This is a genomic window from Arthrobacter tecti (assembly GCF_054511355.1).
Genome location: NZ_JBTNCT010000003.1, coordinates 1 through 345,801, shown reverse-complemented (window position 1 = coordinate 345,801; position 345,801 = coordinate 1). Strand labels below are relative to the sequence as shown.

Genomic DNA, 345,801 nt, shown 5'->3' with positions numbered 1-345,801 from the left:
CGGCAGGGCCCCTACTTGAGCGCCAGCGAAAGTTGGGGGGCCGGTAGGCGCTATCGGCAGGGCCCCTACTTGAGCGCCAGCGAAAGTTGGGGGGCCGGTAGGCGCTATCGGCAGGGCCCCTACTTGAGCGCCAGCGAAAGTTGGGGGGCCGGTAGGCGCTATCGGTGGAGGAACGTGGGAACTTTTGTGCAGCTCAGGCGAGCCGATGGCGCCGGAAGCCACCGTAGCTGCACGAATCTAGCCCTACTGGTTGCCGGTCGCCGGCACGAGGCCCTCTAGGACCCGGATGACCCGGTCCTCGAAGCCCTTCCCCTGCGTATCCGTGAGGTTGGCGAGCATCCGCACAACGAACCGCATCAGGACGGGAATAGGCATACCGGTCCGCAAGGCCAGCCGCAGAATTGCCGGCTTGCCGATCAGGGCAGCGAAGACGCGGCCGAGCGTGAAGTGACTTCCCCAGGAATCCCGGATGAAACCCGCGTAACCGGAAAGCACGTTGTCCCGGGCGAGGCCGGGCGCAACGCCCATTGCGCGTTCGATGAACTCGGCGGCGTACCTGGCCGATTCCATCGCGTAGGAAATGCCCTCACCGTTGAACGGCGACACCATCCCGCCGGCATCCCCCAGCAGCAGCAATCCGGGCTGATAGTGCGGCGTCCGGTTGAACCCCATGGGCAGCGCAGCGCCGCGGATCTCGCCCACCTGGTTGTCCTCGGAAAACCCCCATTCGGCCGGCATCCCGGCGGTCCAGTCCCGCAGCACCTGCTTGTAATCGAGCTTGCCGAACGATGCAGAGGAATTCAGGATCCCCAGCCCCACGTTCGATGTGCCATCTCCCACGCCGAACACCCAGCCGTACCCGGGGAGCGGCTTCCCGGTGGCATCCGGCAGCTCAAGCCAGCCTTCCATCCACGGATCCTCGTGACGCGGGCTGTTGAAGTACGTCCGCACGGCCACACCCAGCGGCCGATCATCACGCTTGGCCATGCCGAGGCTCACGGCCGTCCGCGTGGAGTTGCCGTCCGCCGCCAGGACGACGTCGGCCGTGAAGGCCTTCTTCTCGCCGGTACGCCGCCCGTCAGCACCAAGCACATTGACGACGGCGCCGGTCACCCGCCCGGACTTGTCCCGCACCGCTTCGGTGACGGAATGCCCCTCGAGAATCTGTGCGCCGGCCGAGCGCGCGTGCGCGGCCAGCTGCTCATCGAAGCCAAGCCGGGTTCGGACCAGTCCATAAGAGGGGAAGTCGGAAAGCGCGGGCCACGGCAGCTCGACAGTGCGTCCGCCAGCAAGGAGTCGCAGCCCTTTATTGCGCCGCCACCCCAGTTCCTCGCCGTGGGGCAGGCCGAGCAGTTGGATCTCCCGCACCGCCCGTGGCGTGAAGCCATCGCCGCACACCTTCTCACGCGGGAAGAAAGTCTTCTCGACAACAGTGGTTTCGATACCGGCCGCAGCCAGGTAGTACGCAGCGGTGGATCCAGCGGGTCCTGCGCCAATGATGAGGACTGACACTTAGTTGGCAGCCCTACTGCTGCGCCGCCGTCCGCGCGTCTGGGAGGCGGCCGCCGTCGTCGTAATGGTGCCCTCAGGCTTGGTGGCACGGTGTACGGCGACGATGCCGCCGTTGAGGTTGCGGTACGCAACCGAATCCCAGCCGCTCCCGCTGATCCAGGCAGCGAGTTGGTCCTGGTTGGGCCAGGCGCGGATGGATTCAGCGAGGTAGACGTAAGCGTCCGGGTTGGAACTCACCTTCGTGGCGATGGCGGGGAGCGCACGCATGAGGTACTCGGTATACATAGTGCGCCAGAGTGCAACGGTGGGCTGCGAGAACTCGGCGATGACCAGCCTTCCCCCCGGCTTGGTCACGCGCAGCATCTCCTCGAGGGCCCTGGTGGGCTTATCCACGTTGCGCAGGCCGAAGGAGATGGTGCATACGTCGAAGGAATTGTCTGCGAAAGGGAGGTTGGTGGCGTCGCCCGCGATGAAATCGATATCCGGACGGCGGCGCTTGCCTACGCGCAGCATTCCGAGTGAGAAATCACACGCTACGACGTTCACTCCGGCGTCTGCGAACGGCTCGCTGGAGGTTCCCGTTCCGGCCGCGAGGTCCAGCACCCGGTCACCGGGCTTGGCATCGACGGCCTCGACCACGATGCGCCGCCAACGGTGCGTTTGCCCTAGCGAGAGCACGTCATTCACGACGTCGTACTTGGGCGCCACGTCGTCAAACATGGCCGCAACTTCGTCGGGACGCTTATCCAGCGATGCTCGATTCACTTAGTTAGTGTCTCAAACATTGCACTGCACCCCCAATCACGGCAGAAGCGGGCCCGATCCGGACCTGAGCTCGGACGGGAGTACGCTAATGCATCATGAGCAATCCGTCCCCTGCCGCAGTGGCGACGCCGCTGCCCAAGGCGCCGGCGCTCCGCAGCATCACCTTTGAGCGGGGCGATCTCGAGCTCAGCACCGGCCTGCTGGACTACGTGATCCGCAATGACGTGCACACCTGGATCCGTCGTGGGGGTGGCCTGGTTGGCTTCGGTGAGGTTGCCCGGTTCACCACCTCCGGGCCCGGCCGGTTCGCCGAAGGGCAGCAATGGTGGCGCGAGGTGATCGCTGCCGCCGACGTCGTCGATCCGCTTGACCGGCCCGGTAGCGGACTATTGGCTTTCGGTTCGTTCGCCTTCTCCAAAACCTCACGCCACCCCTCGCGCCTGATCGTGCCGCAGATCATCGTGGGCAGCCGGGATGGCAAAAGCTGGCTGACCTACATCACCGACGACGACGGCGCGGAGTTGAGTCCCGCTGCAGCGGAGACGGCTCTGGCCTCCTTCCTGGACGACGTCGAACCCGAGCGGAAGCCCTCTCCGGAAGACCGGCTGGCACCAGGCATCCTCACTGAGGAACAGTGGATGACGGCGGTAAGCCGCGGTGTTGCCCACATCCGTGACGGGGAGCTGAGCAAACTGGTGCTCGCCCGTGATGTAGTGGCTGAACTGGGATCGCCCATCTCAACGGCCCAGGTACTCCGCGAACTCGCCGTGCGGTATTCGGACTGCTGGACCTACTCGGTGGACGGCCTGATCGGTTCAACACCGGAGATGCTCATCAAGGTGGAGGATCAGACGGCGCGCGCACGCGTCCTCGCCGGAACCCTGGACCGTTCCTCGGCCCCGGCGGGTGAAGCCGGGTACGCCGACCGGGTGCTCGCCGGGTCCGAGAAGCAGCAGCACGAGCATGAAATCGCGATCGATTCCCTCACCCGCCAGCTTGAGCCCTTCACCCGCACCATGACCTCACACAGCGAACCTTTCGTGCTGGAACTGCCGAACGTGTGGCACCTCGCCTCTGACGTCACCGCCGAATTGGCGCCCGACGGCGAGGGCCGGGTGCCGTCGTCGTTGGCTCTGGTCGAGGCGCTGCACCCGACTGCGGCCGTGTGCGGCACGCCAACCACGGTGGCCGGCGAGCTGATCCGGGAACTCGAGCACCTGGAGCGCGGACCATATGCGGGGCCGGTGGGCTGGATGGACGCCGTAGGGAACGGCGAGTGGGGGATTGCGTTGCGCGGGGCGGTCGTCGAAACACCGACCCGGGTAAGGATGTATGCGGGCTGCGGGATCGTCGAAGCTTCCCAGCCGACTGCCGAACTGGCCGAGACCTGGAGTAAGTTCCGGCCGATGATCGAGGCGCTGGGCCTTCCCCTCCCATTACGGTATTGAATCTTTTGCAAGGACCGCTTGGTTACCAATAGGCAATACCTGTAGCCTGTGATGCACATCTCCATACAGCTAGAATCGTCCATGACGTTTCTTTACATCCCGTTCAAAGCTGAGGTATTTGCATGTTCTCCAAGATCTCCAAGTCGCTTGCCGTTGTGGCAGCCGGCGCGCTGGCTCTGACCGCGTGCGGCGGCGGAAACGAATCTGAAGGCGGAGCGGAAAACCCGCTCGGCCTGGTCACTCCCGGAAGCCTCACGGTCTGCTCCGATATCCCCTACCCTCCCTTCGAATTCGAGGAGAACGGCGAGTACACCGGCTTCGACATCGATCTGGTGCGGGCAATCGCCGAAGGCATGGAGCTGGAACTCGCAATCGAGGATGTCGCGTTCGAACCTCTGCAGAGCGGGGCTTCATTCGCCGCCAACCAGTGCGACATCGGCGCAAGCGCGATCACCATCAATGAGGAGCGGGAAGAGAACCTCACGTTCTCGGAGCCCTACTACGAGTCATTGCAGTCGCTCCTGGTTCCTGCCGATTCGGACATCGCGAGCATCGAAGACCTCGCCGGCAAGTCCGTGGGCACCCAGCAGGGAACCACCGGCTACACCTACACCGAAGAGAACGCGCCGGAAGGCACCGAGATTGTGCAGTTCCCCGGAGACGCGGAAATGTATGCCGCGATCCAGGCAGGCAGCATCGACGCCATCCTGCAGGATCTCCCCGTGAACATCGGGCACACCGAAGACGGCGCCTTCACCATCGCCGAGGAATACCCCACCGAAGAGCAGTATGGGTTCGCGATGTCCCTTGAGGGCTCAGAGGAACTGGTTTCCGCCATCAACGAGCAGCTCACCGCGCTTCGTGAAGACGGCACCTACGACGAAATCTACAACACCTACTTCGAGGAGCAGTAAGCCTCACACGCAAAGCGGCAGTTCCCATTGCGGAACTGCCGCTGTCGTGTCCACCTCCTGAAAGTTAGGTAGAAACACGTGAAACCCTCAACCCGTAAACGGCTCTTTCAGGGCGTTCTGTATGCGGTCTTCATCATCGTTGTCGCCGTCGTGGTCCTTACCACCGACTGGGCGCTGATCCAGAACAACTTCTTCAACCTCGAGGTTGCTGCAGAGACGTTCCCGGAGATCGTTACCATTGCAGCGAAGAACACCGTGCTGTATACGGCGATCGCATTCGTCGGCGGGATGATCCTCGGCCTCATCTTCGCCTTGATGAAGCTCTCGCCGGTGCTGCCGTACCGCTGGTTCGCGACGGCGTACATCGAACTGTTCCGCGGGCTGCCTGCCCTGCTGGTGATCTTCGGATTCGCTTACGGACTGCCGATCGCAACCGGGTGGCAGCCCCCCGGAGGCAGCACCGGTGCCGGTTTGATCGCCCTGATGATCGTGTCCTCCGCATACATCGCCGAGACCCTCCGGGCCGGCATCGAAGCCGTACCCAAGGGTCAGGTCGAAGCCGCCCGGTCCCTGGGAATGCGTCCCTCCTGGACCATGGTTTCAGTAGTGCTGCCGCAGGCCTTCCGCATTGTCACTCCCCCGCTGACCAATGAGCTCGTCATCCTGATCAAGGACACGTCACTGCTGTTCATCGTCGGCATGGCGCTGGGCGAACGCGAGCTCACCACCTTTGCCCGCGACGCCCTGACCACCCAGGCCAACTCCACCCCACTGGTCCTGGCCGCGCTGCTGTACCTTGTCATCACGCTGCCGCTCACCCAGCTGGTCGCCAAACTGGAACGCCACAACAAGAGAGGCCGATAGATCATGGCCGAAACGAAAAAAACCGGCGTCCCCGCTATCGAGGTGCGCAACCTGCACAAGAGCTTCGGCGACAACGAAGTCCTCAAGGGAATCGACTTTCACGTGGACGAAGGCGAGGTGGTCTGCGTTATCGGGCCGTCCGGATCCGGCAAGTCCACCCTCCTGCGCTGCGTCAACCGACTGGAGGAACCCACCTCGGGAACCATTGTGGTGGAAGGGGTGGACATCACCGACAAGGAAACGGACCTGGACCAGGTCCGCACCCGCATCGGCATGGTGTTCCAGCAGTTCAACCTTTTTCCGCACCTGAATGTCACCCGCAACCTGACGCTCGCGCAGATGCGGGCCAAGAAGCGCAAGAAAGTGGAGGCCATCGAGGTTGCAAAGCGCAATCTAGCGAAAGTGGGGCTTTCAGAGAAGGCGGAAGCCTTCCCTCCCCAGCTTTCCGGCGGCCAGCAGCAGCGCGTCGCCATTGCGCGTGCGCTCTCGATGGACCCGGACATGATGCTCTTCGACGAGCCCACCAGCGCGCTCGACCCCGAACTGGTCGGTGATGTCCTGGACGTCATGAAGCAGCTCGCACGTGACGGAATGACCATGATGGTTGTAACCCACGAGATGGGTTTCGCACGCGAGGTAGGCGACCGCGTTGTCTTCATGGACGGCGGCGTGGTTGTGGAGCAGGGCAAGCCCGAGGACGTCCTCGGCAACCCCCAGCACCCGCGAACCCAGGAGTTCCTCTCGAAGGTGCTCTGACCAGTGGGTGCGCACATGGTGCCCCTGAGGGGGAATTATGTGCGCACTCAGCGGGCCGTCCGCGTTGCCTCGCGCACCGCGTCCTTCACCCGGGCGTGAAGATCACGAAGACCCGCGCGGTTCGAGTGGACCTCGATGATGGACCGGCCCACGATCGGCTCTGCCAGGGCGTCGTCAAGGTCCTCTGCTGTGGAAACCAACCGGTGCGGAACTCCATAGCCGCCCGCGATACCGGCGATATCCGCCGCATGGGGCGTGCCGAAGAGCCGTTCCACAGCTGAGCCGTAGCGCTCGATCGTCGCCGGATCACCGTGTTCGAGCAGCCCGAAAATGCCACCGCCCGCATCGTTGAGGACCACAACCTGCAGGTCCGGCTCCTCCTCGCCGGTTCCGAGCAGGAGGCCGCCGGCGTCGTGCAGGAAAGTCAGGTCCCCAACCAGCAGGCGGGTTGGAATGCCCGCCGCCAGGGCAATCCCGCTTGCCGTGGAAATTGTCCCGTCAATTCCCGCAAGCCCGCGGTTGGCGTACACCTCGAGGGGGTGCCAGCCGGCGGAAGCCACCAGGTCGACGTCGCGGATCGGGTTGGAGGACCCGAGCACCAGGTTGCCGCTGGTGCCCTCCCAGACCACGTCCGCAACGTGCAGTCCGTTCAGTGCCGGTTCCGCTGCGAGCAGCAGCCGGATGGCGGCTTCCGCGCGGGCGCCTGCCACCTGCCATTCCTTAAGCCAGCCATCCGCGCCGCGGCCAGCGAACGTGAGCAACTCATCGAGCGCGGGGATGATGCGCTCCGGTCGCCGTCCCGTTTCGAACCACGACGGCGGTTCAGGGACATAGAGCGCGCGTTCGACGTCGGTGCGGGCCAACAGGGCAGCAACGGGCCGGGACAGCGTGGGCCGGCCGAAAACCACTACCTTCCCTATCCGGGGACCGAATTCTTCGAGCAACAACCGGTACGGTGCGACAGCCGAGGATCCGAAACGGGCGTTGGAGGAGGGCTCTGCGAGCAACGGCAGGCTAAGGTGCTGCGCGAAAACGGCCGCTATTTCACCCGCGCCATGCCCGGCCAGCACCACTGTTCGGGCGCCGTCCGGCAGGGAGGCAGGTGACGCCGTCGTCGTTGGTTCATCGCGTTCGATGCGTTCCACGGGGGGCGGCCCGGATGGCTCCAACTGGGCGCGATCGCCCGGCACGAGGGGGTCCCGGAAGGCGAGGTTCACCTGGACGGGTCCGGGCGGCTGCGTGACGCCCCGGGCTTCGGCGAGCGCACGGGCGAGGTGGGGTGCGGGGTCGGCGCCGGCGGGGACGTCGACGGCGGCGCGTACGTGGACGCCGAACAGTCCCGCCTGGCGGGTGGTCTGGTTGGCGCCGGTGCCGCGAAGCTCGTCGGGGCGGTCCGCCGAAAGCACCACCAGCGGTATCCCGGCATGGTTGGCCTCCATCACGGCGGGCATCAGTTCGCCCACGGCGGTTCCGGAGGTGGTCAGCACCGCGGCCGGGCAGCCGGATCCCGAGGCGAGGCCCAGCGCGGTGAACCCGGCGACGCGCTCGTCGATCCGGACGTGCAGTTTCAGCATGCCCGCCGCCTCAGCCTCCGCAAGCGCGTAAGCCAGCGGGGCGCTGCGGGAACCGGGTGCAACCACGACATCGGTGATGCCGTTGGCGGCAAGGGCGGCAGTAACGCGGCGGGCTGAATCGATGGAGTCCACTCCCCCATCCTCACACTGCCCGCAAGGGGTCATGGAACATTCGTGTGGATCCGGTGGGTCCGCGTCCGCCGAACCCACCGGATCCGCACGTTAGTTACTTGTTGTTCCGGCCGCCGCGGTTCTCATCGTTGCGCGGCTTACCCTTGCCACGGCCGCGCCCGGGCTTGTCGTCGCCCTGCTGCTTCCGCTCGTCGGGGAAGACCTGAATGACGGAGGGGCGGGGCAGCGCGCCCTCGCCGCGCTTGGGTGCGCTCCACTCCGGCACGTAGTCCGGAAAGAGGGAGGTGTGCGCTCCCCAGGACCCCTCTTCGCCCGGATGCTGGACGGCGACGAAGACGTTCTGTTCGTCGTCGTGGATGATGGGGCCGCAGGTCTCGCCGTCGCGCGGCACAGCGAGGAACTGGTCCACCCGACCGCGCTCCCGGCCTTCCAGCGTTACACGGAACAGCCCGTCGCAGTAGCCGATGGTGCCGGGCTGCCCATCGGTGGAAATCCACAGGTTGCCTGCGCTGTCGAACGCGAGGTTATCGGGGCAGGAGATGGGTGAAACCTCGTCCGCGGGGTACCCACCGAAGTAAGTGCTCGCATTAGTGGACGGGTCACCGCAGACGAGCAACAGGTTCCACGTGAACCTCGTGGAGGTCTGGTCCCCGCCGTTCTCCGTGATTTCGACGACGTGGCCGTCGCGGTTGCGGGTACGCGGGTTGGCCTCGTCCACAGGAGCGTTCGAACCGACACCGCGGTTGGTGTTGTTGGTGCAGGCAACGTAGACCCTGCCGGTGTGCAGGTTCGGTTCGACGTCCTCTGCGCGGTCCATCTTGGTGGGGCCGACCTTGTCAGCGGCGAGGCGGGTGAAGACCGCGACCTCCGCCGTCGTCATGCCCGGGACGGCGGATCGGTTGTTGATGATGAGCGGCAGCCACTCGCCGACGCCGTCGAACGCTCCGTCAGTTGGAAGGTTCCCGGTGCCGTCGATCTCCGGAACCGAGTTGCCCTGGAAGCGCGCCACGTAAAGAGAGCCCTCGGAGAGAAGGTTCATGTTCGCCCGGCGGTCAGCGGGAGTGTTCCCCTTCCGGACCTTGTTCCTCGAGACGAATTTGTACAGGTAATCGAAGCGCTCGTCATCGCCCGAGTACGCGACCACCCTGCCGTCGTCGGCGACTATCACGTTGGCGCCCTCATGCTTGAAGCGGCCCAGCATGGAGTGCTTTTTCGGGGTGGAGGTGGGGTCAAACGGGTCAACCTCCACGATGTAGCCGAAGCGGTTGGCCTCGTTCGCGTAGCCTGCGTTCCGGGTGTCGAAGCGGGGATCGTCGATCTCCCAGCGGCGCCCGGTGGGGCTGGAGGTCAGGCCGTACCGGCGGTCGGCGTCAGAGGTGCCGGGGGTGACGAAGTAGCCGTTGAAGTTTTCCTCGCCGGAGAGGATGGTGCCCCACGGCGTGGTTCCGCCGGCGCAGTTTCCGAGGGTGCCGAGGATGGAGCGGCCCGACGGGTCGTCGATGGTCTTCACGAACTCCGAGCCTGCTGCGGGTCCGGTCAGTTCATACGGTGTTTCCATGAGGAAGCGGCGGTTCAGGCGGCCTCCGACGATGTACTTCCACGGCGCGTTCTTGTTCTTGCGCTCAAGCTCCACCACTGACAGTCCGTGTGCAGCCCGCGCTGTTGCCCGGACCTCCACCGCCGGCATATCCGGCGGGAACATGATGTTCTCGTTGGTGTACTCGTGGTTGGCGAACAGGACCGCCCGGCGGCCTTTGCTTCCGGGGATTTCGATGATGTCCGTGTAGTCGCAGTTGTAGCCGAACTGCAGCTCCTGGGCGTCCGCGGTCTGGTTGTTGGCGTCGAAGGCGGGCGAATTGCGGAAGAGCGGGTCACCCCAGCGGATCACCGGGCGCCAGGAGTACCCGTCAGGAACCGTGAAGTCGTCAACAAGGGCGTCAACGGGGTCAATTGGCGTAAAGGCGAGCTTGCTCTTACCGCCACCGCGCTTCGCAGAGACAGCCGGCGCGATCCGCGCTCCCCCGGGCACCGCAGCGGCAGAGTTCGCACCGACGAGCATGGTCAGGGCGCCAACCGCCCCTGCACCCATGACACTACGGCGGGACAGTTCGTTCGAGACAATGTCCCGGAAGTAGTTGTTGCTGCTCGTGTTGCACACGGCGGCAGCGCACGCGTTGTCGCACTTGAGCGCGCAGGTGACGGCGCTGCGCTTTCCGTTGGTATGGCCGAGCATGGGCAGGAGACGGCGTTTGGTGTCGCTCATTTTGAGAGAACCTTCCGGATTTGTTCGGTGTGGGGCCGGTCTCACCTTGGCAAGCGAAATGAACCGATCCGGGGTCCTTGGGTGAACGGGTGATCAACTGGAGGCGAACACCCGGCGTTACAGACCGACGACGTCAGGCCTCCGCGGGATAATGGCGGGAGGTTGACCTTGCCCCTGGGGCGAGCCCGACGCTGGAAGTTTAACGGGCACATAAGGAGCTATGCGCGTCGGAAACCATCACGCCGCATCTGGCGCAGGACACCTCGGCGCTCTGTCGTCGATTCGACCTGCCCATTCCCCGACACCAAAGCTGAGCTGACCGTCCCGATTGAGCTCGCCATCCCCAACTGCAACACCTACTGCCGCACTCGTACGGGAATACTTTCCCTATACTCCTTTAGCTTTCGTATTACGATAGTGATTGTGGAACGGAAAGTAGACGGTAAAGATGTTTCTGAGGATCAGGTCGATGCTTGGGTGGCAGAAGCCGAACGTGGTTACGACTCCAAATTGCTGCACGCTCGGCTGGGGCGGCCTACTCGTGCCGACACACCAGCCAATGTCGTGCCAGTCCGTCTGACCGAAGCAGAACTTGACGCCGTCATGGCACGCGCCGAACGCGAACACCTTAGTCGGTCCGAGGCTATACGCCGCGCACTGGCCGAGTGGTCCGCCGCGTGATCATCCGTCATTCTGCACGCAAACATAGCATTTCTGATGAAGACATTGTGGCCGCAGCCGGGTCACCAATCCTTTCTGGCTCGCTCGACGACGAGAACCCCTCCCGCGTTTTGATCCTTGGATTCGACACTCACGGGCGCGTCCTCGAGCTCGTCGTCCTCATCCACGACGACGGTGCCGAAGAAGCAATTCACGCGATGAAAGCACGCCGGAGGTACCTCGATCTAATCCTTTGATCTGATGGACGATTGTGACGCCTCTGATTCGAGGACCAGCAAAGGCACAGTGCCGGTTTGTGAGACGAAGGCGCCGCTCTTTGCCTTCCCCCGTGGGTTGCGTTCGATCCCTAACCTGCGAAAGGCTCGGTCTATGAACGACGGTAAGTATCATGTGAACGGCATGCGGTTCGGAGTCGCTGAAGCGGCACACCACGGAGACGAACGCGCGACGCTGCTGAGCGTGCTGCAGCGTCAACGGGACCTTGTCGCGTGGAAGGTCAAGGACGCCTCGGACCAGATTCTGGACTCCGTCGCAACGCCGAGCGGGATGAGCCTGCACGGGCTGGTGCGCCATCTCACCAACGTGGAGCGGTCGTGGCTGCGGGACGTTTTCGCCGGTCAGCGCCATTTACGTTACAACTGGACCGAGGACGATCCGGAAGCCGAATGGCGGGTGCCGACAGGCACAACGATGACGGACCTGCTCGCGGAATACGCAGAGGAATCCCGCTGCTGCGACGCCGTTGTCACCGCTACCCCCTCGCTCGACGCCACATCCGCCAAGCGCGACATGTCGCTGCGCTGGATCCTGCTCCACCTGATCGAGGAAACCGCACGACACCTCGGGCATATCGACGTGCTGCGCGAGCAAGCCGACGGAAGCACCGGCGAGGAACCGACAACGTAAGTGTCGGCCCGCAAAACCATCCTGTGGCAGATAGTGCAATCACGCCTTGGCTGAAGAGTCTGCAATCAATTGCGGAAGCCAGCTTGCGTAGCTCGGATGGGCGAGCCGGAGGCCGGCAATCTGGTCGGGACTGAACCAACTCAGCGCATCATGTTCATCTGGCGCTGCGTTCGTAGGCTCCCCGGTCCACCGAGTCACGAGGAACGCGTGAGCGAGGAGGTTCGGATCGTCGATTCTAATCTCGATGGGCCGCAGCTCCGATACATCGACGGCAACCTCCTCACGGCACTCTCGGAGAACAGTGTCTTGAGGACTTTCGCCGCGCTCCAAGTGCCCACCAACCAGGTCCCAGCAGTCCGGGTACCAGCGCCGTGCCGGGTGTCGGTAAGCCAATAGCAAGCTCCCATCCCTAACCAACGCCGCAATCGCCATTTCATCCATAAGGTCTACCTCCGACCGGGCAGGCTATCACGCAGTGAGTGGGAGTGCCCGGTCGCCAGCCGAGGAGCGCCTCTACGGCGGATTGAACGATAGTTAGCGGTGTCGTGGTGACAGGGATCATTTGCCCAGCGAGGGCTACGATCAGAACGCGATGATCGGCCACGCATGGCTATGAGATCCGCAGTCGTAAGTAGCAATCCCGCCCCGCTTACGGGCTGGGCATCGGGCCGCAGAAAGGAATAGCGTGTCAACTTCTATAGACTTGGAATACCCCTTCGTTGGCCGCTGGCTTACTCAGAACAGTCCCGCCAATCGCGTGCCCAGCCACGGCACGACTTTGTTCGCCACGTCGCACGCAATCGACTTCGTGCCAGTCGACGATGCCGGACACACAGCGCCGATCACGCTTGGGACCCTCATACGCCCAGAGCCACCCGACAAGTTTCCGGGCTTCGGGCGCACGCTGCTGGCACCAATTGCAGGGATCGTCGTAGCCGCACACGACGCCGAGTCCGATCATGCGGCCTTTCGGGGCCTGCCCTCGATCAGTTACGCGCTGACCCAGCAACGTCGAGCCAAAGCAGGCTGGGTCGCGCTTTCCGGAAACCATGTGCTGATCGAGGGCAGTGACGGGGTGGTTGCCATTTGCCATCTACAACAAGGCAGCATCGAAGTTCGGGCAGGCCAGCGCGTACGCGTCGGAGATGTGCTCGGACGCTGTGGAAACTCCGGGAACAGCACCGAACCGCATGTCCACGTCCAAGCTATCGACAACCGTCACGTCGAGCGCGCCAATGCCGTGCGGTTAACGTTTAGAGGCGCACTCCCGCGCAACGGGGCGATCATCGACACATCCGAGTAGTGGTGTCCAATACGGTGGTGCCGTCGTCAACCTCGGCGGTCTTGCTCCGCTCGCACGCCGTCAGCTTGGTGGATCGATTTCCGTTCGACGCCGGACGACGAGCGCATCCTGCGCGAGACCGGGCAGCCCGGCGAGAGCACCTCGGAGACGCTGCGCCGCACGCTACGGCTGCTGGATCACGAACGCGTCCGGCCCTTCCATCCATCGTCCCCAGACCGAAGTCGGAGTACAGGACGCTAGCCCACCCAGGCCTTCATAGATGGTGCCCGTTGAGGGATCGGCTACCGGGTCGACTCATCGTTTGGCAGGATGCGCCGCATCACGGCTCGCGGCCACGCATCGAGGCCGACGGCGGCTTCATGTTCCCAGATGCGTCGCTGGCCGGGTGCCCACTCGTTCTCCGCAACCACCTGGAAACCGAGCCGGGCGTAGTACGGCCCGTTCCACGGCACGTCGATGAAGGTAGTTAGCGTCATCGCCGTCAGACCTTGCTGTCGAGCCCACGCTTCTGCGGCGTTCAACAACTGGCGCCCGAGTCCTTGGCGGGCATAGTTTGGGTGCACTGACACTTGCTCAATGTGTGCTGCCTCGTCGACGACATCCACAACCAGGTAAGCGATGGGCTCGTCGACGTCATTGGTTGCCACCCACGCCCGTCCGGCGCTCTGGTAGGCGCGCAGAACATTCACAGACGGTGGTTCGTCATCGGCTACCGATGCCATGTCCAGGTCACGGAACGCGGCACCCGCCGTGCGTTCGATCTCGAACAGGTGGGCAAGGTCGTCGGGACGAGCTACGCGGATCACGACGTCCAGTACAACACATTGGCCGAAGCCGATCCCTGCACCGAAGGCGTTCGGTCTTGTGAGATGTCACCCGATCGATTGCGCGACAATGTCTTCATGACTATCCCCCTGCGCAGGTTGACTTTCGGCGACGTGACGATCAGTTGTCGGGACACCGGCGGAAACCGACCACCGGTCGTGATCCTGCACGGGCTGGCCGGCAGCGGCCGGGAATTCATCACGACCGCGAAAGCGCTTCCGGAGTATCGAGTGATCCTGGTGGATCTCCGCGCGCATGGCGACAGCACCCGTTGACGATGGAAGCGGTCGACGAGGAAGCTCGGTGGGATGAGTGGGAGAGCGTCAAGGCTCCCACACTGGTCGCGTTCGCAGAGAGCGGCATGTTCGACGAGGACAGCAAGCGCAGCTTCGTGGCTCGCGGTCAGCACGCTCAGAGAGCCGACATCCCCCGTGCAGGCCACGACGCCCACCTCGACGCGCCTGCCGAGTGGATTAGCACCCTGAGGGCTTTCCTGCAGTAAGTCCTTCAGAGGCCGTTACCGCACCAAGTACCGGCAACTCTCCCCTTGCGGCCGCTGCGGCTCGTGCGACGATCAGCGGAGGGTCCACAATCACCCCCTGCCCTATCAGCTCGCGAGCTTCGCAAGCGGTAGCCTGGCCAGCCTTACCTGTTCTGTGGGATCAGACGTATCCCTGCGTCCGGGTTGCAGAGCGTGAGTGGAAATGAACAAGTGGGTCGGCCAGGACGCTCGGCCAGGGTTCATAAAAAATGTATGTAGATGGCGGAGATCGTCGGAGACCACGCCGAGCTCTTCCTCGAGCTCGCGCCGTGCGGCGTCGATGGGCAGTTCGCCGACATGCCCGCCGCCGCCCGGCAGATCGTAGATCCAACGGTTCAGCGGGTACCGATACTGACGCGCCAAGAGCAAGTCCTCGCCGTCAACCACCAGCGTTCCAACCGAGAAGGGGATGCTCTCGTCTACTTCGAAGTGTGAACGGGAACCATCCGGGAGCAGCACCTCGTGGTCGACCAATGTCACGCGGCTTCTGTGAGTGACGGTCCGCCCGATCGTGCTCCACCCTATTTCGTTTCGATCAGTCATAGTGCCACCCTATGGCCCGGGTGCTGAGCGGCAGCCGCTCCGTGTAGTCAGGATGACAAAGTTCTGCGTCGAGGGAAGATTCCCTAGGCTTAGTGTGAGGTATGCGCCTGACCCGACACCGCCACCAACCGCCCGCACAGCAATGGGCACTAGTCGCCCTGATCGCACTCCTGTCCGCAGGACTCTGGTTCGGCTGGTTCGCCTGGGACACCGAGTATCAATACGACGCCGCTACTGGCAGGATGACGGGTCCATACGAGCTATGGCAGGGCATCGGAGCTTTCTTCTGCAGCATCGTAGTGGTCGGGCTCGCTCACCGCCTCCTGCACTTCGTCGTCGCTCTGCTGGTACTTCCGGCTTTCTTCACCTTCGCGTGGATCAGCACGGCCGCCGCAATGGATGACACTGGACTCTGGGTGGTGGGAGCCGTGCTCGTCGCTTTCGGTGCCATGCTCAGGACGGCATCGTCGGGTGCTGCCCGCTCCAGTGGGCTCGGTGCCTGAAACAGACTGCTATGTCTCCTCAGGTACTTGTTTCTTTTTTCCTGCTGCGGCGAGCGTCCATGTGACATCAATGATGAAGATGATGACCCAGATTTTTCCTGCGCTGTAGATCAAGCTCGGAACACCTTCAAGGTCGGGGCGACCTCCGGAGACAACGTGCTCACTGAAGTCCCTGGTGCTGAACGAGTCAATAATCCAGGACCATCCGGTGAGAGCAAGCACAACCTGGGCGCCAGCAAAGATGATCAGGTGCCAGACGAGGCCTGTGAGTTTGGAGCGGTTCATCCTAACTGTTGTCACGGTTCTGGCCTCCACGTTCTCCTTACCGGGGACTCGGTCTGATGTGCGGAAGTTTCCGCGCTCGGTAGGGTCCGGATCCGATGTCTGCATCGACTCGCCGTTGCGAGGGAAGTTTTCGGCGCCAGAACGCTGAATTGCCCACGGGGTGATGATTGCACCGGTGGCAATGGCAAATCCGAAGAGAAAGCATGCGACCTGCCAGTTGGTTGTCTCGTAGCTGACGCCGGCCAATACGGCTCCGGCACCGGCACCGGCTAACCTGGCAGATTCATAGAGCCCAAATCCCTTGCCAGCGCGCTCCCCTGATACCTCGGCTATAACCGATTGTTCGATAGGAATAATTGCGGCCCACGCGCCAGCACTGAGAATCCACAACGCAGCAATGAGAGCAGGTGAGGGAACGAAACCAAGGGAGACGGCGAACGCAGCACTGGAAACTGCGGCAATCGAAGCAACTCTGCGCCTTCCGATACGGAAGGTAAGCCGGTGTGCTGGCCCGGGCATCAGACTCATCACGATCGCGCCGGGCAGGAACACCAGAGCAATGGAGACAACATTCAGGTTGAAGGCGCTTTGGAGGTGAAGCAACAACAGCAGCCCGATGGCGGCTTCAGCCAGCGAGGTCACTGCCGTCGCTATCAGCATCGGCCCCACCCGTCTCGTGGATAACGCCTGTGCCGTCCTGTCCGGCGGAGTGTGACGCCGGGGGGCGAAGATCAGCGTTAGTGCAGCGATCAGGCAGGCGATGGAAGCTGCCAGGAACACACCGCGGAAATCGAGCGAACCAATTAACGTCAGGCCGGCGACGAAGGCCACCCAGGAGCCAGTTTCCTGCCATGCCATCAGTCGTGAAAAAGAGGCGGAATCCGAGGCGACCGTTTCACTGACTATGGCTCGCAAAGACACCCAGAAAAGTGCCCCTCCGAGACCGCCAATAACAGCAGAGCCAAAGGCCATGTAAGGGCCAGTCGCGAAAGCGTACCCGGCACAGGATATGCCAAACAGCGCTGCGCCAGCTGCCGCGATGCTCCGACGCTCACGCACATCCGCCAGCAATCCTGCGGGAAACCGTGCAGCGAAGGACATCAGCAGTTCGGTGGCGATCAGCAGTCCGATCATCGCTGAGTCCAGGCTGAGCGCAGCGCCCGCCCACAAAGGAATAAGAAAATCCAGAAGGTCAACAGGACCACCTACCAGCGCGGCAGACCACCTCGCCGAGGAGGGGCGCGCCTTGTGGGGTTCGGTACCAAGCGCCGATTTCATAGCTCCAGAATACACACGTATTCTGGAGCTATGAGGCAGATTCAAGACAAGCAGGAAGTCTTTGCTGCATCGGCACTTGACCTGATTGTGCGTGGTGGCATCCAAGCCGTCAGCGTCCGTACAGTCGCCGCGGATGCCGGTTGGTCAGTTGGCGCACTGCAGAAGACGTTTCCGAACAAGGAAGCTCTCTTGCGCGCCGCAGTGAAACTTCTGGTTTCCAAAGTTGAGACGCGAATGGACGCCATAGCGTTTACTGGAGAAGCCGTAGATTACCTCGTACGCCTCGTCCAGGAAACCCTTCCCGTAAACCGGCTACGCAGGGAAGAAGCTCTCGCGTGGAATGCGTTCACGACCGAAGCTACCCACACTCCGTGGCTCGCCGAAATGCTAGTAGCCCAGGATCAGCGCATCACCGGGCAACTCATTGAAGCATTGGGCGCTTCCGGTGCCTCACACCCCGAAATGGCCGCGGCAGGAATCATCGCCGTCTCCGATGGATTCGCGACCAGGCTCCTGTACGACCCGGATCGGGCAGACGAACTCTGCGCAGCGCTAGAACCGATCATCAACCATCTGCTCGCCTTATGAACCGTTTTCAGCCCACCTGCCTTGGTGCACACTGAAGCGCAGTAGTGTGAAGCATTATGCCTACAACCTTCACGCGCATTGATCCCGTTGGGCACGATCACAACGCGCTAATCGATTTCATGACACGTAATGAGTTCATGTTTCATGTCAACGCGCATCCAACGCAGGAGTTCGTCGAAACATCCATTAGTGAGGGCGCGTACAGGGATGAGGACAACGACTCCTTCTGGATCGATCACACCGAACACGGACGCATTGGCTTCTTTCGGTTAGAGGATCTCAGTGACGACACCCCACTGTTCGACCTCCGCCTTGACGGACCGTTCCGTAACCGTGGTCTGGGAGCAAAAATCTTACGTGCGGCAACCGATCATGTGTTCACGACTATGCCGAAAGTCCACCGATTCGAGGGGCAGACCCGCGAGGACAACGTCGCGATGCGTAAGACCTTTCTCCGTTGTGGCTGGGTCAAGGAGGCTCATTACCGTGAATCCTGGCCTGCCGACGGCGGTGTAATGGTCGCTTCGGTTGCCTACGGAATTCTTCGACGTGATTGGGAAACAGGACAGACAACAACCTTTGTGTGGGAGGACTTCACGATATAAGCGGACAATGTCCGCAGCGGGACATACTTGGGCTGTGGATCATTTCATGGCTGGATTCAACAATGCTCGTGACATCGGAGGCCTGCCGCTTCACGCTGGCGGGACGACCGTCCACGGGGCGGTCGTACGGTCCGAGACGCCCACCGATTATCGTCTGCAGATATATGTGGGCTCCATGCCGAAATTCAGTCGCGTGCTCGATCTCCGTCCGATCGAGGAAGCCGGTGCATTAGCCCACCCATTTGCCGATGACGCAGCCTATAGGTTGAGGCCTCTGATAGACCCCGACGCGGAAGCTCAACGAGATCCCGCATCCGAATCCACTCTCGGCGCCATCTATCGAGGGAGCCTGAGACGGAACGGGGCGATGATCGCGGCGATCACGCTTTTCGAGCACATCGATAACTATTACGGGGGCGTTGGACCGTACTTTTGCACAATCGGTCTGGATGGCGCCCGCATGAGTCGGTTGCGTGCTCGGCTGCTCACGCCCGCGCTGTAGCTTTTCATCATGGACAAAGTTGAAGCAGTAATTTTCGACTGGAGTGGGACGCTCGTCCACGATCCGCCTCTTCGCGATCGGGTGGCCAGCACTTTCGCGACACTCGGGCGTCCGGACATCGGTGAAGTTGATGAGGTGTGCGCAGCCCTCCTGCGCTGTGAGTCTGACCCTGATATCGTCGCTGCTCAGGCCAGCGCTGACACAAGCCGCGCGTCGTACAATGCAGCGGAGTCACTGCGTTTTGAGCGGGCTGGTCTGGACGGGGAATTAGCCACGTGTTTGCTTCGCTTCGACGAGAACATCGAATCGCGGCCCCTATATCCCGACGTCGTTCCAACGCTCGAGCAGTTGAAATTCTACGGCTGTCGGATCGTCGTCCTTAGCGATATCCATTTCGACATTCGCCCGCTCCTCACCGCGCAGGGAGCAGGCCAGTACATCGACGACTACGTGCTTTCGTATGAACACAGAGTACAGAAACCCGATGCGCAGATTTTTGAGCTGGCTCTGGAAAAGGCCGGCAGCGACAGGAAGAGGACACTGATGGTGGGAGATCGTTCAACCCACGACGGCGCGGCGAACGAACTCGGCATCACAACGCTTTTACTTCCACCACTGAGATCATTCGGCCCACGCGGACTCTCACTTGTCAGCGCTCTCGCGGCGTAACGGCGGAGCGTCCCGAGGTAGCTGCAACCATCCGCATATTTGCAGCAGGTTGATCCCGCTGCCTATGGTTCGTCATCGACGGCTTGCCGGAGGGGGTGACGGTAACTTCAAAACTTTCCACAGTGACCATACGCCACCACTCATTGATGTCGATTTGCTCAGGTCGCTTGACTTCGCACCACCGTCAGGCGAAACTGACGTCATACATTACTGACGTCAGGATTAGCTGACGATAAAGAGTTTGGGAGCTTGAATTGGCGAAAGATCGAACATCCGCTGAGATGAAATCCGTCCACCCGGATTGGGTTCTGGCCTTGGAAGGCGCGGGCATTCTGACTGGGGATGCAGTGCTCCCCCAGTTCAAGAGCTCACCCTGGACGGTCCACTTCTCGCTACCCTCGGACTTATCCGAGCTCGAGGATGTGGCCGACCCGCTGCTGTTCATCTATGCGGGATCAAGCTATGTTCGCGACATCGAGTTGAAGATGGATTCCCTTGTTGCAATGGCCCGCGAGCAAGGGCGCTCTTGGGCGGAGATCGGCAGGGCCCTTGGGGTTACCAAACAGACCGCTTGGGCACGTCTGTCGCGAGTTGTAGCAGAAGGCAAAACCAAGGTCGTCGAAGATGCGGGAAACGGTGAAGTGTTCGTCCGCAGTAAGGACAACATCACCGCCAGCGATGGAGGCAGGCGCGATGTGCTCCGTGGAAAGGGGGCCGCCGCCACGCGAACAACCGTCAACGTATTCCAACTCCTTGAACGCAACGGCATCCCCACCCACTTCGTGGATGGAGTTGATGACGTCACCTTCCGGGCACGCGACGTAGAAATGATCCCCTTGGAATTGGTGGCGCGCCGATACGCCTCCGGCGGCTTCAGAGACCGCTTCCCTGAAGTCGCCGATGGCGTACTACTCGACGAGCTTGTCTTCGAAATCTTCGAGAAAGACGATGCGAACCACGACCCGCTCCTGGAGTTCGACTTCGAAGCTGGCGTTATCCGGCGGTACGTGCCTAACACCAAGGCGGCCGAAGCGATCGGCCCAGACTTCAAGGCAGGCGACCTCATCAGTGAAGAGCCGCTGAGTGAGAGCCGCTTCGCCGATGTCTCACCGGAACTGATCGCTAGCCTTCGCAGCCGCACCACCTCGGCCTTTGAGGTCATCGAAGATGCCTGGAGAAAGCAGGGCGGCACTTACATCGACTTCAAAATCGAATGCGGCTTCGACCGCGAAACCGGCGACCTATTGGTGGCAGACGTCATCGACAGCGACTCCGGCCGGTTGCGCTTCGATGAGGTCGACATGTCCAAGGAGTCGTATCGCGACGGCACGGCCACCTTGCCGGAGATCAAGAAAAAGTTCGACGACGTCGCAGCCCGTACAGACCGCTTCGTGGAAGCATCCGACAGCCAGAGGACAGACAGCTGAGATGAGCCACTCGATCCGACGGCACTACCGGCGGGAACGCAGAGCCGGCAATTGATCCAAGCACCCCACTGAATCGGCACGTTCACTGGGCATGTCTAGATATGCCCAGTGAACGCCCGCATTCGGTGGGCAGCTTTGAACAAACCGCAGCGCCCCCTCCCCCAGCTGCACGTACTCCGGCAGCAGCGAGAACACGCCATCGCTTCCCTCACTGAGACAAGGTAGTCCAGGCAGACCTCGTTCTCAGGCCCGCCTGAGCGCATCGTAAGTGGACCAGAAGTCGCCCATGGGACGGGGCTCGTCCAGCAGCAGCGCCTCGAGGTAAAAAAGATGCGTGTGCCAACCGGTCAGGTAATTGGCGGCCTCGCTCCCAAGGCCAAGGTGCTGCAACGTCAGGCGCGTTGACGCACCATCCTGCGTGAGCGAAATCCGTACCTCCGACGTTGGTTCGTCCGGGAACTCCCATGTCATGCTCAGTAGCTGGCCCGGTTCATAGACCTGAATACGGCTGGCGCAGGAGTAGTCCTCGGCATGCTCGATCGTCACCACGTTCCCAACGCCAAACGCTCCGGAAGTCAGTTTTCCGAGCCAACATGGCAATGCCTCGGCGTCGGTGAGCCCCCACCACACGCGATCGGGAGACACTGTCATTGACCAGGTATGGGTCACCTGACCGTCCACAGTATGAAGTGAGCTATCCATGAGCGGCATAACGCGAGCCTAACCGCAAATTTCAACACGAACTTCAGAACCGTTCGGAACACTCCACTTGAGCGAACTTACACCTCGTCAAGCGTCTACAATTCGTCTACAATTAGTAGATGGCCACCACAGATACCACTACCGTCCGGGTACGTCGGCCTGATTCGGAGCGGCTCCATTCCCTTGCAAAATCTCGCCAAACCGCCGTCATCGACGTACTTCATGCTGCGATTGACGCTCTGGAACGCCAGGAGTTTCTGCGCGGTTTGAACGAGGACTATCAGCGGTTACGGGATGATCCTGAGCTTTGGGAGCAGTACGTCTCTGAGAGCAAGGAGTGGGACACTCTCGCATGATTTGGCGGGGCGATCTCTATGACATCGACCTCGGCCAGCCCATAGGGCATGAACCGGCATTTCACCGACCTGCCGTCGTCGTGTCCGTCGACATCCTGAATAACGGTCCCGGCAAACTGCTTGTGGTGGTTCCGGTTACGTCTCGAGCTTATGGCTTGCGCAGCCACGTAGAGGTGGAGCCCGGTCGCACCGGTCTGAACCATACCTCCTACGCTCGTTGCGATCAGGTGCGTGTTGTTTCGATCGATCGCCTGCTGAACCGCCGCGGGAGAGTTGCTCCGGATGACTTGAGTGCCATCAACCAGGCCCTGGGGTTCGTGCTCGATCTTTGAGCAACGGACGCATCCTGCATAACGCGCTGCAGCCAACTCGTCAGAGCCGCCCCGCAACCCTCTCCAGCCGCTCGAGCCACCACGCGCGCCGCCCGGCCGGAGCAGCGTAGCGCGCGATCAGCTCCTCACTCACTTCCGGCGCCCGCACGGGCAACCACCCGCCGTCGGGGATTAGTGGGGTAGCCGAAACATCCCCCTCCATCAGGGACAGTGTCCCCAACCCGCACGCATAAGGCAGCTCCGGAAGGGACGCGGCGAGCGCAACACCGGCGCTGATCCCCACAGACGTGTCCAGGGCAGAGCTTACGACGGCGGGTAGCCCGGCCTGGGCGACTATGTCCAGCGCACGCCGCACACCTCCAAGCGGTGCAACCTTAACAACGATCAAGTCCGCTGCGTCCTCGCGCGCCACCCGCAGCGGGTCCTCAGCTTTACGCACGCTTTCATCCGCCGCAATGAGGGTCGGAATCCCGCGACGCCGCAATTCCAACCGGAGAGTCCGCAGGTCCTCGATACTCATCACCGGCTGCTCGGCATACTCCAGTTCGTACGGTGCCAGCGCCTCTAAAGCCTCCAGCGCAGCGGGCACATCCCACCCGCCGTTCGCATCGACCCGCAGCCGGGCAACGGGCAGGAGGCGCCGCACCTCGGCGACGCGGGCGACGTCGTCGTCGAGGGTCTGACCTCGCTCTGCCACCTTAATCTTGACCGCGGGCGCCGCCCCGAAGCGCGCAAGTAAGGGTTCGACGTCGGACGGCGCCACCGCTGGCACCGTCGCGTTCACCGGCACTCGGCTGCGCACCGGCTCCGGGAACCCGGGCCAGGCCGCTTCGATGGCGGCGCGCAGCCAGGCGGCGGATTCGTCGTCGTCGTACTCGGGGAAGGGTGCGAACTCGCCCCAGCCGGCGGGCCCTTGCAGCAGGAGCGCCTCGCGGTGAGTCACACCGCGGAAACGGACGCGCATCGGAATCGAGACAACACGAGCGGTGGAACGCAGTTCCTCGAGAGTGGGGGCCGGCATCAGTCCAGCGTATGCCGAACAGTCTGCGCTGAAGATCAGGACAGACCCGAAACACCCAGGCTGGCCAGCACACCGAACACGACGCCCCAGATGATGATGGAAATAACCTGCCAGAGGATCACCACGTTCTTCGGCGCGCCGAAGGAAACCATCGCTGCAGACGTGATCTGGCTGGGAAGGACGGTTTGTCCGAGGAGGCTGACGCCTGCAACGCCGTACTTGTCGAACCGCCGGCGCAGCTTCTCCTTGCGCGGAGACAGCGGCTTCGGTGCCTTGCCCTGCAGGGCTTTCGCCCGGACTCCGTGAGCGCTCAGCACGAAGATCAGCATCGAGACGACGTTACCCACGATCGCGGCAGCAATCGCGATCACCGGGTTGATACCGGCAAGGACACCGATGATCGAACCGAAGTATGACTCGACAAACGGAATCGCAGCGGCCAGCATCACCCCCACCCACTGCAACAGGTCAGGGAGCGAAGAAGTGAAGTCTTGCAGTTGCTCAATCACTTAGAATGCCTTTCATCGGGGTTCGTGCAGCGCCGTTCACAAGTGCGGATCGGCCATAATTCAATCCTCCTGCTTCGATATGGTCCTCTATAGTGCTGCGCCGTCACAGGATTACAGACCGAATTGCATGCCCGTCCGGTGACAAATGTCATTGCTCTACGCTGGAGTCATGGTCCAGTCATCGCTCCGTTCGGGCACGGCGGAGAAGCACGAGGAAACTGTGGCTGACCAGCACGACGACGGCGGCTCCGCGCACGGACGCAGTGTCCAGTCCACCTGGCTCTACACTCTTGGCTCGATCGTCTTCTTCTGTGTTGTCCTCGACTCGCTGCTCCTTATGATGGCGTTCTCGGCGCCCGTCACATCCACGGCAAACGTGCTGGTTGGGCTTACGCTCACGGCCAGTGCCATGCAGGTCCGCTACTGCTGGTTCTTGCGGGTGGGCCGCGGCGGCGGTCAGCCACGGCTTGCTTGGACGGCGGCCCTCCTCGCCCCGGCTGCAACGATCTGGTTCCTGGGGTTCTTCCGGCCGGTCGGCGAGTTTCCAGCGGCGCTTCCGCTGTGGATCGCCCTCTGCCTCTGGGCCGCCCTGCTCGAAAAGTCGCGGCGGCGGATGGTACTGGCAGCCGGAATCGCACTGGTTATCCTTCAGCTGCTCCTGGCCACCCACCCTCCTGATTACGCGCTGGGCTTCGGCCCGGACTCCAGCCTTGGACCAATTCTCATCTACTCCGCTGCCTTCCCCTTGATGGTGTTGAGCAGCTTGTGGTGGTGGGAGATCGTAGTGAAACTCGACGAGCACCGCCGCACGGCGGCCGAGCTCGCCGTCGCCCGGGAACGACTACGCTTCGCGGCCGACCTTCACGACATTCAGGGGCATCATTTGCAGGTGATCGCACTCAAGGCCGAGCTGGCCGAACGTATGCTCGCCATTGATCCGGATGCGTCGCGGGAGCATCTGCACGAGACCCGGGTCATTGCGCGTCAGGCGCTCGAGGAGACCCGTGCACTGGTTGCCGGGTACCGTGAGGACGCCCTCGACAACGAACTCGAGAACGCCCGCTCAGTGCTCACTGCCGCTGGCGCTCACTGTGAGCTCGACGTCGGACCCCTGCCTCCTGATCCCAGCTTGCGCCATGCATTCGCCATGGGCGTACGCGAGGCGACAACGAATATCCTGCGCCATAGTGACGCCACTTGGGTATCACTGCGGTTCAGCTGGTCCGCGGACCAGCAGTACGTACTTGAGATCGTCAACAGCGGCCTGATTGGTGACAGGACAGCCCGGACGCCCGGGACAGGAATCGCCGGTCTGCGCGCTCGCGTTGCACCACTCGCTGGACAACTGGAGGTCAACGAAGACGCCGGGAATGACCGCTTCGAGCTTCGGATGACCATCCCTTCGCCGCGAGGTGGCCCCGCATGAACGAAGCAGCGCCGCCGGGCACCATACGATTACTGATCGCTGATGATGAGCACCTGATCAGGGGCGCACTCGTTGCGTTGCTCGCCCTCGAACCGGATATCGAAGTGGTTGCAAGCGCCGACAACGGCCTCACCGCGGCTGAACTCGCAATCAGCGAGCGGCCGGATGTGTGCCTCCTTGACCTTGAGATGCCCGGAGCCGATGGCTTGGAGGCTGCAGCGCTCATACTGTCCAAAGTTGCCACCCGTGTGATCATCGTGACCCGGCATGCCAGGCCGGGCGTCCTGCGTCGGGCCCTCGCAACACGGGTGTCAGGCTTTGTCCCGAAGTCCACGCCCGCTGAGGACCTCGCGGATGTGATCCGTGACGTCAGGGCCGGCAAGCGCTACATCGACGCTGAAATCGCTGCGGCGGCACTCTCCGCCGAACGGTGTCCGCTGACCGACCGCGAGCTTGATGCACTTCGCCTGAGCCGCTCCACAGCCTCAGTCCAGCAGATCGCCAGGGACCTACATCTGGCTTCCGGCACGGTGCGCAACTACCTCTCCTCCGCGATGGCCAAGCTGAATGCAGTTTCGCGGCACGACGCCGCGGAGAAAGCGTGGCAGCAAGGCTGGATCTGAATTGAGGAACCTTATCCTCGTTGTGTCAGTGTTAAGCAGGTGAGCTCCACGCAGTCGACCAGCGAACGCCGCTACCGGACCGCCGCAAGGCGGCCTGCGCTGTTCGTGCTCGGCTCTGTGTTCTGCTTCGCTGCACTGGGCTGGACCTATTGGGCGTTCGTGCGCACCACCACCGGCCAGTTCGCGGACGAATCCGCGTGGCGTGAGGCCGGCATTGCCGCCCCTGACAGCCAGTTGCCGTTCCTTCAGTTCCTCGACAGCCTCCCGGTCATCTCGGTGTTCATTGCGGCCGCGGTCATCCTGTTCGTGACGCTGGGACGACGACGATGGGTTGCCGCCGGGATCGCGCTCGGAACAATTCTGGGCGCCAACCTGACAACCCAGGTCCTGAAGAACCTCCTGCTGGATCGTCCGGATCGCGGCGTTCCCACGCTCGACTTCAATTCACTGCCCTCGGGTCACACCACCCTGGCGGCTTCTGCCGCGGCGGCAATCTTCCTGGTGGTTTCCCCTCGGTGGCGGCCCCTCGCGGCTGCCGCGGGAGGCGCGTACTCCGTGCTGGCCGGTGCGGCTACCTTCATCAATCTTTGGCACCGGCCGGCAGATGTAGTGGCGGCGTTCCTCGTCGTCGGTGCGTGGACGCTGCTTGGCGGCCTGCTGATAATGCGGACTGGAAATCCGTGGAATGTGTGGTCTGGATTCGGGGAGCACTGGGCGGCATCCCGCCTTTGGCTGGTGTTCTGTTGGATTCCTGGTTTGTTGGGTCTGCTCGGATCCTTGGGTCTGTACTTCTTTGTCCAACTGATCGGCCCGGCACCGGTTCCCGGAACCGCCAACGTGCCGCTCTTCTTCTGGTCCGGCCTGGCGCTCATCGTCGGTGTTGGATTCACGCTCAGTGCGACGGCCTGCTGGCTCTTCGCGTCCCAGGCGCGCCTGCGCCGCGACTAATGTCCAGAGAGATGCTTTTTCCGCGGCGGCACCCATAGCCAGAGCGCCGCTGCCCCGATCAGACCAAGCACCCCCGTAGTCCAGATACCGCCGGCCAGGGTGACGGCCGCTGTCACGGCGGAAACGGTCCCCGGACCCGCCATGGTTCCGATGTCAGTCAGCACCCGCCAGATGCCAAGGAATTGCGGCCTGCCCGGCGACGGGGAGAAATCGGCTCCAAGCGTCATCACAATCCCGGACCCTATGCCGTTTCCAAACCCGATCAGCAGTGCAACCAGCAACAGGCTGAACGCATCCCGGGTGAGCGGAAGCAGCAGCAGCGCGGTACCCATGATCAGCATGCACGGAACCGCAACCCAGCGCCGGCCGTAGAGGTCCATGACCTTTCCAGCCGGGTAGAAGATCAGCATGTCGATAGCGCCGGAGAGACCGTAGATGATCGACGTCGTGGTCGGATCCAGCCCTATCTCCTGCGCCCAGAGCGGCAGTACTGCCTGCCGCGTAGCCCGGACGGCGGCGATCAGCAGAACGCCGACCCCAACGGTGGCAAAGATCCGCGCGTGGCTCCGCAGGATCGCTCGAACCGTCGCCGGAGGAACCACGCCGTCCGACGGCGAACCCCGCCGGCGGACGGCGTGCTGCGGCGCTTGAAGCTCCGGCACCCGATAACTCAGCACAGCAGCCGCAAGGGTGGCTACCGCGCCCACCCAGTACGCGCCGTCGAGCCCCAGACCGCTCATCGCGAGCGCACCGGCAAATGGACCGACAAACACGCCGATCCGGGTAACCCCGCCCAACGTTGACAGGGCGCGGGCGCGGAAGTCGATCGGTACGGCCTCCGTGAGATAGCTCTGTCGCGCCAGCCCAAACACCGCTCCGGCCATTCCCACCATGAAGATCGCCGCACCGAAAACCGCCAGGTTCGGCGCAAGAAGGGCCAGGATCATCGCCGCCGAACACCACAGCGACGCTGCCACGAGCGCCCACCGCTCGCCGAACCTCGTGGTGACCAGCGTCGCCGGAACATTGGTCAAGAGCGAACCGATGCCGGTCAGCGTGATGATGAGCGCCGCCGTCGGAATGTCCGCACCCAGATCCCGCGCGGACAGCGCAATCACGGGCGTGATCGAGCCCATCGACACGCCGTACAGCAACGAGGGACCGTACGCTCCGATCGCTATCTTGCGGAGGCTGAACGGTTCCTGGTGCACCGTCCAACGCTAGCGCAGGGCGGCGTCCTTTCGTGGCACCAGGAAGAATCCGACAACGGCGAGAACCCCCGCAATCCCCTCCGCCACGGCGCTCACGGTCTTCTCGAAGAACCAGAGCGGCTCGTACATCGCCGGAATCGGCCCGATCTGGGGCAACTGCACGTACACCGACAGCACGACGGCGGCGAACGCCGAAAGCGCGACGACCGCGGCTATGGCGTAGGACAGCCTGCTACCCCGGACGAGCACGTAAATTGCCGCGAGAATCGCAACCACGGCCTGGATGCGGAACAGGTTCCCTCCGCCGATGCCGCCCGGATACGCGCCCTGGTACTGCGGCGCGAGGACGAAGTGCACGTAGGCGTCAACGGCCAGACCCAGCGCAATGATCACGCGAAGGACCATCAGCATCGCGGTGGAGCGCCCATGCGCCACCGGCCGCCGGGCCGCCTGACTAGCCATCGCTTGTCACCACCAGTGTGCCCGTCATGTTCGGGTGGTAAGTGCAGATGAACGGGTATTCCCCCGGCTCGGACGGAGCGGTGAACGTGACGGTCTCTCCACCTGCGGCGACGGCGTCGAAGTCTTCGGTCTCCGAAGTTGTCACGGTGTGCGGGGCCGTGTCCTCGTTGATGACAGTAATTTCAGCGCCGGCGGGGACGGATTCCGGCATCTCGTACTCGAAGTTTCGGATGGTGATGACAATTTCCTCGGCCGGCGCATCCTCGGTCGGTTCTGCCGAAGCAGTCTCAGAGGGCTCTTCCGACGGTTCCTCGGAGGCGTCCTCAGAGGTGGCTTCATCGGTGGTCGGCTCGGCCGCGCTGGTTGTCTCTGCGGGCGGTGCTTCACCGGCCTGATCGTCGCCGGACCCGCAGCCCGCCACTCCGACGAGCGCTGCAGCGAGAACTAAACCAAGGGCACTACGCGTGATGTTCATGGTTCTCCATTCCGGCGGGGACCTCCGCCCGGTAGCTCCGGGAACGTGTAACCCAGCTCATATGGTGTTCGCTGCGGGGAGCCGAACGGACTGCAATGGTGGAGCAGTAATGGCGCTGTCAGTCGATGTCCAGTAGCCCTTGCGACAATGGTTCCCAGAGCGTACACCCGCGAGAGGCGAAAATGACCGGCATTCCAGGAAATCCACAGGTTCTCCGCGTGGTCCTGCTTGGGATTGACGGCGCAGGGAAAACTACTGTGGCACGGACCCTGATGCGCGAGCTGGCCACACGGGGCGTCGAGGCGGAGCTGTACCGCAATCCGGGCGGCCGCCGCACGCTGAACCGGTGGGCCTCACGCTACTCCGCCACCGCGGAATCCCTCCTCGGAGTACGGGTACTCGATGCGCTTGAGACAATGCTTCGAATACTCGCTGTCCTTCGCTCCACGTTCCGGGCACGACGACGGCGCGGCGTCGTCGTCTTCGACCGTCACCTCCACTGCCAGCTGGCGCTGCGGAAGGTGCGGGGGTTGAGTGCCGGCCGCCTGCTCCGGTGGCTAATGAAGCTGCTTCCGCAGCCGGACCTGGTGATCTACCTCAGTGTGGAACCGCACGCGGCGTACGCCCGCATCGCCTCGCGTGCAACGGATGAGGAGACGCTGGAGTTCCTAGCGTCGCTGGACGCCGCCTACCGCTCGCTCCCGGACTTCGGGACATTCGTGGTTCTCGACGGCAACGGCTCCCTCGAAGACACTTCCAAGAAGGTGGTCACGCAGGTCCTCAGCGCTGTCGTTCCAGCCATTTCCAGTGCGCGAGCGTCCGAAGCCGGGTAAGCAGTGCCCGCGACTGTTCGGGACCGTAGGGCAGGATCGGGATGGCCTTGGTCATGTCCACCGAGGCTTCGTCCATCGCGATTTTCGTGACACGGACAGCGCTGCGCATCTTGTTCATTTGCGTCGTCACGAAATCGACGCCGACGGGCGCGCCGTGACCGGGCACGAACACGTCGTACAGGTCATCGAGCGCGGTGACCTTGCCGAGGGTGCGAATCCAGTCGCTGGGGAATGAATCATCGAACGCGGGATCCGCGCCTTCCTCGACCAGGTCTCCGGTGAAGAGCACGTTCCCGGCACCCACCAGGAGATCGTGGTCAGTGTGTCCACGTCCAAGGTGGAAAAGCGTTACCGATACTCCCCCAAGATCCAGGTCCACCGGCGCATCGGTGACCAGCTGGTTCGCCGGATGGAGGTTCGTGTGGTCGCCGTCGTTCGATGCCATGGCCGGCTCCAGCCCGGCGACAGCGGCCCGCCACTTGTCACCCTGTTCGACGACGACGACGGCGCAGCGCTCGGCCGCCCAGAAGTCCTCGACTCCTTGGGCGGCTAAGTATGCGTTTCCGAAGACGTGGTCGTAGTGGGCATGCGTGTTCACGGCGGTGATTGGCCGGTCGGTCATCTGGCGGACCGCGTCTAGAATCCACGCAGCCTGCCGTGGGCCGGTTCCCGTGTCGATGACCAGCGCACGCTCAGTGCCGACCACGAGGCCCACGTTCATCCGGAGTCCATCCGTCTGCAGCGTCCAGACGTGTTCGGCGAGTTGCTGCCAGGGATGGGACTGGTCGGTACTCAGCTCGGTCATGGTTCCTTCCACTTAAACGGCAGTGTTGCTAAGCGTATCGGGCGAGCGACTGGCCCGAGCGAAGCGAACCTCCGGTCCGACAACCGTCACAGGTCTGCCAGCACGCCGCCCGGGTTCTCGATGGCGTCCGCTACGTACCGGAGGAACCCGCCCGCTACACCGCCGTCGCACACGCGATGGTCAAATGCGAGGGTCAATTCGGTCACCTTCCGAACAGCTAGTTCGCCGCCGACTACCCACGGCCTGTCGATGATCCGGCCGAGTCCTAGAATCGCAGCCTCCGGGTAGTTGATGATCGCGGCGCTGCCGTCAACGCCGAACACCCCGTAGTTGTTGAGGGTGAACGTGCCGGAGGTGAGCTCGGCCGGCGTCGCTTTTCCATCGCGTGCGACGGCGGCGAGCCGGCGGATCTCCGCGTCCAGTTCGCGCGCGCTGAGCCGGTCAGCGCGATGCACGCTCGGAACCATGAGTCCGCGGTCCGTCTGCGCAGCGATCCCGAGGTTCACGCCGTCGAACCGCAGGATCTCGCTGCTGCCGTCCTCACGTTCAACGATGCGGGTGCTCAGCTCCGGATACTTCGCGAGTCCGGCGAGCGCAAACCTCGCTACGAACGCCAGGATGCCCGGCGTCGAATCGGGCTGACGGCGCTTCAGCTCGGCGCGGAGGTTCACCAGTGCGGTGGCGTCCACGTCCACCCACACGGTCGCTTCTGGTATTTCACGCCGGCTGCGCGACATCGCTTCCGCCACTGTCTTGCGGACGCCCTTGACCGGAATGCGTTCGGAAATACCCAAGCCGGTACGGCGGTCCTCGTCACCGGTTCCGCTCGGTGTAGAGGCGGCTTGCATCGTGGCAGCTGCGGAATCAGATTCGGGAGCCTTCGAAGAACCCAAGGCCTGTTCGACATCGCGGCGCAGGATCATCCCGTTGGCGCCGCTACCGGAAATGGAACGCAGGTCGATACCCGCGTCGCGGGCCAGCTTTCGGACCAGAGGTGAGATGCAGAGAACGGCTTGCGCGTCCGTTGCCGGTTCTTCAACAGACACGGCGGGAGCTGCAGGAGTTGGCGCGGCAGGGACTCCACCCTTACGCCGACGGGTCCGTCCCCCAGTCCCAGTACCGGGCGTGCCGTAACCGATCAGGACGTTGCCTGACCCTCCCGCTTCAGTTTCCGAGACGTCTGGAGCGGACTCGACTTCCTCCTCCGAAGGCACATCGACGCCGGCGCGCTCCTCCTCACGGTAGGCCTCGGCGTCTGCGTTTCCCGCGGGAGCACCGGGTGCACCATCCGGACGCACCGAAATCAGCGGGGCGCCTACATTGATGGTGGTTCCCGCTTCGCCATGCAGCTGCGTGACGACGCCCGCGAACGGCGAGGGCACCTCCACGGTCGACTTGGCCGTCTCCACTTCGGCCACCGGCTGGTCAACGACCACCGTGTCGCCCTCTGCGACCAACCAGTTGACCAGTTCGGCTTCGGTGAGCCCTTCCCCGAGGTCGGGAAGCAGGAAGACCTTCGCTGAAGGGGAAAGAGTTTCGGCGCTCATGCCTCGTCCTCCCACTGCAGTTCGTCCACCGTGTCCAGGATGCGGTCCACGCTGGGCAGGAAGTATTGCTCGAGCTTCGGCGCGGGATAGGGGATGTCGAAGCCCGTCACCCGGCGCACCGGTGCGGCGAGCGAGTGGAAGCAGCGCTCCTGAATCCTGGCAACAATCTCCGACGCCACGGACGCGAAACCCGGCGCTTCGGCAATTACGACGGCGCGTCCAGTCTTCCGTACGCTGGCGCTCACCGTTTCGTCGTCGAAGGGAACGATCGAGCGGACGTCGATCACTTCGAGGCTGCGGCCCTCCTCGGCCGCTGCAGCTGCGGCAGCAAGCGCTGTTGGAACGGAGGGACCGTACGCAACCAACGTTGCATCAGTACCCGTGCGGGCGACCACCGCGCGGCCAACACCCGGGGGGGCGTCGTCGTCGGCTGTCTTCCGAAGTTCCTCGAGATCAAGGGTCTCCTTGGACCAGTAGAGCTTCTTCGGTTCCAGGAACACCACGGGGTCGGGGAAGCGGATGGCTTCGCGCAGCATGAGGTAGGCGTCGCGGACTGTGGCGGGCGCCAGCACGGTGAGACCGGGTGTGTGGGCGTAGTAGGACTCGGAGGAGTCGCAGTGGTGCTCCACGCCGCCAATCCCGCCGGCGTACGGGATGCGGATGACCAGCGGCAGCGTGACGCGGCCCTTGGTCCGGTTGGGCATCTTTGCAACGTGGCTGACCACCTGTTCGAAGGCGGGGTAGGCGAAGGCGTCGAACTGCATTTCGACGACGGGACGCATCCCATTCATCGCCATGCCGACCGCCATGCCCATGATTCCGGCCTCGGCCAGCGGCGTGTCGAAGCAGCGTTCCTCCCCGAAGCGCGCCGTGAGGCCGTCGGTGATGCGGAAGACGCCGCCGAGCGGCCCAACGTCCTCACCGAACATCACTACAGATGAATCCGCTTCCATCGCATCGGCGAGCGCTGCGTTGAGTGCCTTGGCGAACGTCACTGGCTGCGGGCCCGTTTTTGCGGGTGCTTCAGTTCGTACGGCGGTGTCGGTCATCGCTGGACCCCTTCGCGGGTGAGTTCTTCCTTCAGCAGGGCGGCCTGCTCACGCAACTGGCTGGTCTTCTCGGAGTAGACGAACTCGAAGAGATCCATCGGATCAACCTCGGGGTCTTCGTTCAGGCCGTTGCGCAGTGTCGCAGCCATGTCTTCGGCGGCCTGCGTAATGCCGCGCTCCACCTCGTCCGTGAGCAGGTTGAGCTTGGTCAGGTAGGTCCGCATCCGGCTGATCGGGTCCTTCGGCACCCACTGTTCGACATCGGACTGCTGGCGGTAGCGGGACGGATCATCCGCGTTGGTGTGGGCCTGCATCCGGTAGGTGTGGGCTTCCACGAGGGCCGGCCCGCCGCCGTCGCGCGCCCGGTCAGCGGCCTTGCCGAGAACGGAGAGCATGGCTGCGAGGTCATTCCCGTCCACCCGTTCGCCAGGCATTCCGTAGCCGATCGCCTTGTGGGCCAACGACGGCGCCACGGTCTGGTTCTTCAACGGCACCGAAATGGCGTACTCATTGTTCTGGATGAGGAACACTACCGGCACGTGGAAGACGGCCGCGAAGTTCAGCGCCTCGTGGAAGTCGCCCTCGCTGGTGGCGCCGTCGCCGCACATTGCGAGCACCACTGTGTTCTCGCCGCGGAGTTTCGCGGCATGGGCCACGCCGACGGCGTGCAGCAGCTGGGTTGCCAGGGGCGTGGCTTGGGTGGCGGTCTTGTGCTCCTGCGGGTTGTAGCCGGCGTGCCAATCACCGCGCAGCAGGGTCAGGACTTCCAGCGGGTCAACCCCGCGCGTGATGACCGATACCGTGTCCCGGTAGGTCGGAAAGAGCCAGTCATCCCTTTCGAGCACGACGGCGGCAGCCACCTGGCATGCCTCCTGGCCGTGGGATGACGGGTAGACGGCCATCCGGCCCTGCCGGACGAGGGCATTGGCCTGGTCGTTGATACGGCGTCCGATGACCAATTTCTCATAGGCGGCAAGGAGGGCTTCGCCGTCGGGCAGTGGGTAGCGGTCGTTGTGGACGTGCTCACCCCGGGGATCAACCAGTTGAACAGGCTCATCTGATGGGAGCATGTACTCCTCAGCCGACGGTCCGCTGTCCTGGCCGCTGCGGCGCTGACCGCTGTCCTTCATCGACGCGCTGTAGTTGTTGTCCGCCGAATTGCCCGTGGAGCTTTCCGAATGAATGGTCATAGCTACCTCCATCGCCGCCGTGGCACCTGGGCGGCTCCTCTGCCTGGACGCACCCGGCACTGCCGGATGACGCTGGTCTGTCCCTCGATTATCCTTCTCAGAACGGTTTCGTATCCAGTTTTCCCTAAAATCATGGATAGTTGGATACAGATCAGCTATTCTTGTAGACGAAACGCTATTGTGATCTGGATTACGGGCGAGGGTGTAGACATATGGTAGAGCAACCGCTCGATGAAGTGGACCGGAAAATCCTTACAGAGCTAACCAGGGATGGCCGGCTGTCGGTCACGGCGGTTGCGGAGAACGTGCACATCTCACGCGCCCATGCATATTCCCGCATTGCCCGGCTCACGGACAGCGGAGTACTCACCAAGTTCACGGCACTCATTGACCCGATCAAGGCCGGCCTGAGGTCCTCCGCCTATGTCACGCTCAAGGTCCGGCAGCATTCCTGGCGGGAATTGAGGGAACAGCTCCGTGCAATCCCCGAGATTCACCACATTGCCCTGGTTGGCGGAGACTTCGACGTGATCCTGCTGGTTCGCGCGGAGGACAACGTCGATCTCCGACGGGTTATTTTCGACCAGTTGCAGTCCATGCCTGGGGTACTGGATACGCAGACATTCCTGGTCTTCGAGGACATGGACACTCGCTGACCGGGACTTGAGTGTCCGGAATTCGTGAAGAGGCGTGGCCGGGGCGTTCATCGTCTGGAGGTGACATCCCGTTCTAAATGTCACCATCCCCCATCAGGCCCCTCGACGAACCGGCCCCGACCACATGTCCCAGTAAATGCTACAAAGTGACAAATATGTCCCTGTTGCAGCGAATTCGACGTAAATCGAGTTCAAAATGTTGCAATGCTAGTTGCTTTTGTGTATCAGTCAGCGGCCGTAAACCGGTTTCCTCAGCCTTTGAAGACCGGGGTTCGCTTCTCCTGGAAGGCCCGGAAACCCTCGGCGTAGTCTTCGCTGCCGCAAAGCTCTCCCTGCGCGGTATTTTCCTCTGAAACTGCGTCCCAAAGTCCGAGCCTGCGATCCCGAATGGAGGCGACCAAACCCTTGGATGCCGTGAAAGCGCCGGTAGCGCCGCTTGCAACTCGTCCCACCGTTGACCGCGTTGAGTCGAGCAGTTCGTCGGCAGGGATGACGCGGCTGAAAAGACCGCCCGCCACGGCGTCAGCGCCGGACATCAGGTCCGCTGTGTAGATAAGGTCAAGCGTGCGGTGGGCTCCCAGCCGCTCGGTGAACAGCCAGTGGCCCCCGGAGTCCAGTGTGGCTCCCAACTTGGCGAATGGCGATCCGATCTTCGCGGAGTCGGCAACGTAGACCACGTCGGTAGCGATGAGCAGCCCCAGTCCCACGCCGAGGCAGGCACCGTGTGCGGCGGCGAAGGTCGGTGCGGGGAAGTCGGCCATCTTCTTCAGCAGCGGGGTGACGAGCCCGTCGAGGTAGGCCACGGCGTCGTCCGTTTCCGGTTCGACGCCGGCAATGTCCCGTCCCGCACAGAAGGCACGGCCCTCGCCGCGCAGGAGCAATGCGCGGACGTGGCCTTCCGCGGCGGCGGAGGCGGCGTCGTCGTACGCTTTCGAGAGCTCAGTGACCGCATCCTCGTTGAGGGCGTTGAGTTTCTCCGGAGCGTTCAGGACGATCTCCGCGACGTTGTTCTCGATGGTCAGGTCGATCATGAATGCTCCTTGGGTAGTTTCATTCTCGTCGAGCGGCCACTTATGACGACTTTTCCGCCCGAGATACCGTCATAAGTGGCCGCTCGATGGTGGTTTAGGCGTCGTAGTCCACGCTGACTTCGGGGCTGGTGGGCCGGGACTGGCAGGTGAGCACATACCCGCCCGCTATTTCGTCGGGTTCCAGGGCGTAGTTCTCTTCCATATCCACTGTTCCGCTCACCAGTTTGGCGCGACAGGTCCCGCAGACACCGCCGGCGCAGGCGAAGGGGACGTCCGGGCGGACCCGTAGCGCCGCATTGAGAATGGACTCGCGCGCGTGCGTGGGGCTCGAGACCTTGCCCTGGAGTCCGTCCAGGTTGAAGGTGATGGCATAGCTGTCATCAGTCTGGTCCTCCCGGACCGGCCTCCCGATCTGCCCCTCGGGCTTGGTCGGCTCGCCCGTGGTGAACAGTTCGAACCGCACCTTCTCCGCAGGCACACCGCGCTCGGCAAGCGTGTCCCGGCACAGCTGCACGAGTTCAAACGGTCCGCACAGGAACCACTCGTCGACGTCGTCAGTCCGGATGACGTTGGCCAGCAACGACTGCAGCTTCTCGGCATCGATACGCCCGCTGAGCAGCGGCGAAATGCGCTGCTCGCGGGAAAGCACGTGGTGAAGCGCGAAGCGTGCCGGGTAGCGGTCCTTCAGGTCAGCGAGCTCTTCGAGGAACATGACGTCCATTGCGGCCTTGTTCGCATAGATAAGGTCAAAGCGCACCGCCGGATTTGCCGCGAGAACGGAACGTGCGATCGCGATGACAGGCGTGATTCCGGAACCCGCCGCCACTGCGACAAAAGAGTGTTCCGTGTCGGTGTCGATGTTGTCAGGGCTGTTCAGCTCATTCATGGGGTGCTTCGAAATGAACTGTCCCATGGGGCTCATGACGTCGAGTGAGTCGCCGGCCTTCAGGTGTTCATTGGCCCAGGTGGAGAAAGTGCCTCCGAGATCCTTCTTGATGGCAACACGAACCTCGCCCGGCTGCGGCTCCGCGCAGATCGAGTAGCTGCGCCGGACCTCCTTCGGCTCACCGTCGACGTCCAGCATGGTGCGCAGCGCAACATACTGCCCCGGCACGTAATCGAAACGCCCGGACAGCTCCTCGGGGACGGCGAACGTCACTTCGATGGCGTCCTCGGTGAGACGGCGCACCTGAGCGACCGTCAGCTCATGGAAGGCTGTGCGCCGCTTGTTCGACGGCGCTAGTTTGACTGCCATTAGTGGACCTTGAAGTAGTCGAAGGGTTCGCGGCAATCCTGGCAGACGTACAGCGCCTTGCAGGATGTGGACCCGAAGCGGGTCAGTTCACGCGTGTTGAGGGACGAGCACTGCGGGCACTTAACGCTCAGGCCCACGCTCACCTTTCCGGCGGCAGCCTTTCCGGTGGGCGGCGCGATCCCGTACTCCTCGAGCTTGGCTTTCCCGGCCGCGCTCATCCAGTCCGTGGTCCAGGCCGGTGAGAGCACGAGGTCAACCCGCACGTCGGTGTACCCGTGATCTGCGAGCGCCGTGATGATGTCATCGCGGATCGCATCCATGGCCGGGCACCCGGAGTAGGTGGGGGTGATCGTGACTACGACAACGTCACCGTTGCCACCGTCGTCGTCGGTCCTCACCGAGCGCAGGACGCCCAGGTCCTCAATGGTGAGGACCGGAATCTCGGGGTCCGCCACCGTGGCGGCGATGTCCCAGAGTGTCTCTTCGCGGGTTTTGTCTTTCACGCGCGTCGCGGTCACCATGTTGCCCCCGGATGTTCGCGCGCCAACACCTGCATCTCAGCGAGCAGATAGCCAAGGTGCTCGCTGTGGCGTCCAAAACGGCCACCGCCGACGGCGGCAGGAACCTCAGGTGCCTCGAGCTCGGCTTCGGCGAAAATCGCCTCGACCTGCGCATCAAAGGAAGCACGAAGCGCCGAGGGCCGCACTGCAACGCCGTCGAGATTGGCTACAAGGGCGTCGTCCTCGAACAGCTCGCCGACATAAGGCCAGGTCAGCGTCAAGCCTGCGATCATGCGACGGCGGGACTCGTCTGTTCCGAGGGCGAGCCGCAACACCCACTGGCCGGCGTGGTCGCGGTGGTAATCGACTTCCTTCACGGCCTTGGCAGCGATGGCGGCCAGCGTGGGATCAGCAGAATCCATCAACCTCGAGTACAGCTCGAACTGGTAATGGGAAATCACCAGCTGGCGTGCGATAGTCCGCGCGAAGTCGCCGTCCGGCTGCTCCACCAAATGGCAGGAGCGGAACTCGTCCTCCCCGCGGAAGTAAGCGAGATCGTCCTCCGTCTTGTCCCAGGCCCGCCCGGCGTAGGTGAGGAAGGACCGTGCATGGCCCATCTGATCCAGTGCGATATTGCCCAGCGCCACGTCTTCCTCGAGTTCGGGCGCACGGGAAATCCACCATCCCAGTCGCTGCGCCAGGATGAGCGCGTCATCGCCCAGGCGAAGCGCGTACTCCCCTACTGCGTCACTCGGCAAGAGGTCAGCGGCGGCGATGTCTTCCGGTCGCAGGGCATTACCGGGCGTAATGCGGGTGGCGCTCGCGTTCGACTCGCTCACAGGTGCTTCACTCCCTCGCTCTTGGTGTAGTACGTGGCATGGCGGTAGTCCTTGCCCTGCGGGGACTCGAAGAACTGGCCCTTGGCGTCCGGGTCGCTGGAAATGATCGACGACGCCGGCACCACCCACAGGCTCACGCCTTCGTTGCGGCGGGTGTACAGATCACGGGCGTTGCGGACAGCCATCTCGGCATCCGGAGCGTGCAGCGATCCGGCGTGGACGTGGCTGAGTCCGCGCGATGAACGAACGAACACTTCCCACAGCGGCCACGGCTCAGCCTTCGGGTGTTTCGGCTGCTCCGCGCTGGGGGCCTTGGCGCCGTCGTCGCCGGTTGTTGATCCGCCGGTCATCTAGGCCGCCTCTTCCATCGTTCGCTTTTCGGCCTGCTTCACGGCATAAGCCGCAGCGGCCTCACGGACCCAGGCGCCGTCGTCGTGCGCTTCCCTGCGGCGCTCGAGGCGCTGGGCGTTGCAGGGGCCACGGCCGGCGAGGACTTCCTTGAACTCGTCCCAGTCGAGCGCGCCGTGCTCCCACTTGCCCGATTCCTCGTTGTACCGGATCTCATCATCCGGCAGGGTCAGACCGAGCGTCTTGACCTGCTCCACGATCATGCCGACAAAGCGGGACCGCAGCTCATCGTTGGAGAAGCGCTTGATGTTCCAGGCCATGGACTGCTTGGAGTTCGGCGAATCATCGTCCGGCGGGCCGAACATCATGAGGCTCGGCGCGTACCAGCGGTTCACGGCGTCCTGGGCCATCTGCTTCTGCGCTTCCGTGCCGTTTGCGAGCTCAAGAAGGATTTCGAAGCCCTGGCGCTGGTGGAAGGACTCTTCCTTGCAGATGCGCACCATCGCGCGGCCGTACGGTCCGTACGAGGCGCGGCACAGCGGCACCTGGTTGGCGATCGCGGCGCCGTCGACCAGCCAGCCAATGGCACCCATATCGGCCCAGGTGCGCGCGGGGTAGTTGAAGATGCTCGAATAGCGCGCCTTGCCCGCGATGAGGTCCGCCATCATCTGGTCGCGGGTGGTGCCGAGGGTCTCAGCTGCCGAGTAGAGGTAGAGCCCGTGACCCGCTTCATCCTGCACCTTCGCCATGAGGATGGCCTTGCGCTTCAGGCTCGGCGCGCGCGTAATCCAGTTGGCTTCAGGCTGCATGCCGATGATCTCGGAGTGCGCGTGCTGGGAGATCTGCCGGGCGAGGGTCTTTCGGTATGCCTCGGGCATCCAGTCGCGGGGTTCAATCCGGGAGTCGTCGGCAATCAGCCTGTCGAACTGCTCCTGCTCCGCGGTCAGATCCTGCGGCGCTTCCGTAGCGGTTGTCATGATGGTCACCTCACTGTGGGCGGACTGGCCCGATGCCAGACCGAAATAATTACCGACCGTTCGTTCAGGATATCGGGCGGGAAGATGCACAGTCAAGAACGCGTACGCCCTCTGGCAGGATGGTGCCATGACTGTCACCCCTCCCGTCGCCAAGAAGATTCCCACCGAACGCACCCACCACGGCGATACGTTCGTCGACGACTACGAGTGGCTGCGCGCCAAGGACAATCCGGAGGTCGTGGAGCACCTCAAGACGGAAAACGCCTATACCGACGCCGTTACTGCCGGTCAGGAACAGCTCCGTCAGGACATCTTCAACGAGATCAAGAACCGCACCCAGGAAACGGATCTCTCGGTGCCGGCCCGCAAGCAGGGCTGGTGGTACTACTCCCGCACGGAGGAAGGGAAGCAGTACAGCATCCACTGCCGCGTCCGTGCAACGGATACCGGGGACGTCGCCAAGGACTGGACTCCCCCGGAGGTGGTTCCGGGCCAGCCGGTGCCCGGCGAGCAGATACTGCTGGACGGCAATGCCGAGGCCGAGGGCAAGCCGTTCTTCTCCGTCGGCGGGCTCGCGGTCAGCGAGGACGGCAACCTGCTTGCCTTCAGTGTGGACAACGCCGGCGATGAGCGCTTCACCCTCCGGATCAAGGACCTGCGATCCGGTGAGCTGCTGCCGGACGAGATCCCGAACGTTTTCTACGGGGTCGCGTTTTCCCCGGACGGACGGCAGGTGTTCTACACCGTCGTCGACGACAGCTGGCGTCCCTACCAGGTGAAATCCCACCGTCTCGGGGCCGCCGTCGACGACGACGCGCTGGTCTACCAGGAGGACGACGTCGCCATGTGGACCGGTTTCGACCTCTCCGCCGACCGCACGCAGCTGCTCATCGGCATCGGCTGCTCCGAGTACAGCGAATACCGGGTGCTGGACCTCCGCAACCAGGACGCCGGGCTCACCACCCTCATTCCCCGTTCCGAGCGTGTGCTCTATGAAGCGGAACCGCTCACGATCGACAGCCGCCTCCACTACCTCCTGACCCATGACCGCGGTGCGAAGAACTCAATGGTGAGCCTGGTGGGTGCGGAGCAGTTCGAGCGTCCGCTCGCCGATCAGGAGTGGTTGACGGTCATAGAGCACGACGACGCCGTCCGCGTCCATGGCGCGACGGTCACCGCCACGCACGTCCTGGTTTCAGTGCGCAAGGACACCACCATGCGGGTGCAGATCCTGCCTAGGGAAGGCTTGGGCACTGCGTCCCAGCACGCGCCGATTGAGCCTTCATTCGACGAGGCTCTCTACACCTGCACCCTCGCCGGTGCCGAGTTCGAAGCCCCGGTGATCCGGCTTTCCTACACTTCCTACTTCACACCGCCCCGCGTCTACGATTACCTGCTCGACGGCGGTGAGCTGACCCTGCGCAAGGAAACCCCGGTGCGCGGCGGTTACCGCTCGGAGGAGTACGTTGCCGAACGCCAGTGGGCAACCGGCACCGACGGTACGCAGATTCCCCTGTCGGTGCTGCGTCGCCGCGATCTCACCCAGGACGGCACCAATCCTGCCGTCATCTATGCCTATGGCAGCTATGAGATCAGCATGGACCCGGGCTTCTCGATCTCACGGCTGTCGCTGCTGGACCGTGGGGTGATCTTCGTTGTGGCGCACATCCGTGGCGGCGGCGAAATGGGCAGAACCTGGTACGAGGACGGTAAGAAGCTGGCAAAGAAGAACACCTTCACCGACTTCGTCGATGCGACTACGCACATGGCCGAGTCCGGCTGGGCGGACCCCAACCGGATCGCCGCCATCGGAGGATCGGCCGGCGGCCTGCTGATGGGCGCCGTCGTCAATCTCGCCCCGGAGAAGTACCGGGCCGTGATCGCGCAGGTCCCATTCGTGGACGCGCTGAGCACCATCCTCGATCCCGAACTGCCGCTGTCAGCCCTGGAGTGGGAAGAGTGGGGCAATCCGATCACCGATCCCGAGGTCTATCAGTACATGAAGGAGTACACACCGTACGAGAACGTGCAGGCAACCACGTACCCGCGCATCGCCGCCGTCACCAGCTTCAACGACACACGCGTGCTCTACGTGGAGCCCGCGAAGTGGGTTGCGAAGCTGCGGGAAGTGACAACGGGCAGCGAGCCGATCGTACTCAAAACGGAGATGGACGGCGGGCATGGCGGAGCGAGCGGTCGCTACGAGCAGTGGAAGGACGTCGCCTGGGACTACGCGTTTGCTGCGGACGCGCTCGGTGCAACTGCGCCGCTTACGCGGACTGCCGGCATCGTGGGGTAGGCCCGAAATTCCCATTACCTCAAGATCTTTCCGGGCTTGGGCTCCGAATACACGGTATGGAAAGTGCAGAAGTGTTCGGAGCCCTGCCGGGCGTCCTGCAGCCCACCACTGACAGCCCGCGTCGGTATAGTTAACAGATGGACAGCAAGCGTGCCGGTTCGGCACATGCTGCGACAACTGTGGGGGCCGATGGCCCCCAGGACGAGCCTGTCCAACACCAAATCCTCGGTGGCCGTTACCGGCTTGTCAGCCTAATCGGCCAGGGTGGTATGGCGTCAGTCCATCAGGGACGGGACGAAGTACTGGGCCGGAACGTAGCAGTCAAGGTTTTCCACACCGGGCCGATCGGATCGGATGACGAGGCCCGGCAGCAGGCCGAAGCGAGAATACTGGCCAGCCTGAACCACCCCAATCTGGTGACTGTATTCGACGTCGGCGTTGATAAGGAAGACATCCATCACCGGGCGTACCTCGTGATGGAACTGATCACCGGCGAGGACCTCCGCCGCACCAATTCCCATGCGCCACTCACTGAAAGTGAAACGAAGGCGCTGGGCCGCGGAGTGGCCCAGGCTCTGGCATATATCCATGACCAGGGTGTAGTCCATCGCGACGTGAAACCGGGCAACATCCTCATTGGTGCCAGCAGCAACCCCCGCCGGGCCGAGAAGCCCAAACTCACGGATTTCGGTATCGCCCGCCTCGTAGAAGATGCGCATCTGACTGCCACGGGCCAATCCGTCGGCACCGCTGCCTACTTCAGTCCCGAGCAGGCGGAAGGCCTTGGTGCGACCGCTGCCAGCGACGTCTATTCCCTCGGTCTGGTCCTGCTTGAATGCCTCACCGGGGAGACCGCCTTTCCCGGTCCCGCTGCGGCCTCGGCCGCCGCCCGCCTCCACCATGACCCGGCGATTCCTTGGCCGGACAGCGATTGGGGCCGGCTGCTCCGCGACATGACGCAGCGTGATCCGGCTGCCCGCCCTTCCGCGAAGGAGGTTTCGACAGTCCTCGATTCAGAGTTCAGTGAAGCCCGCCAGTCGGTTGTCCCAGCGAGGAATGTCGACGGCGATACCCGGACCGGCTTACCGACGGCAGCAGTAGGTGTGGTTGGGCCCGGCGAAGACGGCGAGACGACTGCGGCCCTGACGGCCGCTGATGCGACAGCAGCTTCGATGCCTGCCGCATCACACGAGGCGTTTCCCATAACGGCACAGCAACCGCAGCAGAACCGGCGCGGGACTCCACTGCACACTCCAGATGAAGAAGACGAAGGGGACCGTCGAGACGGGGCTTCAGGCTCGGTGATATCTTCGCGCAGGCGCAGGCCGGGAGTGCTGCAGTGGGCGCTGATTGTGCTTCTGGCGGTACTGACCCTCCTGACTGCGGCGGCTTTCCTTGTTCCGGCTCTTCTGCCGGGAACGGACTCCCAACCCATTGACTATCCTCCCGCGACCGGAGAGCTCGGCGAACTTTTGGACGATCTGCAGGAGAGCGTGACGCCATGATGAAGAAACCGTCCCGTCTTTACGCCGCAGGAGCAGCGTTGAGCCTTGCACTGCTCAGCGGCTGTAGTCCTGCCCCGGACGGTGATGCGGCCGCGATGCAGCAGCTCCAGGCTGATGTTCTGGAAGTCAGCCAACTTTCCGTGGGCGGCGACTTTGCTGAGGCTCTGGACGCGCTGGACAGCCTGAGTACACGGTTGGGTGCGCTCGCCCTCATCGGTGCGGTCGATTCCGCACAACAGCGGGAGATAGAAGAAGCGATAGCCAACCTTCGGGCGTTTCTCGATCGGAGCCTGGGCGGCGGCACGCCGTCTGAGTCAGCTACGCCGGCACCGGAGCAAACCAGTCCAGAGCCATCGGGCACCCCCGGCCTGACATTCCCACCCGCGCCCATTCAAGTGCCCGCTCCGGCGCCACCGCCCGCCCCTGCCCCCGAGCCTGCTCCCGCACCGGAGCCCCCTCCCGCTACTACCCCCGCACCGGATCCGGCGCCTGATCCCGAGCCCGCACCGGAGCCGGAACCTGAGCCAAGCCAGCCCCCACCTCCTGAACCGGAACCCGATCCTGCGCCGACGGAACCGGCCCCCACGCCAAGCCCCACTCCCGCACCTGAGCCGTCGGGTTCCCCAACACCTGCACCTACGGAGCCGTCCGGCCCCGGCGTCGGGCCGCCTGAACCGCCACCAGCCACGGAACCGCCACCAGGTTCCGAGCCACCCGGACCCCCTGGGGCACCTGGGGCACCTGGGGCACCTGGTGAGCCGGGCGGGCCTGGTGAGCCGGGCGGACCACCAGGGTCAGCCGGTGGGCCGGGCGGGTAGTCCGTTGGCGCGGATGACGTCGGCGAACCAGCGCGCGCTTGCCTTCGGGATGCGCCGCTGCGTTTCGTAGTCCACACGCACCACGCCGAACCGCTGGTGGTAGCCCCAGGACCACTCGAAGTTATCGAGCAGCGACCACGCCAGGTAGCCGCGGACGTCCGCGCCGTCTGCGATGGCGTCGGAGACGGCGTGGAGGTGTGATTCGATGAAGGTAAGGCGGTCCTGGTCATTCACGTAGCCGGATTCGTCCGGGTGGTCGTTGTATGCAGCACCGTTTTCGGTGATGTAAAGCGGGATGTTCCTGGGACCGGTGTAGTCCTGGTGCAGGCGGTTCAGAAGCCGGCGAAGGCCCTCCGGCTGAACCTCCCAGTCCATGGCGGTCACGGGCAGGCCGCGCGGAACCGAGGATACGCCGTCGGCCGCGACGTACGGCGAGGAAAGCTGACGGGCGGATTCGGGCCTATCCACGGGCGGCTGCGCTGTGGTGGTGACCGCTTCGCCGTGATAATAGTTCACCCCGAGCAGGTCGATCGGCGTGGCGATTATGTCAAGGTCACCGGGCTGGATGAAACGCTCGAAACCCAGGTGGCGTACGTCGTCGAGCGCGTCCTCCGGGTAGTGCCCTTTCACCACCGGGTCCAGGAAGATCCGGTTGAACTGTCCGTCGATGCGCCGGGCGGCGTCGCGGTCAGCCTCGCTGTCGGGATCGAGCGGGTCCGGAATGGTGAAGTTGAGGGTGAGTCCCAGTTGGGCGTCCGGGTCGCCCTTCCGCAGTTCACGCGTTGCCAGTCCGTGCGCAAGCAACAGATGGTGAGCGGCGGCCAGGGCCGCAACGGGTTCCTGTCTCCCAGGAGCGTGCTCACCCGAGGCGTACCCGAGGAACGCAGAGCACCACGGCTCATTCAGGGTGGTCCAGATCCGGACGCGATCGCCGAGTGCCTGGTGCATGGTTCTGGCGTACTCCGCGAAAAGGTGCGCCGTCTCGCGTTTGGTCCACCCGCCGTCGTCCTCCAGCGCCTGCGGCAAGTCCCAGTGGTAAAGGGTCAACCACGGCGTGACGCCCGCAGCGAGCAACTCATCCACCAGGTCCGAGTAGAACCGGATACCCGCCGGATTAGGGGTCCTGCCATCTGGCATGCACCGTGACCATGATGTCGAGAAGCGGTAGGCACCCAGCCCCAGTTCCTTCATGAGCGCAACATCCTCGGCGTACCGGTGGTAATGATCGCAGGCGACGTCGCCGTTATGGGCGTCAGCAACGGCGCCGGGAACGCGCGCAAAGACATCCCAGATGGAGTCCTGCCGACCGTCCTCGTGTGCCGCGCCCTCGATCTGGTAGGCAGCGGTAGCCGCTCCCCACAGGAACCCATCCGGGAAGGGTGTTGTTGCGTTCATGCTGGTTGCTCCTTACGCGTTTCCCTGAAACCCGATCATCTACCGGCAGAACGGCAGGATTTGGTTGAGAGTACAGCACGCATCCATGGCGCACGGGTTCATATGTGCACAACTGCGCACTTAAAGATATGTTTGTGTCCATGTTCAGCGTCCTACGCGTACCGACGTACCGGAATCTTTTCGCAGCCCAGGTGATCGCGCTGCTGGGAACTGGCCTGCTGACGGTTGCGCTGGGCCTGCTGGCCTTCGACCTCGCCGGCGGCCGGGCGGGCGCCGTGCTTGGCACAGCGTTAACCATCAAGATGCTCGCCTACGTCTTCGTTGCCCCGGTGATGGCGGCCCTGGTGGAAAGACTGCCGAAGAAGGCCGTCCTGGTGGGCGCGGATCTGGTGCGCGCCGGCATCGCGATGACGTTGCCCTTCATCGACCAGGCCTGGCAGATTTACATCCTGGTGTTCATCCTGCAATCGGCCTCCGCGACCTTCACGCCGGCTTTCCAGTCACTGATTCCCGTTGTCCTGCCGAAGGAACGCGACTATACGCGGGCCCTGTCACTCTCACGCCTTGCCTACGATCTGGAGGCCCTACTGAGCCCGGTCCTGGCCGCCGCGCTGCTGACGCTGATGAGCTACTCGAACCTCTTCCTGGGGACGATGGCCGGCTTCCTGTTCTCAGCGGTGATGGTTGTTTCCGCCCGCCTGCCCTCCGTGCCGGCACACGCCAACACCGGCTCCGTGTGGCATCGCACGACGCTGGGCAGCCGGATCTTCCTTCGGGATCCTTCCCTGCGCGCCCTGTTGGCCCTGAACCTTGTGGTCGCCGGCGGAACGGCCCTGGTGCTGGTCAACACGGTGGTTTACGTCCGGGACATCTACGCTGGCTCCAATGCTGAAGTCGCAGCGGCTCTCGCCTGCTTCGGTGCGGGTTCCATGGTGATCGCCCTGATCACTCCGCGCCTCCTGGAACGGATAACTGACCGCAACTTCATGCTCGCAGGTGCGGCTGTCATCAGTGCCGGCGTGGCTGCTGCAGCCCTGGTTGTCCTTGCAGAACCGCCGTGGGCTGCGATGCTGGCGGTCTGGGTGTTCCTCGGTGCCGGCACCTCAATGATCAATACGCCCTCGGCGCGACTGCTGCGCCGGGCGGCCACTGATGCAACGAGGCCGCACCTCTTCACCGCACAGTTCTCCCTGTCCCACGCCTGCTTCATCCTCACCTACCCGATAGCCGGCTGGGTTGGCGCGGTCGCCGGTCAGGTGAGCGCCGCCGTCGTTCTTGCTGCACTGGCTACACTGGGCACTGTAGCGGCGCTTCGCCTCTGGCCCACAGAGCCCGCAATGAAGGCCGATGGGATGTCCACGTTGTCGGGAAGGTGAGACATGAGCGAGAGTCCGATACCCGGTGCGCCGAGCCTGCACCACCCGATCACGCCGGATAGCGCGCGCCTGGAAGCGGGCGCAGCGACCTTCCGGATGCTCGCTGATCCCACGCGGTTACACATACTTTGGCTCCTCGCTGAGCAACCTGCGGGTGTGGGCTCCCTCGTAGAGCGGACGGGCGCAACCCGGACGTCAGTCAGTCAACACCTGGCGAAGCTGCGCTTTACCCAACTGGTCAGCGCGAAGAGGGAAGGCCGGAACGTTGTGTACAGCATCATCGACGGGCACCTTGCACGCCTGGTCCGCGAGGGGATGAACCACGCAGACCACCGCGTCACGGGCGAACCCACACACGAATAGCTACCGGACCGCTAGGGCGGAAGCACCACACCGCTGGCGGTGTCGTTGCGGGGCTCCGCGCCGATGCGGGCCGTCGAACCGTCCTCGCTGATCTCGAGCATGTTGGCTGTTCCGAAGATCCCGATCCCGATCGCGATATTGTGTCCGCGGGCGCGCAAATCCTCGACCGTCGAAGCCGGGTAGTTCGTCTCAACGTGCAGGATATTGTCCGCGGGATAAGGGAAGATCGACGCCGGGAATGCTGTGCTTACGAAACGCGGCTGCGCGACGGCCTCCTGCGGACCCAACCCGAACGCCACCACGTTCATGAACTGTTGGAGCTGCGCCTGCGGCTGGGTATCGACGCCCGTGTTCCCGCCGAGCAGGTACGGCCGGCCGTCCCGGAGCACCATGTACGGGTTGGACGTGTGCCGTACGGTAGCGCCCGGGGCCACGGCGTTCACGTTGTCCGGATCGGTTGACATGAACTTCATGCGCTCGTTGATGTGGATGCCGGTATCTCCGACCACCAGGAACTGGCCACCCAGGCTGGTGGTGACCGCTGCGGCGTTTCCTTCAGCATCCGTCACGTGGACGGTTGTGGTGTCCGTCGCCTGCCGGTCCAGCCCGGCTTCGATCGGCCACTCGGCCGCGCGTTCCATATCGATCCGGGCGCGTTGTGCGGCGGCATACTCGTCCGAGAGCAGTTCCTCCACGGGCACTTCCATGCGGGCCGGATCGCCGATGTACTCGAAACGGTCCGCGTAGGCGAGCTTCACCGCCTCCACCTGTCGGTGGACCACGTCAGGGTCCGACGGCGACCGCCCGACCCAATCCTCAGCCTTCAGGATATTCAGGGCAAGGAGCATCGCGATCCCCTGGCTGTTCGGCGGATTCTGCAGCACCGTGAGGCCCTGGCCCCAGTCGATCGAGATTGGATCCACCTGCTCCGCCTCGTACCCGGCGAAGTCTTCAAGTGTCAGGTACCCGCCGAACTCGTCGGAATAGGCAACGATCGCCTCCGCCAAGGGGCCACGGTAGAAGTAGTCCCGAGCGGCCTGGATGCCGGCCGCGTGGGAGGCGGCCTCGTCGCCGGAGGAGGCGGCGCCGTCGTCGTACGCGGTTGCGAGCGCCTCGAGCGTGTCGGCGAGATCGGGCTGTGTGACGGTCTGGCCGGTCGCAACAAGCGCACCATTCCGCAGGTACAGCTCGCTCAGCTTGGGACTGTTCCGGATATTGGCTTCCTGCTGGGTCAGCCAAAAGGTCATCTCGGTGCTGACCGGGTAGCCGGCCCGCGCAATCCCGATCGCGGGAGCGAGCACCTCGCGCAGGTCCAGTCTCCCGTGGTCGCGGAGCCACAGCATCCAGCCGTCCCACGCGGCGGGCAGGATTGCCTGGTGTATCCCGTACTCACCTGCGCGGGCGGCGTAATCCTCCAGCGTCGCCTTGCTGCCCACGGGACCCACACCGTTGAGGCTCGTGGCTTCCTGCGTGCCGGCGTCGTAATAGAGAGCCCAGGTGTCACCGCCCAGAACGCTCGAATAAAACGGCTCGACGACGGTCAACACCGCGGCTACCGCCACCGCCGCGTCGGCGGCGGACCCGCCCGTGTTGAGGATCTCGGCTCCGGCGTCGGTTGCGAGGGAGTTGGAAGAGACAACCGCCTGGACGTGCGGCTGGGCCGGCGTCGTTGTTAGCGCTTCTGTTGTCGGGGCCGGAGTTGTTGGTGCTTCTGTTGTTTGTTCGGTGCTTGCCGAAGTCGGCGCGGTTTCCGGTGAATTCGGGATCGTGCAGGCCGTGATGGTCCACACCGAGCACACTGCGATGGCCAGTAGCCGGGAAATCCGTTGTCGCAAAGCGTACCCCTTTCCGGAGCGCCGCTGTGCGGAACAGACTAGCACCGCTGGCGGGTCCGCGGCAGGGCCTTTTTGCGTGACCCGTGTGTGCCACATAGCCTTCACCTGCTTGACAGTCGGCGCCGTCCCGGTATTACCTAATGAACATTCGGTAAATAATTCTGAGAGGCCTTCATGAAGGACACTGACGTCCGTCCTGCACACCCCATCCTCGAACAGGATCACGCCTCTCGCTGGCTGGGAATCGACGTGGTCCAGCTCGCGGACGGGCATGCCACCATCACCATGCGCCTCCGCGAGGAAATGCTCAACGGCTTCGGCATTGCACACGGCGGCATGGTCTTCGCCTTCGCCGATTCGGCGTTCGCGCTCGCCTGCAATCCGGTTGGCGAGACGGACACCATCACGGTTGCATCCGGCGTCGACATCAACTTCCTCTCCTCCGCCCTGCCGGGCGAGCTGCTTACCGCCGTTGCCAAACGGCGGGCGTCCGCCGGCCGCAGCGGGCTCTACGACATCGCCATCACAGCTGCGGACGACGACGGCGACACGCGCCTCATTGCCGAGTTTCGGGGACGCTCGCGCACCGTCCCCAACCGCCGCGCTCAGCCGTCCGTGAACGCGCCGACCAACAAGCCCGAAGAGAGGAACGCATGAGCACTACAGCCATCAAGGCAACCGCAGCGGACGCCGCAACCTGGGATGCCGAAGAGGGCTTCGACCGCGGACGCATCGAAGAACTGCAGCTGGAGCGCCTCCAGTGGACGGTCAAGTACGCGTACGAGAGGGTGGACCTCTACCGCCGCAAGTTCGACGACGCCGGGGTTCATCCCACCGACCTGCGTGAGCTGTCGGACCTCGCCAAGTTCCCCTACACAACCAAGGAAGACCTTCGGCAGACCTACCCGTTCGGCATGTTTGCGGTTCCGCAGGAGCAGGTGGCACGGATCCACGCGTCCTCAGGCACCACAGGCCGACCCACCGTCGTCGGCTATACCACTGGGGATCTCGACCGGTGGGCCTCGCTTGTGGCGCGGTCCCTGCGGGCGAGCGGGGTCAAGAAGGGGCACAAGGTTCACAACGCGTACGGCTACGGGCTGTTCACAGGCGGCCTGGGCGCGCATTTCGGTGCCGAGAAGCTGGGTTGCACGGTCATTCCGATCTCCGGTGGGCAGACGGAGCGCCAGGTGCAGCTCATTCGCGACTTCGAGCCCGACGTCATCCTCAGCACCCCCACCTATCTGCTCACCATCCTCGATGCGATGGTGGCAGCCGGGATCGACCCACGAAGCACCTCGTTGAAGACCGCCGTGCTCGGGGCCGAGCCATGGACATCCGAGATGCGGCACGAGCTTGAGGAACGCATGGGTTTCGACGCGTGCGACATCTACGGACTCTCGGAGGTGATGGGGCCAGGCGTCGCCGGCGAATGCGTTGAAACCAAGGATGGCTCGCACATCTGGGAGGACCACTTCCGCCCGGAAATCATTGACCCGTTCACCGATGCGGTGCTCGACGACGGCTCATCCGGGGAACTGGTCTTCACCTCGCTGACCAAGGAAGCGCTGCCCATCATCCGCTACCGAACGCATGACCTCACGCGCTTGCTGCCCGGCACGGCCCGCCCGGGGATGCGCCGGATGGACCGGATTACGGGACGCAGCGATGACATGATCATCCTGCGCGGCGTGAATCTCTTCCCCACGCAGATCGAGGAGATTGCGCTGCGGATTCCGGCACTGAGCCCGCACTTCCAACTGGAGCTCACCCGCCCGGAGGGACAGCGGATGGATCAGTTGACCATCCGGATTGAGCCTCGCGAGGGTGTGAGTTCCGACGACGCCGCGGCTGCCGCTTCCCAGCTGAGCGAGCAGATCAAGATTCACATCGGATCAAGCTGCGCGGTATCGGTTGTGGAGACGGGTTCCCTGGCGCGCTCCAGCGGGAAGCTGAAGCGAATTTATGACCTGCGGCCCAAGGCGTAGCTCGGCGTTTGGAAGCGCTGCTGACCGAACGTTCATGCGAAAATAGCCCGTATGCCCAGTTCACAGGCCGCAACCCGTCGCGGACGTCCCGGATACGACCAGCAGACAGTCCTCAACATCGCCGTTGACGTCTTCAACCGGCACGGCTACGAGGCTACCTCGATGGGCGTGCTCGCCGAGAACCTGGGTATCAGCAAGTCTGCTATCTACCACCACGTACCTTCGAAGGGCGATCTGCTGCGCCTGGCGCTGGATCACGCGCTCGGTGGGCTCGAGGCCGTCCTGACACACGCTGACGCAACCGATGGAAAGGCTGACCAGCGCCTGGAATATGTGCTGCGCGGCACCATCGCCGTGCTGACCGAGCGGTTGCCCTTCGTGACGCTGCTCCTGCGGCTGCGCGGCAACACGGAGGTTGAGCGCGAAGCCCTTGAGCGCCGTCGTGCGTTTGACCATCAAGTGGCAGCACTGGTGGAAGCCGCCCGGTCCGAGGGATCGGTGCGCAAGGATATTGATCCCCGCACCACCACGCGGTTGCTCTTCGGCACTATCAACTCCCTGGTCGAGTGGTACAAGCCGGGCGGCCCCCTGACGCCCGAGAAACTTGCCGACGACGTCATCGCCATGGTCTTCGAGGGCCTCCACCACCACGCCTAGCTCCGCCGCTTTGCCCGGTGCTCGCGCCCGGTCCTTCCCGCCCGGTCTCAATCGATGCACCCACTCAATCGCCCGGTTCACTGGGTATGTTTAGACATGCCCAGTGAACCGCCGGATTCGATGGGAGCACTTGCGCGGATGTGCGTGCCGCGGTGAGCGGCGAGCGTCTGCCGAACCATTTTGAGATACGCCTCAGGACGGTCCACGACTTGACCGCGGGTCACACGCAGGACCGGGACACCACCCACTGTGAGCAGGTTCCAACGACGACGGTCCTCTTCGAACTCCACCGGCCCGCTGTGATATTCCCTTCCATCGGCTTCGATTCCGAGGATCCCGTCGACGAAGAGATCCAGCCGCCCGACCCCCTTCACATAGACCTGGGACTGAACGGCGAGCCCGGCTTCTCTGAGTGGATATCGCGCGACGGTCTCAAGTATGGACTGTGAATGCGGGTCTACGAGGCTTATGATCCGACGCAGTGGCGCATCCCGTTTACCGCCGGTACTGCTTCGGAGTTGCTCGAGTGAAACCAGCCGCCTCACAACTGCGGACTCGACAATACAGAGCGCATCTAGCTCGGGCAGGCACCGCATAACCTGCAGGCAGATGAGCAGAGGTGTTACCGGCCGCGCTGCTCTATGCACCCGGACGTCCGGCCCGACCTGGCGCGCTTGGTCGAAGCACACGTGCAAGAGCGTTGGTTTGCGCAGCACCCACAGGTTGAGTCGCTCGGCGGCGCTGATGCAGGCAAGCTCCCCGCCCATCGCCGCAGCTGCAATCCTTCCGCGGTCGGCGTCCGGCAACGCGTAGATTCCGCGTCTTGCCTTGGCTACCCTACGTTGCTCCAGTGCGCGCTGAAGCTTCCTCGCACTGATTCCGGCAGCAACCAGGTCGCGTCTGCGGCAGACTCCTCCATGCAGGATCAGCACGTTCTCAATCTCCATGGGATCCATGGTGGCCGAGTCAGCCGACGCGCGGGGACGAACCCACTCCTATGTGGAAAAGTCGCCCCAGATCGGTTTGGGGCCGCACGTAGGACGCACACTATGCCCCACCGAATCATAGGTTTCACCGGGTATGTCTAGACATACCCCGTGAAACGTCGGAGTCGGTGGGTTGATTCACACGCCGAAGCGGAAAGGCTACTTCTCCACGAGCGTCAGGACGTCATAGGTGGCAACAATCTCGTCGTCCTGGTTGGTCAGCACCGCATCCCAGGAAACCTCGCCGTACTCCTCATCCTCGCGCGGGGTGATCCGCTTTGCCGTGAGCGTGACGCGGATGGAGTCCCCCGCCGCAACGGGCGTAATGAACCGCAGGTTCTCGAGCCCGTAGTTAGCCAGGACCGGCCCCGGCGCAGGCTCAACGAACAGCCCCGCGCCCCAGGAGAGCAGCAGGTACCCGTGCGCCACGATGCCCGGGAAGAACGGGTTCGCCGCGGCAGCTTCCTCATTGGTGTGCGCGTAGAACTTGTCCCCCGTGGTGTTCGCGAAAGCCGTGATGTCCTCGAGCGTTACCTGGCGCAGGTCGGAGCGGATGGCATCGCCGATACGCAGCGTTGCCAGCTTCTTCCGGAACGGGTGCTCCTCGTCGAAGGTGCGGTCCGCTCCGGCGTGCCAGACGCCCGTGACGGCGGTGAGCATGTTCGGTGAACCCTGCAGTGCCGTGCGCTGCATATGGTGCAGCACCGAACGGATGCCACCGAGCTCCTCGCCACCCCCTGCCCGTCCAGGGCCGCCGTGCACGAGGTGCGGCACCGGCGAGCCATGCCCGGTTGAAGTCCGCGCGTCCTCCCGGTTCAGCAGGAGCACACGTCCGTGGTGGGCAGCGATCCCCAAAACCAGTTCGCGGGCAATAGACGGATCATTGGTGCATACTGTCGCCACCAGGGAACCCTCGCCCATGGCGGCCAGGCGCACGGCGTGGGCGACGTCGTCGTACCCTACAACGGAGGCGACCGGGCCGAACGCCTCCACCGTGTGAAGCTCGACGGCGTCGGCGTTCTCCCAGGTGAGGAGGACCGGCGACATGAAGGCACCATCTTCGACGACGTCCACCGTCCCGTCCGCCTGCGTAACCCGCGGTGAATCCAGGGTTCCGTACGCCAGCTCACCACCGGCGGCGATCATGGATTCGACGGCGGCGCGAACGTCCCGGAGCTGGCCCAGCGATGCGAGCGCACCCATGGTGACACCCTCCGCGCGTGGGTCACCGAGCGTGACGCGCTGCTCGATGCGGTCGCGCGCGGCAGCAACGACGTCGTTGACCAATGCTTTGGGGACCAGCGTGCGGCGGATGCTCGTGCACTTCTGGCCGGCCTTGACGGTCATCTCGGTGACGAGTGACTTGATGAAGGCATCGAATTCGGGGGTGCCCGGCACTGCATCCTCACCGAGGATCGCGGCGTTCAGGGAGTCAGTCTCGGAGGTGAACCGGACACCGCCGGTTGCAACGTTCTCGTGGGACTTCAGCTTGTTGGCGGTGGAGGCCGAACCGGTAAAGGACACCAGGTCGCGGTAGTCCAGGTGGTCCAGCAGGTCGCGGGCCGGCCCGGAAATCAGCTGCAGTGAACCAGCCGGCAGGATGTTCGACTCGATGATCAGCTTCACCACGGCGGCGGTCAGGTAACCGGTCGGCGTTGCCGGCTTCACGATGGTCGGCACACCTGCAAGGAAAGACGGCGCGAGCTTCTCCAGCATGCCCCACACAGGGAAGTTGAATGCGTTGATCTGCACGGCCGCACCGGGAATGCGCGTGTAAATGTGCTCACCGACGAAGGAGCCGTCCTTGGACAGCACTTCCGTTGGCCCGTCGATGACTACCTGCGAGTTCGGCAGCTCACGCCGCCCCTTCGAACCGAAGGTGAACAGGACGCCGATACCGCCGTCGATATCCACCATCGAGTCCACCTTGGTGGCGCCGGTGCGGGCGGAAAGTTCGTACAGGTGGTCCCGCTGCCCGTTGAGGAACTGCGCGAGGGCCTTGAGCTTCAGCGCGCGCTGGTGGAAGGTGAACTGGCCCAGTTCGGTCTGGCCGGTGGTGCGGGCGTATTCGACGGCGTCGGCGACGTCGAGCCCGTTGGTGCTCACCAGGGCGAGCAGTTCGCCGGTGCTCGCGTCCCGGACTTCCGTCGAGTTCTCCTCGGAGAGAGTGTGCTGGTCCGGTGTCCACCAGGCGTCGCGGATGAAGCTGGGGACGATGTCCACGCTGAGGGCGGTCGAAGTCATCGTTGACCTTTCGCTTTCGGGGCTCGATGAGGATGCTGGAAATTACTGAACGGACGTTCGGTAATATGTCCAGAGTACATTAAACGCCACACCCATTAGGAGCCTTCAATGACCGGCGAACCCTGGCAGATCACCCTCGGCGAGCTCGACGAGAAGATGGGCGTGAGAATCACCGAGCAGTCCGTGGAGCGTGTTGTGGCCACGATGCCGGTGGAGGGGAACCGGCAGTCGTTCGGGCTGCTGCACGGCGGCGCGTCCCTTGCCGTCGGTGAGGCCGTGGGCTCCTGGGCCGCCGTCATCCACGCGAGCACACTGGGGAAGACCGCCGTCGGCGTGGACGTTTCAGCTACCCACCACAAGTCCGCCCGGGACGGCGTCATCACCATCACGGCCACCCCCATTCACCTGGGCCGCACCCTCACCACGCATGAGGTACTGATAACCAACGACGACGGCGAGCGCCTCTGCACGCTGCGCATCACCAACCTGCTGCTCGAGAAAAAGAAGAAGTAGGCCCTAAGGGCGGCGCTTGGCCAGCCGGTACTCGAGGTGCGAGCGGACCATCGGCCACTCCGACGCGATCACCGAGAACACCACCGTGTCCCGGACCGTTCCATCCGGCATGCGAACATCCCCCCGAAGCACGCCGTCCTGTTTCGCCCCGAGCCGGGCAATCGCCTCACGGGACTGGTGGTTCATCCAGTGCGTCCGGAATTCGACAGCGGTGCATCCTAGGGTCTCAAAAGCGTGCGTCAGCAGGAGCAGCTTGCTTTCGGCGTTGGTGCCGGTGCGCTGGGTCGAAGGACGGTTCCAGGTGTACCCGATCTCAACCTTCGGCGTGTCAGCGTTGATGTTGCAGTACGTCGTCATCCCCAAGACTTGACCGGTATCCGAGCGCCGCGCGGTAAACGGCAGCATCGAACCCTCGCGCTGCTTCGCGAGGCGTCCCTCAATCTCCCCGGCCATGTCCTTCGGCGTGGGTATCCGGGTGTACCAGAGGTTCCAAAGCTCGCCGTCACGCACCGCGTCAACCAGGCCGTCGTGGTGCTCCATGGACAACGGTTCCAGCGTCACCAGCTGCCCCCGTAGCGTCACCGGCCCTATCGCACTCACGCGGTCAGCCTTTCCCGCACGGCGCCAACTTCCTTCTGGGAAAGGCCTGCGTCCAGCAGATAGGTCCCGGCGTCAAACCCGTTCAACAGGTCCAGGAGATGCTCACGCGTGCGGCTGATCCACTCCTGAAGTTCTTCCGGCGACTTCGGCGTTTCCCTGGGCTTCTCCTGCGCGAGGTGGTGCTCATTGATTCCGTGGACAGCCAGCGCATAATCATCAGCGATGTCCTCGTGCGGCACTCCTGCCAGCGCGAGCAGCACGGCAGTCACCATGCCCGTCCGGTCCCGTCCTGCAGCACAGTGCACGACGACGGCGCCCTCCGCCCCAGCGACGGCGCGCACCACCGCAGCGATCTTCTGCGGCCAGCGCCGCAGGTTCTCGCCGTAGTACTCCGGTGAGTTCAGGTAGGGGCCTGCGAGCGCCATGAATTCCTTATCGGACTGGTCTTCGGTGGGGCAGTTCACCACCCGGAAGCGGTCCAGTACAGCACTGTTGAGTACGGGGTCCGTCTCCCGCCGTCCCCGCTCCTGTGGGTTCCGCAGGTCGATCACGGTGCGGACGCCGTCGTCGTACGCCTGCTGCCAGCCAGCCTCCGTCAGCCACTCCTGACGGCCCATCCGGTAGAGCCGGCCTGGCCTGACCGCCGGGCTGACCCCGCCAAGGTCGCGCGCATTGACCGCACCCTCCCAACGAACCGTGCGGTGGGTACTGCTCCGGTGCAGGGCATCCAACTCAGTCAAGGACATGCTTCCAAGGCTACCGGCGACCGCTCCGGAGGACGCGCCGAAGTGCTATGTTCGCGGCGTCCGATCAGGAGTATCTTGAGCCAATGAAACTCTTTCGGATAGCGGCCGGCGCGCTTCTCGCGTCCGGCCTGGTTGCTGGATCAGCGGTTGCGCCGGCGTCAGCGGGCGAGCGGGACACCATTGATTACGTCGCCTTCGGTGACTCTTACGCGGCAGGATTCGGGGCGGGGTCCTACACTGAGGGCGACGTCTGCGGCCAATCCCCGCTCGGATATCCCGGCCTCCTCGACGAACGGAGACGGATCGAACTGGATGCCAACCTGGCCTGCAGCGGAGCCACCGCGCTGGGCGATGTGCCGCTGCAAATAGGCGCAGCAGTTCAATCAGGTGTGCTGAACAGGAAAACCGACTTGGTCACCATCTCCGCCGGGGGCAACGACGTGCGATTCCTGACGGTCATCGGCGCCTGCACGAGCCCCGTGCCGGCGGATTGTGAAAACGCGGTCGCGGCAGCGACGTTCTACGCGCAGACGACCCTTGCTGCGAACCTCCCGAGCGTGTACGCGGGCATCAAGGCGAATACCGGTAAGGCGCAAGTGATCGTGACCGGCTACCCGCACCTGTTCTCGCCGGAATTTGGAAACGCAGTACCCGTGGCACTCGGGACGTTCCAGGGCGTACTCACCCCGGAGGACCAACAACTGTTCAACGACGGCACGGACGCACTCAATGACGTCATCCGCGCGGCGGCAAAAACCGCAGGTGTGAAGTACGTTGACCTGACCAAGCGGTTCGCCGGCCACGGCTTAGGCTCACCGCAGCCGTGGTTCACCGCCGGGACGGCCCTGGACGGGCTGCACCCCAACGCCAAGGGCTACAAGAACGGCTACCTCCACGAGGTAAAAAAGGTGGTCAAAGACTAGCTAGTCCACCGTAATGATCGCCTGCACCGGCGTGTGGTCGGAAGGCCAGGCGCCGTCGTAGCGTGTGGTGTTGATGCCCGTCTCCACCACCGTCACACCGGAGTTCACCATCACCCAGTCAATCCGTTTCCGCCCCTGCTTCGGCGCGCGGTAATGCGGGAACGTGCCCCAGAGCTCGGTGAGCCGTTCCTCGGCGACGTCCCACGCGTCCGTGAGCACGTCATCGCTGGTCAGCGCCTCGTACGGCTGCGACGCGGCGCCCGTGTTGAAGTCGCCGAGCACGACGACGGCGCCCTGGGTCCTCGCGACCAATGACCGGATTGCCACCACGGACTGCTGACGGGACTTTCGGGACATATGGTCCAGATGCGTATTGATAATCGTAAGTTCCTTGCCCGTCTCCCGGTCCCGGAACCGCCCGGTCACGATGATGCGGGGGATCAGGTTGCCCCACCCGTTGGACCCGGGTTCATCCGGGGTGTTGGAGAGTGCGTCCTGGTCCCAGTCCAACAACTCAAGCCGCGCCGAGTCATAGACCAGCGGGCACTGCTCGCCGCCGCCGTCGGCATTGCGCCCGCGGCCGATGCTGCTGTACCTGTCCCCCAGGCCTTCAAGAATGGCGGGAAGCTGGTCCGGCAGGGCCTCCTGCACGCCCAGGATGGTGGGCTGCTCGGCAGCAAGCAGGCGACGGACAAGGGGCTCCCGCCTGCCCCAGTGATCGTGGCTCCATGGATTCACGTGGGCAACCCGGCGTCGGATGTTGTAGGTCATGATGTGCAGTTCAGGCGCTTCGACAGGCCCGACTAACGGCTTGTCCGCAAGGGTCCGCTCGCTCATGGAGAAAACACTAGCCCTTATCTGGTCGCTGGCTGAACCGTTTGGATGTGCCGCGCCATCAAACCAATGTTACACAAAATGTGCTACATTACTTCCATGGCCAAGCCAGGTAGAAAGAGCGTTGGAGTACGGGAACTGCGCCAGAACGCGTCGAGCATTTTGGAGGAAGCCCTGCGGACGGGAGAAAGCGTGCTCATCACCAACCACGGCCGGCCAATGGCTACCCTCCAACCAATGACGCCGGATCTCGTCTGGCGGGAGCAGCTCATCGCAGACGGAAGGCTGATTCCGGCCACTGCTAACTGGCGGGATCTCCCACCGCCCTTGCCTGCATCAGAAGACGCGCCGTCAATGAGTGAAATTCTTGAGGAAATGCGGGCAGACCGGCTGTGATCTATATGGACACCTCCGCCCTCGTGAAGATGATCGTAACGGAAGCCGAGTCAGCGAAGTTACTCACTTATCTGGGGTCACGGGACGAACGCCTAGCTACATCGCAGATCGGAGCTGTGGAGTTGGCGCGTAGTTCGCGCAGACGGGACAGCTCCGCTGCCAGCCGGAGTAAGGAGCTTCTGGCCAGCATTGAAATTGCTCCTCTCACCCTCGAGATTTCCCGGAAGGCAGCGGAGCTTGAGCCCTTCAGCCTGAGAACACTCGACGCGATCCATGTCGCTACAGCGGATGAACTCCGTGCAGCACTGGTTATCAGTTACAACCAGCGCATGATCGAGGCCTGTGCAGCTAACGGACTCGAGGTTGCGTTCCCCGGAGCAAACTAACTACCCGTCCCAGGTGAAGAAGCCCTGGCCGGACTTCCGGCCCAGTTCGCCGCGGGCAACCTTGTCCCGGAGAATCTGCGGCGGCGCGAAGCGCTCCCCCAGCGTGGACCCCAGATACTCGGCAATCCCGAGGCGCACGTCCAGGCCCACAATATCCGTGGTCCGCAGGGGACCGACGGGATGCTTGTAGCCCAGCACCATTGCAGTGTCGATATCCTCCGGGGACGCAACGCCCTCCTCGACCATCCGCATGGCTTCCAGGGCTATGGCCACACCGAGCCGTGAACTGGCGAATCCGGGGGCATCCTTCACGACCACGGGCGTTTTGCCGAGTGCCTCGGTCCACCCGCGCGCCTGGGCTTCGAGCTCGGCGGAGGTCGACGGCGCCAGCACCACCTCGATCAAGGTCGACGCCGGAACCGGGTTGAAGAAGTGCAGCCCGCAGAACCGCTCCGGGCGCTTCAGCACGCCCGCCAGTTCGCTCACCGAGAGGGAGGAGGTGTTCGTTGCCAGCCAGGCGTCGTCGTCGAGCTGTTCCTCCACCGACGCGAGCGCGGCCGACTTCAGCGCGAAGTCTTCCGGCACGGCCTCCACCACGAGCGCACAGGACGCGAACGCCGAATAATCCGTCGCTACGCTCAGGCGGCCTGCGAGCGCATCCTGGCTTTCCGTCGTCGTGCCCTTGGCGACGCTCTTGTCCAGCGCGGCGGTGACGCGCCCGCGCGCGGCTTCAGCGGCGTCGTCGTCCCGTTCGACGACGACGACGGCGGCACCCGCCACACAGAACGCGTGCGCGATGCCGGCCCCCATGCGTCCGCCGCCGAGAACTCCGACGGTTCCAGGAATGCCAGGTACGTTCACTTTTTCTTCTTCCGGTCTGTGTCTTTCCTTGTCAGGAAAGCCTGCATGCGTTCGAACTTCGCGTCGGACTCGAACAGGATCCCCTGCGCGAGCTGGTCGATCATCGGGTGAGCCTCGCGGGGTGCATGGAACACGCTCTTGGTGATCCGTGTGGCAAGGGGATCCTGCCGGGCGATGCGGTCCGCGAGCTTGTGCGCCGCTTGCAGGAGCGCGTCCGCGGGGTGGATCTCGGTGATGAGCCGGGCTGCGAGTGCTTCCTCAGCGTTCAGTACGCGGCCCGCCAGCAGGATCTCCTTGGCCAGCGGTTCGCCCACCAGCTCGCGGAGCCGCCACGTTGCCCCTGCCGCCGGGAGGATGCCGAGTCCCGTTTCGGGGTTGCCGATCTTCAGTTCCGGTGTGCCGAGCCGGAAGTCCGCAGCGAAGGCCAGCTCCGCGCCACCACCCAGGGCATAGCCATCGAGAGCCGCGATTACGGGCATCGGGAGCTGAGCGATGCGTGAGAAGAGCGTGGAGTTGATTCCTGCGAGGGCATCATCCCGGCGTCGTTCCTTCAGCTGGGCGATGTCTGCCCCGGACGCGAAGACGCCGCCGGTTCCGGAGAGGATCAGGATCCGCGGATCCCGTTCGAGGTCCGTGCACACCGAGTGAAGCTCATCGACCATCTGCTGGTCTATGGCATTGCGCACCTCGGGACGGTGCAGTTGGACGCTGAGGCGGTCACCGTCGTCGTCGATCTTGAGGGTTTCCACTACACACGCTCCAGCAGCATCGCCGTGCCCTGGCCGACTCCGACGCACATGGTCGCCAGGCCCAGGCGCCCGTTCTCCCGCTCCATCCGGCCCATCAGCGTGATGGCGATGCGGGAGCCGGACGAGCCGAGCGGGTGGCCGAGGGCGATCGCTCCGCCGTCGCGGTTGACGATTTCCTCATCGAGGCCCAGCCTGCGGATACACGCGAGCGACTGCGTGGCGAAGGCTTCATTGAGTTCGACGGCGTCGAGGTCGCCGATGCTGCGGCCGGAGAGTTGCAGGACCTTCTGTGTTGCCGGAACCGGTCCGATCCCCATGATTTCCGGCGGCACTCCCGCTGAGGCGCCGGTGACGATGCGTGCACGCGGTGTCAGGCCAAGCCTCGTGAGCGCGGCTTCAGAGGCGACGACGACGGCGGACGCACCGTCATTGAGCGAGCTCGAGTTTCCGGCGGTCACCACGCCGTCCTTGGCGACTACCGGCTTGAGCCCCGCGAGGACCTCAAGCGTGGTGTCGGCGCGTGGACCTTCGTCGGTGTCCACCGTGACATTCTTCCTGCGGTTCGTCGTGTTCACCGGGACAATCTCGTCCTTGAAATGCCCGGCCTCGATCGCCTTCAGCGCACGCTGGTGGGAACGCAGGGCGAAGGCGTCGGCGTCATCGCGGCTGATCCCGTCAACGCGCGCGACTTCCTCGGCGGTCTCCGGCATCGAGAACGTGGTCTTGTCCTGCGCCGCGAAGGTGGGGTTGGTGAACCGCCAACCGATGGAGGTGTCGAAGGAGGCACCCGGCTTGGCGAACGCCGTCGTCGGCTTCTCCATCACCCAGGGTGCGCGGCTCATGGACTCGACGCCCCCTGCGATAACGATGTCCGCAGCTCCGGCCTTGATCATGTGGGAGGCCATGATGATCGCGGACAGTCCCGAGGCGCAGAGCCGGTTCACGGTGATGCCGGGAATGGTGTTCGGCAGACCGGCAAGGAGGGTAGCCATGCGGGCGACGTTGCGGTTTTCCTCGCCGGCACCGTTGGCGTTTCCGAGGATCACTTCGTCAATCGCCTCGGGGTCCAGGCCGGTCCGTGCGACTGCCTCGCGGATTGTGAGGGCCGCCAGGTCATCGGGGCGGACTGCCGAAAGGACTCCGCCGTACCGTCCCACCGGGGTGCGTACCCCGCCCACCAGAAAAGCCTCGGCCATGCCAGTCTCCGTCATCATCAGCGATCGTGTTCGAGGACGGCATAATTACCGACCGTTCGTTCTATAAAGAATCGCACGGGGTGCGGGAGGGGTCAACCGGGACGCTTCATTCCCGTGCAGGTACGGGCCGGCCGGGCGTGTGTCGGGCGGCGAAACACCGAAATTACGACGACGGCGCCCGCCAGACCTGCACGGAAACGTTCGGCGAGCGCCGCTTACGCCGCCCGCCGCTCCACCACCCGGCCCGCGTCCAACCGCAGCTCCGAACCGTCAAGGCCTGCAAACCAGCGGCGCAGTTCCCGGTCGTGGCTGACCACCAGAAGTGTTCCGGTGAACCGCTCGAGCGCCTCCTCCAGTTCCCCGACCAACACGGGTGAGAGGTGGTTGGTCGGTTCGTCGAACAGCAGCACGTCGTAGGAGCCCACAAGCAACCGGGCAAGCGCCAGCCGGCGGTACTGGCCGGCGGAAAGTCCGCCAACAGGCACCGTGAAGTCCCGCGACCGGAACAGTCCGAGGTTCAGCAGCCGGTCCGCGTGTTCATCGATGTCGCCGCGAAGCCCTTCCGCGAATGCCGGCAGGAGCCGTTGCGACGGCTTCGCCGGCGGGGCGAGTTCCTGCGGCAGGTAGCCAAGCCTCCCCCGGTGCCGAGCGGTACCGGCGTGATCCGAGGTTCCGGCGATGGCATTGAGCAGCGTGGTCTTGCCGGCGCCGTTGGGCCCGGTCACGAGCAGCTTCTCCCCCGCGACAACCCGCAGTGAGGACACCGCCAGCCGGTCCACGACCACCAGTCCGGACACCGTGACGACGACCCCGTGCAGCGAGCGTCCGCCGAACCGGGCGGACAGTGCCAGCGGTTGGGGCGGCCGGTCAACCGGGTTCTCCTGTAACCGCCGTAACCGCTCGAGCGCGTTGCGTTTCTGGCTGCTCAGGGCCTCCTGCACAGTGCCCTGCTTGAAGTCGAAGGCCATTTTGTCGCCGTCGCGCTTTCGGCCGTACCCCATGCGCTGCTCGACGGTTGCCGCTTTGAGCCGCTCGGCCTCTTGGGCGTCAAGCCACTGCTGGTACTCCTGTTCCCACCGGCGCCGCTCGGATTCCTTCGCCGCCAGATACCCCTCGTAGCCGTTGCCGTAGCGCCGGAGCTCCAACTTGTCGGCATCCAGTTCCACAATGGACGTCGCGAAGGTCCGTAGGAATGCGCGGTCATGGGACACGGCAAGGACAGCACCCCGGTGGGAGGCGAGCTGCCGTTCAAGCCAGCTGACGGCGTCGTCGTCGAGGTGGTTGGTGGGCTCATCAAGCAGGAGGATCGCGGCCGGATCAGCCAGCAGGCAGGCGAGCGCCAGCCGCTCCTGTTCACCGCCGGAGAGCGAGGAAAGCGCACGCCCCCGCCCCATGCCGCCCAGTCCAAGATGCTGCATCGCCGAGTCCACCCGGGCGTCCACTTCGTAACCTCCGTGCAGCGTGAACTGCGTCTGAAGGTCGCCGTACCGGGCGAGGCCGGCGTCGTCGGCTGTATCCAGGCCGGCCTCCAGCGCATGCAGCTCCGCCTCCATTCCGCGAATGAAGGACAGCGCCGCGTCAATCACGTGGCCCACAGTGTCCGACGCCGGGTGGTCCAGTGTCTGCGCCAGGTAACCGACGCTGCCGTTGATCTTCACGACACCGGCATCCGGACTTTCGCGGCCTGATGCCAGGCGCAGGATGGTCGATTTGCCGGCGCCGTTCTCACCGACCAACGCAACACGTTCGCCGGAGGAGATGAGGAGGTCGACGTTATCCAGCAGAAGCTTGTCGCCGTAGCCGTGGGAAACGCCGGACAGGGAAAGGTGTTCGGCCAAAGGGGTACCTCGCAAAAGTCGAAAAGGCGCCGGCGGAGCCGCCCCGGAATTTGCGCATCGGGGACAGCTCAACGCCGGCGAGAAGAATCGGCACAGTGCGGGTTACATCCACATAGGGAACAGCCTGCCCCTAAACCCAGGATTCGTCAACGGTCATGCGCCTCGGAGCCAATGTCAGCCCTCGAGCCGGAAGCCGAGCTTGACCGTCACCTGCCAGTCCGCGACCGCGCCGTCCACCAGATGCCCGCGGATTTCCTTCACTTCGAACCAGTCGAGATTCCGGAGCGTCTTTGCGGCCTGCGTGACGGCGTTGGTCACGGCCGCATCCACCCCGTCAGGCGATGTTCCGACAACCTCGGAAATGCTGTACGTGTGGTTGGCCATGCTTCCTCCTTGAAGACGTGCGTCCGCTGCTGCGGCGGTTGGGTGCCACGCTAGTCCTCTCCCCCGCCCGGGTCTAGAGTTCCTTTCCACCCAACGACGACGACGGCGGCTCGCACCTGCTATTCCGGACACCGGATGTCCTCAATGGGCTGGTGGGCGCCGCAACCCGCTCTTACGCTCGTCGGTATGACATACAGCATTCAGGTTGCGATCGACTGCACAAACGCTCACGCCCAGGCGGACTGGTGGGCAGAGACCCTCGGTTGGGTGGTTGAGCCGACCAACCAGGACTTCATCGACGAAATGCTCGCCAAGGGGTTCGCGAAGGAGAGCGACGTGATCGAGCACAACGGCATGCGGGTATGGAAGGACGGAACAGCGATCTGCCGCCCGGATGAGGTTGGGGCGAAGGGACGGCAACGGCTGCTGTTCCAACCGGTGCCGGAGCCGAAGATGGTGAAGGACCGCATCCACCTCGACATCAATCTTGACGGCGATGACAAGGACGCGCTCCGGTCAACCCTGGAGAACCGCGGTGCGAGGTTCCTCTATCAGGCGAACCAGGGACCACATCTCTGGTACACCCTGGCGGACCCGGAGGGGAACGAGTTCTGCATCGGCTAAGCCTCGTTACTGCTCGAGGATGCGGAAGCGCCCGTCCTCATCGAAGTCGGCGTGCAGCACGTCCTGGACATACTCGGGCTTGATCGGGCCGTACACGTGGGGATAGCTGATGCCCGCACCGCCGTCTTCCCAACGGACGTCAACGCCGTCGGATTCGATCTGCTCGCTGTCCATCACCAGAACCAGCAGCTCACTGGGATCAGCCTCGTCCCGGTAGCCGGATTCAGCTACCGCAGCGAGCTGATCGGGCTCCGTGCAGTGGATAAAACCGGCGTCGTCGAGCGTCGCACCCCTCGTGGAAACGGCGTAGGGCTCGTCCGCCTGCGCGGCGAAGTTCCAGTCGGAGGCGTAGGCAAGGTGCAGTATCCGCATTCCTGCAGCCTACGCACCGTTCGCTTTGATGTCTGCCCCATTCGCGAAGCTAGACTCGATTGGTGACCACAGACCTTCCAGCCCAGGTATCTGACATCTTTGACCCCGTCCGTTGGCGGCTTGTGGAGGGGTTCGAGAACCTTCAGGACATCACGTACCACCGGCAGGTGGAATGGAGCCAGGCAGAGCGTGCCGAAAGCGAATCCGCGAAGGACCTGCCGACGGTCCGGATCGCGTTCAACCGGCCTGAAGTACGCAACGCATTCCGCCCCGGCACGGTTGATGAGCTGTACCGGGCCATGGATCACGCCCGCATGAGCCCGGACGTTGCAACTGTCCTGCTGACCGGCAATGGGCCTTCGCCGAAGGACGGTGGACACTCCTTCTGCTCCGGCGGCGATCAACGTATCCGGGGCAGGGACGGCTACCGCTATGCGGAGGGCGAAACGAAGGAAACCATCGACCCTGCCCGTGCAGGCCGCCTCCACATTCTGGAGGTGCAGCGGCTGATGCGGACCATGCCGAAGGTGGTCATCAGTGTCGTCAATGGCTGGGCCGCCGGTGGCGGGCACAGCCTGCACGTGGTCTCGGACCTGACGATCGCCTCGCGTCAGCACGGGATGTTCAAGCAGACGGATGCAACGGTCGGAAGTTTCGACGCCGGATACGGTTCGGCGCTCCTGGCGCGGCAGATCGGGCAGAAGCGGGCGCGCGAAATCTTCTTCCTCGCCCGCGAGTACTCCGCGGATGAGATGGTGGCAATGGGTGCTGTCAATGAAGCCGTCGATCATGAGCGGCTTGAGGAGGTAGCGCTTGAGTACGCGGCGGATATCGCCCGGCAGAGCCCGCAGGCCATCCGCATGCTCAAGTTCGCCTTCAACCTCGCCGATGACGGGTTGGCCGGGCAGCAGGTCTTCGCCGGCGAAGCCACCCGCATGGCGTACATGACCGACGAAGCGGTGGAGGGCAAGGAAGCGTTCCTCGAAAAACGCAGCCCCGACTGGTCCAGCTTCCCCTACTACTTCTAGGCTCCGATGGAACTTCTTCCTTTTCACACCCCGCCCGGGTCCGATCCACACGCGCTGCTGAAACCCCTGGCGGACGCACTCGCAGGTGAAGGTCCCGCCGTTGCACCGCACTCGGACGAGCAGCAGAGGTTCGACGGCGAACTGCCGAACGACGAGATTGCCGCGGTACTCAGCACCTCCGGCTCCACCGGGACGCCGAAACAGACGATGCTCAGTGTCGACGCCCTTGCGGCTTCAGCCATGGGCACCGCGTACGCGCTTCAGGCCGAGGGCCAGTGGTTGCTGACCTTGCCGGTCCATTACGTTGCCGGATTCCAGGTCCTGGTCCGCTCGCTCTACGCAGGGACCCGCCCGTGGGCCATCGATCTCTCGCAGAAATTCAGTCCGGAGACCTTCACCGAGGCGGCCGGTGAACTGACCGACAAGGTCCGCTTCACCTCGCTGGTCCCCACGCAGCTGCATCGGCTGCTGCAGGACCCGGCGCCTGGGACCGTCAAGGCACTCCAGCGGTTCAATGCCATCCTTCTCGGTGGCGCAGCTGTGACGGACACGCTCCGGAACGAAGCCCGCAAGCACGGCCTGAAGATTGTCCGTACCTACGGGATGAGCGAGACGTGCGGTGGCTGCGTGTACGACGGCGTCCCCCTCGAAGGTGTTGAACTCACCAACGATGAGGGACGGCTCTGGATCAGCGGCCCCGTTCTGGCTGACGGTTACCTCGGCCAGCCCGGGCTCACCGAAGAGCAGTTCCCCTTCAACTCCGGCCGGCGCTGGTTCAGGACCGACGACGACGGCACGATGGAGGACGGCATCCTGACCATCCGGGGACGGGTGGACGACGTCATCATCACCGGCGGCCTGAAGGTCTCCGCTGTTGCGGTCGCGAGCGTCATTGAGGGCATGGACGAGGTCCGTGAGGCACTGGTCCTGGGCATCGCCCACCCGGAGTGGGGTACCCAGGTGGCTGCCGCCGTCGTCGGCTCTGTCAATCCCGACGCCGTACGGAGGCATGCCCAGCAGGAACTCGGCCCGCACGCGGCCCCGAAGATCGTTTTGACGCTCGACGCCTTGCCGATGCTGCCCAACGGGAAACCGGACAGGCTCGCGATCCGGGCGCTGTTCGAGCAGTCGGTGCAATAACGCCGCACCCGTCAAGAACATGACGGCAATCGCACAAGATCGGAAGGAAAACCGTGGCAACAGCTGCGCAATGGATTGAGGGGGCCCGCCCCCGTACGCTACCCATGGCGATTGCGCCCGTCATCATCGGGTGCGCTGCTGCCTGGGACCTGAACTCATTCAAGCCGGTGAACGCGATGCTGGCCGCGATTGTGGCGATCCTGCTGCAGATCGGCGTGAACTTCGCCAACGATTACTCCGACGGCATCCGCGGCACCGACAACGACCGCGTTGGCCCGCTCAGGCTGACCGGGTCAGGAGCGGCCAGACCCTGGCAGGTCAAGTGGGCGGCATTCGGGTGCTTCGCCCTTGCGATGGCTGCGGGCATAGCGCTGATCGTCCTGTCGCAGACGTGGTTCCTGCTCCTGGTGGGCGTAGGCTGCGTGGCTGCGGCGTGGGGTTATACGGGCGGCCGGAACCCCTACGGGTACATGGGTCTCGGCGACGTCTTCGTGTTCGTTTTCTTCGGCCTGGTGGCCACGCTCGGGACCACGTATACGCAGGCGAACCAGTTGAGCGGGCCTGCGTGGGTCGGCGCGATCAGCACTGGAATCATTGCCATGGCACTGCTGATGGCGAATAACGTGCGGGACATTCCGACTGACCGTGAGGCCGGGAAGCTGACACTGGCGGTGCGCCTGGGTGATACCGCAGCCCGCATCAGTTACGTGATGATGCTGACTGTTGCGTTGCTGCTGCCGCTGTTCCTCGTCTACGACTACCCGTGGGTTCTACTGGTGCTGCTGCTCATCCCGCTGTGCCTGATGCCAAGCTGGCTGATGCTGAACGGGAAGAAGCGCCGCAGCCTCATTCCTGTGCTCAAGCAGACCAGCATCATCAACCTGGGGTTCAGCGTGCTGTTCGCGGCGGGTGTGGTGCTCTCGGGCGTCCTGGCCTAACGTTCGGGCGTGGGCCCGGCATTACGGCTGGCGGCGGTCCGCATTGACCGGCGTATTGGGGTCAAGGGTATCTTCAGCGTCGGCATCGCGCAGTTCGCGGACCGTGCGTACGGGCGGCGCGCCGTCGCGGAACCGGCGCTGCAGTGAGGATGCGGCTTCATTCCGCAGGCCGCGGAAGAACAGGTAGGTAACGCACCAGGCCATGATGGCGCCGGCTATGACCGAGAAGATTGCTCCGAGGCCCAACCAGTAGCAGATGAGCGCGAACACCGCGACGAAGCCGAGGCGGAGAGCGGTGAATTTGAGGAAGGCCACGCTCCAAGTTTACGCGCCTACAATTGATGCATGCCCCGCTTTCTGCTGCTCATCGTGATCCTGGGGATCGCCGTCATTATTTACGCGCTGTTCGACTGCATTATGAGCCGGGGGAACGCAGTGCGCAGCATCTCCAAACCCGCCTGGATCCTGACCATCCTGCTCGTGCCGCTGCTGGGCGCCGGGCTCTGGTTCCTGTTCGGCCGTCCCCGTCAGGACGGGAAGTCCGTGAAGCGCCCGAACACACCCCGTCGCCCTTCAGCCCCGGACGATGACCCACAGTTCTTGCGCAACCTTGAGGTGAAGCGCCGCCAGGAAGCACGGGAGGCTGAGTTGCGCCGTAGGGAAGCTGAGCTCCGCGCGAAGGAAGACAAAAAGAAGAACGACGACGACGGCACGGCCACCGACGGCAAGACCGCCTGAGCTGGCTACGGCATTACGCCGCCGTAGCTGTGCAGACCCGCGAAGTAGATGTTCACGATCGTGAAGTTGAATACGATGCACAGGTAACCCACGATCGACAGCCAGGCAGCGCGTGTTCCTGTCCAGCCGCGGGTTGCGCGGGCGTGCAGGTAGCCGGCGAAAACCACCCAGATGACAAACGACCACACCTCTTTGGGGTCCCAGCCCCAGTAGCGGCCCCACGCCTTTTCGGCCCAGATCGCCCCGGCCATAACCGTGAATGTCCAGAGCACAAAGGCGATGGCGTTGATGCGGTAGGAGAGATTCTCGAGGCTGGTGGCTGAGGGGACCAGCCGCATGAACGGCAGACGGTCCTGCCGACCGGCGGCCAGGCGTGCCACGCGGTCGGACTGGAGCAGTTGCAGCACCGACATCACGAAGGTGAGGGTGAACAGCGCCGACGCTGTAACGGCCACCGAAACGTGGATGATTAGCCAGTAGCTCTGCAGCGCGGGCACCAGGTTTGCAACCGGTGTCGGGAATCCTATGGTCGCCGCGCAGAGCATGACAACCACGAGGCCGATCACGAACGTTCCGAGGAACCTGAGGTCCTTGCGCGTCAGCACCACCAGGAAGACCAGTGCTACCACCAGGCCGCCGGTGGTGCAGAATTCGTACATGTTGCCCCAGGGAACGCGGCCAGCGGCGATCCCCCGGGAGAGCACCGCAACCGTATGGACTGCTGCAGCGAGGATGGTGAGCGCGACGGCGATGCGCGCCGCGGAGCGCCGCTCACCCTGGTAGTTCATTGCGTCATCGGCTGTACTGGCGGCGGAAACAGCGTTGGGACGGCCCCGCTTGCCGCCGGCCACCGCCCCGGCAAGCACCAGCTCGCGTTCTTCGGCCGATTGAGCGGATCCGGCCAGCCCTGCTTCGATTTCCCGGATCTTGCGGCTGCTCTTCACGAGGTCCCACGTGAACGCCAGGAACGCGGCCGTATAGGCGAGCGCGGCCAGCAGCATGAACAGCTCGCTGTACTGCCCCAGGGTCTGGTTTATGTTCTGCATCAGTTGTCCTTACCGCTCATCCGCGCCGATGCCCCCACGTGCGCTGTTTCATTCTCGTCGTCGTCGTTGGTATTGGCCAGCCAGCGTTCCCGCAGCAGCTTCTCGATTGCGGCTCCCTCGCCGGCAAGCCGGTGGTCCTCACCGCGTGCCAGGAGGCCGTACTCGACCATGACCCGCCCGTCGGTGTGGGTCCCGGCGCGGATCCACACCCGTCGCCTGCCGATGAAGAGGGACGCACTGAGCCCGGCGAGCGCCAAGGAGGAGAACACCAATGCGCCGAGTTCTGCGGGGTCGTGGGTGATGTCCAGGGCAACGTAACGCCGCAGGCCGTCGAAGGTGATTGAGCCCTTGCCCTCGGGCAAGTCCACGGTTTCGCCTGCATCGAGGACAAGGCCCCCGGCGTCGCTGTTCCGGCTGTTGAGCTCGGTGAGGGTGTCGGTCTCGAGCACGTACACGTTCTGAGGTTCGCCGTCGTCGAGCCCCAGGTCCCCGTAGTAGGAGTTCAGGTTGAGCTGGGGCAGGAAAGGGTCCGGGTCCCGGGAGAAGGAGACCCCGTTCTCATCGACCGCCGCGGTGGGCAGGAAGAAGCCTACAAATCCGAGCTGGTCCGGCTGGGCGTCCGGCACCTTCAGCACCATGAGCGAGGTGAACAGCCCGTCCTGCGGTATGGAGACTACCGGCCCCTGATGCGCTATATTCCCCTCGCCATCGCGCACGGTCACCACCGGGGCATATCCGTTGCCCACCAGATACACGCTGGTGCCGCCGATGGTCAGCGGCTCGTTGACCTTCAGGATCTGTTCCTGCGGTTCGGCATCCGGGCCCGCCTTGGTTGTCATGGTGGCGGTGAAGTCGATCGGCTGTCCGTAATGCGTGAGCTGACGGTCGAACTGGACCTCGAAGTCCTCAAGGGTGATCGCGTACGGGTCGAGATTGTCCTCGGAGAAGTTGGTCCCCGGGGTGAAGGAGTCATAACCCACGAGGGTATTGACGAACGTCTCACCCTCCACAAGGATTTTCTGCCCGCGGTAACCGAACAATCCGCCAACCGCAACGGAGATGAGAACCCCGATCAGGGAAATGTGAAACACCAGGTTCCCGAGTTCCTTCGCGAACCCGCGTTCGGCTCCTGCGGAAGGCTTGGAGGCGTCCTCATCGCGGACATCCACCCGGTAGCCGCGCTTCTTAAGCAGAGCGGCGGCGTCGACGACGGCGGCACAGGCCGACGACGGCCGCTCACCTGCCTGCCCGCCGGCACCGGCTTGCCCACCCGCCCCGGCAGGTGTCCCGGCGGCTCCGGCTTCAGGACCGGCGGCTCCGGTTGCGGCCGCCTCCGATGCGTACCCGGCTGGAATGGCGAACGCGCCGTACACCGGCAGGCGGGAAAGCCGTTTCGGAGTGCGCGGCGGCTTGGAGCGCCAGGCCCGTCCGTGCGCGATGGCGCGCGGGATCACGCAGCCGATCAGCGAGATGAATAGGAGCAGGTAGATCGCGGAGAACCAGATCGAGGAGTAGACGTCGAAGAGCTGGAACCAGTCGAGGATCGGCCCCGTCTCAGGATTGTCCTGGATGTACTGGGTGACAACTGCGGGGTTGGCCGGACGCTGCGGAAACAGGGACCCGGGGACCGCCGCGACTGCGAGGAGCAGCAGGAGGAACAGCGCCGTGCGCATGCTCGTGAGCTGGGTCCACGCCCAGCGCAGGGTTCCGAAGAACCCGAGGGCCGGGAGCGCGACATCCTGTTCGCGATCCTTCTTTGCCATGGAGCTTTCCTTTGGGTTGGTCATCAGATGGGAAGGGTCACCCCGCCTATCCATTGCTGAAGTTCGTTGATCCACAGGTTCCAGATCCCGGTGGCCATGAGTACGCCGACGAGGATGAGCACCCCACCACCGACCCTCTGGAGCAGCAACCGGTGGCGGCGGAAGAATTTCATGGCGCCCATCCCGCGGCGGACTCCGAGGGCGATCAGCAGGAAGGGCAGTCCGAGGCCGAGGCAGTACACGAAGGTAAGCAGCGCTCCCTTGACCGCACTGGCGCCGTCGTTCGAGAACGCCAGCAACTGCACCGCGGAGAGCGTGGGGCCGATACAGGGTGCCCAACCGAGACCGAAGGTCAGACCGAGCAGGGGTGCCCCCCACAGCCCGCTCGGCACCCTCGCGTGCAGCTTCTTCTCCTGTTGGAACCAGGAGAACCCGCCCATGAACACGATGCCAAGCACAATCACCACGAGGCCGAAGATACGGATCAGCCAGTCCTGGGAGCCCGCCAGCCACGCTCCCAACTGCCCGAAAAGTGCACCGTAGGCCATGAACACAACCGAGAAACCAACAACGAACAGCCCGATTCCAGCGACCATCCTGCCGCGCTTCTGCTGTTCAAGGTCCACACCCGTCAGACCGCTGACGTAGCCGAGGTACCCGGGCACCAGTGGCAGCACACAGGGAGATACGAAGGAGACCAGTCCTGCGAGCAGCGCCACCGGCAGCGCCAGCAGCATCGAGCCGTTCAGCACGGCGTCCGCGAAGGCGTTGCCTGCGGGCGCCAGCGCGACCACGGCGTTCAGCTGGGGAATAGGAGTCACGGCTGATACATGGCTACTACGCGGCCAGCGCGGTTTTAATCAGGGCGCTGAGCGTACCCCTGTCTGCCAGCCCGAGAATGCGTGCGGCGACGCGGCCCTGCTGGTCGAGCACGATAGTGGTCGGCACGGCCTGCGGCGGAACGTAGCTGGTCATCGAGAGGAGGACGCCGCCGTCGGAATCGTTGAAGCTGGGGTACGGAATGCCGAAGGTGCGCTCGAACGCCTCGGCGTTCTGCTTGCTGTCCCGGATATTCACTCCGTAGAACTGGACGCCCTGCGGCTCGAATTCTTCGTGCAGGGCCACGAGGTCAGGTGCTTCTTCCCGGCACGGTGCGCAGGCCGCGTACCAGAAGTTCAGGACGGTTACCTGGCCTTGCCAGTCAGCAGAGTTCACTGTTTCGCCGTTGTACAGGTCCCCATCGATGTCCACCGGTTCGCCGCGTTCAGCGGGCGCGTACTCGGTGACAGAACCGTCTCCGGCGATGTAGTTCTTGTTGTTTCCCTCGGCCGCCTGCTGTGCCAGCGGATCCTCGGCAGCGCAGCCCGAGAGCACGACGACGGCGGCCAGCACGGGGGCGGCTAATCGCACGAGCCTGCCGATGGATCGGCGGCGGGGGGCAGCATCAGAATGAGTCACAACGTCTTCCACAACTTCTACAACGTGTAGTAATACTATTACGCTCCCGGGATGTTCGCCGCACCGGGAAGCAGGTCAGCACACGGCTCTTCATACCGGACGCCGGTGAGTACGTCGTCGTCGAAGTAGAGCGAGGTCACCGAACTCAGTGTGCACCGTCGCTGCCGCGGGTCATGCCAGAGCCGCTTCCTCTCCGCAGCCAGCCGCGCAACCCAGATGGGTAACTGGTGGCTGACCATGATCGCTTCAGCGTCTTTGCCGCCCGCGGCGTCCAGAGCGTTCCGCCGTGCCTCGTGCACGGCTTCCATCACGCGGGTCACCTGTGCCTGGTATGGCTCGCCCCAAGAAGGTTTGAACGGGTTGTGCAGGGACTTCCAGTGCCGTGGGTGCCGCAGTTGCCTCGCGACCTGCGCCATGCCTTCGAAGCGATTCTCGGCTTCGATGATGCGCTCATCAGTCACCACAGTGAGCCCGAGTGTGCGCGCGGTGGGCGCGGCCGTTTCCTGTGCGCGCGTTAACGGCGAGGCAACAAGATGGACTATCTCGGCGCCGTCGTTCCGTCGCTTGGCGAAATGCGCAGCTACCCGTTCTGCCATCTCCTGCCCCAGTTCGGACAGGTGGAACTCGGGCAGCCGGCCGTAGAGGATGCCATCTGGATTGTGCACCTCGCCGTGGCGCACAAGATGGACGGTGGCTGTAGGCATATCCCAAGTTTCGCACCTCTCGGTTCAGGCAGCTAAATCGCGAAGCAGAGTCCCTTCCGTGGAGCCGCTCCAAAAATATTTGAAGATTGAAGTGATTCCTGGAATAAAAGATGCAAACGCATGTTTATTACAGGTACACCCGCTGTTCCGCCGATCGGCTGGGCAGCACATCGACAGACATCAGGAGAACAATCATGGCAATCCCCACCGGACTCACCCAGGGCACCTGGAACTTCGACGGCGCGCACAGCGAGGTCGGCTTCACCGTGCGTCACGCAGGCATCAGCAAGGTGCGCGGCAACTTCGACACCGTCGACGCCACCCTGCAGGTCGGCTCCTCACTTCAGGATTCGAAGATCACCGCGACCATCAAGACTGCCTCCTTCAACTCGAACGACGCCAACCGCGACGCCCACGTCCGCGGTGACGATTTCTTCGCTGTCGAAGAATTCCCGGAAATGACCTTCGAGTCCAAGCGTGTGGAAGGCGCCGGCGAGACCTACCAACTGGTGGGCGACCTGACCATCCGGGGCGTGACCAAGGAGGTTGTCATCGACACCGAATTCAACGGTGTGGCGATTGACCCCTTCGGCGCTACCCGCGCCGGATTCTCCGGCCAGACCGTCATTTCGCGCAAGGAGTTCGGTCTGACCTGGAACGCCGCACTTGAAGCCGGCGGCGTGCTTGTGGGTGACAAGGTGACGATTAACGTCGACGCCGCGTTCGTTGCCCCTTCGACCAACTAGCGCGTTGTGCCTACCCCAACCTCGCTCCGCTCGTCCGGGGCCCCTCGGCACTAGCTGAATCAGTTCTGTGGGGCGCGCGCTCCGGATGCCGCGCCCCGCAATGGTTTGTCAGCAGTTTCGCCCGAACTTCCCCCGCCTGGCGGCTTCCCGGCGGTACGCTGGGCGCATGAGCACGCCATCACACGATCCTCAGCCCTCCGAACGCGACCCGGACAAGCTATCCGGCACTGATCCCCTCAACCCGGCGGAACCGGGGCCAACCCAGAACGCCGGAGCCGGCCTCTCCCCCGAGCCGCAGAAGCCTGCTGCGGATGATCATCAGCGGCAGAGCGGGTCGCCATACGGCTACCAGGCAGCCCAGCCCTCGGGTTATGCCTACCCAGGCTCGGCCAGCATGCCCCAGGCGCAGCGTCCGCCGATGCCCAAGGAAGTGAACTTGGCTTTCTATCTCATCATCGCGGCCGGTGTGCTGAGCTTGATCTCCTCTGTTATTTCCTCCGGCTCCTCAGGAATGACCGGAAGCTTCGCAGCGGTTGGGGCGGGCTTCACCATCGCCTTCGCCATCATCGGCACCGCGATTTACGTTGCACTCGCCATCTTCATCCGCAAGGGACACAACTGGGCACGCATTACCGCCACGGTTCTAGCAGCCATCTCCGTTATCTTGATGATTATTGGCTGGATCGGCCTGGCAGCGCTGCAAAGCAACCCTGAACTGCTGGAGCAGGCGGCCCAGGGACAGTCGATGCCCGGAGCGTTCCAAATGATCCTCGGTATCGTCGTGACGTTGCTCGGCGTCGTCGGCGTCGTGCTGTGCTATCTCAAGCAGTCCAACCCCTACTTCAAGCCGGTGCCGCCCCAATACTAAGCTGCCGCTAGACCCTTATTGAGCCGCGCGGGCGCGGGGGCCGGATTCCAGATCCGGGTCCTGCGCCCGCTGTGCGTGGTAAGCCAGAATCTGCAGTTCGGTGGCCATGTCCACCTTGCGCAGCTGCACGTGGTCGGGGATCTGCAGCACAACGGGGGCGAAACTCAGGATGCTCGTAATGCCGGCATCCACCAGTTCATCGCACAGGGATTGTGCAACGCCCGCAGGCACGGCAAGGACGGCCATGTTGGCTCGGGTCCGGCCGAGTACGGTTGCAAGGTCCTGTACGGGGCTGACGCGAAGCCATCCGACTTCCGTTCCGACGATCAGCTGATCGGCATCGAAGAGGGCAACCACTTCGAAGCCGCGCGACTGGAATCCCGAATATCCCGCCAGCGCCCGGCCGAGGTTTCCTGCACCGACAATCGCAACGCGCCAATCCTGCGACAGGCCAAGCGCCGTCGAGATCTGGCTATTGAGGTACTGGACGTCATAGCCCACGCCACGGGTTCCGTACGAACCGAGATAGGACAGATCCTTGCGCAACATCGGCGAATTTACGCCGGCAGCCTCCGCGAGCTCGTCAGAGGATACCCGCTCAATGCCTTCCGCGAGCAACGAGTTCAGGGCGCGCAGGTAAATGGTGAGCCGCGCCAGCGATGCCGGCGGGATCTGTCTGCCCTGCTGCTCTCCGGCTGCGCTCCGCAGCCCGGGTATCTCCGACATTGTCACTGGTTCATCGCTCCATCACTGTGCAAGGCTGCGCCTGCAGCTCCGCCCGCCCGCCGGAGGATGACGGCGGGGGTATGTCCACTTTAGGTCGCCGGTGTGGGTGCTCAAAGTTGGCTTCGATACGCTACGCCAACAGCCGACGCAGACGGCCCTCGTCGATCGTCCAGAAGTCACGCTGAACACCGTCAATCAGAAGAACCGGAACCTCCTCAGAAAAGCGCTCCAGCAGCTCAGGGTGGTCACCGATGGACACTTCGTTCCAGCTGACCCCGAGTTCGTCGGTTACTCGTACGACGACGTTCCGCGCCTCCACACACAGGTGGCAGTCCGGGCGGGTGACCAGCACGAGGCCTGTGGCCCAGGGCTTTTCCGGCTTTTCAGACTTTCCCGGCTCTCCGGTCGACGCCTTGTGCTCGCTCATGCTGCCAAGCGTAGTGGGCCGGGGCGTCGTGCCGGCCTCCGGCCCTGTCGACGGCCGCCGTCGTCGTCCTTGTGCACCGCCGTCATGCCCTCAGGTCAAGGATTGCGGCGCCGGAGGCCCTCGCAGTGATTAGACTCGTTCTATGTCCGCTGCGAACCTCCGACCCGCCATCAACCCCGGGTCTTCGACGGTTGCAGCGTCCGCGGAAGAAGCGCCGATCGGCGGTCCTGCAGGAGAAGCTGCTTTCTTCGACGTCGACAACACCATGATGCGCGGTGCAAGTCTCTTCCACGTTGCGCGCAAGATGTACCAGCGACGCGCCTTCACGCTCCGCTTCGCCGCCGGATTGGCCTGGAAGCAGCTCCGGTTCGTCATGCGGGGCGAGAACATGACCGATATCCACGCCGTCCGGGATGCCGCGCTGGCGTTCGCGATCGGCATCGCCCATGAGGACGTTCTGGCCCTTGGCGAGGAGGTCTACGACGAAATGATCGCGTCGAAGATCTGGCCGGGCGCCCGGGCGTTGGCCGAGCAGCATCTGCGCAACGGCCGCCGGGTGTGGCTGGTGACGGGCACTCCCGTTGAGGTGGCGAGCGTGATCGCCAACCGATTGGGCCTGACGGGCGCCCTCGGAACAGTGGGAGAAGTTGCCGATGGTTTCTACACCGGCAAGCTGGTTGGCGAGTTCCTGCATGGACCGGCCAAAGCCGTTGCGGTCCGTGACCTCGCGGAAAAGGAAGGTCTGCACCTCTCCCGATGCTGGGGGTACAGCGATTCCTACAATGACATTCCGCTGCTCAGCATTGTTGGCCACCCGGTTGCAATCAATCCGGACCACCGGCTTCGGAAACATGCACGTGACCACAACTGGCCGATCTACGACTTCCGGAGTGGCCGGCGCGCTGCCACTTTGGGATTGAAGGCAGCGACCGGCGCCGGCGTCGTTTACGGGCTGTGGCGCGGCTTCGCCCGCATGAGGGGTTAAAGCAAAACCGGCCCGCCTCAATGGCGGACCGGATGCGATGCTACTTCTTGTTGCGACGCTGGTGGCGTGTTTTGCGAAGCAGTTTGCGGTGCTTCTTCTTCGCCATCCGCTTGCGGCGCTTTTTGATTACTGAACCCATAGAGTCCTCACAAACTATTCATTCCGGTTCCGAACGCGCTCCTACCCAGGTAGGGACGAACGGATCTGACAGTGACGTACATTGTGCGGCCGTCAACCGACCGCCTACGCAAAACGCTTCTTAACAGGATACCCGCTCCACGCAGGTCTGCCGACCGGGAAGGCAGTCCAGCGCTAGCCAGTGCCCGCCTCACCGTCCACGGACGCTGAGCGAAGATACTGTTCCACAGCCGACTCCGGCACGCGGTACGAACGGCCGAACTGCACGGCAGGCATCTCACCGGAGTGAACCAGCCGGTACACGGTCATTTTGGAAACCCGCATGACATCTGCGACCTCCGCGACCGTCAGGAAGCGCACATCGGCGAAGTTGCTCCCGCTAGTCATCTCACCACTGTCCTTTTCTCTGGAACCTAACCCTGAGATAGGCGTCCACCCACTTAGATAGAGCGCCGGACGGCGTGTCGCCTTGAGACCTGAGGATTATCCGTCTAGGGAGATACTCTAGTGGTTGAAGTGACTAAAGTGAAAGCTCGCTTCGGTCACGATCCACAACACCTCGACGACGCCGGGAGCCTCGCGCCAGATCCCCAAGAACCGACGCGGTGACACCCCATCCCATGCAGGCATCCGTGACGCTTTGCCCGTAGACCAGTTCACCGTGTGCAGCCACGTCCAGCTTCTGTGCTCCCTCCACGAGGAAGCTTTCCAGCATGACGCCAGCAATCGAATCAGAATGCTCGACGGCGGTTGCCAACTCGCGTGCGACCTCGGCCTGCCGCCGGTGATCCTTGCCGCTGTTGGCGTGGCTCGCGTCGACAATGAGACGCTCGTTCAAGCCAGCAGCCGCAAGCCGGGCAGAGGCGGCAGCAACGTGCGTTTCACTGTAGTTGGGCCCGTCCGAACCACCGCGCAGGATGAGGTGGGTGTCGGGGTTGCCGGAGGTGGAGACGAGGGCGGCGCGACCGTCGTCGTCGACCCCCAGGAAAGCCTGTGGCGACCCGGCCGCCGAGCACGCGTCCAACGCAACGCTGAGGCCGCCGTCGGTCCCGTTCTTGAAGCCCACCGGCATTGAAAGACCCGATGCCAACTGGCGGTGGATCTGGCTTTCAGTGGTGCGGGCGCCGATAGCGCCCCAACTCACCAGGTCCGCTACGTACTGGGGGCTAATCGGTTCAAGGAACTCTGTGCCAACCGGGAGTCCGAGTTCCCCCACGTTATGGAGGAAACCCCGCGCGGCGCGGAGACCGGCGGCGATGTCATGGGTGCCGTCCAGGTGCGGATCGTTGATGAGACCCTTCCAACCAATGGTGGTCCGCGGTTTCTCGAAGTAAGCGCGCATCACAATGAGGAGGTCCTCGCGATGTTGCGACGCGGCTCCGGCCAGCAGGTTTGCGTACTCAAGGCCCGCCTCCGTGTCGTGGATGGAGCAGGGTCCGACGACGACGAGGAGCCGGTCGTCCAGACCGTTGAGTACAGCGCGTACTTCCTCGCGGGAGCGCTGGATATGCTCCGTCAGGGATGCGTTGCAGGGAAGTTCAGCCACAAGTGTGGACGGCGAGGGCAGTGGTTCGATTCTTCGTACATGGACGTTCGATGAACCTGCAGTGGTGAGTGTTTTCATTGTCCCGGCTCTCTAGGGTGGTGCTCCTCAGCGGGGACTGTTTTCAGAACCCGCCGTGGAAACGACGAAGGGCAGGAAGCGTCTCCTGCCCTGTTGGCTCTGAAGGTGTTGGTCAGCGTATTAGGCCGCGGGCTCCTCCAGAGCCAACGAAAAATACGCATACCAACGGGTTGTCATGACATGCAGCGTAGCGGCACCTCTTCGATCCGGACAAGTGTGCGCCTGAGTATGACGAGTGTCGAAGCCCACGCAGCGATCTCAGACGTTTTCCACAAGCCTTCCATTCGTATATGTTTTCGAATAGAATTAGGTATGAGCTTAGCCGCGGTCATCGACACCCCCGATGTCGATGGTGAGCGCACCGGCTCTGTCACTGAGATCGGTGGTCGGCGAAATGGTTCCGGGCATCGTGTCGCTGAGCCCAATGGTTCGGAGGTCGACGTTGCGGACATCGATGGTGCGGAGATCGACGTTGCCGAGTTGAACCGGCTGGTTGCCTCGTTCGCTGCCGGCTTCGCTCAGGATTTCATCGGGATGGGCCCAGCTGAATTGGGCGAGTATCTCGCGGGGATTGAGGAATTATCCCGGACCGCGGAGTACCTCCAGGTCGTCGCCGCTACTGCGGTGGACCGCAGGAACGCCGCTGCAGGAGGCCGGCCCGCCGAAGGAGACCCCTCCACCGGTGGCGCCGGATTCGTCTTCAACACCCCCGACTCGAACACCGCTTTCAGTCCCTCCGGTGATAGGCGGTCGGTGTACCGGTGCACCGCGGAGTACCTGCAGGACCGGTTACGGATCAGCCGCAGCGAAGCCACCCGCAGGCTCCGCCTCGGCGCCAAACTCCTACCCCGCACCACCCTCACCGGCGACACCCTCCCGGCGCCCCTGGAGCACCTCGCAGCAGCCGTCTCCCCCAGCAATGTCTCTGCCAGTAACATCTCTGCCGGGGGCATCTCTGGCAGTAACGTCTCCGGCCGGTCAGCCACCCTGATCGCCACCGCACTGGACCGTGCACGCTTCGTTGCTGAACCCGCGGTGCTGGAGACCATGGAAGCCCAACTCACCGCCAACGCCACCACCTACGACCCGGACTTCCTCACCCGGCTCATCCGCCGCTGGGAAGCACACCTGGACCCCGACGGACCAGAACCCGCCGACAAGGAACTCGCTGCACGGCAAGGCGTGTTCCTGCGCGGCAAAAAACGCGGACTGCACCTGTTGGACATCGCAGCCACCGACGAACAATACGAATACCTCACCACCATCATGAACACCACCACCAATCCGCGCACACAACCCGGCACTGCCCGCGGCGGCGGTGGCGTCAACGCCGCACCGGCCGGCGAGGGTGACGATGGCGCTAACGAAAACGGAACGATCGACAGCAGCCAGAATGACAGCGCACACGCTGCTGAAGGTCAGGAAACCTTCGAAACCGGGACCCGGGCCCAGCTACTCCTCGACGGGCTCATCGGCGCCTGCCAGATAGCACTGGCCACCGATAAACTGCCGGCAACCGGCGGACACCGACCACAACTCCTGGTCACCATCGACTACCAAACCCTCCTCCGGGAAGTAGCCGAAAACGGCGCCATCCCCGGCGCCACCAATGAGTTGAACAGCCGCCACCACCACCACGACGACACAGGCAACAAACCAACCGCGATCACCGACGGCGCGTCGTTCGCGTTCACGGGACCTGTCAACGCCCGGACCGTCCGAAAACTCGCCTGTGACGCCGACATCATCCCCATCGTGCTCGGCGGGACCAACGAGATCCTTGACCTGGGCCGCACCCAACGACTTTTCACCGTCAAGCAGCGCAAAGCGCTCCACGCACGTGACAAGGGTTGCGCCTTCCCCAGCTGCAGCATGCCAGCGCACTGGACCGAAGCCCACCACATCACCCCCTGGTCACACGGCGGAACCACCAACACCGACAACGGCGTACTGCTCTGCTCCCACCACCATCACCTCATCCATCAAGGCGACTGGACCATCGAGATCAAGCACCACACACCCTGGTTCATCCCACCCCAACAACTCGACCCCCAACAACAACCCAGACGCAACCACTACTGGACCCTCAACTGAGGAACAAGAGGCCGGCGAACACGCACCCAAGAGCGCTCCTAAATCCACGGACACAGGAGCGCAGCGAGACGTCGCTTGCGGCCCGCCACAATCGGCGCTGCCTGCTGTCTGCTCTACGTCCTGCTTCGCGTCCGCATCACAAGTACAGCCGCTCCCAGCGCCCCGGTCAGGGCAGCAAGCGTCAGCGTAAGCCACAACTGGTAAGGCTCGTGCGCCTCAAACAGCGGCGGAACCGACAAGATGAGAGCGGCTGCTGAAAGTGCCATCGCAACAAGAATGGTCAGGAATCGGTGATTACTGTTCTGGCTCATGTCTTTTCCTCACATCATGCTTGGCCGCTGGCGAATACACGCAGGAGACCCGGCAAGGTCCCGCTCCGCAACTACTCTTTGCGGCGACGCAGCTTCGGAAACTGCGAGAGCAGATCCGCCGCCCGCTCGGCAGCCCGACCGACAGTCCTACCGAACGGCTGAACCCCATCGCCATTCTGAAGGCCGGGCATACTCGCAACGAGGTCACCCGCTTCCGGCTCCGTCACAGCAGGAGCCAGAGCCTGGGGTGGCTGCTGGACCGGCAACTCGAACTCGGATAGCCAGGCTGCAACAGCGTGTAGAGGCTCGGTGTTCAGCGTGTAGAACCGCTTCTGCCCCTGCGCACGCATGGAAACCAGCCCGGCCTCCCGCAACACCTTCAAGTGTTTGGAAACCGTGGGCTGACTGACCGCCAGCTCTTCCACCAATTCGCCTACGGCTTTGTCCCCGTCCCGCAACGATGCAAGGATCTGTCGGCGGGTGGCTTCAGCGATGACGGCGAATACATCATCCATGACCATCCCATTACCATAACCGCATATATCCCTCAGGGCATCACGAGGGCATTATCCAGCGGTTAGTCGAACCAAGGGTCCAAGCCGTGCAAGGGGAAGACTGCCCTGCGCGTGGCCATGATGGACCTGTCCAGACTTTCGTTCGGATCAAAGCCCGCCTCCCACGATTGCCACCACAGGTCCGCTCCGTCACCCAGCACCGCGGGCACCCTACGCCCGTAACGTTCGCTGACGTAAGACCGCCACTCGGCCGGCACCGGCGTCGTCGTCGTGATGTCCGCACCAACCGCTACCGCGGTGAGAAGCGTCCACGATCTCGGCACAACTGACGTGATGTTGTATCCGCCGCCGCCGGTCGCAATCCAACGGCCCTCGCAATACCGTGAAGCGAGGTCTCGGATGCTCAGGGCTGCAGAGTGCTGAGCGTCGACCGAGATCCGCAGGTTAGTCAGCGGATCTTCCACATGGCTGTCACAACCATGCTGACTCACAATCACTTCCGGCTGGAACGCCTCAGCCAGTTGCGGAACGACCGCATGGAATGCCCGCAGCCAGGCTGAATCACCCGTGGTGGTCGGAAGGGCAACGTTCACGGCATAGCCATGCGCATTCGGCCCGCCGATCTCATCGGAAAACCCGGTTCCGGGAAAGAGGCTCATCCCGGTCTCGTGAAGTGAGATGGTCATCACCCGTTTGTCGTCCCAGAAGATCTCCTGGGTTCCATCGCCATGATGAGCATCTACGTCGACGTAAAGAACCCGCTGCACTCCGCCGTCCAGAAGGCGCTGGACAGCCGCAGCGGCGTCGTTGTAGATGCAGAACCCGCTTGCACGGGCACGACCCGCGTGGTGCAGACCGCCGCCGAAGTTCACCGCATGCTGCACACTGCCGGAAAGCACGGCATCGGCCGCAGCGAGCGAACCACCTACCAATCGTGCGCTGGCCATGTGCATGCCACTGAAAGCAGGAGTGTCCTCCGTGCCCAGCCCTGCCGTTCCGTCTGTGCCATCCGGGTCAGCGTCCGCCGCTTTCACCGCTGCCACATATCCGGCATCGTGGACCGTGCATAACTCGCTGTCGGCGGCCACCTCGGGAACCTCGATGCTTACGTGCGGTAGGTCAAACAGTCCGACGGCGCGTACCAGCCTCGCGGTGAGATCAAGCCGACGCGGGTCCATGGGATGGTGGGCACCAAAATTGTACGCAAGCATGGAGTCGTCCCACACCACTCGGGTGCTGAACACAGGAACGGGCGCACTGGACACCTCAGCAGGCTACGCGATCGGCGCCGCTCCTGCCCACAGGCGTTGGCTGGAAGTGGTTTACTACTCGAAGGACTCTAGCGGGCAACTCGAGTGAATCGGAGCTGATCGACAAGGATGGCAAGAGAACAACCGTCCTGGTTGGGAGGTACTGACCAGGTCCGTTTCCGCCCGCTCGCGCGGATTCGCGACTTCGTCGACGGGGTAGTCAACAGCTCTCCAGCGCGGGTCGCGCTACTGGTCTTTTTCCTTGTGGTCATCGTCTTCACCGCCCTGCTGAGCCTGCCGCTCGCATCCGCATCCGGAGAATTCACGCCGCTGCACGATGCCCTGTTCACCGCAGTATCCGCCGTTTGCGTGGTGGGGCTGACCGTAGTGTCGACGGCGGCTTACTGGTCCTTCTTCGGCCAGCTCATTATCCTCATCGGGATATTCGTAGGCGGACTGGGGACCCTTACGCTGGCATCGGTGCTGGCGCTCATGGTGAGCAAACGCCTTGGAGTCAGGGGCAAACTACTCGCCCAGTCAGCGCTGAACAACGCAAGCCGCCTGGGTGAAGTCGGCACCCTGCTGCGGATTGTCATCACCACGTCGGTGGTGGTTGAGATAGCCCTGGCCGTAGCCCTCATCCCACGGTTCATGATCCTCGGGGAACCGTTCTGGCAGGCAGTCTGGCACGGCATCTTCTATTCAATATCCGCCTTCAACAACGCGGGTTTCACGCCGCACACAGACGGACTGGTTCCCTACGAGACCGACCTCTGGATCCTGGTCCCACTGATGATCGGCGTGTTTGTCGGAAGCCTTGGCTTCCCTGCAATCCTGATCATCCTGCAGTTCAAACACCACATCAGCCGATGGAGCCTGCACACGAAGCTGACTGTGAACGTATCGCTGATTCTTCTGGTCGTGGGAACCCTCCTCTGGGGCGCGATGGAGTGGAGCAACAGCAGCACGATCGGCGGCCTGAGCTTCGGCGACAAGGTGATTCACTCAGTTTTCGCGTCCGTCATGACCCGGTCCGGCGGCTTCAACCTGGTTGATCAGGGGCAGATGGAGCCCACCACGATGCTCCTGACGGATGCCCTCATGTTCGCGGGGGGCGGGTCTGCCTCCACAGCCGGCGGAATCAAGGTCACGACGCTTGCGATCATGTTCCTGGCTATCCTCGCCGAGGCGCGCGGCGATTCCGACGTCCGTGTGTACGGACGAACCATCCCCCAGGGCGCAATGCGCGTCGCCATCTCAGTGATCTTCATGGGCGCCACATTGGTGCTTGTCGGGACCGGACTTATTCTCTGGATCTCCGGTGAAGAACTCAACCGTGTCCTCTTCGAGGTGATCTCGGCCTTCGCTACCTGCGGACTGAGCACCAACCTCAGCGCTGAATTGGATCCGGAGGGGAAGTACGTGCTCTCCGCACTTATGTTTGCCGGACGCCTGGGAACGATTACCCTTGCTTCTGCGCTTGCACTGCGGCAGCGCAGCACCCTCTACCACTACCCCGAAGAGAGGCCCATCATTGGCTGACAGACCAGCACACAACGCACCGGTGCTCGTAATCGGGTTGGGCCGCTTCGGGTCGGCAACGGCCGAGCAACTGGTGAAACAGGGGCGCGAAGTCCTTGCCATCGAGAAGGACCAGCAGTTGGTCCAGAAGTGGTCCGGCACGCTGACCCACGTGGTCGAGGCCGACGCGACCAACATCGACGCGCTTCGCCAGCTCGGGGCGCAGGAGTTCACTGCCGCCGTCGTCGGTGTTGGTACCTCGATTGAATCCAGCGTGCTGATCACGGCTAACCTGGTGGACCTGAATATCGACAACCTGTGGGTCAAAGCGATTACGCCGTCCCACGGCAAGATCCTGAAGCGTATCGGCGCCAACCACGTCATCTACCCTGAGGCTGACGCCGGCCAGCGTGCGGCGCACCTGGTGGGCGGCCGCATGCTGGACTTCATCGAGTTCGACGACGGCTTCGCAATCGTCAAGATGTATCCGCCGAAAGAGACCCAGGGCTTTACCCTCGGCGAATCGGCGGTGCGGTCAAAATACGGTGTAACCGTTGTCGGCGTGAAATCCCCCGGCGAGGACTTCACCTACGCCCGTCCCGAAACCAAGGTGACCAGCCGGGACATGCTGATCGTCTCGGGCCACGTGGACCTGCTGGAACGGTTCGCCGCGCGTCCCTGATCGTGCCCGCTAGCGACCGTCCAACTCCTTCGTGATGGCGCCTGCACGCTCGGCAGCGGCCCGGGCACCGGCAGCGACGATGTCCGGGAGCCCCTGCTCGTCAAAGGTTGCGATGGCCCGTTCCGTGGTGCCGTTCGGGCTGGTGACTGCCTTCCGGAGCGCGGTCGCGTCAGCGCCCTCCTCGGCCAACATGTAACCGGCGCCGGCGACGGTCTGCGTAGCCAGCAGCTTGGCCAGATCCTCGTCGAGTCCCAGCTTCACACCAGCGGCCGCCATCGCTTCAGCAAGGTAGAAGGCATAGGCCGGACCGGATCCGCTCACAGCGGAAAGGGCGTCAACCTGATCCTCGGGAATTTCGACGACGGTCCCGGCAGCCGACAGGATGGTCCGCGCCTGCTCCATTAACTCGTCAGTGGCGTGAGCGCCCGCCGAGATGGACAGTACGCCGCGGCCAAGGCTCGACGGAGTATTGGGCATACTGCGGATAACGGGCTGACCCTCGGGCAGCGCCGACTCCAGCATGTCGATCGAGATAGCAGCAGCAACACTGATCACCACTGTGCCGGGTTTCAGCGCGGGAGAAATCTCCCGGGCCAGATCGAGGATGCCAACCGGCTTCACGCCCAGCAGTACGACGTCGGCACCTCCAGCCGCCCGACGGTTCGCCTCTGTCTCCGCGGTTGAGGACAGAACCTGAACGCCGTGCCGCTTCGCCAGGTCTGCGGCTTTCTCCGGATCCCGGACTGTTGCTGTGACCTGACCAGAGGGAACTCCCGCAGCCAGCAACCCGGTTAGGATTGCGCCGTTCATGGACCCGCAGCCGAGGAATGCAATGTGCTGTGAAATGTTGTTACTCATCAGGACATCGTGTCATGGTCACGCTTTCCCAGCATCCTCACAGCCCGCTCAAGGCGCAGACCCAAGAAATACCAGTACATTCGTTATTACCTCATAAAGGTGCGAGTGATGGGCCGGGTTTTCCCTGACCCGGCCGGTGCCGGTGAGCCGCGGATGTGTTTCCCCCAACCACTCCGATATGGCTCACCGGCACTTCCCTTTTGCGGGCCGTCCGGCGTCTAAATGTTGCCGCTTCTTTCAGTGGCCACCCCCGAGCCTCTTCGAATACACACGGAACGCCCAGCTTCTCTTAGGGCAACGCTCACACACGGCTCTTAGTGTGGAATACACCTCCTAGAGGTGCGAGTGATGATCGGCCAGGTCCTCCCTAGCCTGGCCAAGGTGCCGGTGAGCGAATGCGAGTGTTTCCCCCAAACACTTTTCCTGCTCGCCGGCACCTTTCGGGTTCCAATGCGCAATGGCGATATCAGATCCCGGGTCACTCACCTTCAGGATCTGGGCCCGTCGCCCTTAGGATCTAGCGGCGAGCGGCGATGAGTCCACACTGCGTTGCGCGGTTTCGGGCGTCCGGAACTGCACGTGTCCCACACCGACCGACGGCATGGGCTCACTGGCCTCGAACATCAGGGTGTCGAAGCGTCGCAGGATCAATCCCTCACGCAGCGCCCAGGGACAGATCTTCATCTCCTGGACGTCGAAAATCTCAAGCGCGGCTTCCGCCACCAGCGCACCGGCCAGGACCTGCGGCGCTCGAAGTTCGGATACCCCGTCAAGGCTCACGCGATCACTCAGCGACATGGCCTCAAGCCGCTTCGCCCACAACCGGAGATCCTCAAGACGCAGTGTGCGGCGGACAAACGGGCCCGCTCCCGACGGCGCAGCACCGGCCATCCGTGCCAGAGACCGGAAGGTCTTTGACGTTCCTGCCACAAGATGGGGCTCGCCAAGGCGCTCAAAGTCGCCGGCTGCGTCTTTCAAAGTCTTTCGGATGTAGCGGCGGAGATCCTTCACGTCCTTCGGTGAGGGCGGGTCTCCGGGCAACCAGTTCCGGGTCAGCCGGCCGGCGCCCAGTGGGACGGACAGTGCAACCTCCGGCAACTCGTCATGGCCCATCGCCATTTCGAATGAGCCACCGCCAATGTCGAGGTTGAGGATTGACCCGGCTCCCCATCCGTACCAGCGCCGGACCGCCTGGAAGGTCATTGCGGCTTCCTGGTCACCCGTGAGCTCCTGGAGCACCACGGACGTCTCCGCCTCCACCCGGCGCAGGACATCTTCGCCGTTCCCGGCCTCCCGTATAGCCGAGGTACAGAATGCGAGGAAATCTTCCGCCCGGTGCTCCGACGCGAATTCCTTCGCCTGCAGGATGAAACCGATCAGTTCACGTTGGCCTTCATCGGTGATCCGGCCGTCAGCATCCAGGTACGCAACCAGTTGCAGCGGCCGCTTGTGGGAAGCGTATGGCACCGGACGAGCGCCCGGATGTGCGTCCACCAGCAGCAGATGCACGGTATTTGAACCAATGTCGAGGACGCCTAGCCGCATGGTCCCATTATCTCGCGCTTCACTTTCATGCCTTTCATTGCCCGCGACGAAGGATCGCGGGGCTACTTCCGCGCCGCCGTCTTGCGCTTGGCCGGTGCACGTCCACCGGATTTGCGCGGTGCCGGTCCCTTGGCGCGCTTCTCGGCAAGCAGGGCCACTGCTGTCTCCCGGGTCAGTTCCTCGATCGCCGTGGATCGTGGAACCGTGATGTTTGTAACGCCGTCGGTAATGTACGGACCGAAACGCCCGTCCTTGACCACGATCGGCTTCTCCGACACCGGATCATCACCGAACTCCGCCAGCGGCGGCGCGGCAGTCCGGCCACCACGCTGCTTGGGCTGGGAGTAGATCTCCAACGCCTGTTCCAGGGTGATCGTGAAGATCTCTTCTTCGGATCCGATGGAGCGCGAATCGGTCCCCTTCTTGAGATACGGCCCGAAGCGGCCATTCTGGACCGTGATCTCCTTGCCCTCGGCGTCCTCGCCGAGGACCCGCGGGAGGTTCATGAGCTTGAGTGCATCCTCGAGCGTGACCGTATCGATGGACATAGACTTGAACAGCGAACCTGTGCGCGGTTTGGCCTTCACCGGCTTCTTCGGCGGTTTGGGCTTGCCGTTCTTGTAGTACTCCACCGGCTGGTTCGCCAGGTCCTCAGCGGTCGGCTCAGGAATCAGTTCAATGACGTACGGTCCGTACCGGCCGTCCCGCGCAACGATGGTCCGGCCGGTTTCGGGGTCGGTGCCAAGCGCACGTTCCTCCGAGGCCGGATTGTTCATGAGCTCAATGGCTTTCGCTGCCGTCAACTCATCCGGAGCGAGGTCCTCGGGCACATTGGCACGCTGCGGTTCTGTTCCCTCCGGCGCGTCTGGGGCCAGGGGCTTCTCCAGATACGGGCCGAACTTGCCGACCCGCAGCACAATGCCTTCAGCAATCTCCACCGAGTTGATACGCCGGGCATCAATCTCACCGAGATCATTGACGATGGTACTGAGGCCGGTTTCCTTGCGGTCGCCGTAGTAGAAGTGATTGAGCCACTCCACACGGCCTTCCTCGCCGCGCGCAATGCGGTCCAGATCCTCTTCGAGCTCCGCCGTGAAGTCGTAGTCGACGTAATTGTGGAAGTGCTCCTCAAGAAGCCGGACCACTGAGAACGCGATCCAGCTGGGAACGAGCGCCTGCCCTCGGACCCGGACATAACCGCGGTCCATGATGGTTGAGATGGTCGCCGCATAGGTGGACGGCCTGCCGATTCCGCGTTCTTCGAGCACCTTCACCAGGGAAGCTTCCGTATAGCGCGGCGGCGGGGAGGTCTCGTGGCCCAGCGCTTCGACCGATTCCGCACCCAGGCCATCACCGGGCGCAAGGTTCGGCAACCGGCCACCCTGACCGCCGTCGTCGGCTGCTTCCACCGCATCATCTGAATGTCGGGCGGCGTCGCGACCCTCCTCATACGCGGCCAGGAAGCCCCGGAAGGTGATAACCGTGCCCGACGCCGAGAACTCGGCGTCCTGCCCACCGGCGGTGACGGCGCCCAACCGCACCGACGCCGTGGAGCCTTTAGCGTCAGCCATCTGGGATGCGACGGTCCGCTTCCAGATCAGCTCGTACAGGCGGAACTCGTCACCGCGAAGTTCCTTGGCGACCTGCGCGGGCGTGCGGAAGGAATCTCCCGCGGGACGGATGGCTTCGTGGGCTTCCTGCGCATTCTTCGACTTGCCCTTGTAGACCCGGCGCGCTTCCGGCACATACTCGGCCCCGTAGAGTTCGGATGCCTGGCGTCGGGCAGCGTTGATCGCCTGATCGCTCAGCGACGGCGAATCCGTACGCATATAGGTGATGTAACCGTTCTCGTACAGGCGCTGGGCTACCTGCATGGTCACCCGCGAGGAGAACCGCAGTTTGCGAGCGGCTTCCTGCTGGAGCGTCGAAGTGGTGAACGGCGCCGCAGGACGGCGGGTGTAGGGCTTGGTGTCAACGGAGCGCACCTCAAAGGCGGCCTGCAAAAGGTTCTCAGCGAGCGAGTTGGCGGCCGCTTCATCGAGCAGCGTGACGTTCTGCGCCTTCAACTCGCCGAGGTCCGTGAAGTCCTTGCCGGTTGCTACCCGCGTTCCGTCAACGGAGACCAGCTTCGCTTTGAACGCCTCCCCCTTGGAGGTGTCCTCGGGTGAGAAAACGCCCGTCAGGTCCCAGTACGACGCCGAGCGGAACGCCATGCGCTCACGCTCACGCTCAACCACCAGGCGCGTGGCAACGGACTGCACACGGCCCGCGGAAAGCCCGCGCGCCACCTTCCGCCAGAGGACGGGAGAAATTTCGTAGCCGTAGAGACGATCAAGGATGCGACGGGTTTCCTGTGCGTCAACCATGGGAATATCCAGGTCCCGCAGCTCTTCCATGGCCCGCTGGATGGCCTCCCGCGTGATTTCAGGGAACGTCAGGCGATAGACCGGAACCTTGGGCTTCAACACCTCAAGGAGGTGCCACGCGATCGCCTCGCCCTCCCTGTCACCGTCAGTGGCCAGGTACAGTTCGGTGGCATCCTTGAGCGCTGCCTTCAGCTCAGCGACGCGCTTCTTCTTGTCCGCCGACACAACGTAGTACGGCTCGAAATCATTATCGAGGTCCACCGCGAACTTGCCGACCGAGCTTTTCTTCAGTTCCGCGGGCAGGTCCGATGGCTGGGGCAGGTCACGGATGTGCCCCATGGATGCGGTGACTTCAAAACCTTCACCGAGGTAGCCCGCAATTGTCTTGCTCTTGGCCGGAGACTCGACGATGACGAGCTTCTTGCCGGGCTTCTTGTCCGTTGCCTTAGCTGGCACTTCTCTCCTCGATACGGGTGCTTCTTAAATAGCAGGACAACCGCTCATTGATGAGCACTTATGCGCGATTGGCGGACGTCCTGCCTTCACAGTATGCGGCATGCCTACCTGCACTAGGGTAACGGCTTGTCTGCGGAGCACCCGCCACCGGGCTGCGCACTGTGGGTAAAGCGACGACGCCGGGATGGATCAGGACATGAGAGCAGGAACCAGGAAACCTTCGTCCACGAGGTTGCGGACGTCGCCCAGCAAACCGGCGCGGAAGCCGTCGTCGTTCCTCTCCAACAGGGCCGCGAGAGCCCCGATGATCTGCCCGGCGGTCAGGTCGCCGTCGCATGCTGATACGAAGCCGGCCAGCTCCGTAGTGAGGATGTTCGTCCGCCGGAACCCTGCGCCCTGCCTGAGCAGGATGACGCCGGGATGCTCCGCCCCTGGCCGCTGGTGGCGCTCCTCAGTGACGTCCTCAGCGACCAGGAGATGTTCGTCAGTGAGGTTCCCGATCCGCCCGAGCCAGTCGTGGCGGGCAACCGCTGCGCCCACATGCGGCCCGATCGGCTGATCGAGTTCGTAGGTGATCTCCTCGAAGCGCCTCAGCGTAGCGGGCGAGCCCGCGTTCCGCAGCCACACCATCCCGAAACCGATGCTCCCGACGCTGCGGGATTCAAAGTCCGAAAGGTACGCCCCGAATCGGTCCGCGAAACGCGCGGGCTCGCGGTTCTCCGCTGCGTCACGCAACCAGGTTTCGGCGTAGTGGGTGGGTGTGAGCTGTTCCCGCTGGACCACCCAGGCATCGGCCTTCTCCGGCAACCATCCTGAGATCCGTGCGTGCCACGCAGCGCCGTCGGGAATCTCCCAGTTTCCCAAAAGCTGCGCCGTTCCGCCGGGAACCAGCACCGACGGCAGTGTGCGAATCAGTGTAGAGACGATGTCGTCCCCGGGAAGCCCGCCGTCGCGGTATGTGAACTGCTCCTCCACCGCCTCGCCAGGAATCCGAGGGGTGATGACGAACGGCGGGTTGGACACCACTTGGTTGAATGTCTCCCCCGCGACCGGTTCGAGGAGACTGCCATGCCGTAGTGACACCCGCTCCTCAAGGTTCGCAGGATCAATACCGAGCGCCTTCGCGTTGAGCAACAGATTGAAGCGGGTCACGGCGAGCGCCCGTTCGGAGAGATCCGTTGCGGTTACGTGCTCCGCGTGGGCGAGCAGATGGAAGGTCTGGATCCCACAGCCGGTGCCGAGATCCAGGGCACGCTCGACAGGCGTGCGCGCCGCAAACCGGGCGAGCGTCAGGGAAGCCTGCCCGATTCCCAGCACGTGATCCGCACGCAGCACGCCGGGACGCAGACGGGATCCCGTATCCGAAGCCACCCAGAGGTCTCCCCCGGTGTCGGATGAGTACGGGCGAAGATCCACCGCCGCGCGGAGGTGCGTGCCGCCGTCGTCGTGCTCTTCCACCAGTCCCAGCGCCTGCAACCCAGCGGCGCCCGTCCCCGGAAAGGCGGCGTCCAGGGTGTGCCCGGGTAGGGCCTCGCCGAGCAGGAACAAGAGTACGACGACGGCGAGTTGCCTCGTTCCCGCGTCTTCCCTGGCGGCTTCTTCCTGGGCGGCGTCTTCCCGAGCGGCGCGGGCTGCGAGGAGCGCGGGAACCACCTGATCGCGGTCCAGCGCTGCGTACGCATCCGGGCCGATCAGGGTTGCGACGCCGTCGATCGTGTAATTGGCGGCTCGAAGGTCGGCGGCGAGCCGATTGAGCATGTCCTGGTCAGTGCTCTGCGGGGCGCCCGGCACGGAAGCGAAATTCATCACGGTGGCAAGTCTATTTTGCTTACGCGGTGCGCTTTACTGGAGGAATGGGGAAAATATTGCGTTGCACGGTGGCCGGATTTGTGGGACTCGCTGCGGTGGCCGGAGTGAGTGCGTGTACTTCGTCGGAACCGGATCCCGTACCGGTCGACCTGGACGCCACGGACCTTATCTCCTGGACGGATTCCGTTCTGGGTGAACGCGACGGCATGTCGTTTTCGAGCAGACACGAGGGCGCGGGTGAGACCGGCGGATCGTTCTACGACGCCGAAGCGGGTTGGTACGCCGTTGAAATGGTGTGTGTCGGCGGCAACGGCATGACCCTGCACATCGAAGCGGACGGCGAGCCCGTCGGAAACGGCTCCACCAACTGCAACAGCTTCAGCGTCACGGCTTATATCGAACTTCTGGAATCGGCCAATCAGGTCGACCTGGAAGTAACCAACTCGGGTGAGCAGATGCTCTGGGCAGTGCAACTTACACCCGGACCGCCTCCCAGCGTGCCACCGGCGGCAGGCGGGTAGCGAACCTATTGCCCGGCAACACGTCCATGTATCATCGGGTCATGCTTGTTGCTCAGCGATTTATCAGCCCCCGGCCGCTTGTCGGCCGTGAGGGCCTCACGCTGCGCACCTGATTCCAGCTAAGTCCACACGGTGTTCGCGGCCGGGGGTTTCCTTCGAAATCCTCCCGACACCAGCCAAGGACCAGCCATGTATCTCAGCATCCCCCAACTCACCTCCGCCCTCTCCCTTCGTGACCTGAGCGACCCCGCCCAGGGCGAACACGCTATGCAGACCCTGCTTGCCGACGTCGTCAATGCTCTGACGGAAACGTGGACCATACCCGCGACCGTCCACCGGACCACTCCGCTCGTGGCAACGGCCGACAACTATGACCGACTCGGCTACGCGCCCGACGACGTTACCCGCGACGCGCGCTACTCCCGCCATGCGAGCCCCACCGTGATGCTGCGGAGCCACACCTCCGCCGGCATACCCGCAGTACTGGATTCGCTCGCCTCATGGCAGGACGCCTATGACCGGCTCCACGTCCTGCCCGGGCTGGTATACCGGCGGGACGCAGTGGATCGAACCCATGTGGGTGCTCCGCACCAGGTGGATCTGTGGCGGATCAAAGCCCGCGGGCTGCTGACTGATGGCGACCTGCATAACCTGGCCGGCGCCGTCGTCGGGGCTGTACTTCCGGGCGCCCGCTGGCGGGCAGTCCCGGCGAATCACTCCTATACCTCGCACGGGATGCAGATCGACGTGGAAACTCCTGCCGGGTGGTTGGAGCTCGCCGAATGCGGGATGGTGGGAGCGAAGATCCTGCGCGGATCGGGGCTGGACCCCCGGCGCTGGAGCGGCCTCGCGCTCGGAATGGGCCTTGACCGGGCGCTCATGCTGCGCAAGGGAGTCGACGACATCCGGTTGCTGCGGTCCCTGGATCCACGGATTGCCTCCCAGATGCTCGATCTCGGGCCCTGGCGTCCTGTCTCCCTGATGCCGGCCGTGCGCCGCGATCTATCCATCCTGTGCCGCCCCGACGCAAACGAGGAGACGCTCGGGGACATCGCACGGGAAGCGCTGGGAGGCGACGCCGACGTGCTGGAGTCCCTGGCGATCCACACCCGCACGCCGGTCGCGCAGCTGCCGTCGGCCGCTTATCTACGCCTGCAGGCTCAGCGGGGTCAGGAGAATCTGCTGGTGCGCCTGACCCTGCAGTCACTGGACCGTACTCTTACCGACGCCGAGGCCAATGCGCTGCGGGACCGCGTCTATGTGGCGTTGCACGAGGGCCCGGTACTGGAGCTCACCGGTTGACGCGCACCCGTTAGGCGGCGGCTGTTACTCCGCTCCTACGGCGGTGGCCTCGGACTCGTCCAATTCACACCCCTGCGGACAGCGCAGGGTGGACGGGTCGGCGGCACACCCCGCGCAGTAAAGGGTGAGGTTACGGCAGCTCTGGTTCGAACAGTTCTCGAACTTGTTGGTGGGCGCCTTACAGCGGACGCATTTACCGATCGTCCTGGCGTCCTTGCTGAACTCCACGTGCATCCGCTTGTCGAAGACATACAGCGATCCCTCCCACAACCCGGCATCGCCGTAGGTTTCGCCGTAACGGGCAATTCCGCCCTGCAGCTGGTAAACCTCGTTGAAACCGCGGTTGACCATGAGGCTTGAAAGGACTTCACACCGGATTCCTCCGGTGCAGTAGGTGACCACGGGCTTGTCCTTGAGGTGGTCGTACTTGCCGGAGTCGAGCTCACTCACGAAATCGTGGGTGGTGTTCACATCCGGCACAATGGCGTTCCGGAACCGGCCGATCTGCGCTTCGAGGGCATTGCGTCCGTCGAAGAAGACGACGTCGTCGCCGCGTTCGCCAACCAGGTCATGAAGTTGCTCGGGCCGGAGGTGCTTACCGCCGCCGACTACGCCGTTCTCGTCCACCTTCAGCTCACCGGGCGCGCCGAAGGACACGATCTCCTCGCGAACCTTGATGCTGAGCCTCGGGAAGTCCTCTGCGCCGCCCTCGGACCACTTCACATCAAGCTTCCTGAATGCCGGATACTCGCGGGTGGTCTTCACATACTGCTTCACGGCATTGAGCTCACCACCCACAGTGCCGTTGATGCCGTCCTTCGAGATGAGGATCCGGCCGCGCAGCCCCAGCTTCTCGCACAGGGCACGCTGCCACAGCCGGATCGCTTCGGGATCAGGTAACGGAGTGAACGCGTAATAGAGCACGATGCGGTTCATTGACACGCATTCAAGGGTACCGGGGTACCGGCGCCAGGTCTCAATACTGCAACCTCGCTCCCGCGCTATGTTCAAGCGGACGTCCCGCCACTATCGTTCAGTCATGGTTGCATCTCTCTCCGAAGACCTCGTCCGCACCTGGATTGCGGGATGGGCTGCATGCCGCGGGTACACACCTGTTGACCACGGCCGTTGGATGTCCGTACTGCTCACTGACCAGCAGAACCATCACGAAGACATCGTCTACGAACCCACCATCGGAGAGTTCCTTGCGCTGGCCCAGGAAACCCGGACGGACCACTACCGGGTGCTGACCGTCGTGACCAACCGTATGCAGGACCTGATAGACGCCGCCGCACCCCTTGGAATGCGGGTCTCCGACCGTGAACAGGCGCTGATGTGCGTCGACATGGAGGGCCAGGACGTCGAGGATCCGCTGCCTCCGGACGAAGAGTTCAAGCTGGAGCACCTCCGAGAGGAAACCTGCCGGCGAGTGCGCGTGCTGGTCGATGGCGAAGAGGCAGCCCGCGGTTCCGTTGCCAAGCAGGGCGAGTTCGCCGTCTATGACCGGATCGTCACTTCGGAGCGGTTCCGGCGTCGCGGTCTCGGCAGTTTCGTGATGCGCGCGCTCACGGCTGCGGTCCTGGAGGACGACGTCGACACCGGGCTCCTCATGGCATCCTCAGATGGCCGGCACCTGTACCAATATCTTGGCTGGACCCACCTTGCGGACGTCTTCGTGATCCGTCGCTGACGGGCTTTCACCCGGCCGATTTGGGGACAAGTGGCAAGATGGCTAGGTGCCTGCCCATGATTCCCTGATTCCGCTGCTCGGCGGCGTGGATCCTGAGCAGTTGGTCCATGTGCGCGAACTGCCGGCGCGGGATGCCGTTCACAGTCCGTGGCCCGATTGGGTGCACTCGGACGTTATAGCGGCGTATCAGGGGTTGGGGATCACCGAACCGTGGAAGCACCAGGTTGAAGCGGCGGATGCTGCCCACAGGGGCTCCAATGTGGTGGTGGCGACCGGGACGGCATCCGGTAAGTCGCTCAGTTATCAGCTTCCGGTACTCGACGAGATTCATCGCGCGGGCCTTGCGGGAGAGGTATCGCTTGAGCCGACCGGCGCCGTCGCACTGTATCTTTCCCCCACGAAGGCGCTCGCGGCCGACCAACTTTCGGCCATCAATGCCCTGGGTCTGCCGACGGTTCGTGCCGACACGTACGACGGCGACACCGACTCCGGTGCCCGGCGCTGGATCCGGGACCACGCCAACCTGGTGCTCGCCAACCCTGACATGCTCCACTACGGCATCCTCCCCAACCACGCCTGGTGGGCCCGGTTCTTCCGGCGGCTGGCCTATGTGATCGTGGACGAGGCACACAGCTACCGCGGTGTCTTCGGATCCCACGTTGCCAATCTGTTGCGGAGGCTGCGCCGCGTGTGTGCGTCCTACGGTGCTGATCCGGTCTTCATCGGCGCGTCGGCAACCTCTGCAGCGCCCGCTCAATCGTTCGGAAAGCTTATTGGCGCACCGGTCACCGCTTTTACCGAGGACACCTCGCCTCATGGATCCACCACGGTGGCTTTCTGGGAACCACAGCTCACGGACCTGCGGGGCGAGAACGGCGCCCGGCAACGGCGAACCGTCATCGCCGAAACCTCGGACCTGCTGACCAACCTCGTATCCGCGCAGGTCCGGACGATCGCCTTCATCAAGTCGCGTCGCGGAGCGGAAAGTATCGCCGCGAACACCAAGCGTCTGTTGAGCGAGGTTGAACCGAGCCTGCCTTCGCGGGTTGCGGCCTACCGCTCGGGCTACCTGCCGGAGGAGCGCCGTGAGCTTGAATCAGCGCTGCGCTCGGGCCGGCTGCTGGGCGTAGCGAGCACCTCTGCACTGGAACTCGGTATTGACATCTCCGGACTCGACGCGGTGCTCGTGGCGGGGTGGCCAGGGACCCGTGCGTCGTTGCTTCAGCAGATCGGGCGTGCCGGGCGGTCCGGGCAGGACGCACTCGCTGCTTTCGTTGCCAGCGATGACCCACTGGACACCTACCTGGTGCACCATCCGGAGGCGGTGTTCGACGTCGGTGTGGAGGCGACGGTGTTTGATCCTTCCAACCCCTACGTGCTGGGGCCGCATCTGTGCGCAGCGGCAGCCGAGCTACCGCTGACTGTCGATGATCTACCCATGTTCGGCGAAACCGCTAGGGAGCTGTGCGACCAGCTTGTTGACCAGGGACTGCTGCGAAACAGGCCCGCCGGATGGTTCTGGACCCACCCGCAGAGTGCGGCGGGCATGGTGAACCTGCGGGCGGACGGCGGCGGCCCGATCAACATCATCGAAAGCGGAACCGGCACCGTCCTTGGCACCATGGATTCGCCGCAGAGCCACTATCAAGCCCACATGGGCGCGGTGTACGTTCACCAGGGACAGAGCTACGTGGTGGACGAACTGAATGAGCAGGACCACTGCGCCATGGTGACACGGTCCAATCCGGACTACTACACCCAGGCTCGTGACGTTACCCAGATTGAGGTCATCGCAGAGCACCGTAACGAGCCCTGGGGGCCAATCCGTGTCTGCTTCGGGGAGGTGAAAGTCACCACCCAGGTGGTTTCGTTCCAGCGGAAGGCTTTCGTATCCAACGAGATCCTCGGCGAGGAACCGCTGGATCTGGGTGCCCGGGACCTGTTCACCAAGAGCGTCTGGTTCGAGTGCGACAACGAACTGCTTGAACGCTCGGGATTGACGGCAGCAGACCTGCCTGGGGCCCTGCACGCTGCTGAGCATGCGGCCATCGGGCTCCTTCCCCTGGTGGCTTCCAGTGACCGCTGGGATATTGGCGGCGTTTCGACCGCTCTACATGCTGATACTGGGTTGCCTACGATCTTTGTGTACGACGGTCACCCGGGTGGTGCCGGCTTCGCCGAGCGGGGCTTCGAAGCGGCGAAGCCCTGGCTGAGCGCGACCGCCGATGCGATCCGGTCCTGCGAATGCCCTGCCGGCTGCCCGTCTTGTGTGCAGTCGCCGAAATGCGGCAACCGAAACAACCCGCTGAGCAAGAGTGGTGCCCTGACTCTGCTGCAGATGCTGCTGGCGCAGGCTCCGAACGGTGAGCCTGCGCCAACCAGCACCGATTTGTGTACGTAATAGCTCCTTTCGGTTGGTTCGGTCTCCTGCGGCCGGCCGGAATCTCCGGCTGCGATTCACCGGCTACTGTCAGCGGCCGGCCGGTTCGGATGGTGGGCCGGCTCTCGCCCGGCCTTCCGCTGGAGGCAGTATGGGCGTTGACTCCACCGCTGTGGCGACCTGAACTATGTGTTCAGCTTCACCCTGAAGGAGGCAGGCCGTGAGCCGCGCACCGTGTCGGCCCGCAACCTCCGAAGCAACCTCACAGGGGACCCCATCCCTGAGGCCTCTTGCCGCGTCAGCGGCGGCAAGCGCGGACAGGTCCGCCGCGGTGGCAGCCCGGGATGCAGCCACGGATGCCTGCGCAAACAAGATCACGATCGTGAGGAGCAGCAGCGCGCTCATCCCCACTCCGACCATAAGCACCGTGCCTACGCCCGTCTCCGCCTCGCCGGTCCTACTGTCCAGTTTCACGGGTCCTCCGGAGTCGCGTAGGCACGGGCCGAGAGATCCAGCTCGAAGAGGTGCAGGACAGGGGCATCCACCGTGGATGACACCACAACCGACGAGAAAGAGCCGCTGGACTCAACTGCCAGTTGGGCGCCGTCCCCCGCAATGCGTCGGACAGTCGCGTCCACTACTGCTGAAGACTCTCCGCGCATGATCTCGCGCGCACCGGCCCTCGCTGCCTCCTCGATCCGGAGCTGGGTCAGTCCCACCGATGCAGCTGCCAGCACGACAGCTATCAGTGCAACCACCGCAGGCAGCGCCACCGCTACTTCCGCCGTCACCGCTCCGGCATCGCCTGCCTGCGGTACACGCCTGCCGCTGAAGCCTGGCCGGGCCATCTCTGGCTAGCCGAAGCTGAGAGCTGAGGTGATCAGTGACATCAGCATGCCTCGAATCTCACCGCTTGAGAGCACGGCCACCAGAAGGGCGGCGAAACCCACCGCTGCCAATGTCGCGATGGCGTACTCGGCGGTCGCCAAGCCATCCTCTGACCGCTCGACGGCAAAGCGCCGCCTGGCCTTGCTCGGAACGGTTACGCCGGGTCGAAGGGGCGTTACCGACGCAAGCTTCTCCTGTTTGCCGAGCCGCTTCTCAGGGCCGACGTGATCGACATTCGTTGTAGGGGTGGGAAGTGCCATGATTGCTCCTTTGAATCTGTTTCGATCTGCTTCTGTGATGAGTCCCTGAACAACGGCTGAGCCGTTCCAGCGACAATTCGAGTGTTTCGCGATCAGTGCCGCTCCGAATGGAACACCGCTACTAAGTGGATAAGTTCAGTGACTTCCGCGAAGTGTGGAGAGGTAGTGCGGATCTGCCAGGTCACTTAAGGGCGGGGAACAGCCCCACCAGGATTGGAATGACTCCGAGGCACACAAACGCCGGCAATGAACACAGTCCCAGCGGAACCACCAGTTTCACACCGAGCGCCGCTGCCCGTCGCTCAGCTTCACGGTTGCGGCGGCGCCTGTACTGTGCAGCGTGAGCGTTCATGATCGCGGCAGAAGGAGCTCCCGTGGTCCCGGCAAAACGCAGTGCACGCCCCAACCCGGCAACAGCTTCGCTGGAAGGTGCCTTTGATCCCCCCGGCCCTGCCCGTGACGCCCCTGCCCACGCAACCTCCCACGGCGCCCCGAGATCGAGCGCCGTAACAACCGCCGTGAGTGCTTGTGCAACGGGTGGTGAAGCAGAACGAGCCAGAATAGTGAGCCCCCGGTCAATCGATGCTCCTGCTGCGAGCATCGACGCCATCAGGTCCATCATGAGTGCGGCGTCCTCAATGCCCTCTCCTCGCAGTGCAGGCGCGTCACTTGCCGTGCCGGTCCGAGACCGGGAGCGGCCGGACCGAGCGGTTCCAGCACCGGGCGTGCGTCCCATCACAGACCCGGACGCGATCTCTCGCCGCACCCAGTCTGTCCCTGCGCCATGACGCGGTGGTGACCTATGCAGGAGCCAACAGCTCAGCCATAGCAGGACTGCGACAAGCACGCCGGTCATGAATGCTCCTCCGCCGCCTTGCGAACGAGTCTGCTGGACCAGATTCTCCCGGCAGCCATGAGCACGAGGCCGGCGAACAGCGCAGCAATCCCTGCTGTGGACCCCAGGAGTACCGAGAGTGGGTCCACACCGATCAGGTATGCCAGCCCCATCCCGAAGATCGGCAACCAGGAGAGCAACCGGACGGTGGCCTTTGGACCGGCGAGCGCTGTTTGCCGCGCGGCATCGGAATTGAGTTGGGATTCACGCTGCACCGCGTAACGCGTCAGCACCACTGTCAGCGGCGCCCCGCTGCGCTCGGAGACCTCAAGGCATGCCGCCAGGTCCTGCCACAGCGTATGGAGTCCAGGGTGCCTGGCGCGGGATGCATTCTCCCTCAGAACCTCAGGCACGCTCATCCCCAGGACGGCGGCCTGATGCGCTGACCGGAGAACGGGACGCGCGAGGGTGGTGAAGACCGAGTCCGGGATATTCCCGTGCGCCTCTCGTGCGTCGTTCCACAGTTGAAGGGGTGAGCGCCCTGCCTGAAGAAGGCCCGCCAGTTGGTGAACGAACAGCGGCACCTCATGCGGATCCAACACTTGTCGTTTGACGGGCAGGAACGCCTTGAAGAAGCGGGGCTGCTTTGGCCGGACCGCCGACGCCGGACGCCGTGGCAGCCCGATCAACCAGCACGCCACGAACAATAGTGCAGCTATCAGTCCGCCGGTCATTTGAGCATCCGGTGCTCGAACAACTCAACCAATCCTTCCCAGGCGGGCCCCTGCACCGAGTTCGGACCGTTCCGCGTCAGCGCAGGACGCACGATCAGCTCTCCAGCTGCGGTCATGCCGATCACCCCGATCTCCGAAACCACCCGCCCACCTCCGGTTCGCACAACATGGATGACGACGTCGAGCGCATTCGCCGCCTGCAGCGCAAGAGCTCCCGCTTCCATCCCGGCCAGTGCCCCCAGGGCAGACAGTCGCGCAGGCACGCTCGACGCCGAGTTCGCGTGGATGGTTCCGCCCGCGCCGTCGTGTCCTGTGTTCATAGCCGCGAGGAGTTCCCTGACCTCCGCGCCGCGGCACTCACCGACGATCAGGCGGTCGGGGCGCATGCGAAGCGCCTGGCGGACGAGTTCCGCCAGGTTCACTGCGCCGCTGCCTTCCAGATTCCCGTGGCGGCCTTCCAGTCCGATCACGTGTGGATGGGAGGGACTGAGCTCAGCGGAGTCCTCCACCGTCACCAACCGCTCGTCCGGACTGCTGAGGGAGAGCAGTGCCGAGAGCAGGGTGGTCTTGCCTGTTCCGGTTGCCCCGCTGATCAGGAAGTTCAGGCGCCGGTCGACAATGCAGCGCAACGCGGCGGACATCTCTGGGTCCACCGTTCCTGCCGACTCGAGATCGGCGAGCGAGAAGTTGCGCTGCCGCTGAATGCGGATCGAGAGCAATGTTCCCGAGGTGGACAACGGCGGCAGTACGGCGTGGACCCGGAAACGGTCCAGACGCACGTCGACACAGGGATTCCCGTCATCCAGGCGGCGTCCACCGGCGGCGACCAAGCGTGCGGCAAGGCTTCGCACTTCGGACTCGTTCACGAAGGTCTGGTCCGTGCGCCGCAGCCCGCCGCCGTCGTCGACCCAGACCGCACCCGGCCCATTGACCAGGATGTCCGTCACGGCCGGATCCTCGGCGTAACGCTGCAGTGGACCCAGCCCCTGTAATTCGGCCCGTACCCGGTCAAGTGTGCGGAAGGTTCCTTCCGAGCCGAGTAGACGCCCGGTGGACTGCACCGCTGCGGCAAGACTCGCTCCGGTAACCGGCGCGGCATCACCGATGACAGCCTCGCGCACCTGCGCAAACATCGCGGCGTCGACGGGCAGGGACTGCGCTACACGGCGCGGCCGCAACCGGGAACTCATGCCACCGCCAGAGAGGTCCCGGGCAGCACAGTGCCCAGTATTGATCTGCCAAGGGAACGAACAGTTCGGTGACGCGCCAATTCAAGGATGCGCCCCTGGTTCTCCGCCGCACTCGCCCCCCGCAGGTGCGGAAGGTAGCCGGCGCTGGGCACTCCCACTGCATCGGCCACGCGGCGCGGATCGAGATCCGGTCCCAGCGGTCCCCGCACCACGACCCGCACCGCCAGTGGTTGCAGCTGAGCCACTGTGGCCCGCGCAGCGGAGACTGCTCTGACGCGGCCGGGCACCACCAGTAGGACACTGTCGCAGTATGGAAGCAGTGAGCCGTCTGCGGACCAGCCGCGTGCGGCGTCGACCACGGCGAGATCGAATGCTGCCCGCGCAGCTTCCATCACCGGCGGCACCGCCGGTGATCCGAGGATGCCCGGGTCCGGAGGCTCGGTGCCCATCGACAGCAGCGCCAGGCCATCCAGGGAAGGTAGGGCATGAACGAGTTGGTCGGGACTCAGCGTTCCGCGTACCTCCCTGAGATCGGGCCAGCGCACCCCGGGCAGAAGTTCACTTCCCAGCGTCACCTCCAGGCCGCCGCCCAGCGGGTCCCCGTCAACCAGGAGAGTGCGCATGCCGCTCGCCGCGGCGCCGGCCGCAAGCCAGCAGCTCACCGAACTAGCGCCTGCTCCACCAACCGCGCCCAGCACACCGACAACCGTCCCGTGGTCCCGCGCACGCTGCAGTTTGCCAAGGTGTTCGGCCAACCAACCCGAAGCCTGCGGCAGAACCGCTACCCTGTCCGCACCGCAGCGCGTTGCCGCCGCCCACGCCTGTGCTTCCTCGCCCTCCATACCCACCACCACCAGGTCGCTCCCGGTCACCGCATGGTGTGCACTGCCGGCGTCCAGGAGCACGACGGCGGGACGCAGCGCCAGCGCCTCCGTCACCGTTCCGGCGAGCGCCAGGTCCAGACCGGCTGCGACTGCTACGCGCGTGACCTCATCCCGGATCTGCTGGGAGGAGGCGACCAGCACTACGGCACCGGCCTCGGGGGAAGGTATCCACGAAGACATGCAGCCAGCCTGCGCCATGAGAGCCCGGGAGAATTGGGGAACCGTCCCTATGTGGATAACTTCAGTGAAAGTGCAGGAGTAGTCGACCCGGCGCGTACGCAAGAATGGAGGCGTGTACATCGTCCTTGCGCCGCCATCCAGCGCGCAACGCATCAGCGGCAGGGACGGTGCACAGATTGCTTTCCTCCCGGTGGATTCTTCCGGTACCCGGGCGGGCGACGTCGTCGTCGTTGGCGCGGATGAGCTCAGCAGCACGGTTCGGCGGATGGAAAGGCCGGGCATGCGCTGGGTGTGGGACAGCACGCGGTCGTGGTATCCATCGCTGCTGAGGTCCGGGGTGTCGGTCGAGCGGTGCCATGACGTAGCGCTCAGCCGGGAGATCATGCGCCATTCCCCATTCTGCGCTGCTACTGGGTACGGCCGCGGATTACAGTCCCGCCCGGCCGAAACCGAGGACGCGGCCCTCCCGCGAGCGCTTCCCGCTGCGGCGCCGTCGCCGCTGCAGGGCAGCCTGTTCGAGACTGAATCAGCCAGCATCGGTCCGAGCGTCGACGACGTCGCCCGCGAGTTCGCGGACCAGCAGGACTCCCTCGCCCACTCCACTCATTCGAGCCGGCTGGGACTTCTGCTCGCCGCTGAATCGGCCGGTGCTCTCATTGCAGCCGAAATGGAGTTCCATGGGATCCCGTGGCGCGCCGACCTCCATGATGCGCTGCTTAAGGCCCAGCTGGGACCACGTCCACGGGAGGGGCACCGTCCGGCGGAGCTTGAGAACCTCGCAAACGAACTACGAACGGCGCTCGGCAATCCGAAGTTCAACCCCGACTCCCCGCAGGAACTGTTGCGTGCCCTGCATCGAGCTGGAATTGAGGTTACTTCGACGAGGTCATGGGAACTCGAACGCCAGAAGCACCCGGCGATTGCGCCCCTGCTGCGGTACAAGAAGCTCAGCAGGCTTCTGACGGCGAACGGCTGGACGTGGTTGGACACCTGGATCAGGGATGGCCGGTTTCGTCCCGAATACGTTGTGGGGGGCAGCATGTCGGGACGGTGGGCGTCGCGTGGCGGGGGCGCCCTGCAGATCCCGCACCAGGTGCGTGATGCGGTCCGTCCGGATCCCGGGCACGTGCTCATCGTCGCCGATGCCGCCCAGCTCGAACCACGGGTGCTCGCGGCGCTGGGGCGGGACACGGCCCTCGCCACCGCCGGGCGGGGACTGGACCTGTATCAGGGCATTGCGGACCAGGGGTTCGGCGGTGACCGTTCCAAGGCCAAGATCGCGATGCTCGGTGCCATGTACGGAGCCACCACGGGCGAATCGGGTCGGCTCATGCCCCAGCTCACGCGCACGTACCCGCAAGCGATCTCGGTTGTCGAGGCGGCGGCGCGCACGGGTGAGGCGGGCGGCGTCGTCGGAAGTTTTCTGGGACGCGGCTGTCCGCCGCCTTCGGAACGCTGGCTTTCCTCCCAGCGGACCAACACCGCGGCCGAACAACAGCGCGCGGACTCCCTGGCCCGCTCCCGCGGCCGATTCACGCGCAACTTCGTGGTCCAGGCTACGGCGGCTGAGTGGGCACTGTGCTGGCTTGCTGAATTACGACGGCGGTTGCGTGCGGATGCGCTCGGCCTCGCCCAGGCGGAGGTTGTGTTCTTTCTCCACGACGAGGTCATGCTGCACGTTCCCGCAGAGCTCGCCGCCGCTGCCGGGGCCGTAGTAGCCGACGCCGCGCGCGCCGCGGCGAAGCTGATGTTCGGAGAGATTCCCGTTGAGTTTCCAGTGAACGTTGTCACGGTGGACAGCTACGCCCAAGCGAAGTAACGCCTGTCCAGGAGTAGTCGACCAGAGTTATCCACAGTTCAGTGCCGGCCGTCGTGGGCCGGCGTCCCGCCCCCGTATCGTCAGGGGGAAGCGCCGGCTACGAGGGGACACCGTGACGATCCTGACCATAGACACTGACCAGTACGCGTCCGCGGCGCGCTGCGCAGCTTCGTCTGCCGCTCAAGTCTATGAGGCGGGCACCGCCGCAGCGGGCAGTCTCAGCGCTTCGGCCGGTATGGCTGGATGGGACTCCTCCGGAGTCGAGTGGGCATCAGCCTATGAGCCCGCCGCGCGTGAAAGCCTTGCGGCACTGCACGGGCTCTCCACCGCGTGTTCCGATACCTCGCTGGCCCTGACGCTGGCAGCCGAGGGTTACAGCAGTGCCGAGCACGTCGCATCACTGGGGACCAGCCCGCTGGTCAGTCCGCCGCCCGCGGACATCCCGGATCAGTGTCTGTCGCTGAACCTGCCTGCGGCCACTGGAGGCAATCCAAGCCTCCTCCCTGAAGGATGGGACATCATCGCCGGAATCACGGGGGTTCTCTGGCCGAACGGCGATCCCGCAACCCTGCGTGCGGCAGGTGATGCCTGGTCAGCCCTCGCGGATCAGATCGACTTGACGAGGATTACAGCTCTGGGGCAGGTGCGGGCCTCGGTCGCAGGGCTCGTTTCAGCCGATCTGGATCTACTGTCCGAACGTTCGACGGTTACCGAAGGGGCAGCCCGCGAGACAGTCGGGGCAGCGCGGGAACTGGCAAGGGCCTGCCGGGACTACGCCACCAGCGTCGAGAGCGCGCATGAGGAATTGATTACCGAATGCACAGCGTTCGCCCGTGACTGTGCCGTTGCGTTCGGGCTCAGCGCGGTAGCCAGCCTGGTCACGTTGGGTGGTGCATCCGCCGTTGGAGCCGCTCTGGGTGCCATACGTACCAACTTCATGGTCCTGCGGGTAACCGGCATCCTGTCGAACCTCGGACTTCGGGCACTCGGCGCCAAACCGCTCCAGCACCTCATCGCACCCGTTTCCCGGCTGACGTCCAGCCTGGGAGCCTCCGGACAGTTCCGCCTCGCGGCCACACGCACCCTGCACGATGCCACAACTGCCGTGCGTATGGCTGATTCTGCAGTGCTTGGTGCTATCAGGCGAGGATCCGTCTTTCTCTCTCCGGCCGCCACCGTCCTTCAGCGGCCGGGATTACGTTTGGCCGGGACTGCGCTGGACGAAGCCGCAACGATGGTGAGCGGAGGCCCGCGTGCTTATCTTCTTGGAAAGGGAAGCAGTTTCATCCGTGGGAAAGGCGGCGGCATGGTTCTGGACGCTTTATCCGCGAACGCCCGCACCGGCCATGCGTTTCAGAAAGTCACCGGAACAGTCAAAGAGATACAGAGCCAAGGCTCACGAAGCGGCTTCTTCAAGGTGGTGACCTGGTCCAGGGCGGCACAGGACCGCATCGACACGGCGAACGGTGTGGCAGACCGGATCTCCGATCCTTCCTCCCTGATGCAGTCGCCGGGCCGGAACGCCGAGCCCAGTCGACCAGCTATCCAGATACCCCAGCGGCTCACAGAGGTGCATCGCGTTCCCTCGACTCGTCCCACGGTCCAGACCAGCCCAAGCCATCGAAGAGCCGGGCAAGCAGCAACCCAGTGAAGCCCCAGATTGTTACACCGTCCACATCGAAGGCCGGAGTGCGGTGCGAGCGGTTCCCGCGCCGCACGACGGCGGTGAACCGTGCCTCGGCGGAGAGGAGATCTGCAACCGGCGCGCGAAAAACATGGGCAGACTCCGCTTGATCCACCACCCGGATGGGCGTAGGCGACGTCCACCAGGCCAGCACGGGAGTGACCAGGAAGTTACTGACCGGCAATCCCACTTCGGGGAGTTCTCCCAGTATTTCCACACCCGACGGGTCAAGGCCCGTTTCTTCCTCCGCTTCTCGAAGCGCAGCAGCGCAGGGGCCGGCGTCGTCTGCGTCGATCTTTCCGCCAGGAAAGGCAACCTGGCCCGGATGGTTTCGGAGCGTTCCCGCCCGGGTTACGAATAGCAGGTCGAGCTCATCCGGAACTACCTCGGAGTGCACCTTGGACGGCTTGTCATCCAGCTGCCCGAACAGAATCAGCACGGCAGCCGGCCGGGCGACGGCCAGGTCGATGCCCCGCCATTGCCAGGCCTCACGGAAGTGCGCCCCCGGCCCGATCGCCTCGGAACGCTTCGCAAAACCGCGAAGTTCGCCGTAAGCGCTCATGCGCTCAAGCTGTATCCGGCGGCCTGAAGCTCCGCCCTGGAGGCGCCCTCGAGCATGCGTGAGCGTAACTCTTCCCGGCCAGGTGCCAGTTCATACTTGAGCAGCTTCGCTGCCTTGTCCGGATCCACTTCGCCTTCGCCGTACGACGGACAGATGGCCGCCAGGGGACAGGCGCCGCACGCCGGCTTCTTTGCATGGCACACCCGCCGACCATGAAAAATCACACGGTGGCACAACATGGTCCAGTCCCTGCGTTCGAAAAGATCCGCGACGTCGGACTCCACTTTGACCGGGTCTTCTTCGGTGGTCCAGCCGAAGCGCCTCGAAAGGCGGCCGAAGTGGGTATCCACCGTAATGCCGGGTATTCCGAAGGCGTTCCCAAGCACCACGTTGGCCGTCTTGCGGCCGACACCGGGCAGTGTCACCAGATCCTTGAGACGGCCGGGCACCTCGCCGTCGAAGTCGTCGACTATCCGCGTGGACAGTGCGAGCAGGCTTCTCGCCTTGGCCCGGAAGAATCCGGTGGGCCGAATCATTTCCTGAAGCTCATCTTCCTGGGCCTCAGCCAGGGAACGTGCATCGGGATAGCGCGCAAACAGTGCAGGCGTTGTCAGGTTCACCCGCACATCGGTTGTCTGCGCGGAAAGCACCGTTGCCACCAGCAATTCGAACGGGTTGCGAAAGTCCAGTTCCGCAACCGCGTAGGGATACAGCTCGGCAAGCTCACGATGAATGCGGCGGGCACGTCGCTTCACGGCTATTGGTGACCCTTGCACCTGGGCCATACCCTGTGCCTCCTGTTTGCTCCCGCGCTGCTGCTATGGCGATGCCGTCAACGAATGGCTACGCTTCGCGCGGCGCCCGTTCAATGTTGCGAAGATCGCGCATGACTCCGATGCGTCCTGTGCGCTTGTCCTGCACGAGGAACTCATGCCCGCGGTCTTCGATACCAACTTCCCAGTCGCCCGGCTGAAGTACGAACAGCTGTGCTCCTGTCTGCTCATCGACCACCGACCGCGGCGTACCTACTGCGAACCAGAATGCTTCGACCATGGGCTCATCATCGTCGGCCTCGCGCGTTGCCGAGATCGATTCGGTGCGGGGATGCGACTGGGAATCCGCCGGGCCGTTCCCCTGGCCCGTGCCTTGCTGCGACGCACCGCTCGTTGTGTGCGCGCTCTCGATCTTCGGGTGCGCCATGGTGGGCGCCGGCGCGGCCGGTTCCCCGGGAGGCGACGCAGGGCCCTCCTCTGAAGCGTTCAGCTCCTGCTCACTCCTGTCAGACGACCCGTCATCGGAAGAGGAGACCTCGGAAGGAGCTGCCGCCTCATCCTGACGTTTCTGGGTGCTTTCCGTTGCGGGCCGCTGATCAGATCCGGCTTCAGCGGGGGGCGGTTCGGGAGCGGAATCGGACGAGGCCGGACCGGACTGCGCCGCTCCAGCGGGCTCCCCAAATGCCGGCTGCTGCGGATTCTGCTGCTGTTCACCCTGAGCGGGCTTCGGTCCGTTCTGGTGCTGGCCCGCGGCGTAACCGGCCACGGCGTAACCGGCTGAAAACCCGGCGCTGCTGGGTCCGCCCGACGCGCCGGGCCCAGGCGCCGCTACGCCCGCCGGGCCGGTGGAAGGTCCCTGCCACTGGCGAACCTGTTCCGCGGGAACGGGCTTCGGCGCTCTTGGCCGTACAGGCAACGCCTCACGCGCAATGAGATGCGCCGAGGATGACGGGCGGCCGGCGAAGTCGGTCTTGAAAATACCCAGATGTGGTCCGCCGACGGTGGCCAGGAGGAACGCTACAGAGCCCAACAGTGCAATGAACTGGCCGATCCCGAAGGTGGTAACGGTCTGCAGAAAGAAGAAGGCCGCAGCAAAGGCAGCCACAACCGATGCGAATTGGTCCACTGACAGTGAACCCACACGCAGGTTCTTCGAACCCATCCGGCGTCCTACAAGCAGACCGAGCGCCGCAATGGGCAGGAGGATTCCGATTCCCAGGAAGAACAGCGAGAACGTCATCCACAGATTGACGCCCTCTACGAACGGAAGGATGGTGCCGATGAACATGACCAGCACCGAAACACCGATCACCGTCTCCCTCAGGGTGAATGGGCCGGCCACGGCCTCACTGCCCGTGTGTACCGAAGAAGCGAACGATGCAGCGGATGGGTTTGAGGACTGGCCGTGGTGCGGCTCTGACGCGTTCTGCGCGGTGCCTGCGCCGCCGTCGTGCTGGCGTGGTTCGGTCATGTCGGGACTCCATTTCAAGACAGCTTCACCTGCTGCAGCGCAAAGCCGCAGCGTAGGGTGCCGAAGGCGTTGAGCCTGAGGCAGATTCTCTGACCACCCTAGTCAACGCCAACTTCGTTCACTACCAATGATGCTGCACGCGAACGCCCAACCATGCCGCTTATCGCAGAAACATTGCCTTTCGCATCTGCCTTGTGACGGGAAGCACACACTTGGGGCCGGTGCCGCATTAGTGTGGGATACAGCACAAGCATGCGGGTCGATCCGTCTGTTCGACTTCGTTCATGCATTCCACTGGCCAAAGGGGTTCACAATGCCTGAAAACACCCAGACCCACGCGGGTGACGCGTTTGAAAATCTGCTCCACGAGGAGCGCAGGTTTCCGCCGAGCGAGACGTTCGGTGCGCAGGCGATAGGAAAAGCGGACCTGTACGAAGCCGGCAAGGACGGCCCCGAGTTCTGGGCCACGCAGGCACGCGACCTCCTCACGTGGCACGAGGACTTCACGCAGGCACTGGACTGGTCCGAGGCGCCCTTTGCGAAGTGGTTCGTCGGCGGCAAGGTCAACGCCGCCTACAACGCGCTGGACCGGCATGTCGAGGAAGGGCGCGGTGACCGCGTTGCCATCCACTTCGAGGGCGAGCCCGGTGACACACGGAGCTACACCTACGCGGAGCTGACCACCGCGGTCAAGAAGGCAGCCAACGCCTTTGAGTCCCTCGGTGTCTCCAAGGGGGACCGCGTGGCCGTGTACCTCCCGATGATTCCGGAAGCCGTCATCACCATGCTCGCGTGCGCCCGGATCGGCGCCGTTCACTCCGTGGTCTTCGGCGGCTTCTCGGCCGATGCCCTGCGCAGCCGCATTGACGACGCCGAGGCGAAGCTCGTTGTCACCTCGGACGGTACCTACCGCCGCGGCAAGCCGAGCTCCCTCAAGCCAGCGGTCGACGGCGCCCTTGAGCGCCCGGGTCACACCGTTGAGAACGTTGTGGTGGTCAAGCGCAACGGCGAGCCGGTTGAGTGGACCGAGGACCTGGACGTCTGGTGGGACGACGTCGTCGGGCCGGCCAGCGAAGAACATACCGCGGAGGGCCACGACTCCGAGCACCCACTGTTCATCCTCTACACCTCCGGAACCACCGGAAAACCGAAGGGCATTCTGCACACAACCGGCGGTTTCCTGACCCAGACCGCGTTCACCCAGAAGTACACCTTCGATCTGCACCCCGAAAGCGACGTCTTCTGGTGCACCGCGGACATCGGCTGGGTCACGGGCCACAGCTACGTCGCCTATTCGCCGCTGGTCAATGGCGCCACCCAGCTGATGTACGAGGGCACGCCGGACACCCCGCACCAGGGCCGTTGGTGGGAACTGGTGGAGAAGTACAAGGTCTCCATCCTGTACACGGCCCCCACGGCAATCCGGACGTTCATGAAGTGGGGCCGCGAGATCCCGAAGAAGTTCGACCTCTCCTCCATCCGCGTCCTCGGATCGGTGGGAGAACCCATCAATCCCGAGGCCTGGATGTGGTACCGGGAGGTCATCGGCGGCAACAACGCTCCGATCGTCGACACCTGGTGGCAGACCGAAACCGGTGCGCACATGATCTCGCCGCTGCCCGGCGTGACGGCGTGCAAGCCCGGCTCGGCCCAGGTCGCGATGCCGGGTATCGCCGTCGACGTAGTTGACGAGATGGGCAAGTCCGTTCCCAACGGATCCGGCGGCTACCTCGTGGTCCGCGAGCCCTGGCCGTCCATGCTCCGCGGCATCTGGGGTGATCCGGAGCGGTTCAAGGAGACCTACTGGTCTCGGTTCGAGAACATGTACTTCGCCGGCGACGGCGCCAAGCGCGACGAGGACGGCGACATCTGGCTGCTCGGCCGGGTGGACGACGTCATGAACGTCTCCGGGCACCGCCTGTCAACCACGGAGATCGAGTCCGCCCTGGTGAGCCATCCGTCCGTGGCGGAGGCCGCCGTCGTCGGTGCTACGGACGAAACCACGGGCGAAGCGGTGGTTGCGTTCGTGATCCTGCGCGGGTCTGCAGCCCAGGACGACGACGTCGTCACCACCCTGCGCAACCACGTCGGCAAGGAGATCGGCCCGATCGCCAAACCGCGCAACATCCTGGTGGTCCCGGAACTGCCGAAGACCCGCTCCGGAAAGATCATGCGCCGGCTCCTGAAGGACGTCGCCGAGGGGCGCGAGGTCGGCGACGCGACCACGCTGTCCGATCCGACGATCATGCAGCAGATCGCGGCCTCGCTCCGTAAGTGACGTTCCCGTCCGGTTGCCGCCCCGCGGCGGCAACCGGACGGCAGACGTGTGAGCTGGGTCTACCTGCCCTGTGACGTTGAACGGGAAGTGTGGCGCCGCTGAACGCGCGGCGAGGACAATTCTGAACCGTGTCCACCTCAACCGCTCCCCCATCATTGCCCGCCACGCGCCCGTCTATGGCGCGGAAGACTGCGGCCGCCTCGTTTGTAGGCACATCGCTGGAATCATACGACTTCTACGTCTTCGGCACCGCGGCCGCCCTGGTCTTCAACCAGGTGTTCTTCACCTCGCAGGACCCGTTGGCGGGCACACTGTCCGCCTTCCTGGTGTTCGCGATGGGATTCGTCGCCCGCCCGCTCGGCGCCATCCTCTTCGGCCACCTCGGCGACCGGATCGGCCGCAAGAAGACCCTCATCTGGACCATCCTGCTCATGGGCGTGGCAACGGGCAGCGTTGGCCTGCTTCCGGACTACTCCGTGATCGGCGTGTGGGCTCCGATTATCCTCACGCTCCTGCGCCTCCTGCAGGGCCTCTCCCTCGGCGGCGAATGGGGCGGATCAATCCTCATCGCCACCGAGCACGCAAGCCCTCGCCGCCGCGCCCTGTACGCGGCCGTCCCGCAGCTGGGCTCCCCGGTCGGGACACTGCTCATCTCGGCGGTGTTCCTTGCCCTCACGCAGTTGGTCCCGGGCGACATCATGACCACCTGGGGCTGGCGAATTCCCTTCCTGCTCGCGTTCCCGTTCCTCGCGGTTGCGCTGTACCTGCGGCTTGCTATCGATGAGACGCCGGTCTTCCGTAGCACTGAGAAAGTGCGCATCCCGCTGGTGAGCGTACTGCGGTCCCAGCCAGCCGCCGTCGTCGTCGCGACTGCTTCGGCTGTTCTCGGCATCGGCTCCTACTTCCTCATGGTGTCCTACACCCAGGCCTACGGTACGGAGCGGCTGGGACTGTCGGAGGCGACGGTACTGAACGCTGCGCTGGTGGGTTCGCTGCTGCAGCTCGTCACCATTCCCGCCTTCGGCTGGCTCGCCACCCGCATCGGATCGGCGAAGGTGGTCCTGGGCGGTGCGATAGGTACCGCGATTATCGCGTTCCCGCTTTACTGGGTCATCAGCATCGCGGATGCGCCACTGTACGTTACGGCAATCCTGCTGGGCGGAATCCTTCCGACGGCGGCGTGGGCGGCGCTCGGCGGACTCATGGCGGACCTCTTCGAACCGAGCACCAGCTTCACCGCACTCTCCTTCGCCTACAGCCTCGCCGCCATCGTCGCGGGCTTCGCACCGTCGATCACCCAGGCGTTCGGCACGGCGACGATGGGCGCGTGGTGGCACCCCGGCGTCGTACTGGCGATCATGAGCCTGATTACCGTTGCGGGCGCGACGGCGGCAGCCCGTCTCGGCGGGCCGGCGACGGGTGGCGGTACGGCATAGTTAAGCCATGGCAACCACCAACCTGCTGATCCTCAACGGCCCCAACCTTAACCTGCTCGGCACCCGCGAGCCGGGCATCTACGGCTCGCACACGCTCGACGACGTTGAGCAGCTCTGCGCTTCCGCCGCCGGAGCGCATGGCTGGGCGGTCACGTGCAGCCAGTCGAACCATGAGGGTGAGCTGGTGGAGACCATCCATGCCGCAGTGGAGACGGCAGACGGCATTGTGATCAATGCGGGCGCGTACACGCACACGTCGGTCGCGCTGCGGGATGCCATTGCCGGCGTGGGGCTGCCTACCGTTGAGGTCCACATCAGCAACGTGCATCAGCGGGAGGAGTTTCGGCACCACTCCTACCTGTCCGCGGTTGTTGATGCGGTGATCGTCGGCGCGGGGGTGGACGGATACCGGCTTGCAGTGGACCATCTTGTGCGGAAACTCATCCGGGATGCGTTTCCACACGGCGGTTATGAGGGACGATAGGTCTATGACGGAAATCACCTCTATCGACAGTGTTGTCGGTGACGCAGAGAACGCACCCATGCTCGAAGTAAAGAACCTGGCGGTCAGCTTCCGCACCACGTACGGCGAGGTTTCCGCCGTCGAGGACGCCAGCTTCACCCTCCACCGCGGGAAGACCCTCGCCATCGTGGGCGAATCGGGTTCGGGTAAGTCGACCACGGCGATGGCGTGCATCGGCCTGCTCCCGAACAACGGGCGGGTCACCAGCGGCAGCATCATGTTCGAGGGACGCGATCTGGTTCCCCTCCCGGAACACGCGATGCGCAAGATCCGGGGCCGCGCTATCGGACTGGTGCCCCAGGATCCCATGTCCAACCTGAACCCGGTGGCCAAGATCGGCACCCAGGTAGCCGAGACTCTTCTTGTCCACGGCCTCGCGGACAAGAAGAACGTCAAGGAACGCGTCATCGAGGTGCTCTCCGCCGCCGGCCTGCCGGATGCAGGTGACCGCGCCAAGCAGTACCCGCACGAGTTCTCCGGCGGCATGCGCCAGCGCGCACTGATTGCGATCGGCCTCGCGTGCCGGCCCCGCCTGCTGATCGCGGACGAGCCCACCAGCGCCCTCGACGTCACCGTCCAGCGCACCATTCTGGACCAGATCGACACCATGACCGAACAGCTGGGCACCTCCGTGCTGCTGATCACCCACGACCTCGGGCTCGCAGCAGAGCGCGCGTCGGAACTGGTGGTGATGCACCGCGGCCGCGTCGTGGAAACGGGCCCAGCCGCGCAACTCCTGAACGATCCCAAGCACCCGTACACGCAGTCCCTCGTCCGCGCGGCTCCCAGCGTTGCCGCCGTCCGCCTGCGTCCGGGTGCTTATCACGACGACGCCGAGAAGCGCGCCTCCGTGGCCCAGGCCGCTTTCGAGGAGCACCAGGCCGAGCCGGACTCGACCACCGAGGCAGCGCCGACCGACAACATCGTGGAGATCCGCGACCTCACCAAGATCTACAAGCGGCGCGGCAGCTCCGAGGACTTCTACGCGGCGAAGAACGTCACACTGGACATCCCGCGCGGGCAGACAGTCGCGATTGTGGGCGAATCCGGTTCGGGCAAGACGACCACGGCGCGGATGCTCCTGAAGCTCATCGAACCGACGTCGGGCACCATGACGTTCGACGGCATGGACGTTGCCAAGCTCGACAAGGCGCAGCTTGACGACTTCCGGCAGCGGGTTCAGCCGGTCTTCCAGGACCCGTATTCGTCGCTGAACCCGATGTTCACCATCGAACGCATCGTGGAGGAGCCGCTGAATGCCTATAAGCGCGGCTCCAAGAAGGAACGCGCCGCGCGGGTACGCGAGCTCATGGACCAGGTGGCGCTCCCCCACAACGCGCTGCGCAGATACCCCTCGGAGCTCTCCGGTGGGCAGCGCCAGCGCGTCGCCATTGCCCGTGCCCTCGCACTGAAGCCTGAACTGCTCATCTGCGATGAGCCGGTCTCCGCGCTCGATGTGCTGGTCCAGGCACAGATCCTGCGGCTCCTCGGCGACCTCCAGTCCGAACTGGGCTTGAGCTACCTCTTCATCTCCCACGACCTCGCGGTTGTCCGCCTCATCTCCGACTACGTCTGCGTGATGAAGGACGGCGAACTGGTCGAGGCCGCGAGCTCCGAAGAAGTCTTCCAGAACGCGCGCCACCCGTACACGCGCAAGCTCCTTGCGTCGATTCCTGGGAATGAGCTCAACATCGCCTGATCCGGGGCACTTCCGGGCAAACGACGACGACGGCCGGTCACCTCCGAATGGAAGGTAACCGGCCGTCGTCGTACTTTCACCCGCCGTGAGTGTTTAGATAATGACCTTTTGAACCCGTCAGAGTGCCATTATCTGAACACTCAGCGCTACTTTCGCCGGGTCTTCGGGTCCAGTGCCTCGCGAAGGGATTCGCCCAGCAGGGTGAATCCGAGGGCCGTGATGGCGATACACGCGCCGGGCAGGAACGCCAGGTACGGGTCCGACGCCAGTTCACGCTGCGCGTAGGTGAGCATGCGGCCCCACTCGGCGGTCTGCGGCAGCCCGCCGCCAAGCCCGAGGAAGGACAGCGCCGCGGCGTCGATGACCGCGGTTGCCAGTGACAGCGTTGCCTGCACAATGACCGGCCCCACGCTGTTGGGCAGCAGGTGGCTCATTGTGATGGTGCGCCGGCTCAGTCCCAGGGTCTGCGCGGCGAGGATATAGTCCGATCCGCGCTGGGACAGCATCGAGGAACGGAGCAGCCGCGCGAAGATCGGTAGCTGTGAGGCACCGATCGCGATCATCACCGCGTACGGTCCCTGGCCGAGGATCGCCGCGATGCTCACTGCGAGCAGCAGGTTGGGAACCGAGAGCAGGATATCCACGAAGCGCATGATCACGCTGTCCACCCAGCCACCGAGTCCGCCGGCCAGCAACCCCAGGAGCATACCGCCCACCAGGCCGATCGCGGTCGAAATTACGCCGATCATGAGCGATGCCTGCGCACCCCAGATCAGCTTGCTGAGCACGTCACCACCGAAGCGGTCGAGGCCCAGCGGGTACTCGGACAGCTCGCCCGGCCCCGGAATGTTGGTCGGTGTGATTTCGGTGCGGCCCGGCAGTTCCTCGCCGCCGTAGGGCGCCAGGATGGGTGCCAGTGCCGCGACCACCAGGAACAGGCCAATGATGACGACGCCGGCAATCGCCTGCGGGTTCCTGCGGAGCCTGCGGAACGCGTCCTTCCAGAGGCCGGTTCCGCCGCCTTCGGCGAGGGTCGGTTCGGTGGTCGGTGAATCGGGCCCGCCCGCGGCGGGAGGCAGAACGGTACTCATTGCACACGCACCCTTGGGTCGATGATCGTGTACGAGACGTCAACGATGAGGTTGATCAGCGCGTACAGGATCGCGATGAATATGATGAAGCCCTGCAGGACCGGGTAGTCCAGTTCAAAGATGGCATCGCGGAGGAAGCTGCCGATGCCGTTGAACGCGAACACCGTCTCCGTCAGAACTGCACCCGAGATCAGCAGGCCGGTCTGCAGGCCGATGGTCGTGACCACGGGCAGCATGGCGTTACGCAGGATGAACCGTCCGCGGATGGTCTTCTCCATCAGTCCCTTGGCCCGTGCAGTGCGGACGTAGTCCGCGTTCTGAACTTCCAGGACCGAGGCGCGGGTGATCCGCACGATGATCGCCAGCGGGATGGTGCCCAGGGCCAGGCCAGGCAGGATCAGGTGCAGGAAGGCGTCCCACGCGGCGTCGTACTCTCCCGTGAGAATGCCGTCCAGCACATAGAAGTCCGTGACGTGGGTGGCGTCGATCCGCGGGTTCTGCCTGCCGTCCGGCGGGAGAATGGGCCACTGGATGGCGAACAGGTACTTCAGGATGAAGGCGAGGAAGAACACCGGGATGGTGATGCCGATCAGGCTCAGCACAACCGAGCCGTGGTCCACGAAGCGCCCGTAGTGGCGGGCCGCCAGGTACCCCAAAGGGATGCCGACGCCGATGGCGAAGATCAGTGCCACGATGCTCAGTTCTATGGTGGCCGGGAACCGGGTGGCGAACTCCTCCAGGACCGGCCTGCCCGTGATGATCGAGGTCCCGAAGTCACCCTGCAGCAGCTTTCCCATGTAGGTGAAGTACTGCAGGAGAATCGGCTCGTCGAAGCCGTAGAGTTCGTTGACGCGCGCTACTGCCTCAGGGGTGGCGCGCTCGCCCAGCAGGGCAGTGGCTGGCCCGCCCGGCAGGCTCCGCACCCAGAGGAACAGCAGGACCGACAGGCCGAAAAGGGTGGGTATCAGCAGGGCAAGACGTTTACCGATAACGCGAAGCACAGTGTCCTCTCAATGATCCGTTGCAAGGCAAACAAAAGCGGAGGGACCAAGTGGCACGGTCCCTCCGCCAGTGTTATTACTCGCTGAGTTCGATCAGGTTGAAGACTTCGTCATTGACCGGGCTCGCGGGGTAAGACTCGACCCGTTCCACGAAAGCCAACGACGGCGCGGGGTGCGCCAGCGGGATCGCCGGGTTGAACTGGGCGATCTGCTCGTTGATGTCCTCGTAAAGCGCAGTCTGCTCCTCGCGGTCGGTCATGCCGCGTGCTTCGCTGAGCGCACCGAACAGCTCGGGATTGTCGAAGCCGAATTCCGGCTTCTCCTGTCCGAAGAAGACGCCGATGAAGTTATCGGTGTCGTTGTAGTCGCCGGTCCAGCCCAGGAGGTGGATTCCGTGGTTCTCGGTGCCCTGGATACGGTCCAGGTAATCCGGGGTCCACACGTCCGGCGCCGGGGTGACAGTGATACCGACTTCACCCAGCTGTGCGCTGATGTTGGTGAAGACCTGCTCCGGGGTGGGCATGTACGGGCGGGAGACGTCAGTCGGGTAGTTGAACTGGAGCTCGAAGCCGTCCGGGTAGCCTGCCTCTGCGAGGAGCTCACGTGCACGATCCGGATCATATTCGTAGGTGGTGACGTCTTCGTTGTAGCCGTCCACTACCTCCGGGATGAACTGGGTTGCGAGCTGCGTACCGGCTGGCAGGGTCTGGTCGATCAGTGCCTGCTTGTTGATGGCGTGGTGAATGGCCTCGCGCACCAGCGGGTCACTCAGTTCCTCGACCTGGTGGTTGATGCCGAGGTAGAGGATGGTGAACGGATCGCGCGGGACGATGTTGAACCCTTCCTCCTCGAGCGTCGGGATGTCTGCCGGCGAAACGAGGTCGAAGCCGTCGATGGTGCCGGCCTGCAAGGCCTGGGTGCGTGCCTGCGGGTCGCTGATGATGCGGAAGATGACCTGCTGGACATCGCCCTGCTCGCCCCAGTATTCCTCGTACGCGGAGACCGTCAGGTCCTCGCCCACGTTCCAGGAGTCGAACTTGAACGGGCCGGTGCCTACCGGGTGGCCCTGTGCGTACTCGCTGAGCTGCGGCGCTTCGGAGGAGCCGCCGATTTCATCGGCGTTGAACTCCTGCAGGGCCGTGGGGCTCTGCATCGCGAAGGCGGGCAGGGACAGCGCGGGGATGAATCCTGCGAACGGCTTGGCCAGCGTGACGGTGGCTTCCAGGTCGCCGTTCACTTCGCAGGACGCGTAGACAGCCGCCTCAGGTGAGTCCGCGAAGCCGCGGAAGAGGTTGTTGTAGTAGTAGGACACCGACGGCGCCTGTGCGAGGCCGGTGAAGTTGTACCAGCGGTCGAAGTTGAAGCAGACAGCTTCGGCGTTGAAGTCCGTGCCGTCGTGGAACGTCACGCCTTCCTTCAGAGCGAAGGTGTAGGAAAGCCCGTCCTCCGAGGTTTCCCAGGACTCAGCGAGGAGCGGTGCCGGGTCTGCGGTGCCGGGTTCGACGCCCACAAGGCCTTCGAAGATCTGACGGCTCACGCGGAAGGATTCGCCGTCACTGGCGAATGCCGGGTCAAGCGATGCGGGGTCCGAGGACGCAGCGAAGACGAACGTGGAATCCACGTCACCGTTCGCTCCGGCTCCGCCGTCTTCCTCGCGCTGACTCTGGACACAGCCACTGAGCAGCAGCGCGCTGATCGCGGCACCAGCAGTGATGGCGGCGGCGCGAGTCCTTTTGGGATGCGCCGCGCGCGCAGATTTGCTTGTGAACATTAGGGCTCCTGATGATCTGTTACTCGAAAGGACACGTCACTGTGCCCGCAAGACCCACAGCAAGCCGTGTTGCCTTGTGTGACGAGCCTAACTCTCCAGGGGGCCGCCTGCAGCATTTCCGGACAGCTAGCCATCACGATTTGGTTACGCGTGCCGCTAGTCCCTAACGGTTGGTGCATTGCCCGGCGGAAACTGTCTCATTCAGGGTCGGCGCGCTCTCGGCGACCGGCCGGAGTTCCTCGAGGCTGAGTGCGTAGCCCACCGGGACGTTAGCCGTGGATTTAGCGAAGACGACGCCGGCCACTTGCCCCTGCATATCAAGCAGCGGACCGCCGGAGTTTCCCTGCTGCACGTTGGCGGCCAGCGTGTAGACGTTGACGGCGGCTGGGTCCGCGCCGTAGATGTTCTCCACCAGGACATCGGACCGGTTCTGGATGCTTGCGGGTTGGATTTGGAATGGTCCGCCGGCGGGATACCCGGCGAATGCTGCGGTGTCCCCGATCTCAAGCCCCTCACCCAGCGGTAACGGCGCGCGATCGAGTCCATCAACTGCGATGACGGCGATGTCCCGGACCGGATCGAAGTACACAACGCGGCCTGGCATGGCGCCGCCGCCCGGCGCTTCCACGACCGGTTGGTTCACACCGGCGACGACGTGCGCGTTGGTGACCACCCGTCCCGGCGCGACAACGAAGCCGGACCCGGTCTGGTTCTGGCCGCACTGGAAGGCCGTACCCGCGATGCGCAGTACCGATTGCGACGCCGCGGCAAGCTCCGGGGTATCAACGGATGCGTCAGGGACCGGGGCCGGCGTTGCCGGGGCAACTCCCTCCAGCAGCGTGGGTATGCCGTCCGCGATCGCGATTGAGCGGATCTGCGCCATCCACGCCCGCACGGGTGAGGGCGTCAGGTTGTCGATGCCGCTGATCACCCGGGAGGAGGCGATCGACTGCGAGAGGAACGGCACGCCCATGGTGCTGATGCTGAACGCCAGCATGGCTGTCACAAGCGCGGCGACCACAACGTTGGTGGCCCCGCCCAGCAGGCGGTCAATCACTCGGACCGGTCCTGACCCGGTACGGCTGCTGAGCGCCCTGCCGAGCCCCGAACCGAGGGCCTGGCCAACGATGACCAGCAGCAGTGCGGTGGCGATGACAGCAGCCAGCCGCCAGGCGTCGTCGGGCACCCAGGTACTGACCAGAGGTATGGCAAAGAAGGCTGCGACTGCTCCGGCGCCGAAACCGATGATCCCGCCGAGCGTGACCAGGAATCCGTTGCGCAGTCCCGCAACGAGGTAACCAATCAGCACCAGGACAAGGATGATGTCCAGGAAGGTTATGCCGAACACGTTCCTCACCTTCTGAAGAAGCCCCGCACTTCCCCTGCCGTTTAGAAAGATTCTACGTTCCTACGGTGACAATCCGCGGAGAGCGGAGTTTATACACGATTTTGCATATCCCCTTGGCGAACATGCGTGTATCTGGTGTCACAAGTCCGTCTCGTACGGCAAGATGGGAGGAAATGGGACCATATGGGAACCCGTTTGGGTTTGCATCACGTAATAGGAGCTTTCATGGATATCGAGGTACTGCGCAGGGCGCCCCTTTTCGCATCGCTGGGTGACGAGGTTTTCTCCGCCCTGACCGATGAGCTGACGGAGGTGGACCTTTCGCGCGGCGCTTCGGTTTTCCGCGAAGGCGATCAGGGCGATCAGCTCTACTTCATCGTTTCCGGCAAGATCAAGCTCGGCCGGACGGCGCAGGACGGCAGGGAGAACCTACTCGCGATCCTCGGCCCAGGTGAATTGTTCGGCGAGATGGCCCTGTTCGACCCGAGCCCCCGTACCGCTACCGCTACCGCCGTTTCCGAAACCCGGCTTGCCGGGCTGAAGAATGAGAACCTCCGCGCACTGCTGGAGACCCGCCCCGAGGTTTCAGCGCAGCTGTTGCAGGCGCTCGCGCGCAGGCTTCGCCGCACCAACGAGTCGCTCGCGGACCTGGTCTTCTCCGATGTGCCGGGCCGTGTGGCAAAGGCCCTGCTCGATCTCGCGGACCGCTTCGGGCGCCCCGCGACCGACGGCATCCTGGTTGCCCACGAATTGACGCAGGAGGAACTGGCGCAGCTCGTCGGCGCTTCCCGCGAGACTGTGAACAAGGCGCTGGCGGAGTTCGTTCAGCGTGGCTGGCTGCGCCTGGAGGCGCGCGCCGTCGTCATTCTCGACATCCAGCGTCTGCGCCAGCGGAGCCGCTAGTAGTCAGGAACTTTCGACGGCGGGTGGTCACCTCGGTGGCCGCCCGCCGTCGTCGTACCGCGGCTGGCTACGTTGAAACGGCGGATCCGTCGGTTCGGTGCAGGAGACGCAGCATCGACACAGCGCTCCTGCGTGGAGGCAGCGGATCCGTTGCTCCAGTGCAGGCTAGCGGCGCCGTGCAACGCGGAGGTACGACGACGCTCAGCGCCCTCGCTGCTCCGAACCTTCCGTGGCTGTTGAGCATTCGACCTGGATGCGCGGCTCCCCCTCGACTTCGACCAGTCGCGGTGAGAAGACCTTCATCGGGCGCTTGTGCGAGAGGTAGGCGATACAGCCGCGCGAGGACCCAATTTTCTCGAGGATGAGTTCGACGGCGGGAACCACAATTTCATCGAGCGGACGACCGACCGTGTTGGGTTGCCCAACCTCATCGCCGAGGGACGTGGTTCCACGCTGCTTGATTTCCTCCGCAGACCACCGCCATGCACCCCACACTCCCTTGCTTTCAAGCAGCGTCGGCTCCTGGTTCACGGGTTGGGCCGCTGCAAAGTACCGCGTGTCGAATCGGCGATGTGCAAAATCGGGGCTGAGCCAGGCGGAGAGCGGCTTGATGAGGTCGGTCCGGAGTCCGAGTCCACGTTTGTTCAGGATTTCCGCGAAGGTCTTCTCCCCGGCAGCGATCGCTTCGCGGGCTTTCATCCAGTCCGGGTGCCGGGTTCCCTCGATGAGACTCGACGGATCGGGTCCCGCCAGAAGAACGCCGGTTTCCTCAAAGAGTTCACGGATCGCCGCAACGACGAAGCGCCGGGCGCCCTCGTGGTCTTCGGTTGCCAGCGCAGCAGCCCACTGCGCGGGCGAGGGCCCAAACCAGAGGAAGGAATCGTCGTCGTTCGGTTCCACACTGCCGCCGGGAAAAGCGACCACGCCCAGCGGGGACTCGCCCCGCCGGTAGGAAAGATAGACCTCGGTACCGACCGGAGCGTCACGGATGAGCACAACCGACGACGCCGGCCGCGGCTTCATGGGGGTGCGTTCGCCGTGGTCTATCCAACTGCGCGCGGCGCCCTGTTGGTCTTCCGGTACGGGGAAGAGCCTGGTGCTTGAACGGTTCACGTGACTAGATAAACTCAGCGATGATCTCGACTTCGACGGGCGCATCCAATGGTAGTACGGCGACGCCCACGGCGGAACGGGCGTGCGCGCCTGCCTCACCGAGGACTTTGCCGAGCAGCTCCGAAGCTCCGTTGATCACACCGGGCTGGCCTGTGAAGGACGGATCCGATGCAACGAAACCGACTACCTTGACAATTTTGGTGATGCGGTCAAGATCGCCGATCTGGGACTTTACGGCGGCGAGGGCGTTGACCGCACACGTGGCTGCGTACTCGGCAGCGGCCGCAGCTTCTATATCACTGCCGACCTTGCCCGTAGCTGGGAGTTCACCATTAATAAATGGCAGTTGGCCCGAAGTGTAGACATAGTTCCCCGACACCACTGCGGGCACATAAACCGCAACCGGGGCCGCCACCTCGGGGAGGGTGATTCCGAGTTCCTGGAGCCTGATCTCGACGGCCGATACCGCTTCATCCGTACTGGTCACGACGCGTTTTTCTCCCGCTTCAGGTAAGCCACCAATCCATTGCCATCCGGCCCCGGCACCACCTGGACGAGTTCCCAGCCGTCTTCACCCCACTGGTCGAGGATCTGCTTGGTTGCATGGATGATGAGCGGAATTGTGGAGTACTCCCATTTGGTCATGGTTCACAGGTTAGCGCGTGCTTGTAAACTGGAGTACATGGCTGCTCGTAAATCACCTTTCTTTGACACGGCAACCACCCTGGGGAAGATCATTGCATTTCTTGGAATCAGTGGATTGAGCGGGGTGCTTGCTGCCGGACTTCTGGTGCCCGTGGCGGCAGCAGCAGGTACCGGCGCCTCCGCTTCCATCCAGTTCTTCGAAGATCTCCCAGCTGAGCTTGAGCGCGGTGCGCTCGCCCAGCCCTCTACAATCGTCGCTTCGGACGGCTCCAAGATAGCTACCCTCTATGAGGAGAACCGCCAGCCGATCACGCTGGATCAGGTATCCGAGAACATGACCGATGCGCTGCTTGCCATCGAGGATGATGAGTTCTACAAGCACGGTGGCGTCGATTTACAGGGCATCATCAGTGCCGCACTGAGCAATCTCAGCAGCGACACAACCCGCGGCGCGTCCACCATCACCCAGCAGTACGTCAACAACGTACTGATCGACGGCGGCGACGTTGACCTGCGCCTCCAGAAGACCATGGGGGACAAGCTCCGCGAGGCAAAGCTGGCCATCGCCGTGGAGAAGGAACTGAGCAAGGATGAGATCCTCGCCGGTTACCTGAACATTGTGCCGTTCACCGGCAACACCTTCGGTGTGCAGGCTGCCTCCAAGTACTTCTTCAACGTTGAGGCCAAAGACCTGAACATTCAGCAATCTGCGCTTCTTGCCGCAGTGGTCAACGGCCCCACCCTGTACAGCCCGGAAACAAACCCAGAGCTCGCTCTCCAGCGCCGTAACCTTGTTATTTCCCGGATGCTTGAAACCGGGAGAATCACCAAGGAAGAGCACGACGCCGCGATCGCCACCGATCTCGGGCTGACAATCACGCCAGTGCTCAACGGCTGTGTTGGCGCTGAACAGGCACCGTACTTCTGCGACTACGTCACGCACCTGATCCTCAACGACCCTGCGTACGGGGAAACCCGTGAGGACCGGGAGGAACTCCTTTACCGTGGCGGCTTGACCATCAAGACCACTCTGGATTCGAAGGCCCAGGCTGCCGCCGAGACCGCCATCAACGAAACCGCGAACCCTGATACCACTGACCCAGCCGTAGGGCACTCCATGGTGAGCCTGAAACCCGGAGCAGGCGACATACTTGTGATGGCGCAGAACACCCGTTTCATGCCGGGAACCGAACCAGGCAACTCTGTTCAGAACTTCAACGTGGATCAGTATGCGGGCGGCGACCCGAATAAGCCGTTGGGCGGCCTGGGTGGCTTCCAACCTGCATCGGCCTTCAAACCGTTCACTGTCGCAGCGTGGCTGGAGGATGGTCGCGCACTCAACACGGTTGTCGATGGCAGCAAGAAGGTCTACCCACGCGGAACCCGCTGGGAAGCAAGCTGCATGGAGAAGGGCTACTGGGAATACCTCGGTGAAGATCCCTACACAGTCCAGAACTACGGCGACATTAACTACGGCAACTACACAGTGCTCGAGGGCCTCGCGCAGTCCTACAACACCATCACGATGGAGACCGCAAAGCAGATTGATTTGTGCAAGCCGTTCGAGCTCGCATTCAAGATGGGCATCCACGACGGCAAGGCCAGCGAAGGAGAACTTGGTCGCCTCCAGATAGTTCCGTCAGCGCTGATCGGCGGTGCAAGCGACGTTTCGCCGATGTCCATGGCTACGGCATATTCAACGCTTGCGGCGGAGGGGCTCAAGTGCGAGCCACGTGCGCTTATCGAAGTCACGGCAGTAGACGGGACCACCTATCCCGTCCCACCACAATCCTGCGAGCAGGTAATTCCCAAGGAGCTTGCCCGCGGCGTCAACTACGCTACACAAGCAGTGATGGACCAAGGGTCCGGACGCTTTCTCGAGTACGGCGACGTTCCAATGGCCGGTAAGACCGGAACGAATGAGAACCGCTCGCAAACCTGGTTCATGGGCTACAACTCCGGCATGGCTACTGCAACCTGGCTCGGCAACTGGAAAGCTGGCAACGGCACGCTGAGCGAGTTGCAAATAGGTGGTCGAGTCTATGAGGAGATCGACGGTTCCTTCGTGGCAGCTCCCTCTTGGGAGCGCTATATGCAGCAGATTCAGGGTCTCTACCCTGCTGAACCGTTCGCTGACCCGCCTTCCAATATGGTCAACGCACCTCGCCCGTTCCAGTTCGACCGCCCGGCAAATAACGGTGGTGGAAACAACGGTGGTGGGAACAACGGTGGCGGCAACGACGACGGCAACAATAACGGCGGAGACACCCGCCCTGTCACTCCCCCGGACAACAACGGGAACGGAAACGGTAATGGCGGCGATAACGGTGGCGGCAACGGGGACGACGACTGATCGTGGGAGTCTCCAGGAATGACGCCCGCGCCGGCGCCGCGATAACACTCGGTCTCACCGCGGCGGCCGGCGTTGCCACCTTCGGCTACGCAGCCTTCGTTGAGCGCAACCTCTTCGGTCTACGCCGTGAATCCCTGGCGATCCTCCCGCCAGGAAGCCGGACACTGAGGATCCTGCACCTGTCGGACATCCACATGGTGCCCCGGCAGGCCGCGAAGACCAAGTGGCTGCAAGGACTGGCAGAACTGGAACCTGACCTGGTAGTCAACACCGGCGACAACCTCAGCCATCCAAAGGCAGTCGGACCGCTGCTCGCCGCTCTGGAACCACTCCTTGATTTTCCGGGTGTCTTCGTCCCAGGCTCCAACGACTACTACGCGCCCCGGATACAGAGCCCGTTCAAGTACTTCGGCGGACCGTCCCTGCACAAGGGAACCAAACCGCCCAAGGAACTGCCGTGGAAGCCGATGTTCGCCCGCTTCGGATCAGCAGGGTGGATTGACCTCACCAACCGGTCACAGTCCATCGCCCTGAAAGGCCTTCGCCTCGACTTCAGCGGCGTTGACGATCCACATCTGGACCGGGACAGGTTCGCCGGGTTCCCCTCGGGCAGCAGCACGGCGAGCGAGGCACCCCACCTTCGGGTCGGCGTCGCGCACGCCCCCTACCAGCGCGTTCTGGACACCTTCACCGACGGCGGCGCCGATCTGATGCTGGCCGGCCACACCCACGGCGGCCAGGTCTGCATCCCGGGTTACGGAGCATTGATCAGCAACTGCGACCTCCCCACGTGGCGTGCGCGGGGACTGACCCAGTGGGAACACAACGGTGGAAGCGTCCCACTGAACGTCTCCGCCGGAATCGGAACATCCCGGTTCGCTCCGGTCCGTTTCGCCTGCCCGCCGGAAGCAGTACTTCTCACCCTCACCGCACGCTGACAACACACGTCATCATGTGCAGCGTTGCACGCGTCACACCCCTGCTGGCATAAGATAGTTGCTGGGGGACACGAACACTTCGGCTACCCCATACCTTTGACTGCCAAGAGAAGAGCATGCCGACGCAAACAACGCTGTGGGAATCCCTCAGCCGCCTCTATCCGCATCTGAAACCGATCCTGCTGCGGTTGATCCTCGGGTTGTTCGCCGCCCTCGGAGCAAGCCTGATGGCGCTCGCCATCCCGCAGGTATTCCGCGTCCTGGTCAATGACGCCCTGGCCGTTGGGCAGGCGACATCCACTGTCTGGATTGCGTCCGGCGTCGTACTCCTCCTGGGCATCCTTGAGGCGACCTTCGTTGCCCTGCGGCGCTTCCTTGTCATCGCTCCCGCGACCACCGTCGAGACGACGCTGCGCACCTCGTTCTACCGGCACCTTCAGAACCTGGCCGTGGCGTTCCACGATCGCTGGGGCAGCGGTCAGCTTCTCTCGCGCGCAATGACGGACCTCAACCTCATGCGCAGATGGATGGCGTTCGGCGCAATCATGCTGGTGGTGGACGGGCTCACCATCACGATCGGCGTATCCATCATGTTCTTCATGAGCTGGCCGCTCGCGCTCATCTTCCTGGCAGCTGCGGTCCCGGTAATGATTTACGGGTTCCGCTTCCGCACCACCTACAGCCGGGTCTCCCGCAAGAGCCAGGACCAGGCCGGCGACCTCGCCACCACCGTCGAGGAATCAGTGCACGGCATCCGGGTGCTGAAGGCGTTCGGCCGGAGCCGTGAGGCTCTGGACTCCTTCAATGACCAAGCCGAGGAACTCCGCCAGACCGAGATCCACAAAGCACACAGCCTCGCCCGGTTCTCCCTCGTGGTCACGCTGCTGCCCGAACTCGCCCTCGGTGCATCCCTGGTCACCGGAATCCTCCTCGCTGTGAACGGGGATGTGACCATCGGTGGGCTGGTGGCCTTCTTCGCCACCGCAGGCGTTGTCACTGCGAGGGTCGAATTCATCGGCCCCCTGCTCGCGATGACTTTCACCGCCAAGACCGCGATCGATCGGCACTACGAGGTGATGGACTCGGAAAACACCATCACCGATCCGGCCGAGCCAAGCACGCTGCGCCAACCTCACGGCGTCGTCACGTTCGAAGACGTCCACTTCCGCTACCCGGACGCCGAGGAGACTGCAGCGGACGTGCTGAACGGCATCGACCTCACCCTGCGGGCCGGTGAGACCATGGCCCTGGTCGGCGTGACCGGCTGCGGCAAGAGCACCCTGTTGAACCTCGTGCCTCGAATCTACGAGGTCACCGGCGGCGCAATCCGCATTGACGGCGTCGATCTCCGCGACTTCACGCTGGAAGAACTCCGCAGCCACGTGTCAGTGGCCTTCGAGGACACCATTCTCTTCTCCAACTCCGTGCGGGACAACGTTTTGATGGGCGCGGATCCAGAGAACGACGCCGACGCCGACGCCGTCATGAACGAAGCCCTCGACATTGCCCAGGCCCACTTCGTCTACTCGCTTCCCGAGGGCGTGGACACCCTGATCGGCGAAGAGGGTCTCAGCCTGTCCGGCGGCCAGCGCCAGCGCGTGGCCCTCGCCCGCGCAATTGCAGCGAAGCCCAGGGTCCTTGTGCTCGATGACCCGCTGTCCGCACTCGACGTGCGCACCGAGGAACTCGTCGAGGAACGGCTCCGCGAAGTCCTGCAGGAGACCACCACGCTGATCGTCGCCCACCGCCCGTCAACGGTGGCGCTGGCGGACCGGGTGGCGCTCATGGAGAACGGCCGGATTGTCGACGTCGGCACCCACACCGAGCTCCTGGCACGCAACACGCACTACCGCTACGTGATCGCGAGCCTCACCGAAGAGCCGGTGGACCTGGACACTGAGCTGGAAGAACTCGAGCACGACGACGAGGAGGCACGCGCGTGAGCACCTCACCCGAGCGCGACAAACAGAACAGCCAGGCGCCGCCGTCGTCCGGTATCTCCTCCGGTGTGCATAACGAAGACGAGGTGATGCTGAACCGGGCGCAGAACAAGTCGGTGCGCTCAAGATCGCTCAAGCTGCTCGGCTCGCTGATCCGACCCAACCGCAGGCAGTTCATCTGGACGGCCATACTGGTAGTCACCTCGCAGATTGCCCGTGTAGCGGGGCCGGCGATCATCGCCTTCGGAATCGACCACGCCTTGCCGGCACTGCTGGAAGGCGACTCAACAGAACTCTGGATCACGGGCATCACGTACCTGGTGGCGGCGATACTGGCCGCCACTCTCACGGCGGGTTATGTGCGGGCCGCGGCGAAGCTCAGCCAGGAGATGCTGCTGGACCTGCGGCTGCGGGTTTTCCGCCATACCCAGCGCCTGAGCCTCGAATTCCACGAGAAATACACCTCCGGCAGGATCATTTCGCGGCAGACCTCCGACCTTGAGGCGCTGCGCGAACTGCTCGATTCCGGAGTCAGCTCGCTCGCCTCCGGTGTCATGTACATGGCGTTCGTGGCGGTCACCATCTTTGTACTGGACTGGCCCACCGGCCTGCTCATCCTCGTTGCAGCCATCCCCATGACGTTCCTGGCCCGCTGGTACCAGAAGCATTCGCAGGTTGCATACCGCTCCTCCCGGGTGGTTTCAGCGCGGCTGATTGTCCACTTCATCGAGACGATGACCGGCATCCGCGCCGTGAAGGCTTTCCGCCGCGAGAAGGTCAACGCCGAACGCTATGAGGAGCTGGCAGAGGACTACCGCCGTGTCACGGTTCGTTCCATCAACCTCAACGGCGTCTTCCAGCCGGGGCTGGTGCTGATCGGCAACACGACCGTCGCGCTGGTTCTCCTCGTCGGCGGTTTCCGGGTTCTTGGGGGTTCGCTGGAAGTCGGAGCGCTCCTGGCACTCCTCCTCTACAGCAAGCGCTTCTTCCAGCCGGTGGACCAGATGGCCATGTTCTACAACTCCTTCCAGTCGGCGTCTGCGGCCCTGGAAAAGGTCTCCGGCCTGCTGGAGGAGGTTCCGACGGTCCGTCCGCCGAAGACCCCGGTACCACTGCAGGATGCCAAGGGCAGGATCGAGTTCGACGGCGTCGAGTTCCGTTACGGCGACGGGCCGGTCATTCTTCCGCGCATGGACCTGGCCATTCCGGCGGGGCAGACGGTTGCCCTCGTTGGGCAGACGGGCGCCGGTAAGTCCACGCTCGCGAAGGTGATTGCGCGCTTCTACGATGTGTCCGAAGGCAGTGTCACCCTCGATGACATCGACCTTCGGGAGGTGGCGCCACGCGACCTGCGCCGCGCCGTCGTCATGGTCACACAGGAGGCCTTCCTCTTCAGCGGGAGCGTTGCGGACAACATCGCGCTGGGTAAGCCCGAGGCGAGCCGCGAGGAAATCGTGGCGGCAGCCCAGGCAGTCGGCGCGCATGAGTTCATCGAAGCCCTTCCCGACAGCTACGACACTGACGTGAACAAGCGTGGCGGCAGGGTTTCCGCCGGGCAGCGGCAGCTCATCAGCTTCGCCCGCGCGTTCCTTGCCGACCCTGCGGTGCTGATTCTCGACGAAGCGACGTCGTCTCTCGACATTCCGAGCGAGCGGCTGGTCCAGCAGGGACTGCAGAAGCTGCTGGGCAACCGGACGGCACTCATCATCGCGCACCGGTTGTCAACGGTGGAAATCGCGGACCGCGTCCTCGTGGTGCACGACGGCACTGTCGTGGAGGACGGGACACCTGCCGAGCTCATCAGCGGCAGCGGCCGCTTCGCCACGCTGCATGCGGCCTGGCAGGAGTCGCTGGTCTAGTTCGTCAGGGGCGGGATTCTCCGTTATCCTTGAGAGGTTGCTTTCGCGGTCGTTTAGACAGCGTGAGCGGGGTGTGGCGCAGCTTGGTAGCGCGCGTCGTTCGGGACGACGAGGTCGCAGGTTCAAATCCTGTCACCCCGACCATTGAAAAGGTGTCCACGGAATGTGGGCACCTTTTTCGTCCCCGCCTGCGAACTTTCGTGCACGTCGCGTGACTTCCCGAGGCTGGAAGTCGCGTGAGGTGCACGAAAATTGGAGCAGATCAGAAGATTGCATCGATGGTCCACCACCCGCCCCCGAGGTACACGCGTGGGAGCAAACCGCCGCGACCGTTCCCGGGATACAGCCACAGACTCCCGCCGCTGTCCCGCGCAACCACATCGGCCGTGCGGTCGCCGTTGAAGTCCCCCGGCGCCGCAATGGAGTACGGCTTCCAGCCGCCGCCCACCAGGAAGCGGGGCAACCAGCCGCCGCGCCCGTTGCCGGGGTAGAGCCACATGGACCCCGTGGCGTCCTCACGCGCCAGGATGTCGGCCGTTCCGTCGCCGTTGAAATCGCCTGGGCCAATCATGGTGTAGGGGTTCCAGCCCCCACCCACCCTGACTCGTGGAAACCAGCCGCCGGCGCCGTTGCCCGGGTAGAGCCAAAGGACACCGTTGGCTCTCTCGCGGGCAAGGAGGTCTGCCCGCTGGTCGCCGTTGAAGTCACCGGGGGCGACGATGGTGTACGGTTCCCAACCGCCGCCCGCCCAGGCCCGAGCGGAATGCCCGCCCTTGCCTGTGCCGCGGTAGAGCCACAAGTTTCCGTTACCTATGGCGTCGCGTACCAGGATGTCCCCGGCGCCGTCGCTGTTGAGGTCGCCGGGGGTGTGAAGCGTGTTGTAGATCGCCCAACCACGCCCTATGAAGGCGCCCTGCAGCAAGGATCCCCTGCCTGTTCCGGCGTAGTTGCGCAGGTCTCCGTTGGCGCGCGCACGGGCAAGGAGGTCGTGATTCCAATCACCGTTGAAGTCCATCGACGGTCCTGACAGGGTCGACGCCGGGATGGCCAGAGGCGTGAACGCATACGGGTCGCAGGTCCTGTTATAGTCCCGCGTGTCGTCATACCACTGCGAGATGTACACGCGTCCGCCCGAAAAGCTTGGCTGGGTGCAGCGGTCCAGCGCCTCGTTCGGGTAGTCCAGGCGTCCCGCCGTGGCCCACACCGGCACCCCGGGAAGCCGCCAGGAGCCGGTGATCTCCTGCCACCCCGCGGTGTAGGAGTAGAAGCCATAGGAAAAGCCGGCGTCCCGCAGGCCCCTCATAAGCCCCTCTATCACCCAACGGTTCTCGCGCTCGCGCTGGGCAGTACCGGTTGGCCAGGGCTGTGCCGGCCTCGGCTCCACGTCGATCCAGACCACCGGCGGCCGGAATCCGATCCGGTTCATGCTGGCAACGGCAAACCGCGCCTCGGAATAGCCCACGTTGGACAACTGCCCAGCGCGGGTGCTGGAGGACCACGGCCCCTGGGACCGGTAGGTGGAGAGCTGCGCCGCCGTGGGGAAGGTCGCCATCGCATAACCGTGGGATGGCTTGCCGTTGGTTCGCGCCCAGGTCACCTGGCTGGCAAGACACGGGTTCTCCGTGAACGCCAGCCCCTTGGTCAGGCCGATAATGATGAACTGCGACGACGGCGGCGGCATCGGCAGCCCAAACCCACCCTGCGTGGACGGGCACTGCGGCCAGGACACATCGTGGCCGAACAGTGGCGCCGCCTGGGCGGGCGGGGCGTTGGAGGGCGCCAATCCAAGAACCAGCGCCAGAGACGTGAACAGCGCCACCACAAAGCGCCGTGCTGATCGGGACATCATGTGAACCACCTGCCAGGTAAAAGTACCGCGGCAGGTGTTCCAGTCACGGTTCCCCAGCACTCACATTTTACTCCCGGCGCGCGAAACGGGCGCCGAAATCAAGGGTGCAAATTGGTTACGAAAAGGCCTTACCCGTGAGGCGCTCGAACGCCTCGGTGTACCGTGCCCGGGTCTTCTCCACAACCTCGGCCGGCAGCGCGGGGGGCTCAGAGACGCGGTCCCACCCGGCGTCGTCGGATGTCAGCCAGTCCCGCACAAACTGCTTGTCGAAGGACGCCTGCGCCTGCCCCGGCGAATACAGGGCAGCGTCCCAGAAACGGGAGGAATCCGGAGTCAGGACCTCATCCCCCAGCGTGACCTCACCCGTGGAGGACATGCCGAACTCCACCTTCGTGTCCGCGAGGATGATTCCCCGGTCACGGGCAATGGTCTCCGCCCGCGAGTAGATGTCCAGCGTCAAAGACCGCAGCTTCGCCGCAAGGTCATCGCCCACCATCATGACGACGGCGTCGTAGGTGATGTTCTCGTCGTGCTCCCCCACCTCGGCCTTCGCGGACGGCGTGAAGATCGGCTTCTCCAGCCGGGAACCATCAACCAGCCCGGGAGGCAGCGGCAGAGAGCACACGGTTTGAGAGTCCCGGTACTCCGCCAGCCCGGAGCCGGTCAGGTAGCCGCGCGCAATGCACTCCACCGGGTACATCTCGAGCCGCCGGCAGATCATCGCCCGCCCGGCAACCTCCGCCGGGACATCTGTTGAAAGGACATGATTCGGCACGCCGGACAACTGCTCGAACCACCACAGGCTCAGCTGCGTCAGCACCCGCCCCTTGTCCGGAATCTCGGAGGACAGCACGTAGTCATAGGCGCTGATGCGGTCGCTCGCCACCACCAGCACGCGGTCATCAGCACCCGATTCCGGCTCATAGAGGTCCCGGACCTTGCCCGAGTAGAGGTGCCGCCACCCTGCGATTTCCTGCGCCGCCATCAGAGACCTTCCGCCACAACAACATCACCGCGTGCAGCCTTGGCCGCGATGTCCGTCCGGCATTGGCCACCGTCGAGCTTGAGGCGGCCGACGCCGTCGTACGCTTTCTTCCGCGCCTGGGCCAGGTCCTCACCAAGCCCGACGACGGCGAGCACCCGCCCGCCTGCCGACACCACCGTGCCGTCGCCGGCGAGCGCTGTCCCGGCGTGCAGCACGTGCACGCCAGCAAGCTCCTCCACCTCGTCCAGCCCGCCGATCGGATCACCGGTCCGTGGAGCGTCGGGATAGTTCGCGGAGGCCAGTACGACGGCGACGGCCGCCTGGGACGACCAGTGCAGGTTATCGACGGTCCCCAGTTCGCCCTTGGCCGCCGCGAGGAGCACTCCCCCGAGTGGGGTCTTCAGCCGGGCGAGGACCGCCTGGGTTTCGGGGTCGCCGAAGCGGGCGTTGAATTCGATGACGCGCAGGCCGCGCGATGTCAGCGCCAGCCCACAGTAGAGGACACCCGTGAACGGCGTGCCGCGACGGGCCATTTCGTCGATGGTCGGCTGCGCCACGCGCTCGATGACTTCATCAACCAGGCCCGTGGGCACCCACTCAAGCGGGGAATACGCACCCATGCCACCGGTATTGGGGCCCTCGTCGTTGTCGAAAATGCGCTTGAAATCCTGGGCTGGGGCAAGCGGCACCACCGTGGAACCGTCCGAGAGGACAAACAGGGAGACTTCCGGTCCGTCGAGGAATTCCTCGATCACCACAGAACCGCCGGCGTCGAAACACGCCTGCGCGTGCAGAAGCGCCGCGTTCCGGTCGGGGGTGACCACCACGCCCTTGCCTGCAGCAAGGCCGTCGTCCTTCACAACGTACGGTGCGCCGAACGAGTCCAGCGCCTCGGCGGCCTCCTCAGGGGTCTGCGCGACCTTTGCCATCGCCGTCGGGACTCCAGCCGCAGCCATGACCTGCTTGGCGAAGGCCTTGGATGCCTCCAGTTGGGCAGCCGCGCGGGTGGGCCCGAAGACCGGAACTCCGGCGTCGATCAGCGCGTCCGCAACTCCGGCGGCCAGCGGTGCCTCAGGACCCACAACCACCAGGTCCGCACCGAGCCGGGTAGCCAGCTCGGTCACGGCGGCGGGACTATTCGCGTCGATCTGGTGCGTAGGGACCACCTGGGCGATGCCCGCGTTACCCGGCGCGGCATGCACTTCGCGAACGAAGGGATCAGTCAGGAGTGCTCGGACAATGGCGTGTTCGCGGCCTCCGGGGCCAATCACAAGAACCTTCACAGTACTTCAGGGTACTGGCTCGGTACTGCGCGAACTACTGCACGGGGCTACTGTGAAGTAGCACTCACCAATACCCGCCGCGCCTCTCTCCGAATCAACAGTATGAAAGCCGTTCGAAAGTCCAGCCGCAGGGCATCCAGTTTCGCCATGCTCGCCGGTGTCCTCGCCGCGGGCCTGGTGCTCGGCGTCGCGGAACTTGCCGGGTCCTTCTTCTCCACCCGTTCGGCCCCGCTGATTGCCCTGGGCTCAACCTTTATCGACTTCACGCCTGCCTGGCTGAAGGACTTCGCGATCGACACGTTCGGCACCAATGACAAGCTCGCGCTCTTCATCGGCATGGCCGTCACTATCGTGGTCCTCGCCGCCGTCCTGGGCTACCTGGCGTGGCGCCGCTGGATCCTCGGCGTCGCGGGCGTCCTGTTCATGGGCGCGGTGATGGTTGCCGCCGTCGTGTCCCGTGCCGGAGCGTCACCGCTCGACGCCGTGCCCTCGGTGATCGGCACGCTCGCCGGACTGGCAGCCCTCCGCTGGATGATCATCAAGCTCCACGCGGCCGCGCCCGCTGCAGCCCAAGCAGACGACGACGGCGTCTACAGCGCCGGCGAACCGTCGTCTGAGCGGGCCAAGACCGGCACCAGCAGGCGCGCGTTCTTCGCTGCAGCCGGGGTGATCGCCGTCGTCGCCGGTGCAACCGCCGCCGGAGGCGCCGTAATCAGCGCTGCCCGCAATACCGTCAACGCCGCCCGCCGGCAGCTCAGCTTCCCGGACCCGGTGGATACTGCCAAGCCTGTGCCGGAGGGCGTGGACGTAGCGGTGGAGGGCGTGGATCCCTGGCTGACTCCCAATCCGGACTTCTACCGGATCGATACGGCGCTGCAGGTGCCGACCATCGACGTCGATACCTGGGAACTGCGGATCCACGGCATGGTTGAGGAAGAGATCCGGATGAACTTCCAGGACCTGCTGGACTCCGAACTGATCGAACGGCACATCACCCTGACCTGCGTGTCCAATCCCATCGGCGGGGATCTTGTCGGCAACGCGAAGTGGCTCGGGTACCCGATTCGCAAACTGCTGGAACGGGCACGGCCCACCGAGGGCGCAGACATGGTTCTGTCCACCAGTACTGACGGCTTCAGCGCCTCCACTCCCCTGCCGATCCTGCAGGATGAACGGGACGCCATCTTCGCAATCGCCATGAATGACGAACCGCTTCCCCTTGAACACGGCTATCCGGTACGCATGGTGGTGCCCGGTCTCTACGGTTACGTCTCGGCGACCAAGTGGGTGGTTGACCTTGAGGTGACCCGTTTCGCTGACGCCACTGCCTACTGGACGGACCGCGGCTGGTCCGAGAAGGGCCCGATCAAGACACAGTCCCGCGTCGAGGTCCCCAAGCCGTTCGCGAACGTCGCCGCCGGAACGTACCGCGCGGGCGGAACGGCGTGGGCGCAGAACCGTGGCATCGACAAGGTCGAAGTGCAGATCGACGACGGACCGTGGGAGGAAGCCACACTCGCGGCAGAGTACACCGTCGACACCTGGCGGCAGTGGACACACGAAGTGCAGTTGGAGCCCGGCTCACACCGCATCCGGTCGCGTGCCTATGACCCTGACGGCGTGCAGGTTGAGGAGCGCACCGACACCGTGCCGAATGGTGCTTCCGGTTGGCACAGCGTCCAGTTCTCGGCGGAATAGCGTTTCCGTCAGACCCACAAACTTGTGCCCGCCGGATGGCCGTTCTCTTCGGTGGGCACAAGCTACACCCCAACTCATCCACCGGGCGCCCACGACCGGTTCCGCGCCGAAAACACGTTCCCAGCGCCCGGTCGATGGCGGTGAAGTAATGCGCAATACTGGAAACATGCCCTCCACCTTCACCTCATCGAGCGCTGTGGACCTCGCGGTCCTGGAGCGCAACGGTTTCATCGAGTCGCGCCACGTAGGTTCAGCCGTGGTGCTGGCGGCAGACGGCTCGACGGTGACCGCCCTGGGCGATGTCGAAACACCGATCTTCCCGCGCTCCACCCTCAAGCCTTTCCAGGCGCTGGCTTCCATGCAGGCCGGCGTACCGTTGCGCGGCGCGCAGGTGGCCCTCGCCGCTGCGAGCCACGTGGGCAGCCAGGAACACATGGACGTTGTCCGCACCATGCTCAGCTCAGCGGGCGTCACCGAGGAAGATCTCCAGTGCCCGCCGGACTGGCCGCAGGACGAGGAGGCCCGCAACTGGCTCGTCCGCAATGACAAGGGCCGCCGCCGTCTGGCCTTCAACTGCTCCGGGAAGCACGCGGCATTTCTGTGGGCCTGCACCGAGAACTCGTGGGACCACCACACCTACCTTGACCGGGACCATCCCATACAGCAGCTCATCGCCTCGGTGATCGAGGAGTACACGGAGGAAACCGTTCAGCACTGGGCCGTGGACGGTTGCGGCGCGCCGCTTAGCGCGGTTTCACTCACGGGACTTGCACGCGGAATCGGCAAGATCGCAAAGGCGCCGGGTGACAAGAACGCCGACGCCCGGGCAGCAACCGTCGCCACAGCGATGCTCGATTACCCGTGGGCCGTTCATGGCCGCGGCCGGGAGAATTCCGTGGTCATGGAGGATCTCGGAATCCTTTCGAAGAACGGCGCCGAGGGCGTGCTCGTAATGGCAACCCCCACGGGTGTGTCCATGGCGTTGAAGGTCCTCGACGGGAACATCCGCGCCACCTCCCTGGTTGGCCTGACGCTGCTCGCTGCTACCGGCGCGATCGACGCCGAATCCGTGGCTCCAGTGCTGGAGAAGATCGTCCAGCCGGTGCTCGGCGGCGGCGTCCCGGTGGGCAAGCTTCGCCTTGCCGCACCCGTGATGGCTCTCCTGGACTGATCATGGCCCGACGTCGGATTCCAGCAGCAACCGGCAACGCCGCCATCCGCGCGGTGGCCGCAGGCAGCACCGACACAACCGAGCGCACGACGGCGGCACGCTTCTCGCTGGAGGAACTCACCGCACGCGCACCCGGGAACAGCGTGGAAGTCCGGGTGCCGCCGCTCGGGGTGACCCAGTGCGTCGAGGGCCCGCGCCACACCCGCGGCACCCCGCCGAACGTCATCGAGACCGACGCCGAGACCTGGCTCGCGCTGGTCACCGGCACCCTTACCTGGTCCGATGCAGTGTCCACCGGGCGTGTCTCCGCATCCGGACAGCGGGCCGATCTGTCCAGCCTTCTACCTCTCTTCCCCCAAGCCGGCACCCCATGACACTCGAACGGGAACGCGCGGCCGGGTCACATCCGCTGGTCCGGGGACTGCACCATGCGGGTACCACCCTGCGCCGCCAGCCGCCTGAGGCCTGGGCTGTGGCGCTGGTTGTCACTGCGCTTTACTGCGTCTTCTCCGTGACGCAGTGGTACCGGCTGGACACCCCGTCCTGGGACCTTGGCATCTTCACGCAACTGGCGAAGGCCTATGCGGGGTTCGAGGCGCCGATCGTCCCGATCAAGGGCCACGAGTTCAACCTCCTCGGGGACCACTTCCACCCCCTCCTGATCCTGTTGGGTCCCGCCTACGCTTTCTTCCCATCCGGACTTACCTTGCTGGTCCTGCAGAACCTGCTGGTCGGCTGGTCGGTGTTCATCCTCACGCGGCTTGCCGTCCGCCATCTCGGGCGCACCAGCGGCCTGTTTCTTGGCCTGGCGTACGGGCTCTCCTGGGGCGTCCAGGCCGCTGTCGCGGTGCAGTTCCACGAGATCGCGCTGGCGCTGCCGCTGCTGGCCCTCGCACTGGAGGCTTACATCGAAGGGCGGCTGCGCACCGCCGTCGCCGCCAGTGCCCTGCTGGTGTTCGTGAAGGAAGACATGGGGCTGACCGTGTTTGCCTTCGGCCTTGTGCTGGCCGGGCGGTTCCGGCAGAGCCGCGCGTCGAGGGCAGGACTGTGGCTCGCTGCGTGGGGGGTCGCCTGGGTTGTCCTCTCGGTGGGAGTGATCCTTCCGGCACTCAACACCGGCGGCACGTATGACTACGCTGACCGCATCGATGTCGGCGGGCTACTGGCGAACCCCGTGGACACCGTGCTGACCATGTTCACCGCCGGGGAGAAGTACGAAACGCTGTGGCTGCTCCTGCTCGCCGGCGGCTTCCTGTTCCTGCGGTCTCCGCTTGCCTTCGTGATGCTTCCCACGCTGCTGTGGCGGTTCGCCGCCGGAAACGAGTCCTACTGGGGCCCGGACTGGCATTACAATGCGGTCCTCATGCCGATTCTCTTCGCCGCACTCGTGGATGCTGTCCTTGCCGCCCGCCGCAGCAGGCGGGGCTGGCTGCGCTCCTACAGCGCCGCCGTCGTACCCGTAGTGAGCGTGGTATCGCTGATGCTGCTTCCCGGGCAGCCCCTCGCGGACCTCGTGAAACCGGAGACCTACCAGCAATCACCGCGCTGGGACGCTGCCCACCGGATGATGGACCAGGTGCCCGCAGGTGCAACGGTGGAGACCGGCGTCGTGCTGATGCCTTACCTGGTGCCGGAGACCGAGGTGTACTGGATCGGCAATGAGAACCCCGCGCCCGAGTACCTCGTGCTCGACGCCGAAGACTGGAGTTGGGGGGCCACACGGCCCACGAGCGCGGAGCAGCACGCCGAGGAGACCTGGCCGGGCGAGGACTACACGCTCGTGTTCAATGAAGCCGGCTATCAGCTGGTCAAGCGGAACTCCTGATCCCGGTAGCCTTGAATCATGAGTTCGCCCCAGCATCCCGAGCGTCGCCAGGTCACCGTCCGTCGGGCGCCGAAATTCGCTTCCTTCATGGGATTAGGGGCTGTGATCGGTTTCGTGGCGGCGCTGATTATCGCGTACACGGGCGATCCTGATCCCACCCTCACCCGCGAATCCGTACTGGGATTCTTCACGGTTGTGCTGGCCCTCCCCGGACTGCTGTTAGGTGCGCTGGTCGCCCTGCTGCTGGACTGGATCAGCGTCCGGCGCAGCAAGCAGGCAACGGCAGAGCGCACGCACGACGACGACTGATTTCATGAAACTTCCGTAACCAAGTCTCGTGAGAGAATGTAGCAATGGTGCGCGGTGACGGACAGCTTTCCCATGATCTTCTTCCCGGCGAAAAAGGCCCACAGGATGCCTGTGGTGTATTCGGCGTCTGGGCTCCAGGCGAGGAAGTAGCCAAACTCACGTATTACGGGCTCTACGCGCTGCAGCACCGCGGCCAGGAGTCAGCCGGTATCGCCACCAGTGACGGTACGCGCATCAACGTCTACAAGGACATGGGACTGGTTTCTCAGGTCTTCGACGAAGCAACCCTGAACACCCTCACCGGGCACATCGGCGTCGGGCATTGCCGCTACTCCACCACCGGCTCCTCCAACTGGGCCAATGCGCAGCCCACGCTCGGCGCCACCGCCGTCGGAACCGTTGCCCTCGCCCACAACGGCAACCTCACCAACTCCGCGGACCTGTACCAGATGGTCCTGAACCGCCACGGAAAGCCCCGCAGCGGCGAGATGGCGCAGGGCAACACCTCGGACACCGCACTCGTGACCACGCTATTGGCCGGCGATGACGGCCGTTCCCTTGAAGACACCGCCCTTGACCTGTTGCCTTCCATCGAGGGCGCGTTCTGCTTCGTGTTCATGGACGAGGGCACCCTGTACGCAGCCCGGGATGCCTATGGCGTCCGCCCGCTGGTACTCGGCCGGCTGCAGCGCGGGTGGGTTGTCGCGTCCGAGCAGGCAGCGTTGGCCACCGTGGGCGCAAGCTTCATCCGCGAGATCGAGCCGGGCGAGTTCATCGCCATCGACGAGAGCGGTGTCCGCTCGCGCCGGTTTGCCCCGACGACGGCGGCTGGTTGCGTCTTCGAGTACGTCTACCTCGCGCGCCCCGACGCCGCGATCGCCGGACGCTCCGTCTACGATTCACGCGTAGAGATGGGACGCCAGCTCGCCCGGGAGAACCGGATGGACGCCGACGTCGTTATCCCCGTCCCGGAGTCCGGTACGCCCGCTGCTGTCGGGTTTGCGGAGGAATCCGGCATCCCGTTTGCGCACGGTTTCGTGAAGAACGCCTATGTGGGCCGGACCTTCATCCAGCCGAGCGAGACGCTGCGCCAGCTCGGCATCCGGCTCAAGCTGAACGCGCTGGAATCGGTCATCCGCGGCAAGCGCATTGTCGTGGTCGATGATTCGATTGTGCGCGGCAACACACAGCGCGCGGTGGTGCGGATGCTGCGTGAGGCCGGCGCCGCCGAGGTCCACGTCAAGATCTCCTCGCCGCCAGTGCGCTGGCCGTGCTTTTACGGCATCGACTTCGCATCGCGCGCCGAATTGATCGCCAACGGTGCGGCTGTCGAGGAAATCAGCAACTCCATCGGCGCCGACAGCCTCGCCTACATTTCCGAGGACGGCATGATCGCGGCCACCATGCAGCCCCGCGAACGGTTGTGCACGGCCTGCTTCACCGGGACGTACCCCATCGAACTTCCCGAGGAAGACCGCCGCGGCAAGCTTCTGCTTGAACGGGCCGACCCCGCCGAGAAGCCGGGCGCCACCGGATGCGACCCGGGCCCGGGCAGCGAACTCGAAACCCTCCTGACCGAAGCAGACAAGAAAGAGCGGGTATGACCTCTTCGAACCCCATCACCTATGCAAGCGCCGGAGTAGACGTCGAAGCCGGCGACCGGGCGGTGGAGCTCATGAAGGAAGCGGTCAAGGCCACCCACACCGCCAACGTGGTGGGCGGCGTCGGCGGTTTCGCCGGACTGTATGACGTCTCGAAGCTGCTCACCTACCGCAAGCCGCTCCTTGCCACCTCCACGGACGGCGTGGGCACCAAGGTTGCTATTGCGCAGGCCATGGACATCCACGACACCATCGGGTTCGACCTCGTGGGCATGGTTGTGGATGACATTGTGGTGGTCGGCGCTGAGCCGCTGTACATGACCGACTACATCGCCTGCGGAAAGGTTGTCCCCGAGCGCATCGCCGCCATTGTCCGCGGCATCGCCTCGGCATGCTCGGTTGCTGGAACCGCGCTGGTGGGCGGCGAGACCGCTGAACATCCGGGCCTTCTGGGTGAGCACGAGTACGACGTCGCCGGCGCAGCCACCGGCGTGGTTGAAGCCGACGCTTTGCTTGGGCCGGAAAGAGTGCGTGAAGGTGACGTGGTCATCGCCCTGGCTTCCTCCGGGCTGCACTCAAACGGGTACTCGCTGGTCCGCCGGGTTATCAACCAGGCCGGATGGGCGCTGGACCGGCAGGTCTCGGAGCTTGGCCGAACGCTCGGCGAGGAGCTCCTTGAGCCTACGCGCGTGTACGCAGCTGACTGCCTCGACCTCGCCCGCCACCTTCCCCTCGATAACGACGGCGCCGTGCACGGCTTCAGCCACGTCACCGGTGGTGGCTTGGCGGCCAACCTGGCGCGGGTTCTTCCGCGCGGCCTCGAAGCTACCGTGGACCGCTCCACCTGGGCGCTCCCACCGGTGTTCAACCTTGTCTCGCAACTGGGCAGCGTACCGTTGCCGGACCTCGAGCGCACGCTGAACCTTGGCGTCGGCATGGTGGCCGTGGTTGCCGAAGCCGGTGCTGACACCGCCGTCGCGCGATTGACGGAGCGAGGCGTTCCCGCGTGGGTTATGGGCCGTGTGGACGCGGCGTCGGGCGAGAACACCGACGGACCTGACTACGTGCAGGGCGCGAAGGGCGTCGACGGCGGTTCGGTTCGTCTGGTTGGCTCCTACGCCTGACACGCCTTTGCATCGACTCTCCAATAGGTGACCGTTTGATCCCTCAAACAGTCACCTATTGGAGAGTCGATTCGCGTTTTGTTGACGTGGAGACAGCAAGAACCAGCGGCCCGACAGAAGTCCTGGCCGCTGGTTATTCGCGCGTGTGGGGTGCGTAGCTCAGCAAGAGCGAAGGGTGCGTTTAGCCGATACGACGGGTGCCGCCGTCGTCCTCTTCATCATCGAACTGATCCGCATATTTGTCCTCATACTCCGCGTAATCCGGTTCTACCGGATCATTCTGGCGGGAGGCACGACTACCTGGGCCTGTGAGCTCTCGCTGCAGCGCCGAGTAATCAGTGGACGGGCTGAAGTACTTCATGTCCCGTGCCTGCTTGGTGGCTTTCGCCTTCTGACGGCCGCGCCCCATGGCGTGACCCCCTTTTTGCGTCGATCCGGAGGTGGTCGCTTGGCACTTGTACTTAATAAGTATGCAAGGCGGCAGCGAGGCCCCGGAGTATCCGGTCAATGTGTCGTAGCTATAGATTACATGGTTTCGGAATCCGGCGTGCCAGCAACAGCACGCAAACACGAGGGAAAACGGAGGTGTATGCCTCCACAGCCATGCATCGGGAGCTGTTCGTTGGCTAGAGTCAGGGGTAATCAGACCAAAGCCAGCCCGCGACCACGGCCGGACACAGGAGGGGGCAGTTCACTATGAGCGATCAATCTGACAAGCCGGAAGAGGGTGCCCCGGCAGAAGATGCTGCCCAGGAGGGCCCCGAGCCTGCTGACGCCGCCGTAGCAGAACCACAACTGGTGGACCCCGATGAGGTCCAACTGACCGAATCAGAGGTCTCCAGGGAAGCCCTTGAGCCTGAGCTCGGAACCTCTGCCGAGGACGTGCAGTTGAGCGAGCCGTCGCTCGGTGCGGCCGAGATCAGCAAGGAATCCGCCGAGGCTGCCTCGCTCGAGGACGTCGCTGCCGAGGCAAAGGCCGTTGAGCGGGAGGCCGAGGAAGTGGGCACGTTGGTCGGCGGTCCACACCCCCCAGAGGATCCCGCGGAAGCCGCCGCTCCCGCAGGCACTGCCCCGGCAGGCAGGACAGCTGGCGATACTGGCGCGAACCGACACGACGACGGCGGGCACTCCGGTGATCAGCACGACGACGGAGCGCAGAACCAGGACGTCGACATCTCCGCATCGGACGACGACCCGATCGGCGCGGTTGCCCACCAGCCCGATGAGGCTACACCCGCGCAGGCCGATCCCACCGCACCGGACGCACACCCGGAGCCAAAGTCGGAGCCTCGGGCATCCACTGATCCGCAGTTCGCACTCGCCAACCTGGCGGCGTCGGGTGATGATCCCGGGTGGACGGGTTCTGCCGAGGATGGGTCCCGATGGGATGCGCTGTTCGAGCTGGGCGAGGCGGAAGCGGCAGCCGCGCCGGGCACCACCGCTGGGGACGCCGCGGTCAGCGAGAACGTCGCCGGTGATGCCGAGCAGCAGGAGGAAGACATCACCCTCCCACCGGGCATCCCCGCGCCACCGGAAGGAGCCCCGGGAAACGGGGATACTCCAGCGCCGCCGGCAGGCGCCACTGGCAACGACGCCACCGACGAGACCTCCGCGGCGCAGGACGGCCATGAGGCGCCCGCCGTGCAGGACAGGCAGGACACACAGGACACCCACACACCCGCGGCGCAGGACACGCCTGCCGAGCAGGTCCCGGAGTCTCCGTGGAAGCAGCCTTTCGCCGGCCCGCATCCGCAGGCACCGGGAAGCCCAAACGCTCCGCTTGGAGGCGCCTATGGACTGCCGCCTGCAGGGGGCGACCAGCACACCGGAGCGCAGGAGAGTTCACGGGATCGCACCGGTAAGTCCGGCACCAGCCGCAGGACGCTCATCATCGTTGCCGTGGCGGGCCTGGTTATACTCGGCCTGCTGATCTTCGCGATCATCCGCATTGTCGATGCCGTCAGCGGCGGCGGACCCGATGCCGCTCCATCGGTCAATGCTTCCCCCGGAGCCGACGGCATCATCGCCGAGAGCGTTTCCCCGCTGGAACTGGACGCGGGCACGTGCATCCTGGATTTCGACAGATCGAACCTGAGCGAGAACGTCACCACAGTCACGTGCACAACCCCGCACAACGCCCAGCTGCTTGCCACGGACACCTACCTGGAAGCCACGGAGTTTCCCGGTGATGAGGCCCTCGGAGTCCGCGGCGATGAGCTGTGCAATTCAGCGGAGGTCAATGAGAGAGCCGCCACGGAGTACCCGGACCTGACGCTGATTCAGGTCACGCCGACGTCGGGAACCTGGGCGGAGGGCGACCGACGGGTTGACTGCTTCGTTGTCTCCAGCGAAGGCAACATCATCACGGACGACCTCCTGGCCCAGTAGCCGCGGAACAGTCAGGCACGCTCGCGACGGTGAGGCCGTTTGCGTCGTCGTTTGGCCGGTCCACCCGCACCTTGTCGCCGTCGTTGATGGTCCCCGCCAGCAAACCGCGGGCAAGCCGGTCCCCGATCTCCCGCTGCACCAGGCGGCGTAGCGGCCGCGCACCGTACGCGGGATCGAAGCCCGTGAGGGCGAGCCATTCGCGGGCGGCGTCGGTCACATCGAGCGTGAGACGGCGTTCCTGAAGGCGTGCAGCAAGCGTCTGGACCTGCAGGTCCACGATCCGCGAAAGTTCCTCCAGGCTGAGGGCATCGAACATGATGATGTCATCCAGCCGGTTGAGGAACTCGGGCTTGAAGCTGGCATTCACCACGGACATGACGGCCTCGTGGCGCGCCGCGTCGTCGAGCATCGGATCTACCAGGAACTGTGACCCCAGGTTCGACGTCATGACCAGGATGACGTTGCGGAAGTCGACCGTGCGGCCCTGACCGTCGGTGAGGCGGCCGTCGTCGAACACCTGAAGCAGAATGTCGAAGACCTCCGGGTGTGCCTTCTCAACCTCGTCCAGCAGCACAACGCTGTACGGACGACGGCGGACGGCCTCGGTCAACTGGCCGCCCTCCTCATAACCGACGTATCCCGGAGGAGCGCCCACGAGACGTGCGACGGCGTGCTTCTCCGAGTACTCGGACATGTCGATGCGTACCATGGCGCGTTCGTCGTCGAACAGGAAGTTGGCCAGCGCCTTGGCGAGCTCGGTCTTGCCCACTCCGGTGGGGCCGAGGAACAGGAAGGATCCCGTGGGCCGGTCCGGGTCGGAAATACCGGCACGCGCGCGGCGAACCGCGTCCGATACCGAGGCGACGGCCTTCTTCTGGCCGATCAGCCGCGCGCCAAGGTTCTCCTCCATGTGCAGGAGCTTTTGGCTTTCGCCCTGAAGCATCCGTCCCGCCGGAATACCGGTCCAGGCCGAGATGACCTCAGCGATATCCGCAGCCGTAACCTCCTCGGCCACCATGAGCTCCGGCGAATCTCCGGAACGCTCTTCCTCGGCCTGGGCGGCGTCCAGTTCACGCTGAACCTGCGGGATCTCGCCGTACAGCAGGCGCGACGCCTTCTCAAGATCACCTTCACGCTGTGCCCTATCCGCCTGCGAGCGCAGGCCATCCAGGGATGCCTTGAGGTCACCCAGCCGGTTGAGCCCGGCCTTCTCCGCCTCCCAGCGTGCGTTCAACGCCGCGAGCTTCTCCTTGCGGTCCGCCATATCGGCGCGCAGTGCCTCCAGCCGCTCCACCGACGCCTCATCGCCTTCACCCTCCAGTGCGAGTTCCTCCATGGTCAGGCGGTCGACGGCGCGGCGCAGTTGGTCGATCTCCTCGGGTGCGGAGTCGATCTCCATGCGCAGCCTGGAGGCGGATTCGTCCACGAGATCGATCGCCTTGTCCGGCAGCCGGCGCCCGGTGATGTACCGATTGGACAGGGTCGCCGCAGCGACCAGCGCTGAGTCCGCGATCGACACCTTGTGGTGGGCTTCGTAGCGTTCCTTGAGTCCGCGCAGGATGCCGATGGTGTCCTGGACGCTCGGCTCTCCCACGTAGACCTGCTGGAAGCGGCGTTCCAAGGCAGCATCCTTCTCGATGTTCTCGCGGTACTCATCCAGAGTGGTGGCGCCGATGAGCCGCAGTTCCCCGCGCGCCAACATGGGCTTGAGCATGTTCCCGGCGTCCATTGAACCCTCGGAAGCGCCTGCACCGACGACGGTGTGCAGCTCGTCGATGAAGGTGACGATCTGCCCGTTGGACGCCTTGACTTCCTCGAGGACAGCCTTGAGCCGTTCCTCGAACTCGCCGCGGTACTTGGCGCCGGCGATCATCGACCCGAGGTCAAGGCTGATCAGCGTCTTGCCCCGCAGGGATTCCGGCACATCACCGGCGACCATGCGCTGGGCGAGACCTTCGACGACGGCGGTCTTGCCGACTCCGGGCTCACCGATCAGCACGGGGTTGTTCTTGGTTCGCCGGGACAGCACCTGGACCACCCTGCGGATTTCGGTGTCCCGGCCGATCACCGGGTCCAGCTTGCCGGACCGTGCGATCTCGGTCAGGTCCACACCGAACTTCTCCAGCGCCTGGAACGTGTTCTCGGGATCCGCGGTGGTAACCCGCCGGTCTCCCCGGACGCCCGGCAGGGCAGCAACGAGCGCGTCCCTGGAGGCACCCCCCTCGCGCAGGATGCGTCCGGCGGCACCGGCGTCGGCCGCTATGCCCAGCAGTAGGTGTTCGGTGGACACGTAGGAGTCACCGAGTGACTCCGCTTCCTGTTGCGCCGCCGTTACGACCTGCAGCATGGGCCGGGAGAACTGTGCTTGCGCAACGGAGGAGCCCGACGACGCCGGCAGCGACTTGATTGCCGAGCTCGCCTTCACGCTGACGCTGTCAGCGCCCACACCGGCGGCCGTAAGCAACGCGACAGCGACGCCGTCGCGCTGGTCCATCAGCGCCTTGAGCAGGTGCGCCGGCTCCACCTGCGGGTTTCCCGCGGTGGAAGCATTCATGGCGGAAGCGGACAGTGCTTCTTGACTCTTGGTGGTGAACTTGGTGTCCATGCGGGCCTCCTGACCAGTAACAAAACCTAAGTTGAGTGTACTACGCTCAAGTTCTGATCTGACACCCGTTGTAAGGGTTTCACCTCAGGCGAAACCCTGTTCAGAGTCGCCAATCGGCGGGTGCCTTGCTTACGGGATCTGAGAGTTCGACGGTGCGCCCCATCGGGTCCTTGACCACGTAACTCCAGTACCCAACCCAGAAAGGTTCCGGACGCAGCGCCTCACTGCCTGCCGCCTGCAGTCTGGCTACGGCCTCCTTGAACTGCCGCGGGGCCAGCGGAATGCTCCAAGAACTGTGCGCGGAGGTCGGACGCGACTCGATTCCCAGCCCGTACACCCAACCGGGCTGGAATGACCACCCGGTGACCCGTTTTGCGTCCGGGTTGAAATCGATTGAGAACTGCACGGCGTCGTCGATTCCGTAAGCGACGCCGTCAGGCTCATCCCAGATCTGAACAAGCCCCACGAGATCCGTGTAGAACCGGCGTGATGAGGCCAGGTCTTCGGTGGAGGTGTAGAGGAAGAACCGGCGGCTGGTCATGGGGCAACCCTAGAGGCACATCCGGCGGCGAGTACATTCCCTTCACGATCGGCATGGCGGTGGGGATCCCGATCCTGCTCGCTCTGCTCCTCCTGTTCAGCATCCGCCAGTCCGGCGCACCAAGCGCTATGCCCTCGAGCACGGCGATCTCGTTGACATCGCGGATGAAAAAGCGCCGGGCACCTCGTAAACGCCCACCAGTCAGCGCTATAAGGAATCAGGGCAGTAGCGACCACATATGCTGCCGAAGTTCACGCAGTCCGGTCGAAGGATCTCAGACTACGGGAGCGCCACACCACTCCAAGGGCCGGGTTTCCCGTGGGACTTGGTTCGATGCGGTCCACGGTAAAGCCTTCCCTCTCGTAGAATGCTCCTGCCCGCTCGTTGGCCACGAAGTGCTCGATGTACAGCCGCTCAGCACCACCAGGCAGCTGCAGAATCAGCGCACTCAGCAATTGAATGCCCAACCCACTCCCCCGATGCTGGGGATGGACGTAGAGCTTGTAGACCACATGATCCTCTCCGTGGCGACCGCGCTGCCCGACGCCTAATAACTCAGCGCCATCCGAGGCGACGACTACGAAGCCCTGGACGACCGCGGTGCCGAGGTGCGCGTCGTTCCACCAGTCGCTGACCTGCCTATCCGCAGCCTCAGCACCGATCAACGGTGCATAGTGCGGGCGTATGTGCTGCTGCCCAAATTGACAGATGGCCGCGACATCATCCCGCACGGCATTTCTCACAATCGGCTGTGCTCTTGAGTCCATTCGGTGATCCCTTCCCAACGTCGTCGGCGGCGTCGATCCCGGTCAGCTCTCCCGACCCTTCGAAACCCAGGTGGCATCAGCGCTGCGCTCGCCCACAACCAGTTCGGCAGCGGCGTCGAGCGCGTCCAGATCCGCTTCGGAAAGTTCGACGTCGAGGGCGCCGACGTTCTCATCAATCCTCTGCAGCTTCCGGGTACCGGGGATCGGCACCACAGCCAGCCCGAAGCGCTGCCCCTGCGCCGCAAGCCACGCGAGTGCGACCTGCGCCGGCGTAGCACCCGTATTCACCGCCACGGACTGCACGGTCTCGATGATCGACGCATTCGCAGCCATTGCCTCACCACTGAACCGCGGCACGCGATGCCGGAAGTCGCCGTCCGAAAGTGACTGGGACTGGACTGTCCCGGTAAGGAAACCCCGCCCCAGAGGCGAATACGGGACGAAACCGACGCCGAGCCTGGCTGCCGCCGGCACCACCTGACGTTCCACGTCACGGCTCCAGATCGACCACTCGCTCTGCACAGCCGCGATCGGGTGCACGGCGTGGGCTGCTGCTAGCTCGTCCGCCGTCACCTCGGACAGACCGAGATGCCGAACCTTCCCTTGAACGACCAGATCGGCCATCGCTCCGACGGTCTCCTCAATAGGCACAGTGGTGTCCCGCCGGTGCATGTAGTAGAGGTCGACGACGTCGGTCCCCAGCCTCTGCAGGCTTGCCTCCAGGGCGCTTCGGACATAGGCAGCATCGCCGCGGACACCGGTGTAACCGGCGGCCGGACTGCCCTCAATCCCGAACTTCGTGGCGATCTCAACCTCACCGCGTCGGTCAGTCAGAAGGCGACCAATCAGTTCTTCATTGCTGCCTGCTCCGTAAACGTCCGCAGTGTCCAGGAAAGTGACACCGGCGTCGACCGCATGGTGCAGCGTAAGTAGCGCCTCCTCCGGGTCGATCCCGCCGTACACCTCCGTAAGTGCCATGCCGCCGAAGCCCTGCCGGCTGACCGTGAAACCGCGTGCGAGTTCAATACGTGGAAGGCTCATACTTCGATGGTATGCGCGTCCGGAAGTGTCGGACAGGTAGGTAATAATGGACGCCATGGGGAAAAACACCTTCGCTTCCGTCCTGACCATCGCTGCCCTGGCGCTCTCGCTGACAGCCTGCACCGAGGATGGACCCACCGCTGAGGATGCCGCAGGCAACCTCGCAGAAGGCCTCACCAGCGGTGACCTGAGCGGTGTCAGCTTCTCATCCGTTGAGGCTGCGGATGCAACCACACAGCTGGACGAGATCACCGCCGCGCTTGACCCGCTCGCTCCGACGGTCACCGTCGCCGGGGTCGAAAGCACCGGCGAGGATACCGCCACCGCGCAGCTGAACCACGTCTGGGACCTGGACGAAAGCGATTCTGGCTGGACCTACACAACGACGGCGGAACTCACGCTTGTGGAGGACGTCTGGCAGGTTGCTTGGAATCCGGCAGTTGCGGTGGAAGGCCTGGATGAAGGCGCCACGCTCGCTGTCTCGAGAACGCCTGCAGATCGCGCTGAGATTTTGGGCGCCGACGGCGAAGTGCTGGTTGCGGACCGCCCGGTTATCCGGGTGGGGATCGACAAGACCCGCATCGAGGCGTCCGAACTGGAATCCTCTGCGGCAGCTGTAGCCGAACTGGTTGGCCTTGACCCGGCAACATACACAGAGCAGGTGGTGAACGCCGGCGAACAGGCGTTCGTCGAAGCGATCGTGTACCGGGATGACCAGAACCGCCCGGTCAGCAACGAAGAAATCGACGCTATCCCCGGGGCGGTCGGGATCCCGGACATGATGTCGCTCGCTCCCACTCGCGAGTTCGCTCGTGCCCTGCTTGGCGCCGTCGGGCCCGCCACGGCTGAGCTGATTGAACAGTCCGAAGGCCGCCTTGTCGCCAGCGACATCGCCGGACTCTCCGGACTGCAGCTGCAGTATGACGAGCAATTGGCCGGTACGCCCGGCCTGGTCATCGAGGCCGTGTCCGGAGAAGGCGAAACCCAGACGCGCGAGCCCTTATTCGAAAAGCCGGCGGTACCCGGCGAGCCGCTGGAACTCACACTCAACGCCCAGCTGCAGACGCTGGCCGAAGAGGTGCTCGCCGAAGAGCCCTCTGCTTCCTCGATCGTTGCCATCCGGCCATCGACCGGCGAGATCCTCACCGCTGCCAACGGCCCCGGCAGCGAGGGGATGCAGACCGCTTTACTTGGACAGTACCCCCCGGGATCCACGTTCAAGGTAGCTACCTCACTCGCCCTGCTTCGCAACGGGTTCACCCCTGAAACGCCTACGAGCTGCCCCGAGGAGCTGGTGGTCGAAGGCCGGACCTTCAACAACGTTCCCGGCTACCCTGCCCAGTTCACCGGCGAAATTCCGCTCCTGCAGGCTTTGGCGCAGTCCTGCAACACCGGCTTCATTTCCCAGCGCGACGTCGTTTCCCAGGAATCGCTCGCAACGGCGGCAGCAGATCTGGGCATCGGCATCAATACGGCCATCGGTACGCCTGCCTATTTCGGCTCTGTGCCCACAGAAGCAGACGGAACCGCTCATGCGGCCTCGATGATCGGACAGGGCCAAGTTCTGGTGTCCCCTCTCTCACTGGCCATCATGACGGCGTCGGTCGGCGCGGGTGAGCGTGTGGCTCCCACACTGTTGGCGGACGCCTCCGCCGGGGAGGCAGCGCCGTCGTCGTCGGCTTCCGCGTCTGCTTCAACTGAGGCCGGCGACGAATCCGAACCAGCACCCGAAACGGCACCGAGCAATCTCACTCCTGACGAAGCCGCCTCCCTCCGCGAGATGATGGGCGCCGTCGTGACGGTAGGCGGAGCACAACTGCTCGCGGACGTTCCCGGCGAACCGGTCCTGGCCAAGACCGGCACCGCCGAGTTCGGCACGGAAGACCCGCCACGGACGCACGCCTGGGTTGTGGCACTGCAGGGAGACCTCGCCGTCGCCGTGTTTGTCGAGGAAGGCGAGCGGGGCTCGATCTCGGGTGGGCCGCTGATGGAGGAATTCCTCCGGGGCGCCGCGCAGTAGAACCCGCCTCGCGAGGCAAAGCCGCTTAGCGCAGCTGAGGCAGCCGTGTGCCGCGCGAGGGGACTATCTCCTTGCCGAGCGGCATCAGGGAAACCGGAATCAGTTTGATGTTCGCGATGCCCAGCGGAATGCCGATGATGCTCAAAAACATCGGGATCGAGGTCAGGACGTGGCCGATCGCTATCCAGATGCCCGCGACGATGACCCAGATGATGTTGCCCACGGTGGAGAAGAAGTAGGTTTGACCGCCGCGGTCCACCACGGAACGTCCAAACGGCCAGAGTGCATAGGCGCCGATCCGGAAAGACGCTATGCCGAACGGGATAGTCACGATCAACAGGCAGCATACAATTCCTGCCAGGAAGTAGCCGATCGCCAGCCAAATCCCGCCGAAGATGAGCCAGATGATGTTCAGAAGTGCGTTCATGGGTCTATTGTTCCCATGAACGGGCCCTAAGGGCTATGAGGGGTGACCCTGGTTTTCATCCGGACCCGCCAAGCTCAGGGCTCAGGAAGGCACTGAAGGACGGTCTGAATCAGGTGGTCCCCGTGCCGCTCCTTCCGGTACACCAGGTACTCGGTGATCGGTGCGACGGGGTCGGAGAAGTCCAGCATCACCAGGCGCGGATCATCGGCGAACTCGTCCTCGGCGACCACACCTATGCCCAGCCCCGCCATGACCGCCGCATGCACTGCCTCGCGGCTGTCCGCTTCCAGCAGCTCATCCGGACGGATGCCTATGTCCGCCAACGCCCGTTCGATGCCGCTCCGTGTTACTGAGCCGACTTCCCGGATAATGAGCGGCTGCTGGACGAGCTCGCGCAAACTGACAGCCTTCTGCGCACCGAGGACATTGTCCGAGCGGACAAACGCAACCAGATCCTGGGTAGCGAGCGCCCGCCCACGCAGGTCGGGATGCGGTGTTTGGTCCGCGATGATGCCCACATCAACGACGCCTGCGATCACCTTCTCGCGGATCTCATGCGAGTTTCCGCTGATCAGCTGCACGGCTACGTTCGGTTGACTGTCGCGGAAGGCGGTAAGAAGTTTCACCGCGTGGATTGGCGCAGCGGTTCCAAGTCTCAGTTCCCCGCGGGTCCTTCCCTGCGATCGGGACAGCAGGGCTTCCGCCTCCATCTCGCCTGCGAATAGTCGCTCGGTGATCGATGCGAGGTTGCTCCCGAGCGCAGTGAGCTCAATGGACCGGCCCGACCGCACGAAAAGCTTGGCGGCGTAGCGCTTCTCCAGCAGCCCCACCTGCTCTGAGAGCGTCGGCTGGCTGACTCCTGCGGCTCGCGCACCGGCCGCGAAGCCGCCATGACGAGCTACGAGATGAAACGCACGAAGATGCGTGAGATTCATAGGCACAGCCTAAGCTTCCCATAGAAAGCAGCGGCCCGTTCCGATACATGCTCAGCCGAAAGAGTAGCGTCGTACAGGTGACTCATTCTCCACGCAAGCCCCACGTTCTGGTTGTCGGCATTGACGGCGTCCGCTATGACTGTCTTCTCGCTGCCACCACGCCAGCCCTCGACCGAATTGCCGCCTCCGGAAGGCTGCTACCGGTACGTATTCACGAGAAGAACCGGACTATCTCCGGTCCGGTCTGGTCAACGGTTGCAACCGGCGTCTACGCAGACCGTCACAGGATCACCGGGAATTCAACCAGGACCCCGGAGCTCGACACCTTCCCTGACTTCATGGAGCGCCTGCGCAAGGCACGCCCCGAGCTTCAGACCTTCGCCGCCGCCACCTGGCCCACTCTCGTGACCGACAACGGATGCGGCCCCATCTTCTCCTCGCGCGGGTGGGTGCCCAGCCCGAGCGTAGAGGAGCGTGGCGACGACGAAAACTACATACGATCGGACGATGCCGTCGCCGCCCACGCCGCAGTCCGCCTTGCCACAGAGGATATAGCCGCCTGCTTCCTCCACCTCAACGAGGCTGACCATCAGGGCCACGAGGTTGGCGTTGGAGAACTGTACAGGGAAGCGATCGAGCGCTGCGACGCGCGCCTCGGCGTCATCCGGGCGGCGATAGATAGCCGTCCCGCCCGGTCCGAAGAAGACTGGACCGTCATTGTTGTCACTGACCATGGGCACCTCGACGCCGGCGGCCACGGCGGCGAAACGGAACAGGAACGCTCTGCCTGGATCGCCGTCACCGGGGACAACCTGGACACAGAGATCGAAGCACTTGATCACGCCGACATCTCCACGCAAGTCCTCGCCACCTTCGGAATTACCAACGACGACGCCGACGGCCTCCCCTTCGGCGCGCGGGTTGTCTTGCACGCCAGCGCCCTGTGACCCTTGCCGTCACCGCCGCGGTACTTTTCGCCGCGCTCCTGCACAGCAGTTGGAACGCCATCGCCAAGGGCATTCCCAACCGGCTGGCTGCTTCCACGCTGATCGCACTGGTGTATTTGGTGTGCGGTGCAACCGGTGTTCTGGTCTTCGGTGCACCATTGGCGGCTGCGTGGCCCTTCATCGCAGTCTCGGCCTGCCTCCAGACCACCTATCTCGTTCTGCTCACAACGGCCTACAAGCACGGCGACTTCTCCCAGGTCTATCCGCTGGCCCGGGGGCTTGCGGTACTCCTGGTCGCCGTCGTCGCCGTCGTTTTCCTGGCGGAGGAACTGAGTTTCGTGCAGCTGGCGGGAGTAGCCGTGGTGGCGGGTGCGCTCCTCACACTGGCGATGGCAGGCCCTCGTGGGTCCTCCCGAAAGGGCACGGTGTTCGCTGCCCTGACCGGAATCTGCATAGCCGGTTACACGATGGTGGATGGTTTGGGAGCCCGTATATCGGGTGAGCCGTTGGCCTATGTGAGTTGGCTGTTCTTCCTGCAAGGCCTTGTTGTACCCCTTGTGTGCCTGCTTCTGTCACGCCAGCGCCGGGAATTCGTCCTCGCGGTGCGCCGGTCATGGCTACCGGGAGCGCTGGGGGGCCTGCTTTCGATGGTTGCTTATGGAACGGTGGTCTGGGCACAAACGCAGGCCCCGCTGACCCTGGTATCCGCGTTGCGCGAATCCAGCGTCTTTCTCGCCGGAATCATCGGCGTCCTGTTCTTCCGCGAGACGTTCAGCAAAGTCCGCATGGGCCTTACCACCGTCGCGGTGTGCGGGATTTTCGCGCTTCAGCTCGGCTGAATGCCCAGCAACTTAGCTGTAGCCGCAACAGCGGCCGGTCGGGAGGCCCCGAAACAGTTGATCACCGGCAGGTCCAGATCCACGGGTAAGCCTGCGTTGATGCACACCGCATCCGGCCTCTCCTGTACCAGGGCGGCGAGAGCAGCGCGCTGCGCTGAGCCCACCTCGGCCCGGTCCACTATTGCCACAACCGACGACGACGGCGGGACCCCGCTGCCAGCCTCAGTCGCCTTCCGGTAGTGGAGCGTGCGGTGCTCAGCCAGTGCGGCTGAGAAAACGTCGGGCATGGCACCGGCCGCCATGTTGATGTGATCGCGCAGGTCAATCACGGTTACCTCGCCGTCAGGCAGGCGCACGTCGCCGTTGGTTTGGAGCGCAGATGGTAAACCGCTCAGGTCTGCTGGACCGCCGTCGTCGTGCGCTTCCTGCGTCCACGCCGCGAAACCTGCTGACCGACAGCCGGCTTCCAGCAACCGCTCCAGCGGAAGGCGCCCGCTGCGCAGGGCAGTCTCAAGGGCTTCGAAGACTTCGAGGTAGTCCTCGTGGTCGGCGGTTCCGCCGTCGTTAGCCGGGTTCCCCACACAGAGCAGGTCCGCGCCGGCGAGCATCGCCAGAACGGCGCCTTCCCCGGAACCGTAGGTGTGCCGGACGGCACCCATATCCAGGGCATCCGTGATCACGAGACCCCCAAAGCCCAACTCCCGCAGCATCCCGATTGCTTTCGGGTTGAGCGTGGCGGGAAGGTCTCCGAGTTCGGGAACGACGATGTGCGCCGTCATGATGGCTGTTGTCCCGGCTTCAATCGCCGCGGCAAAGGGCGGAATGTGTGCCGCCTGCAACTCAGCGAGCCCAAGGTCCACCCGCGGCAGATCGACATGGGAATCCGTGACCGTATCCCCGTGTCCGGGAAAGTGCTTGGCGCAGGCCCCAACTCCGGTGCTCTGGATGCCGCGGGTCATCGCGGCCGTGTGCTCGGCCGCCAGATCCGGCTCCGAGCCGAAAGACCGGATCCCGATGACCGGGTTGCGGGGATTGGTGTTCACATCAGCCACGGGGGCCAGGAGGAGGTTGATGCCGGCCTGCCGTGCCCGCCTGCCCAGGGTTGCGCCGACCGCCGTCGTAATGTCCTCGCGGTCGATCCTGCCAAGTTCTGCTGCGCCCGGAACTGAGGACCCGGTTGCGGCTTCGAGGCGGGTAACAGTTCCGCCTTCTTCGTCGACGCCGATGATCGCGTGGGTGTTCAGTTTTCTGATGCGCCGGCACAACGCCGTCAGCTGTTCGGGATCACCCGGGTCGATGTTATTGGCGAAGAGCACCACGCCGGCAAGGCCTCTGCGCAGCTCTGCCTCGAGCCACTCCGGCACAGTGGTACCGAGAAAGCCAGGCCAGATGACGGCGTTGATGGCGCCCGCGTAGTCGGTGTTCTCTGCCATGGGTACTCCTTGTCCAGATCAGCATCGACTCTCCCCGACTGGTCCTTCTGAAGACCTATACGACCTTGAAAGGAACCATTTGAGGAGAGTCGATGCTGGTGAGCCTAGCGGCCGCGACGCTCGTTCGATGCCGGCGCGGTTGCCCGGCGCGATCCGGACCGGCGGGCGCCCGCAGGACGGCCCGACGACGACGGCGCCGCCGCCGAACGCTGTCCGCCGCTACGCTGCCCCGAGCCGGCCTGAGCTGCCGACTGGCCGCTGCGCGCACCATTGCTGTGCGAGCCGGTCCCATGCGCTGCCACGTCACCGGAACGGGCTCCGCGCGAACGGCGGTTGCGGTTGCCCCCAGCGGCAGTTGCGCCCTCACCGGTACGACGACGGTCCCCGTCGGTACCGAACCGGGGCGCCTGCGGCTGATCCTTACGGCGTTCCGCGCGGTTCCCCTGCGGTTCCGCGGCAACGCGTCCGCGGCCGCCGCGTCCTCCACGGCCACCCGCGGAAGGTGCTGCGCGGCGCGCACGCTTGCGCTCGGCGTTCGCCCCGGTCGAGGTGCCGGCACCGCGTCCTGCACCCTCCCGGTTGGCGAGGAGTGCTGCACGGGTGCGCGGATCCACCTTCTCGGCTACGTCACCGATGAGCTTGGCCACGAGCGGCGAGGTCGCTGACACGTTTTCGAACCCAACGGTGACCCCGGCAGCCTTCATGAGCTTCTGGACTTCGCTCTTCTGCTCGGGCAGCGTGACGGTGACAACCGTGCCGTCCGAACCCGCACGGGCAGTTCGTCCCGAACGGTGCAGGTAGGCCTTGTGCTCGGTGGGTGGATCAACGTGGACCACGAGCTCGACGTCGTCAACGTGCACACCGCGCGCCGCGACGTCCGTGGCCACCAGAACCCGGACTCCACCGGTTGAGAACTCAGCAAGGTTTCGGTCACGCGCGTTCTGGGACAGGTTCCCGTGCAGGTCGACAGCGGGGATCCCGGCGTCGGTCAGGGTTTTTGCGAGCTTGCGCGCCTGGTGCTTGGTGCGCATGAACAGCACGCGCTTGCCCTGCCCGGATGCCAGCTGAACGATCAGCTGCTTCTTCTGCGTCTGGTCACCGATCAGCAGCACATGGTGCTCCATCGTGGTGACGGAGGCCTGCGGCGTATCCACGGAGTGGGTGAGCGGGTTGGACAGGTAGCGATGGACAATCTTGTCCACGCCGTTGTCCAGGGTGGCGGAGAAGAGCATCCGCTGGCCCTCAGCTGGAGTGGTGTCAAGGAGCTTCTTCACGACCGGGAGGAACCCGAGGTCCGCCATATGGTCCGCCTCGTCCAGCACTGTGATCTCGACGGACTCAAGGGTGACGAGCTTCTGGCGCATCAGGTCTTCAAGCCGGCCGGGGCAGGCGATGATGATGTCGACGCCGGCGCGCAGTGCCTTCTCCTGGCGGGCCTGGGACACGCCACCATAAATGACGGTGGTGTTGAGGCCAAGCTCGTGGGCGAGCGGCTCCACCGTCGCATTGATCTGGGTTGCCAGTTCGCGGGTCGGGGCGAGCACCAGGCCCAGGGGACGCCCGGGCTTACGGCGGTAGGCGGCTTCGCGTTCGGCGAGGCGGGCGACCATTGGAAGGGCGAAAGCGAGGGTCTTGCCGGAGCCGGTGCGGCCGCGGCCAAGTACGTCCCTGCCCGCAAGGGTGTCCGGGAGGGTCTTGACCTGGATGGGGAACGGATCGGTGATTCCCTGGGACGTAAGGGAACGGACCAGCGCTGTGGGCACGCCAAGCGCAGCAAAGGTAGTCATGTAAGGTACACGAACTTTCTTCTCATCTTCCCTGTGCACCGGATGGCGCTCAGGGTCCGCCGAAGGAAAGTCAGACAGTGTCAACCGCTCTCACGTTCTTGGGAGATAGCGCGGGACAAAAGAATGCGTTCATCGACGCAGGTTGCAGCTGCCGAGGGATGCTCGTGCCGCAAACAAGTACATCCAGTCTAACAGGTGGCCGCAATCGCCCCTGACGGGCATGTTAGAAGCCGGCGCTCAGGCAACCGGCGACGGGTACTGCGGAACCACTACCTCGCCGGTGGCGGTTCCGTCCGGGTTCAGGAGCCACCCGACGCGCTTGAGGAACCGGACCGTGACCGAACTCTCGAGAATCCGCGCCTCCGGAATCGCCGCGAAGAACTCTGCTTCCGTCTCCGCCACTCCTGCAGCGTTGCGAAGCCAAAGGACAAACGTGAAGTTGCTGCTCCCCGTGGTGGAGGCGCAGAAGCGCAGGTTGCGGAACGTCCGCAGGAATTCGGCGGCCCTGGCATGCTCGGACGGCGGAACGTTCGCGTACCACTGGCAGCTGATGGGAAAGCCCGAATAATCCTGTGCGAGCTCGCAGCGAAAGGACAGGGTTCCGCTCTCAAGCACCCGCGCCAACTGGCGACGGACAGTGGAGGGATGCTGACCGGTCACCTCGGCGATCTCGACGGCGGTGGCTCGTCCATTGCGGCCCAGCACCTGCACAATCGGCCAGTAGGTCGTGGGGAGTTGGACGGGTGTCGGCGCAGGCTGCCTGGCGAAGGAGCGCAAAGCGGTGCGTTGCCCTGCGCTGAGCGCATCAAGCCGCCACACGTTTCCGCCGGCGTGGTAGTTGGTGACCAGGGCGCTCTGATAGCGCAGGATGCCCGGGATGTCAGCCAGCAGAGGAACCACACGGCGGGTGAGGTGCGCCCAGTCCGGGGTGATCGCAGTGAGTGTGAAGTCCCGGTTGCGCGCGGTCTCCTCGACCGAGATGACCTCGGGGATGGCGCAGAGTTGGCGGGCGACGTCGGCACGGCGCTTCGGCTCGCAATCGATATCGAGCAAGGACAGTGTCATCTGGTCCGGTGAACCCATCAGGTGCCCGGTTATCCACACGAATCCTGCGTTGTGCAGGCGGGACCACCGCGCGGCGAGAGTGGTGGGGTGCTTTCCGAGGATCGAAGCTGCGTCCGTCCACGAGATCCGTGGTGCGATCTGAAGTGCGTTGATCAGCTCCAAGTCATCCAGTTCAAGCTCCATTCCTCCATTATCTGCACGTTTTCTGATTCTGACAGTAAAGAATGCGCGTTTACAGAGATTCAGACGATTGTGAGCCTCCTCACTCACACTGGAAGAAACCGTCAGATCTCAGGAGGACACCGTGACCACCACAGCCGGCATACTTTCGGACGCACGCCACATGAAGGACGACATCGCCCACCTTCGGCATCGGCTTCACCAGGAACCGGAGATTGGCCTCGACCTGCCGCGCACCCAGGAGAAGGTACTGGAAGCCCTCGACGGCCTGCCGTATGAAATCACCCTGGGTACGGACACGACGTCGGTCACGGCCGTGCTTCGCGGCGGCGCCCGGCATGCATCCGCACACAAGCCCGTGGTTCTGCTGCGCGGAGACATGGACGCCCTTCCCGTACAGGAGCAGACCGGTGTTCCGTATTCCTCGACCATCGACGGCGCAATGCACGCCTGTGGCCACGACCTCCACACCTCCATGCTCGCCGGAGCCGCCACGCTCCTTGCCGAGCGCCGCGACCAGCTGGCCGGCGACGTCGTACTCATGTTCCAGCCCGGCGAAGAAGGTTTCGACGGCGCGGGCGTCATGATCCGCGAAGGCGTGCTCGAAGCTGCCGGGCGTCGTCCCGATGCCGCCTACGGGCTGCACGTCATGTCCTCCCTGCTGCCGGGCGGTACATTCGCGAGCAAGGCGGACACGCTGATGTCCGCCTCGGACAGCCTGTATATCACCGTGAACGGTGCCGGCGGCCACGGATCGTCTCCGCATACGGCACAGGACCCCGTGACGGTCGCGGCGGAGATGGTCACCGCGCTGCAGACGATGATCACGCGCCAGTTCAACATGTTTGATCCGGTGGTTCTCACCGTCGGAGTGTTGCACGCAGGCACCAAGCGCAACATCATCCCGGAATCGGCGCGGATCGAGGCGACCATCCGCACCTTCTCGGCGGAAAACCGCACCCGGATGCAATCTGCCGTTCCCCGACTGCTCAACGGGATTGCCGGGGCGCACGGGCTGACCGCAACCGTGGACTACCAGACCGAGTACCCGCTGACCGTGACCGATCACGCAGAGACGGCCAACGCGGAAAAGCACATCGCAGAGCTGTTCGGAGAGGACCGCTACCACCGCATGGCCCAGCCGCTCAGCGGGTCCGAGGACTTCTCCCGCGTACTTGCGGCCGTGCCCGGAAGCTTTGTGTTCCTCTCCGCGGTTGCACCCGACGTCGATCCCGCCCAGGCCGCCTTCAACCACTCGCCCTACGCGACGTTCGACGACAACATCCTGGCTGACGGCACCGCCCTCTACACCCAGCTGGCCGTTGCACGCATCGCGGAACTCGCGGCCTCCTAGGAGCACTTCCATGACAGCCACAACAGCCACCGTCGCGCCGGTTTCCAAGCGGCGCACCATCATCGGCACCGGGATCGGCAACGCCGTCGAATGGTACGACTGGAACGTCTACGCCACTTTCGCGCCGTTCATCTCCGCCCAGCTTTTCAGCCAGGCCGACCCCGCGTCCGCGATCCTTGCCACCCTGGCGATCTTCGCCGTCGGGTTCGTTGCCCGACCCTTCGGCGGGTATGTGTTCGGGCTGATCGGTGACCGGATCGGGCGCAAGACGTCCATGACGCTCGCCGTCGGGCTCGCTTCGGCGGGCAGCCTCATGATCGGCATCGCGCCGACGTTCGAGACGATCGGCGTGTTCGCGTCCCTGCTCCTGCTGGTGGCGCGGCTCATTCAGGGCCTGGCCCACGGTGGCGAGCTGCCGTCGTCGCAAACGTACCTGTCCGAGATGGCGCCGAAAGAGAAGCGGGGTTTCTGGGCAACGCTCATCTACTTCTCCGGCACCGTCGGAATCCTCTTCGGGACACTGTTGGGTGCGGTGCTCACCGCTGTGCTCTCCGACGAGGCCATGGCCTCCTACGGTTGGCGCATCCCGTTCATAGTCGGTGCAGTACTGGGCCTCTACGCGCTGGTGATGCGCTCGCGCCTGAAGGAAACCGATGCCTTCGAGCATGAGAGCAAGGAGAAGAAGCGTGCACCGATCTGGCCGCAGATCGTGGCGTACCGCAAGCAGGCGCTGCAGGTGATCGGCATGACCGTCGGCCTCACCGTCGTCTACTACGTCTGGGGAGTTTCCGCGCCGGCCTTCGCCATCAGTGCACTGGAAATCGATCCTGCCTCCGCCCTCTGGGCCGGCGTTGGGGCCAACCTCGTCTTCCTTATCGCCCTTCCGCTCTGGGGCAAGGCATCAGACCGGTACGGCCGCAAGCGCGTCCTGTGGACCGGAGCACTGGGCAGCGCGATCCTGCACTTCCCCATGACCTGGCTGCTGCAGGATTCGGCCTGGCAGCTATTCATCTGCATGTCCGTGATGCTCACGTTCATCGCTGCATCCGCCGCGATTGTGCCCGCCGTCTACGCCGAGCTCTTCCCCACGAGCATCCGGACCGTGGGCGTCGGAGTGCCCTATTCAATCTGCGTGGCAGTGTTCGGCGGCACGGCCGCCTACCTCCAGCAGGGGCTGGGGATCTGGTTCGGAGCCGCGGGCAGCACCCTGTTCACCGCCTACGGCGTACTGCTTCTCCTGATCAGTTTCGCCTTCATCTTCACCCTGCCGGAGACCAAGGGGAAGGACCTCACCCTCTAGCGCTGGTTACTCTTGTACCGATGAGCACTCACCCCGAATCCCAGCCCCACCCTGCCCAGCCCGTCTCCTTCGTGCGGCGCGGCTCGCGCCTGCAGGGCCGGCGTCGTGATGCCTGGGCCGAACTGTCCGAGGGTCTCGTGGTGGACGTTCCACGCCATACCGCGGCGGACACGTCGGTGGATCCGGCGTGGGAGTACGACGCCGCGGCCTCCTTCGGCCGCGAGGCGCCCCTGGTGGTGGAGATTGGGTCGGGGTTGGGTGAGGCTGTGGCGCACGCCGCGGCCGAGCAGCCCGAGCGCAACTTCCTCGCCCTCGAGGTGTACCGGCCGGGGCTCGCGCAGACGCTGCTACGGATCGACCAGCGGGGGCTGACAAATGTCCGGGTTGCCCAGGTCAACGCGGCCGAAGCTCTTGCCACCATGCTTCGGCCCGCGTCCGTCACTGAGCTGTGGGTGTTCTTCCCAGACCCGTGGCACAAGACCCGCCACCATAAACGACGGCTGGTGAAGGACTCATTCCTTGACCTTGCCGCGCGGGTGCTTGAGCCCGGCGGCGTCCTGCGTATGGCCACCGACTGGTCCGATTACGCCTTCCAGATGCGCGAGGTTGCCGACGCCTCGCCTGAGTTCGAGAACCTGCACGACGGCGAACGCACCGGTGCCGAGAGCCCGCTTACCCAGGTGTGGGCCAGCGGCGTCGAGCACGTTGTGGGTGGCGCCCCTCGCCGTGAGGGCAAGGACAAAGTCGGCACTGCATCAGTGCAGGAAGGCGAGGACGCTGTGGGTGGCTGGGCGCCGCGCTTCGACGGCCGGATCCTCACGAGCTTCGAGAACAAAGCTCACGACGCCGGACGGATGATCTTCGATCTGGCGTACCGGCGGCGCTGACCGCCGTCGGGTTTTAGCTACGGCGCTCCAGCTCTCGCCGATGATTACGAGCAGTTCTGATCCAACGGCGTCCCCGAAACGCGGCGTGTCGTGGCCAGACACGCTCCTCGAGGGCGCAAACCTGCACGAAAGCGGCGTGCAAGGACACTTACCGAGTCAGCCGCGGACGTCCGAAAGGTGATGGACGACGTCGTGCAGGCCGTACTGCGCGAGCGTCGCGATGGTGAACCGTGAGCCGTTGCTGCGCCGACCCACCCGTTCCCAGTCCGTAACGCCCTCCAACCGGACGGCGTATTCCTCGCCGGCAGCGGACAGCTCGCCCTGCACGGTCGCCGGATCTTCCGCCGCGTAGTTCTTCTCCGCTGCCGTGCGGTCCTGGTCCCAGTTCGCGAACAGCGGGTCCTCCTCGCGGAGCATCAGATCAGTGCGCTCGGCGAACAGTGCGAAGACATCCCGCACATGGGCTGAGTATTCCAGGGGCGACCAGGTGGCGGCGTCGGGCCTGCCCGCAACGTCGGGTCGCTCGAGCACCGTCCGCCAGCGCGGCAGGTCTGCCCGGATGCGGTCCGGAATGTCGGCGGGAGGAAACGCTCCTGCCTCGAAACCGCACTCCCCGCAGGGGCGCTCCAGCACCCAGGTCCAGTCCTTCGAATCGGGTTCAATCGGCATTCACGAAGCGTACCGCGCGGCGAAAGAATCCAACCGGGTCTTGCCACAAACCACTTTGTACTGCAAACTAGTTTGTATGAACCAGCCAAGGAACGTGGACACCGACAGCGAGCAGCCCCTCGACCTCCAACGGGCGCTCGCCCTGGTCTCCGATGCGGAAACGAAGGCCCGCAAGCAGTTGCACGGAAACGACGCCCTGATCTACCTGGTCTGGGGAATCGTGTGGCTGCTCGGATTCGGCGCCCTGCATGGTTCCCGCTTCGGCTGGCTGCCGCTGGAGTATGTTGTCGCGCTCAGCTTCGCCGCGGCCGTCATGGCCGTCGGCGTCATCGCCACTATCCTGCTGGTGGCCAAGCACAGCAGCGGCGTCCGCGGACACTCGACTTTCATCGGCACCGTCTACGGGATCGCATGGATGCTCGGCTTCGCGGTAGTGGCGGTGCTCAGTGGCACTATCGGCGTCGCGGTGGACGATTTCTGGGTCCGGGGGATGCTGATCAACAGCATCGCCGTCCTGGTGGTCGGCCTGATGTACATCACCGGTGGCGCAATGTTCAACGACCGCACCCAGATCTTCATGGGCGCCTGGTTCCTCATCATCGACTTCATCGCGATCATCACCGGCCCCGAGCGCTTCCTGACGGTCTTCTTCATCTTCGGCTCAGGCGGCTTCCTCGTAGGCGCCGCTATCGTCACCCTTCGGCAGCGTCGGAGCAGCAGCCATGCCTGACCTCGACCCCGTCATCCACGCCGAATCCCGCCTTCGCGCCATCACTACCCTGAACGAGGTCGGCGAGCGCAACCGGATCGCGTTCACCAAACTGCAGAAGCTCCTGGAGATGACTGCCGGCAACCTCTCCACCCACCTCCGAAAACTGGAGGACGCCGGTTACGTGACCGTCTCCAAGACGATCGAAGGCCGCACGCCGGCCACCTATGTTGCCATCACTCCCGCCGGCACAGCGGCCTACGCCGCCTACCGCGCAGCGCTCCACGAACTGCTTTCAGCCCAACTCACGGAGAAATCATGACCTCGACTTCCCTGACCGGCACCACCACCAGTACGACGACGGCGCTCGCCTCCGCAGACTCCGTCTCCAAGTCTTTCGGCGGCGTCACCGCGCTCGATTCGGTCTCCCTCGACATCCGCCCGGGTGAATCAGTGGGACTCCTCGGCCCGAACGGCGCCGGCAAGTCGACGCTGATCAGCCTCTTCTGCGGCCTGCGCCGGCCCGATTCCGGCAGCGTCACACTGTTCGGCGGGACACCTTCCGCACCCCAGTCCCGGCACAAACTCGGCATCACGCCGCAGGCCACAGCAGTTCCGCAAACACTGCGGGTGAGCGAAGCGGTCAACTTCATAGCCGCGCATTATGCGGACCCCATCCCCACCGACGAGTTACTGGCGGACTTCGGTCTCGAATCGACTGCCCGCCAGCAGTGCGGCGGTCTATCCGGCGGACAGCAGCGCCGGCTCCTCGTCGCGTTGGCCATGGTCGGCAGGCCGGAGCTCGTCATCCTCGACGAACCGACCACCGGCCTTGACGTCGACGCCCGGGAAACCCTCTGGCGCAGCCTGAAGGAATACCGGCGCACCGGCGGAACGCTCCTCATCACCAGCCACTACCTGGAGGAAATCCAGGCACTGTCGGGCCGGGTGGTCGTCATGGACCACGGCAGTGTCATAGCCGACGGCACAGTGGATGAGATCCGCAGCCGGGTGGCAGTGAGCAAGGTGTCGTTCCGGACGGACCTGCCGCCGTCGTCGTTCGCGGCCTTCCCCCACGCGACCGACTGCACAGCCGACGACGGCCGCGTCACCATCGTCACGCACGACGCCGACGCAACCGTCCGCGAGCTCGTCCAGCGTGCAATGCCGTTCAGCCAGCTCGAAGTCCGGGGCGCGAGCCTCGAAGAAGCCTTCCTCGCACTCACCGCCAAGGAGCGATCATGACCACCGCAGCAGCACCCACCCGACTGTCGCTGATCAAGACCCATGCGACCGCGCAGATCCTCGAGCAGCTCCGGATCCCGGTGGCGGTGATCTCCTCGGTCATTTTCCCCGCGCTCGCACTGTTGTTCTTCGTGGTCCCGCAGCAGGGCGTCGTCGAAGACCCAGCAGCGTCCCTGCAGGCGGTCGCCCAGCTCGCCCTGTTCGGAGTGATGAGTTCGTTCCTGTTCAACTATGGGATCGGTGTCGCTGAGGAGCGGCAGAACCCGTGGAGCTCCTATGTGCGGACGCTGCCTGTAGGGCCCCTGCCGGGTACGCTTGCGCGGGCTATGACGGCCATGCTGTTTGCGCTGCTGTCGCTGATTCCCGTACTGATCCTCGGCTGGCTGCTCACTGCCGCGCCCGAGGCCTTCACGAGCGGCGACCTGCCCTGGTGGCGGATTCCGGTGTCGGTGGTTGTGTGGCTACTGTGCGGGCTGCCGTTCCTGATGCTCGGACTGTTCATCGGGTACATGTGCACGTCGAAGGTGGCGATTGCCGTGACGCAGGTGGTGTTCTTCCCGCTGGCGTTTGCGGGCGGGATGATGCTGCCGCCGTTCCTGTTCCCCGGCTGGTTGAACACGCTGTCCCTGTTCCTGCCCTCGCGGGCGGCACGTGATCTGGCCGTCTTCACGCTCAGCGGTGACGGGCTCCATGCAACGACGATCCTCTGTATCACCGCATGGACCCTGCTGCTTGGCATGCTGGCGCTGTGGGCGAACCGGCGTGACCAGGGCCGCCGCTTCCGGTAACGCTTAGGGTGGGAACCATGGCGGAAATGAAGAGCTGGCAGTCCATGGTCGAGTCCAACAAGGCCCTGCTGCTGCGCACCACCGGGCACGACGTCGGCACCTGGGTTGAGCGGGCACGCGTTGCCGGCGTCGACTCCCGGGAAGCGCTCCTCGCCTGGCTGGCCTCACAGGACATCACCGGCTACAGCGCGATGGCGGTGGAATGGGAGCTCCTCGGGTACCCGGAGACATTCCTGCGCTCAGCCGATGAGCTGCTGGCCGGGCAGTACGCGGACCGGCCTGCGCTGCGGCCCATCGCCGACAGGGTGCTTGCCTGGGCTGCGGCGGCTGAGAACGTCGAGATACAGCTGCGCAAGACCTACGCATCGCTGCAGACGTCCCGGCGGAAGTTCGCGCAGCTCACCCCGGCCAGCAAGACAACGGTTGACCTGTTCTTCCGGACCGCCATTGCCTCCGAACCACGACTCGAGGCCCTCACGCCGCGGGCGGATGACCCGTTCCGCTACCGGGTGCGGCTCAAGAGCGAGAACGACGTCGACGACGCCCTGCTGGCCACGCTCAACGCTGCCCGGGACGAGAGTCTCTAGCCCGACCCTTCAACTCGCGCAGCTCCCGCTCAGCTTCCTCCCGGGACTCAAGCTCCTCGAATGCGCGGTCGAGCTTCGCGGAATTGGGATCCGACCAGTCGATTTCCTCCTGCGCCGCCTGGCGGTGGCGAAGACGGCGGGCTTCCTCCTCGGCTTCCCGGGCGGCGCGGGCTGCCTCGATGCTGCTGCCTGCCGTTGCCGACACCGCGCCCTGCATGGTCTGCGCGGCCTGCGTTGCACCGTGCTGCGCCTTCAACGACTGGTAGCGGACCGTGTTCTCCTGCAGCGCGGTTTCCAGCCGGTACAGGTCGGCTTCCAGCGAGCGCACCTGGTGGTCGACGTCGTCGCGCTGGTGGGTGAGCGAATCGAGCCTCTTGCGTACCTCAATGCCGCGCTTGAGCGCGTGCCGCGCGGCGTCGTCGTCGTTATTTTGTACCGCCTGCTCCGCCTGGCGGTTCGTTTCGTCCAACTCCGCGGCAGCCTGGCGCGCGAGGGTAGCCACGCGGTGGCGGACTGCGGCGAGGTCTGCAACGCTCCGACGGGCGTGGTCGAGCTGTTCCTCCTGATGGCGCTGGGAACTGCTGAGCGCGGCGATTGGATCAACCGGCTCAGACGCGTTGCGGCGGGCGGTGATGATCCGGGTGATACGGCGTCGGACGGACACTGGTTCTACGCCCGCCGGGTGCCGGAACCGTAGGCTGTGCTCCACGTGCGGAGGGCGCCGATCTCCATGGTGAGGCGCGACGTCGCACGGTTGAGGTGGGCGCTGCCGGAGGCGTTGTGCACTTCGAGCAGTGTACGGCGGAGGTCCGCGGAAAGGTTGCAGAGAGACTGAACCTGCTCATCGATGCTGCGGGCAAGCTCCTCGCGGAGGAGCTTGTTCGGCTCCCGTTCAGCGAGGGCAATCCTGTCTCCGAGCACGGATTCCGCGCGAGTCAGATCTTCAGCGGTGGCCGCGAGCTCGCCTGACGGGCACCCCTGTGCAAGGGCTGCGTGGACCGAGCGGCGGGTGGCATCCGTTGAGCGTTCCAACTGCAGGCGCATCCTCGCAAGTTCACGCGACGAAGCGTCCACGGAGAAGGAGCGCACGCGGCCGGAAGTGCGTTGCAGACGGCGGCGGAGGATTCCCGAACGGCGGACGCGCCTGACGAGGAGCCAGGTGCCGGTAGCTGCGGCGATTGCGAGGATACCTAGAACAGATCCAACGACCAGGAGCAGCTGGAGGATTGCATCGAAGAGGGTTTCAGCGGCGTCGGCGAACTCTGAATCAGGCATGTATCCAGTGTGCCGTGGATCGGGCCGACGCGCCACGCGAGTTTCCCGCGAAGTTACTGGGAGGTATCGCGTTACTGGGAGACACCTCGTTACTGGGAGGCACCGCGCCAGATCATCAGCGCCTGGCTGCGCGGACGCGGACGCTGGCCGCGGGCGAGGGTCACAACATCGCCCGCCAGTCCTGCCGCGAATACGCGGCTTGTCTCCGGGTTACGCCGCTGCGCAAGCTCGTCTGTGAGTTCCTGGACGCGGTACTGCAGTGCTGCCACCTGATTCTCGAGTTCCAGGATCCGCTTGATGCCCTCGAGTGAAACACCCTCCTGCGAGAGGCGCTGAACCTCGCGGAGGACGTTGACATCGCGTTGGGAGTAGCGGCGGGCACGGCCCGGGGCCCTGCTCGGCTTCACCAGGCCAAGGCGATCATACTGGCGCAGGGTCTGCGGGTGCATGTCCGCCAACTCCGCCGCAACGGAGATGACATAGATAGGCATGTTGATGTCAACGGCCATTGCGATCTCCTTCACCTGCTACATCCGCATCGACTCTCCAATAGGTGACCGTTTGAGGGCTCAAACGGTCACCTATTGGAGAGTCGATGCGAAACATCTTCTAGAGCCGGGCCTTCTCGGCGAGGCTGCGGCGCGGATCAGCGTCGCCCGTAGCGGCAGCGAAAGCCTCGACCGCCGCGGCTGCATCCTTGTTCAGGTTCTGGGGAACGACGACGTCGATGGTCACCAGTAGGTCCCCGGTCGCCTTCGAGGTCTGCACGCCACGCCCCTTTACCCGCAGGGTGCGGCCCGACGGAGTACCGGCCGGAACCTTCACCTTCACGGTTTCCCCGTTGAGGGTCGGGACTTCGATCTGTGCTCCAAGCGTTGCCTCCGGGAAGGTCACCGGGACGTGGACCCGGATGTTGTCGCCGTCGCGCTGGAAGAACGGGTGCGGCTTCACGCTGACTGCGACCATCAGGTCGCCGTTGCCAGCCGGGCCGGGCTGACCTTTTCCGCGAACCCGGACCTTCTGCCCGTCGCGAATACCCGCCGGGATACGGACATCGATCACCTCACCTGAGGGTTCCCGCAGGCCGATAGTGGTGCCGCGGATTGACCCAGCAAACGATATATTCGTTGACGCGGTGCGATCGGCGCCCTTCCGTGCGGGCGCCTGGTAGCCAGGGAACCCGCCGCCGGAGGGATAGCCCCCGCCTCCGCCGAACAGGTCGGCGAATTCAGGCGGAATGTTCTGTCCGCCACCACCGAAGCCGCCGCCACGGGACCTCCCGGCCGATTGGCCGAACAGGTTGCCGAAAATATCCTCGAACCCGGCACCACCAGCGGGACCACCCGGTCCGCCCGCCGTGAACCTGGCACCGCCGCCCATGGCACGGATGGCGTCATACTGCTGGCGTTCCTCAGGATCGGACAGCACCGAGTAAGCCTCGGAGATGTCCTTGAACATCTTGTCCGAACCGCCCGTGCTCTGGTTCTGGTCCGGGTGATGCTTGCGCGCGAGCTTCCGGTAGGCCTTCTTTATGTCAGCATCGGAGGCGTCCTTGGGCACACCAAGGATCTTGTAGAAGTCTTTATCGACCCAATCCTGACTAGCCATTCGGCGTCTCCTTCAAAGTTATCTCTAGCGTAGGGTGCCGGAATGGCCGGCGTGAGCTCCGAACGGGGGCAACGAACGGTCACCGGCTCCCAACCCTCGCAAGCTCGGGTCGGGGCCCTCGCCGGTTCCCTTAGACTCGCAGAGCTCGCTTCGGAATTTAAAGCCCCCTTCCTCGGAGGACACACCGGCCAGTCTGGTTACTCCGGTACCGCCACAATCACCTGTGCGGCTCGCAGGACGCGGTCGTCCTTTTTGTAGCCCGCACGGAGGATCTGGCTGACACTGTCGAACTGCACGTCCGCACTCGGCTGCTGGATGAGAGCTTCGTGGATGTTCGGGTCGAACTCCACGCCGGTCTCATCGATGCGGGTCAGGCCATAGGTCTTCAAGGCGTTCTCCAGCTTTGTGGAGATCGCCGCGAAGGGACCTTCGGCAAGATCGCCGTGCTGCCGGGCGGCGTCAACGTCATCCAGGACGGGCATCAGGGAGTTCAGGACCCCGATAACTGCCATGTCCCGTGCGACGTCGCGGTCCCGCTCAACCCGTTTGCGATAGTTGACGTACTCGGCCTGCAGACGGAGGAGGTCGTTGCGAAGTTCGGCTTCGACGTCGGTCGCCGGGGCCTCGGCACCGGCCCCATTGAGGATTGCCTCAGCCTGGGCCAGGGCGTCGCCGTCACGGTCTACATCCGGTACGGCTGACTGCCCCTCGGCCCCGGCCTCGGGATCCTGACCGGCACCCTCTGCGGGTGCCGAATCAGGAGCGCCCGAGCCGCCGTCATCAGTGCCGTCGTTCCGCCCACGGACCTTGCCCGTTTCCGGGTCGATCTTCCGGTTGTCGCGGAAACTGACCGGTTCCTGGTGCTCTTCTTCGTTTCCGTGGTGCGGCATGGCTACTTCTTCTCGTCTTCGTCAACGACCTCGGCGTCGACGATGTCTTCATCGTCAGCCTTGGTGCCGTCAGCGCTGGGCTCATCAGTTGCGCCGGAGGGTGCAGCACCGGGGCCGGTGGCCCCTTCCTGCTGGGCCTGCGCGTAAATGGCTTCGCCGAGCTTGGTCTGGGACGCCTGGAGCTTCTCGAAGGCGGCCTTTACCTCATCATCGTTGTCCTGGGACTCAAGAGCCTTCTTGAGGGCGTCGACGTCGGCCTGCACTTCGGTCTTGACCTCCTCGGGCAGCTTGTCCGAGTTGTCGGCGATGAGCTTGTCCGTCGAGTACGCGAGCTGCTCGGCACCATTGCGGGTGTCAGCGGCCTCGCGGCGCTGCTTGTCTTCGGCAGCGTGCTCCTCGGCGTCACGGACCATGCGGTCGATGTCTTCCTTGGAGAGCGACGAACCGCCCGTGATGGTCATGGACTGCTCGGTGCCGGTGCCCTTGTCCTTGGCGGACACGTGGACGATGCCGTTGGCATCGATGTCGAAGGTGACCTCGACCTGTGGGACACCACGCGGAGCAGGCGCGATACCGGTGAGCTCGAACGTGCCCAGCGGCTTGTTGTCCCGGGTGAACTCGCGCTCGCCCTGGAAGACCTGAATGGCAACGGACGGCTGGTTGTCATCGGCGGTGGTGAAGGTTTCACTCCGCTTGGTGGGGATGGCCGTGTTGCGCTCGATCAGGTGCGTCATGACGCCGCCCTTGGTTTCAATGCCGAGGGACAACGGGGTGACGTCGATCAGGAGAACGTCCTTGCGCTCGCCCTTCAGCACGCCTGCCTGGAGAGCAGCGCCAACAGCGACGACCTCATCAGGGTTGACGCCCTTGTTGGGCTCCTTGCCGCCGGCCAGTTCCTTCACGAGCTCCGACACAGCGGGCATACGGGTTGAACCACCGACGAGGACGATGTGATCGATATCCGAAACCTTGATGCCGGCTTCCTTGATGACGTCGTTGAACGGCTTCTTGGTGCGGTCCAGCAGGTCCTTGGTGAGGTCCTGGAACTTGGCACGGCTCAGGTGCTCATCCAGGTGCACCGGACCTTCAGGGGTGACGGAGAGGTACTGAAGCGAGATGTTGGTCGAGCTTGCCGAGGACAGTTCCTTCTTGGCCTGCTCCGCAGCTTCCTTGAGGCGCTGCAGCGCGATCTTGTCCTTGGACAGATCAACACCCTTGGCCTTTGCCTGCGAGAGCAGGAAGTCGACTACGCGCTGATCCCAGTCATCGCCGCCGAGGCGGTTGTCGCCGGCCGTGGCGCGGACCTGGATGGTGGAGAAGTCATCCTCATCCTTACCGACCTCAAGCAGGGAGACGTCGAAGGTGCCGCCACCGAGGTCGAACACGAGAATGAGTTCGTCTTCCTTGCCTTTGTCCAGGCCGTAGGCGAGCGCTGCGGCGGTGGGCTCATTGACGATGCGCAGGACGTTCAGGCCGGAGATCTCGCCGGCCTCCTTGGTGGCCTGGCGCTCGGCGTCGTTGAAGTACGCGGGAACGGTGATGACGGCGTCAGTGACTTTCTCACCCAGGTAGCTCTCGGCGTCGGTCTTCAGCTTCTGAAGGATGCGCGCGGAAATTTCCTGCGGCGTGTAGGTCTTCTCATCAACCTTGATGTCCCAGTCAGTGCCCATGTGGCGCTTGACGGAGGCGATTGTGCGGTCGATGTTGTTGACGGCCTGGCGCTTGGCGATCTCGCCGACCAGGACCTCGCCGCCCTTGGAGAAAGCGACGATGGACGGAGTGGTGCGCGCACCCTCCGCGTTGGCGATGACGGTGGGCTCACCACCCTCAAGTACGGAGACAACGGAGTTGGTTGTCCCGAGGTCAATGCCTACTGCACGTGACATGCGTGTTCCTTTCGACGAGCCGGTGATTGGTAACCATCGGTCAGGGTTGTCAGGGAATCCGCCCAGATTGAGCGTTCTGCACTCAACTATACTCAGCCTGCGTTGCGTGTCAAACCAAACTTGAGCGGGGTTGACTCAAGTGCGTGAAATGAACGGAGAATTCCAGCTCCCGCAGGCCGAATTGCCTATCCAAAACGACGACGGCGGCAGTTGTGCCGGCAGCGAAACGCTCAAGGTGCGCTCCGCGTACGGGTGGGCAGCCCTCCCCATCGCGCCGGCTCACCTTCGGTCCTAGGCTCGATCTTGAGAAGCAGACCTGGAGGGTGGGATATGGCCGGCGAGATAGTTGGTGCGAACGTAGCGCAATTGCGCGTCCTGGCGATGCACTTTGAGGACGCCCAGGAGCGCATTCACACGCTTGCGGGTGTTGTGACGGCCCGCGTGAATCAGCCCGGTTATTGGGGCGGCGACGACGCCGACCGTTTCCGGACTGAATGGAACAACGGACACCGAACGCGGCTGCTCAGCACCCAGACCCTGCTCAGCACCGCTGCCCGCGACCTCCGCCGGAACGCCGACGAGCAGGAGCGCACCAGCGGATCCGATACGGGTACGACGACGGGCGGCCCCGGGGGGTCCTCCGGAGCGCCGGGAAACCCGACAGAACAAGGCTCGTCGGACGATTCATCCGGCGCGCCACTGCTCGGATCACTGAATGCGATCTGGAACGGAATCAATCTAGCCAACGGGGCTCTCGGGCTTGCCGCCCTGCCAGTTGCCATCGCGCGACTGCAAACGATGGGACAACTCGCTGGCAGCTTCGACACTTTGCAGGACGCACTGACGGTCGCGGACCGCGCCCGCAACCTGACCCGCCTGGACGGGCTGCTCAGCGGTGCCGGATGGGCGGATGAAGTGCAACGACTGAGCAACGTCATCCCCGATGCCGGTCTAGCGGGAAGAGTCGGCTGGCTCACCGGCCCCCTAGGCACGGCCGGTAAATTCCTTGGGCCCGCAGGGGTTGTGCTCGGCGGCATCACCACCATCAACGATTTCGCCCAGGGCAATTATGATCGCGGCGTTTACAACGCCATCACTACCGGCCTGGGAACCGCGGCACTTTTCACGCCGCCACCGGCGAACCTCGTTCTTGGAGTTGCTGCCGGCGGCATGGCGCTCGGCCAACTGGTTTATGACAATTGGGATTCGATCGAGTCGGGAATCAGCACTGCGTGGGAGTGGACCGGGGACCGGGTTGAAGACGTCGGAGAAGCTGTGAGCGACGGGGTCGAAGCGATCGGCGACGGGTTGGAAGCGGCCGGCGAAGCACTGTGGCCCTTCTAAAGATCCTTAGTATGAAGCGTGAGAACGTTGCGACTGAAAGGCAACTGCAATGACAACTTCCTCCGAGCGGGTTCCGACCGTCGAAGGGGATACGGACCAGGATCAGGACGCGGTCACCGGGTTCGGCATCTCTGAGATTTCGTACTTGATGTCCTTGGGGAAAGGAAAGAGCGCCGACAAAACCCGCGAGGTGATGCCTGTGGGCGTCGAGGCCTCTTCTCCCGGGCTGATTGCAGCTGGCGCCTCTTCGCTCCTCGCTCGCGGGCTGATCCGGGTAGAAGGCGACCAGGTCCTTCCGACGGCGCTTGCCAACGGCGTCAGCTACCTTCTTGCCTCAGCGCAGCGGTGGACCCAGTTCGGGATATTCCGCGGCGACTCCCTTGACTTCGCCCTCTACCTTCAGGCGCCGCAGATGTCCGCGCTATTTCAGCCGAGGGCTCTCAGCTCGTGGTTCGTGGTGGTGAGGAATCCAGAGCGGACCGACGCGGAGCTCCTACTTGAGTCGATCAAAACCACCATCAGCCGCAGCCCGGAGAGCGTCGTTTTCCTGCGCTCGCACACGCTCGACGATGAGGCGAATCTGTTCGTGAGAGCCGGTGAGGACGGCAACTGGGATGTGGCGACCGTGAGGGAACCGGGGGATCAGGATCGGGATACCGCCGTCAGCACGGCACAGCTGCTCAGCCTGTTGGAGCATCTGACGCAACTGCCGAAAGCCGCTGAGGCTGCGCCGCCGGGAGTTCCACATGCATAGCCGATACTTCACGCCGCGCCAGTGGAACCCCTACGTTCCGGCAGAGCTCAAGGAACCCTTTGCGTGGGCACATCGGGATGACCCCGTGCAGCGCCGATCCAACGTTGACGGTGTGCAGTTCCCCTTCCGCTCGCCGCTTGCAATACTCCTCTGCGGCTGCGTCCTCCTGGTTCTGAGCATCATCGGAATCACGCTTCTGTCCTTTTCAACCGCCAGCGCCGGTATGACAGTACTTGCGGGAGTGTTCTTCATCGGTGGCAGCGTGTTCGTTGTGTACATCGGCGTGGCGCGGATGCGCTGGGAGCGAAGATTCACTCAGCGAATGGGATTCTCGCCGTTCGATCGCCGACCGACCGACGTCCCTGGCCTGGCTCAGCGTACCGACCCGCTCTGATCGACAGCCGAGGGTGCACAAGACCGTCACTGCAATCGACCGTAGGCGTCCGTGCGGGAACCTTTTTCATCCAGCCGGTGTGATTGTGTAGACGAGAACCTTGCGCGGCTCCCCCTCGTCCCAGTGCAGTTCCATCTGAACGCCCGGGCCAAGCTTGGAACCAATCGGGAAGTTGGTACCGTGCGCGTCTTCCGGACTGGATTCCACGTTCGAGGTCCAATTTTCGACTTTGGAAGGGTCAACCCCATACTTCTCGACAGACGCGTTCACTTCGGCAACCAGCGCCTGGTCGTCCTCGAAAACGCGGAATAGCGTCAGGTAGTCGATCGTGTCCCACCCGGAAGCCGTAAACAGTTTCAGGGTAGGCGTCTCGATAGTTGTTTCGCCATTGGCACCCTTGATCGTGACAGCGATGGGTTCAGACTCGTCCATCGCGATCATCGGAGCGATATCATCCGCAGTGAGTCCTATATCGGCCCTGGTCAACTCACCGTCAGTTAGATCAAAGGTCGCCGTGCGCGACTCCTTGATCGCCTCAATACCGGCCTCGTCCATGGGCGAGGAACCTGCTGCTGTCAGTTTCACTGTCGTTTCTTCTCCTGGGGAGGCGTCGGATGCGCCGCAGGCGGCGAGGGTGAATACAAGGAGCAACGGCACCATAAGCTGCCGAACTGAGCGCAAAGGCGTCACTGGTTGACCTCAACGTCGAATCCGGCAAGTATCCGCGCGGTGATCTCATCTATGTTGTTGATCGGCCGGTTGGCCTGGAGCCTGTCATTGAAGTTCGATTCCACGATCCGCGCAGCTTCCTCTGGATTGGTTCGGAGCAGTTCCTGATAGGCAGGCAGGGTGTCCTGCTGGATGAGCGCCCAGCGGTCTGCCTGGTTTGCGATGTTTCCATCGGGAAGACCGGTAGTCCAGTCAACGCTACCCTGCACCGGATTGTCGCGACCGAAGATGGTTTCCGGCCCAGGGGATTCGATTGAACCGTCTACCGGAAAAATCTCCGGGTAACTCCTGGCACCCGGAATCGATGGCTCCCCCACCAGACTCAAACCCCAAGTGACCACGTCACCGGTAACCTGACGGTCCTGCATGGCCTGATAGTTGTCGACGATGATCTCGTTCTGCTCGCGGTCGAGAAGCGCTTCGTTACCGCGACTAATACGAGCCGGGTCTCTCGAGTCGATGTCCGCCCAGGCCTGCCCCATTGTTGGTGTCATTGAACCGGCTTCCACCAGGCGCTCGATCTGTTCCATTCCGCCCTCTGTGTAGGCCTGGTGCATCATCGCCTGGTCAAGGAAGATTTCCTTCTGCATGGACAGCAGCTCGGTTTCGTAGAATTCCAGCTCGGAATCGGGAAGTGAAGCCAATTGGTCCAGACGTTCGCGAACGTCGTCGGGCATTGGGATGTCGTCCGGGATATCACCCGCCGCCTGCGCAGTGTCCCGCATCAGGTCGAGGTCATAGAACCCGCCTGCGAAGGAGGGCCCAATCATGTTCGCCATTCCCGCCCACTGCAGGTCCGGGTTTTCAAGGAAGAGCCGTCCGTAGTATTCGTATACCTCGGTGATGGTCTCCGCATTGGCTTCGGTTCCAAGTTCGGGGCGCCACGCCGCCGAATCGATACCCGCTTCACGCATAGCGTTGTCGTTCCAGTAGTTGATCAGGAAGTTCTCATAGGCCTCCGAGTCTGCCACCAAGTCCCCGTTATCAAACGCCGCGTCGAGGGCCGCCTTGGCAGCTTCAGGATTCTCCTGCATCCACTGGCGGAACTCTTCAGACTGAAGGTACTCCTCCCGCTCCTCGGGAGTCATGTCCGCAAGACGGGATTCGAGCTCCTGCCGGGCGGCAGCTTCCTGCGGCGTCAGCCCGCCGTCGCCTGCCGACCCGGATCCGCTGCCGCCGCCGTCATCGTCGCTTGTTCCCGCCTGCTGGGCGGCCTGCTCAACCAGCGTCCTGCCGGCGAGCGCCAGCGCCTCGGCGATACCCACCAGCCGCGGCGCAAGCGAGGTGGCCCAGCGCTCCCGGAAACGCGCGGCGTCTGGCCCGTGCCAGGGCACGCCCTGAAGGATCGAGGAGCAGTGCTGTGTGGTGGTTCGGATATTGTCGCCCGAGCTGCCCATGACAGCAGCCAACCGTTCGAGCTGCTCAAGGTTTGCGCCCAACATTCCGTCGCCGGTACCCACGTGATCTCCTGTACGGCCCCCATCGGGCACTTCCGTGCGGCGCCGGATGCGCTGCCTCATTCACACTAGGTGCGGGCCGGCGGGGCTGTCGATGGATACCTCTACCCAGAAACGTCCGCGAGGGTGTCCGCGCGATGCCGCGCGCCGTCGTCGTCGTTCTTCCCAAGCTTGGAGGGCCACCAGATGGCGCGGCCCACGTCGTAGGCCAACGCCGGAACCAGCAGCGAACGCACCACGACGGTGTCCAGCAGAACCCCGAACGCAACAATGAAGGCGATCTGCGCGAGGAACAGGATCGGGATGACCCCGAGCGCCGCAAAGGTCGCCGCGAGGACAATCCCGGCGGACGTAATGACCCCACCGGTGACGCCCAGCCCGCGCACGATGCCCGGCCGCGTGCCGATCCGCAGCGATTCCTCCCGGACCCGGGTCATCAGGAAGATGTTGTAGTCCACGCCGAGGGCCACCAGGAACACGAACCCGAACAGCGGAACCGACGCGTCCGCGCCGTCGAACCCGAGGATGTTGTTGAACACGAGCGCCGAGACACCGAGTGCCGTTGCATAGGACAGCACCACGGACCCGATCAGCAGCACCGGCGCGAGCACCGAGCGGAGCAGCAGCATGAGAATCACCAGGATGACTGCGAGGACAATCGGGATGATCTTCACCAGGTCCGCCTGCGCCGTCACGTTCGTATCGAGCGCCACCGCAGTCACACCGCCCACCAGCGCCTCGGGGCTGACCGCATCCAGGCTGGTCCGGAGCTGCTGCACCACGTTCTCGGCCTCGGCGGAGTCGGCCTGGTAAGCGAGCGTCGCCCGCAGCAGCACATTGCCATCGCGTACGACGACGGCGCCGGCAGGGTCCGCGGTCACGCTCGCCTCGGTGATGCCCTCCTGCGCCTCGAGGACCTCCAGAGCGGCATCCTGGGAGCCGTCCGGGGCAACGATCGTGACGGGGCTTCCCGCGCCGGCGTCGAAGTGGCGGGCCAGCGCTTCCTGACCGTCCACGGCGTTGGACGGTGCCAGGATGAGCGAGGACTGGGGCACACCGTTGGCCTGCAATTGCAGCAAACCGAGCGATCCCGCCGCCAGGACCAGGAAGGACGCTATCCAGACCGGCCGGGCATGGCGCGAGATCAGCCGCGCAACCCCGAGCCAGATGCCGCGAAGGCCCTCCAGCCCGGTCGCATTTTCCGCATACGCCTCAGCGGGGTGAGTGCCGGCTTTGGGCCGTAGCGGCCAGAATGCGGACCGGCCGAAGAGCAGCAGCAACGCCGGGAGCAGCGAGAGCGCCGCCAGCAACGAGAAGACAATGCCGATGGCCGTGATCGGTCCCAGGCTCCGGTTTGAATTCAGGTCCGAGAACAGCAGGCACAACAGCGCGAGGATCACCGTCGCACCGGAGGCAACAATAGGCTCCACCGAAGCGCGGTACGCCACCTTCATGGCATCCCATTTGGAGCCGTATTCGGTGAGGGCCTCACGGAAGCGCGCCACCAGCAGGAGGGCGTAGTCCGTTGCTGCCCCGATCACCAGGATCGACAGGATGCCCTGGCTCTGGCCGCTGAGCTGGATCCACCCCCAGCTGGCGAGGGCATAGACCAGCAGAATCGACGTCGCGAGCGCAAACACCGAGGTGAACAGGACCAGGAACGGCAGCACCAGCGACCGGTACACGGCCAACAGGATCAGGAAGACAGCACCCAAAGCCACAGCGAGCAGGATCCCGTCGATGCCGCCGAAGGCGCTCACGAGGTCGGCGGTGAACCCGGCAGGTCCCGTGACGTAACCCTTCGCGCCGTCGGGCAGCTCAGCCTGAAGCACAGCGCGAAGTTCGCTGACCACTTCGCCCAGCTCGGCGTCGCCGGACACTGACGCCACGTACTGGACGGCAAGGCCGTCCCCGGAAGGAATAGGCCCGACGACGGCCGGCTGGCCCTCGGCAGCAGCCTCCAGCCCCGGGGTCTCCGCGAGAGTATCGGCGAGCGCCTCATACTGGCTTAGTTCCTGCGGCGGGATCCGGGTGTCAGATTCGACCACGACGACGGCGGGAACCGCCCCCGAGTCGGTGAAAGCCTCCTGTAACTGCCCCGCTTTTGTGGACTCGGCGCTCGCGGGCAGGAAGGACGCCTGGTCATTGCTGCTGACCTCATCGAGTTTGCCGAACGTCGGACCGCCGAAGCCCGCTCCGATCAACCACAGCACCACGACGAACGCCGGCAGCACCGCCCGCACCCATTTCCTGTTGAACATGTCAGCCCTTCTCAATTTACCTCTACAAACAACTATATCCATCATGGAGATATTTGGTGCATGTCCTAATCTGGACACAAAGAAGGTGAGAGATGTCCCCCACTGCCCTACCGGAGCTAATGGCGCTGCTGCAGCAGTTCACGGTCGAGACGGACCGCTATGTCGACACCGTCAGCGCCCGCGATGCCCTGCACCGCACGGACCTCAACGCGCTCGGGATCATGATGGGTGCCGCGAGGGCAGGCGTGACAGTGACACCGGGGGTGCTCCGGCAGGCGCTGAATCTCAGCTCGCCCGCCACAACGGCCCTGGTCGACAGGCTGGACCGTGCCGGTCACGTACGGCGGGCGCGCAGTTCGGTTGACCGCCGGCAAGTACACCTGGAGATGACGGAGAAGGCCCTTGCCACGGGGTCCGCCCTCTTCTCACCGCTGGCGCGTAGCGTTGAACTTTCACTCGAGGATTTCTCCCAGGATGAACTCGAGTTACTGGGAGCGATGATGCGCAGGGTCACCGACGCAACCGTCCAGGCGCGTCAACAGGCGAGCGGCCAGCCGCCGGAGTAGCCTCATCTCCATGAGCGACGAGGTGTACTCCCACGGTCATCACTCGAGCGTCACCAGTGCCCACGCCGCACGTCGGGCCGCTGACTCCGCCGGCTACCTGCTCGATCATCTTTCCTCCGGTATGGACCTGCTCGACGTCGGCTGCGGTCCGGGCAGCATCACGGCCGACTTCGCGGCACTCCTCGATCCCGGCCGCGTGATTGGCTTGGACCGTTCCGCCGATGTCGTTGCGCAAGCGGAAAGAACCTACGCGGGGATTGACAATCTGTCCTTTCGCACCGGCAACGTCTATGACCTCGATCTGCCGGACGAATCCGTGGACGTTGTTCACGCACACCAGGTACTGCAGCACCTGACAGACCCGGTGGCGGCCCTGCGCGAAATGCGGCGGGTCACGCGGCCCGGCGGCGTCATCGCCGTTCGCGAGGCTGACTTTCATGCGATGGCCTGGTACCCGCCCACCCCGGAATTGGACGAGTGGATGGATACCTACCAGCGGCTCGCGCGTAGCAACCGCGCCGAGCCCAACGCGGGACGGCACCTCCTGGCCTGGGCGCACGAAGCAGGCCTGACCGACGTGGAGGCATCGTCGTCGAACTGGTTGTACGCAACCCCGGAGCGACGGCGCTGGCATGCGGGAGCATGGGCCGAGCTGGTGCTGATTTCGGCATTCGCGGAGCAGACCCTCGATCGTGGCCTGGCAGACCGCGCGGCGCTGGAGCGGATGGCCGCGGGGTGGCGGCGCTGGGGAGAATCAACTGACGGTTGGTTCCTCATTCCGTGCGGGGAGATCCTCGTACGGGTGTAATACCTGGCAAGCTAGCGCCGAGGGTCCTGAGGGCGAGCGGAACGAGTCCGGGGTAGGTGCGACGTGCTGGCGCCGAGGGGTCCTGAGGGCGAGCGGAACGAGTCCGGGGTAGGTGCGACGTGCTGGCGCCGAGGGGTCCTGAGGGCGAGCGGAACGAGTCCGGGGTAGGTGCGACGTGCTGGCGCCGAGGGGTCCTGAGGGCGAGCGGAACGAGTCCGGGGTAGGTGCGACGTGCTAGTAGTGTGAGCGGATGAGCCGATCCAGGGCGGTTGATTCCGAACATTTCGACATTGTTGTGGTGGGCGGTGGCCACAACGGCCTTGTCGCGGCAACGTATCTGGCCCGCGCGGGCAGGTCCGTCGTCGTGCTTGAGCGCCAGGACCACGTGGGCGGCGCAGCGGTGTCTGCCGAGGCGTTCCCCGGAACCGGAGCGCGATTGTCGCGTTATTCCTACCTGGTGAGCCTCCTGCCGCGCCGGATCATCGAGGATCTGCAGCTCGACCTGGAGCTGGTGCGGCGGCGTTACTCCTCCTACACACCGCTGCCCGGATCGGACGCCGGGCTGCTCATCGACAACACGGACCGGCGTGCCACCCGCAGGAGCTTCAGGCGCATCGGCGCGGACGCCGACGCCGGCGGGTTCGCCGAGTTCTACGCGTGCACTTCCCTGCTGGCCGAGAAACTGTGGCCCACCGTCACAGAACCGCTGCTGCGCCGTTCAGAAGCCCGGGCCCTCGTAGGCGATGACTCGGTGTGGGAGGACTTCATCGAACGCCCGATCGGGGAGGTGATCGAGCGGTTCGTGCAGCAGGACCTTGTTCGCGGGGTTCTGCTCACCGACGCGCTGATCAGCACCTTCGCCCGCGCCCACGCTGAGGACCTGCAGCAGAACAAGTGCTTCCTTTACCACGTGATCGGTGGGGGTACCGGAGACTGGGACGTTCCGGTGGGCGGGATGGGGGCAGTCTCCGGGGCGCTGGAAAAAGCTGCCCGGGAGGCCGGCGTCGTGATCCGCACCCAGGCGGAGGTCACAGCGGTGGCACCCAACGGCGTCGTGCACTACCAACAGGCCGACGGCGCATCGTCGCGCCTCAGCGGTGAACATGTGCTCGCGAATGTGACGCCTACCGTGCTGGGACGGCTGATGGGCGGGCCGGATTCCGCGGGCTTCGCGCCGTCGTCGCACCCTGTCGCTGAGGGGGCCCAGGTGAAGGTGAACATGTTGCTCTCGCGGTTGCCGCAGTTGAAAGATCCGCAGGTGACTCCGGAACAGGCCTTTGGCGGCACGTTTCACATCAACGAGCTGTATTCCCAGCTGGAGGAAGCCTACGGCACAGCGGAATCCGGGCGGTTCCCCGATCCGCTTCCGATCGAGATCTACTGCCATTCGTTGGCAGATCCTTCCATCCTGTCGCCGGAACTGCGTGAAGCGGGCGCCCAGACCTTGACGGTCTTCTCGCTGCAGACACCGCACCGGTTGATTCGGGAGGCCGACCACGACGAGCAGCGGGCAGCGCTTCAGCAAGCGGTGCTTTCCTCGTTGAACAGTGTGCTGGCGGAACCGATTGAGGACTGCATTCTCGCTGGACCGTCGGGCGAACTGTGCGTCGAAACGAAGACCACCCGTGATCTCGAACGTGAGCTGGGCCTGAGCGGAGGCAACATCTTCCACGGTCCGCTTTCGTGGCCGTTCGCCGACGACGACGATCCACTGGACACGCCCGCCCGACGGTGGGGCGTCGCGACAGACCATCCGCGCATCCTTTTGTGTGGAGCGGGTTCCCAGCGCGGTGGCGGCGTCAGCGGGCTGGGCGGACACAGTGCTGCGATGGCTCTGCTCGAAGAGGATTAGCTTCGGAGCGTTCTGTCCGGGTTTGGTCAAGCTCGATTGTCTGCGGCTTTCACACTATTGTGCCGGGGATTGTCTCAACCTCTCCTTGGTGCGCTCTGTCCGAGCAGGTCGCTTCGAATTCAAAGCCGCGAGGGATCGTCCGGCCGTATCTCCCATCGCGTGATGCAGGAACCCTAGGATTGAGGCATGTACCGCATCGTCACCGTCTGCACGGGGAATATTTGCCGCTCCCCCATGGCCGAGATCATGCTGACCCGCGCATTCGAAGAGGCGGGACTGGCCGACGACGTCGTTGTGGACTCCGCGGGCACTACCGGCTGGGAGGCCGGCAATCCCATCGACGAGCGCGCCGCGGCGAAACTGACCGAGCTCGGGCTGGCAAGCGAAATGCATCGTGCCCGGCAGTTCGATCCCGCCTGGTACACGCAGCGGGACCTCCTCCTCGCTCTGGATGTGGACCACTACGAGGACCTGCGGCTTGAAGCGCCCGACGGCGAGAGCCGGGGCAGGGTGCGGATGTTGCGTGAGTTTGATCCGTCGAGCGCGGGCACTCCGTTGTCCGAACTTGGAATTTACGACCCGTGGTACGGCGATCAGGCTGACTTCGAAGAGACCTGGCAGCTAATTTCAGCCGCCATCCCGGGAATCGTCAAGTACGTCCTGGAAGAGTTGGCGCGCGGCCACGCAGCCAGCAGCTGAACCTTTCAAACCGGAGGTTGGCTAAGCAGAGCAGACCAGCGAGCATGCCAACCAGGACGACGCGGAGGCGTTACGGACTATGGCTCGCCCCCAACATTGCTAGTGATGCCCTCATCAGCTGCCGTTCCAGTGATTCAACGCGACGCTCGAGCTCATTGACCCTGGACTCCATCGTTTGCGACAGATCTTGAGCGAGCCCGGAACCACGCGCCTGATTGGCTCCTGATGCCGGCTTCGGATGTTCCTCTAACGCTTGGCTCAAAACCTTCAGCACCACTTCCTTTTTCCACCTTGGATAGCGGTGCGGTCCATCAGCAGTATCGACGGTGACGTAAATTGCGGCACCGCTCTCGAGCGCTTCGGCCGTTGGTTCTTTGGGTTCGTGCCGCAACAGTCCTACGAGGCGCAGCAACCTACCGACGTACACCGGGGTCGTCCCTAGCGCAGTTCCGAGTTCTTTCTGACCCCAATACACATCACGACTAATTTCTGTACCATCGTCGTCGAAGATAGGGGCAAGTGCTTTCTCCATGAATTCATTCCTATCAGAATCCTCCGACGCTACGCCCCGATGAATACGATCTTTCCGCCATAGGAACGCACTCCCCCTCCCCAACAGCGCAAAAACGGGAGAGTTCTCCACATAGCCGCATGATTCGTGTCATGAGAGCTTAGGCATACATACCGTTACTTCATGACCACATCCGATGGATTCGACTATTGGCCCGAACCTTATGCCGTAGAGGTTGACCAAGTAGACTTGGTCAACATGGGCCAGTACAACGTTCAAGAGGCAAAAACCAGGCTGTCCGAGCTGCTACACATGGTTGAACGAGGTGACGAGGTGATCATCGCCCGTGGCGGGAGGCCTGTGGCAAAGCTGGTCAAGATGGAGCGTCCCCTCAAACGAACGCTCGGCTTTCTCGGCCCGCTCGACGTACCCGAGAGTGCCTTTGAACCGATGACCAGGGAGGAGTTGGCCGAATGGGAGCGACCACTTATCTGATCGACTCGCAGGCTCTGCTTTTTGCGATGACCAGCCCGCGCTCCCTGTCCAGCAAGGCACGCAAGATCATCAGCAGTATGGATGAAACGCTCCTTGCATCCGCAGCCACAGCTTACGAACTCGCTCACAAGCACCGGAAAGGAAAGCTTCCGGGACTGGACAGAGTATTCATCGGATACGAGCATCACGTACGGCGCGTAGCTCCCCTGACGATTCCCATCACAGCCGAGCACGCCCTTACCGCGGCCTCGCTTGAATGGAACAATGCAGATCCGTTCGACCGCCTGATCGCGGCGCAGGCAATGGTCGAGGGTGCCACTGTTATCACGAGCGACAATGCCATGCATGAGTTCGAATCCTTGAGCACCGTTTGGTAGCTGTCATACCCACCTGTTGCCCTGAAGTCTTCGAGTCAACGTCTAGAACCCGGCAACCCCCTGCAGTACCCGCAACTGCTGCTCGAACAGCTGCTCGGGATCCGAGAAAGTGCCGGCGCCGTACTGCCCAAAAACCTCGAAGCTGACAACGCCGAAAAGGGCGGCCCAGACGAGGGTTCCCCGCATAATGTGCTCGTCATCCGCCTCCAGCACCATCTCCTCCCTGATGCCCGCGAGGTCCGCAGTCAACGGTCCGTGCACGTCTTCCCGGCCACCGGTTGGCGCCGTGGCCCTCCGTCCGGACCGGTAGGCGTCATCGTAAATCCGTACCAGTGTCCTGATGACGCGTGTGCCAGGCCCTGTGGTTTGCTCAGCGGGTGCGTGATATCCAGGCACGGGGCTGCCGAAAAGCAGCGCATAGCAGGCCGGCTCCCGCAGCGCCCAGGCCCGCACTGCCCTGGCCAGGGCAAGGAACTTCGCGGCGTGATCCAAGTCCGGCACCTGCCCGACCGCGCCATCCACCTCGTCGCCAAGCTCTGTATAGGCATCCACCACCAGCAACGTGAGGAGTTCGTCGCGACTCTTCACGTACCGGTACACCGCTGATGAAACGAGTCCAAGCTCCCGGGCGATGGCACGCAGAGAAAGCGCTGCGGCGCCGTGGACGGCAAGGTGGGCACGACCGATGCTGATGATGTCTTCCATGGTCTGGGCTCGCGCGCGTTCACGAGGGGTAGGCGCCATGAGCCCATGCTGTCCGATATCGAGAGCGGCGTCAACTTTAGAGAGCACCGCTCTTGACAGGGAAACCAAGCTGGTCCATCCTATTTGGGAGAGCAGTGCTCTCAGTTTCATACCCATACAACAGGAGCGATCAGAATGAGCAATTACGTGGTGACCGGGGCCGGCCCGGTTGGCTGGACGGTGGCGGAGCAACTGGTAACCGAGGGCAACAGTGTGCGCATCCTCACCCGCTCCGGCAGCGGTCCGGACCTGCCCGGGATCGAGCGTGTCCGACTCGATGTATCCGATCCGCGCCAACTGCAGAGTTCATTCAACGGGGCCGAGGCCGTCTTCCACTGCATCCACGGATCGGCCTATCGCACTGCCGCGTGGGAAGCCGAACTCCCGAAAGCCGAGCAGGTGGTGCTGAAGGCGGCCAAGGATGCCGGCGCCGTCGTCGTCTTTCCGGAAAGCCTGTATTCGTACAGCAGGCCGGACGAGGTGATGGACGAGGATTCACCGCGCGCCGCTACCGGAGGTAAGCGCGGAGTGCGGACCAGGCTGTTGAGGGCGCGCCATGAGTCCGGTGCGGTGACCGTCAGTGTGGTGGCATCGGACTTCTATGGTCCGCGGGTACGGATGTCGCATGCGGGCGAGCGTGTTGTTCCGCGGGTACTGGCGGGCCAGACCATCCGGCCGGTCGGAAACGCTGATGCACCGCACTCATTCACGTACGTTCCGGATCTGGCGGCGGCGATGATCGCGGCAGCCCGGCGCGAGGACCTGTGGAACTCGGTACTGCACGCGCCCACCACCGCAGCTCCCACCCAGCGTGAGATTGCGCAAGAGTACGCGCGTGCTGCTGGCGTGCCGGAACCGCGGATAAAGCCGATTCCGGGCTGGATGGTACGGGCGCTCGGCACGGTATCGGTCGACATGCGGGAACTGGCGGAGATGCTCTACCAGTTCGAAGATCCGTTCATTATGGACTCGACCCGCAGCGTAGCGCTCCTCGGGCTACAACCCACCCCTTTGTCAGAGGGCGCCGCGGCGACCGTGGACTGGTGGAAAGCAGCCCGCGCAGCCACCCCTAAGATTGTTCAGTGACTCTTTCGCTTTGGCTTGCGCTGGTTGGCGCGCAGGCACTCATCAGCTTCACTCCCGGAGCGGGGGCCGTGAACACCATGAGCAACTCGCTCACCGTGGGTTTCCGCCGCTCGATCTGGGGCGTTCTCGGCCAACAGGCGGCGCTGCTGATCCATATCGCGGTGGTGGCGGCAGGCGTCGGGCTGCTGGTCGCAGGCTCTCCCATCGCGTTCAACGTCATCCGCTACACGGGTGCCGCATACCTCGTGTACCTGGGCATCCGGAAGTTCCTGCAGCCGCCCATTCCCACCGAGCAGGCAGGGCCGCTCTACGTGGAGGGCGCAGCATCCATGTTCCGTCGCGGGCTTTGGGTCAACCTCCTGAACCCCAAGGCGATCGTCTTCTTCCTTGCATTCATCCCTCAGTTCATCCGGCTCGATGAACCCTTGCTGGGACAGTACGGTGTGCTCGCAGGAACAGTCATTGCCATCGATGTGCTGGTGATGTGGCTGTTCTTCGCCGCCGCCGCACGCTCGTTCAGCCGGTTCACCAGCGGGCCACGCGGGCAGCAGATCCTCAACCGGATCTTCGGCGTGCTGTTCATTGCGGTCGGCGTGATGCTGGCTTTCGCCTGAGATTCATCCAGTAAAAGCCGCCCATGCTACCCACGCCTGCACAGGTCGTCGTCCCGCTCATCATCGCGGTTGACGGCCGTTCCGGTGCGGGCAAAACCTCGCTGGCCGTTGAGCTTGCCACCCTGTTGCGCGAACACCACGGCGTCAGCCTCTTCCACCTTGAGGACCTCTATCCGGGCTGGGACGGGCTGGCCGATGGAATGGACCGCTACGTCCGTTCCGTGCTCACTCCCCTTGCGTCCGGAGCTACCGCGCAGTGGCCGGCCTGGGACTGGACAAAGAACGACGACGGCGACACCCGGCTTACCCACCCTGCAGACATTGTGATCGTGGAAGGGGTTGGCGCCTCCTGCGCTGCCGCACGGAACCTGCTGGACGTGGCGATCTGGATCGACGCCGACGACGACGTCCGCCGCACCAGCGCGCTGACCCGCGACGGCGATGCCTACGCCCCTTTTCTGGCAGCGCTGGGCTGACCAGGAGGAGCGGTGGCTACGCGCCGACAATCCGTCCGCTGGTGCGGACATCCTGGTGCACGGCCACACGGCAGACTCACTTCCGCAACGCGTGCGGCTTGCCCTGACCGGCCTTCCGCAATGTGAGTCCTTGATGTCGATGGAGCGTGCCGCCCGGCGTGGCCTCACGCTGCAGGTGGAGACTGTGGACGCCTACCCGGACGGAGCCGAGCTGTTCGCTGGCATCTACGGGGCGTCCAACGCGGCCGCCTGGCTGGACAGCTCCACGCTGGAAGACCCGCTGGACCGGAGCCGCTTTTCGGTCCTGGCCGACGACGGCGGCCGCTTCGGACAGGTTGCAGTTCGCAGTTGCGAGCACCTCGCCGAAGCGTTTTCTCAGGCTGGACACGGCGGGTGCATGCGCCAAGCCCATTAGCGTACGCAGCACCGATCCTGCCGAGGACGCCGCACTCCGGAAGGAACTGCAGACCAGCGCCAAGGACCGTACCGAGAACATAATGATCGGGGACCGCTGCGCGCGGTTCAGAACCGACCGGATGACACCCTTGTATGCGTCACGAAGATCAGGCGGGCGGCGTAAAGGATCGCCGACATCCATGCCTTGGACGGCTTGGCGGCCCATGGTCGAACCGAGCAGGGGTTCACCTTTGTTACCGTGGAAACCTATCTTACGTAGCTTGAATTGTCGGCAGCTGATCAGCTCAACGGGCGCGTTCAGCAACGTGACGGCACCGCGTCGCCGTCAGGCGGAGTGTGCCTGCATGAACCCGGCCGGGTCAGCCAAAATGGCAGAAAAAGCGAGTTCCGCGGCGCCGACCATGAGTAAATTAGCACCAAGCTTCGGCCGGGAGATCTGCACGTTCTCCAACGGGGCAGGAAGGGCTTCCCGGGCTACCACGCGGTCAAGATGACCCGGATCGAGCGCATACAACGAACCCAGAAAGCCACCCAGAATGATCAGGCGCGGATTGAGTATATTGATGGCGCCTGCAAGAGCAGTGCCCAGGAAGTCCAACTGGCGCTCAGCCACTGCGCGAACCTCGGGAGACGTCGAGGCCAGCAGCGCCTCCTCCAGTTCGTCCACATCCGCCGATGCCATGTCCAGCGCATTGAGCAACGCCTCTCGGGTCACTTCAGACTCCAGAGTGCCGTGCAGGCCTGCCGCGTCCGGCGTGCCTGCGGTTCTTACCCGCAAGTGACCGAGTTCTCCGGCGAAGCCCGCTGCCCCGCCAAGCGCGGCGCCTTGAGAAATGACGCCACCGCCGATACCGCTCGCACCACCATTGAGATAGATCATGTCGTCAATGCCTTTACCAGTGCCGAACGTCCGCTCGGCTAGAGCGCCGAGGCTCGCATCATTGGCGGCCCATACCGGACACCCGGTGGCAGCAGAAAGCATGTCGGCCATTGGTTCATTGGTCCAGCCCAAATGCGGAGCGAGGCGGACCAGCCCATCATGGCTACGGACAAGCCCGGGAACCGCGATTCCGATACCGGCAATGCGGCTTTCGGCATCAAGCCCGCTGCGCATTCCTTCGATGATGGCCGCGGTGAGGTTTACCGCTTCGCGGGCACTAGGTGGCTTTTCGGTCTCGTATCGGATGCGCTTACGCACTACTCCGCCCAAGCTGACAATTCCGATAGTGACGGCGTCCAGCTCTGGATTGACCGCGATAGCAATAGTGTTTGCGCTGGGACGCACCACGGAACTCGGCCGACCCACCTGGCTAGTCGAATTCGGGCTGGCCTCCATCACCAATCCAAGGTCCAACAGCTCACCGACAAGCGCCGCGATGGTGGACCGATTCAAACCAGTTCTCCGCGTTAGCTCGGAACGGGGCACTGACCCCGAGTGGTGCACCAGCTCAAGGATTGTCGACAGGTTGTGTTGACGCACGCTATCGAGATTATTTCCCAAGCGTGGGGCGGTCAGCCCCACAAAGTGGTTATTCAGAATTTCGGTTTCATTAGTGGACATAGCGTTTCCATATCAAAGTTTTCGCTGCGATAAGGGCATTGCGGTGCTGCATGGCCCATCTTCCAACCGCCTACACTCTTGGGACCGGCGTTCCTGCCGGCCGGGACTGCGGACCCTCGGGTTGGCAGTGTTCCACACGTCACCCTATCTACACCCGAAGTCTGGTCGAGGCTTGCCTCGCCGTGACCGCTCCATCAATTCGTCTTTTCCTTGAACAAATTATACCTTCAGCGTAGTCTTCCACTATGCCAAATCACAAGAGCCACTCAGGCCAGACAGCAGGAATCCGGACAGCCGTCATCGGATACGGCTTGGCGGGGAAGGTCTTCCATTGCCCGTTTATAGGATCAAACAAGGAATTTTCCTTGGACTTCATAGTGACCGGCAATCGAGAGCGCGCCGCGGATGCCAAGACGGATTTCCCAAACGTTCAAATTGTTGCGTCGACCAACCAACTTGAAAGTCACTTCTCCGAACTGGACCTTCTGGTGCTCGCAGGGCCCCCACACACCCATCTTGAACAGGGACTCGCCGCCCTAGATGCAGGGCTTGCTGTCGTCGTTGATAAGCCATTTGCGCCTTCGGAATCCGACGGACTTCAGTTGATTGAGAAGGCCGAGCAAATGGGTCGTCCCCTCATTGTCTTCCAGAACAGAAGATGGGACGGTGATTTCCTCACGGTCCACAAGGTCATCTCGGGCGGCGAACTCGGCGACGTGTACCAGTTTGAGTCCAGCTTTGAACACTGGGCACCGAATGTAGTGGGCCGCTGGCAGGACACCATGCCGAGCTCGCAAGGAGGGGGAGTCACTTTCGACCTGGGCAGCCACCTCATCGATCAAGCGCTCGTGCTTTTTGGTCCAGTTGCGGACGTTCATGCTGACCTTCGCACGGTGCGTGAGGGCGGCGGCAACGACGACGTAAGTTCGATTGAGCTCATCCACGAGTCTGGCGTTCATTCCCGGCTTTGGATGAGCCGGTTGGGCGCGATCCCGGGCCCTCGGTTCCGTGTGCTCGGAACGCGCGGCGCATACGTGTCTTACGGTTTGGACGGGCAGGAATCGGCGCTGACCGCCGGAATGAAACCCACCGATAGTGGGTACGGCTTGGAACCCGAGGAGACCTGGGGAACACTTGGCGCGGCTGCCCCGCGGGTACAACCGCCTGTGATCGTGCCAACAGAGCGCGGCAATTACCCAGCGTTCTATCAAGGAGTGGCGGAAGCTGTCCGGGGGACGGGACCGGCTCCTGTTGATCCGAGAGATGCCCTTGAAGTGGTGAAAGTGCTCGAGCGCATCCAATCGGCCGCCCTCTTTCGGTAGCCGCACCGGTAAGAAAAAGGAAGCACCACCGCCGGCCAACGGCTTGGTGGTGCTTCCTTTTTCTGTTTCTGTCAGCTGTGGGATGCCAGCGCCACCTTCAGAACGTGCATGTCCTCCTCGGTGGTGCCTCCTGAAATTCCGACGCCCACCCTGTTTCCGCCATTCAACTCAATTGGAGCGCCTCCTCCGAATGGAATGATTTTACTTCCAGAATTCACCGCCAGACCATAGAGCGACTGTCCAGGTTGCGTCAGCTCCGTCAAGGTCACTGTTTCGACGGCGAACGATGCCGCTGTGTAGGCCTTGCGGAATGCCATCTCAAGAGAGTGGAGAGGCGCTCCATCCATCCGATGGAGCAACACCGGATTGCCGTGCACGTCGACAACGCTTACGACAACCCGGATTCCGGTGGCGATAGCCGCCTCTTCAGCTGCTGCCGCAATGTCTTTTGCCTCATTAATCATTTTCTATCCAATCTTCGGTGGGAAGTTACAAGAGTCGCCCAGCCGGGGTGGGTACTGAGGAATCCAGCAGGCCTGAATCTTTGAGCTCACACCACAAATCGTTGGGGATATCCTGCTCAAGCCAGCGATAATTTTGTTCCTGTTGATGTATGCTGCCTGCGCCGAGGCAAATATTCGCCACGGCTGAGTGGCCGGCGGCAAATTGAAGAGCGACAGCCCCAAGGGGAACTGAATGTGAACTGCAGACATTCTCGAAACCCCGAACCCTATCCAACTTGGCTTTGTCGGCGGGCGCATAGTCGAAACGTGCACGCGGAGTGGATCCGGTTGCCAAGATGCCCGAACCAAAGACCCTGCCATTGATGACGGCAATTCCTCGTGATTCACACATCGGCAATAATTCTTCATTTGCTTGCTGGTTCAGGATGTTGTAGGTTCCGGCGATAAGCAGGCAGTCAATGTCAATTTCGCGCGCGGTGGAAATGCAGACATCGACTTCATTCACGCCGATGCCGATGGCGCCCACCACCTTTTCATTCCTCAGCTTCAACAGGGCCTGGAATGCCCCGTCGATTGCTTCTCGGAAGCGGCGGGGTTGTTCGGTGCCGTGCGTCCAACGGTCGACGTCGTGGACCAGCAACACGTCGAAGCGATCCGTTGCCATCCGTTGCAGACTGTCTTCCACCTGCCTCATCACGCCGTCGTAGGAATAGTCATACTCCATGCGCATGGCCGGAGTGTTCTGCCAAGGAGCCGAATCGAACGTACCCTTCGCCGCCGGATGGAGAGTACGGCCGACTTTCGTAATCAATACGTAGTCATCACGGTTCCTGTCAATCAACTCATCAGCCAGCCTGTATTCAGCTAGGCCATGACCATACATTGGAGCAGTGTCGAAGAGACGCACCCCGGAGTCCCAAGCGTGACGCACCAGCGCCCTTGCATCTTTTGTGGGGACCTCCTTTCCCATGTTTCCCAAGGCCACCGAGCCAAATCCACCGAGCGTAGTGGACCAGCCAACACGGCCAAACGCCCGAGTGTCGCTAATTCGATAATTCGCCACGGAATGTTCCTTTGTTTTTCGAATGCAAGGCTGAGTTCCGGCCGTGGGCTGCGGTAAGGGCGGAACCCCGAAGGGCCGCAATCGGTTTATCAGTGAAGTTGCACCGATTGCGGCCCGTCCAAGCGGCTTGCAGCTACTGTGCGGACGCTCCAGCGAACTGGGTCGATTCGGCGCCGGCGGCAGATGACCGCTCGATCAGCGCAGCGAACTCATCACTGGACATCACCTCTGCATACTGTGCCTGAATATTGCGGAGCGACTCCCAGTACTGTCCATAGCCTTCCGGCGTAGTGTCTTCGTCCTGCTTTCGGCTCTGACCGGGCGTGGGCACTGGAATGGCAGTCCCGGCGTCAGCTACCACGATCACTTTGTAACCGCGGTCGAAACCATCACGCGCGGTAGTGGGAACACAGTTTCCCGTGGAGGAGCCTATGATCACCACGTACTCGGCATCATCCTGCGTCAAGTACTCGTTGAACGCCGTTCCGTAAAAGCTGCTGTTGCGATGTTTCTTGAGGACGGGTTCACCCTTCTGTGGCTCGAACCCGTCGCATAGAGCACCATTCCACGTTCCGTGGTTGAATGGGGAGTCCGGGCTTTTCCACGATGGGTACTTCAGTCCCCAGATTCCCAGGTCCGCGCCGTTGGGATCCATACCCCACAAGGACCAGGTCACCTTCATACCCTTTGACCGTGCTAGGTCGAGGATCTTCTTCGCCGGGACAAGCGATTCCTGTCCTGATGGTGCACCGCCAACACTTTCAACGTAGTCGGCACCGTCCGGATGCAGGCAGAGGTTCTGGATGTCCAATGCATGAATGACCGTTCTATTCAGGTTGATAGTCTCAGGCACAAAACGGTTAGAGCGATCAACGTACTTGTTGAGTTTGTCTTCAAAGGCAGTCATTTGTTATTCCTTTCATTTCGCCCGCACACCTTTGGCGCGAAAGCTTTTGATTACTGTTTCTTGATGTGACTTGACTTGAAATTCACCTAGCTGTCCTCCTTCTGATGCTTGAAGTCCAGCAGCAATTCCTCCCACTCGTGTTCTTGGACGAAATGATCCGCAGTGCTGTAAGTACCGTCCATGGTGTCGCGCAAACTTTTTGGACCCGGGAAGCCGATTACTTTCCATCCAATGCCGTCCTTGTTTCCGCCGTACACCGGGTCAGCATAGAATCCTTGGCGGACATGGAAGCAAAGCGTCTCGAAGAAGGGTTTACCTTCGTCCGTATTTCCCTGCAGCCGGGAATAATACACATCTTTGGATGTCAGAGAGACGGGCGCTGGCTTCGGTTGGCCACTCATTTGCTCAAGCACTTCATCCTGGATATCTTCCGTCGCATTCTTGAACGAATCCGCCCTTAATTCGCGCGCCAATTCATCCAGTTTCTTGATTCCTTCCCGATAAAGGAACTGCATATCTGAGTTACGGGCCCGCGCGGCACGTGCGTCTTTGTCGGCCATCATCAGGAATCCGCTGCCGTCAGCCGAGGCGTAGTGATAGTCGATTCCGGAAAGGTATCTGTCGATAAAGACAATGACTCTCGCTTCACGCGCGCCGGGATCGTGGTCCGTGGGGATGATCCTGGAGGCAGCCGCTTCGATCGTTTCCCACTCATGATCGGTGAAGAACAACTTTTCGTCTGAACTGGAATCGATGGTGATCGGGAGGATCTCCCAATCGGCTTTCGAGATCATTTCATCTCCTTTTCTATGAGTTCTTAATCGGGGACAACGTCAAGCGTTCTGAACGTCCTTTGAGGTAGGTACCCGCGATGTAATCGGCACAACGCCAGGAATGCGCCATGATGGTTAGGGTGGGATTGACACCCATCGCAGTGGGGAATCCTGCTCCATCCAGTACAAAGAGGTTGTCTACTGCATGAGCTTGACCCCATTCGTTGAGAACCGACTTAGCAGGGTTGGTACCCATTCGTACCGTGCCTTGCTGATGGCAGGCGTTGCCTGTGAACTCCTCGCCGAGATAGACCGGAATGGTACGTGCCGCGCCTGCAGCCTCGAGGATTTCGACATTCTTGTCGATCTGCCACTTGCTCATTGCTATGTCGTTTGCATGTGGTTTGTTGGTGATACGGGCGACCGGAAGACCCCATGCGTCTTTGACCGTCGGGTCGAGGTCAACCATGTTGGTCTCCTGTGGCATGTCCTGGAGAATGAAGCCGATCTTCATGGAGTGATTGAAGTAATCCCTATCGGCGTCCTTCATGGCGCTTCCCCACGTTGGCCGGCCGGGCATAATGGCGTTGATTGGCTGGCCGATCTGCGTAGTGGCGATGATGCCGCCACCAATGTGCCCGCGCTTCTCATCCGTCTCGTAGAAGTGCATGGACCCGCCGCTTTGGTAATTGCCGGTCCAGCCGTTCAGTGGCTCCTCAAGATCCTTATCGAACAATCCGACGGCAAAAATGTACTCGTGGAAGGTGGCGTTCTTGCCCACCAGTCCGGTTTCGTTCGCCAAACCGTTGGGGAACTGCGTTGACTTCGACAAGAGCATCAACCGCGCGGACTCGATTGCCCCGAGCGCAAGGATGACAACCGTCGCATCCTGCTCTACCTCCGTGCCATCGGTATCGATGTAAACCACACCTGTGGCGCGTCCGTCCTTACCAACTTTCACTTCCCTGACAAAGCTGTCCGCACGCACTTCGAAATTCCCTGTTGCCAGCGCCTCGGGGATGTACGTGGTTGCAACACTGGAGCGGGTCTGTGTCGGGTCGCCGTATTGGTTCCAGAAGCTGCTCCGGTTAACCGCAGGCCGGCCAAGTGCATTGCCCTCCGTTAGGTGCGACATTGGCAATGGGAATGCGTTGATACCAAGTTTGCTGGCACCCTCATAGAACTTCTTGCCGAATTTGGTGGGAGGCAATGGACCACTGGGGTAGGGCTTGCTGCGGAATCCGGCCCCCTTTTCGGCACCCGTCAGCCCAGAAATCCCGTAACTCCACTCCACCTTGGTCAGGTATGGCTCAAGATGTTCGTACCGGAATGGCCAATCAGCCAGGCTTGCGCCCTCAAGGTCGCCGTGCAAAGAGTGGAAGATGAAGTCGGACTCCCTGGGACGGGGAGTCCAACCCGCCATGTGACTTGTGCCGCCGCCCACGTTGGATGGAACCGGAGAGAAGTTGAATATTCTCGCCTCTGAGTTGGCGTCACTCCGCACCGTGCGTGGCATCAGGTTGACGTCGGGCCACAAATAGCTGCGGTTTTGATACTTCAGCTCGTCGCCCGAGTAGTGTTCCTGCGGGCGCAGCCACGGGCCCTTGTCGAACCCGACCACTTTGTACCCTGCTTCGCTGAGAACTTTGGCAGCCGGGCCGCCACCAGCTCCCAGCCCGACGATTACGACGTCGACTGCGTCGTTAATTCGCTTACTCGTCATGGTGCGAACCTTTCTGCGTATTGTTTGATACTGCTCACTGGCGTGTCACTGCAATCCCGGCTGGTCCCGGTCTTGCAGTGACCTGCAATTGGAGATGTGTGCTTCGGTTTGGCGCCTAGTAGCTTCCCGGGCCCTGAAGCGCGCCTTGGATCTTGGACAGATGCCAATCAACGTTGGACTCGTCTACTACCCCAGTGGGAATCCGGACGAACTGGTTGACTTTCTGACCGAGCACTTCGTGGGCGAAAAGCGTCTCGATCATGCTGTGGCCCATCTCCACACTGTTTACGTCGACCGTCGCGGTGAGTGTGCCGTTCTTGATCGCTTCCATGCCGGAGACGAGACCATCCGCACCAATTGTGATAATCCCGGACTCCCCGTCCCAGTGCTCCAATCCCCGAGCGTCGATAGCCTGCGAGGCACCTAGAGCCATGTCCTCGTTCTCACCATAGATTGCGTCCACATCGGGAAACCTTGTGAGGAGGTCCTGGGCTGCCGTTAGACCCTGATCCCGAACATAGCCGCCATCTGCCGTACCAACAATGGTGAGTCCTGGATACTCTTCGATGGCCGTTTGGAAGCCATGCGAACGAAGCTCGGTCCAGTCCGAGCCGGACGGTCCCATGATCGTAATGACTTCACCTTCACCCCCGAGCTGCTCCGCAATGTACCTGCCAGCAAGGTAGCCGGACTGCCAACGATCGTCGTAGCCGATGTTGGACACTGTGGCCAGTCCGCCCGAGGGGTCGTCAACCTGTGAAGGATTATCAAGTTCCTCCGTGGAGTTGAACTGATAAAAGTTCACGCCTTCTTCGCTTCCCCGCGCGTACAGATCCTGCATGGTTGCTGCGTTCGCCGCGGAGCAGACAAACACCGCATCGAATCCGCGGGCTATATAGCCCTGCACTATTCCAAGAGTTTCCGTGCCGGAATGGTTGTCCGTCAACGCTCCTTGACGCTCCCACTCCCATTGGACGCCGAAGCGGTCCTCATACTCTTTCATCTTGTTGAAGGCGGCCTTTTCGACCTGCGTGTAGAACTCTGAAAGGATCGGCGGCGCGAAACCAACGGTCAAAGTTCTCCCGTCCACCAACTCCCGGATGGCTGCGTCTTCCGCTGATCCGGTTGTGGTTCCGCTTCCGCCACCTTCCGTTTCGGTCGAGGAGTTGACAGTTGTACAGCCAGTCAGCGTCAAAGCCACTGCGAAGACCCCGGACAGCATGGCTGACCTCGCGCGCCTACTTTGGCGACGGTTACTAGGTCGCGTAACGTCGGTTGTAGTCATTTTCTTTCTCCTTCTTGGTAACCATGTTTTTCAATTGAGTACCGGCCTTGATGAAGCCCGGTGGACGTTTTGTTAAGCAGTCGCCGCTTCCAAAGCGATCGCCTTCTTTTGACGCACTCTCGCGTTGACGATTGAGCTGATCCGGTTTGCCAGCACCGCGAACACGAGAATGGCGCCGATGACAATGTCCTGATAGCTGGACGGAACGCCCACCAGATTAATGATGTTGACCGTTGCGGCGAGCGTGACAGCTCCAAGAATCGCACCAAGAATCCGGCCCCTGCCTCCACTGAGTGCAGCTCCACCGATAATTGCGGCGGCGATGGCCTGAATTTCGTATCCGGTGCCGAGGTCAGCGGGGACGGTCGTGTTTCTACCCGCCATGATTATGCCTGCCACAGCGGCGGTGAGACCGCTGATCACGTAGGCGAGTACACGGACCCGGTCCACGCGCACACCGGACTGCATTGCGCCGCTTCGGCTGCTTCCCACTGCGAAAAGGTGTGTTCCGAGACGCGTGGAACCGAGAATGCCCCCGAGAACAAGCGCCACGATGAGCGCCACTACCATCGGAAGTGTCACTGATCCCGCCAGAGGGTCTAGCCCGCCGACCACATAGAATTCCGGCACCATGTAACCGATGATCGGTACGCCCTGAGTCCAGATGTACAGTACTCCACTGGCAAAGCCCAGCATCGCGAATGTGGCAATGAAGTCTGGGAGGCCGACCTTGGTAATGAGCAGCCCGTTACCAATTCCAACAAGCGCTCCTACGAGCAGAGCGGCAATAAAGGCGGCGAACAGCGGCATCCCAAATGTCATGCATTTGGCAGCGACTCCTGCACAAAGCGCCATTACCGCTCCGATGGAGAGGTCTATGCCACCGGAGATCAGCACCACGGTCATTCCCATGGCGAGGATCATGACGGTCAAACTGCTGTTGATGAGATTGTAGAGGTTGGAAGGGTTGAGGAACACCGGAAGCATAAAGGCAGCTATGATGCAGGCGAGCACAAGCATCGCCTGCACGCCCAGTGTGGGATCCACGAGCAGCCTGGAGGTTAACCGATCAGCCAAGGTGAACTTTTTCTGCGTGGTTCTTTCAGACACGGTTCAGTCCTTCTTCCCTGAATTAAGCAATTGGTTCCCCGGCTCCGGCTCCCGTGATGTGGGAGGAACTGCCGAACTCGCATTGGGTTTCTTTCGGCGAGTGGCGTTTACCCCGTACTGCTGGACTCTGCGGTCAAAGACAACGCCGCCAACAATGCACAGGCCTGTGACAATGCTGAAGTAGACAGGATCCACGCCGTTTAGGCGGAGACCCTGCTGCAGCGTTGCCAAGAGCAGGCCGCCCACCACGGCTGCCCAGACCGAGCCCCGTCCGCCTGCGAGACTAACCCCGCCGAGCACGGCGCCCGCTATGGCCGTGAATTCGTAGCCGTTCCCTAGAAAGGCCTGTACCGCTCCGAGGCGTGAGGCGAGCAGCACGCCAGCCGCTCCGGCCAGCAGGCCAGAGATCACGAAGGTTCCCAATCGCACCCGGTTGACGTTGACACCGGCTACGTTCGCAGCTGCCGGACCAATTCCAATCGCAAAAATGCGCCTGCCGTACACAGTCTTGATGAGGAAGAACTGCATGAGTACAAAGAGAACCGCCGCAATCCAGAAGGCGCTGGGGATGCCTAGGAAGTTCCCGTAGACCAACTCGGAGAAGCCCGGAGTGGTCACCCCTTGCAGTGGAACCTGTTGAGTAAGGACTATGAGCAGCCCACCTGCTATGTTCAGCGTAGCCAAGGTGACGATAAAGTCGTTGATGCCAAACTTGGTGATCATCCACCCGTTGAAGAGGCCAAACACCAGACCGGTTCCCACTCCCACTAGAACCCCTGTCCAGGTCGGAGCACCATTGACCAACGCCCACATGGTGGTGCCCGCACTCAGCCCGGCGACGGTGCCCACCGATAAGTCGATTCCACCGCCCACAATGACAATGGCAACACCAACAGTGATGAGGAGGATCGGTATGGCGTTGGTGACATAGTTGCGCACGCTGGTCGGCTCGAGAAATACCGGAGACGTGATCTGGAAAACTATGACAACAACGATGAGGGCAATAAGGATGGGAACGCCGGTGGTGGACAAGGCCCGTGAAGTGAAGCTTCGAAAATTCATGATTCAGTCCTGCCTGCGGAGAGCGCAAGTAGCTTGTGCTTAACGGATTCGAGTCGTCCTTTGGCGAGCGCCTCGGGCAGGTTTTCGACCGAACCCACTAGACGACCCTTTTTCATAACGACCACACGGTGGCTCAATTCGACGAGTTCCGCGATTTCTGATGCGATGACGATTGCTGCTCCGCCGTTGCGCACAAAGTCGCGGATGAGGTTGTGCACCTCCACCTTGGCTGACACGTCGATTCCCTGGGTGGGCTCATCAAAGATCAGCAACGTTGGCTTGGTGTTCAGACAGCGGGCAACAATCGCCTTCTGCTGATTGCCTCCACTCAGGTTCCGGATTTTTTCCTTCACACCCGGCGTCCTGATGGCGAGCCGCTTCCGGTAGTCATCCGCCTGCTTTTCCTCATTCCGCCCATTGATGACGAAACCGAATTTAGAAACCGATGGCAGGCTTGCAAGGGAAATATTCTCGGCCACCGAAAACTCCGGGAGAATACCCAATTGCTTTCGGTCTTCAGGGAGCATAGCGAGGCCATGCCGGTAAGCCGCACTGGAGTTGCGTAGCCGGACGGGACGGCCATTAAGGTGGATGCTCCCGCTTGAGATCTTGTCTATTCCCATGATCGCGCGCGCCAGCTCAGTTCGCCCGGCGCCCGCCAATCCTGAAATACCAAGAATCTCGCCTTGCCTCACGGACAAGGAAATATCTTTAAGCACGTGCCCACGGTTCACTCCGGACACTCGTAGGATCTCTTCCCCTGCGGCTCCGATAGAGTCCGCGTGGGGGGTGTCGCGGTCGGTCGCGCCGAACTCCACCGCAGCGACTCCAAACATCATCTCGAGGAGCTGGTCGACCGTTGTCTCCGAAACGGAAACGTTGCCCACATCCTTTCCATCCCGGAAGACAGTTGCTTTATCGGCGAGGCCAAAGATCTCTTCGAGGTGATGTGTCACCCAGATCAAGGAGACCCCACGGTCCCGCAGCTTACGCATGTGGCCAAACAGGTTTAACCGTTCCTCTTCCTCAAGGCCGGACGTAGGTTCATCCAGGATGAGTACGCGTGCGTCAAACGCAAGCGCCTTGACAATCTCAACCACACGCTTCTTGAGCGCACCAAACTCCTCAATGGGCAACTGGAGGTCTTCCCGGGACAAACCGAATTCCGCTGCGAGAGTATGCACCTTCTCTTGCATAGCGCGGCGATCAAGCTTCATATTGAGGCCAAGGATGCGGGAGTTCATTTCGCGGCCAAGAAAGATGTTGTCCAGAGTTGTGAGCGCCGGAACCAAGGAGAGCTCCTGGTGGATAGTGGTGATCCCATATCCGAGCGCATCGCTGGGACGGCGGATGTTGATCTTTTCGCGGGCGAGCTTGATCGACCCTGCGTCGGGGACGGTAACCCCTGAGAGAACGTTGATAATGGTCGACTTGCCCGCTCCGTTCCCACCAAGCAGAGCGTGGATCTCTGACTGGCCCACCTTCAGATTCACACCATCGAGGGCCGTCACACCCTGGTATTGCTTGACTACGTTCTCTACGTCCAGCAAGTAAGCGGCTGGCGGGTTTTCGTTTGGGAGTTGCGTCACAGTCGATCGCTCCTTCTCCTCGTTGAAATGGTGACTGCGGGACGTTGGGGTGACTTCCATCACGTCGCCATACGTGTATCCGCCAATATAGTCTGGGTAAACAACAAAATCAATGGGTACGCCCAGAACAGCACCAACTCGCGAGATGGAATCGATTCACCCGCAGTCTTCGCAAGAGGGCGCACGCTTCTCCGTCACCAGCGGTTAAAAGGCCGAATCAGCTGAAAGCAGGCGATCATGGGCACCTTGCCGGCGGCCATCTACGATGCGGAAGTGCACAGACGCTGCCGCACAGACGGTGGACACACCCTTCTGCGACCTCGCGCCCGCCACCGCCCCCCGGCTTGCATTACTTGATTCCGCGCTCTCCCATGCGATCCTTTGTTGACACGCACTACTTAATAAACTTGAAGATTCCACAAGCACCGTACTTTTCCGGCGAAACGCCCCCGTCCACCGTCCCTGACCGCGAATCCTTACGGAACTGTGGCCCATGGCACAGGGAAGGCGGGGGTTAGCCAGTCGAATGCGCCACCGATGAAAAGATCGCTGGCTGCCGCTGACCCCCGGGTCGACTTGCCATTCCGGCGGGAAACTTCGTCCCGGGTCATGCAAGGAGTCTCGGCCACGACCTTCGGCTAAACAGAGCACTCCCGTGCTTGCGCCCACACCGTACTAGTCCTGGCCGTATGTTGTAGGCAACCACTTATATGACCGTTAGTCACGCATCGCGTCGGTAGTGAAGGTAACTCTGCCTCGTTCTAGCTACTGGGGGCGGCTCCCTCGCCTCTATATATACAGATTCTCGCCGATTGACCATTGACGCATCCAGAGTGAGGGAATATGTTGAGAGACATAACTTTTTACTCCCATCGTGAATATGGAGCCCACAATGGCAACTCAGCCAACACGCGACGACAAATTCTCCTTCGGACTATGGACCATCGGCTACAACGGTTCGGACCCGTTCGGCGGTCCAACACGCCCCGAATTGGACGTTGTGGAGGCAGTCCATCGGCTGTCAGACCTCGGTGCTTATGGGCTTACGTTCCATGACGACGACCTGTTCCCCTTCGGAAGCACGACTTCCCACCGCCAAAGCCAGGTGGACAGGCTCAAGCGTGCGCTGGAAGACACCGGTCTGGAAGTACCCATGGTCACGACCAATCTCTTCAGCGCGCCCGTTTTCAAGGACGGCGGTTTCACGTCCAATGACCGCGGTGTGCGGCGCTTCGCACTGCGAAAAGTCCTTCGGAACATTGATCTCGCCGCAGAGCTAGGGGCGAAGACCTTCGTGATGTGGGGCGGACGGGAGGGCTCTGAGTATGACTCCGCGAAAGATGTGCGTTCCGCGCTGGAACGATACCGGGAGGCGTTGAATCTGCTGAGCGACTACGTAACTGACAAGTTCTACGACCTGCGTTTCGCGATCGAACCGAAACCCAATGAGCCGCGCGGCGATATCCTCCTCCCGACGGTCGGCCACGCGATCGCCTTCATCAATACGCTGGAGCGCCCCGAGCTGGTCGGCGTTAATCCCGAGGTTGGCCACGAGCAGATGGCGGGCCTGAACTTCACCGCAGGCATTGCCCAAGCCTTGTACCAAAACAAGCTCTTCCATATCGATCTCAATGGCCAGCGCGGCATTAAGTACGACCAGGATTTAGTGTTTGGCCATGGCGATCTTCAGAACGCCTTCTCTCTGGTTGATCTCTTGGAGAACGGCGGTCCCAATGGCGGGCCGGCCTATGACGGTCCCCGGCATTTCGACTACAAGCCATCGCGGACCGAGGACATCACCGGTGTGTGGGACTCTGCCGCGGCGAACATGAGGATGTACCTGCTCCTCAAGGAGCGCGCAGCCGAATTCCGGGCTGATCCCGCAGTCCAGGAGGCGCTCGTATCCTCACGCGTCGATGAGCTGGCGCAGCCCACTCTCCTCTCAGGCGAGACATATAAGGATCTCATTGCGGATCACAGCGCGTATGAGGACTTCGGTACTGATGCCTACTTCAACGGCAAAGGATTTGGCTTTGTTCGGCTTCAGCAGCTGGCGGTTGAGCATCTGATGGGAGCTCGCTGACCGTGGCCGAGACGCTGTTGGCTCCGATTCCCGAGCGGCGGGCCTGTGAGGCCACCGAGGAGCCTGCATCATGACGTTGGTTGCTGGAGTGGACTCCTCTACGCAGAGCTGCAAGCTAGTCATTAAAGACAGCGACAGTGGAGCAGTTGTATCCGAGGGCCGCGCTTCCCATCCATTCGGGACCGAGGTGCACCCTGACGCGTGGTGGCTGGCATTGCAGAACGCAACCCGGTCCGCCGGTGGCCTCGACGGTGTGGAGGCTCTCGCAGTGTGTGGGCAACAGCATGGAATGGTGGCCCTTGACTCGGACGGTCGCGTAATCCGCCCCGCGCTGCTCTGGAACGACACTAGGAGCGCCCAGGCCGCGCGGGATCTAACAGAAGAGCTCGGAGCGGAAGCGTACGCGCAGCGGACTGGCGTTGTACCGGTTGCCTCGTTTACCGCCGCTAAATTGCGATGGCTCCGCGAGTTTGAGCCCGAGAATGCGCAGCGGGTAGCGGCTGTAGCGCTCCCCCACGATTGGCTCAGTTGGCGGCTGCGTGGCTTCGGGCCGTCGCCCGAGAGCGAACATGGCCCAGTACTCGACGAGCTGACCACCGATCGCTCCGATGCCAGCGGGACCGCTTACTGGAACCCAGATACGGATGGTTATGACCTTGAGCTGTTCGAGCGGGCTCTCGGTCATCCCGCGGTCCTTCCCCGGATCCTCCGTCCGAATGAGGCTGCCGGAAACACCCCCGAAGGTATCTTGATCGCTGCCGGGGCCGGTGACAACGCGGGGGCGGCATTGGGGTTGAACACGCAAAGCGGTGACGTTGTGGTTTCCATCGGCACCAGCGGCACAGTCTTCTCGGTGATGGATAACCGGATCACTGACCCAACAGGTGCGGTGGCCGGCTTCGCCGACGCAAGCGGTGGCTTTCTGCCAATTACGGTCACCCTCAATGCCGCGAGAATCCTGTCATCGATCTCCGGCATCCTCGGTGTGAACAATGATGAGATGGCCGGGCTGGCCTTAGCCGCTGAACCAGGGGCCGGCGGCGTCGTCCTCATTCCGTATTTTGAAGGCGAGAGGACTCCAAACCACCCTGATGCTACAGCGAGCTTTTACGGATTGTCCTTAGCCTCGTCATCGCGACAGAACATCGCGCGGGCGGCTATTGAAGGGATGCTGTGCGGTTTGGCCGCCGGACTGGACGAAGTGCGCCGCGTAGGTGTGCGCGAGGAACGCGTCCTGTTGATCGGCGGCGCGGCACAGAACCCTGCTGTCCAAGCCATCGCGGCCCAGGTCTTCGACTCCCCGGTGACCATGCCCACCCCAAGCGAGTACGTGGCGAACGGTGCAGCACTACAAGCGGCGTGGGCGTTAACCGGTAAGAAACCGGAATGGCCCGTATCCACGGTGACCGAACTCCCAGCGAATACTCAACAGGTGATTCGCGAGCAGTACGGCAGGTACGCCTCGGTCACCGCCCTGCGCTGACCCACAGCGGCTGTGCCGGCCCCTACTACAATCCGGGTGACATTCTCGGGCTGGGTGGGTCTGTCGGCAGCTCGGCTGCAGAGGACAAATAGCAGGGCCTCTTCAAAGTCCTGTGATCCGTACTACTTCCGATTCGCCCGGCGCGGCGACTTTTATCACAAAGAACTGACCGCAAAATACGCCAGAGGTGAGTTGCAGGCGGCAGGACCCGGTGGGGTTTGCCGGGCCGGGTTGGTTACGATGATGCGAGTGTTGGTTCAGGCAGCGGGTTGGAGGCTGACGTGGTGGCCCATCGCGGCGAGCTGAGCGACGTGGTTGCGGATAGCGCGTCGTTTATGATGCGGCTGGCGTGGTAGTCGGAGCCGAGGTCACAGAAGCGGGCGGACGGGTCAGCGATCAAGCGCCAGACGATGACCAGGATGGAGCGGGCGACCGCAACGAGCGCTTTGAGTTTGCCGCGGCATTTGACGATGCGCCGGTAGCGTTCGCCGAGGAAAGTGTTGGTTTTGGCGGCCGCGGCGGCGGCTTCACCGAGCGCTCTTGAGGTAGGGGTTGCCCTTGCCGGTCTTGCCGCCCTGGGTCACGGGGCCTGACTGGATGGTGCGTGGGCACAGTTTCGCCCAGGACACCAGGTGGTCGGTGGTGGGAGACCGGGTCATGTCCAGGCCGATTTCGGCGAGGATGTTCTGAGCTACGAGGGCGGCCATTCAGGGACCTCGGCGAGGCGTTCCACGGTGTCCGGCCCGCCGGTGGTGGGGCTATCGGTTGTGACGATGTCTTCGAGCAACTGGCCCATGCGGGCGGTAAGGGTGCTGATCTGGCCGGCCAGTGAGTCGATTTCTGGACAAATAGTGGTCAACATGACGTATGGCCTACTATTTGTAGCCGTAGGCGCGCTGCTGGCCTTCTCGTAAGAACGCCCGGAACCCAGACCGAAAGCCCTCATGGCACTTAGAGCCGCCCACGCCATCGTTCCTTTGGTTATCGCCATTGACGGCCGTTCCGGTGCGGGAAAAACCTCGCTGGCCGTTGAGCTTGCAACCCTGTTGCGCGAACACCACAGCGTCAGCCTCTTCCACCTTGAGGACCTCTATCCGGGCTGGGACGGGCTGGCCGATGGAATGGACCGCTACGTCCGTTCCGTGCTCACTCCCCTTGCGTCCGGAGCTACCGCGCAGTGGCCGGCCTGGGACTGGACAAAGAACGACGACGGCGACACCCGGCTTACCCACCCTGCAGACATTGTGATCGTGGAAGGGGTTGGCGCCTCCTGCGCTGCCGCACGGAACCTGCTGGACGTGGCGATCTGGATCGACGCCGACGACGACGTCCGCCGCACCAGCGCGCTGACCCGCGACGGCGATGCCTACGCCCCTTTCTGGCAGCGCTGGGCTGACCAGGAGGAGCGGTGGCTACGCGCCGACAATCCGTCCGCTGGTGCGGACATCCTGGTGCACGGCCACACGGCAGACTCACTTCCGCAACGCGTGCGGCTTGCCCTGACCGGCCTTCCGCAATGTGAGTCCTTGATGTCGATGGAGCGTGCCGCCCGGCGTGGCCTCACGCTGCAGGTGGAGACTGTGGACGCCTACCCGGACGGAGCCGAGCTGTTCGCCGGCATCTACGGGGCGTCCAACGCGGCCGCCTGGCTGGACAGCTCCACGCTGGAAGACCCGCGGGACCGGAGCCGCTTTTCGGTCCTGGCCGACGACGGCGGCCGCTTCGGACAGGTTGCAGAGCACACCGACGGCATCACCCGCGTGAGCAGCGGCCCGGTCACCGCGAGAAGCGCCGGGCCCTTCTTCCGCTGGCTGGACGGGGTGTGGGGTCGGCGTGCCGTCCGTCCGCCGTCGGACTATCCGGGCCCGTTCGCGCTCGGCTGGCTGGGCTATCTCGGGTACGAACTCAAACGCGAAACCGGTGGTCGCATCGTCAGTACCGGCTCACTGCCGGACGCCGCACTCCTGTTCGCGGGCCGCGCCGTCGTAATGGATCACGAAGATCGGCGTGTGTACCTCCTGACGCTCCGCGACGGTTCCCGTGACCCCGAAACCGACGCCTGGCTGGAACGCGCGCGCGCCGTCGCACTGGAAAGCGCTGTGCCGCTGGATACCCCAGCGCCACTGCCCGTACCGGAATTCACAGTCAGGGACACCCGCGAGGAGTACCTCGCGAAAATCCGGGAAGCGAAGGCGGAAATCGCGGACGGCAACTCCTACGAGGTATGCCTGACCACGGCCTTGACGGCGCGATCCCAGGCGATGGATCCGCTGGAGACCTACCTTCGGCTTCGAAATACCAGTCCCGCACCATTTGCGCACTACTTCGCGTTTCCTGGATTCGCGATTGCCAGTACGTCGCCGGAACGTTTCCTGCGGCTCGATTCAGGCGGCGGCATGCGCGCCGAGCCCATCAAGGGCACGCGCCGCCGCTCCACTGATCCCGCTGAAGACTCCGCTTTGAGGGCGGAGCTGCAGACCAGCACCAAGGACCGCGCCGAGAACATCATGATCGTGGACCTGCTGCGCAACGACCTCTCCCACCTTGCGGTCCCGGGAACGGTCATGGTCAGCCGCCTGTGCGACATCGAAACCTACGCAACCGTGCACCAGATGGTCAGCACGATCGACGCGCGGCTCCGGCCAGGATCGTCACGCGCGGAGGCGGTGGCAGCGGCCTTCCCCGCCGGATCCATGACAGGCGCACCGAAGATCAGCACCATGGCCATCCTCGACCGGCTCGAAGCTGCGCCGCGCGGGGTGTATTCAGGTGCCGCGGGGTACTTCTCGCTGGATGGGGCGGCAGATCTCGCCGTCGTCATCCGCACCCTTGTGATGGAGAACGACGACGACGGCACCCGGCTCACGCTCGGCGTGGGCGGGGCCATCACGTCCGACTCGGACCCCGCCGAGGAGTGGGACGAAGTGCGCACCAAGGCATTCGGGGTGCTCTCGGCGCTGGGCTCGACGTTCCCGGAGTGAGCCTCCCTCGAGCGGGCGCTGCGGACGGGTATCGATCGCGAATCCGTTGTCATCGCCCGCTCGATCAGGGGTTTCCGGCACTACGCGCGTCCTGGTTTTCCCACCTCGCCGGCGCTCGGCGCGGGGCCCTCGCCGCACTAGGCTTGACCCCATGACAGTTCTGGTGTTCCTGGACCCCGCGATGCCTGACGGCCGCATCGCCGATGCCTCCCACCCCCAGCTGAAAGTTACCGACACCGGCATCACCCGCGGGGACGGGATCTTCGAGACGATGCTCGCGGTCAACCGCACACCCCGCAAGCTGCAGGCGCATCTGGCCCGGCTGGCGGCATCGGCGGAGGCGCTGGAACTGAAAGTCCCAGTCTCGGACGCGTGGGAACGTGCCATCGGCACGGCGCTGCAGGAAACGGACGACGACGGCGAACTCGTGGTCAAGCTCGTCGCGATCCGTGGGGTTGAAGCGAGCGTCGAGGGCGGCACGGAAGCCACCGCCTGGGTCCAGGTGTCCCCTGTTCCGAAGGGCCTTCGGGGCAAACGCCTCGCCGTCCTGCTCCTCGACCGCGGCTACGACAGCGCTGTTGCCCAGCGCGCCCCCTGGCTGCTCATGGGCGCGAAGACCCTCTCCTACGCAGTCAACATGGCGGCCCTGCGCTACGCCAAGTCGCAGGGTGCGGATGACGTCATCTTCACCTCCTCGGACGGCAAGGTGCTGGAGGGACCCACGTCAACCGTCCTCATCGCCCGCGTGATCGACGGCGTCAAACACCTGATCACGCCGCAACTGGAGAGCGGGATCCTTGCCGGAACCTCGCAGGGCGCACTGTTCGCTGCAGCACGCGACGCCGGTTGGGAACTCGGCTACGGGCCGCTGATCCCGGCCGACCTCTTCGCATCGGACGGCGTGTGGCTGATCTCGAGCGTGCGGCTCCTGGCGGAGGTCGAATCGCTCGACGGCAAACGTGTAACCATGTCGCCGGACCTCACGGCCGAGCTGTCTGCACTCGTGGAATCCGTCTCCTAGCCCCACAAACGCGCCGACGATTCGCAGGATCGTGGGGACGTCACCACGAACCCGCGCAACAGCGGCACTTTTGCGGACAGGCGACGCCGCATTACTGCACATTACGACGGCGCGTGGCAGAGTCGCCGGAGCCGGTGCTACGTTCAGTCGGGAGTAACGAGCGCCAGCGCCAAGCCCTGACTTGCTGGCCGGCAACCCTCTATCACGGCGGGGTGCCTCAGGTGAATACTCGGCACAAGGATCAGCTTTCCAAGGATCAACAGCGTGCACGCGTGAGGAGACACAGTGTCACAACAGTCAGCACATACGCCCCGGCCCGCCAACGGTTACGCCGGTGACATCACACCCCGTCAGGCGGTGGAGCGCGTCAGCAAGGGTGCCGTCCTGGTTGACGTCCGCACCGTCGAAGAGTGGCGTACGGTAGGCGTCCCGGACCTCACCGACGCCGGGACCGTTCCCCTGTTCCTCGAGTGGAACCGAACAGATGGCACTCGGAACCAGTCTTTCGTTTCCCAGCTGGACGGCCTCAAGGGCCGCGAACTGCTGTTCATCTGCCGTTCCGGAGTCCGCTCGGTCGCAGCAGCGCAGAGTGCCACTGCCGCAGGTCACACGGTCTATAACGTGCTCCACGGTTTCGAAGCTGACGGCGGCTGGCGCGCCAGCGGTCTGGCGACCACCGTTCATGCCCGGTCCGCCGGGGTCAAGGAAGGGAAGGCAGATGACTGAGTCCACGCCGTCGTCGTTCTCCCCCGCAACCCCTTCCGAGCCGATCCCCGGCAATGGCGGCTACCCCGTTGTCCAGCGGCCGGACGACGACGTCGCCGCCTGGGCGGCCGACACCCTCGCCGTGCGCGGCGGGCTAGCCCGTTCGAATTTCGAGGAGACGTCGGAGGCACTGTTCCTGAACTCAGGATTCGTGTACTCCTCCGCCGCCGCTGCCGAGGCTGCGTTCACCGGCGATGTGGACCGGTTCGTCTACTCCCGGTACGGCAACCCCACCGTCGCAATGTTCCAGGAACGTCTGCGGCTGCTCGAAGGTGCGGAAGCCTGCTTCGCCACGGCGAGCGGCATGTCAGCCGTTTTCACCGCGCTCGGGGCGTTGTTGGCCAGCGGCGACCGGGTGGTGGCCTCACGCAGCCTGTTCGGGTCCTGTTTTGTGATCCTGAACGAGATCCTGCCGCGCTGGGGCGTCGAAACGGTCTTCGTGGACGGCTGGGACCTTGCCCAATGGGAAGAGGCACTGAGTGTTCCCACCACGGCGGTGTTCTTCGAATCGCCGTCGAACCCGATGCAGGAGATCGTGGACATCCGGGCCGTCGTCGAACTCGGGCATGCCGCAGGCGCGCAGGTGGTGGTGGACAACGTGTTCGCCACCCCGCTGCTGCAACGGTGCACCGAACTCGGTGCCGACGTCGTCGTCTACTCCGGAACCAAACACATGGACGGGCAGGGCCGTGTGCTTGGCGGGGCGATCCTCGGCCGGAAAGAGTTCATCGAGGGGCCGGTCAAGACGCTGATGCGCCATACCGGACCCGCGCTGTCCTCATTCAACGCGTGGACGCTGCTGAAGGGACTGGAAACGCTGTCGCTTCGCGTGAACCACTCCTCCTCCTCAGCTTTGACGCTCGCACGCTGGTTGGAGGCACAGCCCGCTGTGAACTGGGTACGGTATCCGTTGCTGGAATCGCACCCGCAGTTCAGTCTCGCAGCGTCGCAGATGTCCGGCGGCGGCACCGTGCTTACGTTCGAGCTGAATGCACCGGCTGGCCGCGCCAAGGAAACCGCGTTCGCGCTGCTGGATGCCCTCGACATCATCGATATCTCGAACAATCTCGGCGACTCCAAGAGCCTGATCACCCATCCTGCGACCACCACCCACCGTGCCATGGGCCCGGAAGGACGCGCCGCGATCGGGCTGTCCGACGGCGTGATCCGGTTGTCGGTCGGCCTTGAGGACGTCACCGACCTGCAGAACGACCTCGGAAAGGCGCTCGCCGCGTCCTGAAGCTGTGATTCGGCTGTGAATTTGTCTCAGCGTTGAACCATTTCGGCCCTTGCCCGCGTCTAGAGAGCAGAGGGGTCGAGTGGCCGCTCCCATCCCCCGGGTGTCCGTGGGGTGATCACGGGAGGTATCAACATGAGTAAAGCAATGCGCGTCCTGTTCGCCGTCGTCGCCATTTGTCTTCTGGCGCTGACCGGCTGCGGTTCCTCCGATTCGCCTTCCGAGGAGCCCACCAGCGCTCCCGCGGCCGAGGAGCCCACCAGCGAGGAGCCGTCCGAGGAGCCTACGAGTGAGGAGCCGTCCGAGGAGCCCACGAGTGAGGAGCCGACCGAAGGCGGGGAGGCCGGTGGAACCATGGGCACGCCGCTCGGGATCGCTGAGACGGACCTCGGTGAAGTGGTTGTCGACGCCGAAGGAATGGTGGTCTACTACTTCACCAACGATGAGGCGGACTCCGGCGTCAGCGCTTGTGAGGGAGGGTGCCTGGAGGCGTGGCCGCCGGTACTCACTGACAGCGAGACGCCTGAGGCGGAAGGAGTCACCGGCGAACTGGGCACCATCGAAACACCCGACGGCGAACTGCAGGTGACCATCAACGGTATGCCGATTTACTACTTCGCCAACGACGAGGCCCCCGGAGACACCAACGGCCAGGGCGTCAACGAAGTCTGGTACGTGGTTGCCCCGGATGGCACCATGATCCAGTAGCCGCCCTAGCTTCCCGACACCACGTCCCGGGCGAGCAGCGCAGCTTTCATGGACCGCAGTGCATAGTGAAGACGGGATTTCACGGTGCCCTCAGGGATGGCGAGGGCACGTGAAATCTCGGCTGTGGTTTCGCCGCGGAAGTAGAAATGCAGGACCACGTCGCGATGCTCGGGCGTCAGTTCGCTGAGTGCATCGGAGACGAGCCATGAGGTGAGCAGTTGCTCGACGTCGTCGTTCGAGGCCGTTTCCGGCAGCACGTCAACGTCGAACTCATGCCGGCGGAAGGCGGAACGAAAGGAATCCACCAGCACATTCCGCGCGACCGCGAACAGCCATGCGCGGATTTCCATTTCGGTGTGCCCCCGCGTGACCGGATGCTCCCAGGCACGCAGCAGGGTGAGCTGCACTACCTCGTCGACAAGGAAAGCGTCTCCAGTGAGCCTCCGGACGAATCCCCTCAAGGCGCGCAGGTGATTGTCGTTGATGCTGCTCAGCCAATCTGCCTGACCATTGCCCATCGTCGGTTCCCGCCCCTGGACTCTGCTGGACCATCCACAACCTATTCATGCGCGGCGAGGTTGGGAAAAGCCTGCGGCCTCCTCTCATGATGCACCTGCACGGGCAATCCGAACAGGGACTGTCCTAGCCGAGGATGAAGTTCCAAGTGCCCGCCACCACGGCAGCGGTCACCGCAACAGCCGCAATCAACAGACCGCACAGTGCAACTCCGACATCGATCCTGCTGAAGGTGCTCTCCCTCGCCCAAGTGCGCGGGCCGGCCCCGAAACCGCGGGCCTCCATCGCCACAGCCAACCGGGTGGCCCTTCGGATGGCCTGAACCATGAGCCCGAAGGCTTGCCCGAGGAAGTTCCCGAATCGTGCCGCCGGATTCCCCTCGTGGCCCACGCCGCGGGCGTGACGGGCGAGGCCGAGCGTGCGCCATTCCTCGAACAGAAGCCCGACGAGCCGCATCCCGGCGAGCGCCCCGAGGACAAACCGGTGCGGCGCCTTGAGCCGTTGCGCCAGGGCGTCCGCGAGATCGGTGGGGTCGGTGGTGGTGAGCAGGAACAGGCCCGGCAGTGCAATGGCCAGTGCCCGGAGTCCGATCGCCAGCCCGGCGTTGACCGAGTCCTCGGTGAACAGGACTGGACCGGCTTCGAACAGCACGCGGCCGGTCTTCTCGGCCAGCAGCGCAGTTCCGTACGCCCCGACAGCCGCTGCAACCACAAACGGCCAGGCGCGGAAGAACAGCTTCCGCGCGCTGATCCCCAGCAGGGGCAGCAGCAGGAGTTCGCTGAGGAGTACGACGCCGGCGCTCGCCCAGTCCACGCTGAGCATCACGACCACCGTGATCAGGGTTGCCGCGAACAACTTGGAGAGCGGGTTGGCTTTCGGAAGCAGCCGCCCGGTCAGTTCCGGGGTGAGGACATCCGTGCTCATGCTGACACCTTCACAGCGGATCCGCCGACCACAAACGTGCGGGACCCCAACGCGGCTGTGAAGTCGCGGTCGTGGGTGACCGACACGACGCTGGTTCCGCCCGCTATCTCTTCGGCGAGCAGTGCCACCAGTTCCGCCCACGTGTTCGCGTCCTGGCCGAAGGTGGGCTCATCGAGGATGAGGATGTCGGGGCTGCCGGCGAGCATCGAGGCAACCGAGAGACGCCGCTTCTCACCGCCCGAGAGCGTGAAGGGGTTGGCCTTGAGCAGCCCGGTCAGGCGCAACCGTTCAGCGATCGGGTCCACCCGGCGTCGTACCTCTGCCTCCTCAAAGCGCGCGACCCGGCGCGGCCCGAACTCAAGTTCCTCAAGCACCGTGTGGGTGAGGAACTGGTGTTCGGGCTCCTGGAAGACCGTGCCGATCCGGCTGACCAGCTCGGCCGACTTCCACTCGTGCGGCTTCTCCCCGGCGCCGCGTGAAAGCGGATCAAGCGCCGAGAGGGTTCCGCCGCGCGGCCGGAGCAGCCCGGCCAGCGTGAGCGCGAGCGTTGACTTGCCCGCTCCGTTCGGGCCGAGCACGCTGAGCGCAGCACCGGCCTGGAGGGTGAGTTCCACGCCGTCGAGCACTGTCGGTCCGCGTTTTGCCCGCGCCACCGAAAGGCTACGGGCCTCGAGCAGGTCCGCCCCGGCGTTCGATTCCAGCAATGGCAAGGCCGGATGGTGGCCCGGCACCCACACACCGGCTTCGATGAGGCGGTCGCGGGTGCGCTGCTGCTGAAGGACGACGTCGGGACTTCCATCCGCGAGGATGCCGCCGTTCGAGTCGAGCACCACGATGCGGTCGACGACGTCGGCCCACACCTCCACACGGTGTTCCACCACCACGAGCGTGGCGCCGGTACGGTCAAGGACGCGTACGACGGCGTCCCTCACCTCCAGCACGCCGGCAGGGTCCAGGTTGGCGGTCGGCTCATCGAGCAGCAGAAGCCCGGGCTGCATGGCAAGCACTGCGGCCAGGGCGAGCCGCTGCTTCTGCCCGCCGGAGAGCGCCGTCGTGGGGTGGTTGAGGGGGACGTCGAGGCCGACGTCGTCCAGTGCGTGGGTGACCCGCGGCCAGATCTCCTCGCGCGGTACGGCCAGGTTTTCGGCGCCGAATGCCACCTCGTCCCCCACCCGTGCAAGGACCAGCTGGGTGTCGGGGTCCTGCAGCACGAGGCCTGACCGACCGCGCACATCAGCCGGGTTGTTGCCGTCGATCGTCAGCTCGCCGGACTGCTCCCCTTCATCCTGATCTCCCAGCACACCTGCCAGGCCATGCAGGAGCGTGGACTTTCCGGCTCCGGACGCACCGAGCAGCAGTACGCGTTCACCGGGCTCGATACGTAGATCAATGTCCCGCACAGCCCAGCGGTTGCGGCCGGGATGCCGCCAGCCCCACCCGCTGGCTGAAATGGATGCGCCCACCTTAGACGTCGGCTGTCCGGCCGGAAGCGAAGGACGAAAGCACGCCGGTCTTCGCGAGGCCGCGTGTGGCGAGCCAGGGGAGCAAGCCGGCAAGGACCACACCGGAAATGGCGGCGAAGACCCCGTACATGAGCTTGTGATCCAGCGTCCAGACGGCGTTGTACATGATGTTCTCGCTCACTGCGAGGAAGAGACCCGCGCTCAGCCCGGCCAGCAGAGCCACCCCGATGTTCCACCGCTTGTATAGGAAGAGTGCGAAAATCAGCTCCGCGCCGATGCCCTGGATGAGTCCGGACAAGAGCACGGCAACACCAAACTGGGTACCGATCAGGGCAGAAACCGCAGCGGCGACAACCTCGCAGTAGATCGCCGCTCCCGGCTTGCGGATGATGAGGCCGCCGAGCACGCCCGCAATCAGCCAGCCGCCCGAATACAACCCATTAAGCGGCGGATACGCAAGGGTCAGGGCGGAAATACCGCTGTAACCGGCGGACCACGCGAAGAACACGACGCCGACCGCAACCGCAATCACTGAGGCGACGACGATGTCCACGACGCGCCACTCGTAGCGCCGGCGGGATGTTGATGATGATTTCGATGACTGTGCAGTAGTCATGGGTGAATCCTCCTGAGTACAGGAGGGGAAGGCATCCCGGCAAGCCGCCGGCAGCCCTGAGAACTCGACTCCCTTCGCCGGTACTAGCCGGATCAGGTTCGAGGGTCTGCGGTGTTCCGCACTCTCAGCGCCCACCACAAGTGGCGGCGCTCCCCTGTCGTTGTTTTGAGCGATACCAACATTACACCCGGACCAGGGTTCACGGGTGCGGCGTTGGTCCCGAAGGGTCGCTTCGCTCGACGCGGGTCCCTGCCAGTAGGCTTAGTTACAGAAGGTAAGCCTACTGAAGGAGGGCACCATGAATTCGATCTTCAAACTGATGGGCGTAGGGCTGGGAATTGTCTCCGGGCTCATCGGCACCCAGTTGGTCGACCTCATCTGGAAGCGCGTCACCGGAAACGAGCCGCCCAAGGACAAGGAAGGGCTGGAGAACAGTCTTCGTTCGGCGCTGGTCTTCGCCGTGATCTCAGGTGCGGTCAGCACCACGATCCGCGTACTGACCAACCGCACCACGCAAAAAGCGATCCACCGCTACCAGCGCACCCGCCACCTGACCTAGAAGGCGTCAGTCCCCCGGCGGCGCACCGTTCCCTTCCCGACGCCGGGTGGCCGCGCGTTCAACCACCTCGTCGAGTTCGTCCATGCTGAGCAGGTCCTTTCGCAGGTGCTTGGTCCGGTAGCCGGCGCGCCCCACCATGTGGGCAGAAACGGGCGCGGTCAGAAGCTGGAAGATCCAGCACACAATCAGTACGGGAACCAGCGCCAAACTGCGCAGTTCCACGGCGACGGCCAGCAAAAAGAGCAGCAAGCCCAGCACCTGCGGCTTGGTCGCGGCATGCATGCGGCTCATCAAATCCGGAAAACGCAACAGCCCGACGGCGGCGGCCAAGGACATTAGTGCCCCTCCCAGCAGCAGGATGGCAGTGATGACGTTGAGCAACGTGTCCATCTGCGTCACTTCCTGTCCGTGACGAACCGTGCCACAGTCACTGAGGCGATGAATCCAATGATCGAGATCGCCACGAGAAGCACCAGGTTGTCCGTATGGCGGTTGAACACCATGTCGACAGCCAGCGCACCGCCCACAATCGCCAGGAGAACATCGACGGCGAGCACCCTGTCGAGGATCGACGGGCCCACGGCCGCCCGGTAGATGGCGCACAGCGCTGCAACGCCGAGTATGACGGCGATGATGCCGACCACAACACTCACGAGTGCTCCCTTCCGTCACTGACGGGCAGACCACCCGCGCGCAGGTTCGCGAGATCCTCACGGGATCCCATGACGCGGATCAGCCACTCTTCGGTCCGTTGGACGTTCCGGCGGATCTCCTCGGCGTCTTCGGCCGTGACCACATTCAGACAGTGCAGGTAGAGAGTGGAGGTCGATCGGTCCACCTCCACCACCAGCGAGCCGGGAATGAGCGAGATCGCGTGTCCGGTTGCCGTCACCAGCAAATCCGAGGGGCTGCGTAGCCGTACCGCCACTACCGCGTTCTTGAGGCGCGGACCCTTGGTGAGTGCCAGCCAGAACACCTGGAAGCTGGCAACCACCAGTTGGTACAGGAACCGTCCCGCGAAACCCGCAGCGTAGAAGAGGTTGAACCGGCCGCTCAGCTCCACCGGAGGCAGGTAAAGCAGATTCGCCACGGCAAACGCGATGATCGCTCCGAAGACCAGGTTGCCCAGGCTGAAGTCCTGCCACAGCGCGCCCCAGACCAGGACCAGCCAGATCAGTAGGGGAAGCTCAACGCGCAGAGGTATTCGTTGGCGGATCATGGCGTCGCCTCGGCTTCTTCCATTGCTCCCTCGCCCAGGACGGCGTCGATGTAGGGCGTGCGTTCCAGCATCTGCTGCGCTGCCTGGTCACTGAGCGTGAACAGCGGTCCGGCCAGCACCGTCAGAGCAACGCCCAAGGCAACCAGCCCGATCGTCGGACCCACCATGGTGCGCGGCAGGAGGTGTACCGGCTTGCGGCCTGCGAACCGGCCGGTGCTGTGGGCCGTGACTCGGCTGGATGTCCTGATCGCTGAGCCGTCCTCCTTTTTCACGAGGAGGATCGGATCGGGGTGGGTGGCGTCCTCCGGCCTGCGCCAGAAGGCACGGTTCCATACCCGTGCGATGGCCAGCAGTGTGATCAGGCTGGTGAGGACGCCCGCCCCGACAAGTACGTACGCAATTGGCGTTCCGAGTTCGACGCCGGCCTGCAGCAGGCCGAGTTTGCCGAGGAAGCCCGAGAAAGGCGGTATTCCGGCCAGGTTCATGCCCGGAATGAAGAACAGCAGCGCGAGCAGCGGTGAAATCTTCGCGAGGCCACCAAGCCTGTCCATGTTGGCGGTTCCGCCGCGGCGCTCGATGAGCCCCGTGACGAGGAAGAGGCTGGTCTGCACGGTGATGTGATGCGCGACGTAATATACCGCCGCCCCGAGTCCGATCACGGTGGACACGGCCAGGCCGAACACCATGTACCCGATGTGGCTCACCAGGGTGAAGGAAAGCATACGTTTGATATCCGACTGCGCGAGGGCACCAAGAATGCCCACAACCATAGTCAGGAGCGCAACCACCATCAGCAGCGTGTTGATCCGGTCACCGGGGAACAGCAACGTCTCGGTGCGGACCATCGCATAGACGCCCACCTTCGTCAGCAGTCCGGCGAACACCGCAGTCACCGGTGCAGGCGCCGTTGGGTAGGAGTCGGGCAGCCAGAAGGACAACGGGAACACCGCGGCCTTGATGCCGAACGCGACCAGCAGCATCAGGTGCAGGATCATTTGGGTGCCGTGGTCGATGTCCGCCAGTTTCAGCGAAAGGTCCGCCATGTTGATGGTGCCCGTCGCGGCATAGATCATGCCGATGCTGATCAGGAACAGCATCGAGGAGACCACGCTGACGACGACGTACGTCACCCCCGCGCGAATGCGCGGGGTGGTGCCGCCAAGGGTCATGAGGACGTAGCTCGCGGTCAGAAGGATCTCGAACCCGACGTACAGGTTGAACAGGTCCCCGGCAAGGAAGGCATTGGAAACACCCGCGACCAGAATCAGATATGTCGGGTGAAAAATCGAAATGGGACCGTCTTCGTCCCCATCGGTCATGCCCTGACCCGTCGCATAGATAAGGACCGCCAGGCTCACCGCGGAGGACACCACAAGCATCAGGGCTGAGAACTGGTCCACGACCATAGTGATACCGAACGGCGCGGCCCAGTTCCCCACGAACACCGCGGTGGTGCCCTGAGTGCTGGTATTCACCAAAAGGAATACTTCAATCAGCAGAGTGACGCTGAGCGTGGTGATGCTGACGGCCCGCTGTGAACGGGAGTGACGGATAAGCACGAAGGCAAGCGCCGCACCGAGGAACGGCAGGACCACCGCGAGCGGCGCGAGGTTGGCTATGTTCATCGCTCCTCCTCGGTGCTCGTGGTCAGGTGCCTCTGCGCGCCGGGCGCTTCCTCTGCTTCTTCGACCGGCGTGAATTCTGTGGTTTCCAGGGGGACCTCGGCGTCATCCTCAGCATCGAAGCTGCTCTGGGATGCAACGCGCCGGTCTTCGATGTCGTCCTGTACTTCGTCCTGGCGGCCGAGGACCCAGGACCGGTAGATGATGCCGAGCATAAACGCCGTGACCGCGAAGGAGATCACGATCGAGGTCAGGATGAGGGCCTGCGGTAGCGGGTCATTGTATTCCTCTGCCGGAATATCAGCGGCGTACAGCGGCGCTTCCCCAGCGAATCCCCCCGCGGAGAGCAGCAGCATGTTGGCACCGTTCGCCAGCAGGATCAGCCCGAGCAGTACCCGGGTGAGGCTGCGCTCGAGCAGCAGGTAGATGCCTGCTGCGAAGAGTGCTGCCATGACCACCAGCAGGGTGATGTTGACGCTCACCGGACCACCTCTTCTCCCGGCTCGGAGCGCTGTTCTTCCTTGAGCGCGTCGATGCCTACCGGCCTGGTTTCGTTCTTGCCTTCGCTGCGCTCGTCAATCTCGGATCCAAGGCTGCGCAGAACGTCCAGCACCAGCCCCACCACCACCATGTACACACCAATGTCGAAAATGGTGGAGGTCACGAACTTGATGTCGCCGAAGACCGGCCAGGTTGTCTCGATGATCGCGCTCTGGAACACCTCGCCGCCCAGGAAGACCGGAACAATCGCCGTCAGGGACGCTGTTGCCAGCCCCGCACCGAGCAGGAGTCCGGCACTGATCGGCGTGGCCTCGGCCAATTCGAACCGTCCGCCGGCCAGGTACCGGATGGTGAGCGCGAGCCCGGCCATCAACCCGCCGGCGAAGCCTCCACCGGGCAGGTTGTGACCTGCCAGCAGCAGGTAGATCGAGAAGATGATCACAGAATGGAACAGCAACCGTGTGACCACTTCGAAAATGATGGAGCGGCGTTCAGGCGCCAGTGTCCGGCCCGCGACCAGCCAGGCGTCCCTGGCCGACGTCGCGAACTTCTTGGCCAGCTCAAGCGCGGCCGCCTCCCGGCCGTACTCGGCGATCGGTTCCTGGTTCCGGTCCACCGAACCGGTCTCGATGTTGTTCGCGCGCACCCGCCCGTCGCTGCGTCCGCGCACGAAAATTAGACTGGCAACGCCCGTCGCGGCAATGGCCAGGACGCTGATCTCCCCGAAGGTGTCCCAGGCCCGGATGTCCACCAGGGTGACGTTGACAATGTTCGCGCCGCCGCCGTCGTCGTACGCCAACTGCGGGTAACTCAGGGAAATGGGCTCGGCAACGCGGGAGGCCATCGCCGACATCGCAATTGCCGCCATCACCAGGCCGAACGAGATCCCGAGCACAGCCCGCAGGACCCGGTACTTCCGCCCGGGCTCGCGCTGCCAGAGCCGCGCCGGCAGGGAGCGCAGCGCGAGGACGAAAGCGACCATCACAATGGTCTCGACGAGCAACTGGGTCAGCGCGAGATCCGGTGCGCCCTGCATTGCGAAGATCAGGGCGATCCCGTAGCCGGTCAGCCCAACCATGATGACGGCCATGAACCGCTTGGTCGCGCGGAGTGCGGCGAAGGCACCGAGAATAATAACGACGCCGGCAATGGCCTGGGCAGGCGAGTCGGCCAGGTGCCACTTATCGGGCACCGGCGCGTCGAAGAAGATCAGTGCCGAGAGCGGCGTGACGATCGCCATGGACAGGATGACGAACAGGTAGAACGCCAGCGAACCACGCTGGGTGCGGCCCGTGATCCACACCGCGACATCATCAAGCACGCCGATGACGTCCTTGTAGGTCTTCTCCGCGTCGGTCTTCCGGGCGAGCCGAAGCTGTACTGCTTCGAACCGTTCACGCAGCAGGAACAGGGCGGTGCCGCCGGCGATGGTCCCGAGCGAGAGGAACAGTGCCGGGCTCAGGCCGTGCCAGAGCAGCAGGTGCGGCGTCTGCTCCCCCGGCGGGAAGGTGGTGAGGTACGGCTGGATCGCTGCATCAAGCAGGGCGGGCCAGAGCCCGAAGACCAACGATGCGAGGGCAAGCAGTGCGGGCGCGAACAGGAAGGACGGCTCAACCCGCTTGAACGGCGTAGGCTCGCCGCCTTTGGCGCCGAAGCCTCCCCACACGAAGCGCGCACTGTAGGCGAAGGTCAGGATGGAACCGAGCACAATGCCGACCAGCAGGACAACACCCGCCGGGCCTTCCTCAGCCCGATGAACGAACGCTTCGAGTACCGATTCCTTGGCCACGAAGCCAAGCAGCGGTGGAATGCCGGCCATTGATGCTGCGGCAATGGCAGCGACGACGGCGAGTACGGGGGCTGACCTGGCGAGCCCGGACAGCCCGCGGATGTCGCGGGTGCCGGACTGGTGGTCAATGATGCCGACCACCAGGAACAGGGTGGCCTTGAAGAAACCGTGGGCAAGCAGGAGGCCAAGGCCGGCCAGAGCACCGTCCTGCCCGCCGAGCCCTACCACCATGGCCAGGAAGCCCAACTGACTCACGGTCCCGTAGGCGAGCAGCAGCTTGAGGTCATGTTGGCGCAGCGCCCGCCAGCCGCCGAGGATCATGGTGGCAAGCCCCAGTGTCATCACGAGGACGAACCACACCGTGCTGTCCGAGAATCCGGGCGCGAGACGGGCAATCAGGTAGATGCCGGCCTTGACCATGGCCGCGGCGTGCAAATAGGCGCTGACCGGGGTGGGCGCCGCCATGGCTCCGGGCAGCCAGAAGTGGAACGGCACGAGCGCGGACTTGGACACGGCACCGACCAGGATCAGCACGATCGCGACATCCACAGCCGTTCCGGTGAGCGTCTCCGCGCGGGCAAGGATGTCCGAGAGCCGGTAGGTTCCCGCAGACTGGCCCAGCAGGATGAGCCCCACCAGCATGGTCAGCCCGCCGAGGGTTGTCACGATCAGGGCCTGCAGTGCTGCCCGCCTGGCGGCCAGACGGTGCCTTGAGTACCCGATCAGCAGGTAGGACAGCACGGTGGTCAGTTCCCAGAAGATGAAGAGCAGGATGAGGTCGTCGGCGATGACCAGGCCAAACATGGCGCCGGCAAAGGCAAGCAGTTGCGCGCCGAACGGGCCGATGTTCGGTTCATCCTGCTTGAAGTAGCGCGCGCAGTAGAAAAGGACCAGCGCGCCGACACCGAGGACGAGGATGCTGAGTACAGCGGACAGGGCGTCCATCCGAAAGGCCAGTTCCAATTGCAGCTGCGGAATCCAGGGAACGACGACGGACGGCGGCGCGTTGGGGTGGCCGTTGGCGGCAGTTTGGCCTTCGGCCGTGTAATTAGGGAAGGTGGCGATGAGCCAGGCGAATCCGGCGGCCGGCACTGCGGCCAGGATGTAGAACGCCGAGCGGCCCAGCCGGCGGAATATCAGGGGCGCGATCATAGCCATCGCAAACAACGCGACGAGTACGATGAGCACGATGATCTCCTGATCTCTCTTCAAGACGAGACGGTCAGCTGACGGTCAAGGGCTTGTGTCCATTCTACCCGGGGAATACGCTGTGCCCCGGCCCGTTCAGCCCATCGCAGATGAGGTGGGTACGGGGAATAAAGCCGGATCTCAACCTGTTGTACGCCTTCAGCAGATAGCATGCAGCCTATGAGCACGGCATCGCGAAAGCCCACCGCACGTCTTCTCACCAAGCCCGTGCTTGCCTGGGCATCATGGGATTGGGGATCGGCCGCGTTCAACGCGGTGATGACCACCTTCGTCTTCACCGTGTACCTGACCTCTGATGCCTTCGGCGGCGAGACCTACGCATCCGAAGTGCTGGGCTGGGGTCTTGCGGTTGCCGGCCTGCTGATTGCCTTGCTTGCTCCCGTGACCGGACAACGCTCCGACGTCGGAGGCCGCCGGAAGCTTTGGCTGGGAGTCAACAGCCTCGTCGTCGCGCTCCTGACCGCGATGTGCTTCTTTGTCTTTCCGAGGCCCGAGCTGCTTATCTTCGGCGTTGCCCTCATCGCGGCCGCAAACATCTTCTTCGAGTTTGCCGGGGTCAACTACAACGCCATGCTCGCCCAGATCTCCACACCGCACAGCGTCGGGCGAATCAGTGGATTCGGTTGGGCAATGGGTTACGTCGGCGGGATCGTTGCGCTGATCATCGTGCTGATCGCGTTTGTGCAGCCGGTGGTTGACTGGTTCGGATCGAACACGGCCGACGGCCTGAACATCCGCCTGGTTGCTGTGTTCTCGGCGCTTTGGTTCCTGGCTTTCGCGCTTCCGGTCATGTTTGCGGTGCCCGAGATTCCCCGCCAGGAGCGTGCGGACAAGCTCGGGTTCCTCGCCTCCTATGAGCTGCTCTTCCGCCGCATCAAGGCGATTTACCGGACCAGCCCGCACACCATCTTCTTTCTGCTCGCAAGTGCGATCTTCCGTGACGGCCTGGCTGCGGTCTTCACCTTCGGTGGGATCATCGCTGCCGGGACATTCGGGTTTGAACTCAGCGAGGTGATCCTGTTCGCCATCGTGGGGAATGTGATCGCCGCCATCGGTGCGGTGATCGGCGGGTTCTTCGACGACCGCGTCGGGCCCAAGCTGGTCATCATCGTTTCGCTGATCGGGCTGCTCATCGCCGGGACTGCCGTCATGGTGCTGGGCGCATCGACCTACGGGGTCTTCGGCGTCCAGTGGACCGGCGACACGACGTTCTGGGTGTTCGGGTTGATGCTGACCCTGTTCGTCGGCCCTGCGCAGGCGTCCTCCCGGGCATACCTCGCCCGGCTCTCCCCGCGGGGCGAGGAGGGCGAGATGTTCGGGCTCTACGCAACCACCGGCCGGGCCGTCAGCTTCCTCGCGCCCGCCCTGTTCTCGCTCTTCATCGGCATTTACGGTGAGCAGCGCTTCGGCATTATCGGCATCCTCGTGGTGCTGTTGGCCGGACTACTGGTGCTGCTGCCGGTGAAGCCGCCCGCGAAGGTGGCTCCCGCCGTCGTACCCGCGCCCTGACTACACGGGAGCAAGCTGGACTGGCCCGGGAGCAAAGTGGACTGAGGTGAGGGAAATGCTCCTCACCTTTGTCCAGATTGCTCCCCCACAGTGGCGGCGGAACGTGAGGGATTTACGCGTGGGGCACTGACGCAGGCACTTCGGCGCCGGCCTCGTCGCGGATGGAGGTCCGGTGGAAGTTCAGGTGGCTCCGCGACGCCGTCGGGCCGCGCTGCCCCTGGTAGCGGTTGCCGTACGCACCCGTACCGTAGGAGTGCTCAGCGGGAGAGGTCAGCTTGAAGAAGCAGAGCTGCCCGATCTTTGACCCCGGCCACAGCTTGATGGGCAGGGTTGCCATGTTGGAAAGCTCAAGCGTGACGTGTCCGGAGAACCCGGGGTCGATGAAACCGGCGGTGGAGTGGGTCAGCAGGCCGAGCCGCCCAAGGGAGGATTTGCCCTCGAGGCGGGCGGCGACGTCGTCGGGAAGTGTCACCTGCTCATAGGTGGATCCGAGGACAAACTCTCCCGGGTGCAGGATGAACGGCTCGTCCGGGGCGACCTCAACCAGCCTGGTCAGCTCCGGCTGGTCCTCCGCAGGGTCGATGTGTGCGTACTTGTGATTGTCGAATAGGCGGAAAAACCGGTCGATGCGCACGTCCACGCTCGAGGGCTGGACCATCTCGGGATCGAACGGATCGAGCGCGATGCGCCGGTTGGCAATTTCGGTTCGGATGTCACGGTCGGAGATCAGCACCGTCTAAAAATACCGCACCGGCTACTTCCCGATCTCCGTTCTTACGGCGAACAACTCCGGGAAGAAGGTCAGCTCCAGCGCCCGCTGCAGGAATCCGACGCCGGAGGAGCCGCCCGTGCCGCTCTTGTGGCCGATGGTGCGCTCAACGGTTTTGAGATGACGGAACCGCCAGAGCTGGAAGTTGTCCTCCAGGTCCACCAGTTCTTCGCATGCCTCGTAGACGTCCCAGTGCTCGGCGGCGTGCTCGTACACCAGCTTGTACACCTGGACCAGGCCGGGGTTGAACTCGTGGGCCTGTGTGACGTCTCGGTGCAGCAGTTCGGCCGGAACGGCGTATCCGCGGCGGTGCAGGTAGCGGATGAACTCGTCGTAGATGCTCGTCTCGCCCAGCAGACCGGACAGGAGCTCCAGTGCCTGGGGATCGCTCTCGAACACCTGCAGCATCCCGGCGTTCTTGTTACCGAGCAGGAACTCCACCGCACGGTACTGGTAGGACTGGAAACCGCTGGCCGCCTGCAGTGCGCCGCGGAACTCGGCGTATTCCGACGGCGTCAACGTCGCCAGCACGGACCACTGCTCGGTCAGGGAGCGCTGGATGTGCTTGATCCGGGCGATGCCCTTCATCGCTGCCCGCAGATCATCTTCCCGCAGGCGCTTCCGCACGGCACCCAGCTCGTGCAGCACCAGTTTCAACCATAGCTCGGAGGTCTGGTGCTGGATGATGAACAGCATCTCGTCGTGGTGTTCGGGCCGGCTCACGGGATGCTGCGCGCTGAGCAGTTGATCGAGCGCCAGGTAGGAGCCGTAGGTCATTCTCCCTGAGAAATCCTTCTCGATGCCCTCTTCGAGTTCTCTGGTATTCCGTTCGACGCTCATGGTTATCAGCGTAGCGACCCGGCAGGTTCAGCGGGGTCCATTGAAACCGTCAGTGGCGGCCACTACGTTTGACCCAACCTCAGGAGGACGTATGGGCCGAACAGAACCACAGCACATGCACTGCAGCATCGTTCCACCGTATTTGCTGGCCAGGCTCGCAAGCCTGGAAGATCCCGACCATCAGGCGGCGGCTGCTGCGGCGCGGCGGGCACTGGTACAGCTCGATCCGTTGCGTGCCGCCCGTGCGGCCGCACCCACTGAGCCTTCGCGCGGAGCGGGCACCGCCGTCGTCCTCGCCCTCCGCCGCACTATTTCCGACGCCGGCGGCACCCAGACGCTGCCCGGCGAGGCTGTGCGGCGGGAGGGGGATCCACCCACCGGCGATGTCGCGGTGGACGAGGCCTACTCCGGCTTGGGTGCCATGTACAACCTCTTCGGCGAGGTGTATGGCAGGTCCTCAATCGACGACGCCGGGCATCCGCTCAACGCCACCGTGCACTACGGCGAGGCATACGACAATGCGTTCTGGGACGGCTCCCGCATGGTCTTTGGGGACGGCGACGGTGAGGTGTTTGGCCGCTTCACCTCCTCGATCACCGTGATCAGCCACGAGCTGACGCACGGGTTCACCCAGTACACGTCGAACCTGCGGTACCAGGGCCAGGCCGGGGCGTTGAACGAGTCCATCTCGGATGTCTTCGGTGTACTGGTGGAGCAGCGTGAGCTGGGGCAATCGGCTGATGCCGCGAGCTGGCTGGTGGGCGAAGGGATTTTCACGGACAAGGTGCAGGGCCGCGCGCTCCGCTCGCTCAAGGCGCCGGGCACAGCGTACGACGACGACGTGCTGGGCAAGGATCCCCAGCCCGGCACGATGGCCGATTACGTGGAGACGACGTCGGACAACGGTGGCGTGCACATCAACTCCGGCATTCCGAACCACGCTTTCTACATCGCCGCGACGCGGCTCGGCGGGCGCGCGTGGGAAGGCGTTGGACAGGTCTGGTACGACGCCGCGACCGGGGGACAAGTGCCCGTGGACTGTGATTTCGCGCTGTTCGCGCGGGTAACGGTCGACGCCGCGGTGCAGCGCTACGGCGAGGGTTCATCCGAAGCTGAGGCTGTGGGTTACGCATGGCGGGAGGTGGGCGTGCTGTGACCCGGATTGTGGTCTCGCGTTCCGGCGGTTTTGCGGGCATCACCCGAACCTGGAGCGTTGAGGTGAGCAGTGACGAAGCGCAGGAGCGGTGGCTGCCGCTGCTGGACCAGGTGGAGCACACCAACGATGATGCCCAACGCGACCGCTACGTGTACCGGATCAGCGTTGGGTACCGGGAAGTCACCGTGACCGAGAGTGCCGTTCAGGGGCCGTGGAAGGAGTTGGTTGAGCGCGCCAAGGATGAATCCGCTGCAGGGCCACAGGGCGGGAGCTCGCGAGACGACGAGTAGTAGCGGCCTGCCGTTTGGCCGGTCATGGAGCATCGGCGCCGTTGGGATGTTGTAGTGTTTATGGAGCGGTTCAGGCCGCTGTGCGGGCGTAGCTCAATGGTAGAGCGCTAGCTTCCCAAGCTCGATACGCGGGTTCGATTCCCGTCGCCCGCTCCACGGTTATTTGCATCAGCTCAGGCACTCACTCAACTCCCGAGCGCGGCCCGAACATGATCACCGCAACACCCGCCACGCAGATGGCGCAGCCGATCACGTCCCAGCGGTCGGGTCGGAAGCCGTCGAGCACCATCCCCCAGACCAGGGAACCCACGACGAACACGCCGCCGTAGGCTGCGAGAATGCGGCCGAAATTCGCATCGGGTTGCAGCGTAGCCACGAAACCGTACGCGCCGAGGGCCATGACGCCGAGTCCCGCCCACCACCACGGCTGGCCCTCGCGGATGCTCTGCCAGATGAGCCAGGCGCCACCAATCTCGGCCAGCGCGGCAACGGCGAACAGAACCACAACCAGGAGCACACTCATGCAGCTCACCGTACGCGGCAATGGGATATCCCAGCGACAACGCCGGTGGGATATCCCATCGAATTCAGCGGCTACCGATAGTCCGGACATTCCCATTGAGAATCCGGGTTCGACGGGATATCCCATCAACCGTGCAGGAATGGGCCCGAACTAACCGACCTGTACCTTCGGCACGATTGCAACCAGCCGGCGTCGTTCGTGTGGTGCCGGAGTCCACCGGAAGCGAACCGTGAGTTGACCGCGCCGGGCAAGCACGACGGCGATAGCCCCCGCTGCGAGCACAGGCACGCCTCCCGCGATGAGCAGGGTGGTCTGCGCCCCGATGTTCTCGGCCAGCCAGCCGATCATCGGTCCGCCCACGGCCTGTCCTCCGATCAGGACCATCATGTAGAGGCTCATCACCCGGCCCCTGATCGCCACGTTCGTGGAAACCTGGACCAACTGGTTGGCGCCGGTGACGAACCAGAGACTTCCGACTCCGGCGAAGAACATCAGCACGGTGAAGGCGAACTGGTTCGGAACGTACGCAGCCAGTGCCATGAATCCGCCGAAGGCCGTCATACCGCCCAGCACGCCGCGCAGCCGAAGTTGTGTGCGCCGGGTGGAGGCGAGTGCGCCCACCAGCGCTCCGGTTGCCAGCGCCGTGTTGAGCAGCCCGTAACCTCCAGCGCCTGAATGGAACACATTGTCAGCGAAGGCAGCCATGAGTACCGGCGTGCTCAGCGCGAAAATGGCCACGAACCCGGCGGCGACCGTGCACCAGAAGATAGGCGGCTTGCTGACCAGATAGCGGGCGCCCTGCCGGAGTTGCCCCTTGGTTCGTGGGGCAGGCGCCGTGGTGTTCAGCTGGTCAGTGCGGAGTCGGTAGAGCGTGAACACGGTATAAGTGCAGGCAAGCGCATTGATGGCGAACGCCCAGCCGCCGCCGACAGCCACGATGAGGATGCCGCTGACGGCAGGTCCAACCATGGCACCGAGCTGGAAGACCGAGGAGTTCAAGCTGATCGCGTTGCGCAGGTAGGTGGGACCAACGAGGTCGTTGACGAAGACCTGTCTGGCCGGAGCATCGACGACGGTGACGAGGCCGATCACAAAGGCGATGACGTAAACGTGCCACACCTGGATCAGGCCGGTCAGTGCCAGAACGGCCATTGCCGTTGCCATCAGGGCTGCCACGCTCTGGGTGATCATGAGGAGCGTCCGCTTCGAGTAGCGGTCCGCGACCACGCCACCCCAAGGCCCGAGCAGGAGCATGGGAGCGAACTGCAGAGCCACGGTTATACCAACGGCCGTGACGGAACCCGAGAGCTGCAGGACCATCCAGTCCTGGGCGATGCGCTGCATCCAGAGTGCGACGACGGCAACCAGGTGGGAGATTGCAAAGAGACGGAAGTTGGGGATTCGTAGGGAGATGAAGGTGTCGCGCCAGGCTGGGCGCTGTGTGGTTACGGGGATCGGGGCGGTCAGTGTGGGATCTCCGGCGGGCGCGGAGGGGGGTGGGGGTGCCAAGGTGTCTTCCTGAATTGATGGGACTGTTACCTGATTGAGATGCACCTTCTACGCTAGCCATCAACGTGGACATTCACGAAGCTTATTGAGCCTATAAGTACTATTGAGGAACGTAATGACTCCTTCGAAGGACAGTAAGTGTTCGATTCCCTGCAGCTCAAGACCTTCCTCGCCGTCGCTGAAACCCAGAGCTTCACCGGCGCGGCAGCCCAACTGGGCCTCAGCCAGCCGACCGTCAGCCAGCATGTGCGCAAACTGGAGAAGGCGGCCGGACGAATGCTGATTGCCCGCGACACCCGTGAGGTTCGCCTTACCGATAACGGCGATGCCATGGCAGGTTTCGCACGGACCATCCTCGCTGCGCAGGAACAGGCACTCAGCTATTTCTCCGGCTCAGCAATGCGCGGGCGGCTGCGTTTCGGCGTGGCCGATGACCTCGCCATCACGCAACTCCCCCGCATCCTCCGCCACTTCCGGCAGCTCTATCCACAGATCAACCTCGAGCTCACCGTTTCCCAGAGCCCTCCCCTTCTGCGCAGGCTGCGGGCCGGGCAGCTTGACCTCATTTTCATCAAGTACATGACCGGCACGGGCGAAGGCACCCTTGTTCAGCGCGACCGCCTCGTCTGGGCCGGCCACGGAAAAACAACGCTCGACGACGGCGCCCCGGTCCCCTTGATCGCCTACCAGGCGCCGAGCCTGAGCCGCCAGATGGCAATCGATGCGCTGGAGCAGGCGGGCAGAACCTGGCGCATCACCTGCAACACCCGCGAAATCAACGGGGTCCTCGCTGCTGCACGGGCGGGAATCGGGCTGGCGGTCTTTCCGCAATCACTCATCCCCGAGGATCTGGTGCAGGTCACCAACCGGTTTGACCTCCCGACGCTCGGCGACGTCGATTTCACGCTGCTCAGCAACCCGCTGGCGAACCAGGAGCTGGTCGAGGCGCTGAGCTCGGCGATCCTCGGCCGGGCCCTGCGAAAGGCACCGGACGCGTAATGCATGGCAGCAACGGAACCGTTGCCTGACCCCAAACGACGGTGGGTCCACCCAACCCAGTGGGCGCAGAGTCAACGAATCCGTTGATCCGACGCGCCAGGAGTGAGCAACGTGCTCAACCCCACATGGCAGCACGGAAGGGGCGAGCGTAGACTGGACGCTGATGAATCGCACGATGTTCAAGTCGAAGATCCACCGCGCAACGGTCACCCACGCAGATCTGCACTACGTGGGTTCAGTAACCGTTGACCTGGACCTGCTTGAGGCAGCGGATATCCTGCCCGGCGAGATGGTCTCGATTGTGGATGTAACCAATGGCGCACGGTTGGAAACGTACACCATCGCGGGTGAGCGCGGCTCGGGCGTCCTCGGCATCAACGGGCCGGCCGCCCATCTGGTCCATCAGGGTGACACGGTCATCCTGATCACCTACGCTGCCATGACCACCGAAGAGGCACACGCGTACACCCCCACGATCGTGCACGTGGATTCAAACAACCGGATCATCGAACTCGGCAATGATCCCGCTGAGGGCCTCACCGAAGGCCTTGAGCGTCCACCATTCGCGCTGAATAACTCAGCGCTTCTCTAGCCCTCACACAAGCTCCTCCCTGTACAAGCGGATCCGTACCCAATGCGGACCCGCTTGTATTCGTTAATGCCTCCCGGTGAAGGCTCCCCAGACGCGCCAACCGCGTCCTAGCGAATTGTCCACTCAAGGCATATGGTCAGGAAGACAAGTATGCTTCCGGTCCCAGCGACTGCATCAGTCCCAGGGCCGCAGGCTGGCAAGGCTCGATGTGGAGGCGAGGTACGTATGCCGGGAAATCGCGGGGCCCGCAAGGGTATGAGGCAGGAAAAGAACCGGACCAGGAGGCGGCCGGGCGCGGTTGCAGCGGCATCGCTGGGGCTCACTTCGCTCCTGCTGAGCGGTTGCGGACCAGCGAATTCCGGTGTCCCGACGCTCACCTGGTATATCAATCCCGACGCCGGCGGGCAGGCTGCGATTGCCCAGCTCTGCACAGAGCAGGCCAACGGCGAATACCGGATCGAAACGTCCCTCCTTCCGAACGACGCCGCAGCGCAGCGCGAACAGTTGGCGCGCAGGCTCGCGGCCGGCGATGACTCGCTGGACATCATGAGCATCGACCCGCCGTTCGTACCCGAGCTGGCAACGTTCCTAGCGCCCGTTCCCGAGGAAACGGCTCAGGCCACCACGGAGAACACCCTCGAGGGCGCACTGCAGGGTGCGATGTACGAAGACGAGCTGGTCACCGTACCGTTCTGGGCCAACACGCAGATCCTCTGGTACCGGGAGTCCGTTGCCGAGGAAGCAGGACTGGACATGTCGCAGCCTGTGACCTGGGATCAGCTGATGGAAGTTGCTGCCGCACAGGATGTGGAATTGGGTGTGCAGGGCTCGCAGGCGGAGTCAATGACGGTCTGGATCAACTCGTTGATCGAATCGGCGGGCGGCACCATCCTCGAGAACCCTGAAGCGGAGGCTGATGAGATCGAGCTTGGCCTGGTGAGCGACGCCGGCCGCGAGGCGGCACGCATCGTCGGAACCATCGGCGACGAGGGCCTTGGCGGCCCAGGCCTCGCGACGTCCACGGAGAATACGTCGCTGACCCTCTTCCAGGGCGAGAGCGGATCCTTCATGGTCAACTATCCGTTCGTCTGGCCGGCAACACAGGGAGCTGTCGAGGACGGCACACTGGACCAGTCGGTCCTGGACGACATCGGCTGGGCCCTGTATCCGCGGGTGTCCGAGGATCAGGAGACAGCCCCGCCGCTGGGTGGGATCAACCTCGGAGTCGGTGCGGGAAGTGACAATCCCGAACTGGCGTACCAGGCAATCGAGTGCATCGTGCAGCCCGAGAACCAGACGGAGTATTTCCTCACCAACGGAAACCCGCCCTCGAACTCGGAGGCATACGAGGATCCGCAGATCGCAGAACAGTTCCCCATGGCTGAGACCATCCGCGAATCGCTCGAGATCGCAGCACCCCGTCCGCAGACCCCCTTCTACAACGAGATCTCCAGCGGCCTGCAGCAAACCTGGACTCCGCCCGATGAGGTGGATCCGGAAACCACACCGGAGGAATCGGCGGAGTTCATCACCGCTGTGCTGAGAGGGGAGAGACTGCTGTGACCAGCACGATCACCAAGAACCCGAAGGCGATGAAAGCCAACGGCAAAAACAACCGCAACAACGACTACAGCGACCGCGCCAGGGCGGAACGCCGCCTGGGTTGGATGCTTGCTGGGCCGGCATTCATAATCATGCTCGCGGTCACCCTGTACCCGATCATGCAGGCATTCTTCGATTCGCTCTACGCGTTCCGCCTGACGGCACCTGATGAGCGCGAATTCATCTTCCTGCAGAACTATGTGACGATCCTCAGCGACCCTGTGTGGTGGCGCGACCTCTGGACCACCGTGCTGATCACCATCGTGACTGTCGCCGTCGAACTCGTGCTCGGGTTCGCACTGGCACTGGTGATGCACCGGGCACTCAAGGCAGTGCGCGGCTGGCTGCGGACCGCCATCCTGGTGCCCTACGGCATCATCACCGTGGTCTCGGCTTACGCATGGTTCTATGCGTTCGACATCAGCTCCGGCTATGTGAATAGCTGGTTCGACTGGGTCCCCGGGATTGACCAGGACCTTAATTGGTTCGCCCAGGCGAGCACCGCGCTACCGGTGATCATGGCCTCCGAGATCTGGAAGACGACTCCGTTCATCTCGCTCCTTCTGCTGGCTGGCCTCGCACAGGTTCCGGATGAACTGACGGAAGCCGCCAAGGTGGACGGCGCCACATGGTGGGAGCAGATGCGCAAGGTCATCATCCCGAACATGAAGGCGGCGATCATGGTCGCTGTCCTGTTCAGGGCCCTGGACGCGTTCCGAATATTCGACAACGTTTTCATCATGACCAACGGCCAATACGGTACAGAAGTGCTCTCGTTACTCGCCTATCGGACGTCCATCACCAGGTTGGAAATAGGCCTCGGTTCAGCGGTTTCGGTTCTGCTCTTCGTCTGCGTGCTCTTGATCAGCTTCGTAGCGATCAAGGTGTTCAAGGTTGACCTCGCCGGAACGACAGGAGGAAAGCGATGAAATCGACCGGCCGCGAAAAGCTCTGGTGGACAATCATCTCCATTGCGGTTCTGATCTACGCGCTCTTCCCTGTGGCATCGATCTTCGCCACCTCGTTCAAATCGGCGGGCGACCTCACCAACGGCAACTTCCTCCCCTCCCCCGGCGCTGCCACGCTGGACAATTACGAGCAGATCCTGGTCGGTGACGCACAGGAACTGTTCCTCACCGCGCTCTGGAACTCGATTGGTATCTCCCTCATCGCAACGGCCATCGCCGTCATACTGGCCACCCTGTGCGCCTACGCGATTGCGCGGCTCGAATTTCCCGGCAAAAAAGTCATCCTGACGACGGCGCTGGCCGTGTCGATCTTCCCGGTCATCTCCATCGTGACTCCGCTGTTCAACCTGTGGCGCAACATCGGGCTGTATGACACGTGGATCGGCCTGATCATTCCGTACCTGTCGCTGACCCTGCCGATCTCCATCTGGACGCTGGCAGCGTTCTTCCGCCAGATCCCGTGGGAACTCGAGCAAGCCGCCCAGGTTGACGGCGCAACCACCTGGCAGGCGTTCCGGAAGGCAATCGTGCCGCTTGCCGCACCGGGCGTATTTACGACGGCGATCATCGCCTTCTTCATCGCCTGGAACGACTTCGTGTACGGCATTTCGCTGACGTCCACAGAAGCTGCCCGGCCGGTTCCTGCGGCGCTGGCGTTCTTCACTGGAGCCTCGCAGTTCGAGTCTCCTACCGGCGCCATCTCGGCGGCGGCAATCATTGTGACCATCCCGGTTGTGCTGCTGGTGTTGCTCTTCCAGCGGCAGATCGTTTCAGGCCTTACCCAGGGCGCAGTCAAGGGCTGAGACCCGAAAAAACTGAAGGAAGAGGACCAGAAGAACATGGCTTCGATAACGCTGAAGAACCTCGTCAAGAAGTACGGTGACGGTTTCCCTGCCGTCAATGACATCAGTATCGACATTGAGGACGGCGAGTTCATCATCCTGGTCGGCCCGTCCGGCTGCGGAAAGTCCACCCTGCTGCGCATGATCGTAGGCCTGGAGGACATCACCTCCGGCGACCTCTACATCAATGAGGAGCGGGTCAACTCCAAGGCACCACGTGACCGCAACCTGGCCATGGTGTTCCAGAACTATGCGCTGTACCCGCATTTGACAGTGTTCGAGAACATCGCGTTCCCGTTGCGCCTCGCGAAAGGCAAGCACAGCGAGGACCAGGTGAACAAGCTCGTCACGGAGGCCGCTGCCACACTGGAGCTGACCGATCACCTGCAGCGGAAACCCGCCAACCTATCCGGCGGCCAGCGGCAGCGCGTGGCGATGGGCCGGGCGATTGTGCGGCAGGCGGACGCTTTCCTCTTCGACGAGCCGCTTTCCAACCTGGATGCAAAACTTCGCGGGCAGATGCGTTCGGAGATCTCGCAGATGCAGCGCCGCCTGGGCACCACCTCGGTTTACGTCACTCACGACCAGACCGAGGCCATGACCCTTGGCGATCGGGTTGCTGTCCTGAAGAAGGGCGAGCTCCAGCAGATCGCCTCGCCGCGGGAACTCTACGAACAGCCGGTGAACCTGTTTGTTGCCGGGTTCATCGGATCGCCTTCGATGAACTTCCTCCCCGCGACGATCGAGAACGGGAAGCTGCAGACGTCCCTCGGCGAACTGGACATTCCCGAGGATCGCGCTGTGAAGGCTGAGGGCCGCAAGGTGGTCCTGGTGGGCGTCAGGCCGGAGTTCTTCGAGGACGCGAAACTCGTGGATGATGCGAAGAAGCCGCACGGATCCACCTTCACCGCCACGCTTACCCACACCGAGTGGCTCGGCAACGAGCAGTACGGGTACATCAATTTCGACCCGGCGCCCGAGGTCCGGGAGCTCCTCAACAACCTTGCACGCGAGATGGATGCCGACGAGCTCAGGCCCCAGGTGGTGGTCACGCTCGACGCCGCAAGCCGTATCCGTGGCGGACGGGAGTCGGAGATCTGGGTGGACACCCGCAAGCTCCACCTCTTCGATGCTGAAACCGGTGAAAACCTCACGCGGGACGCCGAAGCGGGCGCCGCGCTGACCGCCGAGGCCAATGAGGAACGGGCTGAGGAGATCGCGAACGCTCGAGCGGCCGACGACGAGGCCCGCGCCGGCAACAGCGCTGGCGGCGGCGGGAGCCACGCCGCCGCCAGCTGAGGAACGCGGGGTACCCGCACGAGCGCAGCGAGTGTGGGGAAGTTCCGAAGCGCTAGGAACGCGGAGCGCTAAGCCAGCCCCGAGACTACGACGACGCCGGCACCCAACCTGGGTGCCGGCGTCGTCGTTTGTTTGTAGTTCCAGACGCCCTTGGAACTACGTGTGTACGCTGTGACAATGGCGGGCAACGATGCGGATCATGCGGCACGGATAACTGCGGGTTACACCTTCGAGGGACCCTCTATCCAGTTGGGTGCGGCGCTGGTGGGAGGCGAACTGCATCAGGGCGCGGCCGTGCGGTTGCCGCTCGCGATGATGAACCGGCACGGGCTGGTATCGGGCGCAACCGGCACCGGTAAGACCATCACCCTGCAGGTTATGGCCGAGCAGCTCAGCGCGCAGGGTGTTCCGGTCTTCCTGGCCGATATAAAGGGAGACCTCACCGGACTCTCTACGCCCGGGACCCCGTCCGAGAAGCTTGGCAAGCGCACGACGTCGGTCGGCCAGAAGTGGGAACCGGCAAGCTTTCCGGTGGAGTACTTCTCCCTCGGCGGTGACGGTGTGGGTGTGCCCATTCGAGCGACCATCACGGACTTCGGACCGCTGCTGCTGGCGCGTGTCCTGGACCTGAACGAAACCCAGGAATCCAGCCTGCAACTGGTATTCCACTATGCGGACCGGGCTGGCTTGGAACTGTTCAACCTGGCGGATCTGCGCGCGGTCATCGGGTTCCTCATATCCGACGAGGGCAAGACTGCGCTACAGGAACTCGGCGGACTGTCGAAGGCCACGGCCGGCGTCATCCTGCGCGAGCTCATCACGCTCGAGGCACAGGGAATGGACCGGTTCTTCGGTGAACCGGAGTTCGATACGGACGACCTGCTCCGCACCGACATCGAGGGGCGCGGCGTCATCAACTGTCTCGAACTGCCCACCCTCCAGCAGAAACCGCAGTTGTTCTCGACCTTCCTGATGTGGCTGGTCGCCGATCTCTTCGCCGATTTACCGGAGGTTGGCGACACTGAGAAACCGAAGCTGGTCTTCTTCCTCGATGAGGCGCATCTGCTCTTCAACGGGGCGTCGAAGGCGTTCCTGCAGTCCATCCAGACAACCGTCCGGCTCATCCGTTCGAAGGGCGTGGGGATCTTCTTCGTCACCCAGACGCCGCGCGACGTTCCGGCGGAGGTGCTGGGACAGCTGGCGAACCGGGTCCAGCATGCGCTGCGTGCCTTCACGCCTGATGACGCGAAAGCACTCAAGTCCACAGTGTCGACGTTCCCCACGAGCCCGTACGACCTCGAGGAAGTCCTGACCTCAGCGGGCATCGGCGAAGCGGTAGTCACGGTGATGAACGAGAACGGTGCCCCGACGCCCGTAGCCTGGACGCGCATGTTCTCCCCGACGTCCACAATGGGACCATCGCCGGCCGGCGTGGTCGAGGGGATTGTGGCCGCCTCTCCGCTGCTCGCCGAGTACGGAACACCGATCGACAGTCACTCAGCCTACGAAAAGCTCTCCGGGTCGCCGGACAGCGGACCGGTGCCGCGAACGACGACGACGCCGGCCCCGCGTGCCGGAACAGACGAGCGCGCCGGAACAGACGAGGGTGCCGGTTCGGAGCAAGGTCCCCGGCCCCCGGCTCCCGCCGGGCGTCGCGTCCCGTCGCAGGCGGAGATCGACGCCGAGGCGAGGCGGATCGAGGAAGAAATTCTCGGACGCCCCAGTATGCGGCCTCCCACGGAGCCGCGCGGCGACTCGGCCCCGCAACGCTCCCACTCCGGCGAGGGTCAGGTTCAGCGCACCGGGACACAGCCGCCGGTTCCTCCCAGCGGCCAGCAGCGCCAGGAAAATCGCGAGATGGTGGATGCTGCCCTGAAGGTCGCGGGCACGATCGGCGTGGAACTCGTACGCGGGCTGTTCGGCACCCAACGCAAGCGGCGCCGTCGTCGTTGGTAGTTTGGGCTGGCGCCGGCGGCGCGGCGTCACGGTGCTAAGCGCCGTTAGTAGAACCAGTACCCCCATTGGGTAACGTAAGAGGGTGCATTCTTCCCGCGTGATACGAGTCCTGGCTGCCTGGCTGCTTGGGCTCATGCTCGCGGTGGTCGCGGCAATCGCAACGGTGATCCTCGTGAACACCCACGTGTTCGGGCCGCACCAGCAGGTGGAGAGCTATCTGGAGGCACTCCGGGAGGGTGACGGAGAGCGGGCGCTGGGGCTCCTCAACGCCACGGTTCCGGATGCCAATGCGGCTCTTCTCGACGGGCCGGCGCTCCAGCGTTCAGTGGACGGGATGGAGAATGTCGAGGTCGGCGATCCGCAGCGTTCGGGCGAGAACCGCATGCAGGTCGACGTCACCTACACCATCCGGGACACGGAGCACACGTCCTCGTACCTGCTCGAGAAGACCGGCACGGAGTGGCTGTTCTTCAACCGGTGGGAGTTTGTGCCGGCAGCGTTGCCCACGCTTGAGGTGTCCGTCATCAATGCGAACGAGGCGACGCTCAACGGAACCCGGGTAGTGGTGCCGGAAGGCCGAAGCCAGTTCGCGGTGTTCTATCCGGCCGGAGTCGAAGCCCATTACACCAGCGAGTACTTCGCCGCGCCGGCCCAGACGGTTGCCGTGACGAACCGGCAACAAGGTGCCGTGAGCCTGAACCTGGCAACCGAGGCTACGCCCGCGCTGGTAGAAGCGGTCAACGCACAGCTGAAGAGCTTCCTCGACTCCTGTGCGGAACAGGCGGTTTTCCAGCCGACCAATTGCCCGTTCGGCTTCCAGACCGAGAACCGGGTTGCCGCGCCGATCAACTGGTCCATCGCGGAATACCCCGCAGCCGGCATCGAGCCGTACAACGGCAACTGGGTCATCTCCACGCTGCGGGGCACGGTTCTGTTGGAAACGAGCCTGCAGGATCTCTTCACGGGAGCCATCGAACCAATCAGCGTGCCGCAGGACTTCGAGTTCACTGCACGCCTCGCGGTGACTGACGAGGAAATCGTCGTCACGCCGGTTGTGGAGTACTAGCCGCGATCGCGCACATGGAGCAAACCAGACGCCGGTGAGCGGAATTTCCCTCACTTGGGCCCAAGTTGGACCGGCTCCTGTCCAGGTTGCTCACGTTCAGCGCGCTAGCGCCTACCTGGCTCCCAATGCTCGCTTCGCTCGCGGCGGGGCCATCGGGACGGCAGCCTTCCTCCAGCAGCCTCAGTCCAGGCCGCGGAGGTCGAGCGTCAGTTCCGTTTCGCCGTCGGCACTGAGCGTCACCGGAATGCCCCAGTCCTGTTGATACAGGTGGCATGCGGCATGATCGGGGATCTCTCCGCCCGGTTCGCCGTCACACGCTGCGGCCCGCGCCGTGATGTGCAGGACGCCCTCGGGCACGTCACCGGACAGGACAAGCTGCCGCTGAAGGCCCATACCGGTGCCACCGCCGGAAACCAGCAGCGACTCCGGCGAGGAGGAGACCTTCAGCTGGGTCGGATCGCCCCACCGGTCGTCGAGCTTCTGGCCCTTCGGCGCACTGAATCGAACTGTGACCGCAAAATCGCCGGGTACGACGGCGGTCTTCGGCCGTTGCGTCTGCGACGCACCCTCATCGACGGCGAGCGCTTCCTTGGGGATGGGCAGACGGACCAACTGGTGCTTGTTGGTCTCAACCACAATGAGCAGCGGTTCGCCGCCGGATTCCACCGGAGCCGTATCCACCAGCACGTCGGAGGGCTCCGAAAGTCCGCGCATCAGCGTGGAAACCTGCCGGGTGGCAGGATCGTAGCGCCGTACCGCACCGTTGTACGTATCGGCGATGGCGATTGATCCGTCCGGGAGCGCCGTCACGCCCAGGGGATGCTGCAGGCGTGCCTGGCCGGCCTCGCCGTCCCGGAACCCGAAGTCGAACAGCCCGGTACCGATGGCGGTCTGCACCTGGGTGCGGTTACGGCCGTTGACCGTGAGGAAGCTCAGTACCCGTACAGCCGACGTTTCGGAATCGGCGATCCACAGGTTGCCGTGGTCGTCTTCGGTGAGACCCGAGGACTGGGCGAACCAGGCTGCGGTGGAATCGCCGTCGAGCAGTCCCTCCAGCCCGGTACCTGCGAGGATGTCCACAGAGCCGCTCGCCGGGTCAACGGTGAAGATCTGGTGCGTACCTGCCATCGCCACGACAATGCGCTGCAGGGTGGTGGACCACACCACGTCCCAGGGTGAAGAAAGGGAGATATTCACTGCGTCCAGGCCCAGATGGGTGTCTTCAAGGCGGGGCGCGGCGTCGTCGGGAATTTCAGCGGATGCTTCACCGCCGAGATCGTGGGAAGTTTCCTGCAACTCGACCGGGCGGGCCTTCACCTGGTTTTCCGCATCCAGCAACCGTTGGACGCCGTTTCCGGCGATGGTCCGCACGGTGCCACTTTCCAGCGCCACACCGCGCAGCCGGTGGTTGACGGTGTCCGCGAGAACGACGTCGTACCCCACCCTCCGGGCCACCTGGGCCGGCAGGAGCGCCAGCCCCTGCGGTTCGTTGAACTGGGCTTCTTCAGCGCTGCCGTCCGCGAAGCCACGTGTGCCGGATCCGATGGTGCGGCGGACCGTGGTCAGATCGGCTTCGAGCTCGACCAGCCGGTGGTGTCCGCTGTCGCCGACCAGGAACGTGCCGCTTGACGGCAGCGCGAGTACCTTGCCGGGAAACCGAAGGTCGCCGGCAGAAGGTTCGGCGGGTACGTATGGGCCGTCGCCACGATGCAGCGTGCCCTTGGCTTCGTGCTCGGCTACCAGTTCCTCGACCAGCGACTCAAGCCCGGCTGCGTGGCCCTCACCGGACAGGTGCGCCACGATATAGCCCTCGGGATCGATGACCACGAGCGTTGGCCAGGCGCGGGCCGTGTATGCCTGCCAGGTGGTGAGGTCAGGATCGTCCAGGACCGGGTGATGGATCTCGTAGCGCTCCACGGCAGCGGCGAGGGCCACGGGGTCTGCTTCATGTTCAAACTTGGGCGAGTGGACACCGACCGTGACGAAGACATCCGCATACTTCTCCTCGAGTGGGCGGAGCTCATCCAGGACGTGCAGGCAGTTGATGCAGCAGAAAGTCCAGAAGTCCAGAAGAACGATCTTGCCCCGCAGGTCCTCAAGCTGGAGCTGCTTGCCGCCGGTATTGAGCCAGTTGCGTCCGACAAGTTCGGAGGCACGGACCCGGTAGCCGACGCGGAGCGGGGTTTCGGTCATTCAGGATCTCCTGTCGATGGATTGTGCGGTCCGGATTTCGCTGACCGGCCTGCTTCCGCTTGCCGTCGGGCGTCCGTCCGGGCCGGTCCCGACTCGTCGCGTGCGGCGAGCGAGGCAAACATGTCGTTGTAAGCAACAAGCTCGGCGTCGTTATTCCGGTCAGCCGCGCGGTCCTTGCGCCGGGACTCCCGTGTGTCGCTGCGAGACCACATGATGGCGACGCCGATCGCAAGCAGGAGCGTCGGCACCTCGCCGATCCCCCAGGTCACGGCTCCGCCGATCTGCTGGTCCTCGATCGCGGACGGCCCCCATTCCCTGCCCATGTTGCCGAACCAGGAGGCCTGGAGCAACGAGGTGCTGCCGGTCAGCGCCACGCCGAAGAAGGCGTGGAAAGCCATCGTGGCAAACAACAGCAGCAATCGGAGCGGGTACGCGGCGCGTCGGGGAATGGGATCCGTGCCGATCATCGTCAGGACGAAGATGTAACCGGTCAGCAGGAAATGCAGGTTCATCAGCTCGTGGCCAACGTGCTCGCGCAAGGCGAAGCCGAAGAGCGGCGAGTAGTAGAACACCACGATGGATCCGGCGAAGTTCGCTGCCGCAAAAAGGGGGTGCGTGACGATCACGGAGAAACGCGAATGCACGATGACCAGGATCCACTCACGGATACCCCGGGTACCGTCCCGGCGTGGGACCAGGGCCTTCAGCGCGAGGGTGACCGGGGCTCCGAGCACCAGGAAGAGGGGAACCACCATGGTGAGGGCCATGTGATCGATCATGTGGGCGCTGAACAGCACCATGCCGTAGATCGCGGGAGCGCCGGAGGTGAAGTACGTGAGCGCTATTAGGCCGATGAGCCAGCAGACCAGCCGCAGCACCGGCCACGAATCGCCGCGCTGCCGGAGTTTGACCATGCCGAGGACGTAGGCGACGGCCACAGTCACGGCGAAAGCAATCCACAGCCAGTCGGGGCGCCACTCCGTGAGCCAGCGCATCGCCGTCGGTTCCGGCGGAAGTTCGTACCCGGTCAGGATGCGGGCGGGAGTGGCGTCGGGCTGGAGTTCTTCGGAGCGGGGCGGCGCCGTCCGTGCGAGTGCGACGGCGACACCCGAGACAGCTCCCATGATGGCCAGTTCGACGGCGATGAGTTGCCACAGCACGCGCCGCGCGGACATGTTGGTGTCCAGTTGCGGGATGATCCACTGCCGGTGCATGAGGCCGATCCCGCCAAGAAGGATGGTGGCGATAGCCTTGAAGGTCACGAGCAGGCCCCACTCGGAGCTCAGCTGGGAGAGGTTGCCGATGCGCAGACTCGCGTTGATGATGCCCGAGAGGAACACGAGCGCAAACGCAAATCCGGCCAGGGCCGAGAAGCGCTTCAGGACCGTGGAGGTCTGCGTGCCCAGCTTTCCGCCGATCACCGCGAGAACAATGATCCCGCCCACCCACAGGCAGACACCGACGAGGTGCAGCGCGATCGAGTTGACGGCGGCGTTGTGGTCGTCACCGCTGGCCGAGTGACCGATCAGCGACATCGGCATCAGTCCGCCGATGGCGAGAACCGTTGTGAGGGCCAGCCAGATGCTGGAGCGGGCCCCGAACGTCATGGTTGCGACGACGGCCGCGATCATGGTCGTGGACAGCCACGCGCGCCCGGTGTCGAAGTCAGTGAGGTAGGAGGCCAGTCCCTGTGTATATGCGGCGTCACTGCTCAGGGGAAGGCCAGCAGCGTCCGAATAGGTGAGCACCAGTACGGCCAGGGCCGCCAGCGTCCAGGTAACCGCTGCTCCCGAAGCCAGCGCCATGGTCCGTGCGAAGGCTGGATGCTCGGGTTCCTCCGGGTCCCGGCTGTTGCGGCCCGGCTTACCTGCCTGCCTCGGCAGGATAATCACCGCAAAGATCAATGAACCGATGACGGCGGCAACTGACACGTTGTGCACGGCCTTGGACAGTGGAAGACCCCAGCGGGTCAGCGCACCCGGGTCACCGAGCTGCCGGGGAGCTGCCGCGCCGGAGAATGTGAGCGCGGCGACCACCGCAACGATCACGAGGGCGCCGGCAACAATCAGCCAGACAGGTTTGACCCCTGGCCAGCGTGCTGTGCCTGCGCTGCCTGGCTTCGATTGCTTGGTTGTTGTGGCCACGCTTTCCATTGTCTACCCCCAGTAGAACAACGGCCAACTAACGTGGGACGCCACACCCATTAACCAGCGAAGGCCGCCACCCGACAGGTGACGGCCTTCGATGAAGGAAACCTACTTGACGGCAGCCTTGAGCTTGGAGCCTGCAGTCAGCTTGACGCTGCTGCCTGCTGCGATTTCAATGGTCTCGCCGGTCTGCGGGTTGCGGCCGGTGCGAGCTGCACGCTCGGTGCGCTCAACGGCAAGCCAGCCGGGGATGGTGACCTTGACGTCGTTCTTGGCAGAGGAAGCGAGAACGTCGAACAGGGCGTCAAGCACGCTGTTCACGGCAGTCTGGCTGGTGTCAGCCTTTGCTGCTACCTCTGCAACCAGTTCGCTGCGGTTCTTGGTCTCTTTCTTAGCCAATGTGTGTCCTCCTGGACTCGTCCGGATATTGCAGAACCCCACCTTGATGGCGAAGCTTCTGGAGGAAAACCTACCAGCTTCAACCCCAAAGTCCCGCAGATTGGCGCGAATTACGGCCTTTCACAGCAAAAACCGGTCAAATTCCCCGGAAATCAGCGGATTCTACGGGGAAATCCGGTCCGGAAGCCGGTCAACACCACCAAGAACGCCACCAGCATCAGCGCTGCCGTGACATACGCGATGCCGGATGGAGGAGAACCGATCACCACCTGCGCCCTGATGAACGCACCCGCGCTGATCCCGATGTTGAAGGTCGAGTTGTGGATCGCCGCAACAGTGTCCGGGTGTTCGGGCGAGGCGTTCATCGCCGCGGTCTGCACATAGGACGGCACCGGTCCGTAGAACACTCCCCACACCACCACCAGGACCAGTGTCCACCCGGGCGCTCCGCCTAAGAGCGCAATAACGACGACGGCGCCCGTCATCACCCCGATCGACACCAGGAGGGCGCGGCGGAGGTTGGCATCCGTGAAACGGCCGAGCGCAATGAGGCCCAGCACGCCGGCGGCACCGTAGGCCAGCAGCGCCATGCCCACGGAGCTCTCCGTGAAACCTGCCTGGAGGAGCAGTGGCGTGACGAACGTGTACAGGGCAAACTGCGCACTCATCAGTATCACCACCGCCACAATCACTCTGCGAAGTGCCGGCTCAGCCAGCGCAGCGCGTAACTGCGCACCCCCTGAAACAGTTGACCCAGCCAGCGGCGGCATGATCCGCGCGGCACCGGCGGCGAGGATCAGGGATAGCAGGGCTGCGGCCGCGAAGGCCCACCGCCAACCGATGGTCGATCCCACCCAGGTGCTCAGCGGCACCCCGCCCGCGATCGCAAGCGCGTTTCCACCATTCACCAGGGCAATCACAGCGCCCAGGCGTCCGGCCGGCGCGAGCCTGGACGCGTAACCGAACACCACGGCAAAGAACAGTGCGTGACAGGCACCGGCGAGCAGTCTTCCAGCCAGCGCGAACGCGTAGCTCTCGGCCAGGCAGACCATGAAATTGCTGGCACCGTAACCGGCCAGGAGTCCTATCAGCAGCGGCCGGCGGGAAACCCCACTTGTCCAGGCGTTCAACGGAATAGATGCGAGCACAACCACGGCGGCGTAAGCGGACACGAGTAGGCCCACTGATGATTCGGATACGCCGAGGTCCGCGGCCATCAGGGGCAGGAGACCGATGGGGAGAACCTCTGTGGCGACCGCGAGGAAACCGCCCGCGGATAGCAGCAGCAGGGGCGGGCGGAGCACGGTCTGGTTGGTCAACGTGCGTCCTTTCAGCGGACCTGTTTTGCCTGAGGCGTTAAATGACTGAAGCGGCGACCCGTGAGAGTCGCCGCTCCAGTGTGAAACTAAATGCTTACCAGCTGGACTTGGTTACGCCGGGCAGTTCGCCACGGTGAGCCATGTCGCGGAAGCGGACACGCGAGATGCCGAACTTCTGGAGGGTGCCGCGGGGGCGCCCGTCAATCTGGTCGCGGTTGCGAAGGCGAACCGGCGAAGCGTTGCGGGGAAGCTTCTGCAGGCCGAGCCGTGCAGCTTCACGAGCCTCATCGGTTGCGTTCTCATCCACAAGGGTCTTCTTGAGTTCGAGGCGCTTGGCCGCGTAGCGCTCAACGATGACCTTGCGCTGCTCGTTACGAGCAATCTTTGACTTCTTAGCCATGTTTAGCGCTCCTCTCGGAATTCGACGTGCTTGCGGATCTTGGGATCGTACTTCATGAGGACCATGCGGTCCGGGTCATTCCGGCGGTTCTTGCGGGTCACGTAGGTGTACCCGGTACCGGCCGTGGACTTCAGCTTGATGATCGGACGTACGTCCTTGTCCTTCGCCATTAGAGCTTCACTCCCCGCGCCTGGATCTCAGCGACCACGGCGTCAATACCGCGGACGTCGATGGTCTTGATGCCGCGGGCCGAAACCTGCAGCGTTACGTTGCGGCGCAGGGACGGTACCCAGTAGCGCTTCTTCTGAATGTTCGGGTCGAACCGGCGCTTGGTGCGGCGGTGCGAGTGCGAAATGCTGTGCCCAAAGCCCGGCTCGGCTCCAGTCACTTGGCAGTGAGCTGCCATGACGATCCTCCAAAGATTGAATAAAGCAAGTAGCAGACAGTGCTACCTGCCATGGAATGCCATCAGTGACGCCCTGTAATGACTGTCCGTAAGACCGCCGGGGAGACGCGCTATCCTGCGCAACCTGAGCCCCTAACTACCGGCCGCAGGAAGAATAAACCTGAAAACCGGAGCAATTGCGCACGCTTCGCCATCTGATGCCCCTCCATTCTAGGAGGTGGCACGGTTTAAGACCAATCGAATCAGGCTACTCTGGCACGCCGTCGGCGTCGACCACAGTCACAACCCCGGGTTCGCCCCCACGGAAACCTGCCGGAAGAACCGCCGCTGTATCAACGATCGCCGAACGCACCTCGGCACCGGATGAGATCCTCACCCGGTCCAGCAACACAGAATCGACGACGACGGCGCCCTCCTCCACAACGGCATCGGGTCCGATAACACTGTGGGTCACCGTCCCGTCAACCCGCGCACCGGGAGAAACGAGGCTCGAACCGATCCGGGCGCTCTCCCCGACGAAGGCGGGAAGACGCCTCGGGCTGGCACTGAGTATAGGCCAGCGGGGATCGTCAAAGGGCAGGCCGCGGCCGTCCAACAGGTCCATATGCGCCCGGTGATAGTTTTCGGGTGTGCCAAGATCCAGCCAGTAGGTATCGAGCCTGTGCTCGGCAACCGTGAAGTGCTCCACCAGATGCGGAATCAACTGATCGCCGTAGTCCTCAAGCTGACCCTCCCGCTCGTGCAACTCCTGCAGCGTGTCCAGCAGCACATCCGCCGAGTAAAGGAAAATCTCAGCGGCCACAATGTCCGTCCGCGGCTTCTCCGGTTTGTACTCGAAACCGGTAACCAGGCCGTCCGCAGACTCGAGGACACCGTGTGCGGAGGCATCGCCGTCGTACTGTTTGGCCACCATGGTGAGCACAGCGCCGGTGTCCTGGTGGGTCTTCACCACGTCGCGGTAATCGAGCTGGTAAAGGTGGTCCGCGCTGAGGACAAGGACCAGGTCCGGGTCAAATTCGCGGATGAACTCGGCCTGACGGTACAGCCCGTCAGCGTTTCCCTCGGCGAAACCTTCACCGTGCTCGCCCTCGAAAGGCGGAAGCACCCGAAGTCCGCCGTTGGTCCGGTCAAGGTCCCAGGGCCGGCCGTTGGCCAGGTGGTCGTTGATGGACTTGGGCTGGTACTGCTCCACCACCCAGACATCGGAAATGTGGCTGTGGTGGAGGTTGGACAGAGGAATGTCGATCAGGCGGTACGTTCCGCCCACCGGGACAACGGGTTTGGCCTTCCTGTCGGTCAGCGACCCCAGGCGCCCTCCACTGCCGCCTGCAAGAATGATGGCCAGGATGGACGGCGTCTTCACACCGAGACCACCGGCGCCGACTGCTGGAGGATCCAGTGCGTCTCATCCAGGCGGGCGAGGATCTTCTTCCCGATCCTTTCCAGATCAATCACGTCCCTCTCGTCAAGCGCATCGAACACCAGTTGGCGCACATATTCCACGTGGTCCACGGCGAGAAGCTGAAGGTTCCGCAGGCCCTCCCCTGTGATGGTGGCCGTGGTGACACGCAGATCCCGGGTGCTCTGGCTTCGCCTGACCCAGCCCCTGCCCTCAAGCTTGGTGACCACATGGCTCAGCCGGGACAGCGATGCGTTCGAACGCCCCGCCAGTTCACTCATGGGAAGGGTATGGTCTCCCGCTTCGGAGAGCATGGCGAGCACGTGATAGTCGAACAGCGTGATCTTGGCGCGCCTGTTTAGATCAGCATCCAGCGTCCCCGGCAGCATGGTGGCAACCGCATAGAGAGCGAGCCAAGCTTGCCGTTCCGCTGGACCCAACCACCGCGCGCCTGTCATACCGGTCATTCTGGCATAAAAGGCGCGCGGTCCGTCTCAGACGCCTGCCGGTTTGCGCTCGCCGTCAGCCTCCAGGTCAAGCGGCAGCTCCGAGTAGTCCAGCAGGTCGTTTTCGTGCTGGTTGGCCACCAGCGCCTTTGCCTCAGACTCCGTGTCCACCGAGGGCATGGAACCAGGCATCGGCTTACGGGCGGACTCCTTCATGAAGTACACCGTCACCGCGCCGACAACCGATGTGGCCACCAGATAGTAGGCGGGCATCATGTCATTGCCGGTCAGATCCACAAGACCCTGCATGATGAACGGCGCGGTGCCGCCGAAGATCGCAACCGCGAAGTTGTAGGCGATACCCATGGCCCCGTACCGGCTGGCGGTTGGGAAAAGGGCGGGCAGCGACGACGCGAGGATCGAGACATAGAAGGTAACAGGGAACGCCACCAGGGCAAGCCCGAGCAGGGTGGACCAGACTGCTCCGACCTGGAGCAGAAGGAACGCCGGAATTGCAAAGACAATGGTGCTTCCGGAACCGATCCAGAGAACGGGACGGCGTCCAATGCGGTCCGAAAGACGGCCCGCAAGCGGAATGCACAACGCCATGACCACCAGGACCGGAATGGTGAGGACGGTCCCCTGCAGCGGATCATAATCGAGGACGCTGGTCAGGTAGGACGGCATGTAGGAGGTCAGCGCGTAGCCGACCGTGTTCGCCGCGGCGACCAGCAGCATCGCGATGACGATGCCGCGCCAGTAGCGGCGGAAGATTCCGAGCGGGCCGTGCGAGACGGCGTCGTCGTTGGTCTGGGCTTCCTTGGCGCCCTCCTCCTGGGCGTCGAGCGTTGCCTGGAACGCCGGTGACTCCTCGATCTTCATCCGGAAGTAGATGGCAATCAGGCCAAGCGGGCCGGCGATCAGGAACGGAATGCGCCAGGCCCAGGCCTCCATGGTGTCCTGACCGAGGGTGACCTGCAGGATCGAGACCACAACGGCGCCGACAGCGAAGCCCAGGTAGCTGCCCAGGTCGAGGATGCTCGCCAGGAATCCGCGGCGCTTATCCGGTGCGTACTCGCTGACGAAGGTCGTGGCGCCGGCGTATTCGCCACCCGTGGAGAAGCCCTGCAGGATCTTCAGGAACACCAGGAGCGCCGGTGCCAGGAACCCGATCGCCGCGTAATCCGGCAGCAAGCCGATGGCGAAGGTTGAGGCCGCCATCATGATCAGTGTCCAGGCGAGGGTTTTCTGCCTGCCGATCTTGTCGCCGATGTAACCGAAGACAACACCGCCCAGCGGGCGGAAGATGAACGTCACCGCAAAGGTGCCGAGGGCAAACAGCAACTGGACTGCGGGATCGGCCTGCGGCAGGAACACCGCACCCATGGTGACGGCGAGGTATCCGAAGACGCCGACGTCGTACCACTCCATCGTGTTTCCCACGACGGTGCCGCCGACCGCCTTCCGGAGCGTTGGTTTCTCAACTACCTGAATGTCGTCGACGGCGAGCTTGCGCTTCCCGAAGCGCCGGGCGGATCCGCCCTTTGCCGTCTTGGTGGAATAGTGGTTGTCCATGGGCATCTGGGCCTTTCGTGAGGTCATTTGCTTGGAACCGAGATCCATCGCGGGTCATCGCCCGCAAAACAGACCTTCAATTTTAGTGAAATAGCCTCACGAATCCGAATGGACCGCCGGAATCAGTGCTCCGTGCCCCGGTTCAAACCCTGCGCATCCCCATGACGACGCGGAGCGCACGCGTCGCTATGTTATTCCTCACACCGCGCTGCGGGTGGCCGGTTTCCACACGGGTTGAACCAGCTGCGGGTACTTCGCCGTCAGCGCGTCGCCAGAGGATTGCCTGCGGAGCCTCCGCCCCACCCAGGGGGCGAGGTATTCCCGTGCCCACACAGCATCTTCCTTGATCTGCGCCAGGCGTGAGCGAGCCGGCCGCGTGTCGAGTTCGGGCACCTCGATACTGTGCGCCGACTTCAGCACCTCCAGGACCCGCGCCGCCATCAGGGTGTGACCGGCAGTGGCCATATGCATCCGGTCCACGTCCCAGTAGTCCCAGTTCTGGAACTCGCGCATCCGCCAGTAATCGGCAATCTCGGCGTCGTGGCGGTCCGCGATCTCACGCACCAGTTCGTTGTAGATCGCGGTCCGCCCGCGGGTCTTGCCGAACACGGCTGACTTCACGGAATCGAACCCTGTGAACAGGACCACAGCGGCACCGGACCCGCGCAGCCGCGCGATGCCGGCGTCGTACTCCGCCATCAGCGCGTCCAGGTCGATGGAGGGCCGAAGGATGTCATTGGCGCCCGCATAGATGGTGACCAGGGTGGGCTGCAGCTTCAGCGCGGCGTCGACCTGCTCGGTCAGGATCTGCCGCATCTTGCGGCCGCGGATGGCCAGGTTGGCGTACCCCCAGGACGGGTCGGCGAGGATCAGCTGCTCCGCCACACGGTCAGCCCAGCCGCGCACACCGTTGGGGCACCCGGTATCCCAGTCCCCTACGCCCTCACTGAATGAATCGCCGAGCGCGACATACCGTTGGGTGTACTCCACCAGGCCTAGTTCTCCTCGTCCTTGTCGCCGTCCTCTTTCGGGCCCTGGTTCCCGGCGTCGTACTCGTGCTGGGTGTGGTGCTCAGTCTCGCCGAACGAGCCGTTGAACCCAGCCGGATCGCCGGTTGGCTGGGCTGAGGGCGGGTTGGGGAAGGTTGGCGAACCGCCGAGATCGTTGCCTTCCTGCGCGGCCTCGTCGGCCGGCTTCTGATCCTTCGTCATGACTCCTCCTATACGGCGATTCCTACGGGCATCCGATGAGTACCGGGACGCTGCTTTCGCCCAACCAGCATAGTCGGCGGGGGCGCACGGCACACGCGGCCTGCGCAGACGCTAAGCTCGGTTACGAATCGCACCTCGTGAGGAGATCAGCATGCCCGAATCCCTGCCGGAGCCACAAGCAGAATCACAGCCGGGATCAGGCCGCAAGCGCGCCGCCCTGATCCTCAACCCGGTCAAACCCACCGAGCAAGACATCCGCGGCATTGTCGCGGAACTGAGCGCTTCCGAGGGCTGGGATGAACCGTTGATCCTGGAGACTACGGAGGATGACCCGGGTCACGGCCAGGCGCAGGAGGCACTCAAGGCGGGGGTCGACGTCGTTATCGCCGCCGGCGGCGACGGCACCGTACGGTGCATAGCCGAGGAACTTGCGGGTACGACGACGGCCCTCGGCTTGCTCCCGCTCGGCACCGGCAACCTGTTGGCCCGCAACCTCGACATCGACGTTGACGATCCGCGCTCGGCGGTCGAGGCGGCTTTGACCGGTACGGAGCGGCAGGTGGACGTCGTCTATGTGAACGTGGACCGGGCCCAGGACGCCCACGTCTTCCTGGTGATGGCCGGACTGGGTTTCGATGCGTCGATCATGGCCGACACCCGGGATGACCTGAAGGACAAGGTGGGCTGGCTTGCCTATGTCGACGCCGGTATCCGCAACCTGCAGGGCAAGCCGTCGAAGGTGAAGATCACGCTTGACGGCGGGAAGCGCATGACGCGCCGCCTCCGCAGCGTGATGGGCGGCAATTGCGGAAAGATCATGGGCGGCCTGGAAATCTTCCCTGGCGCGAAGATCGACGACGGGCTGCTGGACATCATGACCGTCGCGCCGAGCGGAGCCTTCGGCTGGTTCGCGGTGCTCGGGAAACTGGTGGCGCGCGGCAAGGGCAAGGACCCCTCACTCGAGTACTTCCAGTGCAAGGAGGCCGAAGTTGAGGTGGACACGCCACTGGAGATCCAGCTCGACGGCGACGCCCTGGGCAGGGGCAGGCACATGGCCTTCCGCGTGGAGCCGAACTCGCTGAAACTGCGTATGCCCTACGGCAAGAAGGACCCGGCGATCCTCATGAACCCCGAGCCGTAAAGCCTGGTTCCGGCCTCGCGATTACGTGCAGGTCTTCGACGGTTCCTAGCCACCGCCACGCGATTAGGTGCAGGCCTGCTTAGTCTTCGGGAGACAGGACCGCCTACAGCTCGGCCTTACCTTGCCGCCAGTACCCCATGAACGCAACCTGCTTGCGGTCAATGCCCACGTCCCGCACCAGGTACCGGCGCAGTCCACGGACGACGGCGGCCTCCCCGGCAATCCAGGCGTAGAACGGCAGCGCGCCGGATGGCTTGTCCGGATTCAGTGAACCGTCGAGGGCAGCGGCGTCGAGCAGTTGGGGAGTTTCCCAGAGGATCGTCTTGTCGATGTCGATCTCTTCGGGCTCCGGCCCTGCAGCTCCGCCTGCCGCAGCGCTCAGCGCCTGGGCCGTAGGCGTATCCGCGCCGAGAGCGACTCGGAACGGCGCCGAGAGGGACACCCAACCCGGAACCTTGATCGTCTGGCGGACGGCGGCGTCGAGCAGTTCACCGTGCGGACGGCCGCTGCGCACCAGCCAGCTGATGCCGACGCCGGAGGGCGTCTGGATGTCCTGGATGTCCGAACTGTCAGGCACCTCGAGGAAAGCATGGCCTGCAATGTCTTCCGGCAGCGATTCGAGGATGGCGCTGATCGCCGGAACGGCTGTCTCGTCGCCGGCCAGCAGGACGTTCTGCGCCAGACCCGGACGCCACTCGATGCCGCCGTAGGCACCGGCCGTTGCGCACGTCGCGGCGTGTACGTTGGGGCCAATCAGCCAGACCCGGTCGCCCGGTGCGGCAGTGGCAGCCCACGACGACGCCGGGCCGCCCTTGCCATCGGCGTCGAAATGCATGACGAAGTCCACGTCCAACTCCGGAACCTGGCTGTCACAGCGCGATTCGCGGACCGTGTAGGTGCGCATGTCACCGCGCTCCTGCGGGTCCAGGGCGAGCCACTGCTGGTACCAGGTGCTGCCGCCGTCGGCCATCAGTGCGCCGATGTCCACACCCCCGTTGCCTGCGGGCGGGATCATGACCTTGATCCGGAGATCCAGCGTGGAACCCTGCACACCGAAGTCCCCCAGGCAGGCTCCACCGAAGGTGATCCGCTGAAAGTTCGCGCTGATGCGCTCAACCTGGCTGACGACGACGTCGAACGCCTTGATCGCCGACACCGTCCCCTGGGCCGTGGTTGTGCTGGCGCGGGATCCAGTGCGCCCCTGGCGCCTTGTGCTCACTTCGGTCACGATGCTGCCTCCATGGTCAGTGCTCGAATCCCGTCCTGGGGGTTCGCTAAAAAACCCGGGTTCTGCTCCGGGTTGGTCTCTGTTGTGGTTGTGCGCTCGGACGCTGAGTGGTGACGGCCGATCGGCACAACCATGGGCGTGCCTGAAACGGGGTCCCCGATGACGCGGGACTGCAGCCCGAACACCTCGCCGACGGTCTCCTCCGTCACCACGTCCGCGGGAGCGCCCTGCGCAACAATGCGTCCACCCTTCATGGCGATCAGGTGATCGGCGTACCGTGCCGCGAGGTTGAGATCATGCAGCACGATCGCGACTGTGGTTCCGGCGCGGCGGTTCAGGTCCGTGATGAGGTCAAGCACCTCGACCTGGTGCGAGACATCCAGGAAGGTTGTCGGCTCATCGAGCAACAGAATGTCGGTCTGCTGGGCCAGTGCCATCGCTATCCAGACCCGCTGACGTTGGCCACCCGAAAGCTCGTCCACGTTCCGGCCCGCGAGTTCCAGCGTGTCCGTGGCCTGCAGCGCGGCGGCGACAGCGGCGTCGTCGTCGGGATTCCATTGCCGGAACCAGCCCTGGTGCGGGTAGCGGCCCCGGCCCACGAGATCGGAAACGGCAATGCCGTCCGGTGCGACGGGCGTCTGCGGAAGCAGACCAAGCGTTTTGGCAACGGCGCGGGTGGACAGGGAGTGGATGTTCTTTCCATCGAGCAATACCGAGCCCGACGCCGGTTTGAGCAGCCGCGCGAGGCCGCGCAGCAGCGTGGACTTGCCGCACGCGTTGGCGCCGACAATGACGGTGACCTTGCCCTCGGGCAGCTCGACCGTGAGATCCTCGACCACGCGGCGGTCCTCATACGCGAGAGTCAGATTCTTGGCGTTCAACCTCATGTCAGCCTCCCTGGCCAGATCGGTTGGATGTTGCAAGTAGCCACAGCAGGAACGGCGCACCGAGCACGCCCGTGATCACTCCCACCGGGAGGGTTACGCCCGGAATCAGGTTGGCGGCCGTGAAATCCGCGCCCAGGACGATCACCGCACCCACCAGCCCCGCGGTGAGCAACGGGCGGTGACCGTTCAGGAACCTGCGCGCGATCGGCCCGGAGAGGAAAGCGATAAAGGAGACCGGCCCGGCGGCCGCCGTCGCAACCGCCGCCAGCAGGACACCTGTCACAATGAGCGAGAGCCGTGAACGTTCCACGTTGACGCCGAGACCGGCTGCGGTGTCGTCGCCCAGTTCCAGCCCACGCAGCGAGCGGGACAGTACGACGACGGCGGGCGCCAGGACAACCAGCGCGAGCGCCAGGACGCTCACGCGGTCCCAGTTGCTGGAGTTCAGTGATCCGTTCAGCCACACCAGTGCGTCGGAGGCGACGTTGATGTCGGTTCGCGTGAGCAGGAAGCTGACCACTGATTGGAGGACCGCCGAGAAGCCGATTCCAACGAGGATGAGCCGGTAACCGGCCACTCCCCCGCGTCGGGAGATGAAGTAGATGGCCAGGGCTACTGCGAGGGCACCGATCATCGCGAATCCTGAGAGCACCAGGCCGGATGCACCGAGCAGCACTATTGCGAACACCGCCGATGCGCTGGCGCCGTAGCTGATGCCGATGATGTCCGGGCTGGCGAGCGGGTTACGCAGCATGGTCTGGAAGATTGCGCCGGCCACCCCGAACGCCGCTCCGATCAGCACGCCGATGATGACGCGGGGAAGCCGGTTCTCCATCACGATGAAACTGGCGCCGGGAATGTCGGCACCGCCGAGGATGCGGAAGAAGTCCGGGATGGTGACCGTATAACGGCCAAGCAGGAGGGTGACCGCGCTGAGGGCAATGATCACGAAGACGAGGGCACTGATCTTGACCGCGCGTTGACTGCTGAGATCATGGCGCTTTGGCAGGCGTATTCCGCCATTATCCAAGCACTCAACGGGGGCTTTGGTGAGATTCATAGCTGTGCCAGCTTCCGGCGTCGTACCAGCCAGATGAAGACCGGGGCGCCGATGACTGCGGTGACGATACCCACCTGCACCTCGCCCGGGGGCAGAATGACGCGGCCGATGATGTCGGCGACGAGCAGCAGGACCGGCGCCAGGATCATTGAGAATGGCAGGATCCAGCGGTAATCCGGGCCGGTGAAGGCGCGGACAACGTGCGGGATGACCAGGCCGACGAAGCCGATCGGGCCGGCAGTCGCCGTCGCTGCCCCACAGAGGATGACGACGCCGAGGGCGGTCAGCGCACGAGCCAGGACAACGTTCTGGCCTAGTCCGCGGGCAATGTCATCGCCGAGGGAAAGACTGTTGAGCACCTTCCCGGTGAGCAGCGTGAGCAGGAAACCAACGGCGAGGAACGGGATTACCGGACCGATGACCTCCCACCCGCGCGCGGAGACCGAGCCGACCTGCCAGAAGCGGAAGGTGTCGAAGGTCTGTTGGCTGGAGACGAGCACGGCGTTGAGCAGCGAGACCATGCCCGCCGAGAGCGCGGCACCGGCGAGCGCGAGTTTGACCGGTGTGGCGCCGTCGCGCCCGAGACTGGCGACGGCGTACACCAGCACTGCGGCGGCGGTTGCGCCGAGGAACGCGAACCAGATGTAGCCGGTGAAGTTGGTGACGCCAAAGACGAAGATGCCGATTACCACGGCGAGCGCTGCGCCGGCGTTGACTCCCAGGATGCCTGGATCTGCGAGCGGGTTGCGTGCAACGCCCTGCATCGCTGCACCGGCGAGTCCGAGTGCCGCTCCCACCAGGAGACCGATAATGGTTCGCGGTACACGGGAGAGTACGACGGCGTGGTCCCCGTTAGCGGGGTCGAACGCCGTGAGTGCCTGGAAGAGAGTCTCAATGCTGATGGGCCGGGCGCCGATTGCCAACGATGCGAGTGCTGCGAGTAGGAGCACGAGCGACGCGATTGCCAGCTTCAGTCCCCGCGCTCCGGGCCGCTTACGGGCGCGTGCTTCGAGGGTCCGAGGGAAGGCGGCGTCGATGGCCATGCCTGCCTCCTTCAAGTCTGTCGAGCTCGGACTTAAGTAAGGCTAGCCTATGCAGGGCGGCATTAAGAAACGGTTCTGTACTCTATTTCTTCGGAAGATTCGTGCACCTCCGGCGAGTTCACCGCCCTCGAAGCCGCCAGACGTGCACGAAAGTTCAGAGGTTACGGTGCTGCGCTTGGCGGCGTCCCGCGTCCGAATGGGCTTCCGCCCAGGCGCTCCCGCTGGTGCTCCGAGTGCCAGTTCTCAAGCGAGGGCCCCTTCGGAACGATTCCGGTGGGATTGATGTCCTCGTGCACCACGTAATAGTGCTTCTTGATCTGGTCGAAATCGATGGTGTCGCCAAACCCGGGGGTCTGGAACAGGTCACGGGCGTACCCCCAGAGCACCGGCATCTCGGTCAGCTTGTTGCGGTTGCACTTGAAGTGTCCGTGGTACACCGGATCGAACCGGACCAGTGTAGTGAACAGTCGCACGTCGGCCTCGGTGATGGTGTCGCCCACGAGGTAACGCTGGCCCGCCAGCCGTTCTTCGAGCCAGTCCATCGCGGTGAACAGGCGGTCATAGGCGTCCTCGTACGCTTCCTGGGATCCGGCGAAGCCGCACCGGTATACGCCGTTGTTGATCTCCGTGAAGACCCGCTTGTTCACGGTGTCGATTTCCTCGCGCAGGTCCTCAGGATAGAGCTCGGGGGCCCCTTCCCGGTGGTACTCGGTCCACTCTGTGGAGAGGTCGAGCGTGATCTGCGGGTAGTTGTTGGTGACCACCGCGCCGGTGTTCACGTCCACGATTGCCGGCACCGTAATCCCGCGGGGGTACTCTGGGTCGCGCTTGAAGTAGGCGTCCTGGAGCCGCTCGATTCCGAGCACCGGATCCTTGCCGCCCGGATCCAGGTCGAAAGTCCAGGACCGCTTGTCGTGCGTAGGGCCGGGCGTGCCGAGCGAGATGGCGTCTTCCAGGCCCAGCAGTCGGCGGACGATGATCGACCGGTTGGCCCACGGGCAGGCACGCGCCGCGATGAGCCGATACCTGCCCGGCTCAACAGCGAACCCGTCCGCGCCGTCCCGGGTGATGCGGGTCTCGATGTAGTTCGTGTCGCGCTTGAACTCCTTGCCGGAGTCCACGTAGGCACCCTTGGTGCTGTGCTCGGATTCGCTCATGCTCACACCCTAGATTCTTGAACTGTCAACAGGCTGATAAAGCCCGACGGCGGTGCGGCCGCCCTGGGGAGGCGGCCGCCGTCGTCGTTCGCTTACTTAGGCTCCTAAGCGAGGCTCTCAAGCAATGCCTGGCAGGCCGCTTCGCAGCGGCGGCATGCTTCGGCGCAGATCCGGCAGTGATCGTGCATGGACGCGTGCTGCTCGCACTCCTCGGCACAGTTGCGGCAGGCCTGCAGGCACGCTTCGAGGAGCGGCTTGAGCACACCGGGATGGTGCCCGCCCTGTCGCTGCAGCATTCGCACAGTAGCGAGGCAGATGTCCGCGCAGTCCTGGTCGGTCCGGATGCAATGGCGCAGATCGGCGATGTTCTCCTCGCCCAGGCAGGCGTCGGCACAGCTGCCGCAGGTGGCGACGCAGTCAAGGCAGGCTTCGATGGCTGCTGCGAGGTCGCCCGCCTGCAGGTGTCCGGACGGCCTTGGGTGGGCGATGATCATGTCTGCGATGTGGGTCATGGTTTGATCCTTTCTCGACTTTCCTTCTGGCGACGGTATTTCTGGCGCAGCTCGCGGCCTTTGTCCACGAGCTCTATCTGCTTGTCCCGCTTTTTACGCGCCTGTTTGGTGTCCCGCGGGGGAAGCTGCACGGTTTCTTCCGCCTCGATACCGGCCTGCAGTTCGCGTGCGCGCTCAAGTTCGGCGTCGAACTCGGCACCGAAGAGGAGTGACAGGTTAGCCAGCCAGAGCCACAGCAGGAAGATGATGATGCCCGCTATTGCCCCGTAGGTTCGCTGGTAGCTGTCCGAAAACGCGACGTAGAGGGAGAACCCTGCGGTGGTGATTGCCAGGACGACCAGTGCGATCAGCGAACCGACGCTCACCCACTTGAACTTGGGCTGCTTGAGGTTGGGTGCGGCGTAGTAGAGCACGGCGATCATCAGCACCGCGAAGAACACCATGACCGGCCACTTGGCGATGTTCCAGATCATGACGGCGGTAGGGCCGAGACCGATCGCGTTACCGACCGCCTCCGCAACCGGGCCGGACAGGATCAGCAGCAGCGCCATCAACACCACCAGAAGGAGCACGACGACGGTGACCAGCAGCATCACGGGGCGCAGCTTGTAGAAGGGGCGCCCTTCTTCCACCTCGTACATCCGGTTCATTGCGCGGGCAAAAGCGCCAACGAATCCCGAAGCGGACCAGATGGCGCCAAGGATGCCGATGACGAATGTCAGACCGGCGGCGTCGGATGACGCCAACTGCTGTATGGGTTGCCGGAGCGTGGTCTCTGCATCGGGCGAGACGTTGGCGAGAATATTCAGCACCGCATCCGTTGTCGCTTCAGCCTGCCCGAAGAATCCGAGGATGGAGACGAGGGCCAGCAGCGCGGGGAAGATCGCCAGCACTGCGTAGTACGTCAGCGCCGCGGCGAGGTCCGTGCACTGGTCACGGCTGAACTCGCTGACTGTGCGTTTGAGGACATATCCCCACGCGGGCTTTTTGATATCGGTTGGGGTATCGGGTTTTCGGGAATCATCCGGGTGCGGACTTGATGCCGCCTTGGCCTGTGTGGCCTCTTCCGCTGAATCCGCCTGTGCTGGATCTTTTGTGCTCACCTTCCACCTCCGGTTCAGGATCCGCTTCTTCCACCGAACCATAAGGATACTTAGTATTGCAATGGGTGGTCGAGCGTTTAGTGTGGATTTCAGGCCGCCAGAGACTTTCCAGCCAATCGAAGGGTCGCAAATGCGCATCGCTGTCATCGGAGCAACCGGCAACGTGGGAACGGCGGTCCTGCGACGTCTCCAGCAGGCTCGCCAGGAGAATCCGGACATCTCCCTCGTTGGCGTCTCCCGCCGCAAGCCGTCACTGGAGCACCCTCCCTACACCGGGGTTGAGTGGCACACCGCCGACGTCGGCACCGATGCCGGCCGAAAAGTCCTCACCGAGGCGCTCAAGGGGGCCGACGCCGTCGTACATCTGGCCTGGGCTATCCAGCCCAACCGCGACGAAGATGCGATGCACCGCACCAACGTGACCGGCACGCAGAACACCCTGCAGGCCGCGGCCGACGCCGGCGTGAGGCACTTTGTCTGCGCCTCGTCGGTGGGTGCCTACAGCCCGGCACCGAAGGACCAGCCAGTGACCGAAGACTGGCCGACCGGGGGCATCCCGACCTCGCATTACAGCCGCCACAAGGCGGCGCAGGAGGACCTCCTCGATGCATTCGAGCGCGACTACCCCGAAATCCCGGTGGCCAGGGTGCGCCCGGGCCTCATCTTCCAGGCGGATGCGGGCGAGGAGATCGGCCGGTTCTTCCTCGGCCCGCTGGTTCCCAAATCCATCCTGAACAAGCTGAAGATTCCGGTGCTGCCCATTCCCTCGCAGCTCATCTTCCAGTCAGTGCACGCGGCAGATATGGCTGATGCGTACTGGAGGATCGTGGACCAGCGGGCCTCGGGAGCGTTCAATATTGCCGCTGAACCGGTGCTGACTCCCGCGCTGGTGGGTGGGCTGCTCGGCGCCAAGCGGGTGCTCGATATCCCCGTCTCGGTGCTGCGCGCCGTCGTCGCCGCCTCATGGAGCCTGCACCTGCAGGCGACGGACCCGGGCTGGATCGACATGGCGGCGGGAGCACCGGTGATGAATACGGACCGCGCACGCACGTTGCTGGGCTGGGAGCCCACGCGATCCTCGGTTGCGGCGATGCGCGAGGTGATCGACGGGATGGCCGACGGCGCCGGCGTGCATGGCTCGCCGAGCCTGCGTCCCGGGCGGTAACCCCCTGGCATCGACTCTCCATTAGGTGACCGTTAGAGCGCTGAAACAGTCACCTAATGGAGAGTCGATTCACTCCTTCACGGCACCCGCCGATGCGTTCATGATCCGCTTCTGGAACACGAAGAACACGATCGCCACGGGAACCGTCATCAGCGCCGCCGCCGCGAGCTTCAGCGGATACTGAGTGCCCTGGCTCAACGCGCCGGACGCCAGCTGGGCAACCCCCTTGGTCAGCGTGGTCAGCGAAGGATCCTGCGTGGAGATGATGAAGTGGTTGAGCTCGTTCCAGGAACCCTGGAAGGACAGGATCACGATTGTCATGACCGCCGGCCGCGCCATCGGCAGCACCACCGACCAGAACGTGCGGAACGTTCCGGCGCCATCGATCCGAGCCTGCTCCTCCACGCTGACCGGAATCGACTCGAAGAAGTTCTTCATTATGAACACGCCCGCCGCGTCCGCGAGCAGGGGCAGGATCATGCCGGTGTAGGAGTCGTAAATGCCCAGCTGGTTGATGACCAGGAACTTGGGGATCAAAAGTACGACGCCGGGCACCGCCATCACCGCGACCAGCAGCGCGAACACAAGACCGCGCCCCCGGAACGGTATACGGGCCAGTGCGTAGCCGGCCAGCGAGTCGAAGAAGACCCGCCCGAGCGTCACGAACACCGTGACGATGAACGAGTTCAGCCCCCACAGCGGGAAGTCGGAGTTCGCGAACAACCCTTCGTACGCGGCCACCGTCCAGTTCTGCGGGATGAGGCTGAGCGGGTCCTGTGCCGCTTCGGGCTCGGTCTTGAAGGACGTCGCCACCTGCACCAGGAACGGGAAGATGTAGATGATCGCGAGTGCGATGAGGATGCCGTACGTGATCCACGCGCCGCGGGTTGCCCTGCGCCGCGCAGGCGAGACAGGATGACGACGGCGGCTCGTAGTTTCCGGGGCGGGTGCGGTTGCCGTGCTCATCAGTGGGTGTCCCTCTTCTCGTCCTTCGGCGCCGCGGTGCCGGGTGCGGCTGCGGCGCTGGAACCGGCGCTGACCCCCGCGGGTACCATCCGCCGTCGTCGTGGTACATCGCGCTCCCGCAGTGCCCAGCGCTGGACCAGGGTGAGGACCACGATGATCGCGAACAGAACGAACGCGATGGCCGCACCCACCCCCCACTGCTGGTCGACGAATGCCGAGTTGAAGGACAGGTACGCCGGCGTCAGCGTGGTCTTGGCCGGACCGCCCTGGGTGCCGGTGTAGATCTGGTCGAAGACCTGCCACGTACCGATGAGCCCGAGCGTCAGTACGGTGAAGAGGGTTGGCCGCAGCATCGGAAGGGTGACGCGACGGAACCGCTGCCAACCCGTGGCGCCGTCCATCATTGCGGCCTCCTGCACTTCGCCGCTAACGTTCTGCAGCGCGGCGATGAAGAGCAGCATGAACGTTCCCGAAGTAGTGAAGATGGCCATCAGGACAAAGGCCGTCATGGCAACCGATGGCCCGGCGAGCCACTCCCAGCCGCTGATGCCGAGGAAAGCGGGATCCTGGAGGGCATCCGGCGCCTGGTCGAGCCCCACAACTCCCAGCAGGATGTGCAGCACACCGCGCGGATCCTGGAACCAGTTGGGACACTCGATGGCGAAGAAGGACAGTACCTTGTTCACCACGCCGGATGCGCTGAAGAGGAACAGCCACAGGACCGTGATCGCAACCGAGCTGGTGACGGACGGGAAGTAGAACGCGGTCCGGAAGAATCCGCGGCCCTTGAGGATCTGCCGGTTGACCATCACCGCAAGGAAGAGCGAGAGCGCTGTCTGCAGCGGAACAACCAGCACCACGTAGTAGAAGTTGTTCCGTATCGAAGTTCCGAAGTCCCGGCCGATCAGTCCTTCACCGCCGATGATCGTTGAGTAGTTCTCCGTTCCGACAAAGTTCACGGAGCCGGAGAACGGGCTGCCGCGTCCGGTCCAGTCCGAGACGCTCACCCATGCCGCCATCAGGACCGGGATCACGAGGAACAACCCGAGGATCAGGATGATCGGGGCGATGAACAGCCAGCCGGCCAGTCCCTGCTTGCCGCGAATGCTGCCGCGGCGCTGCGGAGCGGACCGCGCCGGTTTTGACTGGGATGCTTGATGGGATGTCATCTGGGAAGCCTCGATCTTTTGCCGCTACGGGGTTTTTCGCGGCGGCGCCCCTGACCCCTTGAACAAGGGATCTCAGGTAAGGGGGCGCCGCTGCGAGTCAGTAAGCCGGCATCAGCCGGCGAGCACGGATTCCATCAACGGCTGCACGGATTCGAGGATCTGCTGCGGCTCCGAAGACTCCAGGGACTCCAGCTGCGAGTTCAGCTCCGACAGCACATCCGCCGCACCCTGCTGGGCCGGAAGGTTCTGCGCATACTCGCCTCCCGCAATAAACGCCGCCAGGTCCGGGTACTGCTCGGACCAGTCACCCGCGACCGACTGCAGTGACGGCATCACGCCGAACGCCTCAGCGAACGCGAGCTGGCTCTCCGGCGAGGTGAGGTGCTCCACCAGGGCCTTGGCGCCCTCGACGTTGTCGCTGTCCGCTGCGATCCCCCAGCAGTTGGTGAACTGCAGCGTGCCCTGCCCGCTGGGTCCGGCGGGTAGCTCAGCAACCTGGTAGGCGATGTCCGGGAAGTCATTGGTCATGGCACCGGCAATCCAGTTGCCCTCGATGACCATCGCCGCGAGGCCCTTGCCGAAGGCTTCGCCGCCCCAGCCTGCGCCGAGATCAGAGGAGTAGGCGGCAACGCCGTCGGTCATCATCTGCTTTACATAGCCCAGAGCCTCGGCGTTCTCGGGGCTCGCCACGGTGGCTTCGCCGTCGGTCACCAAGCCGCCGCCCGCCTGCGCGGTGAAGACGCCCAGGCGCTGGAACTCGGGGCTGAAGCCCAGCCCGACGACGCCGTCCGTTGTCAGCTGCTCGGCGACAGCGGCGAGTTCATCCCAGTTGGTGGGGATGTCATCCTCGGTCAGCCCGGCTTCCTCCCACATGGTGGTGTTGATGATGAGCCCGAGCGTGGAGAAGTCCTTCGGCGCACAGTACAGCTGGTCCTCGTAGGTGAACGCCTCGCGAAGCGCCGGGTAGTAGTCGTCCTTGTTCTCGAGGTCCTCGCCGTACGGTTCCAGCGAACCGTTTGCTGCGTAGCCGGCGAAGGCGTCGGTGGAAAGGTAGAAGACGTCGGCGGGCTCACCCGAGGCGAACCCCTGGCTGAGCTGCTGCGTCAGGTCGGAGGCCACTATCACGGAGGCCTCCACGCCGGACTCGCCGGCCCAGGCGTCGACGGCGGTGTTGACCGCCTCCGTCTCCGCGTCGCCCGAGGAGCCGATGAGGACGCTCACGGGTGCGTCAGTTGCCTGCGTCTGTTCGCCGCCCTCCTCTGCGGATTCATCGAAGCCCGAGCCGCCACACGCTGTGAGGGCGAGCACGGATGCCGCGGTGATGGCGACAGCCAGCCGCTTTCGGGGATGTGCAGTCTTCATTGTCTGATTCCTTGTTTCTTGATTTCGGGGTGGACGGTCACATGCTGCTGAATGAGTAGGGCGTGCGCTGGATCAGGCTGGGAGTCAGGATAAGGTGCCGCTCCGGGGCGGTTTCCTCATCCCCCTCGGCAAGCTGGTGTGCGAGTACGGAGATCAGGTGCCGGGCTGCGTCTTCCGTGGGCTGTGCAACGCTGGAAAGCCCGACGGCGGCGGCAACCGGGGTGTCGTCGAAGCCGATGACAGCGGGAGACCCGTGACTGGGCAGCAACTGCCTCATCTTCGCCGCTGCGCCAAGGGCGAGTGAGTCACTGGCACAGACGACGGCGGTGGCGCCCTTACCAACAAGGCGTTCGGCACCCTGCGCTCCAGCGGGGACGCCGTCGTCGGCCCGGATGTCGAGATTCTCGGTGGGAAGTCCCGCCGACCCCATCGCACGGTTCCAGCCGGCACGGCGGTCATCGCCGGCGCCCGAGCCCTCGGGCCAGCCGAGGAAGCCGACCGCGGTGTGTCCCTGGTCGACCAGGACGCGCGTAGCCTGTTCGGTGCCCGCACCGCCGTCGACATCCACCCAGGGGTGGCGGGACTCGAACGGGTCCTCGACGCTGCTCCAGGGGCGGCCGAACGCGGCGAAGGGCACCCCGCTCTCGAGGAGCCAGGCGGTGCGATCATCCCCGTGGTGGGTGCCGGTGAGGACGAAGCCGTCAAGGTCAGCGACTTTGAGGAGATCCTCGTACTGGCGGATCTCCTCGGCGTCGGAGTCCGCGCAGAACAGGGTGAGCCGGTAACCCTCCTGCTGGGCGGCTTCGGTGAGCGCGTGCAGGAAGCGGTCCAGGATGGAGCCGTTGATCCCGTCCACCACCGGCATCATGCGGATGCCGAGGTTCATCGACCGGCGGGTGCGCAGCTGGCGGGCGGCCGCGCTGGGACGGTAGCCGCTCTCCATGATGGCGTTCTGCACGCGCAAGCGGGTCTCCGGCTTCACCCGGTGCGGGGCGTTGATCACGTTGGACACGGTTTGCCGCGAGACACCGAGGGAGTCAGCCAGGCTGACGAGCGTGGTTTTTGCCATGCTGTTTCCTTCCGCCTTCGATTGGTTACTGGTTTACAGAATATGAACGTTCAAATATGATGTCAATCACTAATTTGAACGATCTAATAACGACGACGGCGCTAAGCTCGAGGCAACGCCCACCTGTCCGTTATGGAATGAGGAGCACCTTACGTGGCGTATCTACAGCCTTTCCTGCACAACCTCACCGGCGTCTTCAGTGCTCCTGTCCAGGCGTGGGCTGATCCGTATGGCCAGATTCGGAGCAACGGAGCGCAGGGCATCCACTGCGGAGATGATCGCGTGATCCGCTCCGCGGTGCTCACCGTCAACGGCGAGGAACCGGACTGGGTTTCCACTCAGGTGCGCTCTGCCCAACAGGTCGATTACCTGCACTTCGTCCGGGTCCAGTCACAGGTGGCCGATCCGCTGATGTACCTCACCCGCACCCGCACTGCGGACGCCAGCGGCATCTCCGAACAGCTGCGGATTGAATCCGCGTACAACTTCCTGGTCCGCCTTGAGGTGCAGCTTGTCCTCGAGGCAGACAACACGCCCATGGAGCAGGTGAAGTCCGGCGTGACCGGTGGCCCGGTCACGGTGACCGGGCCACAGTGGAACTGGCGCAATGAGGCCACTACCGCCTCCCTCGAGGCACCCAGCGCGCACACTGATTACGACGACGGCCGCATCGCCCTGACCTGGAACGTGGACGTGGAGCCCGGCGCCGTCGTCGTACTCCCCTGGCGGCTTTCAGTGTCGGACACGAGCGCGCCGATGGTGGCGCCGCGCGGACCGGGACTTTCGGTTCCGGCTGTCTCCGGGCTCGCTGGCCGGCGGCTGATGGAACGCTCGATCTCTGACCTGAACGGTTTGCGCATGGCAACCGCCGCCCACCCGGATGATGCGTTCCTGGCCGCAGGGGCTCCATGGTTCTTCACGATGTTCGGGCGGGATTCGCTGATCGCTGCACGCCTGCTGCTGCCGGTGGACATCCGGTTGGCAGGCAGCACGCTGCGCGCCCTCGCTGCGCGCCAAGGTGACTCCACCGATCCTGAAACCGCCGAACAGCCCGGCAAGATCCTTCATGAGGTGCGCCGCAGCACGCTCTCCTTCAGTGAGGGCGGCTCGGGGGTATCCCTGCCACCGGTGTACTTCGGCACCATCGACGCCACTCCCCTGTGGATCTGCCTGCTGCACGATGCCTGGCGGGCCGGGCTTCCGGCGTCGGAAGTCGAGGGTTTACTCGACCAGCTCGACGCGGCGCTCGTCTGGTTGCGCGACCACGGCGATTCCGACGGCGACGGCTTCCTTGAGTACCAGGACGAAAGCGGGCATGGGCTGGCGAACCAGGGGTGGAAGGATTCCGGGGACTCGATCCGCTGGCATGACGGCTCGCTCGCTGACGGGCCGATTGCCCTTGCCGAGGTGCAGGCGTACGCGTACGAGGCTGCGATGGGCGGGGCTGCGCTGCTCGACGCGTTCGGCCGGCCCGGTGGAGATGACTGGCGCGGGTACGCGGAGAAACTGCAGCTGCGGTTCCGTGAGGCGTTCTGGTGCACGGATTCCTTTGGCCCTTACCCTGCGATTGCGTTGGACGCTTCCAAGCGAGCGGTCGACGGCGTCACCAGCAACATGGGCCACCTCCTTGGCACGGGCATTCTCAACGAGGAGGAGCAGGCACAGGTGGTCCGCCGGCTCATGGATCCCACAATGTTCTCCGGTTACGGCATCCGCACGGTATCCACCACGAACGGCGGGTTCTGGCCCACCCGGTACCACGCCGGTTCGGTGTGGAGCCATGACACCGGCATGATCATCAGCGGCCTACTGAAGGACGGGTTCGCGGAAGAGGCGTCCGTGGTCGCAACTGGTCTGCTCCGTGCTGCTGAAGGATTCGACTGGCGGCTGCCCGAGCTCTTCTCGGGGCATTCGGCGGAAGACATGTGGCCGCCGGTGCCCTACCCGGCGTCGTGCCGTCCGCAGGCGTGGGCGGCGGCGTCGGCGGTGCCGATCGCGCAGGCGCTCGGGGCGCTCTTCTAGGCATCGATTCTCCAATAGGTGACCGTTTGAGCGCTCAAACGGTCACCTATTGAAGAGTCGATTTAGAGGAGGGCGTGGCGGAAGACCCAGAGGTTCCTTTCGGTCCCGTCGAAGCTCCAGTCCCGCTCGGGCACCCGCTCGAACCCGAGCGATTCGTAAAGCCGGTGCGCGGGCACCATATAGGAGGCGCTGGTGAGCACGACGGCGTCAATCCCGTCGAGAGCGCGGGCCCGGCCCAGGATCCACTCCACCATTGCACAGCCCACACCATTGCCCTGCGCAGCCGGATCCACCGCGAGCATCCGGAACTCGAGCTCCTTCTCCCGGGCGACCTCGGTGTACGGCTCCCCCGCACCGGTGAGCATGACGGTGCCGGTTGGTCCGCCGTCGTAATCGGCCAGCCAGACCTGAGCCGACTCGGCCCGGCGCTCAACGTCAGCGAGAATCCGCAGGTAAGGGTGCGCCTCATCGACGTGCCCCGCGGCCAGGTACGCATCGAGCGTGATCCGGCGAACCACGTCGAAATTTTCCCTGCACGCCAACCGGAACGAGAGCTTCGCTTTCAGTGCAGTGCTCAAGAAGCGCCCTCAATGTACCGTACGAGCGGCGCCAGATCCGGCTGCGAGGACAACTGCCCCACTGCATCGGCGCCCACCGCGTTGGCCACGGTCAACGCTTCCTCGTCGGCGAGGCCGTCCCGCAATGCCAATACCAGCGCTGCGCAGAAGGCGTCGCCGGCGCCGATGGTGTTGACCACCTTGGCCTTCCGCCCGGGAGCCCGGGCGGCGAGCCGGCCGTCCCGATACAGTGCAGAACCTTCGGCGCCGTAGGTCACCGCCACGAGCTTCGCGGAGGCCAGTTCCGGGATGAGCTCGTACTCGGTTTCGTTCACGATCACGAGGTCGCAGCGCTCCACCAGCTCCGCAGGAAGGGATTGCGCCGGAGCAGCGTTCAACGCGAAAAAGCCCGGATGGCTGCGGGACGCTTCAACCACGACGTCGACGCCGATCTCCAGTTGGCACAGGAGCACCTGGTCCTCGGCGAAGTCGACGCCGTCAACGGAGACCTCGCTATTGGCGCCCGGGCAGACGACAATCTGGTTCTCCCCCTTCGCATCCACCACGATCAACGCGGTTCCGGTCGGCGAGCTGCGGCGTGCCACCTTCGCGGTTTCCACCCCCGCGGAGGCGAGGGAATCGAGCATCAGGCGGCCGGCGTCGTCGTCGCCCACTGCACCGATAAGCTGCGCCGATCCGGCGAGCCTCGCGGCAGCAACCGCCTGGTTGGCACCCTTGCCGCCGGGCTGCTGCGTGAGCGTCCCGTCACCGATGGTCTCACCGGCGGTCGGCAGGCGTTCGGCTGTGGCGATGATGTCGAGGTTGATGCTGCCGAGCACGGTCAGCCTGGGGTTGGTCATGGGGATTCCTTGGGGGTTGAAGCGTCAGGAGGGTTGAAGCGTCAGGAGGGTTGAAACGTCAGGACTGCCGGATGGCCAGCTGGCCGGCCCGAGCGGGGATCAGGCACTTGGCCAGGTAGAACGGTGCGCCGGCGCGGCGGACGTACTGGGTGAGGACCAGGACGGAATCGGATGGTCGCAGGGCCAGCAGCTTCGCACGGCTTGGACCCACTACGGTGAGTCCGATCTCGCAGTTGCCCGGCCCGAGCGCCGAGCCGAGGTCATTCTTGAGGGCAGCGAACATCGTCGTCGTGCCGGATGAGTCCTCCGGCAGGTTGTGACCGGTGGAGATGTGCTCCTGGAGGTGCGCGATTTCCTCACCGTCCCGGGAGATGACGGTCTCCCACAGGAGACCTTCCTCGTCCGGCCGGACCCCGATTCCGGGTGCAATGAACTCCGACGCAGGCTGCCGGACTTCCTGGATCCGCTTCAGGGACAGGCTATGGCCGGGTGCGTCGAAGAGTTCCTCGAAGGGCTGAAGATGCTCGATTCCGAGGCGGGGCAGGGACTCGCAGACAAACCGCCCCACTCCCCGCTTGGCCCGGACCAGTCCGTCCTCTTCCAGCAGCATGAGGGCTTCCCGGATGACCGTCCGGCTGACCTCCATCGCCGTACCCAGTTCCGTTTCGGTGGGTAGCAGCGAGCCGGCGCGGAGTACGCCCGTCCGGATCGCCTCGGCGATGCGGGAGTAGGCGGCCACGCGGAGCGGCAAGCCCGGCCCGGCATTGAGCGGACCGGCCAGCGGATTTTCTGCAGAGTTCATCGGTGGCCCCAGTTCGTCGAAGGTACTGAGATATTACGCGATTTTCACCACACGTTGTACTTGCGCGTCATACATGGTTGTATAACAACTCGTATCTGAGTGACACGCCCTGATCGAAACAAAGGAGTTTGCCGTGCTCACACCACCCTCGGCGTCGCCGGTGGCCGAAGAAGCCCCACCAACACGACGAAGCCCGAAAGCCTCCATCCTCATCACGACGCTCCTCCTCGGCGTCCTCTCCTTCCAGCTCAACGCGAGCATGGTCACCCCCGCACTTCCGCAGATCGGTGCAGATTTCGACGCCGATTCCGCCGCCGTGGCACAGGTCCAGTCCATGTTCTTCCTCGCGGGTGCGATCTCCGGGCCCATCATGGGCAGGTGGAGCGACTTCCTCGGCCGCCGCCGCGCCCTGCTGTTGGTACTAGGCGTAATGGCAGCCGGTACCGTGCTCTGCCTGCTGGCCCCAACACTTCCGCTGCTGATCGTCGGCCGCTTCCTGCAGGGCGTATCCAGCGCAATCTTCGCCCTGGCCTACATCGTCCTGCGTGAGAACCTTGACTCCCGCATGTTCGGAACCTCCGTGGGCATCCTCGCCGCGGTCAACGGCGGGGTTGCCGGCTTCGACGGCTACCTGGGCGGGCTCATGACCGAGGCGTTCGGTTTCCGCTCGATCTTCCTCGTTGTGCTGGGTCTCACCGCGATCGCGGCCGTCTGCATCCTGGCCGTCGTCCCTGGCGGGCGGACGCCGTCGTCGTCGACCGGGCGCATGGACTGGTGGGGCGCGGCGTTCCTCTCCGTGTTCCTGGTGTGCCTGAGCTACTTCGTGACCACTGGATCCGCCGCGGGATGGGCCTCGGTCCAGACGCTCCTGCTGGGCGGGGCGACCGCCGCCGCCTTCGCATGCTTCTACTTCCTGGAAAAGCGCAGGTCTTCGCCGCTGATCGCCGTGCATCACCTCCGTTCACGGAATGTATGGACCGTCATCGCCACTACAGTGCTCACACTGACCGGCATCTTTGCGATCATGAACTTCACGGTGGTGCTCCTCAGCCAGGATGCCGAGAACGGCTTCGGCCTGACCGCCTCACTTTCGGCACTGCTGTTCCTGACGCCGGCTGCGCTGATCGGCGTCTTCGCGGCTCCCCTGGCGGGCTGGCTGACCAGCAGGACGGGGTGGATCAAGACCCTGCGCATCGGCACCGCCATGAGCCTGGCGTGCGCCATCGCAGCCGCCCTGTTCGCCGATAACCAATGGGCGGTCCTAGCGGCCGTGGCAGCACTGGGCATCTTCTACAACGGGTTCTTCCTCACCGCGGTCAACGGGCTCTCGGTGCTGCTCTCGCCCAAGGATGCCCCTGGCGCCCTGCCCGGACTCAACGGTGCCTCCTTCGGCACGGGGGCGAGCCTCGGCGTAGCGCTTGTGGCCCCGTTCGCTGGCCTCGGCACCGAAGGCGGCTACGCCGTCGCGCTCTGGATTTCCGTCGGGGTCACAGCTGCGGCTTTCCTGGTCAGCCTGCTGGTACCCGCCCCCCGCGAAGATTCCCAGAAAGGAACACTATGAACTCTCCTGCGAAGTTACCGTTCTTCCTCGATTGCGACACCGGGATCGACGATGCGCTCGCCCTCGCCTACCTGCTCGCCACACCGTCCGTTGACCTTTGCGGCATCGGCACGGTGAGCGGAAACGTCTCGGCGGCGGCGGGAGCTGAGAACACGTTGAAGCTGCTTTCCCTGGCCGGCTTTTCCACGATCCCGGTGGCGGTTGGTCTACATCATCCGCAGTCCGGCGAGTTCGGCGGCGGTGCGCCGCACGTCCACGGGCACGACGGCGTGGGCGGGGTCTTCCTTCCCGCTTCCGGATCAGCGGTGATCACCGAAACGGCGGCCGAGATGCTGGTCCGCCTTGCGCACGAGCACGCCGGTTCGCTGCGGGTGCTGGCAATCGGGCCGTTGACGAACATCGCCGAAGCGCTACGCCTGGAGCCGCGCCTGCCGGAACTGGTCGCGGAGATCACCGTCATGGGTGGCGCCGCGCTGGTCCCCGGCAACATCAGCGCCGTGGCAGAGGCGAACATCGGCAACGATCCGGAGGCTGCGCGGGAGGTCTTTGCGGCGCCCTGGAGCATCACCCTGGTGCCGCTGGATGTCACCATGTCCAACGCCCTGGAGGAGGAACACGCTGCCCGGTTGCTCGCTTCACCCTCGCCGCTGGTCAGTGCGTTGGGCGAGATGTTGGCGCACTACAGCGGCTTCTACGAGGGAATATTCGGGCGGCGCTGCTGTGCAATGCACGATCCCCTTGCGGCCGCGATCGCCGTCGGAAGTGTGGCGCTGCGAACCGCCCCGGTGGTTTCCGTGGACGTCGACACCACCGCCGGGCCCGGCCGCGGACAAACGGTGTGCGACCTCCGCGGACAGTATCTCGGCTACCCGGTGCAGACCGGGGCGCATTGCCGCGTGGTGCTTGAGCTTGAGGAGCAGTTCGCGCCGCACCTGGTGGAGCGGCTGCTGGGGTTGGCGCCTGGCCTCGCCGCCGTGCAAGCGCCCGCTGCCGTCTGACGCCGTTCAGGCGCTCAGGCGTTCAGGCGTTCAGGCGTTCAGGCGTTCACCGAGGAAACTGCCCGCACGTTCAGGACTGCCGGTTCGAACCGGCGCTCCTGAACCTGCGGGCAGTTTCTATTCCGGTCGCGACGAAGAAGGGCAGAGCCTCGCAAACAAACCGTAGGCAAGGACCGCCCGAAGTGGGACAGTAAGGCATGAGATTGCCACGTGTGGTCGTCCCGATAGGCGTGCTTCTGACGGTCGCCGCATGCTCGGCTGATAACCCGTCGTCGCCGGAGGACTTCGGACCCGCGGCCTACTACATCTCGGATGAAGGAGGCGGCATGGACGCCCTGCTCACCGGGACCCTGACACTGGAAGACGGATGCCTGTACGTTGTGGACGAACGCGGCTCGGAAATACTCCCCGTCTTCCCGAGCACCAAAACGTCCTGGGCGGATGGAGAGCTCCGGTTGCCCTCGGGCACGTACGCGCCGGGAGACACCATTCGCCTCGGAGGCGGAATCGCGCCAGGAGGACTGCCGGAGGCAATCCTCCCGGAGACATGCCGCCAAACAGAGCATTGGATCGTGGCGGACACTCCGTAGCAGGGCGCACCCTGCGACCATGCCGGTTGTCGTCGGGCCCGGCCAGCCGGCCAGCCGTCCAGCGTAGAAACTGCCCGCGCGTTCAGGGCTGCCGGTTCGAACCGGCGTTCCTGAACCTACGGGCAGTTTCTATTCCGGCGGTCCGGATGCGCAATGCAACGCACCGGCTCGAGCCGCATCTGGTCCCGGCCACGGGCGGGCGCCACGAGGCTCAGGACGCCTTTCCGGCCTCCCGCTCGTCGAGCACGTCCTCACCCGGGCCGCTGAAATTCTCACGACGGCGCTCCGCTTCCGGTGAACCGGTGAAGAGGCGCCCGTCGCGCGGTTGGTGGCCGGCGCCGTCGTCGTTCGCGGTGTGGGGAGCCGAGGAAGAATATGACGACGACGCCGTCACCGCCTCCCAGCGCTGGCGCGGCAAAGCGTCCGGGAACCGGGTCTGGATGAAGCCCACCATCTTCTCGCGGACAAGGCACTGCAAGTCCCAGATAGCACCGCTGTCTGCTGCGCTGACGAGGATCCGCGCGCGCACAACGCCGTCGGTGGCCTGAGTGATCTGGAGGGTGCCGGTGCGGCCGTCCCAGAGGTCGGAGGCGTCGAGGATCTCGCGGAGATGGCTGCGCATCTGCTCAATCGGCACACGCCAGTCAAGGTCCAGTTCCACGGTGCCCAGCAGCTCGGAGCGGCGCCGCGTCCAGTTCTCGAACGGCGTCGACGTGAAGTACGTGGACGGCAGAATGAGGCGCCGCTCATCCCAGGCCTGAACCACCACGTAGGTCATGGTGATCTCCTCGATGGTGCCCATCTCGCCCTCGACGAGCACGACGTCGTCCACCCGGATGGCATCTGTGAACGCCAACTGCACACCGGCGAAGACGTTGCTCAGTGAACTCTGTACCGCCAGGCCGGCCACGATCGAAATCAGGCCTGCGGAGGCGAGAATGCCGGCGCCGAGCGCCCGCACCTCATCGATCGTCAACAGCACACTCGCCAGCGCCAGCGTGATGATCACGGCCACGGCCACGCGCCGTGCAAGCATGATCTGCGTCTTGAGCCGCTGGCCGCGCCGATAATCCTTGGACGAGTTCTCGTAATGCCGGAGCACCACCGTTTCGATGATCGAAAGCACGGCCACCAGCAGCCACGCCAGCGCGAAGATCAGCGCCAGGACCAGCACGTAGTCAACCGGCGGGAACCACGGGGTATCCCTCGCGGTTGCGCCGAGCGCAATCCGGATGCCCAGGACGGCGAGCACCGCCTGCAGCGGACCCCGTGCCTTCCGCGTCACTTCCTGGATTTTGGGGACCTTGCGCAGGGCGCGCGTGGCGACCTTGCGCAGGATCCAGCCCAGTACGACGGCGGCAAGCACCGCGCCCGCGGTGGCAAGGATGGGAGCAATCGCCTCAAGAAAGTCCATGGTTCTACCGTCTCAGAAGCACCCGGGGGTACGTCCAACCGGGCGCCAATCGTCTGAGAGACAATTCACTTGGCGAGCCGAACCTAACCGCCCGCACCTGCGCGGCCTGCAGTCCGGAATGTCGCCCGCCACGGATAGGTTGGCAACTATGAGAGACACAGAGCGGACGCCAGAGCCTTCTGCGGTCGACGTTGTGCCCAGCAGCACCGAGTGGTGGGAGATCGTGGCGGATTTCGGCCCGTTGGCCATACTGGCCGCCGCCCTCATTACCGCTTATTTCGCGCATAAGAACTTGTTGCATCGCCGCGAATCGGAGCAGCGCTCTGAATGGTGGCACCGCGCCCAATGGGCGCTGGATTGCATCACCTCCGAGAACACTGCGCGCAAGAAGCATGGACTCGCGGTGCTTGGTCACTTGGCAAAGAGCGACCTGGCTGGAAAGGAGGAGTCCGAGATGCTCCAGACGGCGTGGCAAATCATCCTCGACCCGCCCAACCGTGGACGATGGCGCGGGCGTAGGAGACAATGATGTTACAACTGCAACGGCAGAGGAGGTCAACCATGAGCGACACGCTTCACGACCGTAAGGCGAAGGCGGCTAAGCGCACTGCGCAAAAGGCCGCGAAGACGCAGGAAGATGAGCAGGTTCAGATCCTCGCCGCCCGACTTCGAGTCACCACGGACAGCAAGTTGAACAAGCCCACCCCTGAATGGGTGAGGGAGCTCGCTGAGAAGCCGCTTTAATCAGGGTTGCTACGCCCCACCGAGAGGTCTGGAGGCGCAGCGTCGTCGCGCTCGTTCGCGGGTAACCGGCGGATCCGTTGTTTACCTGCTCCGGATGCAGGTTCGGCCCAACCCCGTTCGCAGAAAGACAACGAATCCGTTGCGAAGCTGCGGCGGCCACCCAGACTAGTACAGGAAGATCGCGAACCACTCGCGGTTGTGCGCGTGCAGCAGTACAAGGAACAGCACAAAGTCGAAGAGCAGGTGCACGCTGACGATGTAACTGAGCGACTTCGTCTTCGAGAAGATCCAGGCCTGAATCAGCGCGAACGGGTAGATCAGGAACGGCCCCCAAGCGTGGAAACCGAGCTCCCACAGGAAGGACGTAAACAGGACCGCCTGCAACATATTCGCCTGCCAGTCCGGCAGGTGGCGCCGCAGCAGCGTGAACGCCGTGCAGATGAAGAACAGCTCATCCCAGATGCCCAGGACGTTGGTCCCGAGGAACAGCCGCGCGATGGTGTCCGCATCCGACGCGGCGGGCCAGTTTTCATACACACCCGTAGGGATCATGTAGACGGGCAGCAGGAAATACCCGATAACGACGACGGCGAGCAGGTACCAGCGCTCGGTCCGGGTCCACTTCTGGCCGGTAAGGACGGGGAAGCGGATCGCGTGGTCCTTGAATACGAACCTCGAGAGCAGGTAAGGCACCGCCACTGCGAGGATCATCGCGGCGCCCATGATGGTCATGTGGCTGAAGCTGATGTCCGTGGTGATGGGTACGGCACTGATGATCGCCAGCCCGATGGCCAGCAGTGAGAGGTCCTTGAACAGCGCCCGGCCGGAGAAATTTGCCACTACCAGCGCCGCGACGAGCACGGCATAACCGATCAGCCGCTGCTCCAGCGCGAACATCGTAAACCCGGACACGGAAACAAGGGCGGCAGAGATTACCGGCAACACCCGGGGGCGGGCGTCGATGCTCGCCGTTTCAATCATGCTTCGAGCTTACGCCTGATGCGGGCGGCGCGCTCGCCGGCCAGTGCCATGTTAGTGTCATTTCCATCCACACGGGTGTCCCATTGCAGGGGCTGAGATCAGGCTGACGCAGCCTGCGACCGTTGAACCTGTCCGGGTAATGCCGGCGAAGGAAGTAGGAGTCCTTTGAGCGCACTAGATTCGCATTCGCTGTCCCATGTCTACGACCAGGAGCATGCCCTTGCCGTGCCGGTGACGGAGATTGCCCTCGCCGATTCGCCCAACGGCGTGCCGAACCCTCCGCTGCGGGTCTACCGGACAGCCGGACCGGGCAGCGATCCCACCATTGGCCTGGCCCCACTGCGGAAACCCTGGATCCGGGGACGCAACGACGTCGAAAAGTATCGCGGACGCGAACGCAACCTGGTCGACGACGGCAAATCGGCCGTGCGCCGCGGCCGCGCCTCCGCTGAGTGGAAGGGCGCTCGTCCGAAACCGCTGCGAGGTCGCAAGGGCAAGCGCGTCACGCAGATGCACTACGCGCGTCTTGGCATCATCACCGAGGAGATGCGGTTCGTCGCGCTTCGTGAGAACTGCGATGTTGAACTGGTGCGCTCCGAACTGGCCGCGGGCAGGGCGATCATCCCGAACAACGTTAACCACCCCGAGTCCGAGCCGATGATCATCGGCAAGGCGTTCCTCGTGAAGATCAACGCAAACATCGGCAACTCGGCGGTCACCAGCTCCATCGCCGAGGAGGTCAGCAAGATGCAGTGGGCCACCCAGTGGGGTGCCGACACCGTCATGGACCTCTCCACCGGGGACGACATCCACACCACGCGCGAGTGGATCATCCGGAACTCCCCCGTGCCGATCGGGACCGTGCCCATCTACCAGGCGCTGGAGAAGGTCAACGGCGAAGCCAACGAGCTCACTTGGGAGATCTTCCGCGACACCGTACTTGAACAGTGCGAGCAGGGCGTGGATTACATGACCATCCACGCCGGCGTCCTGCTGCGCTACGTCCCGCTGACGGCACAGCGGGTCACCGGGATCGTATCCCGCGGCGGCTCGATCATGGCCGGATGGTGCCTGGCACATCACCAGGAGAACTTCCTGTACACGCACTTCGACGAGCTGTGCGAGATTTTCGCCCGGTACGACGTCGCGTTCTCCCTGGGCGACGGGCTGCGGCCCGGTTCCATCGCCGACGCGAACGACGCCGCACAGTTCGCCGAACTGGACACCCTTGCCGAACTCACGAAGCGCGCCTGGAAGTACGACGTCCAGGTCATGGTTGAAGGGCCTGGCCACATCCCGTTCCACCTCGTCCGCGAGAACGTCGAACGGCAACAGGAACTGTGCGACGGCGCTCCCTTCTATACGCTCGGGCCGCTGGTCACGGACGTTGCACCCGGCTACGACCACATCACCTCGGCGATCGGCGCCACGGAGATCGCCCGGTACGGCACAGCGATGCTCTGCTACGTCACACCGAAGGAGCACCTCGGTCTGCCCAACCGCGACGATGTGAAGACCGGGGTCATCACCTACAAGATCGCCGCCCACGCGGCAGACCTCGCGAAGGGCCACCCGGGCGCACAGGAACGCGACGACGCCCTGTCGAAGGCACGGTTCGAGTTCCGTTGGCGCGATCAGTTCGCGTTATCGCTGGATCCGGACACCGCCGAGGAATTCCACGACGAGACCCTGCCGGCCGAACCCGCCAAAACCGCGCATTTCTGCTCCATGTGCGGTCCCAAGTTCTGCTCAATGCGCATCTCCCAGGACATCCGCGACCAGTTCGGGGCCTCTTTCGAACCGGGAGACGCACAGGCCGCCATCGCCGGCATGGCTGCGAAATCCGAGGAGTTCCGTGCTGCCGGCGGGCAGGTCTATCTCCCTGACCCTGTGCTGCTGCCCACCCGCTAACCCATTCAGCATCGACTCTCCAATAGGTGACCGTTTGAACGTTTCAAAACGTCACCTATTGGAGAGTCGATGCGGTGGAACGACGACGACGACGGGCTGCCGCCGTCGTCGTCGTTTGGAAGGCGTCGGCCTAGACTGGCGAAATGGGAGACAACGAAGACCGCCAGTTGCTCATTGCCGACACCCTCGTGGAGGCATTCAAACCGCTGATGGAGGCGGACGCGCACGGGTTCCGGACGAAATTCCGGAAGATGGCCGCCGATCCGTTCGCGTTCTACCGCGGCAGCGCATGCCTCTTCTACGCGGATATGCGCGAGCTGGAGGATAAGTGGGCTGACGAGAACACAGCCCGGGTCTGGATCCACGGCGATCTCCATGCGGAGAATTTCGGCACCTACATGAGCAGCACGGGTGAGCTCACGTTCGACATCAACGACTTCGATGAGGCCTATCTCGGCCACTTCTCCTGGGACCTTCGGCGTTTCACGACCTCGCTGGCGCTGATGTCCTGGCAGAAGGCGCTGCCCGCCGAAGCGGTCCGCAGCCTCGCGCGGACGTACCTTTCGGCGTACCTGGAGCAGGTCAAACATTACGACGACGCCGGCCAGGACGACTTCGCGCTCCACCTCGGCAACACTTCCGGCACCATTCACCGCGTGCTACTCGCCGCCCGGGCGTCCCGCCGCACCGACCTGCTGGACGCCATGACGCTCGTCGATGACCACGAACGGCACTTTCGGGACAACAGCAAAACCCGGCGACTGGACGAGGCGGAGTACGAAATGGTCTCGAAGGCATTCGAGGGCTACCTGGCCACCATTCCGGAAGACAAGCGGTCCAGCCGGGAGATTTTCTACCATGTGAAGGACATTGTCGGCAGCAAGGGATTCGGCATCGGCAGTGCCGGACTGCCCGCTTACAACGTGCTGATAGAGGGGTACAACGAGGCGCTGGAGAATGACATCATCATCTCCATGAAGCAGGGCAATGTCGCCGCGCCCAGCCGTATTGTCACGGATGAGCGGGTGCGTTCCTACTTCGAGCACGACGGCCACCGCACGGTCATCAGCCAGCGGGCGCTTCAAGTGCATACCGATACGTTCCTGGGTTACACAACGGTGGACGGCGTCGGCTTCGTTGTCGATGAACTTTCCCCTTACAAGGCGGACCTGCGCTGGGACAACCTCACCGAACCGGATGAAATTGAGCCGGTACTGGTGGACCTCGGCCGCGCGACGGCCAAGGTGCACTGCGCTTCGGACCAGGACAGCGAACAGGATCTCGTGGATTTCCAGACCGAGCGCGCCATCATGCAGGCGGTCGACGGACGGCGCGACGAGTTCATCGATGACATCATCGAATTCTCGATGGACTACGCGCAATCGGTCCGCGGCGATCACGCGCTCTTCGTCGATGCGTTCCGCGAGAACCGCATCCCGGGCGTCCCCTCGACCTGAGCGCATCGCACCTAGGAGAGACCTGCATCGACTCTCCAATAAGTGACCGTTTGGACGTTCAAACGGTCACCTATTGGAGAGTCGATACCGAAAGGGGAGACATACATGGACTTTGACGTATTGGTGATCGGCGCCGGGCCGGCCGGCATGGCCGCAGCAACGCGCGCCGCCGAACTCGGTGCCCGGACCGCCGTCGTCGAACGCGCCCGGCTGGGTGGCACCTGCGTGAACTCGGGCTGTGTGCCCACCCGTGTGCTCGCGAAGACGGCGAGGTTGTACCGGGAGGTGCGCACCGCGCAGGACTACGGGATCGTGGTCCACGAGCCGGCGATGGACTGGCCGCAGCTGATCAGGCGGGTCCGCGCAACCGTGGACCGGGTGCTGGAAGCCAAAGCGTACGACGGCGCCATGGGCCGCCTCGGCATCACCCACCTGAGCGGGGACGCCTCTTTCACCGGCCCGCATGAGGTCACCCTCGACGGCCGTACGGTCACCGCGACCTCCATCATCCTCTGCGTGGGCGGCAGCGCACGCAGGCTGCCGATCCCCGGCGCCGAGCACGCCGTGCTGCCCTCCGACGTACTCGACCTGACCGAGCTCCCCGGAGCAGTAGCGATCATCGGCGGCGGCCATACCGGCGCGCAGCTCGCCACGATCTTCGATGCGCTCGGCTCCCGCGTGATCCTTCTGGACCTCGCGCCGCGCATCCTGCTGACCGAGGACCAGGACGTCGCCGCCGCCGTCACCGAGGGCTTCCGGACCCGCGGCGTGCAGGTGGAAACGGGTATCGGAGGCGTGGACGGCATAGACCAGCACGACGACGGCGGCCTTGAGATCCGCTGGCACGGCACCGATGGCGGCCACTCGGCGCGGGTTGACGCCGTGGTCATGGCGGCGGGCTGGCCGGCCAACATCGACGGACTGGGTCTGGACGCTGCGGGCATTGAAGCGGGACGCAGCTCGATTCCGGTGGACAACTACCTGCGCTCGAACGTGCCCCACATCTTCGTTGCCGGGGATGCGAACGGTACGTCGATGCTCGTGCAGGCAGCCGTCTTCGAAGGCGAGACGGCGGCGGAGAACGCCGTGCTCGGTGCTCACCGCACCACGCCGCACCACCTCCTGCCCGAGGGTGGGTTCACCGACCCGGATTACGCCGGTGTGGGCCTCACCGAAGCGGCGGCGCGCGAACGCGACGACCGGTGCGCCGTCGTCGTCGTTCCTTATGGTTCCGTGGAGCGGCCGATCATTGACGACCGGGAACAGGGATTCCTGAAACTTGTCACGGACAGGCACCGCGAACTGATTCTTGGTGCGCATGCGGTGGGTGAGAACGCGGTCGAGGTGATCCAGGCGGTGGCGTCCGCGATGGCTGCAGGAACTGACGTCGCGACGCTGGCGCGGGTGAAGTTCGCGTATCCGACGTACAGCTCGATCATCGGGCACGCTGCACGGGCTGCCATGCGCGGGGTAGGGAAAGACTCCTGGTGAGCAGACTGCTAATGTGGGACGAGGATCACTACAAAGCTGGCTTATGAATGTCGGAGGGTGGACGGCGAAACTGCCGCGCCTCCGTCATGACAGCTGGGAGGAGTAGCTATGGGCAGCGCGGAGAAGAAGTTTTCGGCAACCGAGGAATCGGACAGCAAGCATCCACATGACTGGGGCCGGGCCATGGCGGTTGCGATCAGCAGGCTCGTGGACATGGCGCATGAAGCCGGGGACGTGGTGGAGGACGAGAATCTCTACGGCGAGGACCTGCACCTCTACGTCACGGAGACCGAGCACGGCGCAAACATCACCATGTCCTGGACGCCGCGAGAAACCGCGCGTGATTCGAATGCCGATTCGAACAACGCGTCGAACAGCCAGGAGCAGTCATGAGCAGCCAGAACCCTGATCCGGACAAGGAAAAGATCACCGGTCTGGAGCCGGGCGGCGGTGTTCCTCCGGGCGAGACCCCGCCCGCCGAAGCCAGCACCGGTGGCCCGCAGGGGCATGAGGAGAACGCGCCAGGCAAGGCCGCGTCCCGGATCTGGCTCGTTCTTATCGGGATTGTTGTGCTGCTGGGGCTGCTGTTCTTCGTGGGCTACATAGCGGGTTTCTTCTAACATCGAGCCACCCCTGCGCGCCGGCCGCGAAGGCTGACGGGTCCAGTGTCGATGCACCGGCGGATATAACGCCGAGTAACAACCCGTGGTCGCGCTCCAGAAGGCCCGTAGCCGCAGGGGAACGCACGACGCCGGTGCTAGACGTTGGGGGCAAGATCCGTCCCTGCCCCTCGCTGGCGGATGGCGGGGTCGTGAGCCCGCGTGGGTCCCGGCCCGCCGTCGTCGCGCTGTCCGTTGTTGTGCTGCCCGTTGTCGCGCTGCCCTGGGGCTGGCTGACCGTTGTTGTGCTGTCCTGCAGCGTGGTGTCCCGGGGCGAGGACGACGAAGCCGGCGTCGGCGATCATGTCGAGGTCCGCTTTGGCTTCCTGGCCTTCGCTCGTGAGGTAGTCGCCGAGGAAGAGGGAGTTGGCGACGTGCAGGGCGAGCGGCTGCAGCGAGCGCAAGTGCATCTCGCGGCCGGCGGCCATTCGCAGCTCGGCGTCCGGGCACGCGAAGCGGACGAGGGCGAGGATACGCAGGCACTGCGCAGGCGTGAGCAGCCAGGTATCCTCGAGCGGGGTGCCCTCGAACGGCATGAGGAAGTTCACGGGAATCGAGTCGGCGCCAAGGTCCCGGAGCGCAAAGACGGCGTCGATCAGCTCGTCGTCGGTCTCCCCCATGCCCACGATCAGGCCCGAGCAGGGTGAAAGACCAGCGTCCTTCGCTTTGCCGACGGTGTTCACGCGGTCGGCGTACTCGTGCGTGGTGCAGATGTCGGCGTAGTTCGATTCGCTGGTGTTGATGTTGTGGTTGTAGGCGTCCGCGCCCGCGTCCCGCAGCCGGTCCGCCTGCCCGTCCTTCAGGATGCCGAGGCACGCGCACACCTCCACCTGCGGGTGCTCCTCCTTGAGCCCGGCCACCAAAGTTGCAACGCGCTCCACGTCCCGGTCCGTCGGGCCTTTGCCGCTGGCCACGAGGCAGACCCGTGAGGCGCCGGCGCGTATTCCGCAGGATGCCTGCTCGGCTACCTCCTCCGGCTTCAGCCACGTGTACTTCAGGATCTGCGCGGCGGATCCGAGTCGCTGGGAGCAGTACGTGCAGTCCTCAGGGCAGAGGCCCGATTTGAGGTTCACGAGGTAATTCACCTTCACCGTGTTGGTGAAGTGGGCGCGGCGGAGGATTGCGGCCGCTGCCACGAGATCGAGGAGCGCGGCGTCGTCGGAAGTCAGGACTGCGAGGGCCTGTGCGCGCGTCAGGACGCCACCGCCAAGCTGTTGGTCGGCCAGCGCCGAGAAGGACTTGAACACCGTTTTATTGAACACCGTTCAATAGTGTTCATCTGTGGACAACTTGTCAATCGGGAATGTCCCTTCACGGGTCATCCGCTTCAGGAACGCTCAAGGACCCCCACAGACGCGGATAGAGTGGAGGTATGTTCCTTGACCGCCCCCAAGCCCTATCTGACAAAGCGGTCCTCGAAGGTCGCCGATCACTACTGGCCACCGCTCCGCACATCCAAAGCCTTGAACAATGGCGCGCCGACTACGTGGCCGCGCGATCAGTACGCATTCCGCATTTCGACCCCGCCGATGCGGGCGATCAGGCGCGTGTCCTGTTCGTGCTGGACCGTCCACCGGAAGAGGTGCTATCCGAGCAGGGTTCCGGTTTTGTTTCCGTTGACAACCCTGACAGCTCCGCGGAACGGTGCTGGATCGAGCGCGATGCAGCCGGCCTGCACAACGAGGTCCTCATGTGGAACCTCGTCCCTTTCCCGGCGGCCAGCCCAACTGCCGATGACAGGACGGCCGGCGCCAAGGCCCTCGGCTCGGTGCTTCGCCTCCTGCCGCGGCTTGAGGTGGTGCTGCTGTGCAGCGATATGGTGCAGCAGACGTGGGAACGGCATCTCAGGGACCGGGTGCCGCGAGTGATCGCCATCAAGGCTCCGGGAGTCGGACCGCAGGCACTATCGCGCAAGACGAAGCAGGAAGAGCTCCGGAAAGCGGTACTCCGCGCGAAGCGCCTGGTCGGTTAGCCGCTCAGGCCGGGTAAAGACAATGGCTTTGTCCCGCGAGCAGATCATCGACGCCGCGCTGAGAATCCTCAACAGCTACGGTTTCGCGGATTTGTCCATGCGCCGGCTGGCGAGGGAACTCGATGTCCAACCCGGCGCCCTGTACTGGCATGTGAAGAACAAGCAGGATCTTCTCACCGTTGTTGCCGAACGCATCCTTGAACCGGTCGCATTTCGCAGCGGCGGCGCGGAGAAGGACGCAATCCGGCAGACGGCTGAGGAGATTCGGGGCGCCCTTCTGGCGGTGCGTGGTGCGGCCGACGTCGTCTCACTCGCCCAGACACTCAGCCCCAACCTGTTGCTCCCGGGCTTGGAGTCGCTATTCGGTAGCCTGGATGGCCGGCAGGCACGCTGGGCGGCGCGGGCGCTGGTGCATTACATCCTGGGCGCGGTAGCTGAGGAGCAAACGCATGCCGAACTGGCGCAGGCGGGCTTGCTTCCGGAGAACACCCCCGACGACGACGGCGCCGCCTTCCGTTTCGGCGTCGACCGGCTTGTCGCGGGGCTGCTTTCGGGCTAGCTTCTGGCCCGTGCCGGGCGCTAGAGGTTGTAGTAGGTCCTCAGCGAGTCTTCGTTTTCAGGAGTCAGACCTTCCTCGGAGGAGAAGTCCGGCGAATCCTTGATCGCATCCTTGGTCACTGCCACGAACAGGCTGTCTCCATCGAGCCTGGAACCGGCCAGCGGTACAAAGTTCTCGCGCGAATTCAACAATCCCAGGCCCACGGTCACCCAGGCTGGTTCACCGGAGACGCCGTCAAGGTGAACCTGGGAGACGTTTCCCAGCTTTTCGCCGTCCACATCCCACGCCGTAGCTGCCTGTAGTTGTTCAAGTTCCAGCCGCTCCATCATGCCTCCACCGCTCGATGACAAGTACGCTTACCATTCCAGCTTAATGGGGCGGTGGGGGCAACGCCCGGAAGTTCGCGTGGTGGAGATGAAGCGAAATCTCGCGGATCCGCGATGAGGTGCGGGGCTATGTCCCTTCTTGAGAAGTGCCTGCAGAGTGCATTTCGCAGGCATTGCCTGCAGCTCGCAGCCAGAGTGCACTTCGCAGGCATTGCCTGCAATGAGTGCAACGCGGGCACTTTCCGTGAAGACATCCAGGCCCGGCGGACGGGACCCGCCATGGACCTAGCCATCCGACGAAGCCCCTCCTTCCCGCCATCCGTACGTTTTCCCAGATAGCGGTGCGTAGAAGTAGAACGGCCCGTCCGCCGGGCTGGGGCCCGCATCCTTGGATGCTTCCAGAAACGCCTCCTCAGCAGCAGGGTTCATTGCCGGCGCGTCAGCGCGGACGAGTTCCTTCTCACCTTCAGTGGCCCCATCCGAAACCACAACGAATCCATCACCCAGCTCAGCGGCCAGCCTCCGGGCGAGGTCCCGTCCGTCCGCGGTGAGACGGTCATCGCGTGCACCGGATAGCAGCCCGTCGCCTTGGTATTGCGCGGCCTCCCACCTTGCCAAGTCCTCGATCAGTTCAGCGCTCAGGTGAGAGTCCGCAAAACACATCGGTCCGCTGGCAGTCCAAATCGGGGACTCAGCGTAGCCAGCGAAGAGCCGCACCCTCGGCAGGTGCTCCTCAGGATTCCCGGACATGCCAGCCTCCACATAGCTGTAGCGAGCACCCGATGCTGGGCTCCACCCACACCATCCTGCACTACTCAATCGAGCCCGCCCAGCTCAATCAAGGCCGCGCCCACCTCAATCGAACCCGCCCAGCTCAATCAAGGCCGCGCCCGACGCCAACCGCAGCCCGCCCAGCTCAATCAAGGCCGCGCCCACCTCAATCGAACCCGCCCAGCTCAATCAAGGCCGCGCCCGACGCCAACCGCAGCCCGCCCAGCTCAATCAGGGCGCGCCCGACGCCAATGCGAAAGGCGCCCCACGGAAAGTGGCGCGCCCTTCACGCGGCGGTTGCCGCCGTCGTCGTCGTGCTTTTACTGCTCGGCGGCTTCGGCTGCCTCGTTGAGCATCGGCAGCCACTCATCCAGCGCCCAGATGAGGCTGAGCGGGTTCGCGGCGGAGAGCGAGAGGGTGCGGGTGGGGTTCGTGTCCGCGACGAGCGTGCCGTTCTCGACGGCGGGAATTTGGCTCAGCAGCGGATCCTCGGCGATGGCCGTGGCCACTTCCTCGCTATCTACTGTGGTGACGAAAATGTCGGACTCGAGTTCATTGGCTCGCTCGGCCGCCCAGGGGAAGTAGAACGAACCCCCGGCTGCGTCGAGGTTTTCGGTCACGACATCGGCCTCAACCATGCCGAGCTGAGTAAGGAAGCGCGGACGAAGATCACCCGAGGCGTAGATGCCGATGGGCTCAGGGCCCTGCGGCACCAGGTTGCCCCAGATGAAGGTCTTACCCTCAAACGCCGGGTACTCCGCAGCGGCTTCCTCGATGGCGGCTTCGGTTTCAGTGACGACTTCTTCGGCCTTGTCGGACAGTCCCAACACGTTGCCGATGATAGTGGTCGAATCCTGCCACGCGGTGCCGAACGGCTTTTCCGGGTAGGCCACAACCGGGGCGATTTCGCTAAGGGTCTGGTAGTCCTCCTCGGTGATACCCGAGTAGACAGCGAGGATGACATCAGGATTGGTTGCGGCGATCTCGTCGAACGCGATGCCGTCGAGTTCGGAATACTGGACCGGCACATTCTCGGAACCGATAGGTGCGCCGAGCTCCTCGAGCTTGGCGTCCTTCCACGGGGTGGAGCCGTTCTCGTTCTGGCCGTATTCGTCAAGCGGCATGCCCACCGGTACCACGCCAAGGGCCAGGCTCACATCGGCATTGACCCAGGAAACCGTCGCGACCCGCTCCGGCTTCTCCTCTATGACGGTCTCACCGTAGACGTGCTCGATGGTGACCGGGAAGGCATCCGCTGAGCCGGCTTCGTTGTTGCCGACTGCTTCCGTGCCGCCACCGGCGGGGCCCGTGGAACAAGCGGAGAGGGACAGTACGGTGATGGCTGCTGCAGCTATCAAACCGCGCAGGCGTGTGGGGGCCATGAGGGCTCCTGACTTTCGTGACGGAGAAGGACGAGTCGGACGGACCGTCGGTTACGAAAGTAAGGCTAACCTATCCTCAGCGCTATTACGAAATGTTTGTGTTGCGTAATAGTCTCAGTCCCGGGCCTTGCGGGTCTCCTTGTTGTTCGCCTTTTGGATGGCGTCGACGAGTTCCTTCTTACTCATCGACGAGCGCTTGGGAATGTCGAGTTTCTTGGCGACGTCGTAAAGGTGTTCCTTGGTGGCATTCTCATCCACGCCGGCCGCCGTCTTCTTGTTCGTGGACCGGCCGCCCTTGGCCTGTTCGTCGGACGGACCCTTGTGATCCTTTTCCTCCCAGTGGTCGCCGACCTTCTCATGCGTGTGCTTGAGGGCGCTGTACGCCGTGCGGTGCGCGCGTTCGCCGTCGCCGTACTGGTCCTCGGCGGAATCCAGCGTCTTCGCGTAGGTTTCCTGCGCCTTTTTGTTCGACCGCTGCAGGGTGCTCGGCAGTTCGTCGGTCTTGACCTTCCCCTTCTTCGTCACTTTCGGCATTGCGTCAGCTCCGTTCGTTCGAGGTTCGCCTGGTCATCCCGACACTATAAGCGCACTTAGTAACCCGCAAGGGGACCTGCCCGGCTCTATACCTGCGCGGCAACTCCCGCCAGGTACTTCGCCAGGGCGCCGGGCGCGGACCTCGGCGCTTCGCTTTCGACAGCCGCGTTGTAGTTGGTATTCGTGTTCACGTCGTAGGTCAGGATCCGGCCGTCAGCGGTCTCCATGAACTCGATGCCGCAGACCTCGATGTTGTTCCGGCGGGCGAATTCGACGTACTTCCCAATGATCGGGTGGTCGAAATCCCGGCGGAGACTAAACAACTGCTGGTCAGCCTCGGGCTCTATGGTGGCTCCGGGAGGCATGATGGGCTTGCCCGTGGTCGGATCAATTGCGCACGCATCTGCCGGGCAGAGCTGAAATCCGCCGCGGGCTGTATCCGCCTGGATCGCGTAGATGAACTCGCCGCCTACGATCTCCACCCGGGTGATCACCGGCTCCGCTGCCTGGATGTACTCCTGAACCAGCGTGATCCCATCCTGCGGTTCCTCGAACTCGTCCGAAGCTACGTACTCCGCAAGCTCGCCTTGGCTCTCAAACTTCCGGACGCCGAGGCCCTTGCCGCCCTGATTGTGCTTGGTGATGAACGGCGTCGGGAAGCCCTTCGCCGCCTCGAGGATCCGTTCCCGGCCAATCGCAGCCACAGTGCGCGGGGTGTCGATGCCAGCCGCCTTCAGTGCTGTGAGCTGGTCGATTTTGCTCATCTCAAGTTCGAGGATGCGCCGTCCGTTGATGGTCCGCCGTCCGTGCGCTTCGAGCCAGGAGAGCACTGCCCGGGTGTAGTCCTTGGACAATCCGTGGTCCCGCGTATGGGCGGAGGCACTGATCCGCGACCAGAAGATGCCCTCCGGCGGCGTCGAGTCGAGGTCAAGCACGCCGTCGGTCAGCAGCCATTCCTCGAACTCGAGGCCTTCCTGCTCGAAGGCTCGCGCAAACGGGGGAAACCACTCGGGGTTCTCGTGCAGGGCGTAGATCTTTTGCGCAGTCATATCCGGTGCAACGGTGCTCTCAGGCAACCTATTCCGACGCCGGGAGGTAAATCCCGTTGCCTGGACCCATGGGAATCTCGAAGAAGAAGAACACGCTGAGGATCGCAACCCAGGCCAGCCAGAACGGAACCACGAACGGCAGCATGCGGGCAATCAGCGTTCCCAGTCCAGCAGCCGGTTCGTACTTCCGGAGCATGGCGAGGAGCACGATCATGTACGGGTTGAGCGGCGTGATCACCTGCGTCGCGGAGTCACCAACGCGGAATGCGCCCTGGATGAACGCCGGCTCATACCCGAGCAACACGAACAACGGAACAAAGACCGCCGCCATCAACGTCCACATCGCCGAACCCGAGATGATGAACAGGTTCAACAGTGACGCCAACAGGATAAACCCGAGGATGGCCGGGTAGCCCGTGAGGCCAATCGCTTCGAGCCCGCCTGCACCGGCCACCGCAATCCACTGCCCGATTCCGGACCAGTTGAACAACGCGATGAACTGCCCCAGGATGAACGCCAACACAAGGAACCCCGCCATGTCACGGATAGCCTGGCCCATCACGCGCGGCACGTCCTTGCCGTTCGCTATGGTGCCCACGAGCTTCCCGTACACAAGTCCCGGCACCACGAACATGGTGAAGACAATGAAGACGATCGAGCCCAGCAGCGGCGAATCGGGCAGGAAGGCACCCTCTTCGTTGCGCCACGGGGAACCCGGGATGGTCACCGACACGGCAATGGCTGCGGCCAGCACGACGCCGGTTATCATCGCCCAGCGCAGGGCTTTGGTTTCGCGCGGGTCGAGTTCGGCCTTGAGGTCGGCCGCCGCGGCGGCGGGGGCGTCGTCGTCGTCGGCTACCTCGTCCCGTGAGACGCCCTGGCGGTTCAGCCGCGGCTCCAGCACCTTGTCGATGATGAAGCCGGCGATGACCATGAGCACCAGGGCCGAGGCCACGTTGAAGAAATAATTCGAAACGGGCGTGACGGGCGAGCCGGCGTTGGGCAGGGTCTCGGTGACCGCCGTCGTAATCCCGGCGAACAGGGCGTCGAGGCTGGTGACCAGGAGGTTCGTCGAGTAGCCGGCTCCGGCCGCCGCGAAGCCTCCGAGCAGACCGGCGACGGGATGCCTGCCGGCCGCCTTGAACACCAGCGCGGCGAGCGGCGGGATAACCACGAACGCGGCGTCGGACATGATCGAGCCCAGCACGCCGACAACACCGACGGCGTACGGCAGCGCCCAGCGCGGTGCCGAGCCGAACGCTTTCCGGATCATCGCCGCGAGCAACCCCGACTTCTCGGCCACACCGACTGCGAGGAGGATGGGAAGCACCGTCACAAGCGGTGGGAAGCCGAGGTAGTTCGGGCCCAGGTTCTGGGTCAGCCAGGTGAGCCCCTCGGCGGTGAACAGGCCGCGGATCCGGGTGATCTCGTCGCTGCCCGGAACCTGGACGGAGACGTTGCCCCAGGCCATCGCGGTGGAGACAACGGCGGTGATCCCGAAGAGGATGAGGAAAAGCATGAACGGCTCGGGCAGTTTGTTGCCGACCCGTTCAACGCCATTGAGGAATCGGTCGGTGAAGCTGCGCCGGGAGACGGCTGAGGATGTCACGGGTGCTCCTTGGGGATGTGGTTCAGTCGAAGTAGGCGGGGACGTCGATCGCCCCGCCCTGGAATTCGAACTCATCGCGGACAGCCTGCTGCAGGGCCGGATCGCTCAGGTAGTCCAGAGCGGTGAGCGCCAGCCCGGCGGCGCCGTCGTACGCTCCGCGCTCCGCTGCTTCGGTGTTCGCTGCGGCCGCGAACTCGCGGGTGTGCAGGGCCGTCCCCGAGTCCGCGATGCTGATCAACGGGTGGATACCGGGAATGCGGTAGCTGACATTGCCGAAGTCCGTGGAGGCGGCGAGGGTATCGGAGACGACGCCGGCCGGCAGCGGACTGCGCCCCCTCCCCTGCTGCGCCTTGACCCAGCGGCCGGTAAGGGCGGTATTGGTCCTGATGGGCAGCGACGGCGGGTGCTCGTCCCACAACAGGTCGACGGCGGTGCCGGTCATCAGCGCCGCCCCGCGGGCAACGTCCCCGAGCCGGTTGCTGAGGTCCTTCAGCGTCTCCGGAAGGCGGGAACGAGCGTAGAGCTTCAGGACCGCACGGTCGGGAATGATGTTCGGACTCTGCCCGCCCTCGACGATGTTGGCGTGCACCCGGTCCGACGGCGGCAACTGCTGCCGCAGCAGGCCGATGCCCTGGTAGGCGAGGCTCGCGGCGTCGAGCGCGTTGCGTCCCATGAAGGGCTGGGCGGAGGCGTGCGCGGCAACGCCGGTGAACGTCATCGTGAGCAGGCGGCGGCCGAGCCAGGCCTGGTCGGCGAGGTCATAACCATAGGGATGGACCATGATCGCGGCGTCCACGCCGTCGAACGCCCCATTCCGAGCCATCATCTCCTTGCCGGAGTGCCCTTCCTCCGCCGGTGTGCCGAGGAAGACCACCTTGCCCTTCAACCGGTTCTTGACCGCTGCGAGGGCCAGGAAGGCGCCGACCCCGGTGGCCGCGATGACGTTATGGCCGCAGGCGTGGCCAATGCCGGGAAGGGCATCATACTCACTCAGTACCGCGATGGTGGGGCCAGGTTCCGCGCCGGTGATTTCAGCGCGCAGTGCCGTTTCGACGCCATGGGCGCCGGTGGTGGCCTCGATGCCGTGCCTGGCCAGGACTTCGGCCAGAACTTTGGCACTGTTGTGCTCCCGGTACGCGGTCTCAGGGTTGGCGTGAAGGGTGCGAACAATGTGCGCGAGATCTTCTTTCAGCGCATCGATCCGCTGTTCAACCTCGGCAGCCAGCTCCGGTGGAGCGCCCTCGAACGGTGACTCCTCGGTTGTAGCAGTTGCCATCTTCCGCCGTGTCTCATTGGCGATGGACGTAAGAAAGGCCGGGTCCGGCACAGTCGGTTCGGTCATCTTGGTAGCTTAGGCAACTATCGCCGGGATAGGCAGGGTGCACGGGAAACCGGAGGTAACAATCCCGGATACCTCAGGTCAGCGACTGGGCTCGCGATCCAGCGCAGCCTCATGATCCTCGTGTGCCCGCTTGATGAGGGCCATGAACTCGTCCTCATTCCGGATGAGCCGCTTGTACTTCTCCGGCTGCTTCCTGAGCATTTCTTCTTCGCGGCGCAGCTTGTTGTAGATCTTCTCGCGCTCGTTGATGTCGGTTTCGTAGTTGAGGTCGAGGTACTCGTTGGCGTGGCGGCGGGCGCCGGAAACCAGGTTCTTGGCCTTGCCCTTGGGGCTCAGCAGCGAAGCAAGAACAGTGATGACCAGGACGCCGCAGATCACCGCGAGCGAAAGGCCGGTGGAGATTTCGATAACGGGAACCGGCTCGCCGTCGTTGATGAACGGCACGTTGTTCTCATGCAGTGCGTGCAGGATCAGCTTCACGCCGATGAAACCCAGGATCGCCGCGAGGCCATAGGAGAGGTAGATCAACCGGTCCAGGAGGCCGTCAATCAGGAAGTAAAGCTGCCGCAGGCCCATCAGGGAGAACGCTGTGGCCGTGAACACGATGAACACTTCCTGGGTCAACCCGAAGATCGCGGGAATGGAGTCCAGCGCAAACAGGATGTCCGTTCCGCCGATTGCCACCATGACCAGGAGCATCGGGGTGAGGACCTTCTTGCCGTTCTCGACCGTGAACAGCTTGTCGCCGTCGTAATGTTCCGTGGCCGGAAGGAACTTCCGTGCCATCCGGATGATGAAGCTTTCTTCCTCTTCCACCCGCTTGGGCTTCAGGATGTTACCCGCGGTGAGGAGCAGGATCAGCCCGAAGATGTAGAAGACCCACGCGAAGGAGTTGATGAGTGCGGCCCCGACGAGAATGAACCCTGTCCGTGCGATCAGTGAGAAGACAATGCCGAACAGGAGCACCTTCTGCTGGTCGGCACGGGGCACCTTGAAGGTGGTCATGATGATGAGGAAGACAAACAGGTTGTCCACCGAGAGCGCCTTCTCCGTGATGTACCCGGCGAAGTATTCCTGGCCATACCTCGGGCCCGAGAGAACCAGGACGCCGACGCCGAACAGCAGCGCAATGCCCACGTAAATAGCGGACCAGATGCTGGCTTCCTTCAGGGAAGGCGTATGCGCTTTACGGACGTGGAAGAAGAAGTCGAAGAGTAGTAGCGCCACGATTCCTGCAATGGTCAGGATCCAGACAATGGTGGGCACTTCCATGCGAACGACTCCTAATAAGTAGGCTTTGTGTTCACCGTAGTTTGCTGGCCAGCACAGCCGCAAGACGGCTCAGTACCGGATGGTGTCAATCAGCTTGATGATCCTGTCGATCGTACGCGGATCCGTTTCCTCAGGCATGGCGCCCGTACCGGTGAGCGAGGCGTTGAAGTAGATGCCGTCGCCGAGCAACATCACCAGGTGCACCATGTCTTCGTTTCCGACCGCGTCCATGAGAACCGTGAACCACTGGTTGCGGCACTCGGCGAGCAGTTCATTGGCTTCCGGGTAGGAGCCCTGTGCCAGCCGGGTGACAGCCATGTTGCAGCGTTCCAGCGGGCTCGCAATCTCCAGTGAGCTCTTGATGTAGTACGTGGCGGCGCGTTCGGGTTCGGCGCGCATGACGGCGAGATCCGCATCCACCAGGTCGCGGAGCCTCGTGAAGAGCGCCTGAGCGAGCTCATCCTTCGACTTGAAGTGGTAGGTGAGCCCTCCCTTGGAGACGCCTGCCCGCACCGCGATGGCGTCGAGGGTGGCGCTGCGTTCGCCCTCATTGATCAGGATGTCCTCGTACGCGTCGATCAGGCGCTGAAGAGTGGTTGGTGCGTGACCCATAGCCCAGAGTTTACGGACTATCGAAAAAACCGACTAGTCGGTATAGTGATGCGCATTACACCAAGCTCCGCCACAGAACCTCACAGGAGGCGATTCATTTGAGTGATACATCGGTCCATCGCGGACCATCGGCAACGGACGCAAACGGGAAGGGACTCGCAGCAGGGACGCTCGGGGTCTTCGGCTCTGTTGTTATCGGACTCGCCTCGACGGCGCCGGTCTATTCCCTGGCAGCGACCCTCGGATTCGTTGTTCTCGCCGTCGGCGCACAGGCTCCGATCGCCTTCATCCTCGCGTTCATCCCCATGCTCTTCATCGCATTCGCCTACCGGGAACTGAACCGCGACGTGCCGGACTGCGGAACCGCTTTCACCTGGGGAACCAAGGCGTTTGGGCCCTGGGTGGGCTGGATGGCCGGGTGGGGCGTCGCCGTCGCCGGCATTGTGGTTCTCGCAAACCTGGCCCAGATAGCGGGCCTCTACTTCTGGTTGCTGATCGGGGACGGCTCGCTCGCCGAGAACACCATGCTGGTGACCTTCACCGGCGTCGTCTTCATCGCCCTCATGACCTGGGTGAGCTACCGGGGAGTTGAGATTGGCGAGAAGCTGCAGAACTTCCTGCTCGCAATCCAGTACGTGGCGCTGGCACTGTTCGTGGTGCTCGCCGTCGTCGGCTTCTTCAATGGGAGCGCCGAGAATGCGACGCCGCCTTCGCTGGACTGGTTCAACCCGTTCGCTTTCGGCAGCGTGGAGGGATTCACCGAGTCCATCCTGCTGGCGCTGTTCATCTACTGGGGGTGGGACACGTGCCTGGCGCTCAATGAGGAGACCAAGGATGCGCGCCGCATTCCCGGCCGTGCCGCAGTGATCACCACCCTGGTGCTGCTGGTCACCTACGTCGGCGTGACCGTTGCGGCAATGATTTACGCCGGCGTGGGCGACACCGGCCTGGGCCTCGCCAATGAAGAAGGAGCCGAGGACGTCTTCTTCGCACTCAAGGACGCCATCCTGGGGCCCTGGGCCTGGCTCCTCGTTGTGGCTGTACTGGTCTCAGCCGTCTCATCCACCCAGACCACCATCCTGCCCACCGCCCGCGGCACCCTGTCCATGGCCGTCTACAAAGCGCTCCCCCGCCGGTTCAGCACCGTCCACCCGAAGTTCAAGACGCCGTCGTTCTCCACTCTCGTGATGGGCATCGCCGCAAGCGGGTACTACGTGGTGATGACAATGATCAGCGAGAACATCCTGGCGGACTCCATCCTCTCGCTCGGCCTGGCCATCGCGTTCTACTACGCCATCACGGGGTATGCGTGCATCTGGTACTTCCGGCGCGAACTCTTCGTGTCACGGCATAGCTTCTTCTACAAGTTCCTGCTCCCGCTGCTGGGTGCGCTGATGCTCACGGCCGCGTTCATCAAGTCCGCGGTGGACATGCTCGACGTCGACTACGGCTACAGCGTGCTCTTCGGCATCGGCGGAACGTTTGTGGTGGGCATCGGCTCGCTGGCGTTGGGGCTGGTGCTCATGGTGGCCTGGCGCTTCGCCCCGCGCTCCCGTGCGTTCTTCCGCGGCGAGAGCCTCAACGAGGACACCCCCGTGCTGGTGCCCGATTCCCCCGAGAACTACACGCGGTCCGTCGACGGCGGGCTCTCCTGACCTTTCCCCTCCCATCGAGTCAGCAGAAATGACTAGGTATCAGCTGATTTCGTAGCGATTTCTGCTGACTCGATTCGAAATTCACCAACAAAGAAAGTAGCAACATGCGAATCCTCATCATTGGCGCCGGCGGAGTTGGCTCGGCAGCGGCCCGAATAGCCGTGCGGCGTTCCTTCTTCGACCTCCTGGTCGTGGCGGATTACGACGCCGGACGCCCGGAAGCGCTGGTCGCTTCCCTTTCGGACGCGCGGCTGGTGGCGGCGCAGGTGGACGCGTCGTCCGCAGAGGCGGTTGCCGCCGTCGTGCGCGAACACCAAATCACCCACGTGCTGAACGCCGTCGATCCGCGGTTTGTGATGCCGATCTTCAACGGTTCCTTCGACGCCGGTGCCACCTACCTGGACATGGCGATGAGCCTCTCCACCCGGCATCCCGAGCAGCCCTTCGAAAAGCCGGGCGTGATGCTCGGGGACGAGCAGTTCGCGAAGTCGCAGGAATGGGCCGACGCCGGACGGCTCGCGCTGGTGGGCATTGGGGTTGAGCCCGGGCTTTCGGACGTCTTTGCCCGGTATGCGGAGGATGAACTGTTCTCCTCCATCGATGAACTGGGCGTGCGCGACGGCGCGAACCTGACCGTTGAGGGCTATGAGTTCGCTCCCTCCTTTTCGATCTGGACCACCATCGAGGAGTGCTTGAACCCGCCGCTGATCTTCGAGAAGGACCGCGGTTGGTACACCACCGAACCGTTCAGCGAGCCGGAGGTCTTCGACTTCCCCGAGGGCATCGGGCCCGTTGAGTGCGTGAACGTTGAGCACGAGGAAGTCGCGCTCATGCCGCGCTGGACCTCCGCGAAGAAGGTCACGTTCAAGTACGGCCTGGGGGACGAGTTCATCGGCGTCCTGAAGACCCTGCACAAGCTCGGCCTCGACTCGACGAAGCCGCTGGACGTGAAGGGCGTTTCGGTGGCGCCGCGTGACGTGGTGGCTGCGGCACTGCCCGATCCGGCGACGCTGGGCGACCGTATGACGGGCAAGACCTGCGCGGGTCTCTACGTCACCGGGCTCGACAAGGAGGGCAACCCACGCAAGGTGTACATCTACCATGTGGTGGACAACGAGTGGTCGATGCGCGAATACCAGTCCCAGGCCGTCGTCTGGCAGACCGCGGTGAACCCGCTGGTGGCACTGGAGTTGCTGGCGAACGGCACCTGGAAGGGCGCGGGCGTGCTCGGCCCGGAGGCGTTCGACAGCCGGCCGTTCCTTGAACTCCTCGCCTCACCGGAAGGCTACAACTCCCCCTGGGGCATCGAGGAGCGCTAAAGGCTCCATGTAGAAACTGCCCGTAGGTTCAGCCCTGCCGGTTCGAACCGGCGCTCCTGACCCCCGGGCAGTTTCTACGCGAACGATGACCAGGATCAACGCCAACGACGACGGCGGGTGCCCACCTCGGCGGGGGCACCGGCCGTCGTTCGCGTTTTCCTACCAGGCGTAGTCTTCCGGGGCGGTCTTGTGGCCGGGGAAGATTTCGTCGAGGGTGGCGAGGGCGCTGTCGTCGAGCTTTATCGCCAGGGCGCGAAGGCCGCCGTCGAGCTGTTCCTGGGTGCGCGGCCCGATGATGGGCGCGGTGACGGCGGGCTGTGCGAGCAGCCACGCGAGGCCGAGGTCACCCGGATTGTGGCCCAGCGAATCGGCGAAGTCCTCGTAGCGCTGGATCTGGTCGCGGTGCTTCTCGAGGGTGTCGGCGGCCCGGCCCTCGACGCGGCGGACACCCTCGTTCTCCTTCTTCAGGACCCCGCCCAGCAGACCGCCGTGAAGCGGCGACCACGGGATGAGACCGAGACCGTACTCCTGGGCTGCCGGAATCACCTCGAGCTCAACCGTGCGTGTCAGCAGGTTGTAGATGGACTGCTCGCTCACGAGGCCGGTGTAGTTGCGGCGGGCGGCGGCGGCCTGCGCCTGGGCGATGTGCCAGCCGGCGAAGTTGCTGCTGCCCGAGTACAGGATCTTCCCCTGTTGAACGGCCACGTCGATGGCCTGCCAGATCTCGTCCCACGGTGTGGTTCGGTCAACGTGGTGGAACTGGTAGAGGTCGATGTAGTCGGTCTGCAGCCGCTTCAGGCTGGCATCGAGCGCCCGCCGGATGTTCAGCGCGGAGAGCTTGCCGTTGTTCGGCCATTCGTTCATGTCGCCGTACAGCTTGGTGGCGATCACGGTCTTCTCGCGACGGCCGCCGCCCTTGGCGAACCAGCGGCCCACAATCTCTTCCGTCCACCCCTTGCTCTCACCCCAGCCGTAAACATTCGCGGTGTCGAAGAAGTTGATGCCGGAGGCGTGGGCGGAGTCCATGATCGAGTGGGCGTCGCCCTCTTCGGTCTTCGGCCCAAAGTTCATGGTGCCGAGGCAGAGACGGGATACGGACAGGCCGGAGCGGCCGAGATGCGTGTACTCCATTGGGTATTCCTAACGCTCGGGGACTTGAATCGTTTTCCATCCTGCCAAGTCCGGGCCGCCGGCGCTAGAGGTAAATGTTTCCTGCAGCAACATGTCGGAGCGGACCCGTAGGATTTTGCCCATGACCTCCCTGCCCATTGCACTGATCACCGGAGCGTCCCGCGGCATCGGCCGTGCCATCGCGGACGAGCTCGCCCCCACCCACCACCTGCTCCTCGGCGGGCGGGATCGCGCGGCACTGGAGGCGGCGTCGTCGCAGTACCCCTCGGCGGAGCCTTTCGCGCTCGACGTCCGCGGGGTGACGCAGGCGGACGTAGCCGGTGTCCAAAGACTCGACGTACTGGTCCACTCCGCCGGGGTCCTGCGGATGGGTGCGGTGGCAGAGCTCGACGACGACGCCTGGCGGGACAGCTTCGAAATCAACGTCTTCGCCGTAGCCCGGTTGACCCGGCTGCTCCTGCCCGCCCTGCGTGCAGCCGGTGGCCAGGTCATCGCGATCAACTCCGGGTCCGGTTACAACTCCGGCGCAGGGTCCTCCGTCTACAGCGGCACCAAGTTCGCATTGCGGGCACTCACGGATGCGCTCAGGGAAGAGGAACGGGCCAGCGGCGTGCGGGTCAGCTCCATCCATCCGGGCAGGGTTGCCACTGACATGCAGCAGGACCTGCACGAGTTCGAGGGCAACGACTACTCCCCCGAAGCCTGGATCCAGCCTGCCCAGGTAGCCAAGGCGGTTCGGCTCGCCGTGGACGCGTCACGGGACTCCACGATCGAGTCGCTGAACATCCGGCCGTCTGGGATGGCATGAGCAACACCGTCCGCCTGGTTGCAACCGTGACGGGCGAGGTTCAGGGTGTCGGCTTCCGCTACCGGACCCGGCAGCAGGCCGAGCAGTTGGGCCTGGTCGGCTCGGCCACCAACCGCCCCGACGGTTCGGTTCTCGTGGTGGCAGCCGGGCCGCCGTCGTCGGTGGAACAGCTGTTGAGGTGGCTGAATTCGGGCGGCACACCCGGCAGGGTCGAGCATGTGGACGCCACCATGCACGACGACGGCGCCAGCCACCTCAGCGGCTTCGCCACAGACTAGCGGGCTTGGGTCCCGGGTCAAGCGCAACCGGAGGCCGGCTGCTAGGGTGCTGGGACAGATTCTTAGGGGGAGCGAAAATGCAGGTTCAAGGTTGGCACATCATCATCATCCTGGCGTTGTTGGCCGTCGTGGCGGTGCCGATCGTCCTTGGGCTGGCGGTTGCCGCCGGGCGGAGGCGCCGAAGCGGGCCGGCCGTCGATTCCGGTGCGCCGCACTCGCAGGAACGCACTGCTTCCAAGGAGACGCGCCTGGCGGAGCTGGAGGATCTGCGCCGGCGCGGCGTCATCACGGACGAGGAGTACCGGAAAGCGCGCGGGGACGTACTCGGGAACTGAACGGGCTCAGAATCCGCGTGGCTGCTCCGTGCTTGATTCGGAGTGCTGATCGCGGACCGCCCCAACGAACGGCGTCATTCACTGGGTATGTCTAGACATTCCCAGTGAAACCCGCCATTCAGTGGGCGGTTGGAACCAAAGTGGTGACACGCGCGCCGGTCCAAACCGAAGCGAAGCCGCCTACACCGCAGTGTGCGGCGTCTCCCGTTCGTCTCCGTGCCGGGCCGCTTCCCGCCGTCGCACGCGGTCGAGGGCACGCATCACGGGAGTGGCGCTGACCCCGTGAAGCACTACCGAGAGCGCCACAACCAGCCCCACGAAGGCCCATACCTCGTTGGCTTCGGCCGTGAATTCGCCGTTGCTGAGCCCATAGCCGATGTAATACAGCGACCCAATTCCGCGCACGCCGAAGAACGCGAGCGCCACCTTGTCCCGCGTCCCGGTGTGCCCACCCAACAGCCCGAGATAGCCGGCAAGCGGGCGGACCAGCAGGAGGAAGACCAAGGCAAGGACGACGTCGGTCCACCCGATTGTCTCGAGCAGTCCCCTGGCGATCGCCCCGCCAAGCAATACAAGGATGACGACGGACAGGAGCCGCTCAAGCTGCTCGACGTAGCTGTGCAGCACGCGGTGGTACCCGTGATCCCGTTCAGCGGCACGGATAGTGATGGCACAGACAAAGACCGCGATGAAGCCGTAGCCCTCGAAGGTTTCCGTGAGGCCGTAGGCGAGGAAGGTCGCGGCCAGAGCAACAAAACCCTCGGAGTGGTTCGACAAGCGAAAGGAACGGGCGCGCGCGGAGAAGAAAAGGGCACCCAGAAGCTTGCCCGTGCCATAGCCGAGCAATACACCGAAGCTGATGCGCCACAGCACGTCAACGAGGAACCACTGCGGAAACCACGCGCCCGGCGCCGCGCCGACCAAACTGATGCTGATCGCCAGGTAGACGAACGGGAAGGCGAGCCCGTCGTTGAGCCCGGCTTCGGAGGTGAGGCCGAACCGCACCTCGTCTTCGCGGTCAAACCCTTCCTCGCCGTCGGCCGGTTCGCCCACCTGCACCTCGGAGGCCAGAACCGGGTCCGTCGGTGCGAGGGCCGCAGCAACGAGGATTGCGCTGGCCAGCCCGAGGCCCAGGAAAACGTAGCCCATCCATGCGAGCGCCAGGACACAGACCGGCATCACGATGGCCAGCAGGCGCCATGTGGTCGACCAGCTGCGCCAGCTCAGCGGACGGTCAAGCGCAAGCCCCGCGCCCATCAGGGAAATGATCACGCACACTTCTGTGAGGTGGGTGGTGACAACCTCGTACTTCACCGGATCCGGGGTAGGCAGGTAGTCGATCAGCGCGAAGGCCAGCACCCCACCCCCGAGGAAGACCATGGGCATGGAAATCGGTGCCCGGCGCAGCAGCCGCGGAAGCAGAGCGGCGGCAAAAACGACGACGCCGAGGATCGTGTAGATGATGCTCGGGCCCTCGAACAGTTTCAGCATTGCGAAGGTCCCTTCATCACCATTCGGTACCGCCTAAAGATACTCGTTGCCGGGCCCCATCCGTAGCGGGTTCCTGCACCGAATGGGATACTGGTCACGATCTCGACACTATGGGGGCTTCGGTGGAAGAACTGGACACAGCCACCCTTCGCGTTGCCTTCGGCGTTGTTGCCCTCACGCTGCTGTTTCTTTTCTATTTCGTCACGTTCAGGCGCACACGTTCGGTTTACAGCGCCTGGTGGTGTGGAGCCCTTGCACTGTTCCTGGTCGGGTCTGCCGCTTATCTGCTTGACGGGTCGGTCCATCAGGTCTGGGCCAATCCGCTGGGCAATGCGCTGCTGGTACTCGGCGCGGTCAGCGTGTGGGCGGGTGCGCGGACGCTGCGTACGGCAGGCCCGCCGACGTGGCAGATCCTTGCTGGGCCACTGGTCACCATCCTGGTTTCGGCGTTCGACAATCCGTCGGTCAATGACTGGTCCGGGGGCGGAGTGTTCCTCGGGATGATGACGCTCTTCATCGGGATGGCGTCCTGGGAACTGTTTGTTCTCAAGCGGTACTACAGCAAGATCCGGCAGCCCCTCGCCATAGCCTCCGGATTGTTGGCGGTCTATTACCTGGGCCGGTGGCTTACCTTTCTCGCCGAGGGTCCGGACGGCCCGACGTTCACCGCGTACTTCGACTCCAGCATCACAACGCTCATCACCCTGGTGCTGCTGGTGGTGGTGTCCTTCAGCATGGCCGCCCTCAGCAACGAGCAGGTCACCCATGACCTGCATCTGCGCGCAACCCGTGACGCCCTGACGGGGTTATTGAACCGGTCCGGCTTCCACGATCTCGCCGTCAATGAGCTGAAGCGAATGCGCGACACACAGATGCCTGGAGCGCTGGTGCTTGCGGACCTGGACCATTTCAAATCCGTGAACGATACTCACGGCCACGCCGCCGGCGACGTTGTGCTCCAGGCCTTCGCCGCTGCGTGCGAGGGAACCGTCCGGTCGACCGACCTCGTGGGACGCCATGGCGGCGAGGAATTCATCGTCCTTCTGTCGGGTGCGGACGCCCACCGGGCCGAAGCGATTGTGGCGCAGATGAGCAGGCGCCTTGCCGCGACGTCGTTACCGGAAGGCCTGACGGCCCCGACGGTCAGCTACGGGATTGCGCCGGTCGACGACGACGGCGCGGACCTGAGCGCGATCATCGCCAGCGCCGACGCCGCCTTGTATGAGGCAAAATCCCTGGGCCGCAACAGGGCGGTTCAGGGTTTGTCAGCCCGGAAGGTCTGAGATGGCTGGCGGAACACCGGCGACGGCGTTGCTCACCAGGCTGGGCGTCCCCTACAGCGTGTTGACTTATAGCCACGACCCCTCCGCCGAGCACTACGGCACCGAGGCCGCGGAGAAGCTGGGCGCTGACCCTGAGCGGGTCTTCAAGACGCTGATGGTGGATCTGGGCGGCAAGACGGCGGTGGCCCTGGTACCCGTAAACCGCACGCTGGACCTGAAGGCAATGGCAACTGTCTGCGGCCGGAAGCGGGCTGCGATGGCGGATCCCGCTGTTGCCCAGCGACGGACCGGATACGTAGTGGGCGGAATCTCGCCACTCGGGCAGAAGCAGCGGAGCCCGCTGGTGCTGGATGAGTCTGCCCTGCGGTTCGACGCAATCCTCGTTTCCGGTGGACGCAGGGGCATGGAGATAGAGCTCGCGCCAGAGGATCTGCTCCGCGTGACCGGCGGCCGGACCGCGCCGATCGCTTAGCACCGCGGGCGTACTATTGTCTTGCCAGTTGCCCCAATCCCTCCGGTAGGCGAGAGCGCTCAGTGCATAGTCAGGACATATTGGCGGTCGTGAATTCGTCCGCCGGAACGGCGTATCGGCGCAGTGTCGACGCCGTTGCCTCCTTCCTCGCGTCGGCTGCGGAACGGCATGGGTCTTCCTTCGAACTGGCTCGTACGGCAGACCTTGACGAACTCGATGCTGCCCTGAGTGGCCTCGACGGACGGCGCCTCGTGCTGTTGGGCGGCGACGGCTCCATCCACGCCGCGGTGCAGTGCCTCCATCAGTCAGGGTCACTCGCGGCTGTGGGACCGATCGGCATCATCCCGGTAGGAACCGGCAATGACCTCGCGCGGTCGCTGGAAATACCGCTGGATGCGTTGAAGGCGGCCGAATGTGTGCTGTCCGGCCGGGCCCGGACCATGGAGCTGCTCCTGAGCGAGGATCGCGTCGCGGTGAATGCGGTGCACGTCGGCATTGGAGCTGATGCAGCCGCCAAGGGAGCTGCGGCAAAGAAGAAGCTGTCCAGGTTCAAGGCCGGCAAGCTGAGTTATCCCCTGGGAGCTGTGGCCGCCGGCGTCAGTTCGCCGGGCTGGAATCTCAGCGTGCGTGTAGACGGGGAACTTCTTCACGACGGCTCGCGGCCGCTGCTGATGGCTGCGCTGGGACTTGGCGGCACCGTTGGCGGCGGGGCGAGGCTCATTCCCGCAGCGAACCCACACGACGGCTTTGTCGACGTCGTTCTCTGGGAATCGGTCGGACCGGCTGCCCGGGTGGGATACGCGCTGGGGCTCAAGGACGGTGACCATGCGCGGCGAAGTGATGTCCGGATCGGGCGTGGGCAGACGGTCGAGATCACCGCGATTGACGGCAACGGTTTCAGGGTCAGCAACGACGGTGAGCTGTGGGGACCGTTCACCGACAGGCGCTGGGAAGTTGTTTGTGACGCCTGGCAGGTAATTGCGCCGCAGTAATTCTTGCTTTTTTGTGCTTCTTCTGATTCGTTTCTGATCAGAAAGGTCTAACCTGTGAGTTTCCTCAAGGTTTTCACAGGAGGCAACGCGCACTCTATCTACATAACAATTCGGCCAGTAGGCTGAATGCCAGTACTTGCACCATCGAGGCCCTTCGCGGGGCAGCCAGACGAGGCTGAAGGCGCGGATTCATGCAGATTTCCGTCGCTTGTAGTTTCCGATGGGGAAACACATGGGGAGCTACCTGTGACTGAAGTAAGGCCAACATCCGGCCAGGAATTGCGAGGGCCACGCCGCCGTCGAGCCGTAAGGTCCGGCGTGAGCGTCTGTTTGGCGTTGGCTGTCATCTATTCCACCAGTTATTCAGGCAGCAGTGCCCCCACCCTTGAGGCCAACGGCTCCATCATCGCAAAGGGCGTCGGAAGTGTTTCCGACACCGACCAGCCGCCCACCGGCATTGTCGGCGAGCAGGTATTGGAACTGCCTTACGTCGAATCACCGTTCGGCCAAACTGACTCGCTGAAGCCCGGGCAGGACATTCCGGAGAAGCCGTGGTCTGCCGATGACATCCTGGGGCGCGACAAGACGGATGCCAACTTCCCAGCAGCGCAGGGCACCATGGAGCGGCCCGGTAAGGGCATGCTTATCGCACCGCTTCAGTTCCTGAGCACCAGTTCCTTGTTCGGTCACCGGACCAGCCCCATTACGGGCGAGATCGGCGAGTTCCATACCGGGCACGATTGGGCTGCTCCCTGCGGTACGCGGGTTTTCTCGGCCGACGCCGGTGTAGTGCGCGCGGTTGGTTGGCACCCGTGGGGTGGTGGCAACCGTGTGGAACTGGACCACGGGAACGGCCTGGTCACCACGTACAACCACCTCGAAGGAATTGCAGTAGAGAAGGGCGACAACGTTGGTGCGGGGCAGGTCATCGCGGCTGTCGGAACCTCAGGCATGTCCACCGGTTGCCACCTGCATTTCGAGACCATCCTGAACGGCGAGCACACCGATCCCGCCGCGTGGAAGCTGATTCCGCTGGACGGTAGCGGACCCATTGACATGCCGGCCCTGGTGAACTTCGGTCCCGGCGGCGATTCCGGTGGCGATACAGCTTGGCGTGCCTACCTCGCCTCCGGCGGTGAGCTTGAGCCGATGGCAGCGCCCCCTTCGCCTAGCCGGGTTGATGCCGCCACGGCCGAGCCGAAGGATGACAAGCCTGCGGAAACAAGGCCGTCGGACAAGCCAAGCTCCAAGCCTTCGTCCTCGCCCTCGGCCTCGCCCAGCGAGAAGCCGAAGCCGTCGCCTAAGCCGTCGCCGGATGGCAAGCCCACAACCAAGCCGCCGGCTACGAGTGAGCCGACGGATCCGCCAAAGACGTCTGAGCCGACGAAGCCGCCGACCGACCCGAGTCCGGATCCGTCTCCGACGCCAGACCCCACGCCGACGCCGGACCCAATGCCGACACCCACGCCTGACCCTGATCCCTCGCCAACGCCTGACCCTGATCCCTCGCCAACGCCTGACCCGAGCCCGGATCCGACCCCCTCGCCGACGCCTGACCCGAGCCCAACGCCGGCGCCGGACCCCTCACCGACGCCGGATCCGACGCCCCCACCGACGCCGACCCCCACACCCACGCCGCCTCCGACAACGCAGCCGCCTGCAACACCCGCACTGCCGGAAGGTATGGACTATTGTGCTCCGGGAGCCGACCTGACGTTTGGCACCGGCGATGAGATCATCGGTGAGGCCGCGCTGCAAGATCCTGAACGCGTCGTCGTCGTACCGATCTCAACGATCATTTCGACCACTCTGGATGACGGCACAGTCACCAACCAGTGCGCGCCGCTGCCAGAACAGCCTGCCGCAGAAGCAACAGCCACTACCGAGCCCTTGCGAGAACCGGAACCCGCAGTAGCCGGAACTACTGGTCCGTAGCGAAGAAGTTCAGGTGTTTGAGGGGGCTCCGACGGGATCACCGTCGGAGCCCCCTCACGTTTGAGGTCACGGCTACTCCGGCGGGAAGAGGCACCGCCAGCCCATCCCGCAGCCGCTCCGGAACGAATACCATTCAGCGGCGGGCCTGTGCCCATTCGAACGCCGCCACCAAACAGTGAGTGGGCCCCTTTGATTCGAAGGAAGGCACCACCATGAACAGCACCAGCCACAAAGCCGCAGTCCTCACTTTCTCCGCCGTGCTCGCCGGTGCAGCCGCCCTCGGCACCGCCGGCGCATCCGCCGCCGCGAGCGCGCCGTCGCTGCCGACGATGACCCAGTCTGCGGAAGCAACAATCACGATCAGCGGCTTCGCCTACACGATTTCCGGCGTAGTGACGCCCGGGGCAACCGTCACGGTCATCAACAATGACAACGAAGCACACACAGTGACGGGGCGCGGCTCCGGCCAGAGTTTTGACACCGGCGCCGTGGCAGGCGGAGCAACGGCGACGTTCACCGCACCGAATACCCCGGGCGAGTACAACTTCGTCTGCATCTTCCACGGCAACATGAGCGGAACGTTGGAGGTATGGGAAGCATCCGCGCTGCCTCCTTCGGCTGACGACAACGACGACGCATCCCAGGACGGCAATATGAATCCCGGCCAGATGGGTGAGATGCCGGTAGGCGGCGCAGATACTGCTGCCGAACCGGAGCAGGGCGGCAACCTCGGACTCCTTGCCCTCGGTGGCGGCTTCTTTCTCCTGGCAGCAGCGGGCGGAACCTACATTGTCCGGAGGCGCAGCGAGTAACCGGTCAGCTAATCCGTCGGCGCGGACGTGCTCGAACGAATGATCATCTCCGTGTGTGCGGTGTGATTCGTTCGGGCGTCCGCGTCGCCGTCGTCGACCAGCAGTTCAACTTCACGATGCCCGGCGCTGGTTGTGTGCAACGGTCACGTCCTGCATCGCGGTAAAAGTGTCAGAACGGCGGGATAGCTTCAAGGAACCCTCTTGGATTCCTTGAACGGAGCGCAATATGACCGCCGCTGAGAACAACCCGATCGAAGGCACTTCCGTAGCACCAGCTACATTCCCACCTACACCTGGACGTTCTGCGATGCCTGAGTGGTACCCGGAACTTTTCGACGCTGTTGCTAGCCATGTGAACGTGGGCCGCACCCGCGCAATCGCCGCGGTCAATCAGGAACTGGTGCATACGTACTGGTCCATCGGAAAGGACCTGTTGGAACGGGAAGAGCTCGAAGGCTGGGGGACCAAAGTTGTGACGCGATTGTCCGCCGACCTACGAGAGCGCATGCCCGAGACCAAAGGTTTCTCGCCAAGAAATTTGCGGTATATGAAGAGCTTCGCCCAAGCATGGCCGGACTTCTCAATGTTGCAACAACCTGTTGCAACATAGCCTTGGGGCCACAACGTAGTCCTTCTCGACAAGCTTGACGACGCCGATACCCGTCTCTGGTATGCGGCCAATGCCGCAGATGAGGGCTGGTCCCGGAACGTCCTGGTCCATCAGGTCGAAACACGGTTACACGAGCGATCCGAGAACGCCATTACCAACTTCAAGGCGACCCTGCCGCCGTCGGACTCTGATCTCGCCCAGCAGATGACGAAGGATCCGTACGTCTTCGATTTCGTCGCGATGACGGATCGGCACAACGAACGGAAGTTCGAGACACAGCTCGTCGCACACGTCGAGAAGTTCCTGCTGGAACTCGGCCAGGGGTTCGCCTTTGTCGGCGAACAAGTGCGCCTGCAGATCAATGAGCAGGAGTTCTTTGCCGATCTCTTGTTTTACAACTTCAAGCTCCGCTGCTTTGTAGTTGTCGAACTCAAAGCAACGGCGTTCAAGCCGGACTACCTGGGTCAGCTCGGCATGTACATGGCGGCGGTCGACGATCTGCTCGCCCATCCCGATGACAAGCCCACAGTCGGCCTTCTGCTCTGCAAGACCAAGAACAACATCGTGGCCGATTACGCGCTTCGAGGTTACTCGGCGCCGATCGGTGTGGCCGAATGGCAGAAAGAGATTGCCGACTCCCTGCCCGATGAATTCGCAGCAACCTTGCCCAGCATTGAAGTACTGGAAGCTGAATTAGCGGACGACGGTCCGATGGCATAAGCCGTCAACGCCGGTCGGCGACAGTGTGATGAGCTACGTCGGATGCTGAAGGAATCCTCAGGCGGGCGTTGCCGCAACTTCGCGGCCGTTACTGTTCACTCGCAGGTCGAGCTCGTCGCCGCGGAGAAGAAGCTCGGCTAGCAACCCTTCTGAGGAATCCCGGCGGAGGTTTGTCGCAACCCATAAAGACTGACCGTTAGGAAGATGGACTTCTTTCGGCCTTGCAGAAGATGGCAATGCATCGATTGATTCGCCCACGGTCTCCGCGATGAGAACCGCATGTGAGCCAATTCTCTCCGCAAGCACTCCCACGACTTCACGTACGGCTCTGGCCGCCGGGAGAAGAACACATTCGAGCCTGTTGGGACAGTCCGCGCCACTGATCTGATATGTGCTATAGCCAACTTTGGCGCGAAGCCGATCGTACCGCCATTCGAGCTGTTGTTTACGTTTCCGCACAATTCCGATGTCACCTGTTGCCCGAATGTAACTTTCTCCGAGTCGGGCGAGGAGCTCGTCATCGAGCCGCCTCACCCTGGTGACGGAGATGGTGGCGTCCATCAGTCGTCGAACTTGATCACCGTCGATCGCTTCAAGGGCAAGAGACAAAGCTTCGATCGACTCCAAGTCGCACGCGTGCAGGAGCTCACAAGCGAACTGTATTCCCGCATCGGTGGCTTCGCCGTCCTCCGGAAACCGGTCAGCGAGGTAGGCCCGAAGAGTTGCTATGTCTATGGGCGTCCGTTCTTCACCGGAGTTGCCCTGCACAACGGATTCACCAGAGATGTCGTCATGCGCGGCGTGCTCCAGTTCGCTTTCACCCGTTTTGGATAAGGTTGGATTAGCAAGCACGCGATCAATTGCCCGGAAAGTCTCATCAAGGGCTCTTCGCGCATCTGAGGCAGCGCCGAATAGCTGGTCGATCGTCTCTTGATCGTGCTCGCTGATCGCTTGGTATTGCTGCCCTTTGTACCGTCGAGCATGCTCGAATTCTGCCCACGCGTGCGCCGCGACGGTCCGAACCTGAATCTCCAGGCCGCCGAACTTCTCGAAGTATCGCGACAATTCTCCCCTGGCGATCAGCCATTTGTTTTCGACGTCCGGAGACTCGCCGGTGATAACGAAGTGATGGCAGTCGTATCCCCGGCGTCGTTCTTGGTCCTTCGCTTCCCCAGGCTTCCTGTCTTCCAAGATCTGGAAACGGTCACGGATAAGTTCGATTGCACGGTGCTGATCGGTTATCGAGTAAGTGATGATTCGTACCGCGACGGTGTCGGTGACCTCGCGTACTGGATCGGAGTAATCCTTGCGTCGGCACTTGGCCTGAAAGGAAGTAATCGACTTGGCACGAGCGGCAACTGAGTGAGCTTTGATCGCGGCCTCTGTAAGGAGCCTGTCCAGATAGGCTTCGCCCTCTGCTGCCGCCTCAGGTAGCCAGTCCCACTCGCGGTAATCCACGGCAAAAGCGATTTCTCCCACAACTATCCCCCAGTTCAAACTTCGGCAATTGCGACTTCGCGTCACTTGCCGGTCCTTCGATCAGCATTTCTAATGCTATTGAACACCACACGATGGTCTCTTAGTCGAACATGCCTGCAGAGTGCAGATTGCACTCGTTGCCTGCGTTGACTGCGGTGCAGGCAGAAATTCAGAAGGGATAACGCAACCCGCGGAAATTCGAGTCCCGGAAGACCAATTCGGCCACGCAGTCTAGTCAGGCGCGATGTGACATGTCACGATCGATGAGTCCGTCTAAAGAAGAACAATGGAGTCTCCCTCATGACCCGACCGATATTCCGTTACCGCGCTTCGGCCGCTTGCGCCGCCGTCGTTATCGCTGCCTCTACCGCCCTTGGTTCGGGCGCTGCAGCGGCTCCCACCCAGCAATCAACACCGGTGAAGTTCCCCGCCATTGAAGGTGAACTGATGAGCTACGTGGTCAACACCACCCGCGCCACCCCTGGTCAGACTCGGGTGGCCGCGCGGGCCGTCGAAAAAGCTGGCGGCGTTGTGGTCCAGCAGTGGCCACAGATCGGCGTGGTGATCGCGCAGTCAACCAGTGCCGACTTCCGGGAAGAAGTTCGGGAACAGGGCAACCGCTTGATCGAATCCGTCGGCGCAACCCGCGCCGTGCCGGTAACAGAGGGCACACCGGACGGCATCGAAACACCCTGGAACACCGCCGAAAAGTTCCAAACTCAGAAGGAAGAGACCTTCAAGAAAGACGACGGCACCATCTCCCTCGGTGTGACCGTTGACCCGCGTGAGTCCGAACAGTGGAACAACAGCCTCATCAAGTCCGATCAAGCTAACCAGATCACTGACGGCTCATCCGATGTACTCGTCGGCATCCTGGACACCGGCATCGACGGGGAGCAGGCGGACCTGAAGGAGAATATCGACGTCGCTGCATCCGTGAACTGCACCGACGCCGGACGCCCCGAAACCTCCGCCACCGGCTGGTACCCAACGTCTTCCGACCACGGGACACACGTAGCCGGCACCGTTGCCGCAGCACGGAACGGCGTCGGAATCGTCGGTGTGGCACCGGGCGTCCGGATCGCCTCCGTGAAAGTCACCAATGACAGCAACCTCATTTACCCCGAGTACGCCGTATGCGGCTTCATGTGGGCAGGCCTGAACGGGATGGACGTCACCAACAACAGCTACTACATTGATCCGCTCGAGTTCTGGTGCAGCGATCAGCCCGACCAGGCGGCTGTCCGCACCGCAGTAGAACGCGCAGTCACCTGGTCAACCGAACAGGGCGTGGTTCATGCCGCAGCTGCAGGAAACGCCGCCTATGACCTGTCCAACAAGACAACCGACAGCGGTGACCCCTTCAACCCCGCCACCCGCACCATCAATAACGAGTGCAAGGACATGCCTACCGAGCTGCCCGGAGTAGTCACGGTCTCCTCGATCGACCAGGCAAGCAAGCTGTCCCCGTTCTCCAATCGCGGCCTCGGCGTCATTGATGTTGCGGCACCGGGCAGCGCCATCCTCTCCACTCTCCCGGACAACAAGTACGGCAAGAAAAGCGGTACCTCAATGGCATCGCCTCACGTAGCCGGCGTCCTCGCGCTGATGAAGTCGGCACACCCCGAGTGGACTCCCGAGCAAATGATCGAAGCCGTCCGTAACCAGTCCGACGATCACGTCTGCGAACCGCCCGCGACTCCGAGAGGCGCCGGTTGCGTTGGAACCCTCGATGACAACAGCTACTACGGCGAAGGCATAACCGACGCGCTCGATGCCGTCCGCTAACACTCCTTGTCTGCGCCTCACAACAAAAACGGCCCTCAGCGGCAGGCCTGCCGGCTCGAACCGGCAGGCCTGAATGCGAGGGCCGTTTCTGTGCGAACATCGAGCGCAGCTCTCGCCGCAGAATCAATCCTCTTCGCCGTGCCCGGCTTCCTCCTGACGCTCGTTCAACTTCTCCTCGGCCTCACGACGACGGCGCGCAACCGCCTGCTCGTCCTGGTTGGCGCTCTGCCAGTCGCGGTCGTCGCTCGGGACAAACTCCTGGGAGCGGTGCGGTTCCGTATCCTCACTCATCTGTCCATGCTCCCACTGACACAGCTCAGGCGAAACCGTTAAAAGCTGAGGAGAAACTCTCGCCGGCAGGACCAGCGATAGGTGCTTCGCAGATCAAAAAGCGGCCGACCCCCACAAGGGATCGGCCGCTCTTTATGCTGCTACGAAAAGTTACTTCTCCCAGCCCACGCTTTCAGGCTCCTCGGTCATCCAGCCGGAGGGACCGTAATTAGCAAGGCCTGCCTTGACCGCAAACATCTCAGGACCGTTCCACAGGGGGAACATGCCATGAAGGGCCAGGGCCTCGGCCTCCGTCTCATGCGTCATTGCCACGGCCTTATCCTGGTCGGCGACCGAGGTGATGTTCTTCATCACTTTGTCCAGCTCGGCAGTGCCGAAGCCTGCGTGATTGCTCGCAGAATCGGTGCAGTAGAAGAAGCACGCCCAGACGTGGGAGAAGGGGTCGCCGGCTGACCAGCCGGTGGAAACGACGTCGTACGTCCCTTCGGACATCGTCTTGGACCTGTCACCGCTCTTGCGATTGTCGATGTTCATCTTCAGGCCGGCTTCCTTGGACATCGCCTGCTGTGCCCGAGCCAACGCATCGCTCTTCGGATCGTCACCGAAGTTCACGAAGGTGAACTCCGCAACCTTGCCGTCCTTGGCGTAATAGCCCTCGTCGTTCAGCGCCCAACCGTTCTCCTCCATCAGCTTCTTGGCACCCTCGACGTCATGTTCGATGTCCAGGTTGTCCTGGTAGTCCGTCATCCACGGGTAGTAGTTGACCGAGTCCGGTGCGGGTTCCGTCCAGTCCAGACCGTCGAACTCGATCGCAGACAACTGCTCCCGGTTGGCGGACATCACGAAGGCACGGCGGGCGTAATGGTGCTGGAACAACTCGCTTTCATTGCCCATCGTGTACACCGCAACAGCTTTGTCAAACCCGCGGCGGATGTACACATCCTCCATGTCCCTGATCTGCGCCAGGCGGTCGGCTGAATCTACGGCTGTGGCGTCGATCTCCCCGTTCTGGAAAGCGTTGATCGACGCGGTGGACTCCATGGCCTTGTAGACAACCTTGTCCAGCTTCGGCTTCTCGCCCCACCAGTCCGGGTTGGGCACAAGCGTGATCTGGGTGTTGCTGTAATCCTCGATGATGTACGGCCCGGCACGCAGTTCGTTGCGGGGGTTGTTCACCCAGCCGGTCTTGTACAGCTCCGGATCGAGGTTGGCCGGGTGCAGCAGTTCACCGTAGATGGCTTGGTGAGGGTAGAAGGGCGTGTCCCACGTGACAATCGCTTCCTTCTCGTTAGCGCCCATCTCGACGCTTCCGATGTTCCGGAAACCGTCCGTGCTCGCCGGGTTGTACTTATCTGACTTGCCGCTGTGGATCTGCCAGGTCGCCTCGAAAGCCTTCCAGGTGATCGGATCGCCATTGTTCCAAGTGGCATCGGGGTTCAGCACATACTTCACAGTCTGCGGATCTTCACTGATCACCTCAGCCGAGAGCAGGTAGTCCTTATCCGGGACCGGCTCCCCGCCAACCGTGAGGTCCCACAGGCTGGGCGAGCTCCACGAGTTGATGTTGCCGTTATCCATGCTGTTGCCATCCACGCTGGACTTGTTGAAGTTCGGGGGAATTGCGGCCATCGCCAGTGTGAGGGTGCCGCCATCGGCAACCTCATCGGGCTCCAGGGGGTTGTTGTAGGCAACCCCTACCTCGGGAAGCGGAAGGGGCGAGGTTGCTACGGGCACGCCTTCGGGCGGCTGCGGGCCGGCCGCTTCGCCGCCCCCTCCGTTGTCCTCGGGGGCTCCGCAGCCGGAGAGGACCAGTGCGGATACGGTCACTGCGACCGCAAGGAATTTGTTAGCTTTCATTTGGTAACTCCACTTACGTCGTCTGGCCCGGCGATCGGACCTGGTTCAGCGTGATTCACATGGGGTAGTGGCAAGCGCGTCGCTGGTCGATCGCCTCCTCACCTATCAATACGGGCTCGTCCGTGTCGCACAACACCCGTTCCTGCTCCGAAAGCACCTTGTACTTGGGGCACCGGGTGCGGAACCGGCAGCCTGAAACCCGCTCGGTTGAGCTGGGCAATTCTCCGGTGAGCATGATGCGCTCGCGTTGGCGCTCGATCGTGGGGTCCGGTATGGGAGCCGCCGAGAGCAGAGCCGCCGTATAGGGATGCCGAGGGTTGGTGTACACGTGCTCCACGTCACCGATCTCTACCACCCGTCCCAGGTACATGACCGCGACGCGATCAGCCACGTGCCGGACCACCGAAAGATCGTGCGCCACGAACAAGAAAGAGACACCGAGCCTCGCCTGGAGCGATTCGAGAAGGTTGATCACACCGGCCTGGATGGAGACATCCAGCGCCGATACCGGTTCGTCCAGGACCACCAGCGCCGGCTCGACCGCGAGGGCGCGTGCAATTCCTATCCTCTGCCGCTGCCCACCCGAGAACTGTTCCGGGAAGCGGTCCACGTGGTCGGGATTAAGGCCGACCAACTCCATCAACTCACTGATGCGCTCATTGATCGCCGCCTTCTTCCAGTTCTGCGTCCGCAGCGGCTCAGCGAGGATGTCGTAGATCGTCATTCTCGGATCGAGTGAGGACATCGGGTCCTGGAACACGATCTGGAGGTCGGTTCGACAAGCGCGGCGCTCCTTGCCGGTCAACTCCGACACATCGCGGCCCATGAGCACAATCCGCCCACTGGTGGGCGCTTTCAACTCCATGATCTGCAGTAGCGTGGTGGTCTTCCCGCAGCCGGATTCGCCGACCAGCGCCAGGGTTTCGCCCTGGCGGATGTCCACCGTTACGCCGTCGACGGCGTGAACGGTTCCAGCATTTCGGCGCAACATTCCCTTGGACAGGTTGAAGTGACGCTTCAAATCCGTAACCTCAAGCACAGTGTCCCGCTCCTCCCGCGGCCGCTTTTCTTCGCGCGGCGGGATCTCCGGGACGGGATAGACCTCGGCGGATCCCAATTCCTGGCTGGCAATCCGGTCAGCACGGATACACGCGGCCTGGTGCAGGGGGGAATCGCCATGAATACGCAGGGCGGGTTCTTCCTCCCGGCACTCATCGATCGCGATTGGGCATCGCGGAGCGAACGGGCAGCCGGGCGGCAGATTCACCGGCGACGGTGGATTTCCTTCGATCGGGACGAGCGGCCCAGCGGTGCTCTGGTCAGGCCGGGGGACGGCCGCGAGCAGTCCGATGGTGTAGGGCATGTGTGGGCTGTCGAACACTTCGTGGACAGTCCCGTGCTCCACTGGCTTTCCCGCGTACATGACCAGCACGTGGTCGGCAATATTGGCGACCACGCCAAGATCGTGCGTGATCATGACGACGCCGGCGCCGGTCTCACGCTGCGCGGTCTTCAGCACATCGAGCACCTGCGCCTGAATGGTGACGTCCAGGGCGGTGGTCGGTTCATCGGCGATGATGACCTTCGGATCGTTGGCGATGGCGATGGCGATCATGACGCGTTGGCGCATCCCACCGGAGAACTCGTGAGGGTAGGCGCTCAAACGCTTCTCCGGCTCCGAAATTCCCACCAGATCAAGAAGTTCTATTGACCTTTTCCGGACCTGCTGACGTGACAGGTTCTGATGGGTGTCGAGGGCTTCAGCGAGTTGTTGTCCGATCGTAAACACTGGTGTCAGTGCACTCAGCGGGTCCTGGAAAATCATGCTGAGCTCCTGTCCCCGAATGGGGGACATAGCTTTATCTGACAGACCAAGAATTTCCCGCTCGCCGAGCCGGACCGAACCACCGACGACGGCGGAGTCAGGCAGGAGCCCCATGATCGCCAGCGAGGTGGCTGACTTTCCGGATCCCGACTCACCGGCGATGGCAAGGGTTTGGCCGGGTTGAAGGTCGAAAGACAACCCGCGGACTGCCCGCACCGGACCGGCCTCGCTGCCATAGGTAACGGAAAGGTCCCGAACCGAGAGCACCGCCGTTTCTGCAGTATGCAGGTTCCCGGATTGGCTTTGCGGATGGATGATGGTCATGCTTTGCCTCCCGATTCGGACGAAGGATCAAGTGCATCCCTCAGGCCGTCACCGATCTTGGTCATGCTGTAACAGAGCGCGAGCAGAAAGGCCGCGGGGATGAGGAATAGCCACGGCGCCGTCTGCAGGGTTGCGGACCCGTATTTGATGAGGGCGCCAAGCGAGGTGTCCGGCGGCGTGATGCCGAGTCCGATGAAGGACAGACCTGTCTCCGCGCCGACCGCGTAAACAACTCCCAGTACGGTGTGGATGATGAGGATCGAGCCAAGGTTCGGAATCAGGTGGCGCCGAAGGACCGTCAGATGCCCCACCCCCATGAAACGGGCAGCCGAAACGTATTCACGGTCGCGCAACGATTGCGCGATCGATCGGATAACCCGCGCGTAGCCGATCCAGCCAAAGATGACGAGGGCAAAAGTGAGCCAGATCCAACCATCGTTGCCCGATGCTGAAGAGACCATGATCGCCAGCAGGAAGAACGTGGGGATGACCAGCAGAAGGTCCAGAATCCAGGTACCGACCTTCTCCACCCGCCCTTCGAAATAGGCGATCGCCGTGCCGACAAACGCCGCAATCACCGTAATCCCGATGGAGGCGATGAAGCCGATCATCAGGGACCGCCCCAATCCACGGGCAGTAAGGGAGAACAGGTCACCGCCCACAATGTCCGTACCGAACCAGTGCTCAGCACTGGGCGGCTTCTTCAGGTTCAGGAAATCGAGCTCGTCGTACTTCCAGGAGCTGAACAGCTCCCCGAAGGTTGCGTAGAGGGCCATCAGCAGCACGATCACCACGCCAAGTACGGCCTGCTTGTTGCGGCAGAAACGGCGAACGATCAGACGGGACTTTGAAGTCCGCTTGATACTGATGCGTTCTTCTTTGCTTTGGGCCGCAGCCTCGAGTGTCGGGTTGACGGTCATGATTCCCCTAGGAGATTCGGATCCGTGGATCGAGGATGGCAACGAAAAGGTCGGCGAGCATCAGGCCCACACAGGTGGCGGCCCCACCCAGGAAGGCGACCGCTACGGCCCCGTTGATGTCATTCTTGGTCAGCGTTTCAATGAAGTAGAGGCCCGCGCCTTGGATTGCGAAGATCTGCTCAACGAACAGCGAACCCGTGACGGTGCCCGCGATGGAGAACGCAATGCCGTAGGCGGTGGGGATCATCGATGTCCGGAGGGCATGACGGCGGATGGCGACGCTCTTGAGTACGCCTTTAGCCCGTGCAGTCCGCACGTAGTCAGCGTTCATCGTGTCAAGCAGGTATGTGCGCTGGGTCAGATGGAACCCCACGTAGCCGCTCAGGGTCAGGACCAGGGTTGGCAGGAAGAGGTGTTGGACATAACCCAGGAAGCTTCCGTCACCCAAGCCCGTTACCGCGAACCAGTTCAGGCCAAAGGTCGCCTGGAGTTGGAGATAGATGAGCACCACCAGAAGGGCCAGCACAAAGGCCGGAGTGACCAGGAACAGCACACTGAGCGAGTTCGCGACCCGGTCAAATATCCCGTACTTGCGGGTTGCCGATTTCACGCCTACCGCGATGCCGATGACGATCGCGAGGATCGTGGAGAGGGCCACAAGCTGCAAACTGACCCAGGCGCGGTCCCAGATGACCGAGCTGATCGGCTCTCCTACAGGGCTGAAGCCCCAATCCCAACGCAGCACAATACCGGTAAGCCAGGTCCAGTAACGCTCCAGGATGGGAACCTGGTCATTGATGTTGGCGTAACTCAGCGACGCGTTGATCGACTCTACTGGAGGGGCGGGCTGCATCTCAAGGTAATTGGACCGTGGGTCCAGGAACGAGGAGGCCAGGAAATAAACGCCACTCGTACCGAGAAACAGCATGAATGCGTATGAGACGAAGCGTCTGGCGACGAACTTCAGCAAGTTGACCTCCCTGTCTAGCGGTTAGGCGGCCACCTTCGGAACTAGTGGCGTACCTCACTCTGCATAGACTCTCAGTAAAATCTACTCGTGTCACTTTGTATATATGGATTTGCTAAATACTGCTCATCACATTCCCCGTACTTTCACAGTTATGTGACATGTCACAGTTTGGCTACAGGTCACATATTACGAAAGATTACGAATCGCGAAGGCGGTCCATCTGTGCCGCCGCCGGATTACCCCGGCCGGGATGGTTATGAGCGCTTAAACCTCAGCGTGACCAGCTGAAACGGCCGCAGCGAAAGCGAGACCGCGCCGTCGTCGTTCGTGGAAATGAAGTCGGCCGGCACGGGGCGCTCCAGCAGGTCCGTCACCTCGACCGACGAATAGTCGAAGCCAGGCGTCAATACCGCCGAAGTGCGCGAACCGAACGCCTCATACAAGCGGACAACGACGTCGCCACTGCGGTCCTCCGCCAGCTTCACCGCCTCCACAACCACCGCTGGGTTGCTCACCACGAGAGCAGGCAGAACCGACGACGACACCCCCGACACGGTCCGCACCGGAAGATTCAACCGGTACCCCTCGGCGACGGCATCGGCCACGGCAGAACCCGGCCGCAACGCGAACTCGAAGGTGTGCGACCCCTGGTCGGCCTGCGGATCCGGGAACAACGGCCCTCGCAGCAGAGACGCCCGCACCAACGTGCACGCCGACCCCGCCGGCGATTCAGCGCGCGTGATGTCGTACCCGTACGTCGAATCATTGGCCAGTGACACTCCAAACCCGGGCTCGGCAACCTGAACCCACCGATGCGCCACAGTCTCGAACCGTGCAGCGTCCCAGGAAGTGTTCGAGTGTGTTGGCCGGTGAATGTGCCCGAACTGGATTTCGGATGCTGCCCGGTCCGCCAGCACGTCAACCGGGAACGCGAGCTTCAACAGCTTCTGCTGCTCATGCCAGTCAGCCTCGATCGACATGTCCACAGCCCTTCCATCGCCGCTCAGCGAAATCCGCTGTACCAGCCGCGACTTCCCGAAAACCCGCTCAACGCGCAGCACCGAGCCAACAACGTCGATCGCCGCAGCATCGGTCAGTTCAGTGACGTTGAACTTGTAGTGTTCGTCAATGTCCCAGGCGTCCCACTGGTTAGGCGTATCCCTGAACAACTGGAATACGTTCGCGCGCATGCCCGCCGGAAGAACCTCACGGCCACCGTCCTCATGAGACACCAGCGACGTGAACAGCCCGTCCTCGTCAACCGTCAGCCTCAGGGACGGGCTCTCGAACACCCACGAAGAGCCGACGCGGGAAGGCGCGAACGAACCGTCAGACTCCGTACCGGACACAACCGCACCACCCAGCGCAGGCACGCCGTCGACGTCGTACGGTCCCGCATTGAGCGCAACGGACGCTGAACCCGTACCCAGCAGTGCACTCAAGGCAGCCGAGATCAGCGACTCAAGGGAAGCGGTAACCGAGGCGTAGTTACGCTCGGCTTCCTCGTGCACCCATGCAATCGAAGACCCGGGCAGGATGTCGTGGAACTGCTGCAGCAGCACTGTGTGCCACGCATCCTCGAGGGCGTCGTACGGGTAGTCGAATCCCGCACGCAGCGCAGCGAGCGAGCACCACAGTTCCGCCTCACGCAGCAGGTGCTCACAGCGCCGGTTGCCCCGCTTGGTGCGCGCCTGCGACGTGTACGTCCCGCGGTGGAACTCCAGGTACAGCTCCCCGGACCACACCGGCGCATCCGGGTACTCAGCTTCCGCTGAAGAGAAGAACCTCGACGGCGAGGACAAGGTCACGGCCGGCGAACCCTCCAGCGACGCCGTGCGCGCCGCCGCGGCAAGCATCTCGCGGGTCGGCCCGCCACCGCCGTCGCCCCAGCCGAACGGAACCAGTGACGTGTTCGCCGCACCCTTTTCCCGGTACCGCCGCTGCGCATGGGCGAGGTCATGGCCGGAGAGCTCCGAGTTGTAGGTATCCACCGGCGGGAAGTGCGTGAACACCCTCGTCCCGTCAATGCCCTCCCAGTTGAAGGAGTGGTGCGGGAACAGGTTCGTCTCATTCCAGGAAATCTTCTGGGTCAGGAACCACTTGGAGCCGGCCGCCTTCACAATCTGCGGCAACGCGGCCGAATACCCGAACGAATCCGGCAACCACACATCGTTTGGCTCCACGCCGAAGTTCTCCAGGAAGAACCGCTTGCCCGCAACAAACTGACGCGCCAGCGCCTCACCACCGGGCATGTTGGTATCCGACTCCACCCACATGCCACCGGCGGGCACAAACTGACCGGTCCGTACCTTCTCGGCGACCCGCTCGAACAGCTCCGGGTAACCCGATCGAAGCCACGCATACTGCTGCGCAGAGGACGCCGCGAACACAAAGTCCGGGTCCCGGTCCATCAGATCCAGCACATTCGAGAACGTCCGCGCCACCTTCCGCACGGTCTCGCGCACCGGCCACAGCCAGGCGCTGTCGATGTGCGCGTGCCCCACGGCGTGCATCCGATGCGCGCTGGCATACGCCGGGGACGCCAGAACGTCAGCCAGGCAGGCACGGCCGGCAGAAGCAGTGCGCGAGATGTTGGAAGGATCGACGGCGTTGACCGCCCTCTCGAGCGCCCGCAGGATCTCGTGCCGGCGCGGCAGGTCTACCGGCAACTCGTGCATGAGCCCGTTCAGTGTCCACACGTCCTGTCCCAGTTCCCAGGCCTCACTGTCGAACAGCGCAACCTCCGCCCGGCTGAACGTATAGAGCGGATCAGCCCCGGCTGTGGACAGGGAGCCCAGCGGAGTGGGCTGGTAATCGAACCCCTGGATCACGTTCGGGTTCGAGGCCGCTTCAACGTAGAACTCGACCGGCGTGCCTGGAGCAACGGAGAGCGGAACCCACATGTTCAGCGGCTCGAGTGCCTTGATGACCCGACCGTCCGGCGCGTAGACGAGGCCTTCGGCCTGGAAGCCGGGCATCGTCGTCGTAAATCCCATGTCCACGACCGCTTCAACCGCGAACCGATCAGACAGGCTCCATTCCTCCGGCACGGTGCCACTGAAGCGGAACCAGGTGGTACCCCATGGCCTGCCCCACGCGGACCCGACCGCGAACGGCGAGAACCGCTCCGACACGGCGTCGGCGAATGGCACCGGCTCCCCTGGCGCCTGCCACATCGAAACCTCCAACGGCACGCGCACCGGCCAGACCGCAGGGGTGAGCCGTTCGGTGAGGAAGCGCGCAATCCGGGCTTCGACGAGGAGTCGATTGTCGTGCATGGACCTAACCTTTCAGGGCGCCGGACATGGCAAACGAGCCACCGAAAACGCGCGAAACGAGGATGTACAGGATGATCACGGGCAGTGCGTACAGGATCGAGAAGGCGGCCAGCTGGCCGTACGCCACAGTCCCAAACTGCCCGAAGAACCGGAAAATGCTCACCGCGGCCGGCTGGTTCTCGAGCGAGAACAGCAGGATGAACGGAACGAAGAAGTTCCCCCACGCCTGGATGAACACGAAAATAAAGACGACGCCGAGCCCCGGCCGCATCAACGGGACCACAATGTGCCAGAGGGCCTTCATGGACGACGCCCCGTCCACCCATGCCGCTTCCTCCAGCGAAACAGGCACCGAATCCATGAAGTTCTTGGTCATCCAGATGGCCATCGGCAGGGATGTCGCCGCCAGAAAGAACGTGGTCGCCGCCAACGAGTCCAACAGGTTCAGCTGCACGAAGAGGCTGTACACCGGGACCATGATCGCGGTGATCGGCAGGCACGTCCCAAACAGCACCGTATAGAGGAACGGCCGGTTGAACCGCGTGTTGAACCGGGACAGCGGATATGCGGCAAGCACGGCTGCGAACACGGTGACCAGAGCGGACCCGCCGGAGAGGATCAGGCTGTTCAGCAGCGGGAGGAACGTCTGTTCCGGCGTCAGGATCGCCGTGAAGTTCGCCAACGAGAACGACGACGGCAACGCGGTTTCGTAGGTGGCGTCCGTATCGAGGGAGGCCAGCACCAGCCAGCTCAGCGGCACCACGAAGCATAGCCCGATCACGGCGAGCACGGCGCTGGCTGACCAGCTCGGGGCGCCGCGGCGGGAGGCGCCTCGGTGGGAGGAGCCGGAGCGCTGGGCAGCGGAGGAAGGCGCCGTCGTCGTACCGGATAGACTCACGGCTTCCTCTCCCGCAGCAGGCGAATGTACGCAAGTGAGAACGCGGCTCCGATGATCAGCATGACAACGGCGATGGCGGTTCCGTAGCCGATGTCGCTGTAGCGGAAGGCTTCCTCGTACGCCATGATCGGCAGGGTGGTGCTGCGGTTGGTCGGGCCGCCGGCGGTCATCACGTAGATGAGCGTGAACACCGCGAGGGTCTGCAGCGTGATGAGCATGAGGTTGGTGGCGATGCTGCGCCGGATCATCGGAAGCGTCACGAACACCAGCGACTGCGCCCCGCCGGCGCCGTCAATCTCCGCCGCCTCCGTAACCTCGCGCGGCACATCACCCAGCGCCGCCTGGTACACCATCATCGAAAAAGCTGTGCCACGCCAGATGTTGGCGAGAATGATCGCGAGCATCGGGTGCTCGAACAGCCAGTCAACGCCCGGCAGTCCCACGAGCCCGGTCAACTGGTTCAGCGTCCCGTCACGGAAGAAGAACGCGTACGCCACGAACGCCGCCACGATCTCCGGCAGCACCCACGCCGCAACCACACACACCCCGACGACGGCGGCGACCACCCTGTGCGCCCGCCGCATCAGCAGCGCCAGGCCGAGACCCAGGAAGTTCTGCCCGATCACCGCCGAGACCAGCACGAAAATAACCGTGAGCAGCAGCGACTGCGGGAACAGCGGATCCGTGAACAGGTTCACGTAGTTCTCGAAGCCGATCCACTCCGGATTCTTGGCGTTGGCGCCGGTCAGCGCGGCATTGGTGAATGAGCCGTAGAAGGACCAGAGAATGGGTCCGGCCAGGAAGATCCCGATCAGGATGAGGGCCGGAGCGAGTGGCACCACCTTGAGGAATGAAGAAATGGAGCGGGAGGCCCGTCCGTTGCGCTCCCGCTCCTGTCCGTTGGTCCCGCGCGGCCCCGGCCCTTTGTTGCCGGTTGAGCGGGAGGTGACGGTCGAAGAAATGGCTACTCCTCCAGCACGTTCTCTTCGCCGACAATCGAGACAAGTGCCTCGTCGTAGGTCGCAGCGGCTTCCTCGGGAGAGGCTCCCCCGGTGATGACTGCCTCGGTGGCTTCCTGGACGGCAGTGGAGATTTCGGCGTAGTCGGACGTCGCCGGCCGATAGTGCGTCACGTCCACCACAGCTGAGACGTCCTCGACGAAGGGGTTCGCCTCAAGGTATGCAGGGTCCTCGGCGATGTCCGTCCGTACGGCGATCTGCGAGTTGTCGACCGTGTACTGCAGGAGGTTCTCCTGGTTCATGGCCGTGGTGAGGAACTCGAAGGCCAGGTCCGGGTTCCCGGTTCCGGCACCGACCGCGAGAGTCCAGCCGCCCGACATACTCACGGCACCAGGCTCCTGCCCGTTCTGCGTGGGGAAGGGCGCTACGCCCATGACCTCGCTGTACTCCGCCCATTCGAACTGGCCGCCTTCCTGCCAGAACGACGGCGCGTAGGAGCCTTCCACGGTCCCGCCCATCATGTTGCCGGGCAGCAGGGTGCCGACCACTGTCTGCCAGACGTTGGGATCCAGCGCCTCGGCGGGAGTGACGGCGAGTTCCTCGTCATAGAGCGTCTTCAGGAAGGCAAGGGAATCGACGAACCCCTGCGATCCGGCGATCCACTTCTGCTCCGACTCGCTGTAAAGGCCGCCGCTGTCGGTTCCGTAGAGCAGCTCGTAGAAGCTCTGCATTACGGTTCCCTCCCCGGTGCCCGTGCCGGCGTACATGCTGAACGGCACTGAATCCGGCTTCGCTTCCTTCAGGCTGCGTGCCATCCCGAGGATGTCGTCCCAGGTTTCCGGCTCCCACGGCACCTCGACACCGGCGTCCTGCAGCACCTGCTTGTTGTACCAGATGACCCGGGTGTCGGTGCCGAGGGGCACCGCGTAGGTGCCGCCGTCGTCGGCCTTGCCTGCTTCCTTCGCGGCTTCGTTGAAGCTGTCCCACTCGTCCCACCCGGCGAGGTGCTCATCGAGTTTCAGGAGGTAGCCGGCCTCGACATCGGAGCGGAGGCGGAAGGTGTCCTCGTAGAAGACGTCCGGGGCGGTGTCCGGCGAGCGCTGCGAGAGTGCGAGGCGGGTGTTGTAGTCCTCGTCAGTGCCTTCGACCGGTTCGAGCTCGACGGTCACACCATCATTCGCGGCCTCGAACTGCTCCTTGGTGGCCTGCATCAGGGTGTCCAGCGGTGAGGCTTCGCCGGCCTTCTGGTAGATGATGCGCAGCGTGGTGTCTTCGGAACTCTCGGTGCCCGCGGAACATCCGCTCAGGGCAAGAAGCGCGGCCACCGCCGCCGCTGGAACAATTCGAGAGGCGCCGCGCATGGTTCTCCTTTGAAACTCCGGGGCATCGGGAGACTATCCGATACCGCAAATAGTACGTCGAATGGATTTAAGGCACAACGGTTCCTATCCTCCCATCGAGTTGGCAGGACACAGCCGTTTTGAGGACCCATTAGCGGCGTGTCCTGCCAACTCGATGCGGAAGCGTCACAGGGCCAGGAGGAGCCGCTCCGCGCGGGGGCCGAGCGTACGTTCCAGCATGAGGCAGGCGGCGCCGATGGCAGCGACGTCGTCGCCGATTCCCGTGGACACCACCTCAACCGGGTGGATGCTGCGTGCAGCCCGGCAATCCAGCAACGACGACGGCACCACTTCGAGGTACCGGTTCGCCAACGGCTCCCAGAACGGGCCGCCGAAGACCACCCGGTCCACGTCCAGGATGTTCGTGACGACGGACACGGCCCGCGCGGTCCGGACGGCCGCGCGGCCCAGGATTTCGATTGCCTGCTGATCGCCCTCTTCCGCGGCCTCGCACAGCTGTGTCAGCCCGTCGGCGATGTCGCCGTTGCGGTGCCGTTCGGCGCTGAGCACGCCGAGGCCCTCGGCCTCCCGCACGAGTGACTGCGGATCGCACGTCACGGCGATGCAGCCGCGCATCCCGCACTCGCACTCGGGGCCGTTGGGGTCGCTCACGATATGGCCGATCTCGCCGGCGTTCCCCGACGCACCGCGCAGCACCTCGCCGTTCACAACGATGCCGCTGCCGATACCGGTTCCGATATAGACGAAGATGAAGCTCTGCGTGCTCTCATGGCCGCCCGCCCAGATTTCAGCGACGGCTGCGGCGGTGACGTCCTTCTCCACGAGCACCGGCATGCCCGTTGCCTCGGCGAGCGCATCGCGCAGCGGCACCCGGTGCCAGCCGAGCAGCAGCGGAGGATCGACGACGGCGCCCGCCGGCTGGTCGATCGGCCCCGGAGGTGCCACTCCAATTCCCTCGATCCGCGCCGGATCCACCGGAGATTCCTCGAGCAGCGCCCGCACTTCCCCGGCAATGGCGTCGATGATCTGCTCCGGCTCGGTGCCGATGGGCGTTTCACGAATGCGGCGGTGCAGCACGGTACCCATCAGGTCCATGAGCAGTACCGTCATGACTGCCGGGTCCAGGTGCACACCGATGGCGTACCGGCCGGAGGGGTTTATCCGCAGGATGGTGCGCGGTTTGCCCGGTCCGCTGCCGGTTTTGCCGGCCTCCACGATGAGTTCCTCGGCGATCAGGCGGCGGGTGATGTTGGAGACCGCCTGGGGTGAGAGCCCGATCAGGTCCACCAGTTCCACCCTGCTCAGACCCTCGCTGGAGCGACGGATGGCATCAAGAATGACGCTCTGGTTGAAGTCCCCCATTCTGGGGAGGTTGGTGCCACGGCGCACGTCAGGGCCTTTCCTCCATTGCGACTGATGCACGATCCTACAGCTTGTGTCCTGACGGGATCGGGATCTGCGCCGATAGACTCGGCTGGAACTGCCCCGTTGACGGGGTGTAGCGGACCGGCTGAAGGGAACAGGGCGTGGGCGAAATCGGTGGGTCCACCGGTGCGGGCACTGTGCTCGCGGTGGATTCCGACGTCGTCGTACTTGGACAGGTTGCCGACGCCCTTCGTGCCGCCGGGTACTTGGTCATAGCGCACAGCGATGTGGGGCCGGCGATGGAGGCGGCGCACCGGGGGAAGGCGGATGTCGCCGTCGTCGGTGCTTCTGTTGCCCTCGAGTACCTGGCGACGATCGCGAAGGAAGCCGACCACCTGTTGCCGCGCAACATCCCCGTTGTGCTGACCGCTGCCGCCGCCGGGCAGGTGACGTCGCATCCTGAGCTGGCGATGCGCTCGAGCGACTACGTGTTGCTGCCCCTCGATGCGGATGAATTGGTTCACCGCGTGGTGACTGCGGTTCACCGCAGCGGGCTGCGGGAGGAACGGCGCAACGAATCGGCGTCCCTGCGTGAACGGATCCGCCGCATCTCCGACGCCATCCGGCACACCAATTCCCCCTCGGAGATGATTGACCTGAGCCTCGCCGGGATCGGTGAAGCGCTGAGCGCGGACGAGGTCATGCTGCACATTTTCGACGACCGGCGCATCTCCTGCGGCTCGGGCGCGTGGCGCAGCGGCGAGGGTGCGGTCACGCCCGGGGGCGTGGGTGAGCTGACCGGCGAGCTGCGTGAACTCGGCACGGAATTGTGGCGGACCTCGGGCTCGGTGGCCGTGATCGACGGCGAGTCCGAAGACGTTCCCGCCCGCCTGCACCTGCTGCGGGCCCGGCTGGCGGGTTTCACGCAGAGTGGGTTGCTGTTGCCGATCGGGGAGGGGGCAAGCGCGTTCGGTGTGCTGTGGATCGTGGCTGACCGCGGGCGGCGCAAGTGGTCCAGCGCCGAGATCTCGCTCCTGACGCACCTGCTCGGGAACCTGGCCCACGGCGTGATTCAGGGTCAGCTCATCCTCGGGCAACAGCAGGTACTGGACCGGTTGCACGAGCTCGATTCCGCGAAAGACGCGTTCGTTGCCACCGTGCATCACGAGCTGCGCACTCCCCTGTCCTCGATCCTCGGCTACGTGGAGCTGCTTCAGGACGGCGACGGCGGCGACCTTCCCCCGTCCGCGCTGAAGATGCTCAAAATCATCGAGCGCAACGGGCAGCGCCTGGGCAGCCTGGTGGAGAACGTGCTCGCGCTTTCCGTCCTCGATGCCGGGACTGAGCTGGCTCCCGCCCCCGTGGACCTGGTCGATTTGGTCGAATCGATCGTCACCGACCTTGTGCCGCTTGCCTCCGCCAAGGGCGTGAGCGTCTCACTGGCGCCGACGGATTCGAAACAACTGGTCAGCGGCGTGCGGGAACTGCTGGAGCGCGCCTTCGTGAACGTGCTCTCCAACGCCGTGAAGTTCACTCCCGAAGGCGGTTTGGTCACCGTTCGGTTCAAGCCGGACAACGACGACGACGGCGCCGTCCGCGTCGAATTCGAAGACACCGGCATGGGTATCCCGGCAGACGAACTTCCGCAGTTGCTGACCCGTTTCTACCGGGCATCGAACTCGGTGGCCGCCGAAATACCCGGGACCGGCCTTGGGCTGTCGATCTCCGCGCAGGCCGTTGAGAGGCACGGTGGAACCCTGGACGTACGGTCCGAACTGGGCAAGGGGACAACCGTGACGATCGAGCTCCCACGGGCCTGACGCCTTCCGGTCACGTTCGACACCAATTACCGTCCGGCCTCTCGACACTGACGTCCAGTCTGGCAAGGTGATAGCTATGGTCTCTGATTCCTTTGAGCGCACAGCCGTTGTTGTGGAGGACGATTCCGATATCCGTGAGCTCCTTGCACTGACCCTCTCGATGGTCGGCTTCAACATCATTGAGACGGCGAGCGGGAAAGAGGCCCTTGCCCTGGTCCGGGAACACCAGCCGGACCTCATCACCCTTGACCTGAACCTGCCGGACCTCGACGGAATGGAGGTCTGTCGGCAGCTTCGGCCCATGACTGACGCCTACATCGTGATGGTCACTGCGCGCGTTGAGGAGATCGAACGGGTGCTCGGCCTTGAGATCGGGGCGGATGATTTCATCGTCAAGCCCTTCAGCCCGCGCGAAGTCCGGGCCCGCGTCGCCGCAATGTTTCGTCGGCCAAGGAACCTCGCGGAACCTTCTACGGGTCCGGCCGCTATTGCGGGTGCTGCGGGAGGCGCTTCTGCCGATGCTGCCGCAGCCGCTGGGCCTGGATCTTCAGCCGGCTCTCCTGTACCTACGTTCCCTGCATCGGGCGTGTCCGCAGCCGGCCATGCTGACGGGGACGGCGCCGTCGTCGTGCATGGTGCCCTCTCCGTTGATGTCGAGGGCAGGGTGGCGTGGCTGGATGGGGAGGAGCTGGCGCTGACGAAGATAGAGTTCGATCTGCTCGCCACCCTCATTACCGGGCCGCGCCGGGTGTGGACACGGGAAAGCCTGCTCGCGCGGGTGTGGGGCGAGGGGTGGACGGACGATCATCACCTCGTTGAGGTGCACATCCGGAACCTGCGCAAGAAGCTCGGCGAGGATACGCGGGAGCCGCGGTTCATCCGGACGGTGCGCGGCGTTGGGTATCGGTTGGTGCCGGTTAGCTAGTTGGGCCGGGCGCTGCGTGGCTGCGCGCTCCTCAGCCGGACTGGCCGCGCCCGCCGGGACCGGACTGGCTGCCCAACCCGCGCCGTCGCTCAACCGGAAGCGCGCTGATCAGCCTGACGCGCGCTGCTCGGTGGCGAGGTGGGAGAGGAAACGTTCGGCTTCGCGGACCAGCGCGGGCAGGTAGCAGCTGCGGTCACCGTTGCGGATGTCGGTCAGGCACTGCTTGGTCACGTACTCGAGGCGTGGCGCACCGACCATGGAGGCACCGATGTTCAGGCTCATCAGGGTGGCAATCGCGGCTGCTTCGTCTTTCGACCGGAGGTTGACGGTGAGGTTCTGGATGCGTTCCGGCAGGAGGCGCGCGAAATTGTCGCGGTAGCGGAGGGCGTCTTCGGGACAGGGGAGTTCGGTGGCCAGCTGCTCGATGACTTCGCGCCGGTGAACGGACAGGCTTTCCGGTACGTTCAGCTCCGCGCTGTCCACGATGCGAGCCTTCCTGGTCTTGAACCAGGCCATCTGGCGCCTCCGATCAGTGAAAACGGACGGGTTGATACGGGTGGAAGTCGTGTGCGAACCGTTCCCGCACCAGTCGTCCTCGCACAGGATGTCGCCGCAGAGCGGGAAGGCTGCGCTCACTCGAACTATCGGCATGATGTGCCCCTTCCCCCTGGTCCTGTGTGTTTCTGTACTGCTGCGGTTTATGTACTGCTGTCCTGCTGCTGCGGTTCCCCCAACCTCCGGACCGGCGAACGGTCCGGTCCGGAGGAGTTTTGGGGATCGCCGGCCCGGAGGTGGAGTTCCGGGCCGGCACGTCTGCTTCGGATAGACCTAGTCTGGACCGCCTAGTTCAAGAGACTGCCCGATTTTCACCGAAGCTTTCCTCAAGAATGTGGTGCATCAGGACTACGAACTGTCCGTCCGGACACTATGTCCCTTTCTGGAAAGTGCCTGCAGCCTGCAGCCTGCACTCTGCAGGTTTTGCCTGCGATGAGTGCAGTGCAGGCACTTTCCAGAAACACTTCACCCCTCCGGCTGGTCACCGTGAGCGTGAGATGTGTTGAACTAGTGTCGTCAGGAATCGGCCGCAATGGAGAGGAGGAGCCCAGCGATGACCGGCACCTCCCCCAAGCGCCCGCCCACCGCGCAGGCCTTCGCCCTGGCTGAGTTGCGGCGCATGATCATCGCCGGCGAAGTGCAGCCCGGACAGCCTCTCCGCCAGGACGCACTTGCGGACCGGCTCGGCGTCAGCAGGGTTCCGCTGCGCGAGGCGTTCAAGATCCTTGAAGGCGAAGGACAGATCGTCTACGAACCGCACCGCGGCTTCAAGGTCGCCCGGCTCTCCCTAGCGGATCTGCTCGAGGTCTACCGCATCCGCCAACTTTTGGAGACCGAGGCCGCCTACGCGGCGGTCCAACGCGCCGACGGGTCAGTCCTGCAAACAATGAAAGACGCCGCCAGCGAAGTCGAAGCCGCCAGCGCCGCAGCTGACATCCTCCCGATGACCGAAGCGAATCGGCGATTCCACTTCGTCCTACTCTCGGCGTCCGGGATGCCGCGGCTGGAACGGCTCATCCAACAGCTCTGGGACGCCACCGATACCTACCGGTTCGTCTACTACGGCGTCCCCACCAACCGGCAGCGTGTCGAAGACGAACACAACCTCATGATCGATGCCTTCGCAGACCGCGACGCCGACCGCCTCGTCAAACACCTCGACGAGCACCGCGACCACGCCGTCGACGCCCTGCGCACCTTCCTCGAGACGCCCTAACAGCCCCTTTCCGTCGCCCCCGACCCAAACGGCGTGACCTCCCATCGACCCCGCTCATAATTTCGGTCGAAATCGTCAAACCCGCCCGATAGTCGGACGATCTTGTCGATATCGACCGAAATTGCGCGGGACTGGGGGAGGCGGGTCATGCGCAGTGGGCGGGCACCGGAACCGAAAAAGGCGAAGTTACCTCTACGAACTATTGTGTGACGACGGTTACATCGGCTACACTTTTTGTATACAATCTCCAAAGCTGCTCAATGACTCACAGGACCGCCCGAAGGGACCTCATTTCGTGGAGAACTGGCTCGGCCTCGCTAACCGGCGCGTACTGATCGCCGGCGCCGGCGGCATTGGGCAAGCGTGCGCGACGGCGTTTGCCCGGGCGGGTGCCCGCGTGGTCCTCGCAGATATCGATGAGACGCGACTGCAAAACCACGAGAACACCCTGCACGCGGACTTCTCGACCGCCGAAGGTTGCGAAGACGCAGTCGAACAAGCCGTCGGACAGCTCAAGGGCATCGACGTCCTCATCCACGCAGTCGGCGTCAATCACCGCGTGAACATCCTCGACACCACCGATGAAAACTGGCAGCGCACCCTCGATATCAATCTCACCAGTGCCTTCCGCCTCGGCAAGGCCGCCGGGAAGCACATGGTCAGCGCCGGCTGGGGCCGCCAGATCTACTGCTCGTCGGTATCTGGACTGCTCGCCCACCCGGACCACGGCCCGTACGCCGCAAGCAAGGGCGGCATCAACCAGCTGATGCGCGTCATGGCACGGGAGTGGGCGCCGTACGGAGTCACCGTCAACGCGATAGCCCCCGGCTACACGGAAACCGATCTCACCAAGGCCCACCTGGACTTACCGGGCGTCCGCGAGCACTATACGTCCCTGGTTCCGGCCGGGCGGCTCGGCACCGTTGAGGACCTCACCGGCCCCGCACTCTTCCTCGCATCCGAACAGGCATCCTTCGTTACCGGACACGTTTTCTACGTGGATGGAGGCCGAACCCTTGTCTAGCCGCCTGCCCCTGCTGCACCCTGAGAACATGACCGCGGACCAGCGCAGTCTCTACAACCGGATCACCGCCGGCCCCCGTGCCAACGGCCCGTTCCGGATCATGCACGACGACGCCACTCTCGCCGGCCCGTTCAACGCCCTCGTGCATGCGCCCCGGATCGGCGACGCCGTCCAGGAACTCGGTTCCGCACTCCGCTTCAAAGGAAAGCTCCAGGACCGCAGCCGCGAACTCGTGATTTGTGCCGTCGCAGCCGCCCTGAACTCCGAGTACGAATGGTACGCGCACAGCCGCGCCGCCGTCGTCGTCGGTGTGACCGAGGAGGAACTCACCCAACTCAAGGCGGGCACCACACCTCAGGAAGCGTCGGAGGCGGAGAAGTCGGCGCTGAACCTGACCCGCGAACTGATCGCCGAAGCCGGCATACCGGACACCACCTTCGAGGACGCCCAGGAACACCTCGGCTATGAGGGAATCATCGAAGTCACGGTCCTCGTGGGGTACTACCGCACCCTCGCGGGCCTGCTCGCAGTCGCAGACACCACCCAACCAGAATGAAATCCAACCGAGTATCAAGGGAGAAACCCATGACCAGCACCTCTCACAAGGCTCGCGGATCGCGCATCGTTGCCGCCGCAATCCTTGCACCGGCACTGTTCCTCAGCGCCTGCGGAAGTCCCGTCACCGATAACGCCGGCGGAGGCGGAGGCGGCGGAGCTGACAGCGGCGACGGCGGCAGCCTGTCGATTGCCACCGGCGGCACCGGCGGCGTCTACTACCCGCTCGGCGGCGGTTTCGCGACCGTCATCCGCGAAAACGTGGAAGGGTACGACGCCACGGTCCAGGAGACCAACGCCTCCGTCGACAACATGCTGCTGATCCAGAGCGACGCCGCGCAGCTCGCACTGGCGGTCGGTGACGTGGTGTCCGACGCCGTCGAAGGCGTAGGCGAGTTCGAAGGCAACGCCCTGGACATCTGCTCGCTCGGCAACGTCTACAACAACTTCCTGCAGCCCATCACCGTCGAAGGCACCGGAATCCAGTCCGTCGCGGATATGGAAGGCAAGGTCATCTCGGTCGGCGCGCCGGGCTCCGCAACGGAAGTTGCAGCGATTCGCACGCTCGAAGCCGCAGGAATCGACCCTGAATCAGGAATCGACCGCCGTCAGCTCGGTGTCGCGGAAACTGTAGCGGCACTTCGCGACGGCACCATTGACGCCGGTTTCTGGTCCGGCGGCCTGCCCACCGGCGCCATGATCGACCTCGCCAGCGACGGCGACATGGTGATTGTCCCGATCGGCGAGTACGCAGCACCGATGGCCGAGGAGTACGGCGACTACTACGTGGAACAGGAGATCCCTGCCGACACCTACGAGGGCCAGACCGAACCCATCTCCGTCATCGCCTCGCCGAACATCCTCGTAGCCTCGTCCAGCATGGACGAGCAGCTGCAGGAAGACATCACAACGGCGCTGTTCGAGAATAAGGAACAGCTCATCCAGGTGCACCCTGCCGCTGAGGAAATGGACGCGGCCACGGCGGGTGAAGTTCCGTTCGTCGAGACCTGCGCCGGCGCCCAGGCCTACTTCGACCAGGCGGGCTAACCAAAACGTGGACTCGCCGGCTCGTCGAATCAAAATCGTCGTACTCCTGGTGTGCCTTGGCACACTGGGAGGGATCGCCGCGGAAAATGCCGGGTCGCCCGAGCGTTTCCTGACAGTGGCGAATGACGACGGCGAGCTGGCCCGCGTGCCCCTCACCGGGGACACCTTCGCGGTGAGTTACCGCAACTCGATCTACGAAACCCACGCCGAGGAACGCTACGAAGTTCAAGCGGGCGGATCCTACCGCCTGGTTGAAATCGCCGCCGACCAGCTGGCGGTCCTCGAGGAGTACTACGGCGTTCCCGGAGCCTCGGAGTCGGCCGGCCCTGATGACCGCCGCAACCATGTTGTACCGCCGAACCCGGATCGCCCGGTGGTCTTTGACACCCTCTCGATCGCTGCCACGGACCTCGGGCAGCGCACCCTCCACGTCCCCGGAGAACCGCCGCTCAAGCTGTGGCAGCTGGTCGGGGACCACAATCCGTTCGTTGTGCTAGACATCAAGGAGACCCCATGACCGAGCGAGACGACGGCAAAGGCGCCGTGGCTGCACACAAGGTCCAGGATAAGGACAGGGACAAGAACGACGACGACGTCACCCTCGCCGGCTCCCCCGACCCGACGAAGGACTCGATCGACGAAGAGGCGTTGATCGCCGAGTTCGAGGCCGAGAAGCCCGCCCGGCACCTCAGCGGCAAGCCGCAGATCATCATCAAGGTCATCGGCGTCGCACTGTCCGTCTTCGGCCTGTACTGGGTGTTCAACCCGATGGCCACCCAGTTCTACCTGCCCGCGTTCCTGATGATCGGGCTGTCGATGACGTTCCTCGTGTATCGCGGTTGGGGACGAACGGATAAAGACAAGGAAAAGAAGAAAGCCGATAACCCGCATGCCCTCGACTGGGCGCTCGCGGTCATCGCCATCATCCCGTTCGCGTACATCATCAGCGACTGGGACGCATTCTTCCGGCGCGCGATCATTCCCACCTACCTGGACCTGATCATGGGCACCATCGCCATCCTCGTGGTGCTCGAGGCCTGCCGCCGGACCGTCGGCATCCTGGTGCCCATCGTCGTCGTATTCTTCTTCGCGTACGCCTACTTCGGCCCGTACTTCCCGGATCCGTTCGGAACCTCATCCTTCGGCTGGATCCGGTTGGTGGGCCACAACGTCATGGGAACCCAGGGCATCTTCGGTGTGCCAACGGATGTGGCGGCGACGTACATCATCCTGTTCACGATCTACGGCGCCGTGTTGACGGCGTCGGGCGCCACGAAGTTCTTCATCGACCTTTCCTTCTCGGCGTTCGGGCAGTCGAAGTCCGGTCCCGGGCGCACCGTGACACTGGCGGGCTTCCTGCTCGGTACGGTTTCCGGTTCCGGTGTTGCGACGACGGTGACCCTCGGTGGCATCTCCTGGCCGCTGCTCAAGAAAGCCGGCTACCCGAAGGAACACGGCGGCGGTGTGCTCGCGGCTGCCGGTATCGGCGCGATCATGTCTCCCCCGACACTGGGCGCCGCGGCGTTCATCATCGCCGCACTGCTCGGTGTCTCCTACCTGCAGGTGCTGATCTGGGCCACCATCCCCACGCTGCTGTACTACCTCGGCATCATCCTGGCAATCGAGATGGACGCCCGAAAGTTCAAGACCCACGCGGTGGAGATCGACACGAAACCCGTCGGCAAGCTGCTGCTGCGCTTCGGGTACCACTTCAGCTCGCTCCTGGCGATTGTCGTGTTCATGGCGATGGGCATGACGCCGTTCCGCGCCGTCGTTTTCGCCACCGTCCTGGCCTTTGTGCTCAGCTTCTTCGACCGGCAGTCGTGGATGACGCCGAAGCGGATCTGGGATGCGCTGGCCACCGGCGCAACCGGTGCGCTCTCGGTCATCCCCGTGATGGCGGCGGCGGGCCTGATTGTCGGCGTCATGACCCTGACCGGGCTCGGCCTGAAGCTGGCGAACATCATCGTGGACTTCGCCGGCGGCAGCCTGTTCCTGACGGCCCTGTTCTCGGCGATCTCAGTGATCCTGCTGGGCCTCGCGGTTCCGGTGACGGCGAGCTTCATCATCTCGTGGGTGATCATCGGCCCGGCGCTGCAGGATGTCGGCGTTCCCGCCTTCGCGGCTGCGATGTTCATCTTCTACTACTCCGTCCTCAGTGAAGTGTCCCCGCCCACCGCGCTCTCCCCGTTCGCGGCGTCGGCCATCACCGGCGGTAAACCGATCAAGACCATGTGGCTCACCTGGCGGTACACGCTCTCGGCGTTCCTGGTGCCGTTCATCTTCGTGCTCACAGGGCCCGGCATTGGCCTGCTGATGCAGGGCGGAATCGGCACCGTACTGATGGCGCTCACGATTTCGGTCGTCGCCGTTGCAGCGCTGGCCGTCGCCACGGGCGGCTGGATCATGGGGCCGGCCAACTGGTTGGAGCGTGCGCTGATCGGCGTCGGTTCCCTGCCGCTGCTGGTGATGGAGCCGCTGTACCTGGGAATCGGGGCCGCGCTCATCGCAATCGGACTCGTCCTTCACATTGTGCGCATGAAGCGGCACAGGTCCGATGACAGCCCGACGACGACGACGGCCCCCGTACGAGCGTCGTGACCTCCCACCAACCCGGACGGCCTGTCACCACCCTGCTGCAGGCCGTCTCCGTCACCACCACCGGGGTACTGCCCGCGTTCCTCCTCGGAGCGCTGGCGGTACAGATCCGCGACGACCTTCACCTCGGTCCGGCACAGCTGGGCATCGCGGCGGCAACGCTGTTCGCGACCTCCGGGGTGCTGGCGCGGACGCTTGGTGGCGTAGTACAGCGGGTGGGCGCAGGTCGGGGCATGGTCATCTCGGCCTCCCTGGCCACCGTGGCGTTGGCAGGCGTCGGAGCAGCACCGTCATTTCCCGTTTTGGTGGCGGCCCTGTTCATCGGCGGCACTGCCAACGCCATGGCGCAGCCCTCTGCGAACCTCGGGATCTCCCGGGGCATCGGCAGTGACCGGCTGGGCCTGGCGTTCGGCGTGAAGCAGTCCTCGATCCCGGCGGCGTCCTTGCTGGGCGGCCTCGCGGTGCCCGGCATCGCGCTGGTGTTCGGGTGGCGGTATGCGTTCTTCATCGGTGCTTTGTTGGCACTATGCCTGGCGGTCTGGGCCTTCTTCCGCGGGCAGGCGCCGTTCAGTACGACGACGACGGCGGCCCACCCCGAGGATCGCGGCACCCCGCGTGCCGGGCTGGTGGTGCTGACGATCGGCGCCGGCCTCGCCGCGGCAGCAGCGACGTCGCTCGGTGTGTTCCTGGTTGACTCGATGGTGCAGTCCGGTATCTCCCCCAGCGCTGCCGGGCTCTTCTTCGCCGGTGCCGCAGTGCTGGGACTCGGGATCCGCATCCTGCTGGGCGCCCTCATGGATAAAATGCCGACCCGCAGCCCCTACGTGCTGATCGCGAACCTGCTGGTGGCCGGCGTCGTCGGCTATCTGCTGCTCAGTGTCGGTTCCGAACCGCTGGTTCTGGCCGGCACTTTCCTCGCGTACAGCGCGGGCTGGACGTGGCCGGGCCTGCTGCACTTCGCGATCGTGCGCGATAACCGGATGGCAGCCGCTTCTGCCACCGGCGTTGTGCAGACCGGACTCTCACTCGGCGCGGCCTGTGGTCCGTTACTGTTCGGGTTGCTGGTGAGCGCAACCTCGTATTCCACCGCCTGGGTGGTGGCCGGCGTCGTCGCGCTTTTCGCTGCCCTGACCTTCCGCATCGGGAGGCGGCTGATCCGAAAATCGCGCGGCCTCCCCGTCCGTTTTTCAACAGTAGTTAAGGAGTCTTCATGACACGCTACGCAGTTATTGGCGGCGGCATCCTGGGCACCGCCGTCGCGCGCCGCCTGCTGCAGCAGCAGCCGGACGCGCACGTCACCGTGCTGGAGAAGGAGTCCTCGCTGGCGGCGCATCAGACCGGCCGGAACTCGGGCGTGGTGCACGCCGGGCTGTATTACACGCCCGGGTCGCTCAAGGCGAGGCTGTGCCGGCGCGGGGTCGAGCTGCTGAAGGAGTACTGCGGGTCCCGCGACCTCAAGTACAACGAGATCGGCAAGGTTCTTGTCGCCCGGAACGCCGTGGAGGAATCCCGGTTGGGCGACATCCTGGACCGCGCCCGGGCCAACGGTGTCCCGGGTGTCCGGATCATCAACCGGTCCGAACTGCGCGACCTCGAGCCGCACGTCGAGGGGACGTCCGGGCTGCACTCCCCGCACACGGCGATTGTGGATTACGGCGCGGTGACGCGGGCTTTCGCTGACGACGTCGTTGCTGCCGGTGGGACCGTGCGCATGGGGTTCGAGGTCACGGGGCTGACCACCCGCGGCGGCGAGACTCTGGTGACCGGGACTGCCAATGGCTCCCCTACGTGGGAAATTTTCGACTCGGTGATCAGCTGCGCCGGGCTGCACGCGGACCGCGTCGCTGCGCTCGCCGGTGACAAGGAGGATCCGAAGATCGTTCCCTTCCGCGGCGAGTATTATCTGCTGCGCCCTTCCCGGCGTTCGCTGGTGCGCGGACTGGTGTATCCGGTGCCGGATCCCCGCTACCCGTTCCTTGGTGTCCACCTCACCCCGCGGACCGACGGTGAGGTCATGGTCGGACCAAACGCCGTGCTGGCGCTGGCCCGCGAGGCATACGGCTGGGGCACTCTCTCCCCGCGCGACCTCGGCGACGCCGTTTCGTACCCCGGCTTCCGTGCCTTCGCGAAGCAGCACTGGCGTACCGGCGCCGTCGAAATGATCGGCTCGCTCAGCAAACGCCGCTTCGTGAATGAGGCCCGGAAATACGTGCCGGAACTGACGGTCGACGACGTCGTTCCCGGGCCCAGCGGGATCCGCGCCCAGGCGCTGGACCGCGACGGTTCGCTGGTGGACGACTTCCGGATCACCCGGCACGGCTCAGTGCTGGCGGTGCGCAATGCGCCGTCGCCGGCCGCTACGTCCTCGCTCGCGATCGCCGAGCACATTGTTTCGCAGGTCCTAAACGAAGAGGAAGCCGCATGACGCATCTGAAAAGGGGGCTCTGGGGCGTGCTGGCCACGCCGTTCGCGGGGCCATCGTTCGCCGTCGACACCGAGTCGCTTAAGCGCGAGGTCGAGCTGTACACGCACATCCCCGCCACCGGCCTGGTGGTGCTCGGGGTGTTCGGTGAGGGCGCAACACTCGATACGGGCGAGCAGCTCCTGACCGTCTCCACCGTCGCCGAGGCCGCAGAGGAAACGCCGCTGGTGGTGGGCTTGTCCTCGCGGACCACCAACGTGGCGATCGAGCAGGCCCATACGGCGGTCAATGCGGCGGGGTCTCATCTGGCAGCGTTGATGGTGCAGGCGAATACTGCTCAACCGGATGCCCTGGTTGCCCATTTCACCGCTATCCACCGCGCATCGGGCGCCGACATCGTGCTGCAGGACTACCCCGTGGCCTCCGGAGTGAAGATCAGTACGGCGCAAATTCTCGCCGTCGTCGAACGCTGTCCGTTCATTGCGGCCGTGAAGTCGGAGGCGCCGCCCACTGCCGCGGCGATTGCTCAGTTGACCCGCGCGACCGACGTGCCGGTGTTCGGTGGACTCGGCGGCGTTGGGCTGCTGGACGAACTTGCCGCCGGCGCCGCGGGCGCCATGACCGGCTTCTCACATCCCGAGGCGCTGCAGCTTGCGATCACAGCGAACGACGACGGCGGCTTCCGCGCCGCGCGCGACGCCTTTGCGCCGTGGTTGCCGCTTGCGAACTTCGAGGGGCAGCCGGGGATCGGGCTGGCGCTGCGCAAGGAAATTCTTCGTCGGCGCGGGATCATCGCTGAGGCGCTGGTCCGCCCGCCGGCACCCACGCTGCCGCCTGAACTTGCCGACATGATTGACGCCCACCTCGACGCTGTTCGAGACAACGACGCTGTTCGAGATCACACCGCCGCTCGAGATCACATCGCTGCTCGAGACAACACCGCTGTTCAAGACGACACCGCTAAGGAGCTTGCCTAGATGGATACCGGACTCAAGGGGAAGAACGTGCTGGTGCCGGGGTCGAGCTCCGGGATCGGGCTGGCCATCGCGCAGGCGCTGGCTGAAGAGGGCGCCAACGTGGTGCTCGTCGCCCGCCGCGAAGACGTGGTGCAGGCCGAGGCTGCCAAGCTGCCCTCCGCCGTCGGAATCGGCCTGGACCTTAATCTTGAGGATGCGCCGGAGCGGCTGGTCGAGGCCGCCGAGAAGGCGTTCGGGCCGATCGACGTGCTGGTGCTCAACAGCGGAGGCCCGCCGCCCGGTGGTGCGGCTGACATGTCGGATGAGAAGGCGCTGGCCGCCGTGCACCAGTTGCTGCTGCAGCACATTCGGCTGACGTCGCTGGTGTTGCCGGGGATGCGGGAGCGGGGCTGGGGGCGGATTGTTGCCGTCGGGTCGTCCGGGGTGCAGAGTCCGCTGCCGAACCTGGCGCTGTCCAACATCGGCCGGGCCGGGCTCGCGGGTTACCTGAAGACCCTCGCGAACGAGGTTGCTGCCGATGGGATCACCGTGAACATGGTGCTGCCCGGCCGGATTGACACGGACCGCGTCGCGTCGCTGGACGAAGCCGCGGCCAAGCGCACCGGCAAGACGCCCGAGGAAGCCCGCGCCTCCTCGGAAGCGACCATCCCCGCAGGCCGGTACGGAAAGCCGGAGGAGTTCGCCGCCGTCGTCGCGTTCCTGGCGAGCGTGCCCGCGGCCTACGTGACCGGCGAGCAGATCCGCTGCGACGGCGGTCTGGTGAGGAGCTACTGATGATGAACCCCCGCATCGACTTGGCAGGACACGCCCCTTTACACGCACCATTCGCGGCGTGTCCTGCCAACTCGATTCACTAGCAAGGAAGAAGATCATGAACCACACTTTGCACCTTTGTTCGGTGCACGACGGCGACGGGGCGGACGAGCTCGCCGCCGTTGTGCACCCGCAGCGCGGCGTCGCGCTGGCCCGAGACCTGCTCCCCGGTTTCCATGGAGACGTCCGCGAGATCCTCAGCGAGGAGCTGCTCGAACGTCTCGAACTCGCTGCGTCGGAGGCGAATGACACTGTGTTCCGCGACCCGGCTTCGGTTGTGTATGGCGCGCCATACCGTCATCCGCGGATGCTGTGGGGCATCGGGTTGAACTATGTGGAGCACGCGTCGGACCTGTCCGAGGGCGTGCCGGAGGAGCCGGCGTCGTTCATCAAGGGCGACCACACGGTCATCGGACCGGGCGAGCCCATCCCCATCCCGTCGCAGAGCGAGCGGACCACCGCGGAGGCGGAGGTCGCCGTCGTCATCGGCCGGTACTGCCGGAATGTGGAGGTGGAGGACGCGCTGGACTATGTGGCCGGCGTCGTGCCCGTGTTGGATCAGACGGCGGAGGACATCCTGCAGCGGAATCCGCGGTTCCTGACGCGGTCGAAGAACTTTCCGGGATTCTTCTCGTTCGGGCCGCGGATTGTGCCGCTGGCCGAGGCCGTAGGTGACGGGATTCTCGCGGACATGGAGGTATCCACGGTGGTCAACGGCGAGGTGCTGCGGACCAACACCGTGGCGCACATGCGGTACAGCCCCGAGTACCTGATCAGTTTCCACTCGAAGGTGATGCCGCTCTACCCGGGCGACATCATCTCCACAGGTACGCCGGGCGCGATCCACATTCGTCCGGGCGATACGGCGGAGGCGCGGGTTTCCGGTGTCGGCGTTTTGAGCAACCCCGTGATTGCGGGTACCTGAGTTACGGATTAGTACCACCCGCATCGAGCGGGCGCCAGGAACGGGTTTCGTCGCCGAAACCGGTAATAAGCGCCCACTCGATGCACTAGTAAGGAGGATGACGCGCAATGGGCACGTCAGTTTCGGACCGCTCGGCATCGGGCCCGCTTGAGGGCGTTCGTGTCGCGGACTTCTCCCGCGTGCTCGCGGGGCCGTATGCGTCGATGATGCTCGCCGATTTCGGGGCGGACGTCATCAAGGTGGAGAGCCCTGCCGGTGATGACACGCGGTCCTGGACGCCACCGGTCGATGAGCACGGCGTCGGCACGTACTTCTCGAGCGTGAACCGGAACAAGCGCTCGGTGGTGTGCGACCTTCGGACCGACGAGGGCCTTGCCCGGGCGAGGGAGATCGCGCTGCACGCTGACGTGATCATCGAGAACTTCCGGCCCGGTGTGATGAAGAAGTTCGGGCTGGACTACGAGACGCTGCAGCGCTCCGATCTCATCTATTGCTCCATCACCGGATTCGGTTCGACGGCGGGAGCGCACCTTCCGGGGTACGACCTCCTGGTGCAGGCCGTCGGCGGGCTGATGAGCGTGACCGGGTCGCTGGATTCGGAGCCGAGCAAGGTGGGTGTGGCACTGGTCGACGTCGTGACCGGGCAGAACGCGGCGCTCGGGATCCTCGCGGCGCTGCGTCATCGGGACGCGACCGGGCAGGGGCAGCGGATTGACGTGAACCTGTTGTCGTCGTTGCTGGCGGGGCTGGTGAACCAGGCGTCGAGCACGCTGGCCACCGGCGAGTCGCCGCAGCGGATGGGGAATGCGCACCCGTCGATCGCGCCGTACGAGACTCTTCGCACCGCCGACGGGCCGCTCGCCGTCGCCGTCGGGACGGACCGGCAGTTCGCCGCGCTGGTGCGGGTGCTCGGCGTGCCCGCGCTCGCCTCCGATGCCCGTTTCGAGACCAACACCCAGCGCGTGGCGAACCGCGATTCGCTCAAGGCCTTGCTCGAGGAACAGTTGGCGAAGCGTTCCGCGGCCGAGTGGGCCGCCGACCTGTCCCGGGAGGGTGTCCCGGCCGGGAAGGTGAACTCCATTGTGGAGGCGCTCCAACTGGCCGAGGAGCTGGGGCTTGATCCCGCCGTCGAAATGAACGACGACGACGGCGCCCGCACCAGCCACCAGGTCGCCAACCCGATTCACCTGTCCGAGACCCCCGCCAGCTACCGGCGCCTGCCGCCGCTGCTTGGCGAGCACAACGATGCGACGTTCGCGGCGCTCACGACCACCATCAGCGGAAAGTAGAAGACCCATGACTGTTGACCTTCTGTCCATCGACTCGCTCCTGTCTTCGGAAGAAATTGAACTGCGTACCTCCGTGCGGTCCTTCGTGGATTCCGAAATCCGGCCAAACATCGCCGAGTGGTATGACAACGCGGTGTTTCCGCTGGAGATCGTGCCGAAGATGGCATCGCTGGGGCTGCTCGGCATGCACATCAAGGGGTACGGCTGCCCGGGCCGCAGTTCCGTTGAGTACGGGCTGGCCGCTCTCGAGTTGGAGGCCGGCGATTCCGGGTTGCGGACGTTTGTGAGTGTGCAGGGGTCGCTGGCGATGAGTGCAATTGCCAAGCACGGGTCCGAGGAGCAGAAGAACGAGTGGCTGCCGCGCATGGCTAAAGGCGAGGTGATCGGGTGCTTCGGGCTGACGGAGCCTTCCTCCGGGTCTGATCCCGGGTCGATGACCACGTTTGCTCGGAAGGACGGTTCCGACTGGGTTCTTTCCGGCGCCAAGCGTTGGATCGGGTTGGCTTCCGTTGCGCAGATTGCGATTATTTGGGCAATGACCGACGACGGCGTCCGCGGCTTCGTGGTTCCCACTGACACTCCGGGGTTTACGGCGACTCCGATTACACAGAAGCTGTCGATGCGGGCGTCGATCCAGTGCGACATCACGCTTGAGGATGTGCGGCTGCCTGACTCGGCGATGCTGCCGAACGCTCGCGGGTTGCGCGGGCCGTTCGAGTGCCTGAACGAGGCGCGGTACGGCATCATTTGGGGAGCGATGGGCGCGGCGCGGGACAGCTATGAGGCGGCGCTGAACTATTCGAAGGAACGCTTGCAGTTCGGCAAGCCGCTGTCCGGGTATCAGATGACGCAGCTGAAACTGGTGAACATGGCCTTGGAGATCAACAAGGGGATGCTGCTGGCGTTGCAGATCGGGCGGCTGAAGGACGCAGGGACGCTGGAGCCGTACCAAATCTCGGTGGGCAAGCTGAACAACTGCCGGGAGGCGATCGAGATCTGCCGGGAGGCGCGGGCGATGCTCGGTGGCAACGGCGTCACACTGGACTACTCGCCGCTGCGACACGCGAACAACCTGGAAAGTGTGCGCACGTACGAGGGAACCGACGAGGTGCACACCCTCATCCTTGGCAACCACATCACGGGTACGCCTGCGTTCCGGTGAGCGACGCCCCTGAACCCACCGGCCTCCGCCGCGGCCTCACCAGCTATGGTGACGCCGAGTTCTCGCTGTTCCTCCGGAAGGCGTTCATCAAGGGCGCGGGGTATTCGGATGATGCGCTGGACCGGACCGTCGTCGGCATCGTGAACACCGGCAGCGGCTTCAACCCGTGCCACGGCAATATGCCGACGCTGGTTGAGGCAGTGAAGCGTGGCGTGATGCTGGCCGGTGGGTTGCCGGTGGAGTTCCCAACTATCTCGGTGCACGAAAGCTTCTCCTCCCCCACCAGCATGTTCCTGCGGAACCTGATGTCGATGGACACCGAGGAGATGATCCGCGCGCAGCCGATGGACGCCGTCGTGCTCATCGGCGGATGCGACAAGACGGTGCCGGCGCAGCTGATGGGTGCGGCGTCAGCCGGTGTGCCGGCGATCTCTCTGGTCACCGGCTCGATGCTCACCGGCGGATACCGCGGCGAGCGGGTCGGTGCGTGCACGGACTGCCGGGCGTTCTGGGGCCGCTTCCGTGCGCAGGAAATTTCACAATCAGAGATCGACGACGTGAACTCGCGTCTGGTGGGCAGCGTCGGCACGTGCTCGGTGATGGGGACGGCGAGCACGATGGCGTGTATTGCCGAGGCGATGGGGATTGCGCTGCCTGGGTCTGCTTCTGCCCCTGCTGTTACGGCGGACCGGGTGCGGATTGCCGAGGCTACGGGCACGCAGGCGGTTGCGCTGGCTTCCGCGGGCGTTGCACCGTCCTCTATTTTGACTCCCGAAGCTTTCCAGAACGGGTTGCGGATGCTGCTGGCGATCGGCGGATCAACGAACGCGATCATCCATCTGACGGCTGTGGCCGGACGGCTTGGGATCAAGCTGTCGTTGGATGAGCTGGACCGGATGAGCGCTGAGACGCCGGTGTTGGTGGATCTGAAGCCGTCGGGCAGGTACTACATGGAGGACTTTCACCGTACGGGCGGCGTCCCCGCTGTCCTGCGCGAGCTGGGTTCGCTGATCAACCGCGATGTGCTGACGGTGACCGGGCGGACGCTGGGTGAAGAGATCGACGACGCCGGACCCGGCTTCCCGCAGTACATCATCCGTCCCTTGTCGGACCTAATCTATCCCCAGGGCAGCCTCGCCGTCCTGCGCGGGAACCTTGCTCCGGGTGGGGCGATCATCAAGCAGGCGGCGGTGGCACCTGCGCTACTCGAGCACTCGGGTCCGGCTGTGGTATTCGAGAACGCTGCCGACCTTGCTGCGCGGATCGACGACCCTTCGCTCGACGTCACTGCCGATTCGGTCCTGGTCCTGCGGAATATCGGTCCAGTAGGGAACCCCGGCATGCCGGAGGCAGGATATCTGCCGATCCCGAAGAAGCTCGCTGCGCAGGGCGTGAAGGACATGGTGCGCATCTCGGACGGCCGCATGTCTGGAACCGCTGCCGGTGCGGTGGTTTTGCACGTGACGCCGGAATCAGCGGTGGGTGGGCCGCTGCGGCTGGTGCGGACCGGGGACATGATCACGCTCAGTGTGAGCCGCCGACTGGTTCAGCTTGAGGTATCCGAAGACGAGCTCGCGCGACGCGAATCCGAACTCGGTCCAGCGTCACCATCTATTCCGGACCGCGGCTACCGACGCCTGTACGTCCAAGAGGTAACCCAGGCCGACGAGGGCTGCGACTTCCGGTTCCTGCGCGGCAGATCTGTCAATCTATCCGGTTGATTGCCGGGATAGCCTCCTGGTTTCTGCGACCTCGTCGGCCGCCTCTGCTTGGCTCCTATCCCACTTCGAGCGCCAATCATTGATCGGTGAGGTTGCACAAAGCGTCATACCGAAGCAAGATACTCATACCACCCATAGACAGCATTGGGGAGACACAATGACTTCTCATGACGCATCCAGTAGCGCCATCGGGTATCTGTATCAGGTCCGATGGGCGTTACTCGAACTCCTTCGCGGGTCCCGCCTCCACCCTGACATGAGCTTGACTCTTGAAAAGTTCGACGATGTCGCTTGGGAGGACACCGAAGAGGATCCCGTCGAATTATTACAGCTCAAGCATCACAAGACCGCTCAAGGTTCTCTAACAAACATGAGCCCAGATGTATGGCGAACGCTAAAGGTGTGGATGGACGATCCTCGCCTGCGGGACAGCAACGGCCCTCGGCTCTCGATAGTGACCACCGCAACCGCCCCCGAAGGGTCAGCCGCGTCGTTCATTCGAGGTGAAGACCGAAATGTAGAAAGAGCTTTGGAGCTCTTGAACGTCGCGGCCGAGCGGTCGACGGAAAAAACGAAGACTGTGACTGCTCGAAGGCAGTGGCTTGCGATGACGGAAGCTGAACGCCTTGGGATTATCAACCGCACGTATGTGCTCGACGAACAGACCCGGATCGAGGATCTTGATGAAGCGCTTCAGAAAGAAGTGTGGCTGGTCGCACCGAAGAATCACGCTCCTGACTTCATAGCGGCGCTCGAAGCATGGTGGTTGAAAGTTGCTGTGGACTTATTGCGCAAGGCGCGTGGCACTGTAAGGGTGAATGAGCTCAAGGCCAAAATTGACGATATTCGCGATCGTTTTCACCCCGACAATCTCGTAACCATTGATTCGAGAATTTCTGCAACAGATGCCATGGCGCAGTATGGAACAAGACCCTTTGTGCTTCAGATGGAATGGATAGGTGCGACGCCTGTGATGCTCCGACACGCTCTCAACGATTTTCATCGTGCAGTAACTCAAACGACACAATGGCTGGATCGCAATTTGCTGGAGATGTCCGAGTTCGATGCGTTCAAAGAAGCACTTATTGACGAGTGGGAGATTGCATTTGATGACATGATTCAAGATTTACCGGACGACGCGTCCGACGATGATAAAAGGCGAGCCGGAACACTGCTATATCGAAAGCTCCGAGAGTCGACAGCGGTGCAGGTGCGCCCTCGTTACACCGAGGGGTTCTATTCCCGCGGAACCCGTCACGAGATAGCTGACGGGCGTAGCCGTGGATGGCATCCCGACTTCGAAACGTTGGTTGAGTCGTTGACGATCGGAAATGCCAAGTGACAGATCAGGCGGGTCCCCCGACGGACCTACCGAACTGGGATGATCGGTCATGGGTCACTGCGAACATGCTCAACCCAGCGGTTATCGCAGTCATCATCGTCTCCGCTGCAAATATGTATGAGGAACATTCCGGCGATCCCATGCCTTGGGAATTGATTTTCTTGGCGGTGCCGATGGCGTTGCATCGAGACACGCGGGAATCTCTTCCGACTCGAATCAACTCGTACGCCGCCAAATGGGTTTACGAAAACGCCACACTTCAAGCGTCCTTCCCTGGACGCATCAGCGGGATGCTTCCGTATTCACGTGAGGGGTTGCGCTATGCGCTACGAAGCGGCGCTCTAACGCTCGTCAACGACGGTCGGTTGCGGGGGACCCCTCAATGGAAATTACATAAGGAGCGGGACAGAGAACTTGCCATCATCATCGGGAAAGCTGCGTTCCTAGGCCGTTGGTTCGCTCATACGGGCACCCCGGCTACTCTCTTTGCGCTGTTCGGTGTGGCACCATGATGCTGTGCAACTCATTAGCGTCGCGATATACAACCGAGACGGCCGCGTCCGGCCCGTGCACTTCCGACCTGGCCGGCTGAACATTGTTACAGGCGCCTCCAGAACGGGAAAGAGCGCCTTACTCGACATCGTCGACTTCTGCCTTGGGCGTGACGACGCACCCATCCCGCAAACTAGAGCATTCAGTTCGGTGGTTTGGTACGGCACACTCTGGCATTTCGATGATGGAAGTAGAGCATTTATAGGGCGCCCTACGTTTAAGCCCGGCAAGGCGTCGACGACGCAAGCGATGCTGCAACTAGGGGGACGAGACCTTCAACTGCCCGCCTTCGAGGCTTTGGAGCCCAACACAGACTCCTTGAACATGCGAGATCAGATCAGTGCCAGGATTGGGTTGGAGGACGCACGGCTGAGTCCACCGGAGGGTTCGACTCGCAGTGCATTTAGAATCGGACTAGGCCAAGCTGCTATCTTTCTCTTTCAAACGCAAAGTGAAATCGCAAGCAAATCTCTTCTTTTTCATCGGCAAGGTGAAGAAGGAATGCTGGCGTCAATTCGCGACTCGCTTCCTTTTTTCCTTGGAGCAGTTGCAGGGGACCACGCTGAGAAGCATCAGCAACTACGAGCGGCACGGCGCCAGCTCCGACGGGCCCAAACAACTCTTGAGGCGGCACGGGCCGAAGCCAGCGAGTATGACTCGCAGATTCAGGGGCTACTAGCTGAGGCATTCACGAGCGGCCTAGTAGATATCGAACGTGCACCATCGTCCGAGGATGCTGTTCGCGTGTTGCAGGATGTCCTTGAAACCGTACCGGCCGAGAGCACGCCGACGATGGACCTACAGTCTCAGAATCGACGTAGAAATCTCAAGGACGAACGATCGGTTTTAAGAACCGAACTCGGCCGGCTACTGGATGAACGAGCCGTTCTCCTCGAGTCCTCGGCAACTGAAGGTGGCTACGACGCCGCGATTGCCCAGCAATTACAGCGGCTACGGAGCGTGAATCTATTACCTACGGCATCTATTTCGGCGGAAATCTGCCCTGTTTGTAGTCAGACGACTACTGATCGTGATCCGACCGCCTCTCAACTTAGAAGCAGATTGAGCGACCTTAAAGCGGAGTTGGAAACCATGGCTGCCGTTCATCCCGGACGGCAAAAAGCTCTGTCTGAAATCTCGAGCGCGGTGGAACGCACGCGAGAGAGGCTAATCAGCGTGGAGAGTGCGATCGAAGCCGACGACGCGGTGACCGCAGAGGCAGGGCCGATCGTTGATTCTGGGCGTAAACAGTTCGTAAGAGGGCGAATCGATGCAACGGTTGGGCGTCTCAGTCGTCGTCAAGGAGATAACTTCCGCGCACTCAGTGAAAACGTCGACACTGCGGCCCGCCGCGTAGATGCGTTGGAACGTGAGCTTGACGACTACGCTGCACGTGAGCGACTGACATCTGCGCTGATTTCGCTCGGGCGGGATATGACGGCTATTGCTCAAGAACTACGATTGGAAAACTCAGAGACGGGCGTGCGGCTCGATCTTTCTAGGCTAACAGTGGTAACCGACACGATGCAGGGGTCGGTGCCACTTTCCGGACTCGGATCCGGTGCGAACTGGCTCGGTTACCACCTCGCCACCCACCTCGCCCTGCATCGAACCTTCGTTACTCAAAATCTTCCGATGCCTCGCCTCCTCATGCTCGACCAACCGACCCAGGTGTTTTACGAGTCCAAGCCCACGGACACGCGTGAGGCCCTTAGCGAGTCTGGTCAACTCGCCGATGAGGATCACGAAGCCGTAGCACGGATGTTCCGATTGCTTCTCGATTTCGTCGAAGAGCTAGCCCCAAACTTCCAAATCATTGTCAGTGACCATGCTCACCTGACTGAGAAGTGGTTCGAGGACGCCGTTGAGCACAACTGGCGGGGGGAAGCACTGATCCCGGCAGACTGGCTTGACTGACTCGCCGCGTCCTAACCTCGATTTTTCATCGGGCGTTTGATCGGGCTTTTTGAGGGACGCGGCGGTCTGCTGTTGGGGTGCGTTGGTTTCGGGTCGCGTTGAGTGGCCCCGTTGGGTCCCGTGAGTGCGGGCCGGTTCCACGTCCGGTGGGTTTGCTCCTGGTCGTCGGATGGTTTGTTCATGGGGGCTCAGCCGGGCTTGGAGC

Annotated in this window: 337 protein-coding genes, 2 tRNA genes, 2 pseudogenes and 3 riboswitches; of the genes and pseudogenes, 164 read left to right on the top strand and 177 right to left on the bottom strand. The window is 63.8% G+C overall.

Annotation, left to right across the window (positions count from 1 at the left end; genetic code table 11):
* Positions 1-243: 243 nt before the first annotated feature.
* Entirely contained in the window at positions 244-1,512 is a 1,269-nt protein-coding gene (locus tag ACX80C_RS06395) for a geranylgeranyl reductase family protein (protein ID WP_459325466.1), read from the bottom strand.
* Positions 1,513-2,277 carry a demethylmenaquinone methyltransferase gene (locus ACX80C_RS06390; RefSeq protein WP_459325465.1) on the bottom strand — a complete coding sequence of 255 codons (765 nt, stop codon included), beginning with the start codon at positions 2,275-2,277 and terminating at the stop codon, positions 1,513-1,515.
* Positions 2,278-2,372: 95 nt separating this feature from the next.
* Here ACX80C_RS06390 and ACX80C_RS06385 point away from each other — a divergent pair, with 95 nt between their 5' ends.
* The 4 genes from ACX80C_RS06385 to ACX80C_RS06370 all read left to right on the top strand — a co-directional run bounded on the left by ACX80C_RS06385 (position 2,373) and on the right by ACX80C_RS06370 (position 6,259).
* Positions 2,373-3,725 (top strand): isochorismate synthase, encoded by a 1,353-nt coding sequence (locus ACX80C_RS06385; RefSeq protein ID WP_459325464.1) that lies wholly within the window; start codon positions 2,373-2,375, stop codon positions 3,723-3,725.
* 122 nt (positions 3,726-3,847) lie between these two features.
* Positions 3,848-4,639 carry a substrate-binding periplasmic protein gene (locus ACX80C_RS06380; RefSeq protein WP_459325463.1) on the top strand — a complete coding sequence of 264 codons (792 nt, stop codon included), beginning with the start codon at positions 3,848-3,850 and terminating at the stop codon, positions 4,637-4,639.
* Between the two features lie 78 nt (positions 4,640-4,717).
* Positions 4,718-5,503, top strand: coding sequence for an amino acid ABC transporter permease (locus ACX80C_RS06375; RefSeq protein ID WP_459325462.1), 786 nt, complete (start codon positions 4,718-4,720; stop codon positions 5,501-5,503).
* A 3-nt stretch (positions 5,504-5,506) separates the two neighbouring features.
* Positions 5,507-6,259: an amino acid ABC transporter ATP-binding protein gene (locus ACX80C_RS06370; RefSeq protein WP_459325460.1), complete on the top strand. Its 753-nt coding sequence runs from the start codon at positions 5,507-5,509 to the stop codon at positions 6,257-6,259.
* A gap of 47 nt (positions 6,260-6,306) precedes the next feature.
* On the opposite strand, the gene menD is transcribed toward ACX80C_RS06370, so the two are convergent.
* Together menD and ACX80C_RS06360 are read right to left on the bottom strand one after the other, a co-directional pair.
* Positions 6,307-7,998: a 2-succinyl-5-enolpyruvyl-6-hydroxy-3-cyclohexene-1-carboxylic-acid synthase gene (gene menD / locus ACX80C_RS06365; RefSeq protein ID WP_459325459.1), complete on the bottom strand. Its 1,692-nt coding sequence runs from the start codon at positions 7,996-7,998 to the stop codon at positions 6,307-6,309.
* Between the two features lie 61 nt (positions 7,999-8,059).
* Positions 8,060-10,228, bottom strand: coding sequence for a PhoX family protein (locus ACX80C_RS06360; protein ID WP_459325457.1), 2,169 nt, complete (start codon positions 10,226-10,228; stop codon positions 8,060-8,062).
* Between the two features lie 423 nt (positions 10,229-10,651).
* Here ACX80C_RS06360 and ACX80C_RS06355 point away from each other — a divergent pair, with 423 nt between their 5' ends.
* Positions 10,652-10,909 (top strand): ribbon-helix-helix protein, CopG family, encoded by a 258-nt coding sequence (locus tag ACX80C_RS06355; RefSeq protein WP_459325455.1) that lies wholly within the window; start codon positions 10,652-10,654, stop codon positions 10,907-10,909.
* 62 nt (positions 10,910-10,971) lie between these two features.
* On the opposite strand, the gene ACX80C_RS06350 is transcribed toward ACX80C_RS06355, so the two are convergent.
* Entirely contained in the window at positions 10,972-11,103 is a 132-nt protein-coding gene (locus ACX80C_RS06350; RefSeq protein WP_459325453.1) for a hypothetical protein, read from the bottom strand.
* Positions 11,104-11,278: 175 nt separating this feature from the next.
* On the opposite strand from ACX80C_RS06350, the gene ACX80C_RS06345 reads away from it, so the two are divergent.
* Positions 11,279-11,815: a DinB family protein gene (locus ACX80C_RS06345; RefSeq protein ID WP_459325451.1), complete on the top strand. Its 537-nt coding sequence runs from the start codon at positions 11,279-11,281 to the stop codon at positions 11,813-11,815.
* Positions 11,816-11,854: 39 nt separating this feature from the next.
* Here the strand turns inward: ACX80C_RS06345 and ACX80C_RS06340 are convergent, their stop codons facing one another.
* A complete protein-coding gene (locus ACX80C_RS06340; protein WP_459325488.1) occupies positions 11,855-12,247 on the bottom strand; it encodes an NUDIX hydrolase in 393 nt (130 codons plus the stop codon).
* Positions 12,248-12,500: 253 nt separating this feature from the next.
* On the opposite strand from ACX80C_RS06340, the gene ACX80C_RS06335 reads away from it, so the two are divergent.
* Entirely contained in the window at positions 12,501-13,118 is a 618-nt protein-coding gene (locus ACX80C_RS06335) for a M23 family metallopeptidase (RefSeq protein ID WP_459325450.1), read from the top strand.
* 281 nt (positions 13,119-13,399) lie between these two features.
* Here the strand turns inward: ACX80C_RS06335 and ACX80C_RS06330 are convergent, their stop codons facing one another.
* The gene (locus tag ACX80C_RS06330) at positions 13,400-13,924 is read right to left on the bottom strand and encodes a GNAT family N-acetyltransferase (protein ID WP_459325449.1); all 525 of its coding nucleotides are present in this window, start codon (positions 13,922-13,924) and stop codon (positions 13,400-13,402) included.
* 96 nt (positions 13,925-14,020) lie between these two features.
* On the opposite strand from ACX80C_RS06330, the gene ACX80C_RS06325 reads away from it, so the two are divergent.
* Positions 14,021-14,218, top strand: a complete 198-nt coding sequence (locus ACX80C_RS06325) for an alpha/beta fold hydrolase (protein ID WP_459325447.1) — start codon at positions 14,021-14,023, stop codon at positions 14,216-14,218.
* On the top strand, positions 14,215-14,445 hold the full coding sequence (locus ACX80C_RS06320) for an alpha/beta fold hydrolase (protein ID WP_459325446.1): 231 nt from the start codon (positions 14,215-14,217) through the stop codon (positions 14,443-14,445). The genes ACX80C_RS06325 and ACX80C_RS06320 overlap by 4 nt, the downstream gene beginning before the upstream one ends.
* 105 nt (positions 14,446-14,550) lie before the next feature.
* Here the strand turns inward: ACX80C_RS06320 and ACX80C_RS06315 are convergent, their stop codons facing one another.
* The gene (locus ACX80C_RS06315) at positions 14,551-15,027 is read right to left on the bottom strand and encodes an NUDIX hydrolase (RefSeq protein ID WP_459325445.1); all 477 of its coding nucleotides are present in this window, start codon (positions 15,025-15,027) and stop codon (positions 14,551-14,553) included.
* A 101-nt stretch (positions 15,028-15,128) separates the two neighbouring features.
* Between ACX80C_RS06315 and ACX80C_RS06310 the strand changes: the two genes are divergently transcribed.
* Entirely contained in the window at positions 15,129-15,530 is a 402-nt protein-coding gene (locus tag ACX80C_RS06310) for a hypothetical protein (protein WP_459325444.1), read from the top strand.
* 9 nt (positions 15,531-15,539) lie between these two features.
* Here the strand turns inward: ACX80C_RS06310 and ACX80C_RS06305 are convergent, their stop codons facing one another.
* Entirely contained in the window at positions 15,540-17,093 is a 1,554-nt protein-coding gene (locus ACX80C_RS06305) for an MFS transporter (protein ID WP_459325443.1), read from the bottom strand.
* A 30-nt stretch (positions 17,094-17,123) separates the two neighbouring features.
* Between ACX80C_RS06305 and ACX80C_RS06300 the strand changes: the two genes are divergently transcribed.
* The 5 genes from ACX80C_RS06300 (at position 17,124) to ACX80C_RS06280 (ending at position 20,884) form a co-directional block, all read left to right on the top strand.
* Positions 17,124-17,681 carry a TetR/AcrR family transcriptional regulator gene (locus ACX80C_RS06300; RefSeq protein ID WP_459325442.1) on the top strand — a complete coding sequence of 186 codons (558 nt, stop codon included), beginning with the start codon at positions 17,124-17,126 and terminating at the stop codon, positions 17,679-17,681.
* A gap of 56 nt (positions 17,682-17,737) precedes the next feature.
* Positions 17,738-18,286 (top strand): GNAT family N-acetyltransferase, encoded by a 549-nt coding sequence (locus ACX80C_RS06295; RefSeq protein ID WP_459325440.1) that lies wholly within the window; start codon positions 17,738-17,740, stop codon positions 18,284-18,286.
* A 34-nt stretch (positions 18,287-18,320) separates the two neighbouring features.
* Positions 18,321-18,788, top strand: coding sequence for a tyrosine-protein phosphatase (locus ACX80C_RS06290; protein ID WP_459325439.1), 468 nt, complete (start codon positions 18,321-18,323; stop codon positions 18,786-18,788).
* A gap of 9 nt (positions 18,789-18,797) precedes the next feature.
* Positions 18,798-19,457, top strand: a complete 660-nt coding sequence (locus tag ACX80C_RS06285; protein WP_459325438.1) for an HAD family hydrolase — start codon at positions 18,798-18,800, stop codon at positions 19,455-19,457.
* A gap of 422 nt (positions 19,458-19,879) precedes the next feature.
* The gene (locus ACX80C_RS06280) at positions 19,880-20,884 is read left to right on the top strand and encodes a phosphoribosylaminoimidazolesuccinocarboxamide synthase (protein ID WP_459325436.1); all 1,005 of its coding nucleotides are present in this window, start codon (positions 19,880-19,882) and stop codon (positions 20,882-20,884) included.
* Between the two features lie 243 nt (positions 20,885-21,127).
* Here ACX80C_RS06280 and ACX80C_RS06275 read toward each other — a convergent pair whose 3' ends face one another.
* Positions 21,128-21,595, bottom strand: a complete 468-nt coding sequence (locus ACX80C_RS06275; RefSeq protein ID WP_459325435.1) for an SRPBCC domain-containing protein — start codon at positions 21,593-21,595, stop codon at positions 21,128-21,130.
* Between the two features lie 110 nt (positions 21,596-21,705).
* On the opposite strand from ACX80C_RS06275, the gene ACX80C_RS06270 reads away from it, so the two are divergent.
* Both ACX80C_RS06270 and ACX80C_RS06265 read left to right on the top strand, forming a co-directional pair.
* Positions 21,706-21,942 (top strand): hypothetical protein, encoded by a 237-nt coding sequence (locus tag ACX80C_RS06270; RefSeq protein WP_459325434.1) that lies wholly within the window; start codon positions 21,706-21,708, stop codon positions 21,940-21,942.
* Entirely contained in the window at positions 21,939-22,274 is a 336-nt protein-coding gene (locus ACX80C_RS06265; protein WP_459325433.1) for a type II toxin-antitoxin system PemK/MazF family toxin, read from the top strand. Before ACX80C_RS06270 ends, ACX80C_RS06265 begins: the two co-directional genes overlap by 4 nt.
* A gap of 40 nt (positions 22,275-22,314) precedes the next feature.
* Here the strand turns inward: ACX80C_RS06265 and ACX80C_RS06260 are convergent, their stop codons facing one another.
* Together ACX80C_RS06260 and ACX80C_RS06255 are read right to left on the bottom strand one after the other, a co-directional pair.
* Positions 22,315-23,295, bottom strand: a complete 981-nt coding sequence (locus tag ACX80C_RS06260) for an o-succinylbenzoate synthase (protein WP_459325432.1) — start codon at positions 23,293-23,295, stop codon at positions 22,315-22,317.
* Between the two features lie 35 nt (positions 23,296-23,330).
* Entirely contained in the window at positions 23,331-23,804 is a 474-nt protein-coding gene (locus ACX80C_RS06255) for a hypothetical protein (protein ID WP_459325430.1), read from the bottom strand.
* A gap of 169 nt (positions 23,805-23,973) precedes the next feature.
* On the opposite strand from ACX80C_RS06255, the gene ACX80C_RS06250 reads away from it, so the two are divergent.
* The 3 genes from ACX80C_RS06250 to ACX80C_RS06240 are packed head-to-tail and all read left to right on the top strand — an operon-like array spanning position 23,974 to position 26,801.
* Complete coding sequence (locus ACX80C_RS06250; protein WP_459325429.1) at positions 23,974-25,230, top strand: sensor histidine kinase; 1,257 nt, start codon at positions 23,974-23,976, stop codon at positions 25,228-25,230.
* A complete protein-coding gene (locus ACX80C_RS06245) occupies positions 25,227-25,853 on the top strand; it encodes a response regulator transcription factor (RefSeq protein ID WP_459325427.1) in 627 nt (208 codons plus the stop codon). The genes ACX80C_RS06250 and ACX80C_RS06245 overlap by 4 nt, the downstream gene beginning before the upstream one ends.
* A gap of 39 nt (positions 25,854-25,892) precedes the next feature.
* Positions 25,893-26,801: a phosphatase PAP2 family protein gene (locus ACX80C_RS06240; RefSeq protein WP_459325426.1), complete on the top strand. Its 909-nt coding sequence runs from the start codon at positions 25,893-25,895 to the stop codon at positions 26,799-26,801.
* On the opposite strand, the gene ACX80C_RS06235 is transcribed toward ACX80C_RS06240, so the two are convergent.
* The 3 genes from ACX80C_RS06235 to ACX80C_RS06225 are packed head-to-tail and all read right to left on the bottom strand — an operon-like array spanning position 26,798 to position 28,949.
* Positions 26,798-28,012: an MFS transporter gene (locus ACX80C_RS06235; RefSeq protein WP_459325425.1), complete on the bottom strand. Its 1,215-nt coding sequence runs from the start codon at positions 28,010-28,012 to the stop codon at positions 26,798-26,800. The genes ACX80C_RS06240 and ACX80C_RS06235 overlap by 4 nt on opposite strands.
* Before the next feature lie 9 nt (positions 28,013-28,021).
* On the bottom strand, positions 28,022-28,474 hold the full coding sequence (locus ACX80C_RS06230) for a hypothetical protein (RefSeq protein WP_459325424.1): 453 nt from the start codon (positions 28,472-28,474) through the stop codon (positions 28,022-28,024).
* Positions 28,467-28,949 (bottom strand): cupredoxin domain-containing protein, encoded by a 483-nt coding sequence (locus ACX80C_RS06225; protein WP_459325423.1) that lies wholly within the window; start codon positions 28,947-28,949, stop codon positions 28,467-28,469. The genes ACX80C_RS06230 and ACX80C_RS06225 overlap by 8 nt, the downstream gene beginning before the upstream one ends.
* Positions 28,950-29,131: 182 nt before the next feature.
* Here ACX80C_RS06225 and ACX80C_RS06220 point away from each other — a divergent pair, with 182 nt between their 5' ends.
* The gene (locus ACX80C_RS06220) at positions 29,132-29,782 is read left to right on the top strand and encodes a deoxynucleoside kinase (RefSeq protein ID WP_459325422.1); all 651 of its coding nucleotides are present in this window, start codon (positions 29,132-29,134) and stop codon (positions 29,780-29,782) included.
* On the opposite strand, the gene ACX80C_RS06215 is transcribed toward ACX80C_RS06220, so the two are convergent.
* The 4 genes from ACX80C_RS06215 to pdhA all read right to left on the bottom strand — a co-directional run bounded on the left by ACX80C_RS06215 (position 29,730) and on the right by pdhA (position 34,373).
* Entirely contained in the window at positions 29,730-30,587 is an 858-nt protein-coding gene (locus ACX80C_RS06215) for an MBL fold metallo-hydrolase (protein WP_459325421.1), read from the bottom strand. The genes ACX80C_RS06220 and ACX80C_RS06215 overlap by 53 nt on opposite strands.
* Before the next feature lie 86 nt (positions 30,588-30,673).
* A complete protein-coding gene (locus tag ACX80C_RS06210; RefSeq protein ID WP_459325420.1) occupies positions 30,674-32,134 on the bottom strand; it encodes a dihydrolipoamide acetyltransferase family protein in 1,461 nt (486 codons plus the stop codon).
* Entirely contained in the window at positions 32,131-33,183 is a 1,053-nt protein-coding gene (locus tag ACX80C_RS06205) for an alpha-ketoacid dehydrogenase subunit beta (RefSeq protein ID WP_459325419.1), read from the bottom strand. Before ACX80C_RS06205 ends, ACX80C_RS06210 begins: the two co-directional genes overlap by 4 nt.
* Positions 33,180-34,373: a pyruvate dehydrogenase (acetyl-transferring) E1 component subunit alpha gene (pdhA, locus tag ACX80C_RS06200; protein ID WP_459325417.1), complete on the bottom strand. Its 1,194-nt coding sequence runs from the start codon at positions 34,371-34,373 to the stop codon at positions 33,180-33,182. Before pdhA ends, ACX80C_RS06205 begins: the two co-directional genes overlap by 4 nt.
* A gap of 212 nt (positions 34,374-34,585) precedes the next feature.
* Here pdhA and ACX80C_RS06195 point away from each other — a divergent pair, with 212 nt between their 5' ends.
* On the top strand, positions 34,586-35,029 hold the full coding sequence (locus tag ACX80C_RS06195) for an Lrp/AsnC family transcriptional regulator (RefSeq protein WP_459325416.1): 444 nt from the start codon (positions 34,586-34,588) through the stop codon (positions 35,027-35,029).
* A 251-nt stretch (positions 35,030-35,280) separates the two neighbouring features.
* Here the strand turns inward: ACX80C_RS06195 and ACX80C_RS06190 are convergent, their stop codons facing one another.
* The 6 genes from ACX80C_RS06190 to paaA all read right to left on the bottom strand — a co-directional run bounded on the left by ACX80C_RS06190 (position 35,281) and on the right by paaA (position 39,979).
* A complete protein-coding gene (locus tag ACX80C_RS06190; protein WP_459325414.1) occupies positions 35,281-36,060 on the bottom strand; it encodes an enoyl-CoA hydratase/isomerase family protein in 780 nt (259 codons plus the stop codon).
* Between the two features lie 94 nt (positions 36,061-36,154).
* Positions 36,155-37,315, bottom strand: a complete 1,161-nt coding sequence (gene paaE, locus ACX80C_RS06185; RefSeq protein ID WP_459325413.1) for a 1,2-phenylacetyl-CoA epoxidase subunit PaaE — start codon at positions 37,313-37,315, stop codon at positions 36,155-36,157.
* On the bottom strand, positions 37,315-37,836 hold the full coding sequence (gene paaD, locus ACX80C_RS06180; protein WP_459325412.1) for a 1,2-phenylacetyl-CoA epoxidase subunit PaaD: 522 nt from the start codon (positions 37,834-37,836) through the stop codon (positions 37,315-37,317). Before paaD ends, paaE begins: the two co-directional genes overlap by 1 nt.
* Positions 37,830-38,654, bottom strand: a complete 825-nt coding sequence (gene paaC, locus ACX80C_RS06175; RefSeq protein ID WP_459325411.1) for a 1,2-phenylacetyl-CoA epoxidase subunit PaaC — start codon at positions 38,652-38,654, stop codon at positions 37,830-37,832. Before paaC ends, paaD begins: the two co-directional genes overlap by 7 nt.
* Positions 38,651-39,004: a 1,2-phenylacetyl-CoA epoxidase subunit PaaB gene (paaB, locus tag ACX80C_RS06170; protein WP_167994495.1), complete on the bottom strand. Its 354-nt coding sequence runs from the start codon at positions 39,002-39,004 to the stop codon at positions 38,651-38,653. The genes paaC and paaB overlap by 4 nt, the downstream gene beginning before the upstream one ends.
* Positions 39,005-39,979: a 1,2-phenylacetyl-CoA epoxidase subunit PaaA gene (paaA, locus tag ACX80C_RS06165; RefSeq protein ID WP_459325410.1), complete on the bottom strand. Its 975-nt coding sequence runs from the start codon at positions 39,977-39,979 to the stop codon at positions 39,005-39,007.
* Positions 39,980-40,106: 127 nt separating this feature from the next.
* Between paaA and ACX80C_RS06160 the strand changes: the two genes are divergently transcribed.
* The 3 genes from ACX80C_RS06160 to ACX80C_RS06150 all read left to right on the top strand — a co-directional run bounded on the left by ACX80C_RS06160 (position 40,107) and on the right by ACX80C_RS06150 (position 44,601).
* Positions 40,107-42,278, top strand: a complete 2,172-nt coding sequence (locus ACX80C_RS06160) for a S9 family peptidase (protein WP_459325409.1) — start codon at positions 40,107-40,109, stop codon at positions 42,276-42,278.
* A gap of 137 nt (positions 42,279-42,415) precedes the next feature.
* Entirely contained in the window at positions 42,416-43,783 is a 1,368-nt protein-coding gene (locus tag ACX80C_RS06155) for a serine/threonine-protein kinase (protein WP_459325408.1), read from the top strand.
* On the top strand, positions 43,780-44,601 hold the full coding sequence (locus ACX80C_RS06150) for a hypothetical protein (protein ID WP_459325406.1): 822 nt from the start codon (positions 43,780-43,782) through the stop codon (positions 44,599-44,601). Before ACX80C_RS06155 ends, ACX80C_RS06150 begins: the two co-directional genes overlap by 4 nt.
* On the opposite strand, the gene ACX80C_RS06145 is transcribed toward ACX80C_RS06150, so the two are convergent.
* Entirely contained in the window at positions 44,578-45,996 is a 1,419-nt protein-coding gene (locus tag ACX80C_RS06145; protein ID WP_459325404.1) for a GH1 family beta-glucosidase, read from the bottom strand. The genes ACX80C_RS06150 and ACX80C_RS06145 overlap by 24 nt on opposite strands.
* Before the next feature lie 140 nt (positions 45,997-46,136).
* Here ACX80C_RS06145 and ACX80C_RS06140 point away from each other — a divergent pair, with 140 nt between their 5' ends.
* Both ACX80C_RS06140 and ACX80C_RS06135 read left to right on the top strand, forming a co-directional pair.
* Positions 46,137-47,372: an MFS transporter gene (locus tag ACX80C_RS06140; RefSeq protein ID WP_459325403.1), complete on the top strand. Its 1,236-nt coding sequence runs from the start codon at positions 46,137-46,139 to the stop codon at positions 47,370-47,372.
* A gap of 3 nt (positions 47,373-47,375) precedes the next feature.
* Positions 47,376-47,735 carry an ArsR/SmtB family transcription factor gene (locus ACX80C_RS06135; RefSeq protein WP_459325402.1) on the top strand — a complete coding sequence of 120 codons (360 nt, stop codon included), beginning with the start codon at positions 47,376-47,378 and terminating at the stop codon, positions 47,733-47,735.
* Between the two features lie 11 nt (positions 47,736-47,746).
* Here ACX80C_RS06135 and ACX80C_RS06130 read toward each other — a convergent pair whose 3' ends face one another.
* Entirely contained in the window at positions 47,747-49,570 is a 1,824-nt protein-coding gene (locus ACX80C_RS06130) for a gamma-glutamyltransferase family protein (RefSeq protein ID WP_459325401.1), read from the bottom strand.
* A gap of 174 nt (positions 49,571-49,744) precedes the next feature.
* On the opposite strand from ACX80C_RS06130, the gene paaI reads away from it, so the two are divergent.
* From paaI to ACX80C_RS06115, 3 genes are read left to right on the top strand one after another with little or no spacing between them, the layout of a single operon-like run.
* Positions 49,745-50,227: a hydroxyphenylacetyl-CoA thioesterase PaaI gene (gene paaI / locus ACX80C_RS06125; protein ID WP_459325400.1), complete on the top strand. Its 483-nt coding sequence runs from the start codon at positions 49,745-49,747 to the stop codon at positions 50,225-50,227.
* On the top strand, positions 50,224-51,555 hold the full coding sequence (gene paaK, locus ACX80C_RS06120) for a phenylacetate--CoA ligase PaaK (protein ID WP_459325399.1): 1,332 nt from the start codon (positions 50,224-50,226) through the stop codon (positions 51,553-51,555). The genes paaI and paaK overlap by 4 nt, the downstream gene beginning before the upstream one ends.
* Before the next feature lie 51 nt (positions 51,556-51,606).
* A complete protein-coding gene (locus ACX80C_RS06115) occupies positions 51,607-52,212 on the top strand; it encodes a TetR/AcrR family transcriptional regulator (RefSeq protein WP_167994513.1) in 606 nt (201 codons plus the stop codon).
* 77 nt (positions 52,213-52,289) lie between these two features.
* On the opposite strand, the gene ACX80C_RS06110 is transcribed toward ACX80C_RS06115, so the two are convergent.
* On the bottom strand, positions 52,290-53,159 hold the full coding sequence (locus tag ACX80C_RS06110; protein ID WP_459325398.1) for a type IV toxin-antitoxin system AbiEi family antitoxin domain-containing protein: 870 nt from the start codon (positions 53,157-53,159) through the stop codon (positions 52,290-52,292).
* A gap of 198 nt (positions 53,160-53,357) precedes the next feature.
* Complete coding sequence (gene paaZ, locus ACX80C_RS06105; protein WP_459325397.1) at positions 53,358-55,442, bottom strand: phenylacetic acid degradation bifunctional protein PaaZ; 2,085 nt, start codon at positions 55,440-55,442, stop codon at positions 53,358-53,360.
* 108 nt (positions 55,443-55,550) lie between these two features.
* On the opposite strand from paaZ, the gene ACX80C_RS06100 reads away from it, so the two are divergent.
* A complete protein-coding gene (locus tag ACX80C_RS06100) occupies positions 55,551-55,955 on the top strand; it encodes a PaaI family thioesterase (RefSeq protein WP_459325396.1) in 405 nt (134 codons plus the stop codon).
* A 3-nt stretch (positions 55,956-55,958) separates the two neighbouring features.
* On the opposite strand, the gene ACX80C_RS06095 is transcribed toward ACX80C_RS06100, so the two are convergent.
* Together ACX80C_RS06095 and ACX80C_RS06090 are read right to left on the bottom strand one after the other, a co-directional pair.
* Positions 55,959-56,555, bottom strand: a complete 597-nt coding sequence (locus tag ACX80C_RS06095; RefSeq protein ID WP_459325395.1) for a GNAT family N-acetyltransferase — start codon at positions 56,553-56,555, stop codon at positions 55,959-55,961.
* Positions 56,552-57,301, bottom strand: a complete 750-nt coding sequence (locus ACX80C_RS06090; protein ID WP_459325394.1) for a tyrosine-protein phosphatase — start codon at positions 57,299-57,301, stop codon at positions 56,552-56,554. The genes ACX80C_RS06095 and ACX80C_RS06090 overlap by 4 nt, the downstream gene beginning before the upstream one ends.
* 83 nt (positions 57,302-57,384) lie before the next feature.
* Between ACX80C_RS06090 and ACX80C_RS06085 the strand changes: the two genes are divergently transcribed.
* Positions 57,385-58,224: an SGNH/GDSL hydrolase family protein gene (locus ACX80C_RS06085; protein ID WP_459325392.1), complete on the top strand. Its 840-nt coding sequence runs from the start codon at positions 57,385-57,387 to the stop codon at positions 58,222-58,224.
* Here the strand turns inward: ACX80C_RS06085 and ACX80C_RS06080 are convergent, their stop codons facing one another.
* Positions 58,225-59,061 (bottom strand): endonuclease/exonuclease/phosphatase family protein, encoded by an 837-nt coding sequence (locus ACX80C_RS06080; RefSeq protein WP_459325391.1) that lies wholly within the window; start codon positions 59,059-59,061, stop codon positions 58,225-58,227.
* 96 nt (positions 59,062-59,157) lie between these two features.
* Between ACX80C_RS06080 and ACX80C_RS06075 the strand changes: the two genes are divergently transcribed.
* Positions 59,158-59,454 (top strand): type II toxin-antitoxin system Phd/YefM family antitoxin, encoded by a 297-nt coding sequence (locus ACX80C_RS06075; RefSeq protein ID WP_459325389.1) that lies wholly within the window; start codon positions 59,158-59,160, stop codon positions 59,452-59,454.
* A 5-nt stretch (positions 59,455-59,459) separates the two neighbouring features.
* Positions 59,460-59,840, top strand: a complete 381-nt coding sequence (locus ACX80C_RS06070; protein WP_459325387.1) for a type II toxin-antitoxin system VapC family toxin — start codon at positions 59,460-59,462, stop codon at positions 59,838-59,840.
* On the opposite strand, the gene ACX80C_RS06065 is transcribed toward ACX80C_RS06070, so the two are convergent.
* The 5 genes from ACX80C_RS06065 to ACX80C_RS06045 all read right to left on the bottom strand — a co-directional run bounded on the left by ACX80C_RS06065 (position 59,841) and on the right by ACX80C_RS06045 (position 64,868).
* Positions 59,841-60,701, bottom strand: a complete 861-nt coding sequence (locus ACX80C_RS06065; RefSeq protein ID WP_459325386.1) for a 3-hydroxyacyl-CoA dehydrogenase family protein — start codon at positions 60,699-60,701, stop codon at positions 59,841-59,843.
* Positions 60,698-61,450 carry an enoyl-CoA hydratase/isomerase family protein gene (locus ACX80C_RS06060; RefSeq protein ID WP_459325385.1) on the bottom strand — a complete coding sequence of 251 codons (753 nt, stop codon included), beginning with the start codon at positions 61,448-61,450 and terminating at the stop codon, positions 60,698-60,700. The genes ACX80C_RS06065 and ACX80C_RS06060 overlap by 4 nt, the downstream gene beginning before the upstream one ends.
* The gene (locus ACX80C_RS06055) at positions 61,450-62,646 is read right to left on the bottom strand and encodes a thiolase family protein (RefSeq protein ID WP_459325384.1); all 1,197 of its coding nucleotides are present in this window, start codon (positions 62,644-62,646) and stop codon (positions 61,450-61,452) included. The genes ACX80C_RS06060 and ACX80C_RS06055 overlap by 1 nt, the downstream gene beginning before the upstream one ends.
* Before the next feature lie 215 nt (positions 62,647-62,861).
* Positions 62,862-64,484: an ABC-F family ATP-binding cassette domain-containing protein gene (locus tag ACX80C_RS06050; RefSeq protein WP_459325382.1), complete on the bottom strand. Its 1,623-nt coding sequence runs from the start codon at positions 64,482-64,484 to the stop codon at positions 62,862-62,864.
* A gap of 174 nt (positions 64,485-64,658) precedes the next feature.
* Positions 64,659-64,868 carry a dodecin gene (locus ACX80C_RS06045; RefSeq protein WP_459325381.1) on the bottom strand — a complete coding sequence of 70 codons (210 nt, stop codon included), beginning with the start codon at positions 64,866-64,868 and terminating at the stop codon, positions 64,659-64,661.
* Between the two features lie 186 nt (positions 64,869-65,054).
* Between ACX80C_RS06045 and ACX80C_RS06040 the strand changes: the two genes are divergently transcribed.
* Positions 65,055-65,492, top strand: a complete 438-nt coding sequence (locus ACX80C_RS06040; RefSeq protein ID WP_459325380.1) for a VOC family protein — start codon at positions 65,055-65,057, stop codon at positions 65,490-65,492.
* A gap of 6 nt (positions 65,493-65,498) precedes the next feature.
* Here ACX80C_RS06040 and ACX80C_RS06035 read toward each other — a convergent pair whose 3' ends face one another.
* The gene (locus tag ACX80C_RS06035; protein ID WP_459325379.1) at positions 65,499-65,864 is read right to left on the bottom strand and encodes a DUF952 domain-containing protein; all 366 of its coding nucleotides are present in this window, start codon (positions 65,862-65,864) and stop codon (positions 65,499-65,501) included.
* 62 nt (positions 65,865-65,926) lie between these two features.
* Between ACX80C_RS06035 and ACX80C_RS06030 the strand changes: the two genes are divergently transcribed.
* The 3 genes from ACX80C_RS06030 to ACX80C_RS06020 are packed head-to-tail and all read left to right on the top strand — an operon-like array spanning position 65,927 to position 68,970.
* Entirely contained in the window at positions 65,927-66,892 is a 966-nt protein-coding gene (locus ACX80C_RS06030) for a 1,4-dihydroxy-2-naphthoyl-CoA synthase (RefSeq protein WP_459325378.1), read from the top strand.
* A 6-nt stretch (positions 66,893-66,898) separates the two neighbouring features.
* The gene (locus ACX80C_RS06025; RefSeq protein ID WP_459325377.1) at positions 66,899-68,032 is read left to right on the top strand and encodes an AMP-binding protein; all 1,134 of its coding nucleotides are present in this window, start codon (positions 66,899-66,901) and stop codon (positions 68,030-68,032) included.
* Between the two features lie 53 nt (positions 68,033-68,085).
* Positions 68,086-68,970 (top strand): 1,4-dihydroxy-2-naphthoate polyprenyltransferase, encoded by an 885-nt coding sequence (locus ACX80C_RS06020; protein WP_459325376.1) that lies wholly within the window; start codon positions 68,086-68,088, stop codon positions 68,968-68,970.
* A 21-nt stretch (positions 68,971-68,991) separates the two neighbouring features.
* On the opposite strand, the gene ACX80C_RS06015 is transcribed toward ACX80C_RS06020, so the two are convergent.
* Positions 68,992-69,285, bottom strand: coding sequence for a DUF4229 domain-containing protein (locus ACX80C_RS06015; protein WP_459325375.1), 294 nt, complete (start codon positions 69,283-69,285; stop codon positions 68,992-68,994).
* 30 nt (positions 69,286-69,315) lie between these two features.
* Between ACX80C_RS06015 and ACX80C_RS06010 the strand changes: the two genes are divergently transcribed.
* Positions 69,316-69,708, top strand: coding sequence for a PLD nuclease N-terminal domain-containing protein (locus ACX80C_RS06010; RefSeq protein ID WP_459325374.1), 393 nt, complete (start codon positions 69,316-69,318; stop codon positions 69,706-69,708).
* 5 nt (positions 69,709-69,713) lie between these two features.
* On the opposite strand, the gene ccsB is transcribed toward ACX80C_RS06010, so the two are convergent.
* The 5 genes from ccsB to ACX80C_RS05985 form a co-directional block, all read right to left on the bottom strand.
* Positions 69,714-70,754: a c-type cytochrome biogenesis protein CcsB gene (gene ccsB, locus ACX80C_RS06005; protein WP_459325373.1), complete on the bottom strand. Its 1,041-nt coding sequence runs from the start codon at positions 70,752-70,754 to the stop codon at positions 69,714-69,716.
* Positions 70,754-72,517 (bottom strand): cytochrome c biogenesis protein ResB, encoded by a 1,764-nt coding sequence (gene resB, locus ACX80C_RS06000; protein ID WP_459325371.1) that lies wholly within the window; start codon positions 72,515-72,517, stop codon positions 70,754-70,756. Before resB ends, ccsB begins: the two co-directional genes overlap by 1 nt.
* A gap of 23 nt (positions 72,518-72,540) precedes the next feature.
* Positions 72,541-73,254: a cytochrome c biogenesis CcdA family protein gene (locus ACX80C_RS05995; RefSeq protein ID WP_459325486.1), complete on the bottom strand. Its 714-nt coding sequence runs from the start codon at positions 73,252-73,254 to the stop codon at positions 72,541-72,543.
* A 100-nt stretch (positions 73,255-73,354) separates the two neighbouring features.
* Positions 73,355-73,939 (bottom strand): TlpA family protein disulfide reductase, encoded by a 585-nt coding sequence (locus ACX80C_RS05990; RefSeq protein WP_459325485.1) that lies wholly within the window; start codon positions 73,937-73,939, stop codon positions 73,355-73,357.
* Positions 73,940-74,013: 74 nt separating this feature from the next.
* Positions 74,014-74,679, bottom strand: coding sequence for a histidine phosphatase family protein (locus ACX80C_RS05985; RefSeq protein ID WP_459325369.1), 666 nt, complete (start codon positions 74,677-74,679; stop codon positions 74,014-74,016).
* Between the two features lie 194 nt (positions 74,680-74,873).
* Between ACX80C_RS05985 and ACX80C_RS05980 the strand changes: the two genes are divergently transcribed.
* Both ACX80C_RS05980 and ACX80C_RS05975 read left to right on the top strand, forming a co-directional pair.
* Entirely contained in the window at positions 74,874-75,425 is a 552-nt protein-coding gene (locus ACX80C_RS05980) for a YceI family protein (protein WP_459325368.1), read from the top strand.
* 166 nt (positions 75,426-75,591) lie between these two features.
* Positions 75,592-76,293: a hypothetical protein gene (locus tag ACX80C_RS05975; protein WP_459325367.1), complete on the top strand. Its 702-nt coding sequence runs from the start codon at positions 75,592-75,594 to the stop codon at positions 76,291-76,293.
* A 15-nt stretch (positions 76,294-76,308) separates the two neighbouring features.
* On the opposite strand, the gene ACX80C_RS05970 is transcribed toward ACX80C_RS05975, so the two are convergent.
* The gene (locus tag ACX80C_RS05970; protein WP_167994561.1) at positions 76,309-77,019 is read right to left on the bottom strand and encodes a redox-sensing transcriptional repressor Rex; all 711 of its coding nucleotides are present in this window, start codon (positions 77,017-77,019) and stop codon (positions 76,309-76,311) included.
* A gap of 130 nt (positions 77,020-77,149) precedes the next feature.
* Positions 77,150-77,446 (bottom strand): glutaredoxin family protein, encoded by a 297-nt coding sequence (locus ACX80C_RS05965; protein ID WP_459325366.1) that lies wholly within the window; start codon positions 77,444-77,446, stop codon positions 77,150-77,152.
* 142 nt (positions 77,447-77,588) lie between these two features.
* Between ACX80C_RS05965 and ACX80C_RS05960 the strand changes: the two genes are divergently transcribed.
* Positions 77,589-78,431 carry an HAD family hydrolase gene (locus ACX80C_RS05960; RefSeq protein WP_459325364.1) on the top strand — a complete coding sequence of 281 codons (843 nt, stop codon included), beginning with the start codon at positions 77,589-77,591 and terminating at the stop codon, positions 78,429-78,431.
* 40 nt (positions 78,432-78,471) lie between these two features.
* On the opposite strand, the gene ACX80C_RS05955 is transcribed toward ACX80C_RS05960, so the two are convergent.
* The 3 genes from ACX80C_RS05955 to ACX80C_RS05945 all read right to left on the bottom strand — a co-directional run bounded on the left by ACX80C_RS05955 (position 78,472) and on the right by ACX80C_RS05945 (position 80,193).
* Positions 78,472-78,570, bottom strand: a complete 99-nt coding sequence (locus ACX80C_RS05955; RefSeq protein ID WP_003792170.1) for a 30S ribosomal protein bS22 — start codon at positions 78,568-78,570, stop codon at positions 78,472-78,474.
* A 173-nt stretch (positions 78,571-78,743) separates the two neighbouring features.
* The gene (locus ACX80C_RS05950) at positions 78,744-78,956 is read right to left on the bottom strand and encodes a helix-turn-helix domain-containing protein (RefSeq protein ID WP_167994565.1); all 213 of its coding nucleotides are present in this window, start codon (positions 78,954-78,956) and stop codon (positions 78,744-78,746) included.
* 133 nt (positions 78,957-79,089) lie between these two features.
* Complete coding sequence (locus tag ACX80C_RS05945) at positions 79,090-80,193, bottom strand: 3-deoxy-7-phosphoheptulonate synthase (protein ID WP_459325363.1); 1,104 nt, start codon at positions 80,191-80,193, stop codon at positions 79,090-79,092.
* Positions 80,194-80,505: 312 nt separating this feature from the next.
* On the opposite strand from ACX80C_RS05945, the gene ACX80C_RS05940 reads away from it, so the two are divergent.
* Positions 80,506-82,287, top strand: coding sequence for an HNH endonuclease signature motif containing protein (locus ACX80C_RS05940; RefSeq protein WP_459325362.1), 1,782 nt, complete (start codon positions 80,506-80,508; stop codon positions 82,285-82,287).
* 113 nt (positions 82,288-82,400) lie between these two features.
* Here the strand turns inward: ACX80C_RS05940 and ACX80C_RS05935 are convergent, their stop codons facing one another.
* The 3 genes from ACX80C_RS05935 to ACX80C_RS05925 form a co-directional block, all read right to left on the bottom strand.
* Positions 82,401-82,598, bottom strand: a complete 198-nt coding sequence (locus ACX80C_RS05935; RefSeq protein ID WP_459325361.1) for a hypothetical protein — start codon at positions 82,596-82,598, stop codon at positions 82,401-82,403.
* 71 nt (positions 82,599-82,669) lie between these two features.
* Entirely contained in the window at positions 82,670-83,119 is a 450-nt protein-coding gene (locus ACX80C_RS05930) for an ArsR/SmtB family transcription factor (RefSeq protein ID WP_459325360.1), read from the bottom strand.
* A gap of 56 nt (positions 83,120-83,175) precedes the next feature.
* A complete protein-coding gene (locus ACX80C_RS05925) occupies positions 83,176-84,324 on the bottom strand; it encodes an acetoin utilization protein AcuC (RefSeq protein ID WP_459325484.1) in 1,149 nt (382 codons plus the stop codon).
* A gap of 168 nt (positions 84,325-84,492) precedes the next feature.
* Between ACX80C_RS05925 and ACX80C_RS05920 the strand changes: the two genes are divergently transcribed.
* Together ACX80C_RS05920 and ACX80C_RS05915 are read left to right on the top strand one after the other, a co-directional pair.
* The gene (locus ACX80C_RS05920) at positions 84,493-85,905 is read left to right on the top strand and encodes a TrkH family potassium uptake protein (protein ID WP_459325359.1); all 1,413 of its coding nucleotides are present in this window, start codon (positions 84,493-84,495) and stop codon (positions 85,903-85,905) included.
* A 22-nt stretch (positions 85,906-85,927) separates the two neighbouring features.
* Positions 85,928-86,566: a potassium channel family protein gene (locus ACX80C_RS05915; RefSeq protein ID WP_167996002.1), complete on the top strand. Its 639-nt coding sequence runs from the start codon at positions 85,928-85,930 to the stop codon at positions 86,564-86,566.
* Positions 86,567-86,575: 9 nt separating this feature from the next.
* On the opposite strand, the gene proC is transcribed toward ACX80C_RS05915, so the two are convergent.
* The 4 genes from proC to ACX80C_RS05895 form a co-directional block, all read right to left on the bottom strand.
* Entirely contained in the window at positions 86,576-87,412 is an 837-nt protein-coding gene (gene proC, locus ACX80C_RS05910) for a pyrroline-5-carboxylate reductase (protein ID WP_459325483.1), read from the bottom strand.
* Between the two features lie 522 nt (positions 87,413-87,934).
* Positions 87,935-88,969 carry a Ppx/GppA phosphatase family protein gene (locus ACX80C_RS05905; RefSeq protein WP_459325357.1) on the bottom strand — a complete coding sequence of 345 codons (1,035 nt, stop codon included), beginning with the start codon at positions 88,967-88,969 and terminating at the stop codon, positions 87,935-87,937.
* Between the two features lie 62 nt (positions 88,970-89,031).
* Positions 89,032-91,791 (bottom strand): type I DNA topoisomerase, encoded by a 2,760-nt coding sequence (topA, locus tag ACX80C_RS05900; RefSeq protein WP_459325356.1) that lies wholly within the window; start codon positions 91,789-91,791, stop codon positions 89,032-89,034.
* A gap of 189 nt (positions 91,792-91,980) precedes the next feature.
* The gene (locus tag ACX80C_RS05895; RefSeq protein WP_459325482.1) at positions 91,981-93,597 is read right to left on the bottom strand and encodes a DUF7059 domain-containing protein; all 1,617 of its coding nucleotides are present in this window, start codon (positions 93,595-93,597) and stop codon (positions 91,981-91,983) included.
* Between the two features lie 47 nt (positions 93,598-93,644).
* Here ACX80C_RS05895 and ACX80C_RS05890 point away from each other — a divergent pair, with 47 nt between their 5' ends.
* Together ACX80C_RS05890 and srmL are read left to right on the top strand one after the other, a co-directional pair.
* Entirely contained in the window at positions 93,645-94,121 is a 477-nt protein-coding gene (locus ACX80C_RS05890) for a hypothetical protein (protein WP_459325355.1), read from the top strand.
* Positions 94,122-94,310: 189 nt separating this feature from the next.
* A complete protein-coding gene (gene srmL / locus ACX80C_RS05885) occupies positions 94,311-95,423 on the top strand; it encodes a PheS-related mystery ligase SrmL (RefSeq protein WP_459325354.1) in 1,113 nt (370 codons plus the stop codon).
* 24 nt (positions 95,424-95,447) lie between these two features.
* Here the strand turns inward: srmL and trhO are convergent, their stop codons facing one another.
* Positions 95,448-96,365 (bottom strand): oxygen-dependent tRNA uridine(34) hydroxylase TrhO, encoded by a 918-nt coding sequence (gene trhO / locus ACX80C_RS05880; RefSeq protein ID WP_459325352.1) that lies wholly within the window; start codon positions 96,363-96,365, stop codon positions 95,448-95,450.
* A gap of 97 nt (positions 96,366-96,462) precedes the next feature.
* On the opposite strand from trhO, the gene ACX80C_RS05875 reads away from it, so the two are divergent.
* Both ACX80C_RS05875 and ACX80C_RS05870 read left to right on the top strand, forming a co-directional pair.
* Positions 96,463-97,113 (top strand): GNAT family N-acetyltransferase, encoded by a 651-nt coding sequence (locus ACX80C_RS05875; protein ID WP_459325350.1) that lies wholly within the window; start codon positions 96,463-96,465, stop codon positions 97,111-97,113.
* Positions 97,114-97,159: 46 nt separating this feature from the next.
* Positions 97,160-99,514 carry a DEAD/DEAH box helicase gene (locus ACX80C_RS05870; RefSeq protein ID WP_459325349.1) on the top strand — a complete coding sequence of 785 codons (2,355 nt, stop codon included), beginning with the start codon at positions 97,160-97,162 and terminating at the stop codon, positions 99,512-99,514.
* A gap of 69 nt (positions 99,515-99,583) precedes the next feature.
* Here the strand turns inward: ACX80C_RS05870 and ACX80C_RS05865 are convergent, their stop codons facing one another.
* The 7 genes from ACX80C_RS05865 to ssd all read right to left on the bottom strand — a co-directional run bounded on the left by ACX80C_RS05865 (position 99,584) and on the right by ssd (position 104,464).
* Complete coding sequence (locus ACX80C_RS05865) at positions 99,584-99,967, bottom strand: Rv3654c family TadE-like protein (RefSeq protein ID WP_459325347.1); 384 nt, start codon at positions 99,965-99,967, stop codon at positions 99,584-99,586.
* A complete protein-coding gene (locus tag ACX80C_RS05860) occupies positions 99,964-100,341 on the bottom strand; it encodes a TadE family type IV pilus minor pilin (protein WP_459325346.1) in 378 nt (125 codons plus the stop codon). Before ACX80C_RS05860 ends, ACX80C_RS05865 begins: the two co-directional genes overlap by 4 nt.
* A gap of 6 nt (positions 100,342-100,347) precedes the next feature.
* The gene (locus ACX80C_RS05855; RefSeq protein WP_459325345.1) at positions 100,348-100,641 is read right to left on the bottom strand and encodes a DUF4244 domain-containing protein; all 294 of its coding nucleotides are present in this window, start codon (positions 100,639-100,641) and stop codon (positions 100,348-100,350) included.
* A gap of 181 nt (positions 100,642-100,822) precedes the next feature.
* Entirely contained in the window at positions 100,823-101,497 is a 675-nt protein-coding gene (locus ACX80C_RS05850; RefSeq protein ID WP_459325344.1) for a type II secretion system F family protein, read from the bottom strand.
* Positions 101,494-102,210: a type II secretion system F family protein gene (locus ACX80C_RS05845; RefSeq protein ID WP_459325343.1), complete on the bottom strand. Its 717-nt coding sequence runs from the start codon at positions 102,208-102,210 to the stop codon at positions 101,494-101,496. Before ACX80C_RS05845 ends, ACX80C_RS05850 begins: the two co-directional genes overlap by 4 nt.
* Positions 102,207-103,400 carry a TadA family conjugal transfer-associated ATPase gene (locus ACX80C_RS05840; protein ID WP_459325342.1) on the bottom strand — a complete coding sequence of 398 codons (1,194 nt, stop codon included), beginning with the start codon at positions 103,398-103,400 and terminating at the stop codon, positions 102,207-102,209. The genes ACX80C_RS05845 and ACX80C_RS05840 overlap by 4 nt, the downstream gene beginning before the upstream one ends.
* Positions 103,397-104,464 carry a septum site-determining protein Ssd gene (gene ssd / locus ACX80C_RS05835; protein ID WP_459325340.1) on the bottom strand — a complete coding sequence of 356 codons (1,068 nt, stop codon included), beginning with the start codon at positions 104,462-104,464 and terminating at the stop codon, positions 103,397-103,399. The genes ACX80C_RS05840 and ssd overlap by 4 nt, the downstream gene beginning before the upstream one ends.
* Before the next feature lie 112 nt (positions 104,465-104,576).
* On the opposite strand from ssd, the gene ACX80C_RS05830 reads away from it, so the two are divergent.
* On the top strand, positions 104,577-106,283 hold the full coding sequence (locus tag ACX80C_RS05830; protein WP_459325339.1) for a bifunctional 3'-5' exonuclease/DNA polymerase: 1,707 nt from the start codon (positions 104,577-104,579) through the stop codon (positions 106,281-106,283).
* 112 nt (positions 106,284-106,395) lie between these two features.
* Complete coding sequence (locus tag ACX80C_RS05825; RefSeq protein WP_459325337.1) at positions 106,396-107,934, top strand: WXG100-like domain-containing protein; 1,539 nt, start codon at positions 106,396-106,398, stop codon at positions 107,932-107,934.
* Here the strand turns inward: ACX80C_RS05825 and ACX80C_RS05820 are convergent.
* From ACX80C_RS05820 to ACX80C_RS05810, 3 genes are read right to left on the bottom strand one after another with little or no spacing between them, the layout of a single operon-like run.
* Positions 107,846-108,529 carry an NUDIX hydrolase gene (locus ACX80C_RS05820; protein ID WP_459325336.1) on the bottom strand — a complete coding sequence of 228 codons (684 nt, stop codon included), beginning with the start codon at positions 108,527-108,529 and terminating at the stop codon, positions 107,846-107,848. The genes ACX80C_RS05825 and ACX80C_RS05820 overlap by 89 nt on opposite strands.
* Positions 108,526-109,314 carry an endonuclease III gene (gene nth, locus ACX80C_RS05815; protein ID WP_459325335.1) on the bottom strand — a complete coding sequence of 263 codons (789 nt, stop codon included), beginning with the start codon at positions 109,312-109,314 and terminating at the stop codon, positions 108,526-108,528. The genes ACX80C_RS05820 and nth overlap by 4 nt, the downstream gene beginning before the upstream one ends.
* A 58-nt stretch (positions 109,315-109,372) precedes the next feature.
* On the bottom strand, positions 109,373-110,773 hold the full coding sequence (locus tag ACX80C_RS05810) for a hypothetical protein (RefSeq protein ID WP_459325334.1): 1,401 nt from the start codon (positions 110,771-110,773) through the stop codon (positions 109,373-109,375).
* A 313-nt stretch (positions 110,774-111,086) separates the two neighbouring features.
* Here ACX80C_RS05810 and acs point away from each other — a divergent pair, with 313 nt between their 5' ends.
* From acs to ACX80C_RS05790, 4 genes are all read left to right on the top strand, one after another.
* Complete coding sequence (gene acs, locus ACX80C_RS05805; protein ID WP_459325333.1) at positions 111,087-113,051, top strand: acetate--CoA ligase; 1,965 nt, start codon at positions 111,087-111,089, stop codon at positions 113,049-113,051.
* A 128-nt stretch (positions 113,052-113,179) separates the two neighbouring features.
* On the top strand, positions 113,180-114,487 hold the full coding sequence (locus ACX80C_RS05800; RefSeq protein ID WP_459325332.1) for an MFS transporter: 1,308 nt from the start codon (positions 113,180-113,182) through the stop codon (positions 114,485-114,487).
* 7 nt (positions 114,488-114,494) lie between these two features.
* Complete coding sequence (gene aroQ / locus ACX80C_RS05795; protein ID WP_459325330.1) at positions 114,495-114,971, top strand: type II 3-dehydroquinate dehydratase; 477 nt, start codon at positions 114,495-114,497, stop codon at positions 114,969-114,971.
* A 4-nt stretch (positions 114,972-114,975) separates the two neighbouring features.
* Positions 114,976-116,709 carry a dipeptide ABC transporter ATP-binding protein gene (locus ACX80C_RS05790; RefSeq protein WP_459325329.1) on the top strand — a complete coding sequence of 578 codons (1,734 nt, stop codon included), beginning with the start codon at positions 114,976-114,978 and terminating at the stop codon, positions 116,707-116,709.
* 146 nt (positions 116,710-116,855) lie between these two features.
* Here ACX80C_RS05790 and ACX80C_RS05785 read toward each other — a convergent pair whose 3' ends face one another.
* The 4 genes from ACX80C_RS05785 to ACX80C_RS05770 form a co-directional block, all read right to left on the bottom strand.
* Positions 116,856-117,800, bottom strand: a complete 945-nt coding sequence (locus ACX80C_RS05785) for an ABC transporter permease (RefSeq protein ID WP_459325328.1) — start codon at positions 117,798-117,800, stop codon at positions 116,856-116,858.
* On the bottom strand, positions 117,797-118,801 hold the full coding sequence (locus ACX80C_RS05780; RefSeq protein ID WP_459325327.1) for an ABC transporter permease: 1,005 nt from the start codon (positions 118,799-118,801) through the stop codon (positions 117,797-117,799). Before ACX80C_RS05780 ends, ACX80C_RS05785 begins: the two co-directional genes overlap by 4 nt.
* A 76-nt stretch (positions 118,802-118,877) precedes the next feature.
* Positions 118,878-120,572 carry an ABC transporter substrate-binding protein gene (locus tag ACX80C_RS05775; RefSeq protein ID WP_459325326.1) on the bottom strand — a complete coding sequence of 565 codons (1,695 nt, stop codon included), beginning with the start codon at positions 120,570-120,572 and terminating at the stop codon, positions 118,878-118,880.
* A 163-nt stretch (positions 120,573-120,735) separates the two neighbouring features.
* Complete coding sequence (locus tag ACX80C_RS05770; protein WP_459325325.1) at positions 120,736-121,920, bottom strand: MarP family serine protease; 1,185 nt, start codon at positions 121,918-121,920, stop codon at positions 120,736-120,738.
* 225 nt (positions 121,921-122,145) lie between these two features.
* Here ACX80C_RS05770 and ACX80C_RS05765 point away from each other — a divergent pair, with 225 nt between their 5' ends.
* Positions 122,146-122,823, top strand: a complete 678-nt coding sequence (locus ACX80C_RS05765; protein ID WP_167994612.1) for a Crp/Fnr family transcriptional regulator — start codon at positions 122,146-122,148, stop codon at positions 122,821-122,823.
* A gap of 201 nt (positions 122,824-123,024) precedes the next feature.
* Here ACX80C_RS05765 and ACX80C_RS05760 read toward each other — a convergent pair whose 3' ends face one another.
* The 3 genes from ACX80C_RS05760 to ACX80C_RS05750 are packed head-to-tail and all read right to left on the bottom strand — an operon-like array spanning position 123,025 to position 124,581.
* Positions 123,025-123,936 (bottom strand): NUDIX hydrolase, encoded by a 912-nt coding sequence (locus tag ACX80C_RS05760; protein WP_459325323.1) that lies wholly within the window; start codon positions 123,934-123,936, stop codon positions 123,025-123,027.
* Between the two features lie 4 nt (positions 123,937-123,940).
* Positions 123,941-124,423 carry a RidA family protein gene (locus ACX80C_RS05755; protein WP_459325322.1) on the bottom strand — a complete coding sequence of 161 codons (483 nt, stop codon included), beginning with the start codon at positions 124,421-124,423 and terminating at the stop codon, positions 123,941-123,943.
* Positions 124,420-124,581, bottom strand: a complete 162-nt coding sequence (locus tag ACX80C_RS05750; protein ID WP_157358939.1) for a DUF4177 domain-containing protein — start codon at positions 124,579-124,581, stop codon at positions 124,420-124,422. Before ACX80C_RS05750 ends, ACX80C_RS05755 begins: the two co-directional genes overlap by 4 nt.
* Before the next feature lie 37 nt (positions 124,582-124,618).
* Here ACX80C_RS05750 and ACX80C_RS05745 point away from each other — a divergent pair, with 37 nt between their 5' ends.
* The 5 genes from ACX80C_RS05745 (at position 124,619) to ACX80C_RS05725 (ending at position 131,815) form a co-directional block, all read left to right on the top strand.
* Positions 124,619-126,934, top strand: a complete 2,316-nt coding sequence (locus ACX80C_RS05745) for a transglycosylase domain-containing protein (protein WP_459325321.1) — start codon at positions 124,619-124,621, stop codon at positions 126,932-126,934.
* The gene (locus ACX80C_RS05740) at positions 126,934-127,872 is read left to right on the top strand and encodes a metallophosphoesterase (RefSeq protein ID WP_459325481.1); all 939 of its coding nucleotides are present in this window, start codon (positions 126,934-126,936) and stop codon (positions 127,870-127,872) included. Before ACX80C_RS05745 ends, ACX80C_RS05740 begins: the two co-directional genes overlap by 1 nt.
* Positions 127,873-127,988: 116 nt before the next feature.
* On the top strand, positions 127,989-129,815 hold the full coding sequence (locus ACX80C_RS05735; protein ID WP_459325320.1) for an ABC transporter ATP-binding protein: 1,827 nt from the start codon (positions 127,989-127,991) through the stop codon (positions 129,813-129,815).
* A gap of 86 nt (positions 129,816-129,901) precedes the next feature.
* Entirely contained in the window at positions 129,902-131,671 is a 1,770-nt protein-coding gene (locus tag ACX80C_RS05730; RefSeq protein ID WP_459325480.1) for an ABC transporter ATP-binding protein, read from the top strand.
* A gap of 67 nt (positions 131,672-131,738) precedes the next feature.
* Positions 131,739-131,815 (top strand) — tRNA-Pro (locus ACX80C_RS05725).
* Positions 131,816-131,933: 118 nt separating this feature from the next.
* On the opposite strand, the gene ACX80C_RS05720 is transcribed toward ACX80C_RS05725, so the two are convergent.
* From ACX80C_RS05720 to purD, 3 genes are all read right to left on the bottom strand, one after another.
* Positions 131,934-133,520: an FG-GAP-like repeat-containing protein gene (locus ACX80C_RS05720; RefSeq protein WP_459325319.1), complete on the bottom strand. Its 1,587-nt coding sequence runs from the start codon at positions 133,518-133,520 to the stop codon at positions 131,934-131,936.
* A gap of 115 nt (positions 133,521-133,635) precedes the next feature.
* The gene (locus ACX80C_RS05715; protein WP_459325318.1) at positions 133,636-134,505 is read right to left on the bottom strand and encodes a phosphoribosylaminoimidazolesuccinocarboxamide synthase; all 870 of its coding nucleotides are present in this window, start codon (positions 134,503-134,505) and stop codon (positions 133,636-133,638) included.
* On the bottom strand, positions 134,505-135,788 hold the full coding sequence (purD, locus tag ACX80C_RS05710) for a phosphoribosylamine--glycine ligase (RefSeq protein WP_459325317.1): 1,284 nt from the start codon (positions 135,786-135,788) through the stop codon (positions 134,505-134,507). The genes ACX80C_RS05715 and purD overlap by 1 nt, the downstream gene beginning before the upstream one ends.
* Positions 135,789-135,890: 102 nt before the next feature.
* Here purD and ACX80C_RS05705 point away from each other — a divergent pair, with 102 nt between their 5' ends.
* The 7 genes from ACX80C_RS05705 (at position 135,891) to purM (ending at position 143,516) form a co-directional block, all read left to right on the top strand.
* On the top strand, positions 135,891-137,486 hold the full coding sequence (locus tag ACX80C_RS05705) for a molybdopterin-dependent oxidoreductase (RefSeq protein WP_459325316.1): 1,596 nt from the start codon (positions 135,891-135,893) through the stop codon (positions 137,484-137,486).
* A 166-nt stretch (positions 137,487-137,652) separates the two neighbouring features.
* The gene (locus ACX80C_RS05700; RefSeq protein ID WP_459325315.1) at positions 137,653-138,657 is read left to right on the top strand and encodes an asparaginase; all 1,005 of its coding nucleotides are present in this window, start codon (positions 137,653-137,655) and stop codon (positions 138,655-138,657) included.
* A gap of 2 nt (positions 138,658-138,659) precedes the next feature.
* Positions 138,660-139,031 carry a sterol carrier family protein gene (locus tag ACX80C_RS05695; protein ID WP_459325314.1) on the top strand — a complete coding sequence of 124 codons (372 nt, stop codon included), beginning with the start codon at positions 138,660-138,662 and terminating at the stop codon, positions 139,029-139,031.
* Positions 139,028-140,482 (top strand): DUF2079 domain-containing protein, encoded by a 1,455-nt coding sequence (locus tag ACX80C_RS05690; RefSeq protein ID WP_459325313.1) that lies wholly within the window; start codon positions 139,028-139,030, stop codon positions 140,480-140,482. Before ACX80C_RS05695 ends, ACX80C_RS05690 begins: the two co-directional genes overlap by 4 nt.
* An 18-nt stretch (positions 140,483-140,500) precedes the next feature.
* Positions 140,501-140,791 (top strand): hypothetical protein, encoded by a 291-nt coding sequence (locus ACX80C_RS05685; protein ID WP_459325312.1) that lies wholly within the window; start codon positions 140,501-140,503, stop codon positions 140,789-140,791.
* Positions 140,792-140,835: 44 nt separating this feature from the next.
* Positions 140,836-142,395 (top strand): amidophosphoribosyltransferase, encoded by a 1,560-nt coding sequence (gene purF / locus ACX80C_RS05680; RefSeq protein ID WP_459325311.1) that lies wholly within the window; start codon positions 140,836-140,838, stop codon positions 142,393-142,395.
* Positions 142,392-143,516 carry a phosphoribosylformylglycinamidine cyclo-ligase gene (gene purM, locus ACX80C_RS05675; RefSeq protein ID WP_459325310.1) on the top strand — a complete coding sequence of 375 codons (1,125 nt, stop codon included), beginning with the start codon at positions 142,392-142,394 and terminating at the stop codon, positions 143,514-143,516. The genes purF and purM overlap by 4 nt, the downstream gene beginning before the upstream one ends.
* A 181-nt stretch (positions 143,517-143,697) precedes the next feature.
* Here purM and ACX80C_RS05670 read toward each other — a convergent pair whose 3' ends face one another.
* Positions 143,698-143,925: a DUF3073 domain-containing protein gene (locus ACX80C_RS05670; protein WP_459325309.1), complete on the bottom strand. Its 228-nt coding sequence runs from the start codon at positions 143,923-143,925 to the stop codon at positions 143,698-143,700.
* Between the two features lie 287 nt (positions 143,926-144,212).
* Here ACX80C_RS05670 and ACX80C_RS05665 point away from each other — a divergent pair, with 287 nt between their 5' ends.
* Positions 144,213-145,904 (top strand): hypothetical protein, encoded by a 1,692-nt coding sequence (locus tag ACX80C_RS05665; RefSeq protein WP_459325308.1) that lies wholly within the window; start codon positions 144,213-144,215, stop codon positions 145,902-145,904.
* Here ACX80C_RS05665 and clpB read toward each other — a convergent pair.
* The 4 genes from clpB to ACX80C_RS05645 all read right to left on the bottom strand — a co-directional run bounded on the left by clpB (position 145,879) and on the right by ACX80C_RS05645 (position 150,858).
* On the bottom strand, positions 145,879-148,509 hold the full coding sequence (gene clpB / locus ACX80C_RS05660) for an ATP-dependent chaperone ClpB (protein ID WP_459325307.1): 2,631 nt from the start codon (positions 148,507-148,509) through the stop codon (positions 145,879-145,881). The two genes, ACX80C_RS05665 and clpB, sit on opposite strands and share 26 nt — an antisense overlap.
* A gap of 100 nt (positions 148,510-148,609) precedes the next feature.
* The gene (locus ACX80C_RS05655; protein ID WP_459325306.1) at positions 148,610-149,050 is read right to left on the bottom strand and encodes a VOC family protein; all 441 of its coding nucleotides are present in this window, start codon (positions 149,048-149,050) and stop codon (positions 148,610-148,612) included.
* Positions 149,051-149,301: 251 nt separating this feature from the next.
* Entirely contained in the window at positions 149,302-149,817 is a 516-nt protein-coding gene (locus ACX80C_RS05650; RefSeq protein ID WP_459325304.1) for a GNAT family N-acetyltransferase, read from the bottom strand.
* A gap of 42 nt (positions 149,818-149,859) precedes the next feature.
* Positions 149,860-150,858, bottom strand: a complete 999-nt coding sequence (locus ACX80C_RS05645; RefSeq protein WP_459325303.1) for an aldo/keto reductase — start codon at positions 150,856-150,858, stop codon at positions 149,860-149,862.
* A gap of 55 nt (positions 150,859-150,913) precedes the next feature.
* On the opposite strand from ACX80C_RS05645, the gene ACX80C_RS05640 reads away from it, so the two are divergent.
* Entirely contained in the window at positions 150,914-152,878 is a 1,965-nt protein-coding gene (locus ACX80C_RS05640; protein ID WP_459325302.1) for a penicillin-binding transpeptidase domain-containing protein, read from the top strand.
* A gap of 25 nt (positions 152,879-152,903) precedes the next feature.
* Here ACX80C_RS05640 and ACX80C_RS05635 read toward each other — a convergent pair whose 3' ends face one another.
* Together ACX80C_RS05635 and ACX80C_RS05630 are read right to left on the bottom strand one after the other, a co-directional pair.
* The gene (locus ACX80C_RS05635) at positions 152,904-153,305 is read right to left on the bottom strand and encodes a YccF domain-containing protein (RefSeq protein ID WP_459325301.1); all 402 of its coding nucleotides are present in this window, start codon (positions 153,303-153,305) and stop codon (positions 152,904-152,906) included.
* 74 nt (positions 153,306-153,379) lie between these two features.
* Positions 153,380-154,240, bottom strand: coding sequence for a LysR substrate-binding domain-containing protein (locus ACX80C_RS05630; RefSeq protein ID WP_459325300.1), 861 nt, complete (start codon positions 154,238-154,240; stop codon positions 153,380-153,382).
* A gap of 77 nt (positions 154,241-154,317) precedes the next feature.
* Between ACX80C_RS05630 and ACX80C_RS05625 the strand changes: the two genes are divergently transcribed.
* Together ACX80C_RS05625 and ACX80C_RS05620 are read left to right on the top strand one after the other, a co-directional pair.
* Positions 154,318-155,187 carry an alkaline phosphatase family protein gene (locus ACX80C_RS05625; protein ID WP_459325298.1) on the top strand — a complete coding sequence of 290 codons (870 nt, stop codon included), beginning with the start codon at positions 154,318-154,320 and terminating at the stop codon, positions 155,185-155,187.
* Positions 155,184-156,026: an EamA family transporter gene (locus ACX80C_RS05620; protein WP_459325296.1), complete on the top strand. Its 843-nt coding sequence runs from the start codon at positions 155,184-155,186 to the stop codon at positions 156,024-156,026. The genes ACX80C_RS05625 and ACX80C_RS05620 overlap by 4 nt, the downstream gene beginning before the upstream one ends.
* On the opposite strand, the gene ACX80C_RS05615 is transcribed toward ACX80C_RS05620, so the two are convergent.
* The 3 genes from ACX80C_RS05615 to ACX80C_RS05605 all read right to left on the bottom strand — a co-directional run bounded on the left by ACX80C_RS05615 (position 156,014) and on the right by ACX80C_RS05605 (position 160,494).
* Complete coding sequence (locus ACX80C_RS05615) at positions 156,014-157,459, bottom strand: glycoside hydrolase family 3 protein (RefSeq protein WP_459325295.1); 1,446 nt, start codon at positions 157,457-157,459, stop codon at positions 156,014-156,016. The two genes, ACX80C_RS05620 and ACX80C_RS05615, sit on opposite strands and share 13 nt — an antisense overlap.
* 104 nt (positions 157,460-157,563) lie before the next feature.
* Positions 157,564-159,246, bottom strand: a complete 1,683-nt coding sequence (locus ACX80C_RS05610) for a DEAD/DEAH box helicase (RefSeq protein WP_459325293.1) — start codon at positions 159,244-159,246, stop codon at positions 157,564-157,566.
* Positions 159,247-159,483: 237 nt separating this feature from the next.
* Entirely contained in the window at positions 159,484-160,494 is a 1,011-nt protein-coding gene (locus tag ACX80C_RS05605) for an Lrp/AsnC family transcriptional regulator (protein WP_459325292.1), read from the bottom strand.
* A gap of 160 nt (positions 160,495-160,654) precedes the next feature.
* On the opposite strand from ACX80C_RS05605, the gene ACX80C_RS05600 reads away from it, so the two are divergent.
* The 3 genes from ACX80C_RS05600 to trmB are packed head-to-tail and all read left to right on the top strand — an operon-like array spanning position 160,655 to position 164,032.
* Positions 160,655-161,845 (top strand): M20 metallopeptidase family protein, encoded by a 1,191-nt coding sequence (locus ACX80C_RS05600; RefSeq protein WP_459325479.1) that lies wholly within the window; start codon positions 160,655-160,657, stop codon positions 161,843-161,845.
* 10 nt (positions 161,846-161,855) lie between these two features.
* Positions 161,856-163,145 carry an MFS transporter gene (locus ACX80C_RS05595; protein WP_459325291.1) on the top strand — a complete coding sequence of 430 codons (1,290 nt, stop codon included), beginning with the start codon at positions 161,856-161,858 and terminating at the stop codon, positions 163,143-163,145.
* 20 nt (positions 163,146-163,165) lie between these two features.
* Positions 163,166-164,032, top strand: a complete 867-nt coding sequence (gene trmB, locus ACX80C_RS05590; RefSeq protein ID WP_459325289.1) for a tRNA (guanosine(46)-N7)-methyltransferase TrmB — start codon at positions 163,166-163,168, stop codon at positions 164,030-164,032.
* 156 nt (positions 164,033-164,188) lie between these two features.
* Here trmB and ACX80C_RS05585 read toward each other — a convergent pair whose 3' ends face one another.
* The gene (locus tag ACX80C_RS05585) at positions 164,189-164,701 is read right to left on the bottom strand and encodes a DinB family protein (RefSeq protein WP_459325288.1); all 513 of its coding nucleotides are present in this window, start codon (positions 164,699-164,701) and stop codon (positions 164,189-164,191) included.
* Between the two features lie 76 nt (positions 164,702-164,777).
* Here ACX80C_RS05585 and ACX80C_RS05580 point away from each other — a divergent pair, with 76 nt between their 5' ends.
* From ACX80C_RS05580 to ACX80C_RS05560, 5 genes are read left to right on the top strand one after another with little or no spacing between them, the layout of a single operon-like run.
* Positions 164,778-165,431 carry a hypothetical protein gene (locus ACX80C_RS05580; protein WP_459325287.1) on the top strand — a complete coding sequence of 218 codons (654 nt, stop codon included), beginning with the start codon at positions 164,778-164,780 and terminating at the stop codon, positions 165,429-165,431.
* Positions 165,424-165,732 (top strand): transcriptional regulator, encoded by a 309-nt coding sequence (locus ACX80C_RS05575; RefSeq protein WP_167994651.1) that lies wholly within the window; start codon positions 165,424-165,426, stop codon positions 165,730-165,732. Before ACX80C_RS05580 ends, ACX80C_RS05575 begins: the two co-directional genes overlap by 8 nt.
* Positions 165,729-166,655 (top strand): ABC transporter ATP-binding protein, encoded by a 927-nt coding sequence (locus ACX80C_RS05570; protein ID WP_459325286.1) that lies wholly within the window; start codon positions 165,729-165,731, stop codon positions 166,653-166,655. The genes ACX80C_RS05575 and ACX80C_RS05570 overlap by 4 nt, the downstream gene beginning before the upstream one ends.
* On the top strand, positions 166,652-167,443 hold the full coding sequence (locus ACX80C_RS05565) for an ABC transporter permease (RefSeq protein WP_459325285.1): 792 nt from the start codon (positions 166,652-166,654) through the stop codon (positions 167,441-167,443). The genes ACX80C_RS05570 and ACX80C_RS05565 overlap by 4 nt, the downstream gene beginning before the upstream one ends.
* A gap of 17 nt (positions 167,444-167,460) precedes the next feature.
* Entirely contained in the window at positions 167,461-168,030 is a 570-nt protein-coding gene (locus ACX80C_RS05560) for a DUF5655 domain-containing protein (protein ID WP_459325284.1), read from the top strand.
* On the opposite strand, the gene ACX80C_RS05555 is transcribed toward ACX80C_RS05560, so the two are convergent.
* The 6 genes from ACX80C_RS05555 to dnaK all read right to left on the bottom strand — a co-directional run bounded on the left by ACX80C_RS05555 (position 168,002) and on the right by dnaK (position 173,689).
* Positions 168,002-168,694, bottom strand: a complete 693-nt coding sequence (locus tag ACX80C_RS05555; RefSeq protein WP_459325283.1) for a PspA/IM30 family protein — start codon at positions 168,692-168,694, stop codon at positions 168,002-168,004. The two genes, ACX80C_RS05560 and ACX80C_RS05555, sit on opposite strands and share 29 nt — an antisense overlap.
* A 5-nt stretch (positions 168,695-168,699) precedes the next feature.
* Positions 168,700-169,305, bottom strand: coding sequence for a hypothetical protein (locus ACX80C_RS05550; RefSeq protein ID WP_459325282.1), 606 nt, complete (start codon positions 169,303-169,305; stop codon positions 168,700-168,702).
* Between the two features lie 89 nt (positions 169,306-169,394).
* Positions 169,395-169,814 carry a heat shock protein transcriptional repressor HspR gene (locus ACX80C_RS05545; protein WP_459325280.1) on the bottom strand — a complete coding sequence of 140 codons (420 nt, stop codon included), beginning with the start codon at positions 169,812-169,814 and terminating at the stop codon, positions 169,395-169,397.
* Positions 169,815-169,914: 100 nt separating this feature from the next.
* On the bottom strand, positions 169,915-170,913 hold the full coding sequence (locus ACX80C_RS05540; RefSeq protein WP_459325279.1) for a DnaJ C-terminal domain-containing protein: 999 nt from the start codon (positions 170,911-170,913) through the stop codon (positions 169,915-169,917).
* 197 nt (positions 170,914-171,110) lie between these two features.
* Positions 171,111-171,803, bottom strand: a complete 693-nt coding sequence (locus tag ACX80C_RS05535; protein WP_459325278.1) for a nucleotide exchange factor GrpE — start codon at positions 171,801-171,803, stop codon at positions 171,111-171,113.
* Between the two features lie 2 nt (positions 171,804-171,805).
* Complete coding sequence (dnaK, locus tag ACX80C_RS05530) at positions 171,806-173,689, bottom strand: molecular chaperone DnaK (protein WP_459325276.1); 1,884 nt, start codon at positions 173,687-173,689, stop codon at positions 171,806-171,808.
* Positions 173,690-173,837: 148 nt separating this feature from the next.
* On the opposite strand from dnaK, the gene ACX80C_RS05525 reads away from it, so the two are divergent.
* Genes ACX80C_RS05525 through ACX80C_RS05510 form a run of 4 tightly spaced genes read left to right on the top strand, consistent with a single transcriptional unit; the run spans position 173,838 to position 176,181 of the window.
* Positions 173,838-173,984, top strand: a complete 147-nt coding sequence (locus tag ACX80C_RS05525; RefSeq protein ID WP_459325275.1) for a hypothetical protein — start codon at positions 173,838-173,840, stop codon at positions 173,982-173,984.
* 35 nt (positions 173,985-174,019) lie between these two features.
* The gene (locus tag ACX80C_RS05520; RefSeq protein ID WP_459325273.1) at positions 174,020-175,033 is read left to right on the top strand and encodes a hypothetical protein; all 1,014 of its coding nucleotides are present in this window, start codon (positions 174,020-174,022) and stop codon (positions 175,031-175,033) included.
* Positions 175,034-175,082: 49 nt separating this feature from the next.
* Entirely contained in the window at positions 175,083-175,787 is a 705-nt protein-coding gene (locus ACX80C_RS05515; RefSeq protein ID WP_459325272.1) for a hypothetical protein, read from the top strand.
* On the top strand, positions 175,780-176,181 hold the full coding sequence (locus ACX80C_RS05510) for a hypothetical protein (protein WP_459325270.1): 402 nt from the start codon (positions 175,780-175,782) through the stop codon (positions 176,179-176,181). Before ACX80C_RS05515 ends, ACX80C_RS05510 begins: the two co-directional genes overlap by 8 nt.
* A gap of 66 nt (positions 176,182-176,247) precedes the next feature.
* Here the strand turns inward: ACX80C_RS05510 and ACX80C_RS05505 are convergent, their stop codons facing one another.
* From ACX80C_RS05505 to ACX80C_RS05495, 3 genes are all read right to left on the bottom strand, one after another.
* Positions 176,248-176,766 carry a hypothetical protein gene (locus ACX80C_RS05505; protein WP_459325269.1) on the bottom strand — a complete coding sequence of 173 codons (519 nt, stop codon included), beginning with the start codon at positions 176,764-176,766 and terminating at the stop codon, positions 176,248-176,250.
* Between the two features lie 101 nt (positions 176,767-176,867).
* Positions 176,868-178,370 carry a DUF2515 family protein gene (locus ACX80C_RS05500; RefSeq protein WP_459325268.1) on the bottom strand — a complete coding sequence of 501 codons (1,503 nt, stop codon included), beginning with the start codon at positions 178,368-178,370 and terminating at the stop codon, positions 176,868-176,870.
* A gap of 101 nt (positions 178,371-178,471) precedes the next feature.
* Positions 178,472-180,628 carry an MMPL family transporter gene (locus ACX80C_RS05495; protein ID WP_459325267.1) on the bottom strand — a complete coding sequence of 719 codons (2,157 nt, stop codon included), beginning with the start codon at positions 180,626-180,628 and terminating at the stop codon, positions 178,472-178,474.
* Positions 180,629-180,720: 92 nt separating this feature from the next.
* On the opposite strand from ACX80C_RS05495, the gene ACX80C_RS05490 reads away from it, so the two are divergent.
* From ACX80C_RS05490 to ACX80C_RS05475, 4 genes are all read left to right on the top strand, one after another.
* Entirely contained in the window at positions 180,721-181,194 is a 474-nt protein-coding gene (locus tag ACX80C_RS05490; protein ID WP_459325266.1) for a MarR family winged helix-turn-helix transcriptional regulator, read from the top strand.
* A gap of 10 nt (positions 181,195-181,204) precedes the next feature.
* Entirely contained in the window at positions 181,205-182,002 is a 798-nt protein-coding gene (locus ACX80C_RS05485) for a methyltransferase domain-containing protein (protein WP_459325265.1), read from the top strand.
* A 250-nt stretch (positions 182,003-182,252) separates the two neighbouring features.
* A complete protein-coding gene (locus ACX80C_RS05480; protein ID WP_459325263.1) occupies positions 182,253-183,854 on the top strand; it encodes a phytoene desaturase family protein in 1,602 nt (533 codons plus the stop codon).
* Between the two features lie 186 nt (positions 183,855-184,040).
* Complete coding sequence (locus ACX80C_RS05475; RefSeq protein ID WP_459325262.1) at positions 184,041-184,553, top strand: low molecular weight protein-tyrosine-phosphatase; 513 nt, start codon at positions 184,041-184,043, stop codon at positions 184,551-184,553.
* 70 nt (positions 184,554-184,623) lie between these two features.
* Here ACX80C_RS05475 and ACX80C_RS05470 read toward each other — a convergent pair whose 3' ends face one another.
* Complete coding sequence (locus tag ACX80C_RS05470) at positions 184,624-185,085, bottom strand: hypothetical protein (RefSeq protein ID WP_459325261.1); 462 nt, start codon at positions 185,083-185,085, stop codon at positions 184,624-184,626.
* 162 nt (positions 185,086-185,247) lie between these two features.
* On the opposite strand from ACX80C_RS05470, the gene ACX80C_RS05465 reads away from it, so the two are divergent.
* Together ACX80C_RS05465 and ACX80C_RS05460 are read left to right on the top strand one after the other, a co-directional pair.
* Positions 185,248-185,559: a type II toxin-antitoxin system Phd/YefM family antitoxin gene (locus tag ACX80C_RS05465; RefSeq protein WP_459325259.1), complete on the top strand. Its 312-nt coding sequence runs from the start codon at positions 185,248-185,250 to the stop codon at positions 185,557-185,559.
* Positions 185,538-185,936, top strand: coding sequence for a type II toxin-antitoxin system VapC family toxin (locus ACX80C_RS05460; RefSeq protein ID WP_459325258.1), 399 nt, complete (start codon positions 185,538-185,540; stop codon positions 185,934-185,936). Before ACX80C_RS05465 ends, ACX80C_RS05460 begins: the two co-directional genes overlap by 22 nt.
* A 42-nt stretch (positions 185,937-185,978) precedes the next feature.
* On the opposite strand, the gene ACX80C_RS05455 is transcribed toward ACX80C_RS05460, so the two are convergent.
* A complete protein-coding gene (locus tag ACX80C_RS05455; RefSeq protein ID WP_459325257.1) occupies positions 185,979-186,680 on the bottom strand; it encodes a TetR/AcrR family transcriptional regulator in 702 nt (233 codons plus the stop codon).
* Between the two features lie 135 nt (positions 186,681-186,815).
* On the opposite strand from ACX80C_RS05455, the gene ACX80C_RS05450 reads away from it, so the two are divergent.
* From ACX80C_RS05450 to ACX80C_RS05430, 5 genes and pseudogenes are all read left to right on the top strand, one after another.
* Positions 186,816-187,766 (top strand): NAD-dependent epimerase/dehydratase family protein, encoded by a 951-nt coding sequence (locus ACX80C_RS05450; RefSeq protein ID WP_459325256.1) that lies wholly within the window; start codon positions 186,816-186,818, stop codon positions 187,764-187,766.
* Positions 187,763-188,380: a LysE family transporter gene (locus tag ACX80C_RS05445; protein WP_459325255.1), complete on the top strand. Its 618-nt coding sequence runs from the start codon at positions 187,763-187,765 to the stop codon at positions 188,378-188,380. The genes ACX80C_RS05450 and ACX80C_RS05445 overlap by 4 nt, the downstream gene beginning before the upstream one ends.
* Before the next feature lie 23 nt (positions 188,381-188,403).
* Positions 188,404-188,856, top strand: coding sequence for a uridine kinase family protein (locus tag ACX80C_RS05440; RefSeq protein ID WP_459325253.1), 453 nt, complete (start codon positions 188,404-188,406; stop codon positions 188,854-188,856).
* Positions 188,822-189,271 (top strand): hypothetical protein, encoded by a 450-nt coding sequence (locus tag ACX80C_RS05435; protein WP_459325251.1) that lies wholly within the window; start codon positions 188,822-188,824, stop codon positions 189,269-189,271. The genes ACX80C_RS05440 and ACX80C_RS05435 overlap by 35 nt, the downstream gene beginning before the upstream one ends.
* Positions 189,237-189,308, top strand: a pseudogene (locus ACX80C_RS05430) (hypothetical protein); the annotation flags it as partial. The gene ACX80C_RS05435 and the pseudogene ACX80C_RS05430, both read left to right, overlap by 35 nt.
* A 290-nt stretch (positions 189,309-189,598) precedes the next feature.
* Here ACX80C_RS05430 and ACX80C_RS05425 read toward each other — a convergent pair.
* A complete protein-coding gene (locus ACX80C_RS05425) occupies positions 189,599-190,666 on the bottom strand; it encodes an ROK family protein (protein ID WP_459325250.1) in 1,068 nt (355 codons plus the stop codon).
* Between the two features lie 413 nt (positions 190,667-191,079).
* Between ACX80C_RS05425 and ACX80C_RS05420 the strand changes: the two genes are divergently transcribed.
* Positions 191,080-192,156 carry a Gfo/Idh/MocA family protein gene (locus ACX80C_RS05420; RefSeq protein WP_459325249.1) on the top strand — a complete coding sequence of 359 codons (1,077 nt, stop codon included), beginning with the start codon at positions 191,080-191,082 and terminating at the stop codon, positions 192,154-192,156.
* Between the two features lie 71 nt (positions 192,157-192,227).
* Here the strand turns inward: ACX80C_RS05420 and ACX80C_RS05415 are convergent, their stop codons facing one another.
* The 9 genes from ACX80C_RS05415 to ACX80C_RS05375 form a co-directional block, all read right to left on the bottom strand.
* Positions 192,228-192,620: a GlcG/HbpS family heme-binding protein gene (locus tag ACX80C_RS05415; RefSeq protein WP_459325248.1), complete on the bottom strand. Its 393-nt coding sequence runs from the start codon at positions 192,618-192,620 to the stop codon at positions 192,228-192,230.
* A gap of 25 nt (positions 192,621-192,645) precedes the next feature.
* Complete coding sequence (locus ACX80C_RS05410; protein WP_459325247.1) at positions 192,646-193,683, bottom strand: aldo/keto reductase; 1,038 nt, start codon at positions 193,681-193,683, stop codon at positions 192,646-192,648.
* A 133-nt stretch (positions 193,684-193,816) separates the two neighbouring features.
* Positions 193,817-194,590: a cysteine hydrolase family protein gene (locus ACX80C_RS05405; protein ID WP_459325246.1), complete on the bottom strand. Its 774-nt coding sequence runs from the start codon at positions 194,588-194,590 to the stop codon at positions 193,817-193,819.
* A gap of 86 nt (positions 194,591-194,676) precedes the next feature.
* Positions 194,677-195,384 carry a gluconate 2-dehydrogenase subunit 3 family protein gene (locus tag ACX80C_RS05400; protein ID WP_459325244.1) on the bottom strand — a complete coding sequence of 236 codons (708 nt, stop codon included), beginning with the start codon at positions 195,382-195,384 and terminating at the stop codon, positions 194,677-194,679.
* A gap of 13 nt (positions 195,385-195,397) precedes the next feature.
* Positions 195,398-197,086 carry a GMC family oxidoreductase gene (locus ACX80C_RS05395; RefSeq protein ID WP_459325242.1) on the bottom strand — a complete coding sequence of 563 codons (1,689 nt, stop codon included), beginning with the start codon at positions 197,084-197,086 and terminating at the stop codon, positions 195,398-195,400.
* Between the two features lie 115 nt (positions 197,087-197,201).
* Complete coding sequence (locus tag ACX80C_RS05390) at positions 197,202-198,371, bottom strand: sugar ABC transporter substrate-binding protein (RefSeq protein WP_459325241.1); 1,170 nt, start codon at positions 198,369-198,371, stop codon at positions 197,202-197,204.
* A gap of 72 nt (positions 198,372-198,443) precedes the next feature.
* Positions 198,444-199,481, bottom strand: a complete 1,038-nt coding sequence (locus ACX80C_RS05385) for an ABC transporter permease (protein WP_459325239.1) — start codon at positions 199,479-199,481, stop codon at positions 198,444-198,446.
* A gap of 3 nt (positions 199,482-199,484) precedes the next feature.
* Positions 199,485-200,543 carry an ABC transporter permease gene (locus tag ACX80C_RS05380; RefSeq protein WP_459325238.1) on the bottom strand — a complete coding sequence of 353 codons (1,059 nt, stop codon included), beginning with the start codon at positions 200,541-200,543 and terminating at the stop codon, positions 199,485-199,487.
* Positions 200,540-202,132 (bottom strand): sugar ABC transporter ATP-binding protein, encoded by a 1,593-nt coding sequence (locus tag ACX80C_RS05375; RefSeq protein WP_459325237.1) that lies wholly within the window; start codon positions 202,130-202,132, stop codon positions 200,540-200,542. The genes ACX80C_RS05380 and ACX80C_RS05375 overlap by 4 nt, the downstream gene beginning before the upstream one ends.
* An 892-nt stretch (positions 202,133-203,024) precedes the next feature.
* On the opposite strand from ACX80C_RS05375, the gene xylA reads away from it, so the two are divergent.
* The 3 genes from xylA to ACX80C_RS05360 all read left to right on the top strand — a co-directional run bounded on the left by xylA (position 203,025) and on the right by ACX80C_RS05360 (position 206,242).
* The gene (xylA, locus tag ACX80C_RS05370; protein ID WP_459325236.1) at positions 203,025-204,215 is read left to right on the top strand and encodes a xylose isomerase; all 1,191 of its coding nucleotides are present in this window, start codon (positions 203,025-203,027) and stop codon (positions 204,213-204,215) included.
* A 70-nt stretch (positions 204,216-204,285) separates the two neighbouring features.
* Positions 204,286-205,698 carry a xylulokinase gene (xylB, locus tag ACX80C_RS05365; protein WP_459325235.1) on the top strand — a complete coding sequence of 471 codons (1,413 nt, stop codon included), beginning with the start codon at positions 204,286-204,288 and terminating at the stop codon, positions 205,696-205,698.
* Between the two features lie 349 nt (positions 205,699-206,047).
* On the top strand, positions 206,048-206,242 hold the full coding sequence (locus tag ACX80C_RS05360; protein ID WP_459325234.1) for a hypothetical protein: 195 nt from the start codon (positions 206,048-206,050) through the stop codon (positions 206,240-206,242).
* Here the strand turns inward: ACX80C_RS05360 and ACX80C_RS05355 are convergent.
* Positions 206,226-206,405 carry a transposase gene (locus ACX80C_RS05355; protein WP_459325233.1) on the bottom strand — a complete coding sequence of 60 codons (180 nt, stop codon included), beginning with the start codon at positions 206,403-206,405 and terminating at the stop codon, positions 206,226-206,228. The genes ACX80C_RS05360 and ACX80C_RS05355 overlap by 17 nt on opposite strands.
* The gene (locus ACX80C_RS05350) at positions 206,390-206,560 is read right to left on the bottom strand and encodes a hypothetical protein (protein WP_459325232.1); all 171 of its coding nucleotides are present in this window, start codon (positions 206,558-206,560) and stop codon (positions 206,390-206,392) included. Before ACX80C_RS05350 ends, ACX80C_RS05355 begins: the two co-directional genes overlap by 16 nt.
* 82 nt (positions 206,561-206,642) lie before the next feature.
* On the opposite strand from ACX80C_RS05350, the gene pabB reads away from it, so the two are divergent.
* The 5 genes from pabB to ACX80C_RS05325 all read left to right on the top strand — a co-directional run bounded on the left by pabB (position 206,643) and on the right by ACX80C_RS05325 (position 212,410).
* Entirely contained in the window at positions 206,643-208,679 is a 2,037-nt protein-coding gene (gene pabB / locus ACX80C_RS05345) for an aminodeoxychorismate synthase component I (RefSeq protein ID WP_459325231.1), read from the top strand.
* Positions 208,680-208,830: 151 nt separating this feature from the next.
* Entirely contained in the window at positions 208,831-209,700 is an 870-nt protein-coding gene (locus tag ACX80C_RS05340) for an aminodeoxychorismate lyase (RefSeq protein WP_459325229.1), read from the top strand.
* 152 nt (positions 209,701-209,852) lie between these two features.
* Positions 209,853-209,979: riboswitch (SAM riboswitch) on the top strand.
* 6 nt (positions 209,980-209,985) lie between these two features.
* Positions 209,986-210,426 (top strand): rhodanese-like domain-containing protein, encoded by a 441-nt coding sequence (locus ACX80C_RS05335; protein ID WP_459325228.1) that lies wholly within the window; start codon positions 209,986-209,988, stop codon positions 210,424-210,426.
* Positions 210,419-211,705, top strand: a complete 1,287-nt coding sequence (locus ACX80C_RS05330; RefSeq protein WP_459325227.1) for an O-succinylhomoserine sulfhydrylase — start codon at positions 210,419-210,421, stop codon at positions 211,703-211,705. The genes ACX80C_RS05335 and ACX80C_RS05330 overlap by 8 nt, the downstream gene beginning before the upstream one ends.
* Before the next feature lie 132 nt (positions 211,706-211,837).
* On the top strand, positions 211,838-212,410 hold the full coding sequence (locus ACX80C_RS05325) for a COG4315 family predicted lipoprotein (protein ID WP_459325226.1): 573 nt from the start codon (positions 211,838-211,840) through the stop codon (positions 212,408-212,410).
* Positions 212,411-212,415: 5 nt separating this feature from the next.
* Here ACX80C_RS05325 and ACX80C_RS05320 read toward each other — a convergent pair whose 3' ends face one another.
* The 4 genes from ACX80C_RS05320 to ACX80C_RS05305 form a co-directional block, all read right to left on the bottom strand.
* Positions 212,416-212,928, bottom strand: a complete 513-nt coding sequence (locus ACX80C_RS05320) for a sigma-70 family RNA polymerase sigma factor (protein ID WP_459325225.1) — start codon at positions 212,926-212,928, stop codon at positions 212,416-212,418.
* Positions 212,929-213,052: 124 nt separating this feature from the next.
* On the bottom strand, positions 213,053-213,850 hold the full coding sequence (locus tag ACX80C_RS05315) for an energy-coupling factor transporter transmembrane component T family protein (protein WP_459325224.1): 798 nt from the start codon (positions 213,848-213,850) through the stop codon (positions 213,053-213,055).
* Entirely contained in the window at positions 213,847-215,313 is a 1,467-nt protein-coding gene (locus tag ACX80C_RS05310) for an ABC transporter ATP-binding protein (RefSeq protein WP_459325223.1), read from the bottom strand. The genes ACX80C_RS05315 and ACX80C_RS05310 overlap by 4 nt, the downstream gene beginning before the upstream one ends.
* 1 nt (position 215,314) lies before the next feature.
* The gene (locus tag ACX80C_RS05305; protein WP_459325222.1) at positions 215,315-215,929 is read right to left on the bottom strand and encodes an ECF transporter S component; all 615 of its coding nucleotides are present in this window, start codon (positions 215,927-215,929) and stop codon (positions 215,315-215,317) included.
* 52 nt (positions 215,930-215,981) lie between these two features.
* A riboswitch (TPP riboswitch) is annotated at positions 215,982-216,095 on the bottom strand.
* A gap of 132 nt (positions 216,096-216,227) precedes the next feature.
* Here ACX80C_RS05305 and ACX80C_RS05300 point away from each other — a divergent pair.
* The gene (locus ACX80C_RS05300) at positions 216,228-216,488 is read left to right on the top strand and encodes a DUF4235 domain-containing protein (protein WP_459325221.1); all 261 of its coding nucleotides are present in this window, start codon (positions 216,228-216,230) and stop codon (positions 216,486-216,488) included.
* A gap of 6 nt (positions 216,489-216,494) precedes the next feature.
* Here the strand turns inward: ACX80C_RS05300 and mnhG are convergent, their stop codons facing one another.
* Genes mnhG through ACX80C_RS05270 form a run of 6 tightly spaced genes read right to left on the bottom strand, consistent with a single transcriptional unit; the run spans position 216,495 to position 222,807 of the window.
* Entirely contained in the window at positions 216,495-216,878 is a 384-nt protein-coding gene (gene mnhG, locus ACX80C_RS05295; RefSeq protein ID WP_459325219.1) for a monovalent cation/H(+) antiporter subunit G, read from the bottom strand.
* Positions 216,879-216,883: 5 nt separating this feature from the next.
* The gene (locus ACX80C_RS05290) at positions 216,884-217,141 is read right to left on the bottom strand and encodes a monovalent cation/H+ antiporter complex subunit F (RefSeq protein ID WP_459325218.1); all 258 of its coding nucleotides are present in this window, start codon (positions 217,139-217,141) and stop codon (positions 216,884-216,886) included.
* Positions 217,138-217,707, bottom strand: coding sequence for a Na+/H+ antiporter subunit E (locus ACX80C_RS05285; protein WP_459325217.1), 570 nt, complete (start codon positions 217,705-217,707; stop codon positions 217,138-217,140). Before ACX80C_RS05285 ends, ACX80C_RS05290 begins: the two co-directional genes overlap by 4 nt.
* Positions 217,704-219,332, bottom strand: a complete 1,629-nt coding sequence (locus ACX80C_RS05280) for a Na+/H+ antiporter subunit D (RefSeq protein WP_459325215.1) — start codon at positions 219,330-219,332, stop codon at positions 217,704-217,706. Before ACX80C_RS05280 ends, ACX80C_RS05285 begins: the two co-directional genes overlap by 4 nt.
* A complete protein-coding gene (locus ACX80C_RS05275) occupies positions 219,329-219,811 on the bottom strand; it encodes a Na(+)/H(+) antiporter subunit C (RefSeq protein ID WP_459325214.1) in 483 nt (160 codons plus the stop codon). Before ACX80C_RS05275 ends, ACX80C_RS05280 begins: the two co-directional genes overlap by 4 nt.
* On the bottom strand, positions 219,808-222,807 hold the full coding sequence (locus tag ACX80C_RS05270; protein WP_459325478.1) for a Na+/H+ antiporter subunit A: 3,000 nt from the start codon (positions 222,805-222,807) through the stop codon (positions 219,808-219,810). The genes ACX80C_RS05275 and ACX80C_RS05270 overlap by 4 nt, the downstream gene beginning before the upstream one ends.
* Before the next feature lie 180 nt (positions 222,808-222,987).
* On the opposite strand from ACX80C_RS05270, the gene ACX80C_RS05265 reads away from it, so the two are divergent.
* Positions 222,988-224,337 carry an MFS transporter gene (locus tag ACX80C_RS05265; RefSeq protein ID WP_459325213.1) on the top strand — a complete coding sequence of 450 codons (1,350 nt, stop codon included), beginning with the start codon at positions 222,988-222,990 and terminating at the stop codon, positions 224,335-224,337.
* Between the two features lie 112 nt (positions 224,338-224,449).
* On the opposite strand, the gene dcd is transcribed toward ACX80C_RS05265, so the two are convergent.
* Both dcd and kynA read right to left on the bottom strand, forming a co-directional pair.
* Positions 224,450-225,070, bottom strand: coding sequence for a dCTP deaminase (gene dcd / locus ACX80C_RS05260; protein WP_459325212.1), 621 nt, complete (start codon positions 225,068-225,070; stop codon positions 224,450-224,452).
* A 21-nt stretch (positions 225,071-225,091) separates the two neighbouring features.
* Positions 225,092-225,946: a tryptophan 2,3-dioxygenase gene (gene kynA / locus ACX80C_RS05255; protein WP_459325211.1), complete on the bottom strand. Its 855-nt coding sequence runs from the start codon at positions 225,944-225,946 to the stop codon at positions 225,092-225,094.
* Positions 225,947-226,061: 115 nt separating this feature from the next.
* Between kynA and ACX80C_RS05250 the strand changes: the two genes are divergently transcribed.
* The 3 genes from ACX80C_RS05250 to ACX80C_RS05240 all read left to right on the top strand — a co-directional run bounded on the left by ACX80C_RS05250 (position 226,062) and on the right by ACX80C_RS05240 (position 227,548).
* Positions 226,062-227,102 carry a M4 family metallopeptidase gene (locus tag ACX80C_RS05250; RefSeq protein ID WP_459325476.1) on the top strand — a complete coding sequence of 347 codons (1,041 nt, stop codon included), beginning with the start codon at positions 226,062-226,064 and terminating at the stop codon, positions 227,100-227,102.
* Positions 227,099-227,392, top strand: coding sequence for a protealysin inhibitor emfourin (locus tag ACX80C_RS05245; RefSeq protein WP_459325210.1), 294 nt, complete (start codon positions 227,099-227,101; stop codon positions 227,390-227,392). Before ACX80C_RS05250 ends, ACX80C_RS05245 begins: the two co-directional genes overlap by 4 nt.
* A gap of 82 nt (positions 227,393-227,474) precedes the next feature.
* Positions 227,475-227,548, top strand: a tRNA-Gly gene (locus tag ACX80C_RS05240).
* Between the two features lie 25 nt (positions 227,549-227,573).
* On the opposite strand, the gene ACX80C_RS05235 is transcribed toward ACX80C_RS05240, so the two are convergent.
* Both ACX80C_RS05235 and ACX80C_RS05230 read right to left on the bottom strand, forming a co-directional pair.
* The gene (locus tag ACX80C_RS05235; RefSeq protein ID WP_459325209.1) at positions 227,574-227,915 is read right to left on the bottom strand and encodes a YnfA family protein; all 342 of its coding nucleotides are present in this window, start codon (positions 227,913-227,915) and stop codon (positions 227,574-227,576) included.
* 150 nt (positions 227,916-228,065) lie between these two features.
* Entirely contained in the window at positions 228,066-229,424 is a 1,359-nt protein-coding gene (locus tag ACX80C_RS05230) for an MFS transporter (RefSeq protein WP_459325208.1), read from the bottom strand.
* Positions 229,425-229,562: 138 nt separating this feature from the next.
* On the opposite strand from ACX80C_RS05230, the gene ACX80C_RS05225 reads away from it, so the two are divergent.
* From ACX80C_RS05225 to ACX80C_RS05190, 8 genes are all read left to right on the top strand, one after another.
* The gene (locus tag ACX80C_RS05225) at positions 229,563-230,423 is read left to right on the top strand and encodes a LysR substrate-binding domain-containing protein (RefSeq protein ID WP_459325207.1); all 861 of its coding nucleotides are present in this window, start codon (positions 229,563-229,565) and stop codon (positions 230,421-230,423) included.
* 163 nt (positions 230,424-230,586) lie between these two features.
* Complete coding sequence (panD, locus tag ACX80C_RS05220; protein WP_459325206.1) at positions 230,587-231,015, top strand: aspartate 1-decarboxylase; 429 nt, start codon at positions 230,587-230,589, stop codon at positions 231,013-231,015.
* Positions 231,016-231,270: 255 nt separating this feature from the next.
* A complete protein-coding gene (locus tag ACX80C_RS05215) occupies positions 231,271-232,578 on the top strand; it encodes an extracellular solute-binding protein (protein WP_459325205.1) in 1,308 nt (435 codons plus the stop codon).
* Between the two features lie 29 nt (positions 232,579-232,607).
* Positions 232,608-233,546 carry a carbohydrate ABC transporter permease gene (locus ACX80C_RS05210; protein ID WP_459325475.1) on the top strand — a complete coding sequence of 313 codons (939 nt, stop codon included), beginning with the start codon at positions 232,608-232,610 and terminating at the stop codon, positions 233,544-233,546.
* Positions 233,543-234,388, top strand: coding sequence for a carbohydrate ABC transporter permease (locus ACX80C_RS05205; RefSeq protein WP_459325204.1), 846 nt, complete (start codon positions 233,543-233,545; stop codon positions 234,386-234,388). The genes ACX80C_RS05210 and ACX80C_RS05205 overlap by 4 nt, the downstream gene beginning before the upstream one ends.
* A 36-nt stretch (positions 234,389-234,424) precedes the next feature.
* Positions 234,425-235,726, top strand: coding sequence for an ABC transporter ATP-binding protein (locus ACX80C_RS05200; protein ID WP_459325202.1), 1,302 nt, complete (start codon positions 234,425-234,427; stop codon positions 235,724-235,726).
* Between the two features lie 177 nt (positions 235,727-235,903).
* Complete coding sequence (locus ACX80C_RS05195; RefSeq protein ID WP_459325201.1) at positions 235,904-237,682, top strand: helicase HerA-like domain-containing protein; 1,779 nt, start codon at positions 235,904-235,906, stop codon at positions 237,680-237,682.
* Between the two features lie 82 nt (positions 237,683-237,764).
* Entirely contained in the window at positions 237,765-238,748 is a 984-nt protein-coding gene (locus tag ACX80C_RS05190; RefSeq protein WP_459325200.1) for a hypothetical protein, read from the top strand.
* Between the two features lie 180 nt (positions 238,749-238,928).
* Here ACX80C_RS05190 and ACX80C_RS05185 read toward each other — a convergent pair whose 3' ends face one another.
* The 12 genes from ACX80C_RS05185 to ACX80C_RS05130 form a co-directional block, all read right to left on the bottom strand.
* A complete protein-coding gene (locus tag ACX80C_RS05185; RefSeq protein WP_459325199.1) occupies positions 238,929-240,941 on the bottom strand; it encodes an NHL domain-containing thioredoxin family protein in 2,013 nt (670 codons plus the stop codon).
* A complete protein-coding gene (locus ACX80C_RS05180; RefSeq protein WP_459325198.1) occupies positions 240,938-243,094 on the bottom strand; it encodes a cytochrome c oxidase assembly protein in 2,157 nt (718 codons plus the stop codon). The genes ACX80C_RS05185 and ACX80C_RS05180 overlap by 4 nt, the downstream gene beginning before the upstream one ends.
* Positions 243,095-243,196: 102 nt before the next feature.
* Entirely contained in the window at positions 243,197-243,487 is a 291-nt protein-coding gene (locus ACX80C_RS05175) for an HU family DNA-binding protein (RefSeq protein ID WP_056544463.1), read from the bottom strand.
* 152 nt (positions 243,488-243,639) lie between these two features.
* Entirely contained in the window at positions 243,640-244,806 is a 1,167-nt protein-coding gene (locus tag ACX80C_RS05170; RefSeq protein WP_459325196.1) for an MFS transporter, read from the bottom strand.
* A 94-nt stretch (positions 244,807-244,900) separates the two neighbouring features.
* Positions 244,901-245,206 carry a 30S ribosomal protein S14 gene (gene rpsN, locus ACX80C_RS05165; RefSeq protein ID WP_026545363.1) on the bottom strand — a complete coding sequence of 102 codons (306 nt, stop codon included), beginning with the start codon at positions 245,204-245,206 and terminating at the stop codon, positions 244,901-244,903.
* A gap of 2 nt (positions 245,207-245,208) precedes the next feature.
* Positions 245,209-245,376 carry a 50S ribosomal protein L33 gene (rpmG, locus tag ACX80C_RS05160; protein WP_019481734.1) on the bottom strand — a complete coding sequence of 56 codons (168 nt, stop codon included), beginning with the start codon at positions 245,374-245,376 and terminating at the stop codon, positions 245,209-245,211.
* On the bottom strand, positions 245,376-245,612 hold the full coding sequence (rpmB, locus tag ACX80C_RS05155; RefSeq protein ID WP_026545364.1) for a 50S ribosomal protein L28: 237 nt from the start codon (positions 245,610-245,612) through the stop codon (positions 245,376-245,378). The genes rpmG and rpmB overlap by 1 nt, the downstream gene beginning before the upstream one ends.
* A 247-nt stretch (positions 245,613-245,859) precedes the next feature.
* Entirely contained in the window at positions 245,860-246,975 is a 1,116-nt protein-coding gene (locus ACX80C_RS05150) for a glucose-1-phosphate adenylyltransferase family protein (protein WP_459325195.1), read from the bottom strand.
* The gene (locus tag ACX80C_RS05145; RefSeq protein WP_459325194.1) at positions 246,972-247,469 is read right to left on the bottom strand and encodes a MarR family winged helix-turn-helix transcriptional regulator; all 498 of its coding nucleotides are present in this window, start codon (positions 247,467-247,469) and stop codon (positions 246,972-246,974) included. Before ACX80C_RS05145 ends, ACX80C_RS05150 begins: the two co-directional genes overlap by 4 nt.
* 36 nt (positions 247,470-247,505) lie before the next feature.
* The gene (locus ACX80C_RS05140) at positions 247,506-249,032 is read right to left on the bottom strand and encodes an MFS transporter (protein WP_459325474.1); all 1,527 of its coding nucleotides are present in this window, start codon (positions 249,030-249,032) and stop codon (positions 247,506-247,508) included.
* Between the two features lie 198 nt (positions 249,033-249,230).
* Positions 249,231-250,022 carry an SGNH/GDSL hydrolase family protein gene (locus ACX80C_RS05135; protein ID WP_459325193.1) on the bottom strand — a complete coding sequence of 264 codons (792 nt, stop codon included), beginning with the start codon at positions 250,020-250,022 and terminating at the stop codon, positions 249,231-249,233.
* Positions 250,023-250,027: 5 nt separating this feature from the next.
* Positions 250,028-250,243, bottom strand: coding sequence for a hypothetical protein (locus ACX80C_RS05130; RefSeq protein WP_459325192.1), 216 nt, complete (start codon positions 250,241-250,243; stop codon positions 250,028-250,030).
* Between the two features lie 151 nt (positions 250,244-250,394).
* On the opposite strand from ACX80C_RS05130, the gene ACX80C_RS05125 reads away from it, so the two are divergent.
* Positions 250,395-251,384: a diacylglycerol/lipid kinase family protein gene (locus tag ACX80C_RS05125; RefSeq protein ID WP_459325191.1), complete on the top strand. Its 990-nt coding sequence runs from the start codon at positions 250,395-250,397 to the stop codon at positions 251,382-251,384.
* Positions 251,385-251,487: 103 nt separating this feature from the next.
* Here ACX80C_RS05125 and ACX80C_RS05120 read toward each other — a convergent pair whose 3' ends face one another.
* The 7 genes from ACX80C_RS05120 to ACX80C_RS05090 all read right to left on the bottom strand — a co-directional run bounded on the left by ACX80C_RS05120 (position 251,488) and on the right by ACX80C_RS05090 (position 258,374).
* Complete coding sequence (locus ACX80C_RS05120) at positions 251,488-252,540, bottom strand: siderophore-interacting protein (protein ID WP_459325473.1); 1,053 nt, start codon at positions 252,538-252,540, stop codon at positions 251,488-251,490.
* A gap of 68 nt (positions 252,541-252,608) precedes the next feature.
* Positions 252,609-253,499 carry an ABC transporter ATP-binding protein gene (locus ACX80C_RS05115; protein WP_459325190.1) on the bottom strand — a complete coding sequence of 297 codons (891 nt, stop codon included), beginning with the start codon at positions 253,497-253,499 and terminating at the stop codon, positions 252,609-252,611.
* 1 nt (position 253,500) lies between these two features.
* A complete protein-coding gene (locus ACX80C_RS05110; protein WP_459325189.1) occupies positions 253,501-254,559 on the bottom strand; it encodes a FecCD family ABC transporter permease in 1,059 nt (352 codons plus the stop codon).
* Positions 254,556-255,602 carry a FecCD family ABC transporter permease gene (locus ACX80C_RS05105; RefSeq protein WP_459325188.1) on the bottom strand — a complete coding sequence of 349 codons (1,047 nt, stop codon included), beginning with the start codon at positions 255,600-255,602 and terminating at the stop codon, positions 254,556-254,558. Before ACX80C_RS05105 ends, ACX80C_RS05110 begins: the two co-directional genes overlap by 4 nt.
* Positions 255,603-255,763: 161 nt before the next feature.
* On the bottom strand, positions 255,764-256,759 hold the full coding sequence (locus ACX80C_RS05100; RefSeq protein ID WP_459325187.1) for a glutathione S-transferase family protein: 996 nt from the start codon (positions 256,757-256,759) through the stop codon (positions 255,764-255,766).
* Positions 256,760-256,863: 104 nt separating this feature from the next.
* Positions 256,864-257,271 (bottom strand): four-helix bundle copper-binding protein, encoded by a 408-nt coding sequence (locus tag ACX80C_RS05095; protein ID WP_459325185.1) that lies wholly within the window; start codon positions 257,269-257,271, stop codon positions 256,864-256,866.
* The gene (locus ACX80C_RS05090; protein ID WP_459325184.1) at positions 257,268-258,374 is read right to left on the bottom strand and encodes a YihY/virulence factor BrkB family protein; all 1,107 of its coding nucleotides are present in this window, start codon (positions 258,372-258,374) and stop codon (positions 257,268-257,270) included. The genes ACX80C_RS05095 and ACX80C_RS05090 overlap by 4 nt, the downstream gene beginning before the upstream one ends.
* A gap of 130 nt (positions 258,375-258,504) precedes the next feature.
* On the opposite strand from ACX80C_RS05090, the gene ACX80C_RS05085 reads away from it, so the two are divergent.
* Positions 258,505-259,539: an NAD-dependent epimerase/dehydratase family protein gene (locus tag ACX80C_RS05085; protein ID WP_459325183.1), complete on the top strand. Its 1,035-nt coding sequence runs from the start codon at positions 258,505-258,507 to the stop codon at positions 259,537-259,539.
* A 69-nt stretch (positions 259,540-259,608) separates the two neighbouring features.
* Here ACX80C_RS05085 and ACX80C_RS05080 read toward each other — a convergent pair whose 3' ends face one another.
* The 4 genes from ACX80C_RS05080 to ACX80C_RS05065 all read right to left on the bottom strand — a co-directional run bounded on the left by ACX80C_RS05080 (position 259,609) and on the right by ACX80C_RS05065 (position 264,105).
* Entirely contained in the window at positions 259,609-260,505 is an 897-nt protein-coding gene (locus tag ACX80C_RS05080; protein ID WP_459325181.1) for a carbohydrate ABC transporter permease, read from the bottom strand.
* Positions 260,505-261,674 carry a carbohydrate ABC transporter permease gene (locus ACX80C_RS05075; RefSeq protein ID WP_459325179.1) on the bottom strand — a complete coding sequence of 390 codons (1,170 nt, stop codon included), beginning with the start codon at positions 261,672-261,674 and terminating at the stop codon, positions 260,505-260,507. Before ACX80C_RS05075 ends, ACX80C_RS05080 begins: the two co-directional genes overlap by 1 nt.
* Before the next feature lie 111 nt (positions 261,675-261,785).
* Positions 261,786-263,036 (bottom strand): sugar ABC transporter substrate-binding protein, encoded by a 1,251-nt coding sequence (locus tag ACX80C_RS05070; RefSeq protein WP_459325178.1) that lies wholly within the window; start codon positions 263,034-263,036, stop codon positions 261,786-261,788.
* 37 nt (positions 263,037-263,073) lie between these two features.
* The gene (locus ACX80C_RS05065; protein ID WP_459325177.1) at positions 263,074-264,105 is read right to left on the bottom strand and encodes a LacI family DNA-binding transcriptional regulator; all 1,032 of its coding nucleotides are present in this window, start codon (positions 264,103-264,105) and stop codon (positions 263,074-263,076) included.
* Positions 264,106-264,258: 153 nt separating this feature from the next.
* Between ACX80C_RS05065 and ACX80C_RS05060 the strand changes: the two genes are divergently transcribed.
* Entirely contained in the window at positions 264,259-266,127 is a 1,869-nt protein-coding gene (locus ACX80C_RS05060) for a glycogen debranching N-terminal domain-containing protein (protein ID WP_459325176.1), read from the top strand.
* Between the two features lie 62 nt (positions 266,128-266,189).
* Here ACX80C_RS05060 and ACX80C_RS05055 read toward each other — a convergent pair whose 3' ends face one another.
* Genes ACX80C_RS05055 through ACX80C_RS05045 form a run of 3 tightly spaced genes read right to left on the bottom strand, consistent with a single transcriptional unit; the run spans position 266,190 to position 268,346 of the window.
* A complete protein-coding gene (locus ACX80C_RS05055) occupies positions 266,190-266,705 on the bottom strand; it encodes a GNAT family N-acetyltransferase (protein WP_459325175.1) in 516 nt (171 codons plus the stop codon).
* Entirely contained in the window at positions 266,702-267,544 is an 843-nt protein-coding gene (locus tag ACX80C_RS05050) for a ribokinase (protein WP_459325174.1), read from the bottom strand. The genes ACX80C_RS05055 and ACX80C_RS05050 overlap by 4 nt, the downstream gene beginning before the upstream one ends.
* 58 nt (positions 267,545-267,602) lie before the next feature.
* Positions 267,603-268,346, bottom strand: a complete 744-nt coding sequence (locus tag ACX80C_RS05045; protein WP_459325173.1) for a GntR family transcriptional regulator — start codon at positions 268,344-268,346, stop codon at positions 267,603-267,605.
* Positions 268,347-268,506: 160 nt separating this feature from the next.
* Here ACX80C_RS05045 and ACX80C_RS05040 point away from each other — a divergent pair, with 160 nt between their 5' ends.
* The 3 genes from ACX80C_RS05040 to ACX80C_RS05030 all read left to right on the top strand — a co-directional run bounded on the left by ACX80C_RS05040 (position 268,507) and on the right by ACX80C_RS05030 (position 271,495).
* Positions 268,507-269,907 (top strand): MFS transporter, encoded by a 1,401-nt coding sequence (locus ACX80C_RS05040; RefSeq protein WP_459325471.1) that lies wholly within the window; start codon positions 268,507-268,509, stop codon positions 269,905-269,907.
* On the top strand, positions 269,904-270,905 hold the full coding sequence (locus tag ACX80C_RS05035; protein ID WP_459325172.1) for a nucleoside hydrolase: 1,002 nt from the start codon (positions 269,904-269,906) through the stop codon (positions 270,903-270,905). Before ACX80C_RS05040 ends, ACX80C_RS05035 begins: the two co-directional genes overlap by 4 nt.
* A gap of 197 nt (positions 270,906-271,102) precedes the next feature.
* Entirely contained in the window at positions 271,103-271,495 is a 393-nt protein-coding gene (locus ACX80C_RS05030) for a hypothetical protein (protein WP_459325171.1), read from the top strand.
* A gap of 211 nt (positions 271,496-271,706) precedes the next feature.
* On the opposite strand, the gene ACX80C_RS05025 is transcribed toward ACX80C_RS05030, so the two are convergent.
* Positions 271,707-272,909: a mechanosensitive ion channel family protein gene (locus ACX80C_RS05025; protein WP_459325170.1), complete on the bottom strand. Its 1,203-nt coding sequence runs from the start codon at positions 272,907-272,909 to the stop codon at positions 271,707-271,709.
* 148 nt (positions 272,910-273,057) lie between these two features.
* Here ACX80C_RS05025 and ACX80C_RS05020 point away from each other — a divergent pair, with 148 nt between their 5' ends.
* A complete protein-coding gene (locus ACX80C_RS05020) occupies positions 273,058-273,438 on the top strand; it encodes a hypothetical protein (RefSeq protein WP_459325168.1) in 381 nt (126 codons plus the stop codon).
* Between the two features lie 32 nt (positions 273,439-273,470).
* Positions 273,471-273,653 (top strand): hypothetical protein, encoded by a 183-nt coding sequence (locus tag ACX80C_RS05015; RefSeq protein WP_459325167.1) that lies wholly within the window; start codon positions 273,471-273,473, stop codon positions 273,651-273,653.
* A gap of 165 nt (positions 273,654-273,818) precedes the next feature.
* Here ACX80C_RS05015 and ACX80C_RS05010 read toward each other — a convergent pair whose 3' ends face one another.
* The gene (locus ACX80C_RS05010; RefSeq protein WP_459325166.1) at positions 273,819-274,634 is read right to left on the bottom strand and encodes a CPBP family glutamic-type intramembrane protease; all 816 of its coding nucleotides are present in this window, start codon (positions 274,632-274,634) and stop codon (positions 273,819-273,821) included.
* A gap of 61 nt (positions 274,635-274,695) precedes the next feature.
* A riboswitch (TPP riboswitch) is annotated at positions 274,696-274,805 on the top strand.
* Between ACX80C_RS05010 and thiC the strand changes: the two genes are divergently transcribed.
* The 5 genes from thiC to ACX80C_RS04985 all read left to right on the top strand — a co-directional run bounded on the left by thiC (position 274,800) and on the right by ACX80C_RS04985 (position 280,113).
* Positions 274,800-276,545, top strand: a complete 1,746-nt coding sequence (gene thiC / locus ACX80C_RS05005) for a phosphomethylpyrimidine synthase ThiC (protein ID WP_459325164.1) — start codon at positions 274,800-274,802, stop codon at positions 276,543-276,545. It overlaps the preceding riboswitch by 6 nt.
* Positions 276,546-276,688: 143 nt before the next feature.
* Positions 276,689-278,002: a DUF2252 domain-containing protein gene (locus ACX80C_RS05000; protein ID WP_459325163.1), complete on the top strand. Its 1,314-nt coding sequence runs from the start codon at positions 276,689-276,691 to the stop codon at positions 278,000-278,002.
* 105 nt (positions 278,003-278,107) lie between these two features.
* Complete coding sequence (locus ACX80C_RS04995) at positions 278,108-279,493, top strand: dihydrolipoyl dehydrogenase family protein (protein WP_459325162.1); 1,386 nt, start codon at positions 278,108-278,110, stop codon at positions 279,491-279,493.
* Positions 279,494-279,601: 108 nt separating this feature from the next.
* Positions 279,602-279,886 (top strand): hypothetical protein, encoded by a 285-nt coding sequence (locus tag ACX80C_RS04990; RefSeq protein ID WP_459325161.1) that lies wholly within the window; start codon positions 279,602-279,604, stop codon positions 279,884-279,886.
* On the top strand, positions 279,883-280,113 hold the full coding sequence (locus tag ACX80C_RS04985) for a DUF6480 family protein (RefSeq protein ID WP_459325159.1): 231 nt from the start codon (positions 279,883-279,885) through the stop codon (positions 280,111-280,113). The genes ACX80C_RS04990 and ACX80C_RS04985 overlap by 4 nt, the downstream gene beginning before the upstream one ends.
* Before the next feature lie 137 nt (positions 280,114-280,250).
* On the opposite strand, the gene bioB is transcribed toward ACX80C_RS04985, so the two are convergent.
* The gene (bioB, locus tag ACX80C_RS04980) at positions 280,251-281,399 is read right to left on the bottom strand and encodes a biotin synthase BioB (protein ID WP_459325470.1); all 1,149 of its coding nucleotides are present in this window, start codon (positions 281,397-281,399) and stop codon (positions 280,251-280,253) included.
* Positions 281,400-281,524: 125 nt separating this feature from the next.
* On the opposite strand from bioB, the gene ACX80C_RS04975 reads away from it, so the two are divergent.
* Both ACX80C_RS04975 and ACX80C_RS04970 read left to right on the top strand, forming a co-directional pair.
* Positions 281,525-282,124, top strand: coding sequence for a uracil-DNA glycosylase family protein (locus ACX80C_RS04975; protein ID WP_459325158.1), 600 nt, complete (start codon positions 281,525-281,527; stop codon positions 282,122-282,124).
* A 22-nt stretch (positions 282,125-282,146) separates the two neighbouring features.
* Positions 282,147-282,683, top strand: coding sequence for a TetR family transcriptional regulator (locus ACX80C_RS04970; protein WP_459325157.1), 537 nt, complete (start codon positions 282,147-282,149; stop codon positions 282,681-282,683).
* A 20-nt stretch (positions 282,684-282,703) separates the two neighbouring features.
* On the opposite strand, the gene ACX80C_RS04965 is transcribed toward ACX80C_RS04970, so the two are convergent.
* The 9 genes from ACX80C_RS04965 to ACX80C_RS04925 all read right to left on the bottom strand — a co-directional run bounded on the left by ACX80C_RS04965 (position 282,704) and on the right by ACX80C_RS04925 (position 291,580).
* Entirely contained in the window at positions 282,704-283,012 is a 309-nt protein-coding gene (locus ACX80C_RS04965) for a PRC-barrel domain-containing protein (protein ID WP_459325156.1), read from the bottom strand.
* A 282-nt stretch (positions 283,013-283,294) separates the two neighbouring features.
* A complete protein-coding gene (locus tag ACX80C_RS04960; RefSeq protein ID WP_459325155.1) occupies positions 283,295-283,759 on the bottom strand; it encodes a hypothetical protein in 465 nt (154 codons plus the stop codon).
* Positions 283,760-284,100: 341 nt separating this feature from the next.
* On the bottom strand, positions 284,101-285,162 hold the full coding sequence (locus tag ACX80C_RS04955; protein ID WP_459325154.1) for an ABC transporter substrate-binding protein: 1,062 nt from the start codon (positions 285,160-285,162) through the stop codon (positions 284,101-284,103).
* 114 nt (positions 285,163-285,276) lie between these two features.
* Entirely contained in the window at positions 285,277-285,696 is a 420-nt protein-coding gene (locus ACX80C_RS04950) for a ChaB family protein (RefSeq protein WP_459325153.1), read from the bottom strand.
* 86 nt (positions 285,697-285,782) lie between these two features.
* Positions 285,783-286,745 carry an ATP-grasp domain-containing protein gene (locus ACX80C_RS04945; protein ID WP_459325152.1) on the bottom strand — a complete coding sequence of 321 codons (963 nt, stop codon included), beginning with the start codon at positions 286,743-286,745 and terminating at the stop codon, positions 285,783-285,785.
* A 28-nt stretch (positions 286,746-286,773) separates the two neighbouring features.
* A complete protein-coding gene (locus ACX80C_RS04940) occupies positions 286,774-288,354 on the bottom strand; it encodes an AbgT family transporter (protein ID WP_459325151.1) in 1,581 nt (526 codons plus the stop codon).
* Between the two features lie 22 nt (positions 288,355-288,376).
* Positions 288,377-289,696, bottom strand: a complete 1,320-nt coding sequence (locus ACX80C_RS04935) for a M20 family metallopeptidase (RefSeq protein WP_459325150.1) — start codon at positions 289,694-289,696, stop codon at positions 288,377-288,379.
* A gap of 78 nt (positions 289,697-289,774) precedes the next feature.
* Complete coding sequence (locus ACX80C_RS04930) at positions 289,775-290,968, bottom strand: TerC family protein (protein WP_459325149.1); 1,194 nt, start codon at positions 290,966-290,968, stop codon at positions 289,775-289,777.
* 69 nt (positions 290,969-291,037) lie between these two features.
* Complete coding sequence (locus ACX80C_RS04925; RefSeq protein ID WP_459325148.1) at positions 291,038-291,580, bottom strand: TetR/AcrR family transcriptional regulator; 543 nt, start codon at positions 291,578-291,580, stop codon at positions 291,038-291,040.
* Positions 291,581-291,678: 98 nt separating this feature from the next.
* On the opposite strand from ACX80C_RS04925, the gene ACX80C_RS04920 reads away from it, so the two are divergent.
* The gene (locus tag ACX80C_RS04920) at positions 291,679-293,235 is read left to right on the top strand and encodes an APC family permease (protein WP_459325147.1); all 1,557 of its coding nucleotides are present in this window, start codon (positions 291,679-291,681) and stop codon (positions 293,233-293,235) included.
* Positions 293,236-293,339: 104 nt separating this feature from the next.
* Entirely contained in the window at positions 293,340-294,554 is a 1,215-nt protein-coding gene (locus ACX80C_RS04915) for a saccharopine dehydrogenase family protein (protein WP_459325146.1), read from the top strand.
* Positions 294,555-294,713: 159 nt separating this feature from the next.
* On the opposite strand, the gene ACX80C_RS04910 is transcribed toward ACX80C_RS04915, so the two are convergent.
* On the bottom strand, positions 294,714-295,685 hold the full coding sequence (locus ACX80C_RS04910) for an aldo/keto reductase (protein WP_459325145.1): 972 nt from the start codon (positions 295,683-295,685) through the stop codon (positions 294,714-294,716).
* A gap of 121 nt (positions 295,686-295,806) precedes the next feature.
* Here ACX80C_RS04910 and ACX80C_RS04905 point away from each other — a divergent pair, with 121 nt between their 5' ends.
* From ACX80C_RS04905 to ACX80C_RS04895, 3 genes are all read left to right on the top strand, one after another.
* Positions 295,807-296,493 carry an SDR family oxidoreductase gene (locus ACX80C_RS04905; RefSeq protein WP_459325144.1) on the top strand — a complete coding sequence of 229 codons (687 nt, stop codon included), beginning with the start codon at positions 295,807-295,809 and terminating at the stop codon, positions 296,491-296,493.
* Entirely contained in the window at positions 296,490-296,771 is a 282-nt protein-coding gene (locus tag ACX80C_RS04900; RefSeq protein WP_459325143.1) for an acylphosphatase, read from the top strand. The genes ACX80C_RS04905 and ACX80C_RS04900 overlap by 4 nt, the downstream gene beginning before the upstream one ends.
* Positions 296,772-296,848: 77 nt before the next feature.
* The gene (locus tag ACX80C_RS04895) at positions 296,849-297,106 is read left to right on the top strand and encodes an SHOCT domain-containing protein (protein ID WP_459325141.1); all 258 of its coding nucleotides are present in this window, start codon (positions 296,849-296,851) and stop codon (positions 297,104-297,106) included.
* 180 nt (positions 297,107-297,286) lie between these two features.
* Here ACX80C_RS04895 and ACX80C_RS04890 read toward each other — a convergent pair whose 3' ends face one another.
* Positions 297,287-298,588, bottom strand: a complete 1,302-nt coding sequence (locus ACX80C_RS04890; RefSeq protein WP_459325468.1) for a cation:proton antiporter — start codon at positions 298,586-298,588, stop codon at positions 297,287-297,289.
* A gap of 119 nt (positions 298,589-298,707) precedes the next feature.
* Here ACX80C_RS04890 and ACX80C_RS04885 point away from each other — a divergent pair, with 119 nt between their 5' ends.
* From ACX80C_RS04885 to ACX80C_RS04855, 7 genes and pseudogenes are all read left to right on the top strand, one after another.
* Positions 298,708-299,880: a GGDEF domain-containing protein gene (locus tag ACX80C_RS04885; RefSeq protein ID WP_459325140.1), complete on the top strand. Its 1,173-nt coding sequence runs from the start codon at positions 298,708-298,710 to the stop codon at positions 299,878-299,880.
* Position 299,881: 1 nt separating this feature from the next.
* A complete protein-coding gene (gene ybaK, locus ACX80C_RS04880; protein WP_459325139.1) occupies positions 299,882-300,352 on the top strand; it encodes a Cys-tRNA(Pro) deacylase in 471 nt (156 codons plus the stop codon).
* Positions 300,353-300,441: 89 nt separating this feature from the next.
* Positions 300,442-301,344 (top strand): diacylglycerol/lipid kinase family protein, encoded by a 903-nt coding sequence (locus ACX80C_RS04875; RefSeq protein ID WP_459325137.1) that lies wholly within the window; start codon positions 300,442-300,444, stop codon positions 301,342-301,344.
* Between the two features lie 318 nt (positions 301,345-301,662).
* Complete coding sequence (locus ACX80C_RS04870; protein WP_459325136.1) at positions 301,663-303,279, top strand: M23 family metallopeptidase; 1,617 nt, start codon at positions 301,663-301,665, stop codon at positions 303,277-303,279.
* A gap of 212 nt (positions 303,280-303,491) precedes the next feature.
* Positions 303,492-304,091 (top strand): cupredoxin domain-containing protein, encoded by a 600-nt coding sequence (locus ACX80C_RS04865; RefSeq protein ID WP_459325135.1) that lies wholly within the window; start codon positions 303,492-303,494, stop codon positions 304,089-304,091.
* 226 nt (positions 304,092-304,317) lie between these two features.
* Positions 304,318-304,827, top strand: a pseudogene (locus ACX80C_RS04860) (DUF1016 N-terminal domain-containing protein); the annotation flags it as partial.
* 78 nt (positions 304,828-304,905) lie between these two features.
* Positions 304,906-305,421 carry a PDDEXK nuclease domain-containing protein gene (locus ACX80C_RS04855; protein WP_459325467.1) on the top strand — a complete coding sequence of 172 codons (516 nt, stop codon included), beginning with the start codon at positions 304,906-304,908 and terminating at the stop codon, positions 305,419-305,421.
* Positions 305,422-305,478: 57 nt separating this feature from the next.
* On the opposite strand, the gene ACX80C_RS04850 is transcribed toward ACX80C_RS04855, so the two are convergent.
* Positions 305,479-306,900: a GTP pyrophosphokinase gene (locus ACX80C_RS04850; protein WP_459325134.1), complete on the bottom strand. Its 1,422-nt coding sequence runs from the start codon at positions 306,898-306,900 to the stop codon at positions 305,479-305,481.
* Between the two features lie 300 nt (positions 306,901-307,200).
* Here ACX80C_RS04850 and ACX80C_RS04845 point away from each other — a divergent pair, with 300 nt between their 5' ends.
* The gene (locus tag ACX80C_RS04845; protein WP_459325133.1) at positions 307,201-308,688 is read left to right on the top strand and encodes a S8 family serine peptidase; all 1,488 of its coding nucleotides are present in this window, start codon (positions 307,201-307,203) and stop codon (positions 308,686-308,688) included.
* Positions 308,689-308,811: 123 nt separating this feature from the next.
* Here the strand turns inward: ACX80C_RS04845 and ACX80C_RS04840 are convergent, their stop codons facing one another.
* The 10 genes from ACX80C_RS04840 to ACX80C_RS04795 form a co-directional block, all read right to left on the bottom strand.
* Entirely contained in the window at positions 308,812-308,979 is a 168-nt protein-coding gene (locus tag ACX80C_RS04840) for a hypothetical protein (protein ID WP_459325132.1), read from the bottom strand.
* 150 nt (positions 308,980-309,129) lie between these two features.
* The gene (locus ACX80C_RS04835) at positions 309,130-310,836 is read right to left on the bottom strand and encodes an ABC transporter family substrate-binding protein (RefSeq protein WP_459325131.1); all 1,707 of its coding nucleotides are present in this window, start codon (positions 310,834-310,836) and stop codon (positions 309,130-309,132) included.
* Positions 310,837-310,891: 55 nt separating this feature from the next.
* The gene (locus ACX80C_RS04830) at positions 310,892-312,985 is read right to left on the bottom strand and encodes an ABC transporter ATP-binding protein (RefSeq protein ID WP_459325129.1); all 2,094 of its coding nucleotides are present in this window, start codon (positions 312,983-312,985) and stop codon (positions 310,892-310,894) included.
* The gene (locus tag ACX80C_RS04825; RefSeq protein WP_459325128.1) at positions 312,982-313,905 is read right to left on the bottom strand and encodes an ABC transporter permease; all 924 of its coding nucleotides are present in this window, start codon (positions 313,903-313,905) and stop codon (positions 312,982-312,984) included. Before ACX80C_RS04825 ends, ACX80C_RS04830 begins: the two co-directional genes overlap by 4 nt.
* Positions 313,906-313,912: 7 nt before the next feature.
* Positions 313,913-314,875 (bottom strand): ABC transporter permease, encoded by a 963-nt coding sequence (locus tag ACX80C_RS04820; RefSeq protein WP_459325127.1) that lies wholly within the window; start codon positions 314,873-314,875, stop codon positions 313,913-313,915.
* A 254-nt stretch (positions 314,876-315,129) separates the two neighbouring features.
* Positions 315,130-318,153, bottom strand: coding sequence for an alpha-mannosidase (locus tag ACX80C_RS04815; protein WP_459325126.1), 3,024 nt, complete (start codon positions 318,151-318,153; stop codon positions 315,130-315,132).
* Between the two features lie 4 nt (positions 318,154-318,157).
* Positions 318,158-319,051, bottom strand: a complete 894-nt coding sequence (locus tag ACX80C_RS04810) for a carbohydrate ABC transporter permease (protein ID WP_459325125.1) — start codon at positions 319,049-319,051, stop codon at positions 318,158-318,160.
* On the bottom strand, positions 319,048-319,893 hold the full coding sequence (locus ACX80C_RS04805) for a carbohydrate ABC transporter permease (protein WP_459325123.1): 846 nt from the start codon (positions 319,891-319,893) through the stop codon (positions 319,048-319,050). Before ACX80C_RS04805 ends, ACX80C_RS04810 begins: the two co-directional genes overlap by 4 nt.
* A gap of 122 nt (positions 319,894-320,015) precedes the next feature.
* Positions 320,016-321,371 (bottom strand): extracellular solute-binding protein, encoded by a 1,356-nt coding sequence (locus tag ACX80C_RS04800; RefSeq protein ID WP_459325122.1) that lies wholly within the window; start codon positions 321,369-321,371, stop codon positions 320,016-320,018.
* A gap of 165 nt (positions 321,372-321,536) precedes the next feature.
* The gene (locus ACX80C_RS04795; protein WP_459325121.1) at positions 321,537-322,733 is read right to left on the bottom strand and encodes an ROK family transcriptional regulator; all 1,197 of its coding nucleotides are present in this window, start codon (positions 322,731-322,733) and stop codon (positions 321,537-321,539) included.
* Between the two features lie 164 nt (positions 322,734-322,897).
* Here ACX80C_RS04795 and ACX80C_RS04790 point away from each other — a divergent pair, with 164 nt between their 5' ends.
* Both ACX80C_RS04790 and ACX80C_RS04785 read left to right on the top strand, forming a co-directional pair.
* The gene (locus ACX80C_RS04790) at positions 322,898-324,556 is read left to right on the top strand and encodes an ATP-binding protein (protein ID WP_459325119.1); all 1,659 of its coding nucleotides are present in this window, start codon (positions 322,898-322,900) and stop codon (positions 324,554-324,556) included.
* A gap of 76 nt (positions 324,557-324,632) precedes the next feature.
* Complete coding sequence (locus ACX80C_RS04785) at positions 324,633-325,481, top strand: response regulator transcription factor (protein ID WP_459325118.1); 849 nt, start codon at positions 324,633-324,635, stop codon at positions 325,479-325,481.
* A 108-nt stretch (positions 325,482-325,589) separates the two neighbouring features.
* On the opposite strand, the gene ACX80C_RS04780 is transcribed toward ACX80C_RS04785, so the two are convergent.
* Positions 325,590-326,132 (bottom strand): hypothetical protein, encoded by a 543-nt coding sequence (locus ACX80C_RS04780; RefSeq protein WP_459325117.1) that lies wholly within the window; start codon positions 326,130-326,132, stop codon positions 325,590-325,592.
* Between the two features lie 457 nt (positions 326,133-326,589).
* Here ACX80C_RS04780 and ACX80C_RS04775 point away from each other — a divergent pair, with 457 nt between their 5' ends.
* The 17 genes from ACX80C_RS04775 to ACX80C_RS04695 all read left to right on the top strand — a co-directional run bounded on the left by ACX80C_RS04775 (position 326,590) and on the right by ACX80C_RS04695 (position 345,596).
* On the top strand, positions 326,590-327,252 hold the full coding sequence (locus ACX80C_RS04775) for a GntR family transcriptional regulator (protein ID WP_459325116.1): 663 nt from the start codon (positions 326,590-326,592) through the stop codon (positions 327,250-327,252).
* A gap of 295 nt (positions 327,253-327,547) precedes the next feature.
* The gene (locus tag ACX80C_RS04770) at positions 327,548-328,276 is read left to right on the top strand and encodes an SDR family NAD(P)-dependent oxidoreductase (protein WP_459325115.1); all 729 of its coding nucleotides are present in this window, start codon (positions 327,548-327,550) and stop codon (positions 328,274-328,276) included.
* Positions 328,269-328,832 (top strand): carboxymuconolactone decarboxylase family protein, encoded by a 564-nt coding sequence (locus tag ACX80C_RS04765; protein ID WP_459325113.1) that lies wholly within the window; start codon positions 328,269-328,271, stop codon positions 328,830-328,832. Before ACX80C_RS04770 ends, ACX80C_RS04765 begins: the two co-directional genes overlap by 8 nt.
* A gap of 29 nt (positions 328,833-328,861) precedes the next feature.
* Entirely contained in the window at positions 328,862-329,878 is a 1,017-nt protein-coding gene (locus tag ACX80C_RS04760) for a TAXI family TRAP transporter solute-binding subunit (protein ID WP_459325112.1), read from the top strand.
* Between the two features lie 7 nt (positions 329,879-329,885).
* Positions 329,886-330,395, top strand: a complete 510-nt coding sequence (locus ACX80C_RS04755; RefSeq protein WP_459325111.1) for a hypothetical protein — start codon at positions 329,886-329,888, stop codon at positions 330,393-330,395.
* Positions 330,392-332,479 carry a TRAP transporter permease gene (locus tag ACX80C_RS04750; RefSeq protein ID WP_459325110.1) on the top strand — a complete coding sequence of 696 codons (2,088 nt, stop codon included), beginning with the start codon at positions 330,392-330,394 and terminating at the stop codon, positions 332,477-332,479. The genes ACX80C_RS04755 and ACX80C_RS04750 overlap by 4 nt, the downstream gene beginning before the upstream one ends.
* Positions 332,476-333,690, top strand: a complete 1,215-nt coding sequence (locus ACX80C_RS04745) for an MFS transporter (RefSeq protein ID WP_459325109.1) — start codon at positions 332,476-332,478, stop codon at positions 333,688-333,690. The genes ACX80C_RS04750 and ACX80C_RS04745 overlap by 4 nt, the downstream gene beginning before the upstream one ends.
* Positions 333,687-334,901 carry an L-2-hydroxyglutarate oxidase gene (gene lhgO, locus ACX80C_RS04740; RefSeq protein WP_459325108.1) on the top strand — a complete coding sequence of 405 codons (1,215 nt, stop codon included), beginning with the start codon at positions 333,687-333,689 and terminating at the stop codon, positions 334,899-334,901. Before ACX80C_RS04745 ends, lhgO begins: the two co-directional genes overlap by 4 nt.
* Positions 334,898-335,875 carry a dihydrodipicolinate synthase family protein gene (locus ACX80C_RS04735; protein ID WP_459325107.1) on the top strand — a complete coding sequence of 326 codons (978 nt, stop codon included), beginning with the start codon at positions 334,898-334,900 and terminating at the stop codon, positions 335,873-335,875. The genes lhgO and ACX80C_RS04735 overlap by 4 nt, the downstream gene beginning before the upstream one ends.
* On the top strand, positions 335,876-336,649 hold the full coding sequence (locus tag ACX80C_RS04730) for an SDR family oxidoreductase (RefSeq protein WP_459325106.1): 774 nt from the start codon (positions 335,876-335,878) through the stop codon (positions 336,647-336,649). It begins immediately after the preceding gene.
* 97 nt (positions 336,650-336,746) lie between these two features.
* On the top strand, positions 336,747-337,613 hold the full coding sequence (locus ACX80C_RS04725; RefSeq protein ID WP_459325105.1) for a fumarylacetoacetate hydrolase family protein: 867 nt from the start codon (positions 336,747-336,749) through the stop codon (positions 337,611-337,613).
* Between the two features lie 107 nt (positions 337,614-337,720).
* Entirely contained in the window at positions 337,721-338,902 is a 1,182-nt protein-coding gene (locus ACX80C_RS04720) for a CaiB/BaiF CoA transferase family protein (RefSeq protein WP_459325104.1), read from the top strand.
* Between the two features lie 7 nt (positions 338,903-338,909).
* Positions 338,910-340,064 carry an acyl-CoA dehydrogenase family protein gene (locus ACX80C_RS04715; RefSeq protein ID WP_459325103.1) on the top strand — a complete coding sequence of 385 codons (1,155 nt, stop codon included), beginning with the start codon at positions 338,910-338,912 and terminating at the stop codon, positions 340,062-340,064.
* A complete protein-coding gene (locus ACX80C_RS04710; protein WP_459325102.1) occupies positions 340,061-341,785 on the top strand; it encodes an IlvD/Edd family dehydratase in 1,725 nt (574 codons plus the stop codon). Before ACX80C_RS04715 ends, ACX80C_RS04710 begins: the two co-directional genes overlap by 4 nt.
* A 262-nt stretch (positions 341,786-342,047) precedes the next feature.
* Positions 342,048-343,127, top strand: coding sequence for an ABC-three component system protein (locus tag ACX80C_RS04705; RefSeq protein WP_459325101.1), 1,080 nt, complete (start codon positions 342,048-342,050; stop codon positions 343,125-343,127).
* Entirely contained in the window at positions 343,124-343,639 is a 516-nt protein-coding gene (locus tag ACX80C_RS04700; protein WP_459325100.1) for a three component ABC system middle component, read from the top strand. Before ACX80C_RS04705 ends, ACX80C_RS04700 begins: the two co-directional genes overlap by 4 nt.
* A 364-nt stretch (positions 343,640-344,003) precedes the next feature.
* The gene (locus ACX80C_RS04695; protein WP_459325099.1) at positions 344,004-345,596 is read left to right on the top strand and encodes a DUF3732 domain-containing protein; all 1,593 of its coding nucleotides are present in this window, start codon (positions 344,004-344,006) and stop codon (positions 345,594-345,596) included.
* Positions 345,597-345,801 lie beyond the last annotated feature (205 nt).

Excerpts from the sequence above, each read along its gene's own strand:
- ACX80C_RS05580 (WP_459325287.1), top strand. The coding sequence starts at position 164,778 with ATGAACCAGCCAAGGAACGTGGACACCGACAGCGAGCAGCCCCTCGAC.
- ACX80C_RS04715 (WP_459325103.1), top strand. The coding sequence starts at position 338,910 with ATGACTGTTGACCTTCTGTCCATCGACTCGCTCCTGTCTTCGGAAGAA.
- ACX80C_RS06385 (WP_459325464.1), top strand. The coding sequence starts at position 2,373 with ATGAGCAATCCGTCCCCTGCCGCAGTGGCGACGCCGCTGCCCAAGGCG.
- ACX80C_RS05075 (WP_459325179.1), bottom strand. The coding sequence starts at position 261,674 with ATGACATCCCATCAAGCATCCCAGTCAAAACCGGCGCGGTCCGCTCCG.
- ACX80C_RS06025 (WP_459325377.1), top strand. The coding sequence starts at position 66,899 with ATGGAACTTCTTCCTTTTCACACCCCGCCCGGGTCCGATCCACACGCG.
- resB (WP_459325371.1), bottom strand. The coding sequence starts at position 72,517 with ATGGCAAAGAAGGATCGCGAACAGGATGTCGCGCTCCCGGCCCTCGGG.
- ACX80C_RS05730 (WP_459325480.1), top strand. The coding sequence starts at position 129,902 with ATGCTGAACCGGGCGCAGAACAAGTCGGTGCGCTCAAGATCGCTCAAG.
- ACX80C_RS06275 (WP_459325435.1), bottom strand. The coding sequence starts at position 21,595 with ATGCCGCTCATGGATAGCTCACTTCATACTGTGGACGGTCAGGTGACC.
- ACX80C_RS05790 (WP_459325329.1), top strand. The coding sequence starts at position 114,976 with ATGACGGAAATCACCTCTATCGACAGTGTTGTCGGTGACGCAGAGAAC.
- ACX80C_RS05435 (WP_459325251.1), top strand. The coding sequence starts at position 188,822 with ATGCCTACGCCCCTTTTCTGGCAGCGCTGGGCTGACCAGGAGGAGCGG.
- ACX80C_RS05235 (WP_459325209.1), bottom strand. The coding sequence starts at position 227,915 with ATGAGTGTGCTCCTGGTTGTGGTTCTGTTCGCCGTTGCCGCGCTGGCC.
- ACX80C_RS05495 (WP_459325267.1), bottom strand. The coding sequence starts at position 180,628 with ATGTTCAACAGGAAATGGGTGCGGGCGGTGCTGCCGGCGTTCGTCGTG.
- ACX80C_RS05975 (WP_459325367.1), top strand. The coding sequence starts at position 75,592 with ATGAGCACGCCATCACACGATCCTCAGCCCTCCGAACGCGACCCGGAC.
- ACX80C_RS05050 (WP_459325174.1), bottom strand. The coding sequence starts at position 267,544 with ATGACCAACCCCAGGCTGACCGTGCTCGGCAGCATCAACCTCGACATC.
- ACX80C_RS05525 (WP_459325275.1), top strand. The coding sequence starts at position 173,838 with ATGAACGGAGAATTCCAGCTCCCGCAGGCCGAATTGCCTATCCAAAAC.
- nth (WP_459325335.1), bottom strand. The coding sequence starts at position 109,314 with ATGGCCCAGGTGCAAGGGTCACCAATAGCCGTGAAGCGACGTGCCCGC.
- ACX80C_RS05895 (WP_459325482.1), bottom strand. The coding sequence starts at position 93,597 with ATGAATTTCGCTTCCGTGCCGGGCGCCCCGCAGAGCACTGACCAGGAC.
- paaA (WP_459325410.1), bottom strand. The coding sequence starts at position 39,979 with ATGACAACCGCTACGGAAGCGCCGCAGGATCTGACCGCGGAGCAGGAG.
- ACX80C_RS05250 (WP_459325476.1), top strand. The coding sequence starts at position 226,062 with ATGCACTGCAGCATCGTTCCACCGTATTTGCTGGCCAGGCTCGCAAGC.
- trmB (WP_459325289.1), top strand. The coding sequence starts at position 163,166 with ATGAGCACTCACCCCGAATCCCAGCCCCACCCTGCCCAGCCCGTCTCC.
- ACX80C_RS05775 (WP_459325326.1), bottom strand. The coding sequence starts at position 120,572 with ATGTTCACAAGCAAATCTGCGCGCGCGGCGCATCCCAAAAGGACTCGC.
- ACX80C_RS04750 (WP_459325110.1), top strand. The coding sequence starts at position 330,392 with ATGACCGAGCGAGACGACGGCAAAGGCGCCGTGGCTGCACACAAGGTC.
- ACX80C_RS06250 (WP_459325429.1), top strand. The coding sequence starts at position 23,974 with ATGGTCCAGTCATCGCTCCGTTCGGGCACGGCGGAGAAGCACGAGGAA.
- ACX80C_RS05855 (WP_459325345.1), bottom strand. The coding sequence starts at position 100,641 with ATGGCACTTCCCACCCCTACAACGAATGTCGATCACGTCGGCCCTGAG.
- dnaK (WP_459325276.1), bottom strand. The coding sequence starts at position 173,689 with ATGTCACGTGCAGTAGGCATTGACCTCGGGACAACCAACTCCGTTGTC.
- ACX80C_RS05890 (WP_459325355.1), top strand. The coding sequence starts at position 93,645 with ATGGGGAAAATATTGCGTTGCACGGTGGCCGGATTTGTGGGACTCGCT.
- ACX80C_RS06100 (WP_459325396.1), top strand. The coding sequence starts at position 55,551 with ATGACCGGCGAACCCTGGCAGATCACCCTCGGCGAGCTCGACGAGAAG.
- ACX80C_RS05840 (WP_459325342.1), bottom strand. The coding sequence starts at position 103,400 with ATGAGTTCCCGGTTGCGGCCGCGCCGTGTAGCGCAGTCCCTGCCCGTC.
- ACX80C_RS06360 (WP_459325457.1), bottom strand. The coding sequence starts at position 10,228 with ATGAGCGACACCAAACGCCGTCTCCTGCCCATGCTCGGCCATACCAAC.
- paaB (WP_167994495.1), bottom strand. The coding sequence starts at position 39,004 with ATGACCGGCGGATCAACAACCGGCGACGACGGCGCCAAGGCCCCCAGC.
- ACX80C_RS06140 (WP_459325403.1), top strand. The coding sequence starts at position 46,137 with ATGTTCAGCGTCCTACGCGTACCGACGTACCGGAATCTTTTCGCAGCC.
- ACX80C_RS04855 (WP_459325467.1), top strand. The coding sequence starts at position 304,906 with ATGACGAAGGATCCGTACGTCTTCGATTTCGTCGCGATGACGGATCGG.
- ACX80C_RS05845 (WP_459325343.1), bottom strand. The coding sequence starts at position 102,210 with ATGACCGGCGGACTGATAGCTGCACTATTGTTCGTGGCGTGCTGGTTG.
- ACX80C_RS05195 (WP_459325201.1), top strand. The coding sequence starts at position 235,904 with ATGGCGGGCAACGATGCGGATCATGCGGCACGGATAACTGCGGGTTAC.
- ACX80C_RS05415 (WP_459325248.1), bottom strand. The coding sequence starts at position 192,620 with ATGATTAATGAGGCAAAAGACATTGCGGCAGCAGCTGAAGAGGCGGCT.
- ACX80C_RS05350 (WP_459325232.1), bottom strand. The coding sequence starts at position 206,560 with ATGTTGACCACTATTTGTCCAGAAATCGACTCACTGGCCGGCCAGATC.
- ACX80C_RS05630 (WP_459325300.1), bottom strand. The coding sequence starts at position 154,240 with ATGAATCTCACGCATCTTCGTGCGTTTCATCTCGTAGCTCGTCATGGC.
- ACX80C_RS05325 (WP_459325226.1), top strand. The coding sequence starts at position 211,838 with ATGAGTAAAGCAATGCGCGTCCTGTTCGCCGTCGTCGCCATTTGTCTT.
- ACX80C_RS05440 (WP_459325253.1), top strand. The coding sequence starts at position 188,404 with ATGCTACCCACGCCTGCACAGGTCGTCGTCCCGCTCATCATCGCGGTT.
- ACX80C_RS05000 (WP_459325163.1), top strand. The coding sequence starts at position 276,689 with ATGGGAGACAACGAAGACCGCCAGTTGCTCATTGCCGACACCCTCGTG.
- ACX80C_RS06295 (WP_459325440.1), top strand. The coding sequence starts at position 17,738 with ATGCCTACAACCTTCACGCGCATTGATCCCGTTGGGCACGATCACAAC.
- ACX80C_RS04845 (WP_459325133.1), top strand. The coding sequence starts at position 307,201 with ATGACCCGACCGATATTCCGTTACCGCGCTTCGGCCGCTTGCGCCGCC.
- ACX80C_RS05030 (WP_459325171.1), top strand. The coding sequence starts at position 271,103 with ATGAGATTGCCACGTGTGGTCGTCCCGATAGGCGTGCTTCTGACGGTC.
- ACX80C_RS06045 (WP_459325381.1), bottom strand. The coding sequence starts at position 64,868 with ATGGCCAACCACACGTACAGCATTTCCGAGGTTGTCGGAACATCGCCT.
- ACX80C_RS05930 (WP_459325360.1), bottom strand. The coding sequence starts at position 83,119 with ATGGTCATGGATGATGTATTCGCCGTCATCGCTGAAGCCACCCGCCGA.
- ACX80C_RS05785 (WP_459325328.1), bottom strand. The coding sequence starts at position 117,800 with ATGAGTACCGTTCTGCCTCCCGCCGCGGGCGGGCCCGATTCACCGACC.
- paaE (WP_459325413.1), bottom strand. The coding sequence starts at position 37,315 with ATGGCAGTCAAACTAGCGCCGTCGAACAAGCGGCGCACAGCCTTCCAT.
- ACX80C_RS06135 (WP_459325402.1), top strand. The coding sequence starts at position 47,376 with ATGAGCGAGAGTCCGATACCCGGTGCGCCGAGCCTGCACCACCCGATC.
- paaD (WP_459325412.1), bottom strand. The coding sequence starts at position 37,836 with ATGGTGACCGCGACGCGCGTGAAAGACAAAACCCGCGAAGAGACACTC.
- ACX80C_RS05950 (WP_167994565.1), bottom strand. The coding sequence starts at position 78,956 with ATGACTAGCGGGAGCAACTTCGCCGATGTGCGCTTCCTGACGGTCGCG.
- ACX80C_RS05595 (WP_459325291.1), top strand. The coding sequence starts at position 161,856 with ATGACAGCCACAACAGCCACCGTCGCGCCGGTTTCCAAGCGGCGCACC.
- rpmG (WP_019481734.1), bottom strand. The coding sequence starts at position 245,376 with ATGGCGAAGGACAAGGACGTACGTCCGATCATCAAGCTGAAGTCCACG.
- ACX80C_RS04910 (WP_459325145.1), bottom strand. The coding sequence starts at position 295,685 with ATGGAGTACACGCATCTCGGCCGCTCCGGCCTGTCCGTATCCCGTCTC.
- ACX80C_RS05875 (WP_459325350.1), top strand. The coding sequence starts at position 96,463 with ATGGTTGCATCTCTCTCCGAAGACCTCGTCCGCACCTGGATTGCGGGA.
- ACX80C_RS04800 (WP_459325122.1), bottom strand. The coding sequence starts at position 321,371 with ATGCGCGGCGCCTCTCGAATTGTTCCAGCGGCGGCGGTGGCCGCGCTT.
- aroQ (WP_459325330.1), top strand. The coding sequence starts at position 114,495 with ATGGCAACCACCAACCTGCTGATCCTCAACGGCCCCAACCTTAACCTG.
- ACX80C_RS05510 (WP_459325270.1), top strand. The coding sequence starts at position 175,780 with ATGCATAGCCGATACTTCACGCCGCGCCAGTGGAACCCCTACGTTCCG.
- ACX80C_RS06195 (WP_459325416.1), top strand. The coding sequence starts at position 34,586 with ATGGTAGAGCAACCGCTCGATGAAGTGGACCGGAAAATCCTTACAGAG.
- clpB (WP_459325307.1), bottom strand. The coding sequence starts at position 148,509 with ATGGACACCAAGTTCACCACCAAGAGTCAAGAAGCACTGTCCGCTTCC.
- ACX80C_RS05395 (WP_459325242.1), bottom strand. The coding sequence starts at position 197,086 with ATGACGAGTAAGCGAATTAACGACGCAGTCGACGTCGTAATCGTCGGG.
- ACX80C_RS06145 (WP_459325404.1), bottom strand. The coding sequence starts at position 45,996 with ATGAACGCAACAACACCCTTCCCGGATGGGTTCCTGTGGGGAGCGGCT.
- ACX80C_RS05920 (WP_459325359.1), top strand. The coding sequence starts at position 84,493 with ATGGCAAGAGAACAACCGTCCTGGTTGGGAGGTACTGACCAGGTCCGT.
- ACX80C_RS06305 (WP_459325443.1), bottom strand. The coding sequence starts at position 17,093 with ATGAAATCGGCGCTTGGTACCGAACCCCACAAGGCGCGCCCCTCCTCG.
- ACX80C_RS05110 (WP_459325189.1), bottom strand. The coding sequence starts at position 254,559 with ATGAATCTCACCAAAGCCCCCGTTGAGTGCTTGGATAATGGCGGAATA.
- ACX80C_RS04785 (WP_459325118.1), top strand. The coding sequence starts at position 324,633 with ATGGTCTCTGATTCCTTTGAGCGCACAGCCGTTGTTGTGGAGGACGAT.
- ACX80C_RS04695 (WP_459325099.1), top strand. The coding sequence starts at position 344,004 with ATGCGAGATCAGATCAGTGCCAGGATTGGGTTGGAGGACGCACGGCTG.
- ACX80C_RS05205 (WP_459325204.1), top strand. The coding sequence starts at position 233,543 with ATGAAATCGACCGGCCGCGAAAAGCTCTGGTGGACAATCATCTCCATT.
- ACX80C_RS05020 (WP_459325168.1), top strand. The coding sequence starts at position 273,058 with ATGAGAGACACAGAGCGGACGCCAGAGCCTTCTGCGGTCGACGTTGTG.
- ACX80C_RS05545 (WP_459325280.1), bottom strand. The coding sequence starts at position 169,814 with ATGGCCGTTGACATCAACATGCCTATCTATGTCATCTCCGTTGCGGCG.
- ACX80C_RS05655 (WP_459325306.1), bottom strand. The coding sequence starts at position 149,050 with ATGACCAGCCGCCGGTTCTTCCTCTACACCTCCACCGAAGACCTGGCC.
- ACX80C_RS05330 (WP_459325227.1), top strand. The coding sequence starts at position 210,419 with ATGACTGAGTCCACGCCGTCGTCGTTCTCCCCCGCAACCCCTTCCGAG.
- ACX80C_RS06115 (WP_167994513.1), top strand. The coding sequence starts at position 51,607 with ATGCCCAGTTCACAGGCCGCAACCCGTCGCGGACGTCCCGGATACGAC.
- ACX80C_RS04945 (WP_459325152.1), bottom strand. The coding sequence starts at position 286,745 with ATGACTGCGCAAAAGATCTACGCCCTGCACGAGAACCCCGAGTGGTTT.
- ACX80C_RS04815 (WP_459325126.1), bottom strand. The coding sequence starts at position 318,153 with ATGCACGACAATCGACTCCTCGTCGAAGCCCGGATTGCGCGCTTCCTC.
- ACX80C_RS05585 (WP_459325288.1), bottom strand. The coding sequence starts at position 164,701 with ATGCCGATTGAACCCGATTCGAAGGACTGGACCTGGGTGCTGGAGCGC.
- ACX80C_RS05690 (WP_459325313.1), top strand. The coding sequence starts at position 139,028 with ATGACACTCGAACGGGAACGCGCGGCCGGGTCACATCCGCTGGTCCGG.
- ACX80C_RS04900 (WP_459325143.1), top strand. The coding sequence starts at position 296,490 with ATGAGCAACACCGTCCGCCTGGTTGCAACCGTGACGGGCGAGGTTCAG.
- ACX80C_RS06310 (WP_459325444.1), top strand. The coding sequence starts at position 15,129 with ATGCGCCTGACCCGACACCGCCACCAACCGCCCGCACAGCAATGGGCA.
- ACX80C_RS05715 (WP_459325318.1), bottom strand. The coding sequence starts at position 134,505 with ATGGCGGCGCAGGAAATCGCAGGGTGGCGGCACCTCTACTCGGGCAAG.
- ACX80C_RS06040 (WP_459325380.1), top strand. The coding sequence starts at position 65,055 with ATGACATACAGCATTCAGGTTGCGATCGACTGCACAAACGCTCACGCC.
- ACX80C_RS05095 (WP_459325185.1), bottom strand. The coding sequence starts at position 257,271 with ATGACCCACATCGCAGACATGATCATCGCCCACCCAAGGCCGTCCGGA.
- ACX80C_RS06345 (WP_459325451.1), top strand. The coding sequence starts at position 11,279 with ATGAACGACGGTAAGTATCATGTGAACGGCATGCGGTTCGGAGTCGCT.
- ACX80C_RS04835 (WP_459325131.1), bottom strand. The coding sequence starts at position 310,836 with ATGAAAGCTAACAAATTCCTTGCGGTCGCAGTGACCGTATCCGCACTG.
- ACX80C_RS05010 (WP_459325166.1), bottom strand. The coding sequence starts at position 274,634 with ATGATTGAAACGGCGAGCATCGACGCCCGCCCCCGGGTGTTGCCGGTA.
- ACX80C_RS04950 (WP_459325153.1), bottom strand. The coding sequence starts at position 285,696 with ATGCCGAAAGTGACGAAGAAGGGGAAGGTCAAGACCGACGAACTGCCG.
- srmL (WP_459325354.1), top strand. The coding sequence starts at position 94,311 with ATGTATCTCAGCATCCCCCAACTCACCTCCGCCCTCTCCCTTCGTGAC.
- ACX80C_RS06325 (WP_459325447.1), top strand. The coding sequence starts at position 14,021 with ATGACTATCCCCCTGCGCAGGTTGACTTTCGGCGACGTGACGATCAGT.
- ACX80C_RS05185 (WP_459325199.1), bottom strand. The coding sequence starts at position 240,941 with ATGACCGAAACCCCGCTCCGCGTCGGCTACCGGGTCCGTGCCTCCGAA.
- ACX80C_RS06370 (WP_459325460.1), top strand. The coding sequence starts at position 5,507 with ATGGCCGAAACGAAAAAAACCGGCGTCCCCGCTATCGAGGTGCGCAAC.
- ACX80C_RS05735 (WP_459325320.1), top strand. The coding sequence starts at position 127,989 with ATGCCGACGCAAACAACGCTGTGGGAATCCCTCAGCCGCCTCTATCCG.
- ACX80C_RS04735 (WP_459325107.1), top strand. The coding sequence starts at position 334,898 with ATGACGCATCTGAAAAGGGGGCTCTGGGGCGTGCTGGCCACGCCGTTC.
- ACX80C_RS05745 (WP_459325321.1), top strand. The coding sequence starts at position 124,619 with ATGGCTGCTCGTAAATCACCTTTCTTTGACACGGCAACCACCCTGGGG.
- ACX80C_RS05085 (WP_459325183.1), top strand. The coding sequence starts at position 258,505 with ATGCGCATCGCTGTCATCGGAGCAACCGGCAACGTGGGAACGGCGGTC.
- ACX80C_RS05575 (WP_167994651.1), top strand. The coding sequence starts at position 165,424 with ATGCCTGACCTCGACCCCGTCATCCACGCCGAATCCCGCCTTCGCGCC.
- ACX80C_RS04970 (WP_459325157.1), top strand. The coding sequence starts at position 282,147 with ATGGCTTTGTCCCGCGAGCAGATCATCGACGCCGCGCTGAGAATCCTC.
- kynA (WP_459325211.1), bottom strand. The coding sequence starts at position 225,946 with ATGAGCGTCGAACGGAATACCAGAGAACTCGAAGAGGGCATCGAGAAG.
- ACX80C_RS06315 (WP_459325445.1), bottom strand. The coding sequence starts at position 15,027 with ATGACTGATCGAAACGAAATAGGGTGGAGCACGATCGGGCGGACCGTC.
- ACX80C_RS05140 (WP_459325474.1), bottom strand. The coding sequence starts at position 249,032 with ATGGACAACCACTATTCCACCAAGACGGCAAAGGGCGGATCCGCCCGG.
- ACX80C_RS06260 (WP_459325432.1), bottom strand. The coding sequence starts at position 23,295 with ATGCCGGCCCCCACTCTCGAGGAACTGCGTTCCACCGCTCGTGTTGTC.
- rpsN (WP_026545363.1), bottom strand. The coding sequence starts at position 245,206 with ATGGCTAAGAAGTCAAAGATTGCTCGTAACGAGCAGCGCAAGGTCATC.
- ACX80C_RS04760 (WP_459325112.1), top strand. The coding sequence starts at position 328,862 with ATGACCAGCACCTCTCACAAGGCTCGCGGATCGCGCATCGTTGCCGCC.
- ACX80C_RS06380 (WP_459325463.1), top strand. The coding sequence starts at position 3,848 with ATGTTCTCCAAGATCTCCAAGTCGCTTGCCGTTGTGGCAGCCGGCGCG.
- ACX80C_RS05305 (WP_459325222.1), bottom strand. The coding sequence starts at position 215,929 with ATGACTACTGCACAGTCATCGAAATCATCATCAACATCCCGCCGGCGC.
- ACX80C_RS06055 (WP_459325384.1), bottom strand. The coding sequence starts at position 62,646 with ATGGCCGAGGCTTTTCTGGTGGGCGGGGTACGCACCCCGGTGGGACGG.
- ACX80C_RS05145 (WP_459325194.1), bottom strand. The coding sequence starts at position 247,469 with ATGACAGGCGCGCGGTGGTTGGGTCCAGCGGAACGGCAAGCTTGGCTC.
- ACX80C_RS05995 (WP_459325486.1), bottom strand. The coding sequence starts at position 73,254 with ATGCTGCTGGCGCTGCCGGTGGCGCTGCTCGCAGGACTGGTCTCCTTC.
- ACX80C_RS04905 (WP_459325144.1), top strand. The coding sequence starts at position 295,807 with ATGACCTCCCTGCCCATTGCACTGATCACCGGAGCGTCCCGCGGCATC.
- xylA (WP_459325236.1), top strand. The coding sequence starts at position 203,025 with ATGGCAACTCAGCCAACACGCGACGACAAATTCTCCTTCGGACTATGG.
- ACX80C_RS05320 (WP_459325225.1), bottom strand. The coding sequence starts at position 212,928 with ATGGGCAATGGTCAGGCAGATTGGCTGAGCAGCATCAACGACAATCAC.
- ACX80C_RS04995 (WP_459325162.1), top strand. The coding sequence starts at position 278,108 with ATGGACTTTGACGTATTGGTGATCGGCGCCGGGCCGGCCGGCATGGCC.
- purF (WP_459325311.1), top strand. The coding sequence starts at position 140,836 with ATGGTGCGCGGTGACGGACAGCTTTCCCATGATCTTCTTCCCGGCGAA.
- ACX80C_RS05475 (WP_459325262.1), top strand. The coding sequence starts at position 184,041 with ATGTACCGCATCGTCACCGTCTGCACGGGGAATATTTGCCGCTCCCCC.
- ACX80C_RS04915 (WP_459325146.1), top strand. The coding sequence starts at position 293,340 with ATGCGAATCCTCATCATTGGCGCCGGCGGAGTTGGCTCGGCAGCGGCC.
- lhgO (WP_459325108.1), top strand. The coding sequence starts at position 333,687 with ATGACACGCTACGCAGTTATTGGCGGCGGCATCCTGGGCACCGCCGTC.
- ACX80C_RS06010 (WP_459325374.1), top strand. The coding sequence starts at position 69,316 with ATGCCCCGCTTTCTGCTGCTCATCGTGATCCTGGGGATCGCCGTCATT.
- ybaK (WP_459325139.1), top strand. The coding sequence starts at position 299,882 with ATGGCTGGCGGAACACCGGCGACGGCGTTGCTCACCAGGCTGGGCGTC.
- ACX80C_RS05860 (WP_459325346.1), bottom strand. The coding sequence starts at position 100,341 with ATGGCCCGGCCAGGCTTCAGCGGCAGGCGTGTACCGCAGGCAGGCGAT.
- ACX80C_RS05400 (WP_459325244.1), bottom strand. The coding sequence starts at position 195,384 with ATGATCTCGAAAGCCGATTGGGAGATCCTCCCGATCACCATCGATTCC.
- ACX80C_RS04780 (WP_459325117.1), bottom strand. The coding sequence starts at position 326,132 with ATGCCGATAGTTCGAGTGAGCGCAGCCTTCCCGCTCTGCGGCGACATC.
- ACX80C_RS05450 (WP_459325256.1), top strand. The coding sequence starts at position 186,816 with ATGAGCAATTACGTGGTGACCGGGGCCGGCCCGGTTGGCTGGACGGTG.
- ACX80C_RS05935 (WP_459325361.1), bottom strand. The coding sequence starts at position 82,598 with ATGAGCCAGAACAGTAATCACCGATTCCTGACCATTCTTGTTGCGATG.
- ACX80C_RS05560 (WP_459325284.1), top strand. The coding sequence starts at position 167,461 with ATGGCGGAAATGAAGAGCTGGCAGTCCATGGTCGAGTCCAACAAGGCC.
- ACX80C_RS04730 (WP_459325106.1), top strand. The coding sequence starts at position 335,876 with ATGGATACCGGACTCAAGGGGAAGAACGTGCTGGTGCCGGGGTCGAGC.
- ACX80C_RS05750 (WP_157358939.1), bottom strand. The coding sequence starts at position 124,581 with ATGACCAAATGGGAGTACTCCACAATTCCGCTCATCATCCATGCAACC.
- ACX80C_RS04930 (WP_459325149.1), bottom strand. The coding sequence starts at position 290,968 with ATGGAAGTGCCCACCATTGTCTGGATCCTGACCATTGCAGGAATCGTG.
- ACX80C_RS05925 (WP_459325484.1), bottom strand. The coding sequence starts at position 84,324 with ATGCTTGCGTACAATTTTGGTGCCCACCATCCCATGGACCCGCGTCGG.
- ACX80C_RS05945 (WP_459325363.1), bottom strand. The coding sequence starts at position 80,193 with ATGAAAACACTCACCACTGCAGGTTCATCGAACGTCCATGTACGAAGA.
- ACX80C_RS05180 (WP_459325198.1), bottom strand. The coding sequence starts at position 243,094 with ATGGAAAGCGTGGCCACAACAACCAAGCAATCGAAGCCAGGCAGCGCA.
- ACX80C_RS05960 (WP_459325364.1), top strand. The coding sequence starts at position 77,589 with ATGTCCGCTGCGAACCTCCGACCCGCCATCAACCCCGGGTCTTCGACG.
- ACX80C_RS05645 (WP_459325303.1), bottom strand. The coding sequence starts at position 150,858 with ATGAGCCTTCCACGTATTGAACTCGCACGCGGTTTCACGGTCAGCCGG.
- ACX80C_RS05665 (WP_459325308.1), top strand. The coding sequence starts at position 144,213 with ATGAGCGATCAATCTGACAAGCCGGAAGAGGGTGCCCCGGCAGAAGAT.
- paaZ (WP_459325397.1), bottom strand. The coding sequence starts at position 55,442 with ATGACTTCGACCGCCCTCAGCGTGGACATCGTCCCCAGCTTCATCCGC.
- ACX80C_RS05685 (WP_459325312.1), top strand. The coding sequence starts at position 140,501 with ATGAGTTCGCCCCAGCATCCCGAGCGTCGCCAGGTCACCGTCCGTCGG.
- ACX80C_RS05485 (WP_459325265.1), top strand. The coding sequence starts at position 181,205 with ATGAGCGACGAGGTGTACTCCCACGGTCATCACTCGAGCGTCACCAGT.
- ACX80C_RS05355 (WP_459325233.1), bottom strand. The coding sequence starts at position 206,405 with ATGGCCGCCCTCGTAGCTCAGAACATCCTCGCCGAAATCGGCCTGGAC.
- ACX80C_RS05125 (WP_459325191.1), top strand. The coding sequence starts at position 250,395 with ATGCCCGAATCCCTGCCGGAGCCACAAGCAGAATCACAGCCGGGATCA.
- ACX80C_RS05015 (WP_459325167.1), top strand. The coding sequence starts at position 273,471 with ATGAGCGACACGCTTCACGACCGTAAGGCGAAGGCGGCTAAGCGCACT.
- ssd (WP_459325340.1), bottom strand. The coding sequence starts at position 104,464 with ATGTCTTCGTGGATACCTTCCCCCGAGGCCGGTGCCGTAGTGCTGGTC.
- ACX80C_RS05455 (WP_459325257.1), bottom strand. The coding sequence starts at position 186,680 with ATGGCGCCTACCCCTCGTGAACGCGCGCGAGCCCAGACCATGGAAGAC.
- ACX80C_RS05550 (WP_459325282.1), bottom strand. The coding sequence starts at position 169,305 with ATGCCTGATTCAGAGTTCGCCGACGCCGCTGAAACCCTCTTCGATGCA.
- ACX80C_RS05955 (WP_003792170.1), bottom strand. The coding sequence starts at position 78,570 with ATGGGTTCAGTAATCAAAAAGCGCCGCAAGCGGATGGCGAAGAAGAAG.
- ACX80C_RS05210 (WP_459325475.1), top strand. The coding sequence starts at position 232,608 with ATGAAAGCCAACGGCAAAAACAACCGCAACAACGACTACAGCGACCGC.
- ACX80C_RS04725 (WP_459325105.1), top strand. The coding sequence starts at position 336,747 with ATGAACCACACTTTGCACCTTTGTTCGGTGCACGACGGCGACGGGGCG.
- ACX80C_RS06225 (WP_459325423.1), bottom strand. The coding sequence starts at position 28,949 with ATGAACATCACGCGTAGTGCCCTTGGTTTAGTTCTCGCTGCAGCGCTC.
- ACX80C_RS06215 (WP_459325421.1), bottom strand. The coding sequence starts at position 30,587 with ATGACCGAGCTGAGTACCGACCAGTCCCATCCCTGGCAGCAACTCGCC.
- ACX80C_RS05520 (WP_459325273.1), top strand. The coding sequence starts at position 174,020 with ATGGCCGGCGAGATAGTTGGTGCGAACGTAGCGCAATTGCGCGTCCTG.
- ACX80C_RS04990 (WP_459325161.1), top strand. The coding sequence starts at position 279,602 with ATGGGCAGCGCGGAGAAGAAGTTTTCGGCAACCGAGGAATCGGACAGC.
- ACX80C_RS05465 (WP_459325259.1), top strand. The coding sequence starts at position 185,248 with ATGACCACATCCGATGGATTCGACTATTGGCCCGAACCTTATGCCGTA.
- ACX80C_RS05405 (WP_459325246.1), bottom strand. The coding sequence starts at position 194,590 with ATGACTGCCTTTGAAGACAAACTCAACAAGTACGTTGATCGCTCTAAC.
- panD (WP_459325206.1), top strand. The coding sequence starts at position 230,587 with ATGAATCGCACGATGTTCAAGTCGAAGATCCACCGCGCAACGGTCACC.
- paaK (WP_459325399.1), top strand. The coding sequence starts at position 50,224 with ATGAGCACTACAGCCATCAAGGCAACCGCAGCGGACGCCGCAACCTGG.
- ACX80C_RS04965 (WP_459325156.1), bottom strand. The coding sequence starts at position 283,012 with ATGATGGAGCGGCTGGAACTTGAACAACTACAGGCAGCTACGGCGTGG.
- ACX80C_RS05025 (WP_459325170.1), bottom strand. The coding sequence starts at position 272,909 with ATGGACTTTCTTGAGGCGATTGCTCCCATCCTTGCCACCGCGGGCGCG.
- ACX80C_RS05980 (WP_459325368.1), top strand. The coding sequence starts at position 74,874 with ATGGCAATCCCCACCGGACTCACCCAGGGCACCTGGAACTTCGACGGC.
- ACX80C_RS05615 (WP_459325295.1), bottom strand. The coding sequence starts at position 157,459 with ATGGCAGAGAACACCGACTACGCGGGCGCCATCAACGCCGTCATCTGG.
- ACX80C_RS06205 (WP_459325419.1), bottom strand. The coding sequence starts at position 33,183 with ATGACCGACACCGCCGTACGAACTGAAGCACCCGCAAAAACGGGCCCG.
- ACX80C_RS06155 (WP_459325408.1), top strand. The coding sequence starts at position 42,416 with ATGGACAGCAAGCGTGCCGGTTCGGCACATGCTGCGACAACTGTGGGG.
- ACX80C_RS05705 (WP_459325316.1), top strand. The coding sequence starts at position 135,891 with ATGAAAGCCGTTCGAAAGTCCAGCCGCAGGGCATCCAGTTTCGCCATG.
- ACX80C_RS05610 (WP_459325293.1), bottom strand. The coding sequence starts at position 159,246 with ATGACTACCTTTGCTGCGCTTGGCGTGCCCACAGCGCTGGTCCGTTCC.
- ACX80C_RS04775 (WP_459325116.1), top strand. The coding sequence starts at position 326,590 with ATGACCGGCACCTCCCCCAAGCGCCCGCCCACCGCGCAGGCCTTCGCC.
- ACX80C_RS06085 (WP_459325392.1), top strand. The coding sequence starts at position 57,385 with ATGAAACTCTTTCGGATAGCGGCCGGCGCGCTTCTCGCGTCCGGCCTG.
- ACX80C_RS06230 (WP_459325424.1), bottom strand. The coding sequence starts at position 28,474 with ATGGCTAGTCAGGCGGCCCGGCGGCCGGTGGCGCATGGGCGCTCCACC.
- pabB (WP_459325231.1), top strand. The coding sequence starts at position 206,643 with ATGGCACTTAGAGCCGCCCACGCCATCGTTCCTTTGGTTATCGCCATT.
- ACX80C_RS05540 (WP_459325279.1), bottom strand. The coding sequence starts at position 170,913 with ATGGCTAGTCAGGATTGGGTCGATAAAGACTTCTACAAGATCCTTGGT.
- ACX80C_RS04925 (WP_459325148.1), bottom strand. The coding sequence starts at position 291,580 with ATGGGTCACGCACCAACCACTCTTCAGCGCCTGATCGACGCGTACGAG.
- ACX80C_RS06160 (WP_459325409.1), top strand. The coding sequence starts at position 40,107 with ATGACTGTCACCCCTCCCGTCGCCAAGAAGATTCCCACCGAACGCACC.
- ACX80C_RS06245 (WP_459325427.1), top strand. The coding sequence starts at position 25,227 with ATGAACGAAGCAGCGCCGCCGGGCACCATACGATTACTGATCGCTGAT.
- ACX80C_RS04985 (WP_459325159.1), top strand. The coding sequence starts at position 279,883 with ATGAGCAGCCAGAACCCTGATCCGGACAAGGAAAAGATCACCGGTCTG.
- ACX80C_RS05490 (WP_459325266.1), top strand. The coding sequence starts at position 180,721 with ATGTCCCCCACTGCCCTACCGGAGCTAATGGCGCTGCTGCAGCAGTTC.
- ACX80C_RS05100 (WP_459325187.1), bottom strand. The coding sequence starts at position 256,759 with ATGAGCGAATCCGAGCACAGCACCAAGGGTGCCTACGTGGACTCCGGC.
- ACX80C_RS06270 (WP_459325434.1), top strand. The coding sequence starts at position 21,706 with ATGGCCACCACAGATACCACTACCGTCCGGGTACGTCGGCCTGATTCG.
- ACX80C_RS04975 (WP_459325158.1), top strand. The coding sequence starts at position 281,525 with ATGTTCCTTGACCGCCCCCAAGCCCTATCTGACAAAGCGGTCCTCGAA.
- ACX80C_RS05460 (WP_459325258.1), top strand. The coding sequence starts at position 185,538 with ATGGGAGCGACCACTTATCTGATCGACTCGCAGGCTCTGCTTTTTGCG.
- ACX80C_RS04955 (WP_459325154.1), bottom strand. The coding sequence starts at position 285,162 with ATGGCCCCCACACGCCTGCGCGGTTTGATAGCTGCAGCAGCCATCACC.
- ACX80C_RS05605 (WP_459325292.1), bottom strand. The coding sequence starts at position 160,494 with ATGGAGCTTGAACTGGATGACTTGGAGCTGATCAACGCACTTCAGATC.
- ACX80C_RS05115 (WP_459325190.1), bottom strand. The coding sequence starts at position 253,499 with ATGAGGTTGAACGCCAAGAATCTGACTCTCGCGTATGAGGACCGCCGC.
- rpmB (WP_026545364.1), bottom strand. The coding sequence starts at position 245,612 with ATGGCAGCTCACTGCCAAGTGACTGGAGCCGAGCCGGGCTTTGGGCAC.
- ACX80C_RS05535 (WP_459325278.1), bottom strand. The coding sequence starts at position 171,803 with ATGCCGCACCACGGAAACGAAGAAGAGCACCAGGAACCGGTCAGTTTC.
- ccsB (WP_459325373.1), bottom strand. The coding sequence starts at position 70,754 with ATGCAGAACATAAACCAGACCCTGGGGCAGTACAGCGAGCTGTTCATG.
- ACX80C_RS05700 (WP_459325315.1), top strand. The coding sequence starts at position 137,653 with ATGCCCTCCACCTTCACCTCATCGAGCGCTGTGGACCTCGCGGTCCTG.
- ACX80C_RS05470 (WP_459325261.1), bottom strand. The coding sequence starts at position 185,085 with ATGGAGAAAGCACTTGCCCCTATCTTCGACGACGATGGTACAGAAATT.
- ACX80C_RS05200 (WP_459325202.1), top strand. The coding sequence starts at position 234,425 with ATGGCTTCGATAACGCTGAAGAACCTCGTCAAGAAGTACGGTGACGGT.
- paaI (WP_459325400.1), top strand. The coding sequence starts at position 49,745 with ATGAAGGACACTGACGTCCGTCCTGCACACCCCATCCTCGAACAGGAT.
- ACX80C_RS05215 (WP_459325205.1), top strand. The coding sequence starts at position 231,271 with ATGAGGCAGGAAAAGAACCGGACCAGGAGGCGGCCGGGCGCGGTTGCA.
- ACX80C_RS06285 (WP_459325438.1), top strand. The coding sequence starts at position 18,798 with ATGGACAAAGTTGAAGCAGTAATTTTCGACTGGAGTGGGACGCTCGTC.
- ACX80C_RS06110 (WP_459325398.1), bottom strand. The coding sequence starts at position 53,159 with ATGGAGATTGAGAACGTGCTGATCCTGCATGGAGGAGTCTGCCGCAGA.
- ACX80C_RS05065 (WP_459325177.1), bottom strand. The coding sequence starts at position 264,105 with ATGGCAAAAACCACGCTCGTCAGCCTGGCTGACTCCCTCGGTGTCTCG.
- ACX80C_RS04935 (WP_459325150.1), bottom strand. The coding sequence starts at position 289,696 with ATGACCGAACCGACTGTGCCGGACCCGGCCTTTCTTACGTCCATCGCC.
- ACX80C_RS04960 (WP_459325155.1), bottom strand. The coding sequence starts at position 283,759 with ATGTCCGGGAATCCTGAGGAGCACCTGCCGAGGGTGCGGCTCTTCGCT.
- ACX80C_RS05965 (WP_459325366.1), bottom strand. The coding sequence starts at position 77,446 with ATGAGCGAGCACAAGGCGTCGACCGGAGAGCCGGGAAAGTCTGAAAAG.
- ACX80C_RS05035 (WP_459325172.1), top strand. The coding sequence starts at position 269,904 with ATGAACTCTCCTGCGAAGTTACCGTTCTTCCTCGATTGCGACACCGGG.
- ACX80C_RS04720 (WP_459325104.1), top strand. The coding sequence starts at position 337,721 with ATGGGCACGTCAGTTTCGGACCGCTCGGCATCGGGCCCGCTTGAGGGC.
- ACX80C_RS06340 (WP_459325488.1), bottom strand. The coding sequence starts at position 12,247 with ATGGCGATTGCGGCGTTGGTTAGGGATGGGAGCTTGCTATTGGCTTAC.
- ACX80C_RS05045 (WP_459325173.1), bottom strand. The coding sequence starts at position 268,346 with ATGAACTCTGCAGAAAATCCGCTGGCCGGTCCGCTCAATGCCGGGCCG.
- ACX80C_RS05265 (WP_459325213.1), top strand. The coding sequence starts at position 222,988 with ATGAGCACGGCATCGCGAAAGCCCACCGCACGTCTTCTCACCAAGCCC.
- ACX80C_RS05635 (WP_459325301.1), bottom strand. The coding sequence starts at position 153,305 with ATGAACGCACTTCTGAACATCATCTGGCTCATCTTCGGCGGGATTTGG.
- ACX80C_RS05280 (WP_459325215.1), bottom strand. The coding sequence starts at position 219,332 with ATGAACATAGCCAACCTCGCGCCGCTCGCGGTGGTCCTGCCGTTCCTC.
- ACX80C_RS05905 (WP_459325357.1), bottom strand. The coding sequence starts at position 88,969 with ATGCGGCTAGGCGTCCTCGACATTGGTTCAAATACCGTGCATCTGCTG.
- ACX80C_RS05940 (WP_459325362.1), top strand. The coding sequence starts at position 80,506 with ATGAGCTTAGCCGCGGTCATCGACACCCCCGATGTCGATGGTGAGCGC.
- ACX80C_RS05970 (WP_167994561.1), bottom strand. The coding sequence starts at position 77,019 with ATGTCGGAGATACCCGGGCTGCGGAGCGCAGCCGGAGAGCAGCAGGGC.
- ACX80C_RS05340 (WP_459325229.1), top strand. The coding sequence starts at position 208,831 with ATGACAGTTCTGGTGTTCCTGGACCCCGCGATGCCTGACGGCCGCATC.
- ACX80C_RS05380 (WP_459325238.1), bottom strand. The coding sequence starts at position 200,543 with ATGAATTTTCGAAGCTTCACTTCACGGGCCTTGTCCACCACCGGCGTT.
- ACX80C_RS06190 (WP_459325414.1), bottom strand. The coding sequence starts at position 36,060 with ATGATCGACCTGACCATCGAGAACAACGTCGCGGAGATCGTCCTGAAC.
- ACX80C_RS06220 (WP_459325422.1), top strand. The coding sequence starts at position 29,132 with ATGACCGGCATTCCAGGAAATCCACAGGTTCTCCGCGTGGTCCTGCTT.
- ACX80C_RS05130 (WP_459325192.1), bottom strand. The coding sequence starts at position 250,243 with ATGACGAAGGATCAGAAGCCGGCCGACGAGGCCGCGCAGGAAGGCAAC.
- ACX80C_RS05570 (WP_459325286.1), top strand. The coding sequence starts at position 165,729 with ATGACCTCGACTTCCCTGACCGGCACCACCACCAGTACGACGACGGCG.
- ACX80C_RS06075 (WP_459325389.1), top strand. The coding sequence starts at position 59,158 with ATGGCCAAGCCAGGTAGAAAGAGCGTTGGAGTACGGGAACTGCGCCAG.
- ACX80C_RS05285 (WP_459325217.1), bottom strand. The coding sequence starts at position 217,707 with ATGATCCGCCAACGAATACCTCTGCGCGTTGAGCTTCCCCTACTGATC.
- acs (WP_459325333.1), top strand. The coding sequence starts at position 111,087 with ATGCCTGAAAACACCCAGACCCACGCGGGTGACGCGTTTGAAAATCTG.
- ACX80C_RS04825 (WP_459325128.1), bottom strand. The coding sequence starts at position 313,905 with ATGACCGTCAACCCGACACTCGAGGCTGCGGCCCAAAGCAAAGAAGAA.
- ACX80C_RS06150 (WP_459325406.1), top strand. The coding sequence starts at position 43,780 with ATGATGAAGAAACCGTCCCGTCTTTACGCCGCAGGAGCAGCGTTGAGC.
- ACX80C_RS05300 (WP_459325221.1), top strand. The coding sequence starts at position 216,228 with ATGAATTCGATCTTCAAACTGATGGGCGTAGGGCTGGGAATTGTCTCC.
- ACX80C_RS05820 (WP_459325336.1), bottom strand. The coding sequence starts at position 108,529 with ATGAGCGCTTACGGCGAACTTCGCGGTTTTGCGAAGCGTTCCGAGGCG.
- pdhA (WP_459325417.1), bottom strand. The coding sequence starts at position 34,373 with ATGACCATTCATTCGGAAAGCTCCACGGGCAATTCGGCGGACAACAAC.
- xylB (WP_459325235.1), top strand. The coding sequence starts at position 204,286 with ATGACGTTGGTTGCTGGAGTGGACTCCTCTACGCAGAGCTGCAAGCTA.
- ACX80C_RS05695 (WP_459325314.1), top strand. The coding sequence starts at position 138,660 with ATGGCCCGACGTCGGATTCCAGCAGCAACCGGCAACGCCGCCATCCGC.
- menD (WP_459325459.1), bottom strand. The coding sequence starts at position 7,998 with ATGACCCCTTGCGGGCAGTGTGAGGATGGGGGAGTGGACTCCATCGAT.
- ACX80C_RS05810 (WP_459325334.1), bottom strand. The coding sequence starts at position 110,773 with ATGACCGAACCACGCCAGCACGACGGCGGCGCAGGCACCGCGCAGAAC.
- ACX80C_RS06300 (WP_459325442.1), top strand. The coding sequence starts at position 17,124 with ATGAGGCAGATTCAAGACAAGCAGGAAGTCTTTGCTGCATCGGCACTT.
- ACX80C_RS04840 (WP_459325132.1), bottom strand. The coding sequence starts at position 308,979 with ATGAGTGAGGATACGGAACCGCACCGCTCCCAGGAGTTTGTCCCGAGC.
- ACX80C_RS05720 (WP_459325319.1), bottom strand. The coding sequence starts at position 133,520 with ATGATGTCCCGATCAGCACGGCGCTTTGTGGTGGCGCTGTTCACGTCT.
- ACX80C_RS05565 (WP_459325285.1), top strand. The coding sequence starts at position 166,652 with ATGACCACCGCAGCAGCACCCACCCGACTGTCGCTGATCAAGACCCAT.
- ACX80C_RS05420 (WP_459325249.1), top strand. The coding sequence starts at position 191,080 with ATGCCAAATCACAAGAGCCACTCAGGCCAGACAGCAGGAATCCGGACA.
- ACX80C_RS05070 (WP_459325178.1), bottom strand. The coding sequence starts at position 263,036 with ATGAAGACTGCACATCCCCGAAAGCGGCTGGCTGTCGCCATCACCGCG.
- mnhG (WP_459325219.1), bottom strand. The coding sequence starts at position 216,878 with ATGGACACGTTGCTCAACGTCATCACTGCCATCCTGCTGCTGGGAGGG.
- ACX80C_RS05650 (WP_459325304.1), bottom strand. The coding sequence starts at position 149,817 with ATGGACTCAAGAGCACAGCCGATTGTGAGAAATGCCGTGCGGGATGAT.
- ACX80C_RS04895 (WP_459325141.1), top strand. The coding sequence starts at position 296,849 with ATGCAGGTTCAAGGTTGGCACATCATCATCATCCTGGCGTTGTTGGCC.
- ACX80C_RS05600 (WP_459325479.1), top strand. The coding sequence starts at position 160,655 with ATGAAGGACGACATCGCCCACCTTCGGCATCGGCTTCACCAGGAACCG.
- ACX80C_RS04885 (WP_459325140.1), top strand. The coding sequence starts at position 298,708 with ATGGGGGCTTCGGTGGAAGAACTGGACACAGCCACCCTTCGCGTTGCC.
- ACX80C_RS05480 (WP_459325263.1), top strand. The coding sequence starts at position 182,253 with ATGAGCCGATCCAGGGCGGTTGATTCCGAACATTTCGACATTGTTGTG.
- ACX80C_RS05985 (WP_459325369.1), bottom strand. The coding sequence starts at position 74,679 with ATGCCTACAGCCACCGTCCATCTTGTGCGCCACGGCGAGGTGCACAAT.
- ACX80C_RS05315 (WP_459325224.1), bottom strand. The coding sequence starts at position 213,850 with ATGAGCACGGATGTCCTCACCCCGGAACTGACCGGGCGGCTGCTTCCG.
- ACX80C_RS06080 (WP_459325391.1), bottom strand. The coding sequence starts at position 59,061 with ATGAGCGAGCGGACCCTTGCGGACAAGCCGTTAGTCGGGCCTGTCGAA.
- ACX80C_RS06035 (WP_459325379.1), bottom strand. The coding sequence starts at position 65,864 with ATGCGGATACTGCACCTTGCCTACGCCTCCGACTGGAACTTCGCCGCG.
- ACX80C_RS05080 (WP_459325181.1), bottom strand. The coding sequence starts at position 260,505 with ATGAGCACGGCAACCGCACCCGCCCCGGAAACTACGAGCCGCCGTCGT.
- ACX80C_RS06265 (WP_459325433.1), top strand. The coding sequence starts at position 21,939 with ATGATTTGGCGGGGCGATCTCTATGACATCGACCTCGGCCAGCCCATA.
- ACX80C_RS05515 (WP_459325272.1), top strand. The coding sequence starts at position 175,083 with ATGACAACTTCCTCCGAGCGGGTTCCGACCGTCGAAGGGGATACGGAC.
- ACX80C_RS05670 (WP_459325309.1), bottom strand. The coding sequence starts at position 143,925 with ATGGGGCGCGGCCGTCAGAAGGCGAAAGCCACCAAGCAGGCACGGGAC.
- ACX80C_RS04830 (WP_459325129.1), bottom strand. The coding sequence starts at position 312,985 with ATGACCATCATCCATCCGCAAAGCCAATCCGGGAACCTGCATACTGCA.
- ACX80C_RS06070 (WP_459325387.1), top strand. The coding sequence starts at position 59,460 with ATGGACACCTCCGCCCTCGTGAAGATGATCGTAACGGAAGCCGAGTCA.
- ACX80C_RS04865 (WP_459325135.1), top strand. The coding sequence starts at position 303,492 with ATGAACAGCACCAGCCACAAAGCCGCAGTCCTCACTTTCTCCGCCGTG.
- ACX80C_RS04795 (WP_459325121.1), bottom strand. The coding sequence starts at position 322,733 with ATGGGGGACTTCAACCAGAGCGTCATTCTTGATGCCATCCGTCGCTCC.
- ACX80C_RS05765 (WP_167994612.1), top strand. The coding sequence starts at position 122,146 with ATGGATATCGAGGTACTGCGCAGGGCGCCCCTTTTCGCATCGCTGGGT.
- ACX80C_RS06210 (WP_459325420.1), bottom strand. The coding sequence starts at position 32,134 with ATGAGCGCCGAAACTCTTTCCCCTTCAGCGAAGGTCTTCCTGCTTCCC.
- ACX80C_RS05105 (WP_459325188.1), bottom strand. The coding sequence starts at position 255,602 with ATGGCCATCGACGCCGCCTTCCCTCGGACCCTCGAAGCACGCGCCCGT.
- ACX80C_RS05850 (WP_459325344.1), bottom strand. The coding sequence starts at position 101,497 with ATGACCGGCGTGCTTGTCGCAGTCCTGCTATGGCTGAGCTGTTGGCTC.
- ACX80C_RS06090 (WP_459325394.1), bottom strand. The coding sequence starts at position 57,301 with ATGTCCTTGACTGAGTTGGATGCCCTGCACCGGAGCAGTACCCACCGC.
- purM (WP_459325310.1), top strand. The coding sequence starts at position 142,392 with ATGACCTCTTCGAACCCCATCACCTATGCAAGCGCCGGAGTAGACGTC.
- ACX80C_RS05640 (WP_459325302.1), top strand. The coding sequence starts at position 150,914 with ATGGGGAAAAACACCTTCGCTTCCGTCCTGACCATCGCTGCCCTGGCG.
- ACX80C_RS05390 (WP_459325241.1), bottom strand. The coding sequence starts at position 198,371 with ATGACTACAACCGACGTTACGCGACCTAGTAACCGTCGCCAAAGTAGG.